Source organism: Paraburkholderia megapolitana (assembly GCF_007556815.1).
GTDB classification, from domain to species: Bacteria; Pseudomonadota; Gammaproteobacteria; order Burkholderiales; family Burkholderiaceae; genus Paraburkholderia; species Paraburkholderia megapolitana.
Genome location: NZ_CP041745.1, coordinates 1,522,672 through 1,984,044, shown reverse-complemented (window position 1 = coordinate 1,984,044; position 461,373 = coordinate 1,522,672). Strand labels below are relative to the sequence as shown.

Here is a 461,373-nt window from a genome sequence, read left to right as displayed (position 1 = left end):
CAGGTCATTCAGCAGATTCTGCACGCCGTGCCGCAAGCTCTCGCCCTGACTGTCGAGCAAGGTCTTCTGCGCCTCGGGATTGAGCGCGAAGAAGTTGCTCGGCGAAGCGGCCGCGGTCCACTGCTGGACCGCGAAGCGAATGCGTTCGCGCGTCTTCGGTTCTGCGTCGAGCGCATCGACGAGTTCGTGCAGATAGCGCGCATTCAGCAGATACCATGCGGCCGTGAACGCATAGGCGGGTGTCTCGCTCCATGCCTGCGCGCTGAAGCGGCGATCTTTGAGTGCGGGGACCTGCGGCTTCGCTTCAGATGCCTGCTGGATCAACTGCATCGCTTCGCGCGAATAGTCGCCCTGCAACTGCTGAAGACGCTCCTGCGGAATCGATGCGGAAGGCAGCTTCAGCCCCGCGAGCGGTTGCATGAACGGCTGCAATGTAGCGGCGAACTGGCTCAGATCGGGCATCGCCGCAAACGGCGACATGGGGGACGTGGCTGACATGGGTGAGGCACCGTTCGCCCCAGCCTGCCCGGCAACCGACTGCCATGCTTTCATCCAGGCGTGGAACCATTGCTGTGCGCCCGCAGATTGCTGCGGTTGCGACTCGCGGGCTGATGTATCCGTACGGGAAGAATTCGGGGATTGTTGTGATGCAGCCATACCTGCTTTAGACCGGTGAGTCCTTGCGGACGGTTGAGAGGCAGGTTTCTCGCGCACGTGGGCGATTGCTCGCGACCTCGTCACGCCCTGTTCCGTGTGTGGGAAACATTCTTGCTCCCCATCGCAAGGCATGTCAATGCTTGTCCCGGATTTTGCCGCAGTGCGATATTTTTTTAATTATCGTTTTCCCCATGTGCGGCCTGTGGCGCGGCTTTCCGGGCGATCGACAATCTCGTGCGCATAAAAATGCGGCCATCTGAGCGTTATTGAAACAAGCTGTTTTGCGAACCGCATAGGCACACGACGCACGAAACCGCAAAAGCGCATCGCCGCCACGCGATGCAGCAAAACCACCTCACCGCCGATGTCTACACGCCGACACCAGATTTCAATCTGCAAGCCAGATCAATGCGGCCATGCGACCCGTGTCGCGATCGCGGCGATAGGAGAAGAAACGTTCGCGCTCGGTGACCGTGCAATGTTCCCCACCGACGATTTGCGTCACGCCGATACGCCGCAACCGCACGCGCGCAAGCGCAGGCAGATCGGCGAGGTATTTGCCCGGCGTATCGGGATGCGCGACGAACGCTTGCGCAGTTGCGTCGCGTTCGTCAGCAGCGGCCTCGTTCATGAACGCGTCACGAACGTCCACACCGACTTCGAACGCGGCAGGTCCGATCGACGGACCGAGCCATGCGTGCAGCACGGTCGTATCTACGGCGGCAAGTTGCGCAACCCGCTGCGCCGTGTTTTCGATGACACCCGCAGCGAGTCCACGCCAACCGGCATGTGCCGCGCCCACTGCCCGGCCTTCCGGGTCGCATAGCAGCACCGGCATGCAATCCGCGATCATCACGACACAAACAGTGCCGGGCACGTTGCTCACGCTCGCATCTGCCGGCGTCGGTGCGCCCTCTTTGCGCTGCACCTCGTCGGCATTGACAACGTCCGCGCCGTGAACCTGCTGAAGCCACGCGGGTTCCCGAATACCCGCGAACTGCTGCAGACGCGCACGGTTCGCAAGAACAGCAACCGGATCGTCGCCGGCACGCAAACCGAGGTTCAATCCGCCAGGACTATCGATGCCATCGTGCCAGCGACCGAACGGCGGCTCGCTCACGCCGCCGTTACGCGTCGTGACCAGCGCGCGCACGCGCGCAGCGACAGGCCATTCGGGTTGCAGAATATCGGCCTGCGTCAGGTCGGGCAGCGTCATGCGTGATCGTCCTCGTCGTCATGCGTATCGAACGATGCGTCGTCCTGGTCGTAAACGTCGTCGTCCATATCGTCGTATTCGTCCGCATTGCCTTGACCGAAACCGAGCGCCTCCGACAGCGCCGCGATATCGTCGGGCACGGCCGCGCGCCATTGCATCGGACGGCCGGTCTGCGGATGGATCAGGCCGAGGCGCCATGCGTGCAGCGCCTGACGCGCGAAGTCGCCCGGCAGCGGCGCCACCGAACGCTTGCCGCGGGCACGGCCATACACCGGATCGCCGAGTAACGGATGGCCGATATGCGCGCAATGCACGCGAATCTGATGCGTGCGTCCGGTTTCCAGATCGCAATGAATCGCCGATACCGGCTGGCGCTCCCACACCGTGCTGTCGACGCGCCGGAAATGCGTACGCGCCGGCTTCCCCGCCGCACTGGTGACCACGGCCATGCGTGTGCGTTCGCGCGGATCGCGGCCGATCGGCGCATCGATGGTGCCCTCTTCCCGCACGTTGCCCCATACGAGCGCGAGATATCTGCGCTTCACGGTACGCGCCTGCAACTGACGCACGAGGTCGGTTTGCGCTTCGAGCGTCCGCGCGACCACCATCAAGCCTGACGTTTCCTTGTCGAGCCGATGCACGATGCCAGCGCGCGGTAGCCCCGCGGCAGCGGCGCCATAACGATGCAGCAGGCCGTTCAGCACCGTGCCGCTCCAGTTGCCGGCAGCCGGATGGACGACGAGACCCGCAGGCTTGTCGATGACGACGAGCGTGTCGTCTTCATAAACGATCGACAGCGGCACGGGTTCAGGCGTGAACGCGAGCTGCTCGGGAAGCAGATCGGGAATCAGTTCGATGACCGCATCGAGCGGTACCGGTTGACGGATTTTCGCGGGCGCGCCATCCACCCGCACACGTTGTGCCTCGATCCAGCTTTGCAGGCGGCTGCGGGAAAATTCCGGAAATACCTTTGCGAGGACCTTGTCGAGCCGTTCACCGGCAAGTTCGGCGGGCACCGCGACCACGCGCGGCGCCGTTTCTGCCGATCCGGCCTCCGCGGAGGCCGGCGCAAGCGGCACCAGCGCGTCGCCGGCGAGGTCGTCGTCGAGCGAATCCACCCCTGCTGCGTCGGCGGCCTCTGCACCTGGGCTATAATCTTCGTTGCTATTCTGGACGCCGGCAGCGGCTACCGGAGTATAAGAGCGGGTCATCGAGTCTGGGTCACCTGGACGTAAAGCTAGACTGGGAAATGCGAGCCTTGAACACCATTATGAATACGGGCCTGGGGACGGCAACCGCTGAAGCGGCTGTCCAGAAGACTACGGCCCGAAAGACGATCATGAACGTGGCCCGCTATATCGCGTGCGCAGCGGCCGTTGTACTGGTGGCGGCCTGTCACGGGCTACCGCAAAAGACCGACGAAACGGCCACATGGGCGAATAACAAATTATATACGGAGGCCCAGGATGCGATGAACGGCAGCGACTGGGGCAAGTGCGCGAAATATTTCGAAGCACTCGAAGGTCGCGATCCGTTTGGCCATTTCGCCCAGCAGGCACAGATCAACGTCGCGTACTGCAACTGGAAGGATAGCGAAACCGACGCTGCCGACCAGGCCGTCGACCGCTTCATCCAGCTGCATCCGGATCATCCGGACATCCCTTACGCGTATTACCTGAAGGGCATGATCCACTTCAACGACGACCTTGGTCTGTTCGGCCGCTTCTCGGGCCAGGACATGAGCGAGCGCGATCCGAAGTCGCTGCGCGAGTCGTATGACGCGTTCAAGGTCGTGGTCGACCGGTTCCCGAACAGCAAGTACGCACCCGATTCCGCGCAACGCATGCGCTACATCGTCAACGCGCTTGCGTCGCACGAAGTCCATGCTGCCGATTACTACTATCGCCGCGGCGCTTACGTGGCGGCGATCAACCGCGCGCAGCTGGCCATCCAGCAATACAAGAACGCGCCCGCCATCGAAGACGCACTGCACATCATGATGCTGTCGTATCAGAAGCTGGACCAGCCGCAACTGGCCGACGACACGAAGCGCATCCTGGCCGGCACCTTCCCGGACAGCCCGTATATCACAGGGCATGCGCGACCGGGCAAGGAAAAATCGTGGTGGCAGTTCTAGGCCACACGTAGTCCGCCCGCAAAACAGAACGCCACGGCAATCGCCGTGGCGTTTTTCTTTACCGCTCCTGCCGCAGGCTAATCGCGCTCGAACAACGCAATCGATTCGACGTGCGACGTATGCGGGAACATGTTCACCACGCCCGCCCCCTTGAGCCGGTAACCCGCTTCGTGAACCAGCAGGCCGGCATCGCGGGCCAGCGTTGCGGGGTTGCACGACACGTAGACGATGCGTTGCGGCAGCGGCCCGGTGCCGCTCTGCGCGATCTCCGCCAGCGCCTTCGCGATGGCCAATGCGCCTTCGCGAGGCGGATCGATCAGGTACTTGTCGAATGCACCGAGCGCGCGGATGTCGTCGGCGGTGACTTCGAACAGGTTGCGGCACGCAAACGACGTATGCCCCGCCACGCCGTTCTCCTGCGTGTTTTCGAGCGCACGCGTAGTGAGCACCTCGCTGCCTTCTATACCCACCACCTCACGCGCCAGCCGCGCGAGCGGCAGCGTGAAGTTGCCGATCCCGCAAAACAGATCGAGCACGCGATCGTTCCGCGCCGGTGCGAGCAATCGCAGCGCACGCCCTACCAGCACGCGGTTGATCTGGTGATTGACCTGGGTGAAGTCGGTGGGCCGGAACGGCATCCGGATATCGAATTCCGGCAGCGTGTAATCGAGCGGAACATCGAGCGGATAGAACGGCACCACCGAGTCCGGTCCTTGCGGCTGGAGCCAGAACTGTACCTTGTATTCGTCGGCGAAATCGCGCAGATGCTGTTCGTCGGCGGCATTGATCGGCTCGAGCACACGCAGCACGAGCGCGGTCACGGATGCGCCGACCGCGAGTTCGATCTGCGGCATGCGGTCGCGAATCGACAGCGATCCGACCAGCTGGCGCAGCGGCACGAGCATCGCCGAAACGTGCGGCGGCAATACTTCGCAGCTCGTCATGTCGGCGACGTAGCTGCTCTTGCGTTCATGGAATCCGACCAGCACGCCGCCCTTCTTCTCAACGTTGCGCACGGTGAGCCGCGCACGATAACGGTAGCCCCACGACGGTCCATGAATCGGCCGGAAGATGGTCTCCGCCCGCAGCTTCGCCAGATGCGCAAGGTTGTCTTCGAGCACGCGCTGCTTCACGGCGATCTGCGCGCGCACATCGAGGTGTTGCATCGAGCAACCGCCGCAAGTGCCGAAGAACCTGCACTTCGGTTTCGTGCGAATCACGCTTTCGCGCAGTACCTCGACGACTTCCGCCTGTTCGAAACTCGGTTTCTTCCGGTAGCTCGCATAGGTAACGCGTTCGCCTGGCAACGCGCCTTCGACGAAGATCACCTTGCCGGGCGTACCGTCTTCGGTGACCGTGCGGCCGACGCCGCGCGCTTCCATATCGAGCGAATCGATTTCCAGAATGGGGGCCGCGACTTGGGCGACGTCGGCAGCGGGGGCCGCCTGCGCAGGCTTTCTTTTGCCTTTACGCATGCGGTGACGGGCAGTTTCGGACACCTGCAGCTTCCTGACAGACTAATGGGGAAGGCGAGATTGTAGACGAACGGCGGGCGGCGCCGGGGATTTGACGGTGCGCGCGGCCCGTGGGCAGCGCAGCACGTGGTTGCGGAGTCAGGCTTCGAACGCAGCCAGATACTGGGCCCAGTGTGGCGCGGGCTCCAGTGCCAGCGAGTTCTTCACGAGGACGATCTCGTCGTCGTATTCCGCCTGCGAAAGCCCACCGCGCATCAACTGGAAGCGGCAGTACAGCAGGTACGTATTGACGACGTCAGTCTCGCAATAATTGCGGATTTCTTCGAGACGCCCTTCCTGGTACGCGTGCCACACCTGGCCGCCGTCCATCCCGAGCTTGCCGGGAAAGCCGCACAGCTTCGCGAGCGCATCGAGCGGCGCATTCGCGCGTGCCTGATACATCGCGAGTACGTCCATCAGGTCGGTGTGACGCGAATGGTAGCGACTGATGTAGTTGTTCCACTTGAACTCGCGATCGTCCTCGCCGAGATCCCAGTAGCGCGACGCGCGCACGCCGTGCAGCAGCGCGCGGTAATGCAGTACCGGCAGGTCGAAGCCGCCGCCGTTCCACGACACGAGTTGCGGCGTGTACTTTTCGATGGTGCGGTAAAACGACTGGATCAGCGCAGCCTCGCCGTCTTCCAGCGAGCCGAGCGAGCGCACCCGAAAGCCCGCATTGTCGCGAAACACACAGGAGATCGCCGCGATGCGCTGCAGATGATGCTGCAGAAAGTCGCTGCCGGTCTTCTCGCGGCGCGCCGCAAACGCATGCTCGGCGACCTCGGCATCGGTCAGCGTGGCAGGCAGATCTTCGAGGCGGCGTATGCCGGCGACATCGGGAATCGTCTCGATGTCGAAAACAAGAATCGGTGTCATCGGTATTTACAGAACGGCGTCCTTGCGCACGCCGTTGGATGCGAAGAAGCGCTTGAGCCGGACCAGTGCTTCCTGCTGGATCTGCCTCACGCGTTCCCGCGTCAGGCCCATTTCGTCGGCCAGTTCTTCGAGCGTGGCCGGCTCGATGTGATTCAAACCGAAACGGCGTTCGATCACGTGGCGATGCTTGTCGGAGAGCCGCGCAAGCCATGCGCGCGTGAGCGTCTCCAGCTCGCGATGCTGCACCTCGGCATCGGGCGACTGACTTTGATCGTCGGACAGCAGGTCGAGCAGGCTGCTCGCCGGATCGAGATCGAGCGGCGCATCGAGCGATGCGGTGTGCTCGTTCAGCGCGAGGATGTCGGTGACTTCTTCGGTGGTCTTGCCGGTCAGATAGGCGATGTCGTCGATGCTGGCGTCGCGCCGTTCGGCCGCTTCGCCCGAATTCATCGAGTTCTTCTCGAGATGGCGCTTCGCGCGCAGCACCTGGTTCAGTTCGCGGATCACGTGTACCGGCAGGCGCACCGTGCGTGCCTGATTCATGATCGCGCGCTCGATGCTTTGACGGATCCACCACGTCGCGTAGGTCGAAAAACGGAAGCCGCGCGTCGGATCGAATTTCTCGATCGCGTGCATCAAACCGAGGTTGCCCTCTTCGATCAGATCGAGCAGCGGCACGCCGCGATTCAGATACCCCTTGGCGATGCTAACCACGAGCCGCAGATTGCGCTCGATCATGACCTGCCGCGCTTCGAACTCGCCGGCTTTGGCGAGCCGCGAATAGCGCTGCTCTTCCTCGACGGTGAGGAGCGGCTTGACGCTGATGCGGTTCAGGTAGTGCTGGATCGTGTCGGCCGTGAGTTCGGCCTGCAGTATTGCGCGGAAATCGTCGGCGTCCGCCGCGGGGCTGCTCGCGCCTTCACGTGTTTCTTCTGCGTCGTCGATGCCGCCCGCGGCCTCGTCGGGTTCCCGTGCGTTATCGAGATCCTCGACGCTGTCGTCATCCGGTTCCGAAACGGCGCCGCTATCCGCCGGCACCCGCGTGACGCGGCTGACCTTCTCAGTCCCGGCTTGCTGCGTACGGCGCTTCGGTTTCGGCATGGTCGTGTCGCTTATTGAGGCGGCAAATACTTCAGCGGGTCGACAGGTTTGCCCTGCCGGCGAACTTCGAAGTGCAACATCACGCGGTCCGAATCACTGTTACCCATTTCGGCGATCTTCTGCCCCTTGGTCACCGCGTCTCCCTCTTTTACCATCAAAGCACGGTTGTGTGCATACGCGGTGAGATAAGTTGCGTCATGTTTGATGATAATTAGATTGCCGTATCCGCGCAGCCCGTTTCCGGCATAAACCACGCGACCGTCGGCCGCGGCTGTAACCGCATCGCCCGCTGCGCCGCCGATATTCACGCCCTTGTTTTTAGCGTCGTCGAACGTACCGAGGATCGGACCGCGTGCCGGCCATGCAAAGACGATCGGACCGCCCGATGCTGCCGCGTCGCTAGCACCTGCACCTGTGCCGGCTGGCGGCACAGTCGCGGTAGCGCCCGAATCGGAACTGTAGAGCGGCGGCGCCGGCATCACGCCCGCTGCAGCACCGGTCGTCGCTGCGCCGGTGCTACCGAGCGGCGCGCTCTGCACACTGCCGCCCGTCACCGGTGCCGTCGCGACACCCGGCGTCACCCCGGCGACGTTCGCTCCCGGCGGCGCAACACGCAGCAACTGGTCGACTTCGATCTGGTTCGGGTTGGCGAGATTGTTCCACGTCGCAATATCGCGATAGTTCTGACCGTTCTCGAGCGCAATCCGGTAGAGCGTGTCACCTGGCTTCACCCGGTAATAACCGGGCGGCGGCGGCCCGAGCGGCACGGCAGGCTGCGCAGCCTGCGTAGCGAGCGCGCCGGAACGATCGACGACGGGCGCCTGATCGAGCCGTGTCGCACAGGCCGTCAACAGGGAGAGCGCGACCACGCACACAGTACGCTGGGCTAAGGTCAGGCGGACATTCAAGCTGGTTGTTTGCATCGCGCGCAACATACTCATCGGTATCAAATCACTCCGGATTTTAAGGGTACAAAGAAAACGCGATCAAGCCGCGACTCGCGCCATTGCGCGGGCCCGGTGCGCTCGACGAGCGTCAGCACCTGCGCCGGCCCGCCCTGCGTGCCGACCGGTGCGACGAGCCGGCCGCCGATCGTCAGTTGTTCGAGCAGCGCCTGCGGCACATCAAGCCCTGCAGCGGCAATCACGATCGCATCGAACGGTGCGGCCGACGGCAACCCGAGCCGCCCGTCGCCGTAATGCAGCCGGATGTTCGGGATGCGCAACGGACGCAGATTGATCTTGGCGCGTTCGTAAAGCGGTTTGATGCGTTCAATCGAATACACGTCGCGCGCCACCTGACTCAGCACCGCCGCCTGATAGCCGCAACCGGTACCGATTTCGAGCACGCTCGCAAGCGTCCGGCCGGCTGCCGCGAGTTCGATCATGCGTGCGACCACCGAAGGTTTCGAGATCGTCTGGTGATGACCGATCGGCAGCGCGGCGTCTTCGTAAGCCTGCGTGGCGAGCCCCGGATCGACGAACATGTGGCGCGGCACCACCGACATCGCATGCAGCACGCGCGGATCGGTCACGCCGTTCGTGCGCAGGCGTTCGACCATGCGCTCGCGCACCCGTTCCGAAGTCAGCGCCTGCGCGCCATTCAAGGCGACATTCGGCGCGGTGCTGCGCTCCGGTGTCTTCACCGGATGACGCGCGGCGCGATGGCTCGCAACTTCCGTGCGTGCGCCGGACGGCACACGTGCCGTGCCCGGGCGCGAGTCCGTCGCGCTGTGACCTGAGGTGACCGATGCGCCCGACACACCGGACGCGCGCAGTTCGCCGGATCGCCCTTCGGGCTTGCGCGGCTCGCGCACCAGATCCTCGAGCCCCAGCGGAAAGCGCTTCGCGCGTTCGCCGCTCATGAAGCACCGCTCCCGGCGCGCGCCCATTCGCGCGCCGCGGGCAGCATATGAGTGTGGGTCAGATCGAGTTGCAACGGCGTAATCGACACGTGGCCGTTGGCGACTGCGTGGAAATCGGTGCCTTCGCTGGCATCGCGTGCGCTGCCGGAAGGACCGATCCAGTAGATCGGTTCGCCGCGCGGGTTGGTCTGGCGGATGACCGGTTGCGACGGATGGCGTTTGCCAAGCCGTGTCACCTGCCAGTCGCGCAATTGTGCATACGGCAGATTGGGGATATTGACGTTCAGCAGCGGATGACCGGGCAACGGCGCCTGCAGATAATGCGCGACGATTTCCGCGGCGACGCGGGTCGCGTCTTCGAGATGCACCCAGTCTTTGTCGACGAGCGAAAACGCGATGGCAGGCACGCCGAACATGATGCCTTCGGTCGCCGCAGCGACCGTACCCGAGTACAACGTATCCTCGCCCATGTTCTGGCCATTGTTGATACCGGATACGACGAGATCGGGCGTGTGATCGAGCATGCCGGTCAACGCGACGTGCACGGAGTCGGTGGGCGTACCGTTCACGTAATAGAAGCCGTTCGGCGCGCGCAGCACCGATAGCGGCCGCGACAGCGTCAGCGAGTTCGACGCGCCGCTGCAGTTCTGCTCGGGTGCCATCACGGTGACGTCAGCGAGCGGCTTCAGCGCTTCATAGAGCGCAGCAAGGCCGGGCGCCAGATAACCGTCGTCATTGCTGAGTAGGATTCGCATCCGACGATTGTAACCGAGGAAGGAAGGCACGCGAACGACAGGTCCTGCACGATGCGCGCCCGGCCCTTCGCATGATAAAAACGCACGGTCGTTCGGCTTGCTTTACACTCGATCCTTGCTGGGTATTTCATGCGACGTCGCGTCGTTCCAATGCCCGTGCCATCCACCCTGCCAGCCGCTGGCAACAGAACCCGCTGAGGAGACAGCATGCGCGCGATTCGCTGCAACGAATATGGGCCGCCGGAGAGCCTGGTCGTCGAAGATCTGCCGGAGCTGCAACCGAAAACCGGCGAAGTCGTCATCGACGTGAAGGCCGCGAGTGTCAATTTTCCCGATGTCCTGATCATCGAAAACAAATACCAGTTCAAGCCGGCGCTGCCGTTCACGCCGGGCTCCGAAGTCGCGGGTATCGTACGTGCAGTCGGCGATGGCGTGACGCATGTTCGCCCTGGCGCGCGCGTCGTCGCGTTCACTGGCTCGGGCGGCTTCGCCGAACAGGCAGTCGCGCCTGCCGGCGCGTGTATTCCGCTCGCCGATGGAATCGATTTCGCGCAGGCCGCGGCCTTCACGCTCGTCTATGGAACCTCGCATCACGCAGTGGTCGATCGTGCCGCGCTACAGGCCGGCGAAACCATGCTCGTGCTCGGTGCGGCGGGCGGCGTTGGACTCGCCGCTGTCGAGATCGGCAAGGCGCTTGGCGCACGTGTCATCGCTGCCGCGTCGACTGACGAAAAGCTCGCGGCCTGTGTCGAACACGGTGCGGATGCAACCATCAACTACAGCCGCGAAGACCTGCGCGAGCGCATCAAGGCGCTAACCGACGGCAAGGGGCCGGACGTGATCTACGATCCGGTCGGCGGGGTCTATGCGGAACCGGCGTTTCGCAGTATCGGTTGGCGTGGGCGCTATCTGGTTGTCGGCTTCGCGAACGGCGAGATTCCGAAGCTGCCGCTCAATCTCACGTTGTTGAAGGGCGCGAGCCTCGTCGGCGTTTTCTGGGGCGATTTTGCGAAACGCGAACCGCAACGCAACGCGGCCGCGTTCAAGGAACTGCTGGGGTGGATGCAGCAAGGCAAGCTGCGGCCCTTCATTTCGGCGCGCTATGCGCTGGAGGATACCGGGCGCGCGTTGCGCGATATGGCTGAGCGGCGTGTGACGGGCAAGATCGTCATCGTGCCGTAGGGGGTTGTTACAGCGCGATACGTAGAGTCCAGGATTGTGATTCCTGTCGTCGCGGATTCGTGTCCGGTCAGCTGCGCGTTGTGTAGCGGCCAAACGCCGGACGCAACCCGCGCCGACACCACTCAAACGATCTGTTGCGCGTGCAACCGCGCAATGCGCTCCGCGTCATAACCGAGCGATTGCAGGACCTCGTCGGTATGCTCACCGAGTTCCGGTCCGAGCCAGCGCGTCTCGCCAGGTGTGTCCGAGAGCTTCGGCGTAACGCCGGGCAACGCAATGTCGCGGCCGTCCTGCCACTTGAAATGCTGGATCATGTGCCGCGCCATGTATTGCGGGTCGGTGAACATGTCGGCCACGCTGTAGATCCGTCCGACCGGCACGTCGGCGGCGTTCAGCACGGCGAGCGCTTCGTCGATCGTGCGGGACGCGAGCCACGCGGCGATCGCACCGTCGATTTCCGCCGTGCGCGGCACACGTCCATCGTTGTGCGTAAGCGACGGATCGTTCGCGAGATCGTCGCGTTCGATCGCGAGCATCAGGCGCCGGAAAATCGGATCGCTGTTGCCGCCGATCACGATGCTGCCGTCGCGACACGGGTACGTATTCGACGGCACGATGCCCGGCAACGACGCACCAGTGCGTTCCCGCACCATGCCGTACACGCCGTATTCCGGCACCACGCTTTCCATCATGTTGAACACGGCCTCGTACAGCGCGACGTCGACGACCTGCCCCTTGCCACCATTGACCTGCCGATGATGCAGCGCCATCAGCGCGCCAATCACGCCATGCAGCGCAGCGATCGAATCGCCGATCGAAATACCGATGCGCGGCGGCGGCAGATCCGGATAGCCGGTGATATGCCGCAAGCCGCCCATCGACTCAGCGATCGCGCCGAAACCAGGCCGGTCGCGATACGGCCCACTCTGGCCATAGCCGGAGAGCCGCACCATCACGAGTCCGGGGTTGTCAGCCGACAGCACGTCGTAGCCAAGACCGAGTTTCTCGAGCAGCCCGGGCCGGAAATTCTCGATCACGATGTCCGCTTCCTGCGCGAGCCGACGCACGATCTCCTTGCCCTCATCGGCCTTCAGATTCACCGTCACCGATTTCTTGTTACGCGCCTGCACCGCCCACCACAGCGACGTGCCGCCCGCTTCCGGATAAAGCTTGCGCCATTTGCGCAGCGGATCGCCGCCCTTCGGGTCTTCGATCTTGATCACGTCCGCCCCGAATTCGCCGAGAAAACGCGCCGCGAACGGACCCGCAATCAAGGTGCCGAGTTCGAGTACCTTCACGCCCGCAAGCGGGCCACCCGTGGCGTTCGTCGCGCTCATCTGTCTGGGTTCCTGTGTCTGTTGTGCGGGTTTGCGGTGCTCGACGTACCGGCCGGGTCCGACCGTTATAGCGAGCGTCGGTCGAGCATTGCGCGCGCAATCGTGCCGGCGTCGACGTATTCAAGTTCACCGCCCACCGGCACGCCGCGCGCGAGACGCGTGACGCTCAGGCCGCGCGCCTTGAGCGTCTGTCCGAGATAGTGCGCGGTAGCCTCGCCTTCGTTCGTGAAGTTGGTGGCAAGCACGACCTCTTTCACGATGCCGTCGGTGGCGCGTCTGACGAGTCGATCGAAATGAATCTCCTTCGGACCGATACCGTCGAGCGGACTCAGCCGCCCCATCAGCACGAAATACAGACCACGGTAGGTCATGGTCTGTTCGAGCATGATCTGGTCGGCCGGCGTTTCGACCACGCACAGCAGCGTTGTGTCTCGCTCCGTGTCGCTGCAGACCTCGCAGATCTGCGCTTCGGTAAACGTGTTGCACTTCTCGCAATGCTGCAGATGCTCGGTCGCGAACAATAGCGAGCGACCGAGTTTCTCCGCACCTTCGCGGTCGTGCTGCATCAGGTGATATGCCATGCGTTGCGCGGATTTCGGCCCGACGCCTGGCAATACGCGCAGCGCCTCGACGAGCGCCGACAGGGCGGAAGGTTGTTTCATGCGATATCGGCGGCGTCGGAGGGAAGAAAGCGCAGGGACTGGGCGGCACGGCGCCGCTTCGGATCGAAGGCGGCGTGCCGTTCAGTGCAGCATCAGAAAGGCAGCTTGAAGCCCGGCGGCAACGGCAGACCCGAAGTCATGCCGCCCATCTTTTCCTGCGCGGTGGCTTCGGCCTTGCGTACGGCGTCGTTGAACGCCGCGGCGACGAGGTCTTCGAGCATGTCCTTGTCGTCGGCGAGCAGGCTCGGATCGATCGATACGCGGCGCACGTCGTTCTTGCAGGTCATCGTCACCTTCACGAGACCGGCGCCCGACTGGCCCTCGACCTCGATCAGCGCGAGTTGCTCCTGCATCTTCTTCATGTTTTCCTGCATCTGCTGGGCCTGCTTCATCAGCCCGGCGAGTTGGCCTTTCATCATGGGTGTGCTCCTTCTGGATCGTATGAAATCGTGATTCGGGTTTGCCGGGTCTCGCTGCCCGCGCTCCACGCTGCGCGGAGGGACAAGTTGCCGGCGGATAAGAGATACGCAAACGCTCTATAAGCGGCGTACCTGCGGTTAATGTGCGGACGGCGGCGTGCCCGCGGCCGTGCCCTGTGCAATCGGCCGGATCGAGCCGGGCACGATGCTCGCACCGAACTCGCGGATCAGCGATTGCACGAACGGATCGGTGCCGATTTCACGCTCGGCTTCCTGCTGACGCTGCGCGCGGGCTGCTGCATCGAACGCGGCGGCCGTGCGCCGTGCCGGTCCGACTTCGACCTGCACATCGACAGCGTGGCCGAGCCGTTCGGCCAGCGCCACTTTCAGCTTCGCGACCTGCGATGCCTCTGCGTACTGCGGCACCGGCACATTCAGGCGCAGCGTCGTGCCATCCAGCGCCATCAGTTCGCTGTTGAATGCCAGTTGATACGAGATGCCTTTCAGCGGCAGGCCGGCGGCAAGCGCGGGCCAGTCGCCGTTGAAGCCGAGCGGATCGAGCGCGATTGCGGGTGGCAGCGGTCGCGTATCAACAGCGGGCGCGGGTGTGGCCGGAATCATGCGGACATCGTCGGGGCCGTTGTCGAACGCGGGCACGAAACCGTCGTCGGGTGGCGCGAAGTACGCATCGTCCAGCGACACCGGGACGTAGTCGTCCGGCGGCATGTCGTCCCACGGCGGTGTCGATGCCGAGCGCGGTGCGGCGGCGCTCGGTCCGCCAGTGGCCGGCGACCGTGCGGTCGGCCCATCTGGTGCCGCACTGCGTGCAGGTCGCGGAGTCGGCACCGGCACATTCACGCGCGGCGCAGCAGCCTTCGCTACGGCAGGCGGCGCCGGCTGGGCCGCGGCATTCGCGCGATCGCGTCCCGACGAAACCTTGAGGCCCGCGTTGCGCAATACGTCGAGTGCCGCGCTTGCACCGCCCACGCGGCGCGCGGCGCCGGCGGCTGCAACCTCCGGTACGTTTTCTGCAGCGGCGAGCGGAAGATCAGGCGTTGTTTGGGGTACTACAGGCGAAGCGGCGGCTGGCACCTCGGCCGGTTCCGGTCGCGATGCGGGCTCGGCGGCTACGTGCTGCGCAGTGGAATCAAATGTCTCGTCTTGAGCGGGCTGCGAATCTAACTCGACGCTGACCGGTGCGGTTTCAATTGCTTGCGCCGCGTCTGCCGCGGGCGTTTGCGTCGCTCCACTGTCGGTCGGCACAATTGCAGCTGTCGCGGCCGGTGCCTCGATTGGCGCCGCGGTTTCGCGCGACACAGCCGGCAACGTCGGCGCGGAGACCCGCTCGATCTTGTCAGCCTGAGTATTAGCCACCGGCGAAGTTGCAGTTGCAGCCGAAGCTGCTGCTGCGCTGACAGACCGCGTCGCGTCATCCGGCACAGCGCGCTCGACCGGACGCGCGATACCCTGCGGCGCAGCGGCGGCCACCGGTGCAGTTGCGCGCCGACTGCCACCTGCTTCAACCGACGGCGCACGCGCCGCCGGCACAGCCTCACCGCCACCACCGCCGCCCGGCGCCGGCTCGAACGCCAGCATGCGCAGCAGCGTCATCGTGAAGCCCGCGTATTCATCGGGCGCGAGGCCCAGTTCACTGCGTCCGATCGTCGCGATCTGATAGAACAGCTGCACCTGCTCCGCGCTCAACGCGTCGGCAAAACGACGCAGATCGGTGGCTTCCGGCCATTCGTCCAGCACCGACGCCGGCGCGAACTGTGCCCACGCGACCCGATGCAACAGGCTAGCCAGATCCTGCAGCGCCGTCGAAAACGACAGGCTGCGCAGCGACATTTCGTCGGCGACCGCGAGCACTGCAGCACCGTCGCCGGTGGCCAGCGCATCGAGCAGACGCACCAGATAACTCTGGTCGAGCGCGCCAAGCATGCCGCGGATGGCGTCCTCGGTAATCTGGTTGGCTGAGTAAGCGATCGCCTGATCGGTCAGCGACAGCGCATCGCGCATCGAGCCGTCCGCCGCACGTGCGAGCAAACGCAGCGCCTGGGCCTCGAAGCTGATCTGCTCTTCGCCGAGAATCCGTTCCAGGTGCGACACGATGTGGCCGGCCGGCATCTGCTTCAGATTGAACTGTAGACAGCGCGACAGCACGGTGACCGGAATTTTCTGCGGATCGGTCGTAGCGAGAATGAACTTGACGTGTGCGGGCGGTTCTTCCAGCGTCTTCAACATCGCGTTGAACGCATGGTTCGTCAGCATGTGCACTTCGTCGATCATGTAGACCTTGAAGCGCGCATCGACCGGCGCATAAACCGCGCGTTCGAGTAGCGCAGCCATCTCGTCGACGCCGCGATTGCTCGCCGCATCCATTTCCACGTAGTCGACGAAGCGGCCTTCATCGATCTCGCGACACGCACGACACACGCCGCACGGCGTGGACGTAACACCGGTCTCGCAGTTCAGCGCCTTTGCGAAGATCCGCGAGAGCGTCGTCTTGCCGACGCCGCGGGTACCGGTAAACAGATAGGCGTGATGTAGCCGGCCGCCGTCGAGCGCGTGCGTGAGCGCGCGCACCACGTGCTCCTGTCCGACGAGCGAAGCGAAATCCTTCGGCCGCCATTTGCGTGCGAGAACTTGATAGGTCATCGAGAAATTGTATCAGTAACGATGCTGCGCAAAGACGAATCGAAAACGGCCGCTGGGGAGACAGGCGTACGTCGCCACACCATTGATTTTCACTAATAGAAAGATAGTTCGAAATCGCGAAGCAACAGAAAACTGCACGGGGACACGCTAGCTGACGCGGCAGGAAATGGCAGAAAAACCGGGAGGAAAGCAAAGCAGAAAGAGGAAGGTGACGAGCCTGACCCTCGGCACTGGTGGAAAACGGCTGTGGCTGCTTCGTTCCCGACCTGACCAGGTTGACCGCCCCTCCATGCGAGGAGGCCCGTCACGTTGAATTGTATCATCGGAGCCCCGGCAACGCGACAGTTAATGGCGGCAAATGTGCGAAGACCGTTGAGCCAACGCTCGTTGCGCGCCTCTTGTGTTTGTCTCCGGAATCACCAGATAAGGAACGTGGCAGCACGTCGGCAGCATGAAACCCCACTGCCCTGATGACTACTATCACGGCGGGCAGCACATAGTGATTTAAGCTAAACTGGCGTGCAGATGTCCCGCAATACGTGGCACCCAAGCACCCTTCCGAGGCCGCTTACGCGGATTATCGAACGGGTTCGACGGGGTCCGGCTCGCGGCAACACGAACAGAAGTTTTTCCGGTTTTGGTGTATCGTGGCGAGCAATTCAGGCCGGCCTCGATCCGAAAGAGGTATTCATACAATGAGCGAACAAATCAAGCATATTAGCGACGCATCATTTGAAGCGGACGTCGTCAAATCCGATAAACCCGTGCTACTCGACTTCTGGGCCGAATGGTGCGGTCCGTGCAAGATGATTGCGCCGATCCTCGACGAAGTCGCGAAGGAATACGACGGTCGCGTGCAGATCGCCAAGATCAATGTCGACGAACATCAATCGACGCCGGTGAAATTCGGCGTGCGCGGCATCCCCACGCTGATCCTGTTCAAGAACGGCGCGGTCGCTGCACAGAAAGTGGGCGCCCTGTCGAAATCGCAACTCACCGCGTTCCTCGACGGCAACCTGTAACCTGTTTTTGCACGGCGCGCAGGCTGCGCCCTGAATCGGGCGTGTTGTCGACCGACAACACGCCCGATCGTTAGATGCCGCTCGGCCAGGTTGGCGGATGCCGGCGTGTGCTATGCTAGAATCTAGAAAACGTCGAAAAGACGTGTAACGCGTAAGTCCTTGAGCGGTTCCGCTCAACTCTCCTCCCAGATTTCATTTCGTCGCACCTTCTCCTGCGGGTTCTCCGTATGCATTTATCCGAGCTCAAGACACAGCACGTGTCCGAACTGATCGAGATGGCCAATGGCCTCGAGATCGAAAGTGCGAACCGCCTGCGCAAGCAGGAACTGATGTTCGCTATTCTTAAAAAGCGCGCCAAGACGGGCGAAACAATTTTCGGTGACGGCACGCTCGAAGTGCTTCCGGACGGCTTCGGCTTCCTGCGTTCGCCGGAAACCTCGTATCTCGCGAGCACGGACGACATCTACATCAGCCCGTCGCAGATCCGCCGCTTCAATCTGCATACCGGCGACACGATCGAAGGTGAAGTCCGCACGCCGAAGGACGGCGAGCGCTACTTCGCACTGGTCAAGGTCGACAAGGTCAACGGGCAGGCGCCCGAGGCCTCGAAGCACAAGATCATGTTCGAAAACCTCACGCCGCTGCACCCGAACAAGGTGCTGCTGCTCGAGCGCGAAATGCGCGGTGAGGAGAACGTGACGGGCCGCGTCATCGATATGATCGCGCCGATCGGCAAGGGCCAGCGCGGCCTGCTGGTCGCTTCGCCCAAGTCCGGCAAGACCGTGATGCTTCAGCACATCGCACACGCGATCAAGCAGAACCATCCCGATGTCATCCTGTTCGTGCTACTGATCGACGAACGCCCGGAAGAAGTGACGGAAATGCAGCGTTCGGTGGCCGGCGAAGTCATCGCGTCCACGTTCGATGAACCCGCCGCACGTCACGTGCAGGTCGCCGAAATGGTGATCGAGAAAGCGAAGCGCCTCGTCGAAATGAAGAACGACGTCGTGATCCTGCTCGATTCGATCACGCGTCTCGCGCGGGCGTACAACACGGTTGTGCCGGCGTCAGGCAAGGTACTGACGGGTGGTGTCGATGCCAACGCACTGCAGCGCCCGAAGCGCTTCTTCGGCGCCGCTCGCAATATCGAGGAAGGCGGTTCGCTGACCATCATCGGCACCGCGCTGATCGAAACCGGCAGCCGCATGGACGACGTGATCTACGAAGAGTTCAAGGGCACCGGCAACATGGAAGTGCACCTCGAGCGCCGTCTTGCCGAAAAGCGCGTCTACCCGTCGATCAACCTAAACAAGTCCGGCACGCGCCGCGAAGAACTGTTGATCAGGCCAGAAATCCTGCAAAAAATCTGGATCCTGCGCAAGTTCATCCACGACATGGACGAAGTCGAAGCGATGGAATTCCTGCTCGACAAGGTTCGCCAGACCAAGAACAACTCCGAGTTCTTCGACATGATGCGACGCGGCAGCTAGCGTAACGTAACGCTGCGCGGCGGCCTCAGCAAAGCCTGCGTCGCAACAGAAAACCGCCCGCCTCACGCGGGCGGTTTTTTTTCGCGCGTCGTGCGCGATGTTCTCCTGTCGCATTCACTCGCCATCAACCTGTACGTGAACGTTCACGTTGTACTATAATCCGGCCTATCGATTCAGGCTCCCCATTCGCCATGCCGACAGATCCCGCCTCTCCCCTGCTGACCGTACAGGACGCCGCGAAGCAACTGCAGGTCACACCGCGCACGCTGAAGTACTACGAGGAACGCGGTCTCGTCACGCCGACGCGCAGCGAAGGCCGCTACCGTCTGTACGACGACGCCGACCTCGAACGTTTCGCGCGAATCCTGCGTCTGCGTTCGCTGGGCTTTTCGTTGCAAGGCATCACCGAGATGCTGAAGCGTCCGTTCGAGCGTCATGAGAACGGGCGCTCGCGGCTATCGGACGAGTCGCTACGGGAAGTCCGCGACGCACTCACACAGCAGATCGATGCGCTCAATACGCGTATCGACGCCGTCCGGCGCGAACTGAAGGAAGCGCAAGCGCTGAAAACCGAATTGAGTCGCGACCTCGAATACGTGGAGCGGCGCGTCGCGGGAGAAAGCGTGGACGTGCTGCTCGAACAGCGGCGCAATGCGCTTGCCAGAAAGCGGACTACGGCCGCAAAGCAAACAGATCAGACCCAACCGGCAAAGGCCGCAAAGCAGACCACGGCGCGGAACCGCTCTGCATGAACGCTGCGCCATCACGTGTCCCGCTTTTCAGTGCCGAAAAGCTGCGCGGCGATTTTTTCCCATGGGTACTCGCGGTCGTCACCGGCCTCGATTACTTCGACAACGCCATCTTCTCGTTCTTCACGAGCTATATCGCGGGCGGTGTCAATGCGTCGCCGGACGAACTCGTCTGGTCATCGAGCGCCTATGCCGTCGCTGCGGTGCTCGGCATCCTGCAACAGCAATGGTGGGTCGAGCGGATCGGTTATCGACGCTACGTTGCGGGCTGCATGCTGCTCTATGCGGCTGGCGCAGTCGCGGCGGCGCTCTGCGAAAGCTCCGTCGAACTCGCGTTTGCCCGCGGCTTTCAGGGCTATTTCATCGGCCCGATGATGGGCACCTGCCGCATCCTGATCCAGCTCAGTTTCACGCCCCAACAACGCCCCGCCGCCACGCGCGCCTTCCTGATCCTGATCGTCGTGAGCACCGCGCTGGCGCCGCTGCTGGGCGGTCAGCTCGTCGCGCATTTCGACTGGCGCGCGCTGTTTGCCTGTACGGCGCCGGTCGGTGTGCTGTTCGCGATCCTCGCGTTGCTGGCGCTACCCAACTCCGGTGACGTGCAGCCTGAAGAACGTGGCGCGACACATTTCTGGCCCTACCTGATCTTCGCGTTCGCACAAGGCGCGCTTCAGATCGTGATGCAGCAGGTCCGCTTCAAGCTCTTTAGCGCGTCGCCGGAACTGGTCGTGCTGACCGTCTCTGGCATCGGCGCGCTTGCCTGGTTCGCCTGGCAGCAATGGCATCATCCGTCGCCGCTCGTGCGCTTGCATGCGTTACGCGAAAAGACCTTCCAGATGGGCCTGATTCTCTACATGTTCTACTACTACGAGTCGACCGCGTTCAGCTATCTGATCGCGCGGTTTCTCGAAGGCGGGCTGGGCTATCCGGTGGAAAACACGGGGCAACTGGTCGGTGTGACGTCGCTCATTTCCGCCAGTGCACTCTTCGTCTATCTGCGCTACGCAAAACTGCTGCCGCGCAAGAAGTGGCTCATCGTGTCAGGTTTCGCGATCGCCGCTTTCGCCGCCACGTGGATGACGCGGATGTCGCCCGACGTCGGCGAAGCCGCCTTGATCGTGCCGTTGTTGCTGCGCGGGCTGCTGTTGCTGTTCATCGTGCTGCCGGTCGCCAACCTGACCTTCAGGATCTTCGCGATCGAGGAATTCACGCACGGCTATCGCCTGAAAAACATCGTTCGACAGTTGACCATTTCATTCGCGACGGCATCGGTCATTATCATCGAGCAGCATCGTCAGGCGCTGCATCAGGCGCGCCTCGCCGAATACGCGAACCCGTTCAATCCCGCATTCCAGAGTACGATCGCGGCACTGACGAACGACTTCGTCTCGACCGGACGCTCGCTCGCCGAAGCGCACGCGCTGGCTATCGTCGAAGTCAGCAGAATGGTGGCGCGGCAGGCCAGCTTCCTGACCTCGCTGGATGGCTTTTACTTCCTGATCGGCGTGGCCGTCTGCGGCGGCATCTTCGCCGCGTGGCAAAAACAGATCGACTGACCGATGCTTGCGAAACTCACTCACTGGTTCGATTCCCGCCGCCGCGATCGCGCGCTGCGCCGCTACGCGATCTCCGATGCACTCTGGCAACAGACGCTCGATGGCCTGCCGTTCCTCGCCCACCTCGACACCGCCGACCTCGTCCGTCTGCGCGAACTGACCAGTCTGTTCATCGCGCAGAAGCAATTCTCGACCGCACACGACCTCGAACTGACCGATGCGATCACGGTCGCGATCGCCGCGCAGGCGAGCCTGCCGATATTGAATCTCGGGCTCGAGCTGTATCGGGGCTGGGTCGGCATACTCGTCTACCCGGGTGACTTCGTCGTCCGCCAGACTGTCGAGGACGAAGACGGCGTCGTCCACGAAGTCGAACACGACGCCAGCGGAGAAGCATGGGAAGGCGCCCATGTCGCTCTGTCGTGGGAAGACGCGCAGATGACCGACGGCCAGGACGCGTACAACGTCGTGATCCACGAATTCGCGCACAAGATCGATATGCTGAGCGGCGAAGCCGACGGCCACCCGCCGCTCTTTCGCCGCTGGCACGCGCCGCTCGACGCGGCGGCCTGGGCCGGTGTGTTCGACCATGCCTACGACCAGTTCTGCGCGAAAATCGACGCGGTGCCGCAGCGCCGCTGGTCGCGCTTCGAGCGGGAATCGCTGATCGATCCCTACGCAGCGGACCACCCATCGGAATTTTTTGCCGTTTGCAGCGAAGCGCTGTTCGTCCAGCCGCACGCGTTCGAGGCCGAGTACCCCGAGCTGTACCGGCTGCTCGCGCGCTATTACCGGCAGGATCCGGCGCGCACCGGGGCGCTTGAGGGACTTGAGGCGCAGGCACCTAAAAAGTCGTCAACCGACTGATTTTCTGGCATAATCGCCGTTTTTCGACCGTAGGCAAGTGGCTCGCGCCAAAATGCCGTTCGCGCCTGACGCGGCGGCACGCGGGTTGGCTACCGCCAGATTAAAGGAACGACCATGAAAGAAGGCATTCACCCGAATTACCGCGAAGTTCTGTTCGTCGATATGTCGATCGACTTCAAGTTTGTGACGCGCTCGACCATCCAGACTCGCGAAACCGGCGAATTCAACGGCAAGACCTACCCGCTCGCGAAGATCGAAGTGTCGTCGGAATCGCATCCGTTCTACACGGGTCAACAAAAGATCATGGACACGGCCGGCCGTGTCGAGAAGTTCAACAAGAAGTTCGGCGCACGCGCCATCGGCAAGGTCGCCGCGAAGTAAGCGGGCGGCATTGCGGGCCTCGATTGATCTCGTGGCCGAAGCAAGGCACCAAGGGGCAGCGTAAGCTGCCCTTTTTTATCGCCTATCCCCGCAGCCGGACAGCCCCACGTAAGCGCCGGCAAGACAGCCAGCCGTGACGGCCAACGCGCGGCACGTCTACAATGCCGGATGCTCCAGACCGGTCGTCGTCCCGGGCCACGGTTCACGCTGTCCGCCGCACTGCCTTTCCGATACCCAGACACCTGCATGAGACCTGCCGTTCGCCTCACCGCCTCCGCGACCAGTGCATTACCTCGCTGGCTGCTGCTCGCCATCTGCATCATCTACGCTTCGTTCGGCCTGTTCGGCCGCGATCCGTGGAAGAACGAGGATGCAGCGGGCTTCGGCGTCATGTGGACGATGGCGACGGGCCATTTGCACGACTGGCTGCTGCCGAATCTGGTCGGCAAGTACATCACCGCGGAAGGACCGCTCGGCTACTGGCTCGGCGCCAGTGCGATCCGCATGCTGGCACCGTGGGTCGACGCGAGCAACGCGTCGCGCGTCTTCACCGGGTTGCTGTTTTGCGTCGCCTGCGCGTTCGTCTGGTACGCCGCTTACCTGCTCGGCCGCCGCCCCGAAGTGCAGCCGTTCAAATATGCGTTCGGCGGCGAGCCGGAGCCACGCGACTTCGGCCGCACGCTGGCCGACGGCGCCCTGCTCATTCTTCTCGCCTGCTTCGGTCTCGCCGAGCGCGGCCACGAAACCACGCCGCAGATCATGCAGTTCGTCTGCGTCGCGATGCTCGTCTATGGCCTCGTGCGGATGATCGACAAGCCGCTGCAAGGTGCGCTGGTCTGGGGACTCGCGATCGGCCTCGTCGCCCTGTCGAGCTCGCCGGTGCTGGTCGGCGCCCTGCTCATCGGCACGCTCGCGATGACACTGACGGTCCGCGAAACGCGCTCGCGCTGGCTACTGCTCGCCGGCTTGCCGGTTGCGCTCGTCGTATCGGTCTCGTGGCCGCTTGCCGTGCTGTCGATCTTCCCCGACGACGCCGTGTGGTTCCTGAACCAGTGGATGCGTGGCAGCATCAACGCGTTCGGTGGCTCGCCCGACCCCGTGCTGCGTTACGCGCTGAAGAACCTGCCGCTCTTCACCTGGCCCGCGTGGCCACTCGCGCTGTGGGCGTTCTTCAGTTGGGCCGGGTTGCGTCGCGCGCCGCACGTCGCGATTCCGCTGTCGGTGATTACGCCACTGCTGATCCTCGTGGTGCTGCAAAGCCATGAGTCGAACCGGCTTTACATGCTGCTGCTGCCCGCTCTTGCAGTGCTCGCCACGTTCGCACTGCCCACGCTCAAGCGCGGTGCGATCAATGCGATCGACTGGTTCGCGATGCTGAGCTTCACGATCATCGGTTCCGCGGTGTGGCTTTTCTGGCTCGCGGGCCTGACCGGGTTCCCGCAGCCGCTCGCGCGCAATCTCGCACGCTATGCGCCGGGCTTCACACCGCAGTTCAAGATCCTGTCATTTGTCTGCGCGGTGGCGGTCACTGTCTGCTGGTTCGCACTCGCGCGCTGGCGGATGTCGCGGCATCCGAAGGTGCTATGGCGCAGCGTCGTGCTATCGAGCGCCGGCACCACGCTGATGTGGGTGCTGCTCATGACGCTGTGGCTGCCGCTCATCAACTACAGCCGGACCTACAAGGACGTTGCCGAACAGATCTCGAGTCATCTGCCCGAGGACTACAGCTGCATCTCGCCGGTGCGGCTCGGCGATGCGCAGATCGCGACCTTCGCGTACTTCGGCGACATGCACTTCTCGTTCAACGAAGACTGCGACGTGATCCTGCGTCAGGACCGCCAGGACTTCGGCGAACCGAGCTCGATGCCCACCTACATCTGGAAGCTCGTGTGGGAAGGCCGGCGCGTCGCCGACCGTGACGAGCGCTTCCGCCTGTACGTTCGGATCGACCGGCCGAAGCCGCCGGTCAAGCGCCGCACGATCCGTCGCCAGCCGGACTGACCATGCTAGCTGACGTGCGGAAAATCGCCGGGCTTGCATGGCCCGTGCTGATCGGTCAGCTTGCGATCGTCGCCTTCGGCGTGATTGATACGGCGATGGTCGGCCGCTACTCCGCGCTCGATCTTGCGGCTCTCGGCCTCGGTGCGTCGATCTACATATCGGTCTTCATCGGCCTCACCGGCATTCTTACCGCACTGCAACCGATCGTCGCGCAGCTCTATGGTGCGCGGCGCTACGGCGAGATCGGCGAGGAAGTCCGGCAAGCACTGTGGCTCGCGCTTGCACTGGCCGTGCTCGGTTTCGCGATCCTCTATTTTCCCGGCCCGTTGTTGCGTATCGCACGCGCGCCCGAGGCGTTGAGCGACCGCACCGTGGCCTATCTGCGCATCCTGTCGTTCGGACTCCCGGCGAGTCTTGCGTTTCGTGTCTACAGCTCGCTCACCAATGCCGTGGGCCAACCACGGCTCGTGATGATCCTGCAGATCGGCGCGCTGCTGCTCAAGATTCCGCTCAACACCTGGCTGATCTTCGGCGGCCTCGGCATACCGGCACTCGGCGGCCCGGGCTGCGCGTTCGCCAGCACCGCGATCAACTGGACGCTCGCCATAGTCGGCATGAGGCTGCTCACCAAGCTCGATATTTTCCGGCCCTTCGCGATCTTCACGCGCTTCTGCTGGCCGGTATGGCAGCGGCAGATCGAACTATTGAAGCTCGGTATTCCGATGGGACTGTCGTATCTGATCGAGGTCACGTCGTACACGTTCATGGCGCTCTTCATCGCGCGCTTTGGTACGACCACGCTCGCGGGCCACCAGATCGCAGGCAACATCGGCGCAGTGCTGTACATGACGCCGCTGTCGATCGGTATCGCTGCGTCGACCCTCGCCGCCCAGGCACTCGGCGCGCGGCGCTACGAGGCCGCCCGCACGCTGTCGCGGCACGGCATCGCGATGGCCTGCACGATCGCCTGTGGCTACGGCATCATCGTGCTCGCGCTGCGACCGTTGATCATCGCGGGCTACACGCCCAATCCACAGGTGACGGCAACGGCGATGCAGCTGGTGCTGATTGTCGTGTGCTACCACCTGTTCGATGCATTGCAGGTCACGACGGCATTCGTGCTGCGCGCCTACAAGGTCGTGGTGGTACCGACCGTGATCTATGCAGTCGCGCTGTGGGGCGTCGGTCTCGGCGGCGGATATCTGCTTGGCTTCGACGTCGGCGGTGCGATACCCGAGTGGCTGACCGGCGCGCGCGGTTTCTGGGCCGCCAACGCGGCGAGCCTCGCGATCGCCGGCAGCGGGCTGCTGCTGTACTGGCGCAGCGTCAGCGCGCGCTCGGTTCGCGAAGCCGCGATCGCACGCACCGATACAGTCGTTTGATACGCGCGCGGTGCGCCCGCACCGCGTCGAAACACCCGCCCGGCCGGGCTCGCACCGCGCAGATTAAAAAGAAAAAGTGCGTATGCGGAATCGCGGGAAACCTCTGAAAAACATAAACCCCAAGATTCAACGAATGTTAAATATCGCGTGAAGTGATTTACTTAGGATTAATCGATCGGTATAAATCGACGGCCTTTTCATAAAAAGGGCGCGCAATTTGTCCTATGCTTAAGCGCAGCGCTTGCTGACTGGATGCGCGATCCGTTCCCGGCTAACTTTTTTGCCCTCAATGGAGTGCCTGCCATGCTGAAAAAGCTGTTGATGCTGTGTGTTGCCCTGATCCTGTCGATATCGGCGGGTTTTGCGGCTGCCGTCGAAGTCAATACCGCCGATCAAGCCGCACTCGAATCGGTAAAAGGTATCGGCCCCGTTCATGCAAAAGCGATCCTCGACGAGCGCGCGAAAAACGGTCCATTCAAGGACGCGGACGACCTCGCGACCCGCGTTAAGGGAATCGGCACGAAGTCGGTGGTGAATCTCGAAGCGGCGGGTCTGACGATCAACGGCTCGTCGAGCGCACCGACCGGCTCCAAAGCCGCAGCGACGAAGTCCACGACACCGGCTGCAACGACCCCGGCAGCGCCGGCAGCCAACACACCAGCGGCTCCGCCGGCAGCAACCACCGCAGCGGCCTCGGACGGCAAGGCCACCAAGACGAAGCGTTCCAAGAAGAGCAAGGCTGCGGCTTCCGACGCCGCCGCAGCTTCCGCTGCGGCACCGGCCACAGCCGCAGCCGCCTCGGACAGCAAGCCCGCAAAGACGAAGAAATCGAAAAAGAGCAAAGCTGCATCGGCGGCAGCCGCTTCAGGCACCTGACACATAGCAGTTGCAAACTGCATCAAGGAGGCGAACCGGCGGCGCGTTGCGGTCCATCCGGTGAGCCTCGCGAATCATCCGTGCCGCGCATCCGCGCGGTGTTTTCCCCCTCCGGCTCGCGCTTCGCAGAGCGAACCATGCAAGCCGGACATCCAGTGAGATCGCCATGAGCCTACTCGACACACTCGGTTCCCTGCTTGGCAAGTCGCCCGATGGCGGCGGCGGCCAGCAAGCCCTGATCTCCGCAGCCCTCGAGCTCGTCAACAAACAGCCGGGCGGTCTGAACGGCCTGATCCAGCAGTTCCAGGCAAACGGCGCAGGCGACATCATCAAGTCCTGGGTCGGCAACGGCGAAAATCAGGCGATCTCGCCCGACACACTGCACAGCGTGCTCGGTTCGGATCTGGTCAGCGGGCTTGCCGCGAAAGTGGGCGTGCAACCCGAGCAGGCGGCCGGTCTGCTGTCGCAGGTGTTGCCGCACATCGTCAATACCGCTACGCCGCAGGGCGAAGTGCCCGCCGGTGGACAACTGAACACTGAAACGGTGCTTGGCGCGCTGGGCGGCCTCACGTCGCTGTTCGGCAAAAGCGGCGACGCCGGCAAGACGTCGTAGCTGTGCGACGGAAGGCGCAGCACATGCGCCTTCCATGCAGGACATAAAAAAGCGGGCAACGAATCGCTTCGTTGCCCGCTTCACCGCGCCTTCGAAGAGGCTGGCTAAAGACCGCCCGCGCCTACCTAGTGCACGACCCGATCGAACACCAGCTTCCCGTCCTTCAGTTCAACCGGAATCACATCCTTCGGACCGAACTTGCCGGCCAGAATCAGCTTGGCGACCGGGTTCTCGATTTCCTGCTGGATCGCACGCTTTAACGGCCGCGCACCGAACAGCGGATCGTAGCCGACCTTGCCGATCTGCTCGAGCGCCGCATCCGACACGACCAGTTGCATGTCGAGCTTGGCCAGCCGTTCGTGCAGCCGCTGCAGCTGGATCTTCGCGATCGACTGGATGTTCGACCGATCGAGCGCATGGAACACGACGACGTCGTCGATCCGGTTCAGGAACTCGGGGCGGAAGTGCAGCTTGACTTCCTCCCACACCGCGTCCTTCACCGCTTCCTGCGGTTCGCCGACCATCGACTGGATCACCTGCGACCCGAGGTTCGACGTCATCACGATCACCGTGTTCTTGAAATCCACCGTGCGTCCTTGCCCGTCCGTCATGCGGCCATCGTCGAGCACCTGCAGCAGCACGTTGAACACGTCTGGATGCGCCTTCTCGACCTCGTCGAGCAGAATCACGCTATACGGCTTGCGACGTACCGCTTCGGTCAGATAGCCGCCTTCCTCGTAGCCGACATAACCCGGCGGCGCGCCGATCAGCCGCGCGACGCTGTGCTTCTCCATGAACTCGCTCATGTCGATACGGATCAGGTGATCTTCCGAATCGAACAGGAACGCTGCGAGCGCCTTGCACAGCTCCGTCTTGCCGACACCGGTCGGGCCAAGGAACAGGAACGAGCCATACGGCCGGTTCGGGTCCGACAGGCCTGCGCGCGAACGGCGAATCGCATCGGCGACCGCACTGATCGCTTCGTCCTGACCCACCACGCGCGCATGCAGTTTCTCTTCGATCTGCAGCAGCTTTTCGCGCTCGCCCTGCATCATCCGCGAGACCGGAATACCGGTTGCGCGCGAGACGACATCCGCGATTTCCTCCGCACCGACCTGCGTGCGCAGCAGACGTCTGCGCGTCGGATTGCTCTGTTCCTGCGCTTCGGCCTGCGTGACCTGCTTCAGTTGCGCTTCGAGTTGCGGCAGCTTGCCGTACTGCAACTCGGCGACTTTCTCGAGCTTGCCTTCGCGCTGCAGCCGGACGATCTCGGCGCGCGCACGGTCGATCTCTTCCTTCAACTGCGCACTGCCCTGCACCGTGGCTTTTTCCGCGGTCCAGATTTCTTCGAGGTCGGCGTACTCGCGATCGAGCCGGTCGATTTCTTCCTCGATCAGCTGCAGCCGCTTCTGCGACGCTTCGTCCTTTTCTTTCTTCACGGCTTCGCGTTCGATCTTCAACTGAATGCGCCGACGATCGAGCCGGTCCATCTCCTCGGGCTTCGAGTCGATCTCCATCTTGATCTTCGAGGCCGCTTCGTCGATCAGGTCGATCGCCTTGTCCGGCAGGAAACGGTCGGTGATATAGCGATGCGACAGCTCGGCGGCCGCGACGATTGCCGGATCAGTAATGTCGACGCCGTGATGCAGTTCGTATTTCTCCTGCAAGCCACGCAGGATCGCGATCGTCGCTTCAACCGACGGCTCGTCGACCAGCACCTTCTGGAACCGGCGCTCGAGCGCCGCGTCCTTTTCGATGTACTTGCGGTATTCGTCGAGCGTGGTTGCGCCGACGCAATGCAGTTCGCCGCGCGAGAGCGCCGGCTTCAGCATGTTGCCTGCATCCATCGCGCCTTCGGCCTTGCCGGCGCCGACCATCGTGTGGATTTCGTCGATGAAGACGATGGTCTGACCTTCGTCCTTCGCAATATCGCTGAGCACGGCTTTCAGGCGTTCCTCGAACTCGCCGCGATACTTCGCACCGGCCAGCAACGCCGCCATGTCGAGCGACAGCACGCGCTTGCCCTTGAGCGACTCCGGCACTTCGCCGTTGACGATGCGCTGCGCGAGCCCTTCGACGATCGCCGTCTTGCCAACGCCCGGTTCGCCGATCAGCACCGGGTTGTTCTTGGTCCGGCGTTGCAGAATCTGGATCGAGCGGCGAATTTCGTCGTCTCGACCGATCACCGGGTCGAGCTTGCCGGCGCGTGCGCGCTCAGTCAGGTCGACGGTGTATTTCTTCAGCGCTTCGCGCTGGCTTTCCGCGTCCTGGCTGTGCACCTGCGAGCCGCCGCGCACCGCAACGATCGCCGCTTCGAGCGACTTGCGCGTCAGACCGTGCTGACGCGCGATGCGGCCCGCTTCGCCCTTGTCGTCGGCGATGGCGAGCAGGAACATTTCGCTGGCGATGTAGCTGTCGTTGAGCTTCTGTGCTTCCTTGTCGGCCTGGTTCAGCAGGCCCGTCAGATCGCGCCCGATCTGCACGTTGCCGTCGGTGCCCTGCACCTGCGGCAAACGCGTGATCGCGTCGTTGAGCGCGGTTTGCAACGCCTGCACATGCACACCCGCGCGCGACAGCAGCGAGCGAGCCGAACCGTCCTGCTGGGCGACCAGCGCCGCGAACAGGTGAACGGGTTCGATGTATTGATTGTCGTGACCGACTGCCAGACTTTGCGCATCCGCGAGCGCTTCCTGGAATTTGGTGGTGAGTTTGTCGATTCTCATCAAGAGACTCCAATTTCGAATATCACCAAAATGAGGCGTTTTATGCCGGTTTCAAGCGCTTTTTTGCGTTTCTAATGAAATTCTGCCAATCAGCCCTGCAACCAGCGTAGCGGCTCGACCCTCAGCCGTCGGCTGCCACGGGCGCAATCGAAATGATCGAAGCAAGGCCCAGCAACGCCGCGAGCGGCGCAGCGGGTTGCGCGACATCGTCGATCGTATGGCGGTCCAGTTCGGCGAAAAACGCATCGCGGGCTGCGGCAAGCGCTACTTGCAACCGGCATTCGGTCTGGATCGCGCATGGGCGATGCAGACCGGTTTCGTCCGGGAAACAGCCGACGAGCGCGAAATCGCCTTCCATCGCGCGCACCACCTCGCCGACTGTCAGCGCGCCCGAGTGCTCCCCGAGCCGCAGGCCACCGTTGCGCCCGCGGACCGTCTCGACCCAGCCGAGGTCGCCGAGTCGCTGCACGATCTTCATCAGATGATTCTTCGAAATGCCGTACGCGTCGGAGATGTCCTGGATCGTCGAAAGCCCTTCACGACGGACCGCGAGATACAGCATGACGCGCAGCGAGTAGTCGGTATAGTCGGTCAGTCTCATAGGCGCTGTGGCTCGCGAAAAACGGAGAGCGGCAGTACGGGCCATCGCATGACCGCACCGCTGCAAGGGTTGCCGGTCGCGGGACTTGCTCATAACATGCAGAATTCGCGCATGTTAGTCGCCCGGCTGCCGCTTATTGTGTCGTACTTTGATGCAGCCCGTCCGGGTTGCTTCGGGGGCGTCTCTGGGGCGTCCCTCGGGCGTCCCCGGGGTGCCCCGATACCCGCGACTGCCCGTCCCGATCCGCTCTCTCTGTGTAACAGGCAATGACCTCAGTCACCCCCACCCCCACCACCGCCCCACGCGACGCCGAACCGACCGAAGCGAACATTCGTGCGCTCGTTTACGCGTTCTACGACCGGATCCGGGCAGATGCATTGCTCGGCCCGGTTTTCGAGCAAAAGCTCGCTGGACGCTGGGACGAACATCTGCCGAAGATGTGTGCGTTCTGGGCCGGCCTCGTGCTCGGCGCGAAGCAATATCGCGGCAATGTGCAGCAGGCTCATCAACCGCTGCCGGGCATCGAGCCGAAGCATTTCAGCCACTGGCTGTACCTGTTCCTCGATACCGTCGAGTCGCGCTATGAACCCGCCGCCGCGGTTCGTTTCATGGAACCCGCGTTACGCATCGCGCAGAGTTTGCAGTTAAGCCGATTTGGTTGGGACTATCCGATTCCGCCCGAGCAACAGGCCCTGCTGGAGCGTGTCGCGCCAAGGCGCCCGCGCACGGGCGAGGATGCGGATGTCGACCGGCACGTGCCGGCGAAGACCCGCGGCGAACCTTTCCCGACCCGGATCATCGGTCGCTCGACCGACGAATGATCGACCGGTGGTCGCAGCCCGTAAGCAGTGTTGCGCCAGATCGCCAGGCGTTCTAGCTAGCGGCGTTTGCCGACGTTACCGTCCACGATATTCCAGCGCGCGAGCGCAGCCTCGTCGCTCGTACGGGCATCGACCCAGCGCTCGCCCTGCTCCGTCTTTTCCTTTTTCCAGAACGGCGCCTGAGTCTTCAGGTAATCCATCACGAACTCGCACGATGCGAACGCGTCGCCGCGATGCATGGAGGTCGTGGCAACCAGCACGATCTGATCGAGCGGAACCAGCTTGCCGACCCGGTGGACGATCAGCACGTCGGTGCCTGGCCAGCGTTCGCGGGCTGCCTCGACGATCGCTTCGAGCGCCTTCTCCGTCATCCCCGGATAGTGTTCGAGTTCCAGCGCTTCGACGGCGCTGCCGTCGTTCAGATCGCGCACCGTACCGACGAAGCACGCCACCGCGCCGATCTTCGGATTGCGCGCGCGCAGCGCCGCGACCTCGCTGGTGAGATCGAAATCTGCGGTTTGGACGCGCACGGTCATGGTGTTCTCTAAGTGGATCGTCAGCCGCCCGTCACCGGCGGAAAAAACGCGACTTCGCAACCGTCGGTGATGCGAGTGCCCGCATCGGTCATCACGTGGTTGCAAGCCATCCGCAGTGCGCGGCCCTCGGCCAGCGTGTCGGCCCATACGCCGCCGCGCACGCGCAGCCATCCGCGCACGTCGCCGAGCGTCGCGATGCCATCGGGTAGATCGACCGATTCGTCCGCGGTACCGAGCGCTTCGCGCACGCTCGCAAAATATTTCAGCTGGATTTTCATCTGCACTATCGGCGGTATTCGCCGTCAGGGTTGTGTCTCGCCGTGCCCGCTCAGTTCAGCAGCTCGGAAAACGGAATGAAGCGCACGGTCTCGCCGGCGCTGATCGCGTGATTCGGCGGATTGTCGATCAGTCCGTCGCCCCATACCGTCGATGTCAGCACCGCCGAACTCTGGTTCGGAAACAGGTCGAGGCCGCCAGCCGGATTGACCCGCGCACGCAGAAATTCGTTGCGCCGGTCGCCCTTGTGCTGCGAGAAATCCGCGCGCAGCGACAGCGCGCGCGGCGCCACCGTTCGCACGCCCGCGAGACGCAGCACGAACGGTCGCACGAACAGCAGGAAGGTTACGAAGGTCGATACGGGGTTGCCCGGCAAGCCGATAAAGAACGTTTCGGCGGATCCACCAGCGGCGCCACCTGCACCTGCTCGCCGCACTGCGCCGAAGGCAAGCGGCTTGCCCGGCTTCATCGCAATCTGCCACATCGACAGCCGGCCTTCGGCCTCGACCGCCGGCTTCACGTGATCTTCCTCGCCCACCGAAACGCCACCGCACGTAAGAATCAGATCGTGCGCCTGCGCCGCTTCGCGCAACGTCGCGCGGGTCGCGTCGAGTTGATCGGGGACGATGCCGTAGTCGGTCACTTCGCAACCGAGTTTCTCCAGCAGTCCGCGCAGCGTGAAGCGATTCGAGTTGTAGATCGCACCGGGTTTTAGCGGTTCGCCGGGCATCGTCAGTTCGTCGCCGGTGAAGAACACAGCCACTTTCACACGCCTCACTACAGTCAACGCTGCGCATCCCACCGATGCCGCAAGTCCGAGCGCCTGCGGCGTAAGCCGCGTGCCCACCGGCAGAATCGCGGCACCGCTGCGAATGTCCGCGCCCTGCATCGTGATCCATTCGCCGGCTTTGGGCGCGTGAAGGATCGTGACCTCGTCGCCGGCAACTTCGGTCTGCTCCTGCATCACGATCGCGTCTGCACCGGGCGGCACCGTCGCACCGGTGAAGATGCGCGCGGCCGTGCCCGCTGCGAGCGGCCCCGGCGCGTGGCCGGCCGGGATGCGCTGCGAGACCGGTAAACGGCGGTCGCCGTGCGACAGATCCGCGATCCGTACGGCGTAGCCATCCATCGCGCTGGTGTTCATCGGCGGGACGTCGAGCGGCGAGACGACCTCGGCGGCCAGCACGCGGTTCAGCGCATCGAGCGTGGGCAACGATTCGGTGTCCGTTACCGGCGCCACGGCGCCGAGCAACGTGGCGAGAGCCTCGGCGGTAGAGAGCATCGGTGCACGCGGCGCGGGAGGCGCCGAAGACGTAGGGGTGGACATCGATCGGAAGTAGGCGGGGACTGAAAGAACCATTGTAGCGGTCGACGGCGCAAGGCGGGAGCGATGCGCGTTATGCGCGCGTTTTGTTGTGTCGGCGACTGCCGGGATTGAAAGGTGCGAAGATCGCCACTCAAACGACAAGGCGGCCATGACGCGCTCCCTTGGGACAGGAATCGCATCAAGACCGCCTGAACCGCCTATGCCGCTATCGACAAACCAGCGAGCGCACCCAGAGTCCGCCCAGTTAGTCGCTTGTACGAGCAGCCACAAAGTCCTTCACGCGCTGCGCGTCCGCCGGCAGCACTTCGAAACGCTGCGGCAGCGCCTCGAGCCCCGCGAACGCCGCCGGACGTTCTGGCTCGCGCAACAATGCTTCGCGAATCGTCTCGCCGAACTTGATCGGCTGTGCCGTTTCGAGCACGATCATCGGAATGCCCGGCTGCAGATGTTCGCGCGCAACCTTCAGACCGTCGGCGGTATGCGTATCGATCATCGTGTCGTAACGCTCGAACACGTCGCGGATCGCGTCGACACGATCCGCGTGGCTGCTGCTTCCCGACACGAAACCGAACTGCTGCACGCGCGCGAAATCGCCGCTCGCCGCCAGATCGAATCCCCCCTTCTCTTCGACGTCGCGGAACAGTTGCAGCACGCGCGCCGGATCGCGGCCGAGCAGATCGAACACAAAACGCTCGAAGTTCGACGCCTTCGAAATGTCCATGCTCGGGCTGCTCGTGTGATACGTCTCGGCGGCCTTGCGCACCCGGTAGATCCCCGTGCGGAAGAACTCGTCGAGCACGTCGTTCTCGTTGGTCGCAACGACGAGCTTTTCGATCGGCAAGCCCATCATCCGCGCGATATGCCCCGCGCAGACGTTGCCGAAATTGCCCGACGGCACCGTAAACGACACACGCTCGTCGTTCGATTGCGTCGCGGCGAAATAGCCCTTGAAGTAGTACACGACCTGCGCCACTACGCGCGCCCAGTTGATCGAATTGACGGTGCCGATCTTGTACTGCGCCTTGAACGCGTGATCGTTGGACACCGCTTTCACGATGTCCTGGCAATCGTCGAACACGCCCTCCACCGCCACGTTGAAAATGTTCGGGTCCTGCAGGCTGTACATCTGCGCGGTCTGGAACGCGCTCATCTTCAGATGCGGCGACAGCATGAACACGCGCACGCCTTGCTTGCCGCGCATCGCGTATTCGGCGGCGCTGCCGGTATCGCCGGAAGTCGCGCCGAGAATGTTCAGCGTTTCGCCGTGCTTCGCGAGCGTGTACTCGAACAGGTTGCCGAGCAACTGCATCGCCATGTCCTTGAACGCAAGCGTCGGCCCGTTCGACAGTTCGAGCAGCGACAGCGTTGCGCCGTTTTCGACACCGAGCGTTTTCAGCGGCGTGATCTGCGCGGCGAGCGCGCCGGAAGCGTCGTCGTCGCGCACGTGGCAATACGTCTGCGCGGTATAGGTACGGCGCGTGAGCGCACGCAGATCTTCGGCCGGAATGTCGTCGCTGAATTTAGACAGGATCTCGAACGCGAGGTCCGCATACGACAACGCGCGCCAGCGCGCAAGCTCGTCCGCCGACACGCGCGGATAGTCGGCCGGCAGATACAGGCCACCGTCTTTCGCGAGACCGCCGAGCAGGATGTCCGAAAACGTGTGGCGTTCGCCGGCACCGGCGCCGCGGGTGGAAATGTAGTTCATCAGTCTGGCCTAGTTCAGTGCTTCCATACGGAGCTTGGTCACGTTCGATACCACCGTCGGCAACGCCTCGATGCTTGCGATCGCGGCATTGATATTCTTTTCGACCGTTTCGTGCGTGATCAGCATGATGTCGGTTTCGCCCGCGTGGGACGCATCGACCCGTTCCGATTCTTTTTGCAGCAGCGCATCGATCGAAATGCCGCGGTCGGCGAGGATTCGCGTGACATCGGCCAGCACACCGGTCACATCGGCCACGCGCAGACGCAGGTAGTAGCCGCTCGTTATTTCGTCGATGGGCAGGATCGGCGTATTCGACAGGCGGTCCGGCTGGAACGCCAGATGCGGTACGCGATGTTCCGGATCGGCCGTATGCAGCCGCGTCACGTCGACCAGATCGGCCACCACCGCCGATGCCGTCGGCTCGGCGCCCGCGCCCTTGCCGTAGTAAAGCGTCGTGCCCACCGCGTCGCCATGCACGACGACCGCGTTCATCGCCCCTTCGACATTGGCGAGCAGGCGCTTGGCCGGGATCAGCGTCGGATGGACGCGCAGTTCAATGCCGCGGTCCGAGCGACGCGCGATACCAAGCAGCTTGATCCGGTAGCCGAGTTCTTCCGCGTAACGGATGTCGATGGCGGCCAGCTTGCTGATGCCTTCGATATACGCCTTGTCGAACTGCACCGGCACGCCGAACGCGATCGCGCTCATGATCGTCGCCTTGTGCGCGGCGTCGACGCCTTCGACATCGAAAGTCGGGTCCGCTTCCGCATAGCCGAGTTCCTGCGCGGCCTTCAGCGCGGTCGCGAAATCGAGACCGCGGTCGCGCATCTCGGAGAGGATGTAGTTGGTCGTACCGTTGATGATGCCCGCGATGTACTGGATGCGGTTCGCGGTGAGCCCTTCGCGCAGCGCCTTGATGATCGGAATGCCGCCGGCGACGGCAGCCTCGAACGCAACCATCACGCCGTTGGCCCGCGCGGCTTCGAAGATCTCCGTGCCGTGCACCGCGAGCAGTGCCTTGTTGGCCGTGACGACATGCTTGCGGGCCGCAATGGCGCGCAGCACGAGTTCGCGTGCGAGCCCTGTGCCGCCGATCATCTCCGCGACGATCGAGATGGACGGGTCGTCGACGACCGCGTTGAAGTCGTCGGTAATCGCAACGCTACCGGCTTCGCTGCCAAGCGCAGCCGCAGCCTTCGCCGGATTGCGCACCGCGATGCGCGCGATCTCGATGCCGCGACCCGCGCGACGTTTGATTTCTTCCTGATTGCGGCGCAATACCGTAAAGGCGCCGCTGCCCACCGTGCCGAAGCCCAGCAGTCCAACTTTGATCGGTTCCATGCAGCGTGTGTGCTCGAGTAATGAATTAAGGGAAACCAGGCTGACGGAATAAACGTTCCGCCGGCCCCGTCGTCACGCCGCGTGACGCTTGCGATAACCGTCGAGAAAACGCGCGATCCGGTTGATCGAGTCCGCGAGATCGTCGACGTTCGGCAGGAACACGACGCGGAAATGGTCCGGCGTCTTCCAGTTGAAACCGCTGCCCTGCACGAGCAGCACGCGCTCCGCGAGCAGCAGATCGAGAATGAACTGCTGATCGTTCTCGATCGGATACATCTTCGGGTCGAGCCGCGGGAACATGTAGAGCGCCGCTTCCGGTTTCACGCAGGTCACGCCGGGAATCGCGGTCAGCATGTCGTACGCGAGTTCGCGCTGCCGGTAGAGACGCCCGCCCGGCAAGATCAATTCGTTGATGCTTTGATAGCCGCCGAGCGCGGTCTGGATCGCGTACTGGCCCGGCACGTTCGGGCACAGCCGCATCGATGCAAGAATGCCGAGCCCTTCCAGATAGTCCTTCGCGCGACGCCGGTTCTCGCCGGTCATGCCCGACACGAACATCCAGCCGGCCCGGTAGCCGCACGAGCGGTAGCTCTTCGACAGGCTGTTGAACGTAACCGTCAGCACGTCGTCGGCAAGCGAGCCGATCGCCGTGTGCTGCTTGCCGTCGTAGACGATCTTGTCGTAGACCTCGTCGGCGAAGATCACGAGGCCGTGTTCGCGTGCGATCGCGATCAGGTCGCGCAGCAGTTCGTCGGAGTACAGCGCGCCGGTCGGGTTGTTCGGGTTGATCACGACGAGCGCACGGGTGTTCGGCGTAATCTTCGCGCGGATGTCGTCGAGATCGGGCATCCAGCGATTGCCCTCGTCGCAGATGTAGTGAACCGGTGTACCGCCGGACAGGCTCACGCCGGCCGTCCAGAGCGGATAGTCGGGCGCGGGCAGCAGAACCTCGTCGCCGTCGTTGAGCAGGCCCTGCAGCGCCATCACGATCAGCTCGGACGCGCCGTTGCCGATGTAGATGTCGTCGAGTTCGACGCCCTGCACGCCTTTTTGCTGCGCGTAATGCATGATCGCCTTGCGCGCGGCGAACACCCCTTTCGAATCCGAATACCCGGACGAGCCCGGCAGATTCAGGATCATGTCCTGGATGATCTCGTCGGGCGCCTCGAAGCCGAACGGCGCGAGGTTGCCGATGTTCAGCTTGATGATGCGGTGACCCTCTTCTTCGAGGCGCTTCGCGTGTTCGAGCACGGGCCCGCGGATGTCGTAGCAGACATTCAGCAGTTTGTTGGATTTAAGAATCGGTTTCACGGCGGGCACTTCATCCAGGTGATTCATCTAGGGTAAGCGTTCAGCGTATCGTTCAGCGAATTGGCCAGGCCAAGCCGGGCATTCCCGAAAGACGGACACAGCGTGAGGAGCGGTGCGCCCAGTGCGCTCGCGGAGGCGCCGGCGGGCGGGTTTGCCGGCATTTTGCGCGCGGCTCGTGACAGCGCAGGTGCGAGGGGCGCCGCGGGGCGGCTAAAAAGCTATAATTTAGCGGATTTTGGCCGACTTCCGCAATGCACCAACCGCATCGGCAAGCCTTTTCGGCCCTGTCCGTGTCCGCTGCGCACGGCTCGCCCGTCCTGTCCCGCTCCGCGCATCCGTGCGTGTACCGCGCGGGTACCGGTTCACGAGCCGCCTCGCGCGCGGCACCTCACGACGATCTCGGAACAGCGATTTGAAATTACATCAGGATTCCAGCGGCGCGCTCAACACCGTCACCGGTTACGGCGCCGACTATGTCGAAATCAATCTCGAGCGCCATCTGGGCAGCATCATCGTGATGCCAGCCGCACCGGTCATCGCATGGCCGGTTTCGTCGTTCGACGCGCTCACTCCCGAACACTTTGCCCTGCTGGTCGAACCGGCCCCGGAAGTCGTGGTGTTCGGCAGCGGCGGCCGGCTGCGCTTTCCGCATCCGCGCCTGACGGCCGCGCTCACCGCGCAGCGCATCGGCGTCGAAACGATGGATTTCAAGGCCGCCTGCCGCACCTACAACATTCTGATGGCCGAGGGCCGCAAGGTGGCGGCCGCGCTGCTGATCGAAGGCTGAATCGGGGCTGAATGGGCTGGTGAGGCCGTGGAGCCTGCCGCCGTGCCGCACAAACCCTGACCCGAGGCCCTAAGGCCGGGCTAAGGTCGATGCAGTACACTGCGCGGCTGCGTGCGCCGGACCGGGTCGCAAGATCGGCGGTATGCGGCGCCCGCAAGCGCGCCGCTCGCACCCGATCATGTGTTTGCGGCCGGTGTCCACGCTTTCAACAACATCCGTACGTCCGCGTGAGGCGGCATCGACAGAACAGGTAAATTCATGAACGATACGCCGTCGAGGCTACCGCTCAACCGTACGACGATCCTGCTGCTCGTCATTGCGCTCGCTGTCATCTGGTTCGTGCCGCTCGGCTGGCGCCACCTGATCCCGAGCGACGAAGGCCGCTACGCCGAAATGGCTCGCGAAATGCTGGTAACCGGCGACTGGATCACGCCGCGCTACAACGCCTACAAATACTTCGAAAAACCGCCGCTGCAGACCTGGGCGAACGCGCTCACGTTCGCGTGGTTCGGCATCGGCGAATGGCAGGCGCGGCTGTACACGGCGCTGACCGGCTTCGCCGGCGTACTGCTGATCGGCTTTACCGGTGCGCGCGTTTTCAACGCCGCGACCGGCGTGTTCGCGGCCGTCGTGCTCGCCAGCTCGCCGTACTGGAACCTGATGGGCCACTTCAACACGCTCGACATGGGCCTGTCGTTCTGGATGGAGCTGACGCTGTGTGCGCTGCTGCTCGCGCAGCGGCCCAACCTGCCCAGCTCGAGCGCGCGGCTCTGGATGTGGGTGTGCTGGATCTCGATGGCGCTCGCGGTGCTGTCGAAGGGGCTGATCGGCGTGATCCTGCCCGGCGCGGTGCTGGTGATCTACACGCTCGTCGCCCGCGACTGGGCGCTCTGGAAGCGCCTCTATCTGGTGAGTGGCCTGATCCTGTTCTTCGCGGTCGCGACGCCCTGGTTCGTGCTGGTCCAGCAGCGCAACCCCGAGTTCCTCAATTTCTTCTTCATCGTCCAGCAGTTCGACCGCTACCTGACGCCCGAACAGAATCGCCCGGGTCCGATCTACTACTTCGCGGCCGTGATGCTGGTCGGCTTCCTGCCGTGGCTGTCGGTGGCCGTGCAGAGCGTGCGCCATGCGCTGCGCATGCCGCGCCAGCCCAACGGCTTTTCGCCGGCGCTGGTGATGCTCGTGTGGTCGACATTCATCTTCGTGTTCTTCAGCGTGTCGCATTCGAAGCTCGTCTCGTACACGCTGCCGATCGCACCGCCGCTCGCACTGCTGATCGGCATGTATCTGCCGCTCGTGCCGCGCGCGACGTTTCGCCGCCATCTGGCGGGTTATGCGGTGTTTTTCGTCGTCGCCGCGTTCGGTGCAATGTTCCTGTACTGGGCCGGCGATGCGCGCAACCCGAACGCGCTGTATCGCGAGTTCCAGCTCTGGGTGTACGCGGCGCTCGGCGTTGCCTTCGTGCTGACGCTGGTGGCGCTGTGGATCAATCGCCGCAGCCGTGCCGGCATCTTCGGCGCGACCGCGACGTTCGGGCTCGCGTGGCTGCTGTTCGGCACCATCGGCGGCACGGGGCACGAAGTGTTCGGTCGCCTCAGTTCAGGAGCGCCGATCGCGCCGGCCATCAAGGCGGCAATCGCGAAGCTGCCGCCCGACACGCCGTTCTATTCGGTCGACGTGCTTGACCATACGCTGCCGTTCTACATCGATCACACGATGATCATGGTCCAGCACGCGGACGAACTGGCCTTCGGCATCTCGGTCGAACCGCAGAAGTGGGTACCGACGGTCGAAGCATGGATCCCGCGCTGGGAAGCCGACCGCTACGCGTTAGCGCTCATGTCGCCGGCCCGCTACGACCAGCTGCTTGCGCAGCATGTCCCGATGCAGGTCGTCGTGCGCGACCCGCGCCGCGTGATCGTCGAGAAGCCGCAGCCGTAAGCGCCGCCATGTCCCTTTATACGAACCTTCGATGAATCCGATCTCCCTTTTTTGCATCCTTGCCGGCGTCGCGCTGAATGCCTGCGCGCAATTGCTGCTGAAGGCCGGCACGAATGCCGTTGGACACTTCGAATTCACCCGTGCGAACATCCTGCCCATTGGCTTTCGCCTCGCGACGCAGTTGCCGATCATCGGCGGCCTCGCCTGCTATGTGGTGAGCGTCGTCGTGTGGGTGGTCGGGTTGTCGCGGGTCGACGTATCGATTGCGTATCCGATGCTCTCGCTCGGCTATGTCGTCAATGCGTTCGCCGCGTGGTATTTATTCGGCGAAGTGCTGTCGATGCAGCGGCTGATCGGCATCGGCATCATCCTTATCGGCGTGTTCGTGCTGGCGCGTAGTTGAGCACGCACTTGAGCACGAACTGCGCCCTTGCCGGCGCGACTTAAGCATCCATATACATTGCAGTCTTTTCATTGAGCGAAGCCTTCATGTCCGAGTCAACCGTCCCGTTTTTGCCGTTCACCCGCCCCGAAATCGATGAAGAAACCATCGAGGGCGTCGCCGAGGTGCTGCGTTCAGGCTGGATCACGACCGGCCCGCAGAACCAGCAGTTCGAGGCCGCGTTATCGGCGTTCTGCGGCGGCCGTCCGGTGCGTACGTTCAACTCGGGCACCGCGACCCTCGAAGTCGGTCTGCGGATCGCGGGCGTCGGCGTGGGCGACGAAGTCATCACGACACCCGCTACCTGGGTCGCGACCAGCAACGTGATCATCGAAACGGGCGCGACGCCGGTATTCGTCGATATCGATCCGCGCACCCGCAACATGGATCTCGATCTGCTCGAAAAGGCCATCTCGAGCCGCACGAAGGCGGTCATTCCGGTTTACCTGTCGGGCCTGCCCGTCGATATGGACCGGCTGTACGAGATTGCGCGCGCGCACAAGCTGCGCGTGATCGAAGATGCGGCGCAGGCGTTCGGCTCGACGTGGCGCGGCGAGCGCATCGGCCGGCTCGGCGACATCGTGTCGTTCAGCTTCCACGCGAACAAGAACCTGACGTCGATCGAAGGCGGCGCCCTCGTGCTGAACAACGAGGACGAAGCGCTGCTCGCACAGAAGTACCGTCTTCAGGGCGTGACGCGCACCGGCTACGACGGCATGGATTGCGATGTGCTGGGCGGCAAGTACAACCTCACCGATGTCGCGGCACGCGTCGGCCTCGGCCAGCTCAAGCACCTCGAACGCTTTCTCGCGCAGCGCAAGCAGCTTGCGCGCGCCTACTTCGCGGGTCTCGAAGGTGGTGCCGCCGTGCGGCTCGGCATCGGCCTGCCGGTCGCCGACTTCGAGAACAGCAACTGGCACATGTTCCAGATCACTTTGCCGCTCGAGAAACTCTCGCTCGATCGCGCCGGTTTCATGGCGCAACTGAAGGAGCGCGGCATCGGTTCAGGCGTTCACTATCCGGCGATCCACCTGTTCTCACTGTACCGCGCGCGCGGTTTCAAGGAAGGCATGTTCCCGCATGCAGAGCGTTTCGGCGCAACGACGGTCACGTTGCCGCTCTTCACGTTAATGAACGAAGGCGACGTCACACGCGTCTGTCGCGCCGTCAACGAAATTTGCGAACAATACGGAAAATAAGCGGATATGAGTCAAACGCAACCCGAGGTCTCGGTCATCATCCCGGTCTACAACGAGGAGGCCGGGCTCCCCGCGCTGTTTGCCCGGCTCTATCCGGCGCTCGATGCACTCGGCACGCCCTACGAAGTGATCTTCATCAACGACGGCAGCCGCGATAAATCCGCGATGCTGCTCGCCGATGCATTCCGTGCGCGACCCGATACCACCCGCGCGATCCTGCTGAACGGCAACTACGGTCAGCACATGGCGATCCTCGCGGGCTTCGAGCAGTCGCGCGGCGAGATCGTCATCACGCTCGACGCCGACCTGCAGAACCCCCCGAAGAAATCGCCAAGCTCGTCAACAAGATGCGCGAGGGTTACGACTACGTCGGCACGATCCGTATGCAGCGGCAGGACAGCCTGTGGCGCCGCAAGGCATCGCGGGTGATGAACCGGCTGCGCGAACGTATCACGCGCATCAAGATGACTGATCAGGGCTGCATGCTGCGCGCCTACAGCCGTCACATCATCGACACGATCAACCGCTGCGGCGAAATCAATACGTTCATTCCGGCGCTCGCATACACGTTCGCGCAGAATCCGGTCGAAGTCGACGTCGCTCACGAAGAGCGCTTCGCCGGCGAATCGAAGTATTCGCTGTACAGCCTGATCCGTCTGAACTTCGATCTGGTCACGGGCTTTTCAGTCGTGCCGCTGCAATGGCTGTCGTTTATCGGCGTGATCCTGTCGATCGGTTCGGCCGCGCTGTTCGTCCTGCTGCTGATCCGCCGCTTTATCGTCGGTGCGGAAGTGCAAGGTGTGTTCACGCTGTTCGCCATCACGTTCTTCCTGCTTGGCGTGATCATCTTCGCGCTCGGCCTGCTCGGCGAATACATCGGACGGATCTATCAGCAGGTGCGTGCACGGCCACGCTATCTCGTGCAGACGATCCTCGAGCAGCGCGACGGCGAAGCGGTGGCGAGCGCGCCACGCCAGTCGTTCGTGCAGGGCGTGCAAGCCGCTCAGGTGCTCGACTCGGAGCCGCCGCGATGAAACCGCGCGCGGTCGTTTTCGCCTATCACAACGTCGGCGTGCGCTGCCTGCAGGTGCTGCTCGCGCGCGGCGTCGACGTCGCGCTCGTCGTCACGCACGAAGACAACCCGCAAGAAAACATCTGGTTTGGCAGCGTCGCGTCGGTCGCCGCCGAACATGGCATTGCGACCATCACACCGGCCGATCCGCGCAGCCCCGAGCTGCGTGCAGCAGTCAGCGCCGCGCGTCCAGACTTCATCTTCTCGTTCTACTACCGCCACATGTTGCCCGTCGATCTGCTCGCGCTCGCCGCGCGCGGCGCGTACAACATGCACGGGTCGCTGCTGCCGAAATACCGCGGCCGTGTGCCGACCAACTGGGCGGTGCTGAACGGCGAAACGGAAACCGGCGCGACGTTGCATGAGATGGCCGCGAAGCCCGACGCGGGCGCGATCATCGCGCAGACGCCGGCGCCGATCCTGCCCGACGACACCGCCGCGCAGGTTTTCGACAAGGTCACCGTCGCCGCCGAACAAACGCTATGGCGCGTGCTGCCGGCTCTGCTCGCCGGCGAAGCGCCGCATCTGCCCAACGATCTCGCGCACGGCAGCTACTTCGGCGGACGCAAGCCCGAAGATGGCCGCATCGACTGGACACAGCCCGCGCAGCAGGTCTACAACCTGATCCGCGCGGTCGCGCCGCCCTATCCCGGCGCGTTTACCGAGGTCGACACGGCGTCCGGCACCGAGCGCTTCATCGTCGCGCGCGCCCGCCTCACACCGCCGGGCGCCCTCCGCTCAGATTTGCCCGTCGGCCTGCACGTAAGCGATAATGCGCTTTTTGCGATATGCGGCGATGGCCGGTCGATCGCAATCCACGAACTCTGGCGCGAACGGCAACTGCCGCACGACGGCAGCAAGACCGTCGTCACCCCAGCCGAATTTACGCAGCTCACTCACTCCCCCCGTCATTCATGAAAAAAGTCCTGATCCTGGGTGTCAACGGCTTCATCGGCCACCACCTGTCCAAACGCATTCTCGAAACGACCGACTGGGAAGTGTTCGGCATGGACATGCAGACCGAACGTCTCGGCGATCTCGTCAACCACGAGCGGATGCATTTCTTCGAAGGCGACATCACGATCAACAAGGAGTGGGTCGAGTATCACGTGAAGAAGTGCGACGTGATCCTGCCGCTCGTCGCGATCGCTACGCCGGCCACCTATGTGAAGCAGCCGCTGCGCGTGTTCGAACTCGACTTCGAGGCGAACCTGCCGATCGTCCGCTCGGCCGTGAAGTACGGCAAGCATCTGGTCTTCCCGTCGACCTCCGAGGTCTACGGCATGTCCCCCGACGAAGAGTTCGACCCGGACGCGTCGCCCCTCACCTATGGCCCGATCAACAAGCCGCGCTGGATCTATGCGTGCTCGAAGCAGTTGATGGATCGCGTGATCTGGGGCTACGGCATGGAAGGGCTCAACTTCACGCTATTCCGTCCGTTCAACTGGATCGGGCCGGGCCTCGACTCGATCTATACGCCGAAGGAAGGTAGCTCACGTGTGGTTACGCAGTTCCTCGGCCATATCGTGCGCGGCGAGAACATCAGCCTTGTCGACGGCGGCGCACAGAAACGCGCGTTCACCGATATCGACGACGGCATCGACGCGCTGATGAAGATCATCGAGAACCGCGACGGCGTTGCCTCGGGCAAGATCTACAACATCGGCAATCCGAAGAACAATTTCTCGGTGCGCGAACTCGCCAACAAGATGCTCACGCTCGCGGCAGGCATCCCCGAGTACGCGGAAACGGCGAAGAAAGTGCAGCTCGTCGAGACGACTTCGGGTGCGTACTACGGCGCCGGCTATCAGGACGTGCAGAACCGCGTACCGAAGATCGACAACACGATGCAGGAACTCGGCTGGGCGCCGAAGTCGACCTTCGACGAAGCGTTGCGCAAGATCTTCGAAGCGTATCGCGGCCACGTCGCCGAAGCACGCGCACTCGTCGAACAGTAACCGTTAGAGCGCGCTCTTGGCCCGTATCGTTCTGAAGATCGACGTCGACACGCTGCGCGGCACCCGCGAAGGCGTGCCGAACCTTGCGCGTATTTTCGACCGCTTCAAGGCGCGCGCCACTTTTCTCTTCAGCCTCGGGCCGGACCATACCGGCTGGGCGATGCGGCGCGTGCTACGGCCGGGTTTTCTGCAGAAGGTGTCGCGCACGTCGGTGGTCGAGCATTACGGGCTCAAACAATTGATGTACGGTGTGTTGCTGCCCGGTCCGGACATCGGCGCGCGCGCGGCGTCGAACATGCGCGCGATCCACGAAGCCGGCTTCGAATGCGGCATTCACGCGTGGGACCATGTGTACTGGCAGGACAACGTCCGTACCCGCACGCGCGAATGGACCGTCGCGCAGATGCAGAAGAGCCATGCGCGCTTCGTCGAGATCTTCGGTACGCCGCCCGTCACGCACGGCGCAGCGGGCTGGCAGATGAACGGCCACGCGTTCGAGCAGATCGACGCGTGGGGCATGCGCTACGCGTCCGATGGGCGCGGCCATACGCCGTATTTTCCGGTGGTCGACGGCAAGACGTTGAACCATGTGCAAATGCCGACCACACTGCCCACGCTCGACGAAGTGCTCGGCGTGGACGGAGTCGACACCGACACGGTGGCCGCATGGCTGCTCAAACGCACCGAAAACAATCCGCACGATCAGGTGTTCACGCTGCATGCTGAGCTCGAAGGACAGAAGCTCGCACCCATCTTCGAACAGCTGCTCGACGGCTGGCGCGCGCAGGGCCATACGTTTGCCACGATGGGCGACTATCATGCCGCGCTGGACCGCGACTCGCTGCCATCGTACCCTGTCACGTGGGGTGAAATTCCCGGCCGCTCCGGCGAACTGATTGTTCAGCCCGGCTGATCGACCAAGCGTCAGTTCGGCCAGCCGTCCGCCGCCGGGCTTGCCCTCCCCGCCTCGATGCTCAGGTCCAGTGCTGTCGCACTCAGACGACGGCGCAGACCATAACAAACGGAGAACCTCGTGCCCATCGCAGTCGACCAACCCGTCCCCGACTTCACCGCACCGGCAACCGGCGGAGATTTCACGCTGTCCGGTCTGCGGGGCAAAAAGGTGGTGCTGTATTTTTATCCGAAGGACAACACGCCGGGCTGCACGACCGAAGGTCTGCAGTTTCGCGATCTGTACCCGAAGTTCAAGAAGGCCGGCGCGGAAATTGTCGGCGTATCGCGCGACAGCGTTCGTTCGCATGACAACTTCAAGGCGAAGCTGGAATTGCCGTTTCCGCTCGTCTCCGATAGCGACGAAACGCTCTGCGCGCTCTTCAGCGTCATCAAAATGAAGAAAATGTATGGCAAAGAAGTACGTGGAATCGAACGCTCCACGTTTCTGATCGACGGCAACGGTGTATTGCGCCAGGAATGGCGCGGCGTCAAGGTACCAGGCCATGTCGACGCTATTCTGGAGGCTGTACAAGCGCTATGAGGCGCGTTATATTGGGCTGCAATGAGTGCCTGTCTACCCCATTCTCTTCTCCGCTGCGCCAGGTTTCGCGCTAATCGCGCTGGAATCGCAAGGCGCACCGTGATGATCGAAGTCGAGCCGCTTGTCCCGGTTGCCGGGACGGCGGCTTTTTTAATTGTGCGTAGCCGTTCTTTCATGCGCCAGCGCACTTTCGTCAAGGAGACGATCGAAGACCAGGCGAACCGGCATCTCTAAACCGAAGCGCGCCTCCGGGCGCAAACTGCGTGCGCAGCATGGGCACCGGCAGGATGCGACAGGCGGCGCACGATATGCGACCCGATTTCTTCGAGGGAAACCATGCCTTTGCCTACCCCGCCCAGCAAGCTCGGCAATCTGTTGCCGCCTGACGAATACAAGGCCAAAGCCCAACCGGCCAAATCCGCCAGAAAGCCGGGCAACGCCGCCGAGCCGGCCACGTCTGTGACGTCGGCCGAATATGCTCCGGCGAACGTCGCCGCTCCGATGACCCACGCGGCCAACGCCGCCACCACGTTGCACCCCGTCCCCGCGGCCGCGGCCGAACCGGCTGCGCAGGCTCGTGGGAAGAAATCCCGCCAGACCGCTGCATTGCTGCAACCGGTGCCTGCCGCGCGCCCGGAAGCCGAACCGGTGGTCGAACCCGTCGTCGCGCGCTCGCCCCGGCAACCGGCAGCCGTTGCGCCGACCGCCCGGGCACCGGCCCCGCGCGGCACCGAGAAGAAAAACGGCAAGCAGACTGGCGCAGTCGAAGTCCGCAAGCTGTTCGTACTCGACACCAACGTGCTGATGCACGATCCGACCTGCCTGTTCCGTTTCGAGGAACACGACGTCTATCTGCCGATGATGACGCTCGAAGAACTCGATAACCACAAAAAGGGGATGTCGGAAGTCGCGCGTAACGCTCGTCAGGTCAGCCGCACGCTCGATGCGCTGGTGGCCAACGCGGGCGAGATCTCCGCGGGGATTCCGCTGTCGCGCCTCGGTAGCCGGGAAGCCGCCGGTAACCTGTACTTCCAGACCACGCTGACGCACATCGAGCCGGTCGAAGGTCTGCCGGAAGGCAAGGCCGACAACCAGATTCTCGGTGTCGTGCGCGCGCTGCAACGCGACCGCGCGGATCGCCAGGTCGTGCTGGTGTCGAAAGACATCAACATGCGCATCAAGGCGCACGCGCTCAGCCTGCCCGCCGAAGACTACTTCAACGACCAGGTTCTGGAAGACAAGGACCTGCTCTATACGGGTATCCGCGCCCTGCCGCAGGACTTCTGGACGAAGCACGCGAAGGGGATGGAAAGCTGGCAGGACACGAAGACCGGCACGACCTACTACCGGGTCACCGGCCCGCTGTGCGCGTCGATGCTCGTCAACGAGTTCGTCTTTCTCGAACCGCAGAACGGCGAACCGGCCTTCCATGCGCTCGTGCGCGAGCTGAACGGCAAGACCGCGCTGCTGCAGACGCTGCGCGACTACGGCCACCACAAGAACAACGTGTGGGGCATCACGGCGCGTAACCGCGAGCAGAACTTCGCGCTGAACCTGCTGATGAATCCGGACATCGATTTCGTCACGCTGCTCGGCCAGGCAGGTACCGGCAAGACGCTGGTCGCGCTGGCGGCCGGTCTTGCGCAGGTGCTCGACGAGAAGCGTTACAACGAGATCATCGTCACGCGCGCCACGGTGCCGGTCGGCGAAGACATCGGCTTCCTGCCGGGCACCGAGGAAGAGAAGATGCAGCCGTGGATGGGCGCATTCGACGATAACCTCGAAGTCCTGCAGAAAACCGACGATGCCGCCGGTGAATGGGGCCGCGCCGCCACCCAGGAGCTGATCCGCTCGCGCCTGAAGATCAAGAGCATGAACTTCATGCGCGGCCGGACCTTCGTCGACAAGTACCTGATCATCGACGAGGCGCAGAACCTGACGCCGAAGCAGATGAAGACGCTGGTCACACGGGCCGGTCCCGGTACGAAGATCATCTGCCTCGGCAATATTGCGCAGATCGATACGCCGTACCTGACGGAAGGCAGTTCGGGGCTCACGTACGTGGTCGATCGGTTCAAGGGCTGGGCGCACAGCGGTCATGTGACACTCGCCCGCGGCGAGCGCTCACGGCTGGCCGATTACGCGTCCGACATCCTGTAGTCGCGGCTGGAAAGCCGTACAAAACCGCGCCCGGTGTAATGCCGGGCGCGGTTTTTTTCGTTTGCAGCCACCCATTTGACCAACCACCGAGCAACACTTAGCGCGTAAACTTCAAGTAATTTATCAACTTTTCTTGCCGGAGCCGCCCCGGACGGGCTACCATCCGCTCATCGTCCGCCTTAAGCGAGCGTTTAGCTCGCCCGTGCTTTTCATGCGCAGACTCGGATTTTCGCTGCTGATCGTCGTGCTGCTCGCCGCGTGCTCCAGTGCACCGCAGCGTATCTCGCGCAGCCCGAGCAGCGCGCCGGTAGCCGGCAACGCCTACCGCACCACCCCGCCCGGTTTCCCCAACTTCGTCGATCACAGCGTCGGACGCGAGGAAATCTCGATCCAGGCGATGAGCCTCGTCGGCATTCCGTACCGCTGGGGCGGTAACACGCCGGAGGCCGGATTCGATTGCAGCGGGCTCGTGCGCTACGTGGTGGATCGGGCCGCCTCGGTGAATCTGCCGCGCACGACCGCCGACATGAGCGGCCGCGGTGAAACGATCGAACCCGACGAAGTTGCGCCCGGCGACCTGATTTTCTTCAATACGACCGGCCGGCCGCATTCGCATGTGGGCATCTATGTCGGCAAACTGCGCTTCGTCAACGCGCCGTCGACGGGTGGCACGGTGCGCATCGATTACCTGACCAATCCGTACTGGGCCAAGCGCTTCGACGGTATCCGCCGGGTTGCGCCGGCGAAGACCGCGCCGTTCGATACGCCGGTGTATCAGGCCTCGACGGTACCGGAGCGTGCTGCACCGGTGGCGCAAGCCACGGTGGCTGCCGCCGTGCCGCAAGCGATTCTGCCACCCGCTGCGCCGACGATGCGTGCCGTGTCCAGCCAGCCGCCGCTGACAGCGAGTGCGGCGTCTACGGCCGCCACGGCGTCCGCATCCGCGTCAGCCTCCGCCGATCCGTTCGAGCCGCCTCCTCCGGGCATGAGTGCCGCGCAGATGCAGGCCCGTGCTGCGGGTGCAGTGACACCGCCAACGGCATCGGCACCGCCGGTTGAGCCTGCTTCGATGCCGAACAGCAACGCAGTGGCCGCCACGGAAACCATTCCTGCTGCCAGCACCGCTGTGCAAACCAATCCGGCGATTGCCACCACACGGCAGCCGGCGGACCCGATCGACGCCGCCGCCGACGCATTCGAGCCGCCCCCGCCCGCCTCCGTCGCAGTCCGCCAGGCGCAACAGGCGCGCCGAACCGGTACGGCGGAAAGCGTGCAGATCATGCGCGCGTCGACGGCCTCGCGTCCGATCCCCGCCCCCACCCAGACCGGCGACGACCCGATCGCCCGCTTCGCCAACGGCAGCGACTGACACGCAACCGGCCCATTGGCCGGCTAGTTCGCGTACGGAGTCATCACAGCTCTGCTATCGTTTTCGTTATTCCCCTCGACTGCGGAGTGACGGCGATGGATCTCGCGCTTGCAAACAAAGTGGTTCTGATTACCGGTGGCAGCAAGGGCATTGGCCTGGCGTGTGCGCGTGCCTTCGCACTGGAAGGCGCCAAAGTCGCGATCGTGTCGCGCGATCCGGCCAATCTCGCGCGGGCCCGCGAGCAGCTCGCGAGCGAAGGGCTGCATGTGCACCTCACGCGCGCCGATCTGCACGACCCGCACAGCGCCGCCGATGTCGTCGAAGACGCGACCACCGCGGTTGGTCCGATCGACATCCTGATCAACAGCGCCGGCGCCGCGCGCCGCTACGATCCAGAATTGCTCGACGCTGACGCGTTCCGCGCGACGATGGAGGCGAAGTACTTTCCCTACATCTACCCACAGCAGGAAGTGCTGCGCCGGATGGCCGAGCGGGTCAAAGGTGGCCACGCGAAGGAGCCTGGCACGATCGTCAATATCATCGGGATGGGCGGCAAGGTCGCAAGCGATATCCACATCGCGGGCGGCGCGGCGAATGCCGCACTGATGCTCGCAACCGTTGGGCTCGCGCATTACTATGCGCGCTACGGCATCCGGATCAATGCGATCAACCCGGGCGCCACGCTGACCGAGCGGGTCGAAGAAGTACTGAAGATGGACGCCGACAAGCAATGCATCGAGGTCGCGGAGGCACAGGCGCGCAGCGAAGCACGTGTGCCGCTCGGGCGCTATGCGAAGCCGGAGGAAATTGCGGACGTCGCGCTGTTTCTGGCGAGCCGCCGCGCGAGCTATGTGACCGGTGCGATCGTGCCGATGGATGGCGGGAGTACGCCGCTGATCTGATTTTGATGGTGGCCGGCGCCCAAGACAGGACGCCGGTCCGCTACCGCTTTACTAAACCCGCGCAAAGCTCACAGCAGCCGGTGCCCCAGCCACCACCCGACCGCCGCCAGCAGCGCAGACGCGGGAATCGTCAGCACCCAGGCCCAGACGATATTGCCTGCGACACCCCAACGCACCGCACTCAGCTTCCGCGTTGCGCCGACACCGACGATAGCGCCGGTGATGGTATGCGTCGTCGACACCGGGATGCCGAGCCACGAAGCCAGAAACAGCGTGATCGCGCCACCCGATTCGGCACAGAAGCCGCCGACCGGTTTCAGCTTGGTGATCTTCTGCCCCATCGTGCGCACGATGCGCCAGCCGCCGAACAGCGTGCCGAGCCCCATCGACAGATAGCACGCACCGATCACCCACAACGGCGGCGCGTCGGCGGTACTTGCTGCGTAACCCGTGGCGATCAGCAGCATCCAGATGATGCCGATGGTTTTCTGCGCATCGTTGCCACCGTGGCCGAGGCTATAGAGGCCCGCAGAAATCAGCTGCAGCCGGCGAAACCGCCGGTCGACCTTGCTAGGTGGCGTGCGGAAGTAAATCCACGAGACCGCCAACATGAAGAACGAACCAAGCACGAAACCGAGCAACGGCGACAGGAAAATAAACGCAACGGTTTTCAGCAGGCCGTCGACGTTAAGCGCGCCCCACCCCGATTTGGCGAGCGCCGCACCGACCAGGCCGCCGATCAACGCATGCGACGAACTCGACGGAATGCCGTAATACCACGTGACGATGTTCCAGCCGATCGCGCCGATCAGCGCACCGAACACGACGTAGTGATCGACGATAGCGGGATCGATCGTCCCTTTGCCGACGGTCTGTGCGACTTTCAGATGGAAGACGAAATAGGCGATGACATTGAACGCGGCCGCAAACGCCACGGCCTGCTGTGGCTTCAGCACGCCGGTCGACACGACGGTTGCGATCGAATTCGCCGCGTCGTGGAAACCGTTCATGAAATCGAAGACGAGCGCGACGACGACGAGCGTGGCCACCACCCAGATGGCGAGTTGAATCGAATGCATCAGGCGTTTTCCAGCACGATGCCTTCAAGGATGTTCGCGACGTCCTCGCACTTGTCGGTGATCAGCTCGAGCAGTTCGTAGACGGCCTTCAGTTTGATCAGCGTCTTGACGTCGTCTTCTTCACGGAAGAGCTTCGACATCGCGGAGCGCAGCACGCTGTCGGCTTCCGATTCGAGCCGGTCGATCTCCTCACAGACCTTGAGGATCTGGCTCGCCTGCTTCATGTCGGACAGCATCGCGACCGCGGCCTGCACACGCTCGGCCGTGGCGGTGCAGATGTGCGCGAGCTGGCTCGCTTCGGAGGTGACCGCCTGCACGTCGTACAGCGAAATGGTCGTGGCAACGTCCTCCATCAGGTCGAGGATGTCGTCCATCGTGGTGATCAGCTTGTGGATTTCGTCGCGGTCGAGCGGCGTGATGAAGGTCTTGTGCAGCAGGTCGATGGTTTCGTGCGTGAGCTTGTCGGCGGCTTTCTCGGCGGTTTGCACGTTCTGCTTGTGAATCTCCGCGTCAGCGAGATTGTCGATCAGCAGTTCGAGTTCGCGGCTCGCCGAAACGATGTACTTGGCGTGCTCATTAAATATTTCAAAGAACTTGCCCTCGGTGGGCATAAATCGACCGAACATGGAAATCCCGGTAAATGGTCACGTGATGGCTGACATAAAACCGCAACATTGTACCGGTGTGGGACGGTTGCGGCACTCTCTGTGTCACTCCATCGTGGCCATTCACCACGCATAGCGGCTCTCCGTGCCGCTCCCGACGCTTCGGTTATTCGCTGTAGAAATTCTGCGCGCCGGCAAAATTGTCGAACTTCGTATATTGACCGTGGAACGTGAGGCGAACAGGCCCGATCGGACCATTCCGCTGCTTGCCGATGATGATTTCGGCGGTGCCTTTGTCGGGACTGTCCGGGTTGTAGACTTCGTCGCGATAGATGAACAGGATGATGTCCGCGTCCTGTTCGATGGCGCCCGACTCGCGCAGGTCTGACATGATCGGACGTTTGTTGGGCCGCTGTTCGAGGCCGCGATTCAGCTGCGACAGCGCAATGACCGGCACGTCGAGCTCTTTGGCAAGGCTCTTTAGCGAACGTGAGATTTCGGAGATTTCAGTTGCACGGTTTTCGCCCTGCGAAGACGATCCGCTCATCAGCTGCAGGTAGTCGACGATGATCAACCCGAGCTTGCCGCATTGCCGCGACAGGCGCCGCGCGCGCGAGCGCAATTCCATCGGGTTCAGCCCACCGGTTTCATCGATGAACATTTGCGCCTCGCTCATCTTCTGCACCGCGTGCGTGAGCTTCGGCCAGTCTTCGTCGGTCAGCCGGCCGGTACGCATGCGGTGTTGGTCGAGCCGGCCGACCGAGCCGAGCATCCGCATGGTCAGCTGCGTACCCGGCATTTCCATCGAGAACACCGCGACCGGCAATCCGTACTCGACTGCGACGTATTCGCCGATGTTCATAGAAAATGCGGTTTTTCCCATTGACGGCCGACCCGCCACGATGATCAGTTCCCCACCGTGCATCCCCGACGTCATCCGGTCGAGATCGACGAAGCCGGTAGGCGTACCGGTTACGTCGCTGGGATTCGCCGTGTGATAAAGCGTATCGATCCGCTCCACGACCTGCGTGAGCAGCGGCCCGATCTCGAGAAAGCCCTGAGTACCGCGGGCACCATCCTCGGCAATCGAAAACACCTTCGATTCCGCTTCGTCCAGCAATTGCCGGACTTCCTTGCCCTGCGGGTTGAACGCGTCGGCGGAAATTTCATCCGCCACCGACACGAGCCGGCGTAGCACCGCCCGGTCACGCACGATTTCCGCATAACGCCGGATGTTCGCCGCGCTCGGCGTGTTCTGCGCCAGCGCATTCAGGTAAGCGAGACCACCCACATCGTCGGCCTTGCCTGCCGTGCCGAGCGCCTCGTAGACCGTGATCACGTCCGCGGGACGGGTCGCCGCGATCAGGCGCCCGATGTGTTCGTAGATGATCCGGTGGTCGTAGCGATAGAAATCGCCCTGAGACAGAAAATCCGCGATGCGGTCCCACGCGGCGTTGTCCAGCAGCAAACCGCCGAGTACCGATTGCTCGGCCTCGATCGAATGCGGCGGAACCTTCAGCGATTCGATTTGGGGATCTTTCGGTGCGTTCATGGGGAGGAATTATCGGGCAAACCGGCGCTGGGAGGAACGGTTTCCAAACCCTGTAGCAAACAAAAAAGGCAGGGGCCGGTTTCCCGGCCCCTGCCTCTGCTCTAGCGCGAGGCTAGAGCGACTCCTGCCTACCGTACCTGGCTACGTCCACACGGCCCGGGCGGACTGCCCGGTCGGCGCACGCCAGCCAGAACCGGCTTAAACGTGTTCGCCCAGCACCGACACCGTGACGTCGACCAGCACGTCGGTGTGCAGCGAGACTTGCACCGGATGGTCGCCGACCAGCTTGAGCGGACCTTCCGGCAGACGCACTTGCGCCTTTTCGACAGCGAAGCCTTGCTTGCCGAGTGCTGCGGCGATGTCGGCGTTCGTGACCGAGCCGAACAGACGACCGTCGACACCAGCCTTCTGTGCGATCTGGACGGTCGAACCGGCCAGCTTTTCGCCTTGAGCCTGAGCGGCTGCCAGCTTTTCAGCGGCGACCTTTTCGAGTTCCGCGCGGCGGACTTCGAATTCGGCGATCGCGGTCTTCGTGGCACGGCGAGCCTGCTTTTTCGGGATCAGGAAGTTACGTGCGTAACCGTCCTTGACCTTGACGATGTCGCCGAGGTTACCCACGTTGACGACTTTTTCGAGAAGAATGATCTGCATTCGGATGCTCCTTGTAGCGTCGTCGGGTTAGGCCTTGTGCTGGTCGGTGTACTGCACCAGCGCGAGGAAACGCGCGCGCTTGATAGCCGTATCCAGCTGACGTTGATAGTGGGCCTTGGTACCCGTCAGACGCGCCGGCGTGATCTTGCCGTTTTCGCCGATGAAGTCCTTCAGCGTTTCGATGTCCTTGTAGTCGATCTGATCGACACCAGCAGCCGTGAAACGGCAGAACTTCTTGCGCTTGAAGAGCGGGTTTTGTTGCTGACGACGCTTGTCGAATTTCTTACCAGTCGGGCGGGGCATGATTAGTCCTTTCCTGTGTCCTGCAATTCTGTGATGTGAAACACCAGGGTTCTCGCATTGCGGCTTTTTTTCGCCAGGAAACCGGTGAAGAGCGTTTCGACGCCCATCTCGCAGTTTTCCAGCTTGCCGCTCGCTTCACCGGCTGCCACCGCCTGCATCGTCAGTTCAACTTGCCGGGCAATGCCCGCTTCGACGACTTCGGCACGGTGGTGCAGCGTACAGCTTGCGATCGGAACGCCGGCGGGGGTGTACCGCACCGGTTCGCGTTCAACGACGCTCGCCTTGAGCTGCAGCCTGTTCACGTCAGCGATATGCTTTCCTGATGGCTTGGTTCTTTAAGCCTGCGCTTCGGACGGCTGGGCAGCCGCCTTCTTGGCTTCTTCGCGCTGCACTTCCTTCATCATCGGCGACGGGCCGGTTTCGGCCTTCTTCATCTTGACGATCAGGTGACGCAGAACGGCATCGTTGAACTTGAACGCGTGTTCGAGTTCGTCGAGCGTGGTCTGGTCGCACTCGATGTTCATGCAGACGTAGTGAGCCTTCGCGAGTTTCTCGATCATGTAGGCCAGCTGACGGCGGCCCCAGTCTTCGATGCGGTGGATCTGGCCACCGTGCGACGTGATCGTGGACTTGTAACGCTCGATCATGGCGGGCACTTGCTCGCTCTGATCGGGGTGCACGATAAAGACGATTTCATAATGACGCATACACACTCCTTGTGGATTAAAGCCACCCGGGCGTCGAACCGGTGTAGCAAGAGAGAAGCCCAAGATTCTAACTGGATCGGGGGGCGGATGCAACTGATATCACCAGATCGGCGGTGAATTCGGCCGTATTTTCAACGACTTGCGGACCTTACGGGGTCCGCATCGGTAGTCGCACCTGCTCCAGTCGGGCACGTGATCCAGCCTCGGGGCGCCCGCGAAGGCCTGCGCTGCCTCGACCGGGGCCTGTTACTCGACACTGCTCCAGTAGTCGGCCCGCGCGTAGGCCGCCTTCAGATAGTCGATGAAATAGCGCACTTTGGCCGGTACATACCGCTGCTGCGGGTAGACCGCGAGAATGTCGTAGTCGGGCAGCGCGTAGTCGTCGAGCACGGTTTCGAGTTCGCCGCGCGCAAGCTGCTGCTGGATCTCCCAGGTCGAGCGCCAGCCGAGACCGAGCCCTTCGGATACCCAGCGGTGCAGCAGTTCGCCATCGTTACAGTCGAGCGTGCCGCCGACCCGCACCGTCACCAGCTTGCCGTTGCGCCGGAAATACCAGCCGCGGTTCTGGCCGCCCTGCAGATTGAACGCGAGGCAGTTGTGCTGCGGCAGGTCGTCGAGTGCTTTCGGCTTGCCGTGCTTCCTGAAATACGCCGGCGTGCCGCACACCACGCGCCGGTTCGATGCAAGCTTCACCGCCACGAAATTCGGATCGACCGATCCGCCGATCCGGATCGACAGGTCGTAGCCCTCGCGCACCAGGTCCACCACGCGGTCGGTCAGGTTGAACGACACCTGCAAATCGGGCTTGTCCGCAAGAAACGCGGGCGCCAGCGGCGCGACGTGCTTGCGTCCGAAGGCGGCCGGCGCCGACACGATCAGATGGCCGTTCACCGCGCGGCGCCCCGCTGTCAGCTCGTTTTCCGCCTGATCCCATTCGGTCAGGAGCCCCCGGCAGCGTTCGAGGAACGCCGCGCCCTCCTCGCTGACGACGAGCCGCCGCGTCGACCGGTACATCAGCTTCACGCCGAGTCGCTGTTCGAGCGCATCGATGCGCCGCCCGAGGATCACCGGCGACACGCCCTCTTCCAGCGCCGCCGCCGCGAGACTGCCGGCGTCCGCGACGCGCACGAAGGTTTCAATCTGCTTGAAGCGGTCCATCGTCGTCTCCTCTCCCTGTGTGCCCTGGCGCCGGTGTCTACCTGAACCGGCTGCCGGAGTGTCGCCATCATTCAATACTTTTTGTTTCGAAACAAGCGACCCGCGCTGATCTTATCAAACCTTTAGGTGAGGCCTAAAGTCGCTCCACCAGCCTTTGCAGGCATTCCCGGTATTTGCAACATCCGCGACATTCAGGAAGGAGACATTTCATGGCCAAGATGAGAGCCGTCGACGCAGCCGTACTGGTGCTCGAAAAAGAAGGCATCGACACGGCGTTCGGCGTGCCCGGCGCCGCGATCAACCCGTTCTACTCGGCGTTACGCAAAGCCGGCGGTATCAGCCACGTGCTGGCGCGCCACGTCGAAGGGGCGTCGCATATGGCCGAGGGCTATACGCGGGCCGCCCCGGGCAACATCGGCGTGTGCATCGGCACCTCCGGGCCGGCGGGCACCGACATGATCACGGGTCTCTATTCGGCGCAGGCCGACTCGATCCCGATCCTCGCGATCACGGGCCAGGCGCCGCGTGCCCGGCTTTACAAGGAAGACTTCCAGGCCGTCGATATCGAATCGATCGCTAAACCGGTCACCAAATGGGCGGTCACCGTGCGCGAACCGGCGCTCGTGCCGCGCGTATTCCAGCAGGCGTTTCATTTGATGCGCTCGGGCCGGCCCGGGCCGGTGCTGGTCGATTTGCCGATCGACGTGCAACTCGCCGAGATCGAGTTCGACATCGACACCTACGAACCGCTGCCGATCTACAAGCCGCAGGCAACCCGCAAGCAGATCGAAGCGGCGCTCACGCTGCTGAACGACGCAGACCGGCCGCTGATCGTCTCCGGTGGTGGCGTGCTCAACGCCGCCGCAGAAGACCTGCTCGTGCGCTTCGCCGAACTCACCGGCGTGCCGGTCGTGCCGACCTTGATGTCGTGGGGTGCGATTCCCGACGATCATCCGTTGATGGCCGGCATGGTCGGCTTGCAGACATCGCACCGCTACGGCAACGCGACGATGCTCGCGTCGGATTTCGTGCTCGGTATCGGCAACCGCTGGGCCAACCGTCACACCGGCAGCGTCGAGGTTTATACGAAGGGCCGTAAGTTCGTGCACGTGGATATTGAGCCGACGCAGATCGGTCGCGTGTTCGGACCTGATCTCGGCATCGTCTCCGATGCGAAGGCCGCGCTCGAACTGTTCGTTCAGATCGGTGAGGAATGGAAGCGCGCCGGCAAGCTGAAAGACCGCCGTGCATGGGTCGAGGAATGCCAGCAGCGCAAGCGCACGATGCAGCGCAAGACGCATTTCGATAACGCGCCGATCAAGCCGCAGCGCGTGTACGAAGAGATGAACAAGGTATTCGGTCGCGACACCTGCTATATCAGCACGATCGGTTTGTCGCAGATCGCCGGTGCGCAATTTCTGCATGTGTACAAGGCACGCAACTGGATCAACTGCGGCCAGGCAGGCCCGCTTGGGTGGACGATTCCGGCGGCGCTCGGTGTGCGTGCCGCCGACCCGCAGCGGCCGATCGTCGCGCTGTCCGGCGATTACGACTTCCAGTTCATGATCGAAGAGCTCGCGGTGGGTGCGCAGTTCAAGCTGCCGTACGTGCACGTTGTCGTGAACAACTCGTACCTCGGGCTGATTCGCCAGGCACAGCGTGCATTCGATATGGACTTCTGCGTTCAGCTCGCCTTCGAGAACGTCAACGCGCCGGAGTTGAACGGTTACGGCGTGGATCACGTGGCGGTGGCCGAGGGTCTCGGTTGCAAGGCGCTGCGTGTGTTCAAACCCGAAGAGATCGCACCGGCACTGAAGAAAGCGCAGTCGATGCTGTCGGAATTCAATGTGCCGGTCGTGGTCGAGGTGATTCTCGAGCGCGTGACCAACATCTCGATGGGCGCCGAGATCGACGCGATCAACGAGTTCGAGGAACTGGCCACGACTCGCGAAGACGCGCCGACTGCCGTCGCCTTGCAAGATTGAGCGCAGCAGCGTTCGCACTACCCTTGACCGACCACAGAGAACCCGCAACATGCCGAAATTTGCAGCCAACCTTACGATGCTGTTCAACGAAGTCCCGTTCCTCGACCGCTTCGCGGCCGCGGCAAACGCCGGCTTCAGTGCAGTCGAATTCCTGTTTCCGTATCCGTACCGGGCCGCGGAACTGGCCGAACGTCTCGAACAGCATCGGCTGAAGCTGGTGCTTCACAACCTGCCGGCAGGCAACTGGGAAGCGGGCGAACGCGGCATCGCGTGTCTGCCTGCACGTATCGCCGAGTTTCAGGAAGGCGTCGGTCGCGCGATCGAATACGCGAAAGCGTTGAAAGTCCCGCAACTGAACTGCCTCGCAGGTATTCCGACGGCCGATGTCGATCGCGACACCGCGCGCGCGACGATCGTCGATAACCTGCGCTTCGCTGCGCAGGCGTTGAAGAACGAGCGCATCAAGCTGCTCGTCGAGCCGTGCAACGCGTACGACATTCCGGGCTTTGCGCTGAACCGCTCGGCGGAAGGTCTCGACGTGATCCGCGCAGTCGGCTCGGACAATCTGTTCCTGCAATACGACATCTATCACATGCAGCGAATGGAAGGCGAACTCGCGGCCACGATCAAAAAGAACCTGCCGCAGATCGCCCACATCCAGCTCGCCGACAACCCGGGGCGCAACGAACCGGGCACCGGCGAAATCAACTACCCGTTCCTGTTCGATCTGCTCGATTCGCTTGGCTACGACGGCTACGTCGGCTGCGAATACAAACCGCGCACCACCACTTCCGAGGGCCTCGGCTGGCTGCAACACATCGCCGGCCGCACACACGCTACTGCGTGAACGCGCGGCGTCATCGAGCCGTCGAGTAACGGATCGGCACGAACCTATTCCTGGAGACACACATGGCAACAATCGGTTTCATCGGCCTCGGCATCATGGGCGCGCACATGGCGCGCAATCTTCTGAAAGGCGGCCACACGCTGTTCGTCAACGGTGCGTATCCGGTGCCCGACGATCTGCGCACAACAACCACCGTGGTCGCGAATTCGACGGCTGTCGCGCAGGCTGCGGATATCGTCATCGTGATGGTGCCGGACACGCCCGATGTCGAGAACGTGCTGTTCGCCGACGACGGCGTGGCGAAGGGCCTCACGAAAGGCAAACTCGTCATCGACATGAGTTCGATCTCGCCGCTCGATACCCAGGCTTTCGCGAAGAAGATCAACGCGCTCGGTTGCGACTATCTCGACGCGCCGGTGTCGGGCGGCGAAGTCGGCGCGCGTGAAGCAACACTGACGATCATGGTCGGCGGTCCGCAGAAATCGTTCGACGCGGCAAAGCCGCTGTTCGATCTGATGGGCAAGAACATCTCGCTGATCGGCGACAACGGTGCGGGACAAACGTGCAAGGTCGCCAACCAGATCATCGTCGCGCTGAACATCGAAGCGGTCGCGGAAGCTTTATTGTTCGCCGCACGCTCGGGTGCCGATCCGGAACGCGTGCGCCGTGCGCTGATGGGTGGTTTTGCATCGTCGCGGATTCTCGAAGTGCACGGTGAGCGCATGACGAAGCGCACGTTCAATCCGGGCTTTCGCATCGAGCTGCATCAAAAGGATCTGAATCTCGCGCTCGACGGTGCGCGCAAGCTCGGCATCGCATTGCCGCACACGGCGAGTGCGCAGCAGCTGTTCAGCGTGTGTGCGGCGAACGGCGGCAAGGCGTGGGATCACTCCGCGATGATTCGCGCGCTTGAGTTGATGGCTAACTTTGAGATCGCGCAGGCGCCGCAGGAAGCGAAAGCGGCTTGAGCGGCCGGCGATAGGCGATAAAAACGTTCCGCCGGCACGTCTCGCCGTTGGAACAACAGGTGGGGCGTCCGTTGCGACATGCTCACGCATACCGCAACGGGCAAATCGGACCGCTCTGGGCTGAGAGCGGTCAGTGGGGTCCGCAGCGGCACCCGGCGGCGCCGGGGAAGCCTTGGTCGGTCAGACGTCGTCGTCGGGTGTCCGGCTGTCGGATTTCAACGCATTTATTTGCCGTCGGTTTTGCCCTGCGCGGTTGCGCAAATGCATAACTCAGTACGTATCGAACACGCGCTGCAGCACCACCGGCCCGGCTGCGCCCGCGGCTAGTGCCAGCATCAACAGCACACGCGCCTTGTACGGATTGAGCGTGCCGGCCGAGATGAAGCCGAGCGCATCGTCGGATGCCGCACCGTTGCGCATCACATGACCCGACCCCACGCGCGATCCCCGTACGACGGCCACACCGTGCGCAACTGCATCGGCGAGGCCCTGCTGCACGGTCGTATGAATCGAACCATTGCCGGTGCCCGCTACGACGATGCCGCGCACACCCGCCGTCACCAGTGCATCGACCGCAATGCGCGACGCACCCGCATAACTCGCGACGATCTCGACGTGCGGCCAGTTCGCGCCGATGACGAATTCGGTATCGACGGTGTGCGGCCGCAGGACCTTACGCTGAAACTCGACTCGACCGTCCTGCACCCAGCCGAGCACACCGACTTCGGGCGACTCGAATGCATTGACCGTATACGTGCTCGTCTTGACGATATCTCGCGCGCTATGAATCCGGTTGTTGAACGCAACCATCACGCCCTGCCCGTGCGCCACGGCGCTCGCCGCGACGGTCACGGCGTTGAGCAGATTGAGCGGGCCGTCGGCGGACAGTGACGTCGACGGCCGCATCGCCGCGGTCAACACAACGGGCTTCGTGCTTTTCACGGTCAGATGCAGCAGATACGCGGTTTCTTCGAGCGTATCGGTGCCGTGTGTGATGACCACGCCGTCGATGCCATCGGTGGCGAGCAACGTGTTCACACGTTGTGCGAGCGCGCTCCACAACGCAAGCGAGATGTCCTTGCTGTCGACGCTCGCCAGCTGTTCGGCCTGCACGCGTGCCACCGATGACAGTGCCGGCACAGCGGAGAGCAGCCGCTCGACGCCGACCACGCCGGCCTGATAACCGGAGGTATTAGCCGGATCGGCCGCCGAGCCGGCGATCGTTCCGCCGGTCGCGAGCACGGCGATGCACGGCAGCGTGTCCGACGCTGCGTGGGAAGGAAAGGAAATCGATGAGTTCATGGCCGCGATTGTAAGCGAAGCGCCGTGCGCTTCACATAGTCGCGGCTACCCTGCCACCTGCACGAGCGCTATGCAACGGATCGCCGGGTCGGAGCCTGGCCAGTCGCGGACCGATCTGTGTGGACCGGCCTGCCCGGCCCGATCAGCCGCAACCGATCGCAGCCCGCGCTACTACGGTTACGCCACTTCGCGCAACTGCGCGGCGATTTCAGCTTCGTTCAGATGCGGCGCGAACATCTCGATCAGCCGGTATGCGTAAGCGCGCAGAAAGGCACCCTTGCGCAGCCCGACGCGCGTCGTGCTCGCCTCGAACAGATGCTGGGTGTCGAGCGCGACGAGTTCGGTGTCGCGCTTCGGATCGTAGGCCATTGCCGCCACCACGCCGATCCCCATACCAAGCTCGACGTAAGTCTTGATCACGTCGGCATCGATCGCGGTCAGCACGACGTCGGGCAATGCGCCCGCTTTCGCAAACGCCTGATCGATATGCGAGCGGCCAGTGAAGTCCTGGTCGTAGGTGACGATCGGATATTCCGCGATCTCGTCGAGCGACAGGTTCGGACGACCCACCAGCGGATGGCCCTTCGGCACAACGACGATGTGATGCCACGAATAGCACGGAAACGTGACGATATCCGGGTAACGGTCGAGCGCTTCAGTCGAGATGCCGATGTCCGCTTCGCCGTTGATGATCATCTGCGCGATCTGTTGCGGGCTGCCCTGGCGCAGCGCGAGATGCACCTTCGGGAACACCTCGGTGAACTGCCGGATCACCTTCGGCAGCGCGTAGCGCGCCTGCGTATGGGTCGTTGCAACGACCAGGTGGCCGCTGTCCTGATCCGCATACTGGCGGGCGACGCGGCGCAGGTTTTCCGCATCGAGCAGCATCCGCTCGATCAGCTGATGCACCGCCTTGCCCGGTTCGGTCAGCCCGGTCAGGCGCTTGCCGCGGCGAATGAAGATGTCGACGCCGAGTTCGTCCTCGAGGTCCTTGATCTGTTTCGATACCCCCGACTGCGACGTGTACAGCACGTTCGCCACTTCGGTCAGGTTCATGTTCTGGCGCACGGCCTCGCGCACGAAGCGTAATTGCTGGAAGTTCATGTGTGTGTCTCCGGGTCAGCCAGAGTGTAATTAAGCGAAATCATATCCTTGCCCATCATTGTGCGGGGAACACCCGCAGCGCACGCGGCACGGCGGTGACGCCGTCGCCGACGCCAAGCTGCAGCTCGCGCCACGTTTCGCGGTCGAGTTCCGCTTCGAGCACGTTGCCCGCGCGGCCTTCGAGTTCGACACGCACCGAGCCGCCCAGCGTCACCACGCGCCGCACGTCGACCACGATGCCGTCGCGATGGCCGGACGCCTGCGGATACAACACGAGATCGTGCGGACGCACATAGGCAAACGCGGGGCCTTCGAATTCCGCCTCGATGGCGATCGGCTGCGCCGCGCCGTCGACGACGAACCCGCTCTGCGCGACGTTGCCATGCAGCCGGTTTGCCCCGCCGAGAAACTCGTAGACAAACGAAGTCTGCGGATGGTCGTACACCTCCTGCGGACTGCCTACCTGCTCTACGTGACCGTGGTTCAGCACGACGATGCGGTCGGCGACTTCGAGCGCCTCTTCCTGGTCGTGCGTGACGAAGATCGTCGAGATGTGCAGATCGTCATGCAGACGCCGCAACCAGCCGCGCAACTCCTTGCGGACCTTCGCATCGAGCGCGCCGAACGGCTCGTCGAGCAGCAGCACCTTCGGCTCGACTGCGAGCGCACGCGCCAGCGCGATCCGCTGCCGCTGGCCGCCCGACAGCTCGGATGGATAGCGCTGCGCAAGCCAGTCGAGCTGCACGAGCTTCAGCAGTTCATGCACCTTCTCGCGAATCACGGCTTCGCTGGGACGCTCTTTGCGCGGTTTCACGCGCAGACCGAACGCGACGTTCTCGAACACCGTCATGTGACGAAACAGCGCGTAATGCTGGAACACGAAGCCGACCTGGCGTTCGCGCGCGCCGACCGTTGCGACGTCCTGGCCTTGCAGCACGACCTGGCCTGCGTCCGCATATTCAAGACCGGCGATCACGCGCAGCAGCGTCGTCTTGCCACAGCCGGACGGCCCAAGCAGCGCGACGAGTTCGCCGGGCGGGAAGTCGAGTGAAACGTCGTCTAGCGCGACGAAATCGCCGAAGCGCTTTTGCAGATTACGAACGATGATGCCCATGTGTTACCACTCCCCTTGCTGAACCGGTTGCGGCGCGACCTTGTTTAGCGATGTCGCCGAGCTCGCGGCCGTTCGCGCGCTGACGGGCTGACTTGCCGGTCCCGCATGCGCCGGCACGACCTGCGCATCGTCGCGCTGCGCCGACAGATGACGTTCCGCGAGCAGCTTCAGGCCGAGCGTCACGAGTGCGAGCAACGCCAGCACCGACGCCACGGCGAACGCCGCCGCGAAGTTGTATTCGTTATAAAGAATCTCGACGTGCAGCGGCATCGTATCGGTCTGCCCACGAATGTGGCCCGACACCACCGATACCGCGCCGAACTCGCCCATCGCCCGCGCATTGCAAAGGATGACGCCATACAGCAGGCCCCACTTCACGTTCGGCAGCGTCACGCGGCGAAACATCTGCCAGCCCGACGCGCCGAGCACGTGCGCGGCCTCTTCCTCGTCGTTGCCCTGCGCCTGCATCAACGGAATCAGTTCGCGGGCGACGAACGGGAACGTGACGAAGACCGTCGCGAGCACGATGCCGGGCACCGCGAAGATGATCTGTACGTCATGCGCCTGCAGCCACGGGCCGAACCAGCCCTGTGCACCGAACAGCAATACATAGACGAGGCCGGAGATCACGGGCGAAACCGAGAACGGCAGATCGATCAACGTGGTCAATAGCGCCTTGCCGCGAAATTCGAACTTCGCGATCGCCCACGATGCCGCGAGCCCGAACACGAGATTCAGCGGCACGGCGATCACGGCCGTCAGCAGCGTGAGCTTGATCGCGGACACGGCATCGGGATCGGTCAGCGACTCGAAATAGAAACCGATGCCCTTGCTCAGCGCCTGGACAAACACAGCAGCAAGCGGCACGACGAGAAACAGCACGAGAAACAGCAGCGCGATGCCGGTCAGGAGCCAGCGCACGACGCGTGATTCGGTGACCGGATCGGGACGGCGCGGTGCGCCTGGGCGGACCTTCGATGAAGCGGAAGCGCGGCTCATGGCGTGCCTCCTGTGACCGTTGCGGCCGTTGCCAGCGGCGCGCGCGGTGCAGCGGTGCCGCGCCCCGTGCGCCGCTGCAAGAACCATTGCAGCGTGTTGATCAGTAGCAGCATCAGAAATGACACGACGAGCATCACAACCGCGAGCGCAGTCGCACCCGCATAGTCGTACTGCTCGAGCTTCGTGATGATCAGGAGCGACGTAATCTCGGACTTCATCGGTACGTTACCGGCGATGAAAATCACCGAGCCGTATTCGCCGAGCGCGCGCGCGAACGCGAGCGCGAAGCCGGTCAACAATGCGGGAAACACGGCGGGCAGAACGACGCGCCGAAACGTCAACCAGCGCGAAGCACCGAGGCAGGCCGCCGCTTCCTCCTGTTCGCGCTCGAACTCTTCGAGCACCGGCTGCACCGTGCGCACGACGAACGGCAAACCGATGAACGTCAACGCGACGAGTACGCCAGCCGGCGTAAACGCGATCTTGATACCGAGCGGTTCGAGAAACTGGCCGATCCAGCCATTTCCCGCATACACGGCCGCGAGCGAAATACCCGCCACCGAGGTCGGCAACGCAAACGGCAAATCGACGATAGCGTCGACGATCCGTTTGAACGGAAACGTATAGCGCACCAGCACCCACGCGACGAGAAAGCCGAACACCGCATTGATCAGCGCACCGCCGAATGCCGAAAAAAAGGTCAAGCGGTACGAGGCCAGCACGCGCGGCGAACTGACGGCGCGCACGAACTGCGCCCAGTCGAGCGTCGCGGTTTTCAGGAAAGTTGCTGCGAGCGGAATCAGCACCACGAGGCTCAGATACGCCACCGTGATGCCGAGCGTCACGCCAAAACCGGGCAACGCACTCGGTTTGCGGAAGGTGAACGTCGTCATGCTCAATGCTCTGTCAGGGTTATCCGCTGCAGACCTGTCGGGTCCGGCGAGCGATGCATCGACGCGGTTCCATCTGGCCGAAAAGCGCGCCCGGGGGCGCGCTTGCCTGATGTCACCGCGTCGTTACATCGGCTGCTGCCGGTTCTCCGCGGTCTGCCTGTCTTTATGCTCTACGATCTGACGGCTTGCACTTCACTGCGGCGCGTAGATCGAATCGAACACGCCACCGTCGGCAAAATGCGTCTTCTGCGCGTTCGTCCAGCCGCCGAACGTATCGTCGACCGTGTACAGCTTCAGCTTCGGAAACTTGTCGGTCAGCGCGGCCGGCACCTTGTTCGAACGCGGACGGTAGAAGTTCTTTGCAGCGATCTCCTGGCCTTCCGGGCTATACAGGAAGTTCAGGTAAGCCTCGGCGAGCTTGCGCGTGCCATGCTTCTCAACGACCTTGTCGACCACGGCAACCGGCGGCTCAGCCAGAATGCTCACCGACGGCACGACGATCTCGAACTTGTCCGGACCGAATTCCTTCAGCGACAGGAACGCTTCGTTTTCCCATGCGATCAGCACATCGCCGATCCCGCGTTGCACGAAGCTCGTCGTCGCACCGCGCGCGCCCGAGTCGAGCACGCCCGCATTCTTATAGAGCTTCGAGACGAATTCCTTCGCGGTCTGCTCGTTACCGCCCGGCTGATGCAGCGCATAGGCCCACGCAGCGAGATAGTTCCAGCGCGCGCCGCCCGAGGTCTTCGGGTTCGGCGTGACGATCGATACGCCCGGCTTCGTCAGGTCGTTCCAGTCCTTGATCTGCTTCGGGTTGCCCTTGCGCACGAGAAACACGATCGTCGACGTGTAGGGCGACGCGTTGTCGGGCAGACGCTTCTGCCAGTTCTTGTCGAGCAGGCCCTTGTTCGCGAGCGCGTCGATGTCGTAGGCCAGCGCGAGCGTCACGACGTCCGCCTGCAAGCCGTCCAGCACCGAGCGCGCCTGTGCGCCCGAACCGCCGTGCGACTGCTTGAAGGTAATCGTTTCGCCGGTCTGCGCCTTCCACTGCTTGCCGAATGTCTGATTGATGTCCTGATACAGCTCGCGTGTCGGGTCGTACGACACGTTCAGCAGCGTTATATCTGCTGCCTGTGCGTGCGACACGATGCCGACTGCTGCCGCGGCGCCCAGCGCCAGTGCGGCAACGAGATGTTTCATCCTGTCTGCAAACCCCGTAATGCGATAGACCATCCAGTTTCTCCGTGCGGTGTGGTTGTGCTGGCTATGTATGTTGTTGTGCGCCTGATGACGATCAGGTCGAGGCCAGTCTATCGAACGGCTTACATCATTAAAAATAATGTTTCCTCATTCTTTAATACTCAAAAGTGGTAATGACGGCTGGGTGCGGCGTTGCGGCACGTAAATGGGTGTTTTGACAGCCAATTGCGGTGCTGCAGCGGCCCCTCTAGAGGACGAACTTAAAGTAACGCTTGATATGTGCCGAATACTGTATAAAAATACAGTCACCTGTCTATCCATACAGTGACGCTATGACCAAACTCACCGCACGACAGCAACAGGTTTTCGAACTGATCCAGCGCGCTATCGAGCGCACCGGCTTCCCACCCACGCGGGCGGAGATCGCCGCTGAGCTGGGCTTCAGCTCGGCCAATTCCGCAGAAGAGCACCTGCGGGCGCTTGCACGCAAAGGCGTGATCGAACTGGCGGCGGGCGCGTCGCGCGGTATCCGTCTGGTACGCAACCTCGACGACGCACCGCATCAGTTCACGCTGCCGCATGCGAGCCTGATGCAACTGTCGCTGCCGCTGGTCGGCCGCGTCGCGGCCGGTAGCCCGATCCTCGCGCAGGAACATATCTCGCAGCACTACGCCTGCGACCCGGCGCTCTTTTCGAGCAAGCCGGACTACCTGCTCAAGGTGCGCGGGCTGTCAATGCGCGACGCCGGTATCTTCGACGGCGATCTGCTCGCGGTGCAGAAAAAAAGCGAGGCGAAAGACGGCCAGATCATCATCGCGCGGCTTGGCGACGATGTGACGGTAAAGCGTCTGAAGCGGCGACCGAACGGCATTGAGCTGATCGCCGAGAACCCCGACTACGAAAACATCTTTGTCGAAGCCGGGAGCGACGACTTCGCGCTCGAAGGCATCGCGGTAGGGCTGATCCGGCCTACCGAATTCTGAACCTGTCGTCTGGAGAGATTCATGGAACGCCTTGCCCGCCTGCTGCCTTTCCGCCAGTTCGGACGTCTGCGTCATTTGCGCGGTGTCGTCCCGTGTGCCCCGCTCGAAGCAGACGGTGCGCCATCGCTGTTCGATGAAGCTCCCACTAGCTCGTCCATCCTGCCGTCGTCGTTGCCGGCATTCGCTCGCGTGTCGCTGAATGCGGGTCTCAACGTCGAACCGGCGCGTCGTGCTCCGGTGCGCGTGTACCATGGGTCGAAGCGACTCATCATGGTCGGTACGATGGATGCCGTATGCCGGATGATCGATCGTGCGATCGCCGAAGAACGTGCCGGCATTCAGGGTGCGCTGTTCGAATAAACGGAGAACGGCAGGCAATGGCAGGGACAGTCAACGGTAGACGCGGATCGCAGCAAGGCAGCATCCGCAAACCACTGGTTATCGTCGTGATCGTGATTGCGATCGTCGCGATCCTGGGGTTCAGCTACGCGTCGCCTTATATGACGCTCGACCGGTTGAAGCGCGCCGCCGACGCGCGCGATGCGGCAACCGTCGATCAATACGTCGATTTCCCCGCGTTGCGCGAAAGCCTGAAACAGCAGGTCACTGCCCTGCTCGCGCAACGGCTCGATGCGAAGAGCAATGGCAATCCGCTGGCCGCATTGGGCGCGATGATCGGTGTGGCATTGATTGGTCCGCTAGTCGATGCGTATGCAACACCGGATGGCGTTGCCGCGTTGCTGAACGGTATACCGCCGCGCGGCGAACCCGGCGAGCGGCCTCCTGCGCCGTCTCAAACTGCATCGAGCCCGGCAACCGACGTTGCACCGGCGCCCGGCGGTACAACACCGCCTTCGACACAGCCCCCGCAGCCGCCGCAAACCACTGCCGGCTATCGCGGGCTGAATGAATTCGTCATCACGTATCGGCACGGCGTAGGCGATACACGTTACTCAGCCATTCTGCATCGCGACGGTCTGTTTTCGTGGAAGCTATCCGCCGTCGATCTGAACGGACGCTAGTTCGAACGCTAGTGCCGTCTGCGTGCATTGCCTCTGAGATTCAGGCAGCCTCTTGTTGTTGCTGCTCCTGCACCGATGAACACGCCACCAGGATGCTGCACGACACGCGGTCTAGCAGCGGCGTGTTACCCGCACCCATCCACCAACGCGACAGGCCGGTACGGCATCGATGTCCCACTACGAGCAGATCGACCTGCAACTGGTTCGCGAGATTCGCGATCTCGTCGATAGGATGGCCGAACGCAAAGTGCCCTTGCGCGTTCACACCGCGCTCGGTCAGCCAGTCGACGCCTTCCTGAAGAATGTCACGCGCGGTTTTCTCAAAGCTGCCGCACGCAACATCGGTTAGCAACCCTGCGCTTTGCGCGATGCTCGAGCGCATATCCACTACCGACAGCAAATGCGTTTCAGCTTTCAGGTCCAGTGCCAGGTCCGCGCCGCAACGCAACGCCTTGCGGCCTTCACGCGAGCCGTCGTAGCACAACAGAATCTTTCGGTAGCTCGCCATCGTCATCTCCCTTCCGCGCCCATCGCGGCATTCGATTCAATCATGGTGCACCGCAATTCAGGTTGCAAGGGATGGAAAACGCCAGGTATTCGAGGCCCTGCAATGGGGCATGCGGCGGTGCAAAACGATGCGAAACAGCACCAAAGCAGCTACGACGAATGCATCGATACCCTAGAATAGGCACCCGTGGCTTACGCATCGCCTGCATCGCGCGCAGACAGCGCGTTCGCCGTTTCGTTTCCGCTGCAGTTTTTTGTTCCCGGAGCCCTCGTCGTCCATGTCAGATGCCGCAATCGAGTTTCAGCAGGTTGAAAAACGCTACGGCGACAAGATCGTCGTCGATGGCCTGTCGTTTCATGTGCAGGCTGGCGAATGCTTCGGTCTGCTTGGGCCGAACGGTGCCGGCAAAACGACCACGCTACGCATGCTGCTCGGTATCGCGTCGCCCGATGCGGGCACGATCCGCCTGTGCGGCGAAGCGATCCCCGAACGCGCACGCTTTGCGCGTATGCGTGTCGGCGTTGTGCCGCAGTTCGATAACCTCGACCCCGACTTCACCGTCAGCGAAAACCTGCTGGTGTTCGGCCGCTACTTCGGCCTGAGCGCTGCAGAGACGCGCGCCCTGGTGCCGTCGCTGCTCGAATTCGCGCGGCTCGAAAGCAAGGCCCACGCGCGCGTCAGCGAGCTATCCGGTGGCATGCGCCGGCGTCTGACACTGGCGCGAGCGCTCGTCAACGACCCCGATGTGCTGATCATGGACGAACCGACCACGGGTCTCGACCCGCAGGCGCGTCATCTGATCTGGGAACGGCTGCGCTCGCTGCTTGCACGCGGCAAGACGATCCTGCTGACCACCCATTTCATGGAAGAAGCCGAGCGGCTCTGCAACCGGCTCTGCGTGATCGAAGAAGGACGCAAGATCGCCGAAGGTGCGCCGGCCGAGTTGATCGCATCGGAGATCGGTTGCGACGTGATCGAGGTCTACGGTCCCGAGCCGCTCGCGCTGCGCGACGAACTTGCACCGCTCGCAGTGCGGACCGAGATCAGTGGCGAGACGCTGTTCTGCTATGTCGACGATCCGCAACCGGTGCACGCGAAGCTCAAGCAACGTACCGACCTGCGCTATCTGCATCGGCCCGCGAATCTCGAAGACGTATTCCTGCGGCTGACCGGCCGCGAGATGCAGGATTGAGCGCACCCCTAACAACCGCAAGCACAACAACAAGCGGATGCACGCGCCCCGCCCGCACGACAAACGCAACCGACACCGGAACAACACCGCACCATGGATGCACGAAGCCTGGACACTGCGAGCAAAACGATGCCCACCAGCGAACGTTTCGCCGCACTACCCGCCAACACCGTGAACTGGGTTGCCGTATGGCGCCGCAACTATCTGGTCTGGCGCAAGCTCGCGCTCGCGTCGATGTTCGGCAACCTCGCCGATCCAATGATCTATCTGTTTGGCCTCGGCTTCGGCCTAGGGATGATGGTCGGGCACGTCGACGGCGTGTCGTACATCGCGTTTCTCGCGGCGGGTACGGTGGCCTCGAGCGTGATGATGTCGGCGAGCTTCGAATCGATGTACTCGGGCTTCTCGCGCATGCACGTGCAGCGCACCTGGGAGGCGATCATGCATACGCCGCTCACGCTCGGCGATATCGTGCTCGGGGAAGTGATCTGGGCGGGCAGCAAGTCCGTGCTGTCGGGTGTCGCGATCATGCTGGTGGCCGGCGCGCTCGGCTATGCGAGCTTTCCGTCGATGCTCGTCGCGTTGCCGGTCATCGTGCTGGCAGGCATGGCGTTCGCAAGCGTCGCGATGATCGTGACGGCGCTCGCGCCGTCGTACGATTTTTTCATGTTCTATCAGACGCTCGTGCTCACGCCGATGCTGCTGCTCTCCGGCGTGTTCTTTCCGGTCGAACAATTGCCGGCTGCTGCGCGACTGGTCACACAGTTGCTGCCGCTCTCGCATGCAGTCGAACTGATCCGGCCGGCCATGCTCGACCGGCCGGTCGAGCACGCAGCGCTGCACGTCGCCGTGCTGGTCGGCTATGTCGTCGTGCCGTTCTGCATCTCGGCGATGCTGTTCAAACGGCGCATGATGCGCTAGCCGCTAGCCGCTAGCCACGCGCAGCACCGGCGTGCAGCAGGTCAGTCTTCGTCGTCGGTCCAGGGAATGTCGACGTCGGAAATGAACGCGACTGTCGCGAAGGGTCCGCCGTCCTGGCGGCCAAGCTTCCCGTCCGCCCGTTGCCACTCGACGCGAAACACGGTCGACGGATCGTCGGCGATCAGGCGGATCGTGCGCAGTTCCTCGGGATCGCTCTCTTCGACCGGACCGTCGAGCGAAATCAGCAGTGCCTGCGGCCAGAGGCCATCGGCCGGATCGTAAATGCGATCGCCATCCTGTATCAGCGTGAACGCTTCGACGCCGATCGTCGCCGATGCTTCGACGATCATCTTGCCCAATGCGCGTAGTAGCGCGGTGGCCCGCGCCGAGTTCGCCTGGCGGATTGCAAGATCGCCGCGCGTCAGCGCCTGTTCGAGTTTCGGATTCGTTTTTTGTTGGGCCATTCGATGTCCTGAGTCCTGTGGCTATTTGGCAGCGGCGAAACGCAGCCCGGCGCGAGGCACGGCCCGGTGATACGTTTCGCGGGGTGAATCGTACCATCGGTGCGGGCCATAGCCGCTGCGGGCAGCCGCGTTGTGTCCAGGCCGTGGCTGCCTGTGCGCTACCGCCTTCATCAGTTTAGGTCGTGAATCAGCGATCGCCCATGGAGATTTGCTGGTGACGCGCACCGGAAAATCCCGCAGGCGGCATGGGTTCTCACACGCCGCCCCCATGCCATATAAGCGCGACTACGGTGCCGGATTCGGTTGCAACTCGTGCAACGCGTCGATTTCCGCGAGGATCTCGGGCGAGAGCTTCACGTCGATACTCGCGATGTTTTCCTTCAACTGCTCGAGCGAGGTGGCACCGATCAGGTTGCTCGTCACGAATGGCCGGCTGTTGATGAACGCCAGCGCGAACTGTGCCGGCGACAGCCCATGGCGACGCGCCAGTTCGACGTAACGCGTGGTGGCCTGCACCGCGTGCGGCTTGCTGTAGCGCTGGAAGCGCTCGAACAGCGTGATGCGCGCACCGGCCGGCCGCGCACCGCCCTCGTATTTGCCCGACAGCCAGCCGAACGCCAGCGGCGAATACGCGAGCAAACCGACGTGCTCGCGATGACTGAACTCCGACAAACCGCTTTCGAACGTGCGATTCAGCAGACTATAGGGATTCTGGATCGTAGCGATGCGCGGCAGACCGGCCGTCTCTGCAGCGTGCAGAAACTGCGCGACACCCCACGGCGTTTCGTTCGATACACCGATATGCCGCACCTTGCCGGCCTTCACGAACTCGGCCAGCACCGACAGCGTTTCCTCGATCGGTACTGTGTAGGCATCGTCGATCCACGGGTATGCACTGCGGCCGAAGGTCATCGTGCTGCGATCGGGCCAATGCAACTGGTACAGGTCGACGTAATCGGTCTGCAGGCGCTTGAGACTGTCGTTCAGCGCCTCGGTCAGATTCTTGCGATCGAACTGGTTGCCTTCGCCACGGATGTGCCGCGGGTTATGCGGCTGGCGCGCGGGCCCGGCGATCTTGGTGGCGAGCACGATCTTGTCGCGTGCGCTGCGGTGCTGCGCGATCCATGTGCCGATGAAACGCTCGGTCAGGCCCTGCGTTTCCGGCCGCGGCGGCACCGGGTACATTTCGGCTGCGTCGATCAGCGTGACGCCCTGGGCCAGTGCGTAGTCGATCTGCGCATGCGCATCCTGCTCGGTGTTCTGTTCGCCCCACGTCATCGTGCCGAGGCCGATCAGACTGACCTGTACATCGGTGTTGCCAAGTCTGCGGTATTCCATCGAACGGTCCCTGTTGATTGAGTAAATCGGAAAACGTCGAAATTAACATGGCAGCACGACACGTGCAGCGCCGCTAGAATGTCGCTCGGCACGGCTGCCTTGCCTGTGCCTTCGTTTCGATGCAATGCCGTTTCCGGAGTGTCATCCCGATGTCAGGTTCGCCATCCGTTGCAGCCCGCCCCAGCGGTTCTTCGCTGATCGTGACGCTGGTCGCCGCTGCGTTCTTCATGGAGAACCTCGACGGTACGATCATCGCCACCGCGCTGCCGCAGATGGCCCGCTCGTTTGGCGTGCAGCCGGTCGAACTGAGCATCGGCATCACCTCGTACCTGCTGACGCTCGCGGTCTTCATTCCGGCCAGCGGCTGGGTGGCGGACCGGTTCGGCGTGCGTGCCGTGTTCACGACTGCGATCGCGGTGTTCACGGCGGCATCGGTAGTCTGCGGGATGACCGATGGGCTGGTCCCGTTCACGGCGGCGCGGATCGTTCAGGGGATCGGCGGCGCGATGATGGTGCCGGTTGGGCGGCTCGCGGTATTGCGCGCGACCTCCAAAGATAACCTGATGCGCGCGATCTCGATCATCACGTGGCCCGGCCTCGTCGCACCGGTCATCGGGCCGCCGCTTGGCGGGCTCATCACGACACATGCGTCGTGGCGCTGGATCTTTTATCTGAATCTGCCGCTCGGATTGATCGGCATCGTGCTCGCGTGGCGCTTTCTCGATACGGCGAGAGATCCGGAAAAACGTCCCTTCGATGGTGTCGGTTTTGCGTTGTGCGGTATCGCCGGCACGGCCGTGATGTACGCGATGGAATTGACCGGGCGAACCGACGCGGGGTGGCTCGAAACGTTCGCCTTCCTGCTTGTTGGAGCGCTGACCGGTGCGGCCGCGCTGTTTCATTTGCGACGTACCGCGCACCCGGTTATCGATCTAACCTCGTTTCGCGTGAAGACTTTTGCTGTAGCGATGAGCGGTGGTCTGCTGTTTCGCATATCGATCAGCGCGGTCCCCTTCCTTCTACCGCTGATGTTCCAGGTCGGTTTTGGCATGGACGCGTTCCGCTCCGGGTTGCTGACGCTCGCGGTCTTCGCCGGCAATCTCGCGATGAAAGTCGTCACCACGCCGGTGATGCGCCGCTTCGGCTTCCGGTCGGTGCTGCTCGTCAACGGCGCGTTCGCTGCGCTGTCGCTGGCTGCGATGAGCCTGCTCACGCCCACTACGCCGTATGTCTGGATCGTGATCGTGCTGTTCGTGAGTGGGCTCGCGCGGTCGCTGCAGTTCACCGCAATCAACACGTTGAGCTTCGCCGACGTGCCGAAACCGCAGATGAGCGACGCCTCGACGTTATCGAGCACACTCAGTCAGATGACGATGGGCATGGGGGTTGCGCTCGGTGCGATCGCGCTGCGCGTCGCGGCCTGGTTGCATGGACACGGCACACAATCCGTCACGCCTGCGGACTTCAGCGTCGCGTTCCTGCTGGTTGCCGCGGTCGGCATCGTGGCGATCGTCGATGTGTTCACACTCGAGCGCGATGCCGGCGCGCATGTCAGCGGTCATGGTGGGCGCAGCGCATGACACACACCGCACGACCGCGCCATCTTCATCCGGACGCACGATGAATTCCGAACACCTCGAACTGCTCGTCACGCGCGTGATGCCCTACGGCAAGTACAAGGGACGCGTGATCGCGGATCTGCCGGGACACTACCTGAACTGGTTCGCGAGCCAGGGCTTCCCGCCCGGGGAAATCGGTCGGCTGATCGCGCTAATGCATGAGATCGATCACAACGGATTGAAGAGCTTGCTCGAGCCGTTGCGCAAGCGCTGAGGGTTGGTGTGCGCTCGACTAACCGAGGATCTGACGCAAAGCCTGAATATGTTCGACGACCAGACGCTGACTCGCCTGTATATCGAGGCATAGGGCCTCGTCGGTCATCTGCTCGCTGCCGTCACCGAAACGCGACGCGCTGATCGCGCGTCCGATCGCGCCGTACGCAAGTTTCAAGCGAATCAGATCCGAAACCGCTTCGGGAAAACCGAACTGATACAGGTTGAGGGAATTGAGTGCGTGCAGCGTTTCGTTGAAGAAGCGCTCGTTGTAAGAGCCGAGCAGTACGAGTTCGTCGACGACATGCCCCTGAAAACCCGCGGCCGCCGCGTCTGCCTGCTCCTGTGCCAGATCGCAGAGTTCGAGGATGCCGTTCTTTTTGCGTTGATCCCGATCCGCCGCCTCTTCGCGAGCGCGTGCGCGCTCCTGCTTCAACTGATACCGGACCACCGCAAAAGAACCGATGATCGCCGCGATCGAACCAAACGCCTGAATCCAGGCAGCCCATGCGGCGGAATCGCCGGGCATGTGTGTCAGTGCTGCCGCGAGGACCAACCCAAGCGCGAAGCCGGCCAACGCGATCATCGCGTCGCGCCTCTGCAGGACGCTTGTTTCTTTTGGGATTCGGCGTTCGTTCGTGTTCATCGCGCTCTCGACCGGTTTTTTTGATCCTATCATGGGCTCTTGCGCGTAACGGATCGCCGCAATCCGCACGTGGCACGACGCGAATCACGCTCGTTCTGACATTTCAATTCAACGCGGGATTCGCATGAAGACGGACGCGACTCAACAACGCCACGATTGACGAAAGCGGAAAACATCAAACGAGATGAAGCACCGCGCCGCTATGCGGAAACAAATGGACGCTGAGGGGGATCGATTCGGAAAGGCTAGATGGGGTGGCTGATGGGACTCGAACCCACGACGACAGGAATCACAATCCTGGACTCTACCAACTGAGCTACAGCCACCACTGGAAACATCTGTCTGGCTCGCCAAGAACTGGCTCACCGATCAAGAAGCGAGATTATACAAACATGATTCGCGTTTGCCTAGCCCTTTATTCACACATTTCCGCGGACTCGCGCAAATACTGCCGCGCTTCGTCGAAAATCGCGAGATCGCCGGTGGCCAGCTTTTTGTTGTCGGACAGCACTCTTCGCCATCCGCGTGCGCCGGCGACACCGCGATAAAGACCGAGCGCATGACGCGTGATCGAACCGAGAGGCGTGCCGCGCGCCACTTCTTTCGCGCAATACTCGATCAGTTTTGCTTCGGCTTGCTCGCGCGTCAGCGCCTCGCTCGATGCGCCGTAAAAACGCGCGTCGACATCCGCGAGCACATACGGGTTGTGATACGCCTCGCGTCCGAGCATCACACCATCGATATGCTGCAAATGCGTGTCCACTTCGTCGAGCGTCTTCACACCGCCGTTGAGGATGATCTCCAGATGCGGAAAATCGCGCTTCAACTGATACGCGTAGTCGTATTTGAGCGGCGGAATCTCGCGATTCTCCTTCGGGCTCAATCCTTTGAGAATCGCGTTGCGCGCGTGCACGATGAATACATCGCACCCGGCATCGGCGATCGTGCCGACGAAGTCGCGCACGAAGCTGTAGTCTTCGACGGCGTCGACGCCGATCCGATGTTTGACCGTGACCGGTACCGACACGACATCGCGCATGGCCTTCACGCAATCCGCAACGAGCGTCGGCTCATTCATCAGACATGCGCCGAACGCGCCGCGCTGCACGCGTTCCGACGGGCAGCCGCAGTTCAGATTGATCTCGTCGTAACCCCACTGCTCGCCGAGCTTCGCTGAACGCGCGAGGTCGTCCGGTTCGCTGCCGCCGAGCTGGAGTGCGACGGGGGCCTCGTCGGCGGTAAACGCGAGATGGCGCGCGACATCGCCGTGGATCAGCGCGCCGGTCGTCACCATCTCCGTGTAAAGCCACGTATGGCGCGACAGCGCGCGGTGGAACGAGCGACAGTGGCGGTCGGTCCAGTCCATCATCGGGGCAACTGAGACGCGACGAGGCGTTGATTTCATTGATTTTTGCTGCAAATTCATAGAGCTAAGAGTATTTCACACCTGTCTTACTGATACTGCATCTGCCGATTTTTCGATGCCGGCGCTACGATGTAGCACCGCAAATGGCATGTAGCACCGGAGCCATACCCGGCAGAACCTCGCCGGGAAATCGTGCGCCCGAAGTATAGGACACACCGTTCAGATTCGCCTCAAGGAAGGCAAAACCTCACCGGGGTGGGGTTATTTACGCAAAGCGACATGTGGATCAAACAACGCGCAATTCGAGGTGCTTGCCGAGCGCCTCGAACGCCGATTCGACCAATTCAATCTTCGAGGAGTGATTGAGTTTGAGAAGGCGATCTATCTGTACCTGATTGACCTTCAGTCGACGCGCCAACTCCGCCTTCCGAACTTTCTGCTGCAACATTTCATTTGCCAGCAGAACTTTGGACGTCGCGAGAGCCGGCAGCCTTACGACACGCTGGCCTCGCTTTGCTTTTGAAGGCAGGGGGATGGGCCGTTTTTCGGCAAAATAGATCTCCAGCGCAGCCTCCAGCGCGTCGAGGGCATGCTCCAACGCATCATCTTCGTTCTCTCCAACGGTGATCGCTTCTGGGACATCGGGAAATGTAGCCAGGAGCGTGCCGTTAGAATCCGGCGTCAGCTCGATGGGATACGACAACATTCATGAATCTCCGGTTTGCGATCGAGATAATACAACATCTTTGTTGCATTTCAAGATCGAACCCACGAAACAGACCCCGCAGACATCCGAACTGCCGTGCAGCGCGGGCGTGATTTAAGTGCAATCTCATCACCCGCTGACCGCCCCCAATTCCCTCCGCCCGACCGCCCACCAAGCCCCACCGATCCGACCCTCACCATTATTCCGTTTTAGAGAAAAGTAATTTCAGATAATCGGCATAGATTTTTGATAGTAAGGGAATACACTTAGCCCCATCGACGCTGCAACCGGAAACAAAACTTAGTCGCAGCGCCATCCCGAACGAAACCCGATTGGAGTCACATCATGAAGACCAAACTTATCGCTGCTGCACTGATCGCCGCTTCCGCTGCATTCGCCGCTCCTGCTTTCGCCAGCGGCTACGGCCCGGCACCGTTCTATCGCCCGGCAGTTGGCGCACCGGCTTCGCAACAAGGCCAGAGCGCACAAACGGTCGCTGCTGAACAACAGCAAAGCGGCGTCGCGGGCTCGTACGGCGGTGTCAGCGACACGTCGTCGCAAGCCGGTACGCGTGGCGCGTACGTCAAGCAAAGCGGCCCGGGCGCAGTGTTCTTCGGCCATTAATTTGCACAGGCAGTACGCAGATGACCGGTCGACGGTGACTGGTTAGCCACAGGGTATTAACGATAAAGCCCGGTGTTCATGACGAACACCGGGCTTTATCATTTGTGGTACATGGCGAGCGCCAGGCGGCGCCCGACAGCGACATCAAAGCCGCGCGATCGACACCTCCGTCGATTTGACCAGCGCGACCACTTCCGCACCGACCTTGAGTTCGAGTTCGTCGACCGAGCGCGTCGTGATCACCGACGTGACGACGCCAAACGGCGTATCGACGTCCACCTCGGACACCACCGGACCGCGGATGATCTCCTTGACCTTGCCCTTGAACTGATTGCGTACGTTGATTGCGGAAATGCTCATAGCGTGTGACTCCAGTGGATCGATAAAAGGTCAGGTAGACGAGGCGTCCCCTGCCATCCTGTGACTGCGCATAAGACAACGCGTAAGACAGCGCATCAAACTGCCCAACGAACCTCGGTCGGGCGCGCGATGCGGTCCGTACGGCGCGCGTCGTGTGCGTCATATGCGTGGTAAGGCAGCGCGTCGTCATGCACAGTCGTTTTCAGTACCCTTTGCAGCACATGTTCCTCAAGCGCCGCAAAACCAGCCGATGCCCGCGCCCGCGGACGCGCGAGCGGCACCGGCTGATCGAGTGCGATGCGCCCTTCTTCGATCAGCAGAATCCGGTCGCCGAGCGCAACGGCCTCGTGCACGTCGTGCGTGACGAGTAGCGCGGTGAAACGATGTTCGTGCCACAGCCGTTCGATCAGCGCATGCATTTCAATGCGCGTCAGAGCATCGAGCGCCCCAAGCGGTTCGTCGAGCAACAGCAGTTGCGGCCGATGAACCAGCGCACGCGCCAGCGCGACGCGTTGCCGCTGGCCACCGGAGAGTTGCGCGGGCCAGTCGTCCGCACGCGCTTCCAGACCGACTTCCGCGAGCACGGCGCGCGCCGCGTCGCGAGCTCCCTTGCCGAGCCCAAGCATCACGTTCTGCAGGACGGTTTTCCAGGGCAGCAACCGCGCGTCCTGGAACATGATCCGCGTGTCGAGCGGTGCACCGTCCTCCGCGCGCTTCTCGAGCACGCCCGCGCTGGTCGCTTCGAGTTCGGCAATCAGGCGCAGCAGTGTCGACTTGCCGCAGCCACTGCGCCCGACGATCGCAACGAAGCTGCCGCGCTCGATCGACAGATCGAAGTTCTCGAGCACCGTACGTTCGCCGTAGCGCTTGCCGACACCGCGCAATTCGACTGCGTGATCGGCCGGCGGCGCTCCATCGCGAGTGAGCGGCGTATGTGGGCCAGGCTCATAGTGATGCGCGTGTGGCGCAGAAGCCTCACTCGCATCGTTATCGTGCGCGCGCGGCTGCGCCACTTCGGCCTCGAGATCGCTACCCGCAATCCCACCCCACGACGACGCCCATGTAGTCGCGCTCATGTCTTCGCTCCTCGTTGATACGCGGGATGCCAGCGCAGCGTGACGCGCTCGAGCGTCTTCGCAAGCATGTCCGCGAGCTTGCCGAGCCCGGCATACAGCAGGATGCCGACCACCACGACGTCGGTCTGCAGGAATTCGCGTGCGTTCATCGTCATATAGCCGATGCCCGATTGCGCGGAGATCGTTTCGGCCACGATCAGCGTGACCCACATCAGGCCGAACGCGAAACGCACACCGACGAGTATCGACGGCAATGCGCCCGGCAAGACCACGTGACGATACAGCGCGAGTCCCTTCACGCCATAGCTGCGCGCCATCTCGATCAGGTTCGCATCCACCGAGCGGATGCCATGAAACGTATTCACGTAGATCGGGAAAAACACGCCGAGCGCGACCAGAAACACCTTCGCCTGTTCTTCGATACCGAACCAGAGGATCACGAGCGGAATCATCGCGAGCGCGGGGATGTTGCGAATCATCTGCACGGTCGAATCGAGCGCGACCTCGGCGGGTTTGAACAGACCGGTCGCGAGCCCAAGCACGAGACCGATGCTGCCGCCGATCGCAAAACCCGACACTGCGCGCCAGGTACTGACCTTCACGTCGGCCCACATTTCGCCCGACTGGATCAGCGACCACGCGGCCTTCACGACCGCAATCGGTTCCGGCAGTACGCGGGTCGAAAGCACGCCGCTGCGCGCGGCAAATTCCCATGCCAGCAGGATGGCAAGCGGTGCGATCCACGGCGCCGCATGCGCGGCCAGCCGGCGCAGCACGCCTCGTTTCGTTGGATTCACGTTGGACTGGGCCATGACTGGCTGCTCCTCGATTCGTCAGCGTGTGAGCGCTATATAAGACTCAGCTCGCGCTGGTCTTCGGCAGATAGTTGTTGCCGACGATCTCGCCAAACGGCCCCGACAGCGGACCGCTCGCGCTTGCACGCTTGCGGTTCGGCAGCAGCGGAAACACGAGTTCGGCGAACCGGTACGATTCTTCGAGATGCGGATAGCCGGACAGGATGAACGTGTCGATACCGAGGTCCGCATACTCTTTCATGAGCGCAGCCACCTGCTCCGGATTGCCGACGAGCGCCGTGCCCGCGCCACCGCGCACGAGCCCGACACCTGCCCACAGGTTCGGATACACCTCGAGCTGTTCGCGACCGCCGCGCTTGCCGCCGTGCAGCGCGGCCATGCGGCGCTGTCCTTCCGAATCCATCTTCGCAAACGAAGCCTGCGCGCGCGTGATCGTTTCATCGTCGAGCTTGCTGATCAGCTTGTCGGCGGCGGCCCATGCTTCGTCTTCGGTTTCGCGCACGATGACGTGCAGGCGAATGCCGAACTTGATCTGCCGGCCGTGCGCCGCCGCACGCGCGCGAATGTCGGCGATCTTCTTCGCCACCGCTTCGGGCGGCTCGCCCCACGTCAGATACGTATCGATGTGCTGTCCTGCCATCTCGTGCGCCGCCGGCGACGAGCCACCGAACCACAGCGGCGGATGCGGATGCTGGACCGGCGGATACAACACCTTGCCGCCCTTCGACTGCAGCGTTTCACCGTCGTAGTTGATCGCTTCGTTGGTGTGCGACGCGGCAAGCAGATTGCGCCAGATGTGCAGGAAATCGTCGGTGATCTTGTAGCGCGTGTCGTGATCGGCGAACAGTCCGTCGCCTTCGAGTTCGGCCTGATCTCCGCCCGTCACCACGTTGATCAGCAGGCGCCCGCCCGACAGACGATCGAACGTCGATGCCATGCGCGCGGACAATCCCGGCGATGCAATGCCCGGCCGGATCGCGACGAGAAACTTCAGACGCCGCGTGACCGGGATCAGGCTCGACGCGACCACCCAGGCGTCTTCGCACGAGCGGCCCGTGGGCAGCAGCACGCCCTCGTAGCCGAGCGTGTCGGCAGCGACGGCGATCTGCTGGAAGTAATCGTAGTCGGCTGCACGCGCGCCCTGCGATGTGCCGAGATAGCGGCTGTCACCGTGGGTCGGGATGAACCAGAACACATTCATTTGCTGCTCCTGCTTGTTCGAGACTGGATGGATCGGGTGGACGGGTGCGCCCGTCGATCGCGCTGCGGCACGCTCAGCATGCGCAAGACCCGCGGCCGCGGTGACGGGCAGCGGGCCACACGACGAGACGAATCGGGACGGCGCGCTCAGGACCGACAGCGCGTCTGCAAGACGGCCGGGCACATGGGACGCGGCACCGCAGGGGGAATCACGCTCTGAACGACACTCGAAAACAGGCAGGACATCGCGACAGCTTCCTCGGCGAGACATGCGCGCAGTGCGCGCCCGGTGACGGGGCGACGGCAATGCCGTCTACATGGGAAAACAGTCTATGGACGGGGCTTTCGCTTTTGAACGATTTTTTTAAGCTTAGGTTTTCCACTTTCGTGATTAGCCCGACGCTTTAGCATACGGCCCGCGCAACCGCGCGCCGCGTCTGCGGGCGCGGCCGGTCTATATAATGACGCACGTTTTCCGATAATCCGCCCCGGCCGCGCACGCTGCGCCGCCGGTGCCTCTGGCGGTGCAATGCATGCAAAAGATCATCCTGCCGTTCGTATCCGGTTTTCTGGCTTCGCTGTTTTTTCGTGAATCGACGCTCGCGTTACTGCACGCCGCGGCGTTAATCGATGCAAGCGGCTTCTCGACCGCGCCGTTCCTGCCGCTCGGTATGCCCGAGTTCATCGTGAACGCGCTCTGGAGTGCCGTGCTGGCTGTGCTGATGGCGTGGCTGCTGCGGGTCTCGCCGGAACGTGCGGCGCCCTGGGTTCAGGCGTTCGTGTTTGGCGGGATCGTGCTGACTGCGGCCAGCGTCTTCGTGATCGATCCGCTGCGCGGTATCTGGCCGAGCGGCAATATGTTGCCGCGCCTTGTGGTCGGTTTTGCGGCCAACGCGATGTGGGGCTGGGGCGCGCTCGTGTTCATGCGCGCGTTCATGGCGTTCGACGACGAGGACTGAGCGAGGCTCGGTCGCGCGCCGCGCAACCTGCGCGGCGCGGCGTAAGCGCTGGTCTAGCCCTGCAGGTCGCGCAGCGGATGGTCCGCCGGCGTCCATGGGCTTTCGAACATCCGCTCGACATCCACTGCCGAAACATCCTCGATGCGCGCGATACGCCACTGCGGACGATTATCTTTATCGATGATCCGTGCCCGGATGCCTTCCATCACATCGCCCTGCTCGAAGGTCGAGCGCGTCAGATCCAGATCGCGGCGCAGGCAATCGGCCATCGTGCCCTCCGAGCGCACGACCATCTCCAGCGATACCGCCATCGACAGCGGCGAGCGTTCGCGCAGCACACCCACCGTCTGTTCGGCCCACTCCGCCCCTTCGCACTCGGGTTCCGCTTCAAGCGACGCGAGAATATCCGCGACGTCGGGCTTCGCAAAATGCCGGTCGATCAACGCACGGGCGTCCGCCAGCGTCGACGTGTCCGGAGTAGGAACGACCTTGTGCGACGCGGTCTCGCGCATCACGCATATCGTGACATCGGCACCGCGTTCGAATGACTCGCTCTTCAGCGTATCGATAAGTGCGGGCAATGCCGCATCGTCGATATAGGCGTCGGCGAGGCCCGCATACAACGCATCGGCGGGGCCGATCGTTTCGCCCGTTACCGCGAGATAGCGTCCGAGCGCACCCGGCGTGCGCGCGAGAAACCAGCCCACGCCGACATCCGGAAAGAGCCCGATGCGCGTTTCGGGCATCGCCATTTTTGTCGAGTTCGTGACGACGCGCAGACCACCGGTGCGATACGCACCTTGCGAAATGCCCATGCCGCCGCCCATCACAACGCCGTTCATCAACGCGATGTAAGGCTTTGGATAGGAAAAGATGGCGTGATTGAGTTGGTACTCTTCGGTGAAAAACGTATCGAGCGCCGCACGCTCGCCGCGCTGGGCCGCGTCGTACAGGAAGCGGATATCGCCGCCCGCACAGAACGCGCGCGCGTGCTGACTGCGCACCACCACCGCAAGCACCTCGCGGTCGTCGCGCCAGCGCTCGAGCGCGCCGCGGATCGCACGAATCATCCCTGTAGATAGCGCATTCAGCGCTTTCGGGCGCTCCAGTTCGATGAAGCCGATGCGGTTTGCAACGTAGGCGGAAATTTCGTCGCTGGGAGTAACGGGGGCGGCGGAGGACATGAAGGGAAAAATCGGGTGACCGACGAACGGCGGAAGCAGAACGTTATCACGGCTGCGCGGCTTTCGGTTTCGCCGCCGGACGCTTCGTGGCACGGCGCTTCGCCGCCGGAGCAGCGGGCACGTCAAGTGCTACTCCTGCAGCAGATGCAGCCGCAGCGGTCGGCTCGCGCGCAGATCCGAACCATGCGTCGAGCGCGGTATCCACGAGCTTGTCGGGCGGCGTGCGCGGAAACGCTGCACACGTCAGATGCAACGCCACGATGCCGTGCAAGGTCGCCCATAGCGCTTCGGCCCAGCTCTGAGCATCAGCGGATGCCGGCAGGCGCCCCGCTGTCTTCATCTGCGCAAGCGCTTCGGCGAGCAGGCCAGACACGGTATCGCTGGAATGGTCTGCCGCCTGCGTCGCATCAACGGAGGCAGCATCGGCGTGCGCCGGATCTTCCATGAAGATCAACCGATAGGATTGCGGTTGCTCGATGCCGAATGCGACATAGACGCGACACAGGGCCTTCACGCGTTCGGTGGGATCGGCGATTGCCGCGAGCGGCGCGAAGCGTTCCAGCAATTGCGCATAGCCTTCGGCGCACAGCGCGCGAACGATCTGCTCGCGGCTGTCGAAGTGCAGATAGAGCGTCGCAGGGGCATAGCCGATTGCATCGGCGATCTTGCGCATCGACAGCGCGGCGAAACCGTCGCGCGTCACAATGAGTCGCGCTGCGTCGAGGATACGTTCGCGCAGCGGCTGCTTCTGACGGCGTTTTCGTTCGGGTGTGCCCATGTCGGGCATTGTCCGGTTGAGAAAGTGAAAGTCAACTTGTCGCGAGAACGACAGTCGAACTGGATGAACGGCTGCACCACGGCCGCGAGGCTAACTGGAGATTGCGTTATGGGAACCTATTTCGTTAAGGACCACGCCGTACCGGAACCACAAGCGGCAACGCAGTGGTTTACCTACGCCGGCGATCACGGCATCGAGATTTCGCGCGCGATCAACATCTGGGAAGACGCAGCAACCGACGAAGGCGCCAAAAGCCGCGACATCGTCGAGCGAGCGGGCATCCACATCGAATCTGGCGTCAAGTGATGACCGGCCGTTGAGCGCTCTACCAGGAGGACGCACCATATGAAACATCTTACGCGGCGCTTTCATCCGCCTACCCGCCTTGATATGGCCGCACGCGTACGCAACGGCGCATTCGGCGTGGCGATCGTCGTGGCCTGCGGTCTCGCGGCATGCGCATCGTCGAATACCACGTCGCTGATCAACCTGCCGGACGGCACGACCGGCTTCGCGGTGAACTGCAGCGGCGCGGACTCCGGATCGAGCTGGGCCTCCTGCTACGTGCAGGCCGGCACGGCGTGCGGCGCGGGTGGCTACGACATCGTGTCGAAAGATGGCGACCAGGGCGGCGCAGCGGGCGGCGGTGTCACCAACGTGGTGTCGGCGAACGTCAAGAACCGCTCGATGATCGTCCGCTGCAAATGAGCGTAGCGCTCAGTGATGCGCAGTGATCTTCAATGAGCCTGCATCTTCGAGAACAGGTTCAACACGACCACGCCCGCGACGATCAGACCAAGCCCCGCGATGGCAGGCAGATCCGGCACCTGCCTGTACATCACCATCGCCACCAGTGTGATCAGCACGATGCCGACACCCGACCAGATCGCATACACGATCCCGACCGGCACGCTACGCAGCGTCAGTGAAAGACAGTAGAACGAGATGCCATAGCCGATCACGACGAGCACAGCCGGCACGAGCCGCGTGAACCCCTCCGACGCACGCAGCGCCGAAGTCGCGATCACTTCGGCCACGATGGCGATCGCGAGCAACGCATAGGGAGGCACGCGCATTGGCTCAGACCTTTGCAAGCGCGAGCTTGCCGTAGTCGTGACCGAGGTGCGCGCACAGCGCTTCGACAACCAGCTCGTGGTCGCTTCGCTGCGGTAGACCCGACACCGTCACCGAGCCGATCACGCCGGCACTACTCACCGTCAATGGAAATGCGCCGCCATGCGACGCGTAATCGGCAAACGACAGGCCATGCTTTTCGGTAAGCGTCGAGCCCGCCTGCTGCATGCGCAAACCAACCGAGTACGAACTGCGCCGGAACTGCGCCACGACATTGCCTTTGCGGCGCGCCCAGTCGAGGTTGTCGGGCGTCGTTCCTTCGAGCGCGCTGAAAAACAGCTGCTGGCCAAACGTCCGGATGTCGATGACGAGGGCAAGTCCACGCGTTGTCGCCATATCGCGCAGCGCTACGCCGAATTGCCACGCGCGGTCGGTATCGAAATGGGGGAATACAAGCGCTTTTTCCTGCGCGGCAATCGACTGCAGATCGTGAGCGATATCCATGGGCACCGGGAACTCGAAGAAGAATGCGTTGCGTTTGCCTGATCGGAAAATCGATCCGTCAATCGCAGGTGAACGGAACGGCGATTCTAGCGCAGCCACTCGATGTGTCTTGCGCAGATCGGCCTCCTGTATGGTTTCTGGCGCCACGTGGCGCGAGAACATGCATGCTCGATGACATGTTCCTGTCAAAGGTGTTGCACGGGTATGCGAATTGTCCTATAATCTTTTCTTCGACGGACGCGGGGTGGAGCAGTCTGGCAGCTCGTCGGGCTCATAACCCGAAGGTCGTAGGTTCAAATCCTACCCCCGCAACCAAGCAGCATTGATGTTGAAAAACCGGTCGAAACAACAGCAAAGGCTTGCCACTCCGGCAGGCCTTTTTTGTTTTGTGCGCCGGATTTTCTGCATCGATCCTGCGCCGCGCGATCTCACCGCGCGCCGCTTATCGGCGAACGCCGCCGGATGATAAACTCGGCGTCACCCTTCTCTGCCGTCTCCCTATGAAATTCTGTTCCGTCTGCGGTCACGCGGTCAGTCTGAGCATTCCGCCCGGTGACAACCGCGAACGCTTCGTCTGCCCGCAATGCGGCACCGTGCACTATCAGAACCCGCGCAACGTGGTGGGCACCGTTCCCGTATGGGAAGACAAGGTGCTGCTATGCCGCCGCGCGATCGAGCCGCGCTACGGCTACTGGACGCTGCCCGCCGGTTTCATGGAGATGGGCGAAACGACTTCCGAAGCGGCCGCGCGCGAAACGCTCGAAGAAGCCGGCGCGCGCGTCGAAGTGCAGACGCTGTTCTCGCTGCTCAACGTGCCGCACGTTCACCAGGTGCATCTGTTCTATCTCGCGCGGCTGCTCGATATCGACATCGCAGCCGGCGAGGAAAGTCTGGAAGTACGCCTCTTCGAAGAACACGAAATCCCCTGGAACGACATCGCGTTTCCGACTGTCGGCCAGACACTGCGCTTTTTCTTCGCCGATCGCACGACCGGCAACTACGGTCTGCATACGGGCGACATCTTCCGTTCGCTGCGCGAAGGCTGACCGGCGCGAGCATGGTTCCCTGGCTCGGACCCGACGATCCGTTCCCCTCCGTCGAGCGCGCGCTCGGCGCGACGAGCGGTGCGCCGGGGCTGCTTGCGGCGAGCGCCGACCTGCTGCCGTCGCGGCTCATCGATGCCTACCGGCGCGGCATCTTCCCGTGGTATTCGGACGGCCAGCCGGTGCTCTGGTGGAGCCCCGATCCGCGGATGGTGCTGCGTCCGCAGGAATTCAAGGTTTCGCCGTCGCTTAAAAAGACACTACGCCGCGTGCTACGCGACGATGCGTGGGAAATTCGTGTCGATCACGATTTCGTCGCCGTGATGCGCGCCTGCGCGCAGACGCCGCGGCGCGACCAGCGCGGCACCTGGATCACCGCCGACGTCGTCGATGCCTACGCATCGTTGCATCGTCGGGGCGACGCGCACAGCATAGAAACCTGGCACGACGGCCGGCGCGTGGGCGGACTCTACGGGGTGTCGTTCGGGCACATGTTCTTCGGCGAATCGATGTTCGCCGAAGCCACCGATGCCTCGAAAATCGCGCTCTCCGCGCTCGTCGCGCACTTGCGACGTCACGATATAGAAATGATAGACTGCCAGCAGAACACGTCGCATCTGGCGTCGCTGGGCGGCCGCGAGATAGCACGCAAGGCGTTCGTCGCGCATGTTCGCGCGTCTGTCGATGCTGCGCCGATTCCGTGGCGTTTCGACAAGACCGTACTGTCCGACGTCGTCGCGCACGCGGCGTGATGGACGAATCCGCGCCGGCGTGCTGACCGGACCACCTGCAGCGACGGATTTGCTACGTACTGAGACGCTTCGAGAGCTGCCAACGTGACTCACCCCAATGAGCTGCCGCTTTCACCGCTTTCCGCGCTGCAATTCTATGCAACGGCGCCTTACCCTTGCAGTTATCTGGAAGGACGTATCGCCCGCTCGCAGGTCGCCACTCCCAGCCATCTGATCAACTCCGACGTCTACACCGATCTCGTCAAGGCCGGTTTCCGGCGCTCCGGTGTGTTCACCTATCGCCCCTACTGTGACGGCTGCCGTGCATGCGTACCCGTGCGCGTGCCGGTCGATGCGTTCGAGCCAAACCGCACCCAGCGCCGCATATGGAAAAAGCATGGCGAACTCGTCGCCACGGTCGCACCGCTGCACTACGACGAAGAGCACTATGCGCTGTACATGCGCTACCAGTCCGCGCGGCACGCGGGCGGCGGCATGGATCGCGACAGCCGCGACCAGTACGAGCAGTTTCTGCTGCAAAGCCGGATCAATTCGCGCCTCGTCGAATTCCGCGAGCCGATTCCCGATCACCCGCAGGCGCCGGGCATCCTGCGGATGATCAGCATGATCGACATCCTCGGTGATGGGCTGTCGTCGGTGTATACGTTTTTCGAGCCCGACACGCCGCACACGAGTTTCGGCACCTACAACATCCTCTGGCAGATCGAACAGGCGCGCAGCCTGAAGCTGCCGTATGTGTATCTCGGCTACTGGATACGCGAAAGCCCAAAAATGGCGTACAAGGCGAATTTCCGGCCGCTCGAAGGGCTCTTCGACGGTGTGTGGAAACCGCTCGATACCGCGCACGTCGAGCTACCGCCCGTCGATGCGGCGTTGCACGGCCGGCGCGGTCCGGTGCGCTTCTAATTTCACGCGCGGCCGGCCGGTACGCCAATGCCGGTAAAATAGCGGGTTCCCATTTTCCAGCCGCTCCGGCTCCGCCCCGTGTTCAGTTCCCTCTACCCGCTCGTACGCGCCCAACTCTTTCGCATGGACGCGGAAGACGCTCACCATCTGACGCTCAAGCTGCTCGGCGCCGCCGGTCGCACCGGCCTCGCGCGTACGCTGGCGCCGCGCATACCCGATGCACCGCGCACCGTGATGGGCCTGAACTTCCGAAATCCGGTCGGTCTCGCGGCCGGGCTCGACAAGGACGGCGCGTGTGTCGATGGCCTCGCGGCGCTCGGCTTCGGTTTCATCGAAGTGGGTACCGTGACGCCGCGCGCGCAGCCAGGTAACCCAAGGCCGCGCATGTTCCGGCTGCCGCAGGCGAACGCGCTGATCAACCGGATGGGCTTCAACAACGCCGGAGTCGACCAGTTCGTGCGGAACGTGCAGGCCGCCCGCTATCGCGGGGTGCTTGGTCTGAACATCGGCAAGAACGCCGACACGCCGATCGAGCGCGCGGCCGAAGACTATCTGTACTGTCTCGAGCGCGTGTATCCGTTCGCGAGTTACGTGACGATCAATATCTCGTCGCCGAACACGAAGAACCTGCGCCAGTTGCAGGGCGCCGGCGAACTCGATGCGTTGCTCGCCGCGCTGAAGGACAAGCAGCAACGTCTCGCCGATCTGCATGGCAAGCTCGTGCCGCTCGCCCTGAAGATCGCGCCCGATCTCGACGATGAACAGATCAAGTCGATTGCGGGCACGTTGTTGCAACATGGATTCGAAGGCGTGATCGCGACCAATACGACGCTTGCGCGCAATGCTGTCGCCGGCCTGCCGCACGCCGACGAAGCCGGCGGCCTCTCCGGCCGGCCGGTGTTCGATGCATCGAACGAAGTCATCCGCAAGCTGCGCAGCGAGGTCGGCGAGACCGTGCCGATCATCGGTGTCGGCGGTATTTTCTCCGGCGACGATGCGCGCGCGAAACTGGCCGCGGGTGCGTCGCTGGTGCAGCTCTATACGGGGTTCATCTATCGCGGGCCATCGCTCGTTGCTGAATGCGCGCAGGCGTTGGCGCGTGTCTAGTGGCGGGTGGTGTCCGCGTGTCGCGACGATGCCTGGGCTTGCCCGCTAGCTAGATGCGGCATGGGCAACGCGCGCGAACGTGTTGAACTTGCGGATTCAGCACCTCGCGCGCAATGAAGAGCCGCTTTAACCAAACGCGCTCGCCACGATCCGCGCGGCCGCTGCAAGCACACCACTGTGCACCTTCTCATCTTCACTGCCCTGCGTGTAATAGAGCGCGAGCACGATTGGCGCGCCCGTCGGCCGCCACAGCACGCCGATGTCGTTCGCTGTGCCATGCTCGCCGGTGCCGGTCTTGTCGGCAACCTGCCAGTCCGCCGGCACCCCCGCGCGAATACGCTGATCGCCGAGCCGGTTCGCGCGCAGCCAGGCGGTGAGTTGTGTGCGCTGCGCCTGCGGCAGGCTCTCTCCGAGCACTAGCGTTTGCAGGCTCAGCGCCATCGAAGCAGGCGTTGCGGTATCGCGTGTGTCGCCCGGTATCGCCGTGTTCAATGTGGTTTCCGTGCGATCGAGATGAAACGACTCGTTACCGATCGAGCGTGCATACGCTGTCACTTCGGCCGGTCCACCGAGCACCTTGATCAACAGGTTGGCCGCGGTGTTGTCGCTGATCTGGAGGGTCGCAGCGCACAACTCCCCGACGGTCATGCCTTCGGCGAGGTGCTTTGTCGTCAGCGGCGAGCTACTGACCAGATCGCTCGCGGCATACCGGATGCGCCGCTGCATCAGGCCGCTATCCTGCGTGCTTCGCGCGAGGATCGCCGCACTCAGTATCAGCTTGAAGGTACTGCAGAACGGAAACCGCTCTTCCGCGCGATAGCCGATACGCTCGCCGCTCGCGGTATTCAACGCCGACACGCCGAGACGACCGCCCGAGCTTCGTTCGAGTTCGGCCAGCAGTGTTTCGGCAGAAGCTGAAGTTGAGCTTGCGGACATCGATGCGGCTGCCCTGGCACTGACAGCGAATGTCAGAGGAAGTGTGGCAGCGGTGAGCAGCAGCGTACGGCGCCTTGCTGAATGGATCATGAAGAGTCGTCCCGGTTCTGGATGGAGGGTTGAAGCGCGTTACCGAGACGCAAATATCCTCTGCTTCACGAGCACCGACAAACGACGATATTTATCAGAAGGCGATAGAAAATCTTGTACATGGCTCACCGCGCGGACGTGACCGTTGCCCGCGGAAACGCAAACGGCACGGGTACACCCGTGCCGTAAGTAAGTCCTGCTAGCGCAAAACCCGCAGCTTAACGCGCTGCCAACGGCGCGCTAGCCGCCACCGCATCGAGCGCCACTCCGAAACGATCGAAACGCGGCTTGTAGAAATGATCGGGGTCCAGCGAAAACGCCACCCGACGCGTGCGGCCCATCAACTCCTTGCGCGGGAAAAAACCGAAGTAACGCGAATCGGCGCTGTCGTCGCGATTGTCGCCGAGCATCAGATATTCGCCGGCCGGCACGACCAGCGGGCCGAACGAACGGCGCGGGCTCGGTGCATCTTCGGACAGCCGCATCGCATGCGCGACGCCGTCGAAACGCTCGACGTAATACTCACCTGGCGAACCTGCATCATTGGCAAGCGGACCGATACCAAGCGGTTGATAATCGGCACGCACGCCGTTCACGTACAGCACGTTGTCGCGCAATGCGATGCGGTCGCCGGGCAAACCGATCAGACGCTTGACGATCAGATCGTGCGCCGCCGAAGAATCGATCGTCACGATATCGCCGCGCTGCGGATCGTGCAGATGCGCAATGGCGATATGCGTAAGCGGCACGCGCAGATCGTAGGCCATCTTGTCGACGAAGATGCGGTCGCCTAGACGAATGGTCGGTAGCATCGAGCCGCTCGGCACGACATTCCAGTCGGCCACCGCGCTGCGAAACAGCACCATCAGAACGAGAAAAGCGACGAGACTCCGGTACTCGCGCCACAACCTGGCCAGCATGCGCATCGGGAACAGCTCCTGCGAAAATATAAACAGCACAAGGCAATTGAAAGCATCGCTGGCCGCGCTATAGCGTCAATGCGCGACCCATGCTTCTGCCGGTGCAAATCGTATCATCGCCCGTGACGTTGCGCCGCGAGGCCGGCGTTGCGTGCGCAATCAATGCCGGGCGCTGCGCCAACTCGCTCAGTCAGCGGCGAACCGCACACCGAGCGCTGCGCGCGCAGCATCGGCCATCGCAATCATCTGTAGCGACACCGCGTGCGTCATCACCGGGCTCTCGGTTTCTCCGGCACGTATCAGTTCGCAGAAGTGCGCGGTTTCGTAGTTGAGGCCGCCGCCTTCAAACGGCGCATCGAGTTCGACGACGCGCCCATCCGCATAGCGAATGGTCGCGCGCGTCGGGTTCCACCAGTTCTCGTGAATCGTCACGTGACCGCCCGGAGCGGCAATCAACGCATCGCCCTTGCCATACAGATCGAGCCCGCAAAAGAGCTGCGAAATACCGCGTTCGTGCTGACTGTTGAGACTCGCGAAAAGGTCGACACCGGTCGTACCAACCCGGCCGAGCGTCTGCACGTCGAGCGGCGCGCCGAGCCAGTCGACGGCGAGAAACATTTCATAGATGCCGATATCGAGCAGTGCGCCGCCCGCCTGTTCAAACGACAGCGACGGATGATCGTCCGGTACGCCCGGCACGGCGCAGCCGGCACGCACGAGTCCCGGCACGCCGATCGGATCGGCGGAAAGATGCGCGCGCAACTGACGGTAAAGCGGATAGAACGGCGGCTTCATCGCTTCCATGAAGAGCCGTTGTGTGCGGCGCGCCGTCGCGACGACGCGCTCGAGCTGCGCGGCGTTGACGGTCGCCGGTTTTTCGCACAGCACGTGGCGGCCGGCTTCGAGCGCGGCGATCGCGTAATCGGCGTGGCTGTCCTGCATCGTTGCGATATAGACGGCGTCGATGCCGCTGTCGAGCAGCGCCGCGAAGCTCGCACACGCCGCGCCGCCGAACTCCTGCGCAAACGCGGCCGCCGGTTCGGGGCGGCGCGACCAGACGGCGGCGAGCTGCGTGCCCCCACATGGGCGAGGCTCTGGGCAAAGCGTCGCGCGATGCGGCCGGTGCCGACAATCCCCCAGCGGATTACGGTAGTGTCATTCATCGATCGTTCGGGTCCTGGTGCGATTAGTGGCAGGCCCGTATTGTCGCGCATCCAGGCGGCGACACCTGCGCTACGGGTTCACGGCCGACCGATCGCTACGTCGATGACCTCTACCCGCCACCGGCTACTAACCCCGCGTTCAACGATGCGGCGGGTCCGCCGCCAGGGCACCCGCCACGTCCTCCACCGTAGAGTCGATCAACGCCCGCATGGCCGTCTCCGCCTCTTTCGGATCGCGCCGCTCGATCGCCTCGACGACGCGACCGTGCGTGCGCACTGCGGTCTCCCACACGCGATCCTTGTGATAGATGGTCTGACCGACCGCGGACAACGCGCCGCGCACGATCGCCGCCATCTGACCGAAGAACTGGTTGCCGCTCGCGATCACGATACGTGTGTGCAGCAGCTCGTCCGCAGACTGATACCCGGGCTCGCCCGGACGAATTGCGCAAAATGCATCGTACGCATCGCGAATCGCCGCGATCTCGGCGGCGCTGCCACGCGCGGCCGCCTGCGCCGCGGCGCGCGGCTCGATCAGGATGCGGAATTCGATCACGTCGCGTAAAAACAGCGGATCGGGCTTCGCGCGAAAGCGCCAGCTGACGACGTCCTCGTCGATCATCCGCCAGTCGTGCATCGGCTTGATGCGCGTGCCGACTTTGGGACGCACGTCGAGCATGTCGCGTGCGAGCAGCATCGACAGTGCCTCGCGCATGACGGTCCGGCTCACGTCGAACTCTTTCGACAGCACATCCTGGGGCGGTAGTATGGCCCCGTACTTCTCCTCGACAATGCCGGTGACCAGTCCGTCCATCACCCTGCTGACCAGCGAGCGGTCTTTATTGCTGTGTTCCATGACACCCTCCCCGATACGGCGCTGTCGCCTGTGTAGTCCTGCTAATCCCTGCGCCCTCGTTATGTCTTATGCGGCTTGTCGATACGTTGCTTGCACAAATACCGTTGCGCCAGTTGGGAAACGTCCTGACAGGGTTATCCCTCTGAGGAATTGTTTCGTCTATGTAACGTCCTTGCCTGCAAAACGCACAAACTGGCCTGGCGAACGCACCGCTGTGGGGAAAGTTGTCTCGCGCACGCCACACGCCGCCGCTGCCCGGGCTCACGCGTCGCTCAACCCGCCGGATGCGCCACCGACCCATAACGTCCCGCGAAAAAAACCAGTGGCGCCTGCTCGCCGAGCGAAAACAGCCGCACCTCACCGACAAACAACGTGTGATCGCCGCACGGATGCCGGTCGACAATGCGCGTGGCAAACCGGGCAAGCGCATGCTCGAGCAGCGCAACCTCCGGCATCCCCTCTACCGACGCAAAGCGCGGCGCGAAAGAGCTCTGAAGCTCGCCGGCGAAGTGCCGGCTATGCGGCTCCTGCTCATTCGACAGCACGCTGACACCGAAGCTCGTGGCACGCATCAACCGCTCGTGCATGCGCGCCCGCGTGCCGACCGACACGACGACCAGCGGCGGCTTCAGCGAGCCCGACATGAACGCGTTCGCGGTCATCGCGTGCAGCGTTGCGCCGCTGCCCGCGGAGATCACCACGACGCCGGTCGCAAAGCGCCCCAGTGCATGGCGAAAGCGCCGTTCGTCGAAGCCTGGCGTGCCGTCGTCGGCGCCGGGCTCGACGTCCGCGCACGCATCACGGGAGGGCAGCAGCCGGGCGTTCATTGGCTGTCTCCTGGTCGTGTTCGACGCGGCCGTATTGATCGTCGAAACGCACGATGTCGTCTTCGCCGAGATACGAACCCGATTGCACCTCGATGATTTCGAGCGGCGTCTTGCCCGGATTCTCGAGCCGGTGCGTGGTGCCGAGCGGGATATAGGTGGATTCGTTCTCCGACAGCAGAAACGACTCGGTGCCGCGCGTCACGCGCGCGGTGCCGCGCACGACGACCCAATGCTCGGCGCGATGATGATGCATCTGCAGCGACAGCCGGCCGCCTGGATTCACCACGATGCGCTTCACCTGGAAGCGGTTCCCGTGTTCAAGCGAATCGTAGTAGCCCCAGGGCCGCCGCACCTTGCGATGATCCTGCGCTTCGTTACGCTGCTCCGCCTTCAACCTGCCGACGATCGCCTTCACGTCCTGCACCCGGTCCTTCGCCGCGACGAGGACCGCGTCCGCGGTCTCGACCACGACGACGTTCGTCAGACCGACGCAGGCCACGAGGCGCCCGTCGGAATGCACAAAGCTGTCCGTCGTGCCTTCGAACAGCACCGGCCCGCGCGCGGCGTTTCCGGCCGCGTCCTTCTCCGATACCTGCCATACCGCGTCCCACGCACCGACGTCGGACCAGCCGGCCACCAATGGCACCACGACACCCGCTACGCCCGCGAGCCGCGCTTCGGTACCGATGCGCTCCATCACCGCGTAGTCGATCGAGTCCGACGGGCATGCGGCGAAGGCCGCGCGATCCAGATGCAGCGTGCCGTCGCGAGCGGTCGACGCGTTGCGACAGGCCGCCGCGCATGCGGCTGCGAGTGCCGGGCGGCAGGTGTCGATCGCAGCCAGCCAGACCGATGCGCGCACAACGAACACGCCACTGTTCCACCAGTACTCACCCGACGCGACGTAACGCGCAGCGAGTTCGCTGTCGGGCTTCTCGACGAAGCGTCCGATCGTGCGCGCTCCGTTTGCGTCGAGTACGTTGCCGGTACGGATGTAGCCGTAGCCGGTTTCGGCGTGCGTCGGCGGCACGCCGAGCGTGACGATCGCGCCGCGGGCCGCGTGTACGACTGCCTGTGCCAGTGCGGCGGCGAACGCGGCGCGATCGGCAATCAGATGATCGGCGGGTGTCACGACCAGAACGGGGTCGTCGCTCAGACCGCGTTCCGCCTGCGCGGCGAGCGCCGTCAGTGCCGCCACCGTCAGCGCAGGCGCGGTGTTGCGCGCGGCCGGCTCGAGCACGATGCGCGCGCCGGCGTCGCATCGCGCGAGCCGCTCGGCGGTCAGCAGGTGCAACGCTTCGCTGCAGATCACGAGCGGCGCACATAACGTCATCGGTAGCTGCGTGGCTCCATGTTTGGCAGCGGCCATGCCGGCGCGGGCGGTGCCCATAGCCTCGGCAACGCGGCGCACGGTCGCCTCTAGCAGCGACTCGTCGTCGAGCAGGTCGATCAGCTGCTTCGGGCTACGTTCGCGCGACAGCGGCCATAGCCGCGTGCCCGAGCCGCCCGCCAGAATGACCGGCTGCACGACAAGCTGCGCAACATCGGTCGGGTCGTCGAGTTCGGGTGTACAGGGTTCTGCGATCCGGTTCATCGTGGGTTCCATCTTGTCTGGGTACGGGGGTGGGTCGCGTCGTGCGGCGCGCAACCGGTATGCGGTCGACTGGCAGTCGTGCGGAGATTCATGGGCTGACTCCGTCAAACCAGTTCGGCGCGGCAGCGGACGGCCCAGGTGTCGACGCCCCCTCCTGGAGGATCCGCGCGCCTGGCCGCGATGCGTGCAGCGTGTGTGGCGCGGTATGGCCGATTACATCGGCGCACAACCAGCGTTGCGCATCGGCCATCGCCGCTTCGCGAGCAGGCCGCGTGAACAGCGCGTGATCGAGCTTCGGCAGCGTCACCGCCCTGATGCGCGGATAGCGGCGCAACCCACCCAGCCGCGGACCGAACTGAACGCGTGCCTCGTCGAGCCCGACATCGAATTCGCCATACACGAGCCGCAGTTGCACGCCTTTGGTGTGAATCGTCCGCAGCAGCGTTCTGACTTCGTTGAGCGCGACCGGCCAGCCGGTACGATCTTCGATCCAGCCGGACATCGCGAGCCAGCCGCGACGCGCAATCCGCCTGCCGAGCACCGCCGCGACACGCAACGGATGACTCTGCCGACGCAACGCACGCAGCCACTTTCCCGGCGTCAGCGCCGCGCGCCAGTACACCCTCGACGAAGCAAACTGATGCACGCCTGGCGTGCGCGCAGCCCCGTCCCACACGAACTTCTGCAAGTTGACGCCAAACGCGCCAACCACCTTTGGATGCCGTGCACAGACCTGCAGTCCGACAAACGCGCCGCCGCACACGCCGAACGTCGCGACGCTCGCGTAACCGTGCGCGACAAGCCAGTCGGCGCCGGCCATCGCATCGCGACAGGCAGCTTCCGAATAGACCGAGTCGAGCGTGATCGTGTCGGCGGCCGGTTGCGCGTCGCCGAGGCCGCCCAGGTCCATCCGTAGCGAAGCAATGCCGAGCGCGGCGAGCTGTCGCGCAAACAGCACGAAAATGCGGCCGTCGCCGATGTGATGGCTTGCGCCTGTGTTGAAGAACAGCACAGCGGGCGCGTCGGCACGTGGCGTCGCAGGCTCGCAGTAGATACCGAAGTACGGACCGAAGACGATCGGGCGTTCGGTAGCGGCTTCGGTGGGGAGCGGGAGTAGCGCTTCGTCTGGTATGTCTGCGTGAACCGCGTGATCGTGGGTCGCATGCTTGGGCGCATGTTTAGACGCACCCTGCGCGAGCCATCCCGCCACGCGCCCAAACGCGTCGACGGGTTCTTCGCTGTAAAGCGCTTCGATCATGAAGCGGTCGCACTCGTCGAAGTCCTTTCGTTCAACCTCGACGCCATGCTGCGTATAGTGCGCGGCCAGCGCCGCCGCCCGGCTGCGATCATTCGATCCAAGCAGCAGCACACGCGCAGCAGGCGCGAGCGTGTCGCGTTGCAAGTCGATCTCGCTGAGCCGCGCAATGTCGTCGCCGTGCAAACCGAAGCCGAACGCTTCGACATAGCTATCGCGTTCATCGAGCGGATCGGCGTTCATGCCGGCGGGCGTGCTCAACCAGCTTTGCCTGTGCGCACGCAGCTCGCGCAGATAGTTGCGCCCGAGCATCGCAGGGGCGAGCAGCACAAGCGCATCGATATCGCCGGCCTGTTGCGCGGCCAGTGCCGCGAGCGTCGCGCCAAGGCGCAAGCCCACCAGCGATACGCGCGTCACACCGGTCCACTCGCGTAAGCGCCGCGTGGCGGCCACGATGCTGTCAATCCATGCGGCAACGCGCTGCGGATCGTCTTCGAAACCGGCGGAATCGCCCGTACCTGGATAGTCGAAACGCAGCACCGGTATCCCGGCCGCTGCGAGCCGTTCCGCGAGCTTGCGCCAGCCGCGATGCGTGCACAGCGCGTCATAGCCGAACGGATTGCACAGGACGACGCCCTGCTCGCCGGCCGCCGGATGCAGCCAGCCGAAGCAGCCGCCGAAGACGACTGGTCTCATTGATGGTCCCCCACGCAATAGTTGAATAGTTGGTTTGGGCGCAGCGCGCCTGATCGTGACGGTCATTTAATCAACGGCCGTCACGCGAATCTGTACGGGCCCGCACACATTCAAAAGCCGTCGCGAGGCACTATCGGCACATCGTCGATAGCGGTGCCCGCTCACATGGAAAAAAGGATCGTCAAGAACATCGCCATCAACTTCGTCGGCTCGGTCGTGCCGGTCTTCATTTCGCTTGCGACCGTGCCCGCGTATCTGCACTCGATGGGCGTCGAACGGTACGGCGTGCTCAATCTCGTGTGGGCGCTGATCGGCTATTTCAGCGTGCTCGAACTCGGCACCAGCATCGCCACCGAAAACCAGATCGCCCGCGTGCGCGATGCCAACGACGGTTCGGTCGAGCGCATTTTCTGGAGCGCATGTGCACTGAACTTCGTGAGCGGTGTGATCGGCGGCGCGATCATCTATTTCGCGGCGTATGTGTACGTCACGCACGGCGAGAAAATCGACCCGCAGTTCCAGCACGAAGTGATCGCGAGCCTGCCGTGGATCGCGGCGGCCGTGCCTCTTGCGAACGTCACGTGGGTCTTTGCCGGCGCGATTACCGCGGTCGAGCGTTTTACGAGCTTCAACACCAGTCAGACGATCGGCACGTTGCTGTTTCAGCTGCTGCCGCTCGGCGCGATCTGGTGTTTCTCGCCTTCGCTTGCCGTGGTGATCCCAGCCGCGGTATGCGCGCGGGTGATCGCCGGCGTGCTGCTCGGTATCGCGACGTTCCGTGCATTGCACATCCGGCGTGTCAGCAAACCCGACTGGCCAACCGTGGTCTCGCTGTTCCGCTACGGGCGCTGGCAACTGCTGTTCAGCGGCGCCGGCATGATCGCGCAGACGCTCGACCGGATGCTCGTCGGCACGCTGCTCGGTGCGCGCGCGGTGGCTTACTACGCGACGCCGCAGAACCTCGTGACGCGCCTGAACATCCTGCCCGGCGCGATGCTGCGCACGCTGTTTCCACGCCTGTCGGCATCGACGCGCGAAGACGCGGACGAACTTGCCCGCGGCGCGCTGGCGTTGCTGAACGGCGTGTTCACGCCCTGCGTAATCGTGGCGATGTTCGCGCTCGAGCCGTTCATGCATGTGTGGCTCGGTGCGCACATGGCGACGATGTCGGCACCGTTCGGCCGTGTGCTGATCGTCGGCGTTTGGCTCGCCGGGCAGTCGAGCATTCTCGGCATCCTGATCCAGGCGCAATCGCATCCGGCGCAAGCGGCCCGCGTAAGCTGGGTGCAGTTGCCGTTCTTTGCGGCCGGCTTATGGTTCGGCATTCATCGGTTCGGCGTGATGGGCGCAGCCGTGGTCGTCGTGATCAAGGCGCTGTGCGACTACGCCGCGTTTCTGTATTTCGCGGAACTGCATCTGCGCTCGATTGCGGGCAACATGGTCACGCATATCGCGTTCCTTGGCGCAGCGCTGTTCCTCGCAAGCGAACTGTCGACGCTGCCCGCGATGGTCGTCGCGGCGTGGGTACTGGTCGCGGCGAATCTCGCGTGGTCGCTGTATGAGTCGGCGATGCTGCGCGAACTGGTGCGGCGGGTCTGGGGGCGCCTGGGATTGCGGATGGGGTGATGAAGCGTCGGGGCAGGCTATCGTCGGTCGTTGACGCAAAGGGAATGGCCCCTCTTTAGCGCACGATTCCGTCCGCGGCCACACCCTGCCCGCTCCCAACAAGCCGACGACGAGACCGCACCACTTCAAGCGCCTGCTCATAAACCGCCAGATACGCATCGCAGACATGCTGCACATGGAACGTGCCAATGTTGCGGCGTGCGCCCGCCACCAGTGAAGCGCGCGCCGCGCGGTCGGTGAGCAGCAGTTCGATTGCATCGGCTAGCGCTACCGGGTCCGCCGACGGCACCAGTAAACCGGCTGCGCCGTCGTCGAGCATCTCCGGGTTGCCGTCCACGCGTGTCGCGACGATCGCGCAACCTGCCTCGCGTGCTTCACACAGCACAAGACCGCCGGGCTCACGATGCGACGCCAGAACGAACACTTCAGCCTCGGCCAGATACGCACGCGGATTCGCGACAAAGCCCGCAAACTGCGTGCGGCTAGCAACACCGAGTTCCTGCGCGAGTGCTTCCATCTCCGGACGATCGGGCCCATCGCCGACCAGATACAGCATCGCCGCCGGAAAACGTTCGCTTAGACGCGCAAACGCATGCAGGAGGTCCTGAATCCCCTTGCGCCGGTACATGCCTGCCACAGTCACGATGCCGGGCCGCGCGAGTTGCGGGGAAACCGCAGCAGGCAGGTTCGCGAAACGCGGCGTGCCGATCGTACCGTTACGCACCACGACGAGCCGTTCGCGCGGCACACCGCGCCGCGCCATCGATGCGGCCACCGCAGCGCTAACCGCAACGACGCGATCGCCGAAGCGCATCAGCGACGCGCTCTTCTGGAATTCGTTGTGAACTGTCGTGATCAACGCATAGCGGCGCCGCAACGTGCCGAACCGTGCGATCAACGCACCGGTCATCATGTGGGCGTGCACGACGTCGGGATCGCACTGCGCGAGCAACCGGTTAAAGCCGGCGATCATCGACGGCACCTGTGACAGTCTGCGCGATTGCGGCAACAGCACATGACGCACGCCGTGCTGCGCGAACAGCGGTTCGAACTCGCCCCCCGCCGATGCCACCGTCACCTCGTGACCCGCGTGTGCCTGCGTGCAGGCCAGGTCGACCATCATGTTGACGATGCCGTTGCCGGCGTTCAGCGCGTGATTCGCAAGGTGAACGATTTTCATGATTCTGGACAAGCTCAATGAGGTGACGAATGGGGTAGCGAGGAAAGTGAAGCGGACACAGTCGATAACGCACGCACAGGCGGCGTGAAGCGATACATCAACACCTTGCCGTGCCAGTCTTCTTCGACGAGCACGAGGTATTCGCCGCTCGCGAGCCGATGCGCGGTCATCGGCATCGACTCGTCGATCATCCCGCTCGCCGCGCCCACTTCCGGGCCCGGCGCGAGCCGTCCGACATCGCGGCCGGTGTCGCGGTCGTAGACACGCACGATGCCGGTCATCGTCTCGGCGGCGAACAGGTAGTCGCCCGCTTCCGCGATGCCGTTGATCCCTTCTGTATGCGGTGGCCCGCTGTCCGGCAGATCGATCGTGTAGCGCAGCACGGGCGAGCCCGCGAGCCAGTGGTCGTAACGCGCAAGTGTCGAACTCGCGCTGTTCCAGTTGTGCTCGTTGAACGGTCGCGCGGCAGTCGATCCGGCGAGCAACATCGTGTCGTCAGCGGCGTTGTAGATGACGCGTGTGATTCGCGTGAGCGGTGCAGGTACCGCAAAGCGCTGCATTGCCGCGTAGCGGTACACGGGGTTGCCGATGTTGTCGAACCCTTGTAGCGGAAAACGTCGAATGCCTTGCGATAGCGTGCCTTGCCATACGTCGCCGCGCGTATCGACCCACCACGTCGTCACACGCGGCGCGTCGCTGGACGTGTCGCGTACCGCGGGTCGATCGAAATCGGTAGCGACAAAGCGGCCCTTGCCGGCTGTGTCGCGCCAGATCCATGCACCCTGCGACGGCTGCCCCGGCGGCCACGCGCCATCGATATGGTCAGGCGCAAAAAATCCCGCTGGAATCGCCGTTTCGCTCGTCTTCTCGAAGCGATAGATGCGCAGATACGACGACTCCATATCGAGCGTGTACAGCACGCGCCGCCCATCGATATCGCGCACGATCGGCGTGCCCCGCTGCCCCTGCTTCAGGTGGAAGAACGGATCGTAGGGATAGCAGAAACGGTCGGCGGTATAGCCGGCATACGACCATTCGTGGCCGGCAGGACGCGACAGGTCGAGTGCGAAGCGCTTGCCGCCGCTATAGACCGATGGCAACGATGATGCTTTCTCGTCGACGAACTGTGCTCCATCGACGAACAACAATCCTTGCAGACTGAAGCGCAACGCGCCGTCCGCCGTATAACTCTCGAGCACCGCGCCATCGCCATTCTGCGGACCACCGTTGCCATCACCATCATCGCCACGCGGCCCGATGCCGTTCATCGCCACATACACATTGCCCGCGCGATCCGCACCGACACCGGTGAGTCCGTTAAAGCGCAGTGGCCCAGGCGCGCCGCGGCGGCCTGCGTAGAGGCCGCCCGCTTCGCCTAGCGTCGCGGTCAGTTGCATGGAAACTTTCCTGTTGTCGTGCTGTGTAAGCGGAGCTGCACTTACCGGTGCACCTGCATCGCGCGACGCGCTAAAAATCAGCACCTGCTGACGCGGCCCGTTGTCGGCCACCAGCAGGCGCCCGTTCGCATCGAAGCTCAGATCGACCGGCACGCTGCCCGGCGGCAGTGTCAATGTGCCAAGACGTGCCCCGTTGCGTGCATGGTGGACGACGCGTCGCGCGCCGTCTGTGCGGCTGCGCTCGATGATCCATAACGAGCCATCGGGTGCGATTGCGAGCCGGCCAGGTTCGTGGACTGGGAACTGGCCCGTCGGCTGCATCGACGCTGCATCGAAGGCTTCGACGCGGTTCCCGCTCGGGTTCGATACGAAGAGCGTCTGGTTGTCTGCGGCGAGTCCGCGTATCGACTCGTCATCGTGATCGGACGATTGCGCGATCAGGCGAAACGCGAGCGTGCTACCTGGCCACTGCATCTGGCCGGCAAACGGCACGCCCTGCGTGAAGTCCGCGCGGCTGCGACGTGCCACGCCATACCATCGCGTGCCTTGCGGAGGCAGGTTTTTCTGCGCGGCGAGTGCGTTGCCGATACTCTCGACGACTTGCGCGGTGAACACGTAGCGGTCGTTGAGCGCAATCGCGTCGCCGCCGAGCATGCCCCAACCATGCGATTGCCCGCCATAGCCGAGCAACTGGCCGTCGCGATAGCGGCCGATCTCGCCGCCGCCTTCGTCCCATAGCGCGTTCGTGTAGATATCGCCATCCGGCGCGATCGCGAGGGCCTGCACGTCGATCTGCATCCAGCGCTGCTTCGCGTAGCCCCATGTGTTGCCGATCCATGAGGTGCGATAGGTCAACGAGGGATGTTGAATAGCGGATTCGGAGGGCGCTGCTGCCGATGCACTCGCAACACTCGCAACGCTCGCCGCATTGCGAGAACTCGTCGCTTGCCCCGCTTCGGCATAAGCAGCACCCTGAATCGTCGCCCCACCCGGATCGAGCGCGACAATCAACCCCAGCACCGCCGACAACAGCGCCACTGCAAAGACGAACCGCTCGAACCTGCGCCGCGCACGCGAGCGAAATGGCATGGCCGTCGCCCGAACCCTAGGACGCGTCTATCGCTTCGCGATAGACCTGCGCGACCTGCGCGGCAACGACGGGATGGTCGAAATGCGCGCGTGCATATTCGCTGCATTCGGCGGCCGAAGGCAGCACGCGACGACCTAGCAACGCATCGGCGATACCGCCGCCCAGCGCCTGGAAACCGCCCGACGGCAACACGAGATCCGGCGACAACGGTGCCACCGCTTCGGGCAAGCCACCCACCGGCGTAACCAGCACCGGCGTCCCGGCCGCCAGCGATTCGATCGTCGTCAACCCGAAGCCTTCCAGCGCGACGGTCGGCACGACGGTGATATCGGCGGCCTTGTACCACAGCGGCAATGCATCGTCGGGAACGAAGCCCGCAAGCTGCACATGCCGTTCGAGTCCGCGCGCGACGATGCGCGCCTGGAGCTGCGCTTCGAGCGGCCCCTTGCCCGCGATCGTCAGCAGCACATCGGGCACCGACTGTCTGACCACGAACAGCGCATCGATCAGATCCTCGATACCCATGCGCGACACGAGCCGGCGCACGCAGAACAGCAACGGCCGGTCGTGCGGCAGACCTAACCGCTTGCGCGCACTGCGCTTCGATATGTCGCGATCGAAACGGCTGACATCGACGCAGCCCGGCACGACACGGATGCTGTCCCCATGCACGCCATACTGCGTGTGCAAAATCTGCGCGAACGCATGCGACAGCACGATATGCCGCGTGCCGCGGCGATACACGAAGCGCTCGAGTGTCCTGCGCAGCACCCGCGATACGCTGCCGCGCCCTTCGGAGCCGGACTCTTCGGCCCACGGTCCGTGAAAATGCACGACCCGCGGCACGTTGCCGAACACACCGGCAGTCGGCGCCGCATAGAGCGCGAAATGCGTCGCGACGACATCGGGCATGCGCGCCGTCGTCAACTCGCGTGAGCGCGTGCGGACCTGCCACAAGCGTTTGCCGAGTCCGTCCTGGGTCGCTGCAAACGGATGCACGCGACCACCCGACGCATCGAGCACCGCTGGGCTTCCGGCCACGAGTCCGCGCACGTTCACCCCTTGCGCGGGCAGTGCATCGACGAGTGCCATGAACATCCGGTCGAGTCCGCCAGGGCGCTCGCCGAACCAGTGCATACCGATCTGCAGTGAATCGATCGTTGCGCTCACGATTGCGCCACGACAGTTGTGCGGGTTGCGGAAGGCGCCACTGCAATCTCTCCATACAACGCGAGATAGCGGTCCGCCATCGTCTGCCAGCTCAACGTGCGCGCCAGTTTGCGCGCCGCATCGCCCATCCGGCGCGCATCGGCGGGATGCGCGGCGAGCTGGCGGATCGCCGCGGCCAGTGCGACGTCGTCGTCGGGCTGATCGAGCACGATGCCGCAGTCCGGACCGATCACCTCGGCGCCGCCCGCGGTGCGCACGGTCACGACCGGCAGCGCAGTGGCCAGCGCTTCGAGCAGCACGAGGCTCATCGCCTCGTAGCGCGACGGAAACACGAATGCATCGACTGAACGCATCAACGCCGGCATGTCTCTGACGAGATCGGTGAAATGCACTCGCTGCGCGACGCCGAGCGTTGCGGCAAGCGCCGGATAAGGACTGTTGCGCAGAATGCCGGCGACCACGAGATGCACATGCGGCGGCGTCTGCGTCAACGCGCGCAGCACGGTATCGAGATTCTTGCGCGACACGCGCAGATCGCCCGCGAACAGCAACATGAACGGCGCCTGCGGCAACGCGAAACGTGCCCGCTGCGATGGGCCCGGTGCAAATTCGTCGATGTCGACGCCGTTGTGGATGACACGCAGATTCGCGCGATCGACGCCGAGCGCACGCACTTCCTGCGCGACCTTCTCCGATACCGGCACGATGGTGTCCGCACGCCTCAATGCCCAGCGTTCGCACCAGGCATTGAGCCGCGTATAGAGAACCTGGTACGCGTCATACGGACCACGCAGGAATCGAAACGGATAGAAACCGCAGCGATACCAGCCGTCATGCACGAAGTGCACCGCATTGACGTCAGCGCGTGTCCACGCGATAAAGCCGTTCACATGCACGACGTCGAACGCCTCGCGATGCGCACGAATCCACACACCGCAACGCCACGCAAACAGTTGATACTGCAGCAGGCGCGTCGGCAGCCGGCTCGCCTCGATGCACACGAAGCACGCATGTGGATGTGCGATCAGTTCGGGGGCAGCCTTTGAAGCCAGCAGCGTCACATGGTGCCCGGCCGCGAGTGCCGCACGCGCAATCTCGTAGTTGACACGACCCTGTCCGTCGTTGTTCGTCACCACGTGCGTGACGATCAGGATGCGCATTGCCCGGCCGCTCATCGCACTGCTCCGACTGCGCGCATCGGCCGTTGCGGGACCGCGCGTGTTTCGCGCGCATGGCGCAGGCCGATCACCGGCATCGTGACTCCGATAAAAAAGAACATGCCCGGTAGCGCAATCAGCGTGTTCACGAAGATCATCATCGCGAAGATCGCCAGCGCGAGCCCGACGCCCGCAATCGCAAAGCGGTCTTGCGAGCGCGACAGGCTTGCGCGGACCGCCCGCCAGATCAGCATGACAATGCCAGTCGTGTACAACAACGTCCCGGGCCAACCCATCACGAACGGCACTTCCATCAGGCCACTATCGAATACGAGGTTCTGTTGCGACGAGTCGTCGGCGAGCTTGGTACCGAGGCCGGTCGTGCCGAGCCCCTGACCAGCGATATCGGTCAGCGCCACCGAGAGAAAGTTACGGTAGAACTCGGCGCGCGCCTGATAGCTGTCGTCCTTGCCGAGGTTCTGTACCGTATCGAAACGCTGCACGATGCTGTCCGACACATCGCCGATCATCGCGAGCGGCGCGCAGAGCAAGGCAAAACCGAGCAGCCCGCCGATCATCCGCAGACGGCTGCGACCGTCGAGCATCGCGAGCGGATAAATCAGGCCGATCACGAAACCGCCCCATGCGCCGCGCACCGACGTGAACAACAGCGCAGGAATCGCCGCGAGACCGGTCGCCATCTTCATCTTGCCGGGCGCGCCCAGCAGCATGAGCAAGACGGACATCATCGTCATCGCAAAGACGCCCGACGAATTCATCGTGCTGCTTACGCGCATGCCGAACGGCACCGGATGCCCCTCCGACTCCATCTGCGATGCAATCAGCCAGAACACGTCCCACGGCAACGGCGAGATATATTCGAGCACGCCGTAGATGCCCATCACCAGACCGCCGTACGTGAAGGTACTGACCAGCACCCGTCGATAGAGTGGATAGTCGCGCCATGTAACGACGAGACGAAACGCGATCAGCACCGGCAGCAGCCAGTTGACGAGCGTGAACGTCGCGGCAGCGGGACCGGCCCGCACCATGCCGACAATGTACGCATAGAACAGCGCGAGCACGATCAGCACGATCGGTGCGGCACGGCGCTGGCCCAGCACATGCACATGTCTGAGCAGCGTGAAACCGCATAGCGCGACGGCGAGCATCGGTGCGACCATCACGAAGCTCTGCGGATTGAACGAGCCGTTCATGAAATCCGCGAGACGCCGTACCTCCGGCGAGAGAAAGAACAACCAGCAAACGAACCCGAGGTAATGCGCGGGCGAGCGTCGAAAGAAATACACGGCGATCAGGAATGCGCCGCACGGGTAGAACAGCTCGATCACGCGGCCCTGGTGCGCGAAGATCAGTAGTAGCGTGATGCCGAAGAAGGCGAGCGGTAACGGCAACGGATAGCGCATGCCGCGTGGCGCGGTTACTCCTGCCGCTGTGCGCCGCGCGCCAGTGGATGCGGTTACGGGCTCGCCGCGGCCGCTAACACCGGGACGCGCCATAAGCGGCGCACGCGGCGCGGCAGATGCGTCCAGCCATGTGGAAGGCGTATTCATCGTCGGCAGCACTCCGTCTGCGGCGCGCCCGGGTGGCGCGCCTCCCCGCGATCGGCGCGCACCGTCACAGCAGTTCAAATGTATTCACGAGCACGAGACCGTCGCGCTCACGGCGCGGGCCGCGCAAGCGCGGCGGCACGCCACGTGCCGGTCGCGTGAGCCCGATAAACGGCACACCGTGTTCGAGAAACGGCCCTTCGCTCTTGCGAAAGCCGAACTGCTCATAAAAACCACGCAGCCCAATCGGCGCGGAGACGCGCGCGACCCATCCGGGCCAACGCTCGGCGATCGCCAGCAATGCCCGCTCGATCAGGATTTCCGCCGTGCCGTCGCCGCGCCGCGCAGGGCTCGTCAGCACCTTGTCGATGATCACTTCGGGGTCTTCGGCGTCGCCTGGCTTGATGCGCGCATAGGCGAGCACCGGCATCGGCCGCGACATGTCTTCAGTGGCAAAGACGTGCAGCGCGGTGTCGTCGTGACCATCCGCGTCGAGGCACACATGCGACTGTTCGACCACGAACACCGCACTACGCGCTCGCAGGATCAGATACATCTCCCGCGCGGTGAGCGCTTCGAACTCCAGCGTTTTCCAGTTCATTGCCACTTTCCCCAAGCGCCCCCAGCGATTCATTCGACGGGCATAACCCGTTCCCATGGCGACACGTTACGTCGCCAACCCGCGTATTTCCGTGCGGCATCGCACTGACGCTGTCGCATGGCAATTCGTTAAATACGGTCAAGCAAGGCGCGCTGCAGGAAGACGCGCCGCAGAATGCGCGAACAGAACCGATACGAGGCAGCACTAGTGAACAGAGGTGGCGGGGCCAACTCCGAGGACATCACCAATAAAGGGGGCAACATTTCATGAAAAACGCATTGCGACGCATTCTTTCCGAATCGGCACGACTCGACGTGCCGCCCGACACGCTGGCCGACGACGCCGATCTCTACGCGGCGGGACTCTCGTCGCTGGCGACGGTGCATCTGATGCTCGCGATCGAAGATGAGTTCGGCATCGAGATTCCGGACCGGATGCTGACCCGGCGACTCTTTTCGAGCATCGATTCGCTCGCAGCCGCGGTCGGCGAATTGCAGCAGGCAAAGGCGGCAGCATGAATGCGCCGCTGCTGCACGGCACAGATTCAGCCGGGGCGTCGGGCCAGACGGCGTTGCAAGCTGCAACGCCCGTCGCGCTCGCCGCCGTCGAATCCGAACCAGGCTGGCGCGCGGCTGCGCAACGCGTCGCCACGATCGCCGCCCAACACGCCGATGCGGTCGACCGCGAGGCACGCTTTCCAGTCGAAGCATTCGACGCGCTGCGTCGCGAGCATTTGTTGTCCGCGTTCGTGCCGGTTGAAGCAGGCGGTGCCGGGCTATCGCTGGCCGATATCGCCGCGATCTGCGAAACGCTGGGCCAGGCCTGTGCGTCGACGGCCATGGTGTATGCGATGCACCAGATCCAGGTGGCGTGCATCGAAGCGCATGGCAGCGATTCGCTGTGGCAGCGCGCGCTGCTCGCCCAGCTGGTCGAGCGCCAGTGGCTGCTCGCGTCGGCGACCTCCGAGGAAACCATCGGCGGCAATATGCGCACCAGCGCGTGTGCGGTGGAAATCGACGCGGGCCGCTTTCGCATCGAGAAGCTCGCACCGACCATCTCCTACGGCGCGCACGCGGACGGCATTCTCGTCACGGCACGGCGCACCGCCGAATCGCCCGCCGCGGACCAGGTGCTGATCGTCGCGCTGCGCGAAGACACGCAACTGGAGCGGCGCGGCGGCTGGGACTCGATGGGCATGCGCGGCACCTGTAGCGAAGGTTTTCGCCTCGTCGCGAGCGGTGCCGTCGAACAGATTCTCTCCGTGCCGTTCGCCGACATCGCCGACCAGACCATGTTGCCCGTGTCGCACACGCTGTGGGCGGCTGTGTGGACCGGTATCGCCGGCGACGCGGTGAATCGCGCGAAAGCATTCTTTCGCGCCCAGGCACGCGGGAAACCCGGCTCGATGCCGCCCGCCGGCGTACGGCTCGCACAGGCGGTCGGATTGCTGCAGATGATGCAGGCACGTCTGTCGGTGTCTCTCGATGCCGCGCGCGCCGCGCATCACGCGAGGCATGGCGGCAACCGCGCCGACGCGCCGCTATCGGCCCTGCTCGGCTTTGCCTCCGACATGAACACGCTGAAAACCAGCATCTCGGCGACGGCGCTGCAAGTCGTGCAGGAAGTGCTGATGATCTGCGGCATGGCCGGTTACAAGAACGGTACGGAGTACAGCGTCGGGCGCCACCTGCGCGACCTGTACTCGGCGCCGCTAATGATCAACAACGACCGTATCGCACAGAACACGGCGAGCCTGCTGCTGGCGCAGCGCCCGACCGCTTCGGGGAGAGCCTGACATGAACACGATGACCGACATGGCCGCACTCGCGGCCGTTCCCGGCGGGGACACCGCTGCCCCGACCTTTCGCGACGCGCTGCTCGCGCAGGGTCTGCTGATCGATACCGGCGAGAACGGCCTGTACGGACGCAGCGAGGTATTCGAAGATGTCGTCGAGCGTCTGAACGTCGCGATCACGCATCTCGGCGCCGACCAGGCGCCCGAGGTGCTGCGCTTTCCGCCGGCCATGCGCCGCACCGATTTCGAGGACAGCGAGTACCTGAAGAGTTTTCCCAATCTCGCGGGGACGATTCACTCGTTCTGCGGCAACGACATGGGGCATCAGCGGCTGCTGCGCTGCCTCGACGATGCGATCGCGGAACGCGACGACGATCGCAGCGACGAATGGATGGCGCAACAGAAGCCGACGCGCGTCGTGCTGACGCCGGCCGCGTGCTATCCGATCTACCCGGTGATGGCGCGGCGCGGACCGCTGCCCGCCGACGGCCGCACGATCGATGTGCTGTCGTACTGCTTTCGCCACGAACCATCGCTCGATCCGGCCCGCATGCAGATGTTCCGTCAGCGCGAATACGTGCGCCTCGGCACACCCGACCAGGTGATGGCGTTCCGTGAGATGTGGATCGAGCGCGGTTCGCTGCTCGTCACGCTGCTGGACCTGCCGGTCGACGTCGACCTGGCCAACGACCCGTTCTTCGGCCGCGGCGGCAAGATCATCGCGGACAGCCAGCGCGCCCAGGCGCTCAAGTTCGAACTGCTGATCCCCGTTGCGAATGCCGACAGCAAGACGGCGTGCCTGTCGTTCAACTATCACATGGACCACTTCGGCGCGATCTGGAAGATCGAATGTGCGGACGGATCGGTTGCGCACACGGGCTGCGTCGGCTTCGGCATGGAGCGCATCACGCTCGCGTTGTTCCGGCATCACGGGCTCGACGTCGACGCATGGCCCGCCGGTGTGCGTGCGCTGCTGTGGGGCGATACGCATGCACGGGTTGCCGAGGGACTTGCGCAGCAGACACGTGGAGCCGCACGATGACCCCGCCGCTTACGACGGTCTGGAACGGCGAGGCGCAGTCGGCGCCGACTGCAGAGCCCGACGGCGCTGCAACCGGCACCGCTGTCTCCGGAGCGGTTATACCGCTGGTCATGCCGTCGGCGCCACAAGCGCCGACACAAGCGCCGACACAAGCGCGGACGCAGAACCAACCGCGCCAGCATGCCTCGCACGCGCTCCACCAGGGCGATCGCGTCTGGCAGGAGACCAACTGCTATGTCGATCTGTGGATCGAACTGCTGCACGGCTTCGGGCTCGACCCGCGCGCGGCGTTCGGTTTCACCGTGACACAGGATTTCGAAGGCGACCAGTTCACCTTCTTCAAGTTTCCGCTTGAAGATCTCGACCGGCTGTACGGCACCCAGGTGCAGGAACTCGCAATCTACGACTCGCTCGAAGACCGCGTACTCGCGCAGACACAGCGCGGCCACACCGTGCTCGCCGAAGTCGACGGTTATTACCTGCCCAACACGCGCGCGACTTCCTACCGGCGCGAACATCCGAAGACGACGATCGGTATCGACTTCATCGATCCGGCCGCGCGCCGGCTCGGCTATTTCCACAACACCGGCTATCACCGCCTCGATGGCGAGGACTATGACGGGCTGTTTCGCAAGCTGCCGCAGTTCGCGCATCAGCCGGATCTGCTGTTCCCGTACGTCGAGTTCGCAAAACAGGCAAGACCGGCACTGGAAGGCACCGCGCTCGCCGATGCATCGGCGGAATTGTTGTGCGCGCATCTTGCGCGCCGGCCACTGCGCAATCCGCTCACGCAGTGGCGCGCGGCGTTTCCCGAGCATCTCGACAGGCTGCTTGCGCGCGGCGAAGCGTACTTTCATCCGTATTCGTTCAATCTGATGCGACAGCTCGGCGCGAACTTCGAGTTTCTGTCGAAGTATCTGCTGTGGCTCAATGCACAGGGCTTCGACATTCCCGCCGCGATTCCCGTGGCCGCGCAGACGATCGCCTCCGAGGCGATGGTGATGCAGTTCCGTCTCGTGCGCGCCATTGCGCGCGGCCGGCACGATCGGTGCGACGACTGCTTCGACGTGCTCGAAGCCGCCTACGACGACACGATCACGCCGCTTGCCGCGCTGGTGCTGTGACTGGACTGGTGCCTGGGGTTGACGAGGCGGCCGGCAACGCGATACCCACCGCAGCGCGTGCGGAGCGTACAGACGCTGCGTTGATCCCCTTCTGGCCGCTGCGCCTCGACGAAGGCTGGCAATGCCTGAGCACGCCCGCTGGCGCCTGTGCTTCGCCGACACAATGGCCGAAGAGCGGCTGGCTCGATGCGATCGTCCCCGGTACCGTCGCAGCGGCATGGCGCGCGGCCGGCCGGCTCGATCCCGACCACCTGCCGCCGTTCGCGTTCGACGACCACTGGTATCGCCTCTCGCTCACCGGCGACGGCCCGCGGCGCCTGCGGCTGCATGGCCTCGCCACGCTCACGGAAGTGTGGCTCGATGGTGAAAAGCGTCTCGAGTCGGATTCGATGTTCGTCGCACACGACCTCGATATCGAGCTGCACGGAACCGTCACGCTCGCGCTGTGTTTCCGTTCGCTCGCACCCGCGCTCGCGGCACGCCGCACGCGTGCACGCTGGCGACCGCGGCTGGCATCGCCCGCGACGTTGCGCAATGTCCGCACGACCCTGCTGGGCCACATGCCTGGGTGGTGCCCGCCGCTTCAGGCGGTCGGCCCGTGGCGGCCGGTCGAACTGCTTGGCGGTGGGCCCTGCTCGTTCGATACCGTCGATCTGCGTACCGAGCTCGACGGCGACGACGGCCTCGTGCATCTGACGTTGACGTTCGTGCAGCCGCAAAACAGCAGCAGCCCGGCGTCGCTCAGTTGCAGCGACACGCGCGCACCGCTCGTATGGCAAGACCCGCGGACACTCACCGGTACCCTGCGCGTGCCGCACGCGCCGCGCTGGTGGCCGCATACGCACGGCACACCTACCTTGCACACGGTAACGCTCGAACTCGATGGCGAGCACGCCTGCGAACTCGGTCGCGTAGGCTTTCGCACGCTGGAAGTCGATCGTGGCAGCGACGACGAAGGCTTTGCGCTGCGCATCAACGGCACACCGGTGTTCTGTCGCGGTGCATGCTGGACGAGCGCCGATCTCGCAACACTGGCCGGCACGGACGCACAACTGTCACATGCGTTCGCACTGGCACGCGACGCGGGTATGAACATGCTGCGCGTCGGCGGCACGATGGTCTACGAATCCGACGCGTTCTACGCGCTCGCCGATGCCTACGGCATCCTCGTCTGGCAGGACTTCGCGTTCGCCAATTTCGACTACCCGAGCGATGCGGATTTCATCGCCTCGGTCACGCGCGAAGCCACGCAGTTCCTCGCCCGCACGTGCCGTTTCGCCTCGCTCGCCGTGCTCTGCGGCGGCAGCGAGATCGATCAGCAGGCAGCGATGTTCGGTCTGCCGCCGGCGATGCGGGCCCATCCGTGGTTCACCGAACAGTTGCCCGCCATCGTCGCCGCGCAGCGACCCGATGTGCCCTACGTCGCGCATTCTCCGGGCGGTGGCGTCTGGCCGTTCTCGACCCGCACCGGCATCACGCACTACTACGGCGTCGGTGCCTATCAGCGCCCGCTTGAAGACGTACGTCGCGCGAATGTGCGCTTCGCCGCGGAGTGTCTCGCCTTCGCCAACGTCCCCGACGATGCGACGTTGCACGATGCAACCGGCACGATTCACGTGCACGATCCGCGCTGGAAAGCCGCCGTACCGCGCGACCCCGGCGCCGGCTGGGATTTCGACGACGTTCGCGATCACTATCTGCGCACGCTCTATGGTGTCGACCCGGCGCAGTTGCGTTACGCCGATCCATCGCGCTATCTGGACCTGTCGCGTGCGGTGGTAGCCGAACTGATGATCGACACCTTCGCGGAATGGCGCAGCGCGCACTCGACGTGCGGCGGCGCACTGGTCTGGCAGTTTCAGGATCTGCGCGCCGGCGCCGGCTGGGGCCTCGTCGATGCGCTGGGGCGACCCAAAAGCACATGGCATGCGCTCGCCGCCGTACTACAGCCGGTCCAGGTCGTGATCACCGACGAAGGCCTCAACGGTCTCGATCTGCACGTCATCAACGACACCGCGAAAACGTTGCATGGACAACTGGATCTGGTCTGCCTGCGCGATGGTGCGGTACAGGTCGCATCGGGCAGTTGCGCAGTGCAACTGGCGCCACGCAGCCGGCAGCGCATCGAGGCGGCAACCTGCCTCGGACAGTTCTTCGACTTCACTTATGCGTACCGCTTCGGCCCGCAAGCGCACGATGTCACTATCGTGACGCTGCGCGACGCGAAGACCGGCGAGGTCTGGTCCGAAGCGTTTCATCTACCCGACCGGCAGGTTCACGAGCGCCACGATCTGGGCCTGACAGCGCGTCCCGAACGCACTGCGTCGGGCTGGCAACTCATCGTCGAAACACGTCGATTCTCGCGTTTTGTGCACATTGCCGATCAGAACTATCGCGCGGTGCGAGACTGGTTTCATCTTGCACCTCATCGTCCGCTCGCCATTCCCCTCGTCGCACGCGATCCGCTGAACGCGAACGATACAACTCCGGCACCTGAAGGCGAAGTGCGCGCGATCAATGCGCGCGCAACTATTTTTTATCGCTGACGCGCATCGCTGCATTTCCATCCCTTACCCCGCTCTTCGCAATCCGCGTAGTGGCCCGTGCCACGTGGCTTGCGCGCGTGTGTAGAGATACCGTCATGCTGCTTCGAGCAGCTCGCGCGCGCTTCGCAAAATGCCTTCTGTTCGACAGCACACGCAGACCGTTGAACACATCTGAATCATTTCCGCGTTATCGACGCAGCATTGCCAGGCCAGTCTGCGAAGGTGTTTCAAATGTCGACGGTCATCTGAAATGCATCGTGTTAAACGGTCCTTATCCAATCCGATCAAGGACTTGCATCGAAGAAAAAAACGCTTCCCGGCCGTCGCGCGAATCCTGACCTGTTGTACAGATTTGAAACAAAAACGCACGTTTTGCCGCTTATCGAAACATCGGATCTTTCGCTGCACCGCACCAGTACTGGCTTTCGGGGCATTTGGCACAGTCCTCGCTAACTGACTTCCGCGACACAAACGCTCAGACATACAAACAGAGCTATACGAGGCCGGGACTGTCATCCATCGCCGCTTGCCAGGCGGCACGTTCAAAGGATGCAATCGCCCGGGGGTTAGGAACGGGGCCGTTCAAGGGCGGCTCTTTGCGAGGACCGATCATGTTGATGCTTCAATCAGACCTGCACGGCAATCATTTGCTAGGTGCACTGCCTTCGTATGAATGGCAGGCACTGGCACCCCACCTGGAACTGGTTCATCTGCGTACCGAACAGCTGCTCTGCGATTCGGGCCAACGCATCCACCACGTCTACTTCCCCACCACCGCCATCATCTCGATGCTGTCGACGATGGAAGACGGCGGCTCGGTCGAGATCGCCGCGGTCGGCCGCGAAGGCATGACGGGCGTGCCGGTGCTGACCGGCGGCGAGACCATGCCGAACCGCGTGCAGGTGCAATGCTCGGGCTTCGCCTACCGGATGAGCGCGCAGGTGCTCAAGCAGCAGTTCGCGAGCTCGGACTTTCTGCGCCGCCTCATGCTGCTCTACATGCACGCCCTGCTCACCCAGGTCGCACAGACCGCCGCATGCAACCGACATCACTCGCTGAACAAGCAATTGTGCCGCTGGCTGCTGATCGAGATCGACCGGGTCGCGTCGAACGAGCTGACGGTCACGCAGCAACTGATCGCCGACATGCTCGGCGTGCGCCGCGAAGGCATCACCGAAGCGGCCGGCAAGCTCCACGACGAAGGCCTGATTCATCACAGCCGCGGCCACATCAAGGTGCTCGACCGCAAGGGCCTCGAAGCGCGTGCGTGCGAATGCTATGGGCTCGTGAAGCGCGAGTTCGACCGGTTGCTGCCGCGTCTGCATCAGTCGGAAACGGTGAACTGAACCGCGGTGAACTGAACCGCGCTGTACCGCGGATCGTTCCGCGGTCGCCCCGACCGCTGCCACGGTAACCCAACGTAGAGACCCATCATGTTCCGCAACACTGCGCGTTGCCTCGACGCCCTGTTCGTCATCGCCGGCGCGCTGATCGCTCACTGGCTGCGCTTCGCCGCGCCGATCGGGCTCTCCGACGAGGAGAAGCTGCTGATCGCCTTCAACTGCGTGTTCACGCTGTTGCTGTTTCCGGGCTTCGGCGTGTACGACACATGGCGCGGCAAACCGCTACCGTCGATGCTCGCGCGCGTCGCCAGTGCGTGGCTCGTAGTGGTCGCAGCGGGACTCGTGCTGGTGTTCACGCTGCATCGGATGGATGCGCTGTCGCGGCTCTGGTTTGGTTACGCGACCTTGATGTCGGGCGCGCTGATTGTCGTGACCAAGCTAATCGCCCATCTGCTGTTGAGAGTGGCGCGACGCCGCGGCATGAACTACCGGACCGTCGCGATCGTGGGCGCGCCCGGTTTCGCCCGCACGTTGCTCGGGCATCTCGAACACGCGCCGCAAGCTGGCTTCAAGCCCGTGTGCGTATTCGATACCGGCGCAGAAGCCGCGCATGGTCCGGCGGTGCGCATGGGCAGCCTCGCGGTGCTGAGCGATATCGATGCGTTCGTCGACAAGGTGCGCAGCGACGGCATCCATGAAGTCTGGCTCGCGCTGCCGCTCTCCGAAGAGCACACGATCTATCGCTTCACGCGCGCGTTCCGCCATGACTTCGTGAATCTGCGCTTCATGCCTGATGTGCGCAGTCTGTCGTTGTTCAATCACTCGCTTGTCGATGTGCTCGGTCTGCCGACCATCAATCTCACGGCGCCGCCGGTGTCGCCGGTGCAAATGTGGCCCAAGCTGATCTTCGACCGGCTGTTCGCGTTCGTCGCGCTGACGCTGCTCGCGCCGCTGTTCGCGATACTCGCGGTCGCGATCAAGGCGAGCTCGCACGGGCCGGTGTTTTTCACGCAGGTGCGCAAGGGCGTCGACGGGCGGCCGTTTCGCATCTACAAGTTCCGTTCGATGACCCTGCATCGCGAAGCGCACGGGCAACTCACCCAGGCCTCGCGCCATGACGCGCGCGTGACGAAGCTCGGCGCGTTCCTGCGCCGCACGAGCCTCGACGAGTTGCCGCAGTTCGTCAACGTGCTGCTCGGCCAGATGTCGGTGGTCGGTCCGCGTCCGCACGCGCTCGAACACGACGATCTGTACAAGGACCAGGTGTACGGCTACATGCACCGCTATCGCATCAAACCCGGCATTACCGGCTGGGCGCAGGTGAACGGCTATCGCGGCGCGACGACGAAAGTCGAGAAGATGGAAACGCGCGTGAAGTTCGATCTGTTCTACATCCACAACTGGTCTTTCGGCTTCGACATGCGGATCGTGCTTATCACGATCTTCAAGGGTTTCGTCAGCCGCAACGCCTACTGAACCACACGAGTATTTCGGGGATCCGATCGTGAAAGTGTCCGTGATCGTGCCGACCTACCGGCGCACCGCCGACCTCGCGCGCTGCATCGAAGCACTCGATGCGCAGCGCCGGCGTGCGGACGAAGTCATCGTGATCGCGCGCGACGAAGACCGCGCGACGATCGACTGGTTGCGCGCGCGCACTGCAGCGCGGCCGGATGCGCGCCTCACCGTCGCGCTCGTGCAGCAACCAGGTGTCGTCGCCGCCTACAACCGCGGCATCGATACCGCGACCGGCGACCTCGTCTGCTTCACCGACGACGATGCCGCGCCGCACGCCGACTGGATCGAGCGCATCGCACTCGCCTTCGAGGCGGACCATGCGCTCGGCGGTCTGGGCGGTCGCGACATCGTGCATGAGCGCAACGGCATCCTGAAAGGCCAGCAGCCCGTGGTCGGCCTCGTGCGCTGGTATGGACGCGCGATCGGCAACCATCACATCGGCCACGGCGCACCGCGCGAGGTACACGTACTGAAAGGCGTCAACATGGCGTTTCGCCGCGAGGCGATCGGCACGTTGCGCTTCGATCCGCGCCTGCGCGGCAGCGGCGCGCAGGTGCACTGCGAAATGGCTTTTAGTCTCGACATCCTGCGGCGCGGCTGGACCCTCGTGTACGACCCGACGCTGCTCGTCGAGCACTACCCGGCGCCGCGCATCGACGAAGACCAGCGCTACACGTTCAATGACGCCGCGTTCTACAACGCGTCGTTCAACCTCCGTCTCATCATGTGCGAACACCTGTCGCCGCCAGGCAGATGGGTGTTCGTCGCGTACTCCGCATTGATCGGCAACCGGGCCGATCCTGGACTCGCGCGCGCCCTGTCGCTGGCAATTCGCGGCGACGGACCGGGGCTCGCACTGCGCAAATGGTGGGTCGGCTTGCAGGCAATGCGCGGAGCCTGGCAGGAGGCAATCCGCTAGAAACAGACAGCGTGGAGGCTCACGCGGGGGATTACGACATGAACATCAAAATACTTGCCGGCGTGCTTGCGAGCGTATCGCTCGGCGCGTGCGCGCTGGCACCAGGACCGTATCTCGACAACGACCGGCTCGACCAGACGAAGATCCCGCAGCACAGCGCGGAACGCTTCGTGGTGCGGCCGATCGACGTCGGTTATTTTCGTGCGGAACGCGCGGCGTACAAACCGGCTACGTGTCTGCTCACGTGTCTCACGCAACAGACACGCAGGCAGTACGAGTACCGCGTCGGTATCGGCGACCAGCTGTCGATCATCGTCTGGGACCATCCGGAGCTGACCGGCACCGGCTTCGCCAATGCGGTCACGTTGCCGCCGCTGCCGGCGGTTGGCCAGAGCGCAGGCGTCAACGGCACGGCCAGCGCGGGTGCCGGCGGCACGACCGGCCCTGGTGCGACGGCATCGGGAAACGGTGCTGCAGAAGGCGGATTGACCGTACGCGTCGCGAATAACGGCACCATTTTCTTCCCGCGTGTGGGACGTTTGCGCGTGACCGGCAGGACCGCGCAGCAGGTCCAGGAGATGCTGGCGCGTTCGCTCGCCCGCACGATCCGCGCGCCGCAGATCGACGTGCGCGTATCGGGCTACAACAGCCAGACCGTGCAGGTCACCGGCAACCTGCGCAACCCCACGCTCGAATCGATTACCGATTCGCCGCTCACCGTGCTCGATGCGATCAATCGCGCGGGCGGTGCGTTGCCGGATGCAGACTTGCAGAACGTCGGCGTCACACGCGACGGCCGGCGCTACACGGTGGACGTCGCCGCGTTGCTCGAAACCGGCGACACGCAGCAGAACGTGCTGCTGCAGGACGGCGACATCATCGATGTGCCGGACCGCTCGAACAGCCGCATCTTCGTGCTCGGCGAAGTGATGAAACCAACTTCGCTGCCGATGAATCGCGGCCGCCTGACGCTCGCCGACGCGATGACCGGCGCGGGCAGTCTCGATCCGAAGACCGGCGACCCGCGCTACATCTACGTGATTCGCGGCGCCGACAAAACGCTCACTCCGGATGTCTACCGCCTCGACATGACCCAGGTCGACGCGTTGATGCTGATGACCAAATTCGAATTGCAGGCGAAGGATGTCGTGTACGTGCAGGTCGCGAGTTCCGCGCGCTTTAACCGTGCGCTCGACCAGATCTCGCCGACGCTGCAAACGCTGTTCTACACCAGAGAGCTGGGCCGCTGAGCCACCCTACCGGACGGAGTAACGCAATGAGTACCTATGACATGCTCGAGCATTCCCCTGCTTCGGGCAACGACGAAGACGCTGTGACGCGCGATCTGCTGCGGCTGATTCTCGATCAGATCGGCTGGGTGATCGGCATCGCGGCCTGTGTGATCTTCGCGTCGGTGATCTACACGAAGATCGCCACGCCGATCTATTCCGCGGATGCGCTGATCCAGGTCGAATCGCAGACCGGCACCAGCACGAATTCGGCGAGCCAGGCGCTGGCTGCGCTCGTGCCGTCGGCGGGAGCGATGCACACCGATGCCGAGATCGAGATCATCAAGAGCCGCGCGGTGGTCGAGCCGGTCGTCGAGCAGTTCAAGCTGAATATCGCGGCATGGCCGCATACGATGCCGTTGCTCGGCAAGCTCACTGCGCTCTTCGCGCAGCCGGGCCACCCGCTGCCGGCGCTGTTCGGTATGCGCTCTTACGCATGGGGCGGCGAACAGCTCTCGCTCGATTCGATCAGCGTGCCGAAACCGCTCGAAGGCGCGCAGCTCGTACTGCGTGCGCTCGGCGATGGGCGTTACATGCTGCTCGACCCGTATGGTCAGCCGCTCGTCACCGGTATTGCGGGCGTCACAGCTAACGGTAGCGGCGTCACGATGCGCGTCAGCACGCTGACGGCGCGGGCCGGCACCGAGTTCTTCGTCACGCGCTACAACCCGCTCGATGCGGTCGCGCGCCTGTCGTCCGGATTGCAGGTTGCCGAGAAGGGTCGCGACACCGGTGTCGTGCAGCTGTCGTACATGGGCACCGATCCGCACGCAATCACCGCGATTGCGAATGCGATCACCGCGTCGTATCTGCAGCAGCGCACCGAACGTGCACAGGAAGAAGCGAGCCGCATGCTGTCGTTCCTCAACAGCGAACTGCCGCGTCTGCGCGACGAAGTGCATCACGCCGAAACTGCGCTGTCCGAATACCAGGCGCGTGTCGGCTCGTTCCAGCCGACTCAGGAAGCTTCCGTGTATCTGTCGGGTGGCCTCGACTATGAGAAGCAGATTGCGGCGCTGCGCATTACGCGTGCGCAGTTGCTACAGCGCTTCACGGCCGAAAGCCCCGAAGTCAAAACCGTCGATGCGCAACTCGCCGCGATGACCGGCGAAAAGGACCGCTTCGAGGATCACTTCAAGACTCTACCGAACTCCGAACGCGATGCGGTTGCGCTACAGCGCAACGCGAAAGTCGCCGAAGAAATCTACGTCGCGCTGCTGAACAAGACCCAGGAACTGTCGATCTCGCGTGCCGGCACGATCGGCAACGTGCACATCATCGACGAAGCGTTGTTGCCGGCGGCACCGGTACGTCCTAAAGCGGCGCTGATCATCTCGGCAGGGACGGTGCTCGGCGTGATCGCGGGCATTCTGTTCGCGTTCTGCCGACGCACGTTCTTTACCGGTGTCACCGATCCGGAATTCGTCGAGCGGCGCTTTCAGATGCCGATCTTCGGTTCGATTCCATTCAGTGCCGAGCAGGCGCACAGCGACCGGCTCTCGGCAAGCGCGCGCGCTGCCCTGCCGGGCGCGGCCGCGCGCCGCGTTGGCACCGGCGCCGGCCTGCCCGCGTTACCGGGCAGCTTCGCGCGGCTGGTGCGCCCGCGTGCTACGTCCGCCGCACCGCACGCGCCGACGCGCGTCAAAACCGGCACGCAGACCGTCGTACCGCGCGCGAAACCGCCGACCCGTTCTTTGCTCGCGACCACCCGGCCGTTCGATATTTCGGTGGAAGGTTTGCGCGGTTTGCGCGCGACGTTGCAGTTCGGGCTGATCGACGCACCAAACCGCATCGTCGCGATCACGAGCCCTGCGCCGTCGGACGGCAAGAGCTTTCTGTGCGCGAACCTCGCCGTGCTGCTCGCGGAATCGGGCAAACGTGTGTTGCTGATCGACGCCGACCTGCGACGCGGCCGGCTGGCTCAGTATCTCGGTCGCTCGCCGCATGGCGGTCTTACCGAACTGCTGACCGGCCAGGCCGACTTCGACGTCGTTGCGCGCCCAACCGGCGTGGAAGGGTTGCACTTCATCGCGGCCGGCGCCTATCCGCCGAACCCGTCGGAGATTCTCACTTCGGCGCGCTTCGGGGAAATCCTGCAACGACTCGAGCAGCAGTTCGACATCGTGATGATCGATACGCCGCCGTTGCTCGCCGTTGCCGACGCGGCGATCATTGCGCACATCGCCGGGTCGACCGTGCTCGTGATGCGCGCGGGCGCACATAGCGAACGCAACATCGGCGAATCGCTGAAGAAGCTGCGGCGCGCGCGGGCACGTCTGATCGGTGGTGTGATGAATGCTGTGCCGCTGAAAAGCGGTGGGCGCTACGGCACTTATGACTACGCGTACGCTTATACGTACACGGCAAGCGATCCGCTCGGTACGAATACACCCAGCTAGTACTCAGTTCAGGCACGCAACGAACGAACGCCGGCGACACACGTTTTCAGACGTGTGCCGCCGGCAAATTCATTCTGTGTGATTGGGTGTCGTTGGATCCAGCAGCCAGCGCAGTTACAGAAACCGCGCCACGTCCGTATGAAAACGCACCGCCAGCGCTTTCGCGACGTTCTTGCTGATCGCTCGCCGGCCCGCAAGAATGTCGCTGATCACGGTCGGTGACGCAATGTCGGACAGATCCTTCTGCCGCAGCTTGTGCGTCTCGAGCAGATGACGCAGCACGTCGCGTGGCGCGGCTTCCGGCAGTACTTCCACATGCCGTGTGCCCCACACGCCTACGAGGTCGGTAACGACGCCGAGCAGATCCGCGAGCGGATGCTGTGCGTCACCTTGCAGATGATCAGTGAGTTCGCTGGCGAGCCGCGTCATCCTCTGGAAGTCCGTCTCGCTGCGCACGGGTTTTAACGGCACCTGGGCCTGCAATGCGGCCCAGGCTTCGATGATGGCGGAAAGCGGTCCCGCAGGTCCCGCAATGCGATCGGCATTCATATGCGTCGATTCGTCCTCGTCCACGCGCCGCCTGCAGTCCACTTGAGTCTCCCCACGAACGAATGACGGCTGTCTGTTGGTCTTGATTAATGAACCTGCTTGTGGTGTCCGCGCTCAACGGCCCCACATGCTCCCCGGTGCGGAATCGCGTGGCCACGCGAGGTCCGCGGGCCGCGATGCACTGCTGCGCTCGCGCGCACCAGCCGCCGCAATCGTGCGCGTCACTTCGACCATGAACGCGCGCCGAAACGTCGCCGCAGAAAATCGCTCGGCATTCGCGCGGCACGCAGCCGGTGAAATCGCCGCGCGATGCCGCTCGAAACGATCGACGGCATCGAGTACGGCGGAAACACTCTGCTGCGCGAAATGCACGCCGGTCGGTTGTGCTTCGCCGAGCGGCACGACAGTTTCCAGCGCGCCACCCTTGCCGTAAGCGATGACCGGCGTGCCGCTCGCCTGCGCTTCGACGACCGCGATGCCGAAATCCTCTTCGGCGGCGAATACGAATGCCTGGGCACGTTGCATATGGTCTTTCAGCACCGCAAACGGCTGATAGCCGAGTATCTGTACATTGGGGCCGGCCTTCGCGCGCAGCTCGGCCATCTGCGGGCCGTCGCCGATCACGATCAGCTTTCGCTGCGGCATTGCGGTGAACGCCTCGACGATCAGATCCATGCGCTTGTACGGCACCATCCGCGATGCGGTCAGATAGAAATCGTCTTTATGTTCGCGTAGTTCGAAGTTGTGCACGTCGACCGGCGGCGCGATCACAACAGCGTTGCGGCGGTAGGTCTTGAGCATCCGGCGCGCGACGAAATGCGAATTCGCGATCAGACAATCGACGCCGTTCGCCGAACGCGCATCCCAGCCGCGCAGATAGTGCAGCAACGCACGTGTGGCCCACGAACGCGGTCCGCGCATCAAACGCGCTTCGCGCAAGTACTGATGCTGCAGGTCCCACGCGTAGCGCATCGGCGAGTGCACGTAGCTCACATGTGTCTGGTCGGGGCCGACCAGTACGCCCTTGGCCACCGCGTACGAACTCGTGATGATCAGGTCGTAGTCCGACAGATCGAACTGCTCGATAGCGAGTGGCATCAACGGCAAATAGCCGCGATAGCGGCGCCGTGCAAACGGCAGACGCTGGATAAACGACGTCGTGACCGGCTTGCCGCGCACCGGCGTTCGGTCCTCGAGGAAATCGACCAGGCTGAACAGGTCGGCGTCGGGAAAGCACTGGATGATCTGCTCCAGCACCTTCTCCGCTCCGCCGGGAGCTACGAGCCAGTCGTGCACGATCGCCACTCTCATCATTTCGATACCTGTAGGACGGCGCACGGACAAACCCTCGCCACGCAACCGAGTGTACGGGGCGTGTCTGCGGCCGTGCGTGCGCGCGGCCACACTGCGCGTGAGACAACGCGCGAATAATGGAAACTCGCCGGTTGCGTGTGTGGACCGATCCGGCGAGCCGCCGGCTACGCCCGTCTCTGTTACCTCTCTTGCTACGCTTGCCCGACGATGAACAGTCCTCGTATCGCTTCGCCGTTCCCACTCGCCCGTGCCGCCGATAGCGACACTGTTGTTCACGACAATGCTGACGCGCCGTCGGTGCTATTCGTCGATCAAAGCGGTCAGCTCGGTGGTGCGGAGTTTTCGCTGCTGCCGCTCGCTGAAGCATGTGCTGCGCGCGGCAAGGTAGTTTTGCTGTCGGATGGACCGTTTCGCGCGCGGCTCGAAACGCTTGGCGTGCCTGTCGAAGTGATCGGCAATGCGCGTGTGTCGGGTATCGGCAGGCAGTCGTTGCGGCTCGGGTGGTTGCGCGCATTGCCCGGTATCGTGCGTCAGGTGCGTGCAATCGCGGACGTGGCGAAACGCTACGATGTGCTGTTCCTGAATACGCAAAAAGCGCTCGTGATCGGCGCGCTCGGCAAGCCGCTGCATCGGCGGCCCGTGATCTGGCATCTGCACGACATCATGTCGCCCGAGCATTTCGGATTCGCACAGCGGCTCGTGGTGAAGTGGCTCGTGCGGCTCGCGGTCGATCGTGTGGTCGCGAATTCGCATGCGTCCGCGCAATCGCTCGCTGAACTCACCGGACGCATGGCCGATATGCCGCCGGTCGTGCACAACGGTATCGATACCGACGCGTTCAATGCAGTGGGCAAATTGAGCCCCGCCGATCTCATCGCGTTGCGCGGGCGCCTCGGACTACCCGAACATGCGTGGCTCGCGGGACTCTTTAGCCGGCTTGCGCCGTGGAAAGGCCAGCATATCGCGATTGCCGCGCTTGCCCGTGTGCCGGATGCACATCTCGTGCTGGTCGGCGCCGCGCTGTTCGGCGAGGATGACTATGTCCAGCATCTGCATGAACTCGCGGCACAGTTCGGTGTGAGCGAGCGCGTGCACTTCATGGGCTTTCGCGACGACATGCCCCTATGGATGAAAGCGATGGACGTCGTGTTGCATACGTCGACGGATGCGGAGCCGTTTGGTCGCGTGATCGTCGAAGGGATGGCGGCTGGGCGACCAGTCATTGCGACCGCGGCCGGTGGAGTCACCGAGATCGTGCGGCACCTGCGCAACGGCTGGCTCGTCGAGCCCGGCAATGTCGAAGCGCTCGCCGGAGCCATGCGAACGTTGCGCGTGTCGCCGCATCTTGCACAACGTCTTGCCGAAAAGGCGCAAGCCGATGCGCAACGCGATTTTTCGCTGGGTATGTATGTGCGGAAAATGACCGATGCGATCGCGGATACGGTGCGCTGACGACTCGAGCCGGCTGTGCCTCGGCTAGCGCCGCGTCTGTAAATGCAGCGCCTATAATCGTCCCATCGATCAACCGGCGATGAGAACGACAATGAAACAGCGCGTGTTGGGGGGAGTCATATTGGCGCTGGGGCTCGCCGTGCTGACAGCCTGCACAAGCGATAGGCCGAGCGTGCCCGACAGCGCGACTATCGTGCGGCTATGCCGTGAGCGGTTGGGTCAATCGGGCCAACCGGCACCCGACTCGCTCGATCAACTCACGCGCCCACAGTGGTCGCGTTATACCGGATGTCTGATCAGCACCAATCTGCGGATTGCATCGAGGGATCGTGCCGGGTATCCGGAGTCGATCGTATCGGTACGCTTTGCGCCTGATGGAAGCGTCGCATCGGCGCAGTTGCTGCACAGCACCGGCGATGCCGCGTGGGACACGCTGGCCGCGCAGGCGATCGCCGCGGCAGCGCCACTGCCGCACGCGCCGACCGGACAACCGGCGACACGCATCGATCTGCGTTTCGCGTCGAGTCCGCGGCTGGGACTGTCCACGGAGACCCACTGGTCAGCCCATACCTGCACGACGGTCGGCAGCGCGACGTCCTGCAACTAGTGTCCGTTGCAGGCGCGCACGAATACGCTTAACGCTGCCCGTATTCGATCGTTTCGACGCCGTGCTCCGCACCGATCAGACACAGGTTGGCGCCGCGCGCCGCAAACAGACCCACCGTCACCACACCCGGCCACGCATTGATCTGCGCTTCGAGTGCGCGCGGATCGTGGATCTGCAGGCCCTTCACGTCGATGATCTCGTTGCCGTTGTCGGTGATGAACGGCGTGCCGTCCTGCTTGACGCGCACCACCGGCACGCCACCGAGCGCCGTCACGCGCCGACCGATGGCGGTACGTGCCATCGGCACGACTTCGACCGGCAGCGGAAACTGGCCGAGCACGGCTACGCGCTTGGAGGCGTCCGCGATGCAGACGAACACATCCGCCACCGACGCGACGATTTTCTCGCGCGTCAACGCCCCGCCGCCGCCCTTGATCATCGCACCGCTCGCGTCGATTTCGTCGGCACCGTCGACGTAAACCGGCAGCGAATCGATCTCGTTCAGATCGAACACCTTGAAACCGTGCGACTGCAGACGCGCCGTCGTCGCGACCGAACTGGACACCGCCCCGCGATAACGCGGGCGGCTCGCGGCGAGCGCATCGATGAAGCAGTTCGCGGTCGACCCGGTACCGACGCCGATGATGGCGCCTTCGGGCACGTTGGCGTTGACGTAGTCGGCGGCGGCGCGGCCGACCAGTTGCTTGAGTTCGTCTTGAGTCATGGAGAGGGCGAAAGGCGGAAAAGCATCGAGTTTACCGGAGTCGCGGCGCGTCGCTGGATTTCAGGCCGCCGCCGCTTGCCGTTTAACGACCTGGCGAAAATTTAAAACTAAATTAGACCTGCCTCTCTTCACGGTAATCCCTCACCGCGGCTAACATGCTTCCGCCGTCATTACACGGAAATTACATTTTTATAACGAGGGAAGCATGAAAACAGCAGTAACCACACTGGGGATGGCCATTGCGCTGACGGCATGCGGCGGTGGCGGCGGTGGTGGAGATAACACCGGCCCTGCTCCTGCAACCAGCGCCGAAGGGATATACCACGGGACCACCTCGAATAACCGGCAAATCGATGCGTTCGTGCTCGATGACGGCACGTATTACGTCATGTACTCGGTGTCCGGTAGCAGCGCGATGCCTGGCGGCGTCGTGGTGGGCAACGGCACGTCGAAGAGCGGGTCGTTCTCGTCGGACAATGCGCGCGACTTCAATCTCGAGGGGCTGGGCATAGTGTCCAGTAGCGTCAGCGCGTCGTACACGCAGAAGAAGTCGCTGAACGGGACGATCGCGTATACGAACGGCACAGGAAGCGCGACCTTTACCGGGAACTACGATGCCGACTATGAGAAAACGCCGGCGCTCACGTCGATCGCTGGATCGTACTCGGGGTTCTTTGTGGCGAGCTTTGGGCAAGGAGGCAGTCTCGCGCCGGTGAGTTTGACGCTGGCAGGAGGCGGCGCGGCGAATTTCTCCGGCGTGCTGTGTTCGTCTACGGGCACGGTGGCGACACGGGTACGTGGCAACGTGTACAACGTGACGGCGACGTTTGCCGGTGCTGACTGTGCACTCGCCGGGCAGTCGTTGAGCGGTATGGCGTATTTCAACAGTACCGATCGGTCGCTCAGAGGGATGTTGACCACGAGCGACCGCAAGACCGGTTATCTGTTCGATGTGACTAAAAAGTAGGACGCGAGGTAATAAGAGTGCGGTACGGCCTGCCTGGATTTTTCGGGCAGGCCTGTTAATGTGCTTTAATAATGCCGTATGGTTATTGTAATTACTCTGAAATCGCTCTACGCTGTCGTCGTCGGGCCGTACCTGACAACTACAACGGGAGATCAATTTTGAAATTGCGGGTTCAGCGGGATTTTTTAAAACAAAACAGATGTTTATTCGTTTCTGCGATAATCGCGACCTTCGCTCTTTACGGATGCGGTGGAGGCGGCGGCGATAGTGCACCAGCAAATACGCCCTCATCTACGTCGCCAACCCAATCGCCATCTTCCTCGACCATTAATGATGTTAGGGGAATCTATACAGGGACGACCGGAGACGGAAAAACTATCACGGGAATTATCCTGGATAATGGCACCATGCATCTGGTCACCACAAATAAAACAGATAATTCAACCCATATTCTGACCGGGGGGCTTAGAAACGCGGACAGCGCCAATTTCGTTTTTGATGTTTCCGATTTTACGATAGATCATAATGATAAGCAGGGACTTGGCGAGATGTCCGGATCTTACGTGACAAAGAAGGCCATCACGGGACATCTGAACTACGTACCAGAGGGGGCCCATCAGCCAGCCCCAGGGGCCGGCATTCCATTCTCGCTAAACTACAGCAGTAGTAGCGAAGAGACTGCGAGCCTCGATCAGCTACCAGCCGCTGTAGGTATCAATATCCGTGGAACGTCTTACAGTGGATCTACCGACACCGCGAACCTCAGCGTGAATGCACCGGCATTCCTCATGATGGACAAGAATGGAAATGCCGAACTGGAAGGACCGGGAACATGCACAGGTGAAGGGCGGATTTCGCCAAGGAAAAAAGATAACGCCTATGATATGTATTTTTCCTACAAGAAAACGCCGCAATGCGATTTATCAGAGCTTCGAGCGTCGGGAATTCTTTATTTTGGCAAGACCGACAACAACCCTAAAACTCTTATAATGATTGGCGCAGAAATTGACAAAGCAGTAAATTTTTTAATCACAGGTCAATAGATTAAATAGTGGGGCGAAAACAACCACTTCGCCTCACTATAGAATTTTAATTTATCAAATGACCGGGCGAAAATCGGCAGTCAAAACGCAGCCAGATCCTTACTTCTTAAGGACCGCCCGCTGCCTGACCGCCTCGAACAGACAAACCCCACTCGCCACCGAAACATTCAGACTCTCCACAGTACCTGCCATCGGAATCTGCATGACCTCGTCGCAGGTTTCACCCGTCAGACGTCGCATCCCCTCGCCTTCGGCACCGACCACCAGCGCAACCGGTCCATCGAGCTTGGTCTCGTAGAGGCTCTTGGTTGCTTCGCCGGCCGTACCGATCACCCACACGCCGGCGTCCTTCAGTTCGCGCAACGCACGCGCGAGATTCGTGACCGTGATGTAGGGCACCGTGTCCGCCGCGCCGCTCGCGACTTTCGCGGCCGTCGCATTGAGTCCGACTGCGCGGTCGCGCGGCGCGATCACGGCATGCGCACCGGCGGCATCCGCGACGCGCAGGCACGCGCCGAGATTGTGCGGATCGGTCACCCCGTCGAGCACCAGCAGCAACGCCGTCCCATTGATACTGTCGAGCAGTTCCGCGAGATTCTGCGCGAGCGGCAGATCGCTGGCACGCGCGACGATGCCTTGATGGCGCTCGGTATGCGAGAGCCCCCACAGACGCGTTTCATCGGCCGCGATCAGACGGACGCCCGCCTCCTTCGCCACATTCAGAAACTCCTGCATGCGGCGATCGCGCCGCGTCGCGTCGTAATAGACCTCTTCGACCGTCGACGCATCGTGCCGCAGACGCGCGGTCACTGCATGGAAACCGTATAGAACCTTGAGACGTGACATGACTGAACAACCTTTGATTAAGCGATCGACGATGCGCTTCTAGTTCTGATAAAAACCTGCTGAAAAATGCACAACGCGCGCAGTGCGGTACGGATACCGACTGCGCGCGGCGAAACTGAAGACAACGTCAGCGCTTCTTGCGCGTCTGCGGTTTCGGCGCCGACTTCGGTGCCGATTTCTGCGCGACGCCACGCTTCTTCGCCGCTCCGCGAGCAGCACGTGCTTCTTTCACCTCAGCCGTTTGCGCAGGCGCAGGCTTCTTGCGACGCGCCCCTTCGGCCGGCGGCAACGAACGCACGCGCGCCCCACCGCCCGTTTCGAGCACCGCTTTCTCCGCATGTCCCGCGCGGCTTGCCGGCGGCTTGACCGGCGCATCGCGCACGAGCCGGAAATCGATCTTGCGTGCGTCGAGATCGACGCGGCTCACCTGCACGCGCACGCGATCGGACAAACGGTAGCGAATGCCCGTACGCTCGCCGCGCAGTTCGTTCTTGATCTCGTCGTACTGAAAGTAATCGGAGCCGAGCTCGGTGACGTGCACGAGCCCTTCGATAAAGAGCGCATCGAGCTGCACGAAGATGCCGAACGACGTCACGCCGCTCACCATCCCGCCGTATTCCTCGCCGAGCTTGTCGCGCATGAAGTAGCACTTGAGCCAGGCTTCGACGTCGCGCGAGGCTTCGTCGGCGCGGCGCTCGTTCGCCGAACAGTGCAGACCGAGCTCTTCCCAGATCGCCGTGTTCTCGCGACGGCGGTTGCCGCGCTTCTCGTCGTCGGCCTGCTGCATCGCGCGGGCACGCGGCGACAGCGCCGTGTTCAGCACGACGCCTTCCGGCGCTTCCGGGTTGTACTTCTTGCCTTGCAGGATCGCGTAGATCGCGCGGTGTGTGAGCAGATCGGGGTAACGGCGAATCGGGCTCGTGAAGTGCGCGTACGCCTCGTAAGCCAGCCCGAAGTGGCCGATGTTGTCGGGACTGTAGACGGCCTGCTGCATCGAACGCAGCAGCATCGTCTGCAGCATCTGCGCGTCGGGGCGGTCGCGGATATGCGCCATCAACGCCGCGTAATCGCTCGCATGCGGCGACTCGCCGCCGCCGAGCGTCAGCCCCATGCCGCGCAGGAACGTACGCAGGTTTTCGAGCCGTTCGGCCGTCGGCCCCGCGTGTATGCGATACAGACCGGGGTGCTTGTTGCGCTTCATGAAGTCGGCCGCGCAGACGTTCGCGGCCAGCATGCATTCTTCGATCAGCTTGTGCGCGTCGTTGCGCGTACGCGGCACGATCTGCTCGATCTTGCCCTGCGCATTGCAGACGATGTAAGTCTCGGTCGTATCGAAGTCGATGGCGCCGCGCTTCTGGCGCGCCGCGAACAGCGACTTATAGACGCCGTGCAGGTTCTGCAGCTGCGGCATCAGCGCGGCGCGCTTTGTCGCCTCGGGGCCTTTCGTATTCTTCAGGACGGCGGCCACCTCGGTATAGGTGAGCCGCGCGGCCGAATGCATCACGCCTGGATAGAACTGGTAACCCTTGATCTCGCCACGCTCGGTGATGATCATGTCGCAGACCAGCACACAACGATCGACGTGCGGGTTCAGCGAGCACAGGCCATTCGACAGCTTCTCGGGCAGCATCGGAATCACGCGGCGCGGGAAATACACCGACGTGCTGCGCTCGATCGCATCGGCATCGAGGCCACCCTTGGGCAGCACGTAATGCGACACGTCGGCGATCGCAACGATCAGACGGAAGCCGTCGCCCCGACCGACCGTAACCGGCTCGCAGTACACGGCATCGTCGAAATCGCGTGCGTCTTCGCCATCGATCGTGACGAGCGGGACGTCGCGCAGATCGACGCGATGGCGCAGATCGGAGGGACGGACTTCGTCGGGGAGTTTCGCGGCTTCGTCGAGTGCGGCGCGATCGAATTCGTGCGGCACACCATACTTGCGCACCGCGATCTCGATCTCCATGCCAGGGTCGTCGATATCGCCGAGCACTTCGACCACACGGCCGAGCGGTTGCGAATGACGGCTCGGGAAGTCGGTCAGCTCGACCACCACCACCTGACCGACCTTCGCCTTCTTCGTGTTCTGCGTGACGAGGATGTCGTGGCCGATGCGCTTGTCTTCCGGCGCGACGATCATGGCGCCGTTCTCGCTCAGCAGACGACCGATCACGCGACGGTTCGCACGGTCGGTGACCTCGACGATGTGGCCTTCGGGCCGCCCGCGCCGGTCGTAGCCGACGATGCGCGCAAGCACGCGATCGTTGTGCATGACCTTTTGCATTTCGCCGGTAGGTAGGAACAGATCGTCCTGGCCATCGTCGCGCACGAGGAAACCGTAACCGTCACGATGCCCCTGCACACGGCCGGCGACGAAGTTGGACGGATGGGTTAGCTGGTAATGACCGCGCTGATCGAGCCGGATCTGGCCGTCGCGCTCCATGGCGCCGAGGCGCTTGAAAAATCCTTCGCGCTCCTGGCGTTTGATCGACAGCGCTTCGGCGATGTCGTTCGCGGCAAGCGGTGTTTCACTCGTGCGCAGCACGCCGAGGATTTCTTCGCGGCTCGGAATCGGGTACGGATATTTGCTCAAGGGCTTGTCGATGATCTTGTTCTCGTTGCGTGAACGTCGTGGCGAGATGACGCGGCTCGTTACAGCGCTCAACCGAACCGGCTCGCCCGGAGGTGGGCCCAAGGCGCCCGCGCGCCGACCCAAAGACTTCTGCGAGGCATTCTAACACCCGTATTCCGCGCCACGCGGCGCTCGACGTCGCAGCAACCGGACGAACCGGGCGGCACCTTGGGGTACGTTCGAAACGCTTGACAGCTTTCGCCCGACGGTTATAATTGCGTTCTTTGCTCTGGTCACAAGCAACACGACTGACTGAGTAACACGGCAAAGACAGACACCTGCCCAGGTGGCGAAATTGGTAGACGCACTAGGTTCAGGTCCTAGCGGTGGCAACACTGTGGAGGTTCGAGTCCTCTCTTGGGCACCAAACATCGGAAAGCCGCCTTCGGGCGGCTTTTCTTTTTGCGGTTTGTTTTTTACTTCGCTGAATGCACGCGCAGCAGATAAGTTGAGTTGGTCGCTTTCAACTTCCAATTGACACAATGCATCATCCCGCTAAAATTACGGCTTGACCTGAAGGATGCCCAGGTGGCGGAATTGGTAGACGCACTAGGTTCAGGTCCTAGCGGTGGCAACACCGTGGAGGTTCGAGTCCTCTCCTGGGCACCAGCGAAGTAGATTCAGATCAGTTGCAGGACTTATAAAAACGCTCGCCTTTGCGAGCGTTTTGTTTTTGGGCCGCCCAGAAGGCGCGCGCCCTTTACGCGCCCAGTTTTGCCGCGGCACCACGACCCCATACAACGTCAAATTTTCGCAAAGCTACCCAACCGCGACGGGCTCGCGCGCAGTCTCAGGCCGCCAGCCCAGCTCCGGCGCGATCCGCGTAACGAAGTCTTCAAGAATCTGCTGATAGTTCTCAAACGGCAGGTCATACGGCAACTCAAGCCGCAGTTCGCTTACCTGCCCCACCACCGGATCATCGAGCAGGCGACTAACAATTTCATCGGCGGAACCGACCAGATCGGGCGCAAACAACGTACGCCGCTCGCCATGCGGAGCCAGCGTACGCGCGTGGCGCTTCTCGGCAAACTCGCGATAGCGCTGCCGCGTCGGCGCATCGGCGCCGTCGGTCGGCACGATCACACGGCCCAGCGCAATGCGCGGTGCGCGCGCTTCGCTCCACTGCGAACGAAACAGCTCAAGTTGCCGTAGCTGCGCGTCGCGGTAATCGTCGGTCCCCTCGCCCGACGTGATATTGCCGAGCAGCAGATTGAACCCGTTGCGACCGGCCCATTCGATCGAACGCTGCGAACCGCCGCCATACCAGAGCCGCTCAGTCAAACCTGCCGCGTACGGCGTCACGCGCGGCCGCACACGACCTGCCGCTGATTCGACGAAAGCGTCGTCGTCGCCGAGCCATTCCCCCGCGAGATTGCGGCGCAGACGCTCGATGCGAGCATGCGAAAAATCGATCAGTTCCGGATTCGCGTCGAACAGCCGGTCGCCAAGCAGGATGCCGTGTGCCGGCGTACCGGCGCTCAGCCCGACATTGAGGCGCCCACGAGACAGCACATCGACGGTCGCGAGATCTTCGGCGAGGCGAAACGGATTCTCGTAGCCCATCTGGATCACCGCCGCGCCGAGTCCGATGCGCGTCGTGCGCTGGCTCGCCGCAGCGAGCAGCGTCGCCGACGATGACACCGCCCGCTCCAGATGACGCTGACGCACCCACGCGCTGTCGTAACCCAGTGCCTCGCCCACACCGAACAGTTCAAGTGTTTGCTCGAAGCCGGCGCGTGGCGCGTCGTCCGGGTAATTGCCCGGCGTCAGGAAAGCAAGATGATCGATACGCACGGCACACATACTTCGCCCCTGTAGTGGTTCCTACGATGCCCTCGCTCACGCATCCGGAAATCCCGCGGGATTGGTTTCCGAACGATCGATAGCCTCCGTCTGCAAGCCCCAACGCGCCAGCGCAGCGCGATATTGCCCGCCACGAATCAAGCCGTTCGTCGCGACCGTCAGCGCCGGCGCGAGACCGCTGTCCTTGCGCGTCGCGATCGCGACATCGGCCTTGTACGGCCAGCCCGCGTTGACGGTACCCACCTGGCGGATCTGTCCTTGTGTCGTGGCCTCATAGGCAAGCGGCGCATCCGGGTTGAAGATCGCATCCGCTCGTTTCGACAGCAGCGCCAGGCGCGCCGACGCCTCATCTTCGTAGTACAGCAGCGTGGCTTCCTTCAGTCCATGCGCCACGTTGCGCCGGTTCCATTCGAGCAGGATGCGCTCCTGAATCGTCCCGGAGCCCGTGATGATGCGCAGCCCCGCAATATCCTGCGGTTCGCGGATCGTCTTGATCGCGCTGTCGGTCCGCACAAAGAATCCGTGCAACCCGAGCCGGTAGGTCGTGAAATCGAACTTCTGCTTGCGCTTCTCGGTGACGCCGACGTTCGAGATGACGGCATCGAACTTGCCCGATGTGAGACCGAGCGGCCAGTCCGCCCACGCAACCGGGACCAGTTGCAAATGCAGACCGAGTGCATCGGCGACCAGTTGCGCGTAATCGGGATCGGAGCCCACGACACTGCGGGCGTCGGTTGCATACGTAGCAATAGGCGCAGCGTATGGCGAAATCGCCACCGTCAACACGCCAGGGGTGACGAAGCGATAGCCGGCGAGCCCGCTCGATGCGGCGGCATCTTTCGGCGCGCGGACACGCTCTTTCTGTTCAGCGCTGAAATCGAAAGACTGCGTTGCGGCGTGTGCAAACCCAACCGGGCAAACAAGCGGCATCGCAGCCAGCGCACTCAGGTTGATCAGGAACGTGCGCCGTTGAGTCATGAGCTGTTTCGAGTCGTAGCGTTGTCCACGTCGCATGCGATCACAGCACCTTCGAGAGAAATTCGCGGGTACGCGCCTGCGCCGGATCGCCGAGCACGCTTGCCGGCGAACCCGTTTCGACGATACGTCCACCGTCCATGAACACGATCGTGTCCGCGACCTCGCGTGCAAAGCCGATTTCGTGTGTGACGATGATCAGCGTCGTGCCCGACCGTGCGAGCTGGCGGATCACGTCGAGCACTTCGTTGACGAGCTCCGGGTCGAGCGCCGATGTCGGCTCGTCGAACAGCAGCACCTTCGGCTTGAGCGCCAGTGCGCGCGCAATCGCCACGCGCTGCTGCTGGCCGCCCGACAGTTGGCGCGGCCACGCGTCGGCCTTGTCGGCAAGCCCCACTCGCGCGAGTAGTTCGCGCGCTTCGGCTTCCGCCTGCCCGCGCGGTACGCCCGATGCCAGCGGCGCCTCGACGATGTTGTCGAGCACGCTCAGGTGCGGAAACAGGTTGAAGCTCTGGAACACCATGCCGACATCGGCACGGCGCCGTTGCAGGACGTCTTTCTCCTTGAGCTCGTAGAGCGTGCGTCCGTCGCGGCGATAGCCGATCAGATCGCCGTCGATGTCGATGAAGCCGTCGTCGACGCGCTCGAGGTGATTGATCGAGCGCAGCAGTGTCGATTTACCCGAGCCCGATTGCCCGAGAATCACGGTGACACTGCCCGAGGGAATCGCGAGCGAAATGTTATCGAGTACCTTCAGCGCGCCGAAGCTCTTCGATACATTGTGAATACCCACCTTGCCGCCGACGCGCCGCTGCGCCCAGCCGGTTGTCGTGCCCGCATCGGACGTTTGAGCGTGCGTTGCCAGTCGGGCCGCAGCGCGCGCGTTGCGCCAGTGCTTGAACAACGCAGCCAACGGCGACGCCACTACCTGCTCGCGCGTCGCGCCGCGCGCATAGAACCGTTCGATGTGAACCTGGATCGCCGACAACACCGTGAGAATGATCAGATACCAGACCGTTGCGACCATCAGCAGCGGAATCACCTCGAGATTGCGGTGATAGATGATCTGCACCGTGTAGAACAGATCCGGCATCGCGAGGATGTAGACGACCGACGTGCCCTTCGCAAGACCGATCACGTCGTTGAACGCGGTGGGCAGGATCGCGCGCATTGCTTGCGGCAACACGATGCGTCGCACCTGGCGCGTCCCCGGCAACCCGAGTGCGGCAGCAGCTTCACGCTGTCCGTGATCGACGGACAGAATCCCGCCGCGAATCGCCTCGGCCGAAAACGCCGCGTGGTTCAGCGTGAGCCCGAGCGCCGCCGCGAAGAATGGGCTGATCAGATCGGTGGTCGATTGATTCAGCAGCGCGATGTGAGTGAACGGCACGCCGATCCAGATCGTCTCGTACAGATAGCCGAGGTTGTTCAGAAGAAGCAGCAGCACGATCGGCGGGATCGAGCGGAATAGCCAGATGAACGCCCACGCGCAGCCGGCCAGCAGCGGCGAGCGCGACACGCGCGCCAGTGCGAGCGGGACCGCGAGCGCGAAACCGAACAGTGCGCCAAGCCCGGTGAGCACGAGCGTGCGCGCGAGTCCCTCGAGCACAGGCCCGGCAAAAAACCACTCCGCAAAAACGCCCCAGCCCCAGCGAGGATTGCCAAGCACCGAGTTCAGTACGATCCCGATCAGCGCGATCGCCAGTACCGTTCCTGCCGTGCGTGCGTGATGTTTTGCCGGGACGATCCGGTAGTGCGCGTATTCCGCGCCTGCTGTGTCATCGGCCGGGTGACCGGGGTGACCAGGACGGCCCACGGGGACCGTGCCCGGAAACTGCTGGGTGGTATCGCTCATGATCTGTCTCCCGCTGTGCGAACTGTCGGTTACGCCGTTTCTGCAGTTGCGTAGCGGCTCACGCGTCGCGGCAGCCCGAGGTGATCGCGCAGCGTCGTCCCGGCGAGCGTGCGGCTATAACGGCCGCGCGCTTCGAGTGCCGGGATCACATAGCGGACGAAATCGCCGAAACCTTCGGCCTGCACCGGAAAACCGAGGATGAAACCGTCGGCCGCATCCGCATCGAACCAGCGGATCAGCTCGTCGGCAATCTGCTCGCCTGTGCCGATGAACTGCGTCTTCGGTGTCGCCACTTCCAGTGCGACTTCGCGCAACGTCGAGCCCTTCTTCTGCGCCTCGGCCTTGATACGGTCGGTCGTCGAACGGAAACTGTTCTTGCCGAGATCGCCGAGATCCGGGAACGGTTCGTCGAGTGGGTATTGCGTAAAGTCGTGATGTTCGAAGAAGCGGCCCAGATACGCGAGCGCTTCATCGACGGTGAGCAGATCGCGGATCACGCGATACTTCGCTTCAGCCTCGGCTATCGTTGCACCGACAATCGGGCCGATGCCCGGGAAAATCTTTACGTCGGTGGCGAGGCGCCCGTGTTCCACCGCGCTCTGCCGCACACTCTCTGCGAACGCGCGCGTTTCTTCGAGCGAAGGCGAGTGAGTGAACACCGCATCGGCGTACTTGCCCGCGAGCGCGATTCCGGAATCCGACGACCCTGCCTGGAAGATCACCGGCTGCCCCTGCGGCGAACGCTGGATGTTGATCGGTCCGGCCACTTCGAAGAACCGCCCCTTGTGGTCGAGCGTATGCAGTTTCTCGCGATCGAAGAAACGTCCGCCTTCGCGATCGCGCACGAATGCGCCGTCATCCCAGCTGTCCCAGAGTCCCTGCACGACTTCCAGATATTCGTCGGCGATTTCATAGCGCAGTTCGTGATCGGGATGCTCGCCCCCGTAGTTCTTCGCGGAACCCTCCAGCGGCGAAGTCACGACGTTCCACCCTGCCCGTCCACCGCTAATCAGGTCAAGCGACGCGAACTGTCGCGCCACCGTAAACGGGTGGCTGTACGACGTCGACAGCGTGCCTGCCAGACCGATCTTTGAAGTCGAGGCTGCGAGCGCCGACAGGATCGAGATCGGTTCGAAGCGGTTCAGGAAATGCGGAATCGACTTGTCGTTGATATACAGGCCATCGGCCACGAACGCGAACGCCACGCCGTTCGCCTCGGCCTTCTGCGCGATACCGGTGACGAAATCGAGGTTCACGCTGGCGTCGGCGGGTCCGGCGGGATGTTTCCAGGAATTCATGTGACCGCCTGCGCCGTGCAGCATGATGCCGAAAGTGAGGTTTCGCTGGGTCATGGTGTGGTCCGGTAAACGAAAGAGAGTAAGAAGCGAAGAGATCAGACGCGTGCTGGCTGTTGTGCAACAGCCAGCGCTTCAACCGCAGCGAGGCGCAGCGCGTAGTCCGCTACGGGAATGTCGATGACGAATTCCTCGATGCCGAAGCGTTCGTGCAAGGCGTCGAGTTCCTGATGCACTTCATCCGGTGTACCGGTGACGACGTGCGGATGCAGTTCGTCGAGCCGGTAGTCGGTCACGCCGGTTTGCCGCGCGAACTCGGCTGCAGCTTCAGGACTCGGCAGATTGACGCTCTGCCCCGTGGCAAGCCGCAACTTGAAAATGCGCAGTGGACCGACATGGCGTTGCGCTTCAGCTTTCGATTGCGCGGCAAACGCAAAGAGCGCGAGCAGCGGCGTGCGCCCCGTCGCGTTGCGATAGACGTCAATCGAACGTTCGATGTTGTCGCTATCGCCATTAAAGTGACCGGCATAGCAGAACTGCCAGCCATGTTTCGCGGCCAACGCTGCGCTTTCTGGACTACCGCCGAGCAGGATGCCTTGCGGTGCTTCAGGCGGCGTAGGCAACGCGACTGCGCCCGCCAAAGGATGATCGACAGCCACGCCTGCTTTCAGGAACGCATCGAGTTCTTCGAGCTGGTGAGCGAAATCGGGCTTCTTTGTCTTGTCGTGAAACCACTGCAGCGCACGCGTGGTTAGCGGCAATCCGCCTGGCGCCTTGCCGATGCCAAGGTCGACGCGACCCGGCGCGAGGGACGCCAGCACCCGGAACGATTCGGCCACCTTAAACGGGCTGTAATGCTGAAGCATCACGCCACCGGAGCCGACTCTTATACGCGACGTATGCGCGAGCAGATGGGACACCACGATCTCCGGCGCGGAGCTTGCCAGCGCCGACGAGCCATGATGCTCGGCGATCCAGTAACGCTGATAACCCAAGGCTTCTGCGCGCTGGGCGAGCCGGATCGTAAAGCGCAATGCATCGTGCGCACTCGTTCCTTCTGCAATCGGACTTTTGTCGAGAATCGAAAGGGAATAAGACATATCGATACCTGCCGCCGCACCGGAAGGCACGTAGGAAAGAGTTGGGGGAATTTGTCGGGCGACACCCGTTCGTTCCATTATCGCTAGCGAAACGCGGCATCGTTCGAGCAAATATTGCTATGCATATGACGGGAACCACGCAACGCTTAGAACATGCCTGGAACACGCCTAGAAAACATAGCGTGCCCGCAGGTAATAGAAGCCGCCGTCCTCGCCGATCGTCGAGGCATAGGCGTCGTAATGCCCGCCTTCGAGTTGCGCTTCATACGGCAACTTGTTCGGATACACGTTGAAGAGGTTGTTCGCGCCCACGGCGATCTCGAACTTCCTCGTCACGTCGTAACGGACCTCCACGTCGGTGATGTACTTCGCCGCATTCTGGAAGTGAATGAACTGCGTCGTCGAAAATGCATTGGGTCCGACAATGTAGGTCTGCTCGCTCGAGGTCGGACCAAAGCGCGTCTCGTGCAGACTCACGCCCCACTTGTCGAGATGCCACGTGCCGCCGACGATGATCTTGTTCTTCGGCGTCGACGTGCTGAGCCAGCCGATCTGCTGCGCATTGAGTTCCGGCTGGCCGTTCGCGCCGGTGGCCACCTGCGTGACCGAGGTCGTGTTCAGGTTCACGCCAAGATCCCAGTCCACCTGGCCATAAACGCCGAAACTGGTGTGCCAGGTCCCCGACAGGTCGATGCCACGAGTGCGCGTGCTCGCACCGTTCGTGAAGTAGCTTGCCGACACCGCTGAAGCCGGAATCGTGCCCGGCACCGACAACCCCGCGGCCTCCATCGCTGCGATCGCGGACGCGCCCGATGCGGTGCCGCCTTCGACAATCCGGTTGCGGATGTCGATCTGGTACGCATCGATCGTCAGATGCAGGTCTTTGGTTGGCGTCAGTACGAGGCCGACGTTGTAGTTGGTCGATTCCTCCGGTTTCAGCGGCTGCGCGCCGATCAGCTTCGCCGCAGCGGAATTCGCCGCGAGCAGGCCGAAGACCGACGCCGGTGATTCGCTCACGTTGCTGTAGTACTCCTCGGCGAGCGACGGCGCACGGAATCCGCTACTCACACTGCCGCGCACCGCGATCTGCGGTGTGAAGTCGTAGCGTGTCGAAACCTTGCCGTTCGTCGTATCGCCGACATCGCTGTAGTGTTCGAAGCGACCCGCCAGATCGACGGTCCACTTCGGTGTGAGATGAGTGGACAGGTCGATGTAGGTGCCGAGCACGTTGCGCGAGTTGTCGCTCGCGCTGACGGGCGCAAGACCCGGCAGCGCCTGCGCACCGCCGTCCAGATACGACGCTTCGTCACCCGCGCCTACGCTGTAGGTCTCGCGTCGTTGCTCGACGCCAACCGATACATTCACCGGTGCCGGCAGCAACGGAATATTGAATGCACGCGAGAAGTCGAGGTTGTTCGTCAGTTGCGTGTTGCTGACCGTTGCAAGGTGAAAGCTGGTTGGCGTGTAGCCTTGCGCGGCGAACAACCCGGTGTTGGCCGAATTGTCGATGCCGATGCGCTCATGGTCGCCGCCATAGGTCGTGCTCAGATCCCACGACCAGCCAAACAGGTTCTGCTGGCCTTTGATACCGGAAGTAATCGAGTAGTCGTTCTCGCTGACGGTCTCCGTCGGGACAAAGCCGCCTGGATAAACCTGTGGAAGCACTGAAGGCGGACGATAGTTCTGATAGGCCTGTGCATCGCGATGCGCATAGGTCCCAAAGCCATACAGTTCGACGTCGTCGTTCAGGTGGTAGCCGGCATTGAAACCGACCGACTCGCGCGTGCTGGCCGGATTCCCTTCGATCGGGTTGTAGTAGCCGTGCCCGGGCGCGAAGGTTCCGAAGTAATCGTCGGGGCCGGTGCGCACCGTATGGTTCTGGCGGTCGTATTCCGCCGCGAGATCGAGGTAGCCCTGATCGCCGAGATTCAGGCCGAGACTGGCCGACTCGCCGTTCTTGAAACCATCGCCTGCGTAGGTCTGGCCGTTCGTGGTCTCCAGCGATCCGCCATGCGTTTTAGTCTTCAGGATGATGTTGATCACGCCGGCAATCGCATCCGAACCGTACTGCGCCGACGCACCGTCACGCAGGACTTCGATGTGATCGATGAGGCCAACCGGGATCATGTCGATGTCGACCCCGGTCGACCCCTGGTTCAGGCCGCCGTCCAGCGCGATATTCGCCGTGGTATGACGGCGCTTGCCGTTGATCAATACCAGCACGTGGTCCGGTGTGAGGCCGTGCAGCGACAGCGCGTCGGTCAGTTGTGCCGTGTCGCCGGCATAGGTCTCACGCGTGATCGATGACGACAGTTTGACGAGCGCGTCCCGCAGGTTGCTCTGCCCGGTGGCCTGCAACTGCGCCGCGCTGATCACATCGATCGGCGTAAGGCTCTGGCTCGCCTTCGTGCTGGTGCGTGTGCCGGTCACGACCACGGCGTCCTGCAGTACGACGCTGGTTGCGCCGGCCTGCCTCGACGCAAGCTGCAGTGCGGGCTGCCTGGGCGGCGCGGCTGATGTTTGCGCGGGCTGCGTTCCTGTCGTTGCCGTTGCAGCGGCCGTGGCACCGCTCACCTGCACCGGCGCCGGCGCAGTCGCAGTCGCGCTCTGTGCCCACGCCGTGCCGTTGCATGTGATCGCCAATGCGGCGACCGATATCATCGTCCTGCGAACTCCTGTGTCGGTGTGACCGATCTGATTCTTTCCGCTGTTCCTGCGCATCGACTGCCCCGTTGATGGTCGGCGAACACAGCACTTCCCCCACCGCTCACCAGGAGCAGTGTGGATCGTGCCTTCCCGGTATTGACTACGAGATGCGGCGGACTGACGTCCGCGCGGCTGGCTTAGCTGGCTGACTTAACTCTTTGGCAACCCTGGCGGGTTCGTCCTGGCCTGATCGATCGCTTCGCTGCCCAGACTCCAGCGATCGAGTACCTGCGTGTATTTCCCGCTGCTAATGAGGTTGTTCAGCAGCAGCGTGAGCGGTGCGGCAAGCCCACTGCCCTTGCGTGTCGTAATCGCGACATCGGCGAGAATCGGCCAGCCCCCGCTGATCGCGCCGACTGCGCGTATCTGGCCTTTCTGCGCAGCCTCATAGGCGAGTGACGAGTTGACGCTCAAAATCAGGTCGGCGCGGCCCGAACTCAGCGCCAGACTCCGTACGGCGAGGTCGTCGTAGTATTGAACCTGCACCGGCTTCAGTCCATGCGCGACATTCTGCCGGTCCCATTCGAGCAGGATCTTTTCCTGGTTCGTGCCCGAGTCTGTAATGACGCGTAGCCCGGCGACGTCCTTCGGTTCACGGATCGACTTGATCGGGCTCGAATCGGTTACATAGAATCCGATCACGTCGCGCCGATAGGTCGAGAAGTCGAATTTCTCTTTACGTTCCTCGGTCACGGTTACGTTCGACAGCACCGCATCGACCTTGCCCGATTGCAGCGCGAGCGGCCAGTCTGCCCACGCGAGCGCGACGATTTTCAGCTTGCGCCCCAGGCCGTCGGCGACCAGCTGTGCGAGGTCCGGATCGAAACCCACTGCCGTCTTCGCATCGGTCGCATAGGTACCGAGCGGAGGTGCCCCCAGTGTCATACCGACAACCAGTTCGCCCTTTTCAGCGAACGGAAATGCAGCAGGTACGCCCTTGATTGCTGTCGCGTCCGGTGTGGTACGCACACGGTCGTGCTGATCCGGGCTCAGATTGAAGGTGGTGGTGTTCGCTGCCCATACTGTGCCTGCTACGCCGATCGCCAGTGCGAACAGCGTTCCGGCTACTGCCGAAAGAATATGCCGACCTTGCTTCATGTCTTGTTGTGCCCCGTTGAAATGGATCGTTTATGCACCGCATCGCGCGCGTGGTTAGCGAACGCCAAGCGGTTCGTGCTGAATCAGATCCTCCAATGAATCGGTGCGCCCCGGTTCCAGCAGATCCTTGCCGAACGGCAGACGGAAATGGACCTCCGGCGCAATCGAACGATCGAACAGCGGCTCGTAGCCCGCGTTGAGATAGAGTTCGGTTGCTTCAGGCTGCTTGAAGCCCGTGGTCAGATAAACGCGGCGATATCCCTGCCGCAACGCACGCGCCTCGAGTTCCTGCACGACGCGACGAGCGAGCCCCTGACGGCGCTGACTCGCATGGGTCCAGATACGCTTGAGTTCCGCAGTCGTCGCGTCATAGCGTTTGAATGCACCGCCACCGACCGTCTTTCCATCGAGTACGACGACGATGAAAGCGCCTTCGGGCGGTGCGAATAACTCGGCGGGATAACGCGCCATTTCTTCACTCGCCGAAGCAGAACTGTCCGGGCGAAACTCGCGATAACGGGTTGCGTATTCGATTTCGAGCGCATCCAGTAGAGGCCGTGCAACGGGATCCAGCAGAGTGGTATCAATGATTTCGTAGGTCATGGCGGATGGGGAGCGCGCCCGCTCCCGTTGATCGTATCGTGGAGTCGCTATTGCGTCCGACCTCAAGCTCTGTCGAACCAGATCCAAGATAGCAGGCGACTAATGAGGATCGAACCAAACAATTTGCGTATCGTTATGACGTGAATTCCGCATACTTAATTCATGTCGTGCTTACGATTTTGCAAAGTCATTAGTCGCGTTATTAATCGCGCCATTCACCCGCGAATAAAACATGGAAATCGCCGCGATATTGGCCGTCGACCTATTTCGTATCGCGCTTAAACAGGTTCGGCAAGATGGAACAGGCAGTCGCCACGTTCAACCGCGGCGGGCACACGTTTGCAGACAACCTCGCCCGCGGCTGCGAAGTACGTAATAACCGGCTCGCGTAGCGGCGTATCGGGGAAGTGAATCCGTGCAGCAGCCTGGCCCGCGGCGACCTGCTCGCCCAGCTCGACTAGCGGCTCGTACACGCCGCGATCGTAGGCGTAGACGTAATGGCGCGAGCCGGACACGGTGAAGAAGCGAGTCTGCGCAGGCGGGCCATCGGGCACGAGCGGTCCGCTCAGAAGCCCGATGAAACCGAGCAGATTTAACAAGCCGCGTCGCGCGTCGTGTAGCAAGCGTGCCTGCACGGTCCCGCCGCCACCCAGTTCTGTCAGGATCGAGATCGCGCCTTGACGACGTGCCGCGGTTGCCGCATGAACCGGATTCGGCGGATGCAGAAACGCACGCGGCAATCCAAACGCAGCGAGCAGCGCCTTAAGCCGGCTCTCTTCATCGGGATCGCGTGGCGCGATAGCCAGCATATTGGCGCCATCGTAGAGAAGCGAACTGCCGCCCGAGTGGAGGTCGATCAGATACTGCGAGCGGGCGAGCAACGTGTGCTCGATATAGTCGGCGATCGCCGCAGTCGGCGAGCCGTGCGAATCGCCGGGGAAACTGCGGTTCAGATTGCCGCCGTCGAGTGGCGATGTCCTCAGGCCCGCGGCTGCAGCAGGGAAATTCGCCATTGGCAGGAAGATTAGTTGCCCGCGCACCCATTGCGGCTCGATCTCGCCGATCAGGCTGGAAACGAGCACCTGCCCTTCGTACTCGTCGCCATGATTGCCGCCCATGAGCAGCACGACGGGGCCATCGCCGTTGCGGATCGACGCGATCGGAATCGGAATCCATCCGTACGCGGAACGATGAACCGAATACGGCAGACGCAGATAACCGACGTGACGCCCATCGGCATCGAGGTCGATTTCGTTGTGGATGGTGGTCATGCGTGGCCGTGTCAGTGGATTTTCGGAAACCCGTGGCGCTCGGCGAGCAATGCAAGAATGCGGTTGGTGTCCGTGACGAAACGCTTGTCGCCTAGCGTCTGCGCATCGTCAGGCACCGGTGCCTCGTCACCGAGTATCAACACCGGCAGGCCCTGATGGTCGGCATCGAGCGCCTTGACGACCACCTCGCGCGGACGCGCAAACGGCAAACGCTGAATGTCGAGGCTGGCGGCCTTCGCGGGGTCGCTCGCAAGCAGTCCCTCGATCGGTGCGCCGTGTGGGCAAATGAAGCGTTCGCCCGGATACTTCGGATCGGCAAACCCCGGTTCAAGTAGTAAAAGAAGGTCTCGGCTCATGTCAGGCGGCACTCCGGAAGGTGAACAACCGAACGATTCTCATCTCTTGTATTGCATTGCGCCACGAATAAATCGGCACAACGATATGCGGGCGGCAACTTAGCGCCACGCATTCGCGCTAATCTTGCCCTGTTCATACCCCTGCGTCACGGAGACAACCATGCTTTACGAAATCCGCACCTACACGTTCAAACCGCAACGAGCCGCCGAATGGATCGCCTTATACAAGAACGAGGGCTTGCCGATCCAGCAGGAATATCTCGGCGAGCTGATCGGCTTCTTTACCACCGAGATCGGCAATCTGAGCGAGGTCGTGCATATCTGGGGCTACCAGGGTCTCGACGACCGCATCGAGCGGCGCGACCGGATGGCGGCCGATAGCCGCTGGCGGGAGTTCGGTCGCAAGGTGAAAGCGCTCGATATCTTCCTCAAGATGGAATCGCGCATCGTGCGGCCAACCGATTTCTCGCCGCTCAAGTAATGAACGGGAGTTGATCCGGCGAGGTGAGGTAACGCAACGCGACGCGCGCAATGTGTAGATAACCCATTGCGCGCGTCGCCCTCGCCTTACGATGTCAAGGCAGCGTCGAGCCTGCCCCACCATACTCGAGCGTCACCGAAGAACGGATATTGCGCTGGCTATCTTCCGGCCCGAGGTCGATAGGTTTGAGATGGTTCTGTGCATGCATCTGCACCTGGTCCGTGAGATGAGGCGTGCCATGTCCAGACGGATCGATGAACTGATTCTGTCCGCCGGCCTCGGTAACGGTATATAGCACCGGGTGACCGCCGCCGAGTTCCATGAGTCCGGTCCATTCCTCACCGCCGTTCAACGGCACCATCTTTGGTCCGAGACCGAGTTCGGCCCACGTCGTACTGCTACGTTCATCGTCGTCGGGAAGCGAAGGACGCGCCGGGTCGTCGGCCGCGTCGGTAAAGTATTTCCAGTAGATGGGCATACGCCATGCCTCCATCGGGCGACCTGGAAATTTCTTGTGGGCCAACTCGATGGTCTGGCGGATCGTGTCGGCCACCACCACATCGCGCGGACGACCGTCGAAGTAATCGAACTTCACCGGCAAACCCGCTTGCGCACCCTGCAACGTGCGATACAACAAGCTCGTCTGATACTTCAGATAGCGATCGTCATCGATCGTCTTCCATGTGTTGCCGATGGCGTGGTCGAAGATCATTTTCGGCGCCACCTCCAGCCATGTCCGGAACAGCGTCAGACCGGGATTGTCGTAGTAGCCGTCGCCGTCGCGATCCTGGTAGAGGCCGTTCCATGAAACCATCAGGTCCACGGCCTGCGAGATCTGCGCGTCATGCGCCTCAGCCGCCGCAGCCTTCAGGAACGGCGCAAAGAAATCAGGCGACGTCTGGGTCCGGTCGCGCGCACCAAACGCATTCCAGATTTGCCCGTTGTAGTCTTCCATGTCGAGCAGCGTAGTCGACGAGGACGACGCGCCCAGGCGATTGCCCAACCACGTGCGGAAGGTTGCGCCGAATCGCCCTTCGTCCCCCTCGCGCGACCACGTCGTCGCCTTGCTGTTCCAGCTGTGGATATAGCCCTGCTTCGGATTGAGCATATGCGGCCGCTCGGCGAGCGACAGGAAGCCCTGCCATTCATAGTCGCCGGTTCCTGGCGTCGGCAGGCGCGGATCGGCACCGGGCGTGCGCTTCGGCTGCAGCCCCGTCTCCCAGAAACCGATCTGGCCGTTATCGTCGCCGTAGCACACACCGAAATCGGTGGAGAGTCGCGCGATTCCCTTGCTTTCGAAATCGGCGAGCGTGTGCGCGCGCTGCATCTCGACGACCGCCACCCAGTTGTCGAGTTCGTGGCCGCGTTCCGCGAAACGCTGCGTATACGCTACGCCATGCGGTTTGTCCCAACTCACAACAGTGCCGTGTATCGTGCGCGCGACTTCGTGATCGACAGGCGCAGCACCTTTGACCACGATCGTTTCGTTATGCACGTCCATCTGCTGCCACTTGCCCTGGTACCAGTACTGACGAGGATCGAGTGGATTGAGCCGTTCGGCGAAGGTATCCGTCGTATCTTCCTGGCCGGAGGTGACGAGCCAGCCGTGATTCGGGCCGCGTCCCATGATCGGAATGCCCCACGACGGCATGGTGAAACCCGCGCTGTCGAAACCACCGCCATGAAGATGAATCTCCGGGCCGTCCGCCGTCGACTCCAGCATCAACACCTTGCCGCTCGCGGAACGCTGCGGGCCGATCACGAGACATCGGCTGTGGTTGTTGCTGGGTGCGGGTGCGGCCGCGGGCGGCATTCCCTGTTGCGTCGAAGCCAGCGTCAGATAGGTCGCTTTCGGCATCGGGCGTACCGGTGCGAGATCCTCACCCGCCGGTATCGCGGTCGGCGAATCGGGATCGCTCACGGGCACCACGTCGTCGAATATCTCGCGTCCCCTGGTCTCGCCATAACGCGTCACCATGGCATTGTAGAAAGCCAGATTCTGCAATTCGAAGCCGCCGCGGTCGCGCGGAAAACCCGCCGCCATCGAGAGAAAATCGAGCAGCGTCCAATGCTCCGGCTTCACACCCCAACGGGTAAATTCATAAGGCGTCTTATGCTCCGGATCGCGGTCGATTTCGTCGATCACACGGTTAATACCGTCGACATAGGCCTGCATCATGCGCTGGTGCTCGGGCGGGATCGCGCGATACATCCGCATCAACTCTGCGCTGCCGAGTTTGCGGTCGAGCGAAATAATGTCCGACTGAACCGCCGACGCACCGAGTATCTCGGCCGTACGTCCCAATGCGCGACGGCGAAACGTTTCCATGTCCGCGAGCCGGTCCTGCGCTTCGGCGTAACCCGCTCCGAACATGACCGCCGCCGACGTCTTGCCGAAGACATGAGGCACCCCCATGGCATCGCGATCGATACGCACCTGTTGAGCCGCGATCGGATCGGGCCGGGGCGGCTGCGCACAACCGGTGGCGAGCGCCGAGGAAGCAAACAGCAGAGAAATGGCGAATGTACGATTCATGAGATCTTCTGAAATTCTGGTTATTGGAAAGCGCATCGGTCTCGTGCGCCAGCTGTTTCATGCAGTTCAGAACTTGTGGCGAATCCCTGTGCGGAACGCGAGCTGACTCGCCGTCGACGAGATCCCACCCGCTCCGGGAATAGCGGCGTTATCGAGTACGTTGCCGGTCCTGTCGCCGGTCACCTTTTCGTACGCACCCTGCACATAGATGTCGGTGCGCTTCGACAGCATGTAATCCGCCATCAGGCCGATGGTGTGATAGCGCGGTTTCACGCTTGCCCCGGACGCATCGCCTTCAACCAGGGTGTAGACATATTGCGCACCGACGAAGAAAAACGGCGTCACCTGATACATCCCGTTGACCTCGAGATTCTGGAATTTCAGGCGGTTCATCGCGACGCCCGCGATCGCCAACGGCAGCGGGTTGCCCGACGGATCGCTCAGGTAGCTCGAACTCACTGGATCCCGGACATCGGTATTCGAGTACACGAAACCGAGTGTCGCGGAACCAATCGTGTAGTTGATTCCCGCACCGAAGATGCGCAGACGCGCTGCCGTGAAGCTGGCGTTTCCGGCCGGCGTCGCGCCGGTGTTCTGCGCGCCCGGATTATTGGTCTGCAGGTAGGCGGCGCCGACAAGAAGTGGGTCGTTCAGGTATTGCGCACCCAGACTGTACAAACGGTCATTCGCGAATTTCGTGTCGTTACTGAACGCGTACATGCCGCCAAATTTGAAGCCCGCAAACTCAGGGCTCGCGTATTTGATCGCGTTGTTGACGAGAAACGAGCCGTCCGTATTGTCGTTGTCCATGGGATGCGAAAGCAGCCAGCCGCCCCAGTTTCCGTTGGCGGTCGTAGGCGCGAGATAGTCGATAATCGAATCGTACTGACGACCCACCGTCACCGTCCCGCGCTTATCGTCCGACAAGCCGATAAACGAGCGACCGGGAGCCGACCGACCGCTGTTCACATCGAAAGTCGTCTTGATCACGAACGTGATTTTCTTCCCATCACCGAGATCTTCGATTCCACCTAGCGTGACGATGTTGCTCTGCAGATAACCGCTCTGAAACTGATACAAAGGATCGCCGTGAGGATTGGTGTTGTTCGTGATGTCGAAGCCTTCATCGATGACACCCGACAACGTCACACTGCTTTGTCCATACGCGGAAATAGCGAACGCGAGCGGCAATCCCAGCGCGACGATTGCGATGACTGTTTTTTTCATTGTGGTCGGCATGCCCGGATCGAACGTTAAATAGGACATCGGAAGTGGCGATGTGAAGATTGGCGCCAATATATCGGCGCCGATTTTTTCAAATAAGATGTTTTTTTGTTTATCCCGATCACAGCCCCTTATCGCCCTCGTTAACCCTATGAAACCTCAACAGCTACAGGCATTCGTCGCGGCGGCCCACCATGGCAGCCTGCGCGGCGCCGCGCGCGAACTCGGATTGACCCAGCCGGCGATCACACGGACGATCCACGAACTGGAAAGCGTGCTGAATGCGGAGCTGATGACGCGCGGCATACGTGGGATCGAACTGACTGAATGCGGGCGTACGCTATTGCCGCGTGCCGAGCAGTTGCTGAACGACATGCAACGCACGCTGGAGGCGGTGGAACAGGTGAAGGGCGATCTGGCCGGCAGGGTCAGCGTCGGGACCATGCCGTCTATTGCACTCACCGTTTTGCCGAAGGCTGCGGCAGCGTTTCGCCGTGCCATGCCGCTCGTCAGGCTGCATTTCCAGGAGATCACGGTGCTCGATGCGATCGCGCAACTACGCACCGGAAAAATCGATATCGCAGCGATTCGCCACATTCCCGAACTCGAAAGCGATCTGGTGCAGATGCCGCTGTATTCGACGAAGTTCGTCATCGGGATGCGTACCGGCCATCCGCTCGAAAACGCGCGACGGTTACAGGACCTGCTCGACGCGGAGTGGATCGCCCCAGGCGGCTACGATCATTTCTCTCATAGTCTCCTGACTACGATGTTCACCGCACACGGGTTGCCGGTTCCCAAACGGGTGCTGCACGCACCGTCGTCGTTTGCGGTGGCGCTTGGGCTCGTGTCGCAGACGGACATGATCGGGTGCTTCACGAAGGAACTCGCGACGATGGTGGCGCCACTCGGCGTGCATGTGGCGAACATCGAGGAAGCGATGCCCGCCTACGATCTCGGGATCGTTTCACGGCGCGATCTGCTACCGACGCCGGCGATTGCGCGGTTCATTTCGTGTCTGCAGGATGCGGCGCAGAAGCAAGGTATCGACAGTTGATATCAGCCAACCGACGCTGCCGGCTGAATCTGCGGCAGCGCCTTTAGCGCACGCTCCCACGCCTGCCGGGTACGTTGCCACGCAATCTCGCGCCAGTCCTCGTCGGCGGGCATGAACGATTCGAACAGGGTCTGGCTGATCCGCTTGCCGAGCGCGTCGCCAGGATCGCCGTAGAGATGGAGCCAGTGATCGTCGCGTAACGCGGTATGCACTCGTGCTTCAGGATACGCGCCGCATTCGATCACGAGTTGCATCAGGTGACTGCCCGGCAGCGCGTCGAGAAGGGCCTGCGACGTGTAACCCGTTGCGCGCGCCACGACACCGGTATCGCTGACCGCGGCGTCCGCGCCCGTGAGCAGTGTGTAAAGCCACCCTCCATAAAGCGCTTCGGCGTCGGCAAGCGCGGCATAACGCGTTTGCGCAATCGCCATCAGCATCGGATGACCATAGGCACCCGCGCCGGTGTGCAGATCGAATGCAATGGCGACCTGCGCGGGCCGGAGGAAGCGCTCGACAATGCTCCGTAGCGTCCGGTTCGACCATGTGGCCTGCGCCCCGCCATAAAACAGTCCGTCGGCATGCGTATACTGACCGGCTCCAACAATCGCCTGATATTCGCCCCAGCCGATCGACTCGATCTGCGCCGCCAGAAGCCCGTCCGCGTGCCGACGTTGCGGGCCATCGAAGTCGCGGCACGTATAGATAGGGTGAATCGTGTCGTAGCGCGGATTGCGCGGCAAGGCCGCCGCGAAGTCAACGTAGTTGCGATTCAGATCGACATTGTCTTCATTGACGCGGCGTGCCCATGCCGTGCCCCACGGGTTGATCAGATGCACCATCATCACCGCGACGCCATCTGGAAGGTCGCGTGCGGCGAATCCGGCGAGCCATTCGCTCTGACAGGTCGACCCGTAATAACCTTCGATGCCATGCGTGCCGGAAATCGCCACCAGCACACGTCGTGCGTCCGGCTCGCCAAGCCACGCGACATCTGTCGCCAGCAGTTCGCCATCGGGGCCCCTCAGCGGATGAGGATAAGACGTCACCGTAGCGCCCGACGCTTGCGCCGCGTACAGAAACTGTGTGCGTTGCCGATCGAACCCAGGTTGGTCTGGAAAGCCGTATTTCATTTCATCCTCGTCATGATGATCGCAGTGCCTCTGCGGCACGGGTTCCAGCCGTCACGCAGCCGGGGATTTCATCGCCAGCGTGACCGGTGTGACAGGCCGCGTGCAACACAGCAGTACCTCGTCGTCGGGTGGTGGCGCAAGCGGGTCTTCGACATAGTGAACGCGGCCCGACACTAGCGGAGTCGTACAGGCATTGCAAAGACCCGCCCGACAATTGAAGGCCGGTGCATAGCCCGCATGCTCGGCCATCTCCAGCAGCGAATGAAACGACGGGTCCCACGGGATCGGATCGCTGTGCGGCTCGAATCGTACGGTGACCATGCCCGTGTCAGCAGCTGCGACCGCCGGTACAGGTGCGGCGACCGATTCCTTTGCCGCCACGCTGTGTGAGTCGCTCGCCTCGTCTTCCAGTACCGTTGCAGGGCCGAAGAACTCGTAGTGAATGCGTTCGCGCGCGATGCCCAGCTCGCGCAGCAGCCGCCAGTTCGCCTGCATGAAGCCCGGCGGCCCGCATAGATAGACGTCATAGTCGTCGAGCGGCAGCAGCGCCTGCAAGGTCGCCTTCGTCAACAGGCCCTTGCTGTCGCATGCGCCCCATGCCTCGTCGCCGCCAAGCGGATTGCGATAGCAGACATGGACAGCGATGCCTGGACGTGCGGCAGCCAGCGCGTCGACCTCGTCGACAAACGCATGCACGACGCTGTTTTCGCAAGCGTGCACGAAATACACGCGCCTTGATGAACCCCGCGCCAGGCGATGCAGCATGCTGACCAAAGGCGTCACGCCCACGCCGCCGCTCAACAGAATTACCGGTCGCTCGCTGTCTTCAGCGCAGACGAAAGACCCGGCGGGTCCAGCCAGTTCAAGCTCGTCGCCCACGTCGATGTTTTGATGAAGCCAGCTCGATCCGCGTCCCGGCGGCGTGCTTTCGAGTTTGACGGAGATGCGCCAGTGCGTGGTATCGGCGGAGTCGCCGGACAGGCTGTAGTGACGCAGCAGCGTCTCGCCATCCGGCATCGTCAGGCGTACCGCGACAAACTGGCCCGCGATAAACGCGAGTGAGCGCGCGGCATCGAGAGGAATCAGTTCGAACGATACGATGGACTCGCTCTCCTGAATCCGCCGAATCACGCGAAAACGTTCAAAGCCACGACCTGCGCTCGTCGACGTACCCCCATCCGGCAGCACCACCTCAACCTCCCGCTTGCTGCCGGCCGACGACATACACCGGCACAGCCGCCGGTCCCGCGGCCTGTTCGCGCTCGATCATCTGGCCGAGCGCACGGCGGAAACGCAGTGGCCCGGAATCGATCGCGAGATCGATATTCGGTTTGCGCCGCCGCGCCATACCTTGATGCACGGCCGTCAGCACCGCGCGATCCTCCTCGAACGCATGACGTACGTCTTCATCGAACTGACGGGAAACGTCCTGGTCATGTGGATCGAAGTTGCGGGTCTGGAACCAGAAGTAGCGGGTCTGCGATTCGTTCACCGGTGTCATGAAGTTATACGAATTCATCAGGAACACTTGCGGGTGCGGCGGCGCGTCGTCTCCGCCCGTTCCGGCAGGCGTGAAAATCGCCTTGATGATCGCGTGCGACGGAAAGCGCACTTCGTAATGCTGCTTGCGATCGCAATGCCCTGCAAACTTGACGAACTTTGCGTAGAACGGCGCGACCTCCACATCGCGCATCCAGCGCGACACCGTTACGCCGTTTTCGGCCACGACAGTCTTCAACGGCTCTGCTTCGCACGCAGCGTTGCCGAACGACGAGCGATGCACCCACGCCACATGCGACGGGTCGAGCAGATTGTCGGTGACATACAGGTAATGGCAATCCACCGTCATCGCATCGCCATGGTTGATGCCCCACGCCGGATCGTCCCACTCGTCGATCTGCACGATCTCATCCGGATCGGCTGCCTGCGCATCGCCCATCCAGATCCACACGAGACCGTAGCGTTCCGCAAGCGGATAACTGCGTACCTGTGCGGAAGCGGGAATGCGTTGTGCACCAGGTGCTTTCACACAGGTGCCGGAGCAGTCGAACGTGAGCCCGTGATAGCCGCATTCGAGTTCGTCGCCGATCAGGCGTCCCATCGATAGCGGCAGCATGCGATGAGGGCACGCGTTTTCGAGTGCGACCGGCGTGCCATCCGTCTTGCGGTAAAGCACGACCGGCTCATCGAGAATCGTGACCGGCAACAGGCTGTGCGTCACTTCCTTATCTCGTGCTGCTACGTACCATGCATTCTTCAAGAACATCTGCGCTGCCTCCGGTGGGTTCACTCGTTCTGCGCCCTGGCGGCCCCGCGATCGAGCATGTCTAAAGAATAAGAGGCCGAAACATTAAAGAATAGATGTGTGGAGCTAGCGGTTCTTTTAGAATTTCTAAACTCACAATGCTTCACCATGCCCCTCTTCCTCAAAGAAGGAATCGCCATGAGCACGCTGCCCCCTCTGCGCGCGTTGCAGGTTTTCGAAGCCGTGGGCCGCTGCGGCGGCGTTGCAGAAGCCGCGAAACGTCTCGGCATTTCGGCCGGCGCCGTCAGCCAGCAGATCAAGCTGCTCGAAGACACACTCGGCATGAGCCTGATGCAAAAGGACGGCAAGCGCTTGCGACTCACCACCATTGGACGTCGCTACCACGAGAGCTGTGCGGCCGCCTTCGAGAGCCTGCGCGTCGCTCACGCGGAAATGGAGCGCGCGAAAAACGTCCGCAATCTGAGCGTCAGTGCATTGCCTTCGCTGCTCTCAAAGTGGCTCGCCCCGCGTGTCATGGCGTGGCAAACGCAGCATCCGGAATTGAGCGTCTATCTCGACGGCACGCATACGGAGCCTTCACCCGAGGGCTATGAGATCGATTTTCGTGTCAGCTACGGCGAGCGCATCGTGGAAGCCGAAAACGCCATCGAACTCTTTCGCGACAGTGTCGTGCCCGTGTGCAGTCCGGCATGGCTCAGCGACAAGGCGCCGCTCGCCGAACCCGCGGACCTCTTGCCGCATCCCTTGATCGCAGTGGACTGGTTGCCGAAATTCACCTCGCCCCCTTCGTGGCGCGACTGGTTCGAAGCTAACGGTGTCGACTGCGGCGCGCTGCATAACCCGCGGCATGTCTACTCGCTGTCGAGCGTCGCGATCCAGGCCGCCATCGATGGCCACGGTTTCGCACTCGCACAATCTTCGATGATCTGCGACGACGTCGCCGCCGGCCGCCTCGTCGTACCGTTCAAACTCGGACTTCCGTTGCCGTGGCCTTACTTCCTCACGTGGAAGAAAAGCGCTTTCGATCAGCCTCAATGCCGCAGCTTTCATCGCTGGCTACTGACGCGCGCGCGAGAACAACAGCAGATCAACGACGCGATGCTGCAATAGCCGATCCGCTCACTGCCCCGAAATGTCGAAGTCGAAATAGCGCTGCTCGATCTTGCGATAGGTGCCGTCCTTGCGCATCGCTTCGATGACCCCGTCGATCTTTTCGCGCAGCGCGACATCCTCTTTACGCAAACCGATCGCACCGCCCTTGCCGAGTGTTTTCTCGTCGTTGACCGGCGCACCGAGGAACGCGTAGTTGGCACCTTGAGGCGTCTTTAGAAAACCCTGGCTACCCGCAATCATGTCGGTGAGCGTCGCATCGATGCGGCCCGGACGCAGATCCGCATACACCTGCTCCTGATTCGCGTACGACACGATCTCGATACCGGCCGGCGCCCAGTACGTCTTCGCGTAGGCCTCCTGTGTGGAACCCTGGGCCACGCCGATGCGCTTGCCGCGCAATGATTCGACCGTCGGTTTGATATCGCGTCCGCGCAAACCGATCAGCCGGCTCGGTGTGTTGAAGAGCGGCGTCGTGAACGCGACCTGCGCCTCGCGCTGCGGCGTAACCGACATCGCCGACAGAATCGCCTCGAATTTCCGGCCCTGCAGCGCCGGAATAATGCCGTCGAACGCGGTCTCGACCCAGACGCATTTGGCGTTCAGACGTCGACAGATTTCATTGCCGAGGTCGATTTCGAAACCGATGAGCTGGCCCGAAGGCGCTTTCGATTCAAACGGCGCGTACGTCGGATCGACGCCGAACCGGAGCCGCGTCATATCGTTCGCATTGGCGTCGGCACAGAATGCGGCCAACAGTAAGGCGAGACCTGCAATCGCGCGTTTCATGAGTGCTCCAATGTCGATGCGCAGCCGGGCGCGCGGCTAGCGGTTCGTGGGTGACTTGCCTGCGGCCGTTTGTCGACCGTGACCCAGCTTAGGAACTCAAAAACACGACGAACAGGGGCGTAACGCTGCTCCATCGTTAAGTTTTTCTAAAGCGACGCGCGTGCGGTTTCTTGCGAAAAAGACTTCGCGAATAACATTACAAAAATCATACAAAAATCGATTACGGATAATCGAATTCTTTCATTTAGCAAACATTCAAACTGGAATCAAAGAGGTCTCAACCAGGGATTACCACCGATAACCGCTTTCATCCATGCAGTCGCTTAACGGTCGGCGTACACTCGCTTCAAACCGGCAGAGCACGGGGTCACACCGGTATCGCACGGCGCGGTCCGGCGTTTATTGCACGGCTATCGGAGACAGGAGAACAACCAATGAGCTGGACTCGGGAACAGAGAAACGTCACTATCGCCGCCTATCTGGGCTGGACATTAGACGCATTCGATTTCTTTCTGATGGTTTTCGTTCTGAAAGACATCGCGGGGGAATTCGGCACGGATATCAAGTCCGTCGCTTTCGGGATCATGCTGACCCTGATGATGCGTCCGGTCGGCGCCTTGATCTTCGGCTGGCTCGCCGACAAATATGGCCGCCGCCCGACCTTGATGGTCAACATCGCCTGTTTCTCGCTACTTGAATTGCTGTCCGGTTTCTCGCCGAACCTGACCACCCTGCTCATCCTGCGCGCGCTGTTCGGTATCGCGATGGGCGGCGAATGGGGCGTCGGCGGCGCACTGACGATGGAAACCGTGCCGACCAAAGCGCGCGGCTTCGTATCGGGTCTGCTGCAAGCCGGCTATCCGAGCGGCTATCTGCTCGCCTCGGTCGTGTTCGGCGTGTTCTATCAATACATCGGCTGGCGCGGCATGTTCTTCGTCGGCGTGCTGCCTGCGTTGCTCGTGCTGTACGTACGGGCGCACGTTCCTGAATCGCCGGCCTTCAAGACGCTCGAGAAGAAAGAGCATCCGGGCCTCGTCGCGACGCTGAAAAAGAACGTGACGCTGTCGCTGTACGCGATCGTGCTGATGACCGCGTTCAACTTCTTCTCGCACGGCTCACAGGATCTGTACCCGACCTTCCTGCGCATCCAGCATCAATTCGATGCGCACACGGTGTCGTGGATCACGATTACGCTGAACATCGGTGCGATGGTAGGCGGCCTGTTCTTCGGTTCGCTGTCGGAAAAGATCGGCCGCAAGCGCGCAATTTTCATCGCGGCATTGATCGCGTTGCCGGTGCTGCCGCTGTGGGCATTTTCGAGCACACCGTTCCTGCTCGCGGCCGGCGCGTTCCTGATGCAGATCTCGGTGCAAGGCGCATGGGGTGTGATTCCGGTGCACCTGAACGAAATTTCGCCGGACGAGATTCGCGCCACGTTCCCAGGTCTCGTCTACCAGCTCGGCAACCTGATCGCATCGGTCAACGGGCCGCTGCAGGCGGGATTCGCCGAAGCGCACGGCAACAACTACGCGACGGTCATGGCCACTGTGATCGGTATCGTCGCAGTCGCGATTGCCGTGCTGATTTTGTTCAGTCGTGAACGACGCGGCATAGATATGACACAATCGGCGGAACAGGTCGCGACCGTCAGTTGATCGCGACCCATGCTATGACCCGGCAAACTGTCTAACGGCGTGTCGGGCACGAATACGACGGCAGGCATGACCTGCCGGAGATGGCTACCAGTATTGCAGTACGAGGCCGTTCCGATTCCTGTCGGAACGGCCTTTTTTGTCTGCGTCCGCATGGGCGCATCACGGCAACGATTGCATTTTTAGAGGGGTCTATCCACACACAATGCTTGCTCGCTTCACCCTATCCTTCTTATCCTGAAAAAAACAGCTGTTTCAAATACGTATTTGAATCGCTCGTTTGCGGCCGGGCGACCGGCATTGGGAGACGCAACATGGTAGTTCGCACACTGAGCCGGCCCGCCGGCGATACGAAGTCACGCATCCTCGACGCTGCTGAAGCGCTCTTTGTCGAGTGCGGCTACGAAGCAATGTCGTTGCGGCAGATCACCTCGCGTGCCGAGGTCAATCTCGCAGCGGTCAACTATCACTTCGGCAACAAGGAAGCACTGATACACGCGATGCTGTCGCGGCGCCTCGATCGTCTGAACGAAGAGCGTTTAAAGCTGCTCGAGCGTTTCGATGCGCTGCTTGGCACTCGTCTCACCTGCGAGCACGTGCTCGGCGCGATGTTCATTCCGGCATTGCGTCTGTCACGCGAACCGCGCGTAGGCGGCAAGGCGTTCTTGCGGTTGCTTGGCCGTGCGTACACCGACCCGTCATCGTTCATCCGCGATTTTCTCGGAGCACATTACGCGTCGGTGGCAGAACGCTTCTTCGAGGCGTTCCAGCGCGCGCTGCCGCATCTGCCGCGCGAAGAACTCGGCTGGCGTCTGCATTTCGCCATCGGTGCGCTATCGGGCGTGCTGGCCGGCACGGACACCGACAGCCTGATCTCCGAGTTCTCGCAGGGTAAGGACATGAACGACCTGCAACTGATCGCGCGGCTCGCGTCGTTGATGGTCGCGGCGCTGAAGGCACCGCTGCCCGATTCGACGCAACTGGCGGTCTTTGCGGCCGTGCTTGGCGATGCATCCGACACCAGCGTGCCGGACGGCCCGGCAAGCGTCGCGTGCCCGATCTCGTCCCCAGCGGCCGTGAACCAGGTGCCCGTCGTCGAACGCAGCAGCGAGCCCGCGGTGAGTTTGTCCACGCAACAGGTCGCGCACGGCGCTGCCTGAGCGCGGGCTGCATGTAATAGCAGCAGTTAGAGCCGGCGTCCCTTCACCTAGATGACACCGGCACCTGACTGACGCGCGCAAGCCCGGCCACGGGATCGTCTGCCGCACGGACCGCGTGCCGGCGGTCCGGTCCAACATGCCCGACGGGTGCGGTGCACCCGTCAACGAACAACAACACGCGAGCTATCCGCTGTATCGCGTGGTGCGGGATATGCACGCCCGTAGAAATGAAAAGGAGGAGTCGACATGTCGTGGTTTATCGTTGCGCTCATCGTCGCTGGTGCGGCGCTCGTCTATCTTCGGGCCCGTGCGTCGTGGTGGCTGACGTTCATGATCGTCTGGGTCGCAGCCGCGCATCTGACCGGCTCCGCCGGCGGTTTCCTCACGACGCTGCTCACGATCGTCTTCATCCTGCCTGCGCTCGTCCTCGCGATCAAACCGTTGCGGCGTGCGTGGCTGTCGAAGCGGGTGCTCGATATCTTCCGCAAGATTCTTCCCGAGATGTCGCCGACCGAACGCGACGCGATCGAAGCCGGCACGGTCTGGTGGGACGCTGCGCTCTTCTCCGGCCGGCCGCACTGGGACTCGCTGCTCGCACATGGCCCGGCCAAGCTGTCCGCCGAAGAACAGTCGTTCCTCGATAACGAATGCCAGCAGCTGTGCGATCTCGCGAACGACTGGGAAACCACAGCCGTCTGGCAGGATCTGTCGCCGCAGGCGTGGCAGTACGTCAAGGACAAGGGCTTCCTCGGGATGATCATTCCGAAGCAGTACGGCGGTAAGCAGTTTTCCGCGTATGCGCATTCGCAGGTGATCATGAAACTCGCGACGCGCTGCTCGGCTGCGGCCGTCTCGGTGATGGTACCGAACTCGCTCGGCCCGGCCGAACTGCTGATGCACTACGGCACCGACGAACAGAAAAACTACTACCTGCCGCGTCTTGCGCGCGGCGACGAGATCCCCTGCTTCGCGCTGACCAACCCGTATGCGGGCTCCGACGCCGCTGCGATTCCCGATCTGGGCATCGTGTGTAAAGGCACATTCGAAGGCCGCGAGACGCTCGGTTTTCGTGTGACCTGGGACAAGCGCTACATCACGCTCGGTCCGATCGCGACGGTGCTGGGTCTCGCCTTCCGCGTGCACGATCCCGATCATCTGCTCGGTTCCGTCGATGAACCAGGTATCACCTGTGCGCTGATTCCGACGCGCCACCCTGGTGTGAATATCGGTCGACGCCACTGGCCGCTGAACGCGGTGTTCCAGAACGGTCCGAACTCGGGCAAGGATGTGTTCATTCCGCTCGACTGGGTGATCGGCGGACGTGAGCAAGTCGGCAACGGCTGGCGCATGTTGATGGAATGTCTCGCTGCAGGCCGCGCGATTTCGCTGCCGTCGTCGAATGTAGGCATGGCGAAGATCGCCGTGCGCGGCACCGGCGCGTATGCAGCCGTGCGGCGTCAGTTCCGCACCGCCGTCGGCAAGTTCGAAGGCGTGCAGGAAGCGCTCGGTCGCATGGGCGGTAACCTGTACGTGATGGATGCAGCGCGGCGCCTCTCCGCACACGCGGTCGATCTCGGCGAAAAGCCCTCGGTCATCTCGGCCATCGCCAAGTACCACATCACCGAACGCGCCCGCAAAGTCATCAACGACGGCATGGATGTCGCCGCCGGCAAGGGCATCTGCATGGGCCCGTCGAATTTTCTCGCGCGTGCCTACCAGCAGGTGCCGATCGCGATCACGGTGGAAGGCGCGAACATCCTGACGCGCTGTCTGATCATCTTCGGTCAGGGTGCGATTCGCTGCCACCCGTACGTGCTGAAAGAGATGACTGCAACGCGCGAGGCCGACCACGCGAAAGCCCTCGTCGATTTCGACGAAGCGTTTTTCGGCCATGTGAACTTCACGCTGTCGAACGTCGTGCGCAGTTTCGTCGACGGGGTGACAGGCGGTGCGCTGATCGCAAAACCGCAGCAGGCGTATGCGCCGCTCGCCCACTACTACCGCGCCGCAAGCCGGATATCGACCGCATTCGCGCTGCTCGCCGATGTCTCGATGTTCGTGCTCGGCGGCGATCTGAAGCGTCGTGAACGGATCTCGGGGCGGCTCGGCGATGTGCTGTCGCAGCTCTATCTGATCTCCGCGACGCTCAAGCGTTTCGAAGACGAAGGTCGCCAGGAAGCGGACCTGCCGCTCGTGCGCTGGGGCGTGGAAGACTCGCTGTACCAGGCGCAACAGGCACTCGACGGCGTGCTCGCGAACTATCCGAATCGCGCGGCCGCAGCCTTCGTGCGCTTGTGTGCGTTCCCGTTCGGCATGCGGCATCGCGCGCCGTCCGATAGTCTCGGCACCGCGATTGCCGAACTGATGCAGACGCCCAGCGCCGCACGCGAGCGGCTCGTCTCCGACTCTTACGTGCCGCATGTGGACGTCGATCCGCTCGGCTACGGCGAATTGATCTTCGCGCTGAACCCGCGCGTGACGGAGATCGACCAGAAGCTGCGCGATGCGGTCAAGCGCGGCCTGATCCCACCGATGCCGCAAAGTCTCCCCGATCTCGGCGACTGGACCGAAACCGTCTTGCAGCGCGGTCTGATCGATGCCGACGAGCGCAAGGTACTCAACGACTATGCGCGTTACGGCGCGGAAGTCGTGAAGGTCGACGATTTCGATCAGGATTTCGGCCTGCTTGGCGATCTCCAACGCCGCAAGGAAGCGCTCGACAAGGCGATGCAACTTGCCGCCTAACTCACGCACCGTGCACACTGACGTCATTGAGCCTCGCCAGCGGAGCTGCGGACGATGAATGATTCTTACCTGAAGTTCGTCAACTCGCCGCTCGGCGGACGCGTCGCGCGTTCGCTCGGGCTGCCGAAACCCGAGGTGTTGCGGCGCTATCGCGCGGACGCTGCCGAGTTCGACGGGTTGATTGCGATCGGCGCGGGTCGCGCGCCGCAACTGCTCGACGCGCTCGCCGACGTGGTGAAGAGCACCGGCCTGACGAGCGTCGCGCATGAGAGCGCCGGCCTGTGGATCGCGCTCGCGAACCGCCATAGCCTGATGACCGGCCGCTTCGAGCCGACCGAACCCGGCGCACACGCGCGCGTCGCGGCGCTCGTCTTCGATGCAAGCGGCATCGAAGACAGCGCCGGGCTCGATGCGCTGTATGCGTTCTTTCACGACACGCTGCGCTCGCTCGGCAAATGCGGCCGGATCGTCGTGCTCGGACGCACGCCCGAGACCTGCGACACGCCGCGCCAGTGGACCGCGCAGCGTGCACTGGAAGGACTCGTGCGTTCGCTCGGCAAGGAAGCGCGGCGCGGTATCACGTCGAATCTGATCTATGTGGCACCGCACGCCGAACATCAACTCGAAGGCACGTTGCGTTTCTTTCTGTCGGCGCGTTCTGCTTATGTGTCGGGCCAGGTGGTGCGGATCGATGCAGGTAGTGGCAATGCGGGCGCAGCTGGCGATGCGATTGACTGGGCGCAGCCACTGGCAGGACGCCGCGCAGTCGTCACCGGTGCCGCACGCGGCATCGGCGCGGCGATCGCCGGTGTGCTCGCCGCGCAAGGCGCACAGGTGGTCGGCATCGACATCCCTTCCGCACACGATGCGCTCGTCGACACCATGCGACCGCTTGCAGGTACCGCGCTATCGTTCGATATCGCCGCCGCCGATGCGCCCGCGCAGATCGCCGCGGCGCTCGGCGAAACAGGCGTTGACATCTTCGTCCACAACGCCGGCATCACGAAGGACAAGACCATCGCGAAGATGAGCGAGATCGGCTGGCACAACGTGATCGACATCAATCTGAGCGCGCAGGAACGCATCGACGACGCGTTGCTTGCAGCAGGTACCCTGCGCGACGGCGGGCGTATCGTCTGCGTGTCGTCGATCAGCGGCATTGCCGGCAATCTCGGGCAGACCAACTATGCGGCGTCGAAAGCCGGCGTGATCGGTCGCGTGCAAAGCATGGCGCCGCAGCTGCGCGCCCGGCGCATCACAATCAACGCGGTCGCGCCCGGTTTCATCGAAACGCAGATGACCGCGAAGATTCCGCTCGCGATCCGCGAAGCCGGCCGGCGCATGAACTCGATGAGCCAGGGCGGTCTGCCGGTCGACGTCGCGCAGACCATCGCGTGGCTTGCGCAACCTGCTTCGGCGGGCGTGACCGGACAGATCGTCCGGGTGTGCGGGCAAAGCCTGCTCGGAGCCTGACGATGAGCGAACCGACCGGCGACCCGGCACGCGTGAAGACGATCGTCGTCGAGCGTCTGCCCGCGCCGGCACAACGTTATGCGCGTGCGCTCTCCGGTATTTTCAAGCGCGGCCGCGCGACGCAACTGCCGCCGCAGCGCCTCGTGCGCCCGGCTGTCCCGCTCGATGCCGCCGATATCGATCGTTATGCGCGCGTCTGCGGCTTCATTCCGGAACACGGTGTGCCGCTCACCTATCCACATCTGCTCGCGTTCCCGCTGCATCTGCAGATGCTGACCGATCCCGCTTTCCCGTGGCCCGCACTCGGGCTCGTGCATCTCGCGAACACCGTGCGTCTGCGCCGGCCGCTCGCCATCGGCGATACCTTGCGTGTCGAAGTCGAATACGGTGCGCTGCTGAAGCACGACAAGGGGCAAGCGTTTGTTCTGCATTCAAGGCTGTACCGGCGCGGCGAAGCCGTGTGGGACGGCGACAGCGTGTACCTGAAACGCGGCATTCCCGCACGTGGCGCAGCGCTCGCACCGCTCGAGATCGAGCGCGAAGCATTGGCACGCCAGGCGCGCTGGCAGTTGCATGCGCAACTGGGCCGCGACTATGCGCGCGCATCCGGCGACTACAACCCGATCCATCTCGGCGCCCTGTCAGCGAAGGCGTTCGGTTTTCCGCGCGCAATCGCGCATGGCATGTGGTCGCTCGCGCGTGCGGCCTCCGCGCTGCAACCGCCCAAGCCACTCGCCGAGGCCTCACTGAGTGCCGAATTCAAGGTGCCGATGCTGCTGCCCGGCGAAGCAACGCTCTGGAGCGCGGCGCCTTCGCTCGTCGAGCGCGAGTTCGAAGCACGCGACAAGACCGGCGAGAAACCGCATCTGCGCGGACGCTTTGAATGGGTGCTGCAATGAACAACGCCGCTCGTAGCAGGCAATGCATGTCCGTCGAAATACGCCATGTGATGGGTAGCGCGTCGTGCGCCGCTCATCCATGCATCGTCATCCGCTAACCGGGAACCACCTTAAGGAGCCCAAGCATGTCCCACCCGCTTCCCGCCGTGCGGCGCGTCGCTATCGTCGGCGGCAACCGGATTCCGTTCGCGCGCTCGAACACCGCGTACGCGACGGCATCGAATCAGGACATGCTGACGTTCACGTTGCAAGGTCTGATCGACCGCTACAACCTGCATGGCGAACGGCTCGGCGAAGTCGCGGCCGGCGCAGTGATCAAGCATTCGCGCGACTTCAATCTGACGCGCGAAGCCGTCCTGTCCACCACGCTCGCGAAGGAAACGCCCGCCTACGACGTGCAGCAAGCCTGCGGCACCGGGCTCGAAGCTGCGATCCTGGTCGCCAACAAGATCGCGCTCGGACAGATCGACGTCGGTATCGCAGGCGGCGTGGACACGACCTCCGATGCACCGATCGGCGTCAACGAACGGATGCGCAAGATCCTGCTCGAAGCGAATCGCGGCAAGACCACAGGCCAGCGCATCGGTGCGCTGTCGAAACTGCGCCCCGGCATGCTGTTCAAACCGCAACTGCCGCGCAATGGCGAGCCGCGCACGGGTCTGTCGATGGGCGAGCATTGCGAACTGATGGCCAAGCGCTGGAACATCTCGCGCGAGGCTCAGGACGTGCTCGCCTACGACAGTCATCGCAAGCTCACTGAGGCGTACACGCGCGGCTTCCTGAACGACCTGATGACGCCGTACCGCGGTCTCGCACGCGACAACAATCTGCGCAGCGACCTCACGCTCGAAAAACTCGCTGGCCTGAAGCCGGCGTTCGATCGCGACGCGGGCACGATGACCGCCGGCAATTCGACGCCGCTCACCGATGGGGCTTCAGCGGTGTTGCTCGCCAGCGAAGAATGGGCAGCTGCGCACGGCCTGCCGGTGCTCGCCTATTTCAGCTGGTCGGAGACCGCAGCCGTCGACTTCTTCGACAAGAAAGAAGGCCTACTGATGGCACCCGCTTATGCGGTACCGCGCATGCTCGCGCGCGCCGGACTCACGCTGCAGGACTTCGATCTATACGAGATTCACGAAGCATTTGCGGCGCAGGTGCTGTGCACGCTCGAAGCGTGGCAGGACGACGAATACTGTCGCACGACGCTCGGCCTGCCCGGCCCGCTCGGTGCGATCGACCGCGCGAAGCTGAACGTGAACGGCGGTTCGCTTGCGACCGGTCACCCGTTTGCGGCAACCGGCGGACGGATTGTAGGCGGCCTTGCGAAAATGCTGTCGCAACTCGACAAGCCGGCCGGTACCGCGCGCGGTCTGATTTCGATTTGCGCAGCAGGAGGCCAGGGGGTCGTTGCGATTCTCGAACGTTAGCTTTTGTGTTTGCAGTTGCGGCCATCCGTACCGGCAGAGTACGGCCGCGCTGCTCAGTCAGGTCATGCAGGAACATAAGGGAGACAACCGATGAACCAGCCCACGCAATTGCAACCCGGCGCACCCGCGGCCACGCAGCCCGGTGCAGGCACCGCCGCGCAACCCGCTACGCAATCCGCACCGAACACCGACGGCATCTGGTACGCGTCGTACCCGCCCGATGTGCCGCGCGATATCGACGTCGACCAGTACGAATCGATCCCGCGGTTTTTCGACGAATGCATCGAACAGTTCCGCGAGCGCGTCGCTTTCGTGAGCGTCGGTGCGAGCCTGACGTACGGCGAACTGGGGCGCAAGGCGACCGCGTTCGCGGCCTACCTGCAGAGCATCGGCGTGAAACCCGGCGACCGCGTCGCGATCATGCTGCCGAATACCTTCCAGTACCCGGTCGCGCTGTTCGGCACGCTGAAGGCGGGCGCGATCGTCGTCAACGTGAACCCGCTCTACACAGTGCGCGAACTCTCGCACCAGTTGAAGGACAGCGGCGCGCAGACCATCATCGTGTTCGAGACGTTCGCGAAGACCGTCGAGGATTCACTGGCGGGCACACGCGTGCAGAACGTGATCGTCACGGCGCTCGGCGATCTGCTTGCGGATGGATTGAATCTCAAGGGACGTGCGCTGAATTTCGTGTTGAAGCACGTCAAGAAAATGGTCCCCGCGTACCGGATACCGCAGGCAATCAGACTGCTCGACGCGCTTGCGATCGGCTACAAACGACCGCTCGTTGCAGTGCGCCCGACCCACGCCGACATCGCGTTCCTGCAATACACCGGCGGCACGACCGGCGTCGCGAAAGGTGCCATGCTGACGCACCGGAACATCATCGCGAACCTGCTGCAGGCGAAGGTGTGGTCCGCCGGCCAACTGAGCGGCGAGATCGAAACGGTGCTGACACCGCTGCCGCTGTACCACATCTACTCATTGACCGTGAACGCGCTGATCTTTCTCGGGCTCGGCGGCAGGAACATCCTGATCGCCAATCCACGCGATACGAAGCGCGTGATGATGATCATCCGCCACGAGAAATTCACCGGCATCACCGCGATCAACACGTTGTACAACGCGTTTCTCGACAACGAAGAATTCCGCAAGCGCGACTTCTCCGATCTCAAACTGGCGATGGCAGGCGGTATGGCTACGCAAAAGGCAGTCGCCGATCGTTTCAAGGCGGTGACGGGCAAGCCGATCGTCGAAGGATACGGACTGACCGAGTGTTCGCCGATCGTCTCGATGAACCCCGTCGACCTGAAAAACATGCGCGATTTCGAAGGCTCGGTTGGTTTGCCCGCGCCTTCGACGCAGGTGCGCTTTCGCAAGGAAGATGGCAGCTGGGCAGGTATCGGCGAGCCGGGTGAACTGTGCGTGCTGGGGCCGCAGGTGATGAAGGGCTACTGGAACCGCCCCGACGAAACTGCCAAGGTGCTCGACGAAGCAGGCTGGCTCGCGACTGGCGATATCGGCGTGATGGACACGCGCGGTTTTATCCGTCTGATCGACCGCAAGAAGGACATGATCCTGGTGTCGGGCTTCAACGTCTATCCGAACGAGATCGAAGACGTGATCGCGATGCATCCGGACGTGCGCGAAGTCGCTGCGATCGGTATCCCCGATGTCGCGCAGGGCGAACGCATCAAGGTGTTCGTCGTCTCGCGCAATCCGTCGCTTACTGCCGAACAGATCATCCAGCATTGCCGCAAGAACCTGACCGGCTACAAGGTGCCGAAAGTGGTCGAGTTCCGCGACGAGTTGCCGCAAACCAACGTCGGCAAGATCCTGCGACGCGCCCTGCGCGACGAGGAAATTGCCAAACAAAACGCCGCCTGATTTTCTACGATTCCGGAGAACGCGTAATGACGCACCCTTTGCTTTCGATACCCCGCCGCACCCGTATCCTGACGCAATTGTTCGCCTGTATCGCCATCGGCTGTGCGGCCGGCGGCGTGAGCGCGCAAACGAGTGCCCCTGCACCCGCAGAAAACACGACAGTCAGCGCGCCCAGCACGCCGGCCGCGCAGGTCGGCAAGCTGCCGGTCGAGCAGCAGGTGCAATGGCTGCAACGGGCAGCGCAAAGTGGCACGCTCGAAAAACTCGACGACACGCAACTCGTGTCGCTGTTCCAATCGCTCGATCCGCTTACGGTGCCGGCCTATATTCACGCGGGCCCGAACGGCTATCCGTCGTATGAGTTCACGATGTCGCGCACGGAGCGGATTCGCGGCAACTGGCCCGACAAACCCGACCATATGCTCGTGCGGGTCGCGCACGACCCGTTGCGCGTCTACGCAAAGTGGCTGCCCGACGGCGCGCACTCGGGCCAGGAAATCATTTATGACGAGTCGAAGCGCACCGACGAAATGTATGGCCATCTTGGCGGCCTGCTGAACGTCATGCCGCTGTGGACGTCGATCACCGGCTCGCTCGCGCGCGCGCAATCGAACCACACGGTGCGCGATCTCGGCACCGAATACATCGTCAACCAGTACCTGACCGAGGGCAAGAAATACGCGGAAGCCGGTCTCATCAAGCCGAACCAGACCGAGGTGAAAACGATCGACGGTGTGCGCGTGGTCGCATTCACGTGGGATACGCCGACTGGCCGGCCCGCGTTCTATGCGAAGAAGGAAACACTGGGGCTCGATTTGCGGCACCCGTGGTTCCGTACCGTCGAGTCCTACGATAACGACGGCAAGATCTTCGAGAAGATCATCATCGAATCGATCGAGCCGAAGACGTTCGATGACTCGACGTTCGATCCGAAGAATCCGGCGTATAAGTTTTAGATACGTACAACAGGACATCGAAGCGACCGGTCAAAGCGGCTACAGCGTTTAACGTCTGAATTCTGAAACGGTCTAACGCACAGACTTACCAGTCATGTAGCCGCCCCAGCTTTGCCGCGAGCGTTAGCGTCGCTGTCGCAAAGTCAGCAAGCGATGCGACGTGTTCCTTCTGCGCGCGAGCAAGCGCAGACTGTGCATTCAACACTTCGAGAATCGAGCCGGCGCCTACGCGGTATCGCCGGTTCGCCGCATCAAAGGATTGATCCGCAATACTCAGAAGCCTTCGCGTCGACTCGACGTTGTCCTCGCTTGCAATAACCGCCTCGTAGTCTGTCCACACCCCTACTGCAACCTGCTTGCGCGCATCACGGACACTCTCTTCCTGCTCTGCGACCTTCGCCTGAGCCTCCCGGATCTGGTACGTCCGTGAGAACCCGTCGAATATCGGAACACGAACCTGTACCCCAACGTACCAATCTCGTCCCGTCGCCGGGAACTCAGGAATGCCCAGTCCGAGACTGGCCGGCTGGTTATTGCGTGTGTATTTCGTCGTGAGCGAAACCGTGGGTAAACCATCAGCCTTCGCCTTGTCGACCTGCGCTTCCGCAGCATTCAATGCAGCCACTGCCGACGCAATGTTCGGGTCACTGTCCTCTGCCTCCTGCAAGAGGTCTCGCACTGAAGCACCACCGAATCCGGATAAGTGATTCATCTCCGCAATGTCTGGCAACCGGTACGGAATCGACGGATCCACGCCCATGTCGAGCGCGAGCACACCTTTCGCCGCCCGGAAATCGCTGTCGGCCTTCTGAGACGCGTAGACGGCTTCCTGAAGTGACGTATCGGCCTGCAGTCTGTCCGAGATCGGCGCAGCGCCGTGCTCCACCCGCATCGTGGCGGCCAGCGAGGTTTCGCGGGCAGCATCCATCGCCTTTCTCGTCGCGTCAGCCTGACTCGCCGCGCCTAATGCAGCGTAGTAGTCTTTCGCAACCGTCGTGACGGCGGTCTGGAGCGCGGCCCGATATGTCGCCGTTGCCGACAGTATCATTTCCCTTGCTGCGCGCGATGCGGCTGCCCGGCTGCCGAAGTCCCAGATCACGAGATCGGCCGTTGCGTTCACCGTCTGGATAAACGAGTGACTCGACGAACTCAACGTCGGGTGGTTGTGAACGTCGGTGGTCGAGTCATCGTCGATTCCCTGATAGTTGGCCGTAATCGTAGGCAGATAGGCGGCTTTCGCCTGTCCGAGCTCCGCGGCCTTCTCCTTGATGTCCTGCCACGCACCGCGCACTTTCGGGTCATTGCACAGTGACCGGTCCAGCGCGTCGCGAAACGTCACGGGCCCGTCGCCCTGTGACGTGTCCATGCACGCGTCGGGACGACCCAGCGCTTCTGCAGCGTAGAGAGGCACGCTGCTCTCGGTCCGGAATACGTCCATCGAAACGATGCCAGCGAGTGCGGATGGTGAGAACACACTCGCAATAACGGCGGCGCCTGCTACTGCCTTCCAGCGCCCCGGGTGCTGCCGCTTTCTACCGCTCACGCATGCTCTCCTGCACATTCTCGACCAGCGGCGACAGGAAATACTGCGCGACCGAACGCTTGCCCGTGCGGATGTCCGCCGTCACCTGCATCCCCGGTGTGATGGCAACCGGTTTTCCGTGAATATTCAGCGTATTACCGGGCAGACGGATCCTTGCGGTAAATACCAGTCCTGTTTTCTTGTCCGGCACCGCGTCGTTCGCTACAGCGATGACACGTCCCTTGAGAAAGCCGTATTGCGTGTACGGAAAGGCGTCGACCTTCACGCTCGCTTCCTGTCCGGCTTCGACAAAGCCAACATCCTTGTTCTCGATACTGGCCTCCACCTCAAGCGCATCGTCCGGCACAATTTCCATCAACGTCTGCGCGGTCGTGACGACGCCACCGAGTGTATGGACAGACAGTTGTTGCACCGTCCCTGTAACCGGGGCTGTGAGCGAAAGCAGACCCTGCCGTGTTGTTGCCTTGGTTTCATCATCCGAGCTGTGCTGAAGCTCCTGTTGAGCCTTCGTCAACGTATCGAGCTGGTCCTTCCGAAACGTCGCGATCGTCGTCGCGATATCAGCCCGTTGCTCGACGATGGCAGCCGCCAGTTCGTTGGCGTGGCTTCTCTGCGCGATCAACTCATGCTCCGAGGTAAGGGCCGTCTGTTCCTTGTCGAGATAGTCGTGTTTCGACACATAGTCGCCAACGGACAGCTTCCGGTAGTCGTCGGCCTCCTGACGCGCCAGCGGCGCAGTCGCCACGAGCTTGGCGATTTCAGCTTCCGCAGTCATCTTTTCGGCAATCCGTTTCTGCAGTTCGCCGCTGGCACTGGCGACCTTGTCGGCCAGCTCACGCACCTGGCTCTCAACGAGTGCCTGGGCCTGACGTTGTGCCTCGGGGCTTGCGTCCGGCACAGGCGCAAGTTTCGGTACCGTATTTGAGGTCTGCGCATCCAGCGCAGCACGGGCGCCCGAGATAGCAAGCTCCGCGTCGACGCGGTCCTTTCTCGCGCGATCGGAGTCTGCTGCGGCCTGGGTGGTGTCCAGTTCGAGCAGCAACTGGCCTGCCTGCACGCGCTGTCCGTCGTGCACGAGGATGCGACGGGCGACACCTGTGATGGCGGGCTGGATGACCTTGACCCGATCGCTGGGCAGAACCTTACCCTTCGCGGTCGCGACGATGTCCAGGTGGCCAAAGATGGCGACGGCCAGAATCGCAACTGACAGTGCAACCAGAATCCGCAGTGTCCAGCGCGGCGCCGGATGCGGTGGCTTTTCGACCAGCTCCAGGCTGGATGGCAGAAAGTCGAGTTCGTCACCGGTACGGCGTGGACTGTCGAGTGCTTCGCGAATACTCCACGCGGAGCGGAATACCTGCGCATAGCGGCGTAGCAGGTCGGCGGTTGCCTGAAGGTAGAGCATCATGTCCGTTCTACCCGTTCTGGAGCGAAGTGAGGCGGGCGTAATAGCCATTCTTCGCAAGCAGCGTCTGGTGCGTGCCGCTTTCGACGATTTCGCCCTTGTCCATGGCCACGATCAGATCCGCGTGCCGGACCGCCGTCAGCCGGTGAGCGATGATGAGCACGGTACGGTTCGCGCAGATCGCGCGCATGTTGTTCTGGATGATCCGCTCGGTCTCGAAGTCGAGTGCGCTGGTTGCTTCGTCGAAAATCAGGATCCGCGGGTTGCTGACGAGTGCGCGTGCGATGGCGATACGTTGACGCTGTCCGCCCGAGAGCGACGAGCCGTGCTCGCCAACGACTGTGTCATACCCTTCCGGTAACTCCAGAATGAATTCGTGGGCACCAGCGAGCTTCGCAGCGTGAATGACCGCATCCAGGGGGAGGCCAGAGTCGGTGACAGCAATGTTGTCCCGGATAGAGCGGTTGAACAGCAGGTTCTCCTGCAGGACAACGCCAATCTGACGCCGCAGCCACGCCGGGTCGGCCAGCGCCAGATCGATACCGTCGATGCGCACCTTACCGTCCTCCGGCACGTACAGCCTTTGCAGCAGCTTCGTGAGGGTGCTTTTGCCGGAGCCTGAGCGGCCCACAATGCCGATGGTCTGTCCTGCCTTGATCTCAAGGGACACGCCCTTGATGATGTACTGCCCGTCGACGCGATAACGGAACCTGACGTTGTCGAACGACACGTCTCCCCGCACGGCAGGCAACGCCTGACGGCTTTGTGGCAGCTCGGTACGGGAGTTCAGGATGTCGCCCAGACGGCGCATCGAGATGCCGGTCTGCTGGAAATCCTGCCAGAGCTGTGCGAGCCTCAACACGGGGCCCGCCACGCGTTGGGACATCATGTTGAACGCGACGAACTGGCCGACGGTCAGTTTTCCGTCGATGACCAGCTTTGCGCCGAGAAAAAGCAGAAGCAGCGTGACGAGTTTCCCGACGTACTGGATAAGCTGCTGTCCGATATTGCCGAGCGAGCTGACACCGAAGCTCGCGGACACATATGCAGCAAGCTGGTTTTCCCAACGGCGCACGAACTGCGGTTCGATCGCCATTGATTTGACAGTCTGCACGCCGGACACTGCTTCGACGAGAAATGACTGGTTGTCGGCGCCGCGGGCGAACTTGTCGTTCAGCCGCTGCCTGAACGCTGGATTGATCCCGATGGAGATGGCGGCATAGACTGGCAGCGACAGTGCCACGATCAACGTCAGCCACACGCTGTACAGGCACATCACACCCAGAAACACGATGGAAAACACGAGATCAAGGACCGCCGTCAATGCCTGCCCGGTCAGGAAGCTGCGGATGTTCTCGAGTTCGCGAACGCGGGCAACACTGTCGCCTACGCGTCTGGCTTCGAAATACCCCAAAGGTAGCGTTAGCAGATGACGGAACAGCCGTGCACCGAGTTCGACGTCGATGCGGTTCGTGGTGTGCGCGAAGACGTAGTTGCGTAAGCCGGTCAGCAGGATCTCGAAGGTCGCGCTGATAAAGAGTGCTACCGCCACGACGTTTAACGTGCTGTATGCCCGGTTGGTGATCACCTTGTCCATCACCACCTGCGACATCAACGGTGATACGAGACCGAAGATCTGCAGGAGGAAGGACACACCGACCACCTCCAGCAGGAGCCGGCGATATTTGACGATCGCGGGGATGAACCACGAGAAATCGAAGCGGGCCAGTTCTCCACTCAACGAGGCGCGCGACGCAAATAGCAGCATCCGGCCGTCGCATGCATCGATGACCTCCGCGGGTGTCCTGGCGATAGGCGCGCGGTCGCCCGGCGCCATCGTTAGGGCCTTGATTCCGTCACAGGCCGCGAGCAGAAAGTGTTCGCCGTTTCTCGCGAGAACGAGTGCCGGCATGGGTGTGGTCTTCAGGCGTTCTGTTGCAACCCTTACTGAACGTGCTTTCAGGCCGATCGAGCGGGCCGACAGCATGAGCTGTTTTTCGTCGAACGGCTGGCCACCGTTTCCGGCCGTATGTCTCAGTTGCTGTTGGTCAGTCGCGATGCCATGCAGGCGCGCGATCATGACCAGCGCGCTCAACCCCGGATCGTTCGGGCCTGGTTGCCCGAGAGTATTTTCGTTATCCAACTTGCGACTCACTTCGCTCGGTTTGGTGGCAGTAGGACCAGACACTGCATCGCACGGAACCTCGGGGGCGATGCACTTCGTTACTCCTATATCTGTAAACCGATTCAACAACCAGCTTCCGCATTAGGTCCTCCCAGTGTCTCGTTCATGCAAGTTGCCGCTTCGTGAACGACTATTCTGGGGATCGTTTGATATCGATTGCCGGTGCAGCAAGAGTACCGCTAAGATCGACCTCAGTTCACCAACAGCCTTACTCTTCATGAATAAGAAAATACGCTTGCGCGTCGCTCTGATTCTCTAGGTTTTTACGGTCTATCGTGCATTCAAATACGTTCGCGATGTTCAGAGAGGCTGTATCCAACTCGGCAAGCATCAACGGTGCAGCTTTGAAAACGCTGCGAATTTCGAAAGGTTGCTGCATCTCGATCTCCTTTTCACGTGTGGCTGGATCGCTGGCGCAGCACTGTGCTGGATCGCCTTCGTATGGCCCGGGAAAAAACACCCTAGTGTCCCGACACATGGCCGTCCCCCCGTGCAGGCGCTTCGCTCCTATGCTGGTGATGCGGGTGCCGCCATCCGACGACACCCACCCCGCCGTCGACACTTACCCTATTGGTGCCAACTGCTGCTCACCGCCGCCAGCACGGTCTGATCGGTGATCGTCGGATTGCTCATCGCAGTGGGATCGAAGCCCGGATTCGCGCTACTAAACGTTGCCATCGCTTGCACGAGTTGGCTGACCTGCGCATTGTCCAACGTCAACGTACCCGCCGATCCACCGTTGACCGTCAATCCGCTCAACTGGCTATACGAGTTGCCGAACCACCCTTGGATCGTTGCCTCCGTTGATGAACCCATGATATCGACGTGCAGATCCTTGCCGACCTGCTGCAGCCAGATGTCGGAGGGATTCTCGTTGCCGATTGACAGCTCGCCGGACGGCACGTTGCTGTTGCCCGCCATGCCATTGACAACCGTCAGCGTGCCGTACCCAGGATCGAGCACATAAGTGTCGGATCCGGCGTCACCATAGACCGTATCGGTGCCGCCCTCGCCGTTGAGCAGATCGTTGCCGGGCGATCCGTACAGCGTATCCGCCCAGGCCGTGCCGGTCATCGCCATCTGTAACAGTTGTGCGCCGGTCCACATAGTGCCGTCGGCAAACTGCACCTGCTGCACGCCGTAAATGGGCGACGCCACTGCGTAATCTAGCGTGATCTGATCGCTGGTCAAGCCGTCGGTCAACACCACGCCGTATGAGGCATTCTCGCTGACCTTGACGTTGGACTCGCTGATGCCCCCCCCAGTTGCAGCACATTTGTCGAGGTACCCGGTTCACCTTCAGCTATCTCCAAGTGGCCATAGCCCTGGTTGAACACGAAGGTGTCACCCCCACCACCGCCGACGACGACATCGTTGCCGCCGAGCCCGTCAATTAGATCTGGGCCTGACCCGCGCATCAGGGTGTCATCGCCGGTCGTCCCCGGTGCGCTCAGCGCCATCTGCTGTAACTGTGAACCAGTCCACGTAGTGCCGTCCGCGAACTGCACCTGCTGCACCCCATAGGCGGCCGACGCGGCGGCTTGATCCAGTGTGATCTGATCGCCCGTCACGCCGTCGGTCAGAACTATCCCATAGGAGATATTCGTAGCGACCTTGATATCAGACTCGCTGATGCCTGTGCCCAGTTTCAACACGTTCGTTGACGTACCCGGCTCGGATTCGATGATCTCTAGATGCCCATAGCCCGAATTGAACACGAAGGTGTCGCCACCACCACCGCCGGTGACAACATCGTTGCCACCAAGCCCGTCAATCAGGTCCGCTCCCGAACCGCGCGTCAGGGTGTCGTCGCCGGTCGTCCCCGGTGCGCTCAGCGCCATCTGCTGCAACTGCGTGGCCGACAGCGTCGTACCATCGGCGAACTGCACCTGCTGCACGCCATAGTAACTGCTAAGGCTAACGTAATCGAGTAGGATCCGGTCGCCCGCGATGCCATCAGTCAGCGTATAGCCATAGTTGCCGTTCAACGCGACGCGCAGCGACGCTTCGTCGACACCCGCGCCGAACTGCAACACGTTCGTCGCGCCGGACACCTCGATTTCAGATATCTCCAACTGCCCGTAACCAGCGTTGAAGATAAATGTGTCGCCACCACCACCACCGCTCACGGTATCGTTACCGCCCGCGCCGTCGAACAACTCGGGCGCAGACGTGCCGGTCATCGAGTCGTTGCCTGACGTACCGAGAAAACCAACCGCCTTGGTCGTCAGGTCCTGCGCAGACCAAGTGGTGCCATCCGCGAAGTGCACCTGCTGCACACCGTAGGAGCTATTGTTGCGCTGATAGTCGAGCGTGATCCGATCGCCGTCGATGCCATCGGTCAGCATGTACCCGTTGCTGGTCATCGATACGACGACCGATGACGCGCTGATGCCCGCGCCAAGTTGCAGCACCGCGTTCGATCCGTTGTATTCGGAAATTTCCAGCTGGCCATAACCAGCATTGAACACGAAGGTATCCGCGCCGCCGTCACCATTTTCGTAATCGTCGCCGCCCTTACCGTCGAAAAGATCGGCACCGGGCGTACCAAACAGCAGGTCGTCGCCGGCCGATGGAGTCTCGGATTCCGCCATCTGCACGAGTTGCGCGCCGGTCCACGCTGTGCCGTCGGAGAACTGCACCAGACCGACGCCATATAACGTGTTCGTCAGTTGCGAGTCCACCTGGATCTGGTCACCCGTCACGCCGTCGCCAAGCAGAATATCGCCAGCCCGGTCAACTTTCACGGTAATCGAGGACGCACTGATCCCGGCACCGAGCTGAAGGACGTCTTCGCCGAGCCCCCAGTTCACTTCGTTAATCTCGAGATGTCCATAGCCCGCGTTGAAAATGAATGTGTCCTGTTCACCGCGCGCGGAAATCGAGTCGTTGCCCCCCTTGCCGTCGAACACGACGGAAGCCGCCCCCCCGTAGATCGTATCGTCGCCGACTGTGCCTGTTGCAGCTAACTGGAGTAGCTGCTGTCGCGTCCACGTCGTTCCATCGGCGAACGTTATTTCGCCGACGCCCATTTCCCCAATGCCTGGGTCCTGCAACATTGAATCGAGCTGGATGCGGTCGCCCGCGATGCCGTCGGTCAAAGTCAGGTTGCCGTAGATGTCGGTACTCGCTCTCAACGATGTGGCCGTGATCCCAGCGGTTAGCTGCAGTGTCGCCACGCCGGTAGAGAAGATCGATTCCTTGATTTCTAGACTGCCGTAACCGGCACCGAACACGAAGGTATCTGCGCCGCCGTTACCCGATTCGAAATCGCCACCACCTTGTCCGTCAAACCGTTCCGCACCAGCGCCGCCATACAGCGAATCACTGCCGATCGTCGATACAAGTGATGCATTGATCAGTTGTTGCAATGACACAGTCGTGCCGTCGTCGAATTGAACTTGCTGCACGCCGTACTCACCCGACAGCCCCAACACGCCATCGAGCGTGATCTGATCTCCGCTTACGCCATCCGTCAGAACCAGATTCCCACCACCTTGTGCGGCCCGGGTTGTCAACGCAGTCGAGGCGACACCGTGTAACAGCAGCAGGTTGTCGCGTGCCTGGTTCGTGTCCTCTTCCTGAATCTCCAACTGCCCGTACCCCGCGTCAAACACGAAAGTATCGTTGCCGCCACCTCCGGAGATGTAGTCATTGCCCCCCTTGCCATCCAGCATGTCCGCGCCGCTCGATCCGTACATGGAGTCGTTACCGGGCGTGCCTGCCGTCGTCGCGAGCGCGATCATGTCGGCGCGGGTCCATACCGTGCCGTCGGCGAACTGCACCTGCTGAATGCCGCCAATAGCATTGCTGAGTTCATTTTCGATCGTGATCTGATCGCCTGTGATACCGTCGGTCAGCACCAGACCATCATCGTTGCCACGCACCATTACCGACGCTGCACTGATGCCAGCGCCGAGTTGCAAAACGCTGGTGTCGGTCGCTGCACCATACTCGGTGATATCCAGCTTCCCGTAGCCAGAGTTGTAGATGAACGTGTCACTGCCCCCACCGCCCCACTCGTTGTCGTTGCCACCTTTGCCGTCGAATACATCCGCGCCGCTCGTGCCCCATAGCCAGTCGTTACCGGTGGTGCCAGTGGTTGCGAGGCGTAGGATCTGCTGGCGCGTCAGGCTGGTGCCATCAGCAAACTGAACCGTCTGCACGCCGTCGTAGGTGCTCGCCATCATGCCGTCGATCTGGATCTGATCACCGGTCACGCCGTCGGTCAGCAAAAGGTTGTTGCCCGACTCCTGGACCGACAGTGAGGTCGCCGCGATGCCGGCACCTAGTTCGAGTACGTTGGCCTGCGTGCCGGATTGAGGGGTTTCGTGAATTTCTAGATGCCCATAACCGGCGTTGAATACGAATGTATCGTTGTCGCCGGTACCGGACTCGTAGTCGTTGCCGCCCTTGCCATCAAAGAGGTTCGCGTCGTTGCCACCGCCGTAGAGCGAATCGGCGCCCGTAGTACCAGTCGTTTCCATCCGGATTAGCTGCGCGCGTGTCCAGGTCGTGCCGTCGGCAAACTCCACGAGTTGCACGCCCTCGCCCGGCCCATTTAGGCCCCAATCTACCGTGATCTGGTCGCCGGCTATACCATCGGTAATCTCGAGATCGAAGCTATTGGACTGCACGCGAATCGCCGATTTGTCGATACCCGCGCCGAATTGGAGTACGCTCTCCGGATTTTCCAACGCATTGTTGTACTCGTTGATTTCGAGGGCACCATAACCGGCATTGAAAACGAAGGTGTCGTTGCCGCCGTTGCCAACCTCAACATCGCTTCCACCCTTGCCGTCGAACAGGTCCGGGCCATCGATGCCGTAGAGCGTTTCCGAGCCCGTAGTACCAGTGGTTTCTGCGCGGATTAGCTGATCGCGCGTCCAGACAGTACCATCTGCGAATTCGACCGTTTGCACGCCGTAACGCTCGTCAAACAGAGCACTGTCAAGCTTGATCAGATCGTCGCTGATGCCGTCGCTCAGTTCCAGATCGTATCCTTGCGAGCGCACGACGATCGACGCGGCGCTAATCCCGGTGCCGAGTTTCAGCACGCTGTCTGCATTGGCACTGACATTCGCTTGATCAATTTCCAGCGTGCCATAGCCGGCATTGAATACGAAGGTGTCGTTGCCACCGTTGCCGACTTCGACATCGTTGCCGCCCTTACCGTCAAACAACTCCGCGTCGGTCGTGCCGTATAACGAGTCGGCACCAGTCGTGCCGGTTGTTTCCAGCAGGATCAGTTGCTGGAGCGACAGGTTAGTTCCGTCGGCAAACTGGACGGATTGCACGCCGAAGTACGATCCCACCAGCGCGTTATTAAGCGTAATCTGGTCGCCACTGATGCCGTCGGTCAGCTCAAGGCCACGTCCTTGCGAACGCACGACGAGGGACGCGGCGCTGATCCCGGCACCGAGTTTAAGCACGCTGCTGGCATTGTTCGCGAGGTTCGTCTGATCAATTTCGAGTAAGCCGTAGCCGGCATTGAATATGAAGGTGTCGTTGCCGCCGTTACCGACTTCGATATCGTTGCCACCCTTGCCGTCGAACAGGTTTGCATCTGTCGAGCCGTATAGCGTATCGGCACCGCTGGTGCCGGTCGTTTCCAGCAAGAGCAGCTGCTGGATGGACAGGGTGGTTCCGTCGGCAAACTGCACGGATTGCACGCCGAAGTACGAGCCCTCCATCGCGTTATCGAGTGTGATCTGATCACCACTGATACCATCGGTTAGCTCAAGGGCGCTTCCTTGTGAACGTACGACAAGGGACGCAGAGCTGATCCCGGCGCCGAGTTTGAGCACGCTCTCGGGGTTGTTGGCAACGTTCAACTGATCGATTTCCAGCGCGCCATAGCCGGTGTTGAAGATAAAGGTGTCGTTGCCGCCGTTGCCGACTTCGATATCGTTGCCACCTTTGCCGTCGAACAGTTCCGCTCCTGACGAACCGTATAACGAATCGGCGCCCGTTGTGCCGGTCGTTTCCAGCAGGATCAGTTGCTGACGCGACAGAGTGGTTCCGTCGGCAAACTCGACGGATTGCACGCCGAGGTACGATCCTTCCAGGGCGTTATTGAGTGTGATCTGGTCGCCGCTGATGCCGTCGGTCAGCTCAAGGCTCTGTCCTTGCGCATGCACAACGAGTGAGGCCGCGCTGATCCCGGCGCCAAGTTTCAGCACACTATCGGCATTGTCGGCGAAGTTCGTCTGTGCGATTTCCAGCATGCCGTAACCGGCATTGAAGACGAAGGTGTCGTTGCCGCCATTGCCGATCTCGACATCGTTGCCACCTTTGCCATCGAACAGGTCCACGCCGGAGGAGCCGTATAGTGTGTCGGCGCCACTCGTACCGGTCGTTTGCAACTGGATCAGTTGCTGGAGCGACAGGGTGGTCCCATCGGCAAACTGGACGGATTGCACGCCCTGTCTTGCGTTCGTGAACATGCCGTCGAGCTGGATGCGGTCGCCCGTGGTGCCGTCAGTCAGGATGAGGTCACCGAGGCTGTCGACCTGGACACGCAACGACGACGTCGTGATACCAGCGCCCAGGCTGAGCACGTTAGTCGCCGTGCCAGCTTCGGTCTCGTTGATTTCCAGCGCGCCGTAACCCTGATTGAATACGAACGTGTCGTTCGCTCCACCGCCCAGTTCGAGATCGTTGCCGCCTTTGCCGTCGAAACGTTCAGCAGCGGTCGATCCGTACAAAACGTCTGCGCCCGTAGTGGCATCTTGCAGCTCCAATGCGAACAAGTCGTTGCTTGTCCACGTCGTGCCGTTGGCAAACACGATCTCCTGCACGCCCTGAGCGGTGCTCGCCAGCATACCGTCGACCTTGACCTGATCCCCCGATGATCCGATCGTCAGGATCACGTCGCCCGCCTTGTCCGCGCTGACCTGAATCATGTCGGGCGTGATGCCCGCACCGAGTTGCAATACGTTATGCGGATTCGCCGACGTATCGGTTTCGTCGATTTCGAGCGTACCGTAGCCGATGTCGAACACGAAGGTATCGTTGCCACCCAGATCAAGCTCGTAGACGTTGCCTGAGCCGCCGTCTATCAAATCGGCACCCTTTGAACCGGTCAGCTCCCTCGTACCCTGTGCAACCGTCGCTAGTGCTACGATCTGGTTGCGCGACCATTGCGAACCATCGGCGAACGTGACGACTTGCACGCCGTCGTAAATGCTAGTCAACATGCCGTCGAGCCGGATTGTCGAACCGTCCGCAAGGGTCAGCATGACATCGCCGTTTTGGGACGACACGCGGACATCGGCCGCAGTAATATCGACGCCGAATTGCAACGTATTGGTCGAGTTGCGCCCCAGTCCATCGAATTCCTCAATCTCCAACGACCCGTCGCCGAGTTGATACACGAACGTATCATGCTGTGTCGACGGATCGTCGTAGGTTTCTCCACCGCCGTTGCCTATCATCAGCGCAATGCCCTGACCAGCGTAGAACGTATCGTTGATCGACGTACCAGTCTCGGTCAGGCGACCGTTGGCGTCTACGCTCACCGCCAGGTTGGACGCAATTGCATTGGCGAGCGACCCGATCGCATCGCTGCTCTGTGCAGCCACTACCACCTCGAAGTCCGCTAGCGCCATGCCGGTCTCGAGCCGATATGCGTCGGCGACCCGCAATTCCATTTCCCATGAGGTGGAATTTGCGATGCTTAGGTCGCCAAGCCGTGCGAATGCGGACTGAATCGCATCGAAGCCCTGCGCAGAGACCACGCTGCCGTCCTGATACGAGAATTCTGGCACGAGTGTCGCCAGCGTCGGCGATTGCAGCAGTAGCTGAGCGAAGACGGACGAATACAGCTCATTCCATGCCGCATTGACGTCTGGTACTGCGTGGTAGATAGGATTCGGACCGAACAAAGGGTTACTGTACTTCTCGCCGAGAAAAGCCTCGATGAATTCAAGCTGCCTCGCGTCGACCTGGCCGCGTGAACTCGGCGAGACGCTCTCCACCCCAGCCCATTCATACATGATGGCCTGCGCGTCTGCGGTCAGCATGGCCGCAGCGGTCGTCACGGGCAACGCGGCAAAGCTCTGCACTAGCGCGACCAGAACCGGATCACCCATCATCGCGCTCTGCAGATCGCGCAACGTACCGCTACCTGCGATCTGCGGCAGCGCGGCGATCGTAGGCGAAATCGTGGTGGTGGTATCTGATACGGTGTTCATCGAGCTTTGCGCGAGTGATACAGACGCAATTTCGCGGGTCGACCCGTCCGCCAGTGTGTAGCTGGCGGTCGCGGTGACCGTGTCGTCTCCGATCGTCTGGTTGGTTGCGAGCGCAGCGAGACTGATCGACGTGATGCCGAGTTGGCTAAGCGTCATTAACTTTCCGCTGCCGGCGGCATTGCCAGTCGCGCCGTCCGCCACCCAGACCCGCAACTCGTTGTATAGCGGGTTCGACGCGTCGATGGTCTGCGTGTTGCCGGCCAGCGCCTGCAATTGCGCGAACGAATCAATCATCTGTGTGCCGTTCGTGATCGCGCTGCCGTCTGGATCGAGACACAGGATGCCCGTGCCCGCACCGACCCATGAGGTTTGTTGCGCGAAGCCGTCGTTACTGAAATCAAAATAAGTCGACGAACCCGATAGCGCAGTCAGGTTCAGGCCGTTGCCGGTCAGATCTAATACGACCGGATCGGTTTCGCTACGAGCCAGGCCGAGATCATGCTCGGCGGTAGCGCCTGCGCTACCGCCCGGCGGATCATCATCATTGTCGTCGTGGTGGTTGAGCCATTCATTGATCGCCGACACAACCTCTCGTACCTCCTTGACCTTGTCGTCATCGTCCGTTCCGACATATGCCATGATCGCGCCAATCGCTGACAACGGCAGACCCACTTCAGGAGCTCCCGAGAAGGTAAGGACATTGCCCACGATCATGATCAGTTTGCCTTCCGCTTCGAGCGTCTCGCCCATTTGGGCGGCCGTCGGCATCGCTGCTGGATCACTAGGATCGACCCCATCGTCGGGTGCCGCACTGGCTGTCGTGTATGCGCTGAAGGCGCGTATCAATGCCTGATTGACCTGGTCGGTCGACGCGCTGCCATTCATGTAGTCGTTGTATGCCTGCGTCGCCTCCTGAACAGGAACACCGGCGGTGCCAGCAAGATTCGCAGCTGTCGAACCCGCATCGAGCGGAACGTTGCCCAGATCCGAAGCAAGCTGTTCGATATCTTGGAACTCGGCACCAAAATCCTGCCCCACACTTCCCGGAACTGCATTCGGGTCGGCTTCGTCCGTCGCCATCTTGCTCATGTCGTCGATGAAGGTACTGATGTCGCCGACCAGTCCCTCGTACATCGCATCGGTGCCAGCCATACCACCTCCTGAAGTCATGTTCTGTCCGTGGCGCCGATCGAGTCGGGTCCGCGCCGTCTGTCAAACTACGCAGTACACTCAGAGCCCAAGCATTTCAATCTGCCGCGGCAGGCACAGATCGCGCAAGCTAAACCGCTCGCGCACCGTCGCGATACCGGCATCGCGCAGCATTGCCGCCAATGCCGCGTCGCTACACACATTCACGAGCGCATCAACCAGTTCGTCTTTCGCAAAGAAATCCACCAACAAGCCGTTGCAACCGTGGTCAATCACCTCTTCGACCGGGGCGGTCCGCGAGCCGACTACCACGGCGCCCGCAGCCATCGCTTCGAGCATCGACCACGACAGCACGAACGGATAGGTCAAGTAGACATGCGCACTCGACAACTGCAGCACGCGCAGATAATCGATGTACGGCAGGCGGCCGAGAAAATGGACACGCGAGGCATCCAGTTGTGGGCCGACTTCGGCAAGGCAGTGCTCGCGCCACGTCCCCTTTGCAGGCGGCTTGCCATAAGACACACCGTCAGCGCCAACAATCACCACATGCGCACGCGGTAATCGACGCTGCAGCTGAGGCAACGCTCGCATGAAGCAGTGAAAACCACGGTACGGTTCAAGGTTGCGGGCCACATAGGTGATCACCTGATCATCGCGCGTCAATGTGATGCCGCGTTGCGGCAAGTGCATGCGAACGGTCGGATTCGGCTTGACCAGATCGAGATCGATGCCGTCGTGCACGACCTCAATGCCCGGCTGAAACAACATTGGATAACGCGAGCGTTGCCATTGCGTCGGGCTAATACCCGCGTCTGCCGCGACTAGGCTGACGAGTTGCGGCATGTTCTCCGTGCGAATGCGCAACCCCTCCGGATCGATGTCGGGAAACTCGGGGTCGAACTGGTAGTCTTGACCATCTCGATTGAAATAGAACTCACAATATTCGACCACGCGTGCTTGCGGGAACACGTCCTTCACGTGCAACATATCACCCCAGCCAGGATGACCGTAGACCAGATCGGGGCGAAAGCCATCTGCAGCGAGTTGCCTCATACAAGCCGCGACAGCACGGCCCCGGCGCAAGGCGTTGCCTGTAGTCCACAGATCGCGCGGCATGCGATCGCGCGGCGTCGGAGTAAAGTCGTAGCCGATAAAACGCACGCCATCCACCAAACGTCGGATATTCTCGCGAATACGCTTGCGCTCACCGATCGCGACGATCTCGACGCGCGGATCCTGCGCGCAATGAAACATTAGATGACGGAACTGTGCCGGCAAGTTCTGATGGATCAACAAGATCTTCACGATTCAATGCCCGTTCGCACGTGCGCTCCGATGCGTGACCAATTAACCAACCGCCCATTGCACTCTATCGGCCGTCGCTGCGCAGCAAGCCCACGATTCGCCTGTGCGCTGCGTCGTCACAGGCATGCTTATCCAGACACGATCAGTCAATCGATAATTCATCGTCGGTAATCCATTACTTTGCACTCGATACGACAACGCGCAATTGGTAATACGACAGGCTAATAGCCACCGGAATTTAATCTGGTGATTGTTGTTTAGAAAAATCTAATTTAATAATCACCCATGCACTGAACGGCCGATAAACGGTTATGCAATCGGCAATACAGGCGCACGTCTACACAGCGCCAGTCCAGACAGGAAAGCGCAATATACCGACGTCACACACAGTCAGGCGTGATCAGTTTACGTACTACGGGGAGATACAACAAATGCCATGACGCGGCGAGGAATAACAATGACGAGACAACGCCCCCAGATACTTTTTCATGTGGCCCTCGATATTTTTCTCTTCTCTCAATACGCCTGCCTTTCGCAGACGTTTACGTATCAGAGATACACTATGCCGCACGTAATGCAATGTCAATCAATTCGTCGGGAATTTTTATTGAAATAATTTAGAAAGCTAATTTAATGTTTATGAAAGAATATGGCCCACAGGAAATATAAGTACCCACGCAACTGTGGCCCGACGTGCAATGGGTCCGTTTGGTGCGTCGGCAAAATTTAGGTGACTCTCCCAATGGAATCACTCAGACTGCGAACACCCGAAGCTATGCCTCTACCAATAAGTATCGTCGCAAATACAACGAGGGCGGATTACCATGCCGTGCCGTGCAAATCGTGACAATCGCGATGCGGGATAATCCGGCCGTCAACGTAATCACGGCCAAGTCATGCTACATGTGACATGCGAGGCCATATAGCGGTAGTCGACCCTATTGGTTTATCGAACAAGAGGTGTGAAGTCGTCCCAAGACACAGTACCTAGAAGCCGAAAGGCGAATTCCGGATGAGTTCGATCGATTTTCACCATGCACCGAATCTCACCGCGAGTTCTTGGCGACAAGACGATGCACGCGTTACGTCCAGCTCGTGGCAGGCTTTAGCACAAATGTGACGAGCAAGGTATTCACGGCATCTCGCTCTAGTACCTGCTGCGCGATCCGGCAGAAACGGTTCGCCAGGTGTGCGAGGACGAAACTGTCGGATGCACGCACAACACCGACAAGCGACGCACCTGTGCCGGCAAGATGCGAAACGAGCACGCTATGCCACAACGCGCCGATGTCGTCACCAACCTCAACCGTTGCCATGCTCATACCCGCTGCATGCTGCGCGAACGCGCGGCCATGCGCAAAGTTCAGGTCCACCACCGCGAGCGTGCCACGCGTATCGGCAACGCGCGCGAACGCAGGCCACGTGTAACCCGCAGTGGCTGCAAGCCACGCACTGGTAGCAACAAAAGTACGTCGATCCAACGCCTCACTCCTCTGCGCGTGAAATCCGCTTACTTATGTATAACCGCGCCGGTCCCGCCACGCGCGCGGCCAGATCCCCTGCTTGCCCGGCGACAGGATACCGGCCGGATCGAGTGCATCCTTGATCGTCTCCGACAGCTTGAGCAGCGCGCCATCGTTGAAGCTGTATTGCGCGGCGGCATAGTCCATGTACGCCAGATGCGCGCGATATTCGCCGTACCCGGCTGCATGCGCGTCGCTCATCAGTGCGCGAAGTAGATCACCTGCGCTCTCGGTCTGACGTTGATCGTTGCGATTGAAGATCGCCGCGAACACATGATGCAGATGCCGCACACCGGCAGTGAAGCCGCCGTAGTAATCGAAGCCATATTCGGCAGCCCGCGCTTTCGTCATCGTGTACTGGCGCATCGCGTCGCGGCCGGTGGCCGGACACAGCGGCGAAAAGTCCACGTGTGCGCCTGCACCGCCGCGCCAGTCGAGCATACGGAACGCGCTCATCGCAGGAATGCCCGAGAGATTGCGATCGCTACCGCCCGCTGGCTGCACATCGCCCGCATACTTCGCCGATGAAAAAACCGCCCCGGGTATGCGCGAAAACGCGCGCTCGATGCGCCTGTGCCGTACGTCGATAAGTTCAGGCTCGCCATAGATCGCGTAATGCAGATTCCAGCGGCCGACGTGCAACGCATCGAGCATCGTATCGATCGCGCGCTCCGGCATCGGCCCATCGCCGTCATACCACTGCGTACGTGTCGACAGACCCGCGGCCCGACGCAGACCGCCTTCGATCACCGCCTGGTTGCGGATCGTTTCATCGAGGCGCAGCGGCCGCAGAATTTCGACGATCGCTTCGAGATCCTCCTCCCGACGAAACTGGATCTCGCCGAGCAGCCATGCGGGCGGTGCGGGCATCAACCACACACCCATCTTCGTAACGACGCCGTAATTCGACTGCATGAACATCGCATCGAACGACGGACCGTAGCCTGCCTTGTACAACTGCCACGCCGAACCCGGTCCCTCGCCCATGCCGAGTGCGCCCATGCCGGTGCGTACGACCGTGCCGTCGGCCAGCACGATCTCCATACCGCACTGCTGTGCCGCGTGATCGCCATACGACGTGTAGCCGAAACCGCGCTCGAGCGTGTTGCCGATCACGCTGCCCCAGCCCGCCGCGGGTGGATCGACCCAGAGCTTGTGACCGTGTTCGCGCAAATAGGTATGCAGATCGAAATAGCTGACACCCGGTTCGACAAGTGCATACGCGAGCGTGTCGTTGACCTCGATGATGCGGTTCATGCGTTGCAGATCGAGCACCACCGATCCTGCGAGACGCGGCGCCGCCCCGCCGTAGGCGAGATTACGACCGGTCGATACGGTCCATAGCGGAATGCGGTATTCGCTGGCAATACGCAGGATGGCGCGAATCTCGTCGACACCAGCCGGCAGCACCGCCGCCGACGCCGCGCCCGACGCAGCCTGGCCGGGCGCAAACGGATCGAGATACGCGACGAGCCCCGCCGCCGCCGACACCACGTTCGCCGCGCCGACCACTGTTGACCATTGCGCGATCGCGCGGTCGAAGGTGGCGGCGGACACACCGGGTGGCAGCACACGCATCAAGGGGCCCGCCTCACGGGTTTCAGTTGCGCTCAGTAGCCGCCCGTTCCACCGCTGCTGCTCGAGCTGCTACCGCCCGACGACCCCATATCGCTACATCCACTCGTTGCCAGCGACGCCAGCGCAAGCGCCAGGATTACGAATACAGCTGACAACATCCTCTGGGTTTTCATGTTCGTCTCCGGATTTAGGGGAGCGGCGCCGTACGCGGATCGTCCGGCACCCTCCTGGTCAGGTCGCAGGCAGTATGCGCAACGCCCTGCGCGGCGCTGCCGCGACGTTGCCCTGCGCTACCCTGTGGACTTAACGGACGCGGACGCGACTTTATTCCGCACTTTGCGCGCTTTCCGTCGATCCGGCACGCGCCGCGCCGGAAATTCGCCGGTCACCCGGCTGTCACGCCCGATTCATGCGGAACGGCCAGACCATCATGAGATTGGTAACTCAACGTTACATAAGGAATTTTGGAGATGCTTCCGCGCCGACAAGCCGTTATAGTGGTCGAAAGTTTGCCGCCAGACGCGCACTACGCCCACAAGGGGTAGAATCGCGGCGAACAACCGTTTCTCCAACCTGACTTATCCATGCCTTCCGCAGAATCGCATCCGCAAAACGACTTTATGAACGCAGCGCGCAAAGAACGAAAGCGCGTGGAGATTTACCTCGTCAACGGCATTCGCCTGACCGGGTGTATCGAGTCGTTCGATCAGTATCTGGTGATGCTGCGCACGCCCGTGGGGCTGCAAGGCATTTATAAGCGCGCCATCTCGACGATCCAGCTCGATACCGGCACGCGGCCGGGCCCTCGTACCCCGCGCCCGTCGCACGGCGAACACACCACGCGGGGCCCGCACGGCTCGCGCGAACCCCGCGAACCGCGCGGTGAACCGAGAGAACACCGGGAACCGCGTGAATCGTATGGCTCCCACTCGCCGGCCGAGCGCTCCGAACGGAGCACGTCTGACACGCCAGTTGTCGTCACCCGGCGCCGCAGGCTGTTCGGCACGAGCGGTGGCGACGGCAATAACGGCAACGGTAATGGCAACAGCGGCAACGGCGGCGCCACCGAATAGCCTGTAACGCGAGACGGCCGCTATTCCGCCGTCTCGCTACCCAGCCGCTGCAAAATCCGCTCGATCCGCAAGTCCTGCTGGTGCGTCAGCGCGAAACCACATTGCACGGCAAGTAGACGCCGGCGCCAGTAGCTGGCGTTCAGCGCGCGGATCATCGGTTGGCGCGTGGCCCACTCCAGATGTTCCAGCTCCGCCTCCACTACGTGCAACGCATGCACGCGTTGCGCCTGCCCTGGCCTCTTCGTCTCCATGAGTGTGCCGTCCCGTTGGTGTGCTGACGCGATGGCCGGCCCATACCGCCATCGCCGCGACACTCGAAAGACGAAATTATGCGGATTGATTTTTAGGATATCCGTGGCATCCTGTGGCACGGCGTGGTGGCACGCGAATTCGTTAAGAAAACGCTTACCGCCGTCGATGCAATACGACCGTGCGAAATCGTGATCCGCACGTTGCCTTGCCAGCGGGCAGCCGTATGCGCCAGGTTGACCTGCGCTATCCTGAGCGCTGGCATTTTCAAACGGAGCACGCCATGGCGACCTCCCGCCCCAATGCGCCCAGCCCCGCAGAAAGCGCGGATGAGCGACTCGATGAGGCTCTCGACGAAACCTTCCCGGCCAGCGACCCGATCGCAGTCGATCCGACCGAGCCACGTCGTACGAATCGACCTGGCCAGCAGCCAAATTCGAAGCCGCACAAATCGTCTTGAGCGGGCCATCCCGCTTTCTATCCGCTTGTCGCCAGTCTCTGCACGGATGTGCGGAGAGCCCCTCCTGAAAAACAAAACCCCGCGCGGCGCACCGGGCGGGGTCTGGTTCATGCGGGTTGGATCCGTGCTGTCAGCGGCGTTAGGTCCGCTGTTCCGACGAAGCGATCAGTTCGTCGGCAAGCCGTTTTCCAGTTGACGCTGCAGCTCGCGCACCTGACGCTGGGCTGCCCGCAGTTGCTCCTGCGCACTCGCCCGTTGCTGCGCCAGCGCGACGGCCTGCGCCTGATTGGCACGCTGCTGATCGGAAACGATCGATTGCTGCTGACGCGCCACGTTGAGATCCGACTGCAGCCGGCTAGCGCGGTCTTGCGACAGCGCGATCATGCGCTCGGTGAACGCCTTCTGCGCTTCGAGTCGCGTACGGCGAAGTTCGACGTCAGACAATTGCAAGGTCTGACGGACGAAGTCCTTGTAGATCATTTCGGCGCGGGTCTCATCCGAGGTCTTGATAACGCGCCAGAAATTTTTCTGCTGGAACAGCGCGACGTAGTACGTCATTTCCTTGCCGTAGAACAGCAGGCTCGCCCCATAGGTACCGTTGTAGGTCGTGCGGAGTTCGCTGAGATCCGAACCGCGGATCATCTGCTGCAACTCGGCGACGTTGCCGGCGGCGGATTCCTGCGCTTCGGCGGGTGTCAGCGCGGGCGACGCTTGCGCTGCCGTAGCGCCCGATTGCAGCGGCGCAGTGGACGGCAACGCCGTGTTGACGGACGGCTGGGAAACGACCGCGGCGGCGTTGGATGCGCCGTCGGGAAGGGTCTGGGCCCCTATGCTTTGCACGCCGGCCAGCGCCACGAACGCGGCCAACGCGAGGTGTCGAAGTGTCGACTTATGGTCCATGTGATTCCTGCTGAAAACAGTCTTTGTTTTATTACAGCCGACGCATTATTACTCACTTTCGCGAGTTTCGGGCTCTTCGTCAAAAATTTGGTACTTACGCATTTTCTCCCAGAGCACCTTGCGGCTGATACCCAGATGCTGCGCTGTATCCTGCCGGCGCCAGCCGTTCGCATCGAGCGCGGCGATCACCCGGTTGCGCTCCGCCATGTCCCATTTACTGCGATCGACGAGCACTTCCGCGGCGATTTCGGCGGGCACCGGTTGCGTGCTGCGCGCGAGCGCGAGTAGCCGTTGCAGCCGTGCCGCATCCCATGCACCGATCTGCCGGACCGTGACGCCGATACGCTCGGCGAGATTGCGCAATTCGCGCACGTTGCCGGGGAAGTAGGTATCGGCGACAGCGTCGGCTAGCCAGTACGGAATGTCGGGTAGTTCAGCAAGCCGCTCGACCCCGACCACCGATGCGATGAAGGCCTTGAAGATCGCGATCTTGTCGACGGCACCGCGCTCTTCCAGCGAGGGAATTTTCAGCTCGATCACTGCGAGCCGGTAGTACAGGTCGGCGCGGAAGGTACCGTCCTTGACGAGTTGTGGCAGATGCCGGTTGGTCGCCGCGACGAGCCGGAAATCGAGCTTTACAGGTGCGGCCGAGCCGATACGCGTTACCGCACTGTCTTCGAGCACGCGCAGCAGTTTTACCTGCTGATAGAGCGGGAGATCGCCGATTTCATCGAGGAACAGCGTGCCGCCGTCCGCCTGTTCGAAATAGCCTTTGTGGGCGACGACCGCGCCTGTGAAAGAACCCTTCGAGTGGCCGAAGAACAGCGATTCGAAGAGGCCGTCGGGGATTGCGCCGCAGTTCACCGCGACGAATGGGCCTAGTCCGTAGCGTGAATGCTTTTCGTGCAGAAGCTGCGCGATGCGTTCCTTGCCGACACCGGTTTCGCCGTGGACCAGTACGCTCGTATCACAGTCGGCGAAGGTGTCGACTTCGTGCAGCAGCGCCTGCATGCATTCCGAGTTCGCCACTAGCGCGCTCGACTCCAGCGTCTGCGCGCTGTGTGCGCGCAACTGCAGGACGAGCTTCGAGATCATGCCGCGCAGTTCGGCGCAGGTGAAATCTAGTGGTAGTACGTGCGAGTACTCCGAGGGGTACATCGACGGATCGTGATCGCGTGGTGCCGCGCCGACCCACACGACCGGCATGCCGTGGGCCGCCTGCCAGTCGCGCAGGATCAGCGCGCCGCTGTCGATCACGGAGACGCTGATGATCGCTAGCGACGGACGTACCGCGGTTCTTTCAGGCGAGATCGCTATGTCGTCGGCGCGGATCACCTCGACGTCGAAACTCGCCATGCAGCGCGCGACCCGGTCGACGATGTCGGCCTTGCCTTCCCAGACGTAGAGGTCGAGTTCTTCGAGTTTGGTGGAGGTTCTCATCGAAATGGTTGCTAGTTGACCAGGTTCGCCACGCCGCAGGAAAGCGACAGGTCGGTGACGCTTGCGACGCCTAGTTGTACGCCAAGCAGTTGCAGGAGCGGAACCAGCAGTTGGTTCAGCGCCGTGAGGACCGGCGACAGGATGGCGAGGACCGCGCTTGTGATCGGGGCGAGCAGCGCTCCGAGGCCGAGATTAATCCCAATGATGTTCACCGACAACGTACTAGTGAGCGTCTGATTGAGAGTGGTCAACGCGTTCGCCACCGCGAGCCCCACGTTGTTCGAGTTCGGCGTAGAACCACTCACGAGGTTTGTATTGCCGTCGAACACCTGGGTTTGCTGCCCCGGCGGAGCGACCGGCGCGCTGCCACAGGCGGTTACTGTGATCAAACCCAACAGATTTGCAAGCGTTGCGGGCGAGCTACATGCAGGACCTGATGTACTGCCCACAGTGAGCGTCGCTAAGCCGGGCTTCGTGGCTATCGTCGAACGGCTCGCGGCGAGCGTTGTCGCACATTGCGTCGATTGCAGCCATGAGGTGGCGGTGGCCACCTGAATGGACAATGGCAGATTCACCTGAAGCAGCGCACCGAGGAATGTGCCTGCCGACCCGACGTTGACATTCAGCGTCGTCTGGATCTGCGCCGTTTGTGCCTGGGTGCGCCAGACGCCGGCCGCATTCTTACCCGCCTCGCCGATCGCCACGACCGCCGGCTGAATGACCTGCAGCGATAGTGTCACACCGGCGACGCCCGGCACTGTGAGTCCGGCCGCCACGTTGATGGCCGGCTTGCCAACCTGGGCGATCTCGGCCGCGACGATCAGCGCCTGGAGTGGATTGATCACGGCATTGAGTGCTGCTTGCGAATTCGCAAGGCTGACTGAGATAACCCCAGCAGTAGTACTGCCCGCTGTCTGCCCGAGCGGAAACGTCGGCGTACCCGGAATGCTCGCAAGATTGATCGACTGCATCGCCGACTGGCCTGCCTGCAGTACGACACTTGCGACGGTCGTGCGGCTGAGTGCCGTCACCATTAGTGCAGCCAGTGAGCCCGCATTGATCGGTAGCTGTAGCAGTTGGTCCACAGTCGCGACATTGGCTGCAACCATCAGGTCGCTTACTTTCACACCAACATTCGCAAGCCCGCAATACGAAACGGCTGACAGGCTCAGGCTTGTGTTCAGCAGTCCACCGAGTATTGCATTGAGAATGCCGGCCTGCGCAGCAGCTCCAGCAGTGGGTGTACCGTTCGCCTGGCACATCGAACCACCGAGCGACAACAATCCAGAGCCGACGCTGAACGAGCCTACATTCGTTGCCTGTGCGATCGCGGTCGCACTGAGCGTGCGTGCCGGCCCCATGAAGAAATAAGGAACCTGTTCGCTCACAGTGACCTGCGCAGCGTTCTGCGGTGTACCTGTGGTGGAAAAATACGTACTTCCCGCGTTGGAGGTCGGATCCCAGCGGCCACACGTCACCGCGACCGTTCCGGTCGTCGGCAGCCCGTTGGCGCCCGCAGCACCCTGTGCGGACGTGGTTGCGGCAGTGCAACCGCCTGCGCTGCCAATCGTTTCGGCCGCGGCAGTAGCAGCAAGATCGGCGGAGCGTTGCAGATCCCGACGCGCAAAATAGAAATTACCGATATCGATCGCGCCGAGCGCAGCCATTGCCACGGCGACCCAGATCGCAGCCAGCACGGCGACCGCGCCCCGCTGTTGGCGCGGCGCCGCCTTGTGCGTCCGGTTTGCGTACGGCCTGACGCAGGTGGGTTGCTTGCGCGTAAACATATCAATTCGACGGCAGCTGACCACCCGATCCGCCGCCGCTGCCTTGTTGATTAACCGCCGACCCATACAGATCGGGAATCTTCGACTTAAATGATTCCATGTAGCGCCGATAGGCAAGCCCTGCCTCCTCTCCGAGCATCGGCTGCGCAGGCGCTGCGGCCGTGTTGCTTCGTTGCAGCTCGAGCCATGTCTTGGTCGCGTGGCCGACTTCGCCGGGCGGAACAGCCGGTGCCGGAACAACATCCTGCGCGTACGCCGACCCAGTCACTCCAGCGCTGCATATCACGGTCAATAGATTCGCCGCGATCGTACGCAGGCGTCGAATTGTCTTCTTGCTTTTCATGTCACCCCCTGTTTCTCTGGCTCGTCACTGCGTGAACCATTGCAGTAGCCGTGGCGCTGTCTCGGACGTGCGCGGTACGCTTGCGACCGTCCCGGTAGTGCGTTCCGCTTGTGGTAGCGGCGAATCTAGTTGCTTTGCCCGTTGTGCAGTCGCCACCTTTGCCGCATCGATGCGAATCGCCGATCGTAAGTCCGGCGACATTTTTTGCTGCGTCATTAGTGCCTGTGCCTGCTTACTCTGCCCATCCGCAAGCAGAAAGAGCACGACATTGCTGATGATCTTCTGATTGCTCTGCTCGAGCTGCGCAGCTTTCATCAACGGCACGCGCGCAGCGCTCACATCGCCAGTACGTAACTCCGCATAGCCGAGATCGGACAGCGTCGACGCGTCGGTCGGTACCAGTTGCGCCGCCTGCTGCAACTGCTGAACGGCGCGCGGAAAATCACCCGATTCGCCCGCGATAAGACCCAGCCCGCGGTGACCGCGTGCCGCAAGCGGTGTCTGCAACAACTGCGTATAACTGGCCGCACTCGCAGCCGGCTGATCGGTCATGCGCAGCGCATCGGCACGCAACACGATCGTGTCCGGCGAAACGCCGTATTGCTTCTCGTACGCGTCGATATGGGCAAGCGATGCGAAGTACAGCCCCTGCTGTTGCATCCGGTCGATCAGGCCGAGGTACATGCCGGGCGTATCCGGCGCGGGCGTACGATCGGCCTGCTGCATCATTGCCTGACGCTCTGCCTGCGGACCAACGCCGTAGCCCTGCGCACTGCATGCGCCCAGCAGCGCAAGTACGAGCGCCACAACCGTGCAGCTTGCTAGTCGCGCTGTGAGATTCAAAGTGGTATCGAAAGCCATGTCTCTATCCCTCAGTGATGCATCGACTTCAGGGAATGGGTAACCGACAGCACACCGGGCCCTGCAGTCACTATCATTAGCGCCGGCAGTAGCGTGAGAATCATCACGCCGGTCATTTTCACGGTGAGGCGCCCGATCCGCTCCCGCAACATGGAGCGGCGCGTTTCGCGCAGCCGATCGCCGAACTGTTTAAGCGGCTCCTGCACTGCGCCGCCATGTCGGTCCACTTGTATCAGCAGACGCACCACCGCACGCAGATCCTCGTTCTCGTAACTCGAAGACAGCCGGTTCAACGACTGCTCGCGCGTGCGACCCGTCGCGAACTGACGCTGCGCGATTTCGAGTTCGCTCGACAGCACCGGCAACACGCCGCGGAAATCGCCAACGATTACCTGCAGGCTCTGGTCGAGTGAGAGCCCGACGCCCTGTAACAAACGCAACAGATCGACCAGCAGGGGCAGTTCGTCGGCGATAGCGCGTCGTCGCGCGGCCGCGCGGCGACGCAGCATGATCTTCGGCACCATCACGCCGCTTGCCGCGGAGACAAGCAGGAATACCACATAGCGCGTACCGTCGACATGCCCGTGTAACCCAATGCCGTCGATAACCGGAAATACGATGGCGCAGAGAATCCGTGCTATCAGGAACAATCCGCGGGTTCGCGTATCGACAAAGCCGCATTGCTCGAGCAATCGACGGTCTTCCTCGGCGACGATTTGCCGGCCAAACGGTGTATCGAGCCAACGAGCTCCCGTATGCGAAAAACTTTCGAGCATCCCCTTTATGCCCCGAGCAGGAGCTACTGCCGGTGCCTTCTTCGCGGCGCCCGATGCACCGGATATACCGCCCTGAATGCTGGGGACAGCGCGCGTGGCCGTAGCTGCTACCGCCGCCGCATTCTGCAATGCTCGCTCGTCAAGCGCATGCGCCAGCGTGCGCTCGCTGCGCCCCGCAGCGACGAGTCGCGCAATCAGTAGAGACGCGATCAACAGCAACCCCAAGGCTGCGGCTGCAAGAGCAAACGAGAGGAGATGGTTCGATTCCATCGCTACCCCTTCAGCCGCGTGAGGCGGTACAAGAGGTATGCCCCCAGAATCTGCAGCGCAAACGCGAGATACAGAATCTTCCGACCAAACGGATCGAACCACATCGAACCGAAATAGCGTGGGTTCGTTACGATCAGAAAACCACCGATCCCTACCGGCAGCAGGCCGAGTACCCACGACGACAGGCGCGTTTCCGACGACATTGCAACGAGCTCGCGCTCTGCCTGCTCGAGATCTCGCATGAAAGTTGCCATCCGATCGAGCATCACGTCTGAGCGTCCGCCGTACTTGACCGACAGACGCAACACCGAACCGACCAGATCCAGTTCGCGAGCGCCATACAGCTGCGCTACCTGAGACAGTGCACGGTCAATCTCGACGCCAGTGCGCAACATCCGCGATACATGATCGAGGCAATCGCGCAACGGCGCTTCCGTGGTCTGTAACGTAGCCTGAAACGCGGCAGGAACGCTGTTACCCAAGGTGACCAGTCGCACGATGCCATCCAGAAACGACGGCAACTGCCGCACAATCGCGCGACGGCGCCGGCTGGCACGCATCGATAACGCGAAATAGATAACCACACCGCTGACGATCAGCATGACGCACGCACCCAGTGCCCCGCCTTCGCTCCACGTCAGCGCACACAACGCAATTACCAGCACCGCCACAATCGAAAGAGACACCTGCGGGTTACGAATTCCCGCACGGCTTACCACATTGTTGAATGCATATTGGGCCCACGCCCTTGCGTAGCGCACGTATGCCCCCCAACCGTCTTCGGCCGATGGCCGCTGAGGAGCAAACACCGAGGCAGGCGCGATACGACGTGTCGGTGACACGGCAGGCGTTCCGACTGGCACTCCCGCTGCAACCGCTGCTGGTGCGACGCGACTAGTGATAAACCGCTCGGTATTGACCTGCTCCTTACGCTGCGCCCCCCGATGCAGAAGCAGTAGCGCAAGCGCCGCGCACAGCAGCGCGGTGGCAGCGAATACCAGAGCCATGCTAGACATTGAACCCTCCGCCAAACCCCGGACCGTTACCGCCAAATCCGCCACCGAAGCCACCCGCGACTGCCGACGACTCACCCAGCACCTGCCTGAAACGCGCGAGTTTCGGTGAATGCGGATGTATCCCCAGCGACTCCCACTGATCGATCTCTTCACCCTCAGGTGTCGTCACAGGTTCGTAGCGATACAGTTCCTGCGTTGCGATGATGTTGTCTGAAAGTCCTGTCACTTCAGTGATCGAAAGGATGCGTCGACGACCATTCGACAGTCGCCCGATCTGCACGATGAAGTCGATCGCATTCGCGATCTGCCGGCGCAAGCTCGATTCGGTGCCCTGAAAGCCCGCGAAGCCTGCCAGCATTTCGAGCCGATACAGACATTCACGCGGTGAACTCGCGTGGACTGTGCCCATCGAACCGTCGTGCCCGGTGTTCATCGCCTGCAGCATTTCCAGTACTTCACCGCCGCGCACTTCGCCGACGATGATCCGGTCCGGGCGCATCCGCAGCGTGTTGCGCAGCAGGTCGCGAATCGTCACGAGCCCCGAGCCGTCGAAGCCGCCGGGTCGGCTTTCAAGTCGTACCACGTGCGGGTGGTTCAGCGACAGTTCGGCCGTGTCCTCGATCGTCACCACGCGCTCGATCTCAGGGATGTGGAACGCCAGCGCATTGAGCAGCGATGTCTTGCCCGAGCTCGTACCGCCCGACACCAGCACGTTGCAGCGTGCTTGTACGGCCGCCTCAAGCAGCGCGCCGATCTCTGGGTTGTAAGTGCCGTTGCCAAGCAGATCGTCGGGACGTAGCGGATCCTTGCGGAACTTGCGAATCGACACAATCGGACCGTCGATCGACAGCGGCTCGATCACGACGTTGACACGACCGCCATCAGGCAGGCGCGCATCGACCATCGGATTCGACTCGTCGAGCCGCCGCCCGATCGGCGCAAGAATGCGCCGCACGATACGCAGCAGATGTGCGTTGTCGGCAAAGCGCACCTGGATTTTCGTCAGGATGCCGTGGCGCGACACGTACACATCGTTATAGCCATTGATGAGAATGTCCTCAACGGCTGGATCGTTCAGCAGATCCTCGATCGGACCGAAGCCGGCGAGTTCCTTCGTCAACGCCTCGGCGATCAACCTCACTTCACTCTCGTTGATCGGGATGCGGCGCATCCGTACGAAGCTGTCCATTTCCAGGTCGACGAACTGGTTGATTGCATTGCGCGACCAGCGACCGAACTCTGCGCCGAGCTCTTCAATCCGCGTAAGCAGATGCTCGTGCGCAGCGTTCTTGATGTCCTGGAACTGCTGGCTATGCGCGAACGCAGGTGCGTCGTCGGCAAATTCGATATCTTTTGCCATCGTCTATGACCGCTTCTGTGAGGTTGGAATAAAACGCCTGAGCGCGCCGAGCGCGGACCGGCCCCGCGAAGACGCTGCGGTCGGCGCCGCACCGCCCAGCCGTTCGACGAGCGGTTCGAGCGCGCGCACATACGGATCGCGCGCCGCCGCATCGGCCAGCAACTGCCCCTGATTCGCCGCCTGACCGAGTGCGACGCGGCGCTCCGGCAACATCGTAAGCAGCGGCACATCGAGTCTCTGCACAATCTGGGCAGAGGTGAGACTCAATTCCGACTCGTACTTATTGACGATGAGCCGGACGTTCTCCATATCAACCGCTTCCTCGCGCAACGAATCGAGCACCGCCGCAGCCGATACGATCGACGCCACGCCCTGATCGCAGACCAGCCAGGTTTCGTCGGCTGCCTGCACGACGTTCGCAATGAACTCGCTGTTGGTGAAACCACCGAGATCGACGATCTGCTGATCGAAGAATGCCCGCAAACGGTTCAGCAGGCCGACCGAAGCGGAATACGACACCTCGCGCATATCCGCAAGATTGGGCGGCAGCGTGGTCAGCGCAAGTCCACTGGCGTGTCGCGACAATGCGGTGTGCACGAAGGTCTGATCGAAACGGCGCAGGTTGCGCACGGCTTCGACAAAATTGAACTCGCTGCGCGTGTTGAGCAGTAACGTACCGTCGCCTTGTGGCAGACCAAGATCGAGCAACGCTGCCTGACGGCCTTGCGGTGCATCGCGTCGCTGCAGCATCACCGCGAGATTGGCCGCCAGCGTGCTCACGCCCATGCCGACGCGCGCGCCGAGCAGCACGGTGACGCGGCCATGACGGCTGACCGGTTCGACCAGATTATCGATCGCCTGACGCGTGATCCTGAGCGCATCTTCTGCCGGCGCGGACAGATCGATGAAATCGCGCACGCCCGCACGCAACGCGGCAAGTGCGCTTTCCGGTTCCGCCAGCGAACCGACCGCGACGATCTGCAGACCAGGATATGCAGTGCGCGCGGCACTGGCGGCAACGCTCGCGGCCGCCGCGCGACCGCCTGAAAAATCGATGAACACGAGTGAAGGGTTCAGCGTAGCGATCCGCTGCGTGAGCTGAGTGGGGTCGAGCGTTGCCGCCTCGACGGCACCCGCTGCGACGAGCGTACCCGCGAGCCAACGTACGTGCTCGTCCGTAAGCGAGGCAAACACAAAATAATCGGTGATCGCGCGCTCAGTCAACGAATGCGTTCTCGCGTTCATAATGGACATCCTCCAGCGGCGAGAACTGCGACGCCGCCACATCGTCATACGCACCGACAACCGGCGCGGCACTACACATTGCTTCGGCCCGAACCACGGGCGCCGTCACTTCGAAAACCCCGGTGCGGCATCGCGCGACAACACGCCACCGACGAACGAACTCCACACGGGTCCGTCACGCTGCTCGCTCTGCTCACCGGGCGTCGATGGCAGCGCAGCGCCCTTCGCGATTGGTGACACCAGATGTGGCGTCACGATGATCACGAGTTCCTTGTCCGTCTGGCTGTAACTCAATTGCTTGAAGAACGCGCCGATGATCGGCAGGTCGCCAAGCAGCGGCACTTTATTGACGTTCGACGTGGTCTCGCGATCGATCAAGCCACCGATCATGAAGCTCTCGCCATCGCCAAGCTCGACGGTGGTATCTGCGCGTCGTGTCGTGAGCGCCGGCACCGACACGCCGCTGATCGTGACCGCGTTCGTGAAGTCCAGCTCACTCGCTTCGGGCGCGATCTTCAAGGCAATGCGCTGCGGACTCAGTATCGTGGGAGTCAACGTCAGGCCGACGCCGTACGGTTTGAATTCAATCGATGTCGTGCCCAGGCCCTGCGGCACCGGCACCGGGATTTCGCCACCAGCAAGGAAGCTTGCGCTTTGCCCGGACAAGGCGACCAACGTAGGCTCAGCAAGCACGCGCGCGAGATTGTTGGTTTCCATCAGACTAAGGTCTGCGGAGATCCCATGCGTCACCGAATTGAATACCAGATTGAACGCGGACGAGATCGGTTGCGTGGCAGTGAAACTCGGTGATGAGCCGAACGTGGCCGAGGTTAGTGCAGATGGCGCAAACGAACCGAATGTGAAGCCGTTGTTCTGCTTGAGAATATTCAGCCCCGCCTGCTTAAGCACCGATCGACTAAATTCGACTACTCGCACGTCGACCTGGACGACCGACCGGGTATCGACAGTGGAAGTGTCGTACACCGCGGTACCGGCATCATCGCCACCTGCTGGCCCACCGCCCTTGCCGCCTGCGCCGCCACTACCCGCTGCACTTGCCTTCTGCGTCGCACGCTGGCGCGCTTCTATCTCCGCTGCCACCACCGCGCGCTGGTGTTTTTCCATCGTCGAAGTCGAGCCCGAAATCAACGCCGAGTCGCCGAGGACTTTTACGCTCGGGGTATCGGTTCCAAGCATCGTGCGCGACGCGGCAGTCGTAACGTTGACGGTATATGACAGCGGCACGTCGCTTCCACGCTCCCACAACATAAGGTTTGTTGTTCCTGGGGATTTACCGACCAGCAGCACGCCGCCCGCTTTGTCGCCCCTCACGATCAGTACGTCGGCGACCGTGGGATCCCCGATCGCTATGCGACGCAACGAATGGCCGCTCGCGACCACTTGCTGCGAACCGACACTGATGTCGAATGTCTGCTGCGACACGCCGATGGCAACGCTCGCCGTCGATGCGACGAGTCCTGTCATCAAGAGTGCCGCCATCACTACGCAGGCCGAAATGCGTTTTTTCATGTTCTTATGATGGCGCTTGAACGCCACTCCCTGAAGCTGCTATTGGGCGACAGTCTCCGTACGCCCGCCCCGTATCACTTCGATTCCTCCGCCGCTGCGTGCCACTCTCGCGGTAGGGGCAGCCATTCGTGGCGAGGCAACCGGGCGTTCACCGGCACCACCGGACAGCGCGTCGAGCGCAACACCTGCAGCGGCGCGCGTCGAACCGCTCGCGGACGCACCCTGTATGCGAGCGGCAGTCTTAACCACCTCCGGTAGTGGCGCGAACGCGTCCGCATCGACTACATCGGTGTCGCGTGGATTACGCAGCGCAAATATCAGACGGCCAGAAGCTTCGGCAAGCGTCAACCGGTCCACGTCAGGGACAGGAACAGCCAGCACCGCCGTGCGCACCATGCCATTTGGATCTCCCGAGTTGTCGTTACCGATGGTCGCATTACCGAAAGCGAGTACACGGACCTTCGAAATCAACAAGCGGGCCTGGGTCCGGTCGATTTCACCCCCGCTGCCGATGTTACCGTCGCGCTTCAGTGTGAAGAACACATCGACAAGATTCCCCGGTCGCAGTCGGTTGCCAACCGCGTTGCCATCGTCGACGCGTACAGCCAGCGCACGTTCACCGGGCGTGATCTGTTCCGCCATTCCAGACGACAACTGAGATTCGAGCACCGGCGATTCCGCGCCAATATCCGTGCCCGGTATCCGCCCTACAAGCAGCGAGGAATCGGTAAACGCACCGCCGGGATTGATCGGTAGCGACTGAACCCGCAGATCGTCCACGGTAATCGGCTTCCCGGCGGGCAACATGTGCTTCGCTACTACCACGGGGAAGCTGGCTTGCGCGAGGGCCGCAACAGGTGCCGGTGCCGGCTTGCGCGACAGCACCCACGCGAACACACCGAGCAAAAGTGCCAGCACAATCAGTCCACCTGCGAGGATCCGGGTCAGTTTCGGCATGATGTTCCGCACTATGAGATGGCCTTGCCTGGCCGGCTAGTTTGCCAACGTGGACAACGCGACATCGGGTAACGAAATACAAGCATGTCAGTCACAGAATGTTTATGGGGTTGAGTTGTACCGTCGCGGTACTGGACAGAGAATTTGGTAAAACTGCGCCCAGCACCGGCAGATTAGGCACAAGCGGGCTGGACGCGTAGTTATAGTTCAGCGTGACGGCAATACATTGCATTGTGCTGTCGAAGGAACACGCGGCTGGCACTGTCGTGCATTTCGCGTTGCCGATCATCGGCGCAACCATGTTGGTCGCCGTGTTGCATGCGGCTTTCGCTCGCAGGGTAATTGCTGCGGCAACGCTGCTCGCCGGCTGATAACTCAGTGCTGCGCGTGCGCCCTCTTCGGTCGCGAGCGTCAAGCTCTGCTGTGCAACGAAGATCAGGCTGAACGTGACGATCGCGTAGAAGATTGCAAAAAACATCGGAAAGACCATCGCAAATTCAACGGCTGTAGCGCCATGCTGCGCGCACCGTGACGCCGAATTTCGCCGCAACGCGCTGCGCACTGCTTGTCTTTTTGCAGGCACGCTCATCGCAAACCTCCGGCAACTGCTTGCGTCGCAAGCCAGACGATAGCCGGCACCGTAAGGCAGGCCGCAAAAGGAGTTGAACGCCTGCCGGCTAGTTCGAACGTTGGCGCCCTGCGACGAACCAGGGCCGCAACTCGTGTACGTGTCGCAATCAATAGCCAGAGCGCATGCGCTCCTGCAATGATCGTCGCGATCACCCACAAATCCAGCAGCGCGTGCACGCCACACCATGCACCGAGCGCTGCGAAAACCTTGACGTCAGCGGCACCCATCACACCAAAAGCGTAAAAAGGCAGTAGCGCAACTAGACCGATGACCGCGCCCAGTGCTGCCTGCTTCATCGAAACGTCGAAGGGGCTGTGCCGCAAAAGCGCGCACGCAAACGCCGCGATCAGACCGATCACGATGACGGAATTCGGAATACGTCGGTTGCGGCAGTCGCAAAAGGCGACAAGCGCAGCCCACGCAACGAATAAAAGAAGAGTGAAAAGCGCACTCATATCGACCTCGACAGGCGAACGAAATCGCGTACGAGCCGCTAACGCGGCCGTACGCGCCCTATCGAGCAGAGCCTCTCAGACGCCCAGAAGGCATTAAGCCGAGCCTAGCCGGACCCTGTAGAGGCCGCTGCTAAACCTGTCAGCCAGCAGGAGCGATCTTGTTGACGACGTTTTGGAAGACCGTGTTCAGGTCAGTACCAAGCGTCTGCACGGTAGTACCGATGACCACTGCGATCAGGCCTGCGATCAGCCCGTATTCGAGTGCGGTAACCCCTTTGTTTTCTCTCAGGAACTTAGTGAACTTTTTCATTTTCTTGCCCTCGGAACTTCATCTATTCGTTGTGGTTTGCGGACTGCTCCCGACGCTAGCGATAGTTCGGTGGTTCTCTCTGCCACCGATCTAGTCCTCGGCTAACACGCCAGGTTTATTGCAGCCAGCTTCTGTTATGCAAAAGAAATATGGCCGTCTGTTCGATATCGCACCCCCCTCGTAATCTTTAACGCTCTCAGGTTTTATAGCGTATCAATCATTTTTAAGCAATTATCCGACGCGCCAGGCCCCGCCGTTGTTGATCGATCCCGCATAAGTAGATTAGCGTTTGCTCATGTGCGAACGCACATAGGACTAACCATACGTTAGATTCGCTCCACTAATTACGCGTTTGAACCTGTTGTTTCAAGCGTCGCGCGCTCTTCACGTCACCTTCGTTACGCAGCCCATCGTAACGCCACCCATCGCCCGTTACGTTACGCCGGCTCCGCACACGCCTCGTATTTACAGTATTTAACATTTCAATTGCTTTAGCAGGCACTCCATCGATTGCCCGCAAACGCCCGCTGCAATTACGTCTACGACTTACATAGAAAAACGACCCATCAATTCGCATGCGAAATGGCACGGCTGTTGCAGAGATAGAGCCGCGGTACCACCCAACTACATACGCAATGCGAGGGCAACATGAACATTCAAACGACCAATGGCGGGTTACGGATCACAATCATCGCGGCCACCGTAGCAGCCATGCTTTCACTCAGCGCCTGCGGCGGCTCGGGAACGCTCAGCCAGGGTACCGGCGGCGACAGCGGCAGCGCTTCCGGTAGCGGCACCGTCACGACAGCGGGCGGTTCAGGCGACACGACCGGCAGCGGTTCGGGCTCGAGCAACGGTAGTGGCTCGGGTAGCGGCGGCGGCACGACTATCGGTGGCAGCTCGGGAACGGGCACCGGTACGGGTACGGGTACAGGAACCGGCACGGGCACAGGCACTGGAAACACCGGCGGCTCTCCGGCGGTACAGGCAAATGCTATCGGCACTGTCGTCGCGAAAACGGGCGGTGTTGTCGGCGATGTCGGTTCGACGGTATCGGGTCTCGGCAGTGTGATCGCTTCGCAAAACCTGCCGATCGTCAGCGCGCAAACCACGAAAGCTTTAGGCGGTGTCGTTCAGAATGTTGGTGCAGCCGTATCGACGCTTGGCAACGGCGTCACACAAGGTCTCGGACAACTCGGCACCGGCGGCAACGCTGTCGGCACGACGGTGTCGAGCCTGGGCGGCGTCGTCGGTAATCTCGGTGGCGCAGTCAGCAGCACGGGCGCCCTCGTGTCGAGTCTGGGCACTGGCCCGCTCGCCCCGCTCAGCGCACTCACCACGCCGCTTGGCAGCCTCGTCAACACCCTCGGTGTCGCCGTGACGAATGGCGGCGGCACGCTCACCAACGTGCTCTCCACCGGCCCTGTAGAGCAGATCACGCAAACGGTCAGCTCGGCGATCACGCCGATCACATCGATGGTCGCTTCCACTACGCAGACTGTCGGCACCGTGACGGGCCTCGGCGCACCGCTCAACGGTCTGCTCGGTACGGTCGGCAACGGTCTCGGCACGGCCGGCAAGCTGCTCGCTGGCGCAGGCGGCAATCCGGTCACGACTGGCCTCGGCAACGTCGTCACCGACACCGGCAAGATCGTCGCATCGGCAGGTGGCCTTCTCGTCGGCGGCACGGGTACGAACCCGCTCTCGTCGATCACAGGTCTGCTCGGTGGCTTGACGGGCGGCTCCAGCAGCGGTGGCGGCCTCTCGCCGATCACGGGTCTGCTTGGTGGATTGACCGGCGGCTCCGGCACCGGCAGCAATCCGCTGTCGCCGATCACGGGTCTGCTCGGCGGCTTGACCGGTGGCTCAGGTAGCAGCAGCGGTGGTCCCCTCTCGCCGATCACGGGTCTGCTCGGTGGTCTGACCGGTAGCGCCGGCAGCAGCGGCGGTCCGCTCGCTCCGGTCACGGGCCTGCTCTCCGCAGTCACCGGTACGCTGAGCGGCGCAGCCGGCGGCAGCAGCGGCCCGCTCGCGCCCGTCACCGGTCTGCTCTCGAGCGTAACCGGCGCATTGGGTGGCGTAGCAGGTGGCGGCACGGCCGGCAGCTCGGGTGGTCCGCTCGCCCCGGTCACAGGCCTGCTCTCGTCGGTCACCGGTGCGTTGTCGAGTGCGACGGGCGGCAGCACCGGCCCGCTGGCTCCCGTGACCGGTCTGCTCACGGCAGTCACAGGCGCGCTCGGCGGCGTAGCAGCACCGGCCGCTGCAGCAGCGGCACCGGCCACGACTACAGCATCGACAGGCGCGGCGCTGTCGGCGACGAGCGGCAGCAGCAGCGGTGGCGGCGTGAACAATCTGCTCGCGCCGGTGACGTCTCTGCTTGGCGGCTTGCTCGGCGGTCTTAGCGGCGGCAAGAAGTAACGCGGCTTAACAAGCACAAGCGCAGCACACAGCGCACGACACAGCCGGGAGACAGCGCGTCACCCCCGGCTGGTCGGCGCCGAGACCGTAGCTCAAGATGCATAGCGCGACGGCGCGCGGAGACCTTCAACCATCGCACCACAACAAACAGCGAGGCGCACCTTGCGTGATCAACGGCTCTTGATCTCTCACATGGCCCGCACGACGCTCGCGTCGTTGCGGCCGCCGCGTACTGTGGTGATAACGCCGCGACTCATGCATCCCCGACTAGGCAGCCGCCCATGTGTCTGGGTAACATCAGCGGCGGAACATCCCGGTTGGAAACGCAGTTGGCAGTCCGGAGGCCGTGCAACACAAATAATCCGCGAGGTCGCGTGCTTCAAGTTCATCGGAGTGCGCAACGCTACAACCTCGCCATGCAGTACACACTGAGAGATAGATAAACGTTCGCGATCCAGCCGCTTAGACGGCATACTCGCATCACAAGAACGGCCAACGAGGGCAATCCGATGAAACTCGGGTATAAAAAATGGTCACTGCTACTCGCAGTGGTAGCAGCAGGAGCCGCGCAGGCACAAAGCCGAGCTGCAGGCGGTAATCCGCTCGACTCTTTGCCGCAGATCAACGTGCCGCAAAAAGGGCCGAGCGTCACTGTGCAGGTGCAGCCGCAGGCACCGCAGCTGCAGGAGCTGCTTGCACGTCAACTCACACCTTCGAAGATTCAGGTCGAAGGCGTGAAATCGATTCCGTTCGACGATGTCGCCAGTCGCTTTACGCCGCTCGTCGGCAAGACGATCACGATCGGCGAGCTGATCGAAGTCGCGAACGGCGTGACGAAGCTCTATCAGGAACGCGGCTACGCGCTGTCGTTTGCATTCGTCCCTGCGCAGACTTTCGAAAACAACGTTGTTCGCGTGACGATCGTCGAAGGCTATGTCGCCAATGTGAACATCACCGGTAAGCCGGGTTCGCTCGAAGGACGCATCCGCTCGATCGCGGCGCACATCCAGGCGGACCATCCGCTGCGGCTCTCCACGTTCCAGCGCTACACGCAGATCTTCGGTCTGCTACCCGGCGTGAAAGTCGCGGCCACCGTGGAACCGCCCACCAATACCGATGGCGCGGGGACCCTGAACCTCGCCGTCGATCGCAAGAAGTTCGACGTCAGCACCGGTCTCGACTTCAACCACCCCGGCTTCCAGGGGCTGCTGACAGCGACCGAGAACGGCCTGACTTCGCTCGGCGAACAGCTCAGCATTTCCGCACTATTTCCGCCGGGGCGCGACAATGAAACCTATTTCGCTGCGCATGCATCGGTGCCGATCGGCAGCGACGGTCTGATCGGCAAGATCGATGCAACGCGTTACCGCGGCAACCCGGTCGACAATCCTGGCCTGCCCAATACCATCACGCGCACGGTGGTCAACGAAAAACTGGCCGGGTCGCTCGCGTATCCGTTGCTGCTGAGCAATACGCGCAGCGTGCTGGGCACCGTGACAGCGTATGCATCGCATGATCAGGACAGCTACTACAGCACGGTCAACGGGTTGAGCTTCGGGCTGCGCTCGCAGGTTCGCGTGCTGCAGTTGCAGGCCGATTACACGGACATACAGCCGACGCAGGTGCGCAAGGCGAGCATCAATGTCGCGAAAGCCTTCGATGTCCTCGGTGCGTCAAAGTCGTTCGATCGCAATTCGTCGCTCATCTCCGGCACAAACCCCGTGTCGCTGACTTTCACGCGCACCGGCGCGAACTTCTCACAAACCAACACATGGCCGTTCAAGATCGGTACCTCGTTCTCGGCGATCGGTCAGTACAGCCCGGACTCGCTGCCGACCTCCGAGCAGATCGCGTTCGGTGCGCAACGTTTTGCGCTCGGTTATGAACCGGGCGAAGCATCGGGCGATTCGGGCTGGGGTGCGGCATTCGAAGTCAATCGTCCGATTGCGGTCGGGTTCACCTATCTGCAAACCTTCACGCCGTACGTATCGTTCGATATGGCGCGCATCTATCTGCATACGGGCACACCGTCGCCGTCGCGGTTGTCGTCGGTGGCGCTCGGCTTCCGGGTCACCGACACGAAGTACTACAGCCTCGATCTGTCGGTGGCCAAGCCGATCGCCGACGCGCCTGTCGAAAGCTCGTCGCGCAGCCCGCGCGTCAATGCGACGTTCTCCTACCAGCTAAATTGACCTCGTAAGCGCCCCGCCCCGCAAACCGCGCCCCCAGTTTGACTAGAGGATTCACTATCAAACTGCGGGCGCGGTTTCACGTATGCTCCCCGGACAGCTTGAGGCAGGGCGTCGCCTGACATTCACACGACGCCGCGCGACCACGATCGCGACGATTTTCTACAAGGAGGAAGACAACATGACGCATTTCACCCAACGTGCCCGTACGATTGCCCGGCATGCCGCCGTGGCAGGTGCCCTGCTCCTCGGCGCGGCAGCCGCCATGGCGCAAAGCGCTACACCGGTCGGCACCTGGCAGACCATCGACGACAACACCGGCCAGGCTAAGGCGCTCGTGCAGATCACCGACGACGGTAGCGGCACGCTGAGCGGCAAGGTCATCAAGGGGCTTGGCCCGAGCGACGATCCCACGCGCCGCTGTACCGAATGTACCGACGCCCGCAAGGATCAGTTGATCCTCGGCATGACGATCATCAACGGCATGACGAAGGACGGCGACGGCTGGGATCACGGCCAGATTCTCGATCCGGAGAACGGCAAGATCTACAAGTGCAAGATGCATCTCGAAGAAAACGGCCAGAAACTGGTTGTGCGCGGCTACATCGGCATCTCGCTGCTCGGACGTTCGCAGACGTGGAATCGCCAGCAGTGATGAGCGCGCCGGGCCTCGCGCCCGCAATGCGCTGACCTGACAGAGCAAAAAAGCCGGCCGACGATTACTATCGCCGGCCGGCTTTGTGTTGCGTACTCACGGATTTGATCGCGGGTCGGGCTATCAAACTGACGGAAAAAGAATAGTCGGGAAAGTGGGCACAGGCGCTACATGTGGCCCATTTTGCAGTTCAACTACTTCGGTGTCGTCTGCGTCGGCATTGTGCGGCGTTGCGACGTTGCTGGCACCGCGCTGACGCATGCGGGCCTCGAGCGTACCGAGTAGCCCATTGCCGGCGGCGCCGAACAACAACTCGAGCACCTGCTGCAATGCCCCCGTTCGATGCCACGCCTTGAAGCGCCGGTGACACGTCTGATAAGGCGGATACCGCCGCGGCATCGCGGACCACCTGGCTGAGCTGCACATTACCCATAGCACGCCATTCAGCACATTGCGCGTATCGGTAAGCGGACGGCCCCGCAGTTCGCTGCGCGGCCGCAGTTCGGGAATCAGCGGCGCCACGCGCTGCCATTCCTCGTCGGTCATGTCACGGTATGGGCTCATGCGTCTCTCCTTTGTCGGAACCATGACAAGGAAGATATCGACGCGTGCGACCGCCGAATATAAGACCAGTCTGAATCTCGAAAATGAGCTGCGCGCCTTTGCTCCGTGGACGCCCGCACGCGGGCGACGTGCGGCGTTGCGCCTGTGCGTCGGTCCGGTACGCCTACGTCAGCGACGTATCGACCAGACGCCGCGGCGCGTCGAGATATTCCTTCGACTGCATTTCGACGATCCGCGAAACGGTCCGGCTGAACTCGTTGGCCATCGGGCCTTCCACGTAGAGCTGCTCGGGAGGCACCGCCGCCGACATCAACAGCTTGATCTTGTGGTCATAGAACACGTCGATGAGCCACGTGAAGCGGCGCGCTTCCGACTGCATGCGCGGCGTCATCTGCGGCACGCCGGACAGGATCACCGCGTGGAAGCGGCTCGCCAGTTCGAGGTAGTCGTTCTGCGAACGCGGACCGCCGCACAGCGTGGCGAAATCGAACCAGACGACGCCGTCCGCGCGACGCAGCGCTTTCAGCTCGCGCTTTTCGATATGCAGCAGCGGGCTTTCGTCCGGTACCGCTGCGAGACGCGCGAAGGCGTCGCGCAGCGCCTTGTCGGAGGCTGCGCCGAGCGGCGTCAGATAAACCTCGACCTGGGCCAGCGTGCGGCGCCGGTAGTCGACGCCCGCGTCGACATTGAGGACGTCGAGCTTCGACTTGATCAGCTCAATCGCGGGCAGCACGCGGTCGCGATGCAGGCCATCCGGATACAGCGTGTCCGGATCGTAGTTCGAGGTCATCACGAACTGCACACCGTTGTTGAACAGGCGGTCGAGCAACCGGTACAGGATCATCGCGTCCGCGATGTCGGACACGTGGAATTCGTCGAAACAGATCAGCCGGTAACGCTTCGCGATACGGCGTGCGAGTTCGTCGAGCGGATCGGCCTGCCCTTTCAGCTCTTCGAGTTCGCGATGCACTTCGCGCATGAACTCGTGGAAATGAAGACGCGTCTTGCGCTGGATCGGCACAACGGTAAAGAAGCTGTCCATCAGGAAGCTCTTGCCGCGTCCAACGCCGCCCCACAGGTACACGCCGCGTGGCAGATCGGGATGAATGATCAGCTTGCGCAGCGCATTCGAGCGGCGCGCCTTGTACGTCTGCCACTCGTCATAACACTGCTGCAGACGGTCGACCGCCGCGCGCTGCGCCGGGTCCGACTGATAGCCACGTGTCTGCAGTTCGTTCTCGTAGTATTCGGTGACGTTCATCGTGCGTCGTGCGGCCGGAAAAAAGAAGGCGGGAGGGATCGAACCCGCCCGCCTGCGTCGTGATGCCAGGTGCAGTGGATGCCCCCGGGTCGGCCGGATCGCTCAACGTACAGGAAGCGGTCCGGCCCACGCGCCTTACATGTTCAACGCGCGCTTGTCGACGGCGAGCGCGGCCTCGCGCATCACTTCGGACAGCGACGGATGCGGATGGCAGATCCGGCCGATGTCTTCCGACGCCGCCTTGAACTCCATCGCCACCACCGCTTCCGCGATCAGATCCGACGCATTGGCCGAGATGATGTGCACGCCGAGCAGCTCGTCAGTCTTCGCATCGGCGATCATCTTGACGAAACCGTCCGCCTTGTTGATGCCGAGCGCGCGGCCGTTGGCCATGAACGGGAACTGACCGGTCTTCACTTCGCGACCTTCGGCCTTCAACTGCTGCTCGGTCTTGCCGACCCACGCGATTTCCGGTTCGGTATAGATCACCCACGGAATGCAGTTGTAGTCGATATGCGGCTTCTGCCCATCGATGATTTCGGCCACCAGCACGCCTTCATCTTCGGCCTTGTGCGCGAGCATCGGTCCGCGCACCACGTCACCGATCGCATACACGTTCGGCACGCTCGTCGCACAGTGATCGTCGACGTCGATAAAGCCGCGTTCGTTGGCCTTCAAACCGATTGCTTCGAGACCGAGGTTATCGGTGTTCGGCACGCGGCCGATCGACACGATCAGGCGGTCCGCGTCGAGCGTCTGCGCGTTGCCGTCCTTGTCCGTGTAAGCAATCGACACGCCCTTGTCGGACGTCTTCACTTCGCCGACCTTCACGCCCACGTGAATGTCGAGGCCCTGCTTCTTGAACTGCTTCGCGGCTTCTTTCGCGAGCGCCTGGTCGGCGGCACCGAGGAATTCGGGCAGTGCTTCGAGCACCGTCACCTCGGCACCGAGGCGGCGCCACACCGAGCCGAGTTCGAGGCCGATCACGCCGGCGCCGATCACGGCGAGCTTCTTCGGCACGGTGTCGAAGGCAAGCGCGCCTTCGTTGTCCGCGACGATCTTGTTGTCGACCGGAACGGTCGGCAGATGGCGCGCTTTCGAGCCAGTTGCGATGATCACGTTCTTCGCGGTGACGACTTCGGTTTCCCCTTCGCCGCTTACTTCGATCTGCACACCGGCGTCCGTCTTGCCGGTGAGTTTGCCGTGACCCTTCAGCCACGTGATCTTGTTCTTGCGGAACAGGAATTCGATACCCTTCGTCATCTTCTCGACGATGCCGTCCTTGCGGGTCTGCATCTTCGCGATGTCGATCTTCACGTCGGACACGCTGATGCCGTGATCAACGAGATGATGCGCTGCGTTCTCGAACTCTTCCGACGAAGCGAGCAACGCCTTCGACGGAATACAGCCCACATTCAGGCACGTACCGCCAAGCTTCAGCGTGCCGGCCGGGTTCTTCCACTTCTCGATACACGCGACGCTCTTGCCGAGCTGTGCGGCGCGAATCGCCGCGATATAGCCGCCGGGACCGGCGCCGATCACGACGACGTCAAATTCTTTGGACATGGACAATCCTTTTGATGACGAAGCGGCGCGCAGCGGTACTGCATCGCGCGCGTCGCTCCGGTTCAAACCAGTGCGAGAGACTTGTAGTGCTTACAGATCGAGCAGCAGGCGCGCCGGATCTTCGAGTGCGTCCTTCATCGCGACGAGCGACAGCACCGCTTCGCGACCGTCGATGATCCGGTGGTCGTACGACATCGCCAGATAGTTCATCGGACGAATCACGATCTGACCGTTCTCGACGACAGCGCGCTCCTTCGTTGCGTGCACACCGAGAATCGCCGACTGCGGCGGGTTGATGATCGGCGTCGACAGCATCGAGCCGAACACACCGCCGTTCGAGATCGAGAACGTACCGCCCGTCATTTCTTCGATGGACAGCTTGCCGTCCTTCGCCTTCTGACCGAACTCGGCGATCTTCTTCTCGATGTCGGCAAGGCTCATCTGATCTGCGTTGCGCAGGATCGGCACCACGAGACCGCGCGGCGAACCGACCGCGATACCGATGTCGAAGTAGCCGTGATAGACGATGTCGTTACCGTCGATCGACGCGTTCACGAGCGGGAATTTCTTCAGCGCGTGGACAGCGGCCTTGACGAAGAACGACATGAAGCCGAGCTTCACGCCGTGTTCCTTCTCGAAGCGATCCTTGTACTTGTTGCGCAGATCCATCACCGGCGCCATGTTCACTTCGTTGAACGTGGTGAGGATGGCGTTGGTCTGCTGCGACTCGAGCAAACGCTCGGCGATACGCGCACGCAGACGCGACATCGGCACGCGTTGCTCCGGACGGTTGTTGAGCCATGCATCGGCCGATCCCGGCGCCTTCACGTCCGGCAGCGACGGCTTGGCCGCCTTCGCTGCGGGGGCGGCTGCAGGCGCCTTCGCTGCCAGCGTGGTTTGACCTGCGCCGAGTGCATCGCCCTTCGTGATGCGACCGTCGCGGCCCGAGCCGGCTACGTCGCCAGCCGACAGGTTCTTTTCCGCGAGAATCTTCGCTGCCGCCGGCGAAGCTGCCGTGCTGGAGCCCGCTGCCGCAGCAGCAGCGGCCGGTGCCGGAGCGGCGGCCGGGGTCGCTTCGGGTGCGGGCTTCACTTCGCCCTCGACAGCAGCGGCGCCAGCCTTGCCTTCCGTGTCGATCTTCGCGATCACTTCATCGGCGAGCACCGTGTCGCCGTCGTGCTTGACGATCTGTGCGAGCACACCGGCAGCGGGTGCCGGCACTTCGAGCACAACCTTGTCGGTTTCGAGTTCGATGAGAATTTCGTCCTGGGCAACGGCTTCGCCCGGCTTCTTCTTCCATTGCAGCATCGTGGCTTCCGAAACCGATTCGGACAGCTGGGGGACTTTGACTTCAACAATAGCCATGTGATTTTCCTGAATACGTATCTAGTGACAACGAACCGTGAGCGGGCCGTCATCCGTTCAATGCGCAACGCGTGGGGACCTGATGCGCGCGCCGGATGCGGCGCGGGAAAGCGCGCTGCGCTTTCCCGCTTCGCCTGTCGTGTTTATTTAGCGATGGACGCGCTCTTCAGACGGCCGAACGCGCCTTCGACCAGCGCCTTCTGCTGCTCGTAGTGCTTCGCGTAGTAGCCGACTGCCGGCGAGGCCGAAGCCGGACGTCCGCTGTAGGCGAGCTTCTGTCCGTCCTTCATGCCTTCCTTCAGGTGGTGCTCGATGTAGAACCACGGGCCTTGATTCTGCGGCTCGTCCTGCACCCAGACCACTTCGGTTGCGTTGTCGTACTTCTTCATTTCGGCTTCGAACTGCTTGTGCGCGAACGGATACAGCTGCTCGACACGCAGGATCGCGACGTCGTTTGCCTTCGCTTCGCGGCGATGCGCGACGAGGTCGAAATACACGCGGCCCGAGCACACCAGTACACGCTTCACCTTCTTGGCTTCGATCGCTTCGTCGGTCTCGCTCAGCACCGGCTGGAACGAGCCCTTCGCGAGTTCCGACAGGTCGGAGACCGCTTCCTTGTGACGCAGCAGCGACTTCGGCGTGAAGACGATGAGCGGCTTGCGGAACAGGCGGATCATCTGGCGACGCAGCAGGTGGAACATCTGCGCCGGCGTGGTCGGTTGCACGACCTGCATGTTGTGATCTGCGCACAACTGCAGGAAGCGCTCGATACGCGCCGACGAGTGCTCCGGACCCTGGCCTTCGTAGCCGTGCGGCAGCAGCATCGTAAGACCTGACACGCGGCCCCACTTCACTTCGCCCGACGAGATGAACTGGTCGATCACGACCTGCGCGCCGTTCACGAAGTCGCCGAACTGCGCTTCCCACGCGACGAACGTATTCGGCTCAGCCGTCGAATAGCCGTACTCGAAACCGAGCACCGCTTCTTCGGACAACACCGAGTCGATCACGTTGAACTTCGCCTGACCTTCGGCGACGTTCTGCAGCGGCACGTAGGTGCCGTCGTTCCAGCGTTCGCGGTTCTGGTCGTGCAGCACCGCGTGACGGTGCGTGAACGTGCCGCGGCCCGAGTCCTGGCCCGTCAGCCGCACGGCGTAGCCGGATGCGACCAGCGAGGCAAACGCAAGATGCTCGCCCATACCCCAGTCGAGCTTCGCTTCGCCGCGGCCCATGGCGCGACGATCGTTGATGACGCGCTCAACGAGCGGGTGCACCTTGAAGTTTTCGGGGATCGTCGTGATGCGTTCGGCGAGGCGCTTCAGTTCCGCGAGCGGCACAGCCGTGTCGGCCGCATCGGTCCACTTGCGGTTCAGGAACGGTACCCAGTCGACGGCGTACTTGCTCTTGTAGTTCGACAGAACCGGGTCGACCGTGTGGTGACCTTCGTCCATCGCACGGCGGTACGCCTTGACGAATTCGTCGGCGTCCGCAGCCGTGATGACGCCCTGCTGCACGAGCTTTTCGGCGTACAACGCACGGGTACCCGGGTGCTTCGCGATCGTCTTGTACATCAGCGGCTGCGTGACCGCCGGCGTGTCCTGCTCGTTGTGGCCAAGCTTGCGGAAGCAGATGATGTCGATCACGACATCCTTGTGGAACTGCATCCGGTAGTCGATGGCGAGCTGCGTGGCGAGCACGACGGCTTCGGGATCGTCGCCGTTCACGTGCAGCACCGGCGCTTCGATCATCTTGACGACGTCCGAGCAGTACAGCGTGGAGCGCGCATCGCGCGGGTCCGATGTAGTGAAGCCGATCTGGTTGTTGATGACGATATGCAGCGTGCCGTGCGTGCCGTAGCCGCGCGTTTGCGCGAGGTTCAGCGTTTCCATCACGACGCCCTGGCCCGCGAAGGCCGCGTCACCGTGAATCTGCACCGGCAACACCTGCAGGCCGTTTTCGTCGCCGCGGCGATCCATCCGTGCCTTCGCCGAGCCTTCGACCACCGGGTTCACGATTTCGAGGTGCGACGGATTGAACGCGAGCGACAGATGCACCGGACCGCCTTCGGTCGCGATGTCCGACGAGAAACCCTTGTGATACTTGACGTCGCCGGCCGGCAGATCGTCGACGTGCTTGCCTTCGAATTCGGCAAACAGGTCCGCCGGCATCTTGCCAAGCGTATTGACGAGCACGTTCAGACGGCCGCGGTGAGCCATACCGATGACGATTTCCTGCACGCCCTTGCTACCCGAATGACGCACGACTTCGTCCATCGAGGCGATGAAGCTCTCGCCGCCTTCCAGCGAGAAGCGCTTCTGACCAACGTACTTGGTGTGCAGGAAGCGCTCGAGACCTTCCGACGCCGTCAGACGGTTCAGGATGTGCTTCTTCTTTTCCGGGGAGAAGTTCGGCGTCGAACGGATCGATTCGAGCTTTTCCTTCCACCAGCGCTTCTGTTCCGGATCGCTCAGATACATGTATTCGGCACCGATCGTGCCGCAGTACGTGTCGCGCAACGCCTTGACGATATCCCGCAGCGACGCCTGTTCGAAACCGAAATACAGGTTCGTCGTGTTGAACGTCTGGTCCATGTCGGCTTCGGTGAAGTCGTAGAACGCAGGTTCGAGCTCGGGGATATTCGGACGTTCGCGGCGCTTCAGGGGATCGAGATTGGCCCATTGCGAGCCGAGGAAGCGATAGGCGCCGATGAGGGACTGCACATACACCTGCTTGCGCGCGGTAGTGAGATCTTCACCGCCGGCTGCGGCGCGAGGCAGGAAGGCGTTGGCCTTCGCACGCTGGGCAAACGATTCGACGATCGGGCCATGGGCCACGTCGTTGGCACTGCTGCCATCCGATGCAGGGACGTTCTGCAACGCGTCGAAATAATCGCGCCAGTTCTCGGGCACTGACGCCGGATTGTCGAGATACGCTTCGTACAGTTCTTCAACGTACGGAGCATTGCCGCCGAACAGATAAGAGTTCAGCTGGAATTGCTTCATCATTTTTACGCTCACCTTTCTTCGAGTTTCTCGAGAAATAGCGGGTTACTGAACCTTCCGCGACACGGCCTGACCGTTTAGCGGATTGCGCGAATCAAGTCTTGCTTGGAAGGACCTAAAACTGGCATCCGCGGAGCATATCACAGAACGAATAGTGCTGATAGCGAGATGCCCCGCCGGAAAGCCCCTCCGGGCGGGGGTTTGCGGGTGGCGGAGCGGCTAGTGGCGGTGCTTGCGGCGCGGGTCTGCGCGCGCCTCACAGACGCTCAACGGGCGCCATCGCAGGCAACAAAAAAGCCGCCCTAAGGCGGCTTTCCTGCAAATCGACCGAACAGCGGACGGCGTCTTAGTCGACAGCCGTTTCGCGGCTCGCGCGGCGACGCTCGTGTTCCTTCAAGTGACGCTTGCGCAGACGGATCGATTGCGGCGTGACTTCGACCAGCTCGTCGTCATCGATGAATTCGACCGCGTATTCGAGCGACATCTGGATCTGCGGCACGAGGCGCACGGCTTCGTCGGTACCCGAGGCGCGCACGTTGGTGAGCTGCTTGCCCTTGATCGGGTTCACGACGAGGTCATTGTCGCGGCTGTGAATGCCGATGATCATCCCTTCGTACAGCGCATCGCCCGGCTTGACGAACATGCGGCCGCGATCCTGCAGCTTCCACAGCGCGTAAGCAACCGCAGCGCCGTCGTCCTGCGAGATCAGCACGCCGTTGCGGCGTTCGCCCAGCGAGCCGTCGCGCACCGGCGCGTACTCGTCGAACACGTGGCTCATCAGGCCCGTACCGCGCGTGAGCGTCATGAATTCGCCCTGGAAGCCGATCAGCCCGCGCGCAGGAATACGGTACTCGAGACGCGTACGGCCACGGCCGTCCGACGCCATGTCGAGCATTTCGCCCTTACGGCGGCCCAGTTCTTCCATCACACCGCCCTGGTGCGAGTCTTCGAGGTCGACCGTCAGCATTTCGTACGGCTCCTGCTTCACGCCGTCCACTTCGTGCAGCACGACGCGCGGACGCGACACGGCCATTTCGTAGCCTTCGCGACGCATGTTCTCGATCAGGATGGTCAGATGCAGTTCGCCACGACCCGATACTTCGAACACGGTTTCGTCGCCGGTGTCTTTCACGCGCAGCGCGACGTTGTGATTCAGCTCTTTCATCAGACGATCGCGGATCTGGCGGCTCGTCACGAACTTGCCTTCCTTGCCGGCGAGCGGCGAGGAATTGACGAGGAAGTTCATCGTCAGTGTGGGTTCGTCGACGGTGATCATCGGCAGCGCTTCGGGCGCCTCAGGCGCGCAGATCGTGGCACCAATGCCGATTTCCTCGATACCGTTGATCAGCACGATGTCGCCGGCTTCAGCCTGCTCCACCTGCACGCGCTCAAGACCTTCGAACGACAGCACCTGGTTGATCTTGCGATTCAGGATTTCGCCTTCCGGACCGAAGCGCAGCGCCACTTGCTGGCCCGGCTTGACGCGGCCACGCGTGATACGGCCCACGCCGATCCGGCCGACGTACGTCGAGTAGTCGAGCGAGGTGATCTGCAGTTGCAGCGGACCTTCGGGGTCGGCCGGACGCACCGGCACGTGTTCGAGGATCGCCTCGAACAACGGGCGCAGGGTGCCTTCGCGCACGCTTGGATCGAGACCGGCATAGCCGTTCAGGCCCGATGCGTAGACGATCGGGAAGTCGAGCTGCTCTTCGCTGGCGCCGAGCTTGTCGAACAGGTCGAAGGTCTGGTTGATCACCCAGTCGATCCGCGCACCCGGACGATCGATCTTGTTCACGACGACGATCGGCTTCAGGCCGAGCGCCAGCGCCTTCTTCGTGACGAAGCGGGTTTGCGGCATCGGGCCTTCAACCGCATCGACCAGCAGCAGCACCGAATCGACCATCGACAGCACGCGTTCCACTTCGCCGCCGAAGTCGGCGTGGCCCGGGGTGTCGACGATGTTGATGTGCGTGCCTTCGTATTCGACGGCGCAGTTCTTGGCGAGGATGGTGATGCCGCGCTCTTTTTCGATGTCGTTCGAGTCCATCACGCGCTCAGCGATATGCTGGTTCTCGCGAAAAGTGCCGGACTGGCGGAGCAGCTGGTCGACGAGGGTAGTCTTACCGTGGTCGACGTGAGCGATGATGGCGATGTTGCGAAGGGCGCGGGTCATGGGAACCTGGAAACGTTAAGAGTGCGCCCTCTGCTCTACTACTGCTTTTCGCCCGGGATTCCGCTTTTCGTAGATCACTTTCGTGGATCAAGCGGATCAAACAGGCCAACAAGCCCAAAGCGCACTTTTGGGAACCCAAAATTATAGCACGCGCGGATGAAGGATTCCGGCTTTCCCCTGGTATCGGATTCCAGCGGCAGTCTGCTAGCACGTTTCCCCGGCTTTTCGCACCCCGCCAGCCTGCAGTTCGCCTTGAGCAGGCGAGATTCCTTGCCTAAGCTGTGATAACGCTTGCCGTGTCAACTAACCAGGTCCTATAATCCTGCTTAGTCAACCATTGCATTCGCACGAGTATATGGCGCCTCCGTCCTCTCCGTTACCGCCGGAAATCAGTGAATACCAGCTCAATGAAAGCGTCGGCTACCTGATCACCCGGGTCAGGTCGACGATGGCGAACCTCGTCACGCAACGCACGATGGCGGAGCTCGGCATCACCAGTCAGCAGGGCAGCATCCTGTTCATGGTGGCCAGCGGCAAATGCGTGGTGGCGGCCGAACTGGCACGCGAATACGGCATCGACGCGAGCGCCGTGACCCGCCTGATCGACCGGCTGGAGAAGCGCGGCCTGCTTACGCGGGTGCGCAGTTCGGAAGACCGCCGCGTCGTGCGGCTCGCCCTGACGCAAGAGGGTCAGGACATTGCCGTGCGCATGCCCGCCATGTTTCAGGGTGTGCTGGATCATTTGCTGGGCGGTTTTACGCCGGAAGAAGTTGGTTTTCTCAAGAGCATGCTGCGTCGGGTGCTGCTCAATAGCGGCGATCAAACCAGCTTGACGCGCGATACGACGACCAGTTTCGAAAGCAAGTCATAAGAAATATAGTTGCAGTGTCCATCATTCAATTCCATTCACACGCAAAGAGTCGAGCGATGAAATCCCTTTCCCTGTCCGCGCCAGTGCTGTCGCGGCGCGGCGCGGCTGCCACCGCGGTGGCAGCCGCCGCGGCGCTCGCCCTTACGGGGTGCGCGAACTACTTCGGCATCAAGAGCGACCAGCAGATCTCGTCGCCCACGCAGTACGAGTCGGCGCAGAGCCTGCCGGGCAACGGCGGCCAGTGGCCGTCGCTCGACTGGGCCAACCAGTTCGGCGACCCGCAACTGCCCAAGCTGATCGCCGAAGCGCTCGACGGCAGCCCGTCGATCGCCCAGGCGCAGGCACGCATCGCCAAGGCCTCGTCGTACATCGAGAGCTCGCGCGCCTCACTGTTGCCGACCGTCAACGGCAGCTATTCCTGGAACCGCGAGCTGTTCTCGGGCAACGGGATCTACCCGCCGCCGTTCGGTGGCACCTGGTATAGCGAAAACAACGTACTCGCGAGCGCCTCGTGGGATCTCGACCTGTGGGGCAAGAACCGTCAACGCCTCGGTCAGGCGGTCTCGCAGGAAAAAGCCGCCGAAGCCGACATGCAGCAGGCCCGCGTGACGCTCGCGGCGTCCGTGGCGCGCACCTATAACCAGCTCGCGCAGCTGTATGCGCTGCGTGACATCGCGAAGCGCGAAATCGCCAATCGCCAGGATATCGGCCGGATCACGAATGACCGCGTCGGCGCCGGTCTCGACACGAACGTCGAGCGGCAGACCGCAAACGGCAACATCGCGACGACCCAGGCCAACCTGACCGACCTGGACGGCCAGATCACCACCACCCGCTACCAGTTGGGCGCGCTGCTCGGCAAGGGACCTGACCGCGGTCTGCAGATCGCCGAGCCGGTACTGACAACGGGCAACATCGTCGCCCTACCCGATAACCTGCCCGCCGACCTCGTGTCGCGCCGACCCGATATCGTGGCGGCACGCTGGCAGGTCGAAGCCGCGATGCACGATGTGAAGGAAGCGAAAGCGGAGTTCTTCCCGGACGTCAATCTGTCGGCCAGCATCGGCTTCGACGCATTGGGCTGGGGCCGTTTTCTGACTTCGTCCAGCCGGCAGACGCAGATTGGACCCGCCATCCATCTGCCGATCTTCGACGGCGGCGCATTGCGCTCGCAGTTGAAGGGCCGCTATGCCGACTTCGACCTCGATGTTGCGAACTACAACCAGACGCTGATTAACGCGCTGTCCGGCGTGGCGACGCAGGTGTCGACGATCCGCTCGATCGACAACCAGTCGGGCGACGCTCAACGTGCGCTCGATGCCTCGACCAAGGCTTACCAGCTGGCCGTGATCCGCTACAAGGCCGGGTTATCGCCGCAGTTGCAGGTACTGACCGCCGACCAGAGCCGCCTCGCCGCCGAACAGACAGTGACGAACCTGAAGATGCGCCGTCGCGACCAGCAGATCGGATTGATAGAGGCGCTGGGCGGCGGCTTCGATGCCACGCAGACGGGCCTCGTAGTGCCAACAGACGCAAAACGGGCTGCAGCCGCGCCTGCGACGGCGACGACGACGGCCACCCAGGCAGCGAACTGATTCATACGCTTGAACGACAAAGATTGAGAGAACCCGGAGCCCATCCATGAGCACCCCTCAGCAACCCGCCGCCAGCACACAAGCGGCGAACAACAACGGCAAACGCAAGCGGATGATGACGTTGCTTGTCATCGTGATCCTGATCGCCGCCATTGCGTACGGTCTGTATTACTTCCTCGTCGCGCGCTTCCATGAAGGCACTGACGACGCCTACGTGAACGGCAACGTCGTACAGATCACGCCGCAGGTGACGGGCACCGTCATCGCGGTGAACGCCGACGACACGCAGACTGTGAAGGCCGGCGATCCGATCGTCGTGCTCGACCCGGCCGATGCACGCGTCGCGCTGGAACAAGCGGAAGCACAGCTCGCGCAGACGGTACGCCAGGTGCGCGGCCTGTTCGCCGACGACAGCCAGTACGAAGCCCAGGTCGCGGTCCGCCAGTCCGATCTGTCGCGTGCCCAGGACGATCTGCGCCGGCGCATGACGGTCGCACAGACCGGCGCGGTATCGCAGGAAGAAATCTCGCACGCACGCGACTCGGTGAAGAGCGCGCAGGCTGCACTCGACGCCGCACAGCAACAGCTCGCATCGAACCGCGCACTGACCGCCAACACGACAGTCACCGATCACCCGAACGTGCTGGCCGCCGCCGCCAAGGTGCGCGACGCGTACCTCGCGAACGCGCGCAATACGCTGCCCGCGCCGGTCGACGGTTATGTGGCGAAGCGCTCGGTGCAGGTCGGCCAGCGCGTGTCGCCGGGCAACCCGCTGATGGCAGTCGTGCCGCTGAACTCCGTGTGGGTCGACGCGAACTTCAAGGAAGTGCAGCTGCGACACATCCGTATCGGCCAGCCGGTCGAGCTGACCGCTGATGTGTACGGTTCGTCGGTCAAGTATCAAGGCAAGGTGGTCGGCTTCTCGGCGGGTACGGGTTCGGCGTTCTCGCTGCTGCCCGCGCAGAACGCGACGGGTAACTGGATCAAGGTCGTGCAGCGTCTGCCGGTGCGTGTCGAGATCGATCCGCAGCAACTCGAGAAACACCCGCTGCGTATCGGCCTGTCGATGCAGGTCGACGTGGACATCAAGGACGACTCGGGCCTCGAACTCAGCAACGCGAAGAACACGGTCTATCAGACCAATGTGTTCGCGAAGTACGGCGACCAGGCCGATGCCGAAATCGCCCGCATCATCGCAGCCAATGCAGGCCAGAGCGCCGGCACGACACCGAAGACCGCTGCCAAGCCGATGTAAGCGGCGCATCAACGCAAGGTTTTTCGAATGGCTCAAGCTCAGGCGCAAGTCCCTCATCCGCCGCTAGAGGGTGCGCAACTGGTGATCGGCACCATCGCGGTGTCGCTCGCCGTTTTCATGAACGTGCTCGATACGTCGATCGCGAACGTATCGATCCCGTCTATCTCCGGTGACCTCGGCGTGTCGTCGGATCAGGGCACGTGGGTGATCACCTCGTTCGCGGTAGCCAACGCGATCTCGGTGCCGCTCACTGGCTGGCTCACCGATCGCATCGGCCAGGTGCGTCTCTTCATGGCGTCGATCGTGCTGTTCGTGATCTCGTCGTGGATGTGCGGCCTCGCGCCCACCCTGCCCTTTCTGCTCGCGTCGCGCGTGCTGCAAGGCGCGGTAGCCGGCCCGATGATCCCGCTGTCGCAAACGCTGCTGCTCGCAAGTTATCCGCGCGCCAAGGCGCCGATGGCGCTCTCGATGTGGGCGATGACCACGCTGATCGCGCCGGTCGCAGGGCCGATTCTGGGCGGCTGGATCTCGGACAACATCTCGTGGCCGTGGATCTTCTACGTGAACATCCCGGTCGGCGCAGTCGCCGCGCTTGCGACGTGGATGATCTTCCGTAACCGCGACTCGGTCGTGAAGAAGGCGCCGATCGACGGTGTCGGTCTCTCGCTGCTGATCATCTGGGTCGGCTCGTTGCAGGTCATGCTCGACAAAGGCAAGGACCTCGACTGGTTCTCGTCGACGACCGTCGTCGTGCTCGCGCTCACAGCCGTGATCGCGCTCGCGTTCTTCATCGCCTGGGAGCTGACCGCGGAACATCCGGTCGTCGACCTGTCGCTGTTCAAGCTGCGTAATTTCACGGGTGGTACGGTCGCACTGTCGATCGGCTACGGGCTGTACTTCGGCAATCTCGTGCTGCTGCCGCTATGGCTGCAAACCGATATCGGCTACACCGCCACCGATGCGGGCCTCGTGATGGCGCCCGTCGGCATCTTCGCGGTCATACTCTCGCCGCTCACCGGCAAGATCCTGCCCCGCACCGATCCGCGCTATATCGCCACGGCGTCGTTCCTGATCTTCGCGCTGATCTTCTGGATGCGCTCGCGCTATACGACCGGCGTCGACGAGTTTTCGCTGTTGCTGCCTACGTTGATCCAGGGCATCGGCATGGCCGGCTTCTTCATTCCGCTCGTGTCGATCACTTTGTCGGGGCTGCCCGGCAACCGGATTCCTGCGGCATCGGGGCTATCGAACTTCGTGCGGATCATGTGCGGCGGTATCGGCACATCGATCTTTCAAACCGCATGGGATCACCGCACCGTCCTGCATCACGCGCAACTGACCGAACAGGCGTCCCGGTACAACCCTGTCTTCGCCCAATCGATGCAGCAGATGCAAAACGCGGGCTTGAGCCAGCAACAGGCGCATGGACTGTTCAACTCGATGGTGACGCAACAGGCTGCACAGCTCGGCGTGAACGATATCTTCTATATCTCGGCCGGCATTTTTGTCGCGCTGGTCGGATTGATCTGGATCACGCGACCTGATCGCTCGGGCGGCGGTGATGCCGGGGCGGCGGCATCGGCGGCGCATTGATGCGTAGCTGAAACGCAAGACCAGTCAATCAATCGGCCGCTCGCTCCTGCAGCGGCCGTTTTCATTTCTCGATCTGTTGTTGCGAGTGGCCGTCGAACTCACGCCCGACTCCGGTCAAGTTGTGAAGAAGTGTCTAAGAATTGATGAGTTTTGTATGTCCCGTTGAACTGCCGGGTCAGTTCGTATTCCAATAGGCCGTTTGCAATTACCTTACGACCTTCCACCCGCTCTCCCATGAAAAAGAACCAACGCCGCTGGATCGGCGTCGTGGCCGGTATTGCCGCGCTGATCCTGATTGCCGGGCTTTGCCTGCATTTCTTCGCCGGGGACAAGGGTCCGCAATACCTCACCGCAAAGGTCGGCCGCACGAATCTGGAGAACGCCGTGATCGCCACCGGCACGTTGCAGGCGTTCAGGCAAGTGGATGTCGGTGCGCAGGTATCGGGGCAATTGAAGTCGCTCAAGGTCAAGCTCGGCGACAAGGTGACGAAGAACCAGTGGCTCGCCGAGATCGACCCCGTCATCTCGGAGAACGCGCTGCGTCAGGCCGAGGCCAATGAACAGAATCTGGTCGCGCAGAAACGCTCGGCAGCGGCCCAACTGGTCCAGGCGGAACTCGCGTTCAAGCGCCAGCAGCAGATGCTGCCCGACGACTCCACCTCGCGGCAGGACTACGAAACCGCGCAGGCCAATCTCGGCGTACAGCGTGCAAGCATCGCGTCGTTCGATGCGCAGATCCGCGCCGCCCGCATCCAGATCGAGACCGCTCAGGCGAACCTCGGCTATACGCGGATCGTCGCGCCGATGGACGGCGAAGTGGTCGCGATCGTGACGCAGGAAGGCCAGACGGTGATCGCTCAACAACAGGCGCCCGTGATCCTCAAGCTCGCCGACCTCGACACGATGACGGTAAAGGCACAGGTATCGGAAGCGGACGTGATCCGCATCCATCCTGGCCAGACCGCGTACTTCACCATCCTCGGCGAGGCTGACAAGCGCTATTACGGCAAGCTGCGCGCGGTCGAGCCTGCACCACAAAACTTCGCCGACTCGCAAAGCAGTCTGGGCGGCATAGGCGGCGGCTCGTCGAAACCGAACGCGGCGGTGTTCTATAACGCGCTGTTCGAAGTGCCCAATCCTGGCCACCTGCTGCGCATCTCGATGACGGCGCAGGTCAACGTGCTGCTCGGCACCGCATCCAACGCGCTCAACATCCCGGTTGCCGCACTCGGCGACAAGAACAAGGACGGCACCTACCCGGTGCGGGTCCTCGACCGCGACAACCAGGTCGACACCCGCAAGGTACGCACCGGCATCAACAACAACGTCAACGTGGAAGTGCTGTCGGGTCTCAAGGAAGGCGAGCGTGTGATCATCGGTGAAGGCTCCGATATGGCCGGGGCCGGTGCCGGAGCCACGGCATCCGACGTGGTGAACTGACGATGCCGCAACCGTTGCTGCAACTGACCAACGTCACGCGTCGATTCCCCGCGGGCGACAAGGACGTCGTGGTGCTGAAGGACGTCAACCTCTCCATCGAGGCAGGTGAGATCGTCGCCATCATCGGCGCATCGGGCTCGGGAAAGTCGACGCTGATGAACATCCTCGGCTGCCTCGATCATCCGAGCGAAGGCAGCTACCGGGTCGGCGGACGCGAAACCGGCGAGTTGACCGGTGACGAACTCGCGCAGCTGCGTCGCGAGCACTTCGGCTTCATCTTCCAGCGCTACCACCTGCTGCCGCACCTCACCGCCGCGGGCAATGTCGAAATGCCCGCCGTCTACGCCGGCAGCACGCATGCCGAGCGGCGCGAACGAGCGGCGCACCTGCTCGCGCGTCTCGGGCTTGCCGAGCGCGCCGAACATCGGCCGAGCCAGTTATCGGGCGGCCAGCAGCAACGCGTGAGTATCGCCCGTGCGTTGACGAACGGCGGCGAAGTGATCCTTGCCGACGAACCAACAGGCGCGCTCGATACGAAGAGCGGTCAGGACGTGATCCGCATCCTGCGCGAACTGAACGCGCTCGGTCATACCATCATCATCGTCACGCACGACGAAAGCGTGGCTGCGCACGCGCGGCGCATCATCGAGATCAGCGACGGCGAAATCGTTCGCGATCGCCGCAACGTGCGCGCCGTGGAGAACGATGGACCCGACGATGCCGGAACGGGCACCGCAGCGCGCCACGTGCGCCGACTATCGGCAGGCTTCGGTCGCTTCACCGAAGCGTTCAAGATGGCGTGGATCGCGCTGGTCTCGCACCGGTTGCGCACGCTGCTGACGATGCTCGGCATCATCATCGGTATCACGTCGGTGGTGTCGATCGTCGCGATCGGCGAAGGGGCCAAGCGCTACATGCTCGACGAGATCGGCGCCATCGGCACCAACACGATCAACATCTATCCGGGCAAAGACTGGGGCGATACCAACGCAAGCTCGATCCAGACGCTCGTGCCCGCCGACGTCGCCGCCCTCGGCGAACAGCATTACATCGACAGCGCGACGCCCGAGACCTCGCGCAGCCTGCTGCTGCGCCACCGTAACGTCGACGTCAATGCGCTGATCAGCGGTGTCGGTGCGAGCTTCTTCCAGGTGCGCGGCATGAAGATGGCGCAAGGCATCGGCTTCGGGCCCGACGAGGTACGCCGTCAGGCTCAGGTGGCCGTGATCGATCAGAACACGCGGCGCAAGCTGTTCGGCAAGAACCCGAGCCCGCTCGGCGAAGTGATCCTGATCGACAACCTGCCGTGTGTCGTGATCGGCATCGCCGCAGAAAAGAAGAGCGCGTTCGGCGACGTGAAGAGCCTCAACGTCTGGGTGCCCTACACCACCGCGAGCGGACGGCTGTTCGGCCAGCAGTATCTCGACAGCATCACCGTGCGGGTGCGCGATGGCCAGCCGAGTAATGCGGCCGAACAAAGCCTCACGAAGCTGCTGAAACAACGCCACGGCCGCCAGGATTTCTTCACCTACAACATGGACAGCGTCGTGAAGACGGTCGCGAAAACCGGCCAGTCGCTCACGCTGCTGCTATCGCTGATTGCGGTGATCTCGCTGGTGGTGGGTGGGATCGGTGTGATGAACATCATGCTCGTGTCGGTCACCGAGCGCACCCGCGAGATCGGCATCCGTATGGCGGTGGGCGCGCGCCAGACCGACATCATGCAGCAGTTCCTCGTTGAAGCCGTGCTGGTCTGCCTGATGGGCGGCGCGATCGGCATCGTGCTGTCGTTCGGCATGAGCTTCCTGTTCTCTCTCTTTGTCAGTCAATGGAAAATGGTTTTCTCCGCCACGTCGATCGTCTCCGCTTTCCTGTGCTCGACGCTGATCGGCGTCGTGTTCGGCTTCATGCCGGCGCGCAACGCGTCGCGCCTCGATCCGATCGATGCGCTTGCGCGCGATTGAGGGGTTTCGCATGACGATCCCGACAATCCATTTTCAGCGCACCACCCTCGCGCTCGCCTGCGCGGTGGCCGTGCTATCCGGTTGCGCAAACACGCGTGGCCAGGCGCTGCCGCCTGTCGACATGCCCGCGCACTGGAACTCGCCCGTTTCCTCCGCGGCTGCATCGGCGCCTGCGCTCTGGTGGCACAGCTTCGGCGATCCGGTACTCGACGAGTTGATCGAGAATGCGCTGAAGACCAACAACGATCTCGCCGCAGCGGCGATTCGCGTGTATCGCGCGCGGCTTCAGGCCGGACTGAGCGATACGAATCTCACGCCCAACGTCACGCTCGGCGCGAACGGTAACGTCTCGCGCACGCTCGATACTCATCAGGGAAACCGGGCGAGCAACCTGACCGGCTCGCTCAGTTACGAGCTCGATCTATGGGGCAAGCTCGCGGCGCAGCGCAGTGTCGCGCGCTGGGAGGTGGAAGCAACCGTTGCCGATCGCGAAGCGGTCCGGTTGACGCTGATCGGCACGACGGCGTCGCTCTACTGGCAGACCGGTTATCTGAACCAGCAGATCGCGCTCGGCGATGCCAACATCGCGTATGCGGAGCAGACGCTCGCGCTCGTCCGGTCGCGCTACGCCGCGGGTGCGGTGTCGGGGCTCGACGTCGCGCAGGCAGAACAGAATCTGTCGGCACAGCGCGCCGCGCAAACTCAATTGATCCAGCAGCGCACCGAGAGCCGCAATGCGCTAGCCATCCTCTTTGACCGCCCGCCGCAGAGCGTCGCCGCAGAACCGAATGCGCTACCCGACCAGCCGTTGCCTGGTGTACAGGCCGGCCTGCCCGCCGACGTGCTCGGCCGCCGGCCGGACCTGCGTGCCAGCGAGTTCCGGCTGCGCGAGTCGCTCGCGAATGTCGAGATCACACGGACCAGTTTCTATCCGACGTTTTCGTTGACCGGCTCGCTCGGCACGTCGAGTGCAAGCCTCGAGCGCGTGCTGCAGAATCCGGTCGCCACACTCGGCCTCGGCCTTACGCTGCCGTTCATCCAGTGGAACACGATGCAGTTGCAGATCAAGGTGTCGAAAACGCAGTACGAGGAAGCGGTCGTCAACTTCCGTCAGAAGCTCTATGGCGCGTTGAGCGAAGTGGAGAATGCGTTATCGAAGCGTGTGCAGCTCGATCAGGAGGCGGAACAGCGAACGCTGTCGCTCGCACAGGCGCAGCGGGCGGAAACGCTGGCGCGTTCGCGCTTCAAGGCAGGTGCGACCGGTGTGCAGCCGTGGCTCGACCAGCAGCAGCGTTTGCGCGACGCGCAAAGCACGCTCGCGCTGAATCAGTTGAACCGGCTCAACAATCAGATGAACCTGTACAAGGCGCTTGGTGGGGGCGTGGATTGAGCGAGTGGCTCGGCGGTGTGCTGGATACCTTGCACAAGGTGGCGATTCGGGACGCTTTCGAGATCATCGGCGCGCCGCGATCAACTGCAGCACGCCGTCGCCTTAGCTCGCCGTGACGACCAGCCGGTCCGGCGCCAGCACGCCATCGATCATCTTCGCGACGCCGAGTAGTCGCTTGCCATCTGTGTAGACGCGCACACGTGGAAGGTCGGGAGGAAGATTCAACGCAGACTCCGACGACGCCACAGCAGTGTTACTGGCCTGCGGTAACTCGCTCAACCGCAAGCGCTGTCCATGCAGGAAGCGCCGCGCGGATTCTTCATCGAGGTAAACGGCGGGAAACGTCGACAGCAGCGCATCGACCGGTTGCAGCCACGCATCACGTGCGCTTGCGTCAGCGTCGGACAACGCGTCGAGCGTCACCGCATGTTCGAGCGTCAGCGCACCGACCGCCGTACGCCGCAACGCAACCAGATGCGCGCCGCAGCCGAGCGACTCGCCGATGTCTTCGGCAAGCGTACGCACGTAAGTGCCCTTGCTGCAGGTCACGCGAAACGTCACGTCGGGCAACGCGCACGCCAGCAGCTCAAGCGCGTGTATCGTGACCGGCCGCGCCTCGCGCTCGACCACCTGCCCCGCCCGCGCGTATTCGTACAACGGTTTGCCGTCGCGCTTGAGCGCCGAATACATCGGCGGCACCTGCACGATATCGCCGCGAAAACCCGCCAGTGCTTTGAGTACCGCCGGTTCGTCGCACGCAACGTCGCGCGTCTCCAGCGTTTCACCTTCCGCGTCGCCCGTGGTCGTGCGGATGCCGAGCCGCATCGTCGCCTCATAGGTCTTGTCGGCTTCGAGCAGATCCTGGGAGAATTTCGTGGCCTCGCCAAAGCAGAGCGGCAGCAGGCCCGAGGCGAGCGGGTCGAGGGTGCCGGTGTGACCGGCCTTCTTCGCCAGATAGAGGCGCTTTGCGCGAATCAGCGCGTCGTTGCTCGACAGTCCGAGCGGCTTGTCGAGCAGCAGCACGCCGTCGAGCACACGCCGCGGCACGCGAGGACGCTCAGGTCCACGTCCAGCACGTTCAGGTCCGTTCATCTTGAGAAGCCAGATCCGGCCGCCGGGCGGCCGTCGTTCAGAAGTTCAGGGGAAACAATCTGCTCAATCGTCTTTCGCGCGGTCAGCATTCGCCTGGTCGATCAGGCGCGACATCTCCACCGCCTGCTCGACCGTCTTGTCGTAGTGGAAATGCAGCGTCGGCACGGTGTGAATGTGCAGGCGCTTGAACAACTGGTTATGCAGATGGCCCGCAGCGTGATTGAGCGCTTCCAGCGTCTGCTGCGGGTCGCCCGTCAACGTCGTGAAGAAGATCTTCGCGTGCGCGTAGTCCGGCGTCAGCTCGACGCTCTGGATCGTGACAAGGCCGATGCGCGGGTCTTTGACCTCGCGCATCAGTTCGGACAGATCGCGCTGGATCTGATCCGCGATCTGCACGTTGCGATTAGGAGAAGAACGTTTTTTTGGCATGGTGAATCCGTAGGCACAAAAACAAAACGGGCGGAGCCGGGCAAGCGCCCGCTCCGCCCGGTCTGTCTTGCGCAGTCGTTACAGCGTACGCGCGACTTCGGTGACCTCGAAGACTTCGAACTGATCGCCTTCCTGGATGTCGTTGAAGTTCTTGATCGACATCCCGCACTCGAAGCCCTGACGCACTTCCTTCACGTCGTCCTTGAAGCGCTTCAGCGAATCGAGCTCGCCGGTGTGGATCACGACATTGTCGCGCAGCACGCGTACCGACGACGTGCGCTTGACGAAACCGTCCGTGACCATACAACCGGCCACTGCGCCGATCTTCGGTACCTTGAAGACCTGACGCACTTCGACCATCCCGGTGACGACTTCGCGCTTCTCCGGCGAGAGCATGCCCGACATCGCCGCCTTCACTTCATCCACAGCGTCATAGATGATGTTGTAGTAGCGGATATCGATACCGTTCGCTTCGGCCAGCTTGCGCGCCTGCGCATCCGCACGGGTGTTGAAGCCGATGATGACGGCCTTCGAAGCGGTTGCGAGGTTGACGTCGTTTTCGCTGATGCCGCCCACCGCGCCGTGCACGATCTGTACGCGTACTTCGTCGGTAGACAGTTTTTGCAGCGATTGCACGAGCGCTTCCTGCGAACCCTGCACGTCGGCCTTGACGATAAGCGGCAGGTACTGCACTTCGCCTTCGCTCATCTGCTCCAGCATGTTCTCGAGCTTCGCGGCTTGCTGCTTTGCCAGCTTGACGTCGCGGAACTTGCCTTGACGGAACAGTGCGACTTCACGTGCCTTGCGGTCGTCCGGCATGACGATGACTTCTTCGCCCGCCTGCGGCACTTCCGACAGACCCTGAATTTCAACAGGGATGGACGGACCCGCCGACTTGGTCGGCTTGCCGGTTTCGTCGAGCATGGCTCGCACACGGCCGTAGGCGCTACCTGCCAGCACCACGTCGCCGCGGTTCAGCGTACCCGACTGAACGAGGATCGTAGCGACCGGACCCTTACCCTTATCGAGCTTCGCTTCGATGACGAGACCCTTGGCCGGCGCATCGATCGGTGCCTTCAGTTCCAGCACTTCGGCCTGCAACAGGACCTGTTCGAGCAGATCGTCGATGCCCGCACCGGTTTTCGCCGACACCGGCACGAACGGCGACTCGCCGCCGTATTCTTCCGGCACGACGCCTTCCGCGACGAGTTCCTGCTTCACGCGATCCGTATTGGCATCCGGCTTGTCGATCTTGTTGATCGCGACGACGAGCGGTACGCCGCCAGCCTTCGCGTGGGCAATCGCTTCCTTGGTTTGCGGCATCACGCCGTCGTCGGCGGCGACCACCAGAATCACGATGTCGGTTGCCTTCGCACCACGGGCACGCATGGCCGTGAACGCTTCGTGGCCCGGCGTATCGAGGAACGTAATGACGCCGCGCGGCGTTTCGACGTGATATGCGCCGATGTGCTGCGTAATCCCGCCCGCTTCGCCCGCGGCCACCTTGGCACGACGGATGTAGTCGAGCAGCGAGGTCTTGCCGTGGTCGACGTGGCCCATCACGGTCACGACCGGCGGACGCGGCAGCAGTTCGGCGTCGGTGGTTTCACCTTCGACCAGCATCGCTTCCGGATCGTCCAGCTTCGCGGCAACCGCGTGGTGACCCAGTTCCTCGACGATGATCATCGCCGTTTCCTGGTCCAGCATCTGGTTGATCGTCACCATCTGGCCGAGCTTCATCATCACCTTGATGACTTCCGAAGCCTTGACGGCCATCTTGTGCGCGAGATCGGCCACCGTGATGGTTTCCGGCACGTGCACTTCACGGACGATCGGTTCGACCGGCGCCTGGAACGTCGTGTTCGCGTCCTGATGCTTGCCGCGCCCCTTCGGGCCGCCGCGCCAGCCGCGATCGACGCCGCCGCTCGTATCGCCGCGCGTCTTGATGCCGCGGCGCTTCGCTGCGTCGTCCTGCCAGCCGCCCTTGCCGCCCGGCTTCTTCTTGTCGCCAGCGGTCGTGGACGGTGCAGCCGTCGTCGTGGTCGTCGTAGTCGTTTTCTTCGCAACCGGACGCGGCTTGTCCTCGCCCGGCGGACGCGCCGGCTTGTGCAGCGTGCCCTTGGCTTCCGCAGCCTTCGGCGGCTCCACCGGCTTCGCAGCGACCGGTTCCGGCGCCTTCACCGGCACCTTGCGCGGTGTGCTCATCATTTCGCGAATCGCACGTGCTTCGGCTTCCGCCGCGGCACGGCGACGCGACACTTCCTGCTGCTCGGCGCGGGTCTTTTCGGAAGCTTCGCGTGCGGCGTCTTCGGCCTTCTTCGCGGCTTCGCGCTGTGCGGCACGCTCAGCGGCGGCGCGTTGTTCGTCTTCCTGCTCGGCAGGCTCAGCTTCGCGCGTTTCGGCCACGACGGCCTGCGCCGCGACTTCGTGCGCAGCGGCGGTATCGGCAGCCGAACGCTTCTTGGCCGCTTCTTCTTCGGCACGGCGACGTTCGGCTTCTGCCGCTTCTTCGCGGGCACGACGCTCGGCTTCTTCGCGCTCGAGGCGTTCCTGGCGCTCCTTCAGCTCCAGCGCCTGCTTTTCGAGCAGCTCGGCTTCGTGACGCGCTTCTTCCTCGCGGCGCTGCAGTTCTGCCTCGTCGGCCTCAGCCACCTGAACCGATGCATCCGCTCCTTGCTCGGCCGCTTCATCGCGGCGGACGAAGGTGCGCTTCTTGCGCACTTCGACCTGAATGGTGCGAGCCTTACCCGTCGAATCGGACTGCTTGATCTCCGACGTATGCCGTTTCGTCAGCGTGATCTTGCGCTTGTCTGCATCAGTCGAGCCGTGAGACTTACGCAAGTGGTCGAGCAGACGCGCCTTGTCCGTCTCGGACAAGGTGTCGTCTTCGTTCGCTTTTGTGACGCCCGCCGCCTGCAGCTGCTCGAGCAGCACGCCGGCAGGCATTTTCAGTTCCGCGGCAAATTGGGCTACGTTGTTACTCGCCATTCATTCCTCTTAGTGCAAGGACCGATTCCTTGCGGTTAGCATCGGTTTGTGCGGCCTCGCGACCGCGTTCAATTTAGTGGGCCATGGTCATTTCTCACTGGAACCAGTGTTCACGTGCTTTCATGATCAGTGCCTTTGCGGCTTCCTCTTCGATGCTGGTCATCTCGACCAGCTCGTCTACAGCCAGTTCTGCCAGCTCGTCGCGCGTCTGGATCTGATGTTCGGCCAGCTTCGCGAGCAGGTCGGCATCCATACCGTCAAGGCTCTTCAAGTCGAGCGCGACATTCTCGACCTTTTCTTCATTCGCAATCGCCAACGTCAGCAACGCGTCACGCGAGCGGTTACGCAGCTCGTGCACGGTGTCTTCGTCGAAGGCCTCGATCTCGAGCATTTCGTTGAGCGGCACATAAGCGATCTCTTCGAGGCTCGTGAAGCCCTCGTCGATCAGGATGTCGGCGACTTCTTCGTCGACATCGAGACGCGCCATGAACAGGTCGCGCAGAAGACCGCGCTCCTGATTCTGCTTTTGCGCAGATTCGTCCGGCGTCATGATGTTGATCTGCCAGCCGGTAAGCTCGCTGGCAAGACGCACGTTCTGGCCGCTACGGCCGATTGCGACCGCCAGTTCGGTTTCGTCGACGACGACGTCCATCGAATGCTTCTCTTCATCGACGACAATCGACTGGACAGCTGCCGGCGCGAGCGCGCCGATCACGAACTGGGCGGGATCTTCCGACCATAGCACGATGTCGACGTTTTCGCCACCGAGCTCATTGCGCACAGCCTGTACCCGCGAACCACGAATACCGACGCAGGTACCGATCGGGTCGATCCGCTTGTCGTAGGCGACCACGCCGATCTTTGCCCGCACGCCAGGATCGCGTGCAGCGGCCTTGATTTCCAGCAGCCCCTGCTCGATTTCCGGCACTTCCATTTCAAACAGCTTCATCAGGAATTCGGGCGCGGTACGCGACAGCTCGATTTGCGGGCCGCGCGCGGTGCGATCGACCTTGCCGATGTACGCACGCACACGGTCGCCGACGCGCAGGTTTTCCTTCGGAATCAGCTGGTCGCGGCGCAGCAGCGCTTCGACACGGCCCGATTCGACGATGAAGTTGCCCTTGTCGAGACGCTTGACCGTACCGGTCATGATGTTTTCGCCGCGCTCGAGGAAATCGTTGAGGATCTGCTCGCGCTCCGCGTCGCGCACCTTCTGCAGGATCACCTGCTTGGCGGCCTGCGCGCCGATACGGCCGAATTCGATGGACGGTACCGGTTCTTCGATGTAGTCGTCGATCTGCGCATCGGGCTTCTGCTCGATCGCTTCGAACTGCAGGATTTCCTGATCCGGCTCCTGCAGACCCGCTTCGTCCGGCACCACACGCCAGCGGCGATAGGTTTCGTGCTCGCCGCTTTCACGGTCGATGTGGACGCGGATATCTGCGTCTTCCTCGAAGAGTTTCTTGGAGGCCGAAGCGAGGGCTGCCTCGAGTGCGGCAAATACGACGTCCTTGTCGACGTTCTTCTCGCGTGCCAGCGCATCCACCAGCATCAACACTTCGCGACTCATTGTTTGCGGCTCCTAAAGTCAACTTTGGGGATGAGGCGTGCCTTATCGATATCCGCGAGCGTGAAATCGAGCATCGCGGCGCCTTCCTTCCCTTCAAATTCCAGACCGATCGTTTCGCCTTCGGGCGCATGCACGATGCCCCGGTACGTTTTCCGTCCGTCCAATGGCTTTTTCAATGTGATCACCGCTTCGCTGCCTGCGAAGCGCTCGAAATCCGCCAGTTTTTTCAGCGGGCGGTCGAGACCCGGCGACGATACTTCGAGCCGCTCGTAATCGATGTTTTCGACCGTCAAAACGTGCTGGAGCTGACGCGTGACCTTTTCGCAATCTTCAATCGCGATGCCGGCGGGTTGGTCGATGAAAATGGCCAACATGCCGCGCCCGGTGCGCTCGATATCGACGAGCTCGTAGCCGAGACCCGAGACCGTGGTTTCTATCAGTTCCGTCAGTTGCACAATGCCCTCTAAGATGTTCGCGCGGTAAGCCTCTGCGACCCTGCGACCACCTCACACCTCGCGGGCTGCGCGCCAAGCCGGCGCACGTGGTGCTACCCGAGATGCCGAACCACACTGAACTGCGGCGCCAAAAAAAAATGGGCTGAACGCCCAAAATCTTGTTGCCGGTGGTCGCATCTGAGCCGCACATGAAAAGCCGCACGCCCAGCGACTTTGCGATTGTAGCCTTTTCCATGCCCGAACGCAATCTGCGGGACGCCTTCCGACGCCCGTCACCGCTCGATTTCAGGGGAATCTTGCGCGCTGCCGCGTGACTTGCACCCGGTCTGTGCGAAGATCGCCGCCCCTCGTTACGGGGCGCGCCTGCTGGCGCTGCGCAAGTCGCTGGCGAGACTACCGCCTGGGGTTCCCGGCTGCCGGGCCGGGACGAAAACCCGGCTAAACCCGTCAAATCGACTGCCGGAAAAATCGCAGCCCCGGCGGCGTCTAGCGGCCGCGGGTGCGGTTACGCGGTGTACCGCGCGGACCGCCATGATTGCCGCCCGCATTCGGGTTGCCACCACCTGCACGACCGCCGCCAGGGCCGCCGCGATTAGCGCCCTGCGGACGGGGGCCAGCCGGATTACCACCGGTGCGGGCACCTGCCCGGTTACCGTTGCCGGTCGGCGCACGATTGCCGTCGACGTCACCACGGGCGCCGCGGTTACCCGGATTACCGCCACCGCCACCCATCCCACCGCCCATCCCGTTACCCGCCGCATTGCCGCGACTACCGCCGCGGTTGCCGCCGAACCCACCGCCGAGGCCAGAACCCGCACCCCCGCCGGCCGCACCGAAACCACCGGTGGCGGCGCCACGGCGCCCTTGAGGACGTCCGCCGCGCGGCGTCTGCTGATCGAAGCGACCGTGCGACATCAGCACCGGCTCACGATGAATGAAGCCCATCGACGTCTGCATCGGATCGGGCTGACGGCGCTCAGGCGCCGCGTTGCGACCGCCCTTCTCTTCGGCCGGCGCCTTGAGACCCACCGATGCCAGCAGGCTGCGCACCTGGTTGTCTTCGAGCTCTTCCCAGCGGCCGCGCTTCAGACCGCGCGGTAACTGGATCGGGCCGTGCCGCGTGCGGATCAGGCGGCTCACCATCAGGCCGACCGCTTCGAACATCCGGCGCACTTCGCGATTGCGACCTTCGGCCAGCGCGACGTGATACCAGTGGTTCGTGCCTTCGCCGCCGCCGTCGCGGATGCGCAGGAAATTCGCCGGACCGTCGTCGAGTTCGACGCCGTGCAGCAGTTTTTGCCGCGAGCCTTCTGCCAGCTCACCGACCACCCGTACCGCGTATTCACGCTCGACGCTGTAGCGCGGGTGCATGAAGCGGTTCGCGAGATCGCCCGAGGTGGTCAGCATCAGCAGACCTTCGGTATTGAAATCGAGCCGGCCGACCGCGAGCCACTTGGCGGTTTTCATCGGCGGCAATTTGTCGAACACCGACGGACGACCTTCCGGATCGGCATGGCTGACGATTTCGCCGGTCGGCTTGTGGTACAGCAGCACGCGCGGCGGCTTGTTCTGCAGCTTGCGCTTGACCGGCTTGCCGTTGATGCGAACCTGGTCGGTCGGCATGATCCGCTGGCCGATATGCGCCGGCTCGCCGTTGACCGACACACGGCCAGCGACGATCAGCTCTTCCATCTCGCGACGCGAACCCATGCCCGCTTCCGCGAGCACCTTGTGCAGTTTCGGTGCGTCGTCGTCCGGCGACAGCACGCGCTTGGGAGCCTGCTCGCGGCCGCGCCGCAGCATCGGCGCGCGTACGCCGCCAGTCGTGCTGTTATCGGCATCGAACGCCGGCGAAGTTACGTAGGAGAACAGGTCGTCAGGTGTGGCGTCGGCTGCTGTGGGCGCTGCCGCTGCCGCTGCCGTTGCTGCGTCGCCGCGGCGATTCTGCCGCGGGCCGCCTTCACGCGGCGCGTCGCCGCGCGGTTCACCACGCTTGCCGCCGCCATTGGCATTCGCATTGCCGGCGCTATTGCGACGCGGGCCTTTTGCACCAGGGTCCTTGCGCGGCATGCGCACCTGCGCGACGACGACGCCGTCCGGCGGCGTCTCCGTCACGACGGGCGCCGGTTGTACCGCCTGCGCGCCATCGGCATTCTTCGCTTTCGCGCCGGCGCGGCGCCGCGCGATCAGGCTGCGCGGCCCGCGACGCAGACCGCGGCGCGGACGGTCTTCACCGTCTGCGTCCGGGGTCTGCGCCGTGGGCTCGTTTCCGGCAGCAGCGGTCTGCTGCGGTTGCGTTTCGTCGGGGCGCGCGGAAGGCACAGCGTGCTCTGCTTCGGACGAGTCGGTATCGTGGGTACGTGTCAAAACAACCTCGAGTGTCAGGTCGCGCGCCCATTGCGGGCGCGGCAAAAAAGTTCGGTTACGTCAGGCGCTGCGCGAGGCAGCCTCGTCGTCGGTCAATACGCCGTCGTCGTGAGCGGCAGCCCGGCGATCCTCAGGATCGTCATGCGCCACATCGCTCGTGTCCGCCTGGTCCGCGTGCTCCGCTTCGGAAAGCGCGGTCGAGCCGGTTGCGGGCGGAGCCGGATCGGCTTCTGCCTCGCTGGTGTTGCTACTGTCGCTTGCAGTGCCGGCGGTTTCCGCTGCGGCAGCGCCGGTATCGACCGGATGTGCGGATGCCGATTCGGACTCGCTTGCAGACGTCGATGCGTCGTCCCGCGGTTCGGCCGGCGATTCAATGTTTGCGTCGTGCGCCGCAGCGGCAGGCTCGTGCTCGAGTGCGGCTTCAGCAGCTTCAGCATTGGGCGGCGTCTCGACGCTGATATCGGCAGCGTCGAGCGGTGCATGCTCGCCGGCCTCTTCAAGCCCCGTTGCCACAGCCACTTCGGCTTCGCCCGCGGAACCGGCTGTCGCCGGAACTTCGCCGTCGGCGAATTCGATTGAATGCTGGGCCAGCAAGTCGATATTCAATTGCGCCGACGGATCGTCCAGCGGCGGTAATTCGTCGAGCGCCTTCAGACCGAGGTCGTCGAGAAATTGCCGCGTGGTCGCATACAGCGCCGGGCGTCCCGGCACATCGCGATGACCGATCACCTCGATCCAGCCGCGATCCTCGAGTTGCTTGACGACCTGCGTATTCACCGTCACACCGCGAATTTCTTCGATATCTCCGCGCGTCACCGGTTGCCTGTAAGCGACGATCGCCAGCGTCTCGAGCACCGCGCGCGAATATTTCGGCGGCTTCTCGGGATGCAGACGATCCAGATACGAACGCATTGCCGGCTTGCTCTGGAAACGCCAGCCGGACGCAAGGCCCACCAGTTCAACACCGCGCCCCGACCACTCCTGTTTCAGGTCTTCGAGCAACGTTCGAACCGTATCTGCCGACACGCCGTCGGCAAAGAGCTTGCGCAAGTCGGCGAGCTTCAGCGGCTCCTGCGCACAGATCAAGGCAGTCTCGAGGACGATCTTCGCCTCTTGGGTATTCATGCAGCCAGATCAGACCTTATGGTTAGGCTCAAAGAACCGGATCAACCAGACGAAACAGACGATATGGAACTGAAGACGCGCTCGCCCGATTCTGATCGGTCATATTGATGGGAGCACGCACCGGGGGGCGGCGAATCAGGTCATCCAAACAGACCCGAGCCAGACCCAGCCGGACGGAGCAGCGATGTCCCGAGAGGGAATCGCGTGACTGAGCGCCATCTTACGCAAAAACAGACAGTGCGTAAAGACGAAAACCCGACGAAAACCCAGCGCACGCCTGCGACGACAGCCCGGGGGAGAAACCCACACATGGCTTCGCGATGGCCCGGCAGAGCCCCCGCAGCAGCCATACAGCCGCGCCGAAGGCACGCGCACCGGGCCCGAGAGCCGCTGTCCGCCTACCCGCCGTGCTGGCTCAGAAAGCGCTGCAGCCGCTCGACGCCGGCGTCCAGCCGATGCGGATCGCATGCGTAGCACCAGCGAACAAAGCCCTCGCCCTCCGGGCCGAACGCGCTACCCGGTGCGAGACCGAGGCCGACTTCACGCACCAGCGCCTTGCACAGCTCAAGACTGCGCGCCGCGCCAGGCAGCGAAAAGAACACGTACATCGCCCCCGGCGGCGCCTTCACGTCGACGCCCGGCAGCGCACCGAGCGCCTGCACAAGATGATCGCGCGCACCGCGCAGTTCGCCGGCCAGTTCCTGCGCGAAGCCCTCGCCCTGCTGCACGGCGGCGATACCCGCTTGCTGCACGAACGCCGGCGCGCACGACGTGTTGTACTCGACGAGCTTCGCCAGATCGTCCATCAATGCGGCAGGCGCGACGATCCAGCCGAGTCGCCAGCCGGTCATCAGCCAGGCCTTCGAGAACGAGTTGACACAGATCACGTGTTCGTCACGCGCCGCGAGATCGAGGAAGGACGGCGCAGTGCGCGCCGCCGGATCGGCGTAATAGAGCCGCTCGTAGACCTCGTCGGCGACGATCCAGATGCCGTGCCGCCGGCAATGCTCGAGAACCGTGCGTTGCTGGTCGCGACTCATCACCCAGCCGGTCGGGTTGTTCGGGGAATTCAGCATCAGGAGCTTCGTCTGGGGCGTTAGCGCCGCCAGCAGCCGGTCGAGATCGAGTGTCCAGCCCTGCGCACCATAACCGAGCGCCACAGTCTCGACGTGGGCACCGAGGATCTTCGGAATTTCCACAAGATTCGGCCACAGCGGCGTCACCGCGACGACCCGGTCGCCCGCGCCGACCACGAGCTGTGCGGCCAGCATCAGCGCGTTGACGCCGGCGCTCGTCACCGCGATGTTGTCGACCGTGGTCGGGCCGTGCAGCGAGCTCACGTATCCGGCGAGCGCCTCGCGCAGCGGCGCGATGCCGAGGTTATGCGTGTAGAACGTCGCGCCCGTGGCGAGCGCATTGCTGGCCGCATCGCGGATGAATTGCGGCGTCACTCGGTCCGACTCGCCGAACCAGAACGGCAGCACGTCGGCGATACCGAAACCGGCGTTCGCGACTTCGCGAATCTGGGAGGGGCGCAACGCGCGCACCGCGTCACGTGCATTCGATAAAAGGGGCTTCGGCAGGTCTGATTCGCTCATCGATACATCCGGTGTCGTGGGGGAAATGCGCATGTCCGAGTTTAACGTGGCATGCGTTGCTACGAGAACGCTCGCGGCTGTACATCAACGGGTACAGCGCGCCCGCTCAGCGCAGGTCCTCGGCGCGCGCGGGCGACTGGCGGATCAGCCCCCACACCGCCTCGGCCGCTGGCGACAGCGACCGGTCGCGCCGCCGCACCAGCTCGACGGTACGCTCGGCGCGCGGCACGAGCGGGCGGGCGACCAGCGATACCTCCGCAGGCAGCGGCAGCGCGAGCCACGGCAGCACGCTGATTCCCACACCCGCTTCGACCAGCCCGAACACCGTCGCCGAATGGCCGAGCTCTTGCACGACGGTCGCGCTTACGCCATGCTCATCCATCGCAGCATCGATGATCGGCCGGCTGCCGGACGCGTAATCCAGCATCACGAGCCGCTCTCCTTCCAGATCCGTCCACGCCACCTGCGGTTGTGCCGCAAGCCGGTGATCCGCGCGGCAAACGACGCAAAAGGAGTCGGTCATCAGCGGCTCGCTCAGCAGGTCGTCGGTCGTGAACGGGCCGATCACCACGCCGAAATCGACCTCGCCGGACTTCACCTTGCGAATCACGTCGCTTTGCACGTCGTCGCGCAGGCCGAGCGTGATGAACGGAAACTGCTGGCCGCAACCGGCCACGATCTGCGGCATAAGACGGCAGGCGATCGTCGGGCTCGCCGCCACGACCACCCGCCCGCGACGCTGCTCGCCGATCTCGCGAATCTCGCGCAACGTGTCGTCGAGGTCGGTCAAAAGGCGCGACACACTCGCGACGAGATTCGCGCCGACGTCCGTCAGTTGGACCTCACGGGTCGTCCGGTCGATCAGCTTCAGGCCGATTTCCGTCTCCAGCTCCCGCACGCAGCGACTCACCGCTGATTGCGTCAAACCGATTTCGTCACCGGCGCGGCTGAAGCTCTGTAGCCGCGACACTTCGATAAACACACGCAACTGGCGCAGCGTCACATTCATTTAGCGCTCTCATCAATCTAGTCATTTGATGCACATTGTATTGTTTCTTTCGCGACACAGTATTGGTTTCCGCATGGCCTCATAGGTGCGGCAATAAGGCGCAAACGCACGCCAGGCGGGACTAATTGCACAAGATTGGTGATTGTCCTGATTTGCGGGATGGGTTTTTTGGATTCTTATACGCCCCTGGCTAGCGCCTGCGCTGGCCTGACGCTAGAGGGCTTTGAGGGGGTTGGCAGCAGAGTGGCACACTTCCTGCATTGAGGTGTGCCACAGGGTCGGCACCATCTTCGGTTCGATTGCATACCAACCGCCGTGGCAAGCCCGACCCCGCCTGGCACTCGTTTGACGGGTGCATCAAGAGTGCGCGGCGCGGGGCAGCGCACCGGAGTTAGCTTCGCTGAGGTGAAACATGATGCTGTTCGACGATTTACGAGACAACGAGTGGGCGCTGGTCGAAGCGCTGTTCTGTGCGGAACCCGCACGGAGCGAACGGCGCGGACGTCCTCGCGTGGAAGCTCGGGCGGTAGTCAACGCGGTGCTGTGGGTGCTGTCGACGGGTGAAGGCTGGTCCAAGCTTCCCGGTCGCTACCCGTCGCCGCCGACTTGCCGTCGCCGCTTCGACGAGTGGCAGGCCGACGGCACGCTCACCGAAATAGTCAAACGACTCGGCACGAGCGGCCGCGAAGTTTCGCTGCGTGGGCGCATCGGCGCCACGGCAGCGAAGCCGCCGGCACCGCCGAGCCGCGATCGCCTGCGCGGTGCATTCTGGACCAATCCGGAATCCTGGCGCGCGCCGGTCAAGATGGCCTGACGCAGATTGCTCCGCTATCGGGCGCCTTCGGGCGCCCGATGCGTATCTGCGCTGCGTTGGCCCGGGTTGACCACGTAGCAGCCGCATCGCGTGTTGTGTTACGCGATATTCTGCAGACGGCCACACGTCCGTCATTCATCGCACTGGTACGCGATGTGTTTCCGTCGGCGCGACCGCGATCCACACGCGGACGCTTCTTCAGCCGCTGACGAAACATCCTTTTACTATTATTTACACCGCGCTTTCGCTCCCGGGCATACCGTAGACGTATGTCAATACACCCAGGTCGTCTGGCTTGACGGGAGCCGATATGAAACCAATGTCCCTGCTTCTGTGCGGCATTGTGGTTTCATCCATTGTCGCCATCGCCGCAGCACAGGAACGACCTTCGGGCTGGGGCGCAAAGGACGGACGCGCGCTGGCCGCTCAACGGTCAGGCGGACAGCAGCAGAAGGGATTTACACCGCCGGTACCGCGCGGGGATCTGCGCGGCGATATCGCGAGCAATGCTCACACGCGGCCGGACCCGCCTGCGCATAATGTGCGCAACAATACGCTGCCGCGGCAGTAGGGACGAGAGATTACTGGAGCAAAGCCGGGAACCACCTGCGCGCACGCCAGTCTCATTAACGCCATAAGCACAGCGTGGCAGTAGTAATCCGGTAAGCCCGTATCTTCGCGATACGGGCTTTTTTTTGGCTGGCCCTAGAGGCGCGCTTCCAGATCGGCGGCACGTACTTCGCTCGCAACGACGTAGTCGTTCATGCGCAGGGTGTCCCAGGTCATGGATCGCTCGTCGCGTGCGAGCCGTGCGAACTCGGCCCGCCCTCGCTCGGTCAGCACGGCTATGTCGACCGGCGCATGAAAACCGGGGGCTGGTGCCACCGTACGCTGCCGGACCGTTTCCATCAGGCCGAGCGAACGCAGATATTCGAAAACGCCGGGACGTCTGGCCCACGGGACCTGACGGTATTGCGCCCGACGCAACGCTTCAAGTACCGTTTCGTTGGAATGCGTGGTCATCTCACTTCTTTCTTAAAGTGCAGCCATGACTCAGTTTTGCGCGATACCGCAACGCGCCGCCGTTAAGGCGCCAGCGCGGAGCCATTGCGAACAGTCGTCTTGCGACGTTCGACGGCGCCGTCTCGCGCCAGGTGCTGCCGACTCTTCAGGATCCCCGTATGAACGACATGTTAGCGTCCTCTCCACGTGCCGACGATGCAACCGTTCCGGTGCGATGGCAAGAGCGTGGATTTGCCCTGAAAACCATACGTTACCCCATTTAAATTGATTCTATTCACTTTATTGGCGCTTTTTTTTGCTGCAATCGTGCTAAGGCGACGACAGCGGATCATGCTCGCCGTGGCGGGAATCTTGCTGTTCTGGCTGCTCGCCGCAGGCTGGTTGACCGCCCCGTTGCTCGCCTGGGCACAAGCCGATATTCCCGCCACTGGCACTGCAAATTTCTCGCCAGATACGGCGATCATCATGCTCGGCAGCGGCACCGAATACGATAACCAGGGCACGCTGGTACCGAAGCACGATGCGCTTCTGCGCATCGTAACGAGCGCCGCGCTCTACCGACAGTGCAAACAGGTCGCGACGCGCCGCTGCACAGTGATCGTCAGCGGCGGCAATCCGCAACGGCACACGGCATCGGAAGCCGACACGTACCTGCCGTGGCTGCTGCGCGATCAGGTACCGCGCGCCGACATCGTGCTCGAAAACCGCAGCCGCACGACCTATGAGAACGCACGCTTCGTCACGGACATTGTGAAACGCGCGGATTACAGCGCGCTGATTCTCGTCACGTCCGCCTACCAGATACCACGCGCCCTGCTCGACTTTCGACGCTTCGGCCTGACACCGCAGCCCGCGATATCGAACGCCCGTCACGCGAACCTCGGCGTGCTGCCACGCTACGACAATCTGGTGAACGCGGAGATCGCGCTGCATGAACTGATCGGGATTGCACAGTTTCATGTCTATCGCGAAATCGGCTGGTTTTGAGATGGCGTTAATTTGCTTAGTCCTGCGATACATTTTGTACCGACCAGCGATTCATTTTGCATCATTCGGCGGCTCCGGTACCCGGTATCGCCGGTCGTTACAGGCGCAAGATGAATGTAACTAGATGTAACGGTCTGTGAATTCTGTTACGAATCGTCTGTTGGAGCGGATATTGCTGGCTAGAATGACGTGTCTTTCCGGTTGGACAGGCATCCTTGGGTCCATTAACCACTCCTGCGGAGGTAACGATGAAGAAAGTGTCCCTGGCTATCCTGGTCTCCCTTGCTGCGATGTCGGGCGCTGCATATGCGCAGACGGACAGTGAAGGCGTCACGGTGAGCACCGATCCGGCCAAGGCTGCCGACGTCGAGCAACGTGCGCAAGACTTGCAGGCGCATCAGCAGCAATCGATGGAAGGTATGTCGATGGAAAAGGAAAAGCATCACAAGCCGATGACGCACCATCACAAGAAGGCCGTGAAAGAGAAAGCTGCGCCGGCCGATGCCGCAAGCCAGTAATCGATTCGTGTAGCGCGCATCTTCGGATCGCGCCGCCAGCGCGAAAAAAGCCGAAACCGGTCACACTGGTTTCGGCTTTTTTCTTGCCGGGATTTCTGGCGGGACGCGTCGCGCCGGTATGCTAAAGTCGCGCACCCATCCACCCCAACCCGTGCGCACCCAGGTGCGGAGGACAGAATGAGCAACATCCAGCTGGACATCGAATGGACCGAAGCCGCATCGCGGAAGATCGAAAAACTCATGCCGCGTGGCGGCCAGGAAGCGTTCCTCGCGCTGCCGCCGGTCGAATGCCTGCCGATGGAAGGCGACGTATTGTTCCTCGGCCCGGACGGCAAGCAGCAGCCGTTTATCGTTGCCGAGCGGCAATACCATCACGACGGCGACGCGGACTGGACCATCATCCTGATTCTCGATGTCCCACAGGCGACGCACTGACTCTTGCGTGTGGCGCCGGTGTCCGCGAGCGCGTCCTGATTCGTTGAATACCGGCGTGCGAATGCGACGGCGTCAGCCTATTTGATCTTCGTCAGCACGCGAATCTCCGCGTGCTCGATCCAGTCGGCGGATGCCTGCTTGTAGGCCGCGATATGCGCCGACTTCGCGTGCGCGGCGAGCGCCTCTTCGCTTTCCCATCGTTCGAAGAAAACGAACCGGCGCGGCTCCTTCACATCGCGATGCAGATCGTACTGAAGCGCGCCGCGCTCTTTGCGCGTCGGTTCGACGATCCCTTCCACCGCTTCGCGCAGTTTCTCTTCGTCGCCAGGTTTCGCGATAGAGATCGCCACCACTGCAATTTCCGACATGTGTTCCTCCTCGATGAAAAGCAGCAGAATACCGCTCGCCGCACAGACGCGCTCGCACGCGCACACGCCCCGATCGCCGTACCTGACAATCAGCTACGTCTGTGATTACCCGTACATTCACGCAGCATACGAACTGCTAGACTAATTTACGACCCACCTGCCGGAGTCTCAGCTTGGCTGGCAATATTTCCCTCGCCTTCGGGCCTCCTGCTCCGGCAACCGTCCTGGTTCAGCGGCGCTTCCGCGGGTATCGACCGCGTGTGTCCGTGGTCCGCGGCCTGTGAGTTCCGTTGCCATGCCAACCGTCGACGACCGCACGCTTCCCGACCTGCTGCCCCACCTGGTGCGCAGCGACGCCGGCTGGGGCGCCACATGGTGCGCCGTCGCGCTGCAAAGCGTGTTTCAGCCGGTGTTGTCAGTCACGCACCGGCGCATCGTCGGCTATGAGGCGCTGCTGCGCGCGCACGACCACCACGGCACACCGGTCCCACCCGAAGCGCTGTTCGCCGCGACCCGCTCGCCGGACGATGCGCGCAAGCTCGATCGTCTGGCGCGTTGCATGCATGTGGCGAATTTCGTCGAGCAGGGCATCGACGATGCGTGGCTCTTTCTCAACACGCGGCCGCAGGTGTTCGAAACCAGCTGGCCGCAGCGCGTCTTCATCGACGAACTGTCTGCGCATTTCGGGCTGCCGCAGGAACGCATCGTCATCGAGGTGCTGGAGCAACCGGCCGATGACGAAGCCGCAGTCGCCAGCATGCTGGCCGCAGAGGAACCGCGCGACTTCCTGATCGCCATCGACGACTTCGGCACCGGCTTCTCGAACTTCGATCGCGTCTGGCGCTTTCGTCCCGACATCGTCAAGCTCGACCGCTCGCTGATCGCACGCGCGGGCAAACGCGACGGCGACAACTCGATGATCAGCCATCTGATCTCGATGCTTCATCAACTGGGGACGATGGTGCTCGCCGAAGGCGTCGAGACCGACGAAGAACTGATGATCCTCATGCAGGCCGACGTCGATTTCGTGCAGGGCTTCTGGCTCGGCCAGCCGGAGGCCTCGGTACGCGCGGCGAGCGCGCAGGCGCCTGGGCTGATCGAATCGATGTGGAGCAAGTTCTCCGAATACGAGCACACGCATGCGCGCCATCAGCGCGTGAGCTTCGAGGGGCTCGCTGAAACGGTGCTGGCCGGTGCGGAGATGTATGCGGCAAGCGGCGATCTAGCGATGGCCGCGCAAAAAGTCTTCACTTTCCCGGAAGCGCGCCGTGTGTTCGTAACGAATGCGCTCGGCCACCAGATGCTGCCGTCGATTACCCCGCACGACGCCGCACACCCCCCGGCGCGCCTTGCTCCACTATTTCCCGATACATACAGCAACTGGTCGCGGCGTACCTATTTCAAGCACGCGCTGGCCGCGCCGGGGCGTGTAGCCATGATGGGCCCGCATCGCTCGCTCACCGACGGCCAGGATTGCTACACCGCGGCGGTCGCGGTCGAACGGGACGGCGAGCTCAATGTGTTTTGCGTCGACTTCACGCCGGCGACCGCGCTCGTCGGTACTTCGGTGCTCTGACGCCGCGCCGTTGTCGGCCGGTGCTTCGCGCAGAAGAAAACCTGGTCCAGCAAAACGCCTCAGTCGTCAATCCGCGAGCGCCCCGCCTTCACCTCGCCGCGCTTCGTCTTCGTGTCGAGCCGCCGCAGATTCGACGCGCGCGTCGGACGGGTCGCGATGCGCCCTTTGCGCGTCACGCTCACGCTTTCGATCAGTTGATCGAGCCGCGCCAGCGCGGCCGCGCGATTCATCTCCTGCGTGCGATGCTCCTGCGCCTTGATAACGACCACGCCGTCGCGTGTGAGCCGGTGATCGGACAACGCGAGCAGGCGCATCTTCAGCACGTCGGGCAACGACGACGCGCGCACATCGAAACGCAGATGAATCGCGCTCGATACCTTGTTGACGTTCTGCCCGCCCGCGCCTTGTGCACGCACGGCGGTCAGTTCGATTTCGTGTGGCGGGATCGGATAGCGGGAAGTCATGGCACGATGATAAACGGCGAGACGCAAGTGTACGACGGCATTATTGCCGTGTCTGCGCACCGGTTGCGTCCGGCGCAGGACGTCATGGTTACCGGTTCGCTTGCGTAGAACCGGCTTCATCGACGGTAGCGGCAATGCGTGCAGCCAACCCCGAATCGCGCCGGGTCGGCGTCGCGATGGCCTGCGCCAGCACCGCACGCGAACCGATCACCTCGACGCGTTCGCGCGCCCGCGTGATCGCCGTGTAGACCAGCTCACGCGACAACACCCTGCTGAACGCCGACGGCAACACTAGCACCGCATGCTCGAACTCGGAGCCCTGCGACTTGTGCACGGTCAGCGCGAAGGCCGTATCGTGCGGCGGCAACGCGGCCGGCGAAACCGCTCGCACGCTGCCGTCGCCGGAACGGAAATACACGCGCAATGCGCCACCCGGCCCCGGCAAGGTCACGCCGATGTCGCCGTTGAACAGACCCAGCGCGTAGTCGTTACGCGCGACCATCACCGGCCGGCCAGCGAACCATTGCGCGCCGACGGCGAGCGGCACATGCGCCGAACGGCGCACCTGGGCCGCCATCGCCGCGTTCAACTGTTCGACGCCGCGCGGACCGCTGCGCGTCGCACACAGAATGCGAAAGCGGTTTAGCGCGTCGAAGAGCGGCAGCGGGTCGGGGGTCGCTTCGGCAAGCGCGTTGCGCAGTGCCGCCGAATACGGCGCGAAACCTGTTGCGAGCCGCGTGACGGTGCGTTCGCTCAGGCCCGGCTCCGCGTCCTCGTGAAGTACCGCGGCGCGGTCTGACTGTGGCGATGTGTCCGCGGTCAGGACGTCGAATGCTGCCTGGGTCGCGCCGCGGCGAATCGCCAGCGACAACCGCCCGATCGCCGACTCCAACCCAAAGCGGTAATTGCGCTCGAGCCATACGACGCAATCGGCGAGCGGGTCGTGTGCTGCATCGACGGGTTTCTGGGTGTACAGGCTCTCGCTACCGGTTGTGGAGTAAGTGAGATCGTCGGTTGGCAGGGGCACGGTATCGAGGTCTTCGTGTTCCGCAGGCCACCATGGCTCCGCTTCGTCGCCGAGCCACATCGGTATATCGGCATCCGGCGGCGGCAGTGCATCCCAGCCATCTTCGCTGGAAGCCTCTGTCTGATGCCGATCGTCGGCGCGCGGCAGTGCGGCCGTCAGCGTCGCCACATCGATGGCGAGTGCCGCCGCAATCGCATCGAGCCCAAGCGCGCTGAAACTCGGTCGCGCACTCAGTTCGGCGAACACCGCACCGGCCTCGACCGCGGCAAGCTGGTCCTTGTCGCCGAGCATCACGAGCCGCGTGTGCGGTGCGATCGCATCGAGCAGATGCGCCGCCATCGCAACGTCGATCATCGATGCTTCGTCGACCACCACCACGTCGTACGGCAACGGGTTGTCCCGATGATGCCGAAAGCGTCCACCCGGCCCCGCGCCAAGCAGACGGTGCAGCGTGTACGAAGTCTGCGGCAAGCGCGCGGCCAGTTCGGGCGGCAAGCTGCCCGCGCGTGCCAGCAGCGCTTCCTGCATGCGCTGCGCGGCCTTGCCCGTCGGTGCCGCGAGCGCGATGCGCAGATCGGCATGCATATCGAGCAGACATGCGAGCACACCCACGACCGTCGTCGTCTTGCCGGTACCCGGCCCGCCGCTGACGATCGTCAGCCCGCTCGATAGCGCCGTCGCCACCGCAACGCGCTGCCAGTCGACGCCCTCTTCAAGCACTGGCCCGAAGTAGCGCGACAAGCGCGCATGCAGTGCGTGCGCGTCGGGCGATGCGCTCGGAAGCGCGGGATCGATGCCGGCAATCCCAGCGCTGCGCGCCGCTCGCGCATGCGCGACCAGCAAACGGGCAAGACTGCGCTCGTAGTCGTAATACCGTGCGAGATACAGCCGCCCCTCCGCATCGACGACAAGCGGCCGCAACGCCGACGCGTCCTGCGACCCATCGCTGACCACACCGCTATCGAACAACGCCGCATGAATCAGATCGAGCGGCGCGGCATAACGATGGGCGAGCGTCGACAGCGGCACGCAGACATGACCTTCGGCCGTCGCGCGGCTCGCGGCAAACGCGGCGCGCGCAGCCCAGCGCATGCTTGCCGGCGTCGCGCCGAGGCGGCGCGTCAGCGTCGCAATGCGTCGCGCGAAACCGTCGGCCAGCGCCGTGCTGAAGTCGACGGGTGTGGGCAACGTGAAGTCGGCCATGGGGAACGACGTATCGCTCGCGCTCATGCCGCTCTCCCGTCCATCAACGCATCGAGCGCCATCACGAGGCGTTCGTCCGGTTGCCGTGCGTGGACACCGGTTGGCGCACTGCCGTCGCACCATCCAGGCCGCACACCGCGCACGAACAGATACAGATAGCCGCCGATATGTTCGTCATACGCATAGTCGCGCAACCGCGCCTTCAGATAGCGATGCAGCGCCACCGTATAGAGCAGCGCCTGCAGGTGATACGCGTGGCCCGCCATTGCGGCCTCGAGCGGCACTGCGGTGTAGTCGGCGGGTGTGTCGCCGAGATGATTCGATTTCCAGTCGACGATCCAGAACTTTCCGTCATGTTCGACGATCATGTCGATGAAGCCTTTCACGAAACCGCGCAGCGCTCCGGGTTCCAGTGCCACGTCGGGATAGCCGTGCGTCGTCAGCAGATTGCGCAGCGCCGAAAAATCGAGCGAGCTGGCTGTAAACAGAAACTCGAGTTCGTTCATGCGTCGCGCCGGGTTCAACTTCGCGAGCGTCATGCCCGGCACGAGTTCGGTCGCAACGACGTCGTCGAGCAGCCGCAGCATCATCGTCGGCAGACGCTTCGCGAGTTCGGGTGCGGCCGGCGCCGGGCGTTCGCGCAACGCGCGCACGATCGCCTCGGGCCACCTGCTGCGATCGCTGAAGTCGGCCAGTTCGAACATCCGGTGCAGACACTCGCCGGCCGCCGCGCCGCGCGGAAACGCGAGGATATCGTCGGCGGCGAGCGGTGCTGCCTGCGACAGGAGCGCCGCTGGCCACGCGGGCTGCGCCACCAGATCGGCAATCTCGTCGTGGTCGGGCCGCGCATCGCCGGCCGGTGTGAAGGCTTCGTCCGCCCGCGCGCCGGCTACGACCAGCGCGCTGAAACTCGCGAGACGCCACGCGTCGCGCAGCACACGCCGACTGGTGCGCGCCTGCATACGCCGGCCATCGTCCTGCCGGCTCTCGAGCGGCACGCGCCGCTGCCCGAGTGGCAGTGCGGCGAGCGCAATCGGTCCGCCCGCGAGTGCCTGCCAGCGCGCCATCAGGTCGGCTTCGTCGGGTGGCGCGGCGAGCCAGTCGTCGAACGCATGGCCGGCCCCCGCGACGAGCCAGTTCAACACGCTGCGGCGCGACTCTTTCGTCGAACGCGACGACACATAGGTCCCCGCGACCAGATAGCAGCGATACACCGCACGCGTCAGTGCGACGTACACGAGACGCGCACGCTCCGCCGCCTGTTCGCGCACGGCATAGCGCGCGGCCCGTTCCGCTTCTTCATCGTCGCAGCCGTAGTGCAGTACCGCTGCGCCGTCCTCGTCGTGATACTCGCGCGCATCGGGCAAACCCGACGACGGCGGATCGCGCAATGCGCCATCGTTCAGGAACGGACAGAACACCACCGCGTATTCGAGTCCCTTCGATTTATGCACGGTCACGATCTGCACGAGATTGCGGTCCGATTCGAGACGCAACTGCGCTTCTTCGCCGCCGCCTTGCTCGCGTTGCGCGCCGAGCCAACGCAAGGTCGGCGCAATACCGGGCTGCGACGCGGCACGCGCCTGCACGAGTTCGGCGAGATGATTCACATCGGTGAGACGCCGTTCGCCGTCGGGCCCCGCGACCAGACGCTGCGCGATGCCAAGTTCGCGCATCAACGTGCGCCACATCACGGCGAAACCGCGCTCATGCCACAACGTGCGATAGCGTGAAAACCGTTCGACCCAGCCCATCGCATCGGCGGCGTGCTCCTGGGTGTTGCCGGACAACGATGGCGCATCGGTCACCTGCTCCAGTTGCCAGAGTGCGGCTGCGTCGAGGCCGAGCCAGTCGGTGGCGAGCGCGGCGCGCAGACGGCGCAGATCGCCGGGTGTATCGACGGCGGCGAGTACGCGTTCGATCTGCTCCGCGTCGAGCGTTGCGAACACCGATGCCTGCGCAAGCTCCACACTGCCGACGCCCCATGTCGCGAGCACCCGCTTGATCTGACTGCCCTGCCGATGCGTCTGCACGAGCACCGCGATATTGCCCGGCGCGAGCGGCTCGTCGCCGATCGTCACCGCCTGTTCGCGAGCGCCGCGCAACAGCCGCACGATCTCCGCGGCGCATGCTTCGCTCGCGGCGCGTTGCGCCTCGCGCTTCGTTAGCGCGGCGTCGCCTTGCGGCAGGGTCCAGATGCGGAAGTCCGGGCTTTCATCGGTGCTTTCGACCGCGTCGCCGTGAGCGGCTTGCGCGTCTCCGTCGACGAACGGATCGCGTTGCCGCTCGCCCGCTCGCACCTGCTGATACGTCAGCCCGTCGAGCACGAACGCCTGCGGGTTCGCAGCGAAGATGCGATTGCACGCCTCGACGATCGGCGCCGTCGAGCGCTGGTTGACCGCCAGCGTGTAGCACGCGGAAGCTTCGGCGCGCGCGGCCAGATACGTATGCAGGTCAGCCGCCCGAAAACTGTAGATCGCCTGCTTCGGATCGCCGACGAGAAACAACGGACCGGCCGGCGCAAAGATCCGGTTGAAGATCGCGAACTGCAACGGATCGGTGTCCTGGAACTCGTCGATCAGCGCGGCCGGATAGCGCGCGCGCAACGCATCGGCGAGCCACGGATGCGCCGCCAGCGCGCGATATAGATTCGACAGCAGGTCGTCGAACGAGACGACGCGGCGCGTGCGCTTGCGCGCGGCGAGTTCGGTCGGTGCAAACTCGAGCCATGTCTGCACGAGGTCTAGCCAGCGCGCGCGCTGGGCGATCTCGGCTGCGACGACGGCGGCTGCGAGATCGTCGGCGAGCGTGAAGAAGGCGTGTTCGGGCGGCTCGAATTTGACCTTCGTCGCTTTCTTTAGCGCCGAGGCTGTCAGCTTCAACGCTGCGCCGGGTGGTGGCGCGTGATGGTCGTCTTGCGCGAAGTAATCGGTCCACGCGGCGACGGCTGCGTCGATTGCATCCGGTTTGTGCGACGTCTGCTTGAGCCGGTCCTGCGTTTGCGCAAGCAGCGCGACGATCGCATCGCGTTCAGCGGTCCACATTTCATGTGCGGCAGAAAAGCAGGCTTGCGGGTCGATCGGTGCGATATGCGCAGTGCCCTCGCCGTCGCCGCCAAGCTCGCCTTGCGCGCGCAGGTCGCCCCAGCGCAATTGCGCCAGCGGCTTCTTTAGACGCCGCGCAAGCTGTTCGTCGAGGGACGCAGGCCCTGCCCGCTTACCAACGAGCCATGCTGCAAACGCAGGATGATCGGCGGCAACGGGTTCCACCTGCTCGCGCCAGAAATCCGCGGCGAGTTCGAAGCGCAGCGCGGCGTCGTCGGCTTCCATCTCGAACGCGAATGGCATTGCCGCCGCGAACGGTGCCTCCTGCAGCGCGCGCTGACAGAACGCGTGGATCGTATGAATCGCTGCCTGATCGAACGTGCGCAACGCGCGCCGAACGATACCGGTCGCCACAACACGATCGATACCGCCATCGGCCGCAAGCGTCGTATCGAACAACCCGGCGATGAACGGATCGCCACCGTCGTCACCGGTTTCGAGTGCCCGATGCAGTTCGGCGAGACGCCCGCGTATGCGCTCGTGCAACTCGGCGGTGGCCGCTTTCGTGAACGTGACGACGAGAATCTGATCGGCGTTGAGGTTCTTCTCGAGCAACAACCGCACGTACAGCGCGCAGATATTCCACGTCTTGCCCGTTCCCGCCGATGCCTCGATCTGGTTCACGCCATCGAGCGCACAACCGAAGACATCGAGTTCCTGTGCCCACATCGCGCCGCTCATGACCGGCTCCGCAGATGCTCGCGCAGCGGTGCAAACACGATCGTCGCGAGCGTACCGAACGGCTCGTCGAGCGTCAGCGGCGTGCCGCGCCACGCGATGCGCAGCGCCGGATCGTCCGACTCGCCGCGCACGCGATCGCTGATCCACGCGTTCTGCGCCGCGGAGTCGCTCTCGTTGACCTTGGCCCACGCGCTCTTCGGAAAGAAGCGCAGCGGCAGCGACCGTCCCGCGCGGAACAGCGCGGCGAGCGGCGCCAGCAGTTCGAGCGGCGCGGCGACCGGGGCGAATTCGAAGGTGTCGCCGCTGCCGTGCCAGACCGTGCGGCGCGGACCATCGGGTTGCGCCGCGCAATAGACGAGATGCGCGAGCCAGGCCGACAGGTAGTCGCGTGCGGTCGGCTTTGCGTAGCGGAACATCACCTGGCCGGTTTCGGTGACCAGGTTCAGCGTGCCATGCAATTGCAACGGCGCTTCGGCGGTCTGACGCAGTTCGTCGTCATAGGGGCCGAACAGTTCGATGCCCTCTGTGTCGGGCCAACGCGGCGCGAGATCGAGTGCAAACTGCAGTCGATCGACACCGCCCGCTACGGCTTGCCTCACGTTGTCGGCGAGCTGACGCAGTGCGCCCAGTTCGCGCGCCTGCCAGACCTCGCCAGTCGCACCGCCCGGTAGTTCGGGGCTCGCCTGCGCAATGCGCCGGATGCGTCCGAGCGCGGCGTCGCCGGTTCCGGCATCGAGCAGCGCCGGCAGCAGCCGGTCGGCCAGCGCGTCGCGGCCCGCGTAATCGAGTTCGAACGGTTCGATGTCGAGCAGTTCGCCCTGGGTATCCGTCAGCACGATGCCAAGCCGGTCGCGCAGCAACGCGCGCGCGGGATGACGCCAGAAGCGCTGAAACGTATCGAACGGGACCGGGTCCGCGGGTTCGGCAGGCAACGGTGCCGAGAAGAACGGCTGGTTTGCTGCGCGCGGTGGACCGCTCAGCAGCGCGGCCAGTTCCGCGCGCTCGGGGTCGTAGGTGAAGAGCGGCGTATCCCCGTCGTGGACCGCGAAGTAATCGGCGGCGAACGGTTGCAGCGGATGCTCGACGATAAACGTTCGGCGTGCCGCGTCGAGTTGCGCCGGCAGCGCATCCTCTCCCGCCGATACGCGCGCAAGATGATCGAGCAGTTCATCGACAAGCGCGGCCGGCGGCAGCGGCGCGTTATCGCGGATGCTGCGGCCGGTGTAGGCGATCAGCAGACGATCACGCGTGGCCAGCAGCAGATCGAGGAACAGATTGCGCTCGTCGTCGCGGCGCTGCCGGTCGCCTGGTTTGCCGAACGCCGCCATCAGATCGAACTCGTCCGCGCGCGCGAGGCTCGGCAGCACGCCGTCGTCCATGCCGAGCAGACACACGATCCGGTACGGTAGCCCGCGCAGACTCGTCAGCGACGAGAACGTCACGCTGCCCCACGGCACGCCGCCGCGCGCGGGATCATCGAGTGCGGCGGCAAGCGCCGTGCGCACCACCGACGCCGGCAGCGGCACATCGAGCGCGCCGCTCTGCATCGCATCGCCAATTGCATCGATGGCGCCGCGCACGTCGGCGAGCGCGTCCGCAAACGCGACGCCGGTGTCGAAGCATTGTGCGAGCGTGTCGAGCAGCAATTGCGTCCATTCGGCTGGTGTCTGCTCGGTGGCGCAACGGCGCGCGAAGCTGTCGAGATGATCGACGAAGCGCGCCAGCCGGCCGAGCAGTTCCGCATCGGGACCGCCCGCGCCTTCGACAGGCAACCATGCATCGACGGGTTCGCCGTGGTCCGGCATTGCGTAGCCAAGGAACAGGCGGGTCAATGCGTCCGCGAACGTATGTCGCGCCACCGGTATCGCGGCGTTGACCGGCTCCGTAGGTTCAACCGGTGCGAGGCCGCGCCGCGCGCCTGCTGCCGCCAGCCATTCCTGCGCCGTTTCGAGCGCGGCCGCATCGATGCCGTAGCGCGCCGCCACCGCATCCACGCGCAACCATTCAATCAGTTCGGGCGCCCCCACATTGCGCTCGGGCAGCGCCAGCCAGTCGAGCAGCACGCGCGCGACCGGATTCGCCTGGGTCGGCGGCAAACCGGTGATGCGATACGGAATGCGCCGCAGCGACGATTCATGACTGCCTGCCGGCGCCGTGCCGAACACTGCATCGATCAGCGGACCGGCCGTGGCTAGGTCGGCACAGGCGACCAGCACATCGGACGGCTGCAGGTCGTCGAATTCGTCGAACCAGCCGAGCAACCGGTCGTGCAACACCTCGAGCTGGCGCGACAGGCTATGGCAGACATGCACTTCGATGCCGTGTGCTTCTGGCGCGGCTGAGTCCCCGGATTCCGGCTCCAGCGCGAGGATCGCGTTCTGCACCGCCGCGAGCCAGGTCGGCGCCGGGTTCCCGACATACAACGACGCTTCGCTCGATGCGGCGCTCTCGGTCAGCTCATGCAGCATGTGCAACTGCGCCTGGGTCTGCCGCCCCCACTCCGCGAGCAGCGGATGCCCGACCTCCTGATAGTCGAGTTGCCCGGCCGCGTCCAGCGCTTCGACACGCCGCTCGCTGACGATATCGAACCAGAACTCGCGGCACGGATTCAGCGCGTACAGCCGCACATCGACCCAGCGCGATAACGCGCGCAGCAGTTCGATATGCAACGGCGGCATGGTCGGCAACGCGAACACATGGACGGCGGCGGGCCAGCCCGCGCGCGAGATCGCGTCGAGATCGAGCGTGCCGACTTCATCGAGAAAACGGTAAGCGGGCGGCGTCGCCGCGGCCGGCGAGTGGCCAGCGTGTTTGCGGCCACCGGGTTCGCGCTTCTGCCCGTCTGCCATTTCGTCGGCGACTTCGGCAAGCAGCGCGCGCCACAGCGCGGCCTGCCAGCGCTCGTCCTCGCGGGCGGCGGCACTCGCACCGATCAGTCGCGGACCGGTCTCGCCCGCCTCCGGGCCCGCAAAGATCGAGCCGCCCTTCTGCCATTGCAGCAGCCATTCCGGACGGTAGGTCAGGTAGTGATCGAGCACCGTCGCGACGCGTTGCGACAGTTCGTAGCGCATCGACGGGTCGGCGGCTTCCAGATAGGCGCGCAGTCGAGGCGAGGCGTTCCATGGAGCATGGGACGGCGCTTCGGCGGTCCGCCCGAGTTGCCGGTAGCAGCGCCAGACGAGCCGGTCCGGCGCGAACGGCGAATGCGGCGGCACCGGGATCACACCATCGATCTGCGCCCACAACCATTGCGCCAGATAGCGGAAGTCGACGTTCGCGCACACGCCGCGCTGCGCCGCGATGTCGAGTTCGAGCCGGCGCCGCACCGCGGCGCTCGGCACGATGACGGGCCGCGGCGTCCACGGGTCGGACGCGGCGTCGGTCTCCGCCATATCGGCGAGCAAGGCGGCCACGAGTGTCTCGTACCGGTTCGAATAGAAGAGCTGGAGCATGGAGCCTGTGGAAAGGGACCGCGCGGCGCGGATGCTCGAGCCACAACGGTCCTGAAGCGACAGCATAGCAAAGGCACCGGCGCCGCAGAACCGCTGCACGCGAACGAGGTCAGACAGCCTGCAAAATCAGTTAGACTCGACGGCGTTTGGGTTCTGCGCTGCATGCGCCAGCGCCTTTCATTTACGCACGATTTTTCCCCGCACGAGACACGGCAGTCGATGCGCTATTCGATTGAAATCAAGAAGTTTCTTTACAGCCAGTACTTCTACGGTGGCTTGCGCATCGCGGTGGGCATTTCGTTGCCGGCCGTGCTCTGCCTGATCGTCTTCCACAATCGCGACCTCGGCTTCACGATCGCGACCGGCGCACTCGGCGCCTGTGTGGTCGACATGCCCGGCCCGCTCAAGTACAAGCACAACGAGATGCTTGCGTGCAGCGTGATCGGCTTCCTCTCCGCGCTCGCCACCGGCCTCGCAACGGTCAATGTGGTCGCGCTGTGGTGCACCGTCGTGCCGCTGACGTTCGTGCTGTCGCTGATCGTCGTGTACGGCAACCGCTGGCCGCAGATCAGCTTCGCCACGCTGTTCATGATGGTGATGACGCTCGAGGAAAGCTTCACCCCGATGCAGGCACTCGTCAACGCGGCGTGGATTCTGGTGGGCGGCCTCTGGTACACCTACTGGTCGACGCTCGTGACGAGCTGGCAGGCGCGCCGCATCGAACAGCAGGCGCTTGCCGAGAGCGTGTTCGCGTGTGCGGACTACCTGCTCGCCCGCGCGGATTTCTATGATCTCGACAACGATCTCGACGAGTGCTACCGCAATCTCGTCACCAAACAGATCGCAGCGGTGGAGCGCCAGGACGCGGCGCGCGACATCGTGGTGCGTGGCCTGCCGAAGCTCAAGAGCGGTCAGCTCGGCCCACGCCGCGCGATGCTCTTCAATCTCTTCATCAATACCGTCGACCTGCACGAACTGTTCGTCGGCGCGCATACCGACTACCCGCTTGTGCGCAATACGTTTGGCGGCTCGGACCTGATGGTGTTCTATCGCGATCTGATCCGCAAGGCAGCCGCCGATCTCGAGGACATCGGTCTCGCCGTGCTGCAGAACCAGCCGCCGCGCAACCGCATCAATGTGAAGGCCGAACTGCGCGCCATCGAGTTCGAAATCGAGCTGATGCGCAAGCACGACGTGCCGGCGAAGAACCCCGAGGCGTACCAGGCGGTATCGTCGACGTTCCGGCGCGTGTGGAGCGCGACGCGGTTGATCGACCGGATGCGCAAGAGTGTCTCCAACGAGGGCGCGACGACCGAAACCGAACTGCGCATCGACCAGGCGCTATCGCGCTTCGTGTCGAGCCGGCGCGTGCCGTTCCGGCAGATCTTCACGAACCTGACCATGGCGTCGCCGAGCTTTCGTCACGCGCTGCGCGTGACCATCGCGGTGGCGGTCGGGTTCTGGCTGGGCCGGCTGCTGCCGCTCACCAACGCGTACTGGATCGTGATGACGACTGTCATCATCCTGAAGCCCGGCTACTCGCTGACGCGACAGCGCAATAGCCAGCGGATCATCGGTACGCTGATCGGCTGCGCGGCCAGCATCGCGCTGATGATGTTCGTCAAGGAACCGCATCTGCTGCTGATCGTGATGTTCGCATCGATGGTGATGAGCTACAGCCTGCTGCTGTTCAACTACACGGCGAGCGTCGTGTTCACGTCGTCGTATGTGCTGCTGTTGTTTCACCTGCTCGCACCGGGCAGCATGCGCCTAATCGGCGAACGCGCAATCGATACGGTGATCGGCTGCGCGCTCGCGATCGCCGCGAGCCATCTGTTCCCGTACTGGGAATACCGGCTGATGGGCAAGCTCGTCAACGACATGATCGCGGCGACGCGGCAGTATCTGGAAGCGAGCTGGTGGTGGAGTGGCAAGCCTGCGGCGGCGGCAACGGTCCCCCGTCACCGAGAGCTGGTGCGCGTGCGCCGGCTGCGGCCATGGCCGATGCTGAGGTCGCGGCTGCGACAGCGGATGCAGCGGCCGGTGCCTCTGCCGCCGCTGCTACCGACACAGCGAGCGACGCCGTTATCACACCCGCCATCGCGCCCGCCGCGCGTGCAGCGACACCGACCACACCGGCCGCGGCCGCCGCAGCCAGCGCACTCGATCGCGACTATCGCTATCGCCTCGCCCGCAAGAACATGCACGTGACATTTGCCAATCTCGGCCAGGCGTTCCAGCGCATGATGCTCGAACCGAAGGCCGCGCAGAAGTTCGTACCGGAGCTGAACGACCTGCTGGTGCGCAGTCACGTACTCGCGTCGCAGATCACCGCGGCAGCTCCGTTGTTGCGCGCCTCGACCCAGCAACAGCAGGACAGCGTCTCACAGCAACCGCTGCAACGCGCACTGACGCTCGTGCGCGACAACCTGAGCGCCGCCGAAGCAGGCACTGCCGCTCCCGCCGATCAGAGCGACGCCGCGAAGCTGATGGCGCGCGACCTCGACGCGATGGTGATCGATGCGGAGAAATCGCCGGATCGTCCGGCAGATGCGGTCCATGAACTGAAGCTGCTCGCGCATCAATGCAAGCAGATGATCGCGGCGTCGTTTCAGATCCGTAAAGACGCGAGCCTGATCCGGTTGCCGGACGCCTAACCTGCGTGGCAGGCGGGCGACGTTTGCGGCCGCCCTTCGCTTACTGCGAGGCGGCCGCGGCCGAAGCGGCTGTCGTATTAGCCGGAGCGCTCGCCGCCGCGGGTTCGGGATTGTCGCGTTCGTACTCGCGCTTTTCAGTGATCGCGTTGTAGAGCAGCGTGGCGAGCACCAGCAGCACCACGACCACGATAAAGATTGCGATACGGAAAGTCGGGTTGGGCTTGCGCGGTTCGTTCATAAGACAGCTCGGTTCGCGGATTGGTCATGACAGAGCCGGCATTCTACGCCCGCCTGCCTTGCGGCCGCCTTGCAGTGCGCAGGGGTGCGCCACCACGTCGCAGGAGCGCTTCGGTTGTTGCGAAAACAACCATCTAGATCGCACGACAACAAATCGACAACACATCACAATGTGATGCATGACAAAACGCGTCCATGCATAGCACATAAAGCGACGCTCGCCACACACAGAATCGAAGATATGGCAGCATGGCCCTCGCCCCTTGGAGCTGAAAAACGGGGGGAAGCTCAACATCTCGCCGGTTCGACCGGCTCATGGAGAAGACATGAGAGTCCCGTCGCATATCCAACATCCTGTTGCTATTCGAAGCGATGCTGAGCCCGGTTCACCCGGTACTATGCGCACCGCATTTCATCTGTCGGCGTTACGGCGCACGGTCACTTTCGCGGCGCTTGCGTGGTGCGCGGGCTTCGCGGGTGTGTGTGCCGCCGACACGCAAGTCGGCGGCGCATTGCCCGCACCGCCCGATCAGTTGTATGGCGATCTGTTCGTCGCCGTGCAGACTGCGCAGATCTTCCCGGACCAGAAGACCTTCGTCGATGCGACCCCGAACACGACGCCCACCGCTATCGTGGCCGCGTACGAAGCCGCGAAGAACAAGCCGGGCTTTTCGCTGCTGGCATTCGTCAACCAGTACTTCACACCGCCGCCGGATCAGAGCGTCACGCCACGCCCAACCAGACACTGCGCGAGCATATCGACTGGCTGTGGCCCGCACTTACACGCACGACGACGAGCGCACCGGACTACAGCTCGCTGATCCCGATGCCGAAGCCGTATGTCGTACCGGGCGGGCGTTTTCGCGAGGGCTACTACTGGGACACCTATTTCACGATGCTCGGGCTTCAGGAGTCTGGCAATGAAGATCTGGTCGACGACATGCTCGACAACTTCGCGTACATGATCGACACGTATGGCCACATTCCGAACGGCAACCGCACTTACTACCTGAGCCGTTCGCAGCCGCCGTTCTTTTCGTTCATGGTCGAACTTGCCGCCCAGAAGGAAGGCAATAGCGTCTATCAGAAGTATTTGCCGGAATTACGCAAGGAATACGCCTACTGGATGCAAGGCGCAGCACACGACGAGCCCCGGCAACGCGTCGGGCAATGTCGTCGTGATGCCGAACCGCGCCCGCTGAACGCTACTGGGACGCGCTCGATACGCCGCGCGACGAGTCGTATCTGGAAGACGTGCAGACTGCGCAACAGGCTCAGCAGACGTTGGGCCGCGCGCCGTCCGACGTGTACCGCGATCTGCGCGCCACCGCGGAAAGCGGCTGGGATTTCAGCTCGCGCTGGTTCGGCGACAACGCGACGCTCGCCACCGTACGAACCACCTCAATCGTGCCGGTCGATCTGAACAGCCTGATGTACCACCTCGAAACGACAATCGCGCACGGCTGCAGCATCACGCACGATTTTCTCTGTGTGATCGAATTTACCGGCAACGCCATTCGTCGCGCCGACGCAATCAACCTCTACTTGTGGAACGCCAAGGGCTATTACAGCGACTACGACTGGCAGCTCGCGAAGTCGCGCGACAACCAGACACCGGCAATGCTGTATCCGCTGTTCGTGGGTGCAGCATGGCCGCAGCGTGCGCAGCAGACCGCACAGGTCGTGCAGTCGGTGCTGCTGCAGCCAGGCGGCCTCGCGACGTCGATCTATAACACGACCCAGCAATGGGATGCGCCGAACGGCTGGGCGCCGCTGCACTGGATTGCGCTGACCGGTCTGACGAGCTATGGGAACACCGCACTCGCCACGCAGATCGGCACGCGCTTTCTCACCGATGTGCAGGGCCTGTACGCCTCGCAGCAAAAACTCGTCGAGAAGTATGTGGTGGAAGGCGCAGGCACCGGAGGTGGAGGCGGCGGAGAGTATCCGTTGCAGGATGGCTTCGGCTGGACCAACGGCGTGACGTTGAAGCTGCTCGACGCGTATAGCCCGGGAAGCTGACGCGCGCGGGGCGAATCACTCTCTTCGGGCATCGGCGCTGTCCGGCAGGATAGTGTCGACCTGTCGCCTATCCGACAGATTCAAGGCCGGTTTCGGGACATCATGCGGGCGTGACCTGACGGCGCGCGTTGCTGGCGATCGCAGGGCATCGTCCCCGTGTATCTCGTTGCCTGAATCATCGAATAAGGAGTGGTGCCGTGACCTCATCTCATGCCAGCCTGAAAAACGACGTATCGCCCGCCGAATGGGAGACACGGGTCAATCTCGCCGCGACGTACCGCCTGACTGCGCTGTTTGGCTGGGACGACCTGGTGTTCACCATATCTCAGCGCGCGTGCCGGCCGGAGCATCACTTCCTGATCAACCCCTACGGCATGATGTTCGACGAGATCACCGCGTCGTCGTTGATCAAGATCGACCTCGATGGCCGCAAGGTGTCCGAGTCGCCGTACGACATCAATCCGGCCGGCTTCACGATTCATAGCGCGGTGCATGCGGCGCGCGAAGACGCGCTTTGTGTGATGCATACCCACTCGATCAACGGCGTCGCTGTGTCGGCGCAGGAAGGCGGCTTGTTGCCTCTTTCGCAGCAGTCGCTGGGCGTGCTCGCGTCGCTCGGCTATCACGACTACGAGGGCATCGCGCTCAATGAAGCCGAGAAGCCGCGTCTCGTTCACGACCTCGGAAGCAACACCAACCTGATGCTGCGCAATCATGGTTTGCTCACCGTTGGCGCTACGCCGGCGGACGCTTTCGTCGCGATGTATTTCTTCGAAGCGGCCTGCATGATTCAGGTGCGTGCTCAAGCGGTGGCGCAAGCTGAACCCTATCGCGACGCGATTCTCGAGGGTATCAAGCAGCAGATCGCGCAGGTGACCAAGGGGACGAGCCCTGGGCGGCTCGTGTGGCCTGGGCTGCTGCGTCGACTCGATCGGCGCAATCCTGGCTACGCGGACTAGCGGTGTGCGTCGGCGCCGATGCGCTGACGCGCAGGTCACTTGAGAAACGGTATGGCAAAGATCTGTATCTACGGTGCGGGTTCCATCGGCTGCTACATCGGCGGACGGCTTCTGGCCGGAGGAAGCGATGTCAGCTTCGTTGGGCGTGCGCGCGTGGGCGACCAGTTGCGCAGTCGCGGTATCACGCTGTCGCACTACGACGAGCGGCGCTGGCACGTGGCGCCCGAGCGGATCGACGTATCGACGGAGGCTTCGACAGTGGCCTCGGCGGGTCTCGTCCTCGTGACCGTCAAGTCTGCCGCGACACCGACAGTCGCGGCAGAACTCGCTAACGTGCTGCGGCCTGACACAGTCGTCGTCAGCTTCCAGAACGGTGTGGGCAACGCCGATGTGCTGCGCGCCGCGTTGCCGCGCAACACCGTACTCGAAGGAATGGTGCGTTCAATGTCATCGAGCCTGGCCCCGGCGCGTATCACCAGGGTTCATCGGGCGAGCTGGAGATCAGGCAATCGCCGGCGATGCAGTCCTTCGTCGATGAGTTCAGAAAAGCGGATTTACCGCTAATTCAGCACGCCAATATGGTGCCGGTACTGTGGGCAAAGTTATTGCTCAACCTCAACAATGCCATCAACGCGCTGGCGAACCGGCCTTTGCAGGAAGAGCTCTCGCTACGTGCGTATCGGCTTTGCCTCGGTATGGCGCAGAAAGAAGCGCTCGCGCTTTTGAAGCGCGCCGATATACAGCCAGCGCAACTGACGGCGGTGCCTGCTACCTGGATACCACGGGTTCTCGGTGTGCCCGATGCGCTGTTCAAGCAGCTCGGGCGTGCGATGCTGACCATCGATCCCGTTGCGCGATCGTCGATGTCCGACGATCTGGCCGCGGGACGTATGACGGAAGTCGACTGGATCAATGGCGAGGTTGGGCGTCTTGCCCAACGCCTTGGACGAACGGCGCCGATAAACGAACGGCTATGCGAACTCGTGCACGAAGCCGAGCGAGCCGATGTGCGGCCTTCGTGGTCGGGAGATGCGTTGCTGGCTGAAATGCGGGCTGCCGGGAAAGCCTCTTTGAATCGGCATGCCTGAAGGCTTAACGGCGTCGATCTGGACGCGCATCTGCACCTCGTGCGCTCGCGTCGTTGATCGCGCGATTCGCCGTGTCGGCCAATTCGCGTCGCGACGGGCACCGGTCCAGGCTATCGGCGTTTTACCGAAGAACTTCGCCTAAGCGGACCGCATTTCGCGTGCGGCGGGCTGCCGGGCCGCATAAAGCGGACCATGCATGGCATATCAACTCCTTGTCGCCAGTGCGTCTTCACTCGAGGAACCGCTCCCCTCTTCCACCGAGGTGCGGCGATCGAAACGCTCACCCTGGGCAAACAGCGTGGTGTGCCGACCATCAGAACGCATTGCTTCGCCGGTCGTGAAGACCAGCAACCCGTTACCAATCGACAACACCATGCGAGCATATCCCGCGCCTCTCACGACTCCCGGACTTCCGCAGCCCTCCTCCTTCACAGGTTTCCGAAAGTGCCGACACAGAGGTTCGGCCCCGATCCCGGCGGCAGAACCCCCTCCGTTGCCGCCGAAGCCAGCGTTTCTCAAGAAAATGGAAGAAGAAGCTTCCGCGCCAACGCGACAACCCTTGCGACGCTCTTTGATAAGGCTTGCAAAGGCGAACGTGGATACCCTGCATGCTGCGTCGACGCTTTCAAAAAATGCGTATGATCTCGCGCAGCAAAATGGACGGCTGATGCCCGCTCATACCGGATCGGTTTTGACGGCGCAGAGCAGACTCGCCAGAGCGCAGGCACATCTGAATACGTTGCTAGATCAAGAAGCAGAAAACGAGGCGCAGGTGCAGGCGGCAAAATCGAAACATGAAGAAGCGCTGCAACTGGTAGACAACCAACTGGAAGCATTCGCAACGCTACAGCAGGCCGGGGAACCGACGCCGCGCAATATGCCTGCACAACCCGACACGGATGGTCGCGACGTATCAAACCTTTCCGCTTCCGGTGCGGTTGCCGCAGGCGCTTCATCCGTGCAACACGTGCAACAGCAGGGTCAATCCGCAAGCCCCGGCCACCGTCCAGTAACCGAAAACGCCGCGCCTGTTGTGTCCGCAGGTGGCGCGCGCGGACCCGCGCAATCCTTTCCTCTCGAACGAGATGTTCTGGAATACATTCAAGACATGGGGCCAGCAGACGAAACCGACACGGCCGAATTGCTGAGCGATTTGACAGAGATCGGCAAACTGCTGGGACTCGCGCCACACGCCCTGAATGAGTTTCACAATTCTCTCGCGTGGCGAATCAACGACAACGAGGTACGATCAAGCGCCATTGTGCGTCTGGAAGCCCAACTGAGCGCGGCCGCACGGCAAAACCTCAGCCCGGAGTGCAGCCTGCTGTGCTCCGTGCGATCGCGAGCACACCGGCGAACTGCAGGTAAGCGCTGACCAGACAGACGTTCTGGAGGAACAGGATGTGCGTCCGTTTGTAAGACCCCGCTTTTGAACTGTTGACGATGCATCGCATGCGTTCGCGATGCATGTCGGCATTCATACGGTCTCATAGCACATACGCATGTATCAGGCGCAAGCCGAATCCTGTGTCGATGGTGCCATCCGCCTGCGTCAGGCGGTGAAATGCCGAAAGTAAATCTCTCTGCAATTCGCGGCGTGCCCCGTCGGACAGCCGGTCGATATCGTACGTTTCCAGCAGCGAATGCCAGAGCGCATCCGGTGTAGGTTGCCACGGAACATCCACATCTTCGAACGCCAATGCGTTGAAGGTAGAACCGAGCAACTCTCGCCAGCCCGCTTCGTCGCGGGTGCGGCGATCTCCGAACGCTAAAGGCGCAAGACTATTGAGCGCGACCGGTCTGAATACCTCCCTCAACGCATCGTTCGCTTCGCCAAGCAAAAACTCGCGTCCCACGATCGCGGCGAACACACCGCCTGGGCGCAGAATCCGGCGGATTTCGGCCACGACCCGATCGGCTTCTCCCATCAGCATGACCGCCATGTGCGAAAGCACGATATCGACCGTGCCCGTTTCTATCGATAGCGACTGCGCGCGCTCTCGCAGCAACGACACGTTATCGGGAAGACGTTTGCGTGCAGCGTCGAGTTCGTGCTGGCTCATGTCGACGCCGATCAAGCGCGGCGCACTTAGTTCGCGATCCGCCAGCAACTTGAGCAGATAGCCGTCGCCACAGCCCAGGTCGACGACAACACGTGCGGCGCTCGAATCGTCCACCCGCGAAGCGAGTACGTGATACGACGATGTGTACGCGGCGGAGTTCGAATGCGCAGGAAGATGCCCGAATGCGGCGCTAGTTGCGCCTGTGAAACGCTGGTGAAAATCCTGCAGATAGTCTTCGGCCGGGGGCAGAGACTGCATGGCGGCACTCCGCGCTATGATCGACGCATCGCGTAGATCTATTGTGAATACATGAGAGTTCAGACACTACCAAATCCGCTATCCCGGGTTTCGCTAAGACAGCTTGAGCGCGGCGATCAAGCCGCGTGGTATGCCTATCTACGCATTCCGGAGGTGATTCAACACACCAGCTGGAACCTGTCTGGCGAGCACGATTTGGCGCCGATGTTCGACGGTATCGAGTCGACCGTCGCGACCTCGATCAGGCGACTCGCGATCGTCGATGATACCGACAACCGCCTGATCGGCACGATAGGTTTTCACTCTATTTCTGTTATCAACCGCGTGGCGGAAATCGCTTACGACCTCGCGCCGTCGCATTGGGGTAAAGGGATTGCGAGCGCGATGTGCGCGACCGTGACGGAATGGTCGTTTGCCGGGTTGGGGTTGGTTCGCGTTCAGGCGACGGCGCTTGATACCAATGTGCGCTCTGTCCGGGTTCTGGAAAGAAGTGGTTTCCAGTATGAGGGGTTGCTTCGTTCGTATCGGATGGTTCGGGGAGTGCCTGGGAATTTTCGTCTTTACGCGCGTCTTGCCGGCGACTCGATCAAATGATCACTTTTTTACAAGCGCCTTGGCGAGCGATGGTTCAGGCTATCGACAATGTCACGTTCCGAGGCCCGTTCGGGACGCGTCGCCACGCAAGTAACTCATCACTAGATCAACCCGGAGATTGATGCATATGAAGGCCGCCTATTACACCTCGAAAGGTCCGGCCCGCGACGTTCTTGTCGTTGGCGACCAGGCCGATCCAGTCGCGCAACCGGGCGAGGTCCTGGTGCGCATCGCCCATTCCGGCGTAAATCCGTCAGACGTCAAGTCGCGCTCGGGCGTTACCAGCCCTGCGATGGAGTTTCCGCGCGTCATTCCCCACAGCGATGGTGCGGGCGTCATCGAAGCCGTTGGAGCAGGCGTGTCGAAACAGTTGATCGGGCAGCGGGTCTGGACGATCAACGGCCAGTGGCAGCGACCATTCGGTACAGCCGCCGAGCTGATCGCCCTGCCGAGAGTCAGGTTGCTCCACTGCCGACGGTGTCTCGACGGAAACCGGCGCGTCGCTTGGCATTCCGTTGTTGACGGCCTGGTACGCCGTGCACGTTTGCGCAGGCTTGCTCGGCAAGACGGTTCTCGTCTACGGCGCCACAGGCGCGGTCGGCGGCTACGCGACCCAGCTTGCCGCGCTTTCGGGCGCCCGTGTAATCGGCGTAGTCGGCAGCAAGGAGAAATGCGCGCTCGCTTCCCGGCTAGGCGCCGAGTGGGTCATCAATCGCAACGAGCAGGACGTGGTTGCCTCGGTACGCGAAATCACGGCTGGAAAAGGCGCGGACGTCATCATCGAAGTCGATGCAGCAGCGAATGCCGGTCAATACGGCAGCCTGCTGAAGTTCGGCGGCGACGTGATTATCTACGGCTCGGGGGCTGCATCGATCGACGTTCAGTTCCGACCGATGATCGTCGGCTTTGCGAATCTGCGCTTCTTCATCGTCTACAACCTGCCGGTTCCGGTCAGGCGCGCCGCTATCGACGCGCTGACACCGCTGCTCAAGCGAGGCACGCTTCAGCATCCGCAGGTCGAGGTCTTTTCGTTAAATGACATTGCCAGAGCCCACGAACGCGTCGAATCGGGCGCAAACGCCAAGATCGTCGTCGATACCCGCTGATAGCGATGAAGCCATACGTCGACCGATGGGCCACGGCGGGTTGTCTATAATAAACGTCACCTTCCTGATCGTTGCCGGAGCACAAAGGTCTGCCCCGATGTCGAAGGAAACGCCCTGCTGGAGGCCCCGATGAAGGATCGCGTCGAATACAAGCGCAGCAACGAGATCCGGGTCTCGTGCTTAGCGAGGCGCGGTTTTCCGATTTTCGCTTCGAGCGCCATTACCATCTCGACTATCACGTCGCGCTGGTAACCGAGGGTGTGCAGCGCCAGGGATTCCATGGCGAAACCCTGCTGCTGACGCCGGGCACCATCCAGTTGATGCCACCGGGCGAGGTGCACGATGGCAACAGCGCCGGGGACGAGTCCTACACGCTCAAAACGTTTCGTGTCTCCCCTCAACTGCTAAGCGGAATCACCGAGGAAATCACCGGGCAAGATCGCTTTCCCGCGCTCGGCGGAACCGTGCTTCAGGACGCCCGGCTTGCCGGCCATCTGTCCCGGTTGCACGATGCGCTACGGGCGGCCCAGGAGGCCGAGCCCATGGAAGTGCAATCCGAATGGCTGATGTTGCTTGACCGCCTGTTTTCTCAAACGCGTATGGTCAAGCCGCATTTCATCAAGGGCACACTCACATCGGTGCAGTGGCAGCGCGTCAGAGACTATTGCGATGTCCATCTGGCGGAGAAGATCACGCTGGAAGAGCTTGCTGCTCTTTGCGCCCTCGAGCGTTTCCATTTCCTCAAGCTCTTCAAGCAGACCGTCGGTATGACACCGCACGCATGGCTCGTTCGTCTGCGGCTGGAACGCGCGTGTTCCTTGCTGAGTCACCCCGACGCGTGTTTGACGCAAGTGGCGCAGGAGGTGGGGTTTTACGACCAGAGCCATTTCAATCGAGCCTTCCGGCAAGCGTTCGGTGTGTCGCCATCGAAGTATTGATGTTTCAGGTTGCCGCACACGCATGCGTTGAAGCATCGCCAGCGTCGCCTGATTCGCCCGATTAATTCCCTCTAGTTGCACGAAGCTGTCTCAATGCGGCACGTTCGCCGCGCAGCCCTATCCCCTCGCCCGCTGCCAAGCCGATTCACGCACCGCAACCCACTCAATTTTTTACAAGTGGAACGGGCACATGTCCTTTAACTTCGAGGCATGGGGAAAGGTCGTTGCCTTTCCATGATCGTCACCCTAAGCGACCCACTGGTGCCGTTCGCCGAACGCGTCGCCACCTGTTTCGCCATCAAGGAGCATCTATGAATCGCATTGAACTCGACCGTCGCCTCGCGGAACTGGGCATCGAACTGCCGCCGCCGAAAGCGGCCATCGCTAACTACGTGCCTACCGTTCTGGCAGCGGGCTTCCTGCACATTTCAGGGCAAGTCGCATTCAAGGATGGCGTACCGTTCGCGGTCGGCCAGGTGGGTACGGAAGTCAGTATCGAGCGGGCAAAGGAAGCTGCACGACTCGCCGGAATTTCGCTTCTGTCGCAATTGCGTTCGCAGTTGAACGACAACGTTAGCGTGATTCGCGTTTGCTCCGTGACGGGTTACGTGCATGCAGCAACCGAATTTACGGCGCACCCGGAAGTGATCAACGGCACCTCCGACGTTCTCGTTGAAGTTCTCGGTGACAAGGGCCGGCACACCCGTGCCGCTGTAGGCGTATCGAGCCTGCCGTTCCGTTGCCCGGTTGAAGTGTCCGCTGTGATCCAGCTTGGTTAATGGCGGTCGAACCTAATGACACTGCATATCGAAACACCGCTGATCGAGTCGCGCGCGCTCTCGCTCAAGACCGGTAGAGACATTCTTCTCAAACTGGAATCGCTGCAACCAAGCGGTTCCTTCAAGCTACGCGGCGTCGGCTTTGCGTGCGAGGAACACAAGCGCAACGGTGCCCGGCGTTTCGTCACCGCGTCCGGTGGCAACGCCGGTTATGCGGTGGCGTATGCGGGCCGCGAGCTTGGCATTCCGGTGACCGTTGTCGTACCGCAAACGACCTCCGAGCGCGCAAAGTCGCTCATCCGCGCAGAAGAAGCCGAAGTCGTCGTGCACGGCGCCGCGTTCATCGAATCCAACGAGTACGCCCGCTCGATTCTGACCGACAACGATGCCTGGCTCCATGCGTTCGATGACCCACTGCTATGGGCGGGACACGCGACGATGATCGAGGAAATCGCGCGGCAAACCGAACGCCCTGATCTGATCGTTTGCTCGGTTGGCGGCGGTGGATTGCTCGCGGGTGTTATCGAAGGACTGCGACGAGTGGGCTGGAGCGACACGCCGGTGCTTACGGTCGAGACCGAAGGTGCGGATTCCTACAACCAGGCGCTCAAAGCAGGCACGCCGGTAACGATCGCCGGGATCAACTCCGTGGCCACGTCGCTTGGCGCCAGCAAGGTAGCCGAGCGCGTCGTGGCGCTCGCGAAAGAACATCCGATTCGCAATTGCCTCGTGACGGATGCCGAAGCGATTCAGGGCAGTGTGATGCTGCTCGAGGAGCACCGTGTTTTGACCGAACCGGCGTGCGGCGCATCGGTGGCAGCACTCTCGCGGATTCCCGAATATTTCCCGCACGCGCAGCGCATCGTGGTGATCGCCTGCGGTGGCGTGGGTACGACGAGCCAGCAGTTGCTCGAGTGGTCCGATTTTTACCCGCTCGACGGCGATCTGTTCGCGGCTCGCCATTCCGCTGAATCGAACTCGCTCGACAGTCTGAAATCATGAACGACACGCTGATCAACGCGCTCGGCGACGAGCTCTATGTCGCAGCGAAAGAATGCCGCGCGCTCGAACCGCTCACGAGCCGCCACGCCGACTTGACGGTCGACGACGCCTACCGCATCCAGCAGCGCGTCAACGCCCGACGCATCGAAGCCGGCGAACGCATGATAGGCAAAAAGATCGGCGTCACGTCGCAGGTCGTGATGGACATGCTCGGTGTGTATCAGCCCGATTTCGGCATGCTTAGCGACGCGATGCTGTACCGCGAAGGCGAAGCGATCCCGGCCGCCTCGTTGATCCAGCCGAAGGCCGAGGGAGAGATTGCCTTCGTGCTCCGGCACGACCTGCAAGGCCCAGGCGTGAGCGTAGCCGATGTCCTCGCCGCAACCGCAGGCGTGATGGCCTGCTTCGAGATCGTCGATTCGCGCATCAAGGACTGGAAGATTCGCATCGAAGACACGGTGGCTGACAACGCGTCTTGCGGTGTGTTCGTCCTTGGTGAGCAGATGGTCGATCCACGCAAGGTCGATCTCGTCGGCTGCACGATGACGCTGGAGAAGAACGGCACGGTGGTGACGACGGGTACCGGCGCCGCCGCGCTTGGAAATCCGCTTGAAGCGGTGGCATGGCTCGCCAACACGCTTGGCCAGCTAAACGAGCCGCTAAACGCCGGCGACGTGGTGCTGTCGGGCTCGCTGGCTGCGATGGTACCTGTCGCAGCCGGTGACAGCCTCAAGGTTTCCATCGACGGCATCGGCAGTTGCTTGGTCCGGTTTGTCTGATCTCAGGAGTCGGCATGTCAACGAACAAAGTGAAGTGTGCATTGATCGGCCCCGGCAACATCGGCACCGATCTGCTGGCAAAGCTGCAACGCAGCGAGGTGCTGGAGCCGGTGTGGATGGTCGGCATCGACCCCGAATCGGACGGGCTCAAGAAAGCACAGGCCCTAGGCCTGAAGACCACCGCCAAGGGCGTAGACGGCCTGCTGCCGCATGTGAAAGCCGACGGCATCCAGATCGCCTTCGATGCGACGAGCGCCTATGTGCACGCAGAGAATTCGCGCAAACTGAATGCACTCGGCGTCATGATGATCGACCTGACGCCCGCGGCTATCGGGCCTTATTGCGTACCGTCGGTGAATCTGGCCCAACACGTGGGCACGGGCGAGATGAACGTCAACATGGTGACGTGCGGCGGCCAGGCGACGATACCGATGGTGCACGCGGTCTCGCGCGTCCAGCCGGTCCGGTACGCCGAAATCGTCGCCACGGTATCGAGCCGTTCGGCCGGGCCAGGTACGCGCAGGAATATCGACGAGTTCACACGTACGACAGCAGGCGCTGTCGCAAAGGTGGGCGGTGCAGCGCAGGGCAAGGCCATCATCGTCATCAACCCTGCAGACCCGCCGCTCATCATGCGCGACACCGTGCATTGCATCGTGGAGGGAACGCCCGATGCCGCGGCAATCGAAAAATCCGTGCGCGAAATGATCGAACAGGTGCGCAAGTATGTGCCAGGTTACCGGCTAGTCAATGGTCCGGTATTCGACGGCGAGCGCGTCTCGATCTACCTTGAGGTCGAAGGACTCGGCGACTATCTGCCGAAATACGCCGGCAATCTGGACATCATGACGGCCGCCGCGGCGCGCACCGCCGAGATGTTCGCCGAAGAGATCCTGAGCGGCTCGCTCAAGCTCGAACCCGTCATCCACTGAGGAAACCGCATATGAACGTCAAGGGCAGGAAGATCGTCGTGCATGACATGACATTGCGCGACGGTATGCATCCCAAGCGACATCAGATGACACTCGAGCAGATGAAGGCGATCGCTCAAGGTCTCGACAATGCGGGTGTACCGCTGATCGAAGTGACCCACGGTGACGGCCTGGGCGGAAGCTCGGTGAACTATGGGTTCCCCGCGCACAGCGACGAGGAATACCTCTGCGCAGTCGTGCCGCTCATGAAGCAGGCGCGCATTTCCGCGCTGTTGATCCCGGGAATCGGCACGGTCGATCATCTGAGGATCGCGCATGAACTCGGTGTGAAAACGATCCGCGTCGCAACGCATTGCACCGAGGCCGATGTGTCGGAGCAGCACATCGAGCTTGCGCGCAAACTCGACATGGATGCCGTGGGCTTTCTGATGATGGCGCATATGAATTCGCCAGAAGGTCTTGCAAACCAAGCGAAGCTGATGGAAAGCTATGGTGCAAACTGCGTGTACGTAACGGACTCGTCAGGCTACATGTTGCCTGACGACGTTCGGAGTCGCCTCGCTGCCGTGCGTGCGGCACTGAAGCCGGAAACCGAAATCGGTTTTCACGGGCATCACAACCTCGCGATGGGTGTAGCCAACTCCATCGCTGCTATCGAAGTGGGTGCGACTCGCATCGATGCCGCCGCCGCGGGACTCGGCGCCGGTGCTGGCAACACACCGATGGAAGTCCTCGTAGCGGTGTGCGAGCGCATGGGCATCGATACAGGTGTCGACGTCTGGAAGATACAGGACGTCGCCGAAGATCTTGTCGTGCCGATCATGGATTTTCCGATTCGCATCGATCGTGATGCACTGACGCTCGGCTATGCGGGTGTTTACGGTTCCTTCCTTCTGTTTGCGAAGCGCGCGGAGAAGAGGTACGGGGTTCCGGCTCGCGACATCCTTGTTGAACTCGGACGCCGCGGCATGGTGGGTGGTCAGGAGGATATGATCGAAGATACCGCGCTTACTTTGGCGAAAGCGCGTGGGCGGGTGTCGTCGAACGCGGTATCGAGCACCGCGTGACTTCTGCAGTACGCGTTGCTGCTGGCGGTCTTGAGGGAAAGGGAATCATGTCATTGAGCGAACTATTGGAGATCCACCCCGAGGTTGCCGTTGCGCTGAATGCCGGTAAGCCCGTTGTCGCCCTGGAATCGTCGATTGTCGCGCATGGCTCCCCGTGGCCAAAGAACGCCGAGACTGCGCTCAGGCTCGAAGCCGAAGTACGCGCGCACGGCGCACTACCCGCTACCTGCGCGATTCTGAGTGGCCGCATCAAGATCGGTCTGACGAGTGATGAGATTGCAAGCCTTAGCCGGGGCGGTCACGAGGTGGCGAAGGTTAGCCGACGCGACATCGGGATACTCGTGGCATCCGGTGGCAGCGGCGCTACGACGCTCTCGGCGACGATGATCATGGCCGACCTGGCGGGAATTCGAGTAGTGGCAGCCGGTGGGCTTGGCGGTGTGCATCGCGGTGCGCAGGAGAGCTTCGATATCTCCGCCGATCTGCAGGAACTTGCGCGCACACCGGTGGCACTGGTGTGCGCCGGGATCAAATCGATTCTCGATATCCGGCTGACGCTGGAGTACCTGGAAACGCACGGCGTACCGGTGATCGGCTATCGCACTGCCAACCTTCCCGGGTACTTTAGCCGCGACAGCGGGTTTGGCGTCGATGTACGCCTTGACGATCCTCAGCAGGTCGCGCGGGTTATGAAATCGAACTGGGAACTGGGTTTGAATAGCGGGCTTGTAGTTGCCAATCCGATTCCCGAACCATTTGCGTTGCCCCGCGAGGTCGTCGATCTCGCGATCGAGCAGGCTTTGGCTGAAGCGGATGCAGAAGGTATCGCGGGTAAGGCAGTGACACCGTTTCTGATTTCTCGTGTCGATGCGTTGACCGGGGGAAGCAGTGGGACTGGCAGTGTTCAGCTTGGTCTTAACAACGCGAGACTGGCGGCAGCGATCGCAGTTGCTTATGCGGCGCTAACTACCCAGAGAAGCTAGGGAAGGTCTGCAAAACCCGCTTTCGGCGCGGTGATGGTTTGTGATCCACGTTGTGTACGCCCATGGAAAAATGCTGCATATCGAGTGCGATATTTTTTAGTGGCAGCGACTCGCGCTTGCCGGGGCACATGATTCCTGTGGTGGCCTGTTTCAGGCATTGAGCAATGCCTTACGCGCCATCCACAGATTGCCCAGCGCAAACAGCATCGTGATCTGGGCGGTGTTCTTCATCAAGCCCCGGTATCGTGTCTTTGTGTAGCCAAACTGTTGCTTGAGGATGCGGAATGGATGCTCTACCCTGGCGCGGATACCAGCTTTCAGGCGTTCGATCTGATCGAATATCGCATCCAGTTGATCGCCCGGATCCAGTTGTCTACGCCTGCCCGGTTTCATCGCGACATGCCAGTGCACTGAAGCGGCCCCACAACGCTTCTGCATTCCCTGATATCCGGCATCCGCGTACACATTCGTTTCTGCACCATGCAACAACGCCTGGGCTGCACTGATGTCGTGAACATTGGCCGCTGTGCCGATCACCGTGTGAACCAGGCCCGACTCCGCGTCCACGCCAATATGCGCCTTCATCCCGAAGTACCATTGATTGCCCTTCTTCGTCTGGTGCATTTCCGGGTCCCGGGTACCGGAAGCGTTCTTCGTCGAAGTCGGGGCCGAAATCAATGTGGCGTCGACCACCGAACCTGCCTTGAGCATCAGACCTTTCTCGCTCAGGATCTCATTGATCAGTGCGAGCATCTGCACAGCCAGACCATGTGCTTCAAGCAGATGACGAAACCGGAGAATCGTGCTCTCGTCAGGCAATCGCGTCATGCCACCGTCCAGACCCGCAAAATCCCGATACAGCGGCACGTCATACAGCGCCTCTTCCATCGCCGGGTCCGACAGGCCAAACCACTGCTGCATGAAATGGATCTGCAGCATCGTCGCAATCGGGAACGGTGGCCGTCCAGTCTTACCCTTCGGATAGTGCGGCTCAATCAGGGCAATCAGCTTCGACCACGGCACCACGCGCCTCATCTCTTCGAGAAATTCCCGCTTGCGCGTACGTTTCGTTGACAGATCCAGATCAAGACCTCGTTGCCTCATCAAACCGCTCCTTGAATTCTCCCGATCACACGATAGTCCATACGCTCGTCAATGCCAGGACTTTTGCAGACTTTCCCTAGGTCGAAGAAGTAATCGCGGATACACTACAGAAGCGAAACAAGTGGTCAAGCTAAAGCCGATCGATCGATCGTTCGCGCACACATATTCGACCAGTACGACAGCACGGGAACATCATGATTCGTCATGCACTCGCTGTTATTGCACTCTCCGTTTGCACGCACGCCAGTGCGAAGCCTCTGGCTATTCCTGACGACGATCGCGCCGCGGACAGGGCCGAAATGCTCACAAGCAAGTACCAGCTAACCACGGACAAGATCGATTGCCTGGAATTTGAAACCTCCGATGAGCGATCGTATTTCGTCGTCCGTGTGCGGGAAAATCACACGCAGGAATGCGGTGGCGACCCGAACGTGTCGCCTACCCTGTTCTTTCTCAAGATCAGAAAGAGCGATGGACGGGCGCTTACGAATGCCTATGATGGCGTGCATTTTGTCCGGTTGAAGCGGGTACATGAGAAGTAGTCAGACGGCTCGCCAATCGGCGGTGTGCTACACGATCTTGGCGACTGCAACCGGCGCGAGATTCGTGAAACCCGCGCGCCGGTACAACGGCTCCCCTGCATGGCTCGAGATCAACAAAGCGTTTCGCGCGTTGGCTCGACGTGCGTGGGCGGCGATGGCCGAGAGAAGCTGCGAAGCAAGACCGCGCCGACGATACTCCTCAGCGGTTGCGACACGGTCGATCACAATGTCGCCGTCAGTTGTGATGCCGTAGCGGGCGGCCGCCGCGAAATCTCCGTCGATCTTCACCGAGAATAGAAACGCACGTGGATTTGGCGCAAAACCTGGAAATCGACCGCTGGCGTTGAATGCTGCGATCTCGTGCTCGCTGCGTAGCCAGGTGGAGTCGATCAAGGCGGCCTCATGGGGTAGTGCGCCGATGTCCGCAAGCATCAGGTGCTCGTCGATGAGCGGCTGCATATGCCCATGCAGCTCAGGCGGCAAGTCAGCCTGACCGAAACGCGTGACCCATGCACCTATGGGAAAAGTCTCGTCCGGCTGCGACGCTGGCGTTTCGATCACGAAATGCTCGAACTCGCGTCCCATCCCAGGTTGGAAGTGGACCGCATAGCCGTATGTGAAAGCTGAAACTGCTGCCGCGCTCTGGTCGTGCGCGGCGCAGTAACCGTCGATGAATGCGCGGATTGTCTGTCGGCGGGCGGATGGAGTTACCCAGGCATCGTGCGGCTGGAAACGATCGGGGTCGAAGGACGAATGCAAGGGCATCGATGATCGGGAAAGCGGAATGGAGGGACGTCCATCGTATAGAGAGTCGGTGCTGGAAATTGTAGTTTTTTTAGCTGATTTGTCGTGTTCGCCTGCAACGAAATCTGATGATAGAAGCTCCCCTTCTGAGGAGCCGCTTCGCACTTCTTTCACTGATGGGCATCGTTGGAAAAATCAACGGCACCGGAGACCTGACTCGAACCAATATCCACATCGGTGTTCTTCACGGGCATCGGGACTTTTAGAGGGTGCGAATCGGCCGCACAACCGAGTAAAAATCATACCGATCGAGTTGCGACAGTCAATTCCACCCCGGGTCGCCCGGGCGGTGCCGATAAATTCATAGTCTGAGTCAGCGGCGAGGCAATCGCCTCACTTCCAGACAAGCATCGCACCGAAAACCTCACCGGCAATGCCGTCGAATACTTGATCCGATAGAGTTCACTGGGATTCTCTTTCAGATCAATTGCCTGGGGTCAGGCCTCACACGCATGGCACCTCTATGGCACCGCTACTTCGCGTCGGGGCAATGCTACATGGCGCCCGCCAGGGAGGGTGGACGATGGTAAGTCGGCAACCGCTACAAACTCCAACGATAGCAGCTTCGGAAGCCCTAGCTTCGGTGGCGAGGCTTCGGCACCCGCATCAACTAGAAAAATAGTTGACAGCACATCGCTTCGATCCTACGATCTACTACATCTTTAGTAGGAGGCATTTTGGACATCTCGCTGACTGACCGCGAAGCCGACGTCATGCAGATATTGTGGGAGCGTGGCCCCTCAGTTGTGAGTGAGGTTCGTGATGGACTTACCGATGACCTCGCCTACACCACAGTTCTGACGATCCTTCGAACGCTGGAAAGCAAGGGTTACGTAACCCATGTAGAAGAAGGTCGCGGGCATCGCTATGCCGCCGCCGTTCAGCAGCAGGCGGCCCGAAAGAGTGCTTTGCGGCACCTCACGAGCAAGCTATTCGCAGGATCGACAGAGCTGCTGTTTGCGCAGCTGGTGGCCGACAAAAATCTCACGCCCAAGGAAATTCGTCGTATGCGTGAGCTACTGAAAGAAAGACCTGGCGAGGAGTAATCGCGATGCTGACGTGGATGATTTATGCGGTGTCGGTATCAGCGGTCCTATCCGCAGCCGCGCTCATTGCCGAACACTCCGCACGACAACGGCGATCGCCCAGCAGATGGTTCTGGCTTCTCGCGATCGTCGCATCGCTAGTAATTCCGGCGGCTATGACGTCGATTTCAATTGATATCCCCATAGAGCTAAGTCCATCAGTGCCCCGGAATGTGATCGCCCTGCATGAGATCACATCGACGTATTTATCCCCTGCAGTCTGGATCGAGAACCACGATAGTGGCTCCCCAACGTTCCAGCACATTCAATTCCATGCCAAAGACGTTTGGTACGGCGCGTCGATATTGATGATTCTGGTTTTGCTGGTCAGCGCGACGCATCTGCAGTGGCGCAGGCGTCAATGGACTACCACATCCGTCTGCGGCACTTTAGTGTATCTGTCAACTGACGTTGGCCCTGCAGTTGTCGGTCTCCTCCGCCCTCGGATCGTTCTTCCAGCGTGGCTTCTCGATTCGCCTGTCGAGCAACAGACTGCCGTCATGGCGCACGAAAAATCGCATATTGATGCCTATGACCCGGCTCTCCTTACGATCGCACTCTGCCTGATTGCGCTCATGCCGTGGAATCTGCCACTTTGGTGGCAGTTGCGACGACTCAGGTGTGCCATCGAGGTCGACTGCGACGCCAGAGTACTGAAGGCCGGGCACAAGTTTGCTGTCTATGGTGAAACGCTGATTGCGGTCGGGGAGCGGCAATCGCGATATATAGGATCAGTAGCGGGTATGTCCGAGTCCCGGTCGTTTTTGGAGCGACGTTTAAAACTGATGCTACGTAAACCGGCTAAGCGGAAATTACTGGTTGTAGTACTTCTTGGATGCATGTCAATCACGCTGGTCACTCTGGCCGCACAAGTGAGCCCACCTATCATGAACGATGCTTCGAACGAACACACTCAAGTACCGGTATCGGCTGAAATTCTGGATCGATATGTCGGCACGTACAAGGCTAGCGATACATCAGTGATGAAAGTCCGACGCGAAGGAGACCACATCGCTACGCAACGTACGGGACAAGGATGGATTGAAAAGTTTCCGATGACTGATACGGAGTTTTTTGCAAAGGCCGTCAAGGTAATCCAGATGTTTGTTGTCGACGATCAGGGACACGTTACAGCCACGACAGTTCACCAGAACGGTCAGGAACAGACTCTGCCACGTATCCCCACTGCCGAGGGGGAGAGAATTGAGGCGACTCTCGCTGCGAAGGTCAAGAGCCAGCTTGCCACTCCGGGGACTGAAGCTGCACTGCGTCGGAACATTGAAGGTTTGCAGTCGGGGAACCCGATATATTCCGAAATGTCGCCCGAATTGCAACGGGTTACACGGGAACAGCTGCCTGATCTGAAAGAAGGTCTGAATGAATTGGGCCCCATTAAAGGTATCAGCTTTGTCGGTGTTGGCAACCAAGGTTGGGACATATATCAGGTTACCCACGAGGCGGGGTCCACCACATGGCGTATTCATCTCGCCCAAAACGGTATTATTGATGGTGTGATAGTCCAAAGTGGCCCTTAAGTAGGTCCCAAGATCAGACGACCTAGGCAGCCACGATCGATCCAACGGCCGCGTCCGGGCCGAATCGGACAACCGAATGTCCGCGCGCTAGCGACGGCGAATGGCCGTGGTCGATCGGTTCTGGAAATTGCACGTTGGTGCCGGGGACCGGACTCGAACCACCTTCTGTGACGGCATTCTTCGTGGTCGTGGGGAGTTTATGGGGAGTGCGGAGGCGAAAAAGGATCTGTCCAGAATAGGGCTATCGCGAGAGCGCTGCCCTCCCGAAAAGGCGCGACCCTAGGGTTCGCGCTGGCCCCCTTAGCTCGCCGCATCCAGTCGGTCACAGTCACCTCCTTTCTCCGCCGTTCCGCGCTCGACCGTCGCAGCGCTTTCCGCGCATACGGCGAGCGTTCTCTTGATCCTATGGCAGATCGGTCGTCGGACACCCGTGCATATCACCGCCCGGTCTCAGCGATGACTGTTGACCATTGATCGCGCGCGTATCGCGCTGAGTCACAGTTATTATGGTAGTGCGATCCGGGTGGGATGCAAAAACTGCGAACCTGCTTCGAGAAACTCCCACGAACGGCATCCCATAAAATAAACCGAAATCGTTAGAGCACTCATCTATTACAGCCAGAAAAGACATGACCTTCCTAGAACAAGAGGCTCACCGCGTAGAACTGAACAGTAATGAACGCGGTGGGTTGGGTGATGGAAAGCTGACGTTCGGCGGGGGTGGACCAATAAGCATCCAATTGTCGATGATGAACCGCCTACCAAATGGGGAATCCGGTTATCCATTGGGACCAGTGCACGCTCGCTCAGAAAAAGGGAAATCATTCACGTTGCATGGATGCAAGGTGTACGGCCATGCCATCTACGCAGACTACCTGATCGCTGGCGACGTGCCTGACGCCGAGTTTCAGCGCATCGATATCCGCTACAGCGACATCTCCGAGTGGTTTCTGCAATGGCGAACGATTGACGGGGTGGTCGGTGAGAAACTTACATGGTCAGGACTTCCCCAGAAAATATCAGCAGATTTCGACGACGCCAATCGGCGGTTCCATCTGACGACCGAGTACGTAGGTTATGTAGGTCACAACGGGAAAGATCATGTTTTGCACGAGTACATCGAGTTTGCGATCCGACCTGCAAGTGGGCGCTTGACAGCGCAGGATGCGAAAGAAAAAGCGATGGAGTTTGCATGTCTACTGTCGATCCTAATTGCTCAGCCGGTCTCCATTCTAGCGGTGACCGTCCAAACTCAAGCGGGGCGCAATTTCGCACTTTACTTTCCGACGTTCAGACCGGTTGTCCGGGACACATCTATCAACGATTTCCTCCGAGACTGTTTTACACAGAAGCACTGGCTCGACGCGTATTGGGAATCAGTTATTCAAAAATATTTCCAGTCTGCTCATCGAAAAATTCGATGGATGCGCCTCGCCGGCATGCAACGCTATGAGGGGTTTTGGGAATACAAAACGCTCGGCTATGTCTCGCTCCTGGACAGCTACGTCAGTCACAATTTACTCAAGAAAATTGTAGTGCCACCCCGTGCTAAGTCGATGAGTAAACTGCAAGATGCGCTGAATGGTGTCTCACCACGGCTTGATTCGCGGATGCTTACCGATGTCCTCGATGCTGTCCGTCAAGCATTTTCTCATCTGCAGGAGGCGACGTTTCCCGAGAAATATGCGACGGCGATCGCCTCCACCGACGCGGACATAGTCAAGATCATCAACATCACGGGTGAGAATTTCCGGCTGATAAAAAAAGTCCGGGACAAGATCGCACATGGCGATGCTATCGAACTGAAGGAAGCAGAGTTCCAACAGATTCACATCGTCGTTACTCGAATCGAACTACTGCTGACATACTGGGCATATGTGGACTTTGGTCTATCAAAGGGCGACTTCTTGAAGGGATTGAAGAGCCCTTTTAACCGCTTACGCCGGCTCGCACAGGTAGATGAAAAACACTTAGCGCGCGTGACCGACGCTGCAGCGTTCTTCGCCTTAGATGCTGACGGCTTCGGCCATCTGTCTTCCTACAGCGGCTCCGGTGTTTTCGCTTGCTTCACAGAGGGACCGAATCGTGAAATAACCTTCTCTGAGCACTATACGCAGATGCATAAGGATTGGCACATGGGGCATCATAAGGGCGTGTTTACTGCGGATCAGATCTTCGGTGTTTCGCCAGACGTGGTCCGGCATGTCTCTCACATGTACGTCGAGTGCGAAGGAAAAGCTTTGGAGTTTCATTCTGCCTACATTTTTGATGAATCGAAACTTGCGGCAGCATGTCCCGCCAGTGTCCCTGTAGTCAAAGTCGAAGCTCCAGAAAGAGGCGGGGCGAATGAATTCTGACGTGAAAATCGTTACCATGCGCACCTCCGTCTTGGCGATATTTCGTTGTGCTAGGCCAATACTGTTTTATTCTGAGTATCCGGAATTTCCATTTTCGATTTGTGGGTCAGGGTTTCTTGTTAGATATCACAGAAGGGTCTTCGCTATCACTGCTCGACATGTAACAGCAAACTTTGATCTTGCACATGCGTGCATGCAATACCATCCAAGCGTGTATGGCTTTGTACCGATGTCTTTCCGGTATGTCTTTGCGGGAGGCGACCCGTCTGATACGGATCAGTATGATCTCGTCATCTTCGAAGTCGATGGATCGAAGCTGGACATCTCATTGTTCTCCGACGCGCCTCCCTACGAACTATCAGATTCTGAGGCGCCACCGATCTTTGACAAAACCTCTATTTTCGTTGTGCAAGGATACCCGTCACACCTCCATGCCATCGAGTGCGAGACCGAGCTTGAAGCAATTATCTCTAGGCCAATGCTAATAGACGCCGAGTATGCAGGTCCCTGTGTATCCGATCGAGTTCACGTGCTCCGAGTTCACTGTGCGGATCAGATTGAATCCTTTGATGGAATGAGCGGTGCACCAGTATTTCAGGTACTTCAGAGTTATCCAAATCTAAGCAAGATATGGTTCGCCGGCATGGTACTCCGGGGCGGAACGTCGTCCGGCGAGCTTCGGTTCCTTGAACGTGAACGGATAACTGAAGCGCTAACGCGAATCATCCACAAAGACGTAGTACCGGCGAAGGACTAAAAAGCATGCTAGAACCGTTTATAAAGATACAACAGCCCTTTGGGCTGGCTCTTCCTGAGGGGATTCAGAGTTATCTAATTGGTCTCGAAGACGAAGTTGGGATTGATATAAGTGGCCTTCGCCAACGCGCCAATCTAAGTGGGTCAACGCTTCTTTGACGTTGTGACGTATCGCTCAATTACGATGTTATGAGGTACGTCTTCCTCAAGCGCGCAGGGGAAGACTTAGTCGACTACTGGAAATCTGACCTATGTGTACCTAGCGAGCCCGTCCATGGATATTTCTTCAGAATTCGGATGGCAATCGGCCTACATCCGGCATCGGATCAATGCCGAGGAGAGCGCGAATGAGACGAAGCCTCGGAGTGTCAGCCGGGAGTTTGTCGCCAAGATACTCACTGAGCGCCAGTTCGTGCTCGGTATGCAGACGGAGTTTTTTGAGCCTTAGAGCGAGCGCAAATTCCGCCGCAGCTTCGCCTTGGCGTCTATCGTGTTGCTGAAAAATGCTTTTCAGTAGATCAAGCATGAACTGACTCGATCCTTGCTCCTTCGAGTAGTCTAGTTCGCCGACCCTGGCACACCGTAGCAACGCGGCTTGAATCACACCATCGTTGTAACGGGTGAAGTTTTCGGGGTCCAGAATTACCTGTTGAAACGCATCTGTGGACAAGCGCAACGTCTGATCTTCGAATTTACTCTCTCTCGCGTTCTGAAGAATGGCACCGATCATCGCGAATACACTCGAAGTGGTACAGGCCGTATCAGCATTGTATTTGAAACCCCAGAAAGCGAAGTCGAGCCGGAGCTTCATTGGTTGAGTCAAATCAAAATTCGACCCAATAAACGCCGCTTCATTCTGCCCCGACGGCGTTCCGGTGAGTGTGTTTTTTCGAACGTTGTGTCTTTCGCCAAACGAAGTATCGGTGTTCTGAAATAGCTGTGCCTCGTCGACGTACGAATCACCTAAACCGATACCGATGGCAATCTGAGCAAATCGCGCAATTTCGATGTTCGCCTTGGTCGCTGAATATTTCAGATTGTTCGCGAGCACCTTCATCTGGTTCGCTGTCTCGGCAATCTGAGCCCCGATCAGGTAAGTGCGAGCGCCCTCGTGAATGTCTCTAAGGTCGCGACTGATAGACAGCAATCGGGTGCCACGACCAACAACCGTTGCCACGATAAGTAGCCCGGCCTCCTTTTCGATCCATCCCTGCGGCGTTCCTAGACTGTTCTCATTGATTATCCGCAGGCCGGATACTCGAAGCATTATTTGCGCAAGCAAATGCGCACATACTCGGGCGAGTTCTTCAGATGCTTGATCGTCCTGGTAAATGATCGCACTGACCGACGCCACCGTATTTTGGCGGAGAGTGCGGTTCAGAAATTCATCGAAACCGAGCGTGCTGGAGAAGTTAGTTCCGTCGAGATAAAGCGGCCTCACCTTGCCGCCTCCACGACCACGCCCCTGGATTCCAAGCCTGCCCGTCATAACGAATCTTCGACAAAATTCTTCCGCCTGTCTTTCTTTGTGATCCTTTCTGAGAAGCACTGACTTGGGCATGAGGTCAGCTGCAGCAAATCTCTCGCCCACAATTGGTAAATCGCGCAGATGCTTTTGCGATTGACCAGCGCCTATCCATTCAGGTGCGGGCAACGCAAAAATCGCGTTCTCGCGGCCGTGAGCATCTTCAAGTGTAAGGAGCGTGACGACTTCATCCTGATGGCAGCGCGTGCGCTTCTGCCACTCTCGTTCGAGATTCAGAGATGAGGACGCCGAAATCAGACAGAACGAAGTGCCAGAGAGCGGCACATCGACATGTTCAATACCATCATGGGAGTGGAAGCTAACCACGCGTGGTCGCGGCGCTCCATACATTGCACAATACATGTCCCGAAGTGCGTACGCCACGCTAGCAATTCCCATCGAGTCGATATAGATGACATCAAGATGGTCTTTGTAGACATCCGCTCGTTTCCGCAGTTTGTGCAACAGCGCATAGGCGAGAAATTGCACTCCCTCGACCTCTGTTAATGCTTCTTCGGTTCGCAGGAAATGTGTCGAACGCCTTTGCGACGGCTTCACGAACGTGAATCCAGGCGGTGCACTTACCAGTACATGGTGTGCAGAAAAAAGTTTCTGCAAACCTGCAAAGCGAATGGCATCAGTTTTGTTTTGCAGTAGTGCATCCAGACCTTCGATCGCGTTTCGTAACTGGTGGCCTAGCCGAATGGTGCCGTCCGGATCGAACGTACAGACGCAAAGGCACACTTTGTTTGATGTTCGGTCAGCTGCTTGACTGAGAACGGGCGCTCCAAATGCGGCCCCGATCTCAGTTTCTTCTTCTGAAGGGCAAACGATTGCAACTACATCAGGCGCAGAGACTGCCTGTAGTCCATTCTCGATAGCATCAGCCAGATATGTATCGTTCCGCGTGCCGGGCGCCTTGAACAGGAAATGGAAATTCCGGATCGCGCCCTCGTCGGACAAGATAAAATCAAAAGTGAAGAACCCTTTCATAGCAGGCCCTTCGTCAGCGGGACAACAATCGAATAGCAGGCACCAGCTGCCATCGGTAGCTCCGGGCGCTCCGTTAACCAATGTCTCGGTGCAAACGTCACATCCTCTTTCGGAACAGAGAAATCCTGTACCAAGCAAACCCTTCCCGTTCTAAGGCGAAGGTAAGCGTTCAGTCGCTGAAGCGTTTGCAAAACGTATGAAAGACCGCCTCCACTACCTGCCGTTGTTTTTGTCGTGGCGTGAAGCTCAAAGCACTTTTTCACAAGCGATACTTCGTCATCAATCGGAAGTTTCTCAATCTGATCGCCAGCATGACCGTAGTGGGACAGCCATCGCCGCGCCAGCCCGGGTCCAGTGTCCATAATCGTAAGTTCAAGCAGAGCGCTCTCGCGATTCTGCTCCCGACGCCCTTCAGTAGTCGTGAATCTCGGCCGGTTCGCAATATTATGCAGTATGAAAAAGCCAAGCGATGGGTCGTCTTCGCCGAGATGTGCCGATGCATTTTTGGCATCGTAGGTGATGTACTTCGCCATGACCGCTCGGACGTTTCTGGCATACGGCCGTCCTTCTTCGTCCATTGTGGCGTGTTCATCCGTATTTCGGAAAAGCTCGTAAAGAAGTGTCCCGAGGGCGACTCGCCAAGTGTCTGTCAGTCTCCGCTCGGCCACCGGCGCACACGCAGCAATCAACCGCGACGTCAGTGTGACAAATTCGTCGCGCGAGCGTACAGCACCGATCTCAGGTCGAGAATACAAAGGAATGAGAAATTCATTCTTTGCACGTGCGAAGCAACCCAAGAACGCACCCCGCCCGTGCATCGTCTCCCGAAAGGCTCCATTCTGCATTGCCTCAATTCGGGAGACTGCGTCCGCCAAGGCCTCACGTGTCGAGAGCGACCGACCACCAACGGTTTGGATGGCGTCGGCAAAGTACGCGGCAACAATTCCATGCGGTTCCCTTGCCAGGGCCTCGGACGCCTCAGTCGTGCTTCTGCTATAGAGTCGCAATGTTGGCCGGTCTACTCTTCGCGACCACGCGGCCAAAAATTGCATGAGAGCCCCCGGGACTCCGACATTGCCACCGAACTTCAGACCGGTGGTAAGTTGCAGGGTATGGTCATTGGGAAGCATCGTGTACGCTTCCTCAATCTCTTTTATGCTAACTGCAGTCGGAAAGGAAATCATGTCGTATCGGTCCGCAAGCACCACCTCTCGTGGAGCCGGAGTTGTTACGATCCCCGGGCTGTCTTCCGAGAGACTAACAGAGAAATAGCGGTGGAGTTACACTCACCGCTGCGCGCGGTTTGTCCGCGTGGTATCTCCGCTTCCCAAGCCACAAACCCCGTCGGACGTGTAACTCCGAGGACAACAATGAACGAAATCCAGAAAGCGCATGCCCGCTTTGTTGAGGAGATGGGTGTTGTTGACAACACGGTTCATGTGTTGCTCAAAGGACATCTACTAATTGAGGAAGCGCTCAGCAGAATCATTGATCAATTCGTCTTCCATCGTGAACACGTGGCGGAAGCGCGATTAAGTTTCGCTGGCAAGGTACACCTCTGTCGAGCGCTGTGTTTACGAAAAAACGACTTGGGCGAATGGGATTTAATCGCGGCGCTGAACGCCTTTCGCAACGTCATCGCACACACGCTACAATCTCCTCAGAGAGCCCGGAAGTTCGACAGGGTCAAGGAAATCTATCTGCGCGAGGCCGCAACAATGTCAGGTATCGAAGACGTTCGCGAAAGCAGCGAAGCAGATGTTGTGTTACTCGCCTGCGGCCACTGTCTTGGATTTCTGTCGAGTTTTGAAGGAGACGCACGAGTCTTCCGTCAACTCGTGTTCAATATGGACCGCTCTCTAAACCCAGAACTCACCCCGTTCGACCTTTGAATCAAAGGTACTTTGTTCTAGGTCTCGCTCCGCCGTGCGCGCCGATGGCGGGGTGCTTGAATTTCAACCGTAAACGCAGATTGTTTTCATACCACTCGATTACGATGTTCACGCCGCTCACTTCAGGGTATTCATCATCGTGAGCGCATTGCGCTGCGCTGCATCCTCGTAACAGTTATTGAAAATAACGTGTGCCTGCCCCGCCCTCGCCGCAACCTCACGCACTGGCCCGGATAGTTCGCATAGCTCGGCGTCGCTATAGTCATAATTGAACCGTTCCGCGGCCGATGAACTACCGCTCCATGTCTCCGCATTGCGGCCGTGCAGCCGGACAATGGCAAGCTCCGGCGACGTCACATCCCAAACCGTGTGCGCACGATTCGACACCCCTTCGGGCGCGTCCATGATTACGTGCACGATGCCGTGCTCACGCTCAAAGTCGAGTGTCGATTGCGAGTGCCTTTCGTCCAGCCAGCTTTTGTTCCGGAACTCGAAGGCCGTCAGGTATGGATGCATCCGTTTGGCACAGTGCTCGACGTGCGCCCTGTTCTTCGGCTCGCTCGTCATCCACGGCGCGAACTGGAACAGCACAGCGCCCAGTTTGCCCGCTACCCGCAGCGGTTCGATCGCTTCGAAATATCGAGCCCACATTTCCTCAATGACCGGCGCCGGCACGTCGCGGTAATACAGACTGGCTTTGCCCGTCTGTGGTAGCTCACTCTGCAGATCCTTCGGGAAAAACTTTCGCTCAGTCTGATGGCCCGTGAACAGGCGGAACGCCTTCATGTTGAAGGTGAAACCACCGGGCGTGCGTTCGACCCACAGCGCGCTATTACTGGCACTTGGCATCGCGTAATAGGATGAGTCGGTAGTCCCCCCGCGAATTAACGGGTGTTCAAGGTAGAATTTTCTAGCAGCAGATTGACAGGGAATTTTGCATGAAGACGTCCAGATTCACGGAAAGCCAGATCATTGGGATCTTGAAGCAGGCCGAAGCCGGAACACCCGTTCCGGAGTTGTGTCGCGAGCACGGGATGAGCAGCGCGAGCTTCTACAAATGGCGCTCGAAGTACGGCGGCATGGACGCGGCACTGATGACCCGGATGAAGGAGCTTGAGGCGGAGAACGCGAGACTCAAAAAGATGTACGCTGAAGAGCGACTCAAGGCCGAGGTGGTGCGCGAGGCGCTTGAAAAAAAGTGGTGAGGCCATCTCGTCGCCGCGAGATGGCCATGCGTGCAGTCAGAGAACGGGCAATGAGCGTACGGGCGGCCTGTGAGGCGTTCGGCGTAAGCGAGACCTGCTACCGTTACCGGGCAAAGCGTTGCGCGGAAAACAGCGTGATCGCCGAGTGGCTTGTGAGACTCACGCACAACCAGCGCAACTGGGGCTTCGGCCTGTGTTTCTTGTACCTGCGCAATGTCAAGGGCTTTACCTGGAATCACAAACGTGTTTATCGCATCTATCGCGAACTGGAGCTGAATCTGCGGATCAGGCCACGCAAACGGCTGGTGCGTGAGCAGCCGGAACCGCTGGCCGTGCCGCAAGCACTGAACGAGTGCTGGTCAATGGATTTCATGCACGATCAGCTTGCTGATGGCCGTAGCATCCGGCTGTTCAACGTGATCGACGACTTCAACCGGGAAGGCCTGTGTATCGAGGTGGACTTCTCGTTGCCTGCGCTACGCGTTATCCGGTCGCTGGATCAGGTGATCGAATGGCGCGGCAAGCCGCTGAAGATCCGTTGCGACAACGGGCCGGAATATGTCAGCGATGCGCTCAGGGACTGGGCCATGAGACGCGGCATCGTTCTGCAGTTTATCCAGCCCGGCAAGCCGCAACAGAACGCGTACATCGAGCGTTACAACAAAACGGTTCGATACGACTGGCTCGCCCACTACCTCTTCGAGACGGTGGCCGATGTTCAGGAGTATGCGACCAGGTGGCTATGGTCATACAATCACGAGCGGCCGAACACGGCTATCGGCGGCGTACCGCCGAAACAGAAGTTGCCCATCGCGGCATGACCTCTACTTCTGAACTCCGTTAAATGCGGGGGGACTACCAGTCGACTTCGACCAAGGGGAAATGGCCGGCGTAGAACCTGAGACGCGCCTCGGCGCTTGTGCAGCCCTTCGGATAGAAACGACCGCTCTTGATAAGCGTGACATCTGTCCAGGACGCGGTACCAATTCTGATCGACATCGCTCCCCCTTTTTCGCGGCTCGCAGGCACTACCGCGTTATCGAAAGTCGAGCCTATACTGTATATTCATACAGCATCAAATGTCCATCAAATGATCCTTCCCCCTTTCGAGCCGCCCAAGTACGACGAACTGCGGGCCTGGTGGCACCAGTACCCGATAGACGATGTTCGGCGCCTGATACTGGAGGTACAGAATCAGCGGTACTTTGTGTCGGATCTTAGTCAGATCGCCGGGCGATGCCGGAGTCTTACCGAGGACGACAGACCACTAGCTACCCGCCTGGCCGCGCTGAAAGAACTGTGTCGAGGCGTTGAGAGTCAGCAGAGGCGAGCCGGTCAGGTATATGGAGCGCGCCCCACTCCGCACCCGAACGCACCGGATTTTCGGAAACTTTGGGGCGGTTAATCACGAAGGTGGACCATGACAAAGAAAGCAGAAAATAAATTGCGGTGTGCGTGTGGTAGTGGAAAAGAATACAAGAACTGCCACGCGCTCGTTTCGAACGCACCCTCACAGGAAACGTTCAGAAAGGCCGCTGAACACTTCGCAAGAGAAGCAGCCCTTCAAGGGGTGTTCCGTGAGAAACATGGTCGCGCACGCATGCCTGTTCACGCATCATTCGGCGGTGGCCACATTTTTGCGGTAGGTAGCGAGCTTCACCGAGTCGATACCGATACATGTAATTTTCCCGCTTTCCTAAACTACTTCGGCGCTACAACCATTGGCTACGACTGGCTCGACGCAGAACGAGCCAAATCGCAGGGATCGCGACACCCATTAGGAGATTGGGCAAATGCTATGACAGCCCACGACGAAGATCCAAACCAACCACCTACGCCCGTAGGTTTCGCACCCATCGGCGCGAAAGGAACGTGGCTCAGGATGTCCTACGACCTCTTCACGATTCGCAACAACGCAACGCTTACCAAAACCATACTCAAACGACTCCGCATAATCGACCAGTTTCAGGGGGCGTTGTACGAGCTATGCGTTACAGCAAGCATTATCGCTGCAGGATTCACAATCGAATTTGAGAATGAAAAAGACAACACCACCGACCACCCGGAGTTCATCGCGACCGATCCCGCTACTGGTGTTCGTTTCGCAGTCGAGGCTAAAAGTCGCCACAGACCTGGCATACATGGCCAGAGGAACGGCAAACAATGGGTACCAGGAGAATCCATCGGTATAGTTCGCGCGTTACACGACGCGCTCACACTCAAAACAAAAATCCCCTACTACATCTTTATCGACGTCAATCTCCCACCACCATCGAGCGATACTGAATATCAGTCATGGCTGCGCGAACTACAGGCCACAGTGGAGGACTGCGACAACCACGGCTTCAAGACGGAGAGGTTCCCCGCAAACGGCATTGTGTTTACCAACGATCCAACACACTACTTCCTCAAAGACTTCGTTCACCCCGTCCGGACAGCGCTGTGGTACTACAAAATTGGGCTGGCAACCCCCGCTATCCCGTCCCCACACGAAGACATCGTATCCAGAGTAGCCAACGCGTTCTTTCAGCGTTCTAACGTCCCGGAAACAATCCCCTAGCCTTAAATGCACCATAGGCGTAGAGCCTACGTCACACGTCAACCGACATTGCCTGCTGCGAGGCGACTAGTTTCGGCGGTGGATCGCATTTGCAGATGCACAGGTCATCATTCAACGCCACACGTCGCCCGTCCGGCCCCTTCATCGGAACGCGTGGGCCATCACACTGGATCTTGCCGGTCGCGTTGCATGCAGGACACGAAACTTCATCGTTTTCGTGCGCAATGTTGCGGTCGTTTAATCCGAGCGTGGTGGAGCGGGCCAGCACCGTGCCGTTGGCCGTGGTCTTGTCGCCGGTCTGGATGATGTAGCGGGTCATGGTCGTGGTTCCGTTATGTCGGGCAGATCAGGCCTGGTCAATGTATCCGACAAGTTCCCACTGCACTTTCGACATCTGCTGGCGCGGTCCCATTACCTGATCCAGAAAAGCTACTTTGCGCGGCTCATGCACGACGAGCGATGGCAACACGTCGCCCTTCAGGAAGCGCCGCTGCCCGTCGCCCGTCTGGCCTTTGCCAAGCTTTGCGCACCAGACGCCGTCTTCGGGACATAGATCACCGGTGGTGGCAAGCGTCCCGATCGGCAGGCGCGCGGCGACAGTCGCGGGTTGATCTGTCACCGCGGTCTTGGTTGAAAAACCAGCGAGCGGCAGGCCAGTTGCTGGATCAAGATTCTTCGTTTTCGCGAGCTGATCGATGAGTTCGTCTGACGGTTTCTGCGGTGGCACTGCCGCGTCCTGCTCCTTCTGCCACTGGAAGCTACCGTCCCAGGGCGGCAGCTTTGCGGGCGGCAGTGGCACGATCTTGTCGACATCCGGGACCTTCGGGTTTCGGCCATCATTGGCGTCAAGGAAGTTCCCGATTAACCCGTAACGTCGCGAACGCTCGGGGTCGTTGGATAGTGCGAGGTAATTCAATTGATCCGAAGGTGGCGGCCCCTTGAACCCATCTCTTAAAAAAGAGGCCGATTCTGTGCTTCCAGCTTCGACACCCCGTTGAAATGCCCTAACTGCGTCTGCATAGTCCTTGTCACCGCTTAGGTCAATACCTAGCGCGCTCGCGGCTTCCCCAAATCCCTGATCAGTCGCGCATCGACGCATTTGTCTGGCAATCATTGGCGCCTTTTCCATCGGCGCCAATAGTTTGCCAACATAAGCCTGGGCTTCGGGACTGCCAAGATCAGCGGCCTTGCGGAAATAGCGGAGAGCCATTTCGGGGTCTCGTTTCAGGCCATAGCCCGCTTCAAGATAATGGCCGATGTCATAGTAACCACCAGCGACGCCCTGCTCGACCAGTTGTGCAGCGAGTGCGACCGTTTCCTTCGGAGCGTCCGGTGAATCTGCGAGCCCCTGAGAGACCAGCAACTGGACGTTTTGATTGGCCTTGTAGTGACCATGGGCCGCAGCGATCCGGTAGTAGCGCGCGACGCCATTGAAGTCCTTCGGGCCATCCTTCTTCTGCAGATACCTTCCATACTGGAACAGAGCGTCCGCCTGCGGGTCGAGCGGTGGAAGGTGATCGGTCTCATGCGTACATGTGAAAGCGAGGTTGGCGCGTACAGCGCTCAAGTCTGGTAACGAGGAAACCACTGTGTCTTCCTTGTGTGTGCAGGCACAAATAAGCAGCGCGAGCGGAATGAACAGGTAGGCCTTGTTCACTGATCAGTCCACGTAAGTACGAACATTGGACGTTCGCATAAAGCCGACAAGAGAAGCAACAGGCGCGAGATGCTTATTTTGGTTATCTGCATTCCGGTCAACGATTTTCGTCCATTGGTTGAAAGCTTCAGTCGGGTTGTCGTCGACGCCTCGTCCTGCGGTATGCAAGCCCCACAAATCTTGGCGCAATAGCTTCGTCGTGTCTCCGTCCACATGACAGATATTCAATTCACTGTCGCCTTCCATGCTGCGGTTATTGATGTTCGCCGAGCCCAGCGTCGTGAACGCATCGTCGACGGTCATCACCTTGGCGTGAACGTAAATATCAACCCACTTGCCAGGCGGCGAATCTGGCGCGACGAGCGTACAGATTTGCACCTTCAGTCCTGGATAGTCCCGGTTCATGGCCTCCGGCGGTGCGCTCTTCATCTGCGACTCGATGTGGGCTCTTTGCTGCTTTAACTGGGCCACCTTCTGCTTCGCATCTGCCAGTTGCTGTGCAGCGGCCGGTGAATCACCGTCGCCCTGGATCTCCATTGCGCCGAGAAGGTCGTTATTTGCATCCTGCTGATGATACGAGACATCTGCGAGTTGCTTCTTCAGGTCGGCCTGTCGCGCATCATCCAGCTCCAGTGATGCGACGCCCGGGATGTCCTTTGCCTGTCCCAGGGCATCGAGCATACGATAGGTGTTGACCGTTCCGAAGGCAATCGCCGCATCGCTGGAGTTCGTGATAACGAACAGATATATCGGGCCGTGTTTGCCAGCGTCCCGTCCATCGCCATACTGTTTCTTCGCAGTCGCCTTGATCGCGTCGGCAAGCGGCACCCATCGGAAATACTGGTTCTGGATGAAGATGTGCTGCGCGACGTTGTTCGCTGCCCGAAGATACAGCTTCTCGATGTCGCGCTTGCCCTTCTGCGACTGCGTGCGCAGCACCTGCGCCATCAACGGCGTGACGCCGGCCTTTAGCTTCAGCCGCGTTTTCAGCCCCTTACGGGCTTTGGTCAGATTCTGGCCGGTCGCATCGTCCCATGCTTCGCAGAAGTTCTCGTTCAGGTACTGCAAGGCCGGGCCCGTGACGAAGCTCGACATGTCCTGCCACGGATATGGGCCGTTACGCCCAGTCGAGGGTGTCTTGGGCGTGCAGCTGTGAGCGCTCGTATCCCAGTACTGGTCGAGCATGTTGTGGCCCATCACAAAGCCAACGGCGTTTTCCGGATCTTCGTAGTCGACCAGCACCATCTTCTGATGATGCGTTGGCGCCGTGAGGCCCATGGTCGCGCTGTTCTCTGCCTTGGTTTGCAGGTCACGCTTCTTGTCCTTGCCATGCCAGAAGGTGTACCACGCGATTTCCGCACGGTTGAACGTGCTAAATCCGCGCGTGGCAAAATCAAGATTCTTGATCGCCTGCTTTTTGAAATAGGCCGACCTTGCCGCATCAATAGGGACGACAGTTGCAAGAAGCCCGGGGGACGTGACATTGTTCAGGTTCGCACGCCAGTACCATTCAGTGTCGAATTTCCGCTCATCGTCGGTCTGGTAGTCTTTTGCGAGCGTCGTCGGGTGCTTCGCATACGTGGCGTCTTTCAAACCTGCCTTTACCCCGGTAAGCACACTGTTGCCCGGCATGTTGTTCTCGTTCAACTCCGCCAGGTGCGTTGGGTCCTCCCAGCAGAGCAGTCGAACCTTGACGTTTTTCGTTTTCCCCACGTGTTCGAGCAGCTCGCCGATTTTCATCCCTGTGCCATCCCGCCTGAAATACATCGATGGCTGGAACCCCCAGCAGATGATGTCGACGGTGTGATTCGCACTTAAAATCGCGTCGTATATCCGGCGGAACGCATTCTCGCCGTTTATGAGCGGCTGGAACGTGGCACCACACGGGTCATATTCCGTGTACTCCACGAACCATCGCATGTTTACTGTCCCGCTGCTCGTCTGGTTCAGCGCACACGGCGTTGTGGAGGTGACGGTATTGAGCGACGCCGAGATATCAAGCGAAATAGGGCTGCTTATCGATGCGGGGGCACTACTAGCCGGATTCGTCATGTCCTATGCCTCCGAGGGAGGATTGAGCAGGTTACTGTAGTCCTGGCGGTGTGCGGCCCGGTCCGATGGTGTGGCGCCGCCTTCAGGGGACCCCTGATGAAACTGGAACCCCTGATTCGCGAGCGCTCCATTGACCGGGTCCCGATACTCGCCTGGAACCGGAATCTCATGTTTGTCACCGTTGGACATCTCAAGCGTGTATTTCTGTGTCGTCACGTGATGATCGATTGGCAACTGGCCAGTCTTGTCGAACACACCCTGCTTCACCAGCGCACCGTCCGCAAACAGCTTGTATGGCATGCCCGCTGGGACGACACCCGTCGCTGCCGGCGACGCAAAGGTGTTCAACGTCAAACGGCGCGTCGGCATGTCCTTGAACGCGGGGTTGGTGACGTCCATCCGTGTCGGGCCACTAAACGCGTGGTCTGCACCCTTGAAGTCGATTTTCCCAGGCGCGTGGATCTCGATATTGCCATCCTTGATGCGGATATACGCGCCCCCGGAGGTGAGCAGAACCTCCTGCTGCGCGGCCGCCTGGATCTTCTCCGTCGCCGAGACCAGCAGCAATGATTTCTGCGCAGTCACCTCGACATTGTCCGCATGCGCCTGCACCTGAATCTTGCCCTTCGCCGCAAACAGCTTCATGCCCGCGTTCTGCACGAACAGGCTCAACCGGTTCGTGATGCTCGCGATCAGCGACTTGCCTGTCGCGATGTGCGTGCTCTGGCCACTTACCAGGTTGATGTGCTGATCGGTCGCAATATGCGCCGACTTCTGCGTCGACAGCGCGATGCCTGACGGCGCGGCAAACAGCATCACCGGCTGTGAGAAAGCATTGGCGTTTCCTGAGCCGCCGCCGGCCGTGACACCGCCCCCGCCTGTTGCCCCCGACGTACTGTGCTGCGTCGCATCGGTGAAGCTCTTCAGCGCGTCGTGTCCATCCTTCAGGCTTTCAGCCTGTGAGGCTTCGCTCGCCTGCGACGATGCCTCCAGCACACCCTCTGAACCGACCAGCTGGTTACTCGCCTGACGCGCATCGAGCGGCTGGCTGGTGACTGGATGCGTCGTCACGTATAGGCCCTGGCCCGCGCGCAGTGCCCCATACGCGTCTGAACTCAGGTCGAAGCCGCTGCCAAGGAAGTTGCCGCGACTGTTGCCGCTCTGGTTAATCAGATATCCGAGGTGGAGCTGCGCATTCGCGCTGCTCGAATAAAGATGCACACGGTTCTGGCCGGTCGAGTCGTCCATGACCATCTGGTTGAAGCCGTCTCCCGAGAACTCCTTCGATCGAAAGCCTGAAAGCAGGCTGTTCGAATGCCACTGCGGTTTCGCTGCGCCGTTATAGACGCGATGAAGGGCGATTGGCCTGTCAATATCATTTCCGACGTAGCCGATGAGCAGCTCCTCACCCGCGCGCGGCATGTGCACCGAGCCGTAGCCATCACCCGTATCCGACTGCGCCACGCGCACCCAGCATGACGCACGCTCATCACCCTGGTTGATCCGGTCCCAGACAAACATCACCTTGATCCGGTTCAGTTCGTCAGTGAACGCCTCAGCTCCCTTCGGGCCGACCACAATCGCCGTTTCCAGCTTCGCGTCCGGCTTCCGGTGTTCGAACGGGCTGCGGTACGGCACCGTCGTGCGCTGCGCCTCGATTCCGACATGGTAAAAACCCGTCGAACCGTCGGCATGTGACACCTTGGACTTACCGCCTGCGTCAGCAGCCTGAGCCTGTTTCAACTCTCGGGACAGGCTATGCGGATAGTTAGCCTCATGCCCTGACAGCGGCAGGTTGTTCAGGATGGTCCACACCACCTCGATCGTTGCGAACTCCCGCTCACCCGCTGCGTCCTGATCGTGTTCCGGGTGATCGGCAATCGTGAAGCGCATCCCCGCATCGATCGCGCGAAGCCCGCCTTCACCTTCGAAGCGTTTCGCTTGCGACTCCCACTCCTCCATGCGGATCTTCGAAAGATGGTCGCCCCGTGTCTGCTCCGGATACGTATAGCCGCCCGTGTATTCGTACACCTCCATCTGCGACGGCAACGAACCCTGGTTCGCCATCGTCGGAATGTTCGTCGCCTTCGGATTAAAGGGCGTCGACGGACTTTTATAATCGAACGTGCGGGTTGTCAGTAGCGCCGATTGCAGCGTGCGGGTACCCGCCCATTGCACGAGCGCATCCGTTTCACTGCCTGTACCCGCGCGGTAGAACTTGACCTGCTCCGGCGTCAACGCCGGGAGTGTCTGGAGTCGGTCGGTAATCACCAGCGTGTGCGACTTGCCGTCATCGGCCTGCTGCCAGAACCCGTACAGGCCTTCGGATTCGAGCAGTCTGTGGACGAAGTTCCAGTCGGTCTCATCCTGGCGGCAATACGAGCGCGACGGCAGCGGTTGCGAGAGAGCGAAACGGAACATCCCCTGCGCCTGCGGGTGCTGGTTGAAGACGTCCGAGATGATCTGGTCAGCCGGCTTGTCCTGCCAGTACTTCTGGTCGCGGCGGTACCGGAGGAAGTACATCCATGAGGCGCACGAAAGCTGGTACGAAGTCAGCCCACCGTCCGCACCAAGACGCCGGGCGGTATGAACGTAACCATGATGCGGGTGATAGGAATGGTCCGTCTGCTGGACCCACAGGGTGACCGGCTGGGCAATCAGCGTCTTGAGCTGGACATCGCCGGACGTGGACACGACATCGATCGTCCACGTGAAGTCGCGGCCAATTCGCGAGCGCCCGATGGCTCGCTGGGGCAGCAGGACATTATTTCCTGCCGGTGTGTCCAGTTTAAGCAGGCGGTCCTGCTGCGAAAGACCGCCCCTGATCGCCCCGATTATGTTTTGGGTATCCATGCCGCCTCTGACTTTATATTCAGCTCGTATCGTCTGATTTTACATGCCCGTCATCGTTCGGTAACAGAGAAAATCTAAGGGAATGTTAAATCCATTAACCCTAAAACCCAGCTATGCAGTATGAATCAGGAGCCCAGCGACAAGTCGCGACTAAGGGCGCGAGCGTACTGGCAAGAGCCGGCACCGTCAAAAGTGACTTTGCCGACGGCTGCGACGGGATGCCAAATTTCCCGGCATCCCTTGTCCCTATTGCCCTACCGGCCAGTCGCTCAGAATAGTCCAGCAGGTTGCGTGGCCTCGTCCCAGTTGAAAATGATGACCTCCCGGCGCAGTGCCTCCTGACCACCCCGCCTACCGTGTATCTGATATCGACTGTTTCGATGTGAAAGCCGTCAAACGCACTGCGGATATCAGGGTGATCATTTAAACTTACAATCGCCTTTCATTTCAACGAGCGAAGCCGGGATGCCATCTCGACATATTCAGAATAGGGAAACGGCACACCGTAGCCCTGGGTTTCAAAATACGGCGGATCGAGATAGAACAGCGTATGCGGTCGATCATATTTGTCGACGCAAGCCCTCCAGTCGAGCTGCTCGATGTAAGTACTCGACAGGCGCAAATGCGCTGCCGACAGGTTCTCTTCGAGACGCAGCAGGTTCAGGCCTGGCGGTGCGGTCGTCGCCGTGCCGAACGTCTGGCTTTCCAGCTTGCCGCCAAAGCAGTTCTGCTGCAGGTAGTAGAAGCGTGCTGCGCGCTGGATATCGGTGAGCGTTTCCGGGACCGTATCCTGCAACCACCTGAACACCTGCCGGCTCGACAGTGCCCACTTGAATGTATGGTCAGCCCATTTTTTGCAACCACAAACTTCGACGAAGGCAAAAGCGTGCACTAATGTATCCGGACTCTTGCAGGAGAGAACATCCCCCTCGTCCACGATGAAAATTCGCACCCCACGATCCTCAAAACTGTCGCAGCTACGAAAGCTGATTCAAATGTCAGGTTCTTCGCGAGGCCGATTGCCGTTGTCGTCATCTACGTTTGTCGCCGCAAAAACAGGAAGGCTTGATAAATCTACCGAACAGCTCGTGTCGGGTGGGGAATGTAGGCAGCGCTGCCGCTCAACACTGCCCAGGCGATCCTCGCCAGCTTGCTTGCAAGTGCACAGGCCACGACACTTGAATGCCGGCGCTCAAGGAGCTGTCGTACCCACATAGCCATGGCGTCAGTTCGTTTGTGAATGTGCATCATGATTGCTCGGGCACATTGGACAAGCAGCGTCCGCAGGTGCTTGTCCCCGCGTTCGATATGCCGAGCAGCGTCGACTTGCCTCCCGTGCTGTACTGACGCGGCACCAGGCCCAGCGAGGCGGCGAAATCGCGGCTAGTCCTGCATTGCCGAACGTTCCCGGCCTGCGTCGCAAGAACACTTGCCGTGATTGGGCCAATACCCGGGATCGTGAGCAGACGTTGCGCTGCTTCGTCTTCCGACAGCAGTGCCTTCAATTCGCATTCGATCGTCTGGATCTGTTCATTGAGGTAAATAATGTGATTCCGGAGTTGTTCGAGCAGCGCGACCAGACGGGGCGGCAGCTCGTTCGCTTCCAGGACCGCCGGCAACTTTCTGATGGCCGCGGGTCCCTTGCTGATCGCTATGCCGAATTCAACCAGGTAGGCATGGATCTGGTTGTGTGCTGATCCGCGATTCCGGATCAGCAGGTCCCGGGTTCTGTGCAATGCTGACATGGTCTGCTGATGCTCATTCCTGGCCGCCGCGAAGCGCATTGCCGGGCGGGAGGCTGCTTCACAGATCGCTTCCGCATCGACAAAGTCGTTCTTGTTTCCCTTGACGAACGGTTTGACGTACTGCGGGGCAATCAGGCGCACGTCATGCCCGAACTGCGCGAACTTCCGTGCGAGAAAATGTGCTCCGGAACACGACTCCATGACGATCCTGCAAATCGGTGTGTTGGCCACCGTCTCGATGAGTTGCGAGCGATTCAGTTTCTTCCGCCAGACCTGATGCCCGGTACGACTTTGGGCGTGAACGTGGAAGCTATGCTTACCGAGATCGATCCCCAACAGCGTGACGGTTTCCATGACAACTCCTGGCGGCAATGAGAGAGTTAGCGTACCCCGGAGGGTGGGCTGACCATATCATTACTGCCTCACAAACTCTTCGAGGTGGTGCTGCACCACGCGATAGAGGTTGACCAGTTCGCCGTTCACGTCGTTGATGACTTCGACCTTCGCCGGCGGACGCATGAAGTACAGCGCTGCGCCGCCCGCAAAAACCTCCACATAGCACTCATGTGCCGGAAAGCGTGGAATGAGATGATCCGCGAGACGGCGCTTGCCGCCGATCCATGGAATGATGGGAAGAGCCATCGTGAAGTTGCCTTTTGTGGTTCTGGTAGAATCCGGGCCGCCTGTCGACAGGTAGCAGGGCCGTGGCTAATTCACTGGTTGATGCAGTGGAAAGGTGGCGGGAAGAATGCGCTAACAGACTCCCCGTCGCCCTGTTCTCTCATCACGGGTACACCGTGATCAAAGTTGCTTTGCGACTCGTCTGATGCAAGTGCATCAAACTCCGGACGATGTCCGCGACGCGGCCTGCGTCACGACCGTATCCGGTGATACCGCAAACTGCGTGATTGCAGCAGCCTGCCGGTCCGCACGCGACGACGAGCCGAAGAAATATTCCTTCGAGCCCAGCACCATCGCGATCAGAATTCCGAAGAGCGTATCGAGCGCACGCATGACGCCCTCGTCGAGCCTGATCTGTTTCGCCGCGAGCACGAACTCCAGACCGATCACTGCGAAGAGCGCGACCGTGTACATGTAGGCAAGATTGCGCGCAGTGTGATCGTGCTCGGTCACCGCGAGATTGCGCGCATTCGCCCGGTCGTCAGCTGCAACGCGGTCGGCCTGCGCCTGAATACCCGCCATGTTCTCCGCGTGCGTGAATCCGGCCTGCTGCATTTTCAGGGCGAAGTCGTCGTCGGCCTGTTTAAGTGTGAGCAGCTGCTCGGGCGTCATGGGCTGGCTGGTGAGCGCAGTTTTCACCGCATCGACCGAACTGTCGTCGAATCCGAGCCTGCCCGCGATTGCGGATGCCGCCATTGCGGCGATGCCCGGCACTCCACCCGTCAACGCAGTTACAAGCCAGGGCGCAACGGTTTTCAATAGATCCATCATTCGCTCACCCCGAATGCCCGGTTGAGCTGCCAGCCGTATTCGAACGTCTCGTTTGCCGGACGCCTTTCGGCGCACTCGATGTACCAGACCGATTGCTGCGCGGCCACCATGCCGAGCAGCACCCGATGTCCGTCCGCACCACGCGCGGCAAGAAATGCTTTCAGCGCGGCCACGGTCAGTGCACCGACCCCACCGTCCACGGCGATATCGGGAAACGCCCGCCCGTTCTGGTTCAGCACGTTCAGTGCGCGCTGCAGGAACAGCACGCCCGTAGCCTGCCCGGAATTCACACCGATATCGAACAGCTTCCCAGCGAGCGCAGGCGATACCGCATCGATGAGATCGAACTTCGGCTGCAGCCAGTAGCGGCTACGATAGGTCTGTGCAGCCGTCGTGCGCGGCAGATCACGCATCGGACCGGTATAGCCGAACGCGCGGGCTACCGCGATGGTGATCCCCCACATCGTCTCGCCACCCGCATCCGCCGGATTGTTCGAATACCCGCCTTCCCGGCCGATCAGTGCGTCGATTTTTGCATTGATTTTTGTATCAAGCGTCATTGCTTCGCCCCCTTGTTAATGACCTGTTCAAGAACCTCAATGCGCTGCTGCTGCACGCGATTGAGAATGTCACCCTCGTTGATATGGGTGAACACCCACACGATTGAGCCCACCATGAGTGTCTGAACGACGCCCAGCACGATGCCAAGGACCCACATCGCACCCTTCGCCGTGTTGCGCATCGCTGCGACCCGCCCGTCTACGCCATCGATCGCTTCTGCGAGTGCGTCGCGGCCTTTCTTGCCCTCATCCATCCGCGCCCACAGCAGCTCGATGTCCTTGCGCGCGTTCTGGTTGTGGATCGACATTTCCGCAATCGCACGATCGAGTGCTGCAACGGGTTTCACTGACGTCTTGATGTCCTCGACGCTGGCCGCCACGTTGCGCAGCTGCTCCCCAAAGCGCGCAATTTGCACCGCGAGATCGGTGTTGTGCTGCGCATTACGCTGCTCACTTCGCTGATCCACCATCGGGCCGCCCATTTCCATAAAAAAGCCGCCTCGATGTCGGCGGCTCGTTGTCGTGATTCGCTGTCCTGCATCGACGTTCCGCACTGCTGCGATACGTCATCTCAATGCGGTGGTGCCGGCACGACGAGATTGACGGTCTTCGTCGGCTTTTTGCCGTGCCCGACCTTCGCCTTGCCCTTGTTGCCGGCGTTGAGATCGACCCGCGTTTCCCAGCTGCGGCCCGCATAGTCGTGCGTCACCGAGTCGATCAGGAAATCGCCGTCCGCCTCCTTCTTGAAACCCTTCAGCGTGACCGTCTTCTCGGCAGAGAAGTCCGCGCGCCCCTGCATCAGCATCGTGCTCTTCGCGGTGTGGTGGTTCAGCTTCTGTAACCGGGCATCGGCCGCTGCCTTCGCTGCTTCGTGACTCGCGAAGGCATGCCGCTCCGTATGCACTGCGGTCGCTCCCTTTGGGGCGTCAGGGTTCGGTATGACCAGGTCAATTTTCTTGCCCGTCTTCGTGTCATGCACGCGCGTGCGGACTGCCGCGAAACTTGCGCGGTCCGCGAATGTGATCTCGTAGTCGATGAGTACGTCCGGTGTGAGGGTGATCGACGGCAGCGGCAGGCCGCTCGCGCTTCTGCCCGCGCCGCGACCCGCGACGATCAGCTTGCCGGCCTTCACGGTGGCCGTCGCACCGTGCAGCCGTGAGAGGCGCGTGACGAAGTGCAGATCACTTTCCCCGAACTGGTCGGCTCTCGGCACCATCGCGTCGATCGCGCAGACCGGCGTCCACCCGTTGCGCCGTGCGATGTCGCCGACCACGTCGGCCAGCCTGACGTTCTCCCAGCTACCGTAACGATGGGTCTTCGAGCTCGCCCGCATGTTCGAGGGACGGCCGCGAATGATCACCGAAGACGGCGGTCCCTTCAGCGCGATCTCGTCGATCGTGTACTCGCCGAGAAAGGCAAGACCGCTGCCCAGCCAGCCGAGCGAGATTTTCAGCGTAGCGCCCTTGGGCGGAAACTCGATCTTGCCGTCCCGGTCGTCGAGCTCGATCTCGCACTCGTCGGCATCGAGCCCCGGCTTGTCGACCGTGTGGATCCGCAGCACACGATCCTGAATCACCTTCGTGATGTCGTCGCCATTCGCGACGATCTGGAACACTGCCTGCATGTCTGCTCCCGCTCTTCATCATCGGACCCGCCCACCATCTGCATCAGGTCCACAGTTGCACCGGCTCGCTGCGCGGCGCGTCGACGTCTGGCATCACGATCGTGATGCCGGCGGCGAACGGCTGTTCGTATGACGCGAGGCCCGGATTGGCTTCATAGACCGCCTCGACCGTTCCGGCCAGCGACCCGTACACCGCGTAGCAGATCGTGTCGAGCACGTCGCCCTCACACGTTCTTATAGTCTTCGCCATAGCGGCCGAACTCCAGGCTAAAAGTCTGTTTGCGCGGGGTGCCGTCCGACATCAACGCTTCCTGCTCTTCCTCGACACCCTGCAGATACCAGCGGCCGAGCACTTCGCCGTAGCCGGTCGTCAGCAGCACCGGCACCATGCGTCCACCGATCGCGCGCAGTGCATCGAGCTGCCGCGCACCAGCGCCTGACGCTGCGAACACCACGCCCGAGAGCGTGATGGTTTCGCCACCCTGGCTAACCGCCTGCAGTGCTTCCTGACGGTTCAGACGCTCCTGCGACGCGACCTTGTACTTCGTGGTGCGACGCAGGCGGTCGAAGGCGGCCGTGGACAGGTTGAAGTGGAACGTGTCGCCTCTGTCCGAGCTCAGGGTCATCAGGTGAGGCGTCGCCGTCGAGGCACCACCAGTGAGACCGGAGAACAGTGTCCCCGCACCAGTCGACGTCGCGACGGATGTGCCAACTGAGCCCGGCGCTGGCGTCTCCTTGATGCCCGCCCATGCATTGAACTTCGTGCGGACATCGCCGAGTGCGCCCGTCACCGATTCGGCTGCGGCCTTGATCACCGGATTGCCCGATGCACCCGCCATCTTCAGCACGCTGCCGGCCGACGACTGGACGGCGTTGAAGCCGCGCATGATCGTGCCGACCTTCGGGCTGAGATCCCCCGCGACCGACAGCGCACTGCCCGCACCTGACAGCAGTTCGGCCGCGTTATCGAGGTTGCCGGTCGCCAGTTTCTGCAGCACGGCTACGGTGTTTTCGCTGGCCGGGCGGTTGCGCTCATAGACGCGGTTCATGCCGCGTACACGCTCGGTTGCGATGCTGGCCTGCGTTGCTGCCTGCGTAATCTGTGTCACAAAATCCACGGCACACCTCTCTCACTTCGTTTGCGTTACAGATGCGGTGAATCGAACATCGCCGAACGGTTGCTCTTCGCGATCTGGTCTTTCATCATGCGTTGCAGCTGCGGCGAGACCCTCGCGAGAAAACGGTCGGCCGCGTCGTTACCGTTGCCTTGCTCACCCTGCAACGTCACGTGAAAGACCGGTGCGAAGGTGTTCTTCTGGTCGACCTTCATGACAGGCCTGTCGGACCCGGCCGCCTTCTCCAGTCCCTTCGCCTTGACCGCGGCGTCAACCGCAGGGTGAGCATCGCCACGTGAGAACGCCCATTTCGTGACAGCGCCCAAAACCTTCTCGCCCGCGTAGGCGCCAATCGCTCCACCAACCAGCCCGCCGATCGCGATACCGATCGGGCCAGCGGCTGCGCCGATGATTGCCCCCGTCTTCGCGCCGAGCACACCGCCCGCCAGACTGCCGGCGATACCAGCGAAACCCTTCGCCTTCTCCGCCCGGTTGCCATCGCTTGTCGCAACACCCCACACGTTCGTCGCTGCCATGCCGATCTTGAGTACCGTGCCGGCCGCCGCGAGCTTGCTTGCATAAGGCATGACGCGACCGATCAGGCCACGGGCACCACGCAGCACCCGCGCAACGCGACCGCCCTTGCCTGCGCCACGCGCCCCGCCGGCCGCTACATCACCGAGCTCGCCCGCGATCGCTCCAACCGCACCACCCACACCACCACCGGGCAGATTCACAACGAACACGCGTTGCACGCCACCCACAGCACCGCCCAGCGCCTCCGCCACGCGTGCCACCACACCGACCTTGCCGCCACCAGCAGCGGCCCGGCCAGTAGCCCCCGCGCGCCCGGCGAGGATCGAACCTCGCGCGATGTCGAGTGCCCCGCGCCCGATCTGGAAAAGCGACTTTGCGCCGCGATACGCAATAAAGCCGGCCGCGATGCCCGCAACGATCAGCGTCGCTTTCGGAGCTGCGTCGGTTACCTTCGCGAGCCCTTCACCCGTTGCCTTCGCCGCGTGTCCAACCGCATCGGTCACGGGCCGCAGCGCGTCGCCAATGCTGCGCATCGCGTCATTCCACTGCTGCCCGACTTCGCTCCAGATCTGTTTGGATGCATCGCGCCGGTCAGCAAGATCCTTCACGATCTCGCCACTGGCCTGCGCCGATTCCTTCTTTAACCGCTGGTACAGATCCGCGTTCTGCAGGTAGGCAGTGAGTGCCGCCTTGACCTGCATGTCGTTGAAGAGATCCCCGGTTTTCAGGCTGTCTTCAAACGCCGCGATCTGCGCACGACGCTTCTGCGGATCCGACTCGCCGTTTATGTTCATCGCAGCATCGGCAAGCTGTTTTGCTTTCGCGGGATCGGTGCGGTCGATGTATGCACGCGCCAGAACGAAGGAAGCCTCAAGCGTCGACCAGCCCTTGCCGATCGCTTCGCGCATTTTTGCTTCGTAGTCGACGCCAGCCTTTTTGTAGTTGTTCGCGGTTTCATTGGATCCGATCTTTGAAAACCAGTTTTTGAGGTTGTTCGCCGCTTCGTCTGCAGTGCCGGCCGTCTTCATCTGGACCTGCAGCATGGCGCCGAGCTGCGACACCGAGTCCTGCCCGGTGATGCCGATCTTCTGCATTTCGGCGAGCAGCACAGGAAACCACCGGGCCATATCTGCCGACTCGAACGAGCCCTCCTTGCCTAGAAACGCGACGGCCTCGAACGCACGGCTCATCTGAGCCGGATCCGAGATCCTCGCGTTCTGCTGCAGCGCCTGGATCATCCGGGCGGTCTCACCGGTCGTCGCTCCCTGGCCGATGGAGAACTTCGCGGCAAGGGGTGCGAAGTCGAGCGCGCGATTGACGTCCATGCCGGCGGCGACCATCTGGTTCACCGCTTCGGCCAGCTCATTGCGCCCGATTCCGTTCGCCGAGGCATCCCGCCGGATACGGCGCCCCATCGTCGCTTCCTGTTCAGTCCGCGCGATACCCGCCTTGATCGCAATGTCGCGGATGATTGCCTGATAGTCCGCCGAGATCGCGGTCGGCACGGCGACCGCTGCCGAGAACTTGACGGCATCGCCGATCGTGCCTCGAACGCCCTCCCGCCCCGCTGCGATACGTTCGTGGCCTGCGGCCTTCAGATCGAGGCCACGCGCGGTGCGCCCGAGTCGCTGATACGAACGGTCGAGCCGGTCGACCTCGATGCCGGCCTCACGCAGCGAGCGCAGGTTCGAATCGAGTTTGCGACGGATACCATCGGCCGCCGAGTCGCCGGCCTGATGGAGGCGCCGGAACTCATCCTGCAGCTTGATCGTGTCGCCGATCGTGCGCTGCCAGAGCCGCGTGTCATTCGCCGTCTTCTTCAGACCGGTGATACGTGAGCTTGTCTCGGTGATGGCCTTGCCAAACGTCGCCGATACGGCACCCGCGATGACAATCCCCAATGCGATGTCATTTGCCATCCCACACCCCTACTGGTTAATCAGTGAGCCACCAGATCACGTCATCGAGCGTGAGCCCGTCGACATCATGCGGCGACATCCGCAGTTCGTTCACCAGCCGTTTCGCCAGCTTTTTGAGCGTCGACGGGCTGATCCTTGCGAGGGGTTCGAAAGCGAAAGTAGGCATCCTGCACGCGGTTGTAGTCGCCGAGATCCATGCCCTCCAGGTCGTTCGGCGCGACCTCCGCCAGCGCTGCAAAGAGCGCGAGTTCCTGCCCCGCCGGATCTTCCGGATAAAGCTTCTGTGCAGCACGCTGGTCGCGTACCTTCGGTCGGCGCAGCGTGATGCTGTCGCGCGTCACGCCATCGAATGTCGCCGGATAGTCCAGCCTGATCGTTACGGTATCCATCGAGCACCTCAAATAGAAACGGCGGACATTGCGTGTCCGCCGTATGGGAAAAAGTTACTTTGCAGCGTAACTGGCTGCTTACATGCCGATCGCCTTGCTGATCTCTGCGAGCTGGTCCACGCCGTTGATGATGCGCACCATACCCATCGGGTCGATCTCATACACCGCAGATCCGTCGATTTCGAGCTTGTAGTACGTCAACGACACGGTGAACTTGGATTCCGACTTTTCGCCGGGCTTCCAGTCACCCGGATCGATCTCGGACAGCATGCCGCGCAGCGTGGCCGCCACCGCCTTCGTCTTGCCCTTCATGTCCTTGAACGCACCGCGAAAGACGCCGTTGAATGCCGTGGCGTCGGCAAGACCAAAGAACACCAGCACCTCGCGCGTCATCGACGCCATCGCGAACGAGGCTTCCATCGCTTCCATCCCGAGGTCCATCTTCACGGGCGCATCCATACCTCCCCCGCGATGCTCGTCGGTCTTGATCTTCAGCTTGGGCAGCGTCACGGACGTCGACAGGCCCGCGAAGCCCTTGCCGTCGACGTACAGGTTGTAATTGCTCAGTGTTTCCGGAATCACACGTCACCTCTTAAGAGTGGGTATCGAGCACTTCGGTGAGCCACTGGTTTGTGATCTCGAAGCGGAAGATGGGGTTTTCTGCCGGTGGAACGTCTGTGAACCGGATGTTCCAGTAGACCTTGCCCTGTTCGAGCTGGCTCGCCGTATTCAGTTCGGGGTCGGCATACACCTCGAAGTTGATCAAGGCGCCCTGACGCTTCAGATCGCGCATGAACGCCTGCAGTCCCTTCGACACGTCATCGACATACGTCGCCGTGATGCTCCGGTCGACAGCCCACTTATGGCCCGCGAGTACGGCATCCATCACGATGTCGAGCGTACGTACCCGCGTGACGAATGACCATTTGGGGTCGCTCGACAGCGTACGGTTGCCCCACAGGCGATAACCGCCGTCGCGGATGATGGTCGCAATCTTCGCGTTGTTCAGCAGGTTCGCGCGGCACGTCTCGTCGCCGTCGAGGAATTCGATCGGCCGCTTCGTGCCGGTGACGTCGACCAGCTCCTTGTTCGACGGCGACGCCCAGAAGCCGATCGCCGCGTCCGTCTGGCAGAAGAGACCTGCCGCATACGACGACGCCGGTGCGCCGACGTCAGCATTCGCGGTTGTATCCCACACGGTTGCACCGGGATCGACCATGTAGAGCCGCTTGCTGCCGAAGTTCGCCGCATAGGCGATTGCAGCCTCGTCGTCGGTGTTCGGGCCGTCGATGATGCCGATCGCGCGCAGCTTGCCGGCCAGCGTATCCATCGCCGTAGCAACGGCCTGTGTCGACGAGAAGCCCGGTGCCAGCAGCAGGCGCGGCTGCACGTTGTATTTCGACTTCGCATCGAGCAGCGACTGCAGGCCCGTACGGGCACCACCGGCCGTCACGCCACCGATCACCGCCGAGGTAAGCGCTGCCGCGTCGTTGCCGTCTTTCGCGCCTGCCGCTACACCCGTTGCAACGATGACAGCCCTGCTCTGTGCGTAGACCGCGCGTGCAGCCTGCGCAACTGCGCTGCGCTCGCCGAATGCTGCGACCGCCTCGCGATAGCTGGTCAGCTGGACCGGCACGTTCGGGGACGCCAGATCCGGGCCAGGGGTGTACGTATTGACCAGGCCGACAATTGAGGACGACGGCACGGCGATGGTACGTGGACCGCTGTCGACCAGCGACACGGTCACCCCATGGAAAAACGATGCTGCACCCATTCAATCCCTCCAGAAAAAGAAAAACCGCCGCAGGTTCTGGCTGCGGCGGTCATTGGTGTTGACGTAGAGGCTGGTCAGGCGGCCGGCGATTCCGTCGCCGGCTGTTCAGTTTCCGGCTCGGGCGGTGGCACCGGTGGCGCCACCGGGTTTGCCACATACGGCGTCGGCTCGTCGGGCCAGATGGGCGCATCCGGAAACGCGTCGCTGTTGATCACGCGCACAAGGTCCATCTGGTACGTCGACCACGCCTTGAAGTAGTAGATCTGTTCATCGTCGAGGAGACCCGCCGCATAGGCATCGGCGCGGCCCGTGTTCTTCGCACGCGCGATCCCGAGGCGCCGCTCAAATTCGGCCATGCCTGCTGCGTGCTTTTCCGCCGCGACGGCAGCCGGATCCAGCACCCAGCCCCGCTCACTCCAGATGTGTCTGTCAGACGGGCGCGGAACATCCGTGAGTCCGCCCTCGTCGGGCGTGATACCCGCCATCAGGATTTCCGCCGTTGTACCGGCATCACTACCCGTGCGCCGGTACAGCATGCGTCCGCGCCAGTCAGGCAACAGCCCCCACACGCCGTCGCGGTAAAACGGCCAGGTCAATGAGAGACGTTCGGGCAGCGGGTCCGCAGTTGCGAACGCCGGCACAAGCCAGCGGCCGGGATTGCGTGGATCTTCGTCCGCGAGCCGGCTCGCGATGTACTGGCCGGTCTGGTTGTCGTACTGGTGAATCAGCATGGTGTGTCCTGTCAGAAAGCGCGGATCATGGCGAGTAGCGCAACGGAACGAACGCGCGTCTCGGCTCCGCCATCCGCATTGATACGGATCGTGTGACTGTGATTGCCGGCACCGCCGATGCCGACGTTGTGGCCGTGGTTCCCTGCACCTTCCGTGTCAAAACTGTGGGCGTGACTACCGCTTGGGCTCGTGTACGGCCAGTTGTTATCACCGTCGAGCCCCCCTTTGGATCCCTGCTGACCGCCGGCATAGACGCCCCAGGGGAAGCCCACGTTCTCGCCGTAGGGGACGACGTGCTGGTGATCGCCCACGCCTGCGGTGTTGCCGTGGTGGCCGTGCCAGCCCTGGGCGTCGGTCCAGGCGCCGTGTGCGTGATCGCCAACCGCATCGGCCGACGCGCCATGCACGTGCGCGCGATTCTGGCTGTCCTGCCATGTGCCAATACCGCGCCCCGGATCCACGCCACGCCCATCGTCGAGGCACCGCAGAAACTCGCCGCGCAGCTCGGGAAGACGGAACGTCGCGGCGCCATCGCCCGACGAGAAGCAACCAAAGTTATTTGCCCCCCACGCCGCATCCGCGACGAGCGCACCGCTCGCCTGTGCGTAGGCCCACAGGGCTGGGTAGTCGACCCGATTCACCACCGCGCCGTTAGCCTTGAGAAAACCCGCGCGCGCGGTCGTACGCGGTTCCATGACGATCTGGCCGATCGAGGCCGATGCGATTGACGACGTCACCCATGCAGTAGTCGCAAGCAGTATCGAGCTGTCACCGGCCGGCGGTGTCGGACCAGTCACGGGCTTATGGAACGTGGTCGCACTCGGCGAGAACGTCACGGTCGGCACGGCGTTGCACGCAATGGCAAACGAGCCATCGATGACGTGGTAGAAGCCGGTATCCGGCGCACCATCGTTGACGAACGTGAGCGACGGATAGGCGGCGCTCCCTTCGTCGAGATACAGCCGCTTGCCTGCTGCAAATGTGACGTCCCCTCCGATCGTGCCACCCGTTCCCTTGTCGAGCGGGTTCAGATTGCCGCCATGCCAGACTGGCTGGTTACCGACAAAGAGGTTCTTCTTCGCGAAGTCAAACTGGAACTGGCCCAGCGTAGGCGAGTACCAGCCGGCCTGCCGCGCGTTCGCAAAGAAGTAGCCGTCGTTCTGGCCGGCGTAGATCTGCGCCTCGCCGCTGCGGCGCACAGACAGATTGCCATCGATCCGGACGCTGCCACCCGCCTGCAGCACGCTCGAACCATCGTCGTCGGTCGTGCCGACAAGCACGCGGCCACTCGGCAAGATGCGGGCCGCCTCCCGGTTGCCCGCGACGAGCCCGGTCATTCCCTCGACGCCAGACGAGCCCAGCCATGCGTTCCCGTCGCTGTAGTAATAGGCCGTCGTCGCATCGCTGGAAATATTCGCGCGTCGCGTGCCAGCACCGAGACTCGTATTCTTTGCACTGATCGGACCGGCGAAATCGGCACCGCTAAGCGCTGCATATCGCTTCGCGGCCGTCCTCGGTGTGACGGCACGGGTGTCGTCAGTGCCGGCATCCGTTTCGGACTGCGTCGCCAGCTCGATCACGCCTTGTCGCTCGGTCGTGGCCGGCGGGTTCGTGAAAGACGCATCACCGAACACGAGCTGTGCCGCGTCGATCGTGGCGAACAACAGATCGGCCGAGAGTAGAAGCAGCGCCTGGGGCGACTTCTCCATGATGGGCGCAGGCTGGCTGTAGACCGCAAAGAGCACATCGTTTTCGAGGTACAGGCCAAAACCATAGAGCGTGTACTGGTCAGCCGTGTCGTCCCTGAGCGTGACGTGGATCGTGTCCGGTGCGACGTTCTCGCCTGCAAACGTCGAGATGCGCTTGAGTTCGCCGGGCAGCTTCGTCAGCCCCCCGACTGCCGCGAACGCAACGTTGGACAGGCCGATCTTCGCAACCGTGTGCGCATTCGTACCCGCGTTACCCGGTGCGACGAGAGCAGCACGGCCCGCGTCCGTGATGGTGATGAGAGTTCCAGCCATATGTCAGATATCCGTGAATCTGTCCGTCAATTCAGTCTGTCAGCGAGAGGCGCCGGTACAGGGCCGGCCGTACGGCTGCAGCAACGCGTTGCGTCCCCTGCATCGACAGGCCCTGCGTGAACGTGTAGTGCGCACTCGCGCGTTTGACGCGGTCGATCTCGGCGATGATGTCGGCCACGTAGGCGGCCGTCGCAGGGGTGCCATCCCGGCTGCTGACCGTCATGACAATTTCGAATGTGCCCCGAACGCCCGGTGGCTCCAGTTCGAACCATTCGCGCATCGCAATGTTCGCGCCAAAGGTGGCGACCACATCGCGCACCGCCGCAGCTGTGCCCCGCTTCCGCGCAATCGGGATCGCCGCCTTGACACGTGCACGCTTGACCTGTTCAGGCCAGTAGTCCTTCCATGTGTCGACACCGAGGTGCCACGCCAGCCACGGCAGCAGTGCGAGCGGAATCGTGTCCGGATTCATCAGATCGGCAAGCGGCACAGGAATGTCGAAGGTTCGCGCAGTGGTCGCCGCGATACTGCGCTCCAGAGGTGTCGAATTCACCGGCAACAGACCCGGCATCCGCACAGCAGCCTCAGGCACTTCCGTCATATACGCCCCCGTCGATCAGTTCGATGCCGGTGCAGAACGTCGCCTGCTGCTTCGTGACCTTGATGCCGTCAATGGGCGACTCCAGAATGACCTTCTGCACACCAGGGACACGGATCGCAGCATGTAGACCGTCGGTCGTCACCTCCATATCGAGCCGGTGCATGTCGTCGGCATACTGTTGCGTGTGCTTCTTCGACTCGGCAAGCACGACCGACCGGTCAGGCCCGGCGAAGAATTTAAGCGTTGCGCGGATCTGGTACCGGATGACCTCCGCACTGCGTACCGTGACCTTTTCTGAAAGCGGCCGCACGTCATCGGCCCTCAGCGCCTTCGACACGATGCCGACCAGCTCGTCGCTCGCAGTGCCGTCGCCTTCACGCGACAGGATCGTGACGACGATCTCGCACGGGAGCGGGCTGATTACCGAAACAGACAGCACACGGCCGTCCGAATTTAATGCATGCGACCGGTAGGCTCCCTCCGGACCCGCTACCGAGTAGCCTTGGGGAGCCAGTTGCGTGCGCGAGCGCAGATCGTCGTCTTTTTCCCGGATCTCCGGCTTGTCTCCTTGCCCGTTACTGTCCAGGTCGACCGGCGTGAAAGCGAGCCGCCTGATACCGAACAGCGCAGCGAGGTGTTCGAGCGTCGTGCCTGTCGCGAATGCGAGCATCACCGAACGCGCAGCGTCGTTCACTCGCGCCCTGAAACGTACTTCACGATAAGCGGCCAGCTCCATCAGCTTGACTACAGGATCGGATTCCAGCGCAGCGGTCCAGTGCGGATAGCTGCCCCTGTAGTCTTCGACCAGTTCCTGATAGATGTCCTCGAAGTCAAGTGCTTCAACGACGTCCGGTGGTTCGATCGCAGTCAGATCAATTGTTGTCATGCAGTTACCTCGAACAGGAGGTCTTCACCCAAATAAGCGCCCTGAATCCTGAACGTCACGCGCCCGTCGAGAACCGACAGCACCGTGACGCGCGAGAGGGTGATACGGGGCTCCCATCGACTAATCGCCCGCGCGGCTTCAGCCTGTACGCTTGAGATCCATCCGCGTGTAACAGGCAGATCGACCATCCGGGGGATGTCGGACCCGTATTCGGGCCGTTCGCGACGTGTGCCCTTGCGAGTTGAGAGAATGTCGCCGATGCTCTGCTTCAGGTGAGCGATTCCCGTAATGGGTCTGCCGGTGTGCCGGTCCATTCCGGTTAGCGCTTCCATGTTCAGGCACTCCCATCGACACGCTCGAAGTCAGCATGCCGGTCGAGGAACGTGACGTGTCCCGGATCGGACACAGTGACCAGGCTCTTCTCGACCATTGCGGTGTCGCCATCGGGAAACACAACCGTACGCGAGCGGAACGCCTTGTCGCGAAACGAAGCCACGGTGGCCTGCGGGAAGGCAATGACTTCCTTGGCTTGCAGCATATCGATGCCCCAGAATAAAAAGGCCCCGCACGGATGCGAGGCCAAAGTTGTTTTGCCGGATTGAATCAGCGCCTGACAATTACCCGAGTCAAGCAGCCCTGAACTGAAACTTACTCATAAGTCAGAAAATCGCGAATCCGTGGAATAGCTTCGGCAAGGATGTTTGTGTCAAGGCTGCAAGTTGCGTCCGCAACCAACGTGGCATCTGCGTTGCTGAACAAGGCCCTCATCAGCGCCTTATCAAAACTGAACAACTGTTCTATCGAGAGAAACGAGGTGCTGCAACCAGAATAATCCCGAGAATCATCAAGACACAACCTATGACGAGCACGTTCTGTATGGAATTTTCGGTGTAGATTGCATAGCTCTCATACGGAGTCAATGGGTCGTAGTGTATGGTGACCGACGCGCCCTTCGATAGCTGACTGCTCCATTCAACCATCTGTTGACTGGGGCCGTCAGGGTAGTCACTTATCTTGTCCACGTGATTTGTGGACGTAGCCTGTGTGCCTATGTAGTTTTGTCCGGCTACCTGATACCTATATTCCGTAGTCAATGCCCAGACTTTTACATCACGGTAATACGTGTCGTCTCGTGCTGTTCGGCCTACCGTCGGGGTTTCGAGGTAAGCGCGCGTTGTTCGAATAAACTTTGGAGCCTCGACGATCAGGCCTGATGCAGACGGCCATGTTTTCTTTGCCACTTCTTCACGGTGCAACCCTATGGGCATCGCAAAACAAAACAGCGATGCCAGGATAAGCGTGTATCCATACATAGGTAGTTTGTTCAAGCGATGCACCTGTTGGCTTTTATCAAATGACGTAAGCTCGCCCAGCTCTGCGGATGAGTTTATAAGGCACAGCGGGCGACGCCTGACGATCTTACGCCAATTGTCCATAAAGAGAGACTGTGCTCCAGCGCGGAACCGCGCATGCGTCAAGATTAAACCGACTGCGCTAACCCTCACAACGGCTCGCTGGTCGGCGCACCGTCGCCCTGTTCCCGATGGGTGTGATGTGGCAGCGATTTGCCCTTCGAGGTCACATTGCCGGTGAAGTCGGCGTCACCTTCAATCGTCGACGCCGGCCCACCAGCGGCGTTCTTACCCGTGATGCCACCAAGGAACGAAAGTCGCTTCACCGTGGTGCTGTTGCCGGTGAACGTAGAGTCAGGCGCATCGACCAGCAGTTTCGGTGTGGTCTGCGTGATGCCGGCCGTCGTCAGCTCCATCTGCGTGCCGCCGATGCGGAACACGATGCGCCCGCCGGCCGGCACCGAAAACACATACTCGTGCGCGTCGTGGTCATAGTGCTCGTGCGCTCCATCCGGGTAGTCGGTCGCCGTGATGTTCGCCGCGCTACCGTTGGCGTCACCGTGCGTGCTGGTATAGAAGCCGGCCAGCACAAACGCGCCCGCGAGCGTGCCGGATGGTGCAAGGATGATTGCCTGCTCTCCGACCGATGGCGGGCACCATGTACGCACCCGCCCGGCCGCGAACGTCTTCCACGGCAGCAACGCGCTCACCCACTCACCATTGCGAACCCTGCAGCGCGGCGGATCGTACTGGACGCTATCGACGACGCCGGCCTGCACAATGCTCGCGATCAGCCGGTCAATCTCGCCGATGTCGTAGTCGCTCATGCGGGTTCCTGCGCCCGGCCCGCGTTCCAGTAGGCGGTCTCATGCCCCTGCCCCGTCTGCGGGTCGACACCCCATACCACCACCGAACCGCCAGGCGGAAACGGCGGCATCACATCACCAAGATCAAACTCATGTGTCCACTCGACCAGCCAGACGAGATATACATCGAGCTCCGGCCGGAACGGATCCTCCGCGATCTGCACCAGCTTCGCAGGCGTCACCGGCACCTCCCACGTCTCGCCGTGAATCGCTTGTGCAACACGTGCACCCAGCTCACGCACGCCGAGGTCCGCACCATCGACAAGCGGATCGACGATCGCACGTGCCTGAAAGCGGCCGATCAGCGATGTCTGGCCTGTGCCGGGATCGTGGCCTGGCTCCATCTCGGACAGTTCTATCACCACGCACGGCGTCGGGATCTTCCTGCCGAGCTTCGGATACGCGTCGATGCACTCCATGCCGGCAATCTTCGCGCGCAGTCCGCTCACGATCGCATCGTGAAGCATTTTCAGGTTATCGAGCATGCTTCGCTTTTCCCATGGCCTTCTGCATTTCGTAGTTCACTTCCTGTTTCAGGATCGTCATCAGCCGCGCCTCACACATCTGTGCCGCACGACGAAACGCCGGGTCACCCGACTTCGACCAGTCGACTGTCACCACCTCGAACGGCGTGCGGGCCTTTCCAGTTCGCCGGTAGATCGGCCCGTCCGGCTTCGCCTTCGTCTGCCGCCACGCGCCCTCGAACGTGTTCCGCCCGGCCCGCATGCCCTTCCGGGTGCCCGTCACCGTGCCGAGACGGTGAGCTTCTACGGGATTCAGGCCGAGCCAGACTTTCCCCGTGTCCGCCGAACGCAGGAAGAAATACGTCCGGCTCCTGATGACCTTCTGCGGAATCTTCGTTGCAGCCGATACTTCCTTGCCCGTCCGGCTCTTGATCCACGCTGCTGTCTTGCGTAGTGTTCGCCGCCACGCAGCCTGCATGGCGGCAGACGACAGCCCGGCAAGGGCTGCTGTGACACCTCTGACGTCGACCTCGACCGTGAGTCTGTCCATCGTCACTCCCTGAGTAACAGCACCGTCCATCCGGTGCCATCCGGCTGCAGCTCAAACACGCGGTATCGACTGCCACCAGCATCGACGATGCTGCCCACACGTATACCGGTCGCGTCGGTATCCCGCACACTCACCTGCGGGTGCTCCAACTGCGTTCGCTGGTGCCCGAGATCAGGACCTAGCCAGGGCGCGGCAAACATGCCCGGCACTGGCTCCCCGTCGATCCTGATGTCGTCATCCGCCAGATCCCGGACCACTGCAGCGTCGAGATCCGCGACGAGATCGCGGAATGCCATCGCGGCCTCCTTATGCCTTCAGCCTGATGACGGCCTTCGGTCGCGTGCACAGGTGGATCGGGTTCGACTGCGCCTCGATCTCGACACCCTTGTTGAACGGCATGATTTCCTGCTTCGCGTAGTACGGCAGGCCCGTCGTATTGACCGCTTCCATATAGTCACCAGGCGCGAAACGCGAGATGAACAGATCGGGCACGCCTTCCGGCACCGCGTACGCCTCATCGTCGCCGATGAAGCCCACACCACCGACCCGGCCCCGGTAGCGCTCAAACACCAGAGCATCGAGTTCCAGCGAGCCACGCGGATCACCCCGCAGCGCTGCCGCCATGGTCGTGTTCAGGAATGTTTCCTTGACAGTCGGCAGCACCAGCAGCTTGCGCCAGAAATTGCGACCGCACACGACACGCACGCCGGAGAACGGCGTGCTGCCGAGCGCATCCTCCACGGCTTCGAGCACGTCCTGATTCCTGTTGCGGATCTCGGTTTTCGGATCATCGAGCCCGTACGCGACCACCTGCTGTTTGATGCCGAAACGGTCCATCAGGTCGACCACTACCGATGCACCATCCGCATCGAGAATCTTCCCCTTGATCGCACCGATGCGATGAAACTCATGCGTCGCATCAAGCTGCAGGCGCATCTTCGCGAGACGCCGGTTGACCACCGTCTGCAGCGCTTCGAGCTCGGTCTCCTGCCCGAACGCACGCAGGTTCTGAATCTCGTCGGCAAGGATCGCGGCACGCTGCGGCAGGTGCACCGTGTTGAACGGAATAAGGTTGCGCCTGCTGCCCGTGACAACCGCGGCGGGCGAGCCTCGTGAACTGGACGCGACGAGCGCGAGCGTGTCACCGTCGCGCTCGATCTGGATGGTGGTGTGCGTGATCCCCTCTTCACCGAATATGCCCAGTTCGGAAATACGGCCCGGCACAAAGGGCTGTTCGTTGATTGCAGCGGTAAGTGACGAGAGCGTGAATGCGTCGTCGTTGAAGATGGCAATGTCGGCCACGTGGCCTCCCGGTAAATGAGCAGCAGGTAAACGGAAATGGGCCGCGCGAGATATCCGTAAAAGGATGCGCGGCCCGTGCAGGGTTCATTACGAAGTGCGATACGAGATTCGATACGCGGAATTCAGCGCACGATGATCATGTGTGTAGCCAGATCCGAGCGACCAGCCGCATCAAGGTCCGTGAGCAGCGATGCGCTCACTTCGGCAAGCCGGACAATCACGGTGGCCCAGCGCGGCTCACTGTCTGCCGGCAGGGGCGCATAAAGAATCGCGGCTGCAGCTTCCGAGCCGTCGTTCGCGGTGTTGCTGTACGGGGCATATTGGCCCGTCCCGGTCACACCCAGTACCTGACCGGACGGCAGCGCCGGCCCCTCCTTCACCACGATCCGCTCGCGCGAGATCTGGCCATTGCCTTCGGAGAGAAGAAATTCAGCGGGCAGCGAACCCTGTGTCCTGATGTTTGACATGTTGCATCCTCAACTTACGGGTTAAATGGGGTATCTGTATTCCGAGATTGATCTGTCGTCATCCGCGTGAAGGTAGCGGCAAGATACGAGGGGCCGTCGACATGCCGTAGAAAGCCGACACACAAGGTTCGACTAATTCATCAGGACGGACGACAATCACGGCTCCAGCACATCGCGCTGTTTCTAACCCGCAGATCTCGATAACAGGAGTTTGTCTATATGCGACTCGTGGTTCTCTGCATAAACTGGTTGATAACAGGCGCCGTGGTGATTGGAATGGCTAATTCTGCGTTTCGATATCACGAAGTGGCTTTCCACCATTTACAGACGATCGTGCCGTTTGTGCTGGCCATCTGTGCCTTTCGCAAAGGGTCGCCTCGCTGGCTGAAACTTGTTGCATTTGGTGTAAATGCGCTGAATGCCCTGACCGGCGTGATGGGGGTTGTCGGACTGGTGGTAACCTTCCACGCCCTCTCGATCGCAGAGGTCGGTGCCCTGATTACGCTACCGTGTATCGCTAACGCCTATCTGCTACGGCCGTGGATGAACTCCACCAGCGATCGACTGATCAGTTAAAAGTTACTTTGCGCAGTAACGGGCAGCGTAGATCATCGATGCCTTTGGTCCCGCGACCGGTACAGGGAGGCGGTCTTGTGGTTCCGGTTTCGCCCGGCTGTTGACGATCAGAGCCTTCGCGGTCAACCGCTCGAACAGTCGGGCGCGTACCTGATCCGGCGTCAGACCATCCGCGACAAACTGCGTCGTCAGTTCAGGAAGCTTCGCCGCGATACAGATTCCCGCGATATCACCCGCGTTTCCGATCGCTGCGTCGACCGTTGCACGATCCCTGAGACCGGTCGCCGTCACGATGCTTTCCGCGCAATGAGCCAGCCTCGCCTCACGGCAGGCATTGAAAACGTGCGCCGCCAATGCACCGACATCGGGCGCGGTCTGGACCGGTTCCGGATCGGGCTGCGGTGCAGCTGCGGCTGCAGGCAATTCGGGCGGTTCAGGCGACACAGTTGTCGGCGTGCCCTCCGTCACATCACCCTCTTCGACCAGCGCCCGGATACCGTCAGGCAGCGCCGAGAATCGCGCAAGTAATTGTGTCGAGTTCGCTGATGCCGACAGTTTCACCGGCGCTCCGATGGCATCACAGAAACCCCTTTCCTTCGCCTGCGCTGCCGTCAGCCAGGTTTCCGCGTCCATCATCGCCCTGATCTCGTCGACAGACTGGCCGCTCTTCGCTGCATAGGCAGCAACGATGCCGTCGCCCGCACTGTCGAGCAGATCGGCCACCCGTCGCAGATCCTTCGCTTCACCCGCCGTCACCGTGTGGGCGTTATGGATCATGAGCATCGCGTTCTCCGGCATCTCGATCTCGTCGCCTGCCATCGCAATGAGCGACGCTGCCGACGCCGCGATGCCATCGACCCGGACCTTTACCTTGCCAGCATGTCGACGCAGCGCGTTATAGATCGCGAAAGCGTCGAATACGTCGCCGCCCATCGAGTTGATCGCGACGACGATCGTCAAGGCGTTCGCCGCCGCTGCGTCGAGTTGCGTCACGAACGTCTGTGCATCCGTTCCCCAGAAGCCGATGTCGCTATAGATCCGGATCTCGACTTCATCCTGTCCCCCTTGCGCGTTCGCCAGCGCCCGGATGTCCCACCATTTACGGTTTTTCTGCATGCTTACTCCCCATTCAATGCACTGTCCGGCGTCGAGCCGTCCGGTGCGTGCGTGTCGTACGACAGACCGAGTCGCTGCGCACGCGCGAGATCGGCCGCGTTCTCGTCATCGACCTGTTCCGGGTCTTCGCCTTTACCCAGGATCGCGGCCGTCCGGCTCGTCAGGCCCGCGCGGATCTCCTGCTGTTTCGCGGCGACGTCCTGCACCGGGTGGATATACGGCCAGCCCTGCGGCACCCAGCGCACCCGCAGATACTCGCGACGCGTGCGGTGAAAGCCCGGCATCGCCATCGCTCCCGATAGCTGGCACGCATCGACCCACCACGCCCACACCGTGCGGCAGAACTGGTGAATGAATACATTCCACTGAAACTGTTCGATCGAACGACGAAACTCGTTCAGCAGCACGCGCAGCACCCGGTCGCTCACATCGCGCAGATCGCCTGTCAGCACTTCGTACGGCATGCCGACCGATGCCGCTGCCGCCATCAACTGCTGACGCATGAACGGCGCGTAATCAGTCCCGGCTCCCGGTGGCGACGCGAACCGCACGTCCTCGCCCGGCGCCAGTTCCTGCATGCCGCCCGGCTCCAGCGACACGACCGGCGAAAACCCGTCCGCATCGAACGCGAGCGGCGCACCGCTGAGTGGATCCCCATCGGTCCGACTTCCACGTGCGGCTTCACAATGAAGCCCGCAAACAGGTTGCTGACTTCCTGCCGGTACAGCACCGCATCATCGAAGTTGTCGAGCGAGTGCAGGCGAAGCAGCACGGTCGACAGTTCCGGCACGCCGCGCACCTGCCCCGGCCGCAGCACGTGGAACACGTGCGCGACCTCGGACGCCGGTACGCGCACCGTCTGCATGTTCCCTTTCATCGCCCGGTTGTACTCGCCGGGATGACGGGCAAGCAGGTGATAGGCGACACGCTGGCCGTCCGCATCAAACTCGACGCCATTGACGATCTCGCCACCGTTCACCAGTTGATCGTTCCGCTCGACCGGCAACAGGTCGCCTTCGAGCAGCTGGATCTGCAACGGCACGGCAAGCCCCGAGTGGGGATTGCGCAGACGCCGACGTACCAGCACCTCACCGTCGCTGAAAAACGCGCGCGCAGCGAGTGTCTGCAGGCCGTACTGGTCCAGCAGGCCATCGGCATCGAGTTCCGTGCCGCTGTCCTCCCAAAGTTGCTTTTGCTGCTGCCGGATCGCTGCGTCCGGATGCTGCGGATGCGCCTGTATGCCCGTGCCGATCGTGTTCGACACCAGCCGGGCAATCGCCGTCTTCGCCCACGGATCATTGCGGATCGCATCGCGTGCGCGGTGGCGCATCAGCGGCAGGTTCTGCACCGCCGATGCGTTCGGCCCGGCGCTCGATGCCTTCCACGATTTCGCCCGCGCGCCCTGCGAACTCGCGGACTCGTAGGCAGATGCTTTCAGCCGCGTCGGCACGACAAAGCCGCGCCGGGAGAGCGAGGGATATGTACCGCTCATCGCATCCCCTTGCCACCGTGCCGAAGCCGGATCATGCGTGAACGTCCGCTTGCACCGTCGAGCGCGCGAACAATCTCGCTCTGCGCATCACGCAGTTCGCCAATGGACCGGTAACGCACCTTGCGATCGGCGTACTGGACTTCCAGTTCGCCCTTCGCGATCGCCGCCTGGATGCGCTCAAGATCCGCCAGTGTGTAAGCCATCGTGCTGTTCCTAACGTCCCAGGTACGTCGAGCGCGTAAATCGTCGCGCCTGATTGCGAGAAACCCCGCTCAATGGCGGGGTTTCGGGTTGATGTTTCTGTTCAATCGTCTCGACATCCGAATCGACGTCGACACTGATGTCCGGATCAGGTGGTGGATCTGATGCAGGTTCAAGCACCTGCGCACCCGGCAACGCCTCGACCACCGGCACGGCATCGAAGAGCGACACCTGCGACACGCGCTGCTGTTCGAGCAGCCAGTGCGCTTCGAGCATCAGGTGTGTCTTGATACTGCGTGCAGCGTGCAATGCGTACACCTCCGCATCGAGTGCCTCGTTGCGTGCGCCCGCCTTCTTCTGCCAGATCCGTTTGCTGCCGACGCGGCCCGGCACCTTCACCTCGGCGGTGAGCTGCGCGAGATAGTCGGCACGCACGTCTCGATACCAGTGCATGCGTCCGGGGCCATCGCCCGTGAGCTTCAAGCGGTTCTCCAGAATCAGATCCTTGGCTTTGCTGACACCGACAATGAACGGACGCAGACCATACTTCGCAGCCTTGCTGTTGTTCCGCACCGAATCGACGGACGCTTTCGGTACGCTGAAAATCTCGCTCCCCGCATCTGTACCGCCCTTGACCGCCATGATGTGAATGCCACGACGTTGCGCGGCCCGGACGTACTTGTAGACCGCATCGGAAGTCGAGCCGTCCGACGAGTCGATCGATGCTGCCTTGATCCGCAGTGACCAGCCGTTCTCGTGGCGGTACGCCAGCGTCAGCAGCTCCGTCAACGCACCCCACACCCCACCGGCCAGCGGATCCTGTCCCTGCTCCAGCACGTTGCCGTAGATCTCGTCCCACAGGACAAGCCAGCTTTCCTCGCCGCGTCCCCATGCGCGGATGATGACGGCCAGCCGGTCGTGCTGCACGTCGATGCCAATCGTGAGCACCAGCGCCGCAGCCGGCACCGTGAACACCGCGTACGGCAGCGCCCGCTCGGCAAGGATGTCCGTTTCCGGCAGCTCGCTGCGATACCGGTACGGCCGCCCCTGCGAGTTGTTCACGAACGAACGCATCTTCGTGTCGTCACCTGCGCGCAGTGCCTTCTCGGCAGTGAGCCACTTCTTGACCAGCTCGGCAAGGCGCGAACCGGGGAATGGCGACACCAGTTCATTGATGCGAAACCCGGCCGTGCCGTGAAACGCTGCTGTCGCCACCCACCGGCCGTGACGCGCAGCCCGCACACGCACCGCATCGTCCCATGTGCTGCCGCAGTGCGGGCACGCGTACCACGCCGACTCCGGCCGCGCGAGCCCGAACACTTCGTGCGCGGCATCGGCATCTTCGAGCCAGCCGACGTTTTCCCACGCGAGCTCGTGCTCTTCGCTGCAGTCGGGACACGGCACCAGATAGCGGCGCTGGTCCGATGCCTCGTACGCCTGCTGGATCCGTGAGAATCCGTCGATCGTCGGCGTGCCGCCAAAGATCACCTTGCGGCGGCTGTCCGAATAACTCTTGTTGCGCTCCTCCAGCAGCGTGATCGAGTCGCCCTGCTCGCGCACGTTCTGGTTCGCGTCGTCCGGCTCTTCGACCGCGACCACCGGGGCCGGGGTCGACTTCACGTCATCCGGCGCATTCGACGTGATGAACTTCAGAAAGCCGCGCGTGAAGTTCTTGTGATCCCACAGGTTGTTGCGATCGCGTCCCGCGTGAACCGGCACCTTTGCGAGCAGCCGGGGCGTCACCTCGACCATCGGTTCAAACTTTTCGAGGTTGAATTTCTTCGCCGATTTTTCCTTCGCGAACATTAGGATCATCGGGCACGGATCGGTGTCGATCCGGCGGCCGATGTAGTTGAGCAGCACGCCATCGGTCCACGCCACCTGCGCCGACTTCATGCACACCACTTTCTGCACGCGCGGACTGTCGAGCGCCGCATGCATGCCGACCACCCACGGCGTGATGTTCGGGTTGTACCGGCCGGGACTGGCGGATGCCTTCGCGCTCATGCGCCGGTGGCGCTTCGCCCAGTCCGTGGTACTGATCCGCTCAGGCGGACTCAGCAGCCTCGCTATCCGCCGGATCACCGCCCGGACTGTCTGGCTCGTATCCAGCAAGCTGCTCAAGACAACCATTGATATGCTCGTTCAGCAGTTCAACATCGACTTCGACGCCATACAGCGTGCGCAGCTCCTGCACCATCCTGTCGGGCAGTGAGAGCAGTTCGGTCTGGAATGCGCCGACCATCTGGCCGTACGCCTGTTCGAGCTGCTTCGCGTTCACGAGCAGCCCCTTCTTCTCGGCCAGCGTCAGCATCTTGATCTCACGGTCGACCCGCTCGGTCATCGCGCGCTCGGTGACGAGATCGACGCCGCTCTCGCTCGACCGGCCGGCCGCGACTTCGCGCAGGTGGCGGATGTACGCCACACGCACCTCGTCCATCGTGGCGTTGCGATAGTCAATGCAGAGCCGGTCGACCAGGCGCGAAACGGCCGACTGGTCGAGGTCGAGGTAGTGTGCGATTTCGGTCTGGGTTGGCATGAATATGACCCCCCTTGCAACGTCACCAGTAGAGAAAAAACGCGGGTGCGAGCCCCCGTGTCTCCGGGCGCCTGCAGGGTCCCCGGCTGCTCATTTTTCAGGCATGCCAGTCATAAGGCTGGCATTCAGACCATCGCCGCGAGATCGGACGCCCGCAGATCGCATTGATGGCCGTACGCGTAGTCCCGCGCCCGCATGATGCGGTCGAGCGTGCCATCGGCCAGATGACAGCGTGCGGTGATCCCGCCGCGCACATACTCCTCGTCCCACACAGACCAGATCTCGCGCGGATCGTTGTCAGTCACACGTACTCGCATTCTCACGCCCCAATGCAAAAAGCCCTGAGGCTTGCGCACTCAGGGCTTCGAAATTCTTCAGGCGAGCAGCGACCCGGAACAGGCCGCGTCGCTCGGTATTAACCGGAATCAGATTGTGGACCGAAGTTTACCCCGGCATCTTACGATTGTGCAACACCCTCTTTCAGTTTTTCGATGATTTCTTTCATCGACACGTACGCCGGGCGTTGCACGACACTTGATTCGGAGAGCTTTTCATCGATCGCCCGACGTGCGTGTGCCAGCGCGAGATCGAAGATCGAGGTCGGACGTACCCGCAGGCCGAGCTTGCGGCAGATGAACGGCGGCGACGCACGCCACACGTAATGCATCTGCAGCAGCTTGCGATCCATCGGCATGAGACGGCGAATCGTCCGTTCAACGAGTGCAGCGTCTTCGTCGTCCAGCGTCGAGTTCACGGCACGGCCCCGCACCGTCTGAAAGTAGATATTCGCTGTCAGCGAGTCACCACCGCCCGCACCACCGCGTATCGCGCGTGCCCAGTTCTCCAGCCGTTCTTCAAGCGTCATGTCCGTTCGCTCTGGTCTAGTTGTCGTAGTGGTCGAGGTGCTGGCGGCAGTAACCGCGTCGTGATGCACCCGCACCGATAATCGTTGTCGCCGTGTGTGTGCAACGGCACCCGCCCTCGTCAACGTGTGCGCAGCGCCGGTCAACACCGGCGGTCGGTGCGCCAGCTGATGCGCCCGTCGACGCGGCCTGCGTGTCCTGCTTCTTCCTGCCGATTGCATCGTTGCGGCGTCGCCGCAGCTCGTCCCAGTGCTTGCGCAGGCGCTGTGGCGACGTGATGATGTTTCGCCAGAACCCGTCCTCGGTTGCCCACCTGAACAGCACGGCAATGTGATCCGTGTCGCGACCGTCGACCTGCTGCATGGCTTCGACCTCACCGGTCCACGACCGCAGGTCTACCGAGCCGAAGCCTGGATCGAATGAACGCAGTCGCTCGAACATCCACTGCGCCATGGATGCCGGGCTACGCTCCTGACGAACCTCCTCTCTGGCACGCTCCCCACCTGTGCTAACCACCGGTGGTTGATAGAGAGTAGGTGTTAACGTATTTCTGTTTACTGGGTAGTTAGTAGGAACGTGGTTCAGGTAACTTTCGTCATCGGGTCCGTTTTCGGGAACACATTCGCCATCACCGGAACCCGGTTCAGGTGATTCAGCCGGATTACCCGAACGTGGTTCAGGTGATACATCGAAGTTACCGGAACGTGGTGCAGGTAATGCGAAGTTACCTGAACGACGTTCCGGTAACTTCGCATTCCGGGACGCCAGTTCACGGGTACTGTCCGACCCGGCCAGTTCGAAGTCGATCGCGTCCCGCAGGGTGCGTGCGACGTCCTCCGGCAACGTCAGGCGGTAGTGGCCGTGCGCCCACCTGCGGTCCTTCTGGCGGGACTTCCAGCGCGTCACCCACCCTGCCTCTTCGGCAATCGCGAGGTGCTTGCTCACCGCACGCTCCGAGAGCGTGGCGTCGTCCGCCAGACGCTCGATCGAGGGCCAGCAGTTGTCGTCGGCCGCGTTCGCGTAATCGGCCAGCGTGTACAGCACCAGCTTCGTGGTGCTCGTCAGCGTGCTCTGGCGCATCGCACGGCGCCAGGTAAAGGATGTGTGGATGGCTGTCATGCGCTGTGTCTAGACCGGTCCCGGTGCAGGATCGGCAAAGTTTTCGAATCGGGTGAGTTCGTTGCGGAAGGCAAGGCGCACCGTCGTGAGCGGACCGTTACGCTGCTTCGCGATGATGACTTCGGCGCAGCCGCGGTCCTGGCTGTCCGGGTGATAGACCTCGTCGCGGTAGATGAAATAGATCACGTCCGCGTCCTGTTCGATCGAGCCGGACTCGCGGATATCGGACATCACAGGCCGCTTGTTCGGGCGCTGCTCGACCGCGCGATTCAGTTGGGAGAGCGCCAGGATGGGTACGTTGAATTCCTTTGCGGCCTTCTTCAGTTCGCGCGAGATGTGCGAAAGCTCGAACGTCCGGTTTTCTCCGCTACTCTCGCCCGACATCAGCTGCAGGTAATCCACAACGATCAGGCCGAGCGGCCGGCCGAGCTGACGCTGCAGGCGCCGCACCTTGGCCTTGAACTGCAGCGGCGTCATGTTCGAGTCTTCGATCGTATAGAGTGGCGCGCCGACGAGCGTCTGCGTGCCGTGCGTGATCCGGCTCCAGTCGTCGTCACGCAGGTTGGCGGTACGCAGTTTGTGCTGGTTAATCCGGGCCGTTCCGGCAAGCATGCGCTGGGCAAGCTGCTCGGCGGGCATTTCGAGGGAGACCACCGCGACGGGCAGGCCGAGTACGACCGCGACGTGTTCGGCGATGTTCATCGCCAGCGAGGTCTTGCCCATCGACGGCCTGCCACCCACGATGATGAGTTCACCACCGTGCATGCCGTCTGTCATGCGATCGAGATCCACGAAACCTGTGGCGGTTCCGCCGAGGTGCTGCCCCGGCCCCGCCTGGAAGCGCTGGTCAATCTTCTCGATCACGCGTGTGAGCGCAGCGTCGAGCGGCTGGAATTCCTGTTCAGATGACTGTTTCGCGTCCGAGATCGCGAGCAGACTGGCCTGCGCGGCGTCGAGCAGCTCATGCGGCGTTCGACCATTCGGGGTGAGCACCGTGTCGCGGATCTGTGAAGACACACGCAGCATCCTGCGGGCAATCGAACGATTCTGGACGATCTCGGCGTAGTACCGGACATTCTTCGTACCGGGCGTGTTGGCCGCCAATTCGTTCAGCAGCACAAGCGGGCGTTCGATCTTCGAGCCGGTCGACTGCAGGCGCTCGAAAACGGTGACGGGGTCGGCCGCACTGCCACGCACGATGAGGTCACGGATGGCCCTGAAAATGACGGCGTACTCGCCAACCGTGAAGTCAGCGTCCGAGACCTTGCCCGATATTTCTTCGAGTACCCCGTTGTCCAGCAACAGTGCACCTAGAACGCACTGTTCCGCGTCTGGCGCCGATGTTTGCGCGTGCGTATCCGACGGGCCGACTGCAGGCTCGTATGCACCCATGATGTAAGTCTCCGGAAAAGTAATTGATTCCCGCGCCACGGCGGGACGGGTTTATCGACGTCGACGTGCGGCAAGATCGCGCGCGGTGTGCATCAGCCGCTGGAACAGGCGCTGCCCCTTGCGCCCGGTCGCAATGATCTGTTCGGCTTCGCGTTCATCGATCCGGGCATCTTCAATCGCACGCTGGACTTCCCCCGCGACATGCCCGACATGCGCCTGCAGGTGGAGAGCCGTGGAGACGAGCTGCGTAAGTTCGATGACGGCCTGTTCGCCGTCGCCCTGGTCCTCGATGGCTTCGGCCACCAGCCCGAAACGCGCATTGAGCGCATGCAGGGCATCGAGTGCATGGGAATCACTGTCACGCTTCTCCTGCATCCACTCGATCAGCAGCTCGAACATCTCCATCGAGAGACGGTTGTCGCCTTCTCCGCGAAGACGCAGACGCAACGATTCGGTCGTGATCCCCCTGCCGCGACGCAACGTCAGAAAATTCGCCGCGTCCGCCACGCCCCCCGGCGTATTGCGCACCGACGTGTAAAGCACGTCGAGCCACTCGGTCCCGCTATATCTGCACGTCATTGCAACCCCGATTCTTTGGATTGGGTGTGTTTCATTGTGTTTACCGTGGTCCGGTCGCCGTACGATGCAAACCTTCCCCGATCATCGACAGACAACATGTTCAGGAAAACGTCAGTGCACAGCGTGAGCGCGAACGGCCGTCGCCGGTCGATCCGCGTGGGCCGCGAAGTAGTCGAACAATGTTTGAACCGTAGAGACGCGGGGATCGCAGACGATCCGGCAGGCGATCTTGGTCAGGGTCTGGTACGGCACCCCGCTTTCTCTGGCAATGTCTGGCCATGCGCCTTTTGCCTGATCCAGACGGCGCAGGACGGTCGCAAGCATTGGTTCCTGGTTTATCCCCACCGGACTACCTCACGAGTCAATTTGTATCGCGATAATATCCCTTAGGGGATATTTCTGCAACCGGAAACCCGCCCCATTTATCCCGCAGGGGAATTTCATTTTGGGCAATATTTCGCGTATGAACAGGAAGCCCCTCCGCGAGGTCCTCGCCGCGAATGTCCGCCGCTACATGAGCATCGTGCCCACCGTCGACACGCAGGCGAAGCTCGCGAAGCGGGCCGGGATTTCACAAAGCTCCGTGGCCCGGGTCGTCGCAGGCAACGTGGACACACAGATCGGCATCGTCGAGTCACTCGCCGATGCCATCGGCGTGAGCGCGGCCGAATTACTCGAAGACGAGGCAAACGCCAAAGGGGCTTTGCAATACGACCGCTCGCGCTTTGCGGCATTGCCTGAGACAGAACAGGCCAAAATCAAAAGCTATATCGACTTCGTACTCAGCCAGGCCGGCAACACGAAGATCGAGGCTGACGGATCTCTCACCGTCTCAAAAGAGGTCACCCCTGGAGCGCAGCAACGACTGCGGGCCGGGCGGGCCGCTCAACGACCATTATCAGACCAATCGTTGAGTATTGATGACACAGATAACACGCATAACAACACGACCAGAAAACGAGGACCGAGGAAACGGAGCGGGTAACGTCTACCCTTTCTCCCCTTACGAAAGCAGCGCGACCACCACCCGGCACAAGGCCATCCGGGAGTACCTCTTCAATCTGACGGCACAGCATGATCGCAACCCTGCGATTGCTGCCGCCACCGTTCTGCTACGCGCGGACGGACAGGTCAGCGTAACCGCGAAAGGCATTGATCCGGAAGTCGCCGCACAGATCGCCGACGAGCTCGACGGGCTGTCGGACATCATCCGGGCGCACGCCATTCGCCCACGACGCGCAGGCTCGTTCCAGCAGGGTTTCATCCGCCTGCTTCCGGCAACGTCTATCTGCTTTCTGGCCGCAACGTACATCAACACGATTGCGTGGCTCGACGTCGCACTGATGCTCTGCAGCCAGCTGCTTGTCGGCACACTTCTGGCCCGAACAAGGCTTCCGTAAAAATCCCGAACAGGTTAATGCTCGCCCCGGACCCGGTGCGTCAGCCGGATCCGGGGAACATTTCCGCAAAAAGATATCCCTAAGAGGATTGACAGTAAAATATCCCTTGCGGGATACTTCGGTGCGGACGCGACCTGTGCGTCCCTTGATCCGGAGATCCGCATGAAAAGCACCGACAGCATTGATTGGAACGGCGAGGCGCGCAGGACGTGGCTGCGTATCGAGCAGGGGCTGGCCGTCGAGCCGCCAGACGGTCACACCGTCGTGCGCCAAAGTGACTTTGAAAAATCGAAGGTCTGGCGTGCCGTATTTATCGCTGCGGCGATCGCGGTGGGCGTTTCGTTGTTTCAGCCCCAACCCGCCGACCTGACCCTGACAAATGTCGGCGGCATTGAACGCATCGCTGCGGGGGTGCAACATGCCTAGGACAAGCCCCCGGGCAATCGCCGAGCCGATCGTCACCGGTAACACCAAGGCCGCAGTGAAAGCAGCCGGCGGTGGATCTTCCGATCTGTGGACGGTTCCGCCCCAAAGCATCCGCTTCGATCCGCGCGACAATGTGCGTCCTCTCGACCCGGCCCGTGTTCGCCACGTCGCGGACCTGATCAAGGCGAATGGTTACGACCGCAAGAAGCCGTTGGGTTGTTTCGTGCGCAAGGTCGAAGGCGACGATCTGATCTTCGTGTATGAAGGTCAGCATCGGTATCACGGCGCATTGCTCGCGATAAAGGAGGGTACGAAGATCGATCGCCTGCCCATCGTCATTGACGAAGCGAAGTCTGTCACGCGAGCGAACCTGATCTACGCCGGCATTACAAACAACGACAGCGACAAGCTGACACCGCTGCAGCTGGCCGAAAAAGTCGTCGAGTTGCTGGCGCTCGGCGAAGAGAACACGACAATCTGCAAGCGCCTGAATATCACGGAACAGACGATCCGCGATGTGTTGCTGCTCGTGAATGCACCGGCTGGGCTCCACAAGCTTGTCCGCGACAAGGTTGTGTCGTCGACGCTCGCGATCGAGGAAATCCGCGCACACGGCACCGAGAAAGCGATGGAACGGTTGACCACGGCCGCGTCAAATGCGAAAGCATCGGGCAAGGCGAAGGTCACGAAGAAGACCCTCGCCAAGCAGGTCGCCGCGAAGAAGATCACTGAGCCGCACGCAAAGCAACTTTTGCAGGCCCTGCAGGCTGTGCTTCACGATTCGGTGTTCGGCAAACTATCACCACAAACGATCGCCAGCGTGCATGCCGCATTGACCCCTCACGTGGGACTGCTTGATCTACCAAAAAGACGAGTACGCGAAAGACCGGCACGGGATATCAAATGAATACTGTTTTCCTCTTGATGGCACAGTTCGGTGCGCGCGCTGTCATTCCGATTGACGAAGTGTGCTGCTCGTACTTCTCGCACCTCGAAGTGGATAAGCTGCTCCGCAAGATCACCTACGGAGAGATCAAGCTACCCCTCGTTCGGATCGAATCATCGCAAAAGAGTGCGAAGGGCGTGTACGTGCAGGATCTGGCGAACTACATCGACGAGCGACGCGCAGCGGCAACGAAAGAATGCGCTCAGCTCACCGGTACAGCATGATTCTGTAACGGCGCTATCACTTCCAGCCAGTTCCAGTCTTTGTACTTGTCTCCCACCTTACGCACATGCGTATACCGCTTCAAAGTATTCCAGCTACGGTGGCCGCTTACAGCAGCCACCCGCTGAATCGTCCATCCCATTTCTGACAATCGACTCGCGCCCTCATGGCGCAGGTCGTTCAGATGCAAGTCTTCGATCCCCAGCACCTGTACGGTATTTGTGAATGCAGTGCTCGCGGTAAGTGGCCGGTACGGGAAAATCAGGTCACCCAATCGTGGCTGCGCCAAGGCGATCCGTAACGCCTCTGGTGTCAGGTCCACCCACGTGTCGTTCCCCATCTTCGTGTTCGGATGCTTCAGGTCGCGCACCATAACGCGACTCCCCTCCTCATCCAAGTCATCCCAACGAAGCCGACAGATCTCACTGATCCGACGCAGCGAATAAATCGTGAAGGCCGCGAGTTCTTGCATCGGAATACTGCCGGGAACACCCTCTCTGATCCTGCCGAACGCAACCATCAAGCGGTCCATTTCATCCAAAGTCGGCCGCCGCTCGCGATGCTTTGAACGCCCAACCAACCCCATCCGAGTCAGCGCAATCCGCGCGTCACTAACTACGGACGCATCCACGGGGTAGCCCCATGCCGGCCGTGCGACGGTAATTACGCTGGACAAGTGCGCGAGATAGTGCCCCCGCGTCGACGGCGCAACGTCCACTGTGCGCATGAATCCAACAATGTCCGAGCTTTTAAGCTCCGCTGCCGTTATCTCGCCGAGGGTCGAACCGCTTATCTGTTTGAGGATCATTTTCTTCGTACGATCAAGCGGCTTGCCCAGTTCCTCAACGTACTGCCCGATCATCTCTTTGACTGGCGGATTCTCTTGCAGCGCTGCTCTCAACCCATCGGCATGTGATAACGCAGCCTCCCGCTGTTTGATCCAGATCTGGGCAGCCTGTCGGCGCTCGAACGTCTTGGTCTCTTGATGCAGCACCTTGTTGCCTTTCCGTACGCGGACCTGCGCCTTGTACGAGGTACTTCCATCTTTGTTCTCTCTTGGTGTAATTGTGCCCACTCTTGCCCCGTTGTTCTGTGTTGAGGTGCCACGGAAAAATGGCACCTATTTTGGAGCCTTGGCACCGCAAAAACAAGGGGGAAAGTGAGGATAACCGGGTGAACAAGAGGCGCATAGATTGGCCCGAAACTCCCGCCTGACGGGCATCTCACGGCCAGATAAGGACTACACAGAAAAGCGCACCGGCAACGCCGTCGAATACTTGATCTGCTCCATAGCAAAACTAGAACTGACGTCATAAAGCGGCACCGCACGAATGAGCAGCTTATAAACCCGATCGTAGTCGTCGATATCCGACACCACGACGCGCAGCAGATAATCCGTCTCGCCGCTCATCCGGTACACCTCCACCACCTCCGGAATATCCTGCACGGCCTGCGTGAACGTACGCGCCCATTCCTCCGTGTGCTGGTTCGTCCGCACCGCGACGAACACCGTCGTTCCCACTCCGAGCTTACGCGGATCGCATAACGCGACCTGCGCCCGAATCACGCCCATCTCCTTCAGACGCTGCACCCGTTTCCAGCATGGCGTCTGCGACAGGTTCACGCGTTGCGCGAGTTCCGCGACCGGCATCGTCGCATCTTCCTGCAGCAGTTCCAGCAGCTTGCGGTCGATGATATCCATTCCCATGAGTGCACCAATATAGAAAATTATTCTACTTATCCCGTTTTTAGAGGAATTATAAGGAACCTCTTTCTCCGTACAAGTCGGTATAAATAGCAGTGTCCAACAACTGATCAAATATATCGCGGAAGTTTTGATGAATCACACTACCCGCCCGCCATCTATCGCGGCTCCGGCCGTCGCCCGCCTCGCCCGCGCACTCGATGCAGCGTTAGCCGTGTGTACCAGCCCCGGCGATCCGGCGCGCTGCGCAACCTTCGCCACCCGCATGCGCGCAGCACTTGCCGAGGCCGCCGCGAGCCCGACACTGCTGTCGCCGGCACAACGCGAAGGCAGCCCCAATGGATACCGCCGTCATCTGCTCGCCGCCGATCCGCTCGGCCGTTATGCAATCGCCGCGCTCGTCTGGCAGCCGGATCAGGCGAGCCCGGTGCACGCGCATCATACGTGGTGTGGGTATGCGGTCGTCGAAGGTGAACTGACCGAAAGTGTCTATAGATGGGATGTTGACGCGCAGCGCGCAGTCGAAGCGCGTACGCAGTCGCGCAGACGCGGCGCCGTTTCGTTCACCCGTGCAGGCCATGGTGGCATTCACAGGCTCGGCAATCTTGCAGTTCGAGGCGTGACTGCCGGCCATACGGCCGTTTCGCTGCATCTCTATGGCGTAGCGGGCGCCCAGGTCGCTACGCACGTCAATGACATCGTCCGGGTCGACGATTCACATGCGACTCCAACAACTGCCGTGCCGCAATTCATAACGGCCTGAACCGGCGCTTCGACTAGCGAAGGCGCGTCGGCCATCCGACTCTAACCAACACGTCGTCAGGTGCGTTCAGGGCGAACTCGTACATGCCCCAAGGCTCGTCGCGCGGATCGCCGTCTCCGAGGATTTCGTCACGAAACACAGCGGCGAGTTCGTCGACATCTTCGCGGTAGAGGTATAGCCCGAACGGATTGCGTCCCGGCACGAGCCATCCTTCGACAGCCGGATTAAGATGGATTTGCCCACCGAAGCCGTCGACGAGCATGCGGTAGTCGTCGGAACTGCCCTTCTCGCGCCTGAACCCTAGCCGCGCGAAAAACGCCTCGGTGCGATCAAGATCATTGCAGGGCAGTATGGCGGTCAGGCTCGGCTGCATGTCGGCAATCTCGCGTGAAGACCTGGGAACCCCTCGGCATAAAGCAAAGGGAACGAGAACGGAATAGGGTCGCGCGGTGCAAGTCTACCAGCGGGATCAGCAGTATCGACCAGCCCTATGTTCACGATGATGTGAACGTTCAATTGTTCGATGGCGCCCGCATGGCCGCCATCGACGTTCACAGTAGTCCAGCCAACGCGCAAGACTTAATAAGCCACCGTAGCAATCTGACGAATAAACCGCCCCTGCTCCAGTTCATCGACAAACGCAGCCGCGTAATCTTCCGCGGAAATTTTGCTGTCACCGTTCGCATCGACGATCAGCGTCCCCGCCCCCGTGCGATACGTACCAGTGCGCTCGCCCGGAGCAATCACCGCGGCCGGCGAAAAGAACGTCCAGTCGAGATCGGTCGCGCCGCGATAGACACCGAGCGCATCGCGATGCGCAAGCGCCACCGCCTTGTACACCTCCGGAAAGCCGTCGCTATCGACCAGTTGCTTGCCCGGCGCCACTTCGAGCGACCCCGCGCCGCCCACCACCGCGAGCCGCTTAACGCCCGCCGCACGCACGCCTTCGATCAGCGCGCGAGTCGCCACGACCAGTGTCGCCGCGTCGCCGTGCGGGGGCGAATAGGCGCTTGCCACGACATCGTGACCGCGCGCCGCCGCCGTCACGCTCGCGGCGTCGAGCACATCCGCCTTTGCAGCATGCAGGTTCGCCACACCGTTCGGCACGCGCTCCGGATTGCGCGCCAGCGCCGTAACCGTATGACCACGTCGCGCCGCTTCAAGCGCGATCCGCGAACCGATCATGCCCGTGGCGCCGAACAGCGCAATCTTCAGTGCTTTACTCATCGTCGATACTCCTTCAAAACCGGTTATGTGTAACTACATCGATTACATATGAAACGAAAAAAAGCGGGGCTTCGCCCCGTCGTCCTCCTTCGCTGTCAGACCTCGTGCGCAGCTTTCGCTGCATCATCGATCGGCTCGCCGCCTGCGCTCGCGCGAGCGTTCCGCCCGAACCAGGTCGGCCGTCGCATCCGCAAGCGTACGTGCCGCAAGTGCCATTTCCATCGCCTGTTGCGCGTCGTCAATGATGCCCGTCAGCACGCTCTGAATGTGACGCCCGACCATGCAGTCCGGATTCGGCGCTTCGCGGTGCAACGCGAACAGTTGCACGTCGTCGACGGCGCGATAGACCTCGAGCAGCGAAATGTCTTCGGGCGCGCGCGCCAGCAGCGCCCCACCGCCCGCTCCGAGCTGCGACGTGGTGAGCCCCGCGTCTGCAAGCATCGTCAACAGACGGCGGATCAGCGCCGCATTCGTATTGACGCTTCCCGCAATCATCTCCGACGACAGCGGTACGTCATCCTGCAACGACAGCAGCGCCAGTATGTGAACTGCAAAAGCAAACCGGCTACTCGTATTCACAGCGAACCAGCCCGACGACAATGTGTAACCATCATAAGTACATTTATGTGCTCTGTCAAAAACGTGCAATCAAGCTGCGCTGAAGGACTACTTGTCCATCTGCTTCTGCGCATCGCTGGCATCGCTTGCCGACGTCGAAGAAGCCGCTGACTGGCTCGACCATTCCTGCAACCTGCGCCCCGCCGTTTGGAGGCCCGCGCCGGTCAAACCCGCCGCTCGACCGAGCGCGCCCTGAGCCATACTCGCCGCGCTCTGCAAGTTGGCCTGCGCGCCGGACGCGAGTATGGACGAATCGAAGGTGATCGACGGCTTCGATGCGGCGTCGAGGCTTTGCTGCGCACTGGCACGTGCAGTATCGACCTGCTGACCGACATAGCTCGCTGCCTGATCGAGTTTCTGTCCGGCCTGTTGTGCGACGTCGTTCAGTTTGGCCTGAGCGGACGCATCGTTTTTTTCGCACGCGGTCAGCGTCATGAGCAGCACAACAGCGGAAGCGGTACAACGGAACAGGGAACGACGGGCATTCGGGATCATTGCGAGAGGGAGCCGCTGCGAGCGGCTTTAGACACGGAAACGCAGCCATCATACGCCCGCGCGTTCGGGGGCCTCGATTCGGAGCAACCGGGGCCGTCCGGGGCGGCCAAGCACGACCTGCAAATGCGGGTAAAAGCCACACACGGTCATGCGGCCCACCGTCGCCGTACTGTCAAACTCGCAGGAGTAGACTGCCTCCAGGTTCGACGAATTTCCTCTTCAACCGGAGGCATGCGATGGCAGCGAAGAAGATTCTGTTCCTGACCGGCGATTTCGCCGAGGATTACGAAACGATGGTGCCGTTCCAGGCACTACAGGCAGTGGGCCACATCGTCGACGCAGTCTGTCCCGGCAAACATGCCGGCGAGCGCATCAAGACGGCAATCCACGACTTCGAGGGCGATCAGACCTACACGGAAAAGCCCGGACACCAGTTCACGCTCAACGCAACGTTCGACGACGTCGACCCGACGCAGTACGACGCACTCGCGATTGCCGGCGGCCGCGCACCGGAATATCTGCGGCTGAACCAGAACGTGCTCGATATCGTGCGGCAGTTTGCCGAAGCGAAAAAACCGATCGCGGCGGTCTGTCATGCGGCACAGTTGCTGGCCGCCGCCGATGTAATTCGCGGTCGCCGCATTTCCGCGTACCCGGCATGTGCTCCGGAGGTGAAGCTCGCGGGCGGCGACTACGCCGATATCCCCGTCGATGCAGCGATCACCGACGCGAACTTCGTCACCGCGCCCGCGTGGCCTGCGCATCCGGAATGGCTGCGGCAGTTCCTCGTGCTATTGGGTACGCGCATCGAGCTTTAAGGCAGCGAGGCGCGAAGGCGGTTCAGCGGGTGCTGAACCGCAACTCCTGCTCTTCGGCGTAGGACAGCGCGGCCGTTTCGCGCGCAAGCCTGCCGGCCGCTTCCGGCAACGACAGATAAAACGTCGTACCGGCCCCTTCCGACGATTCCGCCCACACCCGGCCGCCGTGCCGCTCGACTACGCGGCGCACCAGCGCGAGGCCAATGCCCTCGCCTGTCGCGACATTCACATGCAGCCGCTGAAACGCGTTGAAAAGCCGCGGCAGCGCGACCTCTGGAATACCGAGGCCGTTGTCCCTCACATAGAAGATGCGCAACGAATGCACCCCCGGCGGCGCCGGTGTCGTGCCGATCTCGACGAGACCTTCGCGCGACGGGTCGAGATAGTTGATCGCGTTGCCGATCAGATTCGCGAACACCTGCTCGAGCGCGGTCGGGTCCCCCCACACAGGCGGCAAATCATGCACGACGACATTCGCGCGCCGCGCCCTAATAGACACCTGCATTGCATCGACCACACGCTGCACGAGATCGCCGAGGTATACCTGTTGCTGCCGATACTCGACCCGGCCGACGCGCGACAGGCGCAGCAACGCATCGATGATGTGCGACGCGCGCAGCACCGCAGTCTGCAGATAATGCAGTGCTTCGCCGATATCGTCTTCGATCAGCCGTTCGATGCGCTGACGGTCCGCGGAAACCAGCGACGACTGGCGGATCGCAGTACGCAAATCCTCGCACGCGTGAATCAGCTCTTTCGAAAAACCCTGCAGATTAACGAGCGGCGCACGCAGATCGTGCGACACGCTGTAGATAAACATCTCGTTTTCCTGCGTCTGCTGACGCAGCGTTTCATTGATGCGCGCGAGTTCGTCGGCACGGCGCGCGAGGTCGGACTGGAAACGCGCCTGCAGGCGTTCTGCTTCGAGCAGACGCCGGCTCGTGTCGTGCAAGGTCAGATCGAGGTTAGCGATTTCGTCGCTGCCAGGCGCGGCCGGCGCCAGCGGTTCGCTGCCGGCGAGCCGCCCCGCGTTCGCGGACAGCAAAACAAGCCGGCCGCTGACGCCGCGCGTGAAGAGCCAGATAGCCAGCGCGACGAACAGGATCGAACCGATGACGGCGGTGACGATCAACGTCTGCTGCTGCGCATGGGCTTCTTCGGCAGCCGACGCGCGCAGCGAGTCGAGCCGGCGTTCCTCGCCCTGGAACGCCGAGACCTGGCCGCGAAAGCGGTCGAGCACATCGGTGGTGGCCTGCTCGCGGAAACGCTCGAGTACATCCTGGCGACGCCCCGACTGCATCAGATCCTGCACGCGGTCGGACCACTGGCGATACGCCTGCACCGCCTGGCGAATCTGCCCCGCGCGTTCGACCTGGGTCGGATTGTCGGCAACGAGTTCGACGAGCTGGTCGATCCGGCGATCGATGTCCATCCACAGCACGATCGGCGTCGAAATGTTCGCGTCGCCGCCGATCACCGCGCCGCGCAGCCGCAGCGACTCGAGTAGCACCGGCTCCAGAATCGACGTGGTCTGGCGCAGCACTTCCTGACTGTGCGTCGCCCAGCGTTCGGCCTCTTCGGCGTCGGCCTGCGCCTTCACGAGCCCGGACAGCAACGCCAGTTCGAACACAGCAGGAATCGCGATCAGCAACAGCCCTTTGGTCGTCAGTCTCATGCGCGCGAGGAAAGTCGTGGGTCCCGGCGTGCGGCGCACGCGGGACGGCACATTATGTCGACGTTTTCGCCGGATGACAAAGCCGCGCGAGGCACCTGCCCACCGTCCGGCGCGCAGCTCGTGCGTGCTGCATATTTTTGTATGCGGGGCGCGCCCCGTGGCCCGCATATACCGGCAAATCCCCGCCAGTGATAGACTTCCCCGCCGGAGATGGCATTCTCCGTTAACCGCCCTCGTGGCTGATGATGCCTGCCTAGCCCGGATCACTGCGGACGCGGCATCATGTCGTTTGCAGTCCGGCCTGTCGACTTTTCGGCTTCCAGGCCCTTCTCCCGCTCATGTATCTGTCCATTCTCGCCGTCGGCATCGGCGGTGCTGCCGGTTCGCTGCTGCGCTGGCTCCTCGGTATCCGTCTGAACGCAGTATTCCCCGCCCTGCCGCTCGGCACCCTCGCGTCCAATGTGATCGCCGGCTACGTGATCGGCGTCGCCGTCGCGTACTTTGCCCGCAACCCGGGCGTCGCGCCCGAATGGCGGCTCTTTATCATCACGGGGTTAATGGGCGGCCTGTCCACCTTCTCGACCTTCTCGGCCGAAGTGGTCCAGCGCCTGCAGGAAGGCCGGCTCGGCTGGGCGGCGGGAGAAATCGCGATCCACGTCTGCGCCTCGCTGGCGATGACCGTGCTTGGCATTGGCACAGTCGCGCTGGCGACCCGTTGAAGCAGGCATGCGAAATGCATGTTTTTCGTCGGTAAAAATCGCAGCCAAAAAAAAGGCGCCACGTGACCGTGACGCCTTGAAAAGTTCTAGCCATTCCGAGGGCCGTGCTAGAACCTGAGAGAGGGGATCCGAAAGCGCTGGAACCGCTGGCCGGGGATACTGCCAGAAGTATTGGGCTGGCCGGGAAACCGCATAATGGCTTCAAGTCCAGCTAAGAGACACGGCATACAAAGGCCGCTTTCGAAATAGGGTTCCATTTTTTATGGTTATGCTGACTAAGTCAAGAAAAATCTGATGTGGTTCGCCAGGTACTTCTTTTAAAGCCCTATACAATAATTCGTCATAAAAAAAGGCCTCGAACCGCCGACACAAGGGGATCGCCCGCGTCTGTCCGGTAGAACGGCAGATGCGTCCAGAGTGGCTAAACTGAAATAAAGTTCCATAAAACGACATGAACCAGCTTCCGACGCCCTCCCGCCGCGCCGACCCCGTCAAAGACAAAGACGGTTCCGGCGACGAGGTTACGGCGCTCGCACGCGGCCTGACTGTATTACGGCGTATTGCTGCCGCCGATGCACCCCTCAGCAACCGCGAGCTCACCGAGCAGACCGGCATTCCGAAGCCAACCGTCTCCCGCATCACCGCCACGCTTGTCAGTGCGGGCTTCCTGTTCCGCCTGCCCGACAGCGAACGCTTCGTGCTCACATCGTCGGTACTTGAACTGAGTAACGGCTTCCTGCGCAATTTCGACATCCGCGCGCGCTCGCGGCCCTTCCTGATCGAACTCGCCGAACGTACCTCGCTGTCGGTGCATCTCGCGGTGCGCGACCGGCTCGATATGGTCGTGATCGACGCGATCCGGCCGAGATCGGCGGTACTCGTCTCGCGGCTCGAAATCGGTTCGCGGATGGACTTGTGCCGCACCGCAGTCGGACGCGCGTATCTCGCGGCATTGAACGACGTCGAACGGGAAAAATTGCTGACCGGTTTGCAGGCTGCCTCCGGCGACGACTGGGGCTATCTGAGCAACCGCCTCGAAAGCGCGTTGCAGGAAACGGCGACCCAAGGCTTCGCGATTGCGACCGGCGAGTGGTACGACGGGCTCAACGCGATCGCCGCGGGCTTTATCGGACCGTCCGGTGAACGGTATGCCGTCAATTGCGGCGGCTCGGCGCACCAGTGTCCACGCGACTGGCTGATTTCGCGGGCCGCGCCCGCGCTGCTCGCCTGTATTGCCAGGATCGTGCAGGAGATCGGCGGCTCGCCGGGTCAGCGGCTCGACGACTAGCCGTACGAAAGCACCGACATCCGCGCGAGTACCCTTACTGCGCGTAATCAACCGAAAAATACCCGGCTGGACTGGAGCAAAGGGCCCGACGTAGCATCATGGTTTTGCGTGCGCGCGGGCGCCCGCGCAGTCGCCGCTGCATGTGCGAAGCCGGTGGCCGCTTCCGGCATCGCGAGCTACGAAAGGCTGCATTCCGGTCCGCTTACATCCTGATATCGCCGGGCTTACCTTTTTTCGTGCGTCTCGCGTAGCATCGCGCTAAAACCGGCCCGCGGCACCGACCGTCGCGCCCAACCTGCCCGCCGCGACACGTTCCGCCGACACATCGCATCCCGCACCATTCCACATCAGTCAACGAGAACCGATGGACGAACAACAACAGCATCCAGAAGACAAACCGCGCCAGCCCGACCCGGTCCGTCCGGCACACGGCGCATCGGGTACGCCCGCCACCGGCAAATCGCATCGTGCCCGGAACATCGGATTGATCGTTGTCGTGCTGGCAATCGCGGCGCTTGTACTGTTCCGCTGGCATCCGTGGGGTGGACCATCCGGTGCAGGCGCGCCGGCCGAGGCAGGTGGTGGTGGACGTCACGGCGGGCGCGGTGCGGGTGCCGGTCCAGGCGGTGCGATGCCGCAACCGGTACACGTCGCAACCGCGACGCAAGGCGAGATGCCGGTCGTGCTGACCGCGCTCGGCACGGTTACACCGCTCGCGAACGTTACCGTTCGCACGCAGTTGTCCGGCACGCTGCAGACCGTCGCGTTCAAGGAAGGCCAGATGGTGAAGAAGGACGATCTGCTCGCGCAGATCGATCCTCGGCCGTATCAGATCTCGCTCGACAATGCCCAGGGCACGCTCGCGCGCGATCAGGCGCTGCTCGCTACCGCCCGTCTCGATCTGAAGCGCTATCAGACGCTGCTCGCGCAGGATTCGATCGCGAGCCAGCAGGTCGATACCCAGGCTTCGCTCGTCAAGCAGTACGAAGGCACGGTCAAATCCGACCAGGCCAATATCGATACCTACAAGCTCGACCTGATCTATGCGCGCATCACTGCGCCGGTATCGGGCCGCGTCGGTTTGCGCCAGGTCGATTCTGGCAACTACGTGACGCCAGGCGACACCAACGGCATCGTCGTGATCACGCAGTTGCAGCCGATCAGCGTGATCTTCACGACCTCGGAAGACAACCTGCCCGCGATCATGAAACAACTGGCGGCCGGCACGAAGATGTCGGTGACCGCCTATGACCGCAGCAACACGACGTCGCTGGAAGGCGGCTACCTCGAAACCATCGACAACCAGATCGACACCACGACCGGCACGCTGAAGCTGCGCGCGAGCTTCGCTAACGATCACAACACGCTGTTCCCGAATCAGTTCGTCAACACGCGGCTGCTCGTCGATGTGATCCGCAACGCGACGATCGTGCCGACGTCGGCGGTGCTGAATGGTTCGATGGGCCAGTTCGTCTACGTCGTGAAACCGGACAACACGGTGACCGTGCGTCAGGTCAAGGTCGGTCCCGTCGACGGCGAACGCACCAGCATCCAGTCCGGCTTGCAGCCCGGTGAGCGTGTGGTGATCGACGGCTCGGATCGCCTGAAAGAAGGCGCGAAGATCACGATTCCCGCAGACCGGCCACGCGGTGCATCGGGAGCATCGGGTGCACATGGCGCACATGGCTGGGCCTCCGGTGCAGCGGCGGCATCCGGCGCGCGTCGCCACCGCAGACATCCAGCACAAGACTCCGAATAAAAGGCACGGCTAATCCCGCATGAATCCCTCCCGCGCCTTTATCCTGCGCCCCGTCGGCACCGCGCTGCTGATGGCGGCAATCATGCTGGTGGGGCTCGTCGCACTGCGCTTTCTGCCGCTGTCGGCGCTGCCCGAGGTCGACTATCCGACCATCCAGGTACAGACCTTCTATCCGGGCGCGAGCCCGGACGTCATGACATCGTCGGTGACCGCGCCGCTCGAACGGCAGTTCGGGCAGATGCCGTCGTTAAACCAGATGTCGTCGCAAAGCTCGGCGGGTTCGTCGATCATCACCCTGCAGTTCAGTCTCGATCTGCCGCTCGACATCGCCGAGCAGGAAGTGCAGGCCGCGATCAACGCGGCCGGCAACCTGCTGCCGTCCGATCTGCCCGCGCCGCCGATCTACGCGAAGGTCAATCCGGCCGACGCGCCGATCATCACGCTCGCGATTACCTCACAGACGATGCCGCTCACGCAGGTGCAGGATCTCGCCGACACGCGGCTCGCACAGAAGATTTCGCAGGTCGCGGGCGTCGGCCTGGTCAGCCTGTCGGGCGGGCAACGACCCGCCGTGCGGATTCAGGCGAACCCGCGCGCGCTTGCGGCCTACGGCCTGAATCTTGACGATCTGCGCACGACGATCTCGAACCTCAACGTCAACACGCCGAAGGGCAATTTCGACGGTCCGACGCGTGCCTACACGATCAATGCAAACGATCAGTTGACCGATGCCGACGCCTACAAGTCCGCGGTCATCGCCTACAAGAACGGCCGCGCGGTGATGCTGACCGACGTCGCGACGATCGTCGCCGGCGCGGAGAACACCAAGCTCGGCGCGTGGGTCGACAACACACCGGCAATCATCCTGAACGTGCAGCGCCAGCCAGGTGCGAACGTGATCCAGGTGGTCGACAGCATCAAGGCGCTGCTGCCGCAACTACAGGAGTCGCTGCCCGCTGCGCTCAATGTACGCATCGTCACCGACCGCACCACGACGATCCGCGCGTCGGTACGCGACGTGCAGTTCGAACTGCTGACCTCGGTCGTGCTGGTCGTGCTGGTGATGTACCTGTTTCTCGCGAATGTCTACGCGACGATCATCCCGAGTCTGTCGGTGCCGCTGTCGCTGATCGGCACGCTCGCCGTGATGTACCTGTGCGGCTTCTCGCTCGACAACCTCTCGCTGATGGCGCTGACGATCGCCACCGGTTTCGTCGTCGACGACGCGATCGTGATGATCGAGAACATCGCGCGCTACGTCGAGGAAGGCGAGGCGCCGCTCGAAGCGGCGCTGAAGGGCTCGAAGCAGATAGGCTTCACGATCATTTCGTTGACGGTGTCGCTGATCGCCGTGCTGATTCCGCTGCTATTCATGGGCGACGTGGTAGGCCGGTTGTTTCATGAATTCGCGATCACGCTCGCGGTGACAATCGTGATCTCGGCGGTGGTATCGCTGACGCTCGTGCCGATGATGTGCGCGAAACTGCTACGCCACACACCGCCTAAAGAAAGCCATCGCTTCGAAGCGAAGGCGCACGCGTTTATCGACTACGTGATCGGCCGCTACGCCGTCGCACTCACGTGGGTGCTCGACCGGCAGCGCTCTACGCTGGTCGTGGCACTCCTCACGCTGGTATTCACCGCGCTGCTGTACATCTTCATTCCGAAGGGCTTCTTTCCGGTGCAGGACACCGGCGTAATCCAGGCGATCACGCAGGCGCCGCAGTCGGTGTCGTATGCATCGATGGCCGAGCGCCAGCAGGAGCTTGCCGCCGAAATCCTGAAGAATCCGGATGTGGACAGCCTGACGTCGTTCATCGGTGTGGACGGCAGCAACATCACGCTGAACAGCGGCCGGATGCTGATCAACCTGAAGCCGCGCGACGACCGCAGCAACACCGCCAGCGACGTGATCCGCCATCTGCAGCACGAGGTCGCGCATATCCCCGGCGCTACGTTGTACATGCAACCGGTGCAGGATCTGACGATCGACTCGACGGTGAGCCCGACGCAGTATCAGTTCATCCTAACGTCGCCGAACATCGAAGAATTCTCGACCTGGGTGCCGAAGCTCGTCGACCGTCTGCAGCAAGCGCCCGAACTCGCCGACGTCGCCACCGACCTGCAAAGCAGCGGCCAGTCGGTCTACATCGAGATCGACCGGGCCACCGCGTCGCGCTACGGCATCACACCCGCCACCGTCGATAACGCGCTCTACGACGCATTCGGCCAGCGCATCATCTCGACGATCTTCACGCAGTCGAACCAGTACCGCGTGATCCTCGAAGCGCAGCCAAGCATCCAGCACTACACCGAGTCTCTGAACGCGATCTACCTGCCCTCGTCCACGTCGACCGGCGGCCAGGTGCCGCTCGCCTCGATCGCGAGTTTCCATGAACGGCCGTCGCCGCTGCTCGTGACGCACCTGAGCCAGTTCCCCGCCACTACGGTGTCGTTCAATCTCGCACCGGGTGCATCGCTCGGCGCGGCGGTGAAGGCGATCCAGCAGGCGGAGAAAGAGGTCGGCCTGCCCGCCTCGTTCCAGACGCGCTTCCAAGGTGCCGCGCTCGCGTTCCAGGCTTCGCTGTCGAACGAACTGTTCCTGATCCTCGCGGCGATCGTCACGATGTATATCGTGCTCGGCGTGCTGTACGAAAGCTTTATTCATCCGATCACGATCCTCTCCACGCTGCCGTCGGCGGGTGTCGGCGCGCTGCTTGCGCTACTCGTCTCGGGGCATGACCTCGACATCATCGGCATCATCGGGATCGTGCTGCTGATCGGTATCGTGAAGAAGAACGCGATCATGATGATCGACTTCGCGCTCGAGGCCGAGCGCGAACAGGGCAAACCGCCACGCGAAGCAATCTACCAGGCGTGTCTGCTACGCTTCCGCCCGATCCTGATGACGACAATGGCTGCTCTGCTCGGCGCACTGCCGCTGATGCTCGGCACAGGCGCCGGGTCCGAGTTGCGTCACCCGCTCGGTATCGCGATTGCGGGCGGCCTGATCGTGAGCCAGTTGCTGACGCTGTTCACGACCCCGGTGATCTATCTCGGCTTCGATTCGCTGGCGCGGCGTGCACGTGCGCGGTTCGGCGGTGGTAGCGAAACGCCGCCGCCTGCCACCGATGCTGGAACTGAAGCATGATGCGCGTCGACTACGCTCCCCGCCTGCATCGTGCGTCGAGCGCGGCGGCCGTGCTTGAGGCCGCCCGCCAGGAGGTCTCTTGAACCTCTCGCGCCCGTTCATCCAGCGCCCGGTCGCCACCACGCTGCTGGCGATCGGCATCGCGCTCGCCGGCATGTTCGCGTTTGTCAAGCTGCCGGTCGCCCCGCTGCCGCAGGTCGACTTCCCGACCATCTCGGTGCAGGCAAGCCTGCCGGGCGCGAGTCCGGAAACTGTCGCCACCAGCGTTGCGAGTCCACTCGAGCGACATCTCGGCTCGATCGCCGACGTCACCGAAATGACGTCGAGCAGTTCGGTCGGCAGCGCGCGCATTACGTTGCAGTTTGGTTTGAACCGCGACATCGACGGTGCCGCGCGCGATGTGCAGGCGGCCATCAATGCGGCACGTGCCGACCTGCCCGCGAGCCTGCGCAGCAACCCGACGTATCACAAGGTCAACCCGGCAGACGCGCCGATCCTGATTCTCGCGCTGACTTCGAACACGCTGCCGGCCGGCCAGTTGTACGATTCCGCGGCAACCGTGCTGCAGCAGTCGCTGTCGCAGGTGGATGGGATCGGCGAAGTCGACGTCGCCGGCTCGGCGAGTCCGGCCGTGCGTGTTGAACTCGAACCGCAAGCGTTGTTTCACTACGGCATCGGCCTAGAGGATGTGCGCGCCGCGCTCGCATCGGCGAACGCGAACAGCCCGAAGGGTTCGATCGAGTTCGGGCCGAACCGCGTGCAGATCTATACCAACGACCAGGCGTCGAAGGCCATCCAGTACAAGGACCTCGTCATTGCCTATCGCAATGGTGCCGCGGTGAAGCTGTCGGACGTCTCGGAAGTGGTCGATTCTGTGGAAGACCTGCGCAACCTGGGGCTCACGAACGGCAAGCGCTCGGTGCTCGTCATCCTGTATCGCCAGCCGGGCGCGAACATCATCGAGACGATCGATCGCGTCATTGCAATGCTGCCTCAGTTGAAGGCATCGCTGCCGGCCGACGTCGAGGTACTTCCCACCGCCGACCGCTCCACCACGATCCGCGCATCGCTGAGAGACACCGAGCGCACGCTGATCATCGCGGTCGCGCTCGTCGTGATGGTCGTGTTCCTGTTCCTGCGCAACTGGCGCGCCACGCTGATTCCGAGCGTCGCCGTGCCGATCTCGATCATCGGCACGTTTGCGGCGATGTATCTGCTCGGCTTCTCGATCGACAATCTATCGTTGATGGCGTTGACCATCGCGACCGGCTTCGTCGTCGACGATGCTATTGTTGTGCTCGAAAATATCTCACGGCACATCGAGAACGGTGTGCCGCGCATGAAGGCCGCCTTTCTTGGCGCGCGCGAAGTCGGCTTCACAGTGCTGTCGATCAGCGTGTCGCTCGTCGCGGTGTTTTTGCCTATCTTGCTGATGGGCGGGATCGTCGGGCGGTTGTTTCGCGAATTCGCACTGACGCTGTCGCTTGCGATCGGCGTGTCGCTGATCGTGTCGCTGACGCTTACGCCGATGATGTGCTCGCGGCTACTGCGCGAACCACGCGACCAGCAGAAAGAAGGTCGCTTCGGCCAGTGGCTCGAACGCGGTTTCACGCGCATGCAGCACGGCTACGAACGCACGCTCAACTGGTCGCTGCGCCATCCGCTGCTGATCCTGTTCATCCTGCTCGTGACAATCCTGCTGAACATCGCGCTGTATGTGATCGTGCCGAAGGGGTTCTTCCCGCAGCAGGATACCGGGCGGTTGATCGGCGGCATTCAGGCCGACCAGAGCACATCGTTCCAGGCGATGAAAATCAAATTCTCCGAGATGATGTCGATCGTGCAAAAGAACCCGGCTGTCGACAGTGTGGTCGGTTTCACCGGCGGCCGGCAGACCAACTCGGGCTTCATGTTCGTCGTCCTCAAGCCGGAGAGCAAACGCAAGCTCTCCGCCGATGAAGTGATCGCGCAACTGCGCGTACCGCTCTCCGACGTGGCCGGTGCCCGCACCTTCCTGCAGGCGGTGCAGGACATTCGCGTGGGCGGCCGGCAATCGAATGCGCAGTACCAGTTCACGCTGCTGTCCGATACCACCGAAGATCTCTACAAGTGGGGGCCACTCCTCACCGAAGCACTGCAGAGCCGCCCCGAACTCGCGGACGTGAACTCCGACCAGCAGCAAGGCGGGCTTGAATCGATGGTGACGATCGATCGATCGACCGCCGCGCGGCTCGGCATCAAGCCGGCGCAGATCGACAACACGCTCTATGACGCGTTCGGTCAGCGCCAGGTGTCGACGATCTACAACCCGCTAAACCAGTATCACGTCGTGATGGAAGTCGCGCCGAAGTACTGGCAGAGCCCCGACATGCTCAACCAGATCTGGATCAGCACGTCGGGTGGCAGCGCGAGCGGCGCGCAAACGACCAACGCGGCGGCGGGCACGGTAATCGGACCCACCACTGGCACGACTCGCACCGCGATTGGCGGCACCGGTGGCACGACCGTGACGAGCGCAGCCAGCATCGCCGCAGACTCCGCGCGCAACCAGGCGATCAACTCGATTGCGGCGAGCGGCAAGTCGAGCGCATCGTCGGGGGCCGCGGTGTCGACGTCGAAGGAAACGATGATTCCGCTATCGGCAATCGCGAGCTTCGGTCCGGGCAATACGCCGCTTGCCGTGAACCACCAGAGCCAGTTCGTCGCCTCGACGATCTCGTTCAATCTGCCGCCGGGCAAGTCGCTGTCGGATGCAACCCAGGCCATCTACGACACGATGGCGCAGATCGGCATGCCCGCGACGATCCACGGCAGCTTCCAGGGCACCGCACAGGCGTTCCAGCAATCGATGTCGGACCAGCCGATCCTGATCCTCGCCGCCCTCGCGGCGGTGTATATCGTGCTCGGCGTGCTGTACGAGAGCTACATCCATCCGCTGACCATCCTGTCGACGTTGCCGTCGGCGGGGGTCGGCGCACTGCTTGCGCTGCTGCTCTTCAAGACCGAGTTCAGCATCATTGCGTTGATCGGCGTGATCCTGCTGATCGGTATCGTGAAGAAGAACGCGATCATGATGGTCGACTTTGCGATCGAAGCGTCACGACACGGCCTGTCGTCGCGTGACGCGATCCGCGAGGCGTGTCTGCTGCGCTTCCGGCCGATCATGATGACGACCTGCGCCGCACTGCTCGGCGCACTGCCGCTCGCGTTCGGACACGGCGAAGGCGCGGAGCTGCGGGCGCCGCTGGGGATTTCGATTGTCGGTGGCTTGATCGTGAGCCAGTTGCTGACGCTCTATACGACGCCGGTCGTGTATCTCTACATGGACCGGATTCGCGTGCGGTGGGAGAACCGCGGTGCGCGACGCGCCGCGCAATCGGCGTAACGGCTCAAAGCTTCTGCTGGATGGCCAGCATAAAAATCCGCGCCCACTGCTTCGCGTGCCGCTCGTCACCGAGCGGCAGCGACCACACTGGGCGCTTCGCATCCTTCACCTTGAGTTCGACCTGCCAGCCGCGCTGCGCATCGCGTTGCGCGGTCGCGCTTTCGAGGTCGGCAAAGATGTAGGCGCCTTGCACGCCGTCCACCTGCAGGTTGCACAACCGCTTGCCCGCGGCAAGCCGCACTTCGCCCCAACCGCCCTTCAACTCGTGGGTCCAGTCGCCGTCGCGAATGTTCGGTGCAACGTCGCGCCGACGTCGCCACCACCAGGCGATCGCCGCAATCAGCAGCGCAGCCGCGACCACAGCCACGCCGATCGCGACACCGTAGCCGTACAGCACGGCGAGCTTCTCGAACGACCACACCGCGCCGTAAATCAGCGCGATCAATACGATCAGGACAATCAGAATCGGCATGCGGACCACCATCGGAAAACTGAAAGCACGCAGGCGCTTCGCCCACGTGCCGTGAAACGGGCTACATCACGCGATTACTGCTGCTTGTGCGCGGCCGCCCACGCCTTGACGGCGTTCAGCGTGTTCTCCACGTGCTTGTCGGGCGACAGGCTCGTGTATTCGTAGAGAATCTTGCCGTCGGGTGCGATCACATACGACACCCGGTTCGCCATCGCGGCATGCATCGGCATGCCAGCGTCGTAGGCATTGATGACCTTCGAATCTTCATCGGCGGCGACCGGGAACTTGCTGCGGCACTCGCTGACCGAGAACTTCGTCAGCGTATCGATGTTGTCATGCGACACGCCGATCACCGTCGCGCCGTACTGCTTGTATTCATCGACGGCTTCGGCAAACTCGTGCGCCTCGATCGTGCAGCCTTTCGTGAACGCGGCCGGATAGAAGTACAGCACCACCGGACCCTTCTTCAGCGCATCGGCCAGTGCGTACGTGTAGGTCTTGCCGCCCAGCGAAGCCTGGGTGGTGAAATCGGGCGCCTGATCGCCGGGTTTGAGCGTCGCCGACGCGACCATCGAATGCAGGGCAAACCCCGCGCATATCAGACCTGCGGCCACTGCCGGCCACCCTTTTCGCTTCATGTCGTCACCTCGCTCGTGAATGTCAGTCATGGGCATGCTGCGCCGCGCACTCTCCGCTTTCCGGCCGGATCGTCGCGCCGCAACCGCGTCGCTATCGGACGCCGCTATTGGACCACGTTACGGCACGCCGTGCTTTTCCGCAGACCGGCGCGGGCCGGATGCTGGCGCGCGCAACCGGCATGCATGGCGCATGCGCACGCACCCTTCGTTCGCATGCCGATTACCTTGCGGCAAACTGTCAGGAAATGCTAAAGATTCGCCCGGCCCGGTCGATATCACGTTTTGATGGGTAGTTCCATCCTTCGGACCGCAGAACCGATACGGGTTGCCAGCCACAGACATGGAAGCGAACAGGATTATCGCGCCCCACCAGGGCTCCTTGCGCACGGTCATCGACCGGTTCCGAGCGCTCGGTCGGCGCGCGAAGCGCCGGCCTTTGCGGGTCGGCCCGGCAGCACGCTTCGGGTTCGAGGAGAGCGTCGGCGCGGTCGACTTCCTCGTTCATGTCGACCGCGACCTGCGCTTTCTGTACGTGTCCGACTCGAGCCTGCGCTTCATCGGCTATCACCGCGAGTATCTGCAGACCGTTACGCTGCACGATCTCATCGCTCCCGCCGACACCGCCCGCTTCGCCGCATTGCTTGCGCGCGCGAACGCCAGCGGCACAGTCGAGAAGACCACGCTCGACCTGATCAAATCGCTGACCTATCCGGTTTCCGTCGAACTGCGGGTCGTGCGCAATCATCAGGATGGTGTAGAGGGTTATGCGATCGCCGGCTTCGACGTGTCGTCGTGGCGCGCCACCGAAGCACGTCTCACACACGCGCTGCATCACGATCCGCTCACCGGCATCGCCAATCTGTCGGCGCTCGTTCCAGCGCTGCTCGATGCGCAACAGCGCGCGGACACGCTCAGCGCGCCGGCCGCACTACTGCTGCTCGACCTCGACGATTACCAGCGCGTGAACCGCGCGCTCGGCTACGATGCCGGCGACGAGATGCTGCGCGAAACTGCGCGCCGCGTTCTGGCTATCGCGAACCAGGGCGAGACGATCGCGCGGATCGCCAGCGATGAATTCGCGATCCGGATGCCGAGCCTCACACGGTCGCCCAGTTTGGCGATACGCGAACCCAAACTAGAAGCGCATTGGATCAGATTGGCCATATCCTTGGCAGTAAAGGCTATACGTTGGGCGATGTCGTTGCCGTGCAGGCAATCTTTGTGGGTGATCCGGCGAACAACGGCAAACCCGATTACGAAGGTTTTTCGAGTGTCTATCTGGAGTATTTTGGTTCGAAAACACAACCGAACATCCCTACTCGCACTCGCTCCCAGGTCGTCGGGCTGGTCGAACCAGGGTGGCTCGTTGAAATAACGGTAACCGCGGCAAAAACAGTATAAAGACGACTGCACACAATAGACCGCCGCGATTTTGGCAGGTAGCATAGACGGGCCACAGAGACCTAGAGTAAATCCAATAAGCGCCAGTTTTGGCACATTTATAAATCGCCGTCAGATACCCCATCTGCTATGGAAAACTATTATCCCGCGGGCCCCTCAAACGTACCCACTGGTTTCACGCGACCCAGCGTGTCGTATAAGCGCAAGGCCTGGCTCGCGGTAGCCGGGCTGATTACATTCATAGCGCTGTACCTCGCGTTGACCGTCTGGTTTGCCATGACGGGCGTCAATCGGCTGCTGGTACTCGGCTCGAGTTCGGGCCCGGTCGACTTCCTTGTCTGCGCGTGCAGCCTGTTTCTAACGGTGTTCCTGGTGAAGGCACTTTTCTTCATCAAGAAGGGCGAGTACGCCGGCGTGATCGAGCTTAAACGCGCAGAGCAACCGGGCCTGTTCGCCTTCCTCGACCAGGTGGCGGACGATGCCGGCGCGCCACGGCCGCACAAGGTGTTCGTGAGCGGTCGCGTCAATGCGGCGGTGTTCTACGATCTGTCGCTCGTCAACCTGGTGTTTCCTTCGCGCAAGAATCTGGAGATCGGTCTGGGTCTCGTGAACATGCTCAACCTGGGCGAGTTCAAGGCGGTCTGCGCGCATGAGTTCGGGCACTTCGCGCAACGCTCCATGGCACTCGGACGGTGGGTGTACACCACGCAGCAGATCGCGGCGCATATTGTCGGCAAACGCGATGTGCTGGATGGCTTCCTGCGACGCCTGTCGCACTTCGATATTCGCGTGGCGTGGATTGGCTGGGCGCTGGGCCTCATCGTGTGGGCGCTGCGCTCGATCGTGGATACCGGGTTCCGGCTGGTGATGATCGTTCAGCGGGCACTCTCGCGAGAGATGGAAATGCAGGCCGACCTGGTCGCTGTGTCGCTCACCGGCAGCGATGCGCTGATCCACGCACTACACCGGTTGCAGGTAGCCGACGACGCCTGGGAACGTACCGTGGGTTTCGTACGTGGCGAAGCCGGCGCCGGGCGCCCTCCACGCGACGCCTTTGCCGTGCAACAGGCCATCGCAGCACGCCTCGGACGGATCTATAACGACGCTGCTCACGGCCAACGGCCGCAGGTGCCCGCCGACGATGCCGCTGCATTTCGCGTCTTCAAGGCAGAGCTTGCGCAACCGCCGCGCATGTGGGCAACCCATCCGCTGAACCACGAGCGTGAAGAAAACGCCAAGCGCACCTATCTGTTTGCGCCGGGCGACGAGCGCAGCGCCTGGACCCTCTTCGACGACGCGCCGGCCTTGCGCGAACAGATGACCGGGAAGCTGATCGGCAACACCGAGCACGCTGTGGCTGAGCCGGACATCACACTGCAACAGCTTGACGATCAATTCACCATCGAGCAGCTCAAGCCGCATTATCGCGGCATCTATCTGGGCTTTCCGGTTACGCGTTACACCGCTCACGCCGAGGAGCTTTACGCCCAGGTGCCGGCAGACGGCGCACTCGATGTCGAAACGCTGTATCCGGCGTCGATCAGTCAGGATCTCGAGGCGTTGCGCGCGCTCGATCACGAGCATGCGCTGCTGCGCTCGCTGCGAGACGGCGTGTACACCGCCGCCGATGGCGTGATCCGTCACCGCGGACGCATCCTCAAGCACAGCGAGCTGCAGCCCGCCATCGACGCGGTGGGCGCCGAACGCGCCGAGGTGCGCGCGCGTCTGGCGGCCGTGCTCAAACATGTGCGCAGTCTGCATCAGGCGTACGCGGGACAACTGTCACCGCAATGGCATGCCTATCTGAAAGGGCTGTTGCACGTACTGCACTATGCACATCACGCCGAAGCCGAGCTGCGCGATACGCAAGCCTCACTCGCACGCTGCTGGCAGCGCGTGACCGCAACCGGATCGATCAATTCGCGCGGTGTGAAAGACGTCCTCGCCGGTGCGGAAAGCCTCCAGCGTGCGCTGAGCAACGTGTTCCGCGTGTCGGGCGCGGTACAGCCCGGTGAACGCGTTCTGGCTGAACTCGGTCAGGAAAGCTGGTCTGCCATGTTGGGCGAACTGGGCCTCGGCAACCCGGTGCGCAAGAACCTCAACGACTGGCTGCGCTTCGTGGATAGCTGGGTCAATCACGCGGCGGGCTGTCTGTCGAGACTCGGTCGCACCACGCTGGGCGAGTTGCTGCGTACCGAGGCGAGCATCGCGGCAGGTACCCGTGGCGAACCACTGCCGGACGCACCCTCTTCCGTGCCTGCGGCTCCCCCCACTTACGACACGCTCGTCATCGACACCGAGCGCTCCCAACGTGTCGAGAACCCCGATTTCTGGGAGCGATTCCGTTCGGCCAATGGGTTCTTCCCGGGGTTGGCCCGCGCTGTCGTGGCGATTGGTATCGTCGGCGCGGTGCTGGTATTCGGCTGGTCGATGGATGAGTCCACGGTGGTGGTCTACAACCCGTTGGCGCGACCCGTGGTAGCTACTGTGGACGGCCACCGCCTCGCACTTGCACCCAATGCACATGCCAGCGTCGATGTTCATGCCGGCCGCGACATTGCGGTGTCGACACGAACCCAGGACGGCGATGCGATTGAAGCATTCCGCGTACCGGTCGACCGTATCGACAAGCATCTGGTCTACACGGTGGCAAGCGCCGCGCCTCTGCGTCAATGGACGGCGACCTACGGCGCAGGCAGCGCAGAACCCGCGCGTCTGGTGCCGCCACAGCGCTGGCAGTCGACCTTCGCAGACGTACTGTTTGCCGCGCCGCCCGTCAGCATCCAGAGCAAAGCCGGAGGAGGCATCCGCACCGTACTCGACAGCGGCGATGGGATGACACCCGCCGTGCTCGTCGGGCAGTTCAAGGACAAGTCCGCGGTGGCGCCAATGCTGCTATCGCACGTTCGCTTCGATGCGCCCGACAGCACATACCTGAGCGACTGGCTGAGCCTCGCGAGCGGCACTCCTGGCTTCGACGAGGCCTTCGCGGCTCGCCGTGCGCGCTTCCCGATCGACGTGGTGGCCATGCGGTTTGAGCAGGACGCGACTAAAGGCACAGCTGCACACGATGCCGTGTGTGCGCGGCAGCGGGCGCAAGCCGATCAGGCACCCGACCAGCCGGACCTCGCCTACCTCGTCACGCGCTGCATGCCGGATGGCCCCGCTCAGGACGCCGCGTTCGAAGCCGGGCGTCGACGCTGGCCCAACTCGGCGTGGTATGCCAATGCTGCCGGCTGGAACGCCAGCTTGCACGGGCGTTACAGCGAGGCACTGGCCGACTATGAGCTGGCACTGGCTGGGAGCCCGGCGCTGCGCGAGGCCGCGGCTATCGAATCGTTGCGCATGGCGCGGCTCGTCGATCCGCAAGCCGCGAAATCCCGACAGACATTGCTGGCTCAGCAATCTCCCTCAGTACGCGATGCGCTGATGTTCGAGCCTGGCGATACGCCGCCAGCCGGTGCGTATCAGCCGATCGTTCTGCTCGCCAACGGCAAGCTCGACGATGCGGTGTCGGCATCCGATGGCTCGCCCGCTCATGCACATGTGCTGCGATTGGCGGCGGCTTCATACGGTGCTTCGGCTGAGCTACGCGCGCGCGCACAAAACCTGGCTGCGGACGAAGGCATCGACCAGGACACAGCGATATTGGCGCTTGCCATGGGAGCGCCAGCCAGTACGCCTGCCATCCAGTCGCTCCAGAAGATTCTTGCTACGGGATACGACATCCCGGATTTTCCGGCGCGGATGAATCGCTTCCTCACTCTGGCGCGGCGCGGCGATGTGGCGGCGGCGGAGCATGTTCTGGATGGTCTGCCTGTGGCACTGCGTGCGCAGGCATTGGTAGCAGGGATCTATGTGATGGGGGATCGCGCCCCCGCAGAATGGCGCACCTTTGCGCAACGTGCGTTGTTTGCGTCGGAACGGCCGTATCTGGGGTAGCGGCCTTCAGCTCAGCATCTTTTCCCCGGCGCGCAGCGTCAAAACCCGCACACCGTTTCCGGTCACGGCGACGGTGTGCTCGAATTGCGCGGACAGTTGCCCGTCGCGCGTGACGACTGTCCAGCCATCGTCTTCGGTTCGAACGGCATGTCGCCCCTGGTTGAGCATCGGTTCGATGGTGAACACCATGCCTTCCCGCAGCGCCAGGCCGGTTTGCGGCTTTCCCCAATGCAGCACCTGGGGATCTTCGTGCATCTCACGCCCGATGCCGTGCCCGCAATATTCTCTTACGACCGAATAGCCGTTTCGCCGGGCGTGCCGCTCGATGGCATGTCCGATGTCGCCAAGTCTTGCGCCTGGACGAACGGCCTTGATGCCTTTCCACATTGCTTCGTAGGTCACCTGCACGAGCCGTTCGGCTAGCGGCGATACCTCACCAACGAGGTATGTTTTGCTGGAATCGGCGATGTACCCATTTTTCTCTAACGTGATGTCGAAATTGACGATGTCTCCGCTTTGCAGAAACTCGGTCGTAGAGGGAACACCGTGGCAAACGACGTTGTTGCGCGAAGAGTTGAGCGCGTAGGCGTACCCGTACTGCCCCTTGCTTGCGGGGCGTGCGTTGAGTTCATTGACGATGAAGTTATCGACCAGGTCGTTGACCTGCATGGTCGACATACCGATCAGGCTCAGTGCATCCAGATAGCCGAACACATCCGCCAGCAACTTGCCTGACTCGGCCAGCAGTGCGATTTCTTCTGGGCGCTTCGTCATGCTGAAGCCACCTTGATGGCTTGCTCCATGACGCCCGCCGCGCGCAGTTCGCGGGCCACGATTTCGTTGAAACTCTGTGTTGGACTCATCTCGCACAGCATGCCGATCTTGATCCAGAACGCTGCTTGCGCGTTGATTGAGCGGCATGAGACTGCGCTTGCTTTGCGTATCTGGTCGTGGAGGTCGTCGTCGATGTTTACTATTCCCATGTGGCTCTCTGTATATGAAACGTATACGAATCATATACTGTTATTCGATGGCGGTGCAAGTGGCTTTTGTCGACTCCGATTTGTCGCGAAAGGAACCTGCCGCCAACGGCCGGCCATCGACGAATGATGAATCGACGACAATTTCGACGCTGCTGCCAGCCAGTAGAATTTGTCGGACTGCCCCTATACCCTGTTGCTCGCTCGCCTAGTTGGAAAAACCAATGACTCATGCAATCCGCGTCATCCGATGGGAGGAGTTGAACCCGGCCCAGAAAAACGAGGTTGAGAATTTGAAGATTTCCGATCAACAGATTGAATATGCCGGACCGACTCACCGAGCAGTCGACGCTTGCGCATCCGATCTGACTGGCGACATTCAGGGTGCGGCTATCTTCGACGGGCACGTCATTGTAGGTTTCCTTGTTCTGAAGAGGCGAAGTGCCGCACCCAGTTGGGCTTTAGCGGGAGCGGCAGTCATTTCAGCTCTACGTATCGACTTGCGCTACCAAGGTTTGGGACTGGGAACCGCTGCGCTCCGGTATCTGCCGGAATGGCTCCTGACCCACTGGACAGACACCTTGTCCATTATGCTTTCCGTCGACGAAGAGAATGAGGCTGGCCGCCGCTCGTATGCGAAAGCCGGCTGGTTGGATTTGGGAACCCGGGACAAAGGGAGAATCGGGTGGGTTCGTTATATGAAGCGCGACCTTTAGGAATTGTTTTCCGTCCCTGCCGAAGAACTGCAAGGACGTCCCTCGGCCGGTTGCGGACATTAGACATGTCGATCAAAATTGTTGACGATCCAAATATCCGACGTTCGAGATCTCACCTTTTGATGCTGCTTTCAGAAAATGAAGAACATTCAAGTCATCGACGGCGCAAGCAACTGCGTGTACGACATCTTCGCAGCAACGGATGAGCAGTTCGCGCTTATATTCCCAGGCGAGACGGACATCGCGTTCATTGATGAGGTATATGAACGTGGAAACGACGCCCAACTGGATGCGGTATTTAGTGAAATATGGAAACGTCCGATTGCCAAAAAGGATGCCAACGGCATTCACGGCATCATCTTCTACAGGTTAGATTGTAAGAAACAGTACTATCCATCCAGAAAGGATGAAAGCGCAATCAATCCAGACGGCACCTTGTTACGGGTCGAAAAAAAATCCTAGCGGGCGGCGATCCTCCGACACCAGCGTCGAACCGACCATGGACAAGACTGGTCGGTCGACACCCTCGTTTGGATCGTCCACAATCAGCGGATTGACCAACCAAGATTCAGGCGGCATCTGTCTAGACAAAGAGGGCGATATGAATCCGCGTCGCGTTCATGAACTTATGCAGAAACACTTTCCACCGGTCAATGCTGCGTCGCGTGCATGGAAGAACATTGTTGAGCACGAGGAGCTGCAGCAGAACGAGCTGCTATGCCTGCTGGACGATTTTATCTGTGCGGAGCAAGTATTAGTTGAGGTGCATCGAAAGCTTGGTGACTATCTCTCCAAAAAAGAGGCTGTCGCATTTGTCGCCATGCATGTGGGTGAAGGTGAGATTCGCATTGCCGACAGGGAGTTTCACGGATTTGTTGTGATTGCACACAATGGTGTTGCATCTGGTTGGTCAGGCGCGGCGTCGATGCAAATACGCGCTGTAGGACAGACCACTGAATGACCGCTTCCGAGAGAAACAGTCGACTCTTTTGGGTCGAGCGGAGCCGGTCGTCGTGAGGCTTAGTTCGGCCAGCTGCAACCACTCGACGCAGTGACTTATATTGTCGACAATCTAGGTCGGCGCTGAATTGTCTGACCATGCGTATCGTGACTGCTATCGTCGGCCGACGCAAATGACGTCAGTCCCGTGATATTCGGAAAAAACTGGTACGCGGCTCGGCGCGGCGCTTCAAACCCGTCAGTCAAGGGACGGTTCAAACGAGCGCAATTTCATGGTTCGTCAAACGTTGATTGCGGATGTCGTCACTAATATGAGGTGCGTAGCGAATGAGCAAATCCCCGATACAAGGGCAGGAATATCGGAGTGCGTTCAAAATCTACAGCGAGGATGGCAAACGAGCTGTCGACGTGCTGGAGTTCCGCAACGGTGAAACGTATCTCGACGAACAGGAATGGGTCGACGGCACTACATTCAGGAACCGGCATAGCGGAAGTTTGGTCGGTCCGTTCGCCTCGCCAGCAGATGCAGAAAACTTCATAGTCGCGACACCCTGGTTCCGCGGTAGCGACGCATAGGCATCCAGTTTCCGCACTCCAGTTGCATACCGTCAGCTCGTTTCTTTTTTGCGTAAGCTATGTGCGGTCATAAAAATTCAGTTAGGGTGTGTGCGAATAGATAACTCAGGGGGAGCGATGAAGGTTGCGACGGTCAAAATGTTGACGTTGTTTTTTCTTGTAAAGATGGCAATGCCCGTTTTCGCACTTGAGCCGCTAGGTCCGTTTTCTGGAAACTGGTCACATGAGTATTCTTGTGATGGCGCCACAGGTGTTTATGCTGATCGTTGCAAAGAGGGAGATCGAGACGTTTTTCAACTCGACCTTACGCAGGAGGCAGGGCAAATTTGTGGATTTCATATAGCCACCGGGCAACTGGGTAACAAGGTGGACGAAGGCGACCTGAGCGGCAATGGCCCTTCCATTTTCGGTACTGTTGACGGAAATGTGGCGACTGTCCATTTCAGAAGCGCGTGGACTGCGGAAGTGGGCGAGGCGACGTTAACCCTAACGCGTGACGCGCTGATTTGGCACGTTCTTGAACCATCGAAGAATGAGAGCTGGATTCCTAATGATGCGGTGTTAAACAGAGCTGATTTGCCGGGGGGATTTCAAAAGACGGAATGCGCGGCTCCTTCCAGACAGTGAAACCAAACTGTTCGCGGCGTTGGGGTGGGTTTGAAGACGTGGACCTATGTTCGATTTCCTTGACCGTTGGTGTATCGTTTCGTCGGGCGTATCTAACAGATAGAGTCGCCGAATGACGCCCGCGCCGGTGTGAGTTTTGTTTCAACAGGAAAACGAAGACATGCCCCGCTGGATAGTCAGTCTGTTGAACGCCGCACTAATGTTCGTGGTTCCGCTCGTCGGCTGGAGTGAATATCTGGATTTTGGAGCGAAGAGACATTGGTTTGACTATTACACAGTGACACGAGGTCTATCGAGCGAACCCCAGCGTACGTGGATCGTTGCGGGAATCTTATTGGCGCCTGCTCTTCTAGGCCTGCATCTCGCTACACCTCGTTGGCAGTGGTCGATCAAAGGTGTGTGTGCAATATGTCTGGCAGGTTTTCTTCTCGCCATGTTCCTCTGGCTCGGCTTCGCCGCGGTGCTCCATGGTTCGACCAGGATGCCTTGAATTCCAGTTGGTGAAGACCCGAATGCAATGAGGGAGCGGTGTGCGGTTGCAGTTGAACGTCTCAAGTTGAGCGAGTAACCGGCATCCGCAGCCGGTTGTCGAGTCACTTAGTTGAGTCGACTAGAGTAGTTCACCGTGGGGCCGAGTGCGGTCAAAAGCGGCCGGTCGATCCTGTCTCCAGAATTGGCGACAATGGTGCCTGTATCCACAGCCTACTTACCCCAAGCTGCTATCAATTCATTCGGAAGAGCCCATGCGAGAAACAGACACAATCGCGCTGATCGTCGACCCCGATTTCGGTGCCTTAGTTGATGATATTGCCGCGAAGGTGGCCCATACGTGGATCGTTGACTCTGACGAGAACTGCGCAGCCATCAAAGAGATCTGGCAATCATCAACGAGGCCGCTCGACCAGACGATGAAGAACGGGATCACGACTTTCCGCCGATACGGCGCGGATCGAGAAAGCTGGTGTGACGCTGTTCTGGATTCAATAGAAGACCACCACGATAGTCGCAGAGGAAATCCGGGTTACGCTCTGCTTGAGGTCTACGGAACACCTCTTACTGGTCGACTCCGGAGCTCACTTATCGAATGCGGGTTCTCGACGTTCACCGCAACTGATTTTGGTTTCCGTGCTGAGAAAGTCAAGTAAGCCGGCATTTCCCAGGTTAGGCATTCCATGCCGCGCGAATCCTATCTGCGACCTACAACGATAGCCTGGTGGTAGACAGCTCTCAGGCGAACAATCCGAATCGTAGCCCGCGACCGGCCGCTAATGAGAAAGCTGAAAGTCTGACGTGGATCGATAGCCGCCCTCCGTGTTCCCCAATCCAGGCAGCCTCTCGAACTCCATAACGCCAGCCTGACCAAACGCCCCCAAGTCTCACGAGCCCAGTTTCCCGGCTACGGCGCGAGTTGCCGCTAAGACCGCACCTCCGGAATCACCAACGCCCCACACCCCCATCCGTCACAAACACAGCCAGCAACTTCGCTGGCCGCACCGGATCCGGATTCTCCGCAAGCAGATGCAACGCACGCGGCGCTTCGAACCACGTCGCGCCACTGCGGTAATCGATTGCAGCAGCACCTTCCATCTGCGAACGAACCGTCCCCTCCAGCACGAACGCCGTCACCGATCCCGGATGCCGATGCGGGCCCGACAACGCCAGCGGCGGAAAATCGACCACTGCTGTCGTCACGGACTTGCCCGGCACATCCGGCAACGGTTCGCACGACAGCACCTTGACGTGGGTAACCGGCCGGCTGGCAGCACCGGGTTGCACAAGAGCAGGCGCACTAGAAAACATCGGTTGATCGCTCGCACTGCAGATGTCGCTCAGCCATTGCTCGACGGAACCCGCCCCGCTGCCGGCATGCTGGAGCGTCACCACCAACGGCATCAACACCAGCGCCGCGCTCGCCACGCGCGACCATGCAACGCGACGGGACATCTCCGTGCACGCGGCGCTCATCACATCGCCTCTGCCGACAGACGCAGACCAGGTTCCCAACCCAACTCACGTCGCACACGCGCATTGCTGACCACGTCATTGTCTTCAGTCACATTGAACGCGCCGTGCGCCGCATGCTGCACGGCCAGCAGCGCCGCCCACGCAGCCGCTTCCACATGCACCGGACTCGCGCCAGTCGCGCTCGCGGCACCGGTTCCCGGTCCGTACAACTGCCCATAGCGCAGCACCGCGCCATGCAGCCCGGGCGTATCGAGCACGCACCGTTCGAGCGCCGCCACACCAATCACGCTCACGCTACGCGCACCTTGCGCCTCGAGATCGAGCGGTTGTGCTTCGGTGTAGGGCTGCGCGCCAGGCGCATAAGCCCATGCGATGCTCTGCGCGACCATGCGTGCACAACCGGCCGCTACAGCCGCATCGACCAGATTGCGCGTGCCCTCGCTGCGTATCCGCGCGTTGCGGACCACGGCATCGGCCATCTGTTGCGGATCGAGACCCGCCGGCAAATCGGTCAGCTGATGAATCACGACGGTCGGCGCGACGCGCTGCACCGCCGCGCGCAACGCCGCCGCGTCGAACACGTCGACGACGACCGGAACCGCGCCCAGCGCGTCGAGCGCCGCCGATCGTTCCGCGCGCCGGGTGCTGCCGTACACCGTATAGCCCGCACGCGTCAGCAGCGGCACCAGCATGCGTCCAATGGCGCCGGTTGCGCCGGCCAGAAAGATCCGCTCGCCGGCTGCGTTTGTTGTCGTATCTGTCATGGTGCTTCTCCTTCGCTATTTTTCCTGTTCATGTACGCCAGCGTAGCGTTACGATGTCCTGTAGAAAAGATCCAAGAATGGAGAAAACGATCAGGCCATGAATACGCAGCATAACTACCTCGATGTTCTTCAGCTCGATCGCGGCCGGCGTGTGCCGCTGCATCGGCAGATCTACGAACGCATGCGCAGTGCTATCGAGCAGCGCATGCTGCAACCTGGCGACCGGGTCGCGTCGGCCCGCGCGCTCGCGAGCGAACTCGGCGTGGCGCGCAGCACCGTCGAGGCTGCTTACCAGCAACTGACGGGTGAAGGCTATCTGGTCGCGCGCGGCCAGGCCGGTACCGTCGTCTCGGCGCACCTTCCGCCGCCGGTGTCGCACGCAGTGGGACCGCGTACGGTCGACCGGCGCTCTCGCAAGCATTCAAGTGCGTCCCCAAACGCATTGCCGCAGGGCACCGCCCCGCCACCGTTCCAGCTCGGCACCCCTGCCCTCGATGCGTTCCCGCGCAAGCTATGGACACGCCTTGCCGCACGCCGGCTACGCATGACCTCCACCGCCGATATGTTCTACGGCGACCCATGCGGCTACGGCCCGCTGCGCCAGGCAATCGCAACCTATCTGCTCGTGTCGCGCGGCATCGCATGCAGACCGGAGCAGGTGTTCGTGACAGCGGGCTACCGGGCGTCGCTGGCATTCGTCGTGCGTACTCTGCTGAAGCCGGGCGAGCGCGTCTGGACCGAATATCCGTGCTATCCGCCCACACGCGACGTACTCGAACACGCGGGTAACCGTCCGGTCGCAGTACCCGTCGATAGCGAAGGAATGCTCGTCGCGCACGGCATCCGTCACGCGCCGAAAGCGCGTATGGCTGTCGTCACGCCATCGCATCAGGCGCCGCTCGGCGTGTCGCTGACGCTGCCGCGACGTTTGCAGTTACTCGACTGGGCATCGCGTACGAACGCGTGGATCGTGGAGGATGATTACGACGGCGAGTATCGCTACAGCGGTGCGCCGCTGCCCGCGCTCAAGAGTCTCGATGCGCACGATCGCGTGATCTACGCGGGCAGTTTTTCGAAGACGCTCTACCCTGGTCTCGCGCTCGGCTATCTCGTGGTACCGGAACGGCTTATCGATACGTGCAATGAGGCTGCGCGGACGTGGTCGAACGGTTGCCCGCAGATAACACAAGCTACCGTTGCCGATTTCATGTCGGTGGGTCATTTCTCGCGGCATCTGAAGAAGATGCGGCTGCTGTATGCGCGACGCCGGGCAATGCTCGTGGCGGGACTCGCGGCGGCGTTCGGCGAAAAGGTTCGTGTCGATCTCACGAGCGGCGGCATGCATCTGATCGCGCGCTTTACATCGCGCACCGGCGATCGGGAACTCGCGCGACGTGCACAGCAGGCTGGGTTGAACGCTCAGCCGCTATCGGGTCGTTACGCCGCGCGGCATAGCCATAGCGATAAGGGGCTCTTGCTGGGTTTCACGAACATCGCTTCCGCCGAAGAGGCAATGCGATTGTGTATGCGTTTGCGCGACGCGCTAAAGGGATAGCACTCAGCTCTAGCGCGCTGTCGCTATCGTTGTTGCCACACACGCCGCACGCAATACCCCTCAATCCTCAAACCGCTCCAGCCCCGACGCTTCCGCGTTGCGATCGGCCACCCCGGCCCACGCCGCCGCTTCGAGTGCAAACGCCGCGATCCGCGCAACCGTCAACGGCGCAAGCTGCACACAGAGCGCGTCAAGTTCCGCCCACGCGCCGCGCTCGAGCGCTTCGATCGCCGACAGCAGCGTGCCAAGCACGCCATCGCGTGTCAGGATCGCCGCGCGGATCGGCCGCGCCAACGTCAGTACATTGAGCGTCCCTTCGAGCGACCCGCCGAACACCGCATCGACAAACGAAAACACGCCCGTCAGAAACGCCGCGTCCGCTTCATCGCGACCCGCAGCCGGCAGATGCGCGATGGCGAGTTCCATGAAACGCGCGCGCGTCGCCGCAAGCTGTAGCAGCGGGTCGTTTTCGAGTGCGACCTTGCGACCGTCCGCATACAAGAGCAATTGCGTCCAGCGAGCGATACGGTCGGTCCCGGTCGCATTGATCGCGTCGCGCAACGTCGTCACCTTGCGACCGCTAGCAAAACTGCTCGCGTTGGCGAGCCGCATCAGGTGCATCACGAGCACCGGGTTCAGCTTCAGTTCGGTTTCGAGCTGCGCGACGGTCGGCTCCGAGCCGAGCAGATGCAGCAGATTGAGCAACGCGTGGCGCGGCGCGCTCACACGCCGCGCCGACGAAGCCTGCGGACGTGCAAAGAAATAGCCCTGAAAGCGGTCGAAATCGAGCTTGAACGCCGCCTCAAAATCGGCCTGCGTATCGATGCCCGATGCGATCAGTATCTTTCCCGCCGACCTTAGCGCTGCTACGAGCTTCGGCAGCATCGCACTCGCAATACCGGTGAAATCGATCTTGACGGCCTCGGCGTAAGGCAGCAATTGCGCGAACGTATGATCGGCCTGCACCACCCCATCGAGCACGAAGCGGTAGCGCCGCGCATGCAGCGTGACGATGCGCGCGATCAGTTGATTGTCGACGGCGATGTCGGGTGGCAGTTCGAGCAGAAAGCGCTCGGTGGGCAGCATGGCAAACGACTCGTCGAACAGCATCTCGCGCGTAACGTCGAGGTAGCCGATGTGCCCAACGAGCGCGGCGCGCACGGCCGGCTGGATCGCTGCGCGCACAACCGGGTGCACGCCCACGAGCCGGTCGGGTATGGGAATGGCGGTGGCATGGAGATCGGCATCGCCTGGTTGCGCCGCGCGGGCTTTCAGTTCGTAACCGCACAGCATCGCATCGCGATCGAGCAACGGCTGACGCGCAAAATAAACCTGCTCTTCGATACTGCCCGTCATGCCCGGCACGGCTTGACGGCGCGGATCTTCGGCCGCGATCGTATTCATTCCAGTCCCCTGGCGAAGCGCGGTGCGCTTCGGCCTGCTTTGGTCTTTGCTTGTGTGTGGGCGGCCGGATCGGTTGCGAATGCTGACAAAGGCTTCCAGCAACTTTCCGGGCGCCCGGGGATTTTAGCCCAGAGTGCCGCGTGCGAGACTCGCCTTATTCCTCCACATACCCCTTGCGCAGCTTCTCCGCCACAAGCTTGTCCATCTCGCGGCGAGCCCGCTCCGGCGTGTCGAATTCCTTCAGGTTGGTTTGCCCGTTGCTACCTATACGGCCGTAGCTCACGCTCAACTCGGTGCCCCGCAATCTCGCGCGCCAGAATTTGCTCGAACCACCTTGTTCGAAGCGCAGCGTCCGCACCACTTCTGTTTGAGTAGCCTGTACGACTTGCGGCGCTTCAGTAGCGCAAACGTCGGCACTGGTCGGGGCCGCCGATAGCGCCGATGGTGTTGTCTCCCGCGCGGCGAGAAGTTCGACTTCCGCACTCAACGCACGGTCCTCGCCATCGGTCAGCATTGCCTCGATTCGGGCTAATACCCCTTCGCTATCGGCGAGCCAATCCTTTCCGGGGATGTCGAGCACACGCCAACCGAAGCTGCGCAAAATGCCAGGACGAAATACGTAGCGCTCGACGGTATCCACGACTGTTTCGCCGGGTGCATCGAGAAGGATTGCCAGCGCATAACCTTGCATCGATGCATCGGCGATGGCCAGATCGCAGCGGAACTGAGAACGGCCGACATTGACCTGCACGTGGTGGCCACGTGCTTTCAATGCCTCGGCAAGCGCATCCCTGATCGTGTCCGACGCAGCCTGACGCGTGAACGCATCGCGTGCGCCCGGATTGAGCGCCCCGAGCACGGTCTGCGCACGCTCGAACTGGCCGCTCGCACTGGCCTGAGCAAACTGCAGGAACGTGCGGAGTGCCGCGGCGCCGTCGTTGTGCACATTGGTGATGGCGTCGGCTTGAATCGTCGACACGACCGCCATGCGATGCCGGGCGCGGCTGAAGATCACGTTCAGGCGCTTTTCGCCGCCGCGCTGGTTGATCGGACCGAAATTCATCAGCATCCTGCCGTCGGGTCCGGGTCCGTAGCAGATGCTCAGAATGATCACATCGCGCTCGTCGCCCTGGACATTCTCCAGGTTTTTAACGAACAGACCGTTGAACTGATCGTCGTCCTCACGCACGTACTCTCGCTCGAGCCGCGCGGCGAAGTCGGAATCTTCGCTCGCCAGTGCTTCCAGCGCGGATTCGATGCTGCTCTGCTGCGCTTCGGAAAACGCGACGATACCTATGCTCAATCCTGTCTCGCGACGCAGCAGCTCACGCACGGTATGGGCGATATATCGCGCCTCCGGTTCATTGCGTCGATCGAGATAGATGCCGTCGCTCAGCTGATGAAAACTGACTGGTCGCGCCAGCAGTGCGTCGGCACCGACGATGCCGGCATCGTCCTGGTCCGAGCGCCACAGTGCAGCTTCGTCGTCGCCTGCTTCGAGCAGGCGGTCCGGAATGGTGACGAGTCGCCCGCCGTAAAACGCGGCATTGGAAAAGCTGATCAGCGACTCGTGACGGCTGCGATAGTGCCACGCCAGCAGCGTCGCAGGCAGGTTGCGCGCGGCCTGGTTGAGCAGGCTGTCTGCGTCCAGGTTGATAGCGATGCGCTCACCCTCTTCTTCCACAACGATCTCGTCGTCACCCTCGCTGCCGCCGGAAGAGAAGAAGCTTGTCGGCGGCAACTGCATTTCGTCGCCAACCACGATCACCTGGTTCGCCCGGCTCATTGCCGGGACGGCTTCTTCCGTGGGAATCTGACTGGCCTCGTCGAAGATCACCACATCGAACAGGTCCGGCGACAGCGGTAGCGTGTCGGACACCGACAACGGGCTCATGAGCCAGATTGGTTTCAGGTCGTTGATCACCGCGCCGGTCTCTGCATCGCTGAGCTCGCGAATCGAGCGATGGCGCATGCTCTTGCTGAATTCATGCTCGAGTTCACGACGGCCTGTCGCATAGCGCTTCTTGAACGCCTTGCCGTCGGCGTCGAGTTGCGTGACCGATAGCGACGACTGGCGCACGTGCTCGGCGAACTGCTGATGTTGTGTGGCTTGCAGGACGTGTGAGTTGAGAGCAAGCAACTCGCGCTGGTTGTCCGCCAACGCGCGCGCGGTTTGCGCGAGCGCAGCGCCATTGAAACCCGCTAGCACCGGGTTGCCGCGTTCGAGCCGGCGCAGCGCCTCATCGACAACGAGTGCCTCCAGTTGCGTCGGCGGCTGATCGATCGTCTGCAGCGCGACGGCATAGGCCGGGTCGGCGGCATGGACCGCACGCAACAGAGGCAGCAGGTCGGGAAGATCGTCCAAAGCCTCGCGAAGATCGCGTGAATATTCCGCGATATCGGCAAGGCGAGCCTCTGTGGTCAAGGTCAGCCCATCGCCGACGCGCGCGGCCAGTTTGTACAGCACCTCTCGCGAGCGCGTCTCCGCAAGCGCCGTGGCAACCGGGTCGACGGCGTCGCGCAGATGCGCAACCAGGACGCGCAGGCCGTTATCCGACTCAAGGCGCGTCTTGAGTTCGCCCAGCGCGTTCAGAAACGCGCCCATCTCGCTTACACCATAACGCCGGCGGCACTCGCCATCGACTTCGTTCATTGCCGCGCTGGCGACATGCTCCGCGGCCAACGCCTCGAGTACCTTGCTGTACCCCGGATGAACTGCGTGTTTGCCGAAGTCGTAGCGCCGCTTCAACTGACCACGCAGGCGCCACCACGCAGGTTGCAACCAGCGCGCCGCGGAATGCTCCAGACGTCGTGTCATCGCGAGCGCCGACCCGGTGTCGTCCGCACTGAGCTTGTCGCGCCAGTTCGCGGTAGCCGTAAGTGCTGCGTTCAGTGCCTGCGCGCGCTCCCCAAGGGCAGCGCGCACCCGACTCAGTTCGCCTTGTGCCGCCGAATTCACATCGAGAAGATCGAGGTGCGCGACAAGGCCGCGGTCGATTAACCACTGACTATCTGCTGCCAGCGAACGGGCACGTTCCAGCGTAATGTCCTGATCGATGAGGCTCGCGGCGTCTTCGAAAACCGGGTCCAGTGAGTCGAACAGTGCTTCGACATCGTTGCATAGCTGCTCGACACGCCCGAAGGCGTGTTCGTTATTCAGCAACTGCGCGGAGATCCTGGCGAATGGGTGTGCGGCAAGACTATCCAGACCGAAACGCTCCTTCGTGGCGCGGTGCACGCGCTGGGTGAGCTCTCGATGCGTGTCCCACACCGCCAGCGTCGGCAGCCGCTCCCGGATGGCAGGACCTGTTTCTGGAGCGGCACCCAGCTCGGCCACGCGACGCAACAACGCGCGCACGCTAACCCCCAGCGCAGCGGGAACCTCAGCCGTCGCTGACTCAAAATGCTCGATACGCCGCTGCTGTTCTGCAAGATTCCCGGTGATCTGGGTGCGCCGTGCGCCTAAGGCATCGCTGTCGTGCGGTCGGGAAATCCACTGCTCATAGCAGGTGCGCAGATCGGCAATGAAAGACTTCTTGTCGGCCTGGGAGTCGTGGATCAGGCAGCACAGCGGCTCCAGTCCGCTTTGCTTGAGCCGATGGAACACCACGTCAAGGGCAGCGCGCTTCTCGCAGACAAACAGCACGCGCTTGCCGCGCGCGGCGTAGTCCGCGATCAGGTTGGTGATGGTTTGCGACTTGCCGGTGCCGGGCGGCCCCTGGATGATGAAACTACGCTGATTGCGAGCGAGGCCGACCGCCGCGTTCTGGGTCGCATCGGAAGCGACGACGTTCCACTGATCGACAGGTGCCAGCGGCGCAGGCGCATCGGTCTCCACTTCGCGCGGCTCGATCGAGAAGACCCGGTCGAAGGCGGGGTTGACGCCAGGCTCATCGATCAGTTGCGCGTAGTCGCGCACCAGCGACATCTTCCTGTAGTTGAAGTTGGCCAGCGTGACCTGAGTCAGGTCGATATCCCAGGCATACCGATGACCTTCGACCTCCTCCAGCACGAAGCCCTGCCGATCGTCTTCGGCCACGGCGCCGTCCGACATGTTCGGTTGGCGCAGACCGGCGCGTGGAGCGGCGCCCGCTTCGAAGCGCTGCGGCAGATCGCTTGGCCGAACCCAATGCTCGAACAGCGCACGCCCAAGCGGACGGTAGTCGTCGTGGGCGTAGCTGTACGGCGGCAGCGAACCGCTGCGCGTGCGCACGACGGCACCGGGCTTGCGGCGCCGGAATTGCTGCATGCGCTGGAGCGCCTTCTGCCTGACCAGCCGAACCGAGGCCTTATCGATGAGTCGCAGTTCCACGGACGGCTCAGAACGGTGGATCTGCGCAAGGATATCGGCATGGATGTCGGCAAGCGATGTCTTGCCCAGATCGACGGTCTCGTCGAGGCGGATGCCGTACAACTGGCCAAGATGATGACGCAACACAGGATTGAACTCTGCGTCGCCGCTCGTGCACTGGATCACATACTGATCGCGCACGCCTTTACGTTTGACGAGTTCCACCGGCAGCCATAAGAGCGGCGTCGTAATACGCTCGTCCGGTGCTTCCTTGAGGTTGTGCCAGCGCAGGAAAGCGACCACGAGACGCAGGTTGCTGAAGCCAAATTCAGCACGCTCGCGCCGGGTCTCGGCGATCAGCCGGTCGAGCGCGGCGGGCAGGTAGGGTTGATCGTCGAAGCGCAGCCAGCGCTGCAACGGTACTGCTCGCCCGGCCGCCAGGTCAGCGGCAAACGACCCGCCCATGTGCAGATGTGCTCCGGCCGTATGCTCTGGATCTGCAGCATCAAGGGGACGCTGGCTACCGTCAGATTGACGCTGGCCGCGCCAGGACGGAAGTACAGCAGCCGGTTGCGCCGCGACAGGTCGAAGAGACGGTCGCGCAGATGCGTAAGGACTGCGGTACGCCGTGTGGCGGCGCCGCTCGCGCCGGCGAGTGCCCGCTCGACGTCGACGGACAGTGGTTGCTCGCGCCAGGTGCGCAACCTCGTGGCGAGCGCGGATACATCGGTCGCGCGATCGTGCCGGTTAACCTCGGTCATTTCGACGATGACCGACGCCACGATCGGATGCAACCGTTCGTGGAGCAGGAACAGGTTGCGGCGATGGATCAGGAATCGGCGCAGATCGTCCTCGTCGGCAAAGTCGATGCCGCACGCCAGACTGGCGAGCGTCATGCCGAGCAGGAAGGTATCGCTGATCTCATCGTGGTGGCCGATCAGCAGTTCCCAACTGCGTGGGCCAGGCAGATAGACCGGACGTTCGATCGGCGCAGCGCCATCCAGCTGCAGCGCTTCGTCCGTCACTTCGTGCCGGCCGTCCTCGGTGTGACTGCGCTGCAGCGCGCCGATGATGTTCAGACCGGAGGCCGGCTGCGGCTGCACCCGATGCACCGCGCCGATATCCATGACTGGCGCCTCGCCTTCCGGCCGGCGCAGGATCAGCGCGCCGCCCTCGTTCACCAGAATGCTGTCGACATCGAGTACGGCGACCCGACCTTGTGCGTGCAGGGAGGCCACCTGCTCGAATAGCGGCACCACTAGCACGAGGACGTCGTCGGTGGACAACGGCGCACCCGCCTGAGCTTGAATCAGCGTGCGCAGCGTACGCGGCGTCTCGTTGTGAACTGGCTGATCGTTCATGCCCGGATCTCCGCGTCCAGCTGGCGACGGTAGCGTTCAAGGTCCCGTTTGCTGAAACCCGCGTCACGACGAAGATTGTTCTGCAAGGCGTCGAAGCTACCGAGCCCCCTCGCCACCTTCCCCGCCCGGAGCAACGCCACCTCCTGCTGGTCGGGGTCTGCCAGAGCGAGATCCATCATCAGCGCGTTGAGGTAGTCACGGATGCTTTCGTCGGCGATATCATCGGCGAACGCATCGGGACCGACGACAGGCTCATTGTCCTGCCAGTCGGGGAACAGCATGCGCAACTGAGCCTGCACCGCGTCGCTCGCCAACGGGGTACCGGCCAGGTAATGTGCCAGGAAACCGCGCGTCAACTGCTGCAGCCGCGCTTGTCCTGGCAGGTCGAGCCGCTCCAGTCCCAACGGACCATGCAGACGGGTCTCGATCCATGAGTCGAGGTTTTCTGCCTGCTCCCACCACAGCGCCAACGCTCGCGCCCGGATGAAGGTCTCCGGATGGGTGTGCGCCGCGCTTGCCCCGGCTTCATGCGACTCGATTTCCTCGGCCTGGCGCAGGTACGCCGCCGCATCGACGCTGTTGATGCCCGTCTGGACCTTGACTAGCGTCGACACCGCCGGAGCCACCGCGCCCGCCGCCACCGCGCCGCCCCGGTCGGCAAACAGTTCGGTATGCAGGGCATAACGCCGATATGTCTCGCGATGACTACTGCTGCTGCCAGGGGCGGCCAACGCATCGTTGAGGATTCGATCGACCACCAGGAACTGACCGTCGTCGCGCGACCACAACAGGTAATGCGCAAGCTCATGACCGAGTACCGCCGTCAATTCCTCCGTCGACAAACGCTCCAGCAACGGCCCTTGCACGATGATGTGCACTTCGTCAGGCACATAGAAGAGCGACGCGTTCATCGCTTGCCCAGGCGACTGATAAAGCGTTGCTCGGGCCTCGATGCCAAGCCGCTTCATGGCTTGCTCCAGCGCCGCATGCACGTCGGCATGAGCCTCGGCGTCGAGGCGATAGGTGTCACGCAACAACATCGAGCGCAATTCTTCGCGCTGCTCGGCGGAACCGGTGCGGGCACTAGCCCAGCGCCAGACCTCCGGTTCGTTGCGGCGCAGGTAGTCGACCACCGTTGCGTGATAGGCGAGCGGTACGAGCGCACTGCGGTCCGGGGCGTAAGAGTCCATGCAGGGACGTTCCAGGATTGAGTCGATCTGATTTTACAAGGGTCAGCTGCGAATGGCGGCCCCGGGAATGATCAGCAGCTCGCCAATACTGCAATATCGGCGTGACTGTTTATGTTCTTTAGCCGCTGCATATAAAAATAGTCTGGACGAATGCCGATGCAACTCTCGACGATCCTGGCATGAAGGTCGAGGGTCTCAAACCGACCGCACTCGTTACGCCTGCGGGCGTGCCCGCCACCGTGTGACGGACACATGTCGACACGCGATCTACTTCAACACGACCTTCACATCGAAATACTTCGCAGCGAAACGATCGATGCTGCCGTCCGCCTTCAAATCCTTCAACGCCTGATTGAGCGCATCCTTCAGCGCCTTGTCGCCCTTGCGCACGCCAAAACCCACACCGGCACCAAGCAGCTTCTCGTCGCTAACCGGCGGTCCCGCGAACTCATAGCCCGCACCCTGCGGACGCTTCAGGAAACCCTTCGATGCCGCTTCGGCATCCTGGAACGCCGCGTCGAGACGACCCGAAGCGAGATCTTCATAAATCTGGTCCTGCGTCTGGTACGGCACGACGTCGACACCGGCCGGCGCCCAGCGCGCCTTCGCATAGGCTTCCTGAATCGTGCCCTGCAGCACGCCCACGTGTTTTCCCTTCAGCGAAGCCGGCGTCGGCAGCAGCCCACTGCCCTTCTTCGCGATCATCTGGTTGGGGATGACGTAGATCGGATCGGTGAAATCGATGGCCTGGCGGCGCTGCTCGGTGATCGTCATATCCGAGTTGATCGCGTTGAACTTGCGCGCCTGCAACGCAGGAATCAGGCCGTCGAACGCATTTTCGACCCATACACATTTCACCTTCAGCTTCGCGCAGACCGCATTGCCGATGTCGATATCGAAGCCTTGCAGCTGGCCGGTTGGCGATTTCGATTCGAACGGCGCGTATGACGCCTCGACGCCGAAACGGATTTCCTTGAGATCGCTTGCCGATGCGCTGCCTGCTGCTGTCGTTGCCGCGGCGAACATCGCGAGTGCGGCGAGGTTTCGCCAGTTCATGTTCATCATGGGTATTCCAGAGGGATTTCAGTCAAACCAAAACAGGATCGAGCCGGGCCGCACAGGATCGCAGCACCGGCATATCGCTCCAAATGCGGTCGATCAGCGTGATGCGCCGCAGCAGTCGCGAACGCGCGATTGTACAGGGCGCGCGCCCACGAGCCGGGCGAGGACGCGTGGCCAGAAGGGTTTTGATACGGCGGCAATGAGCGCGGCGAATCTGCAACTTCGCGTCGCGTGCGGGCAAGGATAACGAAGCGTCGCAAGACGGCGCGTTAGTGGCCGCCGTCGTCAGCGACGTCGTGTGCGAGCCACGTAGCGAGATGCGTGAACACGGCGGCCACATGCGGCAAATGGCGCGACTCGGGATGCGCGAGCACCCAGATCTGCGACTCGGCTTCGTCCAGCGCTGGCGTCAGTTGCACGAGATCGTCGCGACCGCGCGCCAGCAACACCGGCAGGATGCCGACGCCGAAACCGCGCGCGACGATCTCCAGCACCGCCATCACGCTGTTGGTCCGATAGCGCGGCTGCACGCCCGGGCAATGGCGCTTGCGCCACAGCACCGAAGGATGGTCGCCGAGCGAGCTGTCGGGTGCGACCCAGTCGCAGCGCGCGAGCGTATCGAGATCCCCCGCATGAATACCGCTCGATTTCGCGGCGAACGCCGCAATGCGCAGCGGCCCAACCTTCTTGCCGACCAGATGCTCGGGCGCACGCTGCGTCGCGCGCACAGCGATGTCGGCATCGCGCTTCGTCAGGCTCGCCAGTGAGTTATTCGCGGTCAGCTCGAACGACAACGCCGGATGCAGTTGCGCGAAATCGCGCAGTGCGGGCAGTACGAGGCCGTACAGGACAGTGTCGGTGGTGGTGATGTGCACCGATCCGGAGACGCGGTGGCTGCTCGCCTGCACGCTTGAGCGCGCGGCCGTCAGTTCGCTCTCGATACGCTCGGCGTGCCGCGCGAGTTGCTGGCCGAGCGGCGTGGCCCGATAGCCGGTCCGCGAGCGCTCGAACAGCCGCTGACCCAACCCGCGCTCGATGCGCTGCACCGCACGGAACATCGTCGACGCATCGACACCGAGCCGCAGCGCCGCTTCGGCGAGCGTGCCGGCGCGGACCAGTGCGAGTATCGTCTGGGTATCCGCCGGTGTCAGTTCGTATTGCGTTTTTGCACGCATGGTTTGGCAATCCGCCTGTTTGTCCGCGAGTCGAACCGGTGCTACTTTTACCACATCGACTTGTCGGCCGACGAGCCGTGCAACCGGACGCGCTTACGTGCTCCGCAGTCACTCACCCTCAAACCAGGGAATTCCGCATGAAACTCTACTTCTCTCCCGGCGCCTGTTCGCTCGCGGTCCACATCGCGCTGCGCGAAGCGGGCATCGATTTTCAGGGTATCAAGGTCAATCTCGCGCAGCACAAACTCTCGGGCGGCGAAGACTACTACGCGATCTCGCCGCGCGGCTACGTACCGCTGCTCGAACTCGACGACGGCACGCGGCATGTGGAAGGCGCCGCGCTGCTGCAATACGTCGGCGACCTCGACGTGCAGCACGCGTTGATTCCGCCGGTTGGCTCGGCGGCGCGGCTCGCGGTGCTCGAATGGTTGACCTTCGTCAGCTCGGAACTGCACAAGACGTTCAGCCCGTGGCTATGGCACGCGGATACCGCCGAATCGACGAAGACCGTCTGCCTCGCGAAGCTCGCCACGCGCTTCTCGGAGCTCGACCAGGTGCTCGCCGATCGCGACTACCTGACCGGGTCGTTCACGGTCGCCGATGCGTATGCGTTCACGATCGTCAACTGGGCGCCGATGCTGAAGGTCGATCTGTCCGCGTATCCGCACCTGCAGGCGTATCAGGCGCGCGTCGCCGCGCGGCCGAAGGTGCGCGAGGCGTTGATCGCGGAAGGTCTGGTGAAGGCCGCGGCCTGAGCCTAAGCCTGACCGGCAGGCTCAGGCGAGTGCGGCGAGGGTTTCGCGCGTCGTTTCGATCACCAGCAGCCCGGCGCGCAGTCCGGGTTTCACGGTCGGATTCGGAAACACGATGCGCTCCTCGTCGTGCTGCACGATGTAGCGATAATCGGTGTCGCGCGCGAGCAGCGTGTCTTTCGCGAACGCGGTGAAATTCGGCACGTCAGCGGCGACCAGCAGTTCGAACGCGTCGCTTTGCTTCGTGATCTGGTCGATCACCGTGAAGACCCGCGGCAGCGGTGCGCGCTCGCTTGCGGTGTGTGCAGGGCCTGCCAGCAACTGGCGCAATGCACTGTCCGCGCCGGAAAAACGCGTCAGGTCGTTCTGGCCGAATGGTCGCACCTTGCCCAGTTCGAGCGTACATGCCTGCGCGCCGCACTGTTCGGCGGTGAAGTGCGAGTAGGTGTTGGCCTTTGTCGTATGCAGCAGTACCGCGGCGATCTGTGCTTCGCCCAACCATTCGAACATCGCGCGCGAGAGCGGCGCACCGGCGTATGGCAGCAGCGCGAAGCGCTCGAACACCGATGCACGGATGGCTGTATGCAAGTCGATGTGCCAGCGGGTCGAGGATGCTTCCGTTGCAGCCGCTGCACCGAAGAACTGTACCGCTGCCCGTTCGAGCGCAACTGCCCGCGGTGTTTCGCGACTATCCGGCAACTGCGCATGGCGCCCGCTGAACAAACGATTCAGATCGTCATCCAGATACCGGCACGACGCGCGCATCGCCGCGACGTTGCCGAGTATCACAAGCAGTCGGCACGCAAGCGTTGCGCGTCCCTCGGCGATATCGGCTACAAGGCGCGACAGCAGTTCGATCGGTGCCGTTTCGTCGCCATGCACACCCGCTGAAGCCAACATGCTGCATGCGCCGGGCGGAGCATCCGGCTCGAACTGCAACATGCCTTCATCGAGCCATGTCCAGCGCACGCCGTTCGCGCACACACCTTGTGTGTGCCCTTCCTTCGGACGCTCACCCGCCAGCGTCCACGCGAGAAAATCGGCGAGCATTGCGCCCGCGCTTTGCTCAGCGCTGGAAGTCATACAGCGAACCCAGGCCGAGAATCTGTGTCAATTCGTCGAGTGCGGTGCGCGACTCGCGCAGCAACTGCGGGTCGGTCAGATCGGACGGTGCGAGGCGATCGCGATAGTGCTTCTCGATCCAGCCATCGAGCCGGCCAAACAACGTGTCGTCGATCCACACACCCGGCGCCACCACGGCACGCTCCGCTTCGTTCAACACGACGCGCAAGCGCAGACATGCCGGGCCACCGCCGTTCTTCATGCTTTCGCGCAGATCGAACACGAGCACGTCGTCGATCGGGCCACTGCGCACGGTCAGTTCATCGAGCCACGCCGCCACGCGAGCGTTCTCGCGGCATTCCTGCGGCACGACCAGCACCTGGCGACCATCCGGGCGCGTCAGCAGCTGGCTATTGAACAGATACGACGACACCGCATCGGCGACGCTGACCTGCGCGTCCGGCACTTCGATCACGTCGAACGGCGCACCGAGTTTCGTGAGCTTCGTGCGCAGTTCGTCGTACACCGCGTTCTGATCGACGAATGCAAGCTGATGACAGAACAGCGTATGCCGGTTGCCGACCGCAATCACGTCGTTGTGGAACACGCCGGCATCGATCACGTCGGGGTTTTGCTGCGCATAGACGGTCGTTGCTTCGGTAAGCCCATGGCGCTGCGCGACCGCGCGGCTCGCTTCGAACGTTTGCCGCGCGGGGTAGAGCTTCGGCTCCGGCCCGCGCCGGTATTCGCTGCGTCCGTAGACGAAGAACTCGACGCCACGCGTGCCGTATTCCGCGCTAAAGCGCGTATGGTTCGCCGCGCCTTCGTCGCCGAGCGCCGGGGTGCCAGGCAACGCTTCATGCACCGCGAAGCGCGCGGGGTCCGCGAAGATCGCGCGCAGTGTGCGGCGCGTCGATTCGTGTTCGATCGCGCGATGCAGCTTGCTGCATAGATTGGCCGGCGTGAAATGCACGCGGCCGTCGTGCGTATCCGCCGACGGGCTCACGGTCGCCGCATTCGCGGTCCACATCGCCGACGCGGAACTCGCTGCGGCGAGCAGCTCGGGCGCGTCCTTCGCGACCCGCGCGATCACCGTCGCGTCGTCGCCGGAAAAACCGAGCTCGCGCAACAGCCGCATCGACGGGCGCTCCTGCGGCGGCAATACGCCCTGGCGAAAGCCGAGGTCCGCGAGCTGCTTCATCTTGCGCAGCCCCTGTTTTGCTGCGGCCTTTGGGTTCGCTGCGGATTTCTCGTTGGTCTGCGACGCGACATTGCCGAACGACAGCCCCGCGTAGTTGTGCGTCGGGCCGACAAGTCCGTCGAAGTTGGCTTCCGTGGCTTGCATGGTCGTTTCCCCGCTCAGAAGTGAAGGCCCGGCGACACGCTCGCGGGCATCTGCAGTTGCGCGCTTTCGACCGACGCCATCGGGTAAGCGCAGTAGTCGGCGGCGTAGTACGCGCTCGGCTGGTGGTTGCCAGAGCGGCCAGTGCCGCCGAACGGCGCAGCCGACGAAGCACCGTTGGTCGGGCGATTCCAGTTAACGATACCGGCGCGCACGGTGCGCTGGAAGTGCGTCCACAGTGCTTCGTCGTCGGCCAGCAAGCCCGCTGATAGACCGAAGCCGGTGTCGTTCGCGCGTTCGATCGCTTCGTCGAAGGTGCGGTAACGCGCGATCTGCAGGAGCGGCCCGAAGTGTTCTTCGTCGGGCAGGCCGGTTAGTCCGCTCACATCGAGGATGCCCGGCGTGACGAAGCCCAGTTGCGGATCGCGTTGCTGCATCGACAGCAGCGGCTTCGCGCCGGCAGCCACGAGGCTCGCCTGCGCATCGACGAGCCGCGCCGCGGCGCGTGCAGAAATCACCGCGCCCATGAACGGCTGCGGATCGGCGTCGTATTCGCCGACTGCGATCCGTCCCGTCACGTCGATCAGGCGCGCGACGAAGCGCTCGCCGAATGCATCGTCGGGAACGAGCAGACGTCGCGCGCAGGTGCAACGCTGCCCGGCCGACAGAAACGCCGATTGAATCGTGTGATGCACGGCCGCGTCGAGATCGGCGACGGGCGCGACGACGAGCGGATTGTTGCCACCCATCTCGAGCGCGAGCACGATTTCCGGACGCCCACCGAACTGCCTGTGCAACAACGTGCCGGTATCCGAGCTACCGGTGAAAAACAGACCATCGATCTGCCGATGATTCGCCAGCGCAATGCCAGTATCTTTCTCGCCTTGCACGAGATTCAGCACACCTGCGGGCAAACCGGCGTCGCGCCAGGTTTCGACGGTTGCGCGTGCAACACCCGGCGCCAGCTCCGACGGCTTGAACACAACCGCATTGCCCGCGATCAACGCAGGAACGATGTGCCCGTTCGGCAAATGACCAGGGAAGTTATACGGCCCGAACACCGCGACGACACCATGCGGCCGATGACGCAATACCGCGACCCCGTCGGCCATCGGTGCGCGCTTCTCGCCGGTGCGCTCGTTGTAGGCCTGAATCGAGATCTCGACCTTGGCCGCCATCGATGCGACTTCCGTGCGCGCTTCCCACAGCGGCTTGCCGGTTTCACGTCCGATCGCCACCGCGATCGCTTCCTTGCGTTCGGTGAGCAACGCGGCAAAGCGGCGCACGATCGCGCAACGCTCGTCGAGCGAGCGGGCGGACCACGCCGCGAACACTCGGCGGGCACTGCGCACCGCGCGATCGACGTCATCCGCCGATGCGCTCGCCCCCTCCCACACCGTCGCGCCCGTGCCCGGGTTGCGCGATGCGAATACGTGTCCTGTGCCGGCAGTCCATTCGCCGTCGATATAAAGCTCAGTCATGATCGTCCTTATTTGTGTTTCAGCGGCAGCACGCGCACCGGATCACCGGCTTTCACGTTCAATGCCGCGGCTTCTTCCGCCGTGAGACGGAACCTGCCGTCGTGCGGCACGCCGGTTACGGCGCCGACGCGGAAATCGTTGAGCGAGGTGTTCGATACCAGCGAGCGCTGCTCCGCCTGCGTTGCATCGGTCACGTTCGCCTCGTGCGCTACGCCGATCGCCACCGGTACGACGACACTCTCGCGCACCGTGCGCAGATCCGCGACGTGGCATTCGAGCACCGGGCCCGCATCGAAAATATCGACGTGGTTCTCGTAACGCAGCCCTTCCGCTTCGAGCATCCTGCGTGCGGGAATCGTGTCGCTGTGAGTCAGGCCGACGCACTCCTGCGCTTCTTCCGGCAACAAATCAACATACACCGGGAAGCGCGGCATCAGCTCCGCGAGAAACGATTTACGGCCATGCGAGCTGAGGTAATCGGCCGCGTTGAAATCGATCTGGTAGAAGTGCGAACCCACCGAGCGCCAGAACGGCGATGTGCCGTCCGCGTCGAAATGGCCACGCAGTTCCGCGCAGATACGCTGCGGGAAATACTCGCGAAACTGCGCGATAAACATGAAGCGCGAACGCGACAGCAGCCCGCCTACACCACCCGTGCGATAACGCGGGCTCAGGAACAGCGAGCACACTTCCGCATAACCGGTGAGATCGTGCGAAATATTCAGTGCGCGCATCCGCGTCCAGATACCGAGGTCCTGGCTCGCGTGCACGACCGTACTCACGCGATAGTTGTAGAACGGCTGCTCGAGACCCACCGCGGTTTCGATGCCGCACACACCGGCAACGTCGCCGGTGGCGGTGTCTTCCATCACGAAGAAATAGCCGGCTTCATGCGGTTCCGCGCGACCTTCCATGGTCCGGCGCGAACGTTCGATCCGCGCGGCCAGTGCCTCGCGGTCCGGCTTGAAGGTGGTGAGGCCAGGACCGGTTTCCTGAGCGAGCGCGACTAGCGCGTCCACATCGCCCGTCTGCACGACGCGAACGACGATCATTGTGCGTCTCCCGAAGATTCGTTATTCGCCCGGTTCACCGTATCCTCCTGCAGATGTAGCGGCACGCAACGCACCGTGTCGCTGTCCCGCACACCGAGAGCCGCACGCGCGGCAGCGGAGAGCGGTGCACTGCCGCGCTGCGCCGGCAGATCGCCGAGCACGCAACGAAACTCGCCGGCACGGTTGCTGGCGATCAGATACGTGGCGTTGCGGTCATTCTGCTCGTCGGGTTCAGCGTCGCTAACCGCACGCGTCTCGTTGCGCACCACACACGCGCTGCGATCGATCTGCGCAGTCAGCACCGGCCCCGCATCGAAGATATCGACGTAGCGGTCGGTCTCGAAGCCTTCCTCGAGATGAATCTCGTAGGCAAGCAGCGCTTTCTCGTCGGGTTCGCCAAGCACGCGTTGCGCTGCTTCGGGCAATAGCGGCACATATAGCGGATAGCTCGGCATCACCTCGGCGATGAACGTGCGGCTGCGACCACCCGACTCCACTTCGATATCGGCGAAATCACGGCCGAAAAATTTGCGGCCCACCGCTTCCCAGAATGGCGACATGCCGGCTTCGTCGGTCACGCCGAGCAGCAGCGAGAACACTTCCGGCGTGAAACGGCGGCGGTTCGCCGCGATGTACATCATCCGTGCACGCGACATCAAATGTGCCGCCGCATCGCCGCGCAATGCCGGGTCGATGTAGTAACCGGCGAGCCGGCTTCTGCCGGTCAGTTCGTGCGACATCGTCAGTGCGTGGATCTTGCGGTTCACGTGCAATTCGCGCGACGCATGGATCAGCGCATCGTTGCGAAACGCGTAGAACGGCTCCGAGTAGCCGGCCGCCGCGACGATGCTCGCGGTACCGCGTAGCTTGCCGGTCTCGCTGTCTTCGAGCACGAACAGATAGAACTCCTCGCCGGGAAAATCGACTTCCGCGCGAAACGAGTCCTCCGAGAGCGCGACCCGCGCTTCGAGCGCGCGCCGGTCGTGCGGCAGCGAGTGCAGCACGGGTTGCGCCGTGCGCGCCATGTGTTCGAGCGCGTCGAGATCGGCGAGACGGCCGGGGCGTACGAAGAGCATCGTCGTTCCAGTGAATGAGTTGAAGCGCGGTGAAGGAACCTGACGGGCCTGGTGAGTACGGTAACTTCGCTAACGCTCGCGTTAGCGGGACGGCGCTTCCGCGGTCGCACCGACGACTTCCTCGATCGCCTTGCCGATGCGCTCGAAACCTTCGTTCAGATCGTCGAGCGGCATCACCAGCGAAGGTGCAAAGCGCAGCACGTCCGGCCCGGCGATCAGCAGCATCGCGCCGTGTGTGGCACATGCGGTGAGGAAATCCTTCGCACGGCCCTTGTACGCATCCGTGAGTTCGGCGCCGATCAGCAGGCCCTTGCCGCGCACTTCACTGAAGATGCCGAAGCGTTTATTCAGTTGCGCCAGCTTCGCCTTGATCGCGTCGCCGCGCAGACGCACGCCTTCGAGCAGATCCGGATCGCTGATCAGTTCGACGACCTTCTCCGCGATCGCAGCGCCGAGCGGATTGCCACCGTACGTCGTGCCGTGCACACCGACCTTGAAGTGCGCAGCGAGTTCGTTGGTGGTCAGCATCGCACCGATCGGGAAACCGTTGCCGAGCGCTTTCGCGGTAGTCAGGATGTCGGGAGTGACGTCCGTGTCCTGGTACGCATAGAAGTAACCGGTACGACCTACGCCCGTTTGTACCTCGTCAAAAATCAGCAGTGCGCCGTGCTGGTCGCACAGTTCGCGCAGGCCGCGCAGAAATGCTGGATCGGCGGGAATCACACCGCCTTCGCCCTGGATCGGCTCGACGATCACCGCACAGGTTTTCGTGCCGATCGTCTTACGAGCAGCGTCAAGATCGTTGTACGGCAGATGAACGATGCCGGCCGGCACCGGGCCGAAGCCTTCCGAATACTTCGGCTGGCCGCCGACGCTGACCGTGAAAAACGTGCGCCCGTGGAACGATTGCGCAAACGACACGATCTCGACCTTGTCGGCACCGTGGCGCTCGAACGCGACGCGACGCGCGAGCTTCAACGCGGCTTCGTTGGCTTCCGCACCCGAGTTCGCGAAGAACGCGCGGTCGGCGAACGTCAGGTCTTCGAGGCGCTTTGCAAGACGCAGCACCGGTTCGTTCGTGTAGCCGTTGCCGATGTGCCAGAGCTTGCTGCCCTGCTCGTGCAGCACTTTCAGCAGTTCCGGGTGCGCGTGGCCGAGTGCCGTGACGGCAATGCCGCCGGCGAAGTCGATATATTCGCGGCCCTGGGTATCCCAGATGCGCGAGCCTGCGCCGCGATCCGGCACGAAAGCGGCTGGCGAGAACAGCGGCACCATGACTTCATCGAAGGTCTGGCGGGTCACAGTCGGGTCGTTCATGGCGAATCCTCGTTGCAGTAATAGCAGATAGTGTAGGAAACCCCGCGCGAAACGTCTTGCGCACAGGCGACGTGTTCTGTCGGGCTTGCCGCGCTTTTACGCGCCGGACGAGCCGGGCATGTCCGGCGGCTCGATCAACGCACCCGGCCGCGGCTCGCTCGCCGCCGCGCCGGCGCCGCCGTGCTGCCGGTCGAGCCAGTTGCGGCGGTCTTCGCGCGGTGTCACGCCAAAACGCTCGCGGTACGCATTCGAAAAGTGCGCCGCCGACGAAAACCCGCACGCCAGGCTGATCTGCACGACCGATTTGCTCGTGCGCTGCAACTGTGTGCGTGCTTTCGACAGCCGCAGCCCCAGGTAGTACTTGGACGGCATCGAGCCGAGATACTGGCGAAACAACCGCTCCAGTTGCCGCCGCGATATGCCGACCAGACCGGCGATCTCGTCGGTGGTGAGCGGATCTTCGGTGTTCGCTTCCATCAGTTGCAGCGCATCGTTCAGACGCGGATGGCGCTCGCCAGGTGCGGTCACGAACGGAATGCGCTGGCGCTCTTCACCCGCGCGCAGCACGCCGACGCCGAGCGTGTCCGCAATCCGTTCCGCGAGTTCGGGGCCGTGCTCGCGGCCGATCATCGCGAGCATGAAATCGACGGTAGCCTGGCCGCCCGCGCAGGTGGCGCGATCGCGATCGATCTCGAAGATCTGCTGCGTGACGATCGAGCGTTCGAACTGCTCGGCAAACTGCTGATAGGTTTCCCAGTTGACGCTCACGCGGTAGCCCGACAATTGTCCCGCCATTGCGAGCCACCACACGCCGTGATGAATTCCGGTGACGAGCGGCGTGCGCTGCCCGACACGTGACAAACTGGCGAGAAACAGCCGGTAATCGGCAAACTGCTGAAAACGCTCGCTGACGACAATCAGCCAGTCGCACGACACCGCATCGCCGAACGCCGTATCGGCGGGCCATTGTGCGCCGCCCGACAGCGGCACCGGCCGCCCGTCCCACGAACACACCTGCCAGCGATACAACGCCCGTCCATCGATTTCATTGGCAAGCGTCAACGCATCGACGATCGGCCCGATGCCCGACATCGAGACCGGCGGCAAGGCGACGATCGCGACCTGCGTCGTGCGAGTGGGACTTGATGTTCGAGCCATCGACAATCCGCGTGGAGCCGGCGCCGCGCGTTACTTGAGGCTACCCGAGAGAAATTGCTTCAGACGTTCGCTGCGCGGTGCGGCAAGTACCTCGGCGGGTGCGCCCTCTTCTTCGGTACGGCCTTGATGCAGGAACATCACGTGGTTCGAGACGTTGCGCGCGAAACCCATTTCGTGCGTGACGACGATCATCGTGCGGCCTTCTTCGGCGAGCTTCTGCATCACCTTCAGCACTTCGCCGACCAGTTCGGGATCGAGCGCGGAGGTCGGTTCGTCGAACAGCATCACGTCGGGGTTCATCGCCAGTGCGCGTGCAATCGCGACGCGCTGCTGCTGGCCACCGGACAGATGCGCGGGATACTGCTTCTCGACGCGCGGCGCGAGCCCCACCTTCTCCAGGTACTCGCGCGCCCGGTCTTCCGCTTCCTTGCGCGACAGCCCGAGCACATGACGTGGCGCTTCGATGACGTTTTCGAGCACGTTCATGTGCGCCCACAGGTTGAAATGCTGGAACACCATCGCGAGCTTCGTTCGGATGCGCTGCAGCTGCTTGTGGTCGGCCACTTCGAGATTGCCCGCGCGATCGGTTTTCGTGCGCACCGCCTCGCCGTCGACGACGATCTGCCCCGCGTTCGGCCGCTCGAGAAAGTTGATGCAGCGCAGGAACGTACTCTTGCCCGACCCGCTCGCACCGATGATGCTGATGACGTCGCCCTTGTTCGCGTTCATCGACACGCCCTTGAGCACTTCGTTATCGCCAAAGCGCTTGTGGATGTCCTGCACGGCGAGCTTGCAGGCGTCGGTTTGAGTCGTGTGGAGCAAGATGCTCTCCCAGAGTGTGTAACGGGTTCCGTCTTCGGTCCCGTCTTGCAACAGCGTGAAACCTGCAGTACGACAGCGTTATGCGATGTACAGCGGCAGCGGCGCCGCTCAATGCGAACGCACCGCCAGATAACCGAGCCAGCGCCGCTCGGCCTGCCGGAACCCCGCAACCAGTGCGAACGAAATCGCACAGTAGATCAGCGCCGCGAGCCCGAACGCTTCGAACGAACGGTAGGTTGCCGAATTCACATCGCGCGCGACCTTCAGGATGTCCGGCACCGTCGCCGTGAACGCGACGGTGGTCGCATGCAGCATCAGGATCACTTCGTTACTGTACAACGGCAGCGCACGGCGCAGCGCGGAAGGTAGCACAACGCGCCGGTACATCGTGAACCCGCTCATCCCGTATGCGCGCGCCGCTTCGACTTCGCCGTGCGAGGTCGCGCGAATCGCACCGGCGAAGATCTCGGTCGTGTACGCGCAGGTGTTCAGTGCGAAGGCAAGAATCGCGCAATGAAAACCACTGCGAAAGAACGCATCGAGCAGCGAGTGCGAGCGCACGAATTCGAGGCTGTACATCCCCGTGTAGATCAGCAGCAACTGCACGTAGAGCGGCGTGCCGCGAAACACGTAGGTGTAAAAGCGCACGGGTAGCGACAGCCAGCGCTTCTTCGACACGCGCGCGACCGCGAGCGGAATCGATACGACAAAACCGAAGCCGATCGATGCAACCAGCAGCCACAGCGTCACGGCAACGCCCGACAGACGCTGGCCGTCCCAGTACAGAAAGGCACGCCAGTATTCGGTGAGGATCTCGATCATGGTGGTGTCAAAGCTCCGCGTGGCGCACGCCGATCGAATAGCGCCGTTCGAGCCATATCAGCACGAGATTCGATACGGTCGTGATGGCCAGATAGATCAGCGCGGCGATGAGGATGAAGAAAAACATGTTGAAGGTGCTCTTGCCCGCGTCCTGCGCGGCCTTGACGATGTCGGCAAGACCGATGATCGACACGAGCGCGGTCGCTTTCACGAGCACCTGCCAGTTGTTGCCGATACCGGGCAGCGCGAAACGCATCATCTGCGGAAACAGGATGCGCGCGAACACGCGCGCGCCGCTCATGCCGTACGCGGCGCCCGCTTCGAGCTGGCCCCGCGGCACCGCGAGAAACGCGCCGCGAAAGGTCTCGGTGAAATACGCGCCGTAGATGAAGCCGAGTGTGAGCACGCCCGCGACGAACGGATCGATGTCGAACTGCGGCAGAGCGAGCGCATCGGTCAGATTGTTGACCGCGATCTGGATGCTGTAGAACAGCAGCAGCATCAGGACGAGATCGGGTACCGAGCGGATCAGCGTCGTATAGGCGGTGGCAATGGCGCGCAGCGGCCGGTTCAGCGAAAGCTTCGCCGCCGCGCCGATCAGGCCGAGCACGACGGCCGCCGCGAGCGACAGAACGGAAAGTTCGATTGTCTGGATCGCACCGGCGAGCAGCACCGGGCCAAAGCCGTATAGGAACACGCGCGTCTCCATCTGGTTGATCGGGCTGGCGGGTCGCTGTGAAACCGGCGCAGCCCGCTTCGAGGCATGGCGCGGATACTCGCAGGCAAAAATAAATTGCTCAAACTGGCGACGCGCGGGTTATTGCGGCGCAACATAGGCAGCCAGGGCGATCGCGCCGTGCCGGACTCCCTGTTTTCGCGGGCGCCATGGTTTTGCGAGCGCTCAATGCACCGGCTGCGCCTGCTGCGTTTTCGCAAGTTTGTAGTCGCTTTTTCGATAGACGAAGCGGCGTCGCAATGGGCGTTTCGATAGACTGGCAGCCATCCGCCCGCCGCTCCAGGGCACCTCCTGTTATCCGACGACCCGCCCATGACTTCCCGCACCGACCCCGACACACTCGCCGCCTACGCGCGCGACGCCACCCGCTACAGCCAGGACTGGCTCGACCAGCCGCCGCCGAACGACCTCTACTCGATGCTGCAAACGCACCTGGTGCCCGGCGGCGATACCGCGGATATCGGCTGCGGCAACGGCCGCGACGCCGCGTGGCTGGCCAGGGGCGGTTATCCGGTGACCGGTTTCGATGCGTCGCCAGCCCTGCTCGACGAGGCGCGCCGGCTCTACCCCGACGTAACGTTTCGCGAAGCGACGCTGCCCGCGCTGGCCGGCGTCGTCGACACCTACGACAACGTGATCTGCGAAACCGTGATCATGCATCTGCCGGTCGACGAGATCGCCTCCGCGATCGACAGCCTGTTGCGCATCCTGCGGCCGGACGGCGTGCTGTATCTGTCGTGGCGGGTCACCGAGGGAGCAGACCAGCGGCTGCCCGACGGCCGGCTCTACAGCGCGTTCGATCCCGCACTCGTGCTCGGCGAGCTGGCCGGCTGCGCGATCCTGCTGTTCGAGGACGTGACAAGCGAAAGCTCGGGCAAACGGATCTGTCGCGTGGTGGCGACGAAGCGCGGCGATACGGTGTGAGCGTGTAAGCGCGTGCCAGGCGCTGCGAGCGCGATACACCGGCACGAGACCGTCTCACACCCAGATTTGACTCATTAATGACCCAATAAACGCCTTAAAGACTCATTAATGAGCCAATATTGACTTCAGGCACTGGCACGACCTAGAATGATTCATTAATGAGCCAACAACACGGTTAAAGACTCATTAATAAGCCAATCCGGTCGAAACCATGTCCAAGCTCGCGTCCCGCCCCCTCTCCCGCTACAGCCTCGATGCCGCCTTGCTGCTGGGCCAGCAGATCCGCCGGATGCGCATCGAGCGCACCATCACGACCGCGCAGATGGCCGAACGGGCCGGCCTGTCGCGCAGCCTCGTGCAGCGCATCGAAAAGGGCGATCCGTCCTGCTCGATCGGCGCGGTGTTCGAGGCCGCGGCCGTGGTCGGTTTGCGTCTTTTCGACGCCGACCAGCCGGAGATGACGAGCCTCAATCAACGCTATGCGGACACGCTGATCCTGCTGCCGAAGAAAGTCCGCACGCCGCGCATCGAGACCAAAGATGACTTCTGAGCGCAGTTATCAGGAAGCGTTCGTCTGGGTCTGGCTGCCCGGCGCAACCGGGCCGGTGGTGTGCGGACGGCTCGCCGCCGTGGGTGGGCAGATCGTCTTCAACTACGGCCGCAGCTATCTTGCGCGCCAGGATGCGATCGCGCTCTACGACCCCGAGCTGCCGCTACAACCGGGCACACTGCCCTTGCCCGCCGGCCTGTCGATGCCGGGCTGCATCCGCGACGCCGCGCCCGACGCGTGGGGCCGGCGCGTGATCATCAATCGCAGGTTCGGGGCGGGCGGCCGGCAGATCGACACGGCCGAGCTGGACGAACTCACGTATCTGCTCGAATCGGGCTCCGACCGGATCGGCGCGCTCGACTTCCAGCAATCGGCCAGCACCTACGTGCCGCGCGATGCCGCGTCCGCGTCGCTCGACGATCTGCTGAATGCGGTTGCGAGCGTCGAACAGGGCGTGCCGCTCAACCCCGAACTCGAGCGTGCGCTGTTGCACGGCAGCTCGATTGGCGGTGCGCGACCGAAAGCGATGATCACCTCGCACGACAGGAGGTACATCGCGAAGTTTTCGTCGCAGAGCGACATCTATAGCGTCGTCAAGGCCGAGTACATCGCGATGCGTCTGGCCGCCGAAGCGGGCATCGCGGCGGCCCCCGTGTCGCTGCAGCAGGTGGGCGGCAAGGACGTGTTGTTGATCGAGCGGTTCGATCGCACGCATGCCGCGCACGGCTGGCAACGCCGCGCGATGGTGTCGGCGCTCACGCTGCTCGGGCTCGATGAAATGATGGCGCGCTACGCGAGCTATGAAGACCTTGCCACGATCGTCCGGCATCGCTTCAGCGAACCGAAGGCGACGCTGCGCGAACTGTTCGCGCGGATGCTGTTCAACGTGCTGTGCGGCAATACCGACGATCACGCGCGCAATCACGCCGCGTTCTGGGACGGCGCCGCGCTGACGCTCACGCCCGCTTACGACATCTGCCCGCAGGCGCGCGCCGGCAACGAAGCCACCCAGGCGATGCTGATTACCGGCAACGAACGCTGGAGCCAGATTGCCGTGTGTCTGAAAGCCGCACCGCAATTCCTGCTCTCCACCGCGGAGGCGCTCGCGCTCGCCGCGCAGCAGATCGAAACGATCCGCGATAGCTGGGTGACGGTCTGCACGGAGGCGCGGCTCAGCGAGGTCGACCGCAACTTACTATGGCGGCGGCAGTTTCTGAACCCGTTCGCTTTCGTCGATGCGCCGGCGCAACTGGCCGTAATGCTGCCGGAGAGCGATTGATGCCCCGTGAATCCCTTGCGAAAGCGCGCTCGTGCATAATGCGCCGTTATCGATGACCGGACGACGCTGGCATGTTTTATGACCAATCGTGGATGGGGTACGGGATCATCGGCGGTATGCAGGCGGGAGCGATTGCAGCAGTAATCGGATTCTTCATGCTGCTGCTGGTGCACTGGCTGACCCGCAAGGAACCCTGGAACCCGGCCGCGAGCTGGGCGTGACTTATATGCTGTCCGTGCTGCCCAGTTCGAGCGGCGACCTGTGGAACCTGTTCTATTTCAACTACGCCAACCTGCAGTCGCCGGCTCTGCTGCGCGCGACACTCGCCGATGTACACGATCCGGACAGTATCGGCGTACGCGTGCTGTGCGAGTTCCTGGGCATAGCGGTGGGTATCTTGCTGGCCTGGATCGTGTTGCGCTGGCGTAGTCGCGCGCGTACCGGCGGCGCATAACGCCGTGTGATATCTCAGCTTGGGTCAGGCGTTCGCCCTGGCCACGCTCACCTTTCTTTACAAAAAATGACAAATATAGTGCTCGATCCAGTCGACGCACTCGATAAGTGACGCGTTATAGCTCTCAGTGCCACATCTTCACGTGGCACGGATCGGCTCTACCCATCATGGGGCCCATGAATCCCCGAAGTCCGTGAAGGTATCCGCAATCGCAACAAGCACGACCAGCAATTGCTCCAATGCTTCCGTCGAAAACGATTCCCTCGACTCTTACTTAAAGGATTCACCATGAACAAGTTTCTTTCCGTTGTAGTGGCTGCCGGCATGTTCACCGCCATGGCCGCTCACGCACAGACCCCGGCCCCGGCTACCGCGCCGGCAGGAACGACAGCTCTTTGTAAGGACGGTTCGTCCTTCTCGGGTGCCACGAAGAAAGGCGCGTGCTCGGGCCATAAAGGCGTGAAGACCTGGTACGGCGCAGCGGGTGCACCTGCTGCAGGCGCCAGCGCTCCGGCAGCAGCCGCTGCGGCACCGGCTTCATCTGCCGCCCCGGCTCCGGCTGCGGCCACGACCACGAAAACGGCTACGCCCGCTGCCAGCACGAAGGCTGCTGCGCCCGGCGGCGGCCCGGGCCAGGTGTGGGTCAACACGAGCACGAAGGTGTACCACTGCCAGGGCGACAAGTACTACGGCAAGACGAAGGCCGGTTCGTACATGAGCGAAGCCGATGCGAAGACCAAGGGCTACCACGCCGATCACGGCAAGGCTTGCTCGTAAGCTTCTTCGGTATGTCTAACGATGTTTGACGGACGGGGTGAGCGCTGTGGTCTCAGGCGCTCACCCCGTTTGACGTGGTCCATTCGCCGGAATAGCCGCGCGGCGCTTTACTTCATATCAGAAGCCACCCATCCCTATGCCGCCGGGCCCCACCGTGTAATGACCGATGGTCGCCCCAATGCCGCCGGGGCCTACCGTGTAATTAACGCTGTCGCCTTGTCGGGCCGGCGACGCGGTACACGTGTTCTTGCCCATAGGCGACAGGCAAGGGTCCGGTTTTCCGTTACCGAATGCATTGGCCGTTGCATTGCTCCTGGCGATCTGTTTTGCCGAGAACTTTTCGATGACCTTGTTTCTTGCTTCCGTAATCGAATTCATTTTCTTCGACCAGATGCGCGCCCTTGCCTGGTCGTGAGAGGCCAGAATGTCCTGACCTTCAGGGATCATGTTGCCTATTTGAAGGTCGTACTGGATCACTTCTTTCGGCAGGAAACCCGACCGGACCGATGTGCGATCACTTTCAACGACCTTGGCCCAGTCGGCAGTGGAAAGCGAAGCCCCCGATCCTGCCGCGGCCGCAGCCGGTGCTGGAGCCGGGGCGCGATTTTGCGCGGGAACCATGCATCCAGCGAAGAGTGTTGTTATAAAAAGCGCTGAGATACATTTACTTGCCGTCGTTTTCATTTTTCTTTCCGAAGAGGTGGCGCCGAAAAGACGTCTACCCCAAGACGGCTTTGATCGGAAGCTTGCTAGCGGACAGCGTGACTCGTCTTAATAGACGATTGACTGGCAGGAATTTTCAAAAGCGGGCCATCAGTCCATACCGAGCCGGGCAAGAATCGCCGGCATCATGTTATGGACGGCGGCCCGCCCTTCTTCGATGGCCGGTCGCGCGCGGTGGAAATCGAAGATACCCATACCGCCCAGACGCGGCTGGATCAGGATGTCGGCGGGTTCGCCGGCCAGCCGGCTGCGCGTAATCCGCACCTGCATGATGTCGATGCTCTGCGCGATCGAACTCAGCATCGACGGTACGCGCGCGCTCGGCGGCGGCGCCACGCGCACATCGCGACTTTCTTCGTAGCCAGGCGCCGGTTGCAGCCAGCGCGGCCAAGGCTTGCCGTTGCGGCGTAATGCGAGCGGTGGCGCGGTATCGTCGGTGGCGCTGGCGTTGGTGCCGGTGGAACCCTCCGTTACGGGCGCACCCGACGCGACGGCCGCGGCACGCGCAGCGATCGGTGCGGGTGTTTCGGCGGTGACACCGCCCAGGTCGCGGCCGTTCAGAATGTCGTTGTTCAGATCGATAGCGATCACGCAGTCCGCACGCATGCCGCGCGCAACCGACACAGGCACCGGATTGCTCAACCCGCCGTCGACGAGCCACACCCCGTCATGCCACTGCGGCGTAAAAATACCGGGAATCGCAATCGACGCACGCACCGCGTCGACAAGACTGCCGTCCTGTAGCCAGGTTTCTCGGCCGGTATCGAGTTCGGTTGCGACTGCGGCAAACGGCATCTTCAGCTCTCCGATCGCACAGCCCGCGAACTGGTCCGCAAACACCTGAATCACTTTCTTGCCGCCGAGCAATCCACCGGATAAACGCAGATCGAGCAGCCGCACGACCGTCTGCCACGTGAGTCGCGACACCCACTCTTCGAGCCAATCGAGATCGCCGTGCGCGTAGACCGCCCCCACCAGCGCACCGATCGAGGTGCCACACACCACATCGGGCCGGATACCCGCCTCTTGCAGGGCCCGGATCGCACCGATGTGAGCCCAGCCGCGCGCAGCCCCTCCACCGAGGACAAGTCCGATACGCGAGGGACGACGACGCTGGTTCATGGCTTCTGTCTCCGCTCAGCGCCCGCGAACCACATCGGAGCGAGAAGTGGTGCTCACCTTGTGGTCGGGGCCAAAGTGCACGTTGAAAATGCCTTCTTCGGTGACACCGCCCTCGCGCCACTTCCAGCTCCACACCGTTTCGGGCTTGAGCGGATAAACGGCGATTTCACCGGGCTTGCCGAGCAGGCGCCGCACTTCGTCGTCGGTCATACCGGGGCGGATCTTTGCGAAGTTCGCGGCAGTCAGCACCTGGGTGATCGCTTGCAGCTTCCCATCGGGGTCGATGTCGATCATGTAGGTGTTGAGGCCCTGCGGACCGCGCGGATATTCGAGCCGCTTCGAGCCGTCCGTAAACGTATGCTCGGTTTCGGGCTTGCCCATCTGGCTGCGCACCTGCTCTTCGGTCGTGATGCCCGGCGTCATGTCCTTCAGCAGCAAGGCGTCCGGTTTGACCGCGTTGAAAAAATCCCTGAGTTTCTGCACGGCTTCCTGGCCCTGTTGATCGTCGCAGCCGGCGAGCGCGAGCGACGCACCGAGCATCGCTGCGGTAAGCAGGCCGGTAAGGTGGCGAATGAGTAATCGGTGGCGATAACGGAAGGTCATTGATCCTGGATGCGCACATCTTGTGTAAAGCATGTGCCACAGGATAACCGTGTGCTCGTAAAACTGCGAGCCGCGGTGCAGCGGGCTCTAACCGCGATACATCCTTGCCGCAATGTGAACCACGCGCTCAGCCGACGGCTTCCGCCCGACCGTCGTTGAAAAGGCGGGCGTCTTCTCCGGTGTCGCGCACGGCTTCGATTGCGTCGTTCTCGCTCCAGATACGGCTCATTTCATGCGCGAGGAATTCCATCGCGCCGCTTTCATTAGAGACCTGCATACCGATCCACTCGTAACGCGGGGCATGCAGCCACGCGCCGTCTTCATGCGCCACGCCGACCAGTTCGCGACCACTCGACGCCTGCGGCTCGACCAGCAGCCAGTACCTTTTGCCGTGCCACGCCATCAGATGCAGTTGCCGATACCGACACGGCAATAGCTGCCGGCCGCGCACGGTGTCGTAGACGCCATACAACCAGCGTCGGCCCTGCTGCCTGCCGACCTTCACAGCACCCACCACACTGGTCGGCTCGCGATCGGGCATGTCGTACGCGGGGTAGATGCTGTCGACGCGCTGATAGTCGAACGGCAATAGCGGGCGCCCGTCGCTGTCGAAGAGACCAAGCAATTTATCTTCTCGTTGCGCGACGAACCGGTGGCTGCCGTTCACCATCATCACGCCCTCGCCGCGAGGCCCCGCCTCCGCGAACTGGATTGGTCGCAGATCCGGATAGACCGGTTCGATGATTTCGCGACCTTGCTGATCGAGCAGTCCCTTGCGTGCAGCGCGTGTGACGATGAAACGTACGGTGTCCTCGTGCCAGACGATCTCGTCCCACGCGGGCTCGATGACCCACGTGCCTGCGAGCGTGACCGCTCCCCAGCGGCCTTGCATGCGCACGATCGCGAGTCCGCACGAGACGATCGCCTGCGCCGCTTCGTACTGCGGTTCCACCACCCAGTGTCCCGAGGTGTCGATAAAACCGCAGCGACCACCGACGCATACCGCCGCATAGCCATTCGCAAAATCGCCGATGCTGTCGGCGTGCGCCTCGAACAGCCAGCTACCGTCATCGCGCAGCAGCCCATGACGCCCACCGGTCTCTACCTTCACCACGCGGACGGGATGTTCGCCGGACGCGTCGCGCACCCATTCGAAGTCATAGGCCGTATCGAGTTGCGGTTCGAGCAAAACATGAGTCTTCTCTCCGTCGATTTTGAGCAAACCGATCTGCGCGCCCCGCCCGACCCACACAAGACAGTCTTCGGGATCGCACCGGTCCCACCAGATGTCGTCCCAGACGGGTTCGACCAGCACCTTGCGTACGCCTTTATCTTCGATGCAGACACCCCAGCGACCGTCCGCCCCTTTGACACGCCAGAAACTGTCGGCGAGATGCATCGCTTCGGTGTCGAGGTATTCGGTAAAGCTTTCGGCGCGCGGCGGGTCCTGCCGGTCGAAATACGCGTGGGACAGGCCACCGAAGCCGAAACTCCATGCCCAGGACATCCAGTCGTCGAACGCGTTTATTTCGAGCGCGGCAAGGAGCGCCGGATCGGCCGGCGCGTCGAGACGTGTCTCGACCTGGTGCCAGCAGGTGTCGCACTCCGCGCCCATTCGTTCGATGAACCGCGCGGGCGGTTCGGTGCCGAGCCACGACAGTTCGTCGAGATTGGCCGAAAAGCACAAACGTTGCGGGTCGATTGCGGTTTTTTCGATGCACTCCGCCAGATACCGCTCGAGCCCATCGAATTGCCGCGCGAGCTCGGGCAACGTCCGGTATAGCGGGTGGCGGGCGAAGCAGGCGCTCACACGGCGCACCCGCTCGAGCGCCTGCAATGCACCTGAAGTCAGATTGGGCGTGTCGGCATCGCCGAATACACGCTGTGCGCGAATCGCGTCACCGGCATTGCCTTGTGCGAGCAGAATTTTCCACAGGGTCGGAAAGTTGTTATTGGCTTCTGCAATCTGCTCCGGCGCGTAGCCGGAATCCGGAGCGTCATCCCGCAGATATAGCCACGAACGGTTACCCATCTCACGCTCCCCAGCGAAAGCTGTTTCCTCGATGTCCGCGGTCATTCCTGCAGTTCGCGGAACGTCAGTATCCGCTTTCTTTAGTCACTTCGACGTGGAATCTCAGACAGAATGCACGGCATACGCGCCGGCGAAAACGGCAATATACAGCGCTCCGTTTCGCAACGATACGCCGGAGGTAACAACCCTCGCGTTGCGCGCTGCAAAGATATCGAATCGCTGTTTCCGATCGCCTCGCGCGGCGACCGGTTTGTCACAATCGAAACGCAAAGTACGAACGGTACTGGTGCGTGCTTACACCGGATCGGCGGGAGATTCCGCGTTGCGTCCGGGACGCCCGACACGCCGGGTACGCGTTCGCATCAACTCCGCCACCTGCCACGACGCAAGCGCAAGACAACCGAACACGATTTCCCGCATCCGCTTGACTAGTGCAAGCGACAGCGCCGCTTCATGGTTCACGCCAAATAGTTGCGCGAGCAACACAATTGTCGCCTCCTGCACACCGACGCCCCCCGGCACGATGAACGCCGCGTGACGTACGGCCTGGGTCAGCGCCTCGATGGCGAGCGCGCCGCCCACCGACACCGGATGCCCGAGCAGCGAAAGCGCCCACCAGGTTTCGAGCGCGCCAAGCGCATACCCGGCAAACTGCCACGCGAATGCGCACAGCAGCAGCCCCGTGCGGCGCATCAGCGCGTCGATGTCGACATCGAGCCGCTTGCCGTCGATGCCCTGCAACCACGGATGCGCATCGCCGAGCAGGCGTGCCGCCCAGCGCTCGAGCGCCTGAAAGATGCCGCCGCGCCGCATCAACATGACCGCGACGAGCGGCACCGGTAACGACAGCAGCAGCGCGGCGCCGATCGTGTGCCACGTATCCGCGGCGCTGCTCGACGCCACGATCAGCACGAGCCCCAGCGCCGCAAACGCATACTGCACCGCCATCGTAACTAGCACCTCGACGATCACCGATGCGCTCACAGCGCTCGCGTCGTCGACACGCCAGCGCGCAAGCCGGATACCGACGATCTCGCCGCCCACGCTCGCCACCGGCAACAACCGGCTGACCGCTTCGCGCACCGCCGCCACCCACCACAGAAACACGAGCCGCGCACGCCGCGCGAGCAGCAGATGCCACGCATACGCATCGAGCAGCAGCGGCAGCGCATGCAACGGCACGAGCCATAGCAGCACGTAGCCGGCGCTGCGCAACGTCTGCAGCACGTCGCGCGCGCCCTCGTGCAACACGAGCCCGATCAGAATCGCGACGCCGACGGGCAGCGCCGCCCATTGCAGTCGTTTCATGACAGCGACGCGCCGCGCTTGTCGTGCTTACCGCACGTATCGCACGTGTTGCGTGCAAGTACGTCGGCAAATCCGCCGCAGGTCGCGCCGGCGGCTTCGATTGCAGCGGCTACGCGCGGTGACAACAATGCATCGAGTTCGTCGGCGTGGCGATAGGCGTGCATCGCCGGTGTGAGCGGTTCGTCGCCTGGCGCTGCAGGATGGCAATAGATCTCGCCGACACCGCGCGGCAGATTCGCGAGCGCGTCGAGCAGCGCAGCCTCGTCCATGCGCCCAGTCTGCGCGATACCCACCACGTAATCGTTATGTGCGACCCCCGCACGGTCGAGCCGGCTCCGTACGAGGGCGATCCACGGTCGCAGCCAGACGGGTGCATGCGCCTCGCGCGGCAGCCGCACGGCGCGCATCCCATACTCGCGACCGATCGCAAGAATCAGCGTGAGCACGGTCGGATGAAGATGAAAATGCTTGTGCGTGTTCACGTGATCGAGCGACAGTCCGGTTCTTGAAAACGCCTCGAACTGCGCGCGAATTTCCCGTGCGAGCTGCGCACGCACCTGCGGCAGGAAGAAGAAACGAAAACCGTCGCGCACCATGTGATCGCCGAAACGGCCTTGCTTGTCGACGAGGTCGGGAATCACCGAATGCGGCAACTGCGCCGGACCGTCCGCCAGCACCAGATGCAGGCCGACCCGCAATCCGGGCAGACGTCGCGCGCGCTCCACCGCATCGTCGGCCGCGGGCGCCGCGACCATCAGGCTCGCGGCCGTCAATACGCCATACAGATGCGCGCGTTCGACCGCTTCGTTCACGCGCGGATGCAGACCGAAGTCGTCCGCGGTGACGATCAGCGTGCGTTGCGGCAGGCGAGCCTCGTCGGTCATCACGCCTCGTGCGCACGCAGGAAACGGAAAAACTCGACGCCTTCGCGCAGACGCCGCTTCATCATCTCCCAGCTCGTCAGCATCTCGCGCACGATCTCCCAGATCTTCGACGGCCGGAAATAGAACTGCCGGTAGAAGCGCTCCAGCTGATGGTAGATCTCGTCGCGCGACAGATGCGGATAACCGATCGCCGCTAGCTGCACACCCGAGCGGCTCACCAGGTTGATCACCTTGTTCTCTTCGAGCCAGCCGTTCTCGACCGCCTGGTTATACAGCGTCGTGCCCGGATAAGGCGCCGCCAGTGAGACCTGGATCGTGTGCGGATTGATTTCCTTCGCGTACTCGATCGTCTTGACGATCGTCTCCTGCGTCTCGCCCGGCAATCCGAGAATGAACGTGCCGTGAATCTTGATACCGAGCGTGCGGCAGTCTTCGCTAAAGCGGCGCGCGATGTCCGTGCGCAGTCCCTTCTTGATGTTCAGCAGGATCTGGTCGTCACCTGATTCGTAACCCACGAGCAGTAGCCGCAGACCGTTCTCCTTCATGATCTTCAGCGTCGCGTACGGCACGTTGGCCTTCGCGTTGCACGACCACGTCACGCCGAGCTTGCCCAGCCCACGCGCGATCTCTTCCACGCGCGGCTTGAAGTCGGTGAACGTGTCGTCGTCGAACATGATCTCCTTCACTTCAGGCATGTTGTCGCGGATCCACTTCACTTCTTCAAGCACGTTCTCCACCGAGCGTGTGCGGTAGCGATGGCCGCCCACTGTCTGCGGCCACAGGCAGAACGTGCACTTCGAGCGGCAACCGCGGCCCGTGTAGATCGACACATACGGATGCTTCAGATAACCGATGAAGTAGTTATCGATCTTCAGGTCGCGTTTGTAGACCGGCGCGACGAACGGGAGCTCGTCCATGTTCTCGAGGATCGGACGTGCGCCGTTGTGTTCGATGGAGCCATCCGCCGCGCGATAACTCAGACCCAGAATCTGCGCGAACGGCTTGCCTTCGGCGACTTCCTGGCAGGTGAAATCGAACTCTTCGCGACAGACGAAATCGATCGCTTCCGATGCGGTCAGCGAGTTATGCGGATCGACCGCGACCTTCGCGCCGACCATGCCAATCAGCACGTCCGGACGACGCTTCTTGAGGTCTTCGGCAAACAAGGCATCGGTGGGAAAGGACGGCGTGCTCGTGTGGATCACGACCAGCTCGTAGTCTTGCGCGATGTCGAGTGTCGCGTCGACAGATAACTCGTCGGCGGGCGCGTCGAGCACGCGGCTACCGGGTACGAGCGCCGCGGGCTGCGCGAGCCACGTCGGGTACCAGAACGAGCGGATCTCGCGCTTCGCCTGATAGCGCGAACCCGCGCCGCCGTCGAAACCGTCATACGACGGTGCCTGCAAAAACAGCGTTTTCATGAATGCTCCTGCAACCTGTATTTGAAATCTGACAGCCGTTATTCGTCGGATTTGCGGCACTTCATCAACATACCTCAGCCGCCATCCGACATTTCCATGATCGATGCAGTCGGCGCTTCGACGCGGTTCGCAATCGACATCCGCGCACCGCGCCACACCACCTGCGAGCCAAACGCCGCGCCGAGCCATTGCAGCGCGAGCAAGCCATCGCGCAGCGGCACGAGCGGCAGGTCGCGCCAGAACGTGCGGCCGGCCCGTGCCTCGCGTGCATGCAGCGCCACGCGTGCGATGAGACCGCTCAGCGTGCCGATTGCCATACCCAGCGCAGCGTCGGGATGATGCGCGTGCAGGCTCAGTGCGAGCAGCGCGCCGGCCAGCAGCCACGGCGACGTGAATGTGACGAAGAGAAACGCGAAGCCCGCTGGATTCACCGAGCGGATCGTGCGCAGCCAGCGCATTTCGCGCGTCCATAGCGGGATGAAGCCGCGCTCGATTACATCGGTTGCAACCGTCACCGGCGACAGTACCGTCTCGAGACCGAGCCGACGCGTGTGTTCGGCAAGCAGGTAGTCGTCGGCGAGACAGTTTTTCAGCGCTTCGAAGCCGCCGATGTCATCGAGCGTCGAGCGGCGCAACGCGAGCGTGGCGCCGAAACCGAAGCCGCGCGAACCGCCCGCATGCGCGATGCGCACCGACGGCGCAAACCATTCGTCGATGAACAACGCCCCCACGCGCGACCAGTAACTACCGATACTGCGCGCACGATACAGGCACGTGACGATACCGACACGAGGGTCCGCGAGCGGTGCCGTGACCTGCTCGAGATAATCCGGCTCGACCGCGATGTCGCTATCCGCCACGACAATCACATCGTGTCGTGCATTGCGCGCCATGTTGATGAGGTTGCTGACCTTGAGATTGCTGCCGTACACGCGTGGATCGTCGATCAAGGCGATGTCGTGCCGCGGATACTTCTTTTGCAGGCGGCGCACGACAGCGATCGCCGGATCGGCCGCCGACGAAACACCAAACAGCAGTTGAACGCACTGATGCGTCTGTTCGCAAAAAGTGGCGAGATTCTCGAACAGATGCGGCTCCATGCCGCAAAGCGGCTTCAGCACGCTCACCGATGCCACCGGCTCTCTCAGCGTGCCGTGGGGTCGCGGCTTACCCGCGTGACGCTCGCCGCTTAGACCACGTTTCGTGAAACGCGGCATCGCGACCGCGGCGAGCAGTGCGTAGATCGTGGCGGCACAGCACAACACGATCAGCAGCCATTGGAATAGGGACAACGTATGCGCGGTCATCGCCGGTTACTCCGGATAAATAACTGCGCAAAACACTTCGACGGATAAAAGTAAGAGTGTGTCAATCTGCACGACCGCTGCTCCTGGTTTTGCACCGGCGACGGCCGCGTCAAAACGCGCCGCGCCGCCGGGCAGGCAGCGTGCGAAGCACTCCGGTAATGGTCTGTAATATTGAAGCCCCCATTTGACAGACAAGTGAAGGCATCACGCAAACATCGCGTGCCCGACCTGTCGATGTGGGTACGACAGGTTGTCAGTCAAGTGATGCAAAAGCTGCATCCAGGCTGCAAATACAGAGATCGCAACGCGTGACATGTCGCGCTGCAAAACAGCGCAGACACACGACGCGGCACCGGTTGAACGGCGTTCGCACGCTCAGTGATGTCGCAGAAATTCTAGCAGCGCGTTTTACGATTTGTTGCGTACGTCTGCATGATTTGTGTGTTTTTTTGTGTGTTTCCTTGCTCAAGCTTTTCACGTTGCCAACAGGGTGCTGTCAGCGGACGTTTCAGATCTGTTTGCTCACTGTCTCGCTTCATGCGATCAATACTATCGCCGCCTGGAACTACCTGATAGGGAGGTGGAACCCGATCGGCGTTTCCTGCGAATATCGGCAGCTGCGCCGATCGCCAGCACTTCGGCGGCCTCGGTCAACGCAGCCCTCTCATCTCCATCAAGCATGTCATCCCCCTTGGGCCAAATTTTTGCCAGACGCGCGAGCGCACCTTGCATGCGCCGATTCCACCGATTCGCGCGATCGATCTCACAGGCAAGCTTCAGCAGATTGCGTCGGGCATTCGCTTTTCCAGTCTCTGTTCCGTTCTCGATGGCCGAGACCAGGATCGGCATCAACGTCCTCCAGCGCGGCGTCAGGTCTACATCTATTGGAGTCACCCGGCGTTTCGGGCCTCGAACACTGCGTGTCACCATGCTATCTCCGTTGCAGGCTGCGTCAGCAACCTTACTGTCGCAAAGGCTCGCCGCCAGCAGTTCCTGAGCTGCACTAGCCTCGACACATTGCCCCCCCTATCGCGCCCAATGAACACGGGAACACCAGGATACCCGGCCTTTACATCGATCCGATTACCTCGTCCACCTCACTCTCTCATCCACGACGAACAAGAGACCGGCACGGCGCTGCTGCAGCATCCGGCAGTCCGATGTCTCAATTCATTGCGATCGAAGCAATCAGGGCCCGACGATGCGTCGAACGCACGAGCGGTCTGCAAAGGTAATAAGAGCGGTCCACGGATGGCACTACTGCCGTATACGACGTAGATGAGTAGAACAGCGAGCGGTCACTGAGAGCAGCAGCCTGAACCAGGCAACCCTGCCTATCCATCGCATAACTCCCCCAGATCGAAGGAAGTCCGGCCTGAAGCTGTGAATCCCCATCCAAACCCCGTAGCATGCATGGGCGCAAGGCCCCTTGCTCTGATCGGCCACAGCATGTATCGTAAAACGTATCGTTTCACGCAATGCATCAACGGTTGAATCGCATCATTTCACGCAATTTATATTTCAGAACACAATTCGTCAAGCGCATTTGATTGCTTTATGCGCAATAATTCAAATACTTGCTAACTACCAGTCCGATGGATTCCAACCAAGACATTGCAGCGCGCGTCAGACAACTTTTGGACGACAAAGGGGTACCCAGGCATAAGCAAGTTGCAATTGCCGGAGAACTACTCGACCTCAGTGCATCGCACGCTCATCGCAAAATGAAGGGGAATAGCCAATGGACTCTTGCGCAGGTGAAGACAATCGCCAAGGCCTTCAATGTCGATCCTTTGACGTTGATTAAGGATCAGAGCGATGACGGTTCACTGACAGGTCGCGAGGTTAGCGCAGAGCTGAAAATGGGCGAAGCGAGCATTCTGTGCCGCGCTGTTTTACACAACGATCCTGTCGCGCCTGGTCGAGACTACGACACAACTTTCTTTGCAGAGAAGCGACTACCAGATTGGCTCATCCATTACTCCAACACGCCGCTTGGAGGTACCTACCCGGTTTCGAAAATCAGTATCAATTGTGACAAACACTTTCGGCCATCAAGGATGGTGGCAATTCTTGAGGATAACGTTGAGACCTCCGGTGAACTGTCGACCTTCTTGAATAACCATAACTACGATACCGCTGAGTTCCAGTCGATCGAGGAGTTAGAAGCTGCGCTCGACTCGCGGCAGTTTGACGCGTTCATCCTTGACTGGATACTCGATGGGACGATAACCGCTCCGGCCGTGGAACTGATCCGCAGACGTCTAGGCGACGACATTCCGATCATTATCTTGACGGGGTACGCCAAGAGTCCAGTACATCTAGAGCAGATCGCTACTGCGATGCTACAGTTCAACGTTATCGGCCCGTATGAGAAACCAATCAAAGGTCCTATCATCAAAGCCGCCTTGGATGTTCGTTTTCCGCATGGACCAATCGATGCTTGAAAGAGCTCCTAAGGTGGCGCTCGCCTTTACGCTGATCTCGTTATCGATCTCAAGCGCTCAAGCCGACGTCGTCCCTTTAGAACTATATGTCTACTGCGTGGAGGGCCACCGTACACATGTCGAATTTCTCAGCGAACACGACATCCTTGCGATGCCGCAGTACTCCGTTGCGACGTCTACACCTTGGAAGTCCAAGTCAGAATACAACGGGATCCGCCTCGCCGATGTAGTCAGCAAGACTTGCCCCAAGGGTTCATCGGTAACGATCACCGCATACGATGACTACGAAATCAAGGACATAGACGTATCCGGCATTCTTAGGGATCAGCCGATACTCGCATACTCGATGGACGGCCAGAGGTTGCTGCTCAGAAATTTCGGACCACTGTTTCTCGTGTATGACCGAGATGGAGGTGAAGGTTCGCGTATCAAGACTTCGCAGTACAGTGCAAAAGAAATCCGTCAAATCAAGTCGCTTTCGATTCGCTAAATGTTTCGTCACCTACCCAAGATAATCTTTCCTCTGCTCTGCGCCTTCTGGATAGGCGGTGTGCTGTACCTGATCCCTGACGATCGGCTGGAGTACCTCAAAGGTCCGACTGAGGATTCCTATTGGGGCATCGCGCAACTTCAACTGCAGAACTCCGAGTTGGCAAATCTGGTCATCAAGATGGATACGCCAAATCCACCGGCGCATCGTGACCTGCTGATCGCCTTTGCCCTGCTTCAGTCACGAGCGTACATGATCTCGCAGCGGTCAGTTACCACCGAGTACGTATTTGATGACCCCGTCTACCAGGAAGGTATTTCTCGTATAAATGCAAGCCTGCATGAAATCGAAACAACAAAACTAGACTTGCAGAACAACCCTCAGGTATCTACCTATATCCTCAACAAACTGGGTGAAGTCACGGTCGCCTCACAGAAAATCGTGTCGGTTATAGGGGTTCTCGGCATCCAGCGAAGAGATGCACTCTTGCGTGACATCAATTCCAAATATTCCCTGCTGTTCTACGGGGAACTGGTCGTATCGTTGTTCTTTATCGCTGCCAGCGCCTATTTCTCGATGGCTCGAAGAAGCGCATTGAGGATGCTTGAGGCGGAACAGAATGCCCGTCGTATGGAGCACGAGATTGCGTCAGAGGCCGAGAAAGCAACGGCAACTGTAAGAGTGTTTCTCGCGACCATCAGTCACGAACTGAAAAATCCTATGCAAACGCTGGTGACCGGTCTTGAGAATCTGTCAGAGCGAAACGTTGCGCCATCTAGTATGCGTACCCTCCTGAACATGGAGCGAGCGGTCGCGCGAATCACCACTCACCTCGACGAAATAGGTGACTTTTTGACCTTGGGGGTCGACGGCCTAGCGCTGGATTTTTCAGAGTTCCGAGTGGACGAGCTGCTTACCGAGATTGTCGGAGATCTGCATAACGACAAATCGCGGGTCTGCCCAGAGATTCGAATCACCGAATCTGCTGTCGTTTGCGTGCGCACCGATCGTCTACGGATCAAGCAGATCGTGTACAACCTCGCCGACAATGCAGTAAAGCACGCAGAGACGATGTCGATTGAAATGGGCTTTGACGTCGATGACGACGAGGGTCATCCCGTCCTTGAGGTTACTGTTTCCGATCGTGGGATGGGGATATCTGAGTCAGATCTCCCACACATCTTCGATCCCTTCTATCGTGTACACAAACAGCATCGAATTGGATTAGGCCTCGGTATGGGCTTGACGATTGCCAGCGGACTTGTAAAGCGCCTTCGAGGAAGCTTGGCCGTCAAGAGCCAGACAGACCGCGGCACAACCTTTACGGTCAGGGTTCCCGTAGAACGCTGCGCAGTTGGCCACGCTATGGTCGCTCTGGTCGATCAAGCTCAGGAAGACGTCCTCGACGCGAAATTCACTGATCAGCGGATGCTCGTAATCGACGACCAGGAAACTATTTGTCTGGAACTTTCGGCGCTCGCCACGTCCCTGGGCATGCGGGTGGACTACGTTCTCGACGCGGACAACGCACGCGAAGCGTGCTCTCGCCATATGTACGATATTGTCCTGTGCGACATCCACTTGGCACAGGACGACGGATTCGCGCTCGCCGATCAGCTCAAGATCGGGCTCGGCAACAACACCCGGACTCGTATCGTCGCAATCAGTGGCTACATGACAAGCTCCGATTTTATCGATGACCCTCGGTCATTTGACGGATTTATCGAAAAGCCGTTTACGCGTAAAAAGCTGGTTACTTCGCTCAATGCCATCACGTAATGTGATTCGCTACAGCGCTCATAACGTCCGACTTTGTCGGATCGGCATTCGACACTGCCAAAATATTCGGGCCGAGGTCGACGATTTCATATCCTAGTGACCGTAGCGTCAATTCGATTGGAGAGAAATCCCCCTTGATTCTCTCAACAAACAACACTGGTTTTGAATCTTTCAACAGATCGATCCCACCGGCGATAACCTCTCCCTCCATCCCTTCAACATCGATCTTCACAAGATCTACCCGTTCTTTGCAGAGGGAATCTAGTTTCAGCAGCGGAACATCATAACCACTGCTGTAGTCAACCACTTGACCAATGTCTTCTTTCCCTTCGCGGTCCCGAAGCTCCAGACTTCCAAAACTGGATCGCACATGGTAGTTGACGAAAGGAACTCTGAGAAACCCATCCACAGAGCCGACGGCAATGTTTCTAGCCTCAACGTTAAAGCAGTTGTTGATTGCGATATTTCCGCACATCGCATAGAAAATTGCTCGTTGAGCCTCGATCGCCAGGACTCGCCCCGCGGCCCCTAACTCCCGGGCAAACTCCAGGCTATGAATCCCGATGTTTGCACCGCAATCGACGGCAACAACTGGACGTCGGTCAGCGAAAGCTCGCTTTCGTATCCGCAAGATAGAGGTAAGCAGATCCGTGTCGGTCGGGTAGAAGCTGCCTGTCGCAAACAACTGCGAACCCACGCCGTAACGACCGTATTTCTCGTTCTCGTTTTCATCGTTCCGATTGATGATCAACGTTCCGTGATCTGTCGACGCAACAACGAATGCTATTTTCATGGCTCAAGATTTCTTTTCTGACTATAGGTAAGGATCATGCCGCCCGAGGATGTCGAACTCGCGCGGGTCATTACACCTTCTTCTTTGCATCAGTGTACGTGAACATTTTGCCGGTAAAGTTTAGACGATGTGTTGCTGCTTGAACGTTGATACTCGCAAAAACCGGAAGAGCAGCCCAGAAGCACTGTACGTGCAAATTTCCCCGCATGGAGCTTTGTGGTGGACGCTATTGCAAATTCGCAGCTCGAGAGGTGTTTGCGCCAATCCGTCACTCAGCGGTGTGCCATGCCGCGATAACCGCTGAATTGCCCCCTGAACACCCTGCTGCAATTGTGGACTTGTTTTCACCGTCAGCACGAATCGAGGCGCTTTGGCAAAATCCGTCAACACCATCCTTTCGCCTGGCCTTCATCGGCTAGCCGTGCAGACCAGCGTCACGCCACAAATACAACCACCATGATCCCCTTCTCGGTTCTCGACCTCTCGCCCATCACCGCCGGCGCATCCGCGACGGACGCGTTCCGCAACTCGCTCGATCTCGCGCAGCATGTCGAACGATGGGGCTATCGCCGCTTCTGGCTCGCCGAACATCACAACATGACGGGCATTGCGAGTGCGGCGACCTCGGTCGTGATCGGCCACATTGCCGGCGGCACGAAGACGATCCGCGTCGGCTCGGGCGGCGTGATGCTGCCGAACCACGCACCGCTCGTGATCGCCGAACAATTCGGCACGCTCGCGTCGCTGTATCCGGGGCGTATCGATCTCGGTCTTGGCCGCGCGCCCGGCACCGACCAGACGACGGCTCGCGCGCTACGTCGCGACCTGCAGGGCAGCGCCGATTCGTTTCCCGACGACGTCGTCGAACTGCAGCGTTATTTTGCCGACCCGGTGCCTGGCCAGCGTATTCGCGCCGTGCCGGGCGCAGGTTTGCATGTGCCGCTATGGCTGCTTGGCTCGAGCCTGTTCAGCGCGCAACTTGCCGCTGCGCTCGGCCTGCCGTTTGCGTTCGCTTCTCATTTCGCACCGGACCATATGCTGACCGCGCTGCGTGTGTACCGCGCGCAATTCCGTCCGTCGGCGGTGCTCGACAAACCATACGCGATGATCGGCGTGAATCTCATCGCCGCCGATACCACCGACGAAGCGCTGCGTCTTTTCACGTCGCTGCAGCAGCAGTTCATCAACCTGCGTCGCGGCACACCGGGCCAGTTGCAACCGCCGGTCGACCATCTCGAAGCCGCCGATCACGAACTTGCCGCCGTCGCCCATTCGCTTGCCTGCACGGTGATCGGCGATCGCGATGCGGTGCGCGCGGGCCTGCAGTCGGTGATCGAACAGACCGGCGCGGACGAACTGATCCTCACGGCGCACATCTACGACCACGCGGCCCGGTTACGTTCGTTCGAGATCGGCGCGCAGATTCACGACGAACTCGCCGCGGCGGCGCCTGCGCAATAGACGGCCGACACGGGTTGCCGCATCGACCGCTCGGTAATCAATGGTCTGCAGGCACCGCGGCAAGCCCGTCGAGCAGCGCCTTGTGAAACGCCTGCGGGTCCTGCATCTGCGGCGCGTGACCCAGCTCCGCGAACTCGATGAGGCGCGCATGCGGAATCGCCTGCTGCGTGAGCTTCGCGAGTTCGGGGTAGTGGCCGATCTTCGCGCGCACCTCCGGCGGCGAAACGTCCTTGCCGATCGCGGTGGTGTCCTTGTCGCCGATCATCAATAGCGTCGGCACCTTCAGGTTGCCCAGTTCGTAGACGACCGGCTGCGTGTAGATCATGTCGTACAGCAGCGCCGAATTCCACGCCACGATCTGCTTGCCCGGTCCACGGTACATACCCGCCAGCATCTGCACCCACGGCTCGTAGTCGGCGCGCCACTGGCCCGCGTAATAAGTGTTCTGTTCGTAGCGGCGGATGCCGTCGGCGGTTGTCTTCAGCTCGCGCTGATACCACTCGTCCACCGATAACGACGGCACGCCCTTCGCCTTCCAGTCTTCGAGGCCGATCGGATCGACGAGCACGAGCTGCTGCGTTTGCGCCGGGTACATCAACGCATAGCGGATCGCCAGCATGCCGCCGGTCGAATGGCCGATCAGCGTGATCCGTTCGATGCCGAGCGAGTCGAGCAGCGCATGCGTGTTGCGCGCGAGCTGCTGGAAGCTGTACTGATAGTGAGCCGGCTTGGTCGATTTGCAGAACCCGATCTGGTCCGGCGCAACCACGCGATAGCCCGCATCGGATAGCCGGCGTATCGTGCCCTCCCAGGTCGCCGCGCAAAAATTCTTGCCATGCAGCAGTACCGCGGTTCGCCCGTTGGGATGTTCCGGCCGGACGTCAAGATAGGCCATGTGCAGCGCTTCGCCCTGCGATGTGAAGTCGAACTGCTGGACCGGAGCCGGATAGCTGAAGCCTTGCAGTTCAGGCCCGTAGACCGGACCGTCGCTGTCGGCCTGCGTCGGGCCGGATGCACTGGAGGCGCTGGACGCATCGCCGACAGCACCGGCCTGGGTGGCCGGCGCCAATGCCAGCGCGGACACGAGCATGGACGCGGCGAACCGTGTGGCGAAGAACCGATAACGCGAAATCATGAATGGCGTGCCTCGTGCGACTCGGAGCCGACGATTCTACCGACGTACTGCCCCGCCTGCTGCGAGGTCGGCATGTGGCGCGTGTTGCGGTCGATATTGCGTTGCCGCATCGTCTGGCCGGCGGGTCGACTGAAGCAAGCGGGCGATCGCCCGGCCGCCAGTCGATAGCGGACGCGCGGGTACCGGTCGATGCAATCCGGCTCAAACCATGCCCCTATCGCCCCACCCCTGCCATTGAAGCGAGCGTGCGCCGCGAATCGGTGCTAGAAATACGGGGCGTGCACCGCAACCGCAATTGAAACCGTAACCGCAACGACCACAACAACCGCAACACGAGGCAACCCGACGACAGCGCACAAGACGCCAGCACGACCATCTGGGGCAAAACATCATAGGAGACGTACATGCACACACCGGCCAGTCTCAACGATCTGCAGCACACCACCCTTGCCATCGTGCTCGCGGGTGGCCGTGGCACCCGGCTCGGGCCGCTCACGAATAAACGCGTGAAACCGGCCGTGCACTTCGGCGGCAAATACCGGATCGTCGACTTTGCGCTCTCCAACTGCCTGAATTCGGGCATCCGTCGTATTGCCGTGGTGACGCAGTACAAGGCGCACTCGCTGTTGCGCCATGTGCAGCGCGGCTGGGGCTTCCTGCGCGGCGAGTTCAACGAATTCATCGATCTGTGGCCGGCCCAGCAGCGCGTCGAAGGCGCACACTGGTATCGCGGCACGGCGGATGCAGTGTTCCAGAATCTCGACATCATCCGTTCGATTCGCCCGAAATACGTCGTCGTACTGGCCGGCGACCACATCTACAAGATGGACTACACGCGGATGGTGCTCGACCACACCGAGAGCGGCGCGGATTGCACGGTCGGCTGCATCGAGGTGCCGCGCATGGAGGCGACCGCGTTCGGCGTGATCGCTGTCGATGCCTCGCGCCGTATCACCGGTTTCGTCGAAAAGCCCGCCGATCCCCCCGCCATGCCGGGCCGCCCCGATATCGCGCTCGCCAGCATGGGCATCTACGTTTTCAACGCGGATTACCTGTACACGCTGCTCGAGGAAAACATCACGAGCGCCGCCACCGATCACGACTTCGGCAAGGACATCCTGCCGCGCGTCGTCACTCAGGGCCACGCCATCGCGCATCCGTTCAGCATGTCGTGCGTGACGTCCGACCCGACCACCGAACCCTACTGGCGCGATGTCGGCACAATCGACGCGTACTGGTCCGCGAATCTCGACCTCGCGTCGACGATTCCCGCGCTCGATCTGTATGACCACAGCTGGCCGATCTGGACGCATCAGGAGCAACTCCCGCCGGCCAAGTTCGTGCGCGACCTGAACGGCCAGCAGGGCTCGGGCACCAGCATGATCGTGTGCGGCGGCTGCGTGATCACGGGTTCGCAGATCTCGCGCTCGGTGCTGTCGTCGAACGTGCTCGTGAAGTCGTTCTGTAACATCAGTGAGGCAGTCTTGCTGCCACAGGTGACGGTTGGCGCGAGTTGCCGGCTGCGTCGTGTGGTGATCGACCGCGGCTGTTCGATTCCCGACGGTACGGTGATCGGTGAGGATCCGGTGCTCGACGGCGAGCGGTTCTACCGCACCGACAGCGGCGTCGTACTGGTTACCGCGGAAGCATTGCGACGGCAGACCGAACGTGCGCATTGAGTGGATCTGCGCTCGCCGCGAGTGAGGCAAACGGAAACGCTGCAATGGCGAGGTATTGCAGCGGCTTCCGCGCCAGTACGTCGCGCCGTCAGGTTGCATCGATAAGCTGCTCAGATAGTTCAATTAACCGCGTCTCTCCACAGGTTCAACGCTTATGACGATTCGCGCGCTGCACGTTGCCAGCGAGCTGTATCCGCTTCTCAAGACCGGCGGTCTCGCCGACGTTGCCGGTGCGCTGCCGCCCGCGCTGATCGAGCGCGGCGCGGACGTGCGCGTGCTGCTGCCGGGCTTTCCCGCGGTCGCGGCCGGGCTCGTGGACCTGCGCACGGTTGCGCGGCTCGATCATCCGCTGCTGGGCTCCCGCGCCGGCCTGCAATACTCCGTACACGCGCCGCACGCCGCCCACGCGACGCTCGAACTCGGCACGCTGCCCGCGAACGGCCTCTCCGTCTACATGATCCGCGACGACGCGCTGTACGACCGGCCCGGCAACCCGTATCTCGATGCCCAACACGTGCCGTACGGCGACAACGCGGAACGCTTCGCGCTGCTCGGCTGGATGGCCGCGCAACTCGCCCAGCATGCCGACCCGGCATGGACGCCGCAGATCATCCACGCACACGACTGGCACGCGGGCCTCGCGCCCGCCTACCTGCGCGCCGCCGAACGCAGACACGGCAGGCGTCTCGCGCACACGGTGTTCACGGTGCACAACCTCGCCTACCAGGGCGTGTTTCCGGCGCAGACGTTCGATCATCTGGCGTTGCCGGCCGACTTCTTCGACATGCACGGGGTCGAGTTCTACGGCCAGTTGTCGTTTCTGAAAGCAGGGCTTTACTACAGCGACCGGCTCACCACCGTCAGCCCCACGTATGCCCGCGAAATCCAGACGCTCGCGCAGGGCGGCGGGCTCGATGCGCTACTGCGCGGCCGTACCCACGATCTGACCGGCATCCTGAACGGCGTCGACTATGGCGTATGGAACCCCGCCACCGACGAAGCGCTGGCTGCGCGCTACACGAGCAGCCGGCTCGCCGGCAAGCGCGCGTGCAAGACCGCGCTGCAGGAACGCTTCGGCCTCGCACAGAAAAGCGATGCGCTGCTGTTCGGCGTCGTCAGCCGGCTCACCGAGCAGAAGGGCCTTGACCTGCTGCTCGGCGCGCTGCCTGAGATCATCTCGCGTGGCGGTCAACTGGTGGTGCTCGGCACCGGCGACCCGGCGCTCGAAGCCGGCCTGCTGCGCGTCGCCCATGCGCATCCCGACGCCGTGGCCGTCGAACGCGGCTTCGACGAGCCGCTCGCCCACGCGATCGTCGCCGGTAGCGACGTGATTGCGGTGCCGTCGCGGTTCGAGCCGTGCGGCCTCACACAGCTCTACGCGCTCGCGTACGGCTCGTTGCCGCTCGTGCATCGGGTCGGCGGGCTGGCGGATACCGTGGTCGATGCATCGCTGGAAAATCTCGCCGACGATCTCGCCACCGGTTTCGTGTTCGAGCGCTTCGAGCCGGAGGCGCTCGGCGGCGCAATCCGTCGCGCGTTCGCGCTGCATGCGCGGCACAGTGAATGGAAGGCCGCGCAGCAGCGCGCGATGCGTCAGGATTTTGGCTGGGGCGCCTCGGCGCAACGCTATCTGGATCTTTACCGGTCGCTCGTGCAAGACCCCGCCGGCGCATAAAAGGCGCCCGCGAGGCGCCCGCGCCGGCTGCCCGCGACCGGCCTCCGAGTCGCCGCAAGCACCGCCGATCACGGGTGGACACCAGCACGTAGACGAGCCCGCACAAGCGGGCCCGCCCCGTGTTCTTGCCGCGTTCACCCCCGCCAACTGACGATTCCAGGCAACACTCGCCGCACGGCACAGGTTTCGCCGCGCGAAAACTCATGTATTGTTCCTGCACTGGCGGGCACCGGGCTGTAACCGGCCACCCGCTTCGCTTCCACGCGGATCGCCCAGGTCCGCGCCCGATCGCAACCGACCATGAAAAACGTCCTGAGCATTCAGTCGCATGTCGTCTTCGGACACGCCGGCAACAGCGCCGCCGAGTTTCCGATGCGCCGGCTCGGCGTCAATGTCTGGCCGCTCAATACCGTCCAGTTCTCGAACCACACGCAATACGGCCACTGGACCGGTAGCGCAATCGATGCCGCGCAAATGGGCGACCTCGTCGACGGAATCGGCGCGATCGGCATGCTGCCGCGCTGCGACGCCGTGCTGTCCGGCTACCTCGGCACCCCCGAGCAGGCGCAGGCGGTCATCGACATCGTCGCCTCGGTGAAGGCCGCCAACCCGCACGCGTGGTACTTCTGCGACCCGGTGATGGGCACCACGACCGGTTGCAAGGTCGAACCTGGCATCCAGGAATTTCTCGTGCGCACGATGCCCGAGATCGCCGACGGCATCGCGCCGAATCACAGCGAACTACAACGGCTCGTCGGACGCACGCTCGAGACCGTCGACGAAGCGATCGTCGCCTGCCGCGAAGTGCTCAAGCGCGGCCCGAAGATCGTGCTGGTCAAGCACCTGCTCGATCGCAACAGTCCCGCCGACCGCTTCAACATGCTCGCCGTCACCGAACGCGAAGCATGGATGGGCCAGCGCCCGCTGTATCCGTTCGCGCGGCAACCGGTCGGCGTCGGCGACCTGACGAGCGCGGTGTTCGTCGCGCGCACGCTGCTCGGCGATCCGCTGCGCGCCGCGTTCGAGCACACGCTCGCAGCCGTTAACGCCGTGGTGCGAACCACCTGGGAAGCGGGCCGCTATGAACTCGAACTGGTCGCGGCCCAGGACGAGATCGCGCGGCCGCGCGAATGGTTCGACGCGTGGATCGCGGAGACGAGCTAGTGCGTTTGTGCCGTGCTGTCCGTGTTGTTTGTCTATGCGAGCCACGGCCGGAACTCAACCCGGAGCCAACCCCAAAGCGCCTATAATGCGTGCCGCGCAACACCCCAGTAACGAACGAGGTTCAGATGGACGGCCATATCCGCAGCGAGCGGGAAGAATTTTTCGAGCAGTTGTGCATCAGCGTCGATGCCGGTGAAACCCACGAACAGGAAGCGATCGAGTTCTTCGAGAACCAGTTCGGCGAGGCGGATTTCGATCCCACGGAATGGCTCGACATTGCGCTCTATCACGCACCAGAAGTCGCGCGCGGCATCATCGAGATGGTCCCCGCCGACGACCGCGCCCGCAGCAACATCGCCGCCGTGATCGCGGACAACCTCGACATCTCGTACGGTGAAGACGAATGCGAGCAGTTCGTGCAGACACTGCAATTCGCGCTCTCCAACGGCATTCCAGTCGACTTCGATCTGGTACTCGACGGCTGCCAGCGTGCCATCGACGATCTCGACACGTGGGCCGACGAGGACACCAAAGCACCGCTGCTGCGCTTGCGCGAAGAATTGTTGCGTCTGCAAGCAGACGAATGAGTCTGGTCTGACGAATCGCGACTGGAACAAAATCGCAGCGCGTTGCCACGCGACGCTCGCCACACACGCCTGAACTCCCTTCGATCGCCGCGTATCGCTGTGCCGAAATGCGCACACGAAGCGCGGCGTTCTGCCAAGACGTTCGCAAATTGGCTTCTTATATTCGCGCCACGTCGAACCCGACCTGGCGCGTATTGCACATTTCATTGGTCGCTTCATTGACGGCTCGTTGAGCACTCATTGACCAGTGAATCGCGCGCTTCCGTGTTTTCCTGCATTGCCCGCGCAGCCGTATCGTCCGTACGCTGGCGGCGTCACCTGTCGATGGAAGGAGAAATCATGAGCTTTCGCAAGACGCTAAATCCAATCGCGGTGGCACTGGGTGTGCTGTTCGCGACAGCACCGCTCGCCGCGCTGGCCGACAGCCTGCCGGTCAAGATCGGCTTTGCCGCACCGCTCACCGGTGCCAATGCCGGCTACGGCAAGGACCTCGAGAACGGCGTGCGGCTCGCGCTCGACGAGGCCAACGCGCAGCAGATCAAGATCGGCGACAAGGTCGCGCACTTCGATCTCGTGTCGGAAGACGATCAGGCCGATCCGCGTATCGGCGTGCAAGCGGCGCAAAAGCTGGTCGACCAGAACGTGTCGGTGGTGGTCGGCCACTTCAACTCAGGTACGACGATTCCCGCGTCGCGCGTCTACGAGACCGCGGGCATTCCGATGATCGACCCCGCGGCAACCAATCCGGTCATCACCGGCCAGGGCTTCGCAAACACCTTCATGGTGATCTCCACCGATGCGCAGAACGCCGGCAACGCGGGCATCTATGCAGTCGAAGTCACGAAGGCGAAGCGCATCGCGATCCTCGACGACCGCACCGCCTTCGGCCAGGGCGAGGCCGACGAGTTCGAGAAAGCGGTGAAAGCGCACGGCGGCAATCTCGTCGCGCACGAATTCACGTCGAACCAGGCCGTCGATTTCCGTACCCAGCTCACCAAGATCAAGGCCACCGACGTGGACCTGCTGTTCTTCGGCGGGCTCGATACGCAGGCGGCGTCGGTGGCGAAGCAGATGAAGCAACTGGGACTGAAGGCGCAACTGGTGGGTGGTGGCGGTGTGATGGATCCCGAGTTCATCAAGCTCGCCGGCGATGCCGCCGATGGCGCGATGGCCTGGGAGTACGGCCGGCCGCTTGCGCAACTGCCGGGTGGCAAGGACTTCTCGCAGAAGTTCAAGAAGCAGTTCGGCGTCGACATCCTGTCGTACGCGCCGTTCGGCTACGACGCCGCATGGGCCGCGATCAAGGCGATGGAAGCGGCGAAGTCGTCGGTGCCTGCGACCTATCGCCCGGCGTTGAAGAGCATCAGCTTCGACGGTGTTACCGGACACATTGCGTTCGATAGCAATGGCGCGTTGAAGAATGCCGCGTCGACGCTGTATCAGGTGAAGGGTGGTACCTGGGTGCCGATCGTGACGAAGGGCGGTAGCTGATTCTTCGTACGCTGCGCTTTACCCTTTAACCACCCGCACGACGACTTGCGACGATGCGTCACGCTCGATCTTCAGCAGCGTGGCGCGCATCTGCGCGAATTCGTCGGGCGTGCATACCTGATGCCCGAACTGCGCGTGTAGCCGCCGTGTGATCTGCAGCGTGCGTGCCACCGGGTCGAACACGTAGTGCGACGTGTAGTCGAGGAAGCGGTCCCGCACGGCCGTATCGTTGGGCAGGTCGGTCACGTGCACGGTGTCGGGTAGCGTGATCTCCGCCGTCTCGTCGAAATCTCCACCGATGCACGCCCACGGCTGCGTGCGCTCCGGTTCCGCGAGCCACGCCTGCACCTGCGTCCCGAGTCCGCCTGCGAGACTCGTCAATGCGGGCAGCGCCGTCGTGCCATCGGGCCAGACGACATGTTCGAGTGTGCCCTCCATCGTCGTTGCGAACGGACCGTCAGTCGCCGCGACATCGCTGGTCGTGACACGCGCAATGCCGTACAACCCGGTCTGCCGCAGACGGTCCGCGGCAAGCTGCTGGGCCTGCCGGTGCGTCGCGCGGCGAAACACGTTGCGCTCGAGTTCGGCGGGCGCGCCCGTGTCTTCGACGCGATACGCGAAGCTCGCCGTGCCGCTCGTATCGATGGCGATCTGCAACCGCGTGTTGCGTCCGCGCGGCTGCGTAGCGGGCGTACGCGCGAGCACGCCATCGTCGACGAGCAGCACCGGCCGGTCCATCACGCCCGCCGGCAGATAGCCGAACGCGACGCCGCCCGAGGTCGTATCGGCAAAGCGCTGCAACTGATCGATCCAGACGATCGCGTGATTGATCGCGCTGTTGCCGTAGCCCGGCACTGTCGGCAGCGTATATATAGGGCCGAGATTGAGCAGTACCGCCTGACTGTGTATGCCTACCGCAGCAAGCAAAGCGGTGTATAGCGCGACATGGTCCTTGCAGTCACCGTAACGGTTGCGCAGGATGTCGACGGCCTTGTGCGGAACGGCCGCGGTCTCGCCGAGAAAGAGCGCGACGTAGCGGATGTTGAAGCGCATCCAGTCATACAGCGCACGCGCTTTCGCGGTCGGATCGGTCAGGCCCGCGGTCAACGAGTGCGCCAGGCTCACGATCGAAGGATCGGTCATCGTCGAATCGGTTGCGGCCGAGCGGTAATGCGCGGCGAACGACGCGAAATCGGGCACCGTCGAGACCATCAACCGGTCGCCCCATGATGCGTAGCCGACTGCGCCGGCTTCGGTTGGTGCATACGGGCCGTGGCGATATTCGAAGGTATAGCGGGTGCGGCCGTTCTCGCTCACCGGCGGGAGTGCCGTGTAGCCGCGTGCGTCTGCGTAGAGCGGCACGTCGTCGGGCAGATCGAAGATCAGTTGTTGCAGTTCGACCGGGCCGCGCGTCGGTTCGACCAGATACGCAAATGTGCCGGCCTGTAGCGGGATCGTGCGGGTCTTGCGAAACGCGAGATGCACGCGTGCGCCCGGTTCCACACCCGGAAAGATCACTGTGCGCAGCACACCGTCCTGGAACGTCGGCGCACCGGCGGAACGCGGCTCCTGCACATCGCGGATCGCTTCAGGGCCGACCGGATGCACGACGCCGTTGCGATCGATGGTTTCCGCTTTCAGCAGTTCGACATGCTCGATGTCCTTATTGAACCACACGTAGCGCTGGGCGATGTCGTCGACGCCGCTCGTCGTGTTGGCGCGCATGATCGTGTCGTCGCGCTCTTCGATGGAGCCGTCCTTTTGCACGATGAACAGATGTACGTCGCGTTCGAGCGTCGACGGCGCGGGATCGTCGGAGGAGGTGGTGGTGGTTTCGTCGGCATAGACCGCGGATGCGCTGCATGCGCCGACCAGCAACGGTAACGCCGCTACTGCGCGAAGGCGGCGGACGAGACGGCTCATATGGGCTGTGCTCCACATGCGCCGGGTGGTAGCTCGACAGGAATTAGCAGGTCGCGTCCCGCCACGCTGCGCGGCGCGCTCCTGCCGGCAACGCGGTCGCGAGCACGGCACGTAAGCGCCCGTCGCAGTTCTGCAGCAAGTTTCTCCAAGATGTCACCTCGTCGGCTCCGTATCGTCGTTTTAGCACATCGCCGGCAAACACGACGCCGTGTGCGCTTTCTTACATGAAGCCCACGCCATGAACACTTCAGCTATCGATCCATACCGCGGCTTCCTCCCCGCGCCCGTCGCACCCGGCGCACCACGGAAATCGACCTTGCCGACAACCTCTACGCGATAGTCGCGGTCACGATCCTTACCTCAGGGTCGCGACGTACCGCGCGACGTCGTTGACGTCCTGATCGCTCAGGACCGCCGGAACCAGCCGAGGCATTGCGCCAGCCGGATTTCTCACAGAGGCCGCGATCCCATCGACGTTCAGCCTCCCGGCGACTCCTTTCAACGCCGGCCCCAGTCCACCCTCGCCCATGGCGCCGTGACATGCCGCACAGTGAGCAGCAAATACAGCTTCACCATGTGCAAGCGTCGTCGGCACGGTGGTGCTCACCGTCTGCGACCGCTCGGCCTTCAGGAGAGCAACCGTGTCGAGCTTCGGATCCGCGGGTATCGACTCAAGGTAGGTATGGATGTCGCGCAGCTCGGCATCGCTCAGGATCTTCGTGCTGTAGGGCGGCATCTGGCCTTTGGGCGCGCGAATGTAGGCGGCCATCGCGGCAAGAGGCAGTGGCGCAGGAGCAATGCTGGGACCGGACATGATGCTGCCCTGCCCGACGTAGCCGTGGCATTCGAAACACCCCTTGCTCACGAAGAGCGCATGCCCACGCGCCACCGCATCCGGTGTCGCATCGGCGGCGGATGTTGTTGCGCAGAGAAACAGACACGCGACCGTAAACGCGACGACGTGTCTGTTCAATACCGGGCATTTTTTCACGATCGCCGCCTATCTCGGTTGAGTCACGACATCGAGCAAGGCGGGCCGCCCATTCTTTACCTCGGCAAGCGCACGAGCGAGAGCAGGTCCCAGGTCCTCTGGCTTCGCGATCGGCCCTTCCGCCCACATGCCCATGCTCCTGGCCATTGCCGCGAAGTCGATGTCGGGATCGTTCAGGACCGTGCCCACGGTGCCGTGGTCCGCTCCACGGTCACGCCGGTTCGCCATCCGCTGGACATGCATGCTCTCCTGGTGCCACGCCCGATTGTTATGCATGACGGTCAGCAGCGGTATCTTGTGATGTGCGGCCGTCCACAACACGCCGGGCAACACCATCAGGTCTCCGTCGGTCTGGATATTTACGGCGATGCGTCCGGCTCGTGCATGTGCCAGTGCCGCACCGACGGCGGCCGGTGCGCCGTAGCCCACACCGTAGCCTCCCTCGGCACCGATGTACTGGTAAGGCTCCGTGAAATCCCAAAGACGCTGCGGCCAGCGGCTAATGAAAAGCGACGACGATACGAGCGCCCATTTTTCGTGCCTGATTACGTTCCAGACTTCCTGCGACAACCTCGCCGTACTGATCGGGCTCGCATCCCAACCACGCGTCGCGTCGTTGCGCGCAGCCGCGCGCATGGTATCGAAGGCCTGCTTTAGCGGTTCGGCGCGCGCCGTGGCGCTCGCCTTTTGCGCAGGGGTCATCGATGCGTTCAGGATGCGCAGCAGCTCGGCCAGTGATGCTTCCGCATCGGCCGCGATGGCGAGCGTCGCAGACGAATAGCGCTGCGCATCCTGCATATTCGACTTGCCGTACAGATAGGCGGTCGAGATGCCGATCACTTTCGCATCCGGGCGTGCAATCCGTCTGGAGGGCCGCCCAATCGAATCGGACACCACGCCTGTGACGCCCCAGAGATCTCCCACTTCGAGTGCGAGAATGACGTCGCTCTGACCGATCAACGCGTTTTGCTGCCACGTGAGATTGAGGTAGTGGTTGGTCGGAAAATTCATCCGCGCGAGCAGGTCGATGACCGGAGCGTTCAGGGTTTCTGCAATTTCGATCAGCGTGTCCATGCCCGCAGCCGTACGTATGGCACGATCGACCACGATGACCGGCGACTGCGCATGACGCAGTAGCTCAACGGCAGCAGCAAGCGCGTCGGGACTCGCCACCGGTGGTGCGACTGGACGAAGGTCCGGTACGACGATATCGGTCGCGTGCTCGATCGGTCGCTCCTGCAACTCGCCATCGGCCACGATGAGTACGGGTTCCATCGGTGGGGTGACGGACATCGAGTAAGCGCGTACGAACGACTCCGCGTACTGCTGCAGGGACAGTGGCATGTCGTCCCACTTCGTATAGTCGCGCACCAGGGCACCCAGATCCTGTGCCGTGTGATACCACTCCACCCCGTTGCGCCGCTTTGAAGCGTCTTCGATATTTCCGGCGATCACCATCATCGGAACGCGATCGCACCAGGCGTTGTAGATGGCCATCGATGCATGCTGCAATCCGACGGTACTGTGAACCAGGCAGGCCATAGGTTTACCCGCCACCTTCGCATAGCCATGGGCGATCGCAGCCGACGCTTCTTCATGCGTGCAGGTAATCAGTTCGGGGCGCGTATTTCCCGCATAGTTGACGATGGACTCGTGAATACCGCGGAACGTCGATCCTGGCATCGCTGCAACGTAGTCGATGCCGACCGCTCTCAACATGTCCACCATGAAATCCGAACCGGGATTACCGACGTGCGTTGAATCGGTTGCCGCGGCCTCGGACAGCGAAGGCATCGGTGCGTGTGCCTGAGTTTCCGCGGCGACGAGCGCGGCGTTCGGTTCGACCACGGCGGGACCGACAGCAACAGCAGGCGCCGTTGCGAGAGCACCGCGTGGCGTGACCAGCGCCGCCGCCGTTGCGGTGGTCAAAGCTTCTTTCAGAAAAATGCGCCGCCCATGCGCAAGGCGTCTGGACATATCAATGGGTCTCCGAGGTTTGACCAACTGCGCCCGGCACGTATCGCGCTCATACGCGCACTGTGCTGAGTGTTTCGACCGGGAACAATTCCTCCGGCTTCAGCAACCGATGGCACACGCCCTGCTCGTAAGCAAACTGCAGAAACGCTTCGAGCGTCGTGCGATTCGGCTCCAGTCCGTAAGGCCAGATATCCGCGCCAAAGAGTTTCTCCGCCTCGGCGACACGCGCCGGCATCCACGGCAACGGAAAGTGAGAGCAGGTAACATCGCTCAAGCGGTAGAGGCTATTGCGCTTCGCTTCCTCGAAAGCCTTCAGCAGATTGCCCGCGATCCAGCGATGCTTTTCGAAGATCTCGCGGCGCAGCACGATCAGATGCATGATCGGAAAAATGCGTGTGGCTTCGTAGTACTCGCGCTCCGTGTCTGCAAAGCGGGGGAATAAACGCACGATTTCGAAAGCCCGGTCGCCGCCCGGCTCGGGCGGACGCGCACTCATCACGGCCGCGATCTTGCCGTCGAGCAGCATCGAGGTCAGCGACTGCGTCGGCTCACAGCGATACGACACGCCCTCGGGCACGCGCACGTTCACCTTCTCCTTGCGCCCCGCCTCATTCACGCCGCCCTGTACCCATTCGATTTCAGAGAGCGGAATACCCAGCGAATGTGCGATCCAGCCGCGCGAATAGATCGCGGCCGTTTGCGCCCACTCCGGAATACCGATGCGTTTGCCACGCAAGTCCTCGGGACGCAGGACGGGACCGTCACGAAGGACATAGAGCGACGACTGCCTGAACGAGCGTGACGGAAACACCGGCAAACCGACGAGCCGGTCATCGCCTTGCGAGCGCAACGACGAATATTTGCCGAACGACATCTCGGAGATGTCCCATTCCTGGAAATGGGTCGTGCGATAGAAGATCTCCTCGACGTTCAGCACGGAAGGCAACAGGTCGATGCCTTCCGGCCGCACGCGCCCACTCACCAGATCGCGCACGTGGTCGTAATCGCTGACGGCGAGGCTCAAGGACAGTCTCGACATAGTGGCTCTCGTAGAAGCGGAAAACTCAGTGAGCGTTGGTCACGACCACGTGCGGTTGCGAAGGACCGATGGTCAGTATCAGCGTGGCCGTCGTCAGCAGCGCAATGCCGATCGCGACGAACATGATGCCGGGACCGCCCGACCACTGTTGCAGTATGCCGGCCACCGCTGGCCCGAACATCGCACCGACACGCGACAGACCGAGGAACAGACCGACCCCGGTGCCACGCATTTCGGTCGGATAAGCGGTCGCAACGAGGTTGTTGAGCACGATCTGCGAACCGACGACGAACGCACCCGCGCCGGCGACGGCGATGAGCGTCGTGGTGCGGTCGGTTGCCCAGGCCAGCAGGGCGACCATCGCCGCGCCTAGCAGATACGACAGCGCGATGACCCGACGGCGATCGCCGACCCGGTCAGCGATGAAGCCCGAGATCAGACCACCCGCCACCGCCATGCCGGCGAACAGCGAGCCGTAGGCGAAACTCGACGACAGATTCTCGCCGCGCTTGAGCATGATGGTCGGCAGCCAGCCGGACAGCCCGTAGGCCGAGAACAGGCTCAATGCGCCGGCAGCCCAGAAGCTCAACGTGCGCAGCCGGTATTCGTGCGTCAGCAGCCGGCCGAGCGGGCTCCTGTGCGAAACCGTACCGGCGGCGGCGAACTCGCCGACGTCGTAGGCCGCGGCACGTTCCGGACGCAGCCGGTAAAGCAGCGATTTCACCTCGTCCCAGCGACCGCGGCTGGCGAGAAAGCGTGGCGATTCCGGCAGCCACAACTGGATCGCCAGCGCGAACACCAGCGAAATGCCGCCGACGTAGTAGAGACTCTGCCATCCGAAACGCGGTGTGAGCCACGCCGCAATCAACCCCGCCGACGACGATCCGCTCACCCAGCCGAGCGAGAAAAACAGGCTCGTGAAAACGTTCGATGAGCGCGTCGGCGCGATCTCGTTGATGTAGGTGACAGCGAGCGGCATCAGCAGTCCGAGCGCGAGCCCCATCGTCACGCGCAGCGCAATGTACAACGCGAGATTGTCCGCGAACACCGCGATCGCAAGACTCATCACACCGGAGCCCCAGCAGCCGAGCAGCAGGATCTTGCGCCGCCCGAAACGATCGCCGAGCAGGCCGCTGATGGCCGAGCCCGCTGCAAATCCGGCGAGTCCGCTGGACAGCATGATGCCGATGCGCGTCGGCGAAAGTCCCCAGGGTCCGGTCACGTAGTGGACGATATACGCGGAGTTGTACAGATCGTAGCCGTCGAACAGCAGGATCAGCGAGATCAGGATACCCAGTCGAAGATGGAATCCGCCGAGACGCGCTTCTTCCAGTTCCTGGCGAACGTCGATGCGGCTCGCGGGCATCGATACCTTGTGTTGAGCCATGATGTTCTCCGCTGTCAGAAGGCGTGTCTGATGCCGACCACTGCGCCGGTCTGGTTGCTGCCCGTCGTTACGTCGCCGAGCGCACGCACGCCGAAATTCAGGCCACTGGCATTGCTGACATACGAGACCTCGGCGTAGACGTCCGTGCGCTTGGATAGAAAGTAGTCGGCTAGCAGCACGCCGCTCGTGGTCTTCTGCCCGGTTCCGCGAATACGTTCCTGATAGGCACCCAGCGAAAATACGAGCGGCACGCTGGCCTGCCACGCGGCGCCCAGCCAGTACAGCAGCGAGCTTTGCAGCGCCATGTTGTTGCGAATGTTGAGCCAGCGTGTACCGATGAAGGCCTTCACGGGCCCAAACGAGTACGACCCGCCGCCCATCACGCGCATCTGCGTCACGTCCGCGGTCGCGATCGAGGTGCCCTGCATCTGATCGTACGCAATCCCGACATTGCCCGGCCCGTTCGCGTACTGCAGCGAAACGCTGTATTCGCGGCCGACCTTCGAGTGGCCCGGCACCTGTGCACCGTTCGGAATGGTCGAGTCGAAGCCCGTGCTGTACAACGCCGCAAATGTCACATCCGAGAAATGAGCCAGATACCGCACTGAATTATCGACGCGGCCCACCAGGGTCGCATCGTAGCCCTGCGCCGAATAGCCGGGATTGAAGTTGAGCGGATCGTACACGTACATCAACCCGTACAGGAGGTTGTACTGTCGACCTAACGTCACCTCGCCATACGGCGTGTTCAACCCGACGTACGCCTTACGTCCGAACAGGCGACCGCCCTGCGCCAACGTGCCGTTTGCAATCGAGAAGCCGTTCTCCAGATCGAACTCAGCCGTCAATCCACCGCCCAGATCCTCCTGACCGCGCAAACCCCAGCGCGAACCGGCGAGGTTGCCCGACTCCATACGCACCGCCGTTCCGGAGGTGCCGTTCGGACCGGGCACATGATTGACGACTTCGATGCCGACGTCAGTGATGCCATAGAGTGTCACCGAACTTTGCGCATAGGCAGTCGGGACAGCCGCGCATGACACGGCGACCGCGGTGAGCGCATGGTGCTTCTTCATTGTCGAGTCTCCAATATTGTTTTATTCGTGTATTCATTCAGATTCGAAATCGTCGTGCCGGAACACAGCGAGTCGATTCCGGACAAGCTTGCGCGCGAAGCAACGCGAGCGAAACCGCACTCGCACACGCGCGGTCAGTCGAGGCGCGGCAACTCGCGGCGCGGTTGCGGCAGCGGTATACCGAGCCCCATCCTGCTCGCGAGCGCGTACAGACGCAGGCCGAGCGCGAGATCCGATACACCCATACCCATCGCCTTGAACACTGTGATGTCGTCGGATGCCGTGCGTGCGAGGCGTTGCGCAACGACGTCGCATAACGGCACCACTTCGTTCCAGCGATCCGTCGCACCGTATGCGCGGACGAACTCCGTCGAAAGCCGCCTGGCCGCGCCGAGATCGTCGACTACGGCACGCGTACAGCGCGCAAACACATCGTCGGCAAGTTCGATTCGTTCTTCCGTAATGGCGCCTACAGCGTTCACGTGCGCGCCGCGCGCGAGGGCCGATGCAGGCAGAAACGCTTGCGTAGCGCGCGTGACTGTCGTAACGATCGGCGCACCGGCAACGGCGGCTTCCACCGATGAGGCCTCAACGATTTCAATCTCGAACTTTTCGCGCGCCCGCTCGACGAACGCGCGACGCTTGTCCGGCGTCGGGCTGTACACACGCACCAGCTTCAGGCGTCGTACCGCGGCGACGGCAGCGAGCTGCGCGAGCGCCTGCTTGCCGGTGCCGATCAGCGCGAGCACCTCCGCGTCGGGCTGCGCGAGCCATCGGGTCGCGACACCGGAAATGCCACCCGTGCGCATCTGGCCGAGTGCAAACGCTTCGAGAATGGCCTTCAATTGACCGTTCGTACTGTCGAAGAGCATCAGCAGCGGGCAGGCGCCGCCTTCCGTATGCGCCCACGTCTTGGTGCCGACGATGCCTGCTTCCTGAAACGCTGCGCCAATCGCGTGCAGATTGTTATGCCCCCACGCGACGTGCGTTTTTCCCATGTTGAGCGCCACGCCACCTGCCTGTTGCGCAAGGCCGCTTTCGAGCGCCTCGATCGCGCCCGACAGGTTCATCAGCGAGACGATCTGCTGCTCCGAGATCCAGATGGGCGGAGTCGCTGCGCTCATGGTTCGCCCGCGAAGATGGACGGCACGGGCGGCTCCAGCCGTAGCGTATTGACGGCAATCGCATGCGTAACGTAGCGGCCGATCAGCATTACGAACGCCATTGCTTCGGCGGGCGTCACGAGGGTCGCCAGCGTGTCGAACTCCTCCTGCGCATCCAGCCCGCGGGTCCGCAACGCCTTGAGCGCATAGCGCTGCGCAGCCAACTCGGTTTCGCTCAACTCCGTCGCAGCCGAAGGATCGAGCTGGTTGACCTGTGCGATCCACGCGCATGGGAAACCCAGTTTGACGCTCAACCGCTCGTGCTGATTGCGTTCGTAACGATTCTCCATGTAGCTCGCGACAGTCAGCGCACCGAGTTCGGTCAGACGGTCGGGCAACGCGTGCTTCAGTGCATCGGTGAAATGCATGAAATGCAGCGTGACGTCGGGCGCATGGCCAATGCACTTGAAAAGCTCGCCGAGATAACGCAGCCGCTCGACGCGGGGCGTCAGATACGCAGCCAGATCGACGCGCATCTGGGTCATCTCCAGCCTGGGGATTCGGTCGCTCATCGTTGTCTCCGGTTCATGGTGGCTCGCGTCGTCAACGTGCATTCAGAGCAGACCAGCGCGATCCAGCACGCCGTCGAGCCGTGCTTCGAGTTCGCGCGTGGCGGGCATCATCGGCAGGCGATGGTCGTTGGCTGGAATCAGGCCCATGCGCTTCATCATGTATTTGATGGGAATCGGATTCGTGTCGTAAAACACCGCCTGGTTCAGCTCGAAAAGCGCGAAGTGCAATTGGCGGGCGGCAGCATGATCGCCGCGCTCGACGGCTTCGACCAGACCGGCGACCTTGCGCGGCGCCAGATTTCCGACGGCATTCATCAACCCGCACGCGCCGACGGCGAGCATTGGGTAGCTCAACTCCTCGAGCCCGACGAATACGCGCCACTCGGGCCCGAACGCATCGAGCATGTGCGTAACGAAGGCCATGTCGTTGACCGCGTGCTTCATGCCAACCAGATTCGGCACGCGTTCGCGGATCGTCTTGACTGTGTTGAGCTCCATGCCGACGGCGGCTCGCCCCGGAATGTGATAAATCAGCAGCGGTCGTTCGGTTCGTGCGCCAATGTCCGCGTAATACTCGACGAGGCCCCGCTGCGGCGGACGGATGTAGTACGGCGTGACGATCAGCAGCGCATCGACACCGGCCTTGTCGGCGTGTTGCGTCAGCTCGACGGTTTCGGCGTGCGATTGCGAGCCCGTCGCAGCGAGCACCGGAACGCGACCCGCCGCCGCCTCGATCGCCACGTCCACCAGGCGGTTGCGTTCGGCGACAGTGAGCAGACTAGGCTCGGCTGTCGTGCCGTTCACGAGCACACCGTGCCCCCCGTTGACGATTTGCCAGTCGACGAGCCGCGCGTAGGTTTCGTAATCGACCGCCTGGTTGCGAAACGGCGTGACGATCGGCGTAATCGAGCCCTTCAGCCATGAGATATCGCGCATGGTTCAGATTCCTTGTCGGTCGCGCAAATCAGGCGACCTTGGCGGTATTCGCGCGGTTGGTCGAAAAGCCCGTTTGCGTGCCGAGCAGCGCGAGAGGTTCCTTCATGCTCTCCTGCCACAGCAGCGATTGCATGTAGATATTGAGCGGCTGGTCCTGAATGGTCAGCTCGTACACGTAGTCGTCATAGGACGCGTGGTTGTGCACGGCCCAGCCAGGTGCCGACAGCATCAGATCGCCGGCTTTCCACTCGTAGCGGTTGCCCGCCACCATGCTGTAGCCCGAACCCGAGAAGTAATAGTTGATCGCGGAAGACACGTGACGATGCGGACGATCGACGATCTTCGGCGGCCGGATCGTCATCGTTGCAAAGAAGTTCGGCGTGATGCCGTTAGTGCGGCCCGTCACGGGGTTGTACATCATGTACAGACGCCGCCCGACGTATTCGCTGCCGAGCGCCTCGAGCTTGTCGAGTTCGGCCTTCACCTGTTGCCACGGAAAGTGCAACGGACGCGAGTCGACCACCTGCGGATTGATCAACGTTTCGTACGGCATCAGCAGACCGCCGTCGTTGCCGATCGGGAACGTACCGAACGGATTGCGGCGCTTCGGGTCGTCACTCGCGTGCATGTTCGCTGTTTCAGTCGGCACGTCGAGTTCGACGCCGAACTCCGGCACATACACTTCCATGTGCTGTAGCAACGGAATGTTCGAATAGACGAGACGCACCTGGACGTCGTCCGTGTCGTTGGTATGCGAGTACGCCACGAAGGACGGATGGTTCCACACGTCGTACTGGCGGAATGCGATCGTGCGACCCGCAACGCGCGTCGCGCCGCCACCGCGAATGCAGAAATTCACCTCGGTCGCGTTGTGACGCATCGGCTCGGTCGATTCGCCCGGCAACAGCACCTGGAGCGATACCTGGATGCCGGGCGCAAGTCCCGGCGAGCCCTCGCGTGCGAACGGGTGAACGATCAACGAATGACGGCGGCCGTCCTGCGGCTTCGGCAACGCGGCGAGACGAGCCACTTCGGCGTCGATCGCTTCGCGACTCACGATCACCGGCGCCCAGTAACGATTGTCATGGGGACGCTGGCCCGTCTGATCGACGAAGTGCGCTTGCGCCGGCCCGAATTCGCGTCTCAGGTCATGCATCGGAAAGTCTCCTCAAGACACCCGGTCGGCGTGCTGCCGGACGGGTGCAAAAAATAGAACTGAGGACTGGAAGTTACTCTCCGGTTTTTTATCGTTCAAGATTGATATTTGAAATCAATATAAAACTCGTTGTACCGATGTGCCATGGTGAGAAAGGCTGAAATTTCCAGATTCTATGGCGCTCTGCTAGACTTCTCCGAGAACATGAGATGCTGTTCTATAGCTCAATTTATATTGATTATATTGATTCAATGACGACCAAAGATCTGATGACACGAGAAGAGGTGCTGGCACGGCTCAATATCAAACCGGCCACGCTTTATTCGTACGTAAGCCGCGGATTGATCGGCACTGCGCCGCACGACGACGGTCGTCGCAGCCTGTATGTGCGCGCCGATGTCGAACGGGTGGGAAGCCGCAAACGCGGACGCACAGCGAGAGCAGCATCGGCGGAATCGACGATGCGCTGGGGTGAGCCGGTGCTCGCGTCGGCCATCACGAACATCACGGCGCAAGGACCGCTGTATCGCAACCGGTCTGCAGTCGAGATGGCGAAAGCGGGTTCGTCGTTCGAATCGGTTTCGCAGCTTTTGATGACGGGCATCTGGCAAGACGGCGTCACTGCGTGGGGGACGCTCGACACACCGCAAGCCGTGTTGCCGTTATTCGACGCGTACGCCGGCAAACTGGATGGCAGCGACATCGCCAATCTGCTCGGTATGGTGCCGCTCGCGCTCGGCATGCAGGGACGCGGCGCGGAAGAGATCTCCGATGGCAGTGCCGTGCAGGCGGCGCGCCTCATCATGCAGACGATGACCGGATGTCTCGGCTTTCTGAGCAACGCGCGTGCATTTGTGATGCGCGAGCGCGGCGAGAGTATGGCGGCCTATCTGCTGCGCGCGGCAGGAGGCACCGGTACGCCCGACGCCGTGTTCGCACTCAATGGCGCGCTCACGGTGCTGGCGGACAACGAACTCGCGCCGGCAACGTTCGCTGCGCGAGTTGCGGCATCGACGAATGCGGATCTTTACAACTGCATCGCGTCGGCGATCGGTTCGCACGTCGGTTTCTCGACGGGTACCGCAACCGAGAGAGTGGAGACGCTGCTGTTGCGCGACATCGCCAGTTGCGATCAGGCAGACCGTCTGCAACTGGTTCGCGAAGTCGGCGCAAGCCTCTTCGGCTTCAACCATCCGTTGTATCCGGACGGCGATGTGCGAGCCAATCTGATTCTCGAACAGGTGCGCGCGCTGCGACATGCGACACCGCACACCGCGCCCACGCTCGACTTTCTCATGCTCGCGGAAGACAGGCTCTCGATGCATCCGGGCGTGGCGATCGCGCTCGTCGTGCTTGCCCGCGCCCTGGGGCTGCCGGATGGCACGGCGACCGCCGTGTGGATCATCAGCCGCACCGCCGGCTGGGTCGCGCATGTGCTGGAACAGCGTGCGCAGGCCTTTCTGTTACGGCCACGCGCGAAGTACATCGCAGGACTGCGCATGTAGTGCGTGTTTCGGCACCGCGCCATTTCAGCAAGCAGCCACTCGCGACACCGTGCGACGCGTCCGAGCGATGCCTCGCCCGTCACCGCTGCCGCAACTCCGCCCCTTCATCATGCGAAAGCCGCACGAAAAAGAACAGCGAGCAAAGCGTCAGCGCGCCAACCACGAAGAACGCCGGCGAAAAATCGCGTGCACTCAGAAGCGCGGCGCTGCCGCCATAAAGATGCGCGGTCAACGTCAGCAGCGACGCACCGAACGCGACACCGATACTGATCGACAGTTGCTGCGCCATGCTCGACAGCGCGGTGGCGCGGCTCATTTTCAGCTTCGGCATATCCGAGTAGCCGAGCGTGTTGAGCGTCACCATGCCGAGCGAATTGAACAACCCGCCAAACAACAGCACGACGAAGATCAGCAGATGGGGCGTGCCCGGTCGAAACAGCCCATAGCACGCATAGAAGCAACCAGTCAGCGAAGTCGCGCCGATCAACAGCGTACGAAATCCGACGCGGCGGATCGCCGATGTCATCACTGCACGCACGCTGAGCGAGCCGATCGCGGTCGCCACGCTCAGCGATCCTGACTGCAGCGGCGACAAGCCGAAGCCGAGCTGGAACATCAGCGGCAGCAGGAACGGCGACGCGCCGATCGCGATACGCAGCGGCATGCCGCCGAGCACGGCGGTCCGATACGCGCGATAACGCAGGATGCCGGGGTCGATGATCGTATCGGCGCGGCGGCGGCTATAGAACCAGTAGGCAAGCAGCGATAGCGCACCGATCGACGCGAAAGCAAACGTGACGGTGGGCGGCACGAGCCCGCGGCCCGCGGTATCGAGACCGCCGACCAGGCCGACGAGCCCTGTCGAAAGCAGAATGAAACCTGCGAGATCGAAGCGCTCGATGAGCGGCTCGTATGTACCATCGATGAAGTTCAGCGCGAGCAGCACACCGAGCACGCCAAACGGTACGTTCAGCAGGAAGATCCAGCGCCACGATGTGATGGTGACGACAAGGCCGCCGAGCAGCGGCCCGGCCAGCCGGCCGATCGCACCGGGCACGGTGAACCAGACCATCGCGGCGACCATGCGCGCGGGCGGCACGCTGCGCAGCAGGATCAGACGACCGACCGGCACCATCATTGCACCGCCCATCCCTTGCAGCACGCGGAATACAACGAGCTGCGGCAGCGAGTTAGCGAGCCCGCACAGCGCGGAGCCGACCGAGAACAGCACGATCGCCGCGCAGAACACGCGACGCGGACCGAAGCGGTCGGCGAGCCAGCCGCTCGCGGGCAGGAACACCGCGAGGCTCAGCAGGTAGGACGTAATCGCGAGATTCAGATGCAGCGTCTGGACCTCGAGCGAACGTGCAATGGACGGCAACGCCGTCGCCATGATCGACGTGTCGAGGTTTTGCAGAAACAGCGGGCAGGCGACGATGAGAGGGATGAGTCGGGCGCGGTCGGTCATGCGGTTCTTTTACCGCAAAATCCCGTCTTGCGAAACCCGTCGCCCGCCCGCTCAACGCGTCGCTTCGTCGATCGCACGCAGCAGCGACAGCGCGATGCCCTGCGCCGCAACGTGTACCTCGTCGAGCGAAGGAAACGTCGGTGCGATCCGCAGATGCCGGTCGTGCGGATCGTCACCGTGCGGGAACGCCGCGCCGGCAGGCGTCAACACGAGACCTGCAGCCGCGGCCAGCGCGACCGTGCGCTTCGCGAGGCCAGCCGGCACGTAGAGGCTGATGAAGTAACCCCCTGCCGGTTCGTTCCAGCTCACATCGGGCACCCCTGTGAGCCGTTCGCGAAACGCTGCCGTTACAGCATCGAACTTCGGCCGCAGCAACGCACGATGACGCTCCATCAACTGCTCGACACCGGCGCGATCGCGCAGCAGTTTTACGTGCCGCAACTGGTTCAGTTTGTCCGGACCGATCGTGCGCACCGCGCTGCGCTGCTGCCACCACGCCAGGTTGCGCGGCGACGAGGCGAGGAATGCGATGGCGCCGCTCGCTATCGTCACCTTCGACAGCGACGCGAAAATCAGCGCACGGTCCGGATGCCCCGCCGCCACGCACGCGTCGAGCACGTTCGGCGTCGTGTGCCGCGTGTCGGTCAGATGATGGAAGCGGTACGCATCGTCCCAGAACAGACGGAAGTCGGCGGCGGCGGTCGGCATCGATGCGAGCCTGTGCACGACTTCTGCCGAATAGATGGCCCCGCTCGGGTTGCTGTAAAGCGGCACGCACCAGATCCCCTTGATCGATGCGTCCTCGCGCACGAGCGCTTCGACGACGTCCATGTCGGGACCGTCGTCGGTCATCGGTACGGGGATCATGCGAATGCCGAGCGCGGCGCAGATCGAAAAATGTCGGTCGTAGCCCGGCACCGGGCACAGAAAGGCGACGTCGCCGCGTGACCATGGTTCGCCGGCCGGCACCCCAAACGACATCGCAAACGCAAGCGCGTCGTACATCAACTCGAGACTCGAATTGCCGGCAGCCACGACCTGCCCCACCGGCACATCGAGCAATGACGCACCGAACTCGCGCGCCTCGGGCAACCCAAGCGCGTGCCCGTAGTTACGGCAATCGAAGCCATCGCGTGCGAGGAAACCCGTCGAGCCCGCCTCGTTGAGCAATGCCCACGCGAGGTCCAGTTGCTCCGGCGCGGGCTTGCCGCGCGACATGTCGAGACGCATGTCCAGTTGTTTGAATTCGTCGTAAGTCTTCGGCATTGCACGGGTCTCCGGGCCGCGGCGGCGGCAAATCAGTGAAGTCGACGCAGTATGCGCAGCATCGCTGCCTTCAGGCAAACGCGTTATATTGAACCCTTCAATCAGATTTTCTGATGGCTCATGGATGACTCATGTCCACTCAAACAATCAAGTCTCTCGATCTCGACGTCCTCGCGATGGTGGTGGCCGTCGCCGATGCCGGCAGTTTCGTGCGGGGCGCGGCGCTCGTGCATCGTTCGCAGTCGGCGCTCAGCATGCAGATCCGCGCGCTCGAAAGCGCGCTTGGCAAGACACTTTTCGTGCGCGGGCCGCGCAACGTCACGCTCACTCAGGACGGCCAGTTGCTGCTCGCGTACGCGCGTCGGATGCTCGCGTTGCGCGACGAGGCGTGGGCGTCGATGGTTCATCCGGAAGTCAAGGGCCGCGTCGCGATCGGTGTACCCGACGACTACGCGTCGTCGTTGCTGCCCGCCGTGCTGCGCAAGTTTTCGGCGAGCTACCCGAAGGTCGAGATCCAGGTGATCGGTCTGCCGAGCCACGCGCTCGGACCGCTCGTGAAGGACAACAAGGTGGACCTCGCCTGCGTGACACGGATGAAAGGACTGAACGGCGAGTTCATCCGTTTCGAACCGATGGTCTGGGCCGGCCCCGGCGCTCCGGGTATGGAGGTCTGGAAGGAACGGCCGTTGCCGGTGGCGCTATTCGGTACCGGCAGTGTCGCGCGGGCCAACGCGATCCAGGCGCTGGAGCGCGCGAAGATCGCCTATCGCACCTCTTACGAAAGCCCGAGCCTGATGGGACTGTTCAGCATGGTCGAGGCCGGTCTGGCCATCGCGCCATTAGCGCGCTGCGCAGTACCTGCGCAGTTCGTACAACTCGGGCGCGCGCATGGCTTGCCCGGCCTGCCGGAACTCGAAATCGTGCTGGCGCGCAGCGCCCGTTCGAATCGTCCGCCGTGCGACTTTCTTGCGGAACAGATTCTCTCGGAACTGCGGCTGTGAAGGCACGCAAAAACGCACGCAAAGGCGCACGCCTTCAGTCGCTTTCGCCAAGTCGCCCGAGCAGTTGCTGAAGTTTCTCGACATGCCGCTGCAGCATCTGCCGATGCTTGTCGATCTGTTCGAGCCGCCCCACGAGATCCGCACGATCGGGACCGTCGAGATCGCCCGCCGCAATCACGTCGTCGACCTTTGCGCGCAGCGCAGCCAGTTCGACGGGCGGCCGGCCGAGATGCCGTTCGAGCCGTCGTACATCCTGCATGGCCAGATCGCGCACCTTGCGAAAATGCACGAGCCGCCGATGCGCTTCGACATCGGCGCCTTCGTCTTCGGTACGCCGCGCCGCGGGCTGCCCGAAGATCGGTTCGGGCGGCCGCAGAACCGTCTTCTTGCGCACCGGGTGGGCCGTGCCGCGAAAACGCGCGAGCGGCGTTTCATTGTCGATCGCGGCGCGCGCCGCCTGGGGAACCTCGCGCGCTTCATGCGGCACGTCCATCCAGCCGGCCGGCAAGCCGGTCACCGCCTCGACACCGCGCGCAAACTCTTCGCTGAAATCGCGCTGGCCGGACAGCATCAGCTTCCGATAGGTGGCGGAGAACGTCATCATGCGTGCAAGCCGCGTCGCCGCGCCGACTTCGCGCGTCAACGCGACGAGGTTGGCTCGCCATATGTCGAGCCGTGAATCATTCGGATCTTTCATCGCTGAGTCATCCATCTCTCTCACCCGATGTTGATGTGTCGTTCGATGTGACGTCGATGTCACGTTATTGCGCGGTGATGCCGCTGCGCGCCATGTATGTGCTCCACAGGGTAGCCGTATCCTCGCCTGCGATGCAACCGGCATACCAGGGTTTTCCAGAGGCTTTACGAAGAACGCTCGTGATAGAGAGCGTTTGAAAGAGACCGCCCGTGTGGCAGGTCGTTCCACGCGTTCGGTGCGCGCGCAACGATGCGTTTCGACACGACAGGCTCGCGCGGTGGCGCTTCGCGCCGCAAGCCGCTCAAAATCCAGCCGAGTATCTCGTCTAGAAAACGACTGCGCCGACGCTGCGGCCAGATGCTAATCTGCGCGGGCTTCGCAGATTTCGCCATTACACAATGTAACGATTTTTATCGTCAAAAACTCAGGGAGAACAAACAATGACAACGACGGAGACATGTCTGCTGATCGTCGCACTACTGCCTTTCGTGTGGACCGTTTGCGCCAAATCGAAGAAGGGCTATGACAACGGTATGCCGCGCAATTATCTGGCGAAGCTGGAGGGCTGGCGTGGGCGTTCGGTCGGGGCACATCAGAACGCGTGGGAAGCGTTAGCGCTGTTCACGGCGGCGCTGGCCGTGGTCTGGCACAAGGGTGTGAATACGCCGCACGTGGACCAGCTTGCGATCGCGTTCGTCGCCATACGCGTGGTGCACGGGTTGCTCTATCTGCTGGGCTGGGCGCCGCTGCGTTCGCTCGTGTGGTTCGGTGGAATGATCTGTATTGTGTTGCTGTTCGTCGCAAGCGCCTAAGCGACGGCAGCTCGCTCATACCGGGATTGCCGAGATTCGCTTGAGCTTAAACTGCGAGCGGCGGCGGGTACACTCGATAGCGAGGTCCAGCTTGAGCGCCCTCGCCCGTCCTTCAGGTCGTCGCAGGGAATGAGCGAACTGGGCACACGCTCCGTGGTGGATATCCCAACATCGACGGCACCAGTGAATTCCGGCTCCCATACGACCATGATTCGGCGGATCGCAGTTCTAACGGGCGTGCTGCTCGGCCTTGTTGCAATATCCGGTGCCTATGCTCAAGGGCACGACCCGCAGACGCCCGCCGGCTTAACGTCGCTGCACACCGCAGCCGCGAAGGGTAATGCGCAAGCAGAATTCGCCTATGGCAAGGCGCTCTATGACCAGCAAGATCCAACGCTGCACAATCAAGCGGGTCTCTGGATTCAAAAGGCCGCGGACCATGGCCTCGCTGAAGCATGGTACTGGCTTGGCTATGCGGGGTTAGGCAAAGAACCACCGCTCGTGTATTACGAGCGTGCCGCCGACATGGGATACCCACCGGCCTTTCAGGAGGTGTTCGACGCGCTGCTGTTTCGCGCAGGTGCGTCGGCGGATGTCGATGCGGCAAAACGCTACGCCGATCTTGCGCGAAAACTCAAGATCGACCTCGGCGTGTTTACCAAAGAAGAGCTGACTACCATCGATCGCTGCCAGCAAGCCGGCGCTCCCGATCTGCCGCCACGCGATCAACCATCGCCCGCCAGGATGACGGCTTTGAGCAATGCCGATTGCCCGGACTATCAGACAAACGCGAAATCGCCAGCGGACTGGCAGCGATATCGCGAGTGTCTGCTCTCGCAAGACCCTGTCGATAACAACCAGGTCGCCGAGGTGTATGCCAATGGATGGGGGGTCAAACGCAACCCCAGTCTGGCCATTGCGCTGGTTTGCCACGCGAGCACCGTGCCCGCCGAACTCGACGGTATGGTCGCGGCGCTTACGGAAACCCGAGAGCAAAGCACCTTGAAGACGCCGTTCAGGTTTTGCGACTACGCCAGCAGCGGCATGAACTCCGGCATGTGTAGCGCCGAGAGCGAGAGGGTTCTAAACAAGCAGCGCAACCGCGAAATCGCCAGCCTGACGCGGACGTGGACCGCTCCACAGAAGGCGTCTTTTGGCGCGCTGCGTGCGGCGGCGGAGGCGTTCTATTCAGAGCACGCGCAATCCGAACAAGACATGAGCGGGTCCGCGCGCGCTTCGTTCATTGCCGACGAGGAGTCGAGCTTGCACGCTGCATTTCTGAAAGACATCAAGCAATTCGAATCAGGCAAACTTCCGCCACACGCCGACTTTGCGCGCGCAGACCAGCGGCTAAACGCGATCTACCGGAAAATCATGCAGCGCAAAGACTGGTCGGACGAAGGGACCATTACCGCAGACGGCATCCGGAAAACCGAAAAACTGTGGATCACCTATCGTGACGCGTGGGTCGGTTTCGCCGCTTCGCGGTATCCGGACAGCAGCGCCAGCGACTGGAAAGCGTGGCTAACCGAGCAGCGCATCGAGCAATTGCAAGGCTTTGCGTCCTGAGCTCACGTTTAAGCCATCAGGACGAACGATAGATGTCCGCCCGAAGTATCTCCATGAAACGCGCCGGATTCCCGAGCTCCTTGAAGCCGTATTGCTTGTACAGGCCGTGGGCGTCCGAAGTCAGAAGCAGCAAGCGCCTTAGACCTTGCAGGTCCTCGTGCTCGACGACGCACTGCATGAGGCGCTTGGAGAGCCCCTTGCCGCGATGGTCTTTGAGCACGAACACATCGGCAAGCAAGGCGAACGTCGACCGGTCCGTGACGACGCGCGCAAACCCAACCTGTTCGTCTCCGCGGTACGCGCCGAAACACAGAGAATTCTGGATCGCTCGCTCCACCGTTGCCCGCGGGATACCGAGCGACCAGTAACTCTCCTCCGAGAGGAAGTGGTGAATCATTCCCACGTCGAGGCGCTGTGTATCGGTTGAGATTTCGTATTCGTCTGTCGCTGATTGTGTCGGCATTGACTTAGCTCCCTTCGACACGAGCGAGTGCGGTCTTGAGCAGCGTCTCGAGCAACGGCTCGACACGTGCGGCCAGCGCCTCGTCGTACGCGTACGGCATCTGCTCCTGCATATAGGTGATCTGCGACAGCTCCAGCTGGACCGCATGCACGCCCTGCTGCGGCTGACCATACTGCCGCGTGATGTAACCGCCCTTGAAGCGCCCATTCCCGATCGCCGTATAAGCGCCGTGCTGTTCGACGATCGCTGCAAGCTCGTCAGCAAGTCCGGGCACCGCGCTCGCACCGTTCGACGTACCGAAGTTGAAGTCCGGCAACCGCCCTTCGAAGAACCGCGGCACGCGCGAGCGGATCGAATGTGCTTCCCACAGCAGCACCTTGCCGTGCTGCGCCTTGAGCGCCGCGAGTTCGTCGGCAAGCGCCGTGTGATACGGCTGCCAGTAAAGCTCGCGACGACGCGCGACTTCCGCGTCGGTCGGTAGATGGCCGTCGCGATAGAGCGGTTCCTTGTCGAACGTATCGACTGGCAGCAGCCCTGTCGTGTCCTGCCCCGGATAAAGATTCGCGCCATCGGGCGGGCGGTTCAGATCGATCACGTAGCGCGCGTAGACCGGCGCGAGTATCGATGCGCCAAGGCGCGCAGCGAACGCGTACAGCCGGTCCAGATGCCAGTCGCAATCGTCGACGCGCTGCGCGACCGGCGTCATCGTCGCGGCGATATCGTCGGGAATGCGCGTGCCCAGATGCGGGATCGAGATCAAAAGCGGCAGGCTTCCTCGTTGCAGCGAAAAAACCGGCGTCGGGTTCGAAGTTTGCGAAGTGTTCGGTGGGTTCGATGTATTCGAAGCGGTCATATCGGTACGGTCGGTATCGGTGGAAAGAAGCCGGGTCGCTCAGGCTAACAGATCGGCCAGCGCCGCGCGGTACTGCGCATAAGCGCGGGCTTCGTCGCGATGACGCCGGTTGGTCACAACCTGCTCGCCGCCGGTATACACATCGCGCACCGGCGTTTCGCCGTGCTCGCAGAACACCGTGCCCGAGAGCCACGTGTCGGCCGGATGACCGGCGATACTCGGGTGCTCAGCGTCGAGCACCATCCAGTCCGCGCGCAGGCCCACCTGCAATGCGCCGACCTTGCGGCCGGTCGCCTGCGCGCCGCCCTCGAGCGCGCCGGCGAACAGCCGGTCGGCCACGCGCGGCGCCGCGGCACTCGCGAGCACGTTGCGTTGCCTGCGTGCGAGCCGCTTGCCGTATTCGAGCAGACGCAATTCGGCACGCCAGTCGACGCCGATATGGCTATCCGACCCGATACCGAAACGCCCGTGTGCGTCGAGATACTCCGGCGCCGGGAAAATGCCGTCGCCAAGATTTGCTTCGGTGGTCAGGCACAGGCCCGCGATCGCACCGCTCTTCGCGAGCGCCGCGGTTTCGTGCGCATCGATATGAGTCGCGTGCACGAGGCACCAGCGCGCGTCGACGTCGAAGCGGTCGAGCAGCCATTGCACCGGCCGCGCCCCTTCGGTCTCGACGCATGCGTCGACTTCGGCGGTCTGCTCGGCGATGTGGATATGCACGGGTGCGCCCGGCAACATCGCGTCGAGCCCTTCGAGCAACGTGCGTAACGAAGCTTCGGACACGGCGCGCAGCGAATGCGGCGCGACGCCGTAGCGCAGCGCGTGATGCTCGGGCCGTGCGTGTTGCAGTTGCGCGAGCATTTCGAGCAGTTGTTCCGGCGTATTGATAAAGCGCCGCTGATCGTCGCGCGGCGCACGCGCACCGAAACCGCTGTACTGATACAGCACGGGCAGCATCGTGATACCGATGCCGCTCGCAGCCGCTGCGTCGACGACGCGCGCGGCCAGTTCGGCGGCTTGCGGATACTGCGCGCCGTCGGCCTGGTGATGCACGTAGTGAAACTCGCACACCGACGTATAGCCCGCCTTCAGCATCTCGATGTAGAGCCATTGCGCGATGGCCGCGAGCCCTTCAGGCGTGATCTTCGCGGCAAAGCGGTACATCAGGTCGCGCCAGCTCCAGAAACTGTCGACTGCGTTGGCGCGGTATTCGGTCAAGCCGGCCATCGCGCGCTGAAACGCATGCGAATGCAGGTTCGGCATGCCCGGCAACAATGGACCGGCCGCGCGTGCGACGCCTGCCGGTGCTTCGCTATCGGCGGTGACGGTTGTCAATACGCCGTGAGCGTCCCATTGCAGCAGCACGTTATGGCGCCAGCCGTCGGGCAACCACGCGTATTCGGCGAAAAGCGATCGGTCTGCGTGAGTCATGTTTAGACGTGAGTGGAAAGCGGCGCAGTGGGCCGCGTGTAGACGGTTTCGCCGTGGCGCACGACTCGCGCGCAGAGCGGCCTGCCGAACCAGTAGGCGAGTTCGGCGAGCGTCGTGACGGGCCATACGGCGAAGTCGGCAGATCGACCGACCGCGAGCGTGCCATGTACGTCGGCCTTGCCGAGTGCGCGTGCCGCGTGCTGCGTCACGCCTTGCAGCACTTCGGGCACGGTCATGCGGAATAGTGTCGTTGCCATGTTCATCATCAGCAGCAGCGACGTGACGGGCGACGTGCCCGGATTGCTATCGGTTGAAATCGCGATCGGCACGTTGTAGCGCCGCAGCAGGTCGAGCGGCGGCAACTGCGTCTCGCGAATGAAGTAGTACGCGCCGGGCAACAGCACGGCAACCGTGCCCGCCGCCTGCATCGCGGCGACGCCCGCTTCGTCGAGAAATTCGAGGTGATCCGCCGACAGCGCGCGATGCCGTGCCGACAGCGCTGTGCCGCCGCTGTTCGAAAGCTGTTCCGCGTGCATCTTCACCGGCAGGTTGCGACGTGCGGCGGCGTCGAACACGCGCTCGCTCTGTGCAAGTGAAAAGCCGATGCGCTCGCAGAACACATCAACGGCATCAACGAGCCCTTCGTCCGCGAGCGCCGGCAGCATGTGCTCGCACACTTCGGTGATGTAATCGTCGGCGCGGCCCGCGAACTCGGGCGGCAACGCGTGCGCGCCGAGAAAGGTCGTATAAACCGTCACCGGATAGCGCTCGCCGAGTTGTCGCGCGACGCGCAGCATCTTGCGTTCGCTCGCGAGGTCGAGGCCGTAGCCCGATTTGATTTCGATTGCGGTGACGCCTTCGGCAAGCAGCGGTTCGAGCCGCGTTGCGGCGTCGCGTAGTAGCGTCGCTTCGTCGGCTGCGCGCGTGGCGCGAACCGTCGACACGATGCCACCGCCCTGCTTCGCGATCTCTTCGTAGCTGACGCCCGCGAGCCGCTGCGCGAATTCATCGGCGCGCTGGCCGCCGTACACGAGGTGCGTGTGGCAATCGACGAGGCCAGGCGTAACCCAGGCGCCGCCCAGGTCTTCGCGCGGCCATTGTGCGTACGCCGCTGGGAGGTCGCTGGCCGCGCCAAGCCAGTCGATGCGACCGTCGCGCACCGCAATCGCCGCGTCGGTAACCGTCGCAGTGGGATCGCCGTGCGGACAGAGATTCAGGTGATGCCAGACAGTGTGCTTCATCGCGTATTCATAACCACACGGCCGCGTGATCTGGCCTGTCGATGCGCGTCCGATGGCAACCCGGACGCGCGGGATCGGGATGACAAACGATGCTACGCGTAACGGATCTCGATGGCGAGCAGCGCGATTGCGCCGGGCATGCCTGCGGCACTCGCAACGCACGGTAACGCAGCGGCTGCGTCGATACGTAGCGTGTCGCCAGTCGCGCAATGTAGCGGCGGCGTGTCGCCCAGCGTGAGCGTCACCCGCCCCGCCGCGCAGTACAGCAGCACGACGTCGCCATTCAACGTGCGCTGCATGTCGCGACCGTCGCCACGCCACACATCGAGTGTGCCGGTCGCCGCACCACGTCGCAGCATCAGGTTGAAGTCGCGGGTCGCGCCGTCGACCAGTTGCGCATCGATCGCCGCTTCGCCGGCGAAACGCGCGACGTCGAGCGGCTGTGTCAGCGTATGCGTGTGCAGGCCGTGCTCGCTGTCATGCGCTGCATGCTCGTCGAGCAGCATGCCCGCACCGGACAGCAGCACGAGCGTCCGGTCGATGGCCGGAAACTTCGAGAACGGCCCTGCTGCCGCGACATCGGCCACGCTCACGCGCCACACGAAAGTATCGAGCGGCGCGCCCTGCGGATGCGCCGCAATCTCGCGCGTCACGCCACCGCCGTTCTTCCACGGCGACGCGACGAGTTCAGCTGCGCGGATCAGTGTCGTCTTCAACGTCACGGCGACGCTCAGCGACCAAGCATCGGCAGCTTGAGGTTCACTTCACGCGCCGTTTCCTGCGCGAGTTCGTAGCCAGCATCCGCATGACGCATCACGCCCGTCGCCGGATCGTTGAACAGCACACGTTCGACCCGGCGGGCCGCCGCATCCGTACCGTCGCACACGATCACAACGCCCGAGTGTTGCGAGAAGCCCATGCCGACACCGCCGCCGTGATGCAGCGACACCCACGTCGCGCCACCTGCCGTGTTCAACAGCGCATTCAGCAGCGGCCAGTCGCTAACCGCATCCGAGCCGTCTTTCATCGATTCGGTTTCGCGGTTCGGGCTTGCCACCGACCCCGTATCGAGGTGATCGCGACCGATCACGACCGGCGCCTTCAGTTCGCCGTTCTTGACCATTTCGTTGAACGCGAGGCCCAGGCGATAACGATCCTTCACACCAACCCAGCAAATCCGCGCAGGCAGCCCCTGGAACGCGATACGTTCGCGCGCCATGTCGAGCCAGTTGTGCAGATGGGGATCGTCGGGGATCAGTTCCTTGACCTTCGCATCGGTTTTGTAGATGTCTTCCGGATCGCCCGACAGTGCAACCCAGCGGAACGGCCCCTTGCCTTCGCAGAACAGCGGGCGAATATACGCGGGCACGAAACCGGGGAAATCGAACGCGTTTTCGACGCCCATTTCGAGCGCCATCTGACGGATGTTATTGCCGTAGTCGAGTGTTGCCGCACCGCGTTCCTGCAAGGTCAGCATGGCCTGCACCTGCTTCGCCATCGACTGCTTGGCCGGCTGCACGATGCTGTCCGGCGCGGTCTTCTGACGCTCGCGCCAGTCTTCGACGTTCCAGCCCTGCGGCAGATAACCGTGGATCGGATCGTGCGCACTGGTCTGATCGGTCACGCAATCAGGCGTGATGCCGCGCGTCACGCATTCGGCAAACACGTCGACCGCATTGCCGAGCAGGCCGATCGAGACCGGCTTGCCGTCGCGCTTCGCTTCGTCGAGCATCGCGAGCGCTTCGTCGAGCGTGCGTGCTTTCTTGTCGACGTAGCGCGTCTTCAGACGGAAATCGATACGCGTCTCGTCGCATTCCACCGCAACCATCGAGAAGCCTGCCATCGTCGCGGCGAGCGGCTGCGCGCCACCCATGCCGCCTAGGCCACCGGTCAGAATCCAGCGGCCCTTCGGGTCGCCATTGAAATGCTGGTTCGCCACCGAGAAGAACGTTTCGTACGTGCCCTGCACGATGCCCTGGCTGCCGATATAGATCCAGCTGCCCGCGGTCATCTGGCCGTACATCATCAGGCCCTTGCGGTCGAGTTCGTGGAAGTGTTCCCACGTCGCCCAGTGCGGCACGAGATTCGAATTCGCGAGCAACACGCGCGGCGCATCGGCGTGCGTGCGGAATACGCCAACCGGTTTGCCCGACTGGATCAGCAGCGTTTCATCGTCGTTCAGATCCTTCAGCGACGCGAGAATCTGATCGAAGCAGTCCCAGTTGCGCGCCGCACGCCCGATGCCGCCGTACACGACCAGTGCGTGCGGATGCTCGGCGACTTCCGGGTCCAGATTGTTCTGGATCATCCGGTACGCGGCTTCCGTGAGCCAGCTCTTGCAGGTCTTCTCAGTGCCGCGCGGGGCACGGATCGTGCGGGTCGGATCGAGACGCGGGTCGATGTGTTTCGGATTGTTCATGATGGCTGGCTCTCTGGTTCCGGGTTGGGCTCGCGGGTTGAGCTAGAGGTAAGTTATGTGAATGGAACGGTGACGCGTGCGTTCAGAAATGTCCGGTGAAGCGATAGCGGCTGCCTGGGTGCCACAGGTTCGCAATCGATGCGACCACGCTCTGCGACCACGTGCGCCGATGCAGCACGAGGCATGGTTCGAGCGGGTCCATCGTCAGTTGCTCACGCGTGCTGTCGTCCGGTGCGGCTGCCTCGATGCGGTACTCGACACGCTGCAGCGGCGCGACGCGCACGAGGTACTGGTTCGGCGTCGTATTGGTGAAATCCTGCAGCGCGTATTCAGGTGCGACTGCGGGGTTCACCCAGCGCTCTTCGAGCTGGACCGGTTCGTCGTTTTCGCAATGCAGTACGCGTGAAAAGAAAATCGGACTGCCCGCGGCGACCTGCATTTCTTCGGCAAGCGCCTCGTCGGCAATCGCGGCACCGAGTTCCAGCACGTCTGCGCGATAGCGATGACCGCGCGCCACGATCTCGTCGGAAATGCTGCGAATCGCCACCAGCGTCGACTCGTACTTCGGCCGCGCGACGAACGTGCCCGCACCCTGCACACGCGTGAGCACCTGCTCCGAAGTCAGCTCGCGCAGCGCACGGTTCACCGTCATCCGCGCAACCTTGAACTCGCGTGCCAGTTCGTTTTCCGACGGCACCTGGTCGCCCTCACCCCATTCGCCCGCATGAATGCGGGAGAGGATGAAGTCCTTGATGCCTTGATAAGCCGGTGCGTTCATGCGGATTGCCAGGTGAGCAGCGTCAGTCGTTCGATACGTTCAATGTGCGATCACTTCGCTTCGGAGGCGAACGCGAACGGGCTGTGCGCGGCGATCGTGCCGGTTTGCACGAGCTTCGTCACGGCCGCAATGTCCGGCGCGAAGTAATGATCGATTTCGTAGTGCGCGACTTCTTTACGCACGGTCTGCATCACGCGCTGCAGGTTCGGGCTCGTCTGATGCGGCGCGCGCAGATCGACGCCTTGAGCGGCAGCGAGCAGTTCGATCGACAGGATGTTCGCGGTGTTCTCGGCGATATCGCCGAGCTTGCGCGCAGCGAACGTCGCCATCGACACATGATCTTCCTGGTTCGCGGAGGTAGGCAGCGAGTCGACCGAAGCCGGGTGCGCGAGCGTCTTGTTCTCGGACGCGAGCGCGGCGGCCGTGACGTGCGCGATCATGAAGCCGGAGTTCACGCCGCCATCCCTGACGAGAAACGGCGGCAGGCCCGATAGCGTCGTGTCGATCAGCAGTGCGATGCGGCGTTCGGCCAGCGCGCCGATTTCGGCGGCGGCGAGCGCGAGATTGTCGGCGGCGAAAGCGACCGGTTCCGCGTGGAAGTTACCGCCCGACAGCACTTCGCCGGTGTCCGGGAAGATCAGCGGGTTGTCCGAGACTGCGTTCGCTTCGATCAGCAGCACGTCGGCCGAGTGGCGCATCTGGTCGAGGCAGGCGCCCATCACCTGCGGCTGGCAGCGCAGCGAGTACGGGTCCTGCACCTTGTCGCAATCGGCGTGCGACAGATTGATCCCGGAGCCGTCGAGCAGTTCGCGGTACGCGGCCGCCGCGTCGATCTGTCCGGAGTGGCCGCGCAGCGCCTGAATGCGTGCGTCGAACGGCTTGACCGAACCGGCCGCCGCATCGACCGACAGTGCCCCCGCGACGAGACCGGTGCGAAACAGGTCTTCGATCGCGAACATGTTGTACAGCGCGAGCGCGGTGGAAGCCTGCGTGCCGTTCAGCAACGCGAGCCCTTCCTTCGCTTGCAGCGTCAGCGGCTTCAGACCGGCGAGCCGCAGCCCTTCGATAGCAGGCGTGCGCTCGCCCTTGACGATCACTTCGCCGACGCCAAGCAGCGCCGCCGACATATGCGCGAGCGGTGCGAGATCGCCCGATGCGCCGACCGAGCCCTTCACAGGGATGACCGGCAGCACGTCCGCATTGAACAGCGTGATCAGCGCGTCCATCACTTCGCGGCGGATGCCGGAGTGACCGCGGCCGAGGCTCGACAGCTTCAGTGCGATCAGCAGACGCACGACCGGCCGCGACATCGGCTCGCCGACGCCAACCGCATGCGACAACACCAGATTGCGCTGCAACAGCTCGAGCTGGTCGCGTGGAATATGCGTGCTGGCAAGACGTCCGAAGCCCGTATTGATGCCGTAGGCGGGTTCGCCTTTCGCGGCGATGTCCGCGACGGCCTGCGCGCACGCGTCGATCGCGGCAAAGCTTGCCGGATCGAGCTGGAGCGAGACGGACTCGCGGGCGATCTTGCGCAGTTGGGGCAGTGTCAGTTGACCGGGTGTGAGCTTCATCATGGGAGTCGATCCTGTCTATACAATTTCCGAAAGTCTAGCGTCGCCAGCTTGTATATACAAGTCCTTTCGACGCACCGCGCATCAGGGGTTTCCACTAGGCCAGTCATGGCTGACCGCGTTATTTTTGTGCTGTGCCACAGCACTCCGGGGCCAGGCCGGCGGTGTGCCGCCTCAGCCGGCTACCGTGCGTCGCGCCACAGCTTGTATATACACGTTCAAAATTTAACCGCGCAAGCGGACAAAAAACCGTCCACGCGATGGCGCCGCGCCGCCTGCTTGAATAGGCGGCCGATTCATGCGTTCAGATCAAAAGTGATTTGAGGCGGGTGCCCTTTTTGTATGCGGGACCGCGCCGCATACTCGCCTCACTGCTTCACGAAGCGAACCCACTGGAGAACGTCTTGAACATTTTCATTACTGGCGCCAACGGCTTTATCGGCGGCTCGATTGCGGTCGGGCTGGTCCGCGCGGGTCATCGTGTCACCGGTCTCGTGCGCAAGCCCGAACAGGCGGCCGAACTGCAACGCCTCGGCATCGCGACTGTGGTCGGCACGCTCGACGACCGCGCCCTGCTGATCGAACAGGCGCAAGCCGCCGACGCTGTCATCAACGCGGCAAGCAGCGACCACCGCGGCGCGGTCGAGGCGCTGATAGAAGGCGTTGCCGGTTCCGGCAAACCGTTCCTGCACACGAGCGGCTCGAGCATCGTCGGCGATGCATCGGGTGGCGAAGCAGGCGCCAACGGGGCGGCGCCGGTGTACCGCGAAGACGCGTTGCCCGAACCGACCGCGGACAAAGCTGCCCGCGTCGCGATCGACCGGCTCGTGCTCGATGCCGCGAAGCGCGGTGTGCGCTCGGCGGTGCTGTGCAATACGCTGATCTACGGTCACGGTGCGGTACCCGGCAGCGCGAGCGTGCAGTTGCCGCGCCTGATCAGCCAGGCGCAGAAGAGCGGCGTGGTACGGCATGTGGGCAGTGGCGGCAACGTCTGGTCGAACGTGCATATCGACGATGTCGTGGACGTGTATCGCCTCGCGCTCGAAAAAACCCCGGCCGGTACGTTCTATTTCATCGAAAGCAGCGAAGCGTCGTTCCGCGACATGACGACTGCGATCGCCGACGTGCTCGGTCTCGGCAAGCCGCAAGACTGGCCGCTCGAAGAAGCGCAAAAAGAATGGGGCTACGAGATGGCGTCGTATGGACTCGGCTCGAACAGCCGGGTGCGCGGCGAGCGCGCCCGCACGTTGCTCGGCTGGCAGCCGAAGCATACGTCGGTGCTCGACTGGATCCGTCACGACATGGTGCGCAAAGCGTAAGCGATGTAAGCGTAGGTGTTGCGAATCCGTAAGCTCATGTCGATAGAATCGCCCGCAATTCTGGGTGCGATTCTATCGACGAGCTGCGATTTCCCTCATGACGCTTGCGCTGAATTTCGACTGGCTCACCAATCTGCTCGCGATCCTTTTCGTCGTGGCGTGTCTGCACGACCTGCGTCACGATGAGTACGGCACGCTGACGTTATCCGCAGCGGCGCTTGGGTTGATCGTGATGGGCATCGAGCTGTTTCTGCGGCCCGCGTTCGACATGTCGTTGTGATGCGCTAGCGGACTTCATTGCGACGCCGGCACCAGATGCAGTTTCGTTTCGGTCGCGGCCTCAACGGCCTTACGCGAATACAGCAGCGGGAAATACGCCCCCTTCAACCACAGCGGTGCGAGATCGCGATAGTGCGGACTGTCGGGGTCGCCCGACTGCCCCGGCAGATTCACCGCGCGCGAATTGTCCCAGTTACCCACATCGACAACCACGCGAAACGACGGGCCATTGGTCTGGACGAAATCGTTGACGCGATACGTCGACTGATTCGGCGTAAACGGATCGCCGCCCTTCGCGAGCGGACCGACATTCAGTTTCGCGCGCATCGCGTCGTCGACGATCGCCGCGAACGGGTGCGCGTTCAGATTGGTCTGCAGCTTGCCCCATTGCCATTGCGTCGCGTCGGCGCCTTCCAGCGAACGCACCTCGGCCCACGCTTCTCCGAGACTCTTCAGCAGCACCGCGTCGCGTTTCGCTGCGGCATCGGTACCGAAGCGCTGCTCCGGATGCTCGAGCGTGTCGAGCATCACCGCTGGATCGGGCGCACCGAACGTGGCCGCGGCCGTTTGCGACAGCAGTGCTGCCTTGAACGTCTTGCCGAGATGCCGGCTAAACCACACCTCTTCGAGCGCGGCCTGCGCCGAATCGGCGCGTACCTCGCCATTCCAGCCTTTGAGCAACGCGAGCGCCGCATGCGTGTCCGGGTCGTCGCTCGACAGCGGTGCGAGCAACGCAACGAGGCGCTGCGCCGGGATCGACACGAGATCGTTCTGCAACCGCTCAGAATCTTCCAGTGAGACTTTCGGCAATCCTTTTAGCACTTCGTCGATGCGTTCGTGCCGCGAGCCGTTGGTCCATTCGAAGCCGAGCTTGCGCTCGCGATACGGATAGTCGTCGGGCAGGTTCATCTGGTTCGACGACGTGAAGTAGCCCTGCTTCGGGTTATAGATCGACGGCAACTGATCGCCGCGCCAGAAGCCCGCCCATTCGTAGCGGCCGTCGCCGGGTACTGGCATCAGCCCGTCCCAGTTGGGCCGCTTCGGCGCGAGACCGCCCGGCACCCAGCCGATATTGCCGTGCACGTCCGCATAGACCTGGTTTTCGGTCGGCGCGCCCCAGTTCAGCATCGAGTGCTGGAACTGCGCGAACGTGCGAGCCCGCATGTAGCCCACCGAGCCGAAGTACGGCGACATCCCGGGTTCGAGCCACGCGGAGCGCACGGCGAACGCACGATGATGCTCGCCGTCGACATCGATCACCGGACCATGACGCGTGAACGTGAGATCGACCGGTACCGGCGCACCGCCGCGCACGTCGATCGTTTCGTGGATCACGCGGAACGGTTCCCAGCCGTCGCGATAGCGATACTCGCCGGGGTTGTCCGGATTGAGCTGGTACACATACAGGTCTTCCTGATCGATGTTGAAGATCGTCAGGCCGAAGGCGATCGTGCCGTTGTGGCCGATCGACACCGCCGGCAGCGACGGCTCGCCCGCACCGATGATATTGAGCGTCGGTGTGCTGATCTGCGCGATATAACGCAGGCTCGGCGCCGAATATGCACGGTGTGGATCGTTGGCCATGATCGCGCGACCGGTTGCCGATTTGCCCGGTGCGACGACCCAGTTGTTGCTGCCTTCGCTGGTTTCATCGGGGTCTTCAATGCGGTCGTCAGCGGCATCGTTGCTGGCCAGGGCGAGCGTGTTCGTGTTCGCGTGCGCTGCCGCGCCGTCGCTCGCATGCGAGAGCGCGGCTGGCGTAAGCACCGCATTGCGCGTCGCGAGATCGAAGACCTTCAGCACGTCTTTCGGCAGGCACGGATCGAGGCCATCGGGCACCTGGGTCTGCCACGGCGGCTGCAAGCCGACGCGCAGTTCGTCGGCCGCGAGGCCGGCCTTGCACGCCACATTTGCGCGCGCCACCTCGCTAGTCAGATTGCGCGTCAAGCCGTGGCTGCGAATCCGCACGACGTCCTCGGGCGCCCACTTCGCAGGCTGGTAATCGAGCTTGCGAAACTCGTACGGCATCTGCTCCGGGTGCAGTTTCAACCAGTCGATATACGCATTGATACCGGCGACGAAACGCGTCGCGATCTGCTGCGCGTCGGGACTATAGCGCTGCCACTCGGTCTGCATGTCGCCGCGATACAGGAAGAGCCGCGAGGCGCGATCCTGCTCGACGTAGCTCGGGCCGAACACTTCGGACAGCGTGCCGAGCCCGCGCCGCCGCCACAGGTCGATCTGGAACAGGCGATCGCGCGCAGCGTTGAAACCCTGCACGAAGAACGCGTCGCTTTCCGTCTTTGCGTAGATGTGCGGAACGCCCCAGTGATCGATCAGGATGTCGGCCGGTTGCGCGAGGCCCGGTACGTGCAACACCTGTTGCTGGATCTCGCGCGCGGCCGCAAGGGTCGGCAGGCCGGCGCTCAATGCACTTATCGCGGCCAGCACGACGGACGTTGCGGCATACCGCAGGGCGAATGGTGTTCGGGTCATGCGGGCGTCTCCTGATCAACGAGTGTTGTCTTGAGCCGCGGACCGTCGGAGCCATCAAAAGGCACTAGCACACGCATCCCGTTCGCGGACGATGCGTGCCAGTGTAGTGCGAGTCGGCTTCGGGCGCTGCCTCCGCGTGAAAAAGACACGCGCGAAAATGGGTCGACCGGGTGTAAGCAGACAGTGCGATCAAACGCGGCCCGCCGATTGCGGGCCGCATGCACCGAACAAAGACGTTACGGCTGCAACGCTCAGATCGCCCAGCCGCCAAGATAAAACGCCGCCAGCACCACCGCAATCACCACCGTACCGACGTTGAGCTTGCGATACTCGCCGCTGACAATACGCCCGATCACCAGCGTGCAGAAACCGAGCATGATGCCGGTCACGATATTCGCGGTCAGCACGATAAACACCGCGCACACGAGCCCCGACATCGCGTCGACCATATCGTCCATGTCGAGCTTGCTGACGCTCGACAGCATCAGCAGCCCGACGTACATCAACGCGGGCGCGGTCGCATAAGACGGCACCAATCCGGCGAGTGGCGAGAAGAACATTACGACGAGGAACAGCAACCCGACAACCGCTGCCGCCATTCCCGTTTTAGCACCCGCCGCGACACCGACTGTCGATTCGATATACGCAGCAGCCGGTGCGCCGCCGAGAAAACCGGAGAAGATCGAGCTGAGCGAATCGGCGGTCAGCGCGCGGCCGCCGTTGATGATGCGTCCATTCGCATCGAGCTGGCCGGCCTGGCCCGCGACCGCGCGGATCGTGCCCGTCGCATCGAACACGGCGGTCATCACGAGGGCGAGCACGCTTGGCAGCACGGCGAGCGACAGCGCGCCCTTGATATCCATCGCACCGATCAGCGACGCATGGCCCGGCGCACTCAGCGACGGCAACGCGAAAACACCGTGGTACGTCACCGCAGGGTCGAGCAGCAACCCCAGCGCGGAGATCGCAACGATCACGATCAGGATCGAGCCCGGCACACGGCGACGCACCAGACCGACAATCGCCGCCAGCCCAGCTACCGACATCAGCACCGGCAACGACGTGATATGGCCAAGCGAAACGGGCAGCCCCGGCCCCGGGTTTTTCATCACGAGACCGACGTCGTTGGCGGCGATCAGCAGCAGAAAGAGGCCGATGCCGATACCGGTGCCGTGCGCGATACCTGTCGGCAGATTGCGCAGAATCCACGCGCGCACGCCGGTCACCGAGATCGTCGTGAACACCACGCCCATCAGAAACACAGCGCCAAGCGCGACCGTCGGATGCAACCCCTTGCCGAGTACGAGACCGAATGCGGTGAACGCCGTAAGCGAGATCGCGCAACCGATCGCGATCGGCAGACGCGCCCAGATGCCCATCAGCAACGAGCCGAACGCGGTGGTCAGACACACGGCGACGAACACCGCACTCGTATCGAAGCCCGCCTTGCCGAACATACCGGGGACGACGAACACCGAATACACCATCGCGAGAAACGTCGTCACTCCGGCGATGAATTCCTGGCGTTGCGTGCTACCGCGTGCGCTGATTTCGAAGTAGCGGTCGAGCAGACCTTGTTTGCCGAACGCCGGATCGAACGTCCGGGTTTCGACATCGGCGAGCGGGTGTGCGTGGGGTTCCATCATGGCGAATGCCTCCTTTATCAGCATGCTGAAACGGCTGGCGTGCAGCCGTCGTCAGGGTTCGTCTCTTGGGTTTATGTGCTGCGGGTTCGGCTTGCAGCGCGCCGCTGCAGCGTTCTTTTTTGCTGTCCCGAAGGGTAGGCGAACACAAGCGGGCCTCCCATCGCAGGGACGGCATGCCCGGCATGTCAGCGGGCGTATATCGCGGGAGGGACGGGAGTATGCGGGCAGGCGCCGCGTGTTTACACCTACGGCCGGACGGCGGCGGAATCGCCGCCGGATTGCTGCCGGCTTGCTGTAACGCATGACCGCATGTCGTTCTTCCGGCCTGCACGTACAGCGATTTTGAACGGAAGCGAACGGCGCCGATCTTACCTCGCGTCGCGCGCTAACGCCAACGCATCGCCGCGCTGAACGAGGCGATGCGCCGCCGCAGGTTAAACTGCGCCCTATCTATCGATCAATGCCGCGGCGCCACAGGTGCGCCGCGCGGCCCATGGAGTACTCATTGATGAGCGGCGGTTTGCCACGTCCAGCTTTGCGTCTGCCAACTCCCCTGCTACCCGGTGCGCTCGCCGCGCTTGTGCTGTCAGGTTGTGCGCTGTTCCACGGGCAGCAGCCCGCGCCGGTCACCGATGCGCTCGTCAGCACGGTGGAACCCGCCAGCGAACCGGTCGCGGCATCCGAGCCCGAACCCGAAGAGCCCGAAACGACCGGACACGACCAGCCGCATAAACCGAAGCACCCGACCGTCAAGCCGCACAAGCCCGAACCGCCGCCACCCGTTGTCGCGTCCGCGCCGGTTGCGCCGCCGCCTGCGCCGATCATCACGACGCGTCTGATCGATCGCAGCCAGACGCATGCGCTGCTCGACAGCGAAGTGCAGCGACGCGACGGCAAGGTGATCGGCCGCGCGGTCGACCTGGTTGCCGACGCGGGCGGCAAGCCCAACGAGATGATCGTGAATCTGCAGGGCTTTCTCGGTATCGGCGACCGCAAGGTGAGCTTTCCGTGGAGCGTGTTCCGCTTCACGCCGGGCGGCCATGGCTCGCCGATCACACTCGATGTGCCGGTCGGCAAGCTGCCGCTCGCCGATCGCCCGAAGCGCGCCGGCGCAGGTGTGCCGGTAACGGCCACGCAACTGCCGCTGCTCGACACGACCGTCGAACGACCGAACGGCGCCGCCGTGGGTCGCGTGGTCGATGTGCTGATCGACGGTAGCGCGCAACCGCAGGCCGTCGTCCTCGACGTCAGCGGCATGGTGAGCCCGGACCGTCGCACGATCGCGGCAAACTGGTCGGCGCTGCGCTTCGTCACCAAAGATAAACTGCTGCACGCCCTGCTCGATCTCAACGACGCGCAGATCAAGGCGTCGCCACCCTACGCGTCGGACAAACCAATCCAGGCGGTTTCTCCTGTGGTGCCGGTCGCGGCTGCGCCCGCTAGCGCGGCTCCCCCAACTGCTCCACCCGCAGCGGCCTCGCCGGCCCGGGCGTCGAGATGACGAACCCGCTTATGGTCAATACCCGCAGCCTGCGCGCGCTCGACTGGCTCAACTTTTTCGTGGCCAACGTGCAAACGGGCTTCGGGCCGTTCATCGCGTCGTATCTCGCCTCGCATAAGTGGACGCAGGGTGAGATCGGCATGGTGCTGTCGGTGGGCACGATCAGCGCAATGGTCAGCCAGGTGCCTGGCGGCGCCGCGGTCGATGCGCTGAAGAACAAGAAAGGGGCTGCTGCCTGGGCAATCGTCGCGATCATTCTGAGTGCGGTCTTGCTCGCGTCGAGTCCGACGGTGTTGCCGGTGATCGCCGCGGAAGTATTCCACGGCTTCGCGAGCTGCATGCTCGTGCCGGCAATGGCGGCAATCTCGTTCGCGCTCGTGGGCCGTCAGGATCTCGGCGACCGGCTTGGGCGCAATGCACGCTGGGCATCGATAGGCAGTGCGGTCGCGGCCGGCCTGATGGGTCTGTTCGGCGAATACTTCTCGGCGCGCGCGGTGTTCTGGCTAACCGCCGGGCTGGCGCTGCCCGCACTCGTCGCACTCGCGATGATCCAGTCCGAGTACACCAGCTCGCCCGCGAAAGCCGTCAAGCCGAACAAAGCCAGTGCAAAAACAGACGCGCTGGGCGAGCGCGAGACCTTGCTCGAGCTGCTGCGCGATCGCCGCATGCTGACCTTCGCGGCCTGTATCGTGCTGTTCCATCTGTCGAATGCGGCGATGCTGAATCTCGCGGCCGGCGAAGTGACTGCCGGCATGGGCGACAACGTGCAGCTCGTGATTGCCGCGTGCATCATCGTGCCGCAGGCGATCGTCGCGATGCTCTCGCCATGGGTCGGACGCACTGCGCAGCGCTGGGGACGCCGGCCGATCCTGCTGATCGGCTTCTCCGCGCTGCCGGTGCGTGCGCTGTTGTTTGCGGGTGTGAGCAGCCCTTTTCTGCTGGTGCCGGTGCAGATGCTCGACGGGATAAGCGCGGCGGTATTCGGTGTGATGTTGCCGCTGATCGCGGCCGACGTCGCCGGCGGCAAGGGACGCTACAACCTGTGTATCGGCTTGTTCGGCCTCGCGGCGGGCATCGGTGCAACGCTCAGTACAGCGGCCGCGGGCTTCGTCGCGGATCACTTCGGCAATGCCACCAGCTTCTTCGGGCTCGCGACGGCCGGGGCGCTCGCGGTGCTGCTCGTCTGGCTCGCGATGCCCGAGACTCGCGATGCGCACCGTGCCGAAGAAGCGGCAGCAGGCGCTACGGGCGACGCACCTGCTGCTGCGGGATCCGCGGACTAGTCTTGCCTCGACGACCGAGGATGCCGATGACGATGCCGATGACGACAAGCGTCACGGCATCTTCTGAACCCACTGGCTGCGCCACGCCGGTGCTTCGAACGGGTCCGTAAAGTACTGCGTCTCGTGCACGACCTTGCCGTCGTCGCGGAACTCCATGACGCTGATCGTGTAGGCGGCTCGCCCCTGGTAGTTGATCGAGTATTGCGAAACCCAGAGATTGCCTTCGCCCTGAATCCGCGTGACCTCGAACCCCGACGGCTTGCCTGGATGATGTCCGCGCAGCGCCTGCAAATTGGCTCGCCCGAGAATCCGTTCGCGTGACTGCGGATAGTCGCAGATCGAATCGTCGGCGTAGATGTCGTGTTCCGCTTCCAGATCGCCGGCCGCCGACGCCTGCCAGTGCGCATTCAGGATTTCGCGTATTTGTGCTTCCTGCATGATGTGCCTCCGGATACCCGTCTGTTACGCTAATCGGTTACGTGCGCCGCGGAATAAACCCCGGGCTACCCGTCTTGACGACTTCGTTGAACCGCTGCCTTGTCTCGATCCGGTTGATCTCGTCGAATGCGTCGGCGGGAAGCGCCGAGACAGTGAAATTCTCGCGCGCACGGGCCTCGGTTTTCGGTGTGGTGAGTAACGCACCACCGCGCTGAACCGCCCACGCCAGCAGCACCTGCGCAGGCGTTATACCGGTTTGCGCGGCGATCCGCACAATGACCGGATCTTCGAGCGGTCCCGGCCGGATTCCGTGACCCAATGGCGCGAAGGCCAGAAACACGATTCCGTGCTCCTTGCAGAATTCCAGCAGTTCCGTTTCCGGAAGATACGGATGCGCTTCGATCTGCACGGCCGACGGCTTGATCCGTGCCGCTTCATAGAGCGGGCGCAATCTGTCGAGACCGATGTCGGATAGACCGATGGCCCGACACTTCCCCTGATCGACGAGCGCTTCCATCGCTCTCCACGTATCGAGCAAGGTTACTCCTTCGTCGTAGACGACCGCGCCGTTTTCGTCGCGGGGGTCCTGCTCTTCCCCTGGTTGAAACGCGAACGGCGTGTGGATCAGATACAGATCGAGGTAGTCGATGCCGAGTCTTTCAAGACTTGCCTCGAAGGCCGGCCGGACGCGCTCGGGCCGATGATTGGTATTCCACAGTTTGGTGGTGAGGAAGAGGTCTTCGCGTGCGATCCCTCCTGCAGCGCGTTCTGTGCGCAGCGCTTCGCCAACTTCGCGCTCGTTGCGATAGCGCTCGGCGGCGTCGAAGTGTCGATAGCCGGCGCGCAGTGCGTCTCTGGTCGCGCTGATCGTGGTGGCGGCATCGGGAATCAGCGTGCCGAATCCGAGCGCGGGCATACGGCCGTCTCCGTGATTTAGCGCCAGGGTTTTGCTGCGGAAATCGGTCGACTCAATCATGGTGACACCTCCGTACTACTTCATGTCCTGCGAAGAAAGACCGGCGCTCATGTTTAAGAGCCGGACGTCAATGCGATGCGAACTTCCCGGTAGGCGACGACCAGTGCATCGAGGTCGAACGCCCGGTTCAATCCACTTGGATTCGGCAAGACCCACGTGCGTGCACCGCCGAACGATCTGGTTTGCAGCCCCCACTCGATATCGCGTGTACCGGAGATCGCCGAGAGCGCCATCTTTCCCAGAAACGCAATGTGGCGTGGTGCGTACTGCTCGATCTTGCGTCGGAAGTCATCCCCAGCCAGTTCGATCTCCGGGCGTGACAGTTCGGCGGCACTTGCAGTGGCCCGCGGAACCACTGCCGTGAGACCGTAACCGTACTGAAGCAACGTGCGATCGTCTTCGGGACGAATCTGTTCGGGCGTAAAGCCGGCAAGATGCACGACTCGCCAGAACCGGTTGCTTCTGCCTGCAAAGTGATGACCCGTCGATGCCGCACGGATACCCGGGTTGATTCCGCAAAACACGAGCGAAAGGCCAGGCTCGAGGATGTCGACGAGAGATGGCAGGGAATCGACGGCATTCATGGGCGAACCTGTCCTTGAAAGGAGGCCCGCCAACCGGTGTTGTCGAGCGATGACCCAGCTTACCGCAGCGACCCGACACCATGGACATGCCAGCCGGCAATTGTCTTTTGCGTCGGTGTAACAGCGCGATCGTCGATTGACTCCCGGATATCGACTCAGTGCGTCGCAACACTATCGATGAAAGCCGCCAGATCGTGATTGAAACGATCCGCCTCTTCCATGAAAGGCGCATGACCTGAATTTGCGTACAGCTTCGTTTGAATGTGCGGATCGAGTGCTTTCGCCCGGGCGATTGCGCCGCGCGTGTTCACAAGCGCGTCTTGCTCGCCGTAGAGCAGCAGCACGGGCACCTTGATCTTGCTTAAGCCCTCGGCAGCAGGGACCGTCATCGACTGAACGGCGCTTTGCATGTCCCACGACGCCATCGCCGCGTTTGCAAGCAGGCGCTCGGTGGTGGAGCTGTCGGGCTGCGTGTGGAAGCACAGGCTCAGGAACGTGCGCTCGCCATCGAGGTGGGTTTTCAGATCGGCTGAAGTCATGTCGCGATAGACCTGCGGACGCGCCACAATCTGGTCCGCTTTCAGTTCGATGACACCGTCGACATACACCGCCCCGGCAATCTGGTTGTCGCCGAATGCGGCCAGATAGTTCGATATGACGGCGCCGCCCAACGACCACCCGACCAGCACAGGTCGATTCGCATGCGACGACGCAATGACGGTGGCGAGGTCATCGGCCCAATGCCGTCCGTTGCGATACGCTTCGGCCCCGACTGGTTTGCCGGATAAACCGTGGCCGCGCAGATCGTAGGTAATGATGCGATACCGCTGCAGCTCGGCACTGTTGACCTGTGCATCCCAGTTCAAACGACTGCCGAGCAATCCGTGAATCAGCACGACAGCAGGCCCATGTGGGTTTCCCGATTCCTGGACGGCCAGTGCGACGCCGTCCGGCGCGGTGACCGTATAGTTTTTTGTATCCGCGATTGCCGTTGATGACACTGCGAGCGTGGCAACCGTCGCTGCGAACGCCGCAAGCGCGTGACGAAGAGTTTTGTAGAGCATGAGTTGTATTCCTGGAACGTTAAGACGCTCACAGTCTGGAGCCTGACACTGATGTGAGGGTCAAGCGATAAGTGCTATGCTTTTTCGCATGATCCAATCTATTGAACAAAGGTTGCTATCCATCGGCGAACTGGCGCGAGAGACCGGCGCAAGCGTGCGCTCGATCCGTCATTACGATGAACACGCCCTGCTAACCTCTGTTCGCGCAACCAATGGCTACCGGGTGTTTCCAGTGGCAGCCGTCACGCAGGTCAGGCAGATTCAGCGCATGATCGCGACGGGTTTCAGCCTGGCCGATATCCGCTCGTTTCCCGACTGCATGCGTATGATCGAAGGCGCGGGTGCATGCCCTGAAACCTCCGCGGCTCAACGCAAACGCCTGGCCTCGATCGAGCGTCAGATTGCCGATCTCGAACGCCGTCGTGCGCGCCTGCTGAAGACGCTGGCTGATGGAGCAGTTCCGCCTCTAGACTAATTTCCGCGAAGGAGTGTCATGGAGAACGCCCACCCCTTACCTTCCTGGTTCGTCGCAGGCAGAAAGATCGTCATCGTCGCCTACGCAATTGTCTGCGCGCTCTGCGTCGCCAGCATTTTTATTCTGATGATCGTTAGCGCTCTCGTGTACCGGGATTTCAGCAACTACAGCCTCGCCGGCAACCCCTGGGAATCCAGCTCGTTTCCCTGGTATGTGATTGACTCCATGCGGCTCATGACTGTGGTTGCAGCTCTAGCGGGTGCGGCGGTAGCGTTCTACGCTCTCTATGGTGGCATCGCTCTTGTTTCGCTCAAGATCATCCCGGACGCGAACGGATTGTCCGCGTGGCGCCGCCTGCTGGTTGCGATCGTCGCGATTGTCGTGGGACTGGCACTCGTAGCCTGGCTTAGCCGCTGGAGCTGGCATTGGTAACGTGGTCCGCTGGCGATGGGACAAAGAAGACTAAATCTTGCATTAAGCTTCATGCTCAATCCTTCCCACAGCTCTCCAAAGTCTGCTTCGGCTGACTGCGGCTCAAACAGGAAACTAGCAACGTGACCATTGCGGACGACCTCAGCCTGTTGATGCAGAACCACGACGACGAACCTCAAGCGGCAGCCGCGGCGCTTCACGGGATGGTTGATCAAGATGTACCCGCAGATCAGCTCGGCCGTTTCACATGGCTCGTGGACCACGTGATTGGCGAGAAATTCGGTCACTGGTCCGAGGCTCACGAGTTGATTGAAAAGGCCATTTCGCGGCATACGTCGTTGCCGCAACCCGCGCTTCGCCACGCCGCCGTGGCCGCGCATCTCAGTGGCAATCTGCTTGCCGGCATCGCGCTGGAACGCCGCATGGTCCAGGATCGCATACGCGCAGACCAGGCAACTATCGCGGTGCGCGCGTCCGCTATCAGTTTCTCCATCAGCCCTGCTCGCGCGCTTGAAGCGGCGGTGGCTTTGCTCTCGATTGCCGGGGGCGTCGAGCAGTGGAACGATGCGAGCGGCGTCGACGCTGCGGTTGCTGCGAGCCTGAACAATGCCGTCTCCGCGCTGATCGAGCTGGACGATGAAACGCTCGGCCATGCCGATGTGCGCGCTGCGATGGTTCAAGGGGCAGCAGCGGCACGGATGCTTTGGCAGCGCGCGGGAACATGGGTCAATCACGAGCGCGCCGATTATTTGTGCGCGCTGGTTTTCAACCGCATCGCCGATTACGCGAACGCGCTCGAAGCCGCCGAACGCGGTCGGCAACTGATCGAGACGAACGGTTCCGAAGACGTCGATCGCGCGTTTCTGCTGCTTGAGTCCGCACGTGCACTGATCGGTCTTTCGCGCAAAGCGGAGGGCGTCGAGCGGCTGCGGCAAGCCGAAGCCATCGCGCGCGGATGGGATGATGTGGGGCTGACGAAGTGGTTTAACGACAAAGCGAAACCGGTTCGCGATCTGGCTGGTTGATGGCTGGTCGAACGAATATGGCGTGCAATAGAACGCAACAGCGAATTCAACCGCGAGTCTGCACCCCAACCCACTGCCCCGAATCAATCAATCGCCCTACCCGCCGTTTCACGCATGAACGGCAGCGGCAACAACGACACCAGGCTGCAGCCGATCAGATACCACGCAGGCGCCAACGTATTGCCCGACAGCTGGATCAACCACGTCGCGAAGAATTGCGCAAACCCACCGAAGATCGACACGCCGATGCAGTAGACAATCGACATCCCCGTCGCCCGGATCGCACGCGGAAAAAGCTCCGGCAACATCACGATGTTCGGTACCGCGGTAAACGCGACCAGCACCGCGAGCCCTGCCACCACGGCGAGCAGCACCGGCACGGTCGGCGTCGCGTTGATCGCCATGAACGCGGGATACACCGCGAGGATCAGCAGCACGCGCGAGATCCACATCACGCGCTTGCGGCCGACGCGATCCGATAGCGCTCCGGCAAACGGCGAGCACACCACCGTGACCGCCGCCGCGGTCCACGCGGCCCACAAAGCGAGCGCCATCGGCAGATGCAGGATGCGGATCGCGTAGGTGGACAGATAGAACAGCACGATGTAGTTCGCGGCGGTACCACCGATCGTCGTGAGCACACCGCATACGACCGCGGCGGAATGCCCGTTGAAGATCTCCCGCACTGGCTGCTTCATGGCCGCGAGATCCGTCTGCGCCACGCCCGCCGGCGGCAACGGCAACGTTTCGTCGAGATGACGGCGAATATAGATGCCAACCGGCCCCATCGCCATGCCGATCACAAACGGCACGCGCCAACCCCAGCTTTCGAGCGCCTGCGGCGACAGCCATGCCGCAAGCGCCACGCCTAGCAGCGATCCGCACACGGTATTGAGCCCCTGACTCACGAACTGCCAGCTACCGTAGAAGCCGCGCGTGCGATCGCTGCCGTACTCCAGCAACAGCGACGTCGACGCACCGATTTCACCGCCGAGCGCAAAGCCCTGCACGAGCCGCGCCGCGATCACCAGCAGCGGTGCGGCCACACCGATCGCGGCATACGTCGGCGCGAACGCAATCATCGCGGAACCGAGCGTCATCATCCACAGCGTGGCGCTCATCGCCGCCTTGCGACCGGCCCGGTCCGCATATGCGCCGAGCACGATACCGCCCACAGGACGCATGATGAAACCGACGCCGAACGAGCCGACAGCCAGCATCAATTGCGCAAGCTCCCCTTCCACCGGGAAGTACAGCTTGCCGATGATCGTCGCGAAGAAGCTGTAGATCGTGAAATCGAAAAACTCGAGGCCGTTGCCGAGTGTGATTGCGGCAATCGCTTTCGCACGGCCCGCGGAGGTCGTCGCGCGGTCGTGCAACATGTCGTGCCCGGGCTCCGTCGGCGGTGCGGTCGGTGCGGTCGGTGCGGTCGGTGCGGTTGGTGCGGCTGGATAGTTCATCGTTGTCTCCTTCCAGTTACGACATCCTGCATCGTGGGCATGCTCAGACCAGGAACGATTCGGCGAGCCGCACCCAGTACGCCGCGCCCGTCGCAAGGCACGCGTCGTTGAAGTCGTAACCAGGGTTGTGCACCATGCAGCCGCCCTCGCCATCGCCGTTGCCGATGATCAGATAGCTGCCCGCGCATCGTTCGAGCAGGAACGAGAAGTCTTCGCTGCCGGTCAGCGGCACCATGTCCGGCAACACGCCGTCGTCGCCGACCCAGTCGAGTGCGACCTGCTTCGCAAAGTTCGTCATCGCCACATCGTTGACGAGCACCGGATAGCGCCGCTGATAATCGATCTCCGCACGCGCGCCGTACACCGCGGCCTGCGCATGAATCACCTCGGTAATGCGCTGCTGCAACTGGTCGCGTACCTGCGGCTTCAACGCGCGCACCGACAGACGCATCTCGGCACTTTCGGGAATCACGTTCGGCGCTTCGCCCGCATGGATCGCGCCGACCGTGATGATCGCCATGTCGAGCGGCGCGATGTTGCGCGCGACGATAGTCTGTAGCGCGAGCACGATCTGCGCGCACACGACAACCGGGTCGATGGCTTTGTGCGGCACCGCGCCGTGGCCGCCGCGACCGATCACCTTCGCGATCACCGTGTCCGACGAGGCCATGAACGGCCCCGGCAGAAAACCGAACTTGGCTGTAGGAAAACCGGGCATGTTGTGCATCGCAAAGACCGCATCGCACGGGAAGCGCTCGAACAGACCGTCTTCGAGCATTTTCTTTGCGCCGGCGAGTCCTTCTTCGGCGGGCTGAAAAATCAGGTTCAACGTGCCGTCGAAGGTGCGTTCTTGCGCGAGGTGTTTTGCGGCAGCAAGCAGCATTGCCGTATGACCATCGTGGCCGCACGCGTGCATCTTGCCGGGGATCGTGCTCGCGTACGGCAGACCGGTCTGCTCGTGGATCGGCAGTGCGTCCATATCGGCGCGCAGACCAAGGCGGCGTGAGCCACTGCCTACTTTCAGTTGCCCCACGACACCCGTTTTTCCGAGCCCGCGATGGACGGTATAACCCCACTGCATGAGGCGCTCGGCGACGAGATCGGCGGTGGCGAATTCTTCGTATGCAAGTTCCGGGTGCGCGTGAATCTGCTGCCGCAGAGCGATCATTTCCGCTTCGAGACCGGCAATGCCAGCCGGAATAACCATCGTGTTCATGCTCCTGCCTCCATCCATGTCGGTATCGGGCCAGCATAGCCCCCGATATTTTTGACGGGCAGGCGTAGAATCGTCGCAACGGCAACCTGTGGTTGCCCCCCCCACCCGGCTTTCCGTCAATGAAACTTCACCAGCTCAGCACGCTTGCGGCAATCGCCGATACCGGTAGCCTGCGCGCCGCCGCCCGTTCACTCGATGTTTCGCCGGCAGCCGTCACCAAGGCCGTGCGCGAACTCGAAGCGGATCTGCATGCGCCGCTCGTGATCCGCAATACCAACGGCATTACCTTCACCGAATACGGTCGGGCGCTCGTCGTCCATGCGCGGCTCGTGCTTGGGCAGCTCGCGCGCGCCGAAGCCGAACTCGATGCGATGCGCGGGGCGGCGGCCGGCAAGCTGTCGATAGGCGTGACGCCGTGGGTCGCCTTGACGTTTCTGCCGGCCACCGTGCTGCGCTTTCGCGAACGCATGCCCGAGGTGCAGCTCGAATTCTTCGAAGGGTTGCTTGCGGTCGTGCAGCCGCGGCTGCGCGACGGCACGCTCGATTTCTCGATCGGTCGGCCACCGCCCGCGTCGCCGCAATCGGAGTTTCATCACGAGCCGCTGTTTTCGACGCATTCGGCGGTGATCGCGCGGCGCGGCCATCCGCTCGCCAACTGCCGATCGCTGCTCGAACTCGAAGACGCGGAATGGGTATTGAACTGGGACCCGGCAAGTCGGGAATCGATGGCGGACAACCTGTTTCTGCGGCGTGGCATGCGCGTGCCGCGCACGATCCATCTTGCGCACTCGTTTGCGATTTTGACCGGGTTGATTACTCACACGGACATGCTCAGCATCTGCCCGTGGCCGCTCGTCGAGCTGAGCATGGCGAAGGAAAATCTGTGCGCGTTACCGCTGCGCGAGACTGTCGATGAAACCACGGTCAGCGTCACCGCGCGACGCAGTTCGCCGCCGGGGCCGGCTGGCAGGTGTTTTCTCGACTGCCTGCACGAGGTGATCGACGAAGGTGCGCGCTCGCGGGACCCGGATATGCGGCGGTTGTTTCATTCGATTGAGTTGCTGTTGTAGGCTGTCGCAGCGAAAGGAGAATGGAAATGATCGAGATTGAAAAAGGCAGCGGCAACATCTATGCCGACCTTGGCATTCCTGATGCCGAACAAATGTGGGTGAAAGCGCAGCTTGTCACGAAGATCGGCGAGCTCATCAAAGAGCGAAGTTGGACTCGACAGGAAGCGACCAAAATACTCGGCATGACTCAACCGGAACTATCGAAAGTGTTACGCGGGCAGTTCCGCGGAGTCAACAAGGCCAAGTTGTTGTTGTAGCCCACCACTAATCCAGATAATCCACAGCCTGTTTGCGCAGCATCGCGCCGAAGTCATCGAGCCACTCGATCGACAGCCGCCAGCTCTGCCAGTACAGATCGATGTCGACATGCCTGCCGGGTGCGATCTCGACGAGTTCGCCGCTCGCCAGATAAGGCGCGATCATCCGCTCGGGACACATACCCCACGCAAGCCCGATCACACACGCGCGCAGAAAACCTGCGACGTTCGGAATCCAGTGCATCGGCGGATCGATATCTGCCCGCGTGATGCGCCGGATAAAACGCTTCTGCAACTGATCCTTCGGATTGAACTCGACGCTCGGCGCGCTGCGCAACGCGTCGCGACCCACGCCCTCCGCAAAGTAGCGCGCATGAAACGCCGGCGAACAGACCGCGTGGTAGCGCATCCTGCCAAGCCGCACCGAGCGGCAGCCCTGCACCGGCTCCGCCTGGGTCGTCACCGCGCCCTGCACGCTGCCATCGCGGATATGTTGCGCGGTGTGGTCCTGATCGTCGATGACGAGATCGAGCAGAACCGATCGCTCGATGCAGAAATCGGCCACCGCGTCGAGAAACCATGTGCCGACACTGTCGTCGTTGACACCGATGCGCAAGGTCGGCCAGGCGCCTGCCTGTGCGCCGGGTAGCGCGGGCATCCGGCCGCCCAGGTCGGCTTCGAGCAACTGCACGCGTTCGGTATGCCGGCACAGCAGCGCGCCCGAAGCCGTCGCGACGCACGGTTGCCCACGCTTCACCAGCACACTGCCCACGCGTTCCTCGAGCAGCTTCACCCGCTGCGACACCGCCGAGGGCGTGACATTCAACGCCTTCGCCGCGCGATCGAACGAACCATGACGCACCACCGCGGCCAGTGCGTCGAGCAGTGCGTAGTCGAGCATTAGCGTTCCTTAATCTGTGTTAGAGAAATTAGCTTTTGTTACTCCCGTCGATGCGACAGACTAGCGCGTCTCCCCACCTTCCGTCTACTGGATCGACTATGTCCTGGCTGGCTTTCTCTCATGGCGCGGCGTTGTGCGCGTCGTTGATCGTGACGATCGGTGCGCAGAACGCGTTCGTGCTCAGACAGGGCATCATGCGTTCGCACATCGGCAAGATCATCGTTGTGTGCATGCTGTCGGATTTCGCGTTGATCGCGGCTGGCGTCGGTGGGGCGTCGGCGCTTGTCGAGCGCTATCCGACGCTCGTGCATGCCATGCTGTACGCGGGGCTTGCCTATCTTGCGTGGTTTGGTATTAGCGCTTTGCGCCGCGCATG

Annotated in this window: 399 protein-coding genes, 4 tRNA genes, 1 other RNA gene, 14 pseudogenes and 1 riboswitch (2 of these 419 cut by a window edge); of the genes and pseudogenes, 168 read left to right on the top strand and 250 right to left on the bottom strand. The window is 62.1% G+C overall.

The genetic code is table 11. The annotated features are described in order from the left end of the window. The 3 genes from phaC to FNZ07_RS22315 all read right to left on the bottom strand — a co-directional run. Window positions 1-657, bottom strand: the beginning of a protein-coding gene (gene phaC, locus FNZ07_RS22325) for a class I poly(R)-hydroxyalkanoic acid synthase (protein ID WP_091016483.1). Its footprint begins 1,269 nt before the window's first position; only the first 657 of its 1,926 coding nucleotides appear in the window; the start codon lies at window positions 655-657; its stop codon lies off the left edge, out of view. A gap of 388 nt (window positions 658-1,045) precedes the next feature. Then, window positions 1,046-1,873, bottom strand: coding sequence for a peptidoglycan editing factor PgeF (gene pgeF, locus FNZ07_RS22320; protein ID WP_091016480.1), 828 nt, complete (start codon window positions 1,871-1,873; stop codon window positions 1,046-1,048). Then, complete coding sequence (locus FNZ07_RS22315) at window positions 1,870-3,084, bottom strand: RluA family pseudouridine synthase (protein WP_091016478.1); 1,215 nt, start codon at window positions 3,082-3,084, stop codon at window positions 1,870-1,872. The genes pgeF and FNZ07_RS22315 overlap by 4 nt, the downstream gene beginning before the upstream one ends. Before the next feature lie 128 nt (window positions 3,085-3,212). On the opposite strand from FNZ07_RS22315, the gene FNZ07_RS22310 reads away from it, so the two are divergent. After that, complete coding sequence (locus FNZ07_RS22310) at window positions 3,213-4,010, top strand: outer membrane protein assembly factor BamD (protein ID WP_091016476.1); 798 nt, start codon at window positions 3,213-3,215, stop codon at window positions 4,008-4,010. A gap of 77 nt (window positions 4,011-4,087) precedes the next feature. Here the strand turns inward: FNZ07_RS22310 and rlmD are convergent, their stop codons facing one another. From rlmD to surE, 6 genes are all read right to left on the bottom strand, one after another. Continuing rightward, a complete protein-coding gene (gene rlmD, locus FNZ07_RS22305) occupies window positions 4,088-5,485 on the bottom strand; it encodes a 23S rRNA (uracil(1939)-C(5))-methyltransferase RlmD (RefSeq protein ID WP_091016473.1) in 1,398 nt (465 codons plus the stop codon). 138 nt (window positions 5,486-5,623) lie between these two features. Continuing rightward, window positions 5,624-6,400, bottom strand: coding sequence for a 3'-5' exonuclease (locus FNZ07_RS22300; RefSeq protein WP_091016471.1), 777 nt, complete (start codon window positions 6,398-6,400; stop codon window positions 5,624-5,626). A 6-nt stretch (window positions 6,401-6,406) separates the two neighbouring features. Continuing rightward, a complete protein-coding gene (gene rpoS / locus FNZ07_RS22295; protein WP_091016468.1) occupies window positions 6,407-7,501 on the bottom strand; it encodes an RNA polymerase sigma factor RpoS in 1,095 nt (364 codons plus the stop codon). A gap of 11 nt (window positions 7,502-7,512) precedes the next feature. After that, a complete protein-coding gene (locus FNZ07_RS22290; RefSeq protein WP_091016466.1) occupies window positions 7,513-8,442 on the bottom strand; it encodes a peptidoglycan DD-metalloendopeptidase family protein in 930 nt (309 codons plus the stop codon). A 5-nt stretch (window positions 8,443-8,447) separates the two neighbouring features. After that, complete coding sequence (locus FNZ07_RS22285) at window positions 8,448-9,365, bottom strand: protein-L-isoaspartate(D-aspartate) O-methyltransferase (protein WP_091016463.1); 918 nt, start codon at window positions 9,363-9,365, stop codon at window positions 8,448-8,450. Continuing rightward, window positions 9,362-10,120 carry a 5'/3'-nucleotidase SurE gene (gene surE / locus FNZ07_RS22280; protein WP_091016461.1) on the bottom strand — a complete coding sequence of 253 codons (759 nt, stop codon included), beginning with the start codon at window positions 10,118-10,120 and terminating at the stop codon, window positions 9,362-9,364. Before surE ends, FNZ07_RS22285 begins: the two co-directional genes overlap by 4 nt. 207 nt (window positions 10,121-10,327) lie before the next feature. Here surE and FNZ07_RS22275 point away from each other — a divergent pair, with 207 nt between their 5' ends. Continuing rightward, complete coding sequence (locus tag FNZ07_RS22275) at window positions 10,328-11,302, top strand: NADPH:quinone oxidoreductase family protein (RefSeq protein ID WP_091016458.1); 975 nt, start codon at window positions 10,328-10,330, stop codon at window positions 11,300-11,302. A 122-nt stretch (window positions 11,303-11,424) separates the two neighbouring features. Here the strand turns inward: FNZ07_RS22275 and FNZ07_RS22270 are convergent, their stop codons facing one another. The 5 genes from FNZ07_RS22270 to ffs all read right to left on the bottom strand — a co-directional run bounded on the left by FNZ07_RS22270 (window position 11,425) and on the right by ffs (window position 16,684). Beyond that, window positions 11,425-12,639 carry a CaiB/BaiF CoA transferase family protein gene (locus tag FNZ07_RS22270; protein ID WP_091016455.1) on the bottom strand — a complete coding sequence of 405 codons (1,215 nt, stop codon included), beginning with the start codon at window positions 12,637-12,639 and terminating at the stop codon, window positions 11,425-11,427. A gap of 65 nt (window positions 12,640-12,704) precedes the next feature. Further along, a complete protein-coding gene (gene recR / locus FNZ07_RS22265; RefSeq protein WP_091016452.1) occupies window positions 12,705-13,301 on the bottom strand; it encodes a recombination mediator RecR in 597 nt (198 codons plus the stop codon). Between the two features lie 92 nt (window positions 13,302-13,393). After that, window positions 13,394-13,720, bottom strand: a complete 327-nt coding sequence (locus FNZ07_RS22260) for a YbaB/EbfC family nucleoid-associated protein (RefSeq protein WP_007182071.1) — start codon at window positions 13,718-13,720, stop codon at window positions 13,394-13,396. Window positions 13,721-13,858: 138 nt separating this feature from the next. Then, the gene (locus FNZ07_RS22255; protein ID WP_091016449.1) at window positions 13,859-16,378 is read right to left on the bottom strand and encodes a DNA polymerase III subunit gamma/tau; all 2,520 of its coding nucleotides are present in this window, start codon (window positions 16,376-16,378) and stop codon (window positions 13,859-13,861) included. A 207-nt stretch (window positions 16,379-16,585) separates the two neighbouring features. Further along, window positions 16,586-16,684, bottom strand: an RNA gene (gene ffs, locus FNZ07_RS22250) — signal recognition particle sRNA small type. A gap of 389 nt (window positions 16,685-17,073) precedes the next feature. On the opposite strand from ffs, the gene trxA reads away from it, so the two are divergent. The 10 genes from trxA (at window position 17,074) to FNZ07_RS22200 (ending at window position 27,315) form a co-directional block, all read left to right on the top strand. Then, complete coding sequence (gene trxA, locus FNZ07_RS22245; protein WP_091016446.1) at window positions 17,074-17,400, top strand: thioredoxin TrxA; 327 nt, start codon at window positions 17,074-17,076, stop codon at window positions 17,398-17,400. Window positions 17,401-17,627: 227 nt separating this feature from the next. After that, complete coding sequence (rho, locus tag FNZ07_RS22240) at window positions 17,628-18,890, top strand: transcription termination factor Rho (protein WP_091016443.1); 1,263 nt, start codon at window positions 17,628-17,630, stop codon at window positions 18,888-18,890. A 191-nt stretch (window positions 18,891-19,081) separates the two neighbouring features. Next, on the top strand, window positions 19,082-19,642 hold the full coding sequence (locus tag FNZ07_RS22235) for a MerR family transcriptional regulator (protein ID WP_091016441.1): 561 nt from the start codon (window positions 19,082-19,084) through the stop codon (window positions 19,640-19,642). Further along, window positions 19,639-21,195 (top strand): MFS transporter, encoded by a 1,557-nt coding sequence (locus FNZ07_RS22230; protein ID WP_091016439.1) that lies wholly within the window; start codon window positions 19,639-19,641, stop codon window positions 21,193-21,195. Before FNZ07_RS22235 ends, FNZ07_RS22230 begins: the two co-directional genes overlap by 4 nt. Window positions 21,196-21,198: 3 nt before the next feature. Continuing rightward, on the top strand, window positions 21,199-22,062 hold the full coding sequence (locus FNZ07_RS22225) for a M90 family metallopeptidase (RefSeq protein ID WP_091016437.1): 864 nt from the start codon (window positions 21,199-21,201) through the stop codon (window positions 22,060-22,062). Window positions 22,063-22,176: 114 nt separating this feature from the next. Continuing rightward, window positions 22,177-22,443, top strand: a complete 267-nt coding sequence (locus tag FNZ07_RS22220) for a type B 50S ribosomal protein L31 (protein ID WP_091016435.1) — start codon at window positions 22,177-22,179, stop codon at window positions 22,441-22,443. A gap of 246 nt (window positions 22,444-22,689) precedes the next feature. Beyond that, window positions 22,690-24,444: an ArnT family glycosyltransferase gene (locus tag FNZ07_RS22215; RefSeq protein WP_091016432.1), complete on the top strand. Its 1,755-nt coding sequence runs from the start codon at window positions 22,690-22,692 to the stop codon at window positions 24,442-24,444. 2 nt (window positions 24,445-24,446) lie between these two features. Beyond that, entirely contained in the window at window positions 24,447-25,826 is a 1,380-nt protein-coding gene (locus tag FNZ07_RS22210) for an MATE family efflux transporter (RefSeq protein WP_091016430.1), read from the top strand. 303 nt (window positions 25,827-26,129) lie between these two features. After that, window positions 26,130-26,702: a ComEA family DNA-binding protein gene (locus FNZ07_RS22205; protein ID WP_091016426.1), complete on the top strand. Its 573-nt coding sequence runs from the start codon at window positions 26,130-26,132 to the stop codon at window positions 26,700-26,702. A 166-nt stretch (window positions 26,703-26,868) separates the two neighbouring features. Further along, the gene (locus FNZ07_RS22200) at window positions 26,869-27,315 is read left to right on the top strand and encodes a YidB family protein (protein WP_091016424.1); all 447 of its coding nucleotides are present in this window, start codon (window positions 26,869-26,871) and stop codon (window positions 27,313-27,315) included. Window positions 27,316-27,440: 125 nt separating this feature from the next. Here FNZ07_RS22200 and clpB read toward each other — a convergent pair whose 3' ends face one another. After that, window positions 27,441-30,038, bottom strand: a complete 2,598-nt coding sequence (gene clpB, locus FNZ07_RS22195; RefSeq protein WP_091016422.1) for an ATP-dependent chaperone ClpB — start codon at window positions 30,036-30,038, stop codon at window positions 27,441-27,443. A 121-nt stretch (window positions 30,039-30,159) separates the two neighbouring features. Further along, window positions 30,160-30,639 carry an Rrf2 family transcriptional regulator gene (locus FNZ07_RS22190; protein ID WP_091016420.1) on the bottom strand — a complete coding sequence of 160 codons (480 nt, stop codon included), beginning with the start codon at window positions 30,637-30,639 and terminating at the stop codon, window positions 30,160-30,162. A 266-nt stretch (window positions 30,640-30,905) separates the two neighbouring features. On the opposite strand from FNZ07_RS22190, the gene FNZ07_RS22185 reads away from it, so the two are divergent. Further along, window positions 30,906-31,460 (top strand): group III truncated hemoglobin, encoded by a 555-nt coding sequence (locus FNZ07_RS22185; RefSeq protein WP_091016417.1) that lies wholly within the window; start codon window positions 30,906-30,908, stop codon window positions 31,458-31,460. A gap of 56 nt (window positions 31,461-31,516) precedes the next feature. Here the strand turns inward: FNZ07_RS22185 and moaE are convergent, their stop codons facing one another. The 6 genes from moaE to FNZ07_RS22155 all read right to left on the bottom strand — a co-directional run bounded on the left by moaE (window position 31,517) and on the right by FNZ07_RS22155 (window position 37,968). Then, on the bottom strand, window positions 31,517-31,996 hold the full coding sequence (moaE, locus tag FNZ07_RS22180; protein WP_091016415.1) for a molybdopterin synthase catalytic subunit MoaE: 480 nt from the start codon (window positions 31,994-31,996) through the stop codon (window positions 31,517-31,519). A 20-nt stretch (window positions 31,997-32,016) separates the two neighbouring features. Then, window positions 32,017-32,274, bottom strand: a complete 258-nt coding sequence (gene moaD, locus FNZ07_RS22175; protein ID WP_091016413.1) for a molybdopterin converting factor subunit 1 — start codon at window positions 32,272-32,274, stop codon at window positions 32,017-32,019. A 50-nt stretch (window positions 32,275-32,324) separates the two neighbouring features. After that, the gene (locus FNZ07_RS22170; protein ID WP_091016409.1) at window positions 32,325-33,554 is read right to left on the bottom strand and encodes a molybdopterin molybdotransferase MoeA; all 1,230 of its coding nucleotides are present in this window, start codon (window positions 33,552-33,554) and stop codon (window positions 32,325-32,327) included. A gap of 289 nt (window positions 33,555-33,843) precedes the next feature. Next, a complete protein-coding gene (thrC, locus tag FNZ07_RS22165; protein ID WP_091016407.1) occupies window positions 33,844-35,307 on the bottom strand; it encodes a threonine synthase in 1,464 nt (487 codons plus the stop codon). 9 nt (window positions 35,308-35,316) lie between these two features. After that, window positions 35,317-36,648, bottom strand: a complete 1,332-nt coding sequence (locus FNZ07_RS22160; RefSeq protein WP_091016404.1) for a homoserine dehydrogenase — start codon at window positions 36,646-36,648, stop codon at window positions 35,317-35,319. Window positions 36,649-36,720: 72 nt separating this feature from the next. Next, window positions 36,721-37,968 (bottom strand): pyridoxal phosphate-dependent aminotransferase, encoded by a 1,248-nt coding sequence (locus tag FNZ07_RS22155; RefSeq protein ID WP_091016879.1) that lies wholly within the window; start codon window positions 37,966-37,968, stop codon window positions 36,721-36,723. Between the two features lie 403 nt (window positions 37,969-38,371). Here FNZ07_RS22155 and FNZ07_RS22150 point away from each other — a divergent pair, with 403 nt between their 5' ends. The 13 genes and pseudogenes from FNZ07_RS22150 to FNZ07_RS22090 all read left to right on the top strand — a co-directional run bounded on the left by FNZ07_RS22150 (window position 38,372) and on the right by FNZ07_RS22090 (window position 51,284). Then, a complete protein-coding gene (locus FNZ07_RS22150; protein ID WP_091016402.1) occupies window positions 38,372-38,746 on the top strand; it encodes an Mth938-like domain-containing protein in 375 nt (124 codons plus the stop codon). A gap of 258 nt (window positions 38,747-39,004) precedes the next feature. Further along, complete coding sequence (locus FNZ07_RS22145; protein ID WP_091016400.1) at window positions 39,005-40,687, top strand: glycosyltransferase family 39 protein; 1,683 nt, start codon at window positions 39,005-39,007, stop codon at window positions 40,685-40,687. Between the two features lie 31 nt (window positions 40,688-40,718). Continuing rightward, window positions 40,719-41,090: an SMR family transporter gene (locus FNZ07_RS22140; RefSeq protein ID WP_091016398.1), complete on the top strand. Its 372-nt coding sequence runs from the start codon at window positions 40,719-40,721 to the stop codon at window positions 41,088-41,090. 86 nt (window positions 41,091-41,176) lie between these two features. Further along, window positions 41,177-42,328: a DegT/DnrJ/EryC1/StrS family aminotransferase gene (locus tag FNZ07_RS22135; protein ID WP_091016396.1), complete on the top strand. Its 1,152-nt coding sequence runs from the start codon at window positions 41,177-41,179 to the stop codon at window positions 42,326-42,328. Between the two features lie 6 nt (window positions 42,329-42,334). Further along, window positions 42,335-43,362, top strand: a pseudogene (locus tag FNZ07_RS22130) (glycosyltransferase). Further along, window positions 43,359-44,318 (top strand): formyltransferase, encoded by a 960-nt coding sequence (locus FNZ07_RS22125; protein WP_091016391.1) that lies wholly within the window; start codon window positions 43,359-43,361, stop codon window positions 44,316-44,318. Before FNZ07_RS22130 ends, FNZ07_RS22125 begins: the two are co-directional and overlap by 4 nt. After that, the gene (locus tag FNZ07_RS22120; RefSeq protein ID WP_091016390.1) at window positions 44,315-45,358 is read left to right on the top strand and encodes a bifunctional UDP-4-keto-pentose/UDP-xylose synthase; all 1,044 of its coding nucleotides are present in this window, start codon (window positions 44,315-44,317) and stop codon (window positions 45,356-45,358) included. Before FNZ07_RS22125 ends, FNZ07_RS22120 begins: the two co-directional genes overlap by 4 nt. Before the next feature lie 16 nt (window positions 45,359-45,374). After that, the gene (locus FNZ07_RS22115) at window positions 45,375-46,271 is read left to right on the top strand and encodes a polysaccharide deacetylase family protein (RefSeq protein ID WP_091016388.1); all 897 of its coding nucleotides are present in this window, start codon (window positions 45,375-45,377) and stop codon (window positions 46,269-46,271) included. 120 nt (window positions 46,272-46,391) lie between these two features. Further along, on the top strand, window positions 46,392-46,853 hold the full coding sequence (locus tag FNZ07_RS22110) for a peroxiredoxin (protein ID WP_091016385.1): 462 nt from the start codon (window positions 46,392-46,394) through the stop codon (window positions 46,851-46,853). A gap of 102 nt (window positions 46,854-46,955) precedes the next feature. After that, window positions 46,956-47,087 carry a hypothetical protein gene (locus FNZ07_RS34315; protein WP_266255312.1) on the top strand — a complete coding sequence of 44 codons (132 nt, stop codon included), beginning with the start codon at window positions 46,956-46,958 and terminating at the stop codon, window positions 47,085-47,087. Window positions 47,088-47,189: 102 nt separating this feature from the next. Next, entirely contained in the window at window positions 47,190-49,013 is a 1,824-nt protein-coding gene (locus tag FNZ07_RS22100) for a PhoH family protein (RefSeq protein WP_091016383.1), read from the top strand. Between the two features lie 211 nt (window positions 49,014-49,224). Continuing rightward, window positions 49,225-50,382 carry an NlpC/P60 family protein gene (locus FNZ07_RS22095; RefSeq protein WP_091016380.1) on the top strand — a complete coding sequence of 386 codons (1,158 nt, stop codon included), beginning with the start codon at window positions 49,225-49,227 and terminating at the stop codon, window positions 50,380-50,382. A 95-nt stretch (window positions 50,383-50,477) separates the two neighbouring features. Beyond that, window positions 50,478-51,284: an SDR family oxidoreductase gene (locus tag FNZ07_RS22090; protein WP_091016378.1), complete on the top strand. Its 807-nt coding sequence runs from the start codon at window positions 50,478-50,480 to the stop codon at window positions 51,282-51,284. Between the two features lie 68 nt (window positions 51,285-51,352). Here FNZ07_RS22090 and FNZ07_RS22085 read toward each other — a convergent pair whose 3' ends face one another. The 8 genes from FNZ07_RS22085 to FNZ07_RS22050 form a co-directional block, all read right to left on the bottom strand. Next, window positions 51,353-52,363 carry an inorganic phosphate transporter gene (locus tag FNZ07_RS22085; protein WP_091016375.1) on the bottom strand — a complete coding sequence of 337 codons (1,011 nt, stop codon included), beginning with the start codon at window positions 52,361-52,363 and terminating at the stop codon, window positions 51,353-51,355. After that, the gene (locus FNZ07_RS22080; protein ID WP_091016371.1) at window positions 52,363-52,989 is read right to left on the bottom strand and encodes a DUF47 domain-containing protein; all 627 of its coding nucleotides are present in this window, start codon (window positions 52,987-52,989) and stop codon (window positions 52,363-52,365) included. The genes FNZ07_RS22085 and FNZ07_RS22080 overlap by 1 nt, the downstream gene beginning before the upstream one ends. A 145-nt stretch (window positions 52,990-53,134) precedes the next feature. Beyond that, window positions 53,135-54,520 carry a replicative DNA helicase gene (locus tag FNZ07_RS22075; protein ID WP_091016369.1) on the bottom strand — a complete coding sequence of 462 codons (1,386 nt, stop codon included), beginning with the start codon at window positions 54,518-54,520 and terminating at the stop codon, window positions 53,135-53,137. A 198-nt stretch (window positions 54,521-54,718) separates the two neighbouring features. After that, window positions 54,719-55,171, bottom strand: coding sequence for a 50S ribosomal protein L9 (rplI, locus tag FNZ07_RS22070; RefSeq protein WP_091016367.1), 453 nt, complete (start codon window positions 55,169-55,171; stop codon window positions 54,719-54,721). Between the two features lie 27 nt (window positions 55,172-55,198). After that, window positions 55,199-55,474 carry a 30S ribosomal protein S18 gene (gene rpsR, locus FNZ07_RS22065; RefSeq protein WP_091016365.1) on the bottom strand — a complete coding sequence of 92 codons (276 nt, stop codon included), beginning with the start codon at window positions 55,472-55,474 and terminating at the stop codon, window positions 55,199-55,201. Between the two features lie 2 nt (window positions 55,475-55,476). Next, window positions 55,477-55,776, bottom strand: a complete 300-nt coding sequence (gene priB / locus FNZ07_RS22060) for a primosomal replication protein N (RefSeq protein ID WP_091016363.1) — start codon at window positions 55,774-55,776, stop codon at window positions 55,477-55,479. 33 nt (window positions 55,777-55,809) lie between these two features. Next, window positions 55,810-56,181: a 30S ribosomal protein S6 gene (rpsF, locus tag FNZ07_RS22055; RefSeq protein WP_091016361.1), complete on the bottom strand. Its 372-nt coding sequence runs from the start codon at window positions 56,179-56,181 to the stop codon at window positions 55,810-55,812. Between the two features lie 246 nt (window positions 56,182-56,427). After that, window positions 56,428-57,339 carry a LysR family transcriptional regulator gene (locus FNZ07_RS22050; protein WP_091016358.1) on the bottom strand — a complete coding sequence of 304 codons (912 nt, stop codon included), beginning with the start codon at window positions 57,337-57,339 and terminating at the stop codon, window positions 56,428-56,430. Window positions 57,340-57,548: 209 nt separating this feature from the next. On the opposite strand from FNZ07_RS22050, the gene gcl reads away from it, so the two are divergent. From gcl to FNZ07_RS22035, 3 genes are all read left to right on the top strand, one after another. Continuing rightward, window positions 57,549-59,324, top strand: a complete 1,776-nt coding sequence (gcl, locus tag FNZ07_RS22045) for a glyoxylate carboligase (protein ID WP_091016356.1) — start codon at window positions 57,549-57,551, stop codon at window positions 59,322-59,324. Between the two features lie 49 nt (window positions 59,325-59,373). After that, the gene (gene otnI, locus FNZ07_RS22040) at window positions 59,374-60,171 is read left to right on the top strand and encodes a 2-oxo-tetronate isomerase (RefSeq protein ID WP_091016352.1); all 798 of its coding nucleotides are present in this window, start codon (window positions 59,374-59,376) and stop codon (window positions 60,169-60,171) included. Window positions 60,172-60,233: 62 nt separating this feature from the next. Beyond that, on the top strand, window positions 60,234-61,139 hold the full coding sequence (locus tag FNZ07_RS22035) for a 2-hydroxy-3-oxopropionate reductase (RefSeq protein ID WP_091016349.1): 906 nt from the start codon (window positions 60,234-60,236) through the stop codon (window positions 61,137-61,139). Between the two features lie 270 nt (window positions 61,140-61,409). Here FNZ07_RS22035 and FNZ07_RS22030 read toward each other — a convergent pair whose 3' ends face one another. The 6 genes from FNZ07_RS22030 to FNZ07_RS22005 all read right to left on the bottom strand — a co-directional run bounded on the left by FNZ07_RS22030 (window position 61,410) and on the right by FNZ07_RS22005 (window position 67,784). Then, window positions 61,410-62,441, bottom strand: coding sequence for an asparaginase (locus tag FNZ07_RS22030; protein ID WP_091016347.1), 1,032 nt, complete (start codon window positions 62,439-62,441; stop codon window positions 61,410-61,412). A gap of 177 nt (window positions 62,442-62,618) precedes the next feature. Continuing rightward, window positions 62,619-63,545 carry a CysB family HTH-type transcriptional regulator gene (locus FNZ07_RS22025; protein ID WP_091016345.1) on the bottom strand — a complete coding sequence of 309 codons (927 nt, stop codon included), beginning with the start codon at window positions 63,543-63,545 and terminating at the stop codon, window positions 62,619-62,621. A 55-nt stretch (window positions 63,546-63,600) separates the two neighbouring features. After that, complete coding sequence (locus FNZ07_RS22020; RefSeq protein WP_091016342.1) at window positions 63,601-64,659, bottom strand: sulfate/molybdate ABC transporter ATP-binding protein; 1,059 nt, start codon at window positions 64,657-64,659, stop codon at window positions 63,601-63,603. A 3-nt stretch (window positions 64,660-64,662) separates the two neighbouring features. Beyond that, on the bottom strand, window positions 64,663-65,658 hold the full coding sequence (gene cysW / locus FNZ07_RS22015) for a sulfate ABC transporter permease subunit CysW (protein WP_091016340.1): 996 nt from the start codon (window positions 65,656-65,658) through the stop codon (window positions 64,663-64,665). Then, window positions 65,655-66,551: a sulfate ABC transporter permease subunit CysT gene (gene cysT, locus FNZ07_RS22010; RefSeq protein ID WP_091016338.1), complete on the bottom strand. Its 897-nt coding sequence runs from the start codon at window positions 66,549-66,551 to the stop codon at window positions 65,655-65,657. Before cysT ends, cysW begins: the two co-directional genes overlap by 4 nt. 192 nt (window positions 66,552-66,743) lie before the next feature. Further along, a complete protein-coding gene (locus FNZ07_RS22005) occupies window positions 66,744-67,784 on the bottom strand; it encodes a sulfate ABC transporter substrate-binding protein (RefSeq protein WP_091016336.1) in 1,041 nt (346 codons plus the stop codon). A 299-nt stretch (window positions 67,785-68,083) separates the two neighbouring features. Between FNZ07_RS22005 and lexA the strand changes: the two genes are divergently transcribed. From lexA to FNZ07_RS21990, 3 genes are read left to right on the top strand one after another with little or no spacing between them, the layout of a single operon-like run. Then, on the top strand, window positions 68,084-68,734 hold the full coding sequence (gene lexA / locus FNZ07_RS22000) for a transcriptional repressor LexA (RefSeq protein WP_091016334.1): 651 nt from the start codon (window positions 68,084-68,086) through the stop codon (window positions 68,732-68,734). A 21-nt stretch (window positions 68,735-68,755) separates the two neighbouring features. Then, a complete protein-coding gene (locus tag FNZ07_RS21995) occupies window positions 68,756-69,094 on the top strand; it encodes a hypothetical protein (RefSeq protein ID WP_091016332.1) in 339 nt (112 codons plus the stop codon). Window positions 69,095-69,111: 17 nt separating this feature from the next. Continuing rightward, window positions 69,112-69,756: a DUF2939 domain-containing protein gene (locus tag FNZ07_RS21990; protein ID WP_091016331.1), complete on the top strand. Its 645-nt coding sequence runs from the start codon at window positions 69,112-69,114 to the stop codon at window positions 69,754-69,756. A 40-nt stretch (window positions 69,757-69,796) separates the two neighbouring features. Here the strand turns inward: FNZ07_RS21990 and FNZ07_RS21985 are convergent, their stop codons facing one another. After that, window positions 69,797-70,264, bottom strand: coding sequence for a universal stress protein (locus FNZ07_RS21985; RefSeq protein WP_091016877.1), 468 nt, complete (start codon window positions 70,262-70,264; stop codon window positions 69,797-69,799). A 277-nt stretch (window positions 70,265-70,541) separates the two neighbouring features. On the opposite strand from FNZ07_RS21985, the gene nodI reads away from it, so the two are divergent. Together nodI and FNZ07_RS21975 are read left to right on the top strand one after the other, a co-directional pair. After that, on the top strand, window positions 70,542-71,456 hold the full coding sequence (gene nodI, locus FNZ07_RS21980; RefSeq protein ID WP_091016328.1) for a nodulation factor ABC transporter ATP-binding protein NodI: 915 nt from the start codon (window positions 70,542-70,544) through the stop codon (window positions 71,454-71,456). A gap of 93 nt (window positions 71,457-71,549) precedes the next feature. Beyond that, complete coding sequence (locus FNZ07_RS21975; protein ID WP_091016326.1) at window positions 71,550-72,377, top strand: ABC transporter permease; 828 nt, start codon at window positions 71,550-71,552, stop codon at window positions 72,375-72,377. Between the two features lie 41 nt (window positions 72,378-72,418). On the opposite strand, the gene FNZ07_RS21970 is transcribed toward FNZ07_RS21975, so the two are convergent. Together FNZ07_RS21970 and FNZ07_RS21965 are read right to left on the bottom strand one after the other, a co-directional pair. After that, complete coding sequence (locus FNZ07_RS21970) at window positions 72,419-72,841, bottom strand: hypothetical protein (RefSeq protein WP_091016323.1); 423 nt, start codon at window positions 72,839-72,841, stop codon at window positions 72,419-72,421. A 285-nt stretch (window positions 72,842-73,126) separates the two neighbouring features. Next, window positions 73,127-74,179: an NADP(H)-dependent aldo-keto reductase gene (locus tag FNZ07_RS21965; RefSeq protein ID WP_091016321.1), complete on the bottom strand. Its 1,053-nt coding sequence runs from the start codon at window positions 74,177-74,179 to the stop codon at window positions 73,127-73,129. 149 nt (window positions 74,180-74,328) lie between these two features. Between FNZ07_RS21965 and FNZ07_RS21960 the strand changes: the two genes are divergently transcribed. Together FNZ07_RS21960 and FNZ07_RS21955 are read left to right on the top strand one after the other, a co-directional pair. After that, window positions 74,329-75,759: an MFS transporter gene (locus FNZ07_RS21960; RefSeq protein ID WP_091016319.1), complete on the top strand. Its 1,431-nt coding sequence runs from the start codon at window positions 74,329-74,331 to the stop codon at window positions 75,757-75,759. Between the two features lie 40 nt (window positions 75,760-75,799). After that, window positions 75,800-76,012, top strand: coding sequence for a DUF3820 family protein (locus tag FNZ07_RS21955; protein WP_091016874.1), 213 nt, complete (start codon window positions 75,800-75,802; stop codon window positions 76,010-76,012). Window positions 76,013-76,030: 18 nt separating this feature from the next. On the opposite strand, the gene FNZ07_RS21950 is transcribed toward FNZ07_RS21955, so the two are convergent. The 4 genes from FNZ07_RS21950 to FNZ07_RS21935 form a co-directional block, all read right to left on the bottom strand. After that, entirely contained in the window at window positions 76,031-76,597 is a 567-nt protein-coding gene (locus FNZ07_RS21950; protein ID WP_143098137.1) for a hypothetical protein, read from the bottom strand. 310 nt (window positions 76,598-76,907) lie between these two features. Continuing rightward, a tRNA-His gene (locus FNZ07_RS21945) sits at window positions 76,908-76,983 on the bottom strand. A gap of 89 nt (window positions 76,984-77,072) precedes the next feature. Then, window positions 77,073-78,062: a tRNA dihydrouridine(20/20a) synthase DusA gene (gene dusA, locus FNZ07_RS21940; protein WP_170275817.1), complete on the bottom strand. Its 990-nt coding sequence runs from the start codon at window positions 78,060-78,062 to the stop codon at window positions 77,073-77,075. A gap of 247 nt (window positions 78,063-78,309) precedes the next feature. Further along, window positions 78,310-78,729 (bottom strand): type II toxin-antitoxin system HicB family antitoxin, encoded by a 420-nt coding sequence (locus tag FNZ07_RS21935; protein WP_091016312.1) that lies wholly within the window; start codon window positions 78,727-78,729, stop codon window positions 78,310-78,312. A 345-nt stretch (window positions 78,730-79,074) separates the two neighbouring features. Here FNZ07_RS21935 and FNZ07_RS21930 point away from each other — a divergent pair, with 345 nt between their 5' ends. Next, complete coding sequence (locus FNZ07_RS21930) at window positions 79,075-79,353, top strand: hypothetical protein (RefSeq protein ID WP_091016310.1); 279 nt, start codon at window positions 79,075-79,077, stop codon at window positions 79,351-79,353. A gap of 144 nt (window positions 79,354-79,497) precedes the next feature. Here FNZ07_RS21930 and FNZ07_RS21925 read toward each other — a convergent pair whose 3' ends face one another. The 4 genes from FNZ07_RS21925 to ssuD all read right to left on the bottom strand — a co-directional run bounded on the left by FNZ07_RS21925 (window position 79,498) and on the right by ssuD (window position 82,805). Then, entirely contained in the window at window positions 79,498-79,713 is a 216-nt protein-coding gene (locus FNZ07_RS21925) for a TOBE domain-containing protein (RefSeq protein WP_091016309.1), read from the bottom strand. Window positions 79,714-79,808: 95 nt separating this feature from the next. Continuing rightward, window positions 79,809-80,789 (bottom strand): ATP-binding cassette domain-containing protein, encoded by a 981-nt coding sequence (locus FNZ07_RS21920; RefSeq protein WP_091016307.1) that lies wholly within the window; start codon window positions 80,787-80,789, stop codon window positions 79,809-79,811. Next, the gene (gene ssuC, locus FNZ07_RS21915; RefSeq protein WP_245811640.1) at window positions 80,786-81,601 is read right to left on the bottom strand and encodes an aliphatic sulfonate ABC transporter permease SsuC; all 816 of its coding nucleotides are present in this window, start codon (window positions 81,599-81,601) and stop codon (window positions 80,786-80,788) included. The genes FNZ07_RS21920 and ssuC overlap by 4 nt, the downstream gene beginning before the upstream one ends. 46 nt (window positions 81,602-81,647) lie before the next feature. Beyond that, window positions 81,648-82,805, bottom strand: coding sequence for an FMNH2-dependent alkanesulfonate monooxygenase (gene ssuD / locus FNZ07_RS21910; RefSeq protein WP_091016305.1), 1,158 nt, complete (start codon window positions 82,803-82,805; stop codon window positions 81,648-81,650). Window positions 82,806-83,337: 532 nt separating this feature from the next. Here ssuD and FNZ07_RS21905 point away from each other — a divergent pair. After that, window positions 83,338-83,763: a hypothetical protein gene (locus tag FNZ07_RS21905; protein ID WP_091016302.1), complete on the top strand. Its 426-nt coding sequence runs from the start codon at window positions 83,338-83,340 to the stop codon at window positions 83,761-83,763. 53 nt (window positions 83,764-83,816) lie between these two features. Here the strand turns inward: FNZ07_RS21905 and FNZ07_RS21900 are convergent, their stop codons facing one another. Beyond that, the gene (locus FNZ07_RS21900; protein WP_091016300.1) at window positions 83,817-84,947 is read right to left on the bottom strand and encodes an enoyl-CoA hydratase/isomerase family protein; all 1,131 of its coding nucleotides are present in this window, start codon (window positions 84,945-84,947) and stop codon (window positions 83,817-83,819) included. A 46-nt stretch (window positions 84,948-84,993) separates the two neighbouring features. Continuing rightward, complete coding sequence (locus FNZ07_RS21895; RefSeq protein WP_091016297.1) at window positions 84,994-85,725, bottom strand: TetR/AcrR family transcriptional regulator; 732 nt, start codon at window positions 85,723-85,725, stop codon at window positions 84,994-84,996. A 108-nt stretch (window positions 85,726-85,833) separates the two neighbouring features. Between FNZ07_RS21895 and FNZ07_RS21890 the strand changes: the two genes are divergently transcribed. Both FNZ07_RS21890 and FNZ07_RS21885 read left to right on the top strand, forming a co-directional pair. Continuing rightward, window positions 85,834-86,031, top strand: a complete 198-nt coding sequence (locus tag FNZ07_RS21890) for a hypothetical protein (RefSeq protein ID WP_091016295.1) — start codon at window positions 85,834-85,836, stop codon at window positions 86,029-86,031. 84 nt (window positions 86,032-86,115) lie between these two features. Further along, on the top strand, window positions 86,116-86,433 hold the full coding sequence (locus FNZ07_RS21885) for a hypothetical protein (RefSeq protein WP_245811651.1): 318 nt from the start codon (window positions 86,116-86,118) through the stop codon (window positions 86,431-86,433). A 29-nt stretch (window positions 86,434-86,462) separates the two neighbouring features. Here FNZ07_RS21885 and FNZ07_RS21880 read toward each other — a convergent pair whose 3' ends face one another. Further along, window positions 86,463-86,795: a DMT family transporter gene (locus tag FNZ07_RS21880; RefSeq protein ID WP_372342643.1), complete on the bottom strand. Its 333-nt coding sequence runs from the start codon at window positions 86,793-86,795 to the stop codon at window positions 86,463-86,465. A 10-nt stretch (window positions 86,796-86,805) separates the two neighbouring features. Next, complete coding sequence (locus FNZ07_RS21875) at window positions 86,806-87,303, bottom strand: heme-degrading domain-containing protein (RefSeq protein WP_091016872.1); 498 nt, start codon at window positions 87,301-87,303, stop codon at window positions 86,806-86,808. Window positions 87,304-87,541: 238 nt separating this feature from the next. Here FNZ07_RS21875 and FNZ07_RS21870 point away from each other — a divergent pair. The 5 genes from FNZ07_RS21870 (at window position 87,542) to FNZ07_RS21850 (ending at window position 91,111) form a co-directional block, all read left to right on the top strand. Further along, window positions 87,542-87,618, top strand: a tRNA-Met gene (locus tag FNZ07_RS21870). Between the two features lie 185 nt (window positions 87,619-87,803). After that, window positions 87,804-88,349 carry an NUDIX hydrolase gene (locus FNZ07_RS21865; protein WP_091016288.1) on the top strand — a complete coding sequence of 182 codons (546 nt, stop codon included), beginning with the start codon at window positions 87,804-87,806 and terminating at the stop codon, window positions 88,347-88,349. 11 nt (window positions 88,350-88,360) lie between these two features. Further along, window positions 88,361-89,098 carry a leucyl/phenylalanyl-tRNA--protein transferase gene (aat, locus tag FNZ07_RS21860; RefSeq protein WP_170275816.1) on the top strand — a complete coding sequence of 246 codons (738 nt, stop codon included), beginning with the start codon at window positions 88,361-88,363 and terminating at the stop codon, window positions 89,096-89,098. Window positions 89,099-89,182: 84 nt separating this feature from the next. Then, window positions 89,183-90,004 carry an arginyltransferase gene (locus tag FNZ07_RS21855; protein ID WP_091016286.1) on the top strand — a complete coding sequence of 274 codons (822 nt, stop codon included), beginning with the start codon at window positions 89,183-89,185 and terminating at the stop codon, window positions 90,002-90,004. A gap of 78 nt (window positions 90,005-90,082) precedes the next feature. Further along, window positions 90,083-91,111 (top strand): quinone-dependent dihydroorotate dehydrogenase, encoded by a 1,029-nt coding sequence (locus FNZ07_RS21850; protein ID WP_091016284.1) that lies wholly within the window; start codon window positions 90,083-90,085, stop codon window positions 91,109-91,111. Window positions 91,112-91,237: 126 nt separating this feature from the next. Here FNZ07_RS21850 and bla read toward each other — a convergent pair whose 3' ends face one another. From bla to FNZ07_RS21815, 7 genes and pseudogenes are all read right to left on the bottom strand, one after another. After that, a complete protein-coding gene (gene bla, locus FNZ07_RS21845) occupies window positions 91,238-92,137 on the bottom strand; it encodes a class A beta-lactamase (RefSeq protein WP_091016282.1) in 900 nt (299 codons plus the stop codon). Window positions 92,138-92,355: 218 nt separating this feature from the next. Continuing rightward, entirely contained in the window at window positions 92,356-93,063 is a 708-nt protein-coding gene (gene lepB / locus FNZ07_RS21840; RefSeq protein WP_091016280.1) for a signal peptidase I, read from the bottom strand. A 180-nt stretch (window positions 93,064-93,243) separates the two neighbouring features. Next, window positions 93,244-94,220 (bottom strand): annotated as a pseudogene (locus FNZ07_RS21835) (Gfo/Idh/MocA family protein). Window positions 94,221-94,359: 139 nt separating this feature from the next. After that, window positions 94,360-95,076, bottom strand: coding sequence for a FadR/GntR family transcriptional regulator (locus FNZ07_RS21830; protein ID WP_091016275.1), 717 nt, complete (start codon window positions 95,074-95,076; stop codon window positions 94,360-94,362). Between the two features lie 272 nt (window positions 95,077-95,348). Further along, complete coding sequence (locus FNZ07_RS21825; protein ID WP_091016272.1) at window positions 95,349-95,903, bottom strand: flavin reductase family protein; 555 nt, start codon at window positions 95,901-95,903, stop codon at window positions 95,349-95,351. After that, window positions 95,875-97,497 carry a mannose-1-phosphate guanylyltransferase/mannose-6-phosphate isomerase gene (locus FNZ07_RS21820; protein WP_091016270.1) on the bottom strand — a complete coding sequence of 541 codons (1,623 nt, stop codon included), beginning with the start codon at window positions 97,495-97,497 and terminating at the stop codon, window positions 95,875-95,877. Before FNZ07_RS21820 ends, FNZ07_RS21825 begins: the two co-directional genes overlap by 29 nt. Window positions 97,498-97,585: 88 nt before the next feature. Beyond that, entirely contained in the window at window positions 97,586-99,448 is a 1,863-nt protein-coding gene (locus tag FNZ07_RS21815) for an alpha/beta hydrolase (protein WP_170275815.1), read from the bottom strand. Between the two features lie 165 nt (window positions 99,449-99,613). Between FNZ07_RS21815 and FNZ07_RS21810 the strand changes: the two genes are divergently transcribed. After that, window positions 99,614-101,074, top strand: a complete 1,461-nt coding sequence (locus tag FNZ07_RS21810; RefSeq protein WP_091016261.1) for an oligosaccharide flippase family protein — start codon at window positions 99,614-99,616, stop codon at window positions 101,072-101,074. 55 nt (window positions 101,075-101,129) lie between these two features. Here the strand turns inward: FNZ07_RS21810 and FNZ07_RS21805 are convergent, their stop codons facing one another. The 6 genes from FNZ07_RS21805 to FNZ07_RS21780 form a co-directional block, all read right to left on the bottom strand. Continuing rightward, window positions 101,130-102,254, bottom strand: a complete 1,125-nt coding sequence (locus FNZ07_RS21805) for a glycosyltransferase family 4 protein (protein WP_091016259.1) — start codon at window positions 102,252-102,254, stop codon at window positions 101,130-101,132. A 14-nt stretch (window positions 102,255-102,268) separates the two neighbouring features. Further along, on the bottom strand, window positions 102,269-104,740 hold the full coding sequence (locus FNZ07_RS21800) for an NHL repeat-containing protein (protein WP_091016256.1): 2,472 nt from the start codon (window positions 104,738-104,740) through the stop codon (window positions 102,269-102,271). Window positions 104,741-104,756: 16 nt separating this feature from the next. After that, window positions 104,757-105,878: a glycosyltransferase family 4 protein gene (locus tag FNZ07_RS21795; protein WP_170275880.1), complete on the bottom strand. Its 1,122-nt coding sequence runs from the start codon at window positions 105,876-105,878 to the stop codon at window positions 104,757-104,759. A 29-nt stretch (window positions 105,879-105,907) separates the two neighbouring features. After that, the gene (locus FNZ07_RS21790; RefSeq protein WP_091016866.1) at window positions 105,908-107,071 is read right to left on the bottom strand and encodes a glycosyltransferase family 4 protein; all 1,164 of its coding nucleotides are present in this window, start codon (window positions 107,069-107,071) and stop codon (window positions 105,908-105,910) included. An 11-nt stretch (window positions 107,072-107,082) separates the two neighbouring features. After that, the gene (locus tag FNZ07_RS21785; RefSeq protein ID WP_143098136.1) at window positions 107,083-108,642 is read right to left on the bottom strand and encodes a YfhO family protein; all 1,560 of its coding nucleotides are present in this window, start codon (window positions 108,640-108,642) and stop codon (window positions 107,083-107,085) included. Window positions 108,643-108,706: 64 nt separating this feature from the next. Beyond that, complete coding sequence (locus tag FNZ07_RS21780) at window positions 108,707-109,240, bottom strand: GNAT family N-acetyltransferase (protein WP_091016252.1); 534 nt, start codon at window positions 109,238-109,240, stop codon at window positions 108,707-108,709. Between the two features lie 266 nt (window positions 109,241-109,506). On the opposite strand from FNZ07_RS21780, the gene FNZ07_RS21775 reads away from it, so the two are divergent. The 10 genes from FNZ07_RS21775 to FNZ07_RS21730 all read left to right on the top strand — a co-directional run bounded on the left by FNZ07_RS21775 (window position 109,507) and on the right by FNZ07_RS21730 (window position 123,215). Then, window positions 109,507-109,758: an acyl carrier protein gene (locus FNZ07_RS21775; protein ID WP_091016250.1), complete on the top strand. Its 252-nt coding sequence runs from the start codon at window positions 109,507-109,509 to the stop codon at window positions 109,756-109,758. Beyond that, window positions 109,755-111,035, top strand: coding sequence for an acyl-CoA dehydrogenase family protein (locus FNZ07_RS21770; protein WP_091016248.1), 1,281 nt, complete (start codon window positions 109,755-109,757; stop codon window positions 111,033-111,035). Before FNZ07_RS21775 ends, FNZ07_RS21770 begins: the two co-directional genes overlap by 4 nt. Before the next feature lies 1 nt (window position 111,036). After that, a complete protein-coding gene (locus FNZ07_RS21765) occupies window positions 111,037-112,077 on the top strand; it encodes an amino acid--[acyl-carrier-protein] ligase (RefSeq protein ID WP_091016247.1) in 1,041 nt (346 codons plus the stop codon). A gap of 110 nt (window positions 112,078-112,187) precedes the next feature. Continuing rightward, window positions 112,188-113,201, top strand: coding sequence for a DUF1839 family protein (locus tag FNZ07_RS21760; protein WP_091016863.1), 1,014 nt, complete (start codon window positions 112,188-112,190; stop codon window positions 113,199-113,201). Further along, the gene (locus FNZ07_RS21755) at window positions 113,198-115,747 is read left to right on the top strand and encodes a glycosyl hydrolase 2 galactose-binding domain-containing protein (RefSeq protein ID WP_091016246.1); all 2,550 of its coding nucleotides are present in this window, start codon (window positions 113,198-113,200) and stop codon (window positions 115,745-115,747) included. The genes FNZ07_RS21760 and FNZ07_RS21755 overlap by 4 nt, the downstream gene beginning before the upstream one ends. Before the next feature lie 611 nt (window positions 115,748-116,358). Beyond that, window positions 116,359-117,093: a Crp/Fnr family transcriptional regulator gene (locus tag FNZ07_RS21750; protein ID WP_091016245.1), complete on the top strand. Its 735-nt coding sequence runs from the start codon at window positions 116,359-116,361 to the stop codon at window positions 117,091-117,093. Window positions 117,094-117,180: 87 nt separating this feature from the next. Then, window positions 117,181-118,566, top strand: coding sequence for an undecaprenyl-phosphate glucose phosphotransferase (locus FNZ07_RS21745; RefSeq protein ID WP_091016244.1), 1,386 nt, complete (start codon window positions 117,181-117,183; stop codon window positions 118,564-118,566). A gap of 28 nt (window positions 118,567-118,594) precedes the next feature. Continuing rightward, on the top strand, window positions 118,595-119,527 hold the full coding sequence (locus FNZ07_RS21740; protein ID WP_091016242.1) for a glycosyltransferase family 2 protein: 933 nt from the start codon (window positions 118,595-118,597) through the stop codon (window positions 119,525-119,527). 38 nt (window positions 119,528-119,565) lie between these two features. Next, complete coding sequence (locus FNZ07_RS21735; protein WP_091016239.1) at window positions 119,566-120,777, top strand: polysaccharide biosynthesis/export family protein; 1,212 nt, start codon at window positions 119,566-119,568, stop codon at window positions 120,775-120,777. Between the two features lie 26 nt (window positions 120,778-120,803). Then, window positions 120,804-123,215 (top strand): polysaccharide biosynthesis tyrosine autokinase, encoded by a 2,412-nt coding sequence (locus FNZ07_RS21730; RefSeq protein WP_091016237.1) that lies wholly within the window; start codon window positions 120,804-120,806, stop codon window positions 123,213-123,215. Window positions 123,216-123,329: 114 nt separating this feature from the next. On the opposite strand, the gene FNZ07_RS21725 is transcribed toward FNZ07_RS21730, so the two are convergent. Further along, entirely contained in the window at window positions 123,330-123,764 is a 435-nt protein-coding gene (locus FNZ07_RS21725; RefSeq protein ID WP_091016862.1) for a helix-turn-helix domain-containing protein, read from the bottom strand. Between the two features lie 114 nt (window positions 123,765-123,878). Then, the gene (locus FNZ07_RS21720) at window positions 123,879-125,075 is read right to left on the bottom strand and encodes a glycosyltransferase family 4 protein (protein WP_091016860.1); all 1,197 of its coding nucleotides are present in this window, start codon (window positions 125,073-125,075) and stop codon (window positions 123,879-123,881) included. A gap of 210 nt (window positions 125,076-125,285) precedes the next feature. On the opposite strand from FNZ07_RS21720, the gene FNZ07_RS21715 reads away from it, so the two are divergent. Both FNZ07_RS21715 and FNZ07_RS21710 read left to right on the top strand, forming a co-directional pair. Continuing rightward, window positions 125,286-126,530 carry a glycosyltransferase family 4 protein gene (locus FNZ07_RS21715; protein WP_091016235.1) on the top strand — a complete coding sequence of 415 codons (1,245 nt, stop codon included), beginning with the start codon at window positions 125,286-125,288 and terminating at the stop codon, window positions 126,528-126,530. Window positions 126,531-126,621: 91 nt separating this feature from the next. Next, window positions 126,622-127,137 carry a TonB family protein gene (locus FNZ07_RS21710; RefSeq protein ID WP_170275814.1) on the top strand — a complete coding sequence of 172 codons (516 nt, stop codon included), beginning with the start codon at window positions 126,622-126,624 and terminating at the stop codon, window positions 127,135-127,137. Between the two features lie 28 nt (window positions 127,138-127,165). Here the strand turns inward: FNZ07_RS21710 and rpiA are convergent, their stop codons facing one another. Next, window positions 127,166-127,861 carry a ribose-5-phosphate isomerase RpiA gene (gene rpiA, locus FNZ07_RS21705; protein ID WP_091016230.1) on the bottom strand — a complete coding sequence of 232 codons (696 nt, stop codon included), beginning with the start codon at window positions 127,859-127,861 and terminating at the stop codon, window positions 127,166-127,168. A gap of 205 nt (window positions 127,862-128,066) precedes the next feature. On the opposite strand from rpiA, the gene FNZ07_RS21700 reads away from it, so the two are divergent. Beyond that, window positions 128,067-128,828 (top strand): hypothetical protein, encoded by a 762-nt coding sequence (locus FNZ07_RS21700; protein ID WP_143098135.1) that lies wholly within the window; start codon window positions 128,067-128,069, stop codon window positions 128,826-128,828. A gap of 158 nt (window positions 128,829-128,986) precedes the next feature. Next, complete coding sequence (locus tag FNZ07_RS21695; protein ID WP_143098134.1) at window positions 128,987-129,871, top strand: hypothetical protein; 885 nt, start codon at window positions 128,987-128,989, stop codon at window positions 129,869-129,871. A gap of 99 nt (window positions 129,872-129,970) precedes the next feature. Here FNZ07_RS21695 and rlmB read toward each other — a convergent pair whose 3' ends face one another. Next, on the bottom strand, window positions 129,971-130,717 hold the full coding sequence (gene rlmB / locus FNZ07_RS21690; protein WP_091016223.1) for a 23S rRNA (guanosine(2251)-2'-O)-methyltransferase RlmB: 747 nt from the start codon (window positions 130,715-130,717) through the stop codon (window positions 129,971-129,973). Between the two features lie 127 nt (window positions 130,718-130,844). Continuing rightward, window positions 130,845-133,361 (bottom strand): ribonuclease R, encoded by a 2,517-nt coding sequence (gene rnr, locus FNZ07_RS21685; RefSeq protein ID WP_177228314.1) that lies wholly within the window; start codon window positions 133,359-133,361, stop codon window positions 130,845-130,847. A gap of 271 nt (window positions 133,362-133,632) precedes the next feature. On the opposite strand from rnr, the gene FNZ07_RS21680 reads away from it, so the two are divergent. Together FNZ07_RS21680 and FNZ07_RS21675 are read left to right on the top strand one after the other, a co-directional pair. Then, window positions 133,633-133,719, top strand: a tRNA-Leu gene (locus FNZ07_RS21680). Window positions 133,720-133,874: 155 nt separating this feature from the next. Then, window positions 133,875-133,961: transfer RNA gene (locus tag FNZ07_RS21675), tRNA-Leu, on the top strand. A 150-nt stretch (window positions 133,962-134,111) separates the two neighbouring features. Here FNZ07_RS21675 and FNZ07_RS21670 read toward each other — a convergent pair. The 10 genes from FNZ07_RS21670 to FNZ07_RS21625 form a co-directional block, all read right to left on the bottom strand. Continuing rightward, on the bottom strand, window positions 134,112-135,155 hold the full coding sequence (locus FNZ07_RS21670; RefSeq protein WP_091016221.1) for an LLM class flavin-dependent oxidoreductase: 1,044 nt from the start codon (window positions 135,153-135,155) through the stop codon (window positions 134,112-134,114). 36 nt (window positions 135,156-135,191) lie between these two features. Continuing rightward, window positions 135,192-136,133, bottom strand: a complete 942-nt coding sequence (locus FNZ07_RS21665; protein WP_091016218.1) for an ABC transporter substrate-binding protein — start codon at window positions 136,131-136,133, stop codon at window positions 135,192-135,194. A gap of 40 nt (window positions 136,134-136,173) precedes the next feature. Beyond that, on the bottom strand, window positions 136,174-137,985 hold the full coding sequence (locus FNZ07_RS34310) for an amino acid ABC transporter permease/ATP-binding protein (protein ID WP_091016216.1): 1,812 nt from the start codon (window positions 137,983-137,985) through the stop codon (window positions 136,174-136,176). Window positions 137,986-138,014: 29 nt separating this feature from the next. Next, window positions 138,015-139,337, bottom strand: coding sequence for an LLM class flavin-dependent oxidoreductase (locus FNZ07_RS21655; RefSeq protein WP_091016213.1), 1,323 nt, complete (start codon window positions 139,335-139,337; stop codon window positions 138,015-138,017). 41 nt (window positions 139,338-139,378) lie between these two features. After that, the gene (locus tag FNZ07_RS21650; protein ID WP_091016209.1) at window positions 139,379-140,380 is read right to left on the bottom strand and encodes an LLM class flavin-dependent oxidoreductase; all 1,002 of its coding nucleotides are present in this window, start codon (window positions 140,378-140,380) and stop codon (window positions 139,379-139,381) included. 168 nt (window positions 140,381-140,548) lie between these two features. Then, window positions 140,549-143,041 carry a TonB-dependent receptor plug domain-containing protein gene (locus FNZ07_RS21645; protein WP_245811636.1) on the bottom strand — a complete coding sequence of 831 codons (2,493 nt, stop codon included), beginning with the start codon at window positions 143,039-143,041 and terminating at the stop codon, window positions 140,549-140,551. Between the two features lie 195 nt (window positions 143,042-143,236). Beyond that, window positions 143,237-144,184: an ABC transporter substrate-binding protein gene (locus FNZ07_RS21640; RefSeq protein ID WP_091016205.1), complete on the bottom strand. Its 948-nt coding sequence runs from the start codon at window positions 144,182-144,184 to the stop codon at window positions 143,237-143,239. A gap of 54 nt (window positions 144,185-144,238) precedes the next feature. Beyond that, window positions 144,239-144,787 (bottom strand): GNAT family N-acetyltransferase, encoded by a 549-nt coding sequence (locus tag FNZ07_RS21635; RefSeq protein ID WP_091016203.1) that lies wholly within the window; start codon window positions 144,785-144,787, stop codon window positions 144,239-144,241. A gap of 278 nt (window positions 144,788-145,065) precedes the next feature. Beyond that, window positions 145,066-146,058, bottom strand: coding sequence for a succinylglutamate desuccinylase/aspartoacylase family protein (locus FNZ07_RS21630; protein ID WP_091016201.1), 993 nt, complete (start codon window positions 146,056-146,058; stop codon window positions 145,066-145,068). Between the two features lie 11 nt (window positions 146,059-146,069). Further along, entirely contained in the window at window positions 146,070-146,414 is a 345-nt protein-coding gene (locus tag FNZ07_RS21625; protein WP_091016199.1) for a DUF3088 domain-containing protein, read from the bottom strand. A gap of 160 nt (window positions 146,415-146,574) precedes the next feature. On the opposite strand from FNZ07_RS21625, the gene FNZ07_RS21620 reads away from it, so the two are divergent. After that, on the top strand, window positions 146,575-146,895 hold the full coding sequence (locus FNZ07_RS21620; protein WP_177228309.1) for an NIPSNAP family protein: 321 nt from the start codon (window positions 146,575-146,577) through the stop codon (window positions 146,893-146,895). A 94-nt stretch (window positions 146,896-146,989) separates the two neighbouring features. On the opposite strand, the gene FNZ07_RS21615 is transcribed toward FNZ07_RS21620, so the two are convergent. Beyond that, window positions 146,990-149,431, bottom strand: a complete 2,442-nt coding sequence (locus FNZ07_RS21615) for a penicillin acylase family protein (RefSeq protein WP_170275813.1) — start codon at window positions 149,429-149,431, stop codon at window positions 146,990-146,992. A 66-nt stretch (window positions 149,432-149,497) separates the two neighbouring features. Further along, a complete protein-coding gene (locus tag FNZ07_RS21610) occupies window positions 149,498-150,658 on the bottom strand; it encodes a porin (RefSeq protein WP_091016852.1) in 1,161 nt (386 codons plus the stop codon). A 148-nt stretch (window positions 150,659-150,806) separates the two neighbouring features. Between FNZ07_RS21610 and FNZ07_RS21605 the strand changes: the two genes are divergently transcribed. Continuing rightward, the gene (locus tag FNZ07_RS21605; protein ID WP_091016194.1) at window positions 150,807-151,712 is read left to right on the top strand and encodes a LysR family transcriptional regulator; all 906 of its coding nucleotides are present in this window, start codon (window positions 150,807-150,809) and stop codon (window positions 151,710-151,712) included. 2 nt (window positions 151,713-151,714) lie between these two features. Here FNZ07_RS21605 and FNZ07_RS21600 read toward each other — a convergent pair whose 3' ends face one another. The 3 genes from FNZ07_RS21600 to FNZ07_RS21590 are packed head-to-tail and all read right to left on the bottom strand — an operon-like array spanning window position 151,715 to window position 155,108. Then, on the bottom strand, window positions 151,715-152,842 hold the full coding sequence (locus tag FNZ07_RS21600) for a DUF2817 domain-containing protein (RefSeq protein WP_091016191.1): 1,128 nt from the start codon (window positions 152,840-152,842) through the stop codon (window positions 151,715-151,717). A 51-nt stretch (window positions 152,843-152,893) separates the two neighbouring features. Next, window positions 152,894-154,033 (bottom strand): FAD-binding oxidoreductase, encoded by a 1,140-nt coding sequence (locus tag FNZ07_RS21595; protein WP_249040682.1) that lies wholly within the window; start codon window positions 154,031-154,033, stop codon window positions 152,894-152,896. Between the two features lies 1 nt (window position 154,034). Then, window positions 154,035-155,108, bottom strand: coding sequence for an aromatic ring-hydroxylating dioxygenase subunit alpha (locus tag FNZ07_RS21590; protein ID WP_091016186.1), 1,074 nt, complete (start codon window positions 155,106-155,108; stop codon window positions 154,035-154,037). Between the two features lie 177 nt (window positions 155,109-155,285). Between FNZ07_RS21590 and FNZ07_RS21585 the strand changes: the two genes are divergently transcribed. Then, window positions 155,286-156,218: a LysR substrate-binding domain-containing protein gene (locus FNZ07_RS21585; protein ID WP_091016183.1), complete on the top strand. Its 933-nt coding sequence runs from the start codon at window positions 155,286-155,288 to the stop codon at window positions 156,216-156,218. 9 nt (window positions 156,219-156,227) lie between these two features. Here the strand turns inward: FNZ07_RS21585 and FNZ07_RS21580 are convergent, their stop codons facing one another. Continuing rightward, window positions 156,228-157,007 carry an ABC transporter substrate-binding protein gene (locus FNZ07_RS21580; RefSeq protein WP_091016178.1) on the bottom strand — a complete coding sequence of 260 codons (780 nt, stop codon included), beginning with the start codon at window positions 157,005-157,007 and terminating at the stop codon, window positions 156,228-156,230. 434 nt (window positions 157,008-157,441) lie between these two features. Between FNZ07_RS21580 and FNZ07_RS21575 the strand changes: the two genes are divergently transcribed. The 8 genes from FNZ07_RS21575 to FNZ07_RS21540 all read left to right on the top strand — a co-directional run bounded on the left by FNZ07_RS21575 (window position 157,442) and on the right by FNZ07_RS21540 (window position 169,206). Continuing rightward, on the top strand, window positions 157,442-158,662 hold the full coding sequence (locus tag FNZ07_RS21575; RefSeq protein WP_091016175.1) for an MFS transporter: 1,221 nt from the start codon (window positions 157,442-157,444) through the stop codon (window positions 158,660-158,662). A gap of 311 nt (window positions 158,663-158,973) precedes the next feature. Then, window positions 158,974-159,819, top strand: a complete 846-nt coding sequence (locus FNZ07_RS21570; protein ID WP_245811635.1) for a TetR/AcrR family transcriptional regulator — start codon at window positions 158,974-158,976, stop codon at window positions 159,817-159,819. Window positions 159,820-160,065: 246 nt separating this feature from the next. Next, window positions 160,066-162,564 carry an acyl-CoA dehydrogenase gene (locus FNZ07_RS21565; RefSeq protein ID WP_091016172.1) on the top strand — a complete coding sequence of 833 codons (2,499 nt, stop codon included), beginning with the start codon at window positions 160,066-160,068 and terminating at the stop codon, window positions 162,562-162,564. A gap of 54 nt (window positions 162,565-162,618) precedes the next feature. Then, window positions 162,619-164,037, top strand: a complete 1,419-nt coding sequence (locus FNZ07_RS21560) for a 3-oxoacyl-ACP reductase (protein ID WP_091016170.1) — start codon at window positions 162,619-162,621, stop codon at window positions 164,035-164,037. A gap of 2 nt (window positions 164,038-164,039) precedes the next feature. After that, window positions 164,040-164,936 (top strand): MaoC/PaaZ C-terminal domain-containing protein, encoded by an 897-nt coding sequence (locus FNZ07_RS21555; RefSeq protein WP_091016167.1) that lies wholly within the window; start codon window positions 164,040-164,042, stop codon window positions 164,934-164,936. Window positions 164,937-165,061: 125 nt separating this feature from the next. Further along, window positions 165,062-166,363: an acetyl-CoA C-acetyltransferase gene (locus FNZ07_RS21550; RefSeq protein ID WP_091016165.1), complete on the top strand. Its 1,302-nt coding sequence runs from the start codon at window positions 165,062-165,064 to the stop codon at window positions 166,361-166,363. 90 nt (window positions 166,364-166,453) lie between these two features. After that, entirely contained in the window at window positions 166,454-168,250 is a 1,797-nt protein-coding gene (locus FNZ07_RS21545; protein ID WP_091016163.1) for an AMP-binding protein, read from the top strand. A gap of 26 nt (window positions 168,251-168,276) precedes the next feature. Then, complete coding sequence (locus FNZ07_RS21540; RefSeq protein WP_091016160.1) at window positions 168,277-169,206, top strand: DUF1571 domain-containing protein; 930 nt, start codon at window positions 168,277-168,279, stop codon at window positions 169,204-169,206. A gap of 85 nt (window positions 169,207-169,291) precedes the next feature. On the opposite strand, the gene FNZ07_RS21535 is transcribed toward FNZ07_RS21540, so the two are convergent. The 10 genes from FNZ07_RS21535 to FNZ07_RS33710 all read right to left on the bottom strand — a co-directional run bounded on the left by FNZ07_RS21535 (window position 169,292) and on the right by FNZ07_RS33710 (window position 188,265). After that, complete coding sequence (locus tag FNZ07_RS21535) at window positions 169,292-170,749, bottom strand: TolC family protein (RefSeq protein WP_170275812.1); 1,458 nt, start codon at window positions 170,747-170,749, stop codon at window positions 169,292-169,294. Continuing rightward, a complete protein-coding gene (locus FNZ07_RS21530; protein WP_091016156.1) occupies window positions 170,739-172,157 on the bottom strand; it encodes an HlyD family type I secretion periplasmic adaptor subunit in 1,419 nt (472 codons plus the stop codon). The genes FNZ07_RS21535 and FNZ07_RS21530 overlap by 11 nt, the downstream gene beginning before the upstream one ends. 7 nt (window positions 172,158-172,164) lie before the next feature. Further along, complete coding sequence (locus FNZ07_RS21525; RefSeq protein WP_091016850.1) at window positions 172,165-174,234, bottom strand: type I secretion system permease/ATPase; 2,070 nt, start codon at window positions 174,232-174,234, stop codon at window positions 172,165-172,167. 313 nt (window positions 174,235-174,547) lie between these two features. Beyond that, window positions 174,548-174,883, bottom strand: coding sequence for a hypothetical protein (locus tag FNZ07_RS21520; RefSeq protein WP_143098133.1), 336 nt, complete (start codon window positions 174,881-174,883; stop codon window positions 174,548-174,550). Window positions 174,884-174,906: 23 nt separating this feature from the next. Beyond that, on the bottom strand, window positions 174,907-175,542 hold the full coding sequence (locus FNZ07_RS21515; RefSeq protein ID WP_170275810.1) for a calcium-binding protein: 636 nt from the start codon (window positions 175,540-175,542) through the stop codon (window positions 174,907-174,909). Next, window positions 175,539-183,686 (bottom strand): calcium-binding protein, encoded by an 8,148-nt coding sequence (locus FNZ07_RS34305; RefSeq protein ID WP_170275809.1) that lies wholly within the window; start codon window positions 183,684-183,686, stop codon window positions 175,539-175,541. Before FNZ07_RS34305 ends, FNZ07_RS21515 begins: the two co-directional genes overlap by 4 nt. A 78-nt stretch (window positions 183,687-183,764) precedes the next feature. Next, window positions 183,765-184,991 carry a glycosyltransferase gene (locus FNZ07_RS21505; protein ID WP_091016152.1) on the bottom strand — a complete coding sequence of 409 codons (1,227 nt, stop codon included), beginning with the start codon at window positions 184,989-184,991 and terminating at the stop codon, window positions 183,765-183,767. 1,082 nt (window positions 184,992-186,073) lie between these two features. Beyond that, window positions 186,074-186,472: a hypothetical protein gene (locus FNZ07_RS21500; protein ID WP_091016150.1), complete on the bottom strand. Its 399-nt coding sequence runs from the start codon at window positions 186,470-186,472 to the stop codon at window positions 186,074-186,076. Between the two features lie 33 nt (window positions 186,473-186,505). Next, on the bottom strand, window positions 186,506-188,095 hold the full coding sequence (locus tag FNZ07_RS21495) for an FAD-binding protein (RefSeq protein ID WP_091016147.1): 1,590 nt from the start codon (window positions 188,093-188,095) through the stop codon (window positions 186,506-186,508). Between the two features lie 29 nt (window positions 188,096-188,124). Continuing rightward, on the bottom strand, window positions 188,125-188,265 hold the full coding sequence (locus FNZ07_RS33710; protein ID WP_170275808.1) for a hypothetical protein: 141 nt from the start codon (window positions 188,263-188,265) through the stop codon (window positions 188,125-188,127). A gap of 411 nt (window positions 188,266-188,676) precedes the next feature. Here FNZ07_RS33710 and hfq point away from each other — a divergent pair, with 411 nt between their 5' ends. Beyond that, window positions 188,677-189,165, top strand: coding sequence for an RNA chaperone Hfq (gene hfq, locus FNZ07_RS21490; RefSeq protein WP_091016145.1), 489 nt, complete (start codon window positions 188,677-188,679; stop codon window positions 189,163-189,165). A gap of 20 nt (window positions 189,166-189,185) precedes the next feature. On the opposite strand, the gene FNZ07_RS21485 is transcribed toward hfq, so the two are convergent. Beyond that, window positions 189,186-189,416, bottom strand: coding sequence for a hypothetical protein (locus tag FNZ07_RS21485; RefSeq protein WP_091016143.1), 231 nt, complete (start codon window positions 189,414-189,416; stop codon window positions 189,186-189,188). A 281-nt stretch (window positions 189,417-189,697) separates the two neighbouring features. On the opposite strand from FNZ07_RS21485, the gene FNZ07_RS33705 reads away from it, so the two are divergent. Then, complete coding sequence (locus FNZ07_RS33705; RefSeq protein WP_170275807.1) at window positions 189,698-189,874, top strand: hypothetical protein; 177 nt, start codon at window positions 189,698-189,700, stop codon at window positions 189,872-189,874. A 165-nt stretch (window positions 189,875-190,039) separates the two neighbouring features. On the opposite strand, the gene FNZ07_RS21480 is transcribed toward FNZ07_RS33705, so the two are convergent. The 14 genes from FNZ07_RS21480 to FNZ07_RS21415 all read right to left on the bottom strand — a co-directional run bounded on the left by FNZ07_RS21480 (window position 190,040) and on the right by FNZ07_RS21415 (window position 203,755). Beyond that, a complete protein-coding gene (locus tag FNZ07_RS21480; protein ID WP_091016140.1) occupies window positions 190,040-190,774 on the bottom strand; it encodes a DUF2968 domain-containing protein in 735 nt (244 codons plus the stop codon). A 48-nt stretch (window positions 190,775-190,822) separates the two neighbouring features. Further along, on the bottom strand, window positions 190,823-192,214 hold the full coding sequence (locus FNZ07_RS21475) for a sigma 54-interacting transcriptional regulator (protein ID WP_091016138.1): 1,392 nt from the start codon (window positions 192,212-192,214) through the stop codon (window positions 190,823-190,825). An 11-nt stretch (window positions 192,215-192,225) separates the two neighbouring features. Continuing rightward, the gene (locus FNZ07_RS21470; RefSeq protein WP_143098132.1) at window positions 192,226-194,001 is read right to left on the bottom strand and encodes a TadG family pilus assembly protein; all 1,776 of its coding nucleotides are present in this window, start codon (window positions 193,999-194,001) and stop codon (window positions 192,226-192,228) included. Window position 194,002: 1 nt separating this feature from the next. Beyond that, window positions 194,003-194,269 (bottom strand): DUF3613 domain-containing protein, encoded by a 267-nt coding sequence (locus FNZ07_RS34140; RefSeq protein ID WP_409373401.1) that lies wholly within the window; start codon window positions 194,267-194,269, stop codon window positions 194,003-194,005. Between the two features lie 99 nt (window positions 194,270-194,368). Continuing rightward, a complete protein-coding gene (locus FNZ07_RS21460; RefSeq protein WP_245811634.1) occupies window positions 194,369-195,205 on the bottom strand; it encodes a tetratricopeptide repeat protein in 837 nt (278 codons plus the stop codon). A gap of 11 nt (window positions 195,206-195,216) precedes the next feature. Next, a complete protein-coding gene (locus FNZ07_RS21455; protein WP_091016135.1) occupies window positions 195,217-196,251 on the bottom strand; it encodes a type II secretion system F family protein in 1,035 nt (344 codons plus the stop codon). Between the two features lie 2 nt (window positions 196,252-196,253). Next, a complete protein-coding gene (locus FNZ07_RS21450; protein ID WP_091016133.1) occupies window positions 196,254-197,267 on the bottom strand; it encodes a type II secretion system F family protein in 1,014 nt (337 codons plus the stop codon). Then, window positions 197,260-198,627 carry a CpaF family protein gene (locus tag FNZ07_RS21445; RefSeq protein ID WP_091016131.1) on the bottom strand — a complete coding sequence of 456 codons (1,368 nt, stop codon included), beginning with the start codon at window positions 198,625-198,627 and terminating at the stop codon, window positions 197,260-197,262. The genes FNZ07_RS21450 and FNZ07_RS21445 overlap by 8 nt, the downstream gene beginning before the upstream one ends. A gap of 3 nt (window positions 198,628-198,630) precedes the next feature. Then, complete coding sequence (locus FNZ07_RS21440; protein ID WP_091016129.1) at window positions 198,631-199,872, bottom strand: fimbrial protein; 1,242 nt, start codon at window positions 199,870-199,872, stop codon at window positions 198,631-198,633. A 105-nt stretch (window positions 199,873-199,977) separates the two neighbouring features. Further along, on the bottom strand, window positions 199,978-201,357 hold the full coding sequence (locus FNZ07_RS21435) for a type II and III secretion system protein family protein (RefSeq protein WP_245811646.1): 1,380 nt from the start codon (window positions 201,355-201,357) through the stop codon (window positions 199,978-199,980). An 84-nt stretch (window positions 201,358-201,441) separates the two neighbouring features. Continuing rightward, entirely contained in the window at window positions 201,442-202,362 is a 921-nt protein-coding gene (gene cpaB / locus FNZ07_RS21430; protein WP_177228313.1) for a Flp pilus assembly protein CpaB, read from the bottom strand. An 88-nt stretch (window positions 202,363-202,450) separates the two neighbouring features. Further along, on the bottom strand, window positions 202,451-202,948 hold the full coding sequence (locus tag FNZ07_RS21425) for a TadE/TadG family type IV pilus assembly protein (RefSeq protein ID WP_091016125.1): 498 nt from the start codon (window positions 202,946-202,948) through the stop codon (window positions 202,451-202,453). Then, the gene (locus tag FNZ07_RS21420; protein ID WP_091016121.1) at window positions 202,945-203,445 is read right to left on the bottom strand and encodes an A24 family peptidase; all 501 of its coding nucleotides are present in this window, start codon (window positions 203,443-203,445) and stop codon (window positions 202,945-202,947) included. The genes FNZ07_RS21425 and FNZ07_RS21420 overlap by 4 nt, the downstream gene beginning before the upstream one ends. Before the next feature lie 139 nt (window positions 203,446-203,584). Beyond that, window positions 203,585-203,755, bottom strand: a complete 171-nt coding sequence (locus tag FNZ07_RS21415) for a Flp family type IVb pilin (RefSeq protein WP_091016119.1) — start codon at window positions 203,753-203,755, stop codon at window positions 203,585-203,587. Window positions 203,756-204,403: 648 nt separating this feature from the next. On the opposite strand from FNZ07_RS21415, the gene FNZ07_RS21410 reads away from it, so the two are divergent. From FNZ07_RS21410 to FNZ07_RS21400, 3 genes are all read left to right on the top strand, one after another. Then, window positions 204,404-206,173 carry a collagen-like triple helix repeat-containing protein gene (locus tag FNZ07_RS21410; protein ID WP_091016116.1) on the top strand — a complete coding sequence of 590 codons (1,770 nt, stop codon included), beginning with the start codon at window positions 204,404-204,406 and terminating at the stop codon, window positions 206,171-206,173. Between the two features lie 509 nt (window positions 206,174-206,682). Continuing rightward, window positions 206,683-208,365 (top strand): ShlB/FhaC/HecB family hemolysin secretion/activation protein, encoded by a 1,683-nt coding sequence (locus FNZ07_RS21405; RefSeq protein ID WP_091016114.1) that lies wholly within the window; start codon window positions 206,683-206,685, stop codon window positions 208,363-208,365. 178 nt (window positions 208,366-208,543) lie between these two features. Then, on the top strand, window positions 208,544-209,017 hold the full coding sequence (locus tag FNZ07_RS21400; protein WP_091016841.1) for a DUF2147 domain-containing protein: 474 nt from the start codon (window positions 208,544-208,546) through the stop codon (window positions 209,015-209,017). A gap of 123 nt (window positions 209,018-209,140) precedes the next feature. Here FNZ07_RS21400 and FNZ07_RS21395 read toward each other — a convergent pair whose 3' ends face one another. From FNZ07_RS21395 to typA, 6 genes are all read right to left on the bottom strand, one after another. After that, window positions 209,141-209,581 carry a transposase gene (locus tag FNZ07_RS21395; RefSeq protein ID WP_170275806.1) on the bottom strand — a complete coding sequence of 147 codons (441 nt, stop codon included), beginning with the start codon at window positions 209,579-209,581 and terminating at the stop codon, window positions 209,141-209,143. A gap of 163 nt (window positions 209,582-209,744) precedes the next feature. Next, the gene (zapE, locus tag FNZ07_RS21390; RefSeq protein WP_091016110.1) at window positions 209,745-210,842 is read right to left on the bottom strand and encodes a cell division protein ZapE; all 1,098 of its coding nucleotides are present in this window, start codon (window positions 210,840-210,842) and stop codon (window positions 209,745-209,747) included. Window positions 210,843-210,977: 135 nt separating this feature from the next. Next, on the bottom strand, window positions 210,978-212,408 hold the full coding sequence (gene lpdA / locus FNZ07_RS21385) for a dihydrolipoyl dehydrogenase (protein WP_091016108.1): 1,431 nt from the start codon (window positions 212,406-212,408) through the stop codon (window positions 210,978-210,980). 90 nt (window positions 212,409-212,498) lie between these two features. Continuing rightward, window positions 212,499-213,773, bottom strand: coding sequence for a 2-oxoglutarate dehydrogenase complex dihydrolipoyllysine-residue succinyltransferase (gene odhB, locus FNZ07_RS21380; RefSeq protein WP_091016105.1), 1,275 nt, complete (start codon window positions 213,771-213,773; stop codon window positions 212,499-212,501). A 143-nt stretch (window positions 213,774-213,916) separates the two neighbouring features. Continuing rightward, window positions 213,917-216,778: a 2-oxoglutarate dehydrogenase E1 component gene (locus tag FNZ07_RS21375; protein ID WP_091016103.1), complete on the bottom strand. Its 2,862-nt coding sequence runs from the start codon at window positions 216,776-216,778 to the stop codon at window positions 213,917-213,919. Between the two features lie 343 nt (window positions 216,779-217,121). After that, on the bottom strand, window positions 217,122-218,948 hold the full coding sequence (typA, locus tag FNZ07_RS21370) for a translational GTPase TypA (RefSeq protein ID WP_091016100.1): 1,827 nt from the start codon (window positions 218,946-218,948) through the stop codon (window positions 217,122-217,124). A gap of 355 nt (window positions 218,949-219,303) precedes the next feature. Here typA and FNZ07_RS21365 point away from each other — a divergent pair, with 355 nt between their 5' ends. From FNZ07_RS21365 to FNZ07_RS21335, 7 genes are all read left to right on the top strand, one after another. Next, on the top strand, window positions 219,304-219,819 hold the full coding sequence (locus tag FNZ07_RS21365) for a MarR family winged helix-turn-helix transcriptional regulator (protein ID WP_091016097.1): 516 nt from the start codon (window positions 219,304-219,306) through the stop codon (window positions 219,817-219,819). Window positions 219,820-219,875: 56 nt separating this feature from the next. Beyond that, a complete protein-coding gene (locus FNZ07_RS21360; protein ID WP_091016095.1) occupies window positions 219,876-221,414 on the top strand; it encodes an efflux transporter outer membrane subunit in 1,539 nt (512 codons plus the stop codon). Between the two features lie 46 nt (window positions 221,415-221,460). After that, window positions 221,461-222,669: an EmrA/EmrK family multidrug efflux transporter periplasmic adaptor subunit gene (locus FNZ07_RS21355; protein WP_091016093.1), complete on the top strand. Its 1,209-nt coding sequence runs from the start codon at window positions 221,461-221,463 to the stop codon at window positions 222,667-222,669. Window positions 222,670-222,696: 27 nt separating this feature from the next. Next, complete coding sequence (locus FNZ07_RS21350) at window positions 222,697-224,262, top strand: DHA2 family efflux MFS transporter permease subunit (protein ID WP_091016091.1); 1,566 nt, start codon at window positions 222,697-222,699, stop codon at window positions 224,260-224,262. Between the two features lie 234 nt (window positions 224,263-224,496). Continuing rightward, entirely contained in the window at window positions 224,497-225,702 is a 1,206-nt protein-coding gene (gene macA, locus FNZ07_RS21345; protein ID WP_091016089.1) for a macrolide transporter subunit MacA, read from the top strand. 2 nt (window positions 225,703-225,704) lie between these two features. Beyond that, on the top strand, window positions 225,705-227,666 hold the full coding sequence (gene macB / locus FNZ07_RS21340; protein ID WP_091016086.1) for a macrolide ABC transporter ATP-binding protein/permease MacB: 1,962 nt from the start codon (window positions 225,705-225,707) through the stop codon (window positions 227,664-227,666). Between the two features lie 10 nt (window positions 227,667-227,676). Beyond that, on the top strand, window positions 227,677-229,056 hold the full coding sequence (locus tag FNZ07_RS21335; RefSeq protein ID WP_091016839.1) for an efflux transporter outer membrane subunit: 1,380 nt from the start codon (window positions 227,677-227,679) through the stop codon (window positions 229,054-229,056). A gap of 102 nt (window positions 229,057-229,158) precedes the next feature. Here the strand turns inward: FNZ07_RS21335 and truB are convergent, their stop codons facing one another. The 9 genes from truB to FNZ07_RS21290 all read right to left on the bottom strand — a co-directional run bounded on the left by truB (window position 229,159) and on the right by FNZ07_RS21290 (window position 241,689). Beyond that, window positions 229,159-230,148: a tRNA pseudouridine(55) synthase TruB gene (gene truB / locus FNZ07_RS21330; RefSeq protein ID WP_091016083.1), complete on the bottom strand. Its 990-nt coding sequence runs from the start codon at window positions 230,146-230,148 to the stop codon at window positions 229,159-229,161. A 63-nt stretch (window positions 230,149-230,211) separates the two neighbouring features. Beyond that, complete coding sequence (gene rbfA / locus FNZ07_RS21325) at window positions 230,212-230,577, bottom strand: 30S ribosome-binding factor RbfA (protein WP_091016080.1); 366 nt, start codon at window positions 230,575-230,577, stop codon at window positions 230,212-230,214. A gap of 78 nt (window positions 230,578-230,655) precedes the next feature. After that, window positions 230,656-233,565: a translation initiation factor IF-2 gene (gene infB, locus FNZ07_RS21320; protein ID WP_091016077.1), complete on the bottom strand. Its 2,910-nt coding sequence runs from the start codon at window positions 233,563-233,565 to the stop codon at window positions 230,656-230,658. 94 nt (window positions 233,566-233,659) lie between these two features. After that, entirely contained in the window at window positions 233,660-235,135 is a 1,476-nt protein-coding gene (gene nusA / locus FNZ07_RS21315; RefSeq protein ID WP_091016074.1) for a transcription termination factor NusA, read from the bottom strand. Continuing rightward, a complete protein-coding gene (gene rimP / locus FNZ07_RS21310) occupies window positions 235,132-235,590 on the bottom strand; it encodes a ribosome maturation factor RimP (RefSeq protein ID WP_091016071.1) in 459 nt (152 codons plus the stop codon). The genes nusA and rimP overlap by 4 nt, the downstream gene beginning before the upstream one ends. Window positions 235,591-236,076: 486 nt before the next feature. Continuing rightward, window positions 236,077-237,957, bottom strand: coding sequence for a 23S rRNA pseudouridine(2605) synthase RluB (gene rluB, locus FNZ07_RS21305; protein WP_091016837.1), 1,881 nt, complete (start codon window positions 237,955-237,957; stop codon window positions 236,077-236,079). 60 nt (window positions 237,958-238,017) lie between these two features. Next, window positions 238,018-239,082 (bottom strand): SMC-Scp complex subunit ScpB, encoded by a 1,065-nt coding sequence (gene scpB / locus FNZ07_RS21300; protein ID WP_091016069.1) that lies wholly within the window; start codon window positions 239,080-239,082, stop codon window positions 238,018-238,020. Window positions 239,083-239,480: 398 nt separating this feature from the next. Then, on the bottom strand, window positions 239,481-240,680 hold the full coding sequence (locus tag FNZ07_RS21295; protein WP_091016066.1) for a pyridoxal phosphate-dependent aminotransferase: 1,200 nt from the start codon (window positions 240,678-240,680) through the stop codon (window positions 239,481-239,483). 106 nt (window positions 240,681-240,786) lie between these two features. Further along, window positions 240,787-241,689: a LysR family transcriptional regulator gene (locus tag FNZ07_RS21290; RefSeq protein WP_091016063.1), complete on the bottom strand. Its 903-nt coding sequence runs from the start codon at window positions 241,687-241,689 to the stop codon at window positions 240,787-240,789. A gap of 412 nt (window positions 241,690-242,101) precedes the next feature. Between FNZ07_RS21290 and FNZ07_RS21285 the strand changes: the two genes are divergently transcribed. Further along, window positions 242,102-242,503: a transposase gene (locus tag FNZ07_RS21285; RefSeq protein ID WP_091016060.1), complete on the top strand. Its 402-nt coding sequence runs from the start codon at window positions 242,102-242,104 to the stop codon at window positions 242,501-242,503. Between the two features lie 310 nt (window positions 242,504-242,813). Further along, complete coding sequence (locus FNZ07_RS21280; RefSeq protein WP_091016058.1) at window positions 242,814-243,074, top strand: hypothetical protein; 261 nt, start codon at window positions 242,814-242,816, stop codon at window positions 243,072-243,074. A gap of 134 nt (window positions 243,075-243,208) precedes the next feature. Here the strand turns inward: FNZ07_RS21280 and FNZ07_RS21275 are convergent, their stop codons facing one another. Then, a complete protein-coding gene (locus tag FNZ07_RS21275) occupies window positions 243,209-243,526 on the bottom strand; it encodes a hypothetical protein (protein WP_091016056.1) in 318 nt (105 codons plus the stop codon). Window positions 243,527-243,856: 330 nt separating this feature from the next. Between FNZ07_RS21275 and FNZ07_RS21270 the strand changes: the two genes are divergently transcribed. From FNZ07_RS21270 to FNZ07_RS21260, 3 genes are all read left to right on the top strand, one after another. Further along, a complete protein-coding gene (locus tag FNZ07_RS21270) occupies window positions 243,857-244,513 on the top strand; it encodes a YdcF family protein (protein WP_091016054.1) in 657 nt (218 codons plus the stop codon). A 248-nt stretch (window positions 244,514-244,761) separates the two neighbouring features. Then, a complete protein-coding gene (locus FNZ07_RS21265) occupies window positions 244,762-245,031 on the top strand; it encodes a hypothetical protein (RefSeq protein WP_091016051.1) in 270 nt (89 codons plus the stop codon). A 177-nt stretch (window positions 245,032-245,208) separates the two neighbouring features. Then, window positions 245,209-245,466, top strand: coding sequence for a hypothetical protein (locus FNZ07_RS21260; RefSeq protein ID WP_007182306.1), 258 nt, complete (start codon window positions 245,209-245,211; stop codon window positions 245,464-245,466). 77 nt (window positions 245,467-245,543) lie between these two features. On the opposite strand, the gene FNZ07_RS21255 is transcribed toward FNZ07_RS21260, so the two are convergent. Next, on the bottom strand, window positions 245,544-245,834 hold the full coding sequence (locus FNZ07_RS21255; protein WP_091016833.1) for a putative quinol monooxygenase: 291 nt from the start codon (window positions 245,832-245,834) through the stop codon (window positions 245,544-245,546). Between the two features lie 295 nt (window positions 245,835-246,129). Between FNZ07_RS21255 and FNZ07_RS21250 the strand changes: the two genes are divergently transcribed. Further along, on the top strand, window positions 246,130-247,410 hold the full coding sequence (locus FNZ07_RS21250) for an EAL domain-containing protein (RefSeq protein WP_091016048.1): 1,281 nt from the start codon (window positions 246,130-246,132) through the stop codon (window positions 247,408-247,410). A 59-nt stretch (window positions 247,411-247,469) separates the two neighbouring features. Here FNZ07_RS21250 and arfB read toward each other — a convergent pair whose 3' ends face one another. The 4 genes from arfB to recC all read right to left on the bottom strand — a co-directional run bounded on the left by arfB (window position 247,470) and on the right by recC (window position 257,341). Further along, window positions 247,470-247,874: an alternative ribosome rescue aminoacyl-tRNA hydrolase ArfB gene (gene arfB, locus FNZ07_RS21245; RefSeq protein WP_091016830.1), complete on the bottom strand. Its 405-nt coding sequence runs from the start codon at window positions 247,872-247,874 to the stop codon at window positions 247,470-247,472. A gap of 88 nt (window positions 247,875-247,962) precedes the next feature. Continuing rightward, the gene (locus FNZ07_RS21240) at window positions 247,963-250,131 is read right to left on the bottom strand and encodes an AAA family ATPase (protein WP_091016046.1); all 2,169 of its coding nucleotides are present in this window, start codon (window positions 250,129-250,131) and stop codon (window positions 247,963-247,965) included. Continuing rightward, entirely contained in the window at window positions 250,128-253,889 is a 3,762-nt protein-coding gene (gene recB / locus FNZ07_RS21235) for an exodeoxyribonuclease V subunit beta (protein WP_091016043.1), read from the bottom strand. Before recB ends, FNZ07_RS21240 begins: the two co-directional genes overlap by 4 nt. After that, entirely contained in the window at window positions 253,886-257,341 is a 3,456-nt protein-coding gene (recC, locus tag FNZ07_RS21230; protein ID WP_091016041.1) for an exodeoxyribonuclease V subunit gamma, read from the bottom strand. The genes recB and recC overlap by 4 nt, the downstream gene beginning before the upstream one ends. Window positions 257,342-257,560: 219 nt before the next feature. On the opposite strand from recC, the pseudogene FNZ07_RS21225 reads away from it, so the two are divergent. Then, a pseudogene (locus FNZ07_RS21225) lies at window positions 257,561-259,998 on the top strand (FUSC family protein). A gap of 40 nt (window positions 259,999-260,038) precedes the next feature. Here FNZ07_RS21225 and FNZ07_RS21220 read toward each other — a convergent pair. Next, on the bottom strand, window positions 260,039-260,236 hold the full coding sequence (locus FNZ07_RS21220) for a hypothetical protein (RefSeq protein ID WP_091016037.1): 198 nt from the start codon (window positions 260,234-260,236) through the stop codon (window positions 260,039-260,041). Window positions 260,237-260,633: 397 nt separating this feature from the next. Here FNZ07_RS21220 and treA point away from each other — a divergent pair. From treA to FNZ07_RS21205, 3 genes and pseudogenes are all read left to right on the top strand, one after another. Beyond that, a pseudogene (gene treA, locus FNZ07_RS21215) lies at window positions 260,634-262,257 on the top strand (alpha,alpha-trehalase TreA). Window positions 262,258-262,454: 197 nt separating this feature from the next. Then, entirely contained in the window at window positions 262,455-263,216 is a 762-nt protein-coding gene (locus FNZ07_RS21210; protein ID WP_144269484.1) for a class II aldolase/adducin family protein, read from the top strand. Between the two features lie 51 nt (window positions 263,217-263,267). Then, window positions 263,268-264,304, top strand: a pseudogene (locus FNZ07_RS21205) (2-dehydropantoate 2-reductase). Between the two features lie 204 nt (window positions 264,305-264,508). Here FNZ07_RS21205 and FNZ07_RS33700 read toward each other — a convergent pair. Further along, on the bottom strand, window positions 264,509-264,679 hold the full coding sequence (locus FNZ07_RS33700; RefSeq protein WP_170275805.1) for a hypothetical protein: 171 nt from the start codon (window positions 264,677-264,679) through the stop codon (window positions 264,509-264,511). A 148-nt stretch (window positions 264,680-264,827) separates the two neighbouring features. Between FNZ07_RS33700 and FNZ07_RS21200 the strand changes: the two genes are divergently transcribed. Beyond that, window positions 264,828-265,679, top strand: a complete 852-nt coding sequence (locus tag FNZ07_RS21200; RefSeq protein ID WP_144269483.1) for a hypothetical protein — start codon at window positions 264,828-264,830, stop codon at window positions 265,677-265,679. 112 nt (window positions 265,680-265,791) lie between these two features. On the opposite strand, the gene FNZ07_RS21195 is transcribed toward FNZ07_RS21200, so the two are convergent. Next, the gene (locus FNZ07_RS21195) at window positions 265,792-266,625 is read right to left on the bottom strand and encodes a class I SAM-dependent methyltransferase (RefSeq protein ID WP_091016025.1); all 834 of its coding nucleotides are present in this window, start codon (window positions 266,623-266,625) and stop codon (window positions 265,792-265,794) included. A gap of 51 nt (window positions 266,626-266,676) precedes the next feature. On the opposite strand from FNZ07_RS21195, the gene FNZ07_RS21190 reads away from it, so the two are divergent. From FNZ07_RS21190 to FNZ07_RS21150, 10 genes and pseudogenes are all read left to right on the top strand, one after another. Beyond that, window positions 266,677-267,219: a GNAT family N-acetyltransferase gene (locus tag FNZ07_RS21190; protein ID WP_144269482.1), complete on the top strand. Its 543-nt coding sequence runs from the start codon at window positions 266,677-266,679 to the stop codon at window positions 267,217-267,219. 121 nt (window positions 267,220-267,340) lie between these two features. After that, window positions 267,341-267,652, top strand: a pseudogene (locus FNZ07_RS34560) (alcohol dehydrogenase catalytic domain-containing protein); the annotation flags it as partial. An 85-nt stretch (window positions 267,653-267,737) separates the two neighbouring features. Next, window positions 267,738-268,325, top strand: a complete 588-nt coding sequence (locus FNZ07_RS33890; RefSeq protein WP_211367988.1) for a zinc-binding dehydrogenase — start codon at window positions 267,738-267,740, stop codon at window positions 268,323-268,325. Between the two features lie 176 nt (window positions 268,326-268,501). Then, window positions 268,502-269,263, top strand: a complete 762-nt coding sequence (locus FNZ07_RS21180; protein ID WP_249040681.1) for a helix-turn-helix transcriptional regulator — start codon at window positions 268,502-268,504, stop codon at window positions 269,261-269,263. Between the two features lie 311 nt (window positions 269,264-269,574). Continuing rightward, window positions 269,575-270,042: a RidA family protein gene (locus FNZ07_RS21175; protein ID WP_091016016.1), complete on the top strand. Its 468-nt coding sequence runs from the start codon at window positions 269,575-269,577 to the stop codon at window positions 270,040-270,042. A gap of 15 nt (window positions 270,043-270,057) precedes the next feature. Next, window positions 270,058-271,044: a pyridoxal-phosphate dependent enzyme gene (locus tag FNZ07_RS21170; protein WP_091016012.1), complete on the top strand. Its 987-nt coding sequence runs from the start codon at window positions 270,058-270,060 to the stop codon at window positions 271,042-271,044. After that, a complete protein-coding gene (gene dmpE / locus FNZ07_RS21165) occupies window positions 271,041-271,823 on the top strand; it encodes a 2-oxopent-4-enoate hydratase (RefSeq protein WP_091016010.1) in 783 nt (260 codons plus the stop codon). The genes FNZ07_RS21170 and dmpE overlap by 4 nt, the downstream gene beginning before the upstream one ends. Window positions 271,824-271,837: 14 nt before the next feature. Next, window positions 271,838-272,755, top strand: a complete 918-nt coding sequence (locus FNZ07_RS21160; RefSeq protein ID WP_091016006.1) for an acetaldehyde dehydrogenase (acetylating) — start codon at window positions 271,838-271,840, stop codon at window positions 272,753-272,755. 11 nt (window positions 272,756-272,766) lie between these two features. Then, complete coding sequence (gene dmpG, locus FNZ07_RS21155) at window positions 272,767-273,822, top strand: 4-hydroxy-2-oxovalerate aldolase (protein ID WP_091016004.1); 1,056 nt, start codon at window positions 272,767-272,769, stop codon at window positions 273,820-273,822. A gap of 53 nt (window positions 273,823-273,875) precedes the next feature. Then, window positions 273,876-274,805 carry a pseudouridine-5'-phosphate glycosidase gene (locus FNZ07_RS21150; RefSeq protein WP_281250579.1) on the top strand — a complete coding sequence of 310 codons (930 nt, stop codon included), beginning with the start codon at window positions 273,876-273,878 and terminating at the stop codon, window positions 274,803-274,805. A gap of 150 nt (window positions 274,806-274,955) precedes the next feature. On the opposite strand, the gene FNZ07_RS21145 is transcribed toward FNZ07_RS21150, so the two are convergent. Then, window positions 274,956-275,909, bottom strand: coding sequence for an IS5 family transposase (locus FNZ07_RS21145; protein WP_091015998.1), 954 nt, complete (start codon window positions 275,907-275,909; stop codon window positions 274,956-274,958). 194 nt (window positions 275,910-276,103) lie between these two features. Here FNZ07_RS21145 and FNZ07_RS21140 point away from each other — a divergent pair, with 194 nt between their 5' ends. Then, the gene (locus tag FNZ07_RS21140) at window positions 276,104-276,451 is read left to right on the top strand and encodes a hypothetical protein (protein WP_091015995.1); all 348 of its coding nucleotides are present in this window, start codon (window positions 276,104-276,106) and stop codon (window positions 276,449-276,451) included. 27 nt (window positions 276,452-276,478) lie between these two features. On the opposite strand, the gene FNZ07_RS21135 is transcribed toward FNZ07_RS21140, so the two are convergent. Next, on the bottom strand, window positions 276,479-277,369 hold the full coding sequence (locus tag FNZ07_RS21135) for a GNAT family N-acetyltransferase (RefSeq protein WP_143098130.1): 891 nt from the start codon (window positions 277,367-277,369) through the stop codon (window positions 276,479-276,481). Window positions 277,370-277,932: 563 nt separating this feature from the next. On the opposite strand from FNZ07_RS21135, the gene FNZ07_RS21130 reads away from it, so the two are divergent. The 4 genes from FNZ07_RS21130 (at window position 277,933) to FNZ07_RS21115 (ending at window position 282,989) form a co-directional block, all read left to right on the top strand. Beyond that, on the top strand, window positions 277,933-278,301 hold the full coding sequence (locus FNZ07_RS21130) for a BlaI/MecI/CopY family transcriptional regulator (protein WP_091015989.1): 369 nt from the start codon (window positions 277,933-277,935) through the stop codon (window positions 278,299-278,301). Window positions 278,302-278,306: 5 nt separating this feature from the next. Continuing rightward, window positions 278,307-279,875, top strand: coding sequence for a M56 family metallopeptidase (locus FNZ07_RS21125; protein WP_091015986.1), 1,569 nt, complete (start codon window positions 278,307-278,309; stop codon window positions 279,873-279,875). A 629-nt stretch (window positions 279,876-280,504) separates the two neighbouring features. After that, window positions 280,505-282,232, top strand: a complete 1,728-nt coding sequence (locus tag FNZ07_RS21120; RefSeq protein WP_143098129.1) for an ApeA N-terminal domain 1-containing protein — start codon at window positions 280,505-280,507, stop codon at window positions 282,230-282,232. A gap of 1 nt (window position 282,233) precedes the next feature. Beyond that, entirely contained in the window at window positions 282,234-282,989 is a 756-nt protein-coding gene (locus FNZ07_RS21115) for a serine protease family protein (RefSeq protein WP_143098128.1), read from the top strand. A 285-nt stretch (window positions 282,990-283,274) separates the two neighbouring features. Here the strand turns inward: FNZ07_RS21115 and FNZ07_RS21110 are convergent, their stop codons facing one another. Together FNZ07_RS21110 and FNZ07_RS21105 are read right to left on the bottom strand one after the other, a co-directional pair. Further along, entirely contained in the window at window positions 283,275-285,506 is a 2,232-nt protein-coding gene (locus FNZ07_RS21110; RefSeq protein WP_091015972.1) for a hypothetical protein, read from the bottom strand. Beyond that, window positions 285,503-286,690, bottom strand: coding sequence for a hypothetical protein (locus FNZ07_RS21105; protein WP_143098127.1), 1,188 nt, complete (start codon window positions 286,688-286,690; stop codon window positions 285,503-285,505). The genes FNZ07_RS21110 and FNZ07_RS21105 overlap by 4 nt, the downstream gene beginning before the upstream one ends. Window positions 286,691-286,876: 186 nt before the next feature. Between FNZ07_RS21105 and FNZ07_RS21100 the strand changes: the two genes are divergently transcribed. Continuing rightward, entirely contained in the window at window positions 286,877-287,398 is a 522-nt protein-coding gene (locus tag FNZ07_RS21100; protein ID WP_091015967.1) for a hypothetical protein, read from the top strand. Window positions 287,399-287,515: 117 nt separating this feature from the next. Here the strand turns inward: FNZ07_RS21100 and FNZ07_RS21095 are convergent, their stop codons facing one another. Beyond that, entirely contained in the window at window positions 287,516-288,352 is an 837-nt protein-coding gene (locus FNZ07_RS21095) for a DUF72 domain-containing protein (RefSeq protein WP_143098126.1), read from the bottom strand. Between FNZ07_RS21095 and FNZ07_RS21090 the strand changes: the two genes are divergently transcribed. Beyond that, a protein-coding gene (locus FNZ07_RS21090) for an IS3 family transposase (protein WP_091020698.1) occupies window positions 288,337-289,424 on the top strand; the annotation gives its coding sequence in 2 pieces (ribosomal slippage) (window positions 288,337-288,589 and window positions 288,589-289,424; 1,089 coding nt in all). The genes FNZ07_RS21095 and FNZ07_RS21090 overlap by 16 nt on opposite strands. Window positions 289,425-289,464: 40 nt before the next feature. Here the strand turns inward: FNZ07_RS21090 and FNZ07_RS34130 are convergent. Next, window positions 289,465-289,602: pseudogene (locus tag FNZ07_RS34130) on the bottom strand (DUF72 domain-containing protein); the annotation flags it as partial. Between the two features lie 421 nt (window positions 289,603-290,023). Here FNZ07_RS34130 and FNZ07_RS21080 point away from each other — a divergent pair. After that, entirely contained in the window at window positions 290,024-291,163 is a 1,140-nt protein-coding gene (locus FNZ07_RS21080) for an SEC-C metal-binding domain-containing protein (RefSeq protein WP_143098160.1), read from the top strand. Window positions 291,164-291,194: 31 nt separating this feature from the next. Here FNZ07_RS21080 and FNZ07_RS21075 read toward each other — a convergent pair whose 3' ends face one another. From FNZ07_RS21075 to FNZ07_RS20930, 30 genes and pseudogenes are all read right to left on the bottom strand, one after another. Continuing rightward, window positions 291,195-291,482, bottom strand: coding sequence for a PAAR domain-containing protein (locus FNZ07_RS21075; RefSeq protein WP_091018728.1), 288 nt, complete (start codon window positions 291,480-291,482; stop codon window positions 291,195-291,197). A gap of 27 nt (window positions 291,483-291,509) precedes the next feature. After that, window positions 291,510-292,820: an SEL1-like repeat protein gene (locus FNZ07_RS21070; RefSeq protein WP_245811718.1), complete on the bottom strand. Its 1,311-nt coding sequence runs from the start codon at window positions 292,818-292,820 to the stop codon at window positions 291,510-291,512. A 3-nt stretch (window positions 292,821-292,823) separates the two neighbouring features. Next, window positions 292,824-294,872: a phospholipase D-like domain-containing protein gene (locus FNZ07_RS21065; protein WP_143098161.1), complete on the bottom strand. Its 2,049-nt coding sequence runs from the start codon at window positions 294,870-294,872 to the stop codon at window positions 292,824-292,826. A gap of 3 nt (window positions 294,873-294,875) precedes the next feature. Further along, window positions 294,876-297,725 (bottom strand): type VI secretion system Vgr family protein, encoded by a 2,850-nt coding sequence (locus tag FNZ07_RS21060; protein WP_091018730.1) that lies wholly within the window; start codon window positions 297,723-297,725, stop codon window positions 294,876-294,878. Between the two features lie 269 nt (window positions 297,726-297,994). After that, a pseudogene (locus FNZ07_RS21055) lies at window positions 297,995-298,560 on the bottom strand (DNA adenine methylase); the annotation flags it as partial. A 239-nt stretch (window positions 298,561-298,799) separates the two neighbouring features. Further along, window positions 298,800-299,824 (bottom strand): annotated as a pseudogene (locus tag FNZ07_RS21050) (IS110 family RNA-guided transposase). A gap of 63 nt (window positions 299,825-299,887) precedes the next feature. Then, window positions 299,888-300,112: pseudogene (locus FNZ07_RS21045) on the bottom strand (DNA adenine methylase); the annotation flags it as partial. 195 nt (window positions 300,113-300,307) lie between these two features. Then, the gene (locus FNZ07_RS21040; RefSeq protein ID WP_091018732.1) at window positions 300,308-300,922 is read right to left on the bottom strand and encodes a hypothetical protein; all 615 of its coding nucleotides are present in this window, start codon (window positions 300,920-300,922) and stop codon (window positions 300,308-300,310) included. Beyond that, entirely contained in the window at window positions 300,919-301,482 is a 564-nt protein-coding gene (locus FNZ07_RS21035) for a glycoside hydrolase family 108 protein (RefSeq protein WP_091018734.1), read from the bottom strand. Before FNZ07_RS21035 ends, FNZ07_RS21040 begins: the two co-directional genes overlap by 4 nt. Then, the gene (locus tag FNZ07_RS21030; protein WP_091018736.1) at window positions 301,479-301,970 is read right to left on the bottom strand and encodes a hypothetical protein; all 492 of its coding nucleotides are present in this window, start codon (window positions 301,968-301,970) and stop codon (window positions 301,479-301,481) included. The genes FNZ07_RS21035 and FNZ07_RS21030 overlap by 4 nt, the downstream gene beginning before the upstream one ends. 83 nt (window positions 301,971-302,053) lie before the next feature. Beyond that, on the bottom strand, window positions 302,054-303,106 hold the full coding sequence (locus FNZ07_RS21025; protein ID WP_091018738.1) for a phage late control D family protein: 1,053 nt from the start codon (window positions 303,104-303,106) through the stop codon (window positions 302,054-302,056). 43 nt (window positions 303,107-303,149) lie between these two features. Then, window positions 303,150-303,356 (bottom strand): tail protein X, encoded by a 207-nt coding sequence (locus FNZ07_RS21020; RefSeq protein ID WP_091018741.1) that lies wholly within the window; start codon window positions 303,354-303,356, stop codon window positions 303,150-303,152. Further along, on the bottom strand, window positions 303,331-304,224 hold the full coding sequence (locus FNZ07_RS21015; protein WP_091018743.1) for a phage tail protein: 894 nt from the start codon (window positions 304,222-304,224) through the stop codon (window positions 303,331-303,333). Before FNZ07_RS21015 ends, FNZ07_RS21020 begins: the two co-directional genes overlap by 26 nt. Before the next feature lie 26 nt (window positions 304,225-304,250). After that, complete coding sequence (locus FNZ07_RS21010; RefSeq protein ID WP_091018745.1) at window positions 304,251-306,677, bottom strand: phage tail tape measure protein; 2,427 nt, start codon at window positions 306,675-306,677, stop codon at window positions 304,251-304,253. Between the two features lie 65 nt (window positions 306,678-306,742). Further along, on the bottom strand, window positions 306,743-307,066 hold the full coding sequence (locus FNZ07_RS21005; protein ID WP_091018747.1) for a phage tail assembly protein: 324 nt from the start codon (window positions 307,064-307,066) through the stop codon (window positions 306,743-306,745). A 78-nt stretch (window positions 307,067-307,144) separates the two neighbouring features. Then, window positions 307,145-307,648: a phage major tail tube protein gene (locus FNZ07_RS21000; RefSeq protein ID WP_091018749.1), complete on the bottom strand. Its 504-nt coding sequence runs from the start codon at window positions 307,646-307,648 to the stop codon at window positions 307,145-307,147. Between the two features lie 10 nt (window positions 307,649-307,658). Then, window positions 307,659-308,840: a phage tail sheath subtilisin-like domain-containing protein gene (locus FNZ07_RS20995; protein WP_091018751.1), complete on the bottom strand. Its 1,182-nt coding sequence runs from the start codon at window positions 308,838-308,840 to the stop codon at window positions 307,659-307,661. 74 nt (window positions 308,841-308,914) lie between these two features. Continuing rightward, window positions 308,915-309,571: a tail fiber assembly protein gene (locus FNZ07_RS20990; protein WP_091018754.1), complete on the bottom strand. Its 657-nt coding sequence runs from the start codon at window positions 309,569-309,571 to the stop codon at window positions 308,915-308,917. An 11-nt stretch (window positions 309,572-309,582) separates the two neighbouring features. Further along, on the bottom strand, window positions 309,583-311,592 hold the full coding sequence (locus tag FNZ07_RS20985; RefSeq protein ID WP_091018756.1) for a phage tail protein: 2,010 nt from the start codon (window positions 311,590-311,592) through the stop codon (window positions 309,583-309,585). A gap of 31 nt (window positions 311,593-311,623) precedes the next feature. Beyond that, window positions 311,624-312,163: a phage tail protein I gene (locus FNZ07_RS20980; protein ID WP_091019163.1), complete on the bottom strand. Its 540-nt coding sequence runs from the start codon at window positions 312,161-312,163 to the stop codon at window positions 311,624-311,626. A 13-nt stretch (window positions 312,164-312,176) separates the two neighbouring features. Next, the gene (locus tag FNZ07_RS20975; RefSeq protein WP_091018758.1) at window positions 312,177-313,079 is read right to left on the bottom strand and encodes a baseplate assembly protein; all 903 of its coding nucleotides are present in this window, start codon (window positions 313,077-313,079) and stop codon (window positions 312,177-312,179) included. Beyond that, window positions 313,076-313,411, bottom strand: coding sequence for a GPW/gp25 family protein (locus tag FNZ07_RS20970; protein WP_091018760.1), 336 nt, complete (start codon window positions 313,409-313,411; stop codon window positions 313,076-313,078). Before FNZ07_RS20970 ends, FNZ07_RS20975 begins: the two co-directional genes overlap by 4 nt. Window positions 313,412-313,413: 2 nt before the next feature. Further along, window positions 313,414-313,617, bottom strand: a complete 204-nt coding sequence (locus FNZ07_RS20965; RefSeq protein ID WP_091018762.1) for a hypothetical protein — start codon at window positions 313,615-313,617, stop codon at window positions 313,414-313,416. 259 nt (window positions 313,618-313,876) lie between these two features. After that, window positions 313,877-314,347: a DUF3592 domain-containing protein gene (locus FNZ07_RS34555; RefSeq protein WP_409373402.1), complete on the bottom strand. Its 471-nt coding sequence runs from the start codon at window positions 314,345-314,347 to the stop codon at window positions 313,877-313,879. Between the two features lie 233 nt (window positions 314,348-314,580). Further along, window positions 314,581-315,258, bottom strand: a complete 678-nt coding sequence (locus FNZ07_RS20955; RefSeq protein ID WP_091018766.1) for a phage baseplate assembly protein V — start codon at window positions 315,256-315,258, stop codon at window positions 314,581-314,583. After that, the gene (locus tag FNZ07_RS20950) at window positions 315,255-315,782 is read right to left on the bottom strand and encodes a hypothetical protein (RefSeq protein WP_091018767.1); all 528 of its coding nucleotides are present in this window, start codon (window positions 315,780-315,782) and stop codon (window positions 315,255-315,257) included. The genes FNZ07_RS20955 and FNZ07_RS20950 overlap by 4 nt, the downstream gene beginning before the upstream one ends. Beyond that, the gene (locus tag FNZ07_RS20945; protein ID WP_091018769.1) at window positions 315,772-316,311 is read right to left on the bottom strand and encodes a phage tail protein; all 540 of its coding nucleotides are present in this window, start codon (window positions 316,309-316,311) and stop codon (window positions 315,772-315,774) included. Before FNZ07_RS20945 ends, FNZ07_RS20950 begins: the two co-directional genes overlap by 11 nt. Window positions 316,312-316,313: 2 nt before the next feature. Further along, window positions 316,314-316,607 carry a head-tail joining protein gene (locus FNZ07_RS20940; protein ID WP_091018772.1) on the bottom strand — a complete coding sequence of 98 codons (294 nt, stop codon included), beginning with the start codon at window positions 316,605-316,607 and terminating at the stop codon, window positions 316,314-316,316. Between the two features lie 10 nt (window positions 316,608-316,617). Then, on the bottom strand, window positions 316,618-317,613 hold the full coding sequence (locus FNZ07_RS20935; RefSeq protein ID WP_091018774.1) for a major capsid protein: 996 nt from the start codon (window positions 317,611-317,613) through the stop codon (window positions 316,618-316,620). A 122-nt stretch (window positions 317,614-317,735) separates the two neighbouring features. Beyond that, a complete protein-coding gene (locus FNZ07_RS20930) occupies window positions 317,736-318,080 on the bottom strand; it encodes a head decoration protein (protein WP_091018776.1) in 345 nt (114 codons plus the stop codon). Between the two features lie 219 nt (window positions 318,081-318,299). Between FNZ07_RS20930 and FNZ07_RS20925 the strand changes: the two genes are divergently transcribed. Continuing rightward, the gene (locus FNZ07_RS20925; RefSeq protein WP_091018779.1) at window positions 318,300-318,656 is read left to right on the top strand and encodes a hypothetical protein; all 357 of its coding nucleotides are present in this window, start codon (window positions 318,300-318,302) and stop codon (window positions 318,654-318,656) included. 3 nt (window positions 318,657-318,659) lie between these two features. Here FNZ07_RS20925 and FNZ07_RS20920 read toward each other — a convergent pair whose 3' ends face one another. The 11 genes and pseudogenes from FNZ07_RS20920 to FNZ07_RS20870 all read right to left on the bottom strand — a co-directional run bounded on the left by FNZ07_RS20920 (window position 318,660) and on the right by FNZ07_RS20870 (window position 328,281). Further along, window positions 318,660-319,772, bottom strand: a complete 1,113-nt coding sequence (locus FNZ07_RS20920) for a head maturation protease, ClpP-related (protein ID WP_091018781.1) — start codon at window positions 319,770-319,772, stop codon at window positions 318,660-318,662. 2 nt (window positions 319,773-319,774) lie between these two features. Continuing rightward, window positions 319,775-321,264 (bottom strand): annotated as a pseudogene (locus FNZ07_RS20915) (phage portal protein). Then, window positions 321,261-321,467, bottom strand: coding sequence for a phage head-tail joining protein (locus FNZ07_RS20910; protein ID WP_091018786.1), 207 nt, complete (start codon window positions 321,465-321,467; stop codon window positions 321,261-321,263). Before FNZ07_RS20910 ends, FNZ07_RS20915 begins: the two are co-directional and overlap by 4 nt. 10 nt (window positions 321,468-321,477) lie before the next feature. Further along, on the bottom strand, window positions 321,478-323,508 hold the full coding sequence (locus FNZ07_RS20905; protein WP_407670712.1) for a phage terminase large subunit family protein: 2,031 nt from the start codon (window positions 323,506-323,508) through the stop codon (window positions 321,478-321,480). Continuing rightward, a pseudogene (locus FNZ07_RS20900) lies at window positions 323,438-324,004 on the bottom strand (MarR family transcriptional regulator); the annotation flags it as partial. The pseudogene FNZ07_RS20900 and the gene FNZ07_RS20905, both read right to left, overlap by 71 nt. A gap of 125 nt (window positions 324,005-324,129) precedes the next feature. Next, window positions 324,130-324,309: a hypothetical protein gene (locus FNZ07_RS20895; RefSeq protein ID WP_091018790.1), complete on the bottom strand. Its 180-nt coding sequence runs from the start codon at window positions 324,307-324,309 to the stop codon at window positions 324,130-324,132. A gap of 152 nt (window positions 324,310-324,461) precedes the next feature. Continuing rightward, the gene (locus tag FNZ07_RS20890; protein ID WP_091018792.1) at window positions 324,462-324,869 is read right to left on the bottom strand and encodes a hypothetical protein; all 408 of its coding nucleotides are present in this window, start codon (window positions 324,867-324,869) and stop codon (window positions 324,462-324,464) included. Window positions 324,870-324,885: 16 nt separating this feature from the next. Beyond that, window positions 324,886-325,986 (bottom strand): helix-turn-helix domain-containing protein, encoded by a 1,101-nt coding sequence (locus tag FNZ07_RS20885; RefSeq protein ID WP_211367985.1) that lies wholly within the window; start codon window positions 325,984-325,986, stop codon window positions 324,886-324,888. Between the two features lie 9 nt (window positions 325,987-325,995). After that, a complete protein-coding gene (gene dnaB / locus FNZ07_RS20880) occupies window positions 325,996-327,378 on the bottom strand; it encodes a replicative DNA helicase (RefSeq protein ID WP_091018796.1) in 1,383 nt (460 codons plus the stop codon). Between the two features lie 51 nt (window positions 327,379-327,429). After that, on the bottom strand, window positions 327,430-327,957 hold the full coding sequence (locus FNZ07_RS20875) for a phage regulatory CII family protein (RefSeq protein WP_091018798.1): 528 nt from the start codon (window positions 327,955-327,957) through the stop codon (window positions 327,430-327,432). A gap of 111 nt (window positions 327,958-328,068) precedes the next feature. Next, entirely contained in the window at window positions 328,069-328,281 is a 213-nt protein-coding gene (locus FNZ07_RS20870) for a hypothetical protein (protein WP_245811719.1), read from the bottom strand. 190 nt (window positions 328,282-328,471) lie between these two features. Here FNZ07_RS20870 and FNZ07_RS20865 point away from each other — a divergent pair, with 190 nt between their 5' ends. The 5 genes from FNZ07_RS20865 (at window position 328,472) to FNZ07_RS20845 (ending at window position 330,953) form a co-directional block, all read left to right on the top strand. Then, complete coding sequence (locus FNZ07_RS20865; protein WP_249040680.1) at window positions 328,472-328,942, top strand: helix-turn-helix domain-containing protein; 471 nt, start codon at window positions 328,472-328,474, stop codon at window positions 328,940-328,942. Next, entirely contained in the window at window positions 328,878-329,357 is a 480-nt protein-coding gene (locus tag FNZ07_RS20860; RefSeq protein ID WP_091018805.1) for a hypothetical protein, read from the top strand. The genes FNZ07_RS20865 and FNZ07_RS20860 overlap by 65 nt, the downstream gene beginning before the upstream one ends. Window positions 329,358-329,519: 162 nt before the next feature. Continuing rightward, entirely contained in the window at window positions 329,520-329,783 is a 264-nt protein-coding gene (locus tag FNZ07_RS20855; RefSeq protein ID WP_091018808.1) for a hypothetical protein, read from the top strand. Next, window positions 329,776-330,690: a chromosome partitioning protein ParB gene (locus FNZ07_RS20850; RefSeq protein ID WP_245811720.1), complete on the top strand. Its 915-nt coding sequence runs from the start codon at window positions 329,776-329,778 to the stop codon at window positions 330,688-330,690. Before FNZ07_RS20855 ends, FNZ07_RS20850 begins: the two co-directional genes overlap by 8 nt. Then, the gene (locus tag FNZ07_RS20845) at window positions 330,687-330,953 is read left to right on the top strand and encodes a pyocin activator PrtN family protein (RefSeq protein WP_091018810.1); all 267 of its coding nucleotides are present in this window, start codon (window positions 330,687-330,689) and stop codon (window positions 330,951-330,953) included. The genes FNZ07_RS20850 and FNZ07_RS20845 overlap by 4 nt, the downstream gene beginning before the upstream one ends. Here the strand turns inward: FNZ07_RS20845 and FNZ07_RS20840 are convergent. Together FNZ07_RS20840 and FNZ07_RS20835 are read right to left on the bottom strand one after the other, a co-directional pair. Next, window positions 330,932-332,026, bottom strand: coding sequence for a tyrosine-type recombinase/integrase (locus FNZ07_RS20840; RefSeq protein WP_143098163.1), 1,095 nt, complete (start codon window positions 332,024-332,026; stop codon window positions 330,932-330,934). The two genes, FNZ07_RS20845 and FNZ07_RS20840, sit on opposite strands and share 22 nt — an antisense overlap. A gap of 165 nt (window positions 332,027-332,191) precedes the next feature. Then, window positions 332,192-332,659 carry an Lrp/AsnC family transcriptional regulator gene (locus FNZ07_RS20835; RefSeq protein ID WP_091018815.1) on the bottom strand — a complete coding sequence of 156 codons (468 nt, stop codon included), beginning with the start codon at window positions 332,657-332,659 and terminating at the stop codon, window positions 332,192-332,194. Window positions 332,660-332,789: 130 nt separating this feature from the next. Here FNZ07_RS20835 and FNZ07_RS20830 point away from each other — a divergent pair, with 130 nt between their 5' ends. Then, window positions 332,790-333,419, top strand: a complete 630-nt coding sequence (locus tag FNZ07_RS20830) for a cysteine dioxygenase family protein (RefSeq protein ID WP_091018818.1) — start codon at window positions 332,790-332,792, stop codon at window positions 333,417-333,419. Between the two features lie 13 nt (window positions 333,420-333,432). On the opposite strand, the gene FNZ07_RS20825 is transcribed toward FNZ07_RS20830, so the two are convergent. The 4 genes from FNZ07_RS20825 to FNZ07_RS20810 all read right to left on the bottom strand — a co-directional run bounded on the left by FNZ07_RS20825 (window position 333,433) and on the right by FNZ07_RS20810 (window position 335,759). After that, window positions 333,433-333,792 carry a VOC family protein gene (locus FNZ07_RS20825; RefSeq protein WP_091018820.1) on the bottom strand — a complete coding sequence of 120 codons (360 nt, stop codon included), beginning with the start codon at window positions 333,790-333,792 and terminating at the stop codon, window positions 333,433-333,435. Window positions 333,793-333,998: 206 nt separating this feature from the next. Next, complete coding sequence (locus tag FNZ07_RS20820; RefSeq protein ID WP_091018821.1) at window positions 333,999-334,646, bottom strand: NAD(P)-dependent oxidoreductase; 648 nt, start codon at window positions 334,644-334,646, stop codon at window positions 333,999-334,001. 123 nt (window positions 334,647-334,769) lie between these two features. After that, a complete protein-coding gene (locus FNZ07_RS20815) occupies window positions 334,770-335,225 on the bottom strand; it encodes an Rrf2 family transcriptional regulator (RefSeq protein WP_091019165.1) in 456 nt (151 codons plus the stop codon). Between the two features lie 87 nt (window positions 335,226-335,312). Next, a complete protein-coding gene (locus tag FNZ07_RS20810; protein WP_407670710.1) occupies window positions 335,313-335,759 on the bottom strand; it encodes a hypothetical protein in 447 nt (148 codons plus the stop codon). A gap of 236 nt (window positions 335,760-335,995) precedes the next feature. Here FNZ07_RS20810 and FNZ07_RS20805 point away from each other — a divergent pair, with 236 nt between their 5' ends. Further along, on the top strand, window positions 335,996-336,577 hold the full coding sequence (locus FNZ07_RS20805) for a DJ-1/PfpI family protein (RefSeq protein ID WP_091018825.1): 582 nt from the start codon (window positions 335,996-335,998) through the stop codon (window positions 336,575-336,577). 22 nt (window positions 336,578-336,599) lie between these two features. On the opposite strand, the gene FNZ07_RS20800 is transcribed toward FNZ07_RS20805, so the two are convergent. Then, the gene (locus FNZ07_RS20800) at window positions 336,600-338,252 is read right to left on the bottom strand and encodes a sensor histidine kinase (protein WP_091018827.1); all 1,653 of its coding nucleotides are present in this window, start codon (window positions 338,250-338,252) and stop codon (window positions 336,600-336,602) included. A gap of 197 nt (window positions 338,253-338,449) precedes the next feature. Then, window positions 338,450-338,511: riboswitch (Fluoride riboswitch) on the top strand. Window positions 338,512-338,590: 79 nt separating this feature from the next. Between FNZ07_RS20800 and crcB the strand changes: the two genes are divergently transcribed. The 5 genes from crcB to FNZ07_RS20775 all read left to right on the top strand — a co-directional run bounded on the left by crcB (window position 338,591) and on the right by FNZ07_RS20775 (window position 348,554). Further along, a complete protein-coding gene (gene crcB, locus FNZ07_RS20795; protein ID WP_091018830.1) occupies window positions 338,591-338,971 on the top strand; it encodes a fluoride efflux transporter CrcB in 381 nt (126 codons plus the stop codon). A 451-nt stretch (window positions 338,972-339,422) separates the two neighbouring features. Continuing rightward, window positions 339,423-340,259 (top strand): IclR family transcriptional regulator, encoded by an 837-nt coding sequence (locus tag FNZ07_RS20790; RefSeq protein WP_091018832.1) that lies wholly within the window; start codon window positions 339,423-339,425, stop codon window positions 340,257-340,259. Window positions 340,260-340,623: 364 nt separating this feature from the next. After that, complete coding sequence (locus FNZ07_RS20785; RefSeq protein WP_091018834.1) at window positions 340,624-342,018, top strand: MdtA/MuxA family multidrug efflux RND transporter periplasmic adaptor subunit; 1,395 nt, start codon at window positions 340,624-340,626, stop codon at window positions 342,016-342,018. 19 nt (window positions 342,019-342,037) lie between these two features. Beyond that, window positions 342,038-345,169, top strand: a complete 3,132-nt coding sequence (locus tag FNZ07_RS20780; protein ID WP_091018836.1) for an MdtB/MuxB family multidrug efflux RND transporter permease subunit — start codon at window positions 342,038-342,040, stop codon at window positions 345,167-345,169. Window positions 345,170-345,248: 79 nt separating this feature from the next. After that, a complete protein-coding gene (locus FNZ07_RS20775; RefSeq protein ID WP_091018838.1) occupies window positions 345,249-348,554 on the top strand; it encodes an efflux RND transporter permease subunit in 3,306 nt (1,101 codons plus the stop codon). A 4-nt stretch (window positions 348,555-348,558) separates the two neighbouring features. Here FNZ07_RS20775 and FNZ07_RS20770 read toward each other — a convergent pair whose 3' ends face one another. Continuing rightward, window positions 348,559-349,026: a hypothetical protein gene (locus tag FNZ07_RS20770; protein ID WP_091019167.1), complete on the bottom strand. Its 468-nt coding sequence runs from the start codon at window positions 349,024-349,026 to the stop codon at window positions 348,559-348,561. A 74-nt stretch (window positions 349,027-349,100) separates the two neighbouring features. After that, on the bottom strand, window positions 349,101-349,664 hold the full coding sequence (locus FNZ07_RS20765) for a peroxiredoxin (protein ID WP_091018841.1): 564 nt from the start codon (window positions 349,662-349,664) through the stop codon (window positions 349,101-349,103). 340 nt (window positions 349,665-350,004) lie between these two features. Here FNZ07_RS20765 and FNZ07_RS20760 point away from each other — a divergent pair. From FNZ07_RS20760 to FNZ07_RS20755, 3 genes and pseudogenes are all read left to right on the top strand, one after another. Beyond that, window positions 350,005-350,793 (top strand): annotated as a pseudogene (locus FNZ07_RS20760) (diguanylate cyclase domain-containing protein); the annotation flags it as partial. A gap of 17 nt (window positions 350,794-350,810) precedes the next feature. After that, complete coding sequence (locus FNZ07_RS34550; protein WP_409373400.1) at window positions 350,811-351,065, top strand: Rid family hydrolase; 255 nt, start codon at window positions 350,811-350,813, stop codon at window positions 351,063-351,065. Between the two features lie 189 nt (window positions 351,066-351,254). After that, window positions 351,255-355,007, top strand: coding sequence for a M48 family metallopeptidase (locus FNZ07_RS20755; RefSeq protein WP_211367982.1), 3,753 nt, complete (start codon window positions 351,255-351,257; stop codon window positions 355,005-355,007). 6 nt (window positions 355,008-355,013) lie between these two features. Here the strand turns inward: FNZ07_RS20755 and map are convergent, their stop codons facing one another. Beyond that, entirely contained in the window at window positions 355,014-355,781 is a 768-nt protein-coding gene (map, locus tag FNZ07_RS20750) for a type I methionyl aminopeptidase (RefSeq protein WP_091018856.1), read from the bottom strand. Then, window positions 355,778-355,990: a ParD-like family protein gene (locus FNZ07_RS20745; protein WP_091018858.1), complete on the bottom strand. Its 213-nt coding sequence runs from the start codon at window positions 355,988-355,990 to the stop codon at window positions 355,778-355,780. The genes map and FNZ07_RS20745 overlap by 4 nt, the downstream gene beginning before the upstream one ends. 221 nt (window positions 355,991-356,211) lie before the next feature. On the opposite strand from FNZ07_RS20745, the gene FNZ07_RS20740 reads away from it, so the two are divergent. From FNZ07_RS20740 to FNZ07_RS20715, 6 genes are all read left to right on the top strand, one after another. Beyond that, entirely contained in the window at window positions 356,212-356,703 is a 492-nt protein-coding gene (locus FNZ07_RS20740) for a GNAT family N-acetyltransferase (RefSeq protein WP_091018860.1), read from the top strand. Between the two features lie 138 nt (window positions 356,704-356,841). Then, the gene (locus tag FNZ07_RS20735) at window positions 356,842-357,165 is read left to right on the top strand and encodes a hypothetical protein (protein WP_091018862.1); all 324 of its coding nucleotides are present in this window, start codon (window positions 356,842-356,844) and stop codon (window positions 357,163-357,165) included. Window positions 357,166-357,202: 37 nt separating this feature from the next. Further along, window positions 357,203-357,664, top strand: coding sequence for a hypothetical protein (locus FNZ07_RS20730; protein WP_245811722.1), 462 nt, complete (start codon window positions 357,203-357,205; stop codon window positions 357,662-357,664). 326 nt (window positions 357,665-357,990) lie between these two features. After that, window positions 357,991-358,239, top strand: a complete 249-nt coding sequence (locus tag FNZ07_RS20725; protein WP_091018866.1) for a hypothetical protein — start codon at window positions 357,991-357,993, stop codon at window positions 358,237-358,239. A gap of 117 nt (window positions 358,240-358,356) precedes the next feature. After that, a complete protein-coding gene (locus tag FNZ07_RS20720; protein WP_143098164.1) occupies window positions 358,357-358,866 on the top strand; it encodes a hypothetical protein in 510 nt (169 codons plus the stop codon). Window positions 358,867-359,609: 743 nt separating this feature from the next. Next, entirely contained in the window at window positions 359,610-360,011 is a 402-nt protein-coding gene (locus FNZ07_RS20715; protein ID WP_091018870.1) for a hypothetical protein, read from the top strand. Between the two features lie 289 nt (window positions 360,012-360,300). On the opposite strand, the gene FNZ07_RS20710 is transcribed toward FNZ07_RS20715, so the two are convergent. Beyond that, entirely contained in the window at window positions 360,301-360,810 is a 510-nt protein-coding gene (locus FNZ07_RS20710; protein ID WP_322789497.1) for a cupin domain-containing protein, read from the bottom strand. A gap of 20 nt (window positions 360,811-360,830) precedes the next feature. Next, entirely contained in the window at window positions 360,831-361,595 is a 765-nt protein-coding gene (locus FNZ07_RS20705; RefSeq protein ID WP_091018872.1) for an NAD-dependent epimerase/dehydratase family protein, read from the bottom strand. Between the two features lie 97 nt (window positions 361,596-361,692). Between FNZ07_RS20705 and pdxR the strand changes: the two genes are divergently transcribed. Further along, entirely contained in the window at window positions 361,693-363,150 is a 1,458-nt protein-coding gene (gene pdxR / locus FNZ07_RS20700) for a MocR-like pyridoxine biosynthesis transcription factor PdxR (protein ID WP_091018874.1), read from the top strand. A 60-nt stretch (window positions 363,151-363,210) separates the two neighbouring features. Here pdxR and FNZ07_RS20695 read toward each other — a convergent pair whose 3' ends face one another. The 5 genes and pseudogenes from FNZ07_RS20695 to FNZ07_RS20675 form a co-directional block, all read right to left on the bottom strand. After that, complete coding sequence (locus FNZ07_RS20695; protein WP_091018877.1) at window positions 363,211-364,554, bottom strand: EAL and HDOD domain-containing protein; 1,344 nt, start codon at window positions 364,552-364,554, stop codon at window positions 363,211-363,213. Between the two features lie 154 nt (window positions 364,555-364,708). Then, window positions 364,709-370,206: pseudogene (locus FNZ07_RS20690) on the bottom strand (AAA domain-containing protein). Continuing rightward, window positions 370,203-371,396, bottom strand: coding sequence for a M48 family metalloprotease (locus FNZ07_RS20685; protein ID WP_091018881.1), 1,194 nt, complete (start codon window positions 371,394-371,396; stop codon window positions 370,203-370,205). The pseudogene FNZ07_RS20690 and the gene FNZ07_RS20685 overlap by 4 nt, the downstream one beginning before the upstream one ends. A 267-nt stretch (window positions 371,397-371,663) precedes the next feature. Next, window positions 371,664-372,458, bottom strand: a complete 795-nt coding sequence (locus FNZ07_RS20680) for an ABC transporter substrate-binding protein (protein ID WP_091019171.1) — start codon at window positions 372,456-372,458, stop codon at window positions 371,664-371,666. Between the two features lie 269 nt (window positions 372,459-372,727). Then, window positions 372,728-373,633 (bottom strand): LysR family transcriptional regulator, encoded by a 906-nt coding sequence (locus FNZ07_RS20675; RefSeq protein ID WP_091018883.1) that lies wholly within the window; start codon window positions 373,631-373,633, stop codon window positions 372,728-372,730. A 137-nt stretch (window positions 373,634-373,770) separates the two neighbouring features. Here FNZ07_RS20675 and gstA point away from each other — a divergent pair, with 137 nt between their 5' ends. Then, window positions 373,771-374,388 (top strand): glutathione transferase GstA, encoded by a 618-nt coding sequence (gene gstA, locus FNZ07_RS20670; protein WP_091018886.1) that lies wholly within the window; start codon window positions 373,771-373,773, stop codon window positions 374,386-374,388. Window positions 374,389-374,409: 21 nt separating this feature from the next. Here gstA and astE read toward each other — a convergent pair whose 3' ends face one another. The 10 genes from astE to FNZ07_RS20620 form a co-directional block, all read right to left on the bottom strand. Further along, window positions 374,410-375,468, bottom strand: a complete 1,059-nt coding sequence (gene astE, locus FNZ07_RS20665; protein WP_091018888.1) for a succinylglutamate desuccinylase — start codon at window positions 375,466-375,468, stop codon at window positions 374,410-374,412. Beyond that, window positions 375,452-376,792, bottom strand: coding sequence for an N-succinylarginine dihydrolase (astB, locus tag FNZ07_RS20660; protein ID WP_091018890.1), 1,341 nt, complete (start codon window positions 376,790-376,792; stop codon window positions 375,452-375,454). The genes astE and astB overlap by 17 nt, the downstream gene beginning before the upstream one ends. A gap of 14 nt (window positions 376,793-376,806) precedes the next feature. After that, window positions 376,807-378,270, bottom strand: a complete 1,464-nt coding sequence (gene astD, locus FNZ07_RS20655) for a succinylglutamate-semialdehyde dehydrogenase (RefSeq protein ID WP_091018893.1) — start codon at window positions 378,268-378,270, stop codon at window positions 376,807-376,809. Between the two features lie 8 nt (window positions 378,271-378,278). Continuing rightward, window positions 378,279-379,322 carry an arginine N-succinyltransferase gene (gene astA, locus FNZ07_RS20650; RefSeq protein ID WP_091018895.1) on the bottom strand — a complete coding sequence of 348 codons (1,044 nt, stop codon included), beginning with the start codon at window positions 379,320-379,322 and terminating at the stop codon, window positions 378,279-378,281. After that, window positions 379,319-380,398: an arginine/ornithine succinyltransferase subunit alpha gene (gene aruF, locus FNZ07_RS20645; RefSeq protein ID WP_091018896.1), complete on the bottom strand. Its 1,080-nt coding sequence runs from the start codon at window positions 380,396-380,398 to the stop codon at window positions 379,319-379,321. Before aruF ends, astA begins: the two co-directional genes overlap by 4 nt. A gap of 81 nt (window positions 380,399-380,479) precedes the next feature. After that, a complete protein-coding gene (locus FNZ07_RS20640) occupies window positions 380,480-381,715 on the bottom strand; it encodes an aspartate aminotransferase family protein (RefSeq protein ID WP_091018897.1) in 1,236 nt (411 codons plus the stop codon). A 96-nt stretch (window positions 381,716-381,811) separates the two neighbouring features. Continuing rightward, window positions 381,812-382,873 carry a GlxA family transcriptional regulator gene (locus tag FNZ07_RS20635; protein ID WP_091018898.1) on the bottom strand — a complete coding sequence of 354 codons (1,062 nt, stop codon included), beginning with the start codon at window positions 382,871-382,873 and terminating at the stop codon, window positions 381,812-381,814. 30 nt (window positions 382,874-382,903) lie between these two features. Continuing rightward, a complete protein-coding gene (locus FNZ07_RS20630) occupies window positions 382,904-383,695 on the bottom strand; it encodes an ABC transporter ATP-binding protein (RefSeq protein ID WP_091018899.1) in 792 nt (263 codons plus the stop codon). Between the two features lie 108 nt (window positions 383,696-383,803). Continuing rightward, complete coding sequence (locus FNZ07_RS20625; protein ID WP_091018900.1) at window positions 383,804-384,517, bottom strand: ABC transporter permease; 714 nt, start codon at window positions 384,515-384,517, stop codon at window positions 383,804-383,806. 7 nt (window positions 384,518-384,524) lie between these two features. Continuing rightward, complete coding sequence (locus FNZ07_RS20620; RefSeq protein ID WP_091019174.1) at window positions 384,525-385,214, bottom strand: ABC transporter permease; 690 nt, start codon at window positions 385,212-385,214, stop codon at window positions 384,525-384,527. Between the two features lie 66 nt (window positions 385,215-385,280). Between FNZ07_RS20620 and FNZ07_RS20615 the strand changes: the two genes are divergently transcribed. The 7 genes from FNZ07_RS20615 (at window position 385,281) to FNZ07_RS20590 (ending at window position 389,237) form a co-directional block, all read left to right on the top strand. After that, window positions 385,281-385,508, top strand: a complete 228-nt coding sequence (locus FNZ07_RS20615; protein WP_091018901.1) for a hypothetical protein — start codon at window positions 385,281-385,283, stop codon at window positions 385,506-385,508. A gap of 57 nt (window positions 385,509-385,565) precedes the next feature. Then, window positions 385,566-386,177, top strand: coding sequence for a class I SAM-dependent methyltransferase (locus FNZ07_RS20610; protein ID WP_091018902.1), 612 nt, complete (start codon window positions 385,566-385,568; stop codon window positions 386,175-386,177). A gap of 211 nt (window positions 386,178-386,388) precedes the next feature. Further along, window positions 386,389-386,727, top strand: a complete 339-nt coding sequence (locus tag FNZ07_RS20605) for a helix-turn-helix transcriptional regulator (protein ID WP_091018904.1) — start codon at window positions 386,389-386,391, stop codon at window positions 386,725-386,727. Continuing rightward, window positions 386,717-388,006: a type II toxin-antitoxin system HipA family toxin gene (locus tag FNZ07_RS20600; protein ID WP_091018906.1), complete on the top strand. Its 1,290-nt coding sequence runs from the start codon at window positions 386,717-386,719 to the stop codon at window positions 388,004-388,006. The genes FNZ07_RS20605 and FNZ07_RS20600 overlap by 11 nt, the downstream gene beginning before the upstream one ends. Window positions 388,007-388,077: 71 nt before the next feature. Further along, window positions 388,078-388,227, top strand: coding sequence for a hypothetical protein (locus FNZ07_RS33885; protein ID WP_211367980.1), 150 nt, complete (start codon window positions 388,078-388,080; stop codon window positions 388,225-388,227). Then, window positions 388,224-388,460, top strand: coding sequence for a hypothetical protein (locus FNZ07_RS33880; RefSeq protein ID WP_211367977.1), 237 nt, complete (start codon window positions 388,224-388,226; stop codon window positions 388,458-388,460). The genes FNZ07_RS33885 and FNZ07_RS33880 overlap by 4 nt, the downstream gene beginning before the upstream one ends. 288 nt (window positions 388,461-388,748) lie before the next feature. Next, window positions 388,749-389,237 (top strand): DUF3761 domain-containing protein, encoded by a 489-nt coding sequence (locus FNZ07_RS20590; RefSeq protein WP_091018910.1) that lies wholly within the window; start codon window positions 388,749-388,751, stop codon window positions 389,235-389,237. Between the two features lie 117 nt (window positions 389,238-389,354). On the opposite strand, the gene FNZ07_RS20585 is transcribed toward FNZ07_RS20590, so the two are convergent. The 9 genes from FNZ07_RS20585 to FNZ07_RS20545 form a co-directional block, all read right to left on the bottom strand. Continuing rightward, complete coding sequence (locus tag FNZ07_RS20585) at window positions 389,355-389,921, bottom strand: hypothetical protein (RefSeq protein WP_143098165.1); 567 nt, start codon at window positions 389,919-389,921, stop codon at window positions 389,355-389,357. Window positions 389,922-390,050: 129 nt separating this feature from the next. Then, complete coding sequence (locus FNZ07_RS20580; RefSeq protein ID WP_091018915.1) at window positions 390,051-391,082, bottom strand: patatin-like phospholipase family protein; 1,032 nt, start codon at window positions 391,080-391,082, stop codon at window positions 390,051-390,053. A 15-nt stretch (window positions 391,083-391,097) separates the two neighbouring features. Further along, window positions 391,098-391,622, bottom strand: coding sequence for a hypothetical protein (locus FNZ07_RS20575; protein ID WP_091019176.1), 525 nt, complete (start codon window positions 391,620-391,622; stop codon window positions 391,098-391,100). 190 nt (window positions 391,623-391,812) lie between these two features. Continuing rightward, the gene (locus tag FNZ07_RS20570; protein WP_170275803.1) at window positions 391,813-393,717 is read right to left on the bottom strand and encodes a WG repeat-containing protein; all 1,905 of its coding nucleotides are present in this window, start codon (window positions 393,715-393,717) and stop codon (window positions 391,813-391,815) included. Window positions 393,718-394,011: 294 nt separating this feature from the next. Then, a complete protein-coding gene (locus tag FNZ07_RS20565) occupies window positions 394,012-395,025 on the bottom strand; it encodes a lysylphosphatidylglycerol synthase domain-containing protein (protein WP_091018920.1) in 1,014 nt (337 codons plus the stop codon). After that, window positions 395,022-395,909 carry a hopanoid biosynthesis-associated protein HpnK gene (hpnK, locus tag FNZ07_RS20560; protein ID WP_091018922.1) on the bottom strand — a complete coding sequence of 296 codons (888 nt, stop codon included), beginning with the start codon at window positions 395,907-395,909 and terminating at the stop codon, window positions 395,022-395,024. Before hpnK ends, FNZ07_RS20565 begins: the two co-directional genes overlap by 4 nt. Continuing rightward, window positions 395,909-397,330, bottom strand: a complete 1,422-nt coding sequence (gene hpnJ, locus FNZ07_RS20555; protein ID WP_091006271.1) for a hopanoid biosynthesis associated radical SAM protein HpnJ — start codon at window positions 397,328-397,330, stop codon at window positions 395,909-395,911. Before hpnJ ends, hpnK begins: the two co-directional genes overlap by 1 nt. A 74-nt stretch (window positions 397,331-397,404) precedes the next feature. After that, window positions 397,405-398,637 (bottom strand): bacteriohopanetetrol glucosamine biosynthesis glycosyltransferase HpnI, encoded by a 1,233-nt coding sequence (gene hpnI, locus FNZ07_RS20550; protein ID WP_091018924.1) that lies wholly within the window; start codon window positions 398,635-398,637, stop codon window positions 397,405-397,407. A 549-nt stretch (window positions 398,638-399,186) separates the two neighbouring features. Next, entirely contained in the window at window positions 399,187-399,486 is a 300-nt protein-coding gene (locus tag FNZ07_RS20545; protein ID WP_091018927.1) for a hypothetical protein, read from the bottom strand. Between the two features lie 746 nt (window positions 399,487-400,232). Between FNZ07_RS20545 and FNZ07_RS20540 the strand changes: the two genes are divergently transcribed. From FNZ07_RS20540 to FNZ07_RS20530, 3 genes are read left to right on the top strand one after another with little or no spacing between them, the layout of a single operon-like run. Beyond that, window positions 400,233-401,084, top strand: a complete 852-nt coding sequence (locus tag FNZ07_RS20540; RefSeq protein ID WP_091018930.1) for a helix-turn-helix domain-containing protein — start codon at window positions 400,233-400,235, stop codon at window positions 401,082-401,084. Continuing rightward, a complete protein-coding gene (locus tag FNZ07_RS20535) occupies window positions 401,077-401,574 on the top strand; it encodes a putative pterin-binding protein (RefSeq protein ID WP_091018932.1) in 498 nt (165 codons plus the stop codon). The genes FNZ07_RS20540 and FNZ07_RS20535 overlap by 8 nt, the downstream gene beginning before the upstream one ends. A gap of 60 nt (window positions 401,575-401,634) precedes the next feature. Further along, entirely contained in the window at window positions 401,635-403,353 is a 1,719-nt protein-coding gene (locus tag FNZ07_RS20530) for an ATP-binding response regulator (RefSeq protein ID WP_170275802.1), read from the top strand. Here FNZ07_RS20530 and FNZ07_RS20525 read toward each other — a convergent pair. Beyond that, complete coding sequence (locus tag FNZ07_RS20525) at window positions 403,346-404,146, bottom strand: FkbM family methyltransferase (protein WP_091018938.1); 801 nt, start codon at window positions 404,144-404,146, stop codon at window positions 403,346-403,348. The genes FNZ07_RS20530 and FNZ07_RS20525 overlap by 8 nt on opposite strands. 456 nt (window positions 404,147-404,602) lie before the next feature. On the opposite strand from FNZ07_RS20525, the gene FNZ07_RS20520 reads away from it, so the two are divergent. Continuing rightward, window positions 404,603-405,607 carry an LLM class flavin-dependent oxidoreductase gene (locus FNZ07_RS20520; protein ID WP_091018940.1) on the top strand — a complete coding sequence of 335 codons (1,005 nt, stop codon included), beginning with the start codon at window positions 404,603-404,605 and terminating at the stop codon, window positions 405,605-405,607. 37 nt (window positions 405,608-405,644) lie between these two features. On the opposite strand, the gene FNZ07_RS20515 is transcribed toward FNZ07_RS20520, so the two are convergent. Next, window positions 405,645-406,697, bottom strand: a complete 1,053-nt coding sequence (locus tag FNZ07_RS20515; protein ID WP_091019177.1) for an alpha/beta fold hydrolase — start codon at window positions 406,695-406,697, stop codon at window positions 405,645-405,647. A 449-nt stretch (window positions 406,698-407,146) separates the two neighbouring features. Here FNZ07_RS20515 and glgC point away from each other — a divergent pair, with 449 nt between their 5' ends. From glgC to FNZ07_RS20490, 5 genes are all read left to right on the top strand, one after another. Further along, window positions 407,147-408,421: a glucose-1-phosphate adenylyltransferase gene (glgC, locus tag FNZ07_RS20510; RefSeq protein WP_091018945.1), complete on the top strand. Its 1,275-nt coding sequence runs from the start codon at window positions 407,147-407,149 to the stop codon at window positions 408,419-408,421. 154 nt (window positions 408,422-408,575) lie between these two features. Next, a complete protein-coding gene (gene glgA, locus FNZ07_RS20505; protein WP_091018947.1) occupies window positions 408,576-410,096 on the top strand; it encodes a glycogen synthase GlgA in 1,521 nt (506 codons plus the stop codon). Between the two features lie 300 nt (window positions 410,097-410,396). After that, entirely contained in the window at window positions 410,397-411,260 is an 864-nt protein-coding gene (gene pdxY, locus FNZ07_RS20500; protein WP_091018949.1) for a pyridoxal kinase PdxY, read from the top strand. Between the two features lie 125 nt (window positions 411,261-411,385). Then, entirely contained in the window at window positions 411,386-411,847 is a 462-nt protein-coding gene (locus tag FNZ07_RS20495) for a hypothetical protein (RefSeq protein ID WP_091018951.1), read from the top strand. A gap of 339 nt (window positions 411,848-412,186) precedes the next feature. Continuing rightward, window positions 412,187-413,338: a branched-chain amino acid ABC transporter substrate-binding protein gene (locus tag FNZ07_RS20490; protein WP_091018953.1), complete on the top strand. Its 1,152-nt coding sequence runs from the start codon at window positions 412,187-412,189 to the stop codon at window positions 413,336-413,338. Window positions 413,339-413,356: 18 nt separating this feature from the next. Here the strand turns inward: FNZ07_RS20490 and FNZ07_RS20485 are convergent, their stop codons facing one another. The 10 genes from FNZ07_RS20485 to FNZ07_RS20440 all read right to left on the bottom strand — a co-directional run bounded on the left by FNZ07_RS20485 (window position 413,357) and on the right by FNZ07_RS20440 (window position 425,498). Then, on the bottom strand, window positions 413,357-415,261 hold the full coding sequence (locus tag FNZ07_RS20485) for a DUF3857 domain-containing transglutaminase family protein (protein ID WP_091018955.1): 1,905 nt from the start codon (window positions 415,259-415,261) through the stop codon (window positions 413,357-413,359). 355 nt (window positions 415,262-415,616) lie between these two features. Next, a complete protein-coding gene (locus FNZ07_RS20480) occupies window positions 415,617-416,252 on the bottom strand; it encodes a c-type cytochrome (RefSeq protein WP_091018957.1) in 636 nt (211 codons plus the stop codon). A gap of 9 nt (window positions 416,253-416,261) precedes the next feature. Then, window positions 416,262-418,229, bottom strand: a complete 1,968-nt coding sequence (locus FNZ07_RS20475) for a thiamine pyrophosphate-binding protein (RefSeq protein WP_091018958.1) — start codon at window positions 418,227-418,229, stop codon at window positions 416,262-416,264. Window positions 418,230-418,278: 49 nt separating this feature from the next. After that, window positions 418,279-419,268, bottom strand: coding sequence for a substrate-binding domain-containing protein (locus FNZ07_RS20470; RefSeq protein WP_091018960.1), 990 nt, complete (start codon window positions 419,266-419,268; stop codon window positions 418,279-418,281). A gap of 25 nt (window positions 419,269-419,293) precedes the next feature. Further along, a complete protein-coding gene (locus tag FNZ07_RS20465; RefSeq protein WP_091018962.1) occupies window positions 419,294-420,655 on the bottom strand; it encodes an MFS transporter in 1,362 nt (453 codons plus the stop codon). Window positions 420,656-420,669: 14 nt separating this feature from the next. Continuing rightward, window positions 420,670-421,731, bottom strand: a complete 1,062-nt coding sequence (locus FNZ07_RS20460; RefSeq protein WP_091018965.1) for a porin — start codon at window positions 421,729-421,731, stop codon at window positions 420,670-420,672. A gap of 134 nt (window positions 421,732-421,865) precedes the next feature. Continuing rightward, on the bottom strand, window positions 421,866-422,855 hold the full coding sequence (locus FNZ07_RS20455) for an ornithine cyclodeaminase family protein (RefSeq protein WP_091018967.1): 990 nt from the start codon (window positions 422,853-422,855) through the stop codon (window positions 421,866-421,868). Then, on the bottom strand, window positions 422,852-423,406 hold the full coding sequence (locus FNZ07_RS20450; RefSeq protein ID WP_091019180.1) for a hypothetical protein: 555 nt from the start codon (window positions 423,404-423,406) through the stop codon (window positions 422,852-422,854). Before FNZ07_RS20450 ends, FNZ07_RS20455 begins: the two co-directional genes overlap by 4 nt. A gap of 42 nt (window positions 423,407-423,448) precedes the next feature. Next, window positions 423,449-424,342, bottom strand: coding sequence for a 4-hydroxy-tetrahydrodipicolinate synthase (gene dapA, locus FNZ07_RS20445; RefSeq protein WP_091018970.1), 894 nt, complete (start codon window positions 424,340-424,342; stop codon window positions 423,449-423,451). A 28-nt stretch (window positions 424,343-424,370) separates the two neighbouring features. After that, window positions 424,371-425,498, bottom strand: a complete 1,128-nt coding sequence (locus FNZ07_RS20440) for a cupin domain-containing protein (protein WP_091018972.1) — start codon at window positions 425,496-425,498, stop codon at window positions 424,371-424,373. A 269-nt stretch (window positions 425,499-425,767) separates the two neighbouring features. Here FNZ07_RS20440 and FNZ07_RS20435 point away from each other — a divergent pair, with 269 nt between their 5' ends. Then, on the top strand, window positions 425,768-427,003 hold the full coding sequence (locus tag FNZ07_RS20435) for a citrate/2-methylcitrate synthase (protein WP_091019182.1): 1,236 nt from the start codon (window positions 425,768-425,770) through the stop codon (window positions 427,001-427,003). A gap of 79 nt (window positions 427,004-427,082) precedes the next feature. On the opposite strand, the gene FNZ07_RS20430 is transcribed toward FNZ07_RS20435, so the two are convergent. Both FNZ07_RS20430 and FNZ07_RS20425 read right to left on the bottom strand, forming a co-directional pair. Further along, complete coding sequence (locus tag FNZ07_RS20430) at window positions 427,083-428,471, bottom strand: MFS transporter (protein ID WP_091018974.1); 1,389 nt, start codon at window positions 428,469-428,471, stop codon at window positions 427,083-427,085. A 51-nt stretch (window positions 428,472-428,522) separates the two neighbouring features. After that, window positions 428,523-429,737: an aminotransferase class I/II-fold pyridoxal phosphate-dependent enzyme gene (locus FNZ07_RS20425; protein ID WP_091018976.1), complete on the bottom strand. Its 1,215-nt coding sequence runs from the start codon at window positions 429,735-429,737 to the stop codon at window positions 428,523-428,525. A gap of 146 nt (window positions 429,738-429,883) precedes the next feature. Between FNZ07_RS20425 and FNZ07_RS20420 the strand changes: the two genes are divergently transcribed. Continuing rightward, the gene (locus FNZ07_RS20420; protein WP_091019184.1) at window positions 429,884-430,738 is read left to right on the top strand and encodes a LysR substrate-binding domain-containing protein; all 855 of its coding nucleotides are present in this window, start codon (window positions 429,884-429,886) and stop codon (window positions 430,736-430,738) included. A gap of 34 nt (window positions 430,739-430,772) precedes the next feature. Here FNZ07_RS20420 and FNZ07_RS20415 read toward each other — a convergent pair whose 3' ends face one another. After that, the gene (locus tag FNZ07_RS20415) at window positions 430,773-431,435 is read right to left on the bottom strand and encodes a hypothetical protein (RefSeq protein ID WP_091018979.1); all 663 of its coding nucleotides are present in this window, start codon (window positions 431,433-431,435) and stop codon (window positions 430,773-430,775) included. 440 nt (window positions 431,436-431,875) lie between these two features. On the opposite strand from FNZ07_RS20415, the gene FNZ07_RS20410 reads away from it, so the two are divergent. Together FNZ07_RS20410 and FNZ07_RS20405 are read left to right on the top strand one after the other, a co-directional pair. Beyond that, window positions 431,876-432,247, top strand: coding sequence for an MAPEG family protein (locus FNZ07_RS20410; protein ID WP_091018983.1), 372 nt, complete (start codon window positions 431,876-431,878; stop codon window positions 432,245-432,247). A 129-nt stretch (window positions 432,248-432,376) separates the two neighbouring features. Then, on the top strand, window positions 432,377-433,816 hold the full coding sequence (locus FNZ07_RS20405) for a lysozyme inhibitor LprI family protein (RefSeq protein ID WP_091018985.1): 1,440 nt from the start codon (window positions 432,377-432,379) through the stop codon (window positions 433,814-433,816). A gap of 16 nt (window positions 433,817-433,832) precedes the next feature. Here the strand turns inward: FNZ07_RS20405 and FNZ07_RS20400 are convergent, their stop codons facing one another. From FNZ07_RS20400 to hutH, 8 genes are all read right to left on the bottom strand, one after another. Then, a complete protein-coding gene (locus FNZ07_RS20400; protein WP_091018987.1) occupies window positions 433,833-434,279 on the bottom strand; it encodes a GNAT family N-acetyltransferase in 447 nt (148 codons plus the stop codon). Window positions 434,280-434,283: 4 nt separating this feature from the next. Continuing rightward, window positions 434,284-435,132: an N-formylglutamate deformylase gene (gene hutG, locus FNZ07_RS20395; protein WP_091018989.1), complete on the bottom strand. Its 849-nt coding sequence runs from the start codon at window positions 435,130-435,132 to the stop codon at window positions 434,284-434,286. Between the two features lie 39 nt (window positions 435,133-435,171). Beyond that, window positions 435,172-436,563, bottom strand: a complete 1,392-nt coding sequence (locus FNZ07_RS20390; protein WP_091018991.1) for a formimidoylglutamate deiminase — start codon at window positions 436,561-436,563, stop codon at window positions 435,172-435,174. 2 nt (window positions 436,564-436,565) lie between these two features. Continuing rightward, complete coding sequence (gene hutI, locus FNZ07_RS20385; protein WP_091018994.1) at window positions 436,566-437,804, bottom strand: imidazolonepropionase; 1,239 nt, start codon at window positions 437,802-437,804, stop codon at window positions 436,566-436,568. A 92-nt stretch (window positions 437,805-437,896) separates the two neighbouring features. Next, complete coding sequence (locus tag FNZ07_RS20380; protein WP_245811724.1) at window positions 437,897-438,526, bottom strand: HutD/Ves family protein; 630 nt, start codon at window positions 438,524-438,526, stop codon at window positions 437,897-437,899. 8 nt (window positions 438,527-438,534) lie between these two features. Next, the gene (gene hutU / locus FNZ07_RS20375) at window positions 438,535-440,223 is read right to left on the bottom strand and encodes a urocanate hydratase (protein WP_091018998.1); all 1,689 of its coding nucleotides are present in this window, start codon (window positions 440,221-440,223) and stop codon (window positions 438,535-438,537) included. 82 nt (window positions 440,224-440,305) lie between these two features. Continuing rightward, window positions 440,306-441,001, bottom strand: coding sequence for a histidine utilization repressor (gene hutC / locus FNZ07_RS20370; RefSeq protein ID WP_091019001.1), 696 nt, complete (start codon window positions 440,999-441,001; stop codon window positions 440,306-440,308). Between the two features lie 50 nt (window positions 441,002-441,051). Continuing rightward, window positions 441,052-442,578, bottom strand: coding sequence for a histidine ammonia-lyase (hutH, locus tag FNZ07_RS20365; RefSeq protein WP_177228334.1), 1,527 nt, complete (start codon window positions 442,576-442,578; stop codon window positions 441,052-441,054). 401 nt (window positions 442,579-442,979) lie between these two features. Here hutH and FNZ07_RS20360 point away from each other — a divergent pair, with 401 nt between their 5' ends. Together FNZ07_RS20360 and FNZ07_RS20355 are read left to right on the top strand one after the other, a co-directional pair. After that, the gene (locus FNZ07_RS20360) at window positions 442,980-443,894 is read left to right on the top strand and encodes an NAD-dependent epimerase/dehydratase family protein (protein WP_091019003.1); all 915 of its coding nucleotides are present in this window, start codon (window positions 442,980-442,982) and stop codon (window positions 443,892-443,894) included. 97 nt (window positions 443,895-443,991) lie between these two features. Next, entirely contained in the window at window positions 443,992-444,174 is a 183-nt protein-coding gene (locus tag FNZ07_RS20355; RefSeq protein ID WP_091019005.1) for a hypothetical protein, read from the top strand. 14 nt (window positions 444,175-444,188) lie between these two features. Here the strand turns inward: FNZ07_RS20355 and FNZ07_RS20350 are convergent, their stop codons facing one another. After that, window positions 444,189-446,669, bottom strand: coding sequence for a penicillin acylase family protein (locus tag FNZ07_RS20350; RefSeq protein WP_091019007.1), 2,481 nt, complete (start codon window positions 446,667-446,669; stop codon window positions 444,189-444,191). Between the two features lie 251 nt (window positions 446,670-446,920). After that, a complete protein-coding gene (locus FNZ07_RS20345) occupies window positions 446,921-448,315 on the bottom strand; it encodes an NCS2 family permease (protein ID WP_091019009.1) in 1,395 nt (464 codons plus the stop codon). Between the two features lie 508 nt (window positions 448,316-448,823). Between FNZ07_RS20345 and FNZ07_RS20340 the strand changes: the two genes are divergently transcribed. Then, on the top strand, window positions 448,824-449,816 hold the full coding sequence (locus FNZ07_RS20340) for a PRC-barrel domain-containing protein (RefSeq protein WP_091019011.1): 993 nt from the start codon (window positions 448,824-448,826) through the stop codon (window positions 449,814-449,816). Next, window positions 449,813-451,099, top strand: coding sequence for an MFS transporter (locus FNZ07_RS20335; RefSeq protein WP_091019013.1), 1,287 nt, complete (start codon window positions 449,813-449,815; stop codon window positions 451,097-451,099). Before FNZ07_RS20340 ends, FNZ07_RS20335 begins: the two co-directional genes overlap by 4 nt. 51 nt (window positions 451,100-451,150) lie before the next feature. Here FNZ07_RS20335 and FNZ07_RS20330 read toward each other — a convergent pair whose 3' ends face one another. The 4 genes from FNZ07_RS20330 to FNZ07_RS20315 form a co-directional block, all read right to left on the bottom strand. After that, window positions 451,151-451,537 (bottom strand): nuclear transport factor 2 family protein, encoded by a 387-nt coding sequence (locus FNZ07_RS20330; RefSeq protein WP_091019015.1) that lies wholly within the window; start codon window positions 451,535-451,537, stop codon window positions 451,151-451,153. A 37-nt stretch (window positions 451,538-451,574) separates the two neighbouring features. Next, the gene (locus FNZ07_RS20325) at window positions 451,575-452,513 is read right to left on the bottom strand and encodes an aldo/keto reductase (RefSeq protein WP_091019017.1); all 939 of its coding nucleotides are present in this window, start codon (window positions 452,511-452,513) and stop codon (window positions 451,575-451,577) included. 53 nt (window positions 452,514-452,566) lie between these two features. Continuing rightward, complete coding sequence (gene mug, locus FNZ07_RS20320) at window positions 452,567-453,097, bottom strand: G/U mismatch-specific DNA glycosylase (protein ID WP_091019018.1); 531 nt, start codon at window positions 453,095-453,097, stop codon at window positions 452,567-452,569. Window positions 453,098-453,252: 155 nt separating this feature from the next. Continuing rightward, window positions 453,253-454,161 (bottom strand): alpha/beta fold hydrolase, encoded by a 909-nt coding sequence (locus tag FNZ07_RS20315; RefSeq protein WP_091019020.1) that lies wholly within the window; start codon window positions 454,159-454,161, stop codon window positions 453,253-453,255. An 88-nt stretch (window positions 454,162-454,249) separates the two neighbouring features. On the opposite strand from FNZ07_RS20315, the gene FNZ07_RS20310 reads away from it, so the two are divergent. The 3 genes from FNZ07_RS20310 to FNZ07_RS20300 all read left to right on the top strand — a co-directional run bounded on the left by FNZ07_RS20310 (window position 454,250) and on the right by FNZ07_RS20300 (window position 456,093). Then, on the top strand, window positions 454,250-454,636 hold the full coding sequence (locus FNZ07_RS20310; protein ID WP_091019190.1) for a MerR family transcriptional regulator: 387 nt from the start codon (window positions 454,250-454,252) through the stop codon (window positions 454,634-454,636). 18 nt (window positions 454,637-454,654) lie between these two features. Beyond that, a complete protein-coding gene (locus FNZ07_RS20305; RefSeq protein WP_091019023.1) occupies window positions 454,655-455,068 on the top strand; it encodes a hypothetical protein in 414 nt (137 codons plus the stop codon). Window positions 455,069-455,190: 122 nt separating this feature from the next. Further along, window positions 455,191-456,093 carry a hypothetical protein gene (locus FNZ07_RS20300; protein WP_091019025.1) on the top strand — a complete coding sequence of 301 codons (903 nt, stop codon included), beginning with the start codon at window positions 455,191-455,193 and terminating at the stop codon, window positions 456,091-456,093. Window positions 456,094-456,176: 83 nt separating this feature from the next. On the opposite strand, the gene FNZ07_RS20295 is transcribed toward FNZ07_RS20300, so the two are convergent. Together FNZ07_RS20295 and FNZ07_RS20290 are read right to left on the bottom strand one after the other, a co-directional pair. Further along, on the bottom strand, window positions 456,177-457,475 hold the full coding sequence (locus tag FNZ07_RS20295) for an MFS transporter (RefSeq protein ID WP_245811727.1): 1,299 nt from the start codon (window positions 457,473-457,475) through the stop codon (window positions 456,177-456,179). A gap of 121 nt (window positions 457,476-457,596) precedes the next feature. Beyond that, the gene (locus FNZ07_RS20290) at window positions 457,597-458,769 is read right to left on the bottom strand and encodes a M20 aminoacylase family protein (RefSeq protein WP_091019029.1); all 1,173 of its coding nucleotides are present in this window, start codon (window positions 458,767-458,769) and stop codon (window positions 457,597-457,599) included. Window positions 458,770-458,888: 119 nt separating this feature from the next. On the opposite strand from FNZ07_RS20290, the gene FNZ07_RS20285 reads away from it, so the two are divergent. Together FNZ07_RS20285 and FNZ07_RS20280 are read left to right on the top strand one after the other, a co-directional pair. Continuing rightward, window positions 458,889-459,839: a LysR substrate-binding domain-containing protein gene (locus FNZ07_RS20285; RefSeq protein ID WP_091019031.1), complete on the top strand. Its 951-nt coding sequence runs from the start codon at window positions 458,889-458,891 to the stop codon at window positions 459,837-459,839. A gap of 26 nt (window positions 459,840-459,865) precedes the next feature. Continuing rightward, the gene (locus tag FNZ07_RS20280; protein ID WP_091019033.1) at window positions 459,866-460,096 is read left to right on the top strand and encodes a helix-turn-helix domain-containing protein; all 231 of its coding nucleotides are present in this window, start codon (window positions 459,866-459,868) and stop codon (window positions 460,094-460,096) included. A gap of 7 nt (window positions 460,097-460,103) precedes the next feature. Here the strand turns inward: FNZ07_RS20280 and FNZ07_RS20275 are convergent, their stop codons facing one another. Next, complete coding sequence (locus tag FNZ07_RS20275; RefSeq protein WP_091019035.1) at window positions 460,104-460,997, bottom strand: LysR family transcriptional regulator ArgP; 894 nt, start codon at window positions 460,995-460,997, stop codon at window positions 460,104-460,106. A gap of 98 nt (window positions 460,998-461,095) precedes the next feature. Here FNZ07_RS20275 and FNZ07_RS20270 point away from each other — a divergent pair, with 98 nt between their 5' ends. After that, window positions 461,096-461,373: the 5' end (the start) of a LysE/ArgO family amino acid transporter gene (locus tag FNZ07_RS20270; RefSeq protein WP_091019037.1), read on the top strand. 367 nt of this gene lie beyond the right edge of the window; only the first 278 of its 645 coding nucleotides appear in the window; the start codon lies at window positions 461,096-461,098; its stop codon lies off the right edge, out of view.

Excerpts from the sequence above, each read along its gene's own strand:
- pgeF (WP_091016480.1), bottom strand. The coding sequence starts at position 1,873 with ATGACGCTGCCCGACCTGACGCAGGCCGATATTCTGCAACCCGAATGG.
- FNZ07_RS22315 (WP_091016478.1), bottom strand. The coding sequence starts at position 3,084 with ATGACCCGCTCTTATACTCCGGTAGCCGCTGCCGGCGTCCAGAATAGC.
- FNZ07_RS22310 (WP_091016476.1), top strand. The coding sequence starts at position 3,213 with ATGAACGTGGCCCGCTATATCGCGTGCGCAGCGGCCGTTGTACTGGTG.
- rlmD (WP_091016473.1), bottom strand. The coding sequence starts at position 5,485 with ATGCGTAAAGGCAAAAGAAAGCCTGCGCAGGCGGCCCCCGCTGCCGAC.
- FNZ07_RS22300 (WP_091016471.1), bottom strand. The coding sequence starts at position 6,400 with ATGACACCGATTCTTGTTTTCGACATCGAGACGATTCCCGATGTCGCC.
- rpoS (WP_091016468.1), bottom strand. The coding sequence starts at position 7,501 with ATGCCGAAACCGAAGCGCCGTACGCAGCAAGCCGGGACTGAGAAGGTC.
- FNZ07_RS22290 (WP_091016466.1), bottom strand. The coding sequence starts at position 8,442 with ATGAGTATGTTGCGCGCGATGCAAACAACCAGCTTGAATGTCCGCCTG.
- FNZ07_RS22285 (WP_091016463.1), bottom strand. The coding sequence starts at position 9,365 with ATGAGCGGCGAACGCGCGAAGCGCTTTCCGCTGGGGCTCGAGGATCTG.
- surE (WP_091016461.1), bottom strand. The coding sequence starts at position 10,120 with ATGCGAATCCTACTCAGCAATGACGACGGTTATCTGGCGCCCGGCCTT.
- FNZ07_RS22275 (WP_091016458.1), top strand. The coding sequence starts at position 10,328 with ATGCGCGCGATTCGCTGCAACGAATATGGGCCGCCGGAGAGCCTGGTC.
- FNZ07_RS22270 (WP_091016455.1), bottom strand. The coding sequence starts at position 12,639 with ATGAGCGCGACGAACGCCACGGGTGGCCCGCTTGCGGGCGTGAAGGTA.
- recR (WP_091016452.1), bottom strand. The coding sequence starts at position 13,301 with ATGAAACAACCTTCCGCCCTGTCGGCGCTCGTCGAGGCGCTGCGCGTA.
- FNZ07_RS22260 (WP_007182071.1), bottom strand. The coding sequence starts at position 13,720 with ATGATGAAAGGCCAACTCGCCGGGCTGATGAAGCAGGCCCAGCAGATG.
- FNZ07_RS22255 (WP_091016449.1), bottom strand. The coding sequence starts at position 16,378 with ATGACCTATCAAGTTCTCGCACGCAAATGGCGGCCGAAGGATTTCGCT.
- trxA (WP_091016446.1), top strand. The coding sequence starts at position 17,074 with ATGAGCGAACAAATCAAGCATATTAGCGACGCATCATTTGAAGCGGAC.
- rho (WP_091016443.1), top strand. The coding sequence starts at position 17,628 with ATGCATTTATCCGAGCTCAAGACACAGCACGTGTCCGAACTGATCGAG.
- FNZ07_RS22235 (WP_091016441.1), top strand. The coding sequence starts at position 19,082 with ATGCCGACAGATCCCGCCTCTCCCCTGCTGACCGTACAGGACGCCGCG.
- FNZ07_RS22230 (WP_091016439.1), top strand. The coding sequence starts at position 19,639 with ATGAACGCTGCGCCATCACGTGTCCCGCTTTTCAGTGCCGAAAAGCTG.
- FNZ07_RS22225 (WP_091016437.1), top strand. The coding sequence starts at position 21,199 with ATGCTTGCGAAACTCACTCACTGGTTCGATTCCCGCCGCCGCGATCGC.
- FNZ07_RS22220 (WP_091016435.1), top strand. The coding sequence starts at position 22,177 with ATGAAAGAAGGCATTCACCCGAATTACCGCGAAGTTCTGTTCGTCGAT.
- FNZ07_RS22215 (WP_091016432.1), top strand. The coding sequence starts at position 22,690 with ATGAGACCTGCCGTTCGCCTCACCGCCTCCGCGACCAGTGCATTACCT.
- FNZ07_RS22210 (WP_091016430.1), top strand. The coding sequence starts at position 24,447 with ATGCTAGCTGACGTGCGGAAAATCGCCGGGCTTGCATGGCCCGTGCTG.
- FNZ07_RS22205 (WP_091016426.1), top strand. The coding sequence starts at position 26,130 with ATGCTGAAAAAGCTGTTGATGCTGTGTGTTGCCCTGATCCTGTCGATA.
- FNZ07_RS22200 (WP_091016424.1), top strand. The coding sequence starts at position 26,869 with ATGAGCCTACTCGACACACTCGGTTCCCTGCTTGGCAAGTCGCCCGAT.
- clpB (WP_091016422.1), bottom strand. The coding sequence starts at position 30,038 with ATGAGAATCGACAAACTCACCACCAAATTCCAGGAAGCGCTCGCGGAT.
- FNZ07_RS22190 (WP_091016420.1), bottom strand. The coding sequence starts at position 30,639 with ATGAGACTGACCGACTATACCGACTACTCGCTGCGCGTCATGCTGTAT.
- FNZ07_RS22185 (WP_091016417.1), top strand. The coding sequence starts at position 30,906 with ATGACCTCAGTCACCCCCACCCCCACCACCGCCCCACGCGACGCCGAA.
- moaE (WP_091016415.1), bottom strand. The coding sequence starts at position 31,996 with ATGACCGTGCGCGTCCAAACCGCAGATTTCGATCTCACCAGCGAGGTC.
- moaD (WP_091016413.1), bottom strand. The coding sequence starts at position 32,274 with ATGAAAATCCAGCTGAAATATTTTGCGAGCGTGCGCGAAGCGCTCGGT.
- FNZ07_RS22170 (WP_091016409.1), bottom strand. The coding sequence starts at position 33,554 with ATGCTCTCTACCGCCGAGGCTCTCGCCACGTTGCTCGGCGCCGTGGCG.
- thrC (WP_091016407.1), bottom strand. The coding sequence starts at position 35,307 with ATGAACTACATTTCCACCCGCGGCGCCGGTGCCGGCGAACGCCACACG.
- FNZ07_RS22160 (WP_091016404.1), bottom strand. The coding sequence starts at position 36,648 with ATGGAACCGATCAAAGTTGGACTGCTGGGCTTCGGCACGGTGGGCAGC.
- FNZ07_RS22145 (WP_091016400.1), top strand. The coding sequence starts at position 39,005 with ATGAACGATACGCCGTCGAGGCTACCGCTCAACCGTACGACGATCCTG.
- FNZ07_RS22140 (WP_091016398.1), top strand. The coding sequence starts at position 40,719 with ATGAATCCGATCTCCCTTTTTTGCATCCTTGCCGGCGTCGCGCTGAAT.
- FNZ07_RS22135 (WP_091016396.1), top strand. The coding sequence starts at position 41,177 with ATGTCCGAGTCAACCGTCCCGTTTTTGCCGTTCACCCGCCCCGAAATC.
- FNZ07_RS22125 (WP_091016391.1), top strand. The coding sequence starts at position 43,359 with ATGAAACCGCGCGCGGTCGTTTTCGCCTATCACAACGTCGGCGTGCGC.
- FNZ07_RS22120 (WP_091016390.1), top strand. The coding sequence starts at position 44,315 with ATGAAAAAAGTCCTGATCCTGGGTGTCAACGGCTTCATCGGCCACCAC.
- FNZ07_RS34315 (WP_266255312.1), top strand. The coding sequence starts at position 46,956 with ATGATCGAAGTCGAGCCGCTTGTCCCGGTTGCCGGGACGGCGGCTTTT.
- FNZ07_RS22100 (WP_091016383.1), top strand. The coding sequence starts at position 47,190 with ATGCCTTTGCCTACCCCGCCCAGCAAGCTCGGCAATCTGTTGCCGCCT.
- FNZ07_RS22095 (WP_091016380.1), top strand. The coding sequence starts at position 49,225 with ATGCGCAGACTCGGATTTTCGCTGCTGATCGTCGTGCTGCTCGCCGCG.
- FNZ07_RS22090 (WP_091016378.1), top strand. The coding sequence starts at position 50,478 with ATGGATCTCGCGCTTGCAAACAAAGTGGTTCTGATTACCGGTGGCAGC.
- FNZ07_RS22085 (WP_091016375.1), bottom strand. The coding sequence starts at position 52,363 with ATGCATTCGATTCAACTCGCCATCTGGGTGGTGGCCACGCTCGTCGTC.
- FNZ07_RS22080 (WP_091016371.1), bottom strand. The coding sequence starts at position 52,989 with ATGTTCGGTCGATTTATGCCCACCGAGGGCAAGTTCTTTGAAATATTT.
- FNZ07_RS22075 (WP_091016369.1), bottom strand. The coding sequence starts at position 54,520 with ATGAACGCACCGAAAGATCCCCAAATCGAATCGCTGAAGGTTCCGCCG.
- rplI (WP_091016367.1), bottom strand. The coding sequence starts at position 55,171 with ATGCAGATCATTCTTCTCGAAAAAGTCGTCAACGTGGGTAACCTCGGC.
- rpsR (WP_091016365.1), bottom strand. The coding sequence starts at position 55,474 with ATGCCCCGCCCGACTGGTAAGAAATTCGACAAGCGTCGTCAGCAACAA.
- rpsF (WP_091016361.1), bottom strand. The coding sequence starts at position 56,181 with ATGCGTCATTATGAAATCGTCTTTATCGTGCACCCCGATCAGAGCGAG.
- FNZ07_RS22050 (WP_091016358.1), bottom strand. The coding sequence starts at position 57,339 with ATGGACCGCTTCAAGCAGATTGAAACCTTCGTGCGCGTCGCGGACGCC.
- gcl (WP_091016356.1), top strand. The coding sequence starts at position 57,549 with ATGGCCAAGATGAGAGCCGTCGACGCAGCCGTACTGGTGCTCGAAAAA.
- otnI (WP_091016352.1), top strand. The coding sequence starts at position 59,374 with ATGCCGAAATTTGCAGCCAACCTTACGATGCTGTTCAACGAAGTCCCG.
- FNZ07_RS22035 (WP_091016349.1), top strand. The coding sequence starts at position 60,234 with ATGGCAACAATCGGTTTCATCGGCCTCGGCATCATGGGCGCGCACATG.
- FNZ07_RS22030 (WP_091016347.1), bottom strand. The coding sequence starts at position 62,441 with ATGAACTCATCGATTTCCTTTCCTTCCCACGCAGCGTCGGACACGCTG.
- FNZ07_RS22025 (WP_091016345.1), bottom strand. The coding sequence starts at position 63,545 with ATGAACTTCCAGCAATTACGCTTCGTGCGCGAGGCCGTGCGCCAGAAC.
- FNZ07_RS22020 (WP_091016342.1), bottom strand. The coding sequence starts at position 64,659 with ATGGGCATCATCGTTCGTAATCTGCAAAAGCGCTTCGGCGATTTCGTC.
- cysW (WP_091016340.1), bottom strand. The coding sequence starts at position 65,658 with ATGAGCCGCGCTTCCGCTTCATCGAAGGTCCGCCCAGGCGCACCGCGC.
- cysT (WP_091016338.1), bottom strand. The coding sequence starts at position 66,551 with ATGACGACGTTCACCTTCCGCAAACCGAGTGCGTTGCCCGGTTTTGGC.
- FNZ07_RS22005 (WP_091016336.1), bottom strand. The coding sequence starts at position 67,784 with ATGGTCTATCGCATTACGGGGTTTGCAGACAGGATGAAACATCTCGTT.
- lexA (WP_091016334.1), top strand. The coding sequence starts at position 68,084 with ATGACCAAACTCACCGCACGACAGCAACAGGTTTTCGAACTGATCCAG.
- FNZ07_RS21995 (WP_091016332.1), top strand. The coding sequence starts at position 68,756 with ATGGAACGCCTTGCCCGCCTGCTGCCTTTCCGCCAGTTCGGACGTCTG.
- FNZ07_RS21990 (WP_091016331.1), top strand. The coding sequence starts at position 69,112 with ATGGCAGGGACAGTCAACGGTAGACGCGGATCGCAGCAAGGCAGCATC.
- FNZ07_RS21985 (WP_091016877.1), bottom strand. The coding sequence starts at position 70,264 with ATGGCGAGCTACCGAAAGATTCTGTTGTGCTACGACGGCTCGCGTGAA.
- nodI (WP_091016328.1), top strand. The coding sequence starts at position 70,542 with ATGTCAGATGCCGCAATCGAGTTTCAGCAGGTTGAAAAACGCTACGGC.
- FNZ07_RS21975 (WP_091016326.1), top strand. The coding sequence starts at position 71,550 with ATGGATGCACGAAGCCTGGACACTGCGAGCAAAACGATGCCCACCAGC.
- FNZ07_RS21970 (WP_091016323.1), bottom strand. The coding sequence starts at position 72,841 with ATGGCCCAACAAAAAACGAATCCGAAACTCGAACAGGCGCTGACGCGC.
- FNZ07_RS21965 (WP_091016321.1), bottom strand. The coding sequence starts at position 74,179 with ATGGAATACCGCAGACTTGGCAACACCGATGTACAGGTCAGTCTGATC.
- FNZ07_RS21960 (WP_091016319.1), top strand. The coding sequence starts at position 74,329 with ATGTCAGGTTCGCCATCCGTTGCAGCCCGCCCCAGCGGTTCTTCGCTG.
- FNZ07_RS21955 (WP_091016874.1), top strand. The coding sequence starts at position 75,800 with ATGAATTCCGAACACCTCGAACTGCTCGTCACGCGCGTGATGCCCTAC.
- FNZ07_RS21950 (WP_143098137.1), bottom strand. The coding sequence starts at position 76,597 with ATGATCGCGTTGGCCGGCTTCGCGCTTGGGTTGGTCCTCGCGGCAGCA.
- dusA (WP_170275817.1), bottom strand. The coding sequence starts at position 78,062 with ATGAAATCAACGCCTCGTCGCGTCTCAGTTGCCCCGATGATGGACTGG.
- FNZ07_RS21935 (WP_091016312.1), bottom strand. The coding sequence starts at position 78,729 with ATGTTGTCGTATCCCATCGAGCTGACGCCGGATTCTAACGGCACGCTC.
- FNZ07_RS21930 (WP_091016310.1), top strand. The coding sequence starts at position 79,075 with ATGAAGACCAAACTTATCGCTGCTGCACTGATCGCCGCTTCCGCTGCA.
- FNZ07_RS21925 (WP_091016309.1), bottom strand. The coding sequence starts at position 79,713 with ATGAGCATTTCCGCAATCAACGTACGCAATCAGTTCAAGGGCAAGGTC.
- FNZ07_RS21920 (WP_091016307.1), bottom strand. The coding sequence starts at position 80,789 with ATGAGCGCGACTACATGGGCGTCGTCGTGGGGTGGGATTGCGGGTAGC.
- ssuC (WP_245811640.1), bottom strand. The coding sequence starts at position 81,601 with ATGGCCCAGTCCAACGTGAATCCAACGAAACGAGGCGTGCTGCGCCGG.
- ssuD (WP_091016305.1), bottom strand. The coding sequence starts at position 82,805 with ATGAATGTGTTCTGGTTCATCCCGACCCACGGTGACAGCCGCTATCTC.
- FNZ07_RS21905 (WP_091016302.1), top strand. The coding sequence starts at position 83,338 with ATGCAAAAGATCATCCTGCCGTTCGTATCCGGTTTTCTGGCTTCGCTG.
- FNZ07_RS21900 (WP_091016300.1), bottom strand. The coding sequence starts at position 84,947 with ATGTCCTCCGCCGCCCCCGTTACTCCCAGCGACGAAATTTCCGCCTAC.
- FNZ07_RS21895 (WP_091016297.1), bottom strand. The coding sequence starts at position 85,725 with ATGGGCACACCCGAACGAAAACGCCGTCAGAAGCAGCCGCTGCGCGAA.
- FNZ07_RS21890 (WP_091016295.1), top strand. The coding sequence starts at position 85,834 with ATGGGAACCTATTTCGTTAAGGACCACGCCGTACCGGAACCACAAGCG.
- FNZ07_RS21885 (WP_245811651.1), top strand. The coding sequence starts at position 86,116 with ATGGCCGCACGCGTACGCAACGGCGCATTCGGCGTGGCGATCGTCGTG.
- FNZ07_RS21875 (WP_091016872.1), bottom strand. The coding sequence starts at position 87,303 with ATGGATATCGCTCACGATCTGCAGTCGATTGCCGCGCAGGAAAAAGCG.
- FNZ07_RS21865 (WP_091016288.1), top strand. The coding sequence starts at position 87,804 with ATGAAATTCTGTTCCGTCTGCGGTCACGCGGTCAGTCTGAGCATTCCG.
- aat (WP_170275816.1), top strand. The coding sequence starts at position 88,361 with ATGGTTCCCTGGCTCGGACCCGACGATCCGTTCCCCTCCGTCGAGCGC.
- bla (WP_091016282.1), bottom strand. The coding sequence starts at position 92,137 with ATGATCCATTCAGCAAGGCGCCGTACGCTGCTGCTCACCGCTGCCACA.
- lepB (WP_091016280.1), bottom strand. The coding sequence starts at position 93,063 with ATGCGCATGCTGGCCAGGTTGTGGCGCGAGTACCGGAGTCTCGTCGCT.
- FNZ07_RS21830 (WP_091016275.1), bottom strand. The coding sequence starts at position 95,076 with ATGGAACACAGCAATAAAGACCGCTCGCTGGTCAGCAGGGTGATGGAC.
- FNZ07_RS21825 (WP_091016272.1), bottom strand. The coding sequence starts at position 95,903 with ATGAACGCCCGGCTGCTGCCCTCCCGTGATGCGTGCGCGGACGTCGAG.
- FNZ07_RS21820 (WP_091016270.1), bottom strand. The coding sequence starts at position 97,497 with ATGAACCGGATCGCAGAACCCTGTACACCCGAACTCGACGACCCGACC.
- FNZ07_RS21815 (WP_170275815.1), bottom strand. The coding sequence starts at position 99,448 with ATGAGACCAGTCGTCTTCGGCGGCTGCTTCGGCTGGCTGCATCCGGCG.
- FNZ07_RS21810 (WP_091016261.1), top strand. The coding sequence starts at position 99,614 with ATGGAAAAAAGGATCGTCAAGAACATCGCCATCAACTTCGTCGGCTCG.
- FNZ07_RS21805 (WP_091016259.1), bottom strand. The coding sequence starts at position 102,254 with ATGAAAATCGTTCACCTTGCGAATCACGCGCTGAACGCCGGCAACGGC.
- FNZ07_RS21800 (WP_091016256.1), bottom strand. The coding sequence starts at position 104,740 with ATGCCATTTCGCTCGCGTGCGCGGCGCAGGTTCGAGCGGTTCGTCTTT.
- FNZ07_RS21795 (WP_170275880.1), bottom strand. The coding sequence starts at position 105,878 with ATGCACTGGTTCGGCGAGCGCCCTGGCGGACTCGACCGGATGTTCATG.
- FNZ07_RS21790 (WP_091016866.1), bottom strand. The coding sequence starts at position 107,071 with ATGCGCATCCTGATCGTCACGCACGTGGTGACGAACAACGACGGACAG.
- FNZ07_RS21785 (WP_143098136.1), bottom strand. The coding sequence starts at position 108,642 with ATGAATACGCCTTCCACATGGCTGGACGCATCTGCCGCGCCGCGTGCG.
- FNZ07_RS21780 (WP_091016252.1), bottom strand. The coding sequence starts at position 109,240 with ATGAACTGGAAAACGCTGGAGTTCGAAGCGCTCACCGCGCGGGAGATG.
- FNZ07_RS21775 (WP_091016250.1), top strand. The coding sequence starts at position 109,507 with ATGAAAAACGCATTGCGACGCATTCTTTCCGAATCGGCACGACTCGAC.
- FNZ07_RS21770 (WP_091016248.1), top strand. The coding sequence starts at position 109,755 with ATGAATGCGCCGCTGCTGCACGGCACAGATTCAGCCGGGGCGTCGGGC.
- FNZ07_RS21765 (WP_091016247.1), top strand. The coding sequence starts at position 111,037 with ATGAACACGATGACCGACATGGCCGCACTCGCGGCCGTTCCCGGCGGG.
- FNZ07_RS21760 (WP_091016863.1), top strand. The coding sequence starts at position 112,188 with ATGCCGTCGGCGCCACAAGCGCCGACACAAGCGCCGACACAAGCGCGG.
- FNZ07_RS21750 (WP_091016245.1), top strand. The coding sequence starts at position 116,359 with ATGTTGATGCTTCAATCAGACCTGCACGGCAATCATTTGCTAGGTGCA.
- FNZ07_RS21745 (WP_091016244.1), top strand. The coding sequence starts at position 117,181 with ATGTTCCGCAACACTGCGCGTTGCCTCGACGCCCTGTTCGTCATCGCC.
- FNZ07_RS21735 (WP_091016239.1), top strand. The coding sequence starts at position 119,566 with ATGAACATCAAAATACTTGCCGGCGTGCTTGCGAGCGTATCGCTCGGC.
- FNZ07_RS21730 (WP_091016237.1), top strand. The coding sequence starts at position 120,804 with ATGAGTACCTATGACATGCTCGAGCATTCCCCTGCTTCGGGCAACGAC.
- FNZ07_RS21725 (WP_091016862.1), bottom strand. The coding sequence starts at position 123,764 with ATGAATGCCGATCGCATTGCGGGACCTGCGGGACCGCTTTCCGCCATC.
- FNZ07_RS21720 (WP_091016860.1), bottom strand. The coding sequence starts at position 125,075 with ATGAGAGTGGCGATCGTGCACGACTGGCTCGTAGCTCCCGGCGGAGCG.
- FNZ07_RS21715 (WP_091016235.1), top strand. The coding sequence starts at position 125,286 with ATGAACAGTCCTCGTATCGCTTCGCCGTTCCCACTCGCCCGTGCCGCC.
- FNZ07_RS21710 (WP_170275814.1), top strand. The coding sequence starts at position 126,622 with ATGAAACAGCGCGTGTTGGGGGGAGTCATATTGGCGCTGGGGCTCGCC.
- rpiA (WP_091016230.1), bottom strand. The coding sequence starts at position 127,861 with ATGACTCAAGACGAACTCAAGCAACTGGTCGGCCGCGCCGCCGCCGAC.
- FNZ07_RS21700 (WP_143098135.1), top strand. The coding sequence starts at position 128,067 with ATGAAAACAGCAGTAACCACACTGGGGATGGCCATTGCGCTGACGGCA.
- rlmB (WP_091016223.1), bottom strand. The coding sequence starts at position 130,717 with ATGTCACGTCTCAAGGTTCTATACGGTTTCCATGCAGTGACCGCGCGT.
- FNZ07_RS21670 (WP_091016221.1), bottom strand. The coding sequence starts at position 135,155 with ATGTGTGCCGTGCGTATCGATCATCTTGCTTTCCTGACGCCGGGCAAT.
- FNZ07_RS21665 (WP_091016218.1), bottom strand. The coding sequence starts at position 136,133 with ATGACTCAACGGCGCACGTTCCTGATCAACCTGAGTGCGCTGGCTGCG.
- FNZ07_RS34310 (WP_091016216.1), bottom strand. The coding sequence starts at position 137,985 with ATGAGCGATACCACCCAGCAGTTTCCGGGCACGGTCCCCGTGGGCCGT.
- FNZ07_RS21655 (WP_091016213.1), bottom strand. The coding sequence starts at position 139,337 with ATGACCCAGCGAAACCTCACTTTCGGCATCATGCTGCACGGCGCAGGC.
- FNZ07_RS21650 (WP_091016209.1), bottom strand. The coding sequence starts at position 140,380 with ATGTCTTATTCCCTTTCGATTCTCGACAAAAGTCCGATTGCAGAAGGA.
- FNZ07_RS21645 (WP_245811636.1), bottom strand. The coding sequence starts at position 143,041 with ATGATATCGGTCGCCGCATTGGCGATCACATGCAACGGCACGGCGTGG.
- FNZ07_RS21640 (WP_091016205.1), bottom strand. The coding sequence starts at position 144,184 with ATGAAGCAAGGTCGGCATATTCTTTCGGCAGTAGCCGGAACGCTGTTC.
- FNZ07_RS21635 (WP_091016203.1), bottom strand. The coding sequence starts at position 144,787 with ATGACCTACGAAATCATTGATACCACTCTGCTGGATCCCGTTGCACGG.
- FNZ07_RS21630 (WP_091016201.1), bottom strand. The coding sequence starts at position 146,058 with ATGACCACCATCCACAACGAAATCGACCTCGATGCCGATGGGCGTCAC.
- FNZ07_RS21625 (WP_091016199.1), bottom strand. The coding sequence starts at position 146,414 with ATGAGCCGAGACCTTCTTTTACTACTTGAACCGGGGTTTGCCGATCCG.
- FNZ07_RS21620 (WP_177228309.1), top strand. The coding sequence starts at position 146,575 with ATGCTTTACGAAATCCGCACCTACACGTTCAAACCGCAACGAGCCGCC.
- FNZ07_RS21615 (WP_170275813.1), bottom strand. The coding sequence starts at position 149,431 with ATGAATCGTACATTCGCCATTTCTCTGCTGTTTGCTTCCTCGGCGCTC.
- FNZ07_RS21610 (WP_091016852.1), bottom strand. The coding sequence starts at position 150,658 with ATGAAAAAAACAGTCATCGCAATCGTCGCGCTGGGATTGCCGCTCGCG.
- FNZ07_RS21605 (WP_091016194.1), top strand. The coding sequence starts at position 150,807 with ATGAAACCTCAACAGCTACAGGCATTCGTCGCGGCGGCCCACCATGGC.
- FNZ07_RS21600 (WP_091016191.1), bottom strand. The coding sequence starts at position 152,842 with ATGAAATACGGCTTTCCAGACCAACCTGGGTTCGATCGGCAACGCACA.
- FNZ07_RS21590 (WP_091016186.1), bottom strand. The coding sequence starts at position 155,108 with ATGTTCTTGAAGAATGCATGGTACGTAGCAGCACGAGATAAGGAAGTG.
- FNZ07_RS21585 (WP_091016183.1), top strand. The coding sequence starts at position 155,286 with ATGAGCACGCTGCCCCCTCTGCGCGCGTTGCAGGTTTTCGAAGCCGTG.
- FNZ07_RS21580 (WP_091016178.1), bottom strand. The coding sequence starts at position 157,007 with ATGAAACGCGCGATTGCAGGTCTCGCCTTACTGTTGGCCGCATTCTGT.
- FNZ07_RS21575 (WP_091016175.1), top strand. The coding sequence starts at position 157,442 with ATGAGCTGGACTCGGGAACAGAGAAACGTCACTATCGCCGCCTATCTG.
- FNZ07_RS21570 (WP_245811635.1), top strand. The coding sequence starts at position 158,974 with ATGGTAGTTCGCACACTGAGCCGGCCCGCCGGCGATACGAAGTCACGC.
- FNZ07_RS21565 (WP_091016172.1), top strand. The coding sequence starts at position 160,066 with ATGTCGTGGTTTATCGTTGCGCTCATCGTCGCTGGTGCGGCGCTCGTC.
- FNZ07_RS21560 (WP_091016170.1), top strand. The coding sequence starts at position 162,619 with ATGAATGATTCTTACCTGAAGTTCGTCAACTCGCCGCTCGGCGGACGC.
- FNZ07_RS21555 (WP_091016167.1), top strand. The coding sequence starts at position 164,040 with ATGAGCGAACCGACCGGCGACCCGGCACGCGTGAAGACGATCGTCGTC.
- FNZ07_RS21550 (WP_091016165.1), top strand. The coding sequence starts at position 165,062 with ATGTCCCACCCGCTTCCCGCCGTGCGGCGCGTCGCTATCGTCGGCGGC.
- FNZ07_RS21545 (WP_091016163.1), top strand. The coding sequence starts at position 166,454 with ATGAACCAGCCCACGCAATTGCAACCCGGCGCACCCGCGGCCACGCAG.
- FNZ07_RS21540 (WP_091016160.1), top strand. The coding sequence starts at position 168,277 with ATGACGCACCCTTTGCTTTCGATACCCCGCCGCACCCGTATCCTGACG.
- FNZ07_RS21530 (WP_091016156.1), bottom strand. The coding sequence starts at position 172,157 with ATGATGCTCTACCTTCAGGCAACCGCCGACCTGCTACGCCGCTATGCG.
- FNZ07_RS21525 (WP_091016850.1), bottom strand. The coding sequence starts at position 174,234 with ATGATCGCGCGCCTGCATGGCATCGCGACTGACCAACAGCAACTGAGA.
- FNZ07_RS34305 (WP_170275809.1), bottom strand. The coding sequence starts at position 183,686 with ATGGCTGGCACCGATGCGATGTACGAGGGACTGGTCGGCGACATCAGT.
- FNZ07_RS33710 (WP_170275808.1), bottom strand. The coding sequence starts at position 188,265 with ATGAAAACCCAGAGGATGTTGTCAGCTGTATTCGTAATCCTGGCGCTT.
- hfq (WP_091016145.1), top strand. The coding sequence starts at position 188,677 with ATGCCTTCCGCAGAATCGCATCCGCAAAACGACTTTATGAACGCAGCG.
- FNZ07_RS21485 (WP_091016143.1), bottom strand. The coding sequence starts at position 189,416 with ATGGAGACGAAGAGGCCAGGGCAGGCGCAACGCGTGCATGCGTTGCAC.
- FNZ07_RS33705 (WP_170275807.1), top strand. The coding sequence starts at position 189,698 with ATGGCGACCTCCCGCCCCAATGCGCCCAGCCCCGCAGAAAGCGCGGAT.
- FNZ07_RS21480 (WP_091016140.1), bottom strand. The coding sequence starts at position 190,774 with ATGGACCATAAGTCGACACTTCGACACCTCGCGTTGGCCGCGTTCGTG.
- FNZ07_RS21475 (WP_091016138.1), bottom strand. The coding sequence starts at position 192,214 with ATGAGAACCTCCACCAAACTCGAAGAACTCGACCTCTACGTCTGGGAA.
- FNZ07_RS21470 (WP_143098132.1), bottom strand. The coding sequence starts at position 194,001 with ATGTTTACGCGCAAGCAACCCACCTGCGTCAGGCCGTACGCAAACCGG.
- FNZ07_RS21460 (WP_245811634.1), bottom strand. The coding sequence starts at position 195,205 with ATGGCTTTCGATACCACTTTGAATCTCACAGCGCGACTAGCAAGCTGC.
- FNZ07_RS21455 (WP_091016135.1), bottom strand. The coding sequence starts at position 196,251 with ATGGAATCGAACCATCTCCTCTCGTTTGCTCTTGCAGCCGCAGCCTTG.
- FNZ07_RS21450 (WP_091016133.1), bottom strand. The coding sequence starts at position 197,267 with ATGTCTAGCATGGCTCTGGTATTCGCTGCCACCGCGCTGCTGTGCGCG.
- FNZ07_RS21445 (WP_091016131.1), bottom strand. The coding sequence starts at position 198,627 with ATGGCAAAAGATATCGAATTTGCCGACGACGCACCTGCGTTCGCGCAT.
- FNZ07_RS21440 (WP_091016129.1), bottom strand. The coding sequence starts at position 199,872 with ATGAACGCGAGAACGCATTCGTTGACTGAGCGCGCGATCACCGATTAT.
- FNZ07_RS21435 (WP_245811646.1), bottom strand. The coding sequence starts at position 201,357 with ATGACAGGACTCGTCGCATCGACGGCGAGCGTTGCCATCGGCGTGTCG.
- FNZ07_RS21425 (WP_091016125.1), bottom strand. The coding sequence starts at position 202,948 with ATGAGCGTGCCTGCAAAAAGACAAGCAGTGCGCAGCGCGTTGCGGCGA.
- FNZ07_RS21420 (WP_091016121.1), bottom strand. The coding sequence starts at position 203,445 with ATGAGTGCGCTTTTCACTCTTCTTTTATTCGTTGCGTGGGCTGCGCTT.
- FNZ07_RS21415 (WP_091016119.1), bottom strand. The coding sequence starts at position 203,755 with ATGAAAAAGTTCACTAAGTTCCTGAGAGAAAACAAAGGGGTTACCGCA.
- FNZ07_RS21410 (WP_091016116.1), top strand. The coding sequence starts at position 204,404 with ATGAACATTCAAACGACCAATGGCGGGTTACGGATCACAATCATCGCG.
- FNZ07_RS21405 (WP_091016114.1), top strand. The coding sequence starts at position 206,683 with ATGAAACTCGGGTATAAAAAATGGTCACTGCTACTCGCAGTGGTAGCA.
- FNZ07_RS21400 (WP_091016841.1), top strand. The coding sequence starts at position 208,544 with ATGACGCATTTCACCCAACGTGCCCGTACGATTGCCCGGCATGCCGCC.
- FNZ07_RS21395 (WP_170275806.1), bottom strand. The coding sequence starts at position 209,581 with ATGAGCCCATACCGTGACATGACCGACGAGGAATGGCAGCGCGTGGCG.
- zapE (WP_091016110.1), bottom strand. The coding sequence starts at position 210,842 with ATGAACGTCACCGAATACTACGAGAACGAACTGCAGACACGTGGCTAT.
- lpdA (WP_091016108.1), bottom strand. The coding sequence starts at position 212,408 with ATGTCCAAAGAATTTGACGTCGTCGTGATCGGCGCCGGTCCCGGCGGC.
- odhB (WP_091016105.1), bottom strand. The coding sequence starts at position 213,773 with ATGGCTATTGTTGAAGTCAAAGTCCCCCAGCTGTCCGAATCGGTTTCG.
- FNZ07_RS21375 (WP_091016103.1), bottom strand. The coding sequence starts at position 216,778 with ATGATGAAGCAATTCCAGCTGAACTCTTATCTGTTCGGCGGCAATGCT.
- typA (WP_091016100.1), bottom strand. The coding sequence starts at position 218,948 with ATGACCCGCGCCCTTCGCAACATCGCCATCATCGCTCACGTCGACCAC.
- FNZ07_RS21365 (WP_091016097.1), top strand. The coding sequence starts at position 219,304 with ATGGCGCCTCCGTCCTCTCCGTTACCGCCGGAAATCAGTGAATACCAG.
- FNZ07_RS21360 (WP_091016095.1), top strand. The coding sequence starts at position 219,876 with ATGAAATCCCTTTCCCTGTCCGCGCCAGTGCTGTCGCGGCGCGGCGCG.
- FNZ07_RS21355 (WP_091016093.1), top strand. The coding sequence starts at position 221,461 with ATGAGCACCCCTCAGCAACCCGCCGCCAGCACACAAGCGGCGAACAAC.
- FNZ07_RS21350 (WP_091016091.1), top strand. The coding sequence starts at position 222,697 with ATGGCTCAAGCTCAGGCGCAAGTCCCTCATCCGCCGCTAGAGGGTGCG.
- macA (WP_091016089.1), top strand. The coding sequence starts at position 224,497 with ATGAAAAAGAACCAACGCCGCTGGATCGGCGTCGTGGCCGGTATTGCC.
- macB (WP_091016086.1), top strand. The coding sequence starts at position 225,705 with ATGCCGCAACCGTTGCTGCAACTGACCAACGTCACGCGTCGATTCCCC.
- FNZ07_RS21335 (WP_091016839.1), top strand. The coding sequence starts at position 227,677 with ATGACGATCCCGACAATCCATTTTCAGCGCACCACCCTCGCGCTCGCC.
- truB (WP_091016083.1), bottom strand. The coding sequence starts at position 230,148 with ATGAACGGACCTGAACGTGCTGGACGTGGACCTGAGCGTCCTCGCGTG.
- rbfA (WP_091016080.1), bottom strand. The coding sequence starts at position 230,577 with ATGCCAAAAAAACGTTCTTCTCCTAATCGCAACGTGCAGATCGCGGAT.
- infB (WP_091016077.1), bottom strand. The coding sequence starts at position 233,565 with ATGGCGAGTAACAACGTAGCCCAATTTGCCGCGGAACTGAAAATGCCT.
- nusA (WP_091016074.1), bottom strand. The coding sequence starts at position 235,135 with ATGAGTCGCGAAGTGTTGATGCTGGTGGATGCGCTGGCACGCGAGAAG.
- scpB (WP_091016069.1), bottom strand. The coding sequence starts at position 239,082 with ATGAATACCCAAGAGGCGAAGATCGTCCTCGAGACTGCCTTGATCTGT.
- FNZ07_RS21295 (WP_091016066.1), bottom strand. The coding sequence starts at position 240,680 with ATGAGCGAATCAGACCTGCCGAAGCCCCTTTTATCGAATGCACGTGAC.
- FNZ07_RS21290 (WP_091016063.1), bottom strand. The coding sequence starts at position 241,689 with ATGAATGTGACGCTGCGCCAGTTGCGTGTGTTTATCGAAGTGTCGCGG.
- FNZ07_RS21285 (WP_091016060.1), top strand. The coding sequence starts at position 242,102 with ATGATGCTGTTCGACGATTTACGAGACAACGAGTGGGCGCTGGTCGAA.
- FNZ07_RS21280 (WP_091016058.1), top strand. The coding sequence starts at position 242,814 with ATGAAACCAATGTCCCTGCTTCTGTGCGGCATTGTGGTTTCATCCATT.
- FNZ07_RS21275 (WP_091016056.1), bottom strand. The coding sequence starts at position 243,526 with ATGACCACGCATTCCAACGAAACGGTACTTGAAGCGTTGCGTCGGGCG.
- FNZ07_RS21270 (WP_091016054.1), top strand. The coding sequence starts at position 243,857 with ATGCTCGCCGTGGCGGGAATCTTGCTGTTCTGGCTGCTCGCCGCAGGC.
- FNZ07_RS21265 (WP_091016051.1), top strand. The coding sequence starts at position 244,762 with ATGAAGAAAGTGTCCCTGGCTATCCTGGTCTCCCTTGCTGCGATGTCG.
- FNZ07_RS21260 (WP_007182306.1), top strand. The coding sequence starts at position 245,209 with ATGAGCAACATCCAGCTGGACATCGAATGGACCGAAGCCGCATCGCGG.
- FNZ07_RS21255 (WP_091016833.1), bottom strand. The coding sequence starts at position 245,834 with ATGTCGGAAATTGCAGTGGTGGCGATCTCTATCGCGAAACCTGGCGAC.
- FNZ07_RS21250 (WP_091016048.1), top strand. The coding sequence starts at position 246,130 with ATGCCAACCGTCGACGACCGCACGCTTCCCGACCTGCTGCCCCACCTG.
- arfB (WP_091016830.1), bottom strand. The coding sequence starts at position 247,874 with ATGACTTCCCGCTATCCGATCCCGCCACACGAAATCGAACTGACCGCC.
- FNZ07_RS21240 (WP_091016046.1), bottom strand. The coding sequence starts at position 250,131 with ATGAGCGCGAGCGATACGTCGTTCCCCATGGCCGACTTCACGTTGCCC.
- recB (WP_091016043.1), bottom strand. The coding sequence starts at position 253,889 with ATGAGCGGCGCGATGTGGGCACAGGAACTCGATGTCTTCGGTTGTGCG.
- recC (WP_091016041.1), bottom strand. The coding sequence starts at position 257,341 with ATGCTCCAGCTCTTCTATTCGAACCGGTACGAGACACTCGTGGCCGCC.
- FNZ07_RS21220 (WP_091016037.1), bottom strand. The coding sequence starts at position 260,236 with ATGAACGAACCGCGCAAGCCCAACCCGACTTTCCGTATCGCAATCTTT.
- FNZ07_RS33700 (WP_170275805.1), bottom strand. The coding sequence starts at position 264,679 with ATGGTGTTGTCGATTGGTAACGGGTTGCTGGTCTTCACGACCGGCGAA.
- FNZ07_RS21200 (WP_144269483.1), top strand. The coding sequence starts at position 264,828 with ATGGAAGAAGAAGCTTCCGCGCCAACGCGACAACCCTTGCGACGCTCT.
- FNZ07_RS21195 (WP_091016025.1), bottom strand. The coding sequence starts at position 266,625 with ATGCAGTCTCTGCCCCCGGCCGAAGACTATCTGCAGGATTTTCACCAG.
- FNZ07_RS21190 (WP_144269482.1), top strand. The coding sequence starts at position 266,677 with ATGAGAGTTCAGACACTACCAAATCCGCTATCCCGGGTTTCGCTAAGA.
- FNZ07_RS21175 (WP_091016016.1), top strand. The coding sequence starts at position 269,575 with ATGAATCGCATTGAACTCGACCGTCGCCTCGCGGAACTGGGCATCGAA.
- FNZ07_RS21170 (WP_091016012.1), top strand. The coding sequence starts at position 270,058 with ATGACACTGCATATCGAAACACCGCTGATCGAGTCGCGCGCGCTCTCG.
- dmpE (WP_091016010.1), top strand. The coding sequence starts at position 271,041 with ATGAACGACACGCTGATCAACGCGCTCGGCGACGAGCTCTATGTCGCA.
- FNZ07_RS21160 (WP_091016006.1), top strand. The coding sequence starts at position 271,838 with ATGTCAACGAACAAAGTGAAGTGTGCATTGATCGGCCCCGGCAACATC.
- dmpG (WP_091016004.1), top strand. The coding sequence starts at position 272,767 with ATGAACGTCAAGGGCAGGAAGATCGTCGTGCATGACATGACATTGCGC.
- FNZ07_RS21145 (WP_091015998.1), bottom strand. The coding sequence starts at position 275,909 with ATGAGGCAACGAGGTCTTGATCTGGATCTGTCAACGAAACGTACGCGC.
- FNZ07_RS21140 (WP_091015995.1), top strand. The coding sequence starts at position 276,104 with ATGATTCGTCATGCACTCGCTGTTATTGCACTCTCCGTTTGCACGCAC.
- FNZ07_RS21125 (WP_091015986.1), top strand. The coding sequence starts at position 278,307 with ATGCTGACGTGGATGATTTATGCGGTGTCGGTATCAGCGGTCCTATCC.
- FNZ07_RS21120 (WP_143098129.1), top strand. The coding sequence starts at position 280,505 with ATGACCTTCCTAGAACAAGAGGCTCACCGCGTAGAACTGAACAGTAAT.
- FNZ07_RS21110 (WP_091015972.1), bottom strand. The coding sequence starts at position 285,506 with ATGAAAGGGTTCTTCACTTTTGATTTTATCTTGTCCGACGAGGGCGCG.
- FNZ07_RS21105 (WP_143098127.1), bottom strand. The coding sequence starts at position 286,690 with ATGATTTCCTTTCCGACTGCAGTTAGCATAAAAGAGATTGAGGAAGCG.
- FNZ07_RS21100 (WP_091015967.1), top strand. The coding sequence starts at position 286,877 with ATGAACGAAATCCAGAAAGCGCATGCCCGCTTTGTTGAGGAGATGGGT.
- FNZ07_RS21080 (WP_143098160.1), top strand. The coding sequence starts at position 290,024 with ATGACAAAGAAAGCAGAAAATAAATTGCGGTGTGCGTGTGGTAGTGGA.
- FNZ07_RS21075 (WP_091018728.1), bottom strand. The coding sequence starts at position 291,482 with ATGACCCGCTACATCATCCAGACCGGCGACAAGACCACGGCCAACGGC.
- FNZ07_RS21065 (WP_143098161.1), bottom strand. The coding sequence starts at position 294,872 with ATGACGAATCCGGCTAGTAGTGCCCCCGCATCGATAAGCAGCCCTATT.
- FNZ07_RS21060 (WP_091018730.1), bottom strand. The coding sequence starts at position 297,725 with ATGGATACCCAAAACATAATCGGGGCGATCAGGGGCGGTCTTTCGCAG.
- FNZ07_RS21040 (WP_091018732.1), bottom strand. The coding sequence starts at position 300,922 with ATGATGGATCTATTGAAAACCGTTGCGCCCTGGCTTGTAACTGCGTTG.
- FNZ07_RS21035 (WP_091018734.1), bottom strand. The coding sequence starts at position 301,482 with ATGACGCTTGATACAAAAATCAATGCAAAAATCGACGCACTGATCGGC.
- FNZ07_RS21030 (WP_091018736.1), bottom strand. The coding sequence starts at position 301,970 with ATGGAAATGGGCGGCCCGATGGTGGATCAGCGAAGTGAGCAGCGTAAT.
- FNZ07_RS21025 (WP_091018738.1), bottom strand. The coding sequence starts at position 303,106 with ATGCAGGCAGTGTTCCAGATCGTCGCGAATGGCGACGACATCACGAAG.
- FNZ07_RS21020 (WP_091018741.1), bottom strand. The coding sequence starts at position 303,356 with ATGGCGAAGACTATAAGAACGTGTGAGGGCGACGTGCTCGACACGATC.
- FNZ07_RS21010 (WP_091018745.1), bottom strand. The coding sequence starts at position 306,677 with ATGGCAAATGACATCGCATTGGGGATTGTCATCGCGGGTGCCGTATCG.
- FNZ07_RS21005 (WP_091018747.1), bottom strand. The coding sequence starts at position 307,066 with ATGGATACCGTAACGATCAGGCTGGACTATCCGGCGACATTCGATGGC.
- FNZ07_RS20995 (WP_091018751.1), bottom strand. The coding sequence starts at position 308,840 with ATGGGTGCAGCATCGTTTTTCCATGGGGTGACCGTGTCGCTGGTCGAC.
- FNZ07_RS20990 (WP_091018754.1), bottom strand. The coding sequence starts at position 309,571 with ATGCTGATTCACCAGTACGACAACCAGACCGGCCAGTACATCGCGAGC.
- FNZ07_RS20985 (WP_091018756.1), bottom strand. The coding sequence starts at position 311,592 with ATGGCTGGAACTCTCATCACCATCACGGACGCGGGCCGTGCTGCTCTC.
- FNZ07_RS20980 (WP_091019163.1), bottom strand. The coding sequence starts at position 312,163 with ATGCCGGGTCTGTTGCCGGTGAATTCGACACCTCTGGAGCGCAGTATC.
- FNZ07_RS20975 (WP_091018758.1), bottom strand. The coding sequence starts at position 313,079 with ATGACAACAATTGATCTGACTGCGATCGAACCACCGGACGTCGTTGAA.
- FNZ07_RS20970 (WP_091018760.1), bottom strand. The coding sequence starts at position 313,411 with ATGGAAGCGCTAACCGGAATGGACCGGCACACCGGCAGACCCATTACG.
- FNZ07_RS20965 (WP_091018762.1), bottom strand. The coding sequence starts at position 313,617 with ATGCTGCAAGCCAAGGAAGTCATTGCCTTCCCGCAGGCCACCGTGGCT.
- FNZ07_RS34555 (WP_409373402.1), bottom strand. The coding sequence starts at position 314,347 with ATGCCCATAGGGTTGCACCGTGAAGAAGTGGCAAAGAAAACATGGCCG.
- FNZ07_RS20955 (WP_091018766.1), bottom strand. The coding sequence starts at position 315,258 with ATGAGCGACTACGACATCGGCGAGATTGACCGGCTGATCGCGAGCATT.
- FNZ07_RS20950 (WP_091018767.1), bottom strand. The coding sequence starts at position 315,782 with ATGCTCGATAACCTGAAAATGCTTCACGATGCGATCGTGAGCGGACTG.
- FNZ07_RS20945 (WP_091018769.1), bottom strand. The coding sequence starts at position 316,311 with ATGGACAGACTCACGGTCGAGGTCGACGTCAGAGGTGTCACAGCAGCC.
- FNZ07_RS20940 (WP_091018772.1), bottom strand. The coding sequence starts at position 316,607 with ATGGCATTCCGCGATCTCGTCGCGGATCTCGACGCTGCAGTGGTCCGG.
- FNZ07_RS20930 (WP_091018776.1), bottom strand. The coding sequence starts at position 318,080 with ATGTCAAACATCAGGACACAGGGTTCGCTGCCCGCTGAATTTCTTCTC.
- FNZ07_RS20925 (WP_091018779.1), top strand. The coding sequence starts at position 318,300 with ATGCGACTCGTGGTTCTCTGCATAAACTGGTTGATAACAGGCGCCGTG.
- FNZ07_RS20920 (WP_091018781.1), bottom strand. The coding sequence starts at position 319,772 with ATGCAGAAAAACCGTAAATGGTGGGACATCCGGGCGCTGGCGAACGCG.
- FNZ07_RS20910 (WP_091018786.1), bottom strand. The coding sequence starts at position 321,467 with ATGGCTTACACACTGGCGGATCTTGAGCGCATCCAGGCGGCGATCGCG.
- FNZ07_RS20890 (WP_091018792.1), bottom strand. The coding sequence starts at position 324,869 with ATGACGCTTGAAGAACGGCTGGAGAACTGGGCACGCGCGATACGCGGT.
- FNZ07_RS20885 (WP_211367985.1), bottom strand. The coding sequence starts at position 325,986 with ATGACAGCCATCCACACATCCTTTACCTGGCGCCGTGCGATGCGCCAG.
- dnaB (WP_091018796.1), bottom strand. The coding sequence starts at position 327,378 with ATGGGTGCATACGAGCCTGCAGTCGGCCCGTCGGATACGCACGCGCAA.
- FNZ07_RS20875 (WP_091018798.1), bottom strand. The coding sequence starts at position 327,957 with ATGACGTGCAGATATAGCGGGACCGAGTGGCTCGACGTGCTTTACACG.
- FNZ07_RS20870 (WP_245811719.1), bottom strand. The coding sequence starts at position 328,281 with ATGCTTGCGACCGTCCTGCGCCGTCTGGATCAGGCAAAAGGCGCATGG.
- FNZ07_RS20865 (WP_249040680.1), top strand. The coding sequence starts at position 328,472 with ATGAGCATCGTGCCCACCGTCGACACGCAGGCGAAGCTCGCGAAGCGG.
- FNZ07_RS20860 (WP_091018805.1), top strand. The coding sequence starts at position 328,878 with ATGACACAGATAACACGCATAACAACACGACCAGAAAACGAGGACCGA.
- FNZ07_RS20855 (WP_091018808.1), top strand. The coding sequence starts at position 329,520 with ATGAAAAGCACCGACAGCATTGATTGGAACGGCGAGGCGCGCAGGACG.
- FNZ07_RS20850 (WP_245811720.1), top strand. The coding sequence starts at position 329,776 with ATGCCTAGGACAAGCCCCCGGGCAATCGCCGAGCCGATCGTCACCGGT.
- FNZ07_RS20845 (WP_091018810.1), top strand. The coding sequence starts at position 330,687 with ATGAATACTGTTTTCCTCTTGATGGCACAGTTCGGTGCGCGCGCTGTC.
- FNZ07_RS20835 (WP_091018815.1), bottom strand. The coding sequence starts at position 332,659 with ATGGGAATGGATATCATCGACCGCAAGCTGCTGGAACTGCTGCAGGAA.
- FNZ07_RS20830 (WP_091018818.1), top strand. The coding sequence starts at position 332,790 with ATGAATCACACTACCCGCCCGCCATCTATCGCGGCTCCGGCCGTCGCC.
- FNZ07_RS20825 (WP_091018820.1), bottom strand. The coding sequence starts at position 333,792 with ATGCAGCCGAGCCTGACCGCCATACTGCCCTGCAATGATCTTGATCGC.
- FNZ07_RS20820 (WP_091018821.1), bottom strand. The coding sequence starts at position 334,646 with ATGAGTAAAGCACTGAAGATTGCGCTGTTCGGCGCCACGGGCATGATC.
- FNZ07_RS20810 (WP_407670710.1), bottom strand. The coding sequence starts at position 335,759 with ATGATCCCGAATGCCCGTCGTTCCCTGTTCCGTTGTACCGCTTCCGCT.
- FNZ07_RS20805 (WP_091018825.1), top strand. The coding sequence starts at position 335,996 with ATGGCAGCGAAGAAGATTCTGTTCCTGACCGGCGATTTCGCCGAGGAT.
- FNZ07_RS20800 (WP_091018827.1), bottom strand. The coding sequence starts at position 338,252 with ATGAGACTGACGACCAAAGGGCTGTTGCTGATCGCGATTCCTGCTGTG.
- crcB (WP_091018830.1), top strand. The coding sequence starts at position 338,591 with ATGTATCTGTCCATTCTCGCCGTCGGCATCGGCGGTGCTGCCGGTTCG.
- FNZ07_RS20790 (WP_091018832.1), top strand. The coding sequence starts at position 339,423 with ATGAACCAGCTTCCGACGCCCTCCCGCCGCGCCGACCCCGTCAAAGAC.
- FNZ07_RS20785 (WP_091018834.1), top strand. The coding sequence starts at position 340,624 with ATGGACGAACAACAACAGCATCCAGAAGACAAACCGCGCCAGCCCGAC.
- FNZ07_RS20780 (WP_091018836.1), top strand. The coding sequence starts at position 342,038 with ATGAATCCCTCCCGCGCCTTTATCCTGCGCCCCGTCGGCACCGCGCTG.
- FNZ07_RS20770 (WP_091019167.1), bottom strand. The coding sequence starts at position 349,026 with ATGCCGATTCTGATTGTCCTGATCGTATTGATCGCGCTGATTTACGGC.
- FNZ07_RS20765 (WP_091018841.1), bottom strand. The coding sequence starts at position 349,664 with ATGAAGCGAAAAGGGTGGCCGGCAGTGGCCGCAGGTCTGATATGCGCG.
- map (WP_091018856.1), bottom strand. The coding sequence starts at position 355,781 with ATGACGAAGCGCCCAGAAGAAATCGCACTGCTGGCCGAGTCAGGCAAG.
- FNZ07_RS20745 (WP_091018858.1), bottom strand. The coding sequence starts at position 355,990 with ATGGGAATAGTAAACATCGACGACGACCTCCACGACCAGATACGCAAA.
- FNZ07_RS20740 (WP_091018860.1), top strand. The coding sequence starts at position 356,212 with ATGACTCATGCAATCCGCGTCATCCGATGGGAGGAGTTGAACCCGGCC.
- FNZ07_RS20735 (WP_091018862.1), top strand. The coding sequence starts at position 356,842 with ATGAAGAACATTCAAGTCATCGACGGCGCAAGCAACTGCGTGTACGAC.
- FNZ07_RS20730 (WP_245811722.1), top strand. The coding sequence starts at position 357,203 with ATGGACAAGACTGGTCGGTCGACACCCTCGTTTGGATCGTCCACAATC.
- FNZ07_RS20725 (WP_091018866.1), top strand. The coding sequence starts at position 357,991 with ATGAGCAAATCCCCGATACAAGGGCAGGAATATCGGAGTGCGTTCAAA.
- FNZ07_RS20720 (WP_143098164.1), top strand. The coding sequence starts at position 358,357 with ATGAAGGTTGCGACGGTCAAAATGTTGACGTTGTTTTTTCTTGTAAAG.
- FNZ07_RS20715 (WP_091018870.1), top strand. The coding sequence starts at position 359,610 with ATGCGAGAAACAGACACAATCGCGCTGATCGTCGACCCCGATTTCGGT.
- FNZ07_RS20710 (WP_322789497.1), bottom strand. The coding sequence starts at position 360,810 with ATGTCCCGTCGCGTTGCATGGTCGCGCGTGGCGAGCGCGGCGCTGGTG.
- FNZ07_RS20705 (WP_091018872.1), bottom strand. The coding sequence starts at position 361,595 with ATGACAGATACGACAACAAACGCAGCCGGCGAGCGGATCTTTCTGGCC.
- pdxR (WP_091018874.1), top strand. The coding sequence starts at position 361,693 with ATGAATACGCAGCATAACTACCTCGATGTTCTTCAGCTCGATCGCGGC.
- FNZ07_RS20695 (WP_091018877.1), bottom strand. The coding sequence starts at position 364,554 with ATGAATACGATCGCGGCCGAAGATCCGCGCCGTCAAGCCGTGCCGGGC.
- FNZ07_RS20685 (WP_091018881.1), bottom strand. The coding sequence starts at position 371,396 with ATGGACTCTTACGCCCCGGACCGCAGTGCGCTCGTACCGCTCGCCTAT.
- FNZ07_RS20680 (WP_091019171.1), bottom strand. The coding sequence starts at position 372,458 with ATGAACATGAACTGGCGAAACCTCGCCGCACTCGCGATGTTCGCCGCG.
- FNZ07_RS20675 (WP_091018883.1), bottom strand. The coding sequence starts at position 373,633 with ATGCGTGCAAAAACGCAATACGAACTGACACCGGCGGATACCCAGACG.
- gstA (WP_091018886.1), top strand. The coding sequence starts at position 373,771 with ATGAAACTCTACTTCTCTCCCGGCGCCTGTTCGCTCGCGGTCCACATC.
- astE (WP_091018888.1), bottom strand. The coding sequence starts at position 375,468 with ATGACTTCCAGCGCTGAGCAAAGCGCGGGCGCAATGCTCGCCGATTTT.
- astB (WP_091018890.1), bottom strand. The coding sequence starts at position 376,792 with ATGCAAGCCACGGAAGCCAACTTCGACGGACTTGTCGGCCCGACGCAC.
- astD (WP_091018893.1), bottom strand. The coding sequence starts at position 378,270 with ATGACTGAGCTTTATATCGACGGCGAATGGACTGCCGGCACAGGACAC.
- astA (WP_091018895.1), bottom strand. The coding sequence starts at position 379,322 with ATGATCGTCGTTCGCGTCGTGCAGACGGGCGATGTGGACGCGCTAGTC.
- aruF (WP_091018896.1), bottom strand. The coding sequence starts at position 380,398 with ATGCTCTTCGTACGCCCCGGCCGTCTCGCCGATCTCGACGCGCTCGAA.
- FNZ07_RS20640 (WP_091018897.1), bottom strand. The coding sequence starts at position 381,715 with ATGAACGACCCGACTGTGACCCGCCAGACCTTCGATGAAGTCATGGTG.
- FNZ07_RS20635 (WP_091018898.1), bottom strand. The coding sequence starts at position 382,873 with ATGGCTCGAACATCAAGTCCCACTCGCACGACGCAGGTCGCGATCGTC.
- FNZ07_RS20625 (WP_091018900.1), bottom strand. The coding sequence starts at position 384,517 with ATGATCGAGATCCTCACCGAATACTGGCGTGCCTTTCTGTACTGGGAC.
- FNZ07_RS20615 (WP_091018901.1), top strand. The coding sequence starts at position 385,281 with ATGGCGCGGATACTCGCAGGCAAAAATAAATTGCTCAAACTGGCGACG.
- FNZ07_RS20610 (WP_091018902.1), top strand. The coding sequence starts at position 385,566 with ATGACTTCCCGCACCGACCCCGACACACTCGCCGCCTACGCGCGCGAC.
- FNZ07_RS20605 (WP_091018904.1), top strand. The coding sequence starts at position 386,389 with ATGTCCAAGCTCGCGTCCCGCCCCCTCTCCCGCTACAGCCTCGATGCC.
- FNZ07_RS20600 (WP_091018906.1), top strand. The coding sequence starts at position 386,717 with ATGACTTCTGAGCGCAGTTATCAGGAAGCGTTCGTCTGGGTCTGGCTG.
- FNZ07_RS33885 (WP_211367980.1), top strand. The coding sequence starts at position 388,078 with ATGTTTTATGACCAATCGTGGATGGGGTACGGGATCATCGGCGGTATG.
- FNZ07_RS20590 (WP_091018910.1), top strand. The coding sequence starts at position 388,749 with ATGAACAAGTTTCTTTCCGTTGTAGTGGCTGCCGGCATGTTCACCGCC.
- FNZ07_RS20585 (WP_143098165.1), bottom strand. The coding sequence starts at position 389,921 with ATGAAAACGACGGCAAGTAAATGTATCTCAGCGCTTTTTATAACAACA.
- FNZ07_RS20580 (WP_091018915.1), bottom strand. The coding sequence starts at position 391,082 with ATGAACCAGCGTCGTCGTCCCTCGCGTATCGGACTTGTCCTCGGTGGA.
- FNZ07_RS20575 (WP_091019176.1), bottom strand. The coding sequence starts at position 391,622 with ATGCTCGGTGCGTCGCTCGCGCTCGCCGGCTGCGACGATCAACAGGGC.
- FNZ07_RS20570 (WP_170275803.1), bottom strand. The coding sequence starts at position 393,717 with ATGGGTAACCGTTCGTGGCTATATCTGCGGGATGACGCTCCGGATTCC.
- FNZ07_RS20565 (WP_091018920.1), bottom strand. The coding sequence starts at position 395,025 with ATGAAACGACTGCAATGGGCGGCGCTGCCCGTCGGCGTCGCGATTCTG.
- hpnK (WP_091018922.1), bottom strand. The coding sequence starts at position 395,909 with ATGACCGACGAGGCTCGCCTGCCGCAACGCACGCTGATCGTCACCGCG.
- hpnJ (WP_091006271.1), bottom strand. The coding sequence starts at position 397,330 with ATGAAAACGCTGTTTTTGCAGGCACCGTCGTATGACGGTTTCGACGGC.
- hpnI (WP_091018924.1), bottom strand. The coding sequence starts at position 398,637 with ATGACCGCGCATACGTTGTCCCTATTCCAATGGCTGCTGATCGTGTTG.
- FNZ07_RS20545 (WP_091018927.1), bottom strand. The coding sequence starts at position 399,486 with ATGCCGATCCTGGTCTCGGCCATCGAGAACGGAACAGAGACTGGAAAA.
- FNZ07_RS20540 (WP_091018930.1), top strand. The coding sequence starts at position 400,233 with ATGGATTCCAACCAAGACATTGCAGCGCGCGTCAGACAACTTTTGGAC.
- FNZ07_RS20535 (WP_091018932.1), top strand. The coding sequence starts at position 401,077 with ATGCTTGAAAGAGCTCCTAAGGTGGCGCTCGCCTTTACGCTGATCTCG.
- FNZ07_RS20525 (WP_091018938.1), bottom strand. The coding sequence starts at position 404,146 with ATGAAAATAGCATTCGTTGTTGCGTCGACAGATCACGGAACGTTGATC.
- FNZ07_RS20520 (WP_091018940.1), top strand. The coding sequence starts at position 404,603 with ATGATCCCCTTCTCGGTTCTCGACCTCTCGCCCATCACCGCCGGCGCA.
- FNZ07_RS20515 (WP_091019177.1), bottom strand. The coding sequence starts at position 406,697 with ATGCTCGTGTCCGCGCTGGCATTGGCGCCGGCCACCCAGGCCGGTGCT.
- glgC (WP_091018945.1), top strand. The coding sequence starts at position 407,147 with ATGCACACACCGGCCAGTCTCAACGATCTGCAGCACACCACCCTTGCC.
- glgA (WP_091018947.1), top strand. The coding sequence starts at position 408,576 with ATGACGATTCGCGCGCTGCACGTTGCCAGCGAGCTGTATCCGCTTCTC.
- pdxY (WP_091018949.1), top strand. The coding sequence starts at position 410,397 with ATGAAAAACGTCCTGAGCATTCAGTCGCATGTCGTCTTCGGACACGCC.
- FNZ07_RS20495 (WP_091018951.1), top strand. The coding sequence starts at position 411,386 with ATGGACGGCCATATCCGCAGCGAGCGGGAAGAATTTTTCGAGCAGTTG.
- FNZ07_RS20490 (WP_091018953.1), top strand. The coding sequence starts at position 412,187 with ATGAGCTTTCGCAAGACGCTAAATCCAATCGCGGTGGCACTGGGTGTG.
- FNZ07_RS20485 (WP_091018955.1), bottom strand. The coding sequence starts at position 415,261 with ATGAGCCGTCTCGTCCGCCGCCTTCGCGCAGTAGCGGCGTTACCGTTG.
- FNZ07_RS20475 (WP_091018958.1), bottom strand. The coding sequence starts at position 418,229 with ATGTCCAGACGCCTTGCGCATGGGCGGCGCATTTTTCTGAAAGAAGCT.
- FNZ07_RS20470 (WP_091018960.1), bottom strand. The coding sequence starts at position 419,268 with ATGTCGAGACTGTCCTTGAGCCTCGCCGTCAGCGATTACGACCACGTG.
- FNZ07_RS20465 (WP_091018962.1), bottom strand. The coding sequence starts at position 420,655 with ATGGCTCAACACAAGGTATCGATGCCCGCGAGCCGCATCGACGTTCGC.
- FNZ07_RS20460 (WP_091018965.1), bottom strand. The coding sequence starts at position 421,731 with ATGAAGAAGCACCATGCGCTCACCGCGGTCGCCGTGTCATGCGCGGCT.
- FNZ07_RS20455 (WP_091018967.1), bottom strand. The coding sequence starts at position 422,855 with ATGAGCGCAGCGACTCCGCCCATCTGGATCTCGGAGCAGCAGATCGTC.
- FNZ07_RS20450 (WP_091019180.1), bottom strand. The coding sequence starts at position 423,406 with ATGAGCGACCGAATCCCCAGGCTGGAGATGACCCAGATGCGCGTCGAT.
- dapA (WP_091018970.1), bottom strand. The coding sequence starts at position 424,342 with ATGCGCGATATCTCATGGCTGAAGGGCTCGATTACGCCGATCGTCACG.
- FNZ07_RS20440 (WP_091018972.1), bottom strand. The coding sequence starts at position 425,498 with ATGCATGACCTGAGACGCGAATTCGGGCCGGCGCAAGCGCACTTCGTC.
- FNZ07_RS20435 (WP_091019182.1), top strand. The coding sequence starts at position 425,768 with ATGACACGAGAAGAGGTGCTGGCACGGCTCAATATCAAACCGGCCACG.
- FNZ07_RS20430 (WP_091018974.1), bottom strand. The coding sequence starts at position 428,471 with ATGACCGACCGCGCCCGACTCATCCCTCTCATCGTCGCCTGCCCGCTG.
- FNZ07_RS20425 (WP_091018976.1), bottom strand. The coding sequence starts at position 429,737 with ATGCCGAAGACTTACGACGAATTCAAACAACTGGACATGCGTCTCGAC.
- FNZ07_RS20415 (WP_091018979.1), bottom strand. The coding sequence starts at position 431,435 with ATGAAAGATCCGAATGATTCACGGCTCGACATATGGCGAGCCAACCTC.
- FNZ07_RS20410 (WP_091018983.1), top strand. The coding sequence starts at position 431,876 with ATGACAACGACGGAGACATGTCTGCTGATCGTCGCACTACTGCCTTTC.
- FNZ07_RS20405 (WP_091018985.1), top strand. The coding sequence starts at position 432,377 with ATGAGCGAACTGGGCACACGCTCCGTGGTGGATATCCCAACATCGACG.
- FNZ07_RS20400 (WP_091018987.1), bottom strand. The coding sequence starts at position 434,279 with ATGCCGACACAATCAGCGACAGACGAATACGAAATCTCAACCGATACA.
- hutG (WP_091018989.1), bottom strand. The coding sequence starts at position 435,132 with ATGACCGCTTCGAATACATCGAACCCACCGAACACTTCGCAAACTTCG.
- FNZ07_RS20390 (WP_091018991.1), bottom strand. The coding sequence starts at position 436,563 with ATGACTCACGCAGACCGATCGCTTTTCGCCGAATACGCGTGGTTGCCC.
- hutI (WP_091018994.1), bottom strand. The coding sequence starts at position 437,804 with ATGAAGCACACTGTCTGGCATCACCTGAATCTCTGTCCGCACGGCGAT.
- hutU (WP_091018998.1), bottom strand. The coding sequence starts at position 440,223 with ATGAACAATCCGAAACACATCGACCCGCGTCTCGATCCGACCCGCACG.
- hutC (WP_091019001.1), bottom strand. The coding sequence starts at position 441,001 with ATGAACGCACCGGCTTATCAAGGCATCAAGGACTTCATCCTCTCCCGC.
- hutH (WP_177228334.1), bottom strand. The coding sequence starts at position 442,578 with ATGATGAAGCTCACACCCGGTCAACTGACACTGCCCCAACTGCGCAAG.
- FNZ07_RS20355 (WP_091019005.1), top strand. The coding sequence starts at position 443,992 with ATGACGCTTGCGCTGAATTTCGACTGGCTCACCAATCTGCTCGCGATC.
- FNZ07_RS20350 (WP_091019007.1), bottom strand. The coding sequence starts at position 446,669 with ATGACCCGAACACCATTCGCCCTGCGGTATGCCGCAACGTCCGTCGTG.
- FNZ07_RS20345 (WP_091019009.1), bottom strand. The coding sequence starts at position 448,315 with ATGATGGAACCCCACGCACACCCGCTCGCCGATGTCGAAACCCGGACG.
- FNZ07_RS20340 (WP_091019011.1), top strand. The coding sequence starts at position 448,824 with ATGAGCGGCGGTTTGCCACGTCCAGCTTTGCGTCTGCCAACTCCCCTG.
- FNZ07_RS20335 (WP_091019013.1), top strand. The coding sequence starts at position 449,813 with ATGACGAACCCGCTTATGGTCAATACCCGCAGCCTGCGCGCGCTCGAC.
- FNZ07_RS20330 (WP_091019015.1), bottom strand. The coding sequence starts at position 451,537 with ATGCAGGAAGCACAAATACGCGAAATCCTGAATGCGCACTGGCAGGCG.
- FNZ07_RS20325 (WP_091019017.1), bottom strand. The coding sequence starts at position 452,513 with ATGATTGAGTCGACCGATTTCCGCAGCAAAACCCTGGCGCTAAATCAC.
- mug (WP_091019018.1), bottom strand. The coding sequence starts at position 453,097 with ATGAATGCCGTCGATTCCCTGCCATCTCTCGTCGACATCCTCGAGCCT.
- FNZ07_RS20315 (WP_091019020.1), bottom strand. The coding sequence starts at position 454,161 with ATGCTCTACAAAACTCTTCGTCACGCGCTTGCGGCGTTCGCAGCGACG.
- FNZ07_RS20310 (WP_091019190.1), top strand. The coding sequence starts at position 454,250 with ATGATCCAATCTATTGAACAAAGGTTGCTATCCATCGGCGAACTGGCG.
- FNZ07_RS20305 (WP_091019023.1), top strand. The coding sequence starts at position 454,655 with ATGGAGAACGCCCACCCCTTACCTTCCTGGTTCGTCGCAGGCAGAAAG.
- FNZ07_RS20295 (WP_245811727.1), bottom strand. The coding sequence starts at position 457,475 with ATGTTGCACGACCGCGCGACGACCTCCGCGGGCCGTGCGAAAGCGATT.
- FNZ07_RS20290 (WP_091019029.1), bottom strand. The coding sequence starts at position 458,769 with ATGAACACGATGGTTATTCCGGCTGGCATTGCCGGTCTCGAAGCGGAA.
- FNZ07_RS20285 (WP_091019031.1), top strand. The coding sequence starts at position 458,889 with ATGAAACTTCACCAGCTCAGCACGCTTGCGGCAATCGCCGATACCGGT.
- FNZ07_RS20280 (WP_091019033.1), top strand. The coding sequence starts at position 459,866 with ATGATCGAGATTGAAAAAGGCAGCGGCAACATCTATGCCGACCTTGGC.
- FNZ07_RS20275 (WP_091019035.1), bottom strand. The coding sequence starts at position 460,997 with ATGCTCGACTACGCACTGCTCGACGCACTGGCCGCGGTGGTGCGTCAT.